The sequence below is a fragment of the Luteimonas sp. 100069 genome (genome assembly GCF_003813845.1).
GTDB lineage: Bacteria > Pseudomonadota > Gammaproteobacteria > Xanthomonadales > Xanthomonadaceae > Luteimonas > Luteimonas chenhongjianii.
Genome location: NZ_RPFN01000001.1, coordinates 459725 through 916064, shown reverse-complemented (window position 1 = coordinate 916064; position 456340 = coordinate 459725). Strand labels below are relative to the sequence as shown.

Annotated in this window: 404 protein-coding genes, 5 tRNA genes, 7 pseudogenes and 1 riboswitch (2 of these 417 cut by a window edge); of the genes and pseudogenes, 211 read left to right on the top strand and 205 right to left on the bottom strand. The window is 68.6% G+C overall.

Annotated features, from left to right (window positions below):
* Positions 1 to 1024, bottom strand: the 5' portion of a protein-coding gene (locus tag EGK76_RS04045; RefSeq protein WP_123831726.1) for a hypothetical protein. 587 nt of this gene lie to the left of the window's left edge; only the first 1024 of its 1611 coding nucleotides appear in the window; it begins with the start codon at positions 1022 to 1024; its stop codon lies beyond the left edge, outside the window.
* Positions 1025 to 1051: 27 nt separating this feature from the next.
* Entirely contained in the window at positions 1052 to 1645 is a 594-nt protein-coding gene (locus tag EGK76_RS04040; RefSeq protein WP_123831725.1) for an NfuA family Fe-S biogenesis protein, read from the bottom strand.
* Positions 1646 to 1728: 83 nt separating this feature from the next.
* Here EGK76_RS04040 and EGK76_RS04035 point away from each other — a divergent pair, with 83 nt between their 5' ends.
* Complete coding sequence (locus EGK76_RS04035) at positions 1729 to 2070, top strand: 4a-hydroxytetrahydrobiopterin dehydratase (protein WP_123831724.1); 342 nt, start codon at positions 1729 to 1731, stop codon at positions 2068 to 2070.
* Positions 2071 to 2172: 102 nt separating this feature from the next.
* Here the strand turns inward: EGK76_RS04035 and EGK76_RS04030 are convergent, their stop codons facing one another.
* Positions 2173 to 3135 (bottom strand): RluA family pseudouridine synthase, encoded by a 963-nt coding sequence (locus tag EGK76_RS04030; protein WP_199730847.1) that lies wholly within the window; start codon positions 3133 to 3135, stop codon positions 2173 to 2175.
* A 400-nt stretch (positions 3136 to 3535) separates the two neighbouring features.
* Here EGK76_RS04030 and EGK76_RS04025 point away from each other — a divergent pair, with 400 nt between their 5' ends.
* The gene (locus EGK76_RS04025) at positions 3536 to 6832 is read left to right on the top strand and encodes an Rne/Rng family ribonuclease (protein ID WP_123831723.1); all 3297 of its coding nucleotides are present in this window, start codon (positions 3536 to 3538) and stop codon (positions 6830 to 6832) included.
* Positions 6833 to 7034: 202 nt separating this feature from the next.
* Here the strand turns inward: EGK76_RS04025 and EGK76_RS04020 are convergent, their stop codons facing one another.
* From EGK76_RS04020 to EGK76_RS04010, 3 genes are all read right to left on the bottom strand, one after another.
* On the bottom strand, positions 7035 to 7682 hold the full coding sequence (locus EGK76_RS04020; protein ID WP_096298944.1) for a response regulator: 648 nt from the start codon (positions 7680 to 7682) through the stop codon (positions 7035 to 7037).
* Positions 7683 to 7769: 87 nt separating this feature from the next.
* Positions 7770 to 8363: an SCO family protein gene (locus EGK76_RS04015; RefSeq protein ID WP_158613444.1), complete on the bottom strand. Its 594-nt coding sequence runs from the start codon at positions 8361 to 8363 to the stop codon at positions 7770 to 7772.
* Between the two features lie 88 nt (positions 8364 to 8451).
* Positions 8452 to 9597: a pyridoxal phosphate-dependent aminotransferase gene (locus tag EGK76_RS04010; RefSeq protein ID WP_123831721.1), complete on the bottom strand. Its 1146-nt coding sequence runs from the start codon at positions 9595 to 9597 to the stop codon at positions 8452 to 8454.
* A 69-nt stretch (positions 9598 to 9666) separates the two neighbouring features.
* Between EGK76_RS04010 and EGK76_RS04005 the strand changes: the two genes are divergently transcribed.
* The 13 genes from EGK76_RS04005 (at position 9667) to EGK76_RS03945 (ending at position 20863) form a co-directional block, all read left to right on the top strand.
* On the top strand, positions 9667 to 10149 hold the full coding sequence (locus tag EGK76_RS04005; protein WP_096298950.1) for a DUF3293 domain-containing protein: 483 nt from the start codon (positions 9667 to 9669) through the stop codon (positions 10147 to 10149).
* Positions 10150 to 10219: 70 nt separating this feature from the next.
* Positions 10220 to 10861: a heme ABC exporter ATP-binding protein CcmA gene (gene ccmA / locus EGK76_RS04000; RefSeq protein WP_123831720.1), complete on the top strand. Its 642-nt coding sequence runs from the start codon at positions 10220 to 10222 to the stop codon at positions 10859 to 10861.
* Positions 10858 to 11544, top strand: coding sequence for a heme exporter protein CcmB (gene ccmB, locus EGK76_RS03995; protein ID WP_096298954.1), 687 nt, complete (start codon positions 10858 to 10860; stop codon positions 11542 to 11544). The genes ccmA and ccmB overlap by 4 nt, the downstream gene beginning before the upstream one ends.
* A gap of 126 nt (positions 11545 to 11670) precedes the next feature.
* Positions 11671 to 12432 (top strand): heme ABC transporter permease, encoded by a 762-nt coding sequence (locus EGK76_RS03990; RefSeq protein ID WP_096298956.1) that lies wholly within the window; start codon positions 11671 to 11673, stop codon positions 12430 to 12432.
* Positions 12429 to 12602 (top strand): heme exporter protein CcmD, encoded by a 174-nt coding sequence (gene ccmD, locus EGK76_RS03985; RefSeq protein ID WP_096298958.1) that lies wholly within the window; start codon positions 12429 to 12431, stop codon positions 12600 to 12602. Before EGK76_RS03990 ends, ccmD begins: the two co-directional genes overlap by 4 nt.
* Positions 12599 to 13081: a cytochrome c maturation protein CcmE gene (gene ccmE / locus EGK76_RS03980; RefSeq protein ID WP_123831719.1), complete on the top strand. Its 483-nt coding sequence runs from the start codon at positions 12599 to 12601 to the stop codon at positions 13079 to 13081. Before ccmD ends, ccmE begins: the two co-directional genes overlap by 4 nt.
* A gap of 36 nt (positions 13082 to 13117) precedes the next feature.
* Positions 13118 to 15043, top strand: a complete 1926-nt coding sequence (locus EGK76_RS03975) for a heme lyase CcmF/NrfE family subunit (protein WP_123831718.1) — start codon at positions 13118 to 13120, stop codon at positions 15041 to 15043.
* Positions 15040 to 15603, top strand: a complete 564-nt coding sequence (locus EGK76_RS03970; protein ID WP_096298971.1) for a DsbE family thiol:disulfide interchange protein — start codon at positions 15040 to 15042, stop codon at positions 15601 to 15603. The genes EGK76_RS03975 and EGK76_RS03970 overlap by 4 nt, the downstream gene beginning before the upstream one ends.
* Positions 15600 to 16043 (top strand): cytochrome c-type biogenesis protein, encoded by a 444-nt coding sequence (locus EGK76_RS03965; protein ID WP_096298973.1) that lies wholly within the window; start codon positions 15600 to 15602, stop codon positions 16041 to 16043. Before EGK76_RS03970 ends, EGK76_RS03965 begins: the two co-directional genes overlap by 4 nt.
* A complete protein-coding gene (locus EGK76_RS03960; RefSeq protein WP_096298974.1) occupies positions 16043 to 17047 on the top strand; it encodes a cytochrome C biogenesis protein in 1005 nt (334 codons plus the stop codon). Before EGK76_RS03965 ends, EGK76_RS03960 begins: the two co-directional genes overlap by 1 nt.
* Before the next feature lie 114 nt (positions 17048 to 17161).
* Positions 17162 to 18304 carry a homoserine O-acetyltransferase gene (locus EGK76_RS03955; protein ID WP_096298975.1) on the top strand — a complete coding sequence of 381 codons (1143 nt, stop codon included), beginning with the start codon at positions 17162 to 17164 and terminating at the stop codon, positions 18302 to 18304.
* A gap of 9 nt (positions 18305 to 18313) precedes the next feature.
* Complete coding sequence (locus EGK76_RS03950; RefSeq protein WP_096298976.1) at positions 18314 to 18916, top strand: cysteine dioxygenase family protein; 603 nt, start codon at positions 18314 to 18316, stop codon at positions 18914 to 18916.
* Positions 18917 to 19000: 84 nt separating this feature from the next.
* A complete protein-coding gene (locus EGK76_RS03945) occupies positions 19001 to 20863 on the top strand; it encodes a DUF885 domain-containing protein (RefSeq protein WP_096298977.1) in 1863 nt (620 codons plus the stop codon).
* 15 nt (positions 20864 to 20878) lie between these two features.
* On the opposite strand, the gene EGK76_RS03940 is transcribed toward EGK76_RS03945, so the two are convergent.
* A complete protein-coding gene (locus EGK76_RS03940; protein WP_123831717.1) occupies positions 20879 to 21415 on the bottom strand; it encodes a hypothetical protein in 537 nt (178 codons plus the stop codon).
* A gap of 119 nt (positions 21416 to 21534) precedes the next feature.
* Here EGK76_RS03940 and EGK76_RS03935 point away from each other — a divergent pair.
* Both EGK76_RS03935 and EGK76_RS03930 read left to right on the top strand, forming a co-directional pair.
* A tRNA-Leu gene (locus EGK76_RS03935) sits at positions 21535 to 21620 on the top strand.
* A 95-nt stretch (positions 21621 to 21715) separates the two neighbouring features.
* Positions 21716 to 22516 (top strand): NRDE family protein, encoded by an 801-nt coding sequence (locus EGK76_RS03930; protein ID WP_158613443.1) that lies wholly within the window; start codon positions 21716 to 21718, stop codon positions 22514 to 22516.
* Positions 22517 to 22662: 146 nt separating this feature from the next.
* Here the strand turns inward: EGK76_RS03930 and EGK76_RS03925 are convergent, their stop codons facing one another.
* From EGK76_RS03925 to EGK76_RS03900, 6 genes are all read right to left on the bottom strand, one after another.
* Positions 22663 to 23151 (bottom strand): hypothetical protein, encoded by a 489-nt coding sequence (locus EGK76_RS03925; RefSeq protein WP_123831715.1) that lies wholly within the window; start codon positions 23149 to 23151, stop codon positions 22663 to 22665.
* A 265-nt stretch (positions 23152 to 23416) separates the two neighbouring features.
* Complete coding sequence (locus EGK76_RS03920) at positions 23417 to 23857, bottom strand: hypothetical protein (protein ID WP_096298981.1); 441 nt, start codon at positions 23855 to 23857, stop codon at positions 23417 to 23419.
* Positions 23854 to 24063 carry a PspC domain-containing protein gene (locus EGK76_RS03915; RefSeq protein ID WP_096298982.1) on the bottom strand — a complete coding sequence of 70 codons (210 nt, stop codon included), beginning with the start codon at positions 24061 to 24063 and terminating at the stop codon, positions 23854 to 23856. Before EGK76_RS03915 ends, EGK76_RS03920 begins: the two co-directional genes overlap by 4 nt.
* Positions 24060 to 25127 carry a class III poly(R)-hydroxyalkanoic acid synthase subunit PhaC gene (phaC, locus tag EGK76_RS03910; RefSeq protein ID WP_096298986.1) on the bottom strand — a complete coding sequence of 356 codons (1068 nt, stop codon included), beginning with the start codon at positions 25125 to 25127 and terminating at the stop codon, positions 24060 to 24062. Before phaC ends, EGK76_RS03915 begins: the two co-directional genes overlap by 4 nt.
* 2 nt (positions 25128 to 25129) lie before the next feature.
* Positions 25130 to 26674: a poly(R)-hydroxyalkanoic acid synthase subunit PhaE gene (locus tag EGK76_RS03905; RefSeq protein WP_123831714.1), complete on the bottom strand. Its 1545-nt coding sequence runs from the start codon at positions 26672 to 26674 to the stop codon at positions 25130 to 25132.
* 25 nt (positions 26675 to 26699) lie between these two features.
* On the bottom strand, positions 26700 to 27320 hold the full coding sequence (locus tag EGK76_RS03900) for a CDP-alcohol phosphatidyltransferase family protein (RefSeq protein WP_123831713.1): 621 nt from the start codon (positions 27318 to 27320) through the stop codon (positions 26700 to 26702).
* 140 nt (positions 27321 to 27460) lie between these two features.
* Here EGK76_RS03900 and EGK76_RS03895 point away from each other — a divergent pair, with 140 nt between their 5' ends.
* The 6 genes from EGK76_RS03895 to EGK76_RS03870 all read left to right on the top strand — a co-directional run bounded on the left by EGK76_RS03895 (position 27461) and on the right by EGK76_RS03870 (position 31115).
* On the top strand, positions 27461 to 28321 hold the full coding sequence (locus tag EGK76_RS03895; protein WP_123831712.1) for an SPFH domain-containing protein: 861 nt from the start codon (positions 27461 to 27463) through the stop codon (positions 28319 to 28321).
* Positions 28321 to 28662 carry a hypothetical protein gene (locus tag EGK76_RS03890; RefSeq protein WP_123831711.1) on the top strand — a complete coding sequence of 114 codons (342 nt, stop codon included), beginning with the start codon at positions 28321 to 28323 and terminating at the stop codon, positions 28660 to 28662. Before EGK76_RS03895 ends, EGK76_RS03890 begins: the two co-directional genes overlap by 1 nt.
* Complete coding sequence (locus EGK76_RS03885; protein WP_096298994.1) at positions 28659 to 28850, top strand: Arc family DNA binding domain-containing protein; 192 nt, start codon at positions 28659 to 28661, stop codon at positions 28848 to 28850. The genes EGK76_RS03890 and EGK76_RS03885 overlap by 4 nt, the downstream gene beginning before the upstream one ends.
* Positions 28843 to 29022, top strand: coding sequence for a DUF4177 domain-containing protein (locus tag EGK76_RS03880; protein ID WP_123831710.1), 180 nt, complete (start codon positions 28843 to 28845; stop codon positions 29020 to 29022). The genes EGK76_RS03885 and EGK76_RS03880 overlap by 8 nt, the downstream gene beginning before the upstream one ends.
* The gene (locus EGK76_RS03875; protein WP_123831709.1) at positions 29019 to 29855 is read left to right on the top strand and encodes a CPBP family intramembrane glutamic endopeptidase; all 837 of its coding nucleotides are present in this window, start codon (positions 29019 to 29021) and stop codon (positions 29853 to 29855) included. The genes EGK76_RS03880 and EGK76_RS03875 overlap by 4 nt, the downstream gene beginning before the upstream one ends.
* A 453-nt stretch (positions 29856 to 30308) precedes the next feature.
* The gene (locus EGK76_RS03870) at positions 30309 to 31115 is read left to right on the top strand and encodes a M15 family metallopeptidase (RefSeq protein WP_123831708.1); all 807 of its coding nucleotides are present in this window, start codon (positions 30309 to 30311) and stop codon (positions 31113 to 31115) included.
* Positions 31116 to 31165: 50 nt separating this feature from the next.
* On the opposite strand, the gene EGK76_RS03865 is transcribed toward EGK76_RS03870, so the two are convergent.
* The 4 genes from EGK76_RS03865 to EGK76_RS03850 form a co-directional block, all read right to left on the bottom strand.
* Positions 31166 to 31537: a DUF423 domain-containing protein gene (locus tag EGK76_RS03865; RefSeq protein ID WP_123831707.1), complete on the bottom strand. Its 372-nt coding sequence runs from the start codon at positions 31535 to 31537 to the stop codon at positions 31166 to 31168.
* A gap of 128 nt (positions 31538 to 31665) precedes the next feature.
* Positions 31666 to 32907, bottom strand: a complete 1242-nt coding sequence (locus EGK76_RS03860) for a polyketide cyclase (RefSeq protein ID WP_233580148.1) — start codon at positions 32905 to 32907, stop codon at positions 31666 to 31668.
* Positions 32908 to 33429: 522 nt separating this feature from the next.
* Positions 33430 to 34071, bottom strand: a complete 642-nt coding sequence (locus EGK76_RS03855; RefSeq protein ID WP_096299023.1) for a response regulator transcription factor — start codon at positions 34069 to 34071, stop codon at positions 33430 to 33432.
* A 22-nt stretch (positions 34072 to 34093) separates the two neighbouring features.
* The gene (locus tag EGK76_RS03850; protein WP_096299024.1) at positions 34094 to 35305 is read right to left on the bottom strand and encodes a sensor histidine kinase; all 1212 of its coding nucleotides are present in this window, start codon (positions 35303 to 35305) and stop codon (positions 34094 to 34096) included.
* A gap of 177 nt (positions 35306 to 35482) precedes the next feature.
* Here EGK76_RS03850 and EGK76_RS03845 point away from each other — a divergent pair, with 177 nt between their 5' ends.
* The 6 genes from EGK76_RS03845 to EGK76_RS03820 all read left to right on the top strand — a co-directional run bounded on the left by EGK76_RS03845 (position 35483) and on the right by EGK76_RS03820 (position 40593).
* The gene (locus tag EGK76_RS03845; protein WP_123831706.1) at positions 35483 to 36076 is read left to right on the top strand and encodes a GNAT family N-acetyltransferase; all 594 of its coding nucleotides are present in this window, start codon (positions 35483 to 35485) and stop codon (positions 36074 to 36076) included.
* A complete protein-coding gene (gene minC / locus EGK76_RS03840) occupies positions 36076 to 36855 on the top strand; it encodes a septum site-determining protein MinC (protein ID WP_096299027.1) in 780 nt (259 codons plus the stop codon). The genes EGK76_RS03845 and minC overlap by 1 nt, the downstream gene beginning before the upstream one ends.
* 24 nt (positions 36856 to 36879) lie before the next feature.
* A complete protein-coding gene (gene minD, locus EGK76_RS03835; RefSeq protein WP_096299028.1) occupies positions 36880 to 37689 on the top strand; it encodes a septum site-determining protein MinD in 810 nt (269 codons plus the stop codon).
* Between the two features lie 2 nt (positions 37690 to 37691).
* Positions 37692 to 37955 carry a cell division topological specificity factor MinE gene (minE, locus tag EGK76_RS03830; protein WP_096299029.1) on the top strand — a complete coding sequence of 88 codons (264 nt, stop codon included), beginning with the start codon at positions 37692 to 37694 and terminating at the stop codon, positions 37953 to 37955.
* Positions 37956 to 37981: 26 nt separating this feature from the next.
* Positions 37982 to 38461 carry a hypothetical protein gene (locus EGK76_RS03825; RefSeq protein ID WP_123832058.1) on the top strand — a complete coding sequence of 160 codons (480 nt, stop codon included), beginning with the start codon at positions 37982 to 37984 and terminating at the stop codon, positions 38459 to 38461.
* Positions 38462 to 38580: 119 nt separating this feature from the next.
* A complete protein-coding gene (locus EGK76_RS03820; RefSeq protein WP_123831705.1) occupies positions 38581 to 40593 on the top strand; it encodes a M2 family metallopeptidase in 2013 nt (670 codons plus the stop codon).
* Positions 40594 to 40884: 291 nt separating this feature from the next.
* Here EGK76_RS03820 and EGK76_RS03815 read toward each other — a convergent pair whose 3' ends face one another.
* On the bottom strand, positions 40885 to 42120 hold the full coding sequence (locus EGK76_RS03815; RefSeq protein WP_123831704.1) for a multidrug effflux MFS transporter: 1236 nt from the start codon (positions 42118 to 42120) through the stop codon (positions 40885 to 40887).
* 351 nt (positions 42121 to 42471) lie between these two features.
* Positions 42472 to 42578: riboswitch (glycine riboswitch) on the top strand.
* A gap of 85 nt (positions 42579 to 42663) precedes the next feature.
* Here EGK76_RS03815 and gcvP point away from each other — a divergent pair.
* Positions 42664 to 45552 (top strand): aminomethyl-transferring glycine dehydrogenase, encoded by a 2889-nt coding sequence (gene gcvP / locus EGK76_RS03810; protein ID WP_123831703.1) that lies wholly within the window; start codon positions 42664 to 42666, stop codon positions 45550 to 45552.
* Between the two features lie 484 nt (positions 45553 to 46036).
* Here the strand turns inward: gcvP and EGK76_RS03805 are convergent, their stop codons facing one another.
* Entirely contained in the window at positions 46037 to 49015 is a 2979-nt protein-coding gene (locus EGK76_RS03805) for an EAL domain-containing protein (protein WP_158613442.1), read from the bottom strand.
* A gap of 201 nt (positions 49016 to 49216) precedes the next feature.
* Between EGK76_RS03805 and EGK76_RS03800 the strand changes: the two genes are divergently transcribed.
* The 13 genes from EGK76_RS03800 to rnhB all read left to right on the top strand — a co-directional run bounded on the left by EGK76_RS03800 (position 49217) and on the right by rnhB (position 62397).
* Positions 49217 to 49519 (top strand): hypothetical protein, encoded by a 303-nt coding sequence (locus tag EGK76_RS03800; RefSeq protein ID WP_123831701.1) that lies wholly within the window; start codon positions 49217 to 49219, stop codon positions 49517 to 49519.
* 466 nt (positions 49520 to 49985) lie between these two features.
* Positions 49986 to 50714, top strand: a complete 729-nt coding sequence (gene pyrH / locus EGK76_RS03795) for a UMP kinase (RefSeq protein ID WP_096299036.1) — start codon at positions 49986 to 49988, stop codon at positions 50712 to 50714.
* Positions 50715 to 50818: 104 nt separating this feature from the next.
* Complete coding sequence (gene frr / locus EGK76_RS03790) at positions 50819 to 51376, top strand: ribosome recycling factor (protein WP_096299037.1); 558 nt, start codon at positions 50819 to 50821, stop codon at positions 51374 to 51376.
* A 19-nt stretch (positions 51377 to 51395) separates the two neighbouring features.
* Complete coding sequence (gene uppS / locus EGK76_RS03785) at positions 51396 to 52166, top strand: polyprenyl diphosphate synthase (protein ID WP_123831700.1); 771 nt, start codon at positions 51396 to 51398, stop codon at positions 52164 to 52166.
* The gene (locus EGK76_RS03780; protein WP_096299039.1) at positions 52163 to 53002 is read left to right on the top strand and encodes a phosphatidate cytidylyltransferase; all 840 of its coding nucleotides are present in this window, start codon (positions 52163 to 52165) and stop codon (positions 53000 to 53002) included. The genes uppS and EGK76_RS03780 overlap by 4 nt, the downstream gene beginning before the upstream one ends.
* A 2-nt stretch (positions 53003 to 53004) precedes the next feature.
* The gene (gene dxr / locus EGK76_RS03775) at positions 53005 to 54201 is read left to right on the top strand and encodes a 1-deoxy-D-xylulose-5-phosphate reductoisomerase (RefSeq protein ID WP_123831699.1); all 1197 of its coding nucleotides are present in this window, start codon (positions 53005 to 53007) and stop codon (positions 54199 to 54201) included.
* Between the two features lie 9 nt (positions 54202 to 54210).
* Positions 54211 to 55575, top strand: coding sequence for an RIP metalloprotease RseP (gene rseP / locus EGK76_RS03770; protein WP_123831698.1), 1365 nt, complete (start codon positions 54211 to 54213; stop codon positions 55573 to 55575).
* Positions 55576 to 55641: 66 nt separating this feature from the next.
* Positions 55642 to 58185, top strand: coding sequence for an outer membrane protein assembly factor BamA (gene bamA, locus EGK76_RS03765; RefSeq protein WP_123831697.1), 2544 nt, complete (start codon positions 55642 to 55644; stop codon positions 58183 to 58185).
* 14 nt (positions 58186 to 58199) lie between these two features.
* Complete coding sequence (gene lpxD, locus EGK76_RS03760) at positions 58200 to 59228, top strand: UDP-3-O-(3-hydroxymyristoyl)glucosamine N-acyltransferase (protein ID WP_123831696.1); 1029 nt, start codon at positions 58200 to 58202, stop codon at positions 59226 to 59228.
* A complete protein-coding gene (gene fabZ, locus EGK76_RS03755) occupies positions 59225 to 59695 on the top strand; it encodes a 3-hydroxyacyl-ACP dehydratase FabZ (protein WP_096299048.1) in 471 nt (156 codons plus the stop codon). Before lpxD ends, fabZ begins: the two co-directional genes overlap by 4 nt.
* 1 nt (position 59696) lies before the next feature.
* Entirely contained in the window at positions 59697 to 60479 is a 783-nt protein-coding gene (lpxA, locus tag EGK76_RS03750) for an acyl-ACP--UDP-N-acetylglucosamine O-acyltransferase (RefSeq protein ID WP_096299050.1), read from the top strand.
* Between the two features lie 29 nt (positions 60480 to 60508).
* Positions 60509 to 61759 (top strand): lipid-A-disaccharide synthase, encoded by a 1251-nt coding sequence (gene lpxB / locus EGK76_RS03745; protein ID WP_123831695.1) that lies wholly within the window; start codon positions 60509 to 60511, stop codon positions 61757 to 61759.
* A complete protein-coding gene (gene rnhB / locus EGK76_RS03740) occupies positions 61756 to 62397 on the top strand; it encodes a ribonuclease HII (protein WP_123831694.1) in 642 nt (213 codons plus the stop codon). Before lpxB ends, rnhB begins: the two co-directional genes overlap by 4 nt.
* A gap of 15 nt (positions 62398 to 62412) precedes the next feature.
* Here the strand turns inward: rnhB and EGK76_RS03735 are convergent, their stop codons facing one another.
* Together EGK76_RS03735 and EGK76_RS03730 are read right to left on the bottom strand one after the other, a co-directional pair.
* A complete protein-coding gene (locus tag EGK76_RS03735; RefSeq protein ID WP_123831693.1) occupies positions 62413 to 62634 on the bottom strand; it encodes a hypothetical protein in 222 nt (73 codons plus the stop codon).
* A 26-nt stretch (positions 62635 to 62660) separates the two neighbouring features.
* Positions 62661 to 64829, bottom strand: coding sequence for a tetratricopeptide repeat protein (locus tag EGK76_RS03730; protein ID WP_123831692.1), 2169 nt, complete (start codon positions 64827 to 64829; stop codon positions 62661 to 62663).
* Between the two features lie 200 nt (positions 64830 to 65029).
* On the opposite strand from EGK76_RS03730, the gene EGK76_RS03725 reads away from it, so the two are divergent.
* The 4 genes from EGK76_RS03725 (at position 65030) to EGK76_RS03710 (ending at position 71306) form a co-directional block, all read left to right on the top strand.
* Positions 65030 to 65962, top strand: coding sequence for a hypothetical protein (locus EGK76_RS03725; RefSeq protein ID WP_123831691.1), 933 nt, complete (start codon positions 65030 to 65032; stop codon positions 65960 to 65962).
* 318 nt (positions 65963 to 66280) lie between these two features.
* Complete coding sequence (dnaE, locus tag EGK76_RS03720) at positions 66281 to 69814, top strand: DNA polymerase III subunit alpha (RefSeq protein ID WP_123831690.1); 3534 nt, start codon at positions 66281 to 66283, stop codon at positions 69812 to 69814.
* Between the two features lie 169 nt (positions 69815 to 69983).
* Positions 69984 to 70943 (top strand): acetyl-CoA carboxylase carboxyltransferase subunit alpha, encoded by a 960-nt coding sequence (locus EGK76_RS03715; RefSeq protein ID WP_096299058.1) that lies wholly within the window; start codon positions 69984 to 69986, stop codon positions 70941 to 70943.
* Between the two features lie 84 nt (positions 70944 to 71027).
* Entirely contained in the window at positions 71028 to 71306 is a 279-nt protein-coding gene (locus EGK76_RS03710) for a hypothetical protein (RefSeq protein ID WP_096299060.1), read from the top strand.
* Between the two features lie 103 nt (positions 71307 to 71409).
* Here EGK76_RS03710 and EGK76_RS03705 read toward each other — a convergent pair whose 3' ends face one another.
* Positions 71410 to 72471 carry an NADH:flavin oxidoreductase/NADH oxidase gene (locus tag EGK76_RS03705; RefSeq protein WP_123831689.1) on the bottom strand — a complete coding sequence of 354 codons (1062 nt, stop codon included), beginning with the start codon at positions 72469 to 72471 and terminating at the stop codon, positions 71410 to 71412.
* Between the two features lie 99 nt (positions 72472 to 72570).
* Here EGK76_RS03705 and tilS point away from each other — a divergent pair, with 99 nt between their 5' ends.
* The 3 genes from tilS to EGK76_RS03690 are packed head-to-tail and all read left to right on the top strand — an operon-like array spanning position 72571 to position 75058.
* A complete protein-coding gene (gene tilS / locus EGK76_RS03700; RefSeq protein ID WP_123831688.1) occupies positions 72571 to 73893 on the top strand; it encodes a tRNA lysidine(34) synthetase TilS in 1323 nt (440 codons plus the stop codon).
* 9 nt (positions 73894 to 73902) lie between these two features.
* A complete protein-coding gene (locus tag EGK76_RS03695; protein WP_096299063.1) occupies positions 73903 to 74175 on the top strand; it encodes an exodeoxyribonuclease VII small subunit in 273 nt (90 codons plus the stop codon).
* Positions 74168 to 75058 carry a farnesyl diphosphate synthase gene (locus tag EGK76_RS03690; RefSeq protein ID WP_233580147.1) on the top strand — a complete coding sequence of 297 codons (891 nt, stop codon included), beginning with the start codon at positions 74168 to 74170 and terminating at the stop codon, positions 75056 to 75058. Before EGK76_RS03695 ends, EGK76_RS03690 begins: the two co-directional genes overlap by 8 nt.
* Before the next feature lie 30 nt (positions 75059 to 75088).
* Here EGK76_RS03690 and EGK76_RS03685 read toward each other — a convergent pair whose 3' ends face one another.
* The 3 genes from EGK76_RS03685 to pmbA all read right to left on the bottom strand — a co-directional run bounded on the left by EGK76_RS03685 (position 75089) and on the right by pmbA (position 77575).
* Entirely contained in the window at positions 75089 to 75538 is a 450-nt protein-coding gene (locus EGK76_RS03685) for a DUF4870 domain-containing protein (RefSeq protein WP_096299067.1), read from the bottom strand.
* A 155-nt stretch (positions 75539 to 75693) separates the two neighbouring features.
* On the bottom strand, positions 75694 to 76104 hold the full coding sequence (locus EGK76_RS03680) for a DUF4870 domain-containing protein (RefSeq protein ID WP_096299069.1): 411 nt from the start codon (positions 76102 to 76104) through the stop codon (positions 75694 to 75696).
* Positions 76105 to 76195: 91 nt separating this feature from the next.
* Complete coding sequence (gene pmbA, locus EGK76_RS03675) at positions 76196 to 77575, bottom strand: metalloprotease PmbA (RefSeq protein ID WP_123831687.1); 1380 nt, start codon at positions 77573 to 77575, stop codon at positions 76196 to 76198.
* A 23-nt stretch (positions 77576 to 77598) separates the two neighbouring features.
* Between pmbA and yjgA the strand changes: the two genes are divergently transcribed.
* On the top strand, positions 77599 to 78198 hold the full coding sequence (yjgA, locus tag EGK76_RS03670) for a ribosome biogenesis factor YjgA (protein WP_123831686.1): 600 nt from the start codon (positions 77599 to 77601) through the stop codon (positions 78196 to 78198).
* A gap of 130 nt (positions 78199 to 78328) precedes the next feature.
* On the opposite strand, the gene tldD is transcribed toward yjgA, so the two are convergent.
* The 4 genes from tldD to EGK76_RS03650 form a co-directional block, all read right to left on the bottom strand.
* Positions 78329 to 79792, bottom strand: a complete 1464-nt coding sequence (gene tldD, locus EGK76_RS03665) for a metalloprotease TldD (RefSeq protein WP_096299075.1) — start codon at positions 79790 to 79792, stop codon at positions 78329 to 78331.
* Between the two features lie 93 nt (positions 79793 to 79885).
* Positions 79886 to 83749, bottom strand: a complete 3864-nt coding sequence (locus tag EGK76_RS03660) for a YhdP family protein (protein ID WP_123831685.1) — start codon at positions 83747 to 83749, stop codon at positions 79886 to 79888.
* Between the two features lie 51 nt (positions 83750 to 83800).
* Positions 83801 to 85321 carry a ribonuclease G gene (gene rng, locus EGK76_RS03655; protein ID WP_123831684.1) on the bottom strand — a complete coding sequence of 507 codons (1521 nt, stop codon included), beginning with the start codon at positions 85319 to 85321 and terminating at the stop codon, positions 83801 to 83803.
* 7 nt (positions 85322 to 85328) lie between these two features.
* Positions 85329 to 85925 (bottom strand): Maf family protein, encoded by a 597-nt coding sequence (locus EGK76_RS03650; protein WP_123831683.1) that lies wholly within the window; start codon positions 85923 to 85925, stop codon positions 85329 to 85331.
* 120 nt (positions 85926 to 86045) lie between these two features.
* Between EGK76_RS03650 and EGK76_RS03645 the strand changes: the two genes are divergently transcribed.
* Complete coding sequence (locus EGK76_RS03645) at positions 86046 to 86777, top strand: SIMPL domain-containing protein (protein ID WP_123831682.1); 732 nt, start codon at positions 86046 to 86048, stop codon at positions 86775 to 86777.
* A 1-nt stretch (position 86778) separates the two neighbouring features.
* Positions 86779 to 86952: a hypothetical protein gene (locus tag EGK76_RS15345; protein WP_157745446.1), complete on the top strand. Its 174-nt coding sequence runs from the start codon at positions 86779 to 86781 to the stop codon at positions 86950 to 86952.
* A gap of 388 nt (positions 86953 to 87340) precedes the next feature.
* Here EGK76_RS15345 and rlmH read toward each other — a convergent pair whose 3' ends face one another.
* From rlmH to leuS, 6 genes are all read right to left on the bottom strand, one after another.
* Positions 87341 to 87811: a 23S rRNA (pseudouridine(1915)-N(3))-methyltransferase RlmH gene (gene rlmH / locus EGK76_RS03640; RefSeq protein WP_096299085.1), complete on the bottom strand. Its 471-nt coding sequence runs from the start codon at positions 87809 to 87811 to the stop codon at positions 87341 to 87343.
* Positions 87812 to 87850: 39 nt separating this feature from the next.
* Complete coding sequence (gene rsfS / locus EGK76_RS03635; protein WP_096299087.1) at positions 87851 to 88264, bottom strand: ribosome silencing factor; 414 nt, start codon at positions 88262 to 88264, stop codon at positions 87851 to 87853.
* 28 nt (positions 88265 to 88292) lie between these two features.
* The gene (gene nadD / locus EGK76_RS03630; protein ID WP_096299089.1) at positions 88293 to 88967 is read right to left on the bottom strand and encodes a nicotinate-nucleotide adenylyltransferase; all 675 of its coding nucleotides are present in this window, start codon (positions 88965 to 88967) and stop codon (positions 88293 to 88295) included.
* Positions 88964 to 90010 carry a DNA polymerase III subunit delta gene (gene holA, locus EGK76_RS03625; protein ID WP_096300611.1) on the bottom strand — a complete coding sequence of 349 codons (1047 nt, stop codon included), beginning with the start codon at positions 90008 to 90010 and terminating at the stop codon, positions 88964 to 88966. The genes nadD and holA overlap by 4 nt, the downstream gene beginning before the upstream one ends.
* 34 nt (positions 90011 to 90044) lie before the next feature.
* Entirely contained in the window at positions 90045 to 90575 is a 531-nt protein-coding gene (lptE, locus tag EGK76_RS03620) for an LPS assembly lipoprotein LptE (RefSeq protein ID WP_096299091.1), read from the bottom strand.
* A gap of 65 nt (positions 90576 to 90640) precedes the next feature.
* Positions 90641 to 93397: a leucine--tRNA ligase gene (gene leuS, locus EGK76_RS03615; RefSeq protein ID WP_123831681.1), complete on the bottom strand. Its 2757-nt coding sequence runs from the start codon at positions 93395 to 93397 to the stop codon at positions 90641 to 90643.
* Between the two features lie 135 nt (positions 93398 to 93532).
* On the opposite strand from leuS, the gene EGK76_RS03610 reads away from it, so the two are divergent.
* Positions 93533 to 95248: a GGDEF domain-containing protein gene (locus EGK76_RS03610; RefSeq protein ID WP_158613441.1), complete on the top strand. Its 1716-nt coding sequence runs from the start codon at positions 93533 to 93535 to the stop codon at positions 95246 to 95248.
* Between the two features lie 59 nt (positions 95249 to 95307).
* Entirely contained in the window at positions 95308 to 96636 is a 1329-nt protein-coding gene (locus EGK76_RS03605; protein ID WP_123831680.1) for an amidohydrolase family protein, read from the top strand.
* A gap of 6 nt (positions 96637 to 96642) precedes the next feature.
* On the opposite strand, the gene EGK76_RS03600 is transcribed toward EGK76_RS03605, so the two are convergent.
* From EGK76_RS03600 to EGK76_RS03590, 3 genes are read right to left on the bottom strand one after another with little or no spacing between them, the layout of a single operon-like run.
* On the bottom strand, positions 96643 to 97209 hold the full coding sequence (locus tag EGK76_RS03600) for a hypothetical protein (RefSeq protein WP_096299095.1): 567 nt from the start codon (positions 97207 to 97209) through the stop codon (positions 96643 to 96645).
* On the bottom strand, positions 97206 to 97418 hold the full coding sequence (locus EGK76_RS03595; protein ID WP_123831679.1) for a helix-turn-helix transcriptional regulator: 213 nt from the start codon (positions 97416 to 97418) through the stop codon (positions 97206 to 97208). The genes EGK76_RS03600 and EGK76_RS03595 overlap by 4 nt, the downstream gene beginning before the upstream one ends.
* Before the next feature lie 10 nt (positions 97419 to 97428).
* Entirely contained in the window at positions 97429 to 98004 is a 576-nt protein-coding gene (locus tag EGK76_RS03590) for a hypothetical protein (RefSeq protein ID WP_123831678.1), read from the bottom strand.
* On the opposite strand from EGK76_RS03590, the gene EGK76_RS03585 reads away from it, so the two are divergent.
* The 3 genes from EGK76_RS03585 to EGK76_RS03575 all read left to right on the top strand — a co-directional run bounded on the left by EGK76_RS03585 (position 97994) and on the right by EGK76_RS03575 (position 99658).
* Positions 97994 to 98185 carry a hypothetical protein gene (locus tag EGK76_RS03585; RefSeq protein ID WP_123831677.1) on the top strand — a complete coding sequence of 64 codons (192 nt, stop codon included), beginning with the start codon at positions 97994 to 97996 and terminating at the stop codon, positions 98183 to 98185. The two genes, EGK76_RS03590 and EGK76_RS03585, sit on opposite strands and share 11 nt — an antisense overlap.
* A gap of 35 nt (positions 98186 to 98220) precedes the next feature.
* Positions 98221 to 99105, top strand: coding sequence for a thioredoxin (gene trxA / locus EGK76_RS03580; RefSeq protein WP_123831676.1), 885 nt, complete (start codon positions 98221 to 98223; stop codon positions 99103 to 99105).
* 70 nt (positions 99106 to 99175) lie between these two features.
* Positions 99176 to 99658 (top strand): DUF4442 domain-containing protein, encoded by a 483-nt coding sequence (locus EGK76_RS03575; RefSeq protein WP_123831675.1) that lies wholly within the window; start codon positions 99176 to 99178, stop codon positions 99656 to 99658.
* Here the strand turns inward: EGK76_RS03575 and EGK76_RS03570 are convergent.
* Positions 99625 to 101055 carry a hypothetical protein gene (locus EGK76_RS03570; protein ID WP_158613440.1) on the bottom strand — a complete coding sequence of 477 codons (1431 nt, stop codon included), beginning with the start codon at positions 101053 to 101055 and terminating at the stop codon, positions 99625 to 99627. The two genes, EGK76_RS03575 and EGK76_RS03570, sit on opposite strands and share 34 nt — an antisense overlap.
* A 59-nt stretch (positions 101056 to 101114) precedes the next feature.
* Here EGK76_RS03570 and EGK76_RS03565 point away from each other — a divergent pair, with 59 nt between their 5' ends.
* The 5 genes from EGK76_RS03565 (at position 101115) to EGK76_RS03545 (ending at position 107516) form a co-directional block, all read left to right on the top strand.
* The gene (locus EGK76_RS03565) at positions 101115 to 103187 is read left to right on the top strand and encodes a bifunctional serine/threonine-protein kinase/formylglycine-generating enzyme family protein (protein WP_158613439.1); all 2073 of its coding nucleotides are present in this window, start codon (positions 101115 to 101117) and stop codon (positions 103185 to 103187) included.
* A gap of 83 nt (positions 103188 to 103270) precedes the next feature.
* Positions 103271 to 103957, top strand: coding sequence for a DUF502 domain-containing protein (locus EGK76_RS03560; RefSeq protein WP_123831672.1), 687 nt, complete (start codon positions 103271 to 103273; stop codon positions 103955 to 103957).
* A gap of 71 nt (positions 103958 to 104028) precedes the next feature.
* Entirely contained in the window at positions 104029 to 105924 is a 1896-nt protein-coding gene (locus EGK76_RS03555) for a DUF885 family protein (RefSeq protein ID WP_123831671.1), read from the top strand.
* A gap of 270 nt (positions 105925 to 106194) precedes the next feature.
* Entirely contained in the window at positions 106195 to 106605 is a 411-nt protein-coding gene (locus tag EGK76_RS03550) for a hypothetical protein (RefSeq protein ID WP_123831670.1), read from the top strand.
* Positions 106606 to 106637: 32 nt separating this feature from the next.
* Positions 106638 to 107516: a bile acid:sodium symporter family protein gene (locus EGK76_RS03545; RefSeq protein WP_096299113.1), complete on the top strand. Its 879-nt coding sequence runs from the start codon at positions 106638 to 106640 to the stop codon at positions 107514 to 107516.
* Positions 107517 to 107719: 203 nt separating this feature from the next.
* Here EGK76_RS03545 and EGK76_RS03540 read toward each other — a convergent pair whose 3' ends face one another.
* The 3 genes from EGK76_RS03540 to EGK76_RS03530 form a co-directional block, all read right to left on the bottom strand.
* Positions 107720 to 109174, bottom strand: a complete 1455-nt coding sequence (locus EGK76_RS03540) for a pitrilysin family protein (protein ID WP_158613438.1) — start codon at positions 109172 to 109174, stop codon at positions 107720 to 107722.
* A gap of 10 nt (positions 109175 to 109184) precedes the next feature.
* Positions 109185 to 110606, bottom strand: coding sequence for a pitrilysin family protein (locus EGK76_RS03535; protein ID WP_233580146.1), 1422 nt, complete (start codon positions 110604 to 110606; stop codon positions 109185 to 109187).
* A gap of 172 nt (positions 110607 to 110778) precedes the next feature.
* Complete coding sequence (locus EGK76_RS03530) at positions 110779 to 112068, bottom strand: dicarboxylate/amino acid:cation symporter (RefSeq protein ID WP_123831668.1); 1290 nt, start codon at positions 112066 to 112068, stop codon at positions 110779 to 110781.
* 217 nt (positions 112069 to 112285) lie between these two features.
* Here EGK76_RS03530 and EGK76_RS03525 point away from each other — a divergent pair, with 217 nt between their 5' ends.
* The 3 genes from EGK76_RS03525 (at position 112286) to EGK76_RS03515 (ending at position 116828) form a co-directional block, all read left to right on the top strand.
* A complete protein-coding gene (locus tag EGK76_RS03525; RefSeq protein ID WP_123831667.1) occupies positions 112286 to 113980 on the top strand; it encodes an alkaline phosphatase in 1695 nt (564 codons plus the stop codon).
* Positions 113981 to 114142: 162 nt separating this feature from the next.
* Entirely contained in the window at positions 114143 to 114928 is a 786-nt protein-coding gene (locus tag EGK76_RS03520; RefSeq protein ID WP_123831666.1) for a 3-hydroxybutyrate dehydrogenase, read from the top strand.
* 238 nt (positions 114929 to 115166) lie between these two features.
* Positions 115167 to 116828 (top strand): diguanylate cyclase, encoded by a 1662-nt coding sequence (locus EGK76_RS03515; protein WP_123831665.1) that lies wholly within the window; start codon positions 115167 to 115169, stop codon positions 116826 to 116828.
* A gap of 2 nt (positions 116829 to 116830) precedes the next feature.
* On the opposite strand, the gene EGK76_RS03510 is transcribed toward EGK76_RS03515, so the two are convergent.
* On the bottom strand, positions 116831 to 117289 hold the full coding sequence (locus EGK76_RS03510) for a CopD family protein (RefSeq protein ID WP_096299126.1): 459 nt from the start codon (positions 117287 to 117289) through the stop codon (positions 116831 to 116833).
* A 142-nt stretch (positions 117290 to 117431) separates the two neighbouring features.
* Here EGK76_RS03510 and EGK76_RS03505 point away from each other — a divergent pair, with 142 nt between their 5' ends.
* The gene (locus EGK76_RS03505; RefSeq protein ID WP_123832055.1) at positions 117432 to 118022 is read left to right on the top strand and encodes a class I SAM-dependent methyltransferase; all 591 of its coding nucleotides are present in this window, start codon (positions 117432 to 117434) and stop codon (positions 118020 to 118022) included.
* A 63-nt stretch (positions 118023 to 118085) separates the two neighbouring features.
* Positions 118086 to 119453 (top strand): polyhydroxyalkanoate depolymerase, encoded by a 1368-nt coding sequence (phaZ, locus tag EGK76_RS03500; RefSeq protein ID WP_199730846.1) that lies wholly within the window; start codon positions 118086 to 118088, stop codon positions 119451 to 119453.
* Between the two features lie 85 nt (positions 119454 to 119538).
* Here the strand turns inward: phaZ and EGK76_RS03495 are convergent, their stop codons facing one another.
* Positions 119539 to 120462: a sensor domain-containing protein gene (locus EGK76_RS03495; protein WP_233580145.1), complete on the bottom strand. Its 924-nt coding sequence runs from the start codon at positions 120460 to 120462 to the stop codon at positions 119539 to 119541.
* Positions 120459 to 120833, bottom strand: a complete 375-nt coding sequence (locus EGK76_RS03490; RefSeq protein ID WP_123831663.1) for a PadR family transcriptional regulator — start codon at positions 120831 to 120833, stop codon at positions 120459 to 120461. The genes EGK76_RS03495 and EGK76_RS03490 overlap by 4 nt, the downstream gene beginning before the upstream one ends.
* Before the next feature lie 121 nt (positions 120834 to 120954).
* Between EGK76_RS03490 and EGK76_RS03485 the strand changes: the two genes are divergently transcribed.
* From EGK76_RS03485 to EGK76_RS03470, 4 genes are all read left to right on the top strand, one after another.
* Entirely contained in the window at positions 120955 to 121893 is a 939-nt protein-coding gene (locus EGK76_RS03485) for a peptidylprolyl isomerase (protein ID WP_123831662.1), read from the top strand.
* A 5-nt stretch (positions 121894 to 121898) separates the two neighbouring features.
* The gene (locus EGK76_RS03480) at positions 121899 to 122417 is read left to right on the top strand and encodes a GNAT family N-acetyltransferase (RefSeq protein ID WP_123831661.1); all 519 of its coding nucleotides are present in this window, start codon (positions 121899 to 121901) and stop codon (positions 122415 to 122417) included.
* Positions 122418 to 123085: 668 nt separating this feature from the next.
* Entirely contained in the window at positions 123086 to 123382 is a 297-nt protein-coding gene (locus EGK76_RS03475; RefSeq protein ID WP_096299134.1) for a hypothetical protein, read from the top strand.
* A 25-nt stretch (positions 123383 to 123407) separates the two neighbouring features.
* Positions 123408 to 124295: an MBL fold metallo-hydrolase gene (locus EGK76_RS03470; RefSeq protein ID WP_096299136.1), complete on the top strand. Its 888-nt coding sequence runs from the start codon at positions 123408 to 123410 to the stop codon at positions 124293 to 124295.
* 9 nt (positions 124296 to 124304) lie between these two features.
* On the opposite strand, the gene EGK76_RS03465 is transcribed toward EGK76_RS03470, so the two are convergent.
* The 10 genes from EGK76_RS03465 to EGK76_RS03420 form a co-directional block, all read right to left on the bottom strand.
* Positions 124305 to 125258, bottom strand: coding sequence for an aldo/keto reductase (locus EGK76_RS03465; protein ID WP_123831660.1), 954 nt, complete (start codon positions 125256 to 125258; stop codon positions 124305 to 124307).
* Positions 125259 to 125412: 154 nt separating this feature from the next.
* Positions 125413 to 127203 carry a carboxypeptidase-like regulatory domain-containing protein gene (locus EGK76_RS03460; protein ID WP_123831659.1) on the bottom strand — a complete coding sequence of 597 codons (1791 nt, stop codon included), beginning with the start codon at positions 127201 to 127203 and terminating at the stop codon, positions 125413 to 125415.
* On the bottom strand, positions 127200 to 129470 hold the full coding sequence (locus EGK76_RS03455) for a hypothetical protein (RefSeq protein WP_123831658.1): 2271 nt from the start codon (positions 129468 to 129470) through the stop codon (positions 127200 to 127202). The genes EGK76_RS03460 and EGK76_RS03455 overlap by 4 nt, the downstream gene beginning before the upstream one ends.
* A complete protein-coding gene (locus EGK76_RS03450) occupies positions 129467 to 130618 on the bottom strand; it encodes a BatA domain-containing protein (RefSeq protein ID WP_123831657.1) in 1152 nt (383 codons plus the stop codon). The genes EGK76_RS03455 and EGK76_RS03450 overlap by 4 nt, the downstream gene beginning before the upstream one ends.
* Positions 130615 to 131541 (bottom strand): DUF58 domain-containing protein, encoded by a 927-nt coding sequence (locus EGK76_RS03445; protein WP_123831656.1) that lies wholly within the window; start codon positions 131539 to 131541, stop codon positions 130615 to 130617. Before EGK76_RS03445 ends, EGK76_RS03450 begins: the two co-directional genes overlap by 4 nt.
* Before the next feature lie 8 nt (positions 131542 to 131549).
* Positions 131550 to 132551: a MoxR family ATPase gene (locus tag EGK76_RS03440; RefSeq protein WP_123831655.1), complete on the bottom strand. Its 1002-nt coding sequence runs from the start codon at positions 132549 to 132551 to the stop codon at positions 131550 to 131552.
* Positions 132552 to 132636: 85 nt separating this feature from the next.
* Positions 132637 to 133335 carry a DUF4159 domain-containing protein gene (locus EGK76_RS03435; protein ID WP_123831654.1) on the bottom strand — a complete coding sequence of 233 codons (699 nt, stop codon included), beginning with the start codon at positions 133333 to 133335 and terminating at the stop codon, positions 132637 to 132639.
* Positions 133336 to 133619: 284 nt separating this feature from the next.
* Complete coding sequence (locus EGK76_RS03430) at positions 133620 to 134954, bottom strand: TldD/PmbA family protein (protein ID WP_096299152.1); 1335 nt, start codon at positions 134952 to 134954, stop codon at positions 133620 to 133622.
* A gap of 12 nt (positions 134955 to 134966) precedes the next feature.
* The gene (locus tag EGK76_RS03425) at positions 134967 to 136601 is read right to left on the bottom strand and encodes a TldD/PmbA family protein (RefSeq protein ID WP_123831653.1); all 1635 of its coding nucleotides are present in this window, start codon (positions 136599 to 136601) and stop codon (positions 134967 to 134969) included.
* A 433-nt stretch (positions 136602 to 137034) separates the two neighbouring features.
* On the bottom strand, positions 137035 to 138666 hold the full coding sequence (locus tag EGK76_RS03420; RefSeq protein WP_199730845.1) for a TldD/PmbA family protein: 1632 nt from the start codon (positions 138664 to 138666) through the stop codon (positions 137035 to 137037).
* Between the two features lie 187 nt (positions 138667 to 138853).
* On the opposite strand from EGK76_RS03420, the gene EGK76_RS03415 reads away from it, so the two are divergent.
* Positions 138854 to 140665, top strand: coding sequence for a DUF885 domain-containing protein (locus EGK76_RS03415; protein ID WP_123831652.1), 1812 nt, complete (start codon positions 138854 to 138856; stop codon positions 140663 to 140665).
* A 150-nt stretch (positions 140666 to 140815) separates the two neighbouring features.
* Here the strand turns inward: EGK76_RS03415 and EGK76_RS03410 are convergent, their stop codons facing one another.
* Positions 140816 to 141892 (bottom strand): substrate-binding domain-containing protein, encoded by a 1077-nt coding sequence (locus tag EGK76_RS03410; protein WP_123831651.1) that lies wholly within the window; start codon positions 141890 to 141892, stop codon positions 140816 to 140818.
* Positions 141893 to 142095: 203 nt separating this feature from the next.
* On the opposite strand from EGK76_RS03410, the gene EGK76_RS03405 reads away from it, so the two are divergent.
* From EGK76_RS03405 to EGK76_RS03390, 4 genes are read left to right on the top strand one after another with little or no spacing between them, the layout of a single operon-like run.
* A complete protein-coding gene (locus tag EGK76_RS03405) occupies positions 142096 to 143778 on the top strand; it encodes an OFA family MFS transporter (protein WP_123831650.1) in 1683 nt (560 codons plus the stop codon).
* Between the two features lie 43 nt (positions 143779 to 143821).
* Positions 143822 to 144724: a formate dehydrogenase accessory sulfurtransferase FdhD gene (gene fdhD / locus EGK76_RS03400; RefSeq protein WP_096299161.1), complete on the top strand. Its 903-nt coding sequence runs from the start codon at positions 143822 to 143824 to the stop codon at positions 144722 to 144724.
* Positions 144721 to 147072 (top strand): FdhF/YdeP family oxidoreductase, encoded by a 2352-nt coding sequence (locus EGK76_RS03395; RefSeq protein WP_123831649.1) that lies wholly within the window; start codon positions 144721 to 144723, stop codon positions 147070 to 147072. Before fdhD ends, EGK76_RS03395 begins: the two co-directional genes overlap by 4 nt.
* Positions 147062 to 147352: a hypothetical protein gene (locus EGK76_RS03390; RefSeq protein ID WP_123831648.1), complete on the top strand. Its 291-nt coding sequence runs from the start codon at positions 147062 to 147064 to the stop codon at positions 147350 to 147352. Before EGK76_RS03395 ends, EGK76_RS03390 begins: the two co-directional genes overlap by 11 nt.
* Positions 147353 to 147876: 524 nt before the next feature.
* Here EGK76_RS03390 and EGK76_RS03385 read toward each other — a convergent pair.
* The 3 genes from EGK76_RS03385 to EGK76_RS03375 are packed head-to-tail and all read right to left on the bottom strand — an operon-like array spanning position 147877 to position 151236.
* A complete protein-coding gene (locus tag EGK76_RS03385; RefSeq protein WP_123831647.1) occupies positions 147877 to 148701 on the bottom strand; it encodes an aldose epimerase in 825 nt (274 codons plus the stop codon).
* A complete protein-coding gene (locus EGK76_RS03380) occupies positions 148691 to 149740 on the bottom strand; it encodes a glycoside hydrolase family 43 protein (RefSeq protein WP_123831646.1) in 1050 nt (349 codons plus the stop codon). Before EGK76_RS03380 ends, EGK76_RS03385 begins: the two co-directional genes overlap by 11 nt.
* On the bottom strand, positions 149737 to 151236 hold the full coding sequence (locus EGK76_RS03375; protein ID WP_123831645.1) for an MFS transporter: 1500 nt from the start codon (positions 151234 to 151236) through the stop codon (positions 149737 to 149739). The genes EGK76_RS03380 and EGK76_RS03375 overlap by 4 nt, the downstream gene beginning before the upstream one ends.
* A gap of 1147 nt (positions 151237 to 152383) precedes the next feature.
* Here EGK76_RS03375 and EGK76_RS03370 point away from each other — a divergent pair.
* Positions 152384 to 153421 carry an endo-1,4-beta-xylanase gene (locus EGK76_RS03370; RefSeq protein ID WP_123831644.1) on the top strand — a complete coding sequence of 346 codons (1038 nt, stop codon included), beginning with the start codon at positions 152384 to 152386 and terminating at the stop codon, positions 153419 to 153421.
* 186 nt (positions 153422 to 153607) lie between these two features.
* Positions 153608 to 154798 (top strand): endo-1,4-beta-xylanase, encoded by a 1191-nt coding sequence (locus EGK76_RS03365; RefSeq protein WP_123831643.1) that lies wholly within the window; start codon positions 153608 to 153610, stop codon positions 154796 to 154798.
* 52 nt (positions 154799 to 154850) lie between these two features.
* Here EGK76_RS03365 and EGK76_RS03360 read toward each other — a convergent pair whose 3' ends face one another.
* The 4 genes from EGK76_RS03360 to EGK76_RS03345 form a co-directional block, all read right to left on the bottom strand.
* On the bottom strand, positions 154851 to 157616 hold the full coding sequence (locus EGK76_RS03360; RefSeq protein WP_123831642.1) for a glycoside hydrolase family 3 protein: 2766 nt from the start codon (positions 157614 to 157616) through the stop codon (positions 154851 to 154853).
* Between the two features lie 23 nt (positions 157617 to 157639).
* Positions 157640 to 159637, bottom strand: a complete 1998-nt coding sequence (locus tag EGK76_RS03355) for a glycoside hydrolase family 43 protein (RefSeq protein WP_233580144.1) — start codon at positions 159635 to 159637, stop codon at positions 157640 to 157642.
* A gap of 92 nt (positions 159638 to 159729) precedes the next feature.
* The gene (locus tag EGK76_RS03350) at positions 159730 to 161661 is read right to left on the bottom strand and encodes a sialate O-acetylesterase (RefSeq protein ID WP_123831641.1); all 1932 of its coding nucleotides are present in this window, start codon (positions 161659 to 161661) and stop codon (positions 159730 to 159732) included.
* A gap of 38 nt (positions 161662 to 161699) precedes the next feature.
* The gene (locus tag EGK76_RS03345) at positions 161700 to 163808 is read right to left on the bottom strand and encodes an alpha-glucuronidase family glycosyl hydrolase (protein ID WP_233580194.1); all 2109 of its coding nucleotides are present in this window, start codon (positions 163806 to 163808) and stop codon (positions 161700 to 161702) included.
* A gap of 194 nt (positions 163809 to 164002) precedes the next feature.
* Here EGK76_RS03345 and EGK76_RS03340 point away from each other — a divergent pair, with 194 nt between their 5' ends.
* Positions 164003 to 165064, top strand: a complete 1062-nt coding sequence (locus tag EGK76_RS03340; protein ID WP_096300629.1) for a LacI family DNA-binding transcriptional regulator — start codon at positions 164003 to 164005, stop codon at positions 165062 to 165064.
* 87 nt (positions 165065 to 165151) lie between these two features.
* Here the strand turns inward: EGK76_RS03340 and xylA are convergent, their stop codons facing one another.
* The 9 genes from xylA to EGK76_RS03295 all read right to left on the bottom strand — a co-directional run bounded on the left by xylA (position 165152) and on the right by EGK76_RS03295 (position 178765).
* Positions 165152 to 166486: a xylose isomerase gene (gene xylA / locus EGK76_RS03335; protein ID WP_123831639.1), complete on the bottom strand. Its 1335-nt coding sequence runs from the start codon at positions 166484 to 166486 to the stop codon at positions 165152 to 165154.
* 96 nt (positions 166487 to 166582) lie between these two features.
* On the bottom strand, positions 166583 to 168097 hold the full coding sequence (xylB, locus tag EGK76_RS03330; protein WP_123831638.1) for a xylulokinase: 1515 nt from the start codon (positions 168095 to 168097) through the stop codon (positions 166583 to 166585).
* 755 nt (positions 168098 to 168852) lie between these two features.
* A complete protein-coding gene (locus tag EGK76_RS03325) occupies positions 168853 to 169746 on the bottom strand; it encodes a 2,3-dihydro-2,3-dihydroxybenzoate dehydrogenase (RefSeq protein ID WP_123832051.1) in 894 nt (297 codons plus the stop codon).
* Between the two features lie 155 nt (positions 169747 to 169901).
* Positions 169902 to 173828 (bottom strand): non-ribosomal peptide synthetase, encoded by a 3927-nt coding sequence (locus tag EGK76_RS03320; protein WP_123831637.1) that lies wholly within the window; start codon positions 173826 to 173828, stop codon positions 169902 to 169904.
* Complete coding sequence (locus tag EGK76_RS03315) at positions 173825 to 174091, bottom strand: phosphopantetheine-binding protein (protein ID WP_096299186.1); 267 nt, start codon at positions 174089 to 174091, stop codon at positions 173825 to 173827. The genes EGK76_RS03320 and EGK76_RS03315 overlap by 4 nt, the downstream gene beginning before the upstream one ends.
* A complete protein-coding gene (locus tag EGK76_RS03310) occupies positions 174088 to 174723 on the bottom strand; it encodes an isochorismatase family protein (protein WP_123831636.1) in 636 nt (211 codons plus the stop codon). Before EGK76_RS03310 ends, EGK76_RS03315 begins: the two co-directional genes overlap by 4 nt.
* Positions 174723 to 176369, bottom strand: coding sequence for an AMP-binding protein (locus EGK76_RS03305; RefSeq protein ID WP_123831635.1), 1647 nt, complete (start codon positions 176367 to 176369; stop codon positions 174723 to 174725). Before EGK76_RS03305 ends, EGK76_RS03310 begins: the two co-directional genes overlap by 1 nt.
* Before the next feature lie 27 nt (positions 176370 to 176396).
* Positions 176397 to 177560 (bottom strand): isochorismate synthase, encoded by a 1164-nt coding sequence (locus tag EGK76_RS03300; RefSeq protein ID WP_123831634.1) that lies wholly within the window; start codon positions 177558 to 177560, stop codon positions 176397 to 176399.
* Positions 177557 to 178765, bottom strand: coding sequence for an MFS transporter (locus EGK76_RS03295; RefSeq protein ID WP_123831633.1), 1209 nt, complete (start codon positions 178763 to 178765; stop codon positions 177557 to 177559). Before EGK76_RS03295 ends, EGK76_RS03300 begins: the two co-directional genes overlap by 4 nt.
* 244 nt (positions 178766 to 179009) lie before the next feature.
* Between EGK76_RS03295 and EGK76_RS03290 the strand changes: the two genes are divergently transcribed.
* From EGK76_RS03290 to EGK76_RS03260, 7 genes are all read left to right on the top strand, one after another.
* On the top strand, positions 179010 to 181241 hold the full coding sequence (locus tag EGK76_RS03290) for a FepA family TonB-dependent siderophore receptor (RefSeq protein WP_123831632.1): 2232 nt from the start codon (positions 179010 to 179012) through the stop codon (positions 181239 to 181241).
* A 7-nt stretch (positions 181242 to 181248) separates the two neighbouring features.
* Positions 181249 to 182292, top strand: a complete 1044-nt coding sequence (locus tag EGK76_RS03285) for an alpha/beta hydrolase-fold protein (RefSeq protein WP_233580143.1) — start codon at positions 181249 to 181251, stop codon at positions 182290 to 182292.
* A 124-nt stretch (positions 182293 to 182416) separates the two neighbouring features.
* Positions 182417 to 183799 carry a YncE family protein gene (locus tag EGK76_RS03280; RefSeq protein WP_123831631.1) on the top strand — a complete coding sequence of 461 codons (1383 nt, stop codon included), beginning with the start codon at positions 182417 to 182419 and terminating at the stop codon, positions 183797 to 183799.
* A 65-nt stretch (positions 183800 to 183864) separates the two neighbouring features.
* On the top strand, positions 183865 to 184917 hold the full coding sequence (locus EGK76_RS03275) for an ABC transporter substrate-binding protein (RefSeq protein ID WP_233580142.1): 1053 nt from the start codon (positions 183865 to 183867) through the stop codon (positions 184915 to 184917).
* Between the two features lie 20 nt (positions 184918 to 184937).
* Positions 184938 to 185981: an iron ABC transporter permease gene (locus EGK76_RS03270; RefSeq protein WP_199730844.1), complete on the top strand. Its 1044-nt coding sequence runs from the start codon at positions 184938 to 184940 to the stop codon at positions 185979 to 185981.
* Positions 185978 to 186778: a heme ABC transporter ATP-binding protein gene (locus tag EGK76_RS03265; RefSeq protein ID WP_096299202.1), complete on the top strand. Its 801-nt coding sequence runs from the start codon at positions 185978 to 185980 to the stop codon at positions 186776 to 186778. The genes EGK76_RS03270 and EGK76_RS03265 overlap by 4 nt, the downstream gene beginning before the upstream one ends.
* 113 nt (positions 186779 to 186891) lie before the next feature.
* The gene (locus tag EGK76_RS03260; protein ID WP_096299204.1) at positions 186892 to 187185 is read left to right on the top strand and encodes a hypothetical protein; all 294 of its coding nucleotides are present in this window, start codon (positions 186892 to 186894) and stop codon (positions 187183 to 187185) included.
* Positions 187186 to 187457: 272 nt separating this feature from the next.
* Here the strand turns inward: EGK76_RS03260 and EGK76_RS03255 are convergent, their stop codons facing one another.
* Together EGK76_RS03255 and purE are read right to left on the bottom strand one after the other, a co-directional pair.
* Positions 187458 to 188606 (bottom strand): 5-(carboxyamino)imidazole ribonucleotide synthase, encoded by a 1149-nt coding sequence (locus EGK76_RS03255; RefSeq protein ID WP_123831628.1) that lies wholly within the window; start codon positions 188604 to 188606, stop codon positions 187458 to 187460.
* Between the two features lie 198 nt (positions 188607 to 188804).
* The gene (gene purE, locus EGK76_RS03250) at positions 188805 to 189308 is read right to left on the bottom strand and encodes a 5-(carboxyamino)imidazole ribonucleotide mutase (protein ID WP_096299208.1); all 504 of its coding nucleotides are present in this window, start codon (positions 189306 to 189308) and stop codon (positions 188805 to 188807) included.
* Positions 189309 to 189453: 145 nt separating this feature from the next.
* On the opposite strand from purE, the gene EGK76_RS03245 reads away from it, so the two are divergent.
* The 3 genes from EGK76_RS03245 to EGK76_RS03235 all read left to right on the top strand — a co-directional run bounded on the left by EGK76_RS03245 (position 189454) and on the right by EGK76_RS03235 (position 191147).
* Positions 189454 to 189723: a Trm112 family protein gene (locus EGK76_RS03245; protein ID WP_096299210.1), complete on the top strand. Its 270-nt coding sequence runs from the start codon at positions 189454 to 189456 to the stop codon at positions 189721 to 189723.
* Entirely contained in the window at positions 189720 to 190589 is an 870-nt protein-coding gene (gene nadC / locus EGK76_RS03240) for a carboxylating nicotinate-nucleotide diphosphorylase (RefSeq protein WP_096299212.1), read from the top strand. Before EGK76_RS03245 ends, nadC begins: the two co-directional genes overlap by 4 nt.
* Before the next feature lie 216 nt (positions 190590 to 190805).
* Positions 190806 to 191147 (top strand): DUF3301 domain-containing protein, encoded by a 342-nt coding sequence (locus EGK76_RS03235; RefSeq protein WP_096299214.1) that lies wholly within the window; start codon positions 190806 to 190808, stop codon positions 191145 to 191147.
* Between the two features lie 37 nt (positions 191148 to 191184).
* Here the strand turns inward: EGK76_RS03235 and EGK76_RS03230 are convergent.
* The 6 genes and pseudogenes from EGK76_RS03230 to EGK76_RS03205 all read right to left on the bottom strand — a co-directional run.
* Positions 191185 to 191628, bottom strand: a pseudogene (locus tag EGK76_RS03230) (ClpXP protease specificity-enhancing factor); the annotation flags it as partial.
* 71 nt (positions 191629 to 191699) lie between these two features.
* Positions 191700 to 192320, bottom strand: coding sequence for a glutathione S-transferase N-terminal domain-containing protein (locus EGK76_RS03225; protein WP_096299218.1), 621 nt, complete (start codon positions 192318 to 192320; stop codon positions 191700 to 191702).
* Between the two features lie 169 nt (positions 192321 to 192489).
* On the bottom strand, positions 192490 to 193248 hold the full coding sequence (locus EGK76_RS03220) for a cytochrome c1 (protein ID WP_123831627.1): 759 nt from the start codon (positions 193246 to 193248) through the stop codon (positions 192490 to 192492).
* Entirely contained in the window at positions 193241 to 194500 is a 1260-nt protein-coding gene (locus EGK76_RS03215; protein WP_096299222.1) for a cytochrome bc complex cytochrome b subunit, read from the bottom strand. Before EGK76_RS03215 ends, EGK76_RS03220 begins: the two co-directional genes overlap by 8 nt.
* Positions 194500 to 195138 carry a ubiquinol-cytochrome c reductase iron-sulfur subunit gene (gene petA, locus EGK76_RS03210; protein ID WP_096299224.1) on the bottom strand — a complete coding sequence of 213 codons (639 nt, stop codon included), beginning with the start codon at positions 195136 to 195138 and terminating at the stop codon, positions 194500 to 194502. The genes EGK76_RS03215 and petA overlap by 1 nt, the downstream gene beginning before the upstream one ends.
* Positions 195139 to 195288: 150 nt before the next feature.
* The gene (locus EGK76_RS03205) at positions 195289 to 196203 is read right to left on the bottom strand and encodes a lytic transglycosylase domain-containing protein (protein WP_123832048.1); all 915 of its coding nucleotides are present in this window, start codon (positions 196201 to 196203) and stop codon (positions 195289 to 195291) included.
* Positions 196204 to 196398: 195 nt separating this feature from the next.
* Between EGK76_RS03205 and miaB the strand changes: the two genes are divergently transcribed.
* From miaB to EGK76_RS03170, 7 genes are all read left to right on the top strand, one after another.
* The gene (gene miaB, locus EGK76_RS03200) at positions 196399 to 197826 is read left to right on the top strand and encodes a tRNA (N6-isopentenyl adenosine(37)-C2)-methylthiotransferase MiaB (protein ID WP_123831626.1); all 1428 of its coding nucleotides are present in this window, start codon (positions 196399 to 196401) and stop codon (positions 197824 to 197826) included.
* A 55-nt stretch (positions 197827 to 197881) separates the two neighbouring features.
* Entirely contained in the window at positions 197882 to 198859 is a 978-nt protein-coding gene (locus EGK76_RS03195; protein ID WP_096299230.1) for a PhoH family protein, read from the top strand.
* A 7-nt stretch (positions 198860 to 198866) separates the two neighbouring features.
* Positions 198867 to 199355: an rRNA maturation RNase YbeY gene (ybeY, locus tag EGK76_RS03190; protein ID WP_096299232.1), complete on the top strand. Its 489-nt coding sequence runs from the start codon at positions 198867 to 198869 to the stop codon at positions 199353 to 199355.
* Positions 199356 to 199429: 74 nt separating this feature from the next.
* On the top strand, positions 199430 to 200299 hold the full coding sequence (locus EGK76_RS03185) for a transporter associated domain-containing protein (RefSeq protein WP_096299234.1): 870 nt from the start codon (positions 199430 to 199432) through the stop codon (positions 200297 to 200299).
* Complete coding sequence (locus EGK76_RS03180) at positions 200286 to 201509, top strand: DUF4105 domain-containing protein (RefSeq protein ID WP_233580141.1); 1224 nt, start codon at positions 200286 to 200288, stop codon at positions 201507 to 201509. The genes EGK76_RS03185 and EGK76_RS03180 overlap by 14 nt, the downstream gene beginning before the upstream one ends.
* 158 nt (positions 201510 to 201667) lie before the next feature.
* Complete coding sequence (locus EGK76_RS03175) at positions 201668 to 203707, top strand: glycoside hydrolase family 97 protein (RefSeq protein WP_123831625.1); 2040 nt, start codon at positions 201668 to 201670, stop codon at positions 203705 to 203707.
* Positions 203708 to 203805: 98 nt separating this feature from the next.
* Positions 203806 to 204813, top strand: coding sequence for a magnesium and cobalt transport protein CorA (locus EGK76_RS03170; protein WP_123832047.1), 1008 nt, complete (start codon positions 203806 to 203808; stop codon positions 204811 to 204813).
* Positions 204814 to 204844: 31 nt separating this feature from the next.
* Here EGK76_RS03170 and EGK76_RS03165 read toward each other — a convergent pair whose 3' ends face one another.
* Positions 204845 to 205483: an exopolysaccharide biosynthesis protein gene (locus EGK76_RS03165; protein WP_096299238.1), complete on the bottom strand. Its 639-nt coding sequence runs from the start codon at positions 205481 to 205483 to the stop codon at positions 204845 to 204847.
* A gap of 230 nt (positions 205484 to 205713) precedes the next feature.
* Between EGK76_RS03165 and EGK76_RS03160 the strand changes: the two genes are divergently transcribed.
* Complete coding sequence (locus EGK76_RS03160; RefSeq protein WP_096299240.1) at positions 205714 to 207807, top strand: carbon starvation CstA family protein; 2094 nt, start codon at positions 205714 to 205716, stop codon at positions 207805 to 207807.
* 31 nt (positions 207808 to 207838) lie between these two features.
* Positions 207839 to 208063: a CstA-like transporter-associated (seleno)protein gene (locus EGK76_RS03155; protein ID WP_096299242.1), complete on the top strand. Its 225-nt coding sequence runs from the start codon at positions 207839 to 207841 to the stop codon at positions 208061 to 208063.
* Positions 208064 to 208426: 363 nt separating this feature from the next.
* Here EGK76_RS03155 and EGK76_RS03150 read toward each other — a convergent pair whose 3' ends face one another.
* The 3 genes from EGK76_RS03150 to EGK76_RS03140 form a co-directional block, all read right to left on the bottom strand.
* Positions 208427 to 209683 (bottom strand): DUF819 family protein, encoded by a 1257-nt coding sequence (locus EGK76_RS03150; protein ID WP_123831624.1) that lies wholly within the window; start codon positions 209681 to 209683, stop codon positions 208427 to 208429.
* Between the two features lie 75 nt (positions 209684 to 209758).
* Entirely contained in the window at positions 209759 to 211852 is a 2094-nt protein-coding gene (locus EGK76_RS03145; protein ID WP_123831623.1) for a S9 family peptidase, read from the bottom strand.
* A gap of 73 nt (positions 211853 to 211925) precedes the next feature.
* Positions 211926 to 213896, bottom strand: a complete 1971-nt coding sequence (locus EGK76_RS03140; RefSeq protein WP_343205613.1) for an alpha/beta fold hydrolase — start codon at positions 213894 to 213896, stop codon at positions 211926 to 211928.
* 175 nt (positions 213897 to 214071) lie between these two features.
* Here EGK76_RS03140 and EGK76_RS03135 point away from each other — a divergent pair, with 175 nt between their 5' ends.
* Positions 214072 to 215799, top strand: coding sequence for an oligopeptide:H+ symporter (locus EGK76_RS03135; RefSeq protein ID WP_233580140.1), 1728 nt, complete (start codon positions 214072 to 214074; stop codon positions 215797 to 215799).
* Between the two features lie 92 nt (positions 215800 to 215891).
* Here EGK76_RS03135 and EGK76_RS03130 read toward each other — a convergent pair whose 3' ends face one another.
* A complete protein-coding gene (locus EGK76_RS03130; protein WP_123831621.1) occupies positions 215892 to 216407 on the bottom strand; it encodes a single-stranded DNA-binding protein in 516 nt (171 codons plus the stop codon).
* Between the two features lie 177 nt (positions 216408 to 216584).
* On the opposite strand from EGK76_RS03130, the gene EGK76_RS03125 reads away from it, so the two are divergent.
* The gene (locus tag EGK76_RS03125) at positions 216585 to 217583 is read left to right on the top strand and encodes a polyprenyl synthetase family protein (protein WP_123831620.1); all 999 of its coding nucleotides are present in this window, start codon (positions 216585 to 216587) and stop codon (positions 217581 to 217583) included.
* A gap of 16 nt (positions 217584 to 217599) precedes the next feature.
* On the opposite strand, the gene EGK76_RS03120 is transcribed toward EGK76_RS03125, so the two are convergent.
* From EGK76_RS03120 to EGK76_RS03105, 5 genes and pseudogenes are all read right to left on the bottom strand, one after another.
* Complete coding sequence (locus tag EGK76_RS03120; RefSeq protein ID WP_123831619.1) at positions 217600 to 217827, bottom strand: DUF5808 domain-containing protein; 228 nt, start codon at positions 217825 to 217827, stop codon at positions 217600 to 217602.
* 121 nt (positions 217828 to 217948) lie between these two features.
* The gene (gene murD / locus EGK76_RS03115; protein ID WP_123831618.1) at positions 217949 to 219412 is read right to left on the bottom strand and encodes a UDP-N-acetylmuramoyl-L-alanine--D-glutamate ligase; all 1464 of its coding nucleotides are present in this window, start codon (positions 219410 to 219412) and stop codon (positions 217949 to 217951) included.
* Positions 219393 to 220370: pseudogene (locus EGK76_RS03110) on the bottom strand (endonuclease domain-containing protein); the annotation flags it as partial. The gene murD and the pseudogene EGK76_RS03110, both read right to left, overlap by 20 nt.
* Before the next feature lie 138 nt (positions 220371 to 220508).
* Positions 220509 to 220895: pseudogene (locus tag EGK76_RS15775) on the bottom strand (endonuclease domain-containing protein); the annotation flags it as partial.
* A complete protein-coding gene (locus EGK76_RS03105; protein WP_123831616.1) occupies positions 220892 to 223483 on the bottom strand; it encodes a bifunctional aspartate kinase/diaminopimelate decarboxylase in 2592 nt (863 codons plus the stop codon). The pseudogene EGK76_RS15775 and the gene EGK76_RS03105, both read right to left, overlap by 4 nt.
* 141 nt (positions 223484 to 223624) lie before the next feature.
* Between EGK76_RS03105 and EGK76_RS03100 the strand changes: the two genes are divergently transcribed.
* Together EGK76_RS03100 and EGK76_RS03095 are read left to right on the top strand one after the other, a co-directional pair.
* A complete protein-coding gene (locus EGK76_RS03100) occupies positions 223625 to 224497 on the top strand; it encodes a PhzF family phenazine biosynthesis protein (protein ID WP_123831615.1) in 873 nt (290 codons plus the stop codon).
* Between the two features lie 39 nt (positions 224498 to 224536).
* On the top strand, positions 224537 to 225415 hold the full coding sequence (locus tag EGK76_RS03095) for a PhzF family phenazine biosynthesis protein (RefSeq protein ID WP_123831614.1): 879 nt from the start codon (positions 224537 to 224539) through the stop codon (positions 225413 to 225415).
* 217 nt (positions 225416 to 225632) lie between these two features.
* On the opposite strand, the gene EGK76_RS03090 is transcribed toward EGK76_RS03095, so the two are convergent.
* Together EGK76_RS03090 and EGK76_RS03085 are read right to left on the bottom strand one after the other, a co-directional pair.
* Entirely contained in the window at positions 225633 to 226346 is a 714-nt protein-coding gene (locus EGK76_RS03090) for an alpha/beta fold hydrolase (protein ID WP_123831613.1), read from the bottom strand.
* Positions 226347 to 226414: 68 nt separating this feature from the next.
* Positions 226415 to 226849 carry an OsmC family protein gene (locus EGK76_RS03085; RefSeq protein WP_123831612.1) on the bottom strand — a complete coding sequence of 145 codons (435 nt, stop codon included), beginning with the start codon at positions 226847 to 226849 and terminating at the stop codon, positions 226415 to 226417.
* A 110-nt stretch (positions 226850 to 226959) separates the two neighbouring features.
* Here EGK76_RS03085 and EGK76_RS03080 point away from each other — a divergent pair, with 110 nt between their 5' ends.
* The 12 genes from EGK76_RS03080 to EGK76_RS03025 all read left to right on the top strand — a co-directional run bounded on the left by EGK76_RS03080 (position 226960) and on the right by EGK76_RS03025 (position 238487).
* Positions 226960 to 227376, top strand: a complete 417-nt coding sequence (locus EGK76_RS03080; protein WP_158613437.1) for a DUF2784 domain-containing protein — start codon at positions 226960 to 226962, stop codon at positions 227374 to 227376.
* A 129-nt stretch (positions 227377 to 227505) separates the two neighbouring features.
* Complete coding sequence (locus tag EGK76_RS03075) at positions 227506 to 227907, top strand: HU family DNA-binding protein (protein ID WP_096299275.1); 402 nt, start codon at positions 227506 to 227508, stop codon at positions 227905 to 227907.
* Between the two features lie 474 nt (positions 227908 to 228381).
* Positions 228382 to 229023: a tellurite resistance TerB family protein gene (locus EGK76_RS03070; RefSeq protein WP_123831610.1), complete on the top strand. Its 642-nt coding sequence runs from the start codon at positions 228382 to 228384 to the stop codon at positions 229021 to 229023.
* A gap of 92 nt (positions 229024 to 229115) precedes the next feature.
* The gene (locus EGK76_RS03065; RefSeq protein WP_123831609.1) at positions 229116 to 229733 is read left to right on the top strand and encodes a M23 family metallopeptidase; all 618 of its coding nucleotides are present in this window, start codon (positions 229116 to 229118) and stop codon (positions 229731 to 229733) included.
* A gap of 45 nt (positions 229734 to 229778) precedes the next feature.
* Positions 229779 to 230321 carry a hypothetical protein gene (locus tag EGK76_RS03060; protein WP_096299281.1) on the top strand — a complete coding sequence of 181 codons (543 nt, stop codon included), beginning with the start codon at positions 229779 to 229781 and terminating at the stop codon, positions 230319 to 230321.
* Positions 230322 to 230353: 32 nt separating this feature from the next.
* A complete protein-coding gene (locus EGK76_RS03055; protein ID WP_096299283.1) occupies positions 230354 to 230788 on the top strand; it encodes a hypothetical protein in 435 nt (144 codons plus the stop codon).
* A 65-nt stretch (positions 230789 to 230853) separates the two neighbouring features.
* Complete coding sequence (locus EGK76_RS03050; protein WP_123831608.1) at positions 230854 to 231411, top strand: DUF1439 domain-containing protein; 558 nt, start codon at positions 230854 to 230856, stop codon at positions 231409 to 231411.
* A complete protein-coding gene (locus EGK76_RS03045) occupies positions 231401 to 232105 on the top strand; it encodes a hypothetical protein (RefSeq protein WP_096299287.1) in 705 nt (234 codons plus the stop codon). The genes EGK76_RS03050 and EGK76_RS03045 overlap by 11 nt, the downstream gene beginning before the upstream one ends.
* A 799-nt stretch (positions 232106 to 232904) precedes the next feature.
* Complete coding sequence (locus EGK76_RS03040) at positions 232905 to 234152, top strand: NAD-dependent epimerase/dehydratase family protein (RefSeq protein ID WP_096299289.1); 1248 nt, start codon at positions 232905 to 232907, stop codon at positions 234150 to 234152.
* Positions 234149 to 235747 carry a cellulose biosynthesis cyclic di-GMP-binding regulatory protein BcsB gene (locus EGK76_RS03035; RefSeq protein WP_123831607.1) on the top strand — a complete coding sequence of 533 codons (1599 nt, stop codon included), beginning with the start codon at positions 234149 to 234151 and terminating at the stop codon, positions 235745 to 235747. Before EGK76_RS03040 ends, EGK76_RS03035 begins: the two co-directional genes overlap by 4 nt.
* Positions 235748 to 235824: 77 nt before the next feature.
* Positions 235825 to 237594, top strand: a complete 1770-nt coding sequence (locus tag EGK76_RS03030; RefSeq protein WP_199730842.1) for a glycosyltransferase — start codon at positions 235825 to 235827, stop codon at positions 237592 to 237594.
* A complete protein-coding gene (locus EGK76_RS03025; RefSeq protein WP_123831606.1) occupies positions 237591 to 238487 on the top strand; it encodes an outer membrane beta-barrel protein in 897 nt (298 codons plus the stop codon). The genes EGK76_RS03030 and EGK76_RS03025 overlap by 4 nt, the downstream gene beginning before the upstream one ends.
* Positions 238488 to 239410: 923 nt before the next feature.
* Here EGK76_RS03025 and EGK76_RS03020 read toward each other — a convergent pair.
* The gene (locus tag EGK76_RS03020; RefSeq protein ID WP_123831605.1) at positions 239411 to 239908 is read right to left on the bottom strand and encodes an SET domain-containing protein-lysine N-methyltransferase; all 498 of its coding nucleotides are present in this window, start codon (positions 239906 to 239908) and stop codon (positions 239411 to 239413) included.
* A gap of 163 nt (positions 239909 to 240071) precedes the next feature.
* Between EGK76_RS03020 and EGK76_RS03015 the strand changes: the two genes are divergently transcribed.
* From EGK76_RS03015 to EGK76_RS02980, 8 genes are all read left to right on the top strand, one after another.
* The gene (locus EGK76_RS03015; protein WP_096299301.1) at positions 240072 to 240542 is read left to right on the top strand and encodes an SUF system Fe-S cluster assembly regulator; all 471 of its coding nucleotides are present in this window, start codon (positions 240072 to 240074) and stop codon (positions 240540 to 240542) included.
* A gap of 16 nt (positions 240543 to 240558) precedes the next feature.
* Positions 240559 to 242019 (top strand): Fe-S cluster assembly protein SufB, encoded by a 1461-nt coding sequence (sufB, locus tag EGK76_RS03010; protein WP_123831604.1) that lies wholly within the window; start codon positions 240559 to 240561, stop codon positions 242017 to 242019.
* Between the two features lie 75 nt (positions 242020 to 242094).
* Positions 242095 to 242859: a Fe-S cluster assembly ATPase SufC gene (sufC, locus tag EGK76_RS03005; RefSeq protein ID WP_096299305.1), complete on the top strand. Its 765-nt coding sequence runs from the start codon at positions 242095 to 242097 to the stop codon at positions 242857 to 242859.
* Positions 242859 to 244094: a Fe-S cluster assembly protein SufD gene (sufD, locus tag EGK76_RS03000; protein ID WP_123831603.1), complete on the top strand. Its 1236-nt coding sequence runs from the start codon at positions 242859 to 242861 to the stop codon at positions 244092 to 244094. Before sufC ends, sufD begins: the two co-directional genes overlap by 1 nt.
* 17 nt (positions 244095 to 244111) lie before the next feature.
* Positions 244112 to 245368, top strand: coding sequence for a cysteine desulfurase (locus tag EGK76_RS02995; RefSeq protein ID WP_123832045.1), 1257 nt, complete (start codon positions 244112 to 244114; stop codon positions 245366 to 245368).
* Positions 245369 to 245561: 193 nt separating this feature from the next.
* Positions 245562 to 246101 (top strand): GNAT family N-acetyltransferase, encoded by a 540-nt coding sequence (locus EGK76_RS02990; RefSeq protein WP_123831602.1) that lies wholly within the window; start codon positions 245562 to 245564, stop codon positions 246099 to 246101.
* Entirely contained in the window at positions 246098 to 246433 is a 336-nt protein-coding gene (locus EGK76_RS02985; protein WP_096299312.1) for a non-heme iron oxygenase ferredoxin subunit, read from the top strand. The genes EGK76_RS02990 and EGK76_RS02985 overlap by 4 nt, the downstream gene beginning before the upstream one ends.
* A gap of 531 nt (positions 246434 to 246964) precedes the next feature.
* Entirely contained in the window at positions 246965 to 249367 is a 2403-nt protein-coding gene (locus EGK76_RS02980) for a TonB-dependent receptor (protein ID WP_123831601.1), read from the top strand.
* A 717-nt stretch (positions 249368 to 250084) separates the two neighbouring features.
* Here EGK76_RS02980 and EGK76_RS02975 read toward each other — a convergent pair.
* On the bottom strand, positions 250085 to 250687 hold the full coding sequence (locus EGK76_RS02975; RefSeq protein ID WP_123831600.1) for a HutD family protein: 603 nt from the start codon (positions 250685 to 250687) through the stop codon (positions 250085 to 250087).
* A gap of 277 nt (positions 250688 to 250964) precedes the next feature.
* Positions 250965 to 251330, bottom strand: a complete 366-nt coding sequence (locus tag EGK76_RS02970; protein WP_096299317.1) for a ComEA family DNA-binding protein — start codon at positions 251328 to 251330, stop codon at positions 250965 to 250967.
* A 209-nt stretch (positions 251331 to 251539) separates the two neighbouring features.
* Between EGK76_RS02970 and EGK76_RS02965 the strand changes: the two genes are divergently transcribed.
* Positions 251540 to 253060 (top strand): M20 family metallopeptidase, encoded by a 1521-nt coding sequence (locus tag EGK76_RS02965; RefSeq protein ID WP_123831599.1) that lies wholly within the window; start codon positions 251540 to 251542, stop codon positions 253058 to 253060.
* 58 nt (positions 253061 to 253118) lie between these two features.
* Here the strand turns inward: EGK76_RS02965 and cysC are convergent, their stop codons facing one another.
* From cysC to EGK76_RS02950, 3 genes are all read right to left on the bottom strand, one after another.
* Positions 253119 to 254951 (bottom strand): adenylyl-sulfate kinase, encoded by a 1833-nt coding sequence (cysC, locus tag EGK76_RS02960; RefSeq protein WP_123831598.1) that lies wholly within the window; start codon positions 254949 to 254951, stop codon positions 253119 to 253121.
* Positions 254951 to 255856 (bottom strand): sulfate adenylyltransferase subunit CysD, encoded by a 906-nt coding sequence (cysD, locus tag EGK76_RS02955; RefSeq protein WP_096300639.1) that lies wholly within the window; start codon positions 255854 to 255856, stop codon positions 254951 to 254953. Before cysD ends, cysC begins: the two co-directional genes overlap by 1 nt.
* 292 nt (positions 255857 to 256148) lie before the next feature.
* Complete coding sequence (locus tag EGK76_RS02950; RefSeq protein WP_123831597.1) at positions 256149 to 257417, bottom strand: cation:proton antiporter; 1269 nt, start codon at positions 257415 to 257417, stop codon at positions 256149 to 256151.
* A 466-nt stretch (positions 257418 to 257883) separates the two neighbouring features.
* Here EGK76_RS02950 and EGK76_RS02945 point away from each other — a divergent pair, with 466 nt between their 5' ends.
* The 5 genes from EGK76_RS02945 to EGK76_RS02925 all read left to right on the top strand — a co-directional run bounded on the left by EGK76_RS02945 (position 257884) and on the right by EGK76_RS02925 (position 262350).
* Complete coding sequence (locus EGK76_RS02945) at positions 257884 to 259155, top strand: tyrosine-type recombinase/integrase (RefSeq protein WP_158613436.1); 1272 nt, start codon at positions 257884 to 257886, stop codon at positions 259153 to 259155.
* 1022 nt (positions 259156 to 260177) lie between these two features.
* Positions 260178 to 260498 (top strand): hypothetical protein, encoded by a 321-nt coding sequence (locus tag EGK76_RS02940; RefSeq protein WP_123831595.1) that lies wholly within the window; start codon positions 260178 to 260180, stop codon positions 260496 to 260498.
* The gene (locus EGK76_RS02935) at positions 260495 to 260803 is read left to right on the top strand and encodes a hypothetical protein (RefSeq protein ID WP_123831594.1); all 309 of its coding nucleotides are present in this window, start codon (positions 260495 to 260497) and stop codon (positions 260801 to 260803) included. Before EGK76_RS02940 ends, EGK76_RS02935 begins: the two co-directional genes overlap by 4 nt.
* Before the next feature lie 132 nt (positions 260804 to 260935).
* Complete coding sequence (locus EGK76_RS02930; protein WP_123831593.1) at positions 260936 to 261289, top strand: hypothetical protein; 354 nt, start codon at positions 260936 to 260938, stop codon at positions 261287 to 261289.
* 584 nt (positions 261290 to 261873) lie between these two features.
* Complete coding sequence (locus tag EGK76_RS02925; protein WP_123831592.1) at positions 261874 to 262350, top strand: hypothetical protein; 477 nt, start codon at positions 261874 to 261876, stop codon at positions 262348 to 262350.
* Positions 262351 to 262421: 71 nt separating this feature from the next.
* On the opposite strand, the gene EGK76_RS02920 is transcribed toward EGK76_RS02925, so the two are convergent.
* The 3 genes from EGK76_RS02920 to EGK76_RS02910 form a co-directional block, all read right to left on the bottom strand.
* On the bottom strand, positions 262422 to 262775 hold the full coding sequence (locus EGK76_RS02920; protein WP_123831591.1) for a hypothetical protein: 354 nt from the start codon (positions 262773 to 262775) through the stop codon (positions 262422 to 262424).
* Between the two features lie 79 nt (positions 262776 to 262854).
* Positions 262855 to 263667, bottom strand: coding sequence for an FRG domain-containing protein (locus tag EGK76_RS02915; protein ID WP_123831590.1), 813 nt, complete (start codon positions 263665 to 263667; stop codon positions 262855 to 262857).
* A 60-nt stretch (positions 263668 to 263727) separates the two neighbouring features.
* On the bottom strand, positions 263728 to 264288 hold the full coding sequence (locus EGK76_RS02910) for a hypothetical protein (RefSeq protein WP_123831589.1): 561 nt from the start codon (positions 264286 to 264288) through the stop codon (positions 263728 to 263730).
* A gap of 429 nt (positions 264289 to 264717) precedes the next feature.
* Between EGK76_RS02910 and EGK76_RS02905 the strand changes: the two genes are divergently transcribed.
* Positions 264718 to 264936 carry an AlpA family phage regulatory protein gene (locus EGK76_RS02905; protein ID WP_123831588.1) on the top strand — a complete coding sequence of 73 codons (219 nt, stop codon included), beginning with the start codon at positions 264718 to 264720 and terminating at the stop codon, positions 264934 to 264936.
* 89 nt (positions 264937 to 265025) lie between these two features.
* Here the strand turns inward: EGK76_RS02905 and EGK76_RS02900 are convergent.
* A tRNA-Phe gene (locus EGK76_RS02900) sits at positions 265026 to 265101 on the bottom strand.
* A gap of 154 nt (positions 265102 to 265255) precedes the next feature.
* Here EGK76_RS02900 and EGK76_RS02895 point away from each other — a divergent pair.
* From EGK76_RS02895 to dxs, 5 genes and pseudogenes are all read left to right on the top strand, one after another.
* Entirely contained in the window at positions 265256 to 265729 is a 474-nt protein-coding gene (locus tag EGK76_RS02895; RefSeq protein ID WP_123831587.1) for an LEA type 2 family protein, read from the top strand.
* 55 nt (positions 265730 to 265784) lie between these two features.
* Complete coding sequence (locus EGK76_RS02890; RefSeq protein WP_123831586.1) at positions 265785 to 267575, top strand: acyl-CoA dehydrogenase C-terminal domain-containing protein; 1791 nt, start codon at positions 265785 to 265787, stop codon at positions 267573 to 267575.
* Positions 267576 to 267770: 195 nt separating this feature from the next.
* Positions 267771 to 268337 (top strand): annotated as a pseudogene (locus EGK76_RS02885) (HNH endonuclease); the annotation flags it as partial.
* 83 nt (positions 268338 to 268420) lie between these two features.
* Positions 268421 to 269602, top strand: coding sequence for a hypothetical protein (locus EGK76_RS02880; protein ID WP_123831584.1), 1182 nt, complete (start codon positions 268421 to 268423; stop codon positions 269600 to 269602).
* Between the two features lie 72 nt (positions 269603 to 269674).
* Positions 269675 to 271588, top strand: a complete 1914-nt coding sequence (dxs, locus tag EGK76_RS02875) for a 1-deoxy-D-xylulose-5-phosphate synthase (protein WP_123831583.1) — start codon at positions 269675 to 269677, stop codon at positions 271586 to 271588.
* Between the two features lie 24 nt (positions 271589 to 271612).
* On the opposite strand, the gene EGK76_RS02870 is transcribed toward dxs, so the two are convergent.
* Positions 271613 to 272587, bottom strand: coding sequence for a TraB/GumN family protein (locus tag EGK76_RS02870; protein WP_233580139.1), 975 nt, complete (start codon positions 272585 to 272587; stop codon positions 271613 to 271615).
* Positions 272588 to 272907: 320 nt separating this feature from the next.
* On the opposite strand from EGK76_RS02870, the gene EGK76_RS15515 reads away from it, so the two are divergent.
* A complete protein-coding gene (locus tag EGK76_RS15515) occupies positions 272908 to 273072 on the top strand; it encodes a hypothetical protein (RefSeq protein ID WP_096299326.1) in 165 nt (54 codons plus the stop codon).
* A gap of 58 nt (positions 273073 to 273130) precedes the next feature.
* Here the strand turns inward: EGK76_RS15515 and EGK76_RS02865 are convergent.
* The 9 genes from EGK76_RS02865 to thrS all read right to left on the bottom strand — a co-directional run bounded on the left by EGK76_RS02865 (position 273131) and on the right by thrS (position 281085).
* Positions 273131 to 273207 (bottom strand) — tRNA-Pro (locus EGK76_RS02865).
* A gap of 58 nt (positions 273208 to 273265) precedes the next feature.
* On the bottom strand, positions 273266 to 273622 hold the full coding sequence (locus tag EGK76_RS02860) for a MerR family transcriptional regulator (RefSeq protein ID WP_096209477.1): 357 nt from the start codon (positions 273620 to 273622) through the stop codon (positions 273266 to 273268).
* Positions 273615 to 273929 (bottom strand): integration host factor subunit alpha, encoded by a 315-nt coding sequence (locus EGK76_RS02855; protein ID WP_096299327.1) that lies wholly within the window; start codon positions 273927 to 273929, stop codon positions 273615 to 273617. The genes EGK76_RS02860 and EGK76_RS02855 overlap by 8 nt, the downstream gene beginning before the upstream one ends.
* 21 nt (positions 273930 to 273950) lie before the next feature.
* Positions 273951 to 276326 (bottom strand): phenylalanine--tRNA ligase subunit beta, encoded by a 2376-nt coding sequence (pheT, locus tag EGK76_RS02850; protein WP_123831581.1) that lies wholly within the window; start codon positions 276324 to 276326, stop codon positions 273951 to 273953.
* Between the two features lie 78 nt (positions 276327 to 276404).
* Positions 276405 to 277400 carry a phenylalanine--tRNA ligase subunit alpha gene (pheS, locus tag EGK76_RS02845; protein ID WP_123831580.1) on the bottom strand — a complete coding sequence of 332 codons (996 nt, stop codon included), beginning with the start codon at positions 277398 to 277400 and terminating at the stop codon, positions 276405 to 276407.
* Between the two features lie 162 nt (positions 277401 to 277562).
* Positions 277563 to 277922 (bottom strand): 50S ribosomal protein L20, encoded by a 360-nt coding sequence (gene rplT, locus EGK76_RS02840; protein ID WP_096299330.1) that lies wholly within the window; start codon positions 277920 to 277922, stop codon positions 277563 to 277565.
* Between the two features lie 13 nt (positions 277923 to 277935).
* Entirely contained in the window at positions 277936 to 278133 is a 198-nt protein-coding gene (gene rpmI / locus EGK76_RS02835; protein ID WP_055249161.1) for a 50S ribosomal protein L35, read from the bottom strand.
* Between the two features lie 432 nt (positions 278134 to 278565).
* Positions 278566 to 279111 (bottom strand): translation initiation factor IF-3, encoded by a 546-nt coding sequence (infC, locus tag EGK76_RS02830; protein WP_096299332.1) that lies wholly within the window; start codon positions 279109 to 279111, stop codon positions 278566 to 278568.
* Between the two features lie 66 nt (positions 279112 to 279177).
* Positions 279178 to 281085 carry a threonine--tRNA ligase gene (gene thrS, locus EGK76_RS02825; RefSeq protein ID WP_123831579.1) on the bottom strand — a complete coding sequence of 636 codons (1908 nt, stop codon included), beginning with the start codon at positions 281083 to 281085 and terminating at the stop codon, positions 279178 to 279180.
* 322 nt (positions 281086 to 281407) lie between these two features.
* Here thrS and EGK76_RS02820 point away from each other — a divergent pair, with 322 nt between their 5' ends.
* Positions 281408 to 282445: a LacI family DNA-binding transcriptional regulator gene (locus tag EGK76_RS02820; protein WP_179948182.1), complete on the top strand. Its 1038-nt coding sequence runs from the start codon at positions 281408 to 281410 to the stop codon at positions 282443 to 282445.
* 269 nt (positions 282446 to 282714) lie between these two features.
* Here EGK76_RS02820 and EGK76_RS02815 read toward each other — a convergent pair whose 3' ends face one another.
* A complete protein-coding gene (locus EGK76_RS02815) occupies positions 282715 to 284448 on the bottom strand; it encodes an alpha-amylase family glycosyl hydrolase (protein WP_123831578.1) in 1734 nt (577 codons plus the stop codon).
* On the bottom strand, positions 284445 to 285947 hold the full coding sequence (locus EGK76_RS02810; RefSeq protein WP_123831577.1) for an MFS transporter: 1503 nt from the start codon (positions 285945 to 285947) through the stop codon (positions 284445 to 284447). Before EGK76_RS02810 ends, EGK76_RS02815 begins: the two co-directional genes overlap by 4 nt.
* A 187-nt stretch (positions 285948 to 286134) precedes the next feature.
* Here EGK76_RS02810 and EGK76_RS02805 point away from each other — a divergent pair, with 187 nt between their 5' ends.
* The gene (locus tag EGK76_RS02805) at positions 286135 to 287751 is read left to right on the top strand and encodes an alpha-glucosidase (RefSeq protein WP_123832044.1); all 1617 of its coding nucleotides are present in this window, start codon (positions 286135 to 286137) and stop codon (positions 287749 to 287751) included.
* A gap of 49 nt (positions 287752 to 287800) precedes the next feature.
* Here the strand turns inward: EGK76_RS02805 and EGK76_RS02800 are convergent, their stop codons facing one another.
* Positions 287801 to 288757, bottom strand: coding sequence for an oxygenase MpaB family protein (locus EGK76_RS02800; RefSeq protein WP_123831576.1), 957 nt, complete (start codon positions 288755 to 288757; stop codon positions 287801 to 287803).
* 237 nt (positions 288758 to 288994) lie between these two features.
* Here EGK76_RS02800 and EGK76_RS02795 point away from each other — a divergent pair, with 237 nt between their 5' ends.
* Positions 288995 to 291745, top strand: coding sequence for a TonB-dependent receptor (locus EGK76_RS02795; RefSeq protein WP_096299342.1), 2751 nt, complete (start codon positions 288995 to 288997; stop codon positions 291743 to 291745).
* Positions 291746 to 291992: 247 nt separating this feature from the next.
* Here the strand turns inward: EGK76_RS02795 and EGK76_RS02790 are convergent, their stop codons facing one another.
* The 4 genes from EGK76_RS02790 to uvrB all read right to left on the bottom strand — a co-directional run bounded on the left by EGK76_RS02790 (position 291993) and on the right by uvrB (position 303699).
* The gene (locus EGK76_RS02790) at positions 291993 to 292220 is read right to left on the bottom strand and encodes a hypothetical protein (RefSeq protein WP_096299344.1); all 228 of its coding nucleotides are present in this window, start codon (positions 292218 to 292220) and stop codon (positions 291993 to 291995) included.
* Positions 292220 to 300967, bottom strand: coding sequence for a glucoamylase family protein (locus tag EGK76_RS02785; protein WP_343205612.1), 8748 nt, complete (start codon positions 300965 to 300967; stop codon positions 292220 to 292222). Before EGK76_RS02785 ends, EGK76_RS02790 begins: the two co-directional genes overlap by 1 nt.
* A gap of 566 nt (positions 300968 to 301533) precedes the next feature.
* Positions 301534 to 301608: transfer RNA gene (locus tag EGK76_RS02780), tRNA-Val, on the bottom strand.
* A gap of 57 nt (positions 301609 to 301665) precedes the next feature.
* Entirely contained in the window at positions 301666 to 303699 is a 2034-nt protein-coding gene (uvrB, locus tag EGK76_RS02775; protein ID WP_096299346.1) for an excinuclease ABC subunit UvrB, read from the bottom strand.
* A gap of 182 nt (positions 303700 to 303881) precedes the next feature.
* Here uvrB and EGK76_RS02770 point away from each other — a divergent pair, with 182 nt between their 5' ends.
* Together EGK76_RS02770 and EGK76_RS02765 are read left to right on the top strand one after the other, a co-directional pair.
* Positions 303882 to 304409, top strand: a complete 528-nt coding sequence (locus tag EGK76_RS02770) for a GspH/FimT family pseudopilin (protein WP_123831575.1) — start codon at positions 303882 to 303884, stop codon at positions 304407 to 304409.
* 191 nt (positions 304410 to 304600) lie between these two features.
* Positions 304601 to 304677 (top strand) — tRNA-Asn (locus tag EGK76_RS02765).
* Positions 304678 to 304964: 287 nt separating this feature from the next.
* Here EGK76_RS02765 and EGK76_RS02760 read toward each other — a convergent pair.
* The 11 genes from EGK76_RS02760 to grxD all read right to left on the bottom strand — a co-directional run bounded on the left by EGK76_RS02760 (position 304965) and on the right by grxD (position 318686).
* Complete coding sequence (locus EGK76_RS02760; RefSeq protein ID WP_305029442.1) at positions 304965 to 305429, bottom strand: type IV pilin protein; 465 nt, start codon at positions 305427 to 305429, stop codon at positions 304965 to 304967.
* Complete coding sequence (locus EGK76_RS02755) at positions 305426 to 309208, bottom strand: PilC/PilY family type IV pilus protein (protein ID WP_123831573.1); 3783 nt, start codon at positions 309206 to 309208, stop codon at positions 305426 to 305428. The genes EGK76_RS02760 and EGK76_RS02755 overlap by 4 nt, the downstream gene beginning before the upstream one ends.
* Before the next feature lie 10 nt (positions 309209 to 309218).
* Complete coding sequence (locus EGK76_RS02750) at positions 309219 to 309722, bottom strand: PilX N-terminal domain-containing pilus assembly protein (RefSeq protein WP_123831572.1); 504 nt, start codon at positions 309720 to 309722, stop codon at positions 309219 to 309221.
* A 1-nt stretch (position 309723) separates the two neighbouring features.
* Complete coding sequence (locus tag EGK76_RS02745; protein ID WP_123831571.1) at positions 309724 to 310854, bottom strand: PilW family protein; 1131 nt, start codon at positions 310852 to 310854, stop codon at positions 309724 to 309726.
* On the bottom strand, positions 310851 to 311327 hold the full coding sequence (gene pilV, locus EGK76_RS02740) for a type IV pilus modification protein PilV (RefSeq protein ID WP_123831570.1): 477 nt from the start codon (positions 311325 to 311327) through the stop codon (positions 310851 to 310853). The genes EGK76_RS02745 and pilV overlap by 4 nt, the downstream gene beginning before the upstream one ends.
* Complete coding sequence (locus EGK76_RS02735) at positions 311324 to 311851, bottom strand: GspH/FimT family pseudopilin (RefSeq protein ID WP_123832042.1); 528 nt, start codon at positions 311849 to 311851, stop codon at positions 311324 to 311326. Before EGK76_RS02735 ends, pilV begins: the two co-directional genes overlap by 4 nt.
* A 144-nt stretch (positions 311852 to 311995) precedes the next feature.
* Entirely contained in the window at positions 311996 to 313384 is a 1389-nt protein-coding gene (gene ppnN, locus EGK76_RS02730; RefSeq protein WP_123831569.1) for a nucleotide 5'-monophosphate nucleosidase PpnN, read from the bottom strand.
* A 114-nt stretch (positions 313385 to 313498) separates the two neighbouring features.
* Positions 313499 to 316759 carry a carboxypeptidase regulatory-like domain-containing protein gene (locus EGK76_RS02725; RefSeq protein WP_123831568.1) on the bottom strand — a complete coding sequence of 1087 codons (3261 nt, stop codon included), beginning with the start codon at positions 316757 to 316759 and terminating at the stop codon, positions 313499 to 313501.
* A gap of 261 nt (positions 316760 to 317020) precedes the next feature.
* Positions 317021 to 317611: a YhgN family NAAT transporter gene (locus tag EGK76_RS02720; RefSeq protein WP_096299361.1), complete on the bottom strand. Its 591-nt coding sequence runs from the start codon at positions 317609 to 317611 to the stop codon at positions 317021 to 317023.
* On the bottom strand, positions 317608 to 318369 hold the full coding sequence (locus EGK76_RS02715; RefSeq protein ID WP_233580138.1) for an SDR family NAD(P)-dependent oxidoreductase: 762 nt from the start codon (positions 318367 to 318369) through the stop codon (positions 317608 to 317610). Before EGK76_RS02715 ends, EGK76_RS02720 begins: the two co-directional genes overlap by 4 nt.
* Positions 318366 to 318686 carry a Grx4 family monothiol glutaredoxin gene (grxD, locus tag EGK76_RS02710; protein ID WP_096299363.1) on the bottom strand — a complete coding sequence of 107 codons (321 nt, stop codon included), beginning with the start codon at positions 318684 to 318686 and terminating at the stop codon, positions 318366 to 318368. The genes EGK76_RS02715 and grxD overlap by 4 nt, the downstream gene beginning before the upstream one ends.
* 108 nt (positions 318687 to 318794) lie before the next feature.
* Here grxD and EGK76_RS02705 point away from each other — a divergent pair, with 108 nt between their 5' ends.
* Positions 318795 to 319382, top strand: a complete 588-nt coding sequence (locus EGK76_RS02705) for a Fe-Mn family superoxide dismutase (RefSeq protein WP_123831567.1) — start codon at positions 318795 to 318797, stop codon at positions 319380 to 319382.
* A 22-nt stretch (positions 319383 to 319404) separates the two neighbouring features.
* Here the strand turns inward: EGK76_RS02705 and EGK76_RS02700 are convergent, their stop codons facing one another.
* Positions 319405 to 320649, bottom strand: coding sequence for a GGDEF domain-containing phosphodiesterase (locus EGK76_RS02700; RefSeq protein ID WP_158613435.1), 1245 nt, complete (start codon positions 320647 to 320649; stop codon positions 319405 to 319407).
* A 19-nt stretch (positions 320650 to 320668) separates the two neighbouring features.
* Positions 320669 to 321922 (bottom strand): HD-GYP domain-containing protein, encoded by a 1254-nt coding sequence (locus EGK76_RS02695; RefSeq protein WP_096299369.1) that lies wholly within the window; start codon positions 321920 to 321922, stop codon positions 320669 to 320671.
* Positions 321923 to 322303: 381 nt separating this feature from the next.
* Here EGK76_RS02695 and EGK76_RS02690 point away from each other — a divergent pair, with 381 nt between their 5' ends.
* The 3 genes from EGK76_RS02690 (at position 322304) to EGK76_RS02680 (ending at position 325132) form a co-directional block, all read left to right on the top strand.
* Positions 322304 to 323623, top strand: coding sequence for an MFS transporter (locus EGK76_RS02690; protein ID WP_123831565.1), 1320 nt, complete (start codon positions 322304 to 322306; stop codon positions 323621 to 323623).
* A 70-nt stretch (positions 323624 to 323693) separates the two neighbouring features.
* Positions 323694 to 324650: a DMT family transporter gene (locus EGK76_RS02685; RefSeq protein ID WP_096299372.1), complete on the top strand. Its 957-nt coding sequence runs from the start codon at positions 323694 to 323696 to the stop codon at positions 324648 to 324650.
* A 260-nt stretch (positions 324651 to 324910) separates the two neighbouring features.
* A complete protein-coding gene (locus EGK76_RS02680; protein ID WP_123831564.1) occupies positions 324911 to 325132 on the top strand; it encodes an RNA-binding S4 domain-containing protein in 222 nt (73 codons plus the stop codon).
* A gap of 64 nt (positions 325133 to 325196) precedes the next feature.
* Here EGK76_RS02680 and EGK76_RS02675 read toward each other — a convergent pair whose 3' ends face one another.
* Positions 325197 to 325691, bottom strand: a complete 495-nt coding sequence (locus EGK76_RS02675; protein ID WP_123831563.1) for a DUF4019 domain-containing protein — start codon at positions 325689 to 325691, stop codon at positions 325197 to 325199.
* A gap of 228 nt (positions 325692 to 325919) precedes the next feature.
* Here EGK76_RS02675 and EGK76_RS02670 point away from each other — a divergent pair, with 228 nt between their 5' ends.
* Together EGK76_RS02670 and EGK76_RS02665 are read left to right on the top strand one after the other, a co-directional pair.
* Positions 325920 to 327623: a DUF2207 domain-containing protein gene (locus EGK76_RS02670; RefSeq protein WP_158613434.1), complete on the top strand. Its 1704-nt coding sequence runs from the start codon at positions 325920 to 325922 to the stop codon at positions 327621 to 327623.
* Between the two features lie 481 nt (positions 327624 to 328104).
* A complete protein-coding gene (locus EGK76_RS02665) occupies positions 328105 to 329946 on the top strand; it encodes an ABC transporter ATP-binding protein (RefSeq protein ID WP_123831561.1) in 1842 nt (613 codons plus the stop codon).
* 316 nt (positions 329947 to 330262) lie between these two features.
* Here EGK76_RS02665 and EGK76_RS02660 read toward each other — a convergent pair whose 3' ends face one another.
* The 8 genes from EGK76_RS02660 to EGK76_RS02635 form a co-directional block, all read right to left on the bottom strand.
* Positions 330263 to 331516, bottom strand: coding sequence for a hypothetical protein (locus EGK76_RS02660; protein ID WP_123831560.1), 1254 nt, complete (start codon positions 331514 to 331516; stop codon positions 330263 to 330265).
* A 127-nt stretch (positions 331517 to 331643) separates the two neighbouring features.
* Positions 331644 to 332645: an alpha/beta hydrolase gene (locus tag EGK76_RS02655; protein WP_123831559.1), complete on the bottom strand. Its 1002-nt coding sequence runs from the start codon at positions 332643 to 332645 to the stop codon at positions 331644 to 331646.
* A 68-nt stretch (positions 332646 to 332713) separates the two neighbouring features.
* Positions 332714 to 333391: a class I SAM-dependent methyltransferase gene (locus EGK76_RS02650; protein ID WP_096299385.1), complete on the bottom strand. Its 678-nt coding sequence runs from the start codon at positions 333389 to 333391 to the stop codon at positions 332714 to 332716.
* Entirely contained in the window at positions 333391 to 333738 is a 348-nt protein-coding gene (locus EGK76_RS15510) for an APC family permease (RefSeq protein WP_199730841.1), read from the bottom strand. The genes EGK76_RS02650 and EGK76_RS15510 overlap by 1 nt, the downstream gene beginning before the upstream one ends.
* The gene (locus EGK76_RS15505; protein ID WP_199730840.1) at positions 333735 to 334397 is read right to left on the bottom strand and encodes an amino acid permease; all 663 of its coding nucleotides are present in this window, start codon (positions 334395 to 334397) and stop codon (positions 333735 to 333737) included. The genes EGK76_RS15510 and EGK76_RS15505 overlap by 4 nt, the downstream gene beginning before the upstream one ends.
* Complete coding sequence (locus EGK76_RS15710; protein ID WP_255409768.1) at positions 334301 to 334744, bottom strand: amino acid permease; 444 nt, start codon at positions 334742 to 334744, stop codon at positions 334301 to 334303. Before EGK76_RS15710 ends, EGK76_RS15505 begins: the two co-directional genes overlap by 97 nt.
* A 314-nt stretch (positions 334745 to 335058) precedes the next feature.
* Positions 335059 to 335994 (bottom strand): ribonuclease H-like domain-containing protein, encoded by a 936-nt coding sequence (locus EGK76_RS02640; protein ID WP_123831558.1) that lies wholly within the window; start codon positions 335992 to 335994, stop codon positions 335059 to 335061.
* Positions 335991 to 338411, bottom strand: coding sequence for a DEAD/DEAH box helicase (locus EGK76_RS02635; RefSeq protein ID WP_233580191.1), 2421 nt, complete (start codon positions 338409 to 338411; stop codon positions 335991 to 335993). The genes EGK76_RS02640 and EGK76_RS02635 overlap by 4 nt, the downstream gene beginning before the upstream one ends.
* A gap of 164 nt (positions 338412 to 338575) precedes the next feature.
* On the opposite strand from EGK76_RS02635, the pseudogene EGK76_RS02630 reads away from it, so the two are divergent.
* From EGK76_RS02630 to EGK76_RS02615, 4 genes and pseudogenes are all read left to right on the top strand, one after another.
* Positions 338576 to 339116: pseudogene (locus EGK76_RS02630) on the top strand (type 1 glutamine amidotransferase domain-containing protein).
* 25 nt (positions 339117 to 339141) lie between these two features.
* Positions 339142 to 339537 carry an MAPEG family protein gene (locus EGK76_RS02625; RefSeq protein ID WP_096299393.1) on the top strand — a complete coding sequence of 132 codons (396 nt, stop codon included), beginning with the start codon at positions 339142 to 339144 and terminating at the stop codon, positions 339535 to 339537.
* Positions 339538 to 339673: 136 nt separating this feature from the next.
* On the top strand, positions 339674 to 339904 hold the full coding sequence (locus EGK76_RS02620; protein WP_123831556.1) for a hypothetical protein: 231 nt from the start codon (positions 339674 to 339676) through the stop codon (positions 339902 to 339904).
* 290 nt (positions 339905 to 340194) lie between these two features.
* A complete protein-coding gene (locus tag EGK76_RS02615) occupies positions 340195 to 340458 on the top strand; it encodes a hypothetical protein (protein ID WP_096299397.1) in 264 nt (87 codons plus the stop codon).
* 42 nt (positions 340459 to 340500) lie between these two features.
* Here EGK76_RS02615 and EGK76_RS02610 read toward each other — a convergent pair whose 3' ends face one another.
* Positions 340501 to 340734 (bottom strand): hypothetical protein, encoded by a 234-nt coding sequence (locus EGK76_RS02610; protein ID WP_096299399.1) that lies wholly within the window; start codon positions 340732 to 340734, stop codon positions 340501 to 340503.
* Positions 340735 to 341122: 388 nt separating this feature from the next.
* On the opposite strand from EGK76_RS02610, the gene EGK76_RS02605 reads away from it, so the two are divergent.
* Positions 341123 to 341494: a DUF1428 domain-containing protein gene (locus EGK76_RS02605; protein WP_096300653.1), complete on the top strand. Its 372-nt coding sequence runs from the start codon at positions 341123 to 341125 to the stop codon at positions 341492 to 341494.
* Between the two features lie 140 nt (positions 341495 to 341634).
* Here the strand turns inward: EGK76_RS02605 and EGK76_RS02600 are convergent, their stop codons facing one another.
* On the bottom strand, positions 341635 to 342453 hold the full coding sequence (locus EGK76_RS02600; RefSeq protein ID WP_096299401.1) for a hypothetical protein: 819 nt from the start codon (positions 342451 to 342453) through the stop codon (positions 341635 to 341637).
* Between the two features lie 91 nt (positions 342454 to 342544).
* On the bottom strand, positions 342545 to 343075 hold the full coding sequence (locus EGK76_RS02595; protein ID WP_199730838.1) for an MgtC/SapB family protein: 531 nt from the start codon (positions 343073 to 343075) through the stop codon (positions 342545 to 342547).
* Positions 343076 to 343303: 228 nt separating this feature from the next.
* Here EGK76_RS02595 and EGK76_RS02590 point away from each other — a divergent pair, with 228 nt between their 5' ends.
* Complete coding sequence (locus EGK76_RS02590) at positions 343304 to 344416, top strand: alkene reductase (RefSeq protein ID WP_123831555.1); 1113 nt, start codon at positions 343304 to 343306, stop codon at positions 344414 to 344416.
* 50 nt (positions 344417 to 344466) lie between these two features.
* Here EGK76_RS02590 and EGK76_RS02585 read toward each other — a convergent pair whose 3' ends face one another.
* Together EGK76_RS02585 and EGK76_RS02580 are read right to left on the bottom strand one after the other, a co-directional pair.
* Complete coding sequence (locus tag EGK76_RS02585; protein WP_096299404.1) at positions 344467 to 344841, bottom strand: hypothetical protein; 375 nt, start codon at positions 344839 to 344841, stop codon at positions 344467 to 344469.
* Between the two features lie 76 nt (positions 344842 to 344917).
* Positions 344918 to 345289: a hypothetical protein gene (locus EGK76_RS02580; protein ID WP_096299406.1), complete on the bottom strand. Its 372-nt coding sequence runs from the start codon at positions 345287 to 345289 to the stop codon at positions 344918 to 344920.
* 176 nt (positions 345290 to 345465) lie between these two features.
* On the opposite strand from EGK76_RS02580, the gene EGK76_RS02575 reads away from it, so the two are divergent.
* The 3 genes from EGK76_RS02575 (at position 345466) to EGK76_RS02565 (ending at position 348518) form a co-directional block, all read left to right on the top strand.
* Positions 345466 to 346089, top strand: coding sequence for a dihydrofolate reductase family protein (locus tag EGK76_RS02575; protein ID WP_096299408.1), 624 nt, complete (start codon positions 345466 to 345468; stop codon positions 346087 to 346089).
* A 193-nt stretch (positions 346090 to 346282) separates the two neighbouring features.
* Positions 346283 to 346672, top strand: coding sequence for a BlaI/MecI/CopY family transcriptional regulator (locus tag EGK76_RS02570; protein WP_096299410.1), 390 nt, complete (start codon positions 346283 to 346285; stop codon positions 346670 to 346672).
* Between the two features lies 1 nt (position 346673).
* Positions 346674 to 348518 carry a M56 family metallopeptidase gene (locus EGK76_RS02565; RefSeq protein ID WP_123831554.1) on the top strand — a complete coding sequence of 615 codons (1845 nt, stop codon included), beginning with the start codon at positions 346674 to 346676 and terminating at the stop codon, positions 348516 to 348518.
* 479 nt (positions 348519 to 348997) lie between these two features.
* Here the strand turns inward: EGK76_RS02565 and EGK76_RS02560 are convergent, their stop codons facing one another.
* Positions 348998 to 350026, bottom strand: coding sequence for an SMP-30/gluconolactonase/LRE family protein (locus EGK76_RS02560; RefSeq protein ID WP_123831553.1), 1029 nt, complete (start codon positions 350024 to 350026; stop codon positions 348998 to 349000).
* A 236-nt stretch (positions 350027 to 350262) separates the two neighbouring features.
* Here EGK76_RS02560 and EGK76_RS02555 point away from each other — a divergent pair, with 236 nt between their 5' ends.
* Positions 350263 to 350997, top strand: a complete 735-nt coding sequence (locus tag EGK76_RS02555; protein WP_123831552.1) for a class III extradiol ring-cleavage dioxygenase — start codon at positions 350263 to 350265, stop codon at positions 350995 to 350997.
* 184 nt (positions 350998 to 351181) lie between these two features.
* Here the strand turns inward: EGK76_RS02555 and EGK76_RS02550 are convergent, their stop codons facing one another.
* On the bottom strand, positions 351182 to 352546 hold the full coding sequence (locus EGK76_RS02550; protein ID WP_123831551.1) for an MFS transporter: 1365 nt from the start codon (positions 352544 to 352546) through the stop codon (positions 351182 to 351184).
* Positions 352547 to 352704: 158 nt separating this feature from the next.
* Between EGK76_RS02550 and EGK76_RS02545 the strand changes: the two genes are divergently transcribed.
* Both EGK76_RS02545 and EGK76_RS02540 read left to right on the top strand, forming a co-directional pair.
* Positions 352705 to 353214 (top strand): sigma-70 family RNA polymerase sigma factor, encoded by a 510-nt coding sequence (locus tag EGK76_RS02545; protein WP_233580137.1) that lies wholly within the window; start codon positions 352705 to 352707, stop codon positions 353212 to 353214.
* Positions 353215 to 353225: 11 nt separating this feature from the next.
* Positions 353226 to 353885 (top strand): serine/threonine protein kinase, encoded by a 660-nt coding sequence (locus EGK76_RS02540; protein ID WP_123831549.1) that lies wholly within the window; start codon positions 353226 to 353228, stop codon positions 353883 to 353885.
* 76 nt (positions 353886 to 353961) lie between these two features.
* Here EGK76_RS02540 and EGK76_RS15495 read toward each other — a convergent pair whose 3' ends face one another.
* The gene (locus EGK76_RS15495) at positions 353962 to 354537 is read right to left on the bottom strand and encodes a hypothetical protein (protein WP_199730837.1); all 576 of its coding nucleotides are present in this window, start codon (positions 354535 to 354537) and stop codon (positions 353962 to 353964) included.
* A gap of 92 nt (positions 354538 to 354629) precedes the next feature.
* Positions 354630 to 355094 (bottom strand): peptide-methionine (R)-S-oxide reductase MsrB, encoded by a 465-nt coding sequence (gene msrB / locus EGK76_RS02530; protein ID WP_123831548.1) that lies wholly within the window; start codon positions 355092 to 355094, stop codon positions 354630 to 354632.
* A gap of 226 nt (positions 355095 to 355320) precedes the next feature.
* Here msrB and EGK76_RS15600 point away from each other — a divergent pair, with 226 nt between their 5' ends.
* A complete protein-coding gene (locus tag EGK76_RS15600) occupies positions 355321 to 355755 on the top strand; it encodes a DUF305 domain-containing protein (protein WP_123831547.1) in 435 nt (144 codons plus the stop codon).
* A gap of 204 nt (positions 355756 to 355959) precedes the next feature.
* On the opposite strand, the gene EGK76_RS02520 is transcribed toward EGK76_RS15600, so the two are convergent.
* A complete protein-coding gene (locus tag EGK76_RS02520; protein WP_123831546.1) occupies positions 355960 to 356301 on the bottom strand; it encodes a YciI family protein in 342 nt (113 codons plus the stop codon).
* 95 nt (positions 356302 to 356396) lie between these two features.
* Between EGK76_RS02520 and EGK76_RS02515 the strand changes: the two genes are divergently transcribed.
* Positions 356397 to 357296: a prolyl oligopeptidase family serine peptidase gene (locus EGK76_RS02515; RefSeq protein WP_123831545.1), complete on the top strand. Its 900-nt coding sequence runs from the start codon at positions 356397 to 356399 to the stop codon at positions 357294 to 357296.
* A 6-nt stretch (positions 357297 to 357302) separates the two neighbouring features.
* On the opposite strand, the gene EGK76_RS15485 is transcribed toward EGK76_RS02515, so the two are convergent.
* The 3 genes from EGK76_RS15485 to EGK76_RS02500 form a co-directional block, all read right to left on the bottom strand.
* On the bottom strand, positions 357303 to 357488 hold the full coding sequence (locus tag EGK76_RS15485) for a hypothetical protein (RefSeq protein WP_199730836.1): 186 nt from the start codon (positions 357486 to 357488) through the stop codon (positions 357303 to 357305).
* 60 nt (positions 357489 to 357548) lie between these two features.
* Complete coding sequence (locus tag EGK76_RS02505) at positions 357549 to 357728, bottom strand: hypothetical protein (protein ID WP_123831544.1); 180 nt, start codon at positions 357726 to 357728, stop codon at positions 357549 to 357551.
* Between the two features lie 63 nt (positions 357729 to 357791).
* Entirely contained in the window at positions 357792 to 358151 is a 360-nt protein-coding gene (locus EGK76_RS02500) for a YciI family protein (protein ID WP_096299434.1), read from the bottom strand.
* Between the two features lie 308 nt (positions 358152 to 358459).
* Between EGK76_RS02500 and EGK76_RS02495 the strand changes: the two genes are divergently transcribed.
* Entirely contained in the window at positions 358460 to 358678 is a 219-nt protein-coding gene (locus EGK76_RS02495; protein WP_096299436.1) for a hypothetical protein, read from the top strand.
* 122 nt (positions 358679 to 358800) lie between these two features.
* On the opposite strand, the gene EGK76_RS02490 is transcribed toward EGK76_RS02495, so the two are convergent.
* From EGK76_RS02490 to hutU, 3 genes are all read right to left on the bottom strand, one after another.
* Entirely contained in the window at positions 358801 to 359538 is a 738-nt protein-coding gene (locus EGK76_RS02490; RefSeq protein WP_096299438.1) for a hypothetical protein, read from the bottom strand.
* Between the two features lie 303 nt (positions 359539 to 359841).
* A complete protein-coding gene (locus EGK76_RS02485) occupies positions 359842 to 360528 on the bottom strand; it encodes a DsbA family oxidoreductase (RefSeq protein WP_123831542.1) in 687 nt (228 codons plus the stop codon).
* The gene (gene hutU / locus EGK76_RS02480) at positions 360525 to 362201 is read right to left on the bottom strand and encodes a urocanate hydratase (RefSeq protein WP_123831541.1); all 1677 of its coding nucleotides are present in this window, start codon (positions 362199 to 362201) and stop codon (positions 360525 to 360527) included. The genes EGK76_RS02485 and hutU overlap by 4 nt, the downstream gene beginning before the upstream one ends.
* Before the next feature lie 21 nt (positions 362202 to 362222).
* Between hutU and EGK76_RS02475 the strand changes: the two genes are divergently transcribed.
* Complete coding sequence (locus tag EGK76_RS02475; protein WP_343205610.1) at positions 362223 to 363101, top strand: ThuA domain-containing protein; 879 nt, start codon at positions 362223 to 362225, stop codon at positions 363099 to 363101.
* A gap of 51 nt (positions 363102 to 363152) precedes the next feature.
* Here EGK76_RS02475 and EGK76_RS02470 read toward each other — a convergent pair whose 3' ends face one another.
* On the bottom strand, positions 363153 to 363476 hold the full coding sequence (locus EGK76_RS02470; protein ID WP_096299443.1) for a hypothetical protein: 324 nt from the start codon (positions 363474 to 363476) through the stop codon (positions 363153 to 363155).
* Positions 363477 to 363633: 157 nt separating this feature from the next.
* Between EGK76_RS02470 and EGK76_RS02465 the strand changes: the two genes are divergently transcribed.
* The 3 genes from EGK76_RS02465 (at position 363634) to EGK76_RS02455 (ending at position 367532) form a co-directional block, all read left to right on the top strand.
* Complete coding sequence (locus EGK76_RS02465; RefSeq protein WP_123831539.1) at positions 363634 to 364914, top strand: ectonucleotide pyrophosphatase/phosphodiesterase; 1281 nt, start codon at positions 363634 to 363636, stop codon at positions 364912 to 364914.
* 534 nt (positions 364915 to 365448) lie between these two features.
* Complete coding sequence (locus EGK76_RS02460) at positions 365449 to 366996, top strand: DNA-3-methyladenine glycosylase 2 (protein WP_123831538.1); 1548 nt, start codon at positions 365449 to 365451, stop codon at positions 366994 to 366996.
* Positions 366993 to 367532 carry a methylated-DNA--[protein]-cysteine S-methyltransferase gene (locus tag EGK76_RS02455; RefSeq protein ID WP_096300661.1) on the top strand — a complete coding sequence of 180 codons (540 nt, stop codon included), beginning with the start codon at positions 366993 to 366995 and terminating at the stop codon, positions 367530 to 367532. The genes EGK76_RS02460 and EGK76_RS02455 overlap by 4 nt, the downstream gene beginning before the upstream one ends.
* A gap of 112 nt (positions 367533 to 367644) precedes the next feature.
* Here EGK76_RS02455 and EGK76_RS02450 read toward each other — a convergent pair whose 3' ends face one another.
* The 4 genes from EGK76_RS02450 to EGK76_RS02435 all read right to left on the bottom strand — a co-directional run bounded on the left by EGK76_RS02450 (position 367645) and on the right by EGK76_RS02435 (position 372759).
* The gene (locus tag EGK76_RS02450) at positions 367645 to 368412 is read right to left on the bottom strand and encodes a LytTR family DNA-binding domain-containing protein (RefSeq protein ID WP_123831537.1); all 768 of its coding nucleotides are present in this window, start codon (positions 368410 to 368412) and stop codon (positions 367645 to 367647) included.
* Positions 368409 to 369635 carry a histidine kinase gene (locus EGK76_RS02445; protein ID WP_233580135.1) on the bottom strand — a complete coding sequence of 409 codons (1227 nt, stop codon included), beginning with the start codon at positions 369633 to 369635 and terminating at the stop codon, positions 368409 to 368411. The genes EGK76_RS02450 and EGK76_RS02445 overlap by 4 nt, the downstream gene beginning before the upstream one ends.
* A gap of 10 nt (positions 369636 to 369645) precedes the next feature.
* Positions 369646 to 371301, bottom strand: coding sequence for a serine hydrolase (locus EGK76_RS02440; protein WP_158613433.1), 1656 nt, complete (start codon positions 371299 to 371301; stop codon positions 369646 to 369648).
* A 210-nt stretch (positions 371302 to 371511) separates the two neighbouring features.
* A complete protein-coding gene (locus tag EGK76_RS02435; protein WP_123831534.1) occupies positions 371512 to 372759 on the bottom strand; it encodes a formimidoylglutamate deiminase in 1248 nt (415 codons plus the stop codon).
* 62 nt (positions 372760 to 372821) lie between these two features.
* On the opposite strand from EGK76_RS02435, the gene EGK76_RS02430 reads away from it, so the two are divergent.
* Together EGK76_RS02430 and hutI are read left to right on the top strand one after the other, a co-directional pair.
* A complete protein-coding gene (locus EGK76_RS02430; RefSeq protein ID WP_123831533.1) occupies positions 372822 to 373028 on the top strand; it encodes a hypothetical protein in 207 nt (68 codons plus the stop codon).
* Complete coding sequence (gene hutI / locus EGK76_RS02425) at positions 373018 to 374238, top strand: imidazolonepropionase (protein WP_123831532.1); 1221 nt, start codon at positions 373018 to 373020, stop codon at positions 374236 to 374238. The genes EGK76_RS02430 and hutI overlap by 11 nt, the downstream gene beginning before the upstream one ends.
* A gap of 83 nt (positions 374239 to 374321) precedes the next feature.
* On the opposite strand, the gene EGK76_RS02420 is transcribed toward hutI, so the two are convergent.
* Both EGK76_RS02420 and EGK76_RS02415 read right to left on the bottom strand, forming a co-directional pair.
* A complete protein-coding gene (locus tag EGK76_RS02420) occupies positions 374322 to 374504 on the bottom strand; it encodes a 30S ribosomal protein THX (RefSeq protein WP_096299457.1) in 183 nt (60 codons plus the stop codon).
* A 104-nt stretch (positions 374505 to 374608) separates the two neighbouring features.
* Complete coding sequence (locus EGK76_RS02415; protein ID WP_123831531.1) at positions 374609 to 375004, bottom strand: MerC domain-containing protein; 396 nt, start codon at positions 375002 to 375004, stop codon at positions 374609 to 374611.
* A 71-nt stretch (positions 375005 to 375075) separates the two neighbouring features.
* On the opposite strand from EGK76_RS02415, the gene EGK76_RS02410 reads away from it, so the two are divergent.
* A complete protein-coding gene (locus tag EGK76_RS02410; protein ID WP_123831530.1) occupies positions 375076 to 377334 on the top strand; it encodes a TonB-dependent receptor in 2259 nt (752 codons plus the stop codon).
* A 238-nt stretch (positions 377335 to 377572) separates the two neighbouring features.
* Here EGK76_RS02410 and EGK76_RS02405 read toward each other — a convergent pair whose 3' ends face one another.
* Positions 377573 to 378073: a transcriptional repressor gene (locus EGK76_RS02405; protein WP_123831529.1), complete on the bottom strand. Its 501-nt coding sequence runs from the start codon at positions 378071 to 378073 to the stop codon at positions 377573 to 377575.
* A 281-nt stretch (positions 378074 to 378354) separates the two neighbouring features.
* On the bottom strand, positions 378355 to 379767 hold the full coding sequence (gene gltX / locus EGK76_RS02400; RefSeq protein ID WP_123831528.1) for a glutamate--tRNA ligase: 1413 nt from the start codon (positions 379765 to 379767) through the stop codon (positions 378355 to 378357).
* Between the two features lie 80 nt (positions 379768 to 379847).
* Between gltX and lpxH the strand changes: the two genes are divergently transcribed.
* A complete protein-coding gene (lpxH, locus tag EGK76_RS02395) occupies positions 379848 to 380594 on the top strand; it encodes a UDP-2,3-diacylglucosamine diphosphatase (protein WP_096299467.1) in 747 nt (248 codons plus the stop codon).
* A 209-nt stretch (positions 380595 to 380803) separates the two neighbouring features.
* On the opposite strand, the gene EGK76_RS02390 is transcribed toward lpxH, so the two are convergent.
* The 7 genes from EGK76_RS02390 to rsmD all read right to left on the bottom strand — a co-directional run bounded on the left by EGK76_RS02390 (position 380804) and on the right by rsmD (position 386102).
* On the bottom strand, positions 380804 to 381211 hold the full coding sequence (locus tag EGK76_RS02390) for an MAPEG family protein (protein WP_096299469.1): 408 nt from the start codon (positions 381209 to 381211) through the stop codon (positions 380804 to 380806).
* Positions 381208 to 382113, bottom strand: a complete 906-nt coding sequence (locus EGK76_RS02385) for an MBL fold metallo-hydrolase (RefSeq protein ID WP_123831527.1) — start codon at positions 382111 to 382113, stop codon at positions 381208 to 381210. Before EGK76_RS02385 ends, EGK76_RS02390 begins: the two co-directional genes overlap by 4 nt.
* A gap of 43 nt (positions 382114 to 382156) precedes the next feature.
* Entirely contained in the window at positions 382157 to 383941 is a 1785-nt protein-coding gene (gene ggt, locus EGK76_RS02380; RefSeq protein WP_199730835.1) for a gamma-glutamyltransferase, read from the bottom strand.
* Positions 383938 to 384192, bottom strand: coding sequence for a YfhL family 4Fe-4S dicluster ferredoxin (locus EGK76_RS02375; RefSeq protein WP_096299475.1), 255 nt, complete (start codon positions 384190 to 384192; stop codon positions 383938 to 383940). Before EGK76_RS02375 ends, ggt begins: the two co-directional genes overlap by 4 nt.
* A 155-nt stretch (positions 384193 to 384347) precedes the next feature.
* On the bottom strand, positions 384348 to 384899 hold the full coding sequence (locus tag EGK76_RS02370) for a hypothetical protein (RefSeq protein ID WP_096299477.1): 552 nt from the start codon (positions 384897 to 384899) through the stop codon (positions 384348 to 384350).
* 39 nt (positions 384900 to 384938) lie between these two features.
* Positions 384939 to 385433, bottom strand: coding sequence for a pantetheine-phosphate adenylyltransferase (coaD, locus tag EGK76_RS02365; RefSeq protein WP_123831526.1), 495 nt, complete (start codon positions 385431 to 385433; stop codon positions 384939 to 384941).
* Between the two features lie 72 nt (positions 385434 to 385505).
* Entirely contained in the window at positions 385506 to 386102 is a 597-nt protein-coding gene (gene rsmD / locus EGK76_RS02360) for a 16S rRNA (guanine(966)-N(2))-methyltransferase RsmD (protein ID WP_233580134.1), read from the bottom strand.
* 81 nt (positions 386103 to 386183) lie between these two features.
* Between rsmD and ftsY the strand changes: the two genes are divergently transcribed.
* Genes ftsY through EGK76_RS02340 form a run of 4 tightly spaced genes read left to right on the top strand, consistent with a single transcriptional unit; the run spans position 386184 to position 390134 of the window.
* Positions 386184 to 387479, top strand: a complete 1296-nt coding sequence (gene ftsY, locus EGK76_RS02355; RefSeq protein ID WP_123832038.1) for a signal recognition particle-docking protein FtsY — start codon at positions 386184 to 386186, stop codon at positions 387477 to 387479.
* Positions 387476 to 388780: a hypothetical protein gene (locus EGK76_RS02350; RefSeq protein ID WP_123831524.1), complete on the top strand. Its 1305-nt coding sequence runs from the start codon at positions 387476 to 387478 to the stop codon at positions 388778 to 388780. Before ftsY ends, EGK76_RS02350 begins: the two co-directional genes overlap by 4 nt.
* Complete coding sequence (mutY, locus tag EGK76_RS02345; protein WP_123831523.1) at positions 388777 to 389856, top strand: A/G-specific adenine glycosylase; 1080 nt, start codon at positions 388777 to 388779, stop codon at positions 389854 to 389856. The genes EGK76_RS02350 and mutY overlap by 4 nt, the downstream gene beginning before the upstream one ends.
* 2 nt (positions 389857 to 389858) lie before the next feature.
* Complete coding sequence (locus tag EGK76_RS02340) at positions 389859 to 390134, top strand: oxidative damage protection protein (RefSeq protein ID WP_096299489.1); 276 nt, start codon at positions 389859 to 389861, stop codon at positions 390132 to 390134.
* Here EGK76_RS02340 and EGK76_RS02335 read toward each other — a convergent pair.
* Entirely contained in the window at positions 390110 to 390583 is a 474-nt protein-coding gene (locus tag EGK76_RS02335) for a DUF6491 family protein (protein WP_096299490.1), read from the bottom strand. The two genes, EGK76_RS02340 and EGK76_RS02335, sit on opposite strands and share 25 nt — an antisense overlap.
* Before the next feature lie 149 nt (positions 390584 to 390732).
* On the opposite strand from EGK76_RS02335, the gene murU reads away from it, so the two are divergent.
* A complete protein-coding gene (murU, locus tag EGK76_RS02330; RefSeq protein ID WP_123831522.1) occupies positions 390733 to 391464 on the top strand; it encodes an N-acetylmuramate alpha-1-phosphate uridylyltransferase MurU in 732 nt (243 codons plus the stop codon).
* Positions 391465 to 391629: 165 nt separating this feature from the next.
* Here the strand turns inward: murU and hda are convergent, their stop codons facing one another.
* From hda to EGK76_RS02315, 3 genes and pseudogenes are all read right to left on the bottom strand, one after another.
* Positions 391630 to 392331: a DnaA regulatory inactivator Hda gene (gene hda, locus EGK76_RS02325; protein ID WP_096299494.1), complete on the bottom strand. Its 702-nt coding sequence runs from the start codon at positions 392329 to 392331 to the stop codon at positions 391630 to 391632.
* 91 nt (positions 392332 to 392422) lie between these two features.
* Positions 392423 to 393520: pseudogene (locus EGK76_RS02320) on the bottom strand (AI-2E family transporter); the annotation flags it as partial.
* 16 nt (positions 393521 to 393536) lie between these two features.
* Positions 393537 to 394610 carry a DUF2066 domain-containing protein gene (locus EGK76_RS02315; protein ID WP_123831520.1) on the bottom strand — a complete coding sequence of 358 codons (1074 nt, stop codon included), beginning with the start codon at positions 394608 to 394610 and terminating at the stop codon, positions 393537 to 393539.
* A 162-nt stretch (positions 394611 to 394772) separates the two neighbouring features.
* Between EGK76_RS02315 and purM the strand changes: the two genes are divergently transcribed.
* The 4 genes from purM to EGK76_RS02295 all read left to right on the top strand — a co-directional run bounded on the left by purM (position 394773) and on the right by EGK76_RS02295 (position 398203).
* Positions 394773 to 395828 (top strand): phosphoribosylformylglycinamidine cyclo-ligase, encoded by a 1056-nt coding sequence (purM, locus tag EGK76_RS02310; RefSeq protein WP_123831519.1) that lies wholly within the window; start codon positions 394773 to 394775, stop codon positions 395826 to 395828.
* A 269-nt stretch (positions 395829 to 396097) separates the two neighbouring features.
* Positions 396098 to 396754, top strand: coding sequence for a phosphoribosylglycinamide formyltransferase (purN, locus tag EGK76_RS02305; RefSeq protein WP_096299501.1), 657 nt, complete (start codon positions 396098 to 396100; stop codon positions 396752 to 396754).
* A gap of 46 nt (positions 396755 to 396800) precedes the next feature.
* The gene (locus EGK76_RS02300) at positions 396801 to 397487 is read left to right on the top strand and encodes a DUF3108 domain-containing protein (protein WP_233580189.1); all 687 of its coding nucleotides are present in this window, start codon (positions 396801 to 396803) and stop codon (positions 397485 to 397487) included.
* The gene (locus EGK76_RS02295; RefSeq protein ID WP_233580133.1) at positions 397487 to 398203 is read left to right on the top strand and encodes a DUF3108 domain-containing protein; all 717 of its coding nucleotides are present in this window, start codon (positions 397487 to 397489) and stop codon (positions 398201 to 398203) included. The genes EGK76_RS02300 and EGK76_RS02295 overlap by 1 nt, the downstream gene beginning before the upstream one ends.
* Before the next feature lie 90 nt (positions 398204 to 398293).
* Here the strand turns inward: EGK76_RS02295 and EGK76_RS02290 are convergent, their stop codons facing one another.
* The 3 genes from EGK76_RS02290 to EGK76_RS02280 are packed head-to-tail and all read right to left on the bottom strand — an operon-like array spanning position 398294 to position 400106.
* Complete coding sequence (locus tag EGK76_RS02290) at positions 398294 to 398557, bottom strand: hypothetical protein (RefSeq protein WP_096300665.1); 264 nt, start codon at positions 398555 to 398557, stop codon at positions 398294 to 398296.
* Between the two features lie 35 nt (positions 398558 to 398592).
* On the bottom strand, positions 398593 to 399852 hold the full coding sequence (murA, locus tag EGK76_RS02285) for a UDP-N-acetylglucosamine 1-carboxyvinyltransferase (protein ID WP_096299505.1): 1260 nt from the start codon (positions 399850 to 399852) through the stop codon (positions 398593 to 398595).
* Positions 399852 to 400106, bottom strand: a complete 255-nt coding sequence (locus EGK76_RS02280; RefSeq protein WP_096300666.1) for a BolA/IbaG family iron-sulfur metabolism protein — start codon at positions 400104 to 400106, stop codon at positions 399852 to 399854. The genes murA and EGK76_RS02280 overlap by 1 nt, the downstream gene beginning before the upstream one ends.
* Before the next feature lie 158 nt (positions 400107 to 400264).
* Between EGK76_RS02280 and EGK76_RS02275 the strand changes: the two genes are divergently transcribed.
* The 14 genes from EGK76_RS02275 (at position 400265) to mgtE (ending at position 412084) form a co-directional block, all read left to right on the top strand.
* Positions 400265 to 401266, top strand: coding sequence for a KpsF/GutQ family sugar-phosphate isomerase (locus EGK76_RS02275; RefSeq protein ID WP_123832037.1), 1002 nt, complete (start codon positions 400265 to 400267; stop codon positions 401264 to 401266).
* A 40-nt stretch (positions 401267 to 401306) separates the two neighbouring features.
* Positions 401307 to 401861 carry an HAD hydrolase family protein gene (locus EGK76_RS02270; RefSeq protein WP_123831518.1) on the top strand — a complete coding sequence of 185 codons (555 nt, stop codon included), beginning with the start codon at positions 401307 to 401309 and terminating at the stop codon, positions 401859 to 401861.
* Positions 401858 to 402424 carry an LPS export ABC transporter periplasmic protein LptC gene (gene lptC, locus EGK76_RS02265; RefSeq protein WP_158613432.1) on the top strand — a complete coding sequence of 189 codons (567 nt, stop codon included), beginning with the start codon at positions 401858 to 401860 and terminating at the stop codon, positions 402422 to 402424. Before EGK76_RS02270 ends, lptC begins: the two co-directional genes overlap by 4 nt.
* Positions 402402 to 402935, top strand: a complete 534-nt coding sequence (gene lptA, locus EGK76_RS02260; RefSeq protein ID WP_096299511.1) for a lipopolysaccharide transport periplasmic protein LptA — start codon at positions 402402 to 402404, stop codon at positions 402933 to 402935. Before lptC ends, lptA begins: the two co-directional genes overlap by 23 nt.
* Positions 402935 to 403654, top strand: a complete 720-nt coding sequence (lptB, locus tag EGK76_RS02255) for an LPS export ABC transporter ATP-binding protein (RefSeq protein ID WP_096299513.1) — start codon at positions 402935 to 402937, stop codon at positions 403652 to 403654. Before lptA ends, lptB begins: the two co-directional genes overlap by 1 nt.
* Positions 403655 to 403689: 35 nt before the next feature.
* Positions 403690 to 405129 carry an RNA polymerase factor sigma-54 gene (locus EGK76_RS02250; protein WP_123832036.1) on the top strand — a complete coding sequence of 480 codons (1440 nt, stop codon included), beginning with the start codon at positions 403690 to 403692 and terminating at the stop codon, positions 405127 to 405129.
* A 132-nt stretch (positions 405130 to 405261) separates the two neighbouring features.
* Positions 405262 to 405588: a ribosome-associated translation inhibitor RaiA gene (raiA, locus tag EGK76_RS02245; RefSeq protein WP_096299515.1), complete on the top strand. Its 327-nt coding sequence runs from the start codon at positions 405262 to 405264 to the stop codon at positions 405586 to 405588.
* 39 nt (positions 405589 to 405627) lie between these two features.
* Entirely contained in the window at positions 405628 to 406101 is a 474-nt protein-coding gene (locus EGK76_RS02240) for a PTS sugar transporter subunit IIA (RefSeq protein ID WP_123831516.1), read from the top strand.
* Positions 406098 to 407057: an HPr(Ser) kinase/phosphatase gene (hprK, locus tag EGK76_RS02235; RefSeq protein WP_123831515.1), complete on the top strand. Its 960-nt coding sequence runs from the start codon at positions 406098 to 406100 to the stop codon at positions 407055 to 407057. The genes EGK76_RS02240 and hprK overlap by 4 nt, the downstream gene beginning before the upstream one ends.
* Complete coding sequence (rapZ, locus tag EGK76_RS02230; protein WP_123831514.1) at positions 407054 to 407929, top strand: RNase adapter RapZ; 876 nt, start codon at positions 407054 to 407056, stop codon at positions 407927 to 407929. Before hprK ends, rapZ begins: the two co-directional genes overlap by 4 nt.
* 100 nt (positions 407930 to 408029) lie before the next feature.
* Positions 408030 to 408422, top strand: coding sequence for a PTS sugar transporter subunit IIA (locus EGK76_RS02225; protein WP_096299523.1), 393 nt, complete (start codon positions 408030 to 408032; stop codon positions 408420 to 408422).
* A 35-nt stretch (positions 408423 to 408457) separates the two neighbouring features.
* Positions 408458 to 408727 carry an HPr family phosphocarrier protein gene (locus EGK76_RS02220; protein WP_096299525.1) on the top strand — a complete coding sequence of 90 codons (270 nt, stop codon included), beginning with the start codon at positions 408458 to 408460 and terminating at the stop codon, positions 408725 to 408727.
* Positions 408727 to 410460: a phosphoenolpyruvate--protein phosphotransferase gene (ptsP, locus tag EGK76_RS02215; protein ID WP_123831513.1), complete on the top strand. Its 1734-nt coding sequence runs from the start codon at positions 408727 to 408729 to the stop codon at positions 410458 to 410460. Before EGK76_RS02220 ends, ptsP begins: the two co-directional genes overlap by 1 nt.
* Before the next feature lie 262 nt (positions 410461 to 410722).
* Positions 410723 to 412084, top strand: a complete 1362-nt coding sequence (mgtE, locus tag EGK76_RS02210; RefSeq protein WP_123831512.1) for a magnesium transporter — start codon at positions 410723 to 410725, stop codon at positions 412082 to 412084.
* A 36-nt stretch (positions 412085 to 412120) separates the two neighbouring features.
* Here mgtE and EGK76_RS02205 read toward each other — a convergent pair whose 3' ends face one another.
* Both EGK76_RS02205 and EGK76_RS15480 read right to left on the bottom strand, forming a co-directional pair.
* Positions 412121 to 413686 (bottom strand): subtype B tannase, encoded by a 1566-nt coding sequence (locus EGK76_RS02205; protein ID WP_123831511.1) that lies wholly within the window; start codon positions 413684 to 413686, stop codon positions 412121 to 412123.
* 594 nt (positions 413687 to 414280) lie between these two features.
* Positions 414281 to 415066 carry a hypothetical protein gene (locus tag EGK76_RS15480; RefSeq protein WP_199730834.1) on the bottom strand — a complete coding sequence of 262 codons (786 nt, stop codon included), beginning with the start codon at positions 415064 to 415066 and terminating at the stop codon, positions 414281 to 414283.
* Positions 415067 to 415436: 370 nt separating this feature from the next.
* Here EGK76_RS15480 and EGK76_RS02195 point away from each other — a divergent pair, with 370 nt between their 5' ends.
* Together EGK76_RS02195 and EGK76_RS02190 are read left to right on the top strand one after the other, a co-directional pair.
* Positions 415437 to 415991 carry an HdeD family acid-resistance protein gene (locus tag EGK76_RS02195; RefSeq protein ID WP_123831510.1) on the top strand — a complete coding sequence of 185 codons (555 nt, stop codon included), beginning with the start codon at positions 415437 to 415439 and terminating at the stop codon, positions 415989 to 415991.
* Between the two features lie 338 nt (positions 415992 to 416329).
* Positions 416330 to 417151 carry a prolyl oligopeptidase family serine peptidase gene (locus EGK76_RS02190; RefSeq protein ID WP_123831509.1) on the top strand — a complete coding sequence of 274 codons (822 nt, stop codon included), beginning with the start codon at positions 416330 to 416332 and terminating at the stop codon, positions 417149 to 417151.
* A gap of 6 nt (positions 417152 to 417157) precedes the next feature.
* On the opposite strand, the gene EGK76_RS02185 is transcribed toward EGK76_RS02190, so the two are convergent.
* The 4 genes from EGK76_RS02185 to EGK76_RS02170 form a co-directional block, all read right to left on the bottom strand.
* Positions 417158 to 418552, bottom strand: coding sequence for an amino acid permease (locus tag EGK76_RS02185; RefSeq protein ID WP_123831508.1), 1395 nt, complete (start codon positions 418550 to 418552; stop codon positions 417158 to 417160).
* A 67-nt stretch (positions 418553 to 418619) separates the two neighbouring features.
* Positions 418620 to 419579 (bottom strand): aspartate carbamoyltransferase catalytic subunit, encoded by a 960-nt coding sequence (locus EGK76_RS02180; RefSeq protein ID WP_123831507.1) that lies wholly within the window; start codon positions 419577 to 419579, stop codon positions 418620 to 418622.
* Positions 419580 to 419649: 70 nt separating this feature from the next.
* Complete coding sequence (ruvX, locus tag EGK76_RS02175; RefSeq protein WP_096299539.1) at positions 419650 to 420120, bottom strand: Holliday junction resolvase RuvX; 471 nt, start codon at positions 420118 to 420120, stop codon at positions 419650 to 419652.
* A complete protein-coding gene (locus EGK76_RS02170; protein WP_123831506.1) occupies positions 420117 to 420671 on the bottom strand; it encodes a YqgE/AlgH family protein in 555 nt (184 codons plus the stop codon). The genes ruvX and EGK76_RS02170 overlap by 4 nt, the downstream gene beginning before the upstream one ends.
* A 114-nt stretch (positions 420672 to 420785) precedes the next feature.
* On the opposite strand from EGK76_RS02170, the gene EGK76_RS02165 reads away from it, so the two are divergent.
* Positions 420786 to 421658, top strand: a complete 873-nt coding sequence (locus EGK76_RS02165) for a DUF72 domain-containing protein (RefSeq protein WP_123831505.1) — start codon at positions 420786 to 420788, stop codon at positions 421656 to 421658.
* Here EGK76_RS02165 and EGK76_RS02160 read toward each other — a convergent pair.
* Positions 421655 to 422110, bottom strand: coding sequence for a peptidylprolyl isomerase (locus tag EGK76_RS02160; protein WP_123831504.1), 456 nt, complete (start codon positions 422108 to 422110; stop codon positions 421655 to 421657). The genes EGK76_RS02165 and EGK76_RS02160 overlap by 4 nt on opposite strands.
* 108 nt (positions 422111 to 422218) lie before the next feature.
* On the opposite strand from EGK76_RS02160, the gene EGK76_RS02155 reads away from it, so the two are divergent.
* Complete coding sequence (locus EGK76_RS02155; protein WP_123831503.1) at positions 422219 to 422761, top strand: DNA-3-methyladenine glycosylase I; 543 nt, start codon at positions 422219 to 422221, stop codon at positions 422759 to 422761.
* 168 nt (positions 422762 to 422929) lie between these two features.
* On the opposite strand, the gene EGK76_RS02150 is transcribed toward EGK76_RS02155, so the two are convergent.
* From EGK76_RS02150 to EGK76_RS02140, 3 genes are all read right to left on the bottom strand, one after another.
* Positions 422930 to 423556: a superoxide dismutase gene (locus tag EGK76_RS02150; protein WP_096300676.1), complete on the bottom strand. Its 627-nt coding sequence runs from the start codon at positions 423554 to 423556 to the stop codon at positions 422930 to 422932.
* A 182-nt stretch (positions 423557 to 423738) separates the two neighbouring features.
* A complete protein-coding gene (locus EGK76_RS02145; RefSeq protein ID WP_096299547.1) occupies positions 423739 to 424869 on the bottom strand; it encodes a PilT/PilU family type 4a pilus ATPase in 1131 nt (376 codons plus the stop codon).
* A 71-nt stretch (positions 424870 to 424940) separates the two neighbouring features.
* Positions 424941 to 425978, bottom strand: coding sequence for a type IV pilus twitching motility protein PilT (locus EGK76_RS02140; protein ID WP_096299548.1), 1038 nt, complete (start codon positions 425976 to 425978; stop codon positions 424941 to 424943).
* A gap of 145 nt (positions 425979 to 426123) precedes the next feature.
* Between EGK76_RS02140 and EGK76_RS02135 the strand changes: the two genes are divergently transcribed.
* From EGK76_RS02135 to EGK76_RS02125, 3 genes are read left to right on the top strand one after another with little or no spacing between them, the layout of a single operon-like run.
* Positions 426124 to 426822, top strand: a complete 699-nt coding sequence (locus EGK76_RS02135) for a YggS family pyridoxal phosphate-dependent enzyme (RefSeq protein ID WP_123832035.1) — start codon at positions 426124 to 426126, stop codon at positions 426820 to 426822.
* 52 nt (positions 426823 to 426874) lie between these two features.
* Positions 426875 to 427714 (top strand): pyrroline-5-carboxylate reductase, encoded by an 840-nt coding sequence (gene proC, locus EGK76_RS02130; RefSeq protein WP_096299550.1) that lies wholly within the window; start codon positions 426875 to 426877, stop codon positions 427712 to 427714.
* A complete protein-coding gene (locus EGK76_RS02125; protein ID WP_158613431.1) occupies positions 427707 to 428174 on the top strand; it encodes a DUF4426 domain-containing protein in 468 nt (155 codons plus the stop codon). The genes proC and EGK76_RS02125 overlap by 8 nt, the downstream gene beginning before the upstream one ends.
* Positions 428175 to 428370: 196 nt before the next feature.
* Here the strand turns inward: EGK76_RS02125 and EGK76_RS02120 are convergent, their stop codons facing one another.
* From EGK76_RS02120 to EGK76_RS02105, 4 genes are all read right to left on the bottom strand, one after another.
* Positions 428371 to 428988, bottom strand: a complete 618-nt coding sequence (locus tag EGK76_RS02120) for an NAD(P)-dependent oxidoreductase (protein ID WP_123831501.1) — start codon at positions 428986 to 428988, stop codon at positions 428371 to 428373.
* 89 nt (positions 428989 to 429077) lie between these two features.
* Positions 429078 to 429887, bottom strand: coding sequence for a cobalamin-binding protein (locus EGK76_RS02115; RefSeq protein ID WP_123831500.1), 810 nt, complete (start codon positions 429885 to 429887; stop codon positions 429078 to 429080).
* Positions 429884 to 430492 carry a pyridoxamine 5'-phosphate oxidase gene (gene pdxH / locus EGK76_RS02110; RefSeq protein WP_123831499.1) on the bottom strand — a complete coding sequence of 203 codons (609 nt, stop codon included), beginning with the start codon at positions 430490 to 430492 and terminating at the stop codon, positions 429884 to 429886. Before pdxH ends, EGK76_RS02115 begins: the two co-directional genes overlap by 4 nt.
* Before the next feature lie 295 nt (positions 430493 to 430787).
* Positions 430788 to 431729 (bottom strand): PD40 domain-containing protein, encoded by a 942-nt coding sequence (locus tag EGK76_RS02105; RefSeq protein WP_158613430.1) that lies wholly within the window; start codon positions 431727 to 431729, stop codon positions 430788 to 430790.
* A 146-nt stretch (positions 431730 to 431875) separates the two neighbouring features.
* Here EGK76_RS02105 and EGK76_RS02100 point away from each other — a divergent pair, with 146 nt between their 5' ends.
* Together EGK76_RS02100 and EGK76_RS02095 are read left to right on the top strand one after the other, a co-directional pair.
* The gene (locus EGK76_RS02100) at positions 431876 to 432949 is read left to right on the top strand and encodes a histidine kinase (protein ID WP_123831497.1); all 1074 of its coding nucleotides are present in this window, start codon (positions 431876 to 431878) and stop codon (positions 432947 to 432949) included.
* A 10-nt stretch (positions 432950 to 432959) separates the two neighbouring features.
* Positions 432960 to 433706, top strand: coding sequence for a LytTR family DNA-binding domain-containing protein (locus EGK76_RS02095; protein WP_123831496.1), 747 nt, complete (start codon positions 432960 to 432962; stop codon positions 433704 to 433706).
* 11 nt (positions 433707 to 433717) lie between these two features.
* Here the strand turns inward: EGK76_RS02095 and EGK76_RS02090 are convergent.
* Positions 433718 to 434177: pseudogene (locus EGK76_RS02090) on the bottom strand (DUF502 domain-containing protein); the annotation flags it as partial.
* A gap of 15 nt (positions 434178 to 434192) precedes the next feature.
* Between EGK76_RS02090 and EGK76_RS02085 the strand changes: the two are divergent.
* From EGK76_RS02085 to hemE, 5 genes are all read left to right on the top strand, one after another.
* Complete coding sequence (locus EGK76_RS02085; RefSeq protein ID WP_233580132.1) at positions 434193 to 435005, top strand: kinase; 813 nt, start codon at positions 434193 to 434195, stop codon at positions 435003 to 435005.
* 171 nt (positions 435006 to 435176) lie between these two features.
* The gene (locus tag EGK76_RS02080) at positions 435177 to 435773 is read left to right on the top strand and encodes a shikimate kinase (RefSeq protein WP_123831495.1); all 597 of its coding nucleotides are present in this window, start codon (positions 435177 to 435179) and stop codon (positions 435771 to 435773) included.
* A gap of 46 nt (positions 435774 to 435819) precedes the next feature.
* Positions 435820 to 436914 (top strand): 3-dehydroquinate synthase, encoded by a 1095-nt coding sequence (aroB, locus tag EGK76_RS02075; RefSeq protein ID WP_123831494.1) that lies wholly within the window; start codon positions 435820 to 435822, stop codon positions 436912 to 436914.
* A 26-nt stretch (positions 436915 to 436940) separates the two neighbouring features.
* The gene (locus tag EGK76_RS02070; protein ID WP_096299564.1) at positions 436941 to 437195 is read left to right on the top strand and encodes a WGR domain-containing protein; all 255 of its coding nucleotides are present in this window, start codon (positions 436941 to 436943) and stop codon (positions 437193 to 437195) included.
* A 46-nt stretch (positions 437196 to 437241) separates the two neighbouring features.
* The gene (gene hemE / locus EGK76_RS02065) at positions 437242 to 438318 is read left to right on the top strand and encodes a uroporphyrinogen decarboxylase (protein WP_123831493.1); all 1077 of its coding nucleotides are present in this window, start codon (positions 437242 to 437244) and stop codon (positions 438316 to 438318) included.
* Here hemE and EGK76_RS02060 read toward each other — a convergent pair.
* The 6 genes from EGK76_RS02060 to EGK76_RS02030 all read right to left on the bottom strand — a co-directional run bounded on the left by EGK76_RS02060 (position 438303) and on the right by EGK76_RS02030 (position 449571).
* Positions 438303 to 438872: a cyclic nucleotide-binding domain-containing protein gene (locus EGK76_RS02060; protein WP_123831491.1), complete on the bottom strand. Its 570-nt coding sequence runs from the start codon at positions 438870 to 438872 to the stop codon at positions 438303 to 438305. The two genes, hemE and EGK76_RS02060, sit on opposite strands and share 16 nt — an antisense overlap.
* A gap of 56 nt (positions 438873 to 438928) precedes the next feature.
* Positions 438929 to 439606: a ligase-associated DNA damage response endonuclease PdeM gene (pdeM, locus tag EGK76_RS02055; RefSeq protein ID WP_096299567.1), complete on the bottom strand. Its 678-nt coding sequence runs from the start codon at positions 439604 to 439606 to the stop codon at positions 438929 to 438931.
* On the bottom strand, positions 439599 to 442253 hold the full coding sequence (locus tag EGK76_RS02050) for a ligase-associated DNA damage response DEXH box helicase (RefSeq protein ID WP_123831489.1): 2655 nt from the start codon (positions 442251 to 442253) through the stop codon (positions 439599 to 439601). The genes pdeM and EGK76_RS02050 overlap by 8 nt, the downstream gene beginning before the upstream one ends.
* A 184-nt stretch (positions 442254 to 442437) precedes the next feature.
* On the bottom strand, positions 442438 to 444135 hold the full coding sequence (locus EGK76_RS02045; RefSeq protein ID WP_123831488.1) for a cisplatin damage response ATP-dependent DNA ligase: 1698 nt from the start codon (positions 444133 to 444135) through the stop codon (positions 442438 to 442440).
* Between the two features lie 733 nt (positions 444136 to 444868).
* Entirely contained in the window at positions 444869 to 445870 is a 1002-nt protein-coding gene (locus EGK76_RS02035) for a ligase-associated DNA damage response exonuclease (protein WP_123831485.1), read from the bottom strand.
* A gap of 122 nt (positions 445871 to 445992) precedes the next feature.
* Positions 445993 to 449571 (bottom strand): ATP-binding protein, encoded by a 3579-nt coding sequence (locus EGK76_RS02030; protein WP_123831483.1) that lies wholly within the window; start codon positions 449569 to 449571, stop codon positions 445993 to 445995.
* Positions 449572 to 449728: 157 nt separating this feature from the next.
* On the opposite strand from EGK76_RS02030, the gene EGK76_RS02025 reads away from it, so the two are divergent.
* The 3 genes from EGK76_RS02025 to EGK76_RS02015 are packed head-to-tail and all read left to right on the top strand — an operon-like array spanning position 449729 to position 451564.
* On the top strand, positions 449729 to 450421 hold the full coding sequence (locus tag EGK76_RS02025; protein WP_123831481.1) for a YceI family protein: 693 nt from the start codon (positions 449729 to 449731) through the stop codon (positions 450419 to 450421).
* Entirely contained in the window at positions 450418 to 451002 is a 585-nt protein-coding gene (locus EGK76_RS02020; RefSeq protein ID WP_123831479.1) for a cytochrome b, read from the top strand. Before EGK76_RS02025 ends, EGK76_RS02020 begins: the two co-directional genes overlap by 4 nt.
* Positions 451003 to 451006: 4 nt before the next feature.
* Positions 451007 to 451564 carry a YceI family protein gene (locus tag EGK76_RS02015; protein WP_123831478.1) on the top strand — a complete coding sequence of 186 codons (558 nt, stop codon included), beginning with the start codon at positions 451007 to 451009 and terminating at the stop codon, positions 451562 to 451564.
* Here EGK76_RS02015 and EGK76_RS02010 read toward each other — a convergent pair.
* Positions 451530 to 451805 carry a glutaredoxin family protein gene (locus EGK76_RS02010; RefSeq protein ID WP_123831476.1) on the bottom strand — a complete coding sequence of 92 codons (276 nt, stop codon included), beginning with the start codon at positions 451803 to 451805 and terminating at the stop codon, positions 451530 to 451532. The genes EGK76_RS02015 and EGK76_RS02010 overlap by 35 nt on opposite strands.
* 48 nt (positions 451806 to 451853) lie before the next feature.
* Between EGK76_RS02010 and EGK76_RS02005 the strand changes: the two genes are divergently transcribed.
* Entirely contained in the window at positions 451854 to 453236 is a 1383-nt protein-coding gene (locus EGK76_RS02005; RefSeq protein WP_096299584.1) for an L-serine ammonia-lyase, read from the top strand.
* Positions 453237 to 453539: 303 nt separating this feature from the next.
* Here the strand turns inward: EGK76_RS02005 and EGK76_RS02000 are convergent, their stop codons facing one another.
* The 3 genes from EGK76_RS02000 to EGK76_RS01990 form a co-directional block, all read right to left on the bottom strand.
* Positions 453540 to 454292 carry a DUF1521 domain-containing protein gene (locus EGK76_RS02000; protein ID WP_199730833.1) on the bottom strand — a complete coding sequence of 251 codons (753 nt, stop codon included), beginning with the start codon at positions 454290 to 454292 and terminating at the stop codon, positions 453540 to 453542.
* Between the two features lie 119 nt (positions 454293 to 454411).
* Positions 454412 to 455497 carry a homoserine dehydrogenase gene (locus EGK76_RS01995; RefSeq protein WP_123831473.1) on the bottom strand — a complete coding sequence of 362 codons (1086 nt, stop codon included), beginning with the start codon at positions 455495 to 455497 and terminating at the stop codon, positions 454412 to 454414.
* Positions 455494 to 456340: the 3' portion of an O-succinylhomoserine (thiol)-lyase gene (locus EGK76_RS01990; RefSeq protein WP_123831471.1), read on the bottom strand. 395 nt of this gene lie beyond the right edge of the window; the window shows 847 of its 1242 coding nt (coding positions 396–1242); its start codon lies beyond the right edge, outside the window; the stop codon is at positions 455494 to 455496. Before EGK76_RS01990 ends, EGK76_RS01995 begins: the two co-directional genes overlap by 4 nt.

The window sequence follows — 456340 nt, the reverse complement described above, 5'->3', positions numbered from 1 at the left end:
GACTCGGGGCGGCCGGCCGCGTCGGCGCGCGGGGGGATGCGCTCGTCGTCGGCGCCTCGCGCAACGGGACCGACCGTTCCCTCGTGACCACCTCGGGCGCCTGCCGGGGCGGCGCCTGCGGCGTCTCGACGGCAATCTGCGGCGCATCGCGCGTCGGCAACCGCAGCGTCTCCGCAGGCTGCGGCACAGTGCGCTCGCGCACCTCGACCTCGACCTGCCGCCGCTGCGCCGGCACCTCCGCCAGCGGCGCCGGCGAGCGCAGGGCCGGAACCTCGAGGGTCTGCAGCTGAGGCTCGGGCACAGCGCGTTCGCGCACCACCACCTCCGGCACGGCGTCCGTCCTCGGCGGCGGCAGGGTGAAGTCGATGTCCGGTGCCGGAACTTCGGTCACCCGCAGGGTCTGCGGCGCCGGCTCGACCGGTGCAGCGTCGACCACGGCCTCCGGGGTGACCGAAGTATCGCGCGGGGCGTTCGGCGCAGGCGCTGGCCGGGCCGGGGCCACCGGCGCCGGGTCCGCCGCAGGCGCGACCTGCGCGGTCGGTGCCGGGGCTGGCGGCGCGTCCCCGCCCTCCGGTTCCTCCGGCGTACCGTTACCGATGAAAACGACCTGCACCACGTGCTCTTCCCCCGCCGCAGACGGCGCCGGGACAGCGAAGCGAGCATGGGTCAGCAGCAGCAGGCCGCCCACCCACAGCAGCTGCGCGAACAGTGCCACCGCCAGCGAGAACCGGCGCGCGCCCCGGTCCTCGCGCGGGCCGGGCTCCCACAGCGGATGGACGAGGCTGAGCCAGGCGGCGAGTGCATGGGGCGGTACCCGGCCTCGCCGGCGTGGCGGCTCCGGCCGCGCGGCAAGCACCGCGACGATCGCGTCGGCGCTCGCGCCGGTGACTGCTTCCGGGCCCGCCTGCATCGAAGCGAACCAGTGCGTCCAGGCCGGCGGGAATCCCTCCGCGGGGGTGTCCGGCCGGATCGAGCGGCGCTGGCGCCGGCGCAGGGCTTCGATCAGGTCGGAGGCGGTGAACATCCGGAGGCGGCGCCGGAAGGGGACGCGTCAGGCCGCGTCGCGCGGCATGTAGGGCGCGTCGCCAGACTCGTGGTCGGTCGCGTCACGCACCGCGGTGACACCGGGCGCCTTCTCCATCAGGGTCTTTTCGATGCCCTGCTTCAGCGTGACGTCGACCAGGCCGCAGCCGTGACAGCCCCCGCCGAAGCGCAGCACGACCACCCCCTCGGCGGTCACCTCCTGCACCGTCACGTGGCCGCGGTGCTGGGCGAGCTGGGGATTGACCTCCTGCTCGACCACCCAGCGCACGCGCTCGACCAGCGACGCGGCTTCGGGTGGGGCTTCACCCTTGATCCGGGGTGCGCGGATCTGCAGCTGGCCCCCGGTTGCACGCGCCTCGTAGTCGATCTCGGCCCCATCGAGGTAGGGCACGCTCGGCGCGTCCAGCCACAGGGTGAATCCTTCGCAGTCGATCGCCCATTCGTCGCCCTGCAGGTCGCCACTGTCGGCGAACTCCAGGCGGACATCGGCGCGCGGCGTACCGGGCTGCATCGCCGACAGCCGCACACCCAGGCCCGGCAGCGACTCGCGCTCGATGAGCTTGCGGAAATGCGTCTGGGCAGCTTCGGTGATATTGATCATGACGCGTATTCTAGCGGGCCTGCGCCGGCGCACGCGCCGGTCGCCGTCTACCGCATGAACGTCCCCCGCCAGGAGATTGCACGATGTCCGACCTCGTTCCCCTCAGCGATGCGCACTGCATCCCGCGCCGCGGCATCGACCACCGCCTGACCGAAGCGCGGATCCGCGAACTGCTGCCCGAAGTGGCGGGCTGGACGCTGGCCGAAAACGGCCGCGCGCTGACGTGCACGTTCCGCTTCAGCGACTACTACCGCACGATGGCCTTCGTGAACGCACTCGCGTTCATCGCCCACCGCGAAGACCATCACCCCGATCTCGGCGTGCACTACGACCGGGTCGAAGTGCGCTATTCGACCCATGACGTCGGCGGCCTGTCCGAGAACGACTTCATCTGCGCAGCGAAGGCGGACCGTCTCGCCGCGTAAGCGCCACAACGCCGCCGCGGCTGGAGGCTGGCGCAGATCGGCGGGGCGCATGCGCGCGGCGCTGGCGACATGCCGGCCGCGCTGCGCCCCGAGACCGGAAGCTCAGCGCAGCCGGTCGAGCGCTTCGCGCAGGTCGTCGGCCAACGGCGCGTTGAGCACGTACGCTTCGCCGTCGTCGAGCGTGAACTCCAGTGACGCCGCGTGCAGGAACAGGCGCCTGAGGCCGATCTGCTCGCGAAGGCGCTTGTTGAGCGCGTCATCGCCGTACTTGTCGTCGCCGGCCACCGGATGACCGATGTGCTGGGCATGGACGCGGATCTGATGGGTGCGCCCGGTCTCGATCCGCACCTCGCAATAGGAATGTCCGCCGCGGCGCTCCAGCACCCCGAAGTGGCTCAGCGACGTCTTTCCGTTCGGATTGACCTGCACGTGGCGCTCGCCGCCCTGGCGCAGGCCCACATGCAGCGGGACATCGACGCTCATCGTGCCGTCGGGCATGCGCCCGCCCAGCAGGGTCAGGTAACGCTTGCGGATGCCGGCGCCATGGTCCTCGCGCAGCAGCGCCTGCAGCTGGGTCAGCGCTGAACGCTTCTTGGACAGCACCATCAGGCCCGAGGTATCTCGATCCAGCCGGTGCACCAGCTCCAGCGACTGGTTCGGCCGCAGCGCGCGAAGGGTCTCGATCACGCCGAAGCTGATCCCGCTGCCGCCGTGACTGGCGATGCCCGAGGGCTTGCTGATCGCGAGCAGCCGGGCGTCCTCGAACACGATGCTCGCATCCATCGCAGCCAGCAGGCCCTTCGAGGGTGTGCCGGCCTCGCCCGGCACCTCCAGCCGCACCGGCGGGATCCGCACCTCGTCGCCCGCCTCGAGCTTGCGCTCGGCCTTGGCACGGCCCCCGTTCACGCGAACCTGGCCGCTGCGGACGATCTTGTAGATGATCGACCGCGGCGCGCCCTTGAGCTGGCCGAGGAGGAAATTGTCGAGGCGTTGGCCGTCACGGTCGTCCGGAACCCGGACCAGTCGCACGCCGCCGCCGGCGGAGCCGGTACCGTTGTCAGTCATCGTCGTCTGTTTATCTGCTACACTCGGGCCGCGATCTAAGGTGCTGATTTCTTTGAAAGAACCCGGGCCAAAAGCCCGCCTTGCAAAGGCTTCCGGACAGTGCGCGGCCACCGCCCCAGGGGCGGCCATGTTAGCGGCTGCACGGCAGCACCGGCCATCGCCCGATGCACGTCATCGGTGCTGAACACGTCCCGCGCGACATTTGCGACGGCCCTCGGGGCGGCGCGAGCGGTCCGCGGCCTGCAACACCAGACAACAGAAAGAGCGCTCCCGCGGCCTGCCGTGGTGTCGTAGCGCTGGAAAATCCGGTCAGTCACTGCGCTTGCGCGGCGACCTCAGGTCTCATCCAGGCGAAACGCCCCGGCGTTCCGCGCGCGAGAGCGCGTAAGGAAACGCAACCATGAAACGCATGCTGATCAACGCGACGCAGGCAGAAGAGCTGCGCGTCGCCATCGTTGATGGCCAGTCCCTGTACGACATCGATATCGAACAGCCGTCCAGGGAACAGAAGAAGTCCAACATCTACAAGGGCCGCATCACCCGCATCGAGCCTTCGCTCGAGGCCGCGTTCGTCGAGTACGGCGCCGCCCGCCACGGCTTCCTGCCGCTCAAGGAAGTCTCCCGCGACTACTTCCAGTCCGGCGTCGACCCGAACAAGGGCTCGATCAAGGAACTGCTGCGCGAGGGCCAGGAGGTCGTCGTCCAGGTCGACAAGGAAGAGCGCGGCAACAAGGGCGCGGCCCTGACCACGTTCATCTCGCTGGCCGGCCGCTACATGGTGCTGATGCCGAACTCGCCGACCGCGGGCGGCGTCTCGCGCCGGATCGAGGGCGAGGACCGCGCCGAGCTGAAGAAGGCGATGGACGTGCTGGCCATCCCGGACGAGATGGGCGTGATCATCCGCACTGCCGGCGTCGGCCGCGACGCCGAGGAACTGCAGTGGGATCTCGACTACCTGCTGAGCATCTGGCGGGCGATCGCCGAGGCCGCGCTGAGCAAGCCCTCGCCGTTCCTGATCTACCAGGAATCACGGCTGATCACCCGGGCCCTGCGCGACTACATGCGCGCCGACATCGCCGAGATCCTGATCGACACGCCGGAGATGTACGCCGAGGCGCGCGAGTTCGTCGAGCAGGTGATGCCGCACAACCTCCGCAAGCTCAAGCACTACACCGACGATGTGCCGCTGTTCAACCGCTACCAGATCGAATCGCAGATCGAGAGCGCCTACGAGCGCACCGTGCGGCTGCCGTCCGGCGGCGCACTGGTCATCGACCAGACCGAGGCGCTGACCGCGATCGACGTCAACTCCGCGCGCGCCACCAAGGGTGGCGACATCGAGGAGACCGCGTTCAACACCAACCTGGAGGCGGCCGAGGAAGTGGCCCGCCAGCTGCGCCTGCGCGATCTCGGCGGCCTGGTGGTCATCGACTTCATCGACATGTCGTCGAACAAGCACCAGCGGGATGTCGAGAACAAGCTGCAGAACGCGCTCAAGTACGACCGCGCCCGCGTGCAGCAGAACAAGATTTCCAAGTTCGGCCTGCTGGAAATGTCACGCCAGCGCCTGCGCGCGAGCCTGGGCGAGTCGAGCCAGATCGTGTGCCCGCGCTGCGAAGGCCACGGCCGCATGCGCAGCATCGAATCGCTGTCGCTGTCGATCATCCGCGTCGCCGAAGAGCATGCGATGAAGGACAACACCGGACAGGTGCTGGTGCAGGCCCCGGTGGAGATCGCCAACTACCTGCTCAACGAGAAGCGCGGCGCGCTGGCCGAGATCGAGAAGCGCCACGACGCGCCGATCATCATCGTCGCCGACGAGCAGTTGCAGACCCCGCACTACGAGGTTTCGCGCATTCGCGAGAACGAACTGGGCGAGGAAACCGCACGTCCGAGCTACCAGCGTGGAACGCCGCGCCGCGTGGCGACGATCGCGCTGAGCAAGAGCAACCTCAACGTGCCGCCTCCGGCCGTGACCAACGTCCGCCCCTCCCAGCCTGCGCCGGTGCGTGAACCCCGGCCCGAGCCTGCTTCCCCGGCTCCGGTGGCGGCACCTGCCCCCGCCCCCGCGCGCCCTGCTCCGGCACCTGTCGTACAGGCACCCGTGACCGGCGGTGGTTTCATGGGCTGGCTGCGTGCGCTGTTCGCACCACCGGCGCCAGCGGCCAAGCCTGCGGCTCCGGCCCAGACCGAACGTCCGGCGCGCAGCGATGCCGGCGGCCAGCGCAGCGACAGCCGCGGCGACCGTGGCGCTCGCAACGGCCAGCGCCGTGACCGTCGCGGCAATCGTCAGGGACAGGCGCCAGCTGGCGCCGAATCCCGGCCTGCGGCCGTCGCGCAACCGCCGCGCGAAGACGTCCAGCGTGAAATCCGACGCGAAGAAGCGGTCTCCACCGACGCCGATGCCGGCGCCCGCAAGGAGCGCCGTCAGCGCCAGAAGCAACGCGGCCCGCGTCAGAAGACAGAGGGCGATGTCAGCGAGGCGCAGGCGCCGATCACGGCCGTCGCGTCGGCCGCCGCTGTCGAGCTCGCCGGCAAGGCGCCGGCTCCGACCGGCCCGGTAACGCCCACGCCTGAGGCCGCATCAGAAGCTCCGGCCGTTGCTGCAACGCCGTCCCCCGCCGCGCCCCGGTACGCCGTGGCCACTGGCGACGACACCGATGGCAACGACGTGGACGGTGCGGACATCGACGCCAACGCCGATGCAGGCGCCGGCGACGCGGGCGACGACGACGGCAGCAATGCCCGCCGCCGTCGCGGACGTCGCGGCGGTCGCCGCCGCCGTCGTGGCAAGGCAGGCGATGGCACCAGCGGCGACGAGTCCTCGCTGGATGCCGACGACGCTGGCGACGACGAAGCCGTCGTCACGAATGGTCACGGGCAGCCGGAGTTCGACTTCGACGACCTGCCGGCCCCGCCCGCGCCTGCGCCTGCGCCGCAGAGCAACCGTTCCGAGCACGTCGGCCCTGCCGCCATGGCCGCCGCTGCGGTGCTGACGCCCGCCGACGACGCACCCCACTCCGCCCCGCAGTCCGCTGGCGAGACGGACGTGGCGGAGAACCCCGCCGATGCGACGACGCCAGAGGCCGAGACGGTCGAGCCTGCTTCTGCGCCGATCGCGATCGAGCCGGCGCAGGATCAGCCGACGCCCGACGCGACCGCGGACGCGGCTGTGGAGACGTTGCCGGATCCAGCGCAGGCCGACACGCCCGAGATCGCCGATCCGGCGGCCCAGGCCGTGATCGATGTCTCGCCAACCGACGCACCCGCGCCGGTGCGGGAAGTCGATCGGCCGGCGGCGGAATCGGTGTCCCCGGAAATGACGTCGAACGCCCCCCCCGCACCGGCGGAAGCGGAGATGGGCGCATCGATTCCCGATGAGACTGCGCTCGCTGCGGACGCGCCGATCCCGTCGTCACGGATCGAGGCTGAGCCGGTGCCGGCATCGAAGCCGGTCAGCCAGGGCCTCTTCGACGCACCGGAGCCGGCGCCTGAAGTCGACCGCATCGGCGACGCCGCAGCGCCTGATGCAGAGCCCGCAGGGGTGACGCCGGGCGATGCCGGTCTGGCAGATGCGCCGGCTGCGGAGCCCGCCGCACTGGCCGCGGAGGGTGCCGGGGCTGCGGATGAGGACGCCACTGCCGACGCCGCCGGCGATCGCCAGGACCGCGAGGCGCCGCGTCCGCAGGACGCCTGACGCCAGGCCCGCCATGAACAACCCCGGCTTCGGCCGGGGTTTTTTTTGCTCGACATTCGCGAAATAACGGCAGGCCAGGCGCCTGTCGGTCCTGCGGGAGGGACAGACGGGCGCCGTCCGCACCACTCCCCAACTGATTTGCCCTGGCCCGGCCAGCTTCCGCCGGCATCCGGCCGTCCGCAGCCGCCCGGCACGACCTCCGCTAGACCGCAAATTCCGGCGGCGCCACTCGGTACTGGCTCGCAAGCCGGGCCAGGGCGATGGAATCGTGGATCTGCAGCTTCTCGAACAGCCGCGACTTGTGGGTATTGACGGTCTTCGCGCTGAGACTCAGCCGTCGCGCGATGTCCTCCTGGCGCAACCCCTGCAGCAGCAGCATCGCCACTTCCATCTCGCGCGGCGACAGCGCATCGAACGGCGTGTCGCTGCCACCGAGGCCCGACAGCGCCAGGTTCTGCGCGATGTTGCTGGCCAGGTAACGCCGACCGCGCGCCACATCGCGTACCGCGCGCACGAGCTCCGTGGCGTCGCCGCCCTTGCCGACATAGCCCGAGGCGCCGGCCTCGATCATCCGGCGCGGCATGGGCCCGTCCTCGAGGATCGACACCACGATCACCCGCGTCTCCGGTTGTCCGCGCACGACCCGCTCGGTGACTTCCAGCCCGCTGACACCGGGCAGATGCAGGTCGCACAGCACGATGTCCGGTTTCAGCCGACGGATCAGCGGCAACGCCGCCTCGCCGCTTTCGGCTTCGCCGATCACTTCGATGTCCGCTTCGTTGGCAAGGATCATGCGCATTCCCGCGCGCACGAGCGCATGGTCGTCGACCATGAAGACCCTGATCGTCATCCCGTTTCCTCCCAAGTGCCCCCCTGGCGCGCCGAGGCTACGCCGCAGGGGAGACGGACCGCAAGTCGGACAATACCGGTTCCGGCGTCAGCCCGTGGCCTGCGCCCGGGTCATCGAACGACGGATGTCCTCCACCATCGTGTCGACCGGCTGGTCGTACTGGAAGGCGAGGCGTAGACGGCCATCCGGGCCGATCAGGTAATTCACCATCGTGTGGTCCATCGCGTACGAGGAACTGGTCGGCACCTGGCGATAGGTGACGCGGAACGCCTGGGCGACGAGGCGCGTCTGCATGTCGTCGCCGCGCAACGCGACGATATCCCCGCCGAAAGCGCCCACGTATTGCTCCAGGATCTCCCCGGTGTCGCGCGCCGGATCGACGGTGACGAACACGATCTGCAGCTGCTCGCCGTCCGCGCCGAGCGCACGGCGGATCTGCGTGGCCTTGAGCAGGCTGGTCGGACACACTTCCGGGCAGTGCGTATACCCGAACGAAAGCAGCACATAACGGCCGCGGAAGTCGCCGAGGCTGCGCGGCTCGCCCCGGGTGTCGTTCAGGTCGAGCGTCCGGCCATAGGACACGCCAGACAGATCGGTGGCGGTGTACGGACCCGCCGGCGGCGCACTGCAGGCGGCCAGCAGCAGGCCCAACGCGGCGGCGAAGGCGGGACGGAGGGTCACGGGGCGGAAAGTCAGGCGTGGCATGAGCAATGGCCCAGTCTAGCGACACCGCGCGCGGTCCCGGCGCGACCGAACGTCGCAGCCGGGCTCACAGCGCCTGCAGGCGTTCGACCGCTGCGGCAAGCGTGGCGTCGCTCTTGGCGAAGCACAGCCGCGCGATCCGCTGGCCGGCCGGCGGCCTGGCGTAGAACGGCGACAGCGGAATCGCGGCGACGCCCTTCTCGACCGTCAGCCAGCGGCAGAACGCCGCATCGTCCAGATCGCTGATCGCCGAATAGTCGACGAGCTGGAAGTAACCGCCGGGCACCGGCAGGCACTCCAGACGCGTGCCCGCCAGTTGCGCGGCGAACGCGTCCCGCTTGGCCTGATAGAACGCACCGAGCTGCTCGTAGTGTTCGGGCGCCTCGCGCAGCATCCTTGCAAACGCATGCTGCGCCGGTGCGAAGGTGCAGAACACGTTGTACTGGTGGACCTTACGGAACTCGGCAGAAAGCGCAGGCGGCGCGATGCAGTAGCCGAGCTTCCAGCCGGTGCAGTGATAGGTCTTGCCGAAACTCGAGACCACGAAGCTGCGCTCGCGCAGCTCGGGGTAGCGCAGCGCCGACTCGTGGCGCGCGCCGTCGAAGACGATGTGCTCGTAGACCTCGTCCGACAGCAGAAAGATGTCGGTGCCGCGCAGGATCTCGGCGATGGCTTGCATGTCCTGCGCACCGAACATCGCACCCGACGGGTTGTGCGGACTGTTGACGATCAACATCCGGGTCCTGGGCGTGATCGCATCGCGCACGCGCTGCCAGTCGGGCGCGAACGTGGCTGGATCCAGCGGCACGTGCACGGCCATGGCGCCGGCCAGTTCGATCGCCGGCTCGTAGCTGTCGTAGGCGGGATCGAGGACGATGACTTCCTCGCCTGCGCGCACCACGGCGTGAATCGCATTGAAGAGCGCCTCGGTGGCACCGCTGGTGACGGTGATCTCGGTGTCGGCATCGGGCAGATGTCCGTAAACACGTTCGGTCTTCTCCGCGATCGCCTCGCGCAACGCTGCAATGCCGGTCATCGGCGCATACTGGTTGTGGCCGGCGCGCATGGCGTCGGCGAGCGCGTCGACCAGGCGCTGCGGTACGTCGAAGTCGGGGAACCCCTGGCCCAGGTTCACGGCGCCGTGTTCCGCCGCCAGCTGCGACATCACGCTGAAGATCGTGGTCCCGACCTTGGGCAGCTTGGTGCGGATCATCGCTGCAGTCCGTGGGTGAGTGAGGGGCCACGAGTGTACGGACGCAGACCACGGGGATAAACAGCCGCCATGAAGCGCCAGCATCCCATCGACGACACCCGCCTGGTCGAGCTGCTGCACGCCTATCTCGATGCCCGGTATCGCTGGCAGCATCGCGACGACTGGCACGACCTCATCATCGGCCTGCCGGCACCGGGCCTGGACCTCCGCTATCCGGAGGCACCCGGTTTCGGTCTGCTCTCGGCATGGAATCCCCTGTCGATACAACGCCCGGCGAGCGAGAATCGGCGCCTGGACAGGGCTCTGGAAGCCGAACTGCGCGCATCGGGCCTGTCCCACATGCCGGCCTTCGCCAGCGCTGCCGACCGCAGCTGGCGCGAGCCGAGCTGGATCGTGCTCGGGATGGCGGTCGAGGATTTCGATGCGCTGTCGCGCCGCTACGGCCAGCTCGGCACGCTGTGGTGGCCGCGCGAGACGGCGGTGCGCCTGCGCATGGACGCCGCGCGTCCCCGCGGCCTGGCGGGCGACCCGCACGTCGACTGGCTGCGCTGACGGGCGGCGCGGCTGCGGATAGGATGGCCGCGCGGCCGCCCGGGCCGCGCGCACGGGCCGACGCCGCCGCATGACCGAGATCGCCAACGCCCCACCGCTGCTCGCCGCCCGCAGCCTGTCCTTCTCGCGCGACGATCGGCCGGTCTTCGAATCTCTCGATTTCGATGTCGGCGCCGGCGAGGCCCTGCTGGTCCACGGCGGCAACGGCGCCGGCAAGACAACCCTGCTGCGCGTGCTGGCTGGCCTGCTGGAGGCCGACGGCGGCACGGTGGCGGTGGCCGGCACACCCGTGGCGCGGGCGATGCGGGCCGGCACGATGGCCTATCTCGGCCATCTGCCCGGCCTGAAGGCCGACCTTGACGCGGTCGAGAACCTCGAGTTCCTCGCCCGTCTGCAGGGCTGCCGCGAGAGCCAGGACGTCGCGCGCGCGCTGGCGCTGGTGGGCCTGGCTGCCCATGCCCATCTGCCGGTCCGGCAGATGTCGGCCGGGCAGAAGAAACGGCTGTCGCTGGCCCGCCTGTGGATGTCGCCGGCGCGGCTGTGGCTGCTCGACGAGCCCTACGCCAATCTGGACCTGCAGGGCATCGAGCTGGTCAATCGCATGGTCCGGGCACAGCTCGACGACGGCGGCGCGGCTCTGGTGACGACGCATGGCGCCTATGCCGCGCCGCCGGTACGGACGCGCGAGCTGGCCCTGGCGACGGTCGCATGAGCGCCGCCCCCACCCTGCTCGGCAGCGCATCGGCGCTGGTCGCGCGCGACCTGCGCCTGCTTTGGCGTCGCCGCGGAGATGCGCTGCAGCCTGCACTGTTCGCCGTCCTCGTCGTGGTGCTGTTCGCGCTGGCGCTCGGCAACGATGCCGCCACCCTGCAGCGCGTCGCACCGGGCGTGCTTTGGGTGTCCGCGGTACTGGCCGGCCTGCTCGCGCTCGACACGTTGTTCCGCGGCGATGCCGAGGACGGCTCGCTCGAACAATGGATGCTTGCCCCGGTGCCCCTGGCCTGGCTGGTGCTCGTACGCACTGCGGTCCACTGGGCGACGACCACCCTGCCGCTGCTCGCTGCCACGCCGCTGCTGGCGGAACTTCTGGGCCTGCCGCGGGCCCAGTTGCCGGTGCTGCTGGCGGGTCTGGCGCTCGGCACGCCACTGCTGAGCCTGCTGGGCGCGGTGGTCGCGGCGCTGACCATCGGCATGCGGCGTTCCGGTATCCTATTGGCGCTTCTGGCCCTGCCCCTGTACGTTCCGGTGCTGGTGTTCGGCGCCGGCAGTGTCGCGATCGCGGCGCAGGGTCACGACCCCTCGGGCGGGCTGCTGCTGCTGGCCGCGGGACTGGCCGCTGCGCTGGTGCTGGCGCCGGTGACGGCGGCGGCGGCCATCCGCATCGCACTCAACTGATCGGCCCGCGACGGGTCTGGAGGGCACCGACGCCAACGCGCCACCGCTCGACCGCCGCGCCACGACCGCATGCCCGCCATGCGCGCCACGAGACCGATCGCCCGCCATGCCCCCACGCCCCACCGAATGAATCCCGTCCTCCGCTGGTTCCATCAGCTCGGTTCGCCCCCTGCCTTCGACCGCTTCGCGCGCCGATGGGCGCCCTGGGGTTTCGGCCTGGGCCTGGCCACGATGGCGGTGGGCCTCTACGGCGCCCTGTTCGTGGTGCCTGCCGACTACCAGCAGGGCGACAGCTTCCGCATCCTCTACATCCACGTGCCGAGCGCGTGGATGAGCCTTGCCGTGTTCGCGGTGATGGCGCTCTACGCCGCGATCGCGATGATCTGGCGGATCAAGCTGTGCGAGATCCTGGCAATGGCCTGCGCGCCGATCGGCGCCGCCTTCACCGTGATCACGCTCGCGACCGGCTCGATATGGGGCCGGCCGATGTGGGGGACATGGTGGGACTGGGACCCGCGCCTGACCACCGAGCTGATCCTGCTGTTCCTCTATCTGGGCGTGATCGGTCTCTACGGCGCGATCGAGGACCGGCGCACCGCCGCGCGCGCGGCCGGGCTGCTGGCGATCGTCGGTGTGGTGCTGCTGCCGGTGATCCGCTATTCGGTGGACTGGTGGGATTCGCTGCACCAGGGCCAGACGATCCGCGTATTCGGCGAATCGAGCATCGACCCGAGCATGCTGTGGCCGTTGCTGTGGATGGTGGTGGGGACCAAATTCTGGTTCGCCGGTTCGCTGCTGGCGCGCGCGCGCGCCGACAACCTGCGCCGCGAGGCCGGCAAGGACTGGGTCCGGGCGCTGGTGAGCGCGCCGGCCGGGAGAGGTGGATGAGCTACATCGAATACGTGTTCGCCGCCTACGCGGTGTTCATGGCGGTGCTGACCTGGGATTTCGTTGCCCCGCGCATCCGCAGCGCGCAGATCCTGCGCGCGGTGCGCCTGCGCGCGACGCGGCAGGCCGCGTCTGCGGCGCCGCTCGATCATGCGGAGCTCCGCCGATGAACCCGGTGCGCCGGCGCCGCCTGCTGTTCGTCGTGGCGGTCGTCGCGGCCAGTGCGCTGTCGATGACCCTGGTCGCGCTGGCCCTGCAGCGCAACGTGGCCTATCTCTACACGCCCCACGAGGTGCTCGGCGGCGCCGCGGGCCCCGCGGTGGCCTCCGGAGATGCGCGCTTCCGGCTCGGCGGCATGGTCGCAGGCGATTCGTTCTCGCGCGCCGAAGGCTCGATGGAAGCCCGTTTCCGCGTCACCGATGGCGACGCCGAGCTTCCGGTCCGCTACACGGGCCTGCTGCCCGATCTGTTCCGCGAACATCAGGCGGTGGTCGCCACCGGTCGCATGGACGGCGACACCTTCGTCGCCGAACAGGTGCTCGCGCGTCACGACGAGACCTACGTGCCCAAGGAAGTCGCCGACAAGATGGGGCTGGCCCACGACCGCCACGGCATCGAAACGCCGACCGACGCGAGCAGCGCGCAGTGACGCGAGCGGTGGGTGGCGCGATCGCCGGAGTCGTCGATGCTGCCTGAACTCGGCCAGATCGCGCTGCTGCTTGCGCTCGTTGCCGCGGCGCTGCAGGCGCTGCTGCCGCTGCTCGGCGCACAGCGTGGTCTCGCGTCGTGGATGGCGACCGCACGCCCGGCCGCGTATGCGCAATGGACGCTGACCCTGATCGCCTGGGCGATCCTGACGGCCGCGTTCGTGCAACAGGACTTCTCGGTGCGCTATGTCGCCGAGAACTCCAATTCGCTGCTGCCGCTGGTCTACCGCTTCACCGCCGTATGGGGTGGCCACGAAGGCTCGCTGCTGCTGTGGGTGTTCGTGCTGGCGTGCTGGAATGCGGCGGTAGCCTGGTTCTCGCGCTCCCTGCCCGACATGGTGCTCGCCCGCGTCCTGGCGATCATGGGCGCGGTGTGCCTGGGCTTTCTCGCGTTTCTGATCTTCACCAGCAACCCGTTCGAACGCATCCTGCCGATGCCCCTCGAAGGGCGCGATCTGAACCCGCTGCTGCAGGACCCGGGCATGATCGTGCACCCGCCGCTGCTCTACATCGGCTACTCGGGTTTCATGGTGCCGTTCGCATTCGCGATCGCGGCCCTGCTTGACGGCAAGGTCGACGCCCATTGGCTGCGCTGGACGCGACCATGGACCAATGTCGCCTGGGGGTTCCTGACGCTCGGGATCGCCCTCGGCTCGTGGTGGGCCTACTACGAACTCGGCTGGGGCGGCTGGTGGTTCTGGGATCCGGTCGAGAACGCGAGCTTCATGCCCTGGCTCGCCGGCGCAGCGCTGATCCATTCCCAGGCCGTGACCGAAAAGCGCGGCAGCTTCCACGGCTGGACCCTGCTGCTGGCGATCGCCACATTTTCGCTGTCGCTGCTCGGCGCGTTCCTGGTGCGCTCGGGGGTGCTGACCAGCGTGCACAGCTTCGCCGCCGATCCCACCCGCGGTCTGTTCATCCTGGTATTCCTCGGTCTGGTCGTCGGTGGTTCGCTGCTGCTCTATGCCCTGCGCGCGCCCGATGGCCAGGGCGGCAAGCCCTTCTCGGCGACCTCGCGCGAGACCTTGCTGCTGGCCAACAACCTGCTACTGGTCGCGGCCTGCGCGATGGTGCTGCTCGGCACGCTGTACCCGCTGCTGGCCGACGCGCTGGATCTGGGCAAGATCTCGGTGGGCCCGCCGTATTTCGGACTGCTGTTCCTGCTGCTGATGGCGCCGCTGGTGCTGTTGCTGCCGTTCGGCCCGCTGACCCGCTGGCAGAACGAGGATGCCTCGCGCCCGCTGCGCATGCTGCTGCCGTGGGCCGTACTGGCCCTGGTCGCCGCCGTGCTCGCGTTCTTCGCGGCGCCGCAGGGACCCTGGAAAGTCGCCATGGGCGTGGCCGGCGCGGTCTGGGTGGGTGCGGGCACGTTGCGTTTCGTCTGGGCTCGCCTGCGCGCGCCCGGCGGCCGGATGGGCGCGGAAATGACCGGCATGGTGCTCGGGCACCTCGGAATCGCGGCGTTCCTGGCCGGTGCGCTGCTGGTCGAGGCGCTGGCCATCCAACGGGAAGTGGCGATGCTGCCGGGCCAGTCCCTCGACATCGGCCGTGATTCGTTCGTGCTCGAGGGGGTCGCGCATCACGTCGGCCCGAACTACGAAGCAGACCGCGGCACCGTGCGCATGTACCGGGACGACCGGCTGGTCGCCACCCTGCACCCCGAAAAACGCACCTATGTCAGCGGCGGTCAGGTGATGACGGAGACGGCGATCCGCGCCGGCGTGCTGCGCGATGTCTACGTCGCGCTCGGCGAGCCGCTTGGCGCCGGCGCCTGGGCGGTGCGCGTGCACATCAAACCCTTCGTGCGCTGGGTCTGGGCCGGCGCGTTCCTGATGGCGCTGGGCGGGTTCGTGACCGCCGCCGACCGCCGCTTCCGGCGCCCACCCCGGCAGGAGGCCGCATGAGCGCGCCGGGTTCCCGCAGCGCGCGTGCGCGCTGGCTGCCGCTGATCGTGTTCGGGGCGATCCTGAGCCTGCTCGCGGCGGGCGTATGGCTGAGCCGCGATCCCGATCGCAATGCCCTGCCCTCGCCACTGATCGGCAAACTCGCGCCGGCCTTCGTGCTGCCTGTGCTCGGCGAGCCCGAACGCCTTGTCTCCGGGGACGATCTGCGCGGCGCGCCGTACCTGCTCAACGTCTGGGGCAGCTGGTGCCCGGGCTGCCGCGAGGAACACGCCGTGATCGAGGCTTTCGCGAGGACGCAGCGCCTCCCCGTCATCGGCTTCAACTGGAAGGACGAGCCCGAGGACGCCACGCGCTGGCTGGCGCAGTTCGGCAATCCCTATGCGCTGGTGCTGGCCGATTACGACGGCCGCGCGGCGATCGACTGGGGCATCTACGGCGCGCCGGAGACCTTTCTCGTCGATGGCGACGGGATCATCGTCTGGAAGCACGTGGGTCCGATGACCGATGCCGTCGTGCGCGACCAGCTGCTGCGCCAGCTCGACCGGCTCGACATCCGATGATCCGCGCGTTGCTGCTCGCGATCCTGATCGGTCTGGCATGGCCGCCGGATGCGCGCGCGCAGGTCGCAGCGGATGCCACGCCGCTGCACTTCGAGAGCGCTTCCGAGGAACGTCGCTTCCACCGCATGGTCGCCGAGCTGCGCTGCGTGATGTGCCAGAACCAGTCGCTGGCCGATTCCAACGCGCAGATCGCCCACGACCTGCGCCGCGAGGTGCTCGAACTGATGCGTCAGGGCATGGACGATGCCGCGATCAAGTCCCATCTCGTCGCGCGCTATGGCGCCTTCGTGCTGTACCGGCCGCAGGTGGGACCGGCAACCTGGCTGCTCTGGTTCGGGCCGCTGCTGCTTCTGGGCGCGGGCGGCGTGGTGATCTGGCGCGTGGTCGCGTCCCGTCGCCCGGACAGGCCGCTGCCCCCCGACGACACGGAGACCTGGTGATGGCGCTGTTCGCAGTCCTCGCGTCGTTGCTGACGCTGGCCACGATGGCGGCGCTGGCATACGCGCTGCGCGCCGGTGCCCCGCGCGTCGCGGTCGCCGTGGCCCTGCTGGTGCCGATACTCGTGGGCGGCCTGTATGCGATCGTCGGCACCCCGCAGGCGCTCGACCCGGAACAACGACGCGCACCCGATTCGCTCGAGGACGCGATCGCACGGCTCGAAGCCGACCTCCAGCGCGATCCTCGCCAGCCCGAAGGCTGGCAGCTGCTGGGGCGCGCGTATGCCGGCCTGGAGCGTTTCGACGCATCCCGTGACGCCTTCGCACGAGCAGCGCTGCTGCTGCCCGACGACGATGCGCTCCAGGTCGAAGCCGCGCAGGCCCGCGCGCGCGCTGCGCCAGACAGGCGTTTCGATGCGACGGCAGTGCAGGCTCTGCGCGAGGTGCTCGCGCGCAATCCCGACCACCAGCATGCCCGCTGGTATCTGGGGATCGCCCAGCGCCAGGCTGGTGACGATGCCGGCGCGGTCGCCACATGGACGCCGCTGCTGGCCCTGCTCGACGGCGCGGCCGCCGATGCATTGCGCGAGCAGATCGCGGTCGCGCGCGAGGCCGCCGGGCTTCCGGCCCCGGCGGCCCCGGCGGCCCCGGCAACCGCGAGCACACACGAGGTCCGCGTGCGGGTGCGTCTGGACCCTGCCGCTGCGCCACCACCCGCCGACGCGGTGGTCTTCGTCATCGCGCGCCAGGCAGGCGGCCCGCCGATGCCGGTCGCCGTGCAGCGGCATCCTGTCAGCGCCCTGCCGCTGGACATCGTGCTCGGCGATGCGGACAGCCCGATGCCGACCCAGCCGCTTTCGGCACTCCGCGCGGTAGAGATCCTCGCGCGCATCTCCCGCAGCGGCGATGCCGCGCGCGCGGACGGCGATGCGGAATCGGCAGCTGTGCGGGTCGCGCTGCCGGTCGACGCGCCGGTGGAGCTGGTGATCAGTCGCCAGGCGCCCTGAGCCAACCGGGTTCCGATCACCCGCGGGCATTGGCGTATCCTCGAACGCGTCGTGATATTGGCGACTCTTCCGCATTACGGACTCGAATGGCGCGCGCGTGCGTGGCCACTGCACATGACCGAATTCATTCCGCCCGGCAGCCGCTTCGTCGATCTGCCCTCGCCTTTTCCGATGAAACGTGGCGGCGCGCTCAGCGGCGCGCGCATGGCCTACGAGACCTGGGGACACCCCGATCCCGCGCGCAGCAACGCGGTGCTGATCGTCACCGGACTCTCGCCCGACGCGCACGCCGCCAGCCATGATGACGACCCGTCCCCCGGCTGGTGGGAGCAGATGCTCGGCCCCGGCAAGGCCATCGATACCGATCGCTGGTTTGTCATCTGCGTGAACTCGCTCGGCAGCTGCAAGGGCTCGACCGGTCCGGCCTCGATCGACCCCACTACCGGTGAACTCTACCGGCTCGGCTTTCCGGAACTTTCGATCGAGGACGGCGCCGATGCCGCCGCCCACGTGGTACGCGCACTCGGCATCGAGCGGCTCGCCTGCGTGATCGGCAATTCGATGGGGGGCATGACCGCGCTCGCCCTGCTGGCGCGCCATCCGGGGATCGCGCGCAGCCACATCAACATCTGCGGCGCGGCGCGCGCACTGCCGTTCTCGATCGCGATCCGCTCGCTGCAGCGCGAGGCGATCCGCCTGGATCCGAAATGGAACGGCGGCAACTACACCGAGGCCGACTATCCCGAAAGCGGCATGCGCATGGCCCGCAAGCTGGGCGTCATCACCTACCGCTCGGCACTGGAGTGGGACGGCCGGTTCGGTCGCGTGCGCCTGGATTCCGATCGCCGCGACGACGAGGACCCGTTCGGACTCGAGTTCGAGGTCGAGAGTTACCTCGAAGGCCATGCACGGCGTTTCGTGCGGCGCTTCGATCCCAACTGTTACCTCTATCTGAGCCGATCGATGGACTGGTTCGACATCGGCGAGAGCTGCGGCGCGGACACCGAGGCGGGTCTGGCGAGCCTGCGCATGGAACGCGCGCTGGCGATCGGCGTGCAGACCGACATCCTGTTTCCGCTGCAGCAACAGCAGCAGATCGCCGACGGCCTGCGCGCGGGCGGGGTCGACGCGCACTTCCTGCCGCTCGAGTCCCCCCAGGGCCACGACGCCTTCCTTGTCGACATCGCCCGCTTCGGGCCTGCAGTGGCGGGATTCCTCGAAGCACTGCCGCCTGCGGTCGCACGCGGCGACCGTTAGACTCGCCCCATGTCACAGCACCCTGCCCCCGTATTTCCCGACGTCGCCTTCCCCGGTCGAGAGCGGCTGGTCGCGGCGATCGATGCCGCGCTCGCCGCCGGCGACGCCCATGCGGTCACCGCCACGCTTCGCACTGCGATGTGCAGGCTGATCCGCGACCCCGCGGTGGAACTGCCGGCCTGCGTCCATGCGCCGGTGGAAGGGCATTACGCCCGGCGCGAGCTCTACCGCAGTCCGGCGCACGGCTACAGCGTGGTCGCGATGACCTGGGCGCCCGGCCAGGGCACACCGATCCACGACCACGACGGCCTGTGGTGCGTCGAGGGAATCTGGCGCGGCGCGCTTGAGATCACCCAGTACGAACTGCTCGACTCCGCCGGCGACCGGGCGCGCTTCCGCGCAGCCGGTGGCATGCAGGCCGGCACGGGCAGCGCCGGCAGCCTGATTCCGCCACACGAGTACCACACGATCCATAACGCCAGCCCGGACGCCGTGGCGGTGTCCCTGCACGTCTACCAGGCGCCGATCGAGCATTGCGCCCGCTACCGCCCGCTGGACGACGACTGGTATCAGCGCTTCGACGATGCCCTGCCGGCCGATGCGACGGACTGAGGCCTGGATGTGAACACGGGGGGGGCGCCCTGCGCGCGCAGCCGCTACAGTGGCGCCGGTTCCTGTCACTCCCCTGCGAGGCCGATGTCCCGATCGCTGCTGACCGTCGCACTGGCCGCCCTGATGGCCGCCTGCGGACAGTCCACTTCCGTGCCCGACGCCGACGGCGGTGCCGTCGATCAGCTCGTCGACGCCCAGTTCGACGCCCTGCTCGCCAACGATCCAGAGGCCATGACGGTGCTCGGCATGGATGGCCCCGACGCGCGCGTCGCTGCAGGTCGCCTGACCGACGCCTCGCTGCTGCGCCGCGCCGAGCTGCGCAACGCGCTGGCCACCAACCTCGCCGCGCTCGACGACATCGATGACGAGGCGTTCGCGCCGCAACAGCAGCGCACCATCGGGATGGCCCGCTGGTTCTATCGCAGCCAGGCCGATCTGCTGGCGTTCGACTGGTCGCCGGCGTGGCTGCCCCTGGCCACCAATCCCTACGCGGTCGACCAGCTCTCGAGCATCCCGATGGCACTGCCGGGCTTCTTCGCCAGTGCGCAGCCGGTCAACGGCGCCGCCGAAGCGCGCAACTACGTGGCGCGCCTGCATGCGGTGGCGACCAAGCTCGACCAGGTGCGCGACAACCTCGACTTGCAGGCACACCACGGCGTGGTGCCACCCCGTGTGGCCCTGGAAGGTGCGGCCCTGCAGATCCGCGACCTCATGCGCGTGGGCGTGGACGGCAGCCCGTTCCTCACCACGCTGGCCCGCAAGCTCGACACCGCCCAGGGCATCGATGCGCCGCTGCGCGAAGAACTGCTGCGCGACGCACGTTCGGCCATCGAGGCCGCGACGCTGCCCGCCTATGGCCGCCTGCTCTCCCGGATCGAAGCCGCGATTGCCGTCCAGGATGCCGACGACGGCGTCTGGGCGCTGCCCGATGGCGCGGCGTATTACGCCGCGGCGCTGCGCTGGAACACCGGTGTGGGCCTCGATGCGGCACAGCTGCACGCCCTGGGTCATGCCGAAGTGCGCCGCATCCGCGAGGAAATGGCTGCGATCGTCCGCAATCGCCTGACGCTGCCGGAGAACGCGGTGATCGCGGACGATGCCGCGGTGACCGCACTGGCCGCGACACCGGCGGCCGGCCACGCGGAGATGCCCCAGGCGACGCCCGAGGCAGTGCGGGCCGCGGTACAGGCGCGGCTCGAAACGATGGCAGCGCTGCTGCCGCGCTATTTCGCCGCATCACCGACCCAACCGCTCGAGGTGCAGCTGGTGACGGCCGGTGACGAAGCGCCGGCGCCGGTCTACTACATCCCGCCCGGCGGCGACGTGCGGCCCGGCACCCTGATGCTCGACGCGGCCCAGTTGCGCGATCTGCCCGATGGCGGCCTGCCCACGCTGGTCTACCACAACGGCCTGCCCGGACATCATCTGCAGGTGGGACTCTCGCAGGCCCATCTCTCGCTGCCGCGACTGCGGCGCAGCCTCGCACCGACCGCCTTCACGGAGGGCTGGGCGATGTATGCCGAACGGCTGGCGGTCGAGATGGGCGTCTACGACGACGATCCGCAGGGCGATCTCGGGCGCCTGCGTGCCGAGCTGCTGCACGCTGCGCGGCTGGTCGTCGATACCGGCCTGCATTCGGAGCGCTGGACCCTCGCGCAGGCGCAGGCCTATCTGCGCGATGTCGCCGGCATGACCCAGGCGCAGGCGCGCAACGAGGCGCAGCGTCAGCTGGTGCGCCCCGGACGGGCCTGCGCGCATACCGTCGGCTTGCACACGCTGCTGGCGCTTCGGGCGCAGGCGCGGCATGCCCTGGGACGACGCTTCGATCTGCGCGCCTTCCACGGCGTGCTGCTGGAGAACGGTGCGCTGCCGCTGGACGTGGTGTCGGGCTCGGTCGATGCCTGGATCGACGCGGTCCGGATCGAGGACGAAGGCGGCGCCGGTTAGCGGGAACTCCGCGGCTCAGTCGTCGAGCAGCTCTGCCACTTCGATCCGCAGCGTGCGACCACCCTCGATCAGCCACGCCCTGCCCCTGACGACGATGCCGTCGCCGACGTGGGCACGGTCGACCAGACCGTCGGGGATCGCACCGCCCGAAGCAGCATCGAAGCGAACCCGTTCGGGCATCCGCGAGACCGGCTGCGGCACGTCGGGACGCAGGGCCGGCGGCTGGCCTTCCACGTCGGACACCATGTAGCCGTTCGGGCACGGCGCACGCACGCAGCGGATATTGCTCAGGTGCACACGGAACACCCCGCTCGCCAGCCGCACCTGGCCATTCGGCTGCGCGGGCACGGTGGCGGCGTTCGCCGGAAGCTCGCGTTCGGCAACCGGCAATGCGTCGGCGGGGACGACCGTCGGCCCACTCGCACAGGCACCGGCGGCAAGCGGCAACAGCACCGCGAACAGGATGCGCAGCCGCCGCGCGCGCGCAGCGGACGCGGGTGGCCACGACAGGTTCCAGGCCAACCACTGCCGCGACTGTGTTCGATCGTGCATGTCCCCTCCAGGACCCCCGGCCCCGCGCCGGCCCGCGCATGATGCCGACCCGAATGTTCGAAAAATGCAAAGGCGCGCGGCACTGTCCGCATCATGCATCCGCTATAATCCGGGACCGCGCCGGAGTGGCGGAATGGTAGACGCAGCGGACTCAAAATCCGCCGCCCTTAAAAGCGTGCGGGTTCGAGTCCCGCCTCCGGTACCAGCCGATGGCCCGCGATTGCGGGCCATTCGTTTTTCCGGGCGTTGCCCGCCGCCTGCACCCTGGCCTTTCCAGCGCGCTCGGCTAGCATGGCGCGCATGTGCCTGATTGCCGTTGCCTGGAACTTCCGCGCCGACCTGCCGCTGGCGCTGATCGCCAACCGCGACGAATTCCACGACCGACCCAGCGCCGCCGCGGACTTTGCTGCCGACGCGCCGACCGTCTATGGCGGCCGCGATCTCGTGCAGGGCGGCAGTTGGTTGCTCGCATCGAGCCGCCGCCGCATGGCTGCCGTGACCAACGTGCGATTCGGCGCCGCGCCCGAAACCGCGGCGCGCTCGCGTGGCTGGCTGGTCCGCGATTTCGTTCATGGCGAGATGCCGGCGATGGAATTCGCACGGGAACTGGCGGCGACCGCCCACACCTATGGCCGCTTCAACCTGCTGGTCTGGGACGGTGCTGCCCTGTGGTACGTCGGCAACCATCCCCAGTACGCCGCGGCGGCTGTCGCGCCCGGCCTGCATGCGATGTCCAACGGCGCCTTCGACGCGCCCTGGCCCAAGGCCACCTTGGCGACGCGCACGCTGCGCGACTGGCTCGACGGCATCGGCCCCGGAGCGTTCCCGTCCCACTGCGATCCCGCGCGGGTCGAACCGCTGTTTGCCGGCCTGCGCGACACGCGTACCGCGCCGGACGCGGCATTGCCCGATACCGGCGTGGGCCTGCCGCTGGAGCGCTGGCTTTCGCCGGCCTTCATCGAGGATGCCCGTTACGGTACCCGCTGCAGCACCGTGGTACTGGCGGACCGGACATGCCTCTGGGTCCACGAACGCAGGTTCGATTCCGCCGCACGTGTGATCGGCACTTCGCACCAGAGGCTGGGGCCTGCAGAGCCGTAGCGCCGCCAGACAACTCGGTCGGCGAAAGGAATTGCAGCGACGCGCCAATCACGTTGCGAGGCTTCGCCCGTCTCTGCACCTGAGCCCATCACCTGCCAGGCATGCGCAGGAACGCTCGTGGCTCCGTGCGGCGCTGCGCGGCGTCCTCAGGGCGAACTGGCTTCGCAGCGCACCGGAGCGTCGTTCTCCAGCGCCTGCTCCCAGCCGTTGGGACTGCGCGTGGCCACGGTGTTGTTGATGCAGCTTTCGCTCTCGCCGGCCTGGCGCGCGGTCATCGGTCCCGACAGGCGCCGCGGCGCATCCACGCCTGACGGCGCTTCGACCGCGGCGATGACCGAGGGCGCCGGCGCGGCGGCAGGAAGGGCCGCATCGGCCTGCGGCGGCTCGGTCACCGGCGCTGCCGGCAACGCGGGTTCGGGCAGCACCGGCTGCGGCAGTGGTGCGGGCGGCGGCGTCGGCTCGGGCGCGGCCACGGCGGCAGGGGAAACTTCGGCCACCACCGCCACCGGCGCCTCGGCGAATCGCCCGCGCATCAGATGCCCGAGTGCATCTGCGACGAGGCTGCCGACCATGACCGCGAGTGCGATCGGCAGGAAGAAGGCCCACGGCGAGACGGCATCGCGGTCGTACTGCATCCCAGGACTCCACTGGCAAGAGAAAGCGGCAGGCAAGCCTGCCCGCCAGACGATGGCCGGCGCCTCGCGGTTTTGCAAGCGGCCGACGCAAGGCCGGGAACCGGCGCCGGTGCGCGTTGCGTCGCCTGCCGCCGCTGCCATCGCCACGCCGCCGGCAACCGGGCACAGGCCTGCCGTGGCCCATGCCCAAGCCCATCGGACGTGAACGTTCGGGGATGCGACCCGCGGCGGATGGACGCGCTCGACATGCCCACCGCCGCACGTGTCAGGGCCAGGGCCACCAGCCGCGACCGGTCATCGCATAACGGTCTGCCGCGCGCTCGAAACGGTTGCGGACGCTTACCCCACCGCACAGCAGGTACAGCGGCAGGAACAGCGGCCCCAGCGCCATGTACTGGAACACATGCGCACGCTCGTGATCGGCGAGCACGATATCGGGGTCTGCGCATGGGGCCGCCCGCTGGGCGTACGTGCTGCACACGACGTCGAGCGCGTCGCCGGTATGCAGGATCACGTTGCCGAAGGTGATCGCCCCTCCCGGGCCCCACGGCCAGCGATCGAAGACCAGGGCGAGGTCCCGGGGCCGCCAATGGACCTGCGCACCGCATGCGAGACCGGCGACACCGCCGAGGAGGCCGATCACGGTATTGGGCGCCGTCCAGAGCGCACCCAGCACCAGGGCCACGGCGCGCACGGCCTTGCTCATTCCTCGCCTTCGGGCATCAGCATCCACAGCAGCAGGTAGACCAGCAGGCCGGGAAACGCGGCGGACACGACGGAGACCACGACGAAGATCGCGCGCACGACGGTCGGGTTCCAGCCGAAGCGCCGGGCGACGCCGCCAAGCACGCCCGCCACCACGCGGTCCTCCCGGACGCGACTGAGCGTGGGCCTGGGCGCCGGCGAACTCATGCGCGCTCCGCCAGCCAGTCGTGGATCGCCGCGGGCACCTGGGTCTGCGCGCGGCCCGAGACATAGATGCCGATATGACCGCCGCGGAACGAGAGCTCCGAATAATCCTGCGTTCCGACCAGACCACGCATCGCACGCGATGCGTCGGGAGGCACCAGATGATCCTGCTCGGCGAAGATGTTGAGCACCGGCATGTCCACCATCCCCAGGTGCACCTCGCGCTCGCCGATGACGATGCCGCCATTGACGAAGCCGTTGCCCTGGTAGAACTGCTTGACGTACTGGCGGAAGGCCTCGCCGGCCTGGTCGGGCGAATCGAAGATCCACTTCTCCATGCGCAGGAAGTCTTCGAGCGCGGCGGCATCGTCGAGAATGTCGACCACGCCGACGTACTTCTGCACCAGCAGGCGCCACGGCTTCAGCGTGAGGTAGCAGGCGTTCATCATGTCGGCCGGCACGTTGCCGAGCGTGTCGACGAACAGGTCGACATCCAGGTCGCGCGTCCAGTGCGCGAGCATGTTGCCCTCGGTGTGGAAGTCCACCGGCGTGACCATGGTGACGAGATTGCGCACGCGCTCGGGGTGCAGCGCGGCGTAGCTCAGCGCGAAGGTGCCGCCCTGGCAGATGCCGAGCAGATTGATCGAATCGAGCCCGGCGTCCCTGCGCAGATGGTCGACGGCGCCGCCCAGGAAGCGCTCGATGTAATCCTCGAGTATCAGGAAACGATCGGAACGGTCCGGATAACCCCAATCGAGGATATAGACGTCCTCGCCGCGCGCCAGCAGGCCTTTGACGATGGAACGGTCATGCTGCAGGTCGACCATGTAGGGTCGATTGACCAGTGCGTACACGATCAACAGCGGTACGCGCGCGGTGGGTGGTTTATCGCCGACGTAGCGGTAGAGCACGACCTTGCCGTCGCGCCAGACCTCCTGCTTCTCGGTCGCGCCGTAGTCGAAGTCACCGACTTCGCGCAGCGTGGCTGCGGCAGCGGCGAGCTTGCGCTGGACGCGCAGGGCTTCTTCGGCCACACGCTCAGGTGTGATGTGCACAGGTCCGGCCATGCTCAGCGCTTCCCTTTACGCGGCTTGCCGCGCTGGTCCTGCAGCGGCGCTGGCGCCTGCGGAATCGGCGGGACGGACCCCTGGTTGGGCAGGCCGCCGACGCGGCTCGGCGTCCGCGCCGGTTCGCGCGCCGCGCGTGCCCGGACAGCGGACGCCGCCCTTGCGTTGCGCGCGGGCGGAGCCGCCTTCGCCGCGCGCTTGGCGGTCGCGCCGCGCCTTGGCGGCTCCGCTACGGCATCGACGCGACCGGAGGATCCGGTGGACGTGCGTGTGCCCGCGCCGGTCGCGGTCTTCGATGCGGGACGCTTGACGGACTGCTTGGCGGACTCAGGCTTCAGTCCCTCCCTGGGGGCGGCCTGTTTCCGGGTCGACCCGGGCTTCTTCGCCGGGGTCGTGGCGTTTTTGCCGGCTGCCGGCCCACGCGCGCCTTTTTTCGCTGCGCTCCTGGAGGCAGGCGCTTCCGATCTTGCTGCTGGCGTAGCCTCTTGGGCCGCAGGCGCGCCCGAGACCACGGTCGGCCCGGCCCGGCGTCGCGGCGGTTCGCGCGATGCGGCCGTCGGGCGATCCTGCGCAGCGTCGAGGACGTCGAGTGCGTCGAGGCGATCACGCAGTCGCCGCAGTGCGCGCTCGAGGTCGGCGATCTTGCGGTGGGCGCCATCGAGTTCGGTGCGCGTGGGCAGGTCCAGCGCGCGACACACTTGTTCGATCTCGCGCTGCACCGCCTGGCGCAGGCGCATCTGCCCGGCGACCATGTCGGCGTAAGCCTTCCGGAACGCCGGCGACAGCGCGACTTCGGCATAGGCTTCCTCGGCGGCGTCGATCCACAGATCGAACAGCTCGCGCGCCGTCTCGATCGGCGTCGCCGGATCGCGGTCGCCAAGCTTGCGCTCGAAGAGGCCGAACGCTTCGCTCGAAGCCTGCATCAACAACGATTCGAAAGCCTGCTGGCTCTGGCGGTAATCGGAGAACGCGCGTGCGGACTTCTGCCAGCGCTCCTGATGTTCGCGCATCAGGCCGAACGTCGGCAGCGAGAACGCGTCGCGGCCGCCGCCTTCCGCACCGGTGAAGCCTGACTGCAGGCGCTGGAGCCAGGCAGCCCAGTCCTCCGCGCCGGCGCCGCGCATCGCGCCGAACATCTGGCCGAGCGGATTGGCGCCCAAGGCTTCGCGCCAGGCGCCGGCGATCGCCTGCGGCGATGCATCCCGGCCGGCGAACTGCGTTGCGAGCTGGGCAATGCGCTCGAGCCATGGCGCGGCCGTCGCCTGGAACTGCTTGAACGCGTCCATGGCCGGGTGCTGCGACGCTGCGTCCGGGCTCCACCAGCGCATCGCCTCGCGCCATGGCGCGGCGCCGTCATGCATGCCGGACATGCCCGGCCCACCCGATGCACTGCTGGCGGCCGATTCGCCGCCCGGCATCGTCCGCTGCAAGGCTTCGCGCCAGGTATCCCAGTAACGGCGCGCCAGCTGCTCGAGATCCGCGACCTGCGCGTCGGGTCCCCGTCCCATGTTGAACATCGTCGACTCCTGCAAGGCGCGTTCGATCATAGCAACGCCGCACGGCGCGCACGGCTCAAAGCTTGGGAATGCGCAGCGTCTTGCTGACCATCATCGCGCCCGATGCCGCGAACAGCAGCACCAGCGGATGCAACGACCAGGGACCCAGGTGCAGCTCACCCAGCCACAGCGCATCGCCGATCCGCCCCTGCGAGGCCGCGACCGCCAGCAGGATCACCAGCAGCAGGCTCGACGGGATCGGCGTGCCTTCGAAGTACTTCACCTTGTCGCTGCCCTGCGACAGCGTTTCTGCGGTGACGTTGTAGCGGGCCAGGCGACTGACCCCGCAACCGACGAAGCCGGCCAGCACGACGGCGTCCCATCCGCCCTGCATGCCGCAGGCGTAGGCGAGCGCTGCCGGCGCGACGCCGAACGAGATCACGTCGGCGAGCGAGTCGAGTTCCCGCCCCAGGGTGGACGCCACCTTGCGCCAGCGCGCGATCCGCCCGTCGAGCACGTCGAAGATGAAGGCCAGGGGGATCAGTGCCATGCCGAACATCAGCATCCGCTGGTCGCCGTCCTGCAGGTAACGCATCGCGGCGAATACCGCGCCGGTGCCGCAGAAAGCGTTGCCCAACGTGAACCAGTCGGCAAGCTGGAAATCGCGAAGCATCGTGAAATGGCGGGGACGGGACATCGTGGCTCCAGGAATCAGCAGGTCGTACATCGTGCGGGCAGCGGCGCAATGACGCGTGATCGGCGCCCCTGCCCACGGGCACTTGCATGACTGATATCAAATTGATATCAATAAACGTCAACTTCCCGAGACGAACACCCATGAAAGAAACTTCGGTCCGCTCTCTGCCCGGCATTCCGATTCTGCTGGTGCAGCTCCTGGTGATCGGGCTGTGCGTCTACTCGTTTCTCGCCACAAAGGGCAGCGATTCCATGCAGCCGATGGCGTCGATCGGCGTGGCCCTGCTCACCGCGTTTCTTTCGACGGGCCTTTACATGGTGGAACCCAACCAGGCCGCCGTACTCAGTCTGTTCGGCAAGTACGTCGGCACCGACAAGTCCAACGGCCTGCGCTGGAACAATCCATTCCTGACCAAGAAGAAGGTCAGCCTGCGGGTGCGCAACTTCGAGAGTGGGCGGCTCAAGGTCAACGAACTCGAAGGCAGTCCGATCGAGATCGCCGCGGTCATCGTGTGGCGGGTCGTGGACTCGGCGGAAGCCGTGTTCAACGTCGACGACTATGCGAGCTTCGTCCAGATCCAGTCGGAAGCCGCCTTGCGCGCAATGGCGACCAGTTATCCCTACGACCAGCACGACGACGGCCAGATCTCATTGCGCAGCCACCCGACGGAAATTTCCGAGCGGCTCAAGGAGCAGCTCGACGAGCGCCTGACCGCAGCCGGTGTCGACGTGCTGGAGGCGCGCATCAGCCATCTCGCCTACGCGCCGGAGATCGCCCAGGCGATGCTGCAGCGCCAGCAGGCCAGTGCGGTCATCGCAGCGCGCACCCGGATCGTGGCCGGCGCGGTGGGCATGGTGGAACTGGCGCTGGCGGAACTGCAGAAGAGCGGCGTGGTCCAGCTCGACGAAGAGCGCAAGGCGGCCATGGTCAGCAACCTGCTCGTCGTGCTGTGCGGCGATCGCGGCACCCAGCCCATCGTCAACGCCGGCTCGCTGTACTGATGGCGACACATCATCTCGCGGCGCTGCTGTTCGCACTGATGGCGGTGCCGGCGTTCCTGTCGGCGCGCTGGCTCGCCCAGGGCCGCCTGCCGCTGTCGAACGGCAGTACCGGCATGACCGTCCGCGACAAGGCCGTGCTCGACAACAAGCTCGCGCGGCTGCTGCGGATGATCGGCCTGGCGATGCTCGCCACCGCGGCGGGCCTGGTGCTGTGGGGCGAGCAGGAGCGCCGTCTGCTCGGCCTGATCGTGGTGATGTTCCTCGTCGTCAACGGACTCGCCGCCGCCTGCATCTATACCGTCGCCAGCGCCAAGCGGCGCGCACGCCGGGGCGGCGGATGAGCGAGAAGAAGGCCTATCCGCTGCGCATCAATGCCGAGATCCTCGCGGCGGTGCAGCGCTGGGCCGACGACGAGCTGCGCAGTGCGAATGCACAGATCGAATACCTGCTGCGCGATGCATTGCGCCGCGCGGGACGCATTGCCCCACCCGAACACCCCGATCCCCTCGAGGACACGAACGATGAGTGAGCGTTGGCAATACAAGGTGGAGGAGACCAAACCGACCTTCCTCGGCAGCATCAAACCTGTCGATATCGAGGAGCGCCTGCAGGCCCTCGGGTTGCAGGGCTGGGAACTGGTCAACGCGGTCCACGCCACGGCGGTCGGCCCGACCCTGCTGTTCCTGAAGCGCCGGCTGTGACCGCGCAGATACCGATGCCGCGGCCGCGGCAGGACCTGCGTCTGGCGGTGGCGCTGGCGGCGGTGGCCGCTGCGGCCACGGTTGCCGTCATTCCGTACCTGCTGCAACTCGACCCCGCGCGCACGGCCCAAAGCGCCCAGGTGCCGCTGCCCGCGCTGATCGCGATCCAGGCGATGACGATGTTCATCGTCTGCGCCCTGCTCGGCTGGGCGGGCCTGCGCATGGGCCACCGCGTCGGCCTCGGCGCTCCCTTGTTGCAGCGCTGGGTCAACCGCCATGGCGATGCCCGTCTGCGGGACCGCGGGCCCGCAACGGCGGTCGGCCTGGGCATCGCCGTAGCGGTCGTGATCCTTGTCCTGTCCCGCGCGCTCGACCCCCTGCTGCTGCCGCCCACCCAGGTGGAAATGACCGACATCGTCGGCGGGCGCAGCGCGCTCTATGGCGCCCTTGCGTCCTTCTACGGCGGCGTGGTCGAGGAACTGCAGTTGCGGCTGTTCCTGATGACGCTGATCGCGTGGGCCGCCACGCGCCTGGCGCGGCTGGTGCGGCGGCGCGGTGGTTCCGATGGCAGCCTGTCGCCGCGCATCGCCTGGCTCGCAATCCTCATCGCTGCGCTGCTGTTCGGCGTCGGCCACCTGCCGGCCGCCGCGACCATCTGGGGTCTCGACGCGGGCGTGGTGCTGCGCACGTTGCTGCTCAATGGCCTGGGCGGTGTCGTATTCGGATGGCTGTACTGGCGACGTGGTTTCGAGATGGCGGTGCTGGCGCATTTCGCAGCCGATATCGTCCTGCATGCGCTGGTGCCCCTGCTGCTGCCGCAAGGCGTGCTGTAGGTCACGCCCCCGCGCCGTCCAAGCGAGCCGACCATGCGCAGCCACGCCACCGTGCCCGCCACCCTGCTCGTCACGACGATCGGCGGGGGGACGCGCGGTGCCGGCGGCGGATGCTCAAGCCAAGGTGAAGCGTCTGCTCGAGCAACTGGACCCATCGAACTCCCGCCGCGGCCATTGCCACGTTCGCCCCGCAGATGGCAGCTGCGTTCGATGCCGATTCCCTCCACACCGTTCCAGACACAGATCGAACCGGCCGCCCCAGTCACCTCGCGCGATACGCCGCGGCTCGACCGGAAGCCCCGCATGAGCGTCGTGGTCACGCGGGTCCACCGCGCGCGGGCCAGCCTCGATGCGAGCGTGGCGATCGAGCCGAACGCCGGGGCGCCGGCCTGCAGGTCGTGCCCGCCGCCACGGCGCCCTGACGACCGGGCGGGCGCCCGCTAAGCTGCCGGCATGCAGACTCCCCCGCCCCGCATCCTGTTCAACACGCCCGATATCGAGCTCTGGCCGGCGGATCTGCTGCGCGCGCGCGGCAACCGTGATGCCCGGCTGCTGTCACAGGCCTCGCACGTACTGCGGCGCAAGCGCGACGGGCGCTACCTGGCGGCCGTGGTCGGCACTGGCCTCGCAGGCCTGCTGCCGGGCTGGCAGCGCGGCGTCGATATCGACGCGGCCCTGGACCTGCTCGACGCCGGCCTGCATGCGCCTGCATCGGCAGTGGTGCCCAGCCTGCCTTTGACCGGAGTCGAAACACGGCTGCACGTCCTCGGCCTCGAGGCCGACGCCTACGCATCGCGTACCGGCCTGGCCCTGCTTGCCGAGCCTGCGTGGCTGGCGTTCGCGGGATTCGACCGCTACCGCCGCCCCCTGTGGCTGGATAGCCGCACGACCCGCGCATGGCATGCAATGCGACGCGCGGCGCTGGCGGATGACATCGTGCTCGACGCGGTTTCCGGCTATCGCAGCCACGACTACCAGTTCGCCATCTTCGAGCGCAAGCTCGCGCGCGGCCTCGAGCTGGAGGAGATCGTGGCGGTCAACGCCGCGCCGGGCTACAGCGAGCACCACACCGGAAGCGCGCTCGACATCAGCGCGCCAGGCGAGCCGGCCGCCGAAGCCTCCTTCGAGGCCACCCCCGCGTTCGCGTGGTTGCAGCGACATGCGGCCAGTCATGGTTTCACGATGAGCTATCCGCGCGACAACCCGCACGGCATCGTCTACGAGCCCTGGCACTGGCGGCATCACGCCGCCGCTGGCTGAGCAGCCGAGGCGGCTGCGACCTTCCCCGCCCGCGCCGTCCTGGACTGCGGTCAGCGACGCAGCGCAGCCACTGCCTGCAGCGCCCATCCCAGCATCGTCAACATGCCGCCCCAGGGCGCGTAGAACGCGGGCCCCGCGAACAGGTGCCGCGACACCAGCGCCCCTGTGAACAACAGCGTGCCCAGCAGCAGCATGAGCAGCGAGGTCATCTCGAGCGCGCCACGCACCGCCCGGCCCAGTACGACGAGCACGATGCCGTGCCCGAATGCGAATACGGCCGCGGTCTGCAGCGCGGCCTGCGCGTCGCCACTGGTCGCATGTGAGGCGTAGGCCGACAGGCCCACCGAAAGCCCCGCCAGCAGCGCGCCGGCGGCGACCAGTCCGGCGACGTGACGGGCCGCGCGCGTGAATCCGAATCCCATGCCACTCCTCCAAGGCCGGCGGCTACTGCGAGCTCCCCGGAGCCGGCTGCAAAAGGGGGCCTGAAACGAAACACGCCGCGTCCCGGGGGACGCGGCGTGCGCGATGACACTTCGGGAAGCGACCCTGCTTATTCGGCCGGGGCGGCTTCCTGCGTCGCGTCCGCAGCAGGCGCTGCAGCAGGCGTCGCGTTGGCAGCGGCCGCGGCCTGCGGATCACGCAGCGTCCAGAACACCTCGAACTCGCCGTTCTCGGTGAACGCCGCATCGATGCCGTTGCGGTAGTTCTCGTACGGACGATCGGTGACTTCCAGGCCCTGCGTCAGCGCCCAGGCGCGGACCGCGTTGCGGACATTGTCGAGCTCGGCCATGAAGCCCTTGTAGTCGGCACGAGCGACACGGGCGCGCGGCAGGTAGACCGCCTTCACCGGACCGAGCAGCTCGAGACCGGTCAGCTCCACGGCATCCGTGGTCGGCGCTGCCACCGGCGCGGCAGCCGTCGCATTCTCGCCGTCCGCCCCGTTCTCGCCTTCCGCAGCCGCCGGTGTAGCCGAACCGGCGCCCTTCTTGCGGACCGGCATTGCGATGTCGAAGGTGTAGGTCTCGCGGCCCAGCTCGGTGGTGATCACGCGCAGCGGACCAGCGGACTCGAGGCCGTTCGCTGCCATGGTGCGGTTGATCCACTCCAGGTTCTGCTTCATCGAGTCTTGGATGACCTGGTTGTTGCGTTCCACCGCACCGGCGCTGACCAGCAGCAGGTTCTCGGCCGGGCGATCAGCCGCCGCCAGGTTGGCCAGCGTGCTGCCCTCGGCGCGGTAGTCGACGTTCGGCACCGCGGCGAGCATGTTCGTCAGCCGATCCAGGCCCAGCTTCATGCCGTCACCGACGTTGCGGCTGACGTACAGGCCCGCGAACCGGCCGAGGAGGTCCCAGCCGTAATCGACGTTGTAGGTCTGGGTGATCTCGATGTTGCGGTTGTTGCGGCCCGTCGGACGCAGCTGGAAGATCATGGTCTTGTCGTTGCCCCGGTTCGGGGTTTCCAGCGCGTAGACCACCCGGCTCTGCGGCACGGACTCGGTGATTTCCCAGCTGCCGTCGCCGACGCGCTTGAGACTGGAGCTGTAGTCGATGCGTGCGCCGACACCGGAAACGGGACCGGAAAGCTTGAGCTCCGCGCCCGGGTCGTAGGCGGTGACGGGCGACCAGTCCTTGAAACGCTGGAGGCTGTTGAGCGTATCGAACACGATCGTCTGGCGACGGTTGGTTTCCGCCGACTCGGTCAACGTGCGGCTGGAGGGAAGCAGAACGGCCACCACAAGAAACAGCACGGCGACGATGACGCAAGAGATCAGCAGTTCGAGCAGACGGGTCATTCAGAGTTCTCCAGGACCAGATCCGGCCTGAGGCGGCACAGACCGGCAATCGTATCAAGTTGCGTGGGGGCGAGCGAGTCTATCGATGGATTTTGCAATGGTGTCGAGTGGAAGGGCGACCCACTGGAACACGTGGGTCCCAGCGACTCAGCGCACCTCCCCGGCGATCCGCCGGACACGGTCCGGAAGGAGGCGCCCAGGCGGCGGCTGAGACCGGCTGGAGCGTCCCCCAGGCAATGGCGGGACATCGGCTTGCGCGGCTCCGATCTGTCCGCGACTGCCGCGACAGACCTGCCGTGGCAGCAGAACCCGCGGAACGGTAATTCAAACGGACTGGAGTGCAAAGGCTTTCTTCGGCTTTTGTCGACGGTAGCCCGCTGGCCAACGCGGCCCGGGGCTGCGGGAGGCAGGCCCTCGTCGCGGCGCGCCAGACGCGGGCGAAGTGTCGCGGCCCCGCAGACGAAGGCCCGCCTGCCGGCAGCTACCGCCGGCTCTGCGCGGCCCCGCCGTCCCCCAGCCCGGTCAGACCAGCTGCAGCTCGAAGGCCTTCAGGACAGCCCGGGTCCGGTCGCGCACGCCGAGCTTGGAGAGAATGTTCGAGACGTGATTCTTGATCGTGCCTTCGGCGACGCCCAGGGAGTTGGCGATCTCCTTGTTCGAAAACCCGCCTGCCATCAGGCGCAGGATCTCGGTCTCCCGATCGGTCAACGGATCCGGGCGATCGAGACTGACGAATTCGTTCCGCATCTGCTCAAGTCCGGTGAGCAGGCGCTGGGTCACCGCCGGCTGCACGAGCGATCCGCCACCGGCGACGGTGCGGATCGCGCCCACCAGCTGGTCCAGCGAGACATCCTTGAGCAGGAAGCCCTTGGCACCGGCCTTCAGGCCTGCGAGCACCAGCTGATCGTCGTCGAAGGTGGTCAGGATGATGGTCGGTGGCAACGTGCCGGCCCGGGACAGCGACTGGATCGCTTCCAGGCCGGACATCACCGGCATGCGCATATCCATCAGCACCACGTCCGGCCTGGCCTGCGGAATGGTCTCCACGGCCTGCTTGCCATCGGACGCCTCTGCGACCACTTCGATCCCCCCGTCGAGCGCGAGCAGGGAACGGATGCCCTGGCGGACCAGGGTCTGGTCGTCGACCAGACAGACTCGAATCATGGTGTTTCCCCTTTGTACGGATTCATGCCGGACGCCCCCTGCCCCGGCGCGCAGCATCGCGCAGCCCGGTCGCATCCGCCAGCGGCAATTCCAGACGCAGCACGAAGCCGCGATCGGGCGCGGTTTCGACCTGCAGGCTGCCGCCATAGGCCGCCAGCCGCTCGCGCATGCCGGTCAGACCGTTGCCGGCGCGCGTGACCTCGGCGCCGCGCCCGTCGTCGCGCGCGTCGAGCCGGACCGCATCGGCATCCTGGCTGTAGCGCAGCCGCAGCAGGCTCGCGCCGGAATGGCGCACCGCGTTTGTAATGATCTCCTGGGTACAGCGCAGCAGCACGTGGGCGCGCTCGGGATCGTCGACGACGAACTGCACCGGCAGCTGCATGTCCACCTGCAGGCTGGGCACATGCTCGGCCAGCGGCAGCAGCGTCGCGCGCATGTCGATCGCATCATCGTCGCGCAGCTGGCTCACCGCCTCGCGCACGTCGCTGAGCAGCAGTTTGGCCAGCGTCTGCGCCTGGTTCACATGCTCCTGTGCCTGACCGCTGGCCAGGTGGCTGGCGATCTCGAGATTGAGGCTGAGCGCGGTCAGGTGATGGCCCAGCAGGTCATGCAGCTCGCGCGAGATCCGGGTGCGCTCGTTGACCCGGACGCTCTCGGCCAGCAGCGCCCGCGTCGCCCGCAGCTCGGCATTGAGGCGGCGCTGCTCCTCGCGCGCCTGGGCCTGCTGGCGCGCGACGAAGCCGGTGACGAAGGCGAAGCCGGTGAAGCCGACATACAGCGCCGCCTGCAGCACGGCCTCGACCCAGGTGAAATCGAAACCCCGCACATAGACCGGCACGATCACGAATTCGCAGGCCACCAGCAGCGCCACGCCCACCCAAAGCGGCAGCAGCCATGGCAGCACGCAGGCCACCACCATCAGCAGGATGCTGCCCAGCCCGCTCTGGCTGTAGTAGCTGATTCCGATCGCGCTGCCGGCCAGCAGCAGGACCAGCAGGTGGTCGAAGGCGCGGATCCGGCGCTCGCCGAGGCCGCGCGTGAGCCAGGCGTAGCTCATGCCGAACACGGCCCAGGCCCCCCATGTGGGCCAGCTCTCGATGGCGATCAGCGCGCCGCCCTCTCCCAGGCGCTCGGCCGGCGCCAGCGACAGCATCAGCAGCGGCACGCCGATCACCGCCCAGGTGAACAGGCCGGCGATCCGAAGGAGGCGGTTGTGGTTCAGATGACGGAGCATGCCGGCATGTTAGGCGCATGGCGCCGCCCGGGGACGGGCCTGAAGTCATGCCGGCGGGGCGCGCCCCGGTCGCCCGCCGGACCCTGACATGCAATAATCCTGCCCTGTGCGACGCGCAGCGGCAGGAGCGCCGCGACCGGTCGTCTCGCGCGCCCCCGGTTGTCCCTGGAGTCTGGAATGTCGATCGTCGTCCGCGACGTGCGCGAGCACGAGCTGGATTCCATCCTCGAACTCAACAATGCCGCCGGCCCCTCGATCCTGCCTCTGGACCGGGCGCGCCTCCGCCACCTGCACGACACTGCGGAGTACTTCCGTGTCGCCGAACGCGACGACGCGATGGTCGGGTTCCTGATCGGGTTCGGCGCCGGCAGCGACCACGACAGCAGCAACTTCCGCTGGTTCGAATCGCACCACCCCGATTTCTTCTACATCGACCGCGTCGTCGTCGCCAGCCGCCGTCGCGGCGGCGGTGTCGGTCGCGCGTTCTACGCCGACGTCCAGAGCTACGCGGAAGTCCGCTATCCACTGCTGACCTGCGAAGTGTTCCTCGAGCACGACAACGATCCGGTGCGGCTGTTCCACGGCAGCTTCGGCTTCCGCGAGGTCGGCCAGCACGTGATGCCGGGCACCGAGATCCGCGCCTCGATGCTGGTCAAGGACCTGTGCAGCTACGCCTGGGTACGCGAGACCTATGGCGGCAAGCTGCCCGACGAACCCTGGCTGGGCAAACCCCGCGTGCCAGTCCGCAAATCCGAGGAGTCTGAAGCCTGATGGCGTCCCGCCCCACCCCGCCCGTCGATTTCGAACCGGCCGGCGAACTGAAGATCGGCCAGGTCGGCATCGCCAACCTGCGCGTGCGCACGCTCGACGTCGCGCGCCTTGCCGAAGAGATGCAAAGCCGGGTGTCACGTGCGCCCAAGCTGTTCGACCGCGCCGCGGTGATCCTGGACTTCGGCGGCCTCGCCGAGCTGCCCGACACGCGCACCGCGCGGGCGCTGATCGATGCGCTGCGCGGCGCAGGCGCGCTGCCGGTCGCACTGGCCTGGGGCAGCCCGGCCAACGCCGCGCTCGCCGAAGCACTCGACCTGCCGGTGCTGTCGAAGTTCCGCGCCCAGTACGAAAGTGCCGAAGGAGCGGCGCAGCCGGCCCCGCGCGCCGTGCCGGCCGCGGAATCCGCCCCGGCCCCCGTCCGGCCTGCGCCGTCACCCGCAGCCTCGGCCGAGCCCGGCCTGATCCAGGCCTCGGCAGTACGTTCGGGCCAGCAGCTCTATGCGCAGAACCGCGACCTCACCGTGCTGTCCTCGGTCGGCGCCGGCGCCGAAGTCATCGCCGATGGCTCGATCCACATCTACGGCCCCTTGCGCGGCCGCGCCCTGGCGGGTGCACAGGGGAATGCGATGGCGCGTATCTTCTGCCGCAGCTTCCATGCCGAGCTGGTCGCTGTGGCAGGACACTACAAGGTGCTGGAAGATATTCCCCGCGAACTCCATGGCAAGGCCGTCCAGGTCTGGCTGGAGCATGACGAATTGAAGATCGCCGCACTCGAATGACGGCGACATACCTGGAGATGTGTTTTGGCTGAAATCATCGTGGTCACCTCGGGCAAGGGCGGCGTCGGCAAGACCACCAGCAGCGCGAGCATCGCCATCGGCTTTGCCCGCCAGGGCAAGCGCACGGCGGTCGTCGACTTCGACGTGGGCCTTCGCAATCTCGACCTGATCATGGGCTGCGAGCGCCGGGTGGTGTACGACCTGGTCAACGTCGTGCAGGGCGAGGCATCGCTCAAGCAGGCGCTGATCAAGGACAAGCGCTTCGACAATCTCTACGTGCTGGCAGCGTCGCAGACCCGCGACAAGGACGCGCTGACCAAGGAGGGCGTCGAACGCGTGCTCAAGGAGCTCGCCGATGAAGGCTTCGATTTCATCATCTGCGACTCGCCGGCCGGCATCGAAAAGGGCGCGTTCCTGGCGATGTACTTTGCCGACCGCGCCATCGTCGTGGTCAATCCGGAAGTGTCCTCGGTGCGCGACTCCGACCGCGTCATCGGCCTGCTGCAGTCCAAGACCCGCCGCGCCGAGAACGGCGAGCGCGTGGAGGAACACCTGCTGCTGACCCGTTACAGCCCGGCGCGCGTGGAGACCGGCGAGATGCTGTCGATCACCGACGTGGAGGAAGTGCTGGGCCTGAAGACGATCGGCGTGATTCCGGAGTCCGGCGACGTGCTCAATGCGTCCAACAAGGGCGAGCCGGTGATCCTGGCGAGCGAATCCGCGGCAGGCCAGGCCTACGACGACGCGGTCGCGCGCCTGCTCGGCCAGGAGCGCCCGATGCGCTTCACCACCACCGAGAAAAAGGGCTTCTTCAGCAAGCTGTTTGGAGGCTGATCATGGGTATGTTCGATTTCCTCAGGCCGAAGAAGAACACCGCGTCGATCGCCAAGGACCGCTTGCGCATCATCGTCGCGCAGGAGCGGACCAGCCGCGGCGCGCCGGACTATCTGCCGCTGCTGCAGCGCGAGCTGCTCGAGGTGATCCGCAAGTACGTCAGTATCGACGTCGACGCGGTCAAGGTGGATCTGGTCAAGGACGGCGACCACGACGTGCTCGACATCTCGGTCGCGCTGCCCGAAGAGCGTACGGCGCCCGCTTGAGCGGGACCGTGGATCCGGCTCACGGCATCGACGGCGCGGATGCGGGCGCAGCCGTGCTGCGCCTGGCCGACATCGGCTTCGACGCGCCCACGGCCCTGCTCGCGCGCTACGGACTTGCGCTGCGGCGCGTGCCCGACGGCGCTCCGATTCCCGGCAGCTACTGGGGCGCGCCGGAGGCCGGGATCATCGGCCACGAGGTCCATGCCCGAGGCGACACGCCCGTGCATTCGCTGTTGCACGAAGCGGGCCATCTGATCGTGTTGCCGGCCGAGCGTCGCGCAGAGGTGCATACCGACGCGACCGATTCGGTCGAGGAGGAAGATGCGACCTGCTATCTGCAGATCGTGCTCGCCGACGCGCTGCCGGGTGTCGGACGCGCGCGGCTGATGGCCGACATGGACGCCTGGGGCTACACCTTCCGCCTGGGCTCGGCGCGGGCGTGGTTCGAGTGCGACGCCGAAGACGCACGTGCCTGGCTGCTGGCGCGCGGCCTGTTGCCGGACTGATCGCGCATCCGGTCGGCGGCGCGCAGCCGTCGCCTGCGTACAGTGGCGCCTTCCGTCACTTGCGGCACCTCCGGCGCCGCACTAGCCTCCCGGTACCCCAGTCGACCGGAAGCCGTCCGATGATCCATCGCCATGCCCTGCTCGCCCTGGCGGTCGCCGCGAGCCTGACGCTCGCCGGCTGCAACCGCACCGCCTCCCCCGATGCCGGCACGACGGCCACGGACACCACGACGCCGGGCGACGAAACCGCCGACCAGTTCATCGCCCGGGTCAACGAGGAACTGCGCGCCCTGATGCCGGAGCTGACCGCCTCGCAGTGGCTGTCGGCGACCTACATCAACGACGACAGCCAGCTGCTCGCGGCCAAGTACAACGAGCGCTACCTGGCCCAGCTCAATGAGTGGATCGAGCAGGCGCGCCGGTTCGAGGGTCAACAGATGACGCCCGAAACCGCTCGGGCGATCAACCTGCTCAAGCTCGGCGCCGCGATGCCGCCGCCCCGCGATCCCGAACACCTCGCCGAGCTGACGAAGATCGCCTCGAAGATGGAAGGCACCTACGGCGCGGGCCAGTACTGCACCGGCGAGGGCGAGGCGCGCAGCTGCCGCCAGCTCGGCGAGCTCGAGGACGTACTGCGCAGCAGCCGCGATTACGACGCCCAACTCGATGCGTGGCAGGGCTGGCATACGATCGCCCAGCCGATGCGCGCCGACTACACGCGCTTCGTCGAACTGGTCAACGAGGGCGCACGCGACCTCGGTTTCGCCGATGCCGGCGAGGCCTGGCGCTCGGGTTACGACATGCCGCCTGCCGAGCTCGCCGCGGAGACCGACCGCCTCTGGGGCCAGGTCAAACCACTCTACGAGCAGCTGCACTGCTACACCCGCGCGCGCCTGGACGCGCGCTACCCCGGCCGCGGCACGGTCGACGGCGGCCTGCTGCCGGCGCACCTGATGGGCAACATGTGGCAGCAGGATTGGGGCAACCTGTGGGACATCCTCCAGCCCTACCCGGCTGCCGGCAGCCTCGACGTGACCGGTGCGCTGGAGAAGAACTACCAGACCCTGCTCAACGAACGGATGGTCAGGGAGAACGCGCTGATCGACTCGGATCGTCGCGCCGATGTCGCCCATGCGGCGAAGCTCGAGAACGCAAAGCGCATGAACCAGCGCGCCGAGGACTTCTATGTATCGCTCGGCATGCCGAAGCTGCCGGAGAGCTTCTGGACCAAGACCCAGTTCATCAAGCCGCGCGACCGGGATGTCGTCTGCCACGCCAGCGCCTGGGACATGAACATGGCCGGCGACGTGCGCACGAAGATGTGCACCAAGCCCAACGAGGAAGACTTCACCACGATCTACCACGAGCTGGGCCACATCTATTACGACCTGGCCTACAACAGCCAGCCGCCGCTGTTCCAGGGCGGCGCGCACGACGGTTTCCACGAGGCCATCGGCGACACCGTGGTGCTTGCGATGACCCCGCAGTACCTGCAGACGATCGGCCTGGTCGGCGAACAGCAGCAGACCCAGGAATCGCTGGTCAATTCGCAGATGCGCATGGCGCTGGCCAAGGTATCGTTCCTGCCGTTCGGGCTGATGATCGACCGCTGGCGCTGGGGCGTGTTCGACGGTTCGATCACGCCCGACAACTACAACGCCGCGTGGTGGTCGCTCAAGGCGCAGTACCAGGGCGCCGCCCCGCCGAGCCCGCGCGGCGAGGAGTTCTTCGACGCAGGCGCGAAGTACCACGTACCGGGCAACACGCCCTACACGCGCTACTTCCTGTCGCACGTGCTGCAGTTCCAGTTCTACAAGGCGCTGTGCGATGCGGCCGGCCACACCGGGCCGCTGTACGAGTGCAGCTTCTACGGCAACAAGGCGGCGGGCGAGAAGTTCTGGGCGATGCTCCAGAAGGGCAACAGCCAGCCGTGGCAGCAGACGCTCAAGGAACTGACCGGCGAGGAGCGGATGGACGCCGCCCCCGTGCTCGAATACTTCGCGCCGCTGCAGGCCTGGCTCGCCCAGCAGAACGAAGGCCGGACCTGCGGCTGGACCGCGCCTGCCGCTGCGCAGTCGCCCGCAGCCCCTGCCGCCTCGCAGCCGGCTGCGGAGACGCCGCCTCGCGGCTGACGCCGGAGAACAGGAACTCGGGGCCGGCGCATAGCCGGCCCTTTTTTTTTGCCTTCCCGGGCGGAGGCCGCGGCCACCTCGATGGCGCGGCATCGACCGAAGCTGCACCATGCCCACGCCACTGCACGGCTGCTCCGCTGCAGTCGGCGCTGCTCACTCGGGCCAGCCATGCGCGGCGCGCGGATCAGCCGTGCCGCCCTGCCCGGTACGAATGCGACGCGCCACCAATCAGACCACCCGCCGACCGCGGCCACGTGTCGCGGGATGACCGGCGCCCCAGGTCGGAACTGTCTACATCTGGTCGGTGGGCTCGAGCGATGCCGGTTCACGCGGACAGGCCGGTGCGCGCGTGCCGCGCGAAAGCTCCCAGCGCCAGAACATCCAGCCAACCAGCATGAACGCGGCCGAGGTCGCGGCGAGCAGCAGCGGCTGGTGGCTGACGAGCGGAGACAGCAGACCGGCGACTACGGCATTGAGCACCAGGCCGGTGAAGGCCTGCAGCGACGAGGCCGACCCGCGCTGGCGCGGATACATGTCCAGGATCGCCAGGGTCAGGATCGGGAAGGTCAGCGCGATGCCGAAGGCATTGAGCAGGGCGGGCATGACCGCCCACGGCACGGCGGGCTGGTCGACCAGCAGGTTGTAGGCGACATTCAATGCCACCGCGACGCCGCTGCAGGCGAAGCCGATGTTCGCCAGCCGCGTGCCGGTGATGCGTCCGGCCGCGCGTCCCGAGACCCATGAGCCGAGCATCATGCCGCTGACCATCGGCACGAAGAACCAGCCGAACTGGCGTTCGTTGAGCCCCAGCACATCGACGACGAATACCGGTGTCGAGGCGATGTACAGGAACAGCGCCGAGAAATTGAATGCACCGGCCGCGGCGAGGCGCTGGAAGCGGCCGTTGGTGACGATCGCCACGTAGTCGCGCAGCAGCCGCCGCGGCGCGAGCGAAATGCGGTGTTCGCGCGGGTGGGTTTCCGGCAACCAGAGCCAGACCACGACCAGCAGCACCAGCGAGAACGCCACGAGGAACCAGAAGATCAGCGGCCAGCGGCCCCAGCCCAGCAGCCAGCCGCCGATGATCGGCGCGATCGCGGGCGCGATGCTGAAGATCATCATGACCTGGCTCATCAGCCGCTGCGCATCGTCGCCCTGCAGCACATCGCGGATCACCGCGCGCCCGACGATCAGACCGACACCCGCCGATAGCCCCTGCAGCGCGCGGAATGCCAGCAACGTGACCAGGTCGGTCGACAGCGCGCAGCCCACCGAGGCGAGCACGAACACCACCAGGCCGCCGAGAATCACCGCGCGCCGGCCGATGGCATCCGACAGCGGCCCATGGACGATGCTCATCAGCGCATAGGCGATCAGGTAGACGGCGATCGTCTGCTGCATGGCTGCAGGATCCGCGTCGAGATCGCGGCCCATGGCCGGGAACGCCGGAAAGATCGTGTCGATCGAGAACGGTCCGAACATCGCCAGACCTGCCAGCAGCAGAGCCAGTGTGCGGATCGACGGCATGCGGGGCTGCCTCACGCGGCCACCCGCCATGCGCTTGCGGGGGCAGCTGCCGCGGAGGGGGAGGACGCGACGGCGGCGGCGGTACAACAGGATTCGGACATGGGGACCCCGGCAGACGTCCGTATTCACGGACCGTTCGCGGCGCAGGCGCCGCACGGAAGCGCGACATCATAGGCGGGTCCATGCGCACGCCCCGGCAACGACGCGTTCCGCCGGCCGACGGGCACGCGCGGGGGCGCAGGGGCCCGGTATAATGCGCCGTGTATGCAGTGGGAGAAGCGGGCGCTCCTCGTGAGCGTCCCTGCCGTAGGCGCAACCGCCCGGAATCGCTCAGGCCCAGTACCGCTGCAGCGGCAACACTCTGGAGAGACCGGAGGCCCGTAGGGGCACACCCGGCGCCGAAGGGGCACGAAGCACATCGCTTCCAAACTCTCAGGCAAAAGGACAGAGGGGCACGCGGAAGACCGGCGGTCTTGCGCCAGCGTCGACCCGAGTGGATCGACACGGGCGTGCGCCGGCACTCCATTGCCCCGCACATTCCGGATGCCCGCCATGACCGCCGTCTCCCTGCGCGACCTCGAACACTCCTCGGCCTTCGTCGAGCGCCATATCGGCCCCAACGACGCCGAGATCGCCCACATGCTCGAGGTCGTCGGCCACGAATCGCTCGATGCGATGACCGACGCGATCGTGCCTGCCACGATCGCCTCGCGTGCGCCGCTGGCCCTGCCCGACGCGATGACCGAAGTCGATGCGCTGGCGAAGATCCGCGGCGTGGCCAAGCGGAACACCGTGCTGCGCAGCGTCATCGGCCAGGGCTATTACGGCACCCACACGCCCAACGTCATCCTGCGCAACATCCTCGAGAATCCGGCCTGGTACACGGCCTACACGCCGTATCAGGCGGAGATCTCGCAGGGCCGCATGGAAGCGCTGATCAACTTCCAGACCATGGTCACCGACCTGACCGGCATGGACATCGCCAATGCCTCGCTGCTGGACGAGGCGACCGCAGCCGCCGAGGCGATGACGCTGGCCAAGCGTTCGGCGAAGTCGAAGTCCAACGTGTTCTTCGTCGCCGATGACCTGCATCCGCAGACGCTCGACGTGCTGCGCACCCGGGCCGATGGCCTGGGCATCGAGCTGCTGGTCGGTCCGGCGGCCGACGCCAGGGACGCTGAGAGCTATGGCGTGCTGCTGCAGTACCCCAACACCTTCGGCCGCATCGACGACCATTCGGCCGTGGCCGAGGCCGTGCATGCGCGCGGCGGCATCGTTGCGGTGGCGACCGATCTGCTGGCCCTGACCCTGATCCAGGCACCGGGCCGCTGGGGCGCCGACATCGTCGTCGGCAATACCCAGCGCTTCGGCGTGCCGTTCGGCTTCGGCGGCCCGCATGCCGGCTTCATGGCCTGCCGCGATGCCTACAAGCGCTCGATGCCGGGCCGCCTGATCGGCGTGTCGGTCGACGCGGACGGCAACCAGGCCTACCGCCTGACGCTGCAGACCCGCGAGCAGCACATCCGCCGCGAGAAGGCGACCTCCAACATCTGTACCGCGCAGGTGCTGCTGGCCGTGATGGCCTCGATGTACGCGGTCTACCACGGTCCGGATGGACTGACCCGCATCGCCCGCCGTACGCACCGCTTCGCCTCGATCCTCGCTGCCGCACTCGGCAAGGCCGGCGCGACGGTTGGCGATGCGTTCTTCGATACGCTGCACGTGAGCGGCGTCGATGCCGATGCACTTCACGCCAGCGCGTGCGCAGCCGGCTTCAACCTGCGCGCGATCGACGCGTCCTCGGTCGGCATCAGCCTCGACGAGACCACGACCCGCGATGAAGTCGTCGCGCTCGCCAAGCTGTTCGGCGCGGAGGCCGACATCGAGGCACTGGACGCCGAGACCGCCGATGCGCTGCCGCAGGCACTCGCACGCGACACGCAGTTCCTGACCCACCCGGTGTTCAATACCCACCACAGCGAACACGAACTGCTGCGCTACATGCGCATGCTGGCCGACCGCGACCTGGCGATGGACCGCACGATGATCCCGCTGGGCTCGTGCACGATGAAGCTCAACGCCACCGCCGAGATGATCCCGGTCACCTGGCCGGAGTTCGCCAACATCCATCCGCTGGCGCCGGCCGACCAGACCGTCGGCTACAGCGAGCTGATCGACGGACTCGAGGCGATGCTGGTCGAGATCACCGGCTACGACGCGGTGAGCTTCCAGCCGAACTCAGGCGCGCAGGGCGAGTTCGCCGGCCTGCTCGCGATCCGCGCCTACCAGAAGGCGCAGGGCCAGGGCCATCGCGACATCTGCCTGATTCCCGAGTCGGCGCACGGCACCAATCCGGCATCGGCGCAGATGGTCGGCATGACCGTGGTGGTCACCCGCTGCGACAAGGACGGCAACGTCGACATCGACGACATCCGCGCCAAGGCCGAGAAGTATTCGGATCGCCTGGCCGCGATCATGATCACCTACCCCTCCACGCACGGCGTGTTCGAGGAGGATGTGGTCGCGATCTGCGACATCGTCCACCAGCACGGCGGCCAGGTGTACACCGACGGCGCCAACATGAACGCCCTCGTCGGCGTGGCCAAGCCCGGCAAGTGGGGTTCTGACGTCTCCCATCTGAATCTGCACAAGACCTTCTGCATTCCGCACGGCGGCGGCGGCCCGGGCGTCGGCCCGTGCGCGGTCAAGTCGCACCTTGCGCCCTACCTGCCGCGCGCGCTCGGCGGCGACGGCGAGGTCGGCATGGTCTCGGCGGCGACCTTCGGTTCGGCGTCGATCCTGCCGATCAGCTGGATGTACATCGCGATGATGGGCGCTGCCGGCCTGCGCCGCGCGACCCAGGTTGCGCTGCTCAACGCCAATTACGTGGCCAAGCGCCTGGCGCCGCACTTCCCCACGCTCTACACCGGCCGCAATGGCCTGGTCGCGCACGAGTGCATTCTCGACCTGCGCCCGATCAAGGACGCGACCGGGATCAGCGCCGAGGACGTGGCCAAGCGCCTGATCGACTTCGGCTTCCACGCGCCGACGCTGAGCTTCCCGGTCTCGGGCACCTTGATGGTCGAGCCGACCGAGAGCGAGTCGCTGCACGAACTCGACCGCTTCATCGACGCGATGATCCAGATCCGCGGCGAGATCCGCAGCATCGAGGAGGGTCGTCTCGACCGCGAGGACAACCCGCTCAAGCACGCCCCCCACACCGCGATGCAGGTCACCGCTAGCGAGTGGACCCACAGCTATCCGCGCGAACTGGCCGCGTTTCCGCTCGCGACGCTGCGCCACACCAAGTACTGGCCGCCGGTCGCGCGCGTCGACAACGTGCACGGCGACAAGAACGTGTTCTGCAGCTGCATTCCGGTGGGCTCGCCGGAAGAGGAACCCGAGGCCTTCAGCGAGCCTGACGTCGTCTGACGGCTTCGGGCAGGGGCGCGGCGACTGCGCCGCGTCACCTGCCGGCCACTGGCCCGGCGCGTCCGGGTCGTTTGGCCGACTGGCCTGCCGTCCGGATGCCACGCCGTGGCGGGCTCCGCCCCCGCGGCGCTGCCGCACTCCGGTGTCCGGCATGAGCACGCCTGCGCTGCGACCCCTTACGCCGCTTCCTTCCACGCGGCCGGACGCGAGCACGCACGCCGCCGCTCCCCAGCATGCATCACCTCGGCTTTGCGCCGCGCCGTGAGCCAGCAGCCGCTGCGCCGCACCTGGGGACACTCCAGAAACCGGGTCAAGCAAGCGGATCTCCGATGCGGGCGCCGCCCGGCGAGGGCTCGTGGTCCGCAATCGGCATGCCCGGGTGGAGGGGCACGGACACAGACAACCAGCGGTGAACCGTTGGGGAGCATCCATCGATCCACGTCGGCGCCGGGACATTGCACGCGCCCGAGACAGTAGCCGCTGATCAGTCAGCCTTACCCGCCTGCAGCGTCATCGACGCCAGCAGTGCGTCGATCGCCATCGGCCGGCCGAGGTGATAGCCCTGCGCCTGGTCGCAGCCGTGCGCCCGCAGCCATTCGAGCTGTCCCGCCTCCTCGACGCCTTCGGCGATGATCGACAGGCCCAGCCCATGTCCGAGCGCGATCATCGCCCGGCAGATCGCCGCACTGCGGGAGTCGCGGGTCACGTCGCGGACGAAGCCACGATCGATCTTCAGATGATCCAGCGGGAGTTCGCGGAGGTAGGCCATGCTCGAAAACCCGGTACCGAAGTCGTCGAGCGACAGGCACAACCCCGCCTCCCGCAGGGCGCCCATCAGTGAGCGTGCATCTTCGGGATGGCGCAACAGGACGCTCTCGGTCAACTCCAGATGCAGCGCATGCGCGGGCAGCTTGTGGCGCTCGAACAGGCGGCGGATCGCGTCGGCCGACATGCCGGCCTCGAACTGCACGGCCGAGACGTTCACCGCGATCGCCACGTCGCCATGTCCGGCCGCGTCCAGCCGGCTATGCAGGCGTGCGGATTCCTCGAGCACCCAGGTGCCGATCGGCACGATCAGCCCGGACTCCTCGCACAGCGGGATGAACTGTGCCGGAGGCACGAAGCTGCCGTCGCCCTGGCGCCAGCGCAACAGGGCTTCGAGCGCGACGACACGTCCCCGGGCCAGATCGAAGATCGGCTGGAAGTGCAGTTCGAACTCGCGATGCTCATGCGCCTGGCGCAGCTGGCGCACCATCGCCAGCCGCCCCGTCGCCTGTTCGGCCATCGCGGCGCTGTAGGGAACGACCTGCAGGTTCTCGCGCCGCGCGTGCAGCGAGGCGAGCGCCGCATTGCCGATGACCTTCTCGGCGCCGCCGTCCTCGCACGTGCCGATTGCCAGACCGATCCATGCGCCCAGCGGGAACGTGCCGCCTTCCGCCTCGACGGGCCGGCCGATGGCGTCCACGAGCGCTGCGACCATCGCGTCCATTTGGCCCGGATCGAGCGCGGCGATGACGAAGGTCTGCGATGGCAGGTAGCCACTGATCCCGCAGTCCTCGGCCACGCGACGGAAGCGTGCGGCCACTTCGCACAGGATGCTTTCGCCAGCGCGCCGGCCCTGCGTCGGCGCAACCAGTTCGAGATCGCGCAACTGCAGGTAGGCCACCGCGAACCCATTGCCCGCCTTTGCCGCGCAATGCGCGTCCAGCTGCTCGGCCAGTGCAGGCAGGTTGAGCATGCCGGTGGTGACGTCATGGCTGGCGCGCCAGGCCAGGGCCCGCTCGTAGCTCGCCTGTGCACCGATGTCTTCGGCGAGTACCAGACGCGCCTGCCGGCCGTCGAGCTCGATCGTGCGTGCATGCATGCGCACTTCGACGAGGCGCCCGTCGCGCGCCTTCAGGAGCCAGTTCCGTTGCAACCCGTCCGGCCCTCCCCCGTCCAGCAGCACCTCGCGACCGGCCGCATGGTCCTGCGGCGCGAGCAGATGGATGACCGAAAGATTCCGCAGGTCTTCGCGGCTGTAACCATAGGTGTCGACCGCCGCTTCGTTGACCGCCAGGAACCGCAGATCCTCGAGATCGTAGACCCATGAGGGCAACGGGTTGCGCTCGAACAGATGACGGAACTGCTGCTCCGCAAGCGCCATGCGCGACTGTGCGTCGCGGCGTTCGGTGATGTCGGTGACCGTCCCCGTCATCACCGCCCCGCCGCGGTCGTTGATGGTCGCGCCACGTGCCTTCAGCCAGCGCATGCCGCCGTCGGGGAGACAGACACGATATTCCTGCGCAAACGGCAACCCGTCCTTCTGCAGGGCCAGGAGTTCGCAGCGCACCCGCTCCCGGTCGTCTTCGTGGAGACGGTCGAAGAGTGCTTCGAACGGCACGTGACCTTCCCGGCGCTCCAGGCCGAAAAGCGCTGCCATCTCCTCGGTGACGCGCACATGCTCCGCACCTGGAGACAACCGCCATACCCCGGTCGCCGACGCCAGCTGCGCCTGCTGAAGCCAGTCCGCCTGCTCGGCAACCGCTGCGGCCAGGCCCACCTGAGCCCGCTCGTCCCGGCGCGCGCGGCGCAGAACGACAGCGAATCCGAGCCAGTAGAACCCTGCAATGCCCAGCGCTGCGGCCGAGTACAGACGCCATGGTGCGAGCGCTTCGTGCAGCCCGATGCCCGCGCTGACGACAAAGGGATACTCACTGTTGCCACTGAAGGTGAAGGCCCGTCTGATACCGTCAAGCGGACTCACCCATTCGTCGATCAGTCGGCCATCGCCGTGGGCGAGCTGGCCGGGGAGTTCGACCTGCCGCCCCACGTGTCGGCCCTCTCCGAACCGGGCCAGGACCACACCGTCACGCGTGTAGACCGTCGCGCTGCCATCGCGCCCGATATCGAGCGCGTTGACCATCCACTCCAGCTCGCGGGTCCGGAACATCGCGACCAGCCAGCCCCCGTCCGCCATCCGCATTGCCAGAGGCAGCAGCCATTCGCCGGAATGCCGCAGCAGCGGACCCGCGGTCAACGGCGCGGTTCCCGGCGCCAGGGTCGCGAGCCACTCGGCGACCTGCTCCCGAGCGCCCGGATACGCCGCACCGGTGGTGCCCGCGTTGCCGGTGCTGCCGTAGACCACGATGCGTTCGATCTCGTCGTGCCGGGCGACCACGGCGTTGATCGAGAATTCGAGGTGCGTCGCGGCGAGATCGTCGGCACGTTCGCCGAAGAACGCGCGCTCGGCGGCGATCCCCTCCATTGCCCGCTCGAGGTTCCGCATTTCGTAGTAGACCGGGCGATCGATTCCGTTGGCCAGCGCCACACTCTGGCGGAATGCGGCTTCCAGACGCGCCTGCCGATCGAACAGCATCAGGGCGCCGAGCCCGATCATGAGCACCAGGCCAAGCCAGAGGCCGATGTTGCGTATCGCGCGCACCGAGCGCATGCGCCTGGTGGTCAGTTGCGGTTCGCTCACCTGTCGGCCGCTCCGTACAACAGTCTTGGCCCCATATTGCCTCCCAACCCGACCGCGTGCCATCTGCAGCGCTCCGCGCCCCGCGCCGCGCCAGAGATCGGTTGGAACATCGATGCATCGTCATCGCACTCCGCTGCGGCGTTCACGGCCTTTTACCCGGAAAACCGTCATGGTCGGTCCACTTCCAGGCAGGGACATGTCATGTCGAAAAACCACGCGCCCCCCGGCCCGAACTCCGACAAGCCCCCGCAGACCGCCAATGTGGGCGTCAACGATCGCAAGGCCTCCAAGGCGGACGACTACGCCCACGACAACAATCGCTCGGGCGAGGGAAACGACGCATCGCTGACCAGTGGGCCGGCCTTCGAGCGCCGCGTACATGCCGATGGCTCGGTCAGCGGCGCCCCGCCGGAGATCGACGACGAGACCTCCGGCGAAGTCAATGCGGAACAGGGAAAAAGCGCCGCTACTCCGGCGCGCAAGGGCCCGGCTGGCGCGAGCTGAGCGGTCGCACCCGTGCCGCGGGTCGATGGCGGCCAGCGCGCCTCAGGAACGCGTCCGAAGGGAATCGGAATACGGCACTGCGACTACCTGCATGTCCGCGTGGCCGGTACCGTGAGCCGTGCGCGCTCAGAAACAGTCCACGCGCTTCGGCGGCGACAAAAAAAGCGCTCCCTCCGGATCGCAGATCCAAGCTTGAGTCTGGGGTGGTCGCTTCGCGCGACGCCCGTCGTCCCACGGACCGCTGTGTGCTGGCGGTCGCGCGCGGGGACAGCGGCACGGGAGTGTCTTGGATCGAGTCCGACCCCCGCAAGACGGTCCGGTTGCACACGCAAGGAACTCGCGACCGCGCAGCGCGATCCCCACCCCGCTTTCCAACTGTCTGGCCCCGTACCAGCCGCGTGCACCCGCGCAGGACAGACGGCGATCCCCTAGAATCCGCACCGTCCTCACCCCCCGGAGTCATCGCATGTCCTCATCCCCTCTCGCGTACCGCCGCGTCCTGCTCAAGGTGTCCGGCGAGGCCCTGATGGGAGGAGAGGACTATGGCATCGATCCCAAGGTGATCGGACGTCTTGCCGACGAGGTCATCGAGGCCCAGAAGGCTGGCGCCGAGGTCGGCGTGGTCATCGGCGGCGGCAACATCTTCCGCGGCGCGGGCCTGGCGGCCGGCGGTATGGACCGGGTCACCGGCGACCAGATGGGCATGCTGGCCACCGTGATCAACGCGCTGGCGATGCAGGACGCGCTGGAGAAGCGCGGCGCTCGCGTCCGCGTGATGAGTGCGATCAAGATCAACGACGTCTGCGAGGACTACATCCGCCGCCGCGCGATCCGCCACCTGGAAAAGGGCCGCATCGGGATCTTCGCCGCAGGCACGGGCAATCCGTTCTTCACCACCGATTCGGGCGCCGCGCTGCGCGCGATCGAGATCGGCGCCGACCTGCTGCTCAAGGCGACCAAGGTCGACGGCGTCTACGACGCGGATCCGAAAAAGTTCCCCGATGCCAAACGCTACGACCGCCTGACCTATGACGAAGTGCTCGGCCAGGGCCTCGAAGTGATGGATACCGCGGCCTTCGCGCTGGCCCGCGACTCGGATCTGCCCCTGCGCATTTTCGACATGAGCCAGCCGGGCGTGCTGCTGCGCATCCTGCGGGGCGAGAACATCGGCACGCTGGTGCAGGGCCGCGCCTGATCCGACGCAGTACCCAGACGTCGCTTCGCCGGCGCGCGGCCGGCCCCGTCGCAGGGCCCGGCCGTTTATAATCGGGCGATTCTGCACACGGACCGGGCCCGCTCATGCTCAACGACATCAAGAAAGATACCCAGACCCGCATGGCCAAGAGCGTCGAAGCGCTCAGGCACACGCTGGTCAAGGTGCGCACCGGCCGCGCCACGAGCGCCCTGGTCGACCACATCAAGGTCAACTACCACGGCTCGGAGATGCCGCTGAGCCAGGTCGCCAGCATCTCGGTGTCCGATGCGCGTTCGCTCGTGATCACGCCCTGGGAGAAGCAGATCGTCGGCGCGATCGAGAAGGCGATCCTCGGCTCCGACCTGGGCCTGACCCCGAACACTGCCGGGACCACGATCCGCCTCAACCTGCCCGCGCTGACCGAGGAGCGCCGCAAGGAGCTGTCCAAGGTCGTGCATGGCGAAGGCGAGGACAGCAAGGTGGCGATCCGCAACATCCGCCGCGATGCCAACCAGCAGATCAAGGAGCTCCTGAAGGAGAAGCTGGTGTCGGAGGACGACGTGCGCCGCAGCGAGGACGAAATCCAGAAGATCACCGACTCGGCGATCAAGGACGTCGACGAGGTCGTCAAGGCCAAGGAACAGGAACTGATGACGGTCTGACGGCCCGGCCGCAGTCCGCATGAACGTTTCGACCCCGTCCGCGCCCATACCGCGCCACGTCGCCGTCATCATGGACGGCAACGGGCGTTGGGCGGCCCGCCGCCGGCGCCCGCGCGCGATCGGCCATCGCGCCGGCGCCCGCACAGTGAACCTGTGCATCGATTTCTGCCTCGCGCGTGGCATCGGCGCGCTGACCCTGTTCGCCTTCTCCAGCGAAAACTGGGGGCGTCCGGAGGAGGAAGTCGGCGCGCTGATGAAACTGTTCGTGGGTGCGCTCGACCGTGAAGTGGACGAGCTGCACCGGCGCGGCGTGCGACTGCGCTTCATCGGCGACCGTTGCCGGTTCAGTGAGGCGATCCGCGGCAGGATGGCCGCGGCCGAAGCACGGACCGCCGACAACACTCGGCTGATGCTCACCGTCGCTGCCAGTTACGGCGGCCGTCAGGACATCGCAATGGCCGCGCGCAGCCTTGCCGAAGACGTCGCCGCCGGCCGCCTGCGCCCCGATGAGGTCGACGAGGCCGCGCTCGGCGCGCGCGTGGCATTGGCGGACCTGCCAGCGCCGGATCTGTTCATCCGCACCGGCGGGGACCTGCGCATCAGCAATTTCCTGCTGTGGCAGCTGGCGTATACCGAATTGTGGTTCACCGAAACCCTTTGGCCCGAGCTCGGCATCGAGGAACTGGAGCAGGCGTTGGGGGCGTATGCCTCGCGGGAACGCCGCTTCGGGCTGACCGGCGAGCAGATCGCCAACGCGCAGGACGCAGTGCCCGGGGAGGGCCACTCATGACACGCACCCGGATCCTCGCCGCCCTGCTGATGGCGCCCATCGCCATCGCAGCCGTCCTGTTGCTCAATACGCCGTGGATAGCCGCGGTTTCGGCGATCGTGTTCCTCACCGCGCTATGGGAATGGCTGCGGCTGGCCGACATCGACGACACGCTCGCGCGTACTGCGCTGCTGCTGCTGAACCTGCTGCTGATGGTCGCCGTGGTCTGGGCCTCGGCGACCGGCGGCGGGTCGCTGGTGCTGCTGAAGATGCTGGCGATGGCAGGCGTGGCCTGGTGGCTGCTGGCGACGCTGTGGCTGCGCCACTACGATTTCGCGTCCGACCACGACACCCGGGCGCGTGTGTTCAAGCTCGCTGCCGGCACCCTGGCGGTGATCCCGGCCTGGGCCGCGCTGTGCGTCATCCACGCGGGCGAAAACGGGGGACACGGCAACCGCTGGCTGCTGCTGGCGCTGGCCATCGTGTGGGCCACCGACACCGGCGCCTATTTCACCGGCCGCAAGTTCGGCAAGCACAAGCTGGCGCCGCGGATCAGCCCCAACAAGACCATCGAGGGACTCGTTGGCGGCCTCGTTGCGGGCGTGCTCGTGGCGGTCGCGTTCGCGCCACTGGCCGGCGCCAGCCTCGCGCAGCTGCCGCTGGTCGCCCTGGTCGCGGTGGCGACGGTGCTGGCCTCGGTGGTCGGCGACCTGTTCGAGAGCCTGCTCAAGCGGCACGTGGGGGCCAAGGACTCGGGCACCCTGATCCCCGGCCACGGCGGCGTTCTCGACCGTCTCGACAGCGTGCTGGCGGCGTTGCCGGTGTTCGCCTTCGGGCAGATCTGGCTCGGTTTCTGAAAATGCGGAACGCGACGGCAGACTTTCGCAAGGTTGCGGTGCTGGGCGCCACCGGTTCGATCGGCACCTCGGCGCTGGATGTCGTCGCCCGGCATCCGGACCGCATGCGCGCCAGCGTGCTCGGCGCCGGGCGCGATGTCGACGGACTGGTCGCGCTTTGCGCCGCGCACCGCCCGGACCATGCGGTGATCGCCGATCCCGCCCTGCACGATGCGCTGGCGCAGGGGCTGCGTGATGCGCGGCTCGCGACCACGCCGCACGCAGGCATGGCCGCATTCGATGCGCTCGCCAGTGATGCCGACGCCTGTGACACCGTGGTCGCCGCCATCGTCGGCGCCGCGGGGCTGGATTCCACGCTCGCAGCGCTGCGCGCCGGCAAGCGCGTGCTGCTTGCGAACAAGGAATCACTGGTGCTCGCCGGCGGGCTGATGATGCAGGCCGCGCGCGAGGCCGGTGCGGTGATCGTGCCGATCGACAGCGAACACAATGCGATCCACCAGTGCCTGCCGCCGGGGGGCGACTGTGGCGGTGTGTCCAGGATCATCCTGACCGCATCGGGCGGGCCGTTCCGAGGCCGCAGCCGGGAATCGCTGGCCGATGTCACGCCCGCCCAGGCCATCGCCCATCCCAAATGGTCGATGGGGCCGAAGATCTCGGTCGATTCGGCCACCCTGATGAACAAGGGCCTGGAGTTGATCGAGGCGCACCACCTGTTCGACATGCCCGCCGACCGGCTGGACGTGCTGGTGCATCCGCAGAGTCTGGTGCATTCCTTCGTGGAGTTCGTCGACGGCTCCACCCTCGCCCAGCTTGGCCTCCCCGACATGCGCACTGCGCTGGCGGTAGGACTGGGGCATCCGCACCGCATCGCCTCCGGTGTGCCCGGGCTCGACCTGTTGCGCCACGGCCGGCTGGACTTCGAGGCCCCCGACCACGACGCCTTCCCGTGCCTGGGCCTGGCGCGCGCGGCGCTGGTGGCCGGCGGCACTGCGCCGGCGGTGCTCAACGCAGCCAATGAAATCGCAGTTTCAGCCTTTCTTCAGGGGCAACTGCGTTTTCTGGCCATCCCGGCGCTGGTCGAGCACGTGCTCGCCGCGCTCCCTGCCGCGCCTGCCGCGACGCTGGACGTGTTGCGCGATGCCGACGCACGCGCCCGCGCCGCCGCGACGCAGGCGCTCGAAACCGGCGTGATCCATTGAGCATTCGTGATGTCTGAATTCCTCGGCTCGGTGTGGTGGCTCATCGTCAGCCTCGGCGTGCTGGTGACCTTCCACGAGTTCGGACATTACTGGGTCGCCCGGCGCTGCGGCGTACGCGTGCTGCGGTTCTCGATCGGCTTCGGGCGGCCGCTGTGGTCGCGGCGCGGCAAGGACGGCACCATCTACCAGGTCGCGATGATCCCGCTCGGCGGCTACGTCAAGATGCTCGACGAGCGCGAAGGTCCCGTGCCCGAAGCCGAGGCGCACGCGGCATTCAACCGCGCCTCGGTCTGGAAGCGCATCGCCATCGTCGCGGCCGGGCCGGTCGCGAACCTGGTCCTGTGCGTCGCCCTGCTGTGGGCGATGTTCGTCATCGGAAGGCCGGACTACGCGCCGGTCGTCGGCCAGTCCAGCGGGATTGCCGAGGCCTCGGGCCTGCGCCGGGACGACCGCATCGACGCCGTCGGCGAACGCGCGACCCCCACCTGGATGGAAGTGCAGCTGGCCCTGCTCCCGGCCGCGCTCGACCGCCACGACATCGCGCTGCAGGTGCGCGACGCCGACGACCGGGAGGTCGTCCGCGACCTGCGCCTGTCCACCCTGCCGGCCGACTTCGACCAGCGGCGCATCGCCGCGGCAGTCGGTCTGTGGCCGCGGCACCTGCTGCTGCCGCCGGTGGTGGGGCGCGTCGAGCCCGACTCGGCGGCCTGGGGCATCCTCGCCGAGGGCGACCGCCTGACCGCGATCGACGGCCACCCGGTGCACGCCTTCGAGGACATCGGCCCCCTGGTCCAGGCCCTCGGCGAGCAGGGCGGCCAGGCGATGGTCGAGGTGGAGCGTAACGGCGAGCGGCTCGCCCTCGAGATGGCGCCGCGGCAGATGGAACGTCCTGACGGACGCGGGCGGTACTGGGCCTTCGGAATCGCGCCGCCGCCCAACCTGTCCCTGCCGCCTAAGGATGCGCTGCAGCGCTACGGCCCCCTCGACGCCGTGCCGGCGGCGTTGCGTGAGGTAAGCCACCAGGCCGGCCAACTCGTGGCGATGATCGGACGCGCGTTCACTGGCCGGGTAGCGATCGAGAACACGGTCGCCGGCCCGATCACCATCGCCCGCGCCGCCAATACCTACGCCGGCCAGGGCGCGGCCTGGTACCTGACCATCCTCGCCCTGCTCTCCCTGAGCCTGGCGATCCTGAACCTCCTCCCGATTCCGCTGCTGGATGGGGGGCACCTGTTGTATTACCTTATCGAGTTGGTCAAAGGCAGCCCGGTGAGCGAGCGCACGATGATGGCCGGGCAGTACGTCGGCATGGCCCTGCTGGCCTGCCTGATGGGCCTGGCGTTCTACAACGACATCCTCCAACTCGTCCGCTGACACCTGCCCCGACCCGGCTTCCGCCGCGCCAACGCGCCGGAACCATTCCCCTACCCGGATCCAAAGATGACGCGAATGCCTGACCGCCGAATGCTCGCCCTCGCCCTCGCCACGGTGATCGCCGCACCGGCCTGGGCCCAGTCGACGGCCAATGCACCTGTGGCGGCCGCCGCGCCCGCACTGACGCCACTGGCCCCCGCCAGCGCAAGCAACTTCACCGTCAGCGACATCCGTGTCGACGGCCTGCAGCGCATCGGCGCGGGCACGGTATTCACCTACCTGCCCGTGGAACGCGGCGACACCGTCGACGCATCGCGGATCAGCGATGCGGTGCGTGCGCTCTACCGCACCGGCTTCTTCGAGGACATCCAGGTCGCCCGCCAGGGCGACATCTTGGTGTTCACGGTCAGCGAGCGCCCGGCGATCAACCGCCTGACGCTGACCGGCAACAAGGACATCAAGACCGAGGACCTGACCAAGGGCCTCAACGAGATCGGCCTGTCCGAAGGCGAGACCTTCGACCGTCTGGACCTCGACCGCGTGACCCAGGAACTGGTGCGCCAGTACAACAACCGCGGCAAGTACAACGTACGAATCACGCCGACCGTCTCGCGGCTGGATCGCAACCGGGTCGACATCGCGATCAACGTCGAGGAAGGCAAGGCGGCGAAGATCCGTCACATCAACGTGATCGGCAACGAGACCTTCGATCTCGACACCCTGACCGACAACTGGGAATCGGGCGAGTCCAACTGGCTCAGCTGGTACCGCCGCGACGACCAGTACTCGCGCGAGAAGCTCGAGGGCGACCGCGAGAAGCTGCACAACTTCTACCTCGACCGCGGCTACATCGATTTCAGCGAAGACAGCATCCAGGTCTCGATCAGCCCCGACAAGGCGGACATGTTCATCACCGCCGGCATCACCGAGGGTGAGGTCTACACGGTCTCGGACGTGGAGGTCACCGGAAACACGGTGCTGCCGAAGGAAGAGATCGAGAGCCGCGTGTTCGTGCACGAAGGCCAGGTGTTCTCGCGCGCGCTGCTGGAGCTCAGCTCCGATGCGATCATCGCCACGCTCGGCAACATCGGCTACGCCTTCGCCCAGGTGAATCCGATCCCTGAAGTCGACCGCGAGAACCGCACGGTCGCGATCAATCTGCAGGTCGTGCCGGGCCCGCGGGTGCAGGTCCGCCGCATCCAGTTCAAGGGCAACAGCCGCACCTCCGACGAGGTAATGCGCCGCGAGATGCGCCAGTTCGAGGGCAGCTGGTACTCGCAGGCCGCGATCGACCGCTCCAAGGTCCGTCTGCAGCGGCTGGGATACTTCGAGTCCGGCAGCGTCAATGTCGAAAGCCAGCCCGTGCCGGGCAGCAACGACGAGGTGGACGTGGTCTTCAGCGTCACCGAGACCACGTCGGGCAGCTTCGTGTTCGGCCTGGGGTACTCGCAGCTCGCCGGCGTGACCACATCGGTGCAGCTGTCGCAGAACAACTTCCTCGGCAGCGGCAACCGCGTGTCGGTCGAGGCGCAGCGCAACGTGTATCTGCAGCGCTACTCGTTCTCGTTCATGAATCCGTATTTCACCGACGGCGGCATGTCGCTGGGCTACAACCTGTGGTGGCGCGAGTTCGACAACTCCGAGTTCAACACCGCGCAGTACTCCTCGACCAGCGCGGCGGCCCAGACCATCCTGGGCATTCCGCTGACCGAGAACGACTCGATCTCGCTGCTGTTCGGCATCGACCGCAACCAGATCTTCGCCTGGCGCGGCTCCTCGCCCGAATCCATCGTGAATTACATCGAGGCCTTCGACTCGCGGACCTTCCACGCCTGGCGCAGTGAACTGGCCTGGGCGCGCGATACGCGCAACGATTTCCTGCAGCCCACCCGCGGCATGATGCAGCGCGTCTCGCTCGAGACCACCCTGCCCGGCTCGACCGCCGAGTACTTCAAGCTCAATTACGAGATCTCGAAGTACTGGCCGATCAACCGCCATCTGGTGCTCAACACCCGCGCAGAGCTGGGCTACGGCGACAGCTACGGCAGCGACATCGTGCGCAATGTCTGCTTTACCGCTGGTCAGCAGCCAACCGAGGCCAATCCGAATCCGCCGCCGGCGCCCGCGCCGAGCGATCCGTGCGAGCCAACGTCCAGCGACTACATCCGCACCATCACCGCGAACGGTCTGCCGTTCTACGAGAACTTCTACGCCGGTGGCGCGCGCTCGGTACGCGGTTTCCGTGACAACACGCTCGGCCCGCGCGAGGCCGCGTTCGGCAGCAGCTTCCTGCAGCCGATCGGTGGCGCGGTCAAGACGGTCGGTTCGGCGGAGATGTTCTTCCCGCAGCTGATCAAGTCGCCTGCCGCGCGCATCTCGGCCTTCGTCGACTTCGGAAACGTCTTCAAGGACGTCGATTCGTGGGACGCCAAGGAGCTGCGTGCATCGGCCGGCATCGCGCTGATGTGGCGGGCGCCGGTCGGCCCGATCTCGATCAGCTATGCCTATCCGCTGCGGCAGCAGAAGGAAGTGCGCGGCGGTTCCGGCGAGCTGATCAAGCAGGGTGACGAGGTCGAGCGCCTGCAGTTCACGTTCGGCGGTGCGTTCTGATCCCGGCGCCGCCGATGACCGGAACCGAAACCCGCCACACCGCCGCCGCGCTCGCCGAGCGCTTCGGACTCGCAGTCCATGGCGCGCCCGACACCACAGTGAGTGGTGTCGGCACGCTCGCAGGCGCTACTGAAGACCAGCTGTCGTTCCTGTCCAATCCGCGCTACCGAGCGCAGTTGTCGACGACCCGCGCCGGTATCGTGGTGCTGCGCGAAGCCGACGCGGCAGGATATGCTGGCACCGCGCTGATCGCCCGGGATCCCTATGTCGCGTACGCGAAGATCGCGGCGCTGTTCGAGCCGGCCAGCGATGCCCCGGCGGGCGTGCACGCCTCCGCCGTCATCGATCCCACCGCGCAGATCGACCCGACAGCATCGATCGGTCCTCTGGTCAGCATCGGCGCCCGCAGCGTCGTCGGCGCCGGCGCCAGCATCGGACCCGGCTGCGTGGTGGGCGAAGACTGCGTGGTCGGCGAGGGCAGCCGCCTGATCGCACGCGTCACCCTGGTCACGCGTGTGCGCCTGGGCCGGCGGGTGACCCTCCATCCGGGCGCCGTGCTCGGGGCGGCCGGCTTCGGCCTGGCGATGGACGCCGGCCAGTGGATCAACGTCCCGCAGCTGGGCGGGGTCGTGGTCGGCGACGACAGCGACATCGGCGCCAATACGACCATCGATCGCGGCGCCCTCGACGACACCGTGATCGAGGAGGACGTGCGCCTCGACAACCTGATCCAGGTCGGACACAACGTGCGCATCGGCGCGCATACCGCGGTCGCGGGCTGTGTCGGCATCGCCGGCAGCACGAAGATCGGCCGCTACTGCCTGCTGGCAGGCAAGGTCGGCGTCGCCGGCCATCTCGAAATCTGCGACCGCGTCGTTGTCCATGCGATGACGATGGTGTCGGCTTCAATCACCGAGCCCGGCGAATATTCGGCCGGCATTCCCGCCCAGCCCACGCGCGAGTGGCGGAAGAATGCCGTACGGATCCGCCAGCTCGATTCGCTCGCGCGCCGCGTCACGGCGCTCGGGAAGGGGGAAACATGACGCAGGACGACACCCGGGCAGAGATCACGCTGCCGATCCACATCGACGGCATCCAGGGCCTGTTGCCCCACCGCTATCCGTTCCTGCTGGTCGACCGCGTCGTCGAGTTCGAGCCCGGCAAGCGCGTGCTCTGCTACAAGAATGTCTCGGCCAACGAGCAGTTCTTCCAGGGGCATTTTCCGAGCCAGCCGGTGATGCCAGGCGTGCTGGTGGTCGAAGCGTTGGCCCAGGCCGGCGGCATCCTGTCGCACCTCACCCGGGGCAAGAACCACAATGGCAACCTCTCCTACCTGGTGAAGGTGGACGCGGCGAAGTTCTCGCGCATGGTGGTGCCGGGGGACCGCCTGGAACTCGAGGTCTCGATCAAGCGCGAGATCCGCAACATGACGATGTATTCGGGCATCGCCCGGGTCGACGGCGAACAGGCCGCGTGCGCGGAGATCCTCTGCGCCGAGGTCCCGCGCTGACATGGCCGTGCACATCCACGCCAGCGCGGTCGTCGATCCCGGCGCGAAGCTCGGCGAGGACGTGCGCATCGGTGCGTTCTCGCTGATCGGCCCCGAGGTCGAAATCGGCGACGGGACGATCGTCGGGCCACACTGCAGCATCCACGGGCCCACGCGCATCGGCCAGGGCAACCACATCCACGGTCACGCCGCGATCGGTGGCGAGGCGCAGGACAAGAAATTCGCCGGCGAACGCACCGAGCTCGTGATCGGTGATCGCAACACGATCCGCGAGTTCGTGACGATCAACCGCGGGACCGGCGACGGCGGCGGCGTCACCCGCATCGGCGACGACAACTGGTTCCTCGCCTACACGCACGTCGCCCACGACTGCGTGGTCGGCAACCGCTGCGTGTTCTCCAACAATGCGACGCTCGCCGGTCACGTGACCGTCGGCGACCACGTGATCCTCAGTGGCTTCGTCGGCATCCACCAGTTCTGCCGCATCGGTGCGCATGCGTTCATCGGAATGGGCGCGTTCGTCAATGGCGACGTCCCCCCCTTCGTGATGGTCGCCCAGGACGGCTATGGCCGTCCGCGGGGCGTCAATATCGAAGGTCTCAGGCGCCGCGGCTTCGACAGCGCACGCACCTCGGCGATCAAGCGTGCCTATCGCGCACTGTATGTGTCCGGCGATTCGCTGGCCGACGCGCGCGCACGCCTTGCAGAGATGGCGCAGGACAGCGACGACGTCCATGAATTCCTCGCGTTCATCGAATCGGGCGACCGTCCGCTGCTGCGTTGAGCATCCGAACGCGGCACGGCGAGACGCCGATGCCGCACAATGACGTCGTGCCCGTGTCCGCGCCAACTCCCGTGCCTTCCTCCGCCGACAGCGCCTCCGCGCCGCTGCGCATTGCACTTGTCGCGGGCGAGGCCTCCGGTGACCTTCTCGGCGCGGGCCTGATCGAGCAGCTGCGGGCGCGCCATCCGCAGGCGATCTTTGCCGGCGTCGGCGGCGACTCGATGCGCGCGGCCGGCATGGACACCTGGCACGACGCCTCCGAGCTCGCGGTGATGGGGCTGTCGGAAGTGCTGCGGCACCTGCCGCGCCTGCTGCGCCTGCGCCGCGACCTGCGCGAGCGCCTGCTGCAATGGCGGCCGGACATCTTCGTCGGCATCGACGCTCCCGATTTCAACCTGGGTCTGGAGCGCGCGCTCAAGCAGCGCGGGATCCGCACCGTGCACTACGTGAGCCCGTCGATCTGGGCCTGGCGCCAGGGGCGCGCGGCGAAGATCGGACGCAGCGCAGACCTGGTGCTGTGCCTGTTCCCGATGGAACCGCCGATCTATGCCACCCACGGCGTGGACGCGCGGTTCGTCGGGCACCCGCTGGCGGAGATGCTTGCGCTCGAGCCCGATCGCGCCGCGGCGCGCACAGCGCTCGGACTCGCTGACGACGCACCGGTGCTCGCGGTCCTGCCCGGCTCGCGGCTCGGCGAGATCGCCCGGCTCGGCGAGATCTTCCTCGACGCCGCCGCGCGCGTGGCCGCTGCCCTGCCCGGCCTGCGCATTGTCGTGCCGGCGGCGAATGCATCGTGTCGCGACGCGATCGATGCCCTGCGCGCGCAAACCCGGTTCGCCCATCTCGACATCCGGGTACTCGACGGCCAGGCGCGGACCGCGATGGTCGCCAGCGATGTCGTGCTGCTCGCGTCCGGCACCGCCACGCTCGAGGCGCTGCTGGCCAAGCGGCCAATGGTCGTGGGCTACCGCATTTCGCCGAGCACGGCCTTCGTCGTGCGCCTGCTGAGGCTGATGAAGGTCGACCGCTTCTCGCTGCCCAATGTCCTGGCGGGCCGCACGATCGCGCCGGAGTTCATGCAGGAAGCCTGCACGCCCGAGAACCTGTCGACGGCCGTGCTGCACTGGTTCCGCGATCCACATGCGGCGCAGGCTCTACAGCCCGTCTATCGCGATCTGCATCTGCAACTGCGCCGCGGCGCATCGGCGACCGCTGCCGATGCGGTCGCACGCCTGGCCGTGCCCGCGCTGCCCGCGCCCGGTCCGGGAGCGACGCCATGACCCGGCGCCTGCGCGTTGCCGGTGTCGACGAGGCCGGCCGGGGGCCGCTGGCCGGACCAGTGGTGGTCGCGGCGGTGATCCTGCACCCGAAGCGCCCGATCGACGGTCTGGACGATTCCAAGAAGCTGACCGAGAAGCGCCGCGAGGCGCTGTATCCGCAGATCGTCGAACGGGCGCTTGCATGGCGGGTGGAATTCGTCGATGTCGACGAGATTGACCGCATCAACATCTACCAGGCGACGATGGTCGGCATGGCGCGCGCGGTGCAGGCGCTGGCGCCGGCCGCCGAGCGCGTGCTGGTCGACGGCAACCGCCTGCCACGCGGCCTGCCCTGTCCGGCGCGCGCGATCGTCGGCGGCGATGCGCTCGAGCAGTCGATCATGGCCGCGTCGATCCTGGCCAAGGTAGCGCGCGACCGGGCCATGGTCGCGCTGCATGCGCAGTTTCCGGACTACGGCTTCGACCGGCACAAGGGCTACTGCGCTCCGGCGCATCTGGACGCGCTGATGACCCATGGCCCCTGCGTGCACCACCGGCGGAGTTTCGCGCCGGTGGCGCGGGCGCTCGCGCCGATCCATGCAGAGACGCCGTCCATCCGCGAGCCGCGCATGGACGATCTGTTTCCCGTCCCCGCCTGAAACCAATCGCCCGGCTCAACCGGCCCGGGGCTTGGGCGTGCGCTGGCCGACCCGCAGTCCATCGTGCCTGGGCTTGGGCGGCGGCACGATCACCTTCTTGCTGCGCGCCTCGATGCTGGACGACACCGCGACCTGCGCGGTCTTGGGCGTCACCGGCGCCGCCGGCTTCGTGGCTTTTGCCGCGGCCCCGCTTACAGGCCGCGGAGCGGATGTCGCGGTCTTTCGGGTCGTCGTCATTGCGGTCGCCTCGTGTGAATGCGAAGTCACTCGCGGGTGGAAGTCTGTGCTGGAGCATGCGCCGGTTCGACCAGCCCTGCCCGCTGCAGCACGTCGTCGGTCGCGATTCGGATCGGGGCGATGCCGGCCCCGCGCGCGACCGCGAGCCGTGCGCGTGCCTGGTCCAGTTCGCCCAGCGCCGCATGGATGTCGGCGGTGATCAGCGCGACCTCGCCGATGTCGGCGGCGTCGCGTGCGCGCAGCGTCGCCCGCGCTGCCAGACGCCGTGCCTCGCTCGCGTCACCGGTGTTGGCGCGGTACCAGCCGAGGGCCGCCAGGGTCTGCGGATCGTCGGGCTGCGCCCTGAGATAGCGCTCGGCCTGGATCGCCGCTTCGCGGAACGCATCGCCCGCGCGCGGGCGCGTGGCGGGGTCGGCGAGCAGCGCGTCGCCGAGGTTGCCCCAGACCTGGTGATGCGCAGTGTCGGAAAGCGCCAGCGCCTGCCGGAAGCGGGCTGCCGCGCCGGCATGGTCGCCGTCCTGGTAGAGCAGCGTGCCGAGGTTGCTGAGCGCCGTTTCCGACGGTTCGATCGCCACCCCGCGCTCCAGCGCGGCCTGGGCGCCGGCGTGATCGCCCGCTGCGAGCAGCAACGCGCCGAACGTGTCCCAGTAGTCAGCCTCGCGCGGTTCCAGTGCCACCACGCGGCGATAGGTCGCCACCGCCACTTCCAGTTGGCCCGCGAGATAGGCGTGGTAGCCGAGCTCCGCCTGCAGCGCGGCATCGGTGGGCGCGGCCTGACTCGCGGCCTGCAGCGTCGCCAGCGCACCGCCCACGTCGCCGCGCGCGAATTGCAGCTTCGCCAGGCCCGCCAGCGCGGCGCCGTGCCAGGCCGGGTCGTGTTCGGCCGCGCGGTAATGGTCGGCGGCAGTGTCGGGATCGCCGGCCATGCGGTAGAGATCGCCCAGCGCGAGCCGGACCCGCCCATCGCCCGGATCCATCCGCACCGCACGCAGGCAGGCCGTGCGCGCGGTGTCGAACGCGGCGGGCTGCTTGTGTGCGTCGAACCGCCACAGCTCCACACGGCACAGGCCGGCCTGCGCGCGGGCGAAGCCCGCATCGAGTGCCAGCGCGCGCTCGAAGCCGGCCTCGGCCCGACCGGCGGCCTCGACGTCCATCACCGTCGCCAGCTGTCGCAGTCCGTGCAGGTAGGCGTCGAACGCGGCGACGTTCGCGGTCGGCGTGAGCCGGTGGCCGAGCGCGTCCATCTCGACCGCAGGCACGCTACCCAGCAGGCGGCCGGCAACATCCCGCGCGATCTCCGCCTGGAGGTCGAACAGCGCCGCCAGCGGACGTTCGTAGCTCCGGGTCCAGGCGATGGTGCCGGTCGCCGGATCGACCAGGCGCACATGGATGCGTACGCGGTCGGTATCGCGTCGTACCGAGCCGTCCAGCACCCGGGCAACACCGAGCGACCGGCCGAACGTCCGGTCCGCGACCGGCCCATCCTGCACAGGTGACGCCGCTGCGACCTGCAGGCCGGGCACGCCGGCCAGCGCATCGCGCAGCTCCATCGACAGTCCGGCCGCGAAAACGTCGTCGCGGTCACCCTCGCCCGCGGTTTCGAACGGCAGCACTGCGACGGAGGCGGCCGCGTCCTGTCCGGTCGACGGCACGTCTGGCGTCGTCCACCACGCTGCCGCAGCCACCACCAGTGCGATCGCCGAGGCGATGATGCCCCAGGCGCGGGGTCGCCAGTGGCGGGCGGGCGCCGTGTGCTCCGCATCGACCTGGAGCGCTGAGGCGTCCAGCGTGCCGCCGGTCCCACAGTCCGCAGAAGAGGTCGCCAACGCATCAGTCGTGGGCGGCGCTTCGATCCGCTCGCCGATGAAGCAATAACCGATGCCGTGGCGGGTCTGGATGTAACGGGGCTGGTGCGGGTCGTCTCCCAACGCCTGGCGCAGCTGCGCGATCGCCCGGGTCAGCACGCCGGGCGTGACATGGCGATGCCCCCAGACCGCATCGAGCAGCGCGTCCCGCGTGACCAGCCGGCCCGGCTGGCGCAGCAGTTCCAGCGCCACGGCGAACACCTTCGGCTCGACCTGCACGGGCGCACCCGCACGCAGGATCGTCTGCCCGTCGACGTCGATCTCGACGTCACCAAAGCGGATGGTGCGGGCCGTCAGGACCGCCACCGGGTCGGGCGTGTGACCGGTCATCGCGAATCCATCGCCAGAACCTCGCAAACCACACCGTTGCCTCGCAGGGGCCTCGCGACCTCCCGGAACGCCGGACCGATGCTGGGTCCACCGGGGAACGACCGCGATACCGGATCTTACGCGGCTTCTCTCCGGGGCACGAAACACCCTCGACCCGGCCTCACGCCCACCACGGCACGGCCACCAACGGAGATACGAACATGCCTGTGCAACTGAAAGCCACCCGCGACTTCAGCATCGACACCATCCGCTTCGACCCGACAACCGGCCCCCGCGCCGGCGGCGTCATCGCCATCCGCAGACTGGTCGCCCAGGGACGCCAGCGCATCATGAGCGAATGGCTGCAGGCCCAGGGCGCCCGGTCGGCGGTGGGCCTGCCCGTCAACGCCCAGTTCCCCACCTACCATCGCAACGGCCGCTTGTACGTGGAGTTCCGCGGTGGACGCATGTCCACCAGCCTGCACGAGGGCGGCGCTGTCACCTTCGAACCGTCCGGCCGCGTACGTGTGACGCTTGAAGGTTATGGCCTGGACATCCGGCAGGAAAAGGGCGACGAGCTGTACGGCACGGTCGTCGCGAATCTCGGCAGCCAGGGCTACACCAGGTCCTGGGACCTGCCGGAGGTGACCCTGGGGCCGGACACGAAGAACCGCATCTACAACAAAGGCATCGTCCTCTACGAGGGCCCCCCGGCCGACCTCAACCTGGTGCTGCAGATCGTCGAACACGATCACGGCGACCGCGCGAAGGTCAGGCAGGAGGTGAAGCGCCGGGTCGGACAGGTGTTCGAGACCGCAGCCTCCGCCGCTGGCGGCGCCGCGGGCGGTGCGGTCGGCAGCGCCTTGTCGTCGCTGCAGTCCGAGAGCAACGCCGCCGGCAGCCTGGTGTCGTGGCTGATCGGCGAAGCCGGCGGACTGGTGGCGGACGTGCTGGGGCTGGGCGATGACCCCTACAACCCCGGCGGCCTGACCATCGGCGCACACGAGATGATCAACATCCCGGGCGAGCAGACCTACAAGTGCGGGACCGATCCCCGCCGACTTCACTACACCCAGCGCTTGGCACTCAGCGGCAAGGACGACGGCGGCGACGTCGGCTGGATCTCGGCGCTGGTCCGGGTGACCCGGCTCTGAGCCGGACAAGGCGCTGATGTCCTGACCGGCTGCAAGCGCAGCTGCAAATTAGACGACCGCTGGGGGGGCAATCCCGGCAGTCGTTTCCGTATCGGACGCGTTGCCTGCGTCCCGTAACGGAGGCGCGCCGTCAATCCCCCCAGCCTCTGCTCCTGACACGTGCCGACGCGCGTCTGCAACGAAATCGGGCGTCGGCCTGAACGTTGGCGCAGCCGCGGACAGGTGCCACCCGCGCCGCGCCGGCACGCCGATGCTGTCAAGCCTTGTCCGCCCCGGGCCCCGGCCCTAACCTGACCTTCCGGCCGCCTCGCTGACGCAATGCCCGCGCGCTTCGTTCATCTTCACGTCCACAGCGAATACTCGCTCTCCGATTCGACGATCCGGATCAAGGAGCTGGTCAAACGCTGCGCGGCGCTCGACCAGCCCTCGGTCGCGCTGACCGACCGCAACAACCTGTTCGCGCTGGTGAAGTTCTACCGCGCGGCCGAGGGCGCCGGCATCAAGCCGGTGATGGGCGCGGACATTTCGATCGCCGAAGGCGACGAGCCGGCATCCACGCTGACCCTGCTGTGCCGCAACCACGACGGCTACCTGTCGCTGTCGCGCCTGCTCACGCGCGCGTGGATGGAGGGCCATCGCACCGATGGCGTGGTGGTGCGTCCCGAATGGCTGCGCGAAGCGAATGCCGGCCTGTTCGCCATCACCGGCCGCCACGGGCCGGCCGCGAAACTGCTCACCGGCGGTCGCGACGATCTCGCGCGCCAGTGGTATGCGCAGTGGCGCGAGGTCTTCGACGACCGCCTGTTCCTGCAGCTCGCCCGCTGCGGCTTCGAAGACGAGGCGGTGCACAACGCGCTGGCGTTGCAGGTTTCGTCGGATCTCTCGCTGCCGGTGATCGCCGGCAACGACGTGCGCTTCCTCGACGCCGAAGGATTCGACGCGCACGAGGCGCGCGTGTGCATTTCGACCGGTCGGGTACTCGACGATCCACGTCGCCCGAAGCTCTATACGCGCGAGCAGTACCTGAAGTCGGCCGAGGAGATGGCCGCGCTGTTCTCCGACGTGCCCGACGCGATCGACAACACGCTCGCGCTCGCCCAGCGCTGCAACCTGGAACTGCGCCTGGGCACCTACTACCTGCCCGCGTATCCGGTGCCCGACGAGCACACGCTCGACACCTGGATCCGGTCGCAATCGCACGAAGGTCTCGAGGAGCGCCTGGCGAAATATCCGCTCGCCCCGGGGCATACCCGCGAGAGCTACATCGAACGCCTCGACGTCGAGCTCGACGTCATCTGCAAGATGGGCTTCCCGGGCTACTTCCTGATCGTCTCGGACTTCATCAAGTGGGCCAAGGACCACGACATTCCGGTCGGTCCAGGCCGCGGCTCCGGCGCCGGCTCGCTGGTGGCCTGGGCGCTGAAGATCACCGATCTCGACCCGCTTCCCTACGACCTGCTGTTCGAGCGCTTCCTCAATCCCGAACGCGTGTCGATGCCCGACTTCGACATCGACTTCTGCATGGATCGCCGCGACGAGGTCATCGACTACGTCGCCGCGAAGTACGGCCGCGACCGCGTCAGCCAGATCATCACCTACGGCACGATGGCGGCGAAGGCCGTGGTGCGCGACACCGGCCGCGTGCTGGGATTCCCGTACGGCATGGTCGACGGCATTTCCAAGCTGGTGCCGATGACGCTGGGCATCGGCCTTGAGGACGCGCTGGGTCGCACCGAGAAGTCGCGCAGCGACGATGCCTGGCGCTCCGACGAGCTGATCGCCCGCTACAACGACGAGGACGATGTCCGCGACCTGCTCGATCTCGCCCTGCAGCTCGAGGACCTGACCCGCAACGCCGGCAAGCACGCCGGCGGCGTGGTCATCGCACCGTCACCGCTGTCGGATTTCTGCCCGCTGTTCGCCGAACACGACGAAGGCGGGCGTGGCCGCAACCCGGTCACCCAGTTCGACAAGGACGATGTCGAGACGATCGGCCTGGTGAAGTTCGACTTCCTTGGCCTGCGCACACTCACGATCATCGACTGGGCGGTCAAGGCGATCAACGTGCGCCGCGCGGCGGCGGGCGAGGATGCGCTCGACATCGCCGCACTGCCGCTCGATGACGTCGAGAGCTACAAGCTGTTCGCGCGCGGCGACACCGTCGCGGTGTTCCAGTTCGAATCGCGCGGCATGCGCGAACTGCTCAAGCGCGCCCAGCCCGACACCTTCGAGGACATCATCGCGCTCGCCGCGCTGTTCCGTCCCGGCCCGCTGGGCTCGGGGATGGACAAGGAATGGGTGGACCGCAAGCACGGCCGCACCGAGGTGAGCTATCCGCATCCCTCGCTCGAGCCGGTGCTCTCGCCGACCTACGGCGTCATCGTCTACCAGGAGCAGGTGATGCAGATCGCCCAGGTCCTGGCCGGCTATTCGCTGGGCGGCGCCGATCTGCTGCGTCGCGCGATGGGCAAGAAGAAGGCCGAGGAGATGGCCAAGGAGCGCGCCAAGTTCGAGGCCGGCGCGGCCGCGAACGGCGTCGACCCGCGCGTGGCGAGCTCGATCTTCGACCTGATGGAGAAGTTCGCCGAGTACGGCTTCAACAAGTCGCACTCCGCCGCCTACGCGCTGGTGGCTTACCAGACCGCATGGCTGAAGGTGCACTACCCGGCCGAGTTCATGGCCGCGGTGCTCTCGTCGGACATGGACAACACCGACAAGGTCACCGGCTTTCTCACCGAAGCGCGGACGATGGGCCTGGAAGTGCTGCCGCCGGACGTCAACGCCTCGGCCTACATGTTCGAGGCGATCGACCCCAGGACCATCCGCTATGGGCTGGGCGCGGTCAAAGGCGTGGGCCGCGGCGCCTGCGAGAACATCGTCGAGGCGCGTGTGCAGGGCGGCGTGTTCCCCGACCTGCTGGATTTCTGCCGCCGCGTGGATTCCTCGCGGCTCAACAAGCGCACGCTCGAAGCCCTGATCAACGCCGGCGCGCTCGACGCACTGGGCAAGAACCGCGCCTCGCTGATGCTGCAGCTGCCCGAAGCGGTCAAGGCCACCGACCAGCTCGCACGCAACCGCAGCGCCGGCATCGTCGACATGTTCGGCAGCAGCAGCAGCGGCGATGGCGACGTGCTGCATATCGACCTGCCCGAATGCGAGGAATGGTCCCTCAAGCAGCGCCTCGACGGCGAGCGCGACACGCTCGGCCACTACCTCAGCGGGCATCCGCTCGATCCGTATCGCGAGGAATTGCAGGCACTGGTGGGCACCGACCTGGGCCAGCTCGACAGCCTGTGGGCCGCGCGCGACACCAAGGGTGGCGGCAACAGCTGGCGCCCGGAAACCCATGTCATCGTCGCCGGCCAGGTCACCTCGATGCGCAAGCGCGGCGATTCCCAGGCCTTCGTGCTGCTCGAGGACGGGCGCGGGCGGCTGGAATGCGGATTCTTCGCAGACGCCAGCGCCGAGTACGCACACCTGCTCACCCGCGATCGTGTGCTGATCGTGGAGGGCGGCCTGCGCGAGGACGAGTTCAGCGGCGGCTTCGCGCTGCGGGTCAAACGCTGCTGGGATTTCCACGCCGTCTGCCCGGAACACGCACGCCGCCTGTCGCTGCGCCTGGACCTGCGCGTGCCCGGCACATTGGCGCGCGTCGAACAACTGCTGGCCCAGCATCGCCCCGGGCGCACGCCGCTGCGGCTGGATCTGCTGCTCCCCGCCGGCAGCGCCGGCACCCTCGACGTCAACGGCAGCCAGTCGGTGCGCGTGGACGCGGAGCTGCCCGGCACCCTGCGTGCCCAGCCCGGAGTCCGCATCGCCCGCATCGACATCGCCAAGCCCTGGGCGAACTGAGCGGGTCCGGCCAACATCCGTCATCTTGCGGCGATCTGCGTTCCGGACGCCCTCGTACGGCCCCATCCGACGCGCTCGGCTAAACTGTCGGCCCTCCGGCCAGGCCGGACCTGCGTGGCGCCAGGCGCCCGGGTCCACCGCAACCGCTCATCACCGACGGCTTTCCCGAATGAATCCGAACTACCTCGACTTCGAACAGCCCATCGCCGACCTCGAAGCGAAGATCCAGGAATTGCGCCAGGCCAGCGACGGCCCTGCAGTCAACATCGACGCCGAACTGGCGACCCTGCGTGACAAGCTGCGCAAGCGGACCGCCCACATCTTCCGCGACCTGACCCCGTGGCAGGTCTCCCAGCTGGCCCGGCATCCGCAGCGTCCCTACACCAATGACTACATCCGTCACTTCTGCGACGAGTTCCAGGAGCTGGCGGGCGATCGGGCCTATGCCGACGACGCCGCGATCGTCGGTGGCCTTGGCCGGATCAACGGCCGCAGCGTTGTGATCATCGGCCACCAGAAGGGGCGCGACACCAAGACCAAGGTGCGCCGCAACTTCGGGATGCCGCGCCCGGAGGGCTACCGCAAGGCGCTGCGCCTGATGAAGATGGCCGAGCGCTTCAAGCTGCCGCTGCTGACCTTCATCGACACGCCGGGCGCCTATCCGGGCATCGGCGCCGAGGAGCGCGGCCAGTCCGAAGCCATCGCCCGCAACCTGATGGAAATGGCGGGGCTCAGGACGCCGATCATCTGCACCGTGATCGGCGAAGGCGGCTCGGGCGGCGCGCTGGCGATCGGCGTCGGCGATCGCACGCTGATGCTCGAATACAGCACCTACTCGGTGATCTCACCGGAAGGCTGCGCCTCGATCCTGTGGAAGGACGCCGGCAAGGCGCGCGATGCCGCCGAACAGCTGGCGCTGACCGCCAGGCGGCTCAAGTCGCTGGGCCTGATCGACAAGGTGGTTCGCGAGCCCATCGGCGGGGCCCACCGCAACCCGCGCCAGACCGCGACGCGCCTCAAGGCGGTGCTGATGAACGAGCTCGACCAGCTCGAGCAGCTGCCGGTCGAGACGCTGCTGCAGCGTCGCTACGAGCGCCTGCGCGGCTACGGGGCGTACGAGGCGGCGTAAGCGTCGCACCGCCGAACGACGCCTTCCAGTCGCGTTCGAATAGACTTCCGGCGCTGGCGACTGGCCAGCCCAGGGGAGCTCTGCGTGATCATCAAACGTATCGATGTGTTTTCGGCTGCCAAGATCATCGGCATCATCGCCGCCGGGTTCGGCCTGCTGGTCGGAATGATGGTGTTCCTGTTCGAGGGCCTGCTTGGCCCCATGACGGGCACCGGGAATGGATTCGCCATGATGGGGGGCCTCATGGTCATCGCGCTGCCGCTGATGTACGGCATTGCCGGCTTCATCGGCGGCGCGATCCAGGCACTCATCTACAACGCGGCGGCCGGCGTTATCGGCGGCATCCGCATCGAGACCGAGTGATCGATTGCCGCGCGTGGCGGCCTGCACCGTCCCGCGCGGCCTGTTGACGCGACCACACCCGATCGTCCGATGCGCCGCGTCCACCCCGGGCGCGGCGCCTTGATCACCAGCCCCGCTGGTACTGCGGCGGCGCCTCGATTTGCGCACCGAGTTCTGCTGCCGCGCGCCGCGGGAAATACGGATCGCGCAGCAGCTCGCGCGCCAATAGCACGATGTCGGCATCGCCGTCGGCGACGATACGCTCGGCCTGCGCAGGCGTCGTGATCAGGCCGACCGCGCCGGTCGGGATACCGGCGTCTTTGCGAATTTGACGCGCGAACGGCACCTGGTAGCCCGGCCTCGCCTCGATCGACTGCAATGGCGACAGGCCGCCGCTGGAGGTGTCGACGAGATCCACGCCGCGCGCTTTCAGCAGGCGCGCGAGTTCGACGGTCTGGGCAAGATCCCACCCGCCGTCGACCCAGTCGGTCGCCGACACGCGCACCCACAGCGGCAGTCGCTCGGGCCAGACGCCGCGCACCGCGTCGACCGTTTCCAGCACCAAGCGCACGCGATTGTCGAAACAGCCGCCCCAGGCATCGTCGCGCATATTCGAAAGTGGCGACAGGAACTGGTGCAGCAGATAGCCGTGGGCGGCGTGGATCTCCGCCACCTCGAAGCCCGCCGCCAGCGCGCGGACCGCCGCTGCGCGGAAGTCGGCGACGACGGCGGCGATGCCCTCCGCGTCGAGGGCCCGCGGCGACGGATAGGTCGCGTCATAGGCCAGCGCCGATGGCGCGACGACCTCCCAGCCGCCCTCGGCGACCGGCACCGCGCCGCGGCCACGCCATGGCGCATGGGTGCTGGCCTTGCGCCCCGCGTGCGCGAGCTGGATCGCCGGCACCGCACCCTGTGCGCGGATGAACGCCGCGACCCGCGCCCAGGCCTGCGCCTGCGCGTCGTTCCAGATGCCGGCGTCCTGCGGCGAGATCCGCCCTTCCGGGGAGATCGCCGCGGCTTCGGTCATCACCAGTCCCGCGCCGCCGACCGCACGGCTGCCCAGGTGCACGAGCTGCCAATCGTCGGGCATGCCGTCGACGGACGAGTACTGGCACATCGGAGAAACCGCGATGCGGTTGCGCAACGTCACGTCGCGCTGGCGGAACGGGGCGAACAGGGCAGCCATGCAGTCATCCTCCGAGGGGTGCTCACTGTAGGCGGCACGGATGCCGACGGCGACCGCACCGCCGGATCGGAGCATTGCAGCGCATGGCACCATGCGCGCATGCCGCCCGTACTGCCCCTGCCCGCGCTCCCCGGTGACGGACCGCTCCTCGTGGGGTTCAGCGGCGGACTCGACTCCACCGCGTTGCTGCACGCGCTCGCCCATACGCCGCAGGCGCGCATGCGCGGGCTCTCCGCGATCCACGTCCATCACGGCCTGCAAACGGCCGCCGACGGCTGGGCCACGCACTGCGCGGCGGTCTGCGATGCGCTGGGACTGCAATGCGAGATTGTCCGTGTGCATGTCGTGCCCGATGGCCGGGGCCTGGAAGCTGCCGCCCGCGATGCACGTCATGCCGCGTTCGCCCGGCATCTGCCCGATGGCGGCCTTCTCGTCCTCGCCCACCACCGCGACGACCAGGCCGAAACCGTGCTCTTGCGTGCCTTGCGCGCGTCCGGTCCCGAGGGGCTCGCGGCGATGCGACCGTTGCGCAGCTTCGCAGCAGGCCAGCTGTGGCGCCCCCTGCTGGCCCTTCCGCGCGCGCGGCTGCTTGCGTATGCGCAGGCTCACCACCTGCATTGGATCGAGGACGCCAGCAACGCCGGCGACGACGCCGACCGCAACTTCCTGCGCAACCGCGTCCTGCCGCTGCTGCGCACGCGCTGGCCGCAGGCCGACGCGGCGCTGGCCGGCGTTGCGGCCTTGCAGGCCGACGCCGGTGACCTGCTCGACCCGGGTGACGCGGAAGCGCTCGCGCAGGCACGGACGCTGGATCCGGCCGTCCTCCGGCTCGACGCCCTGCGCAGGCTTCCGCCCGCGCGTCGCGCCCGTGTGCTGCGTCGCTGGTGCGCCGCGCTCGGCCTGCCCCCGCTGCCGGCGCAGGCGCTGGCCTGGTGCGAGCACGACCTGGCCAGTGGCCAGCCGGATCGACAGCCCTGCTTCGACTGGGCCGGCCACCGCCTGCAGCGCTGGCGTGAACTGCTGCATGCGGGGCCGGTGCGCGCGCCGCTCGATCGCGTCTTTTCGGACATGTGGGACGGCCGCGCACCGCTTTGCCTGCCGGACGGGGGCGTGCTGGCCTTCGAAGGCGTCCTGGACGAAGCGGGGCCCTGGCGGGTCCAGGCGCGCCGGGGTGGCGAGCGCATCCGCCTGCCGGGACGTGACCATACCCACGCCCTCAAGCACGTACTGCAGTCGCTGGCGATCCCGCCCTGGCTGCGGGCCCACCTGCCGCTGCTGGTCGATGCCAGCGGTCGGCTGGCGGCGGCCGGCGACCTCGTCTTCGACGCCGGTTTCGACGCCTGGCTCCGCAGCGGCCATCGCCGGCTGCGCTGGTGGCCACCCGGCACCACGGCATCGGCCCTGCACGCGCCGATGCTTTAAAATCCGCGGATGCCGAAAAAGCCTGCCACTACCGAACCCAGTCCCGTCGCGGATTTCGAGAACGCGTTGACCCAACTCGAGTCGCTGGTCGAACGCATGGAGGGCGACGAACTGAGCCTGGAGGAATCGCTGGGCGCCTACGAGCGCGGCGTCGGCCTCTATCGCCGCTGCCAGCAGGCGCTCGAGGATGCCGAGCTGCGTGTACGCCTGCTCAGCGACCCGGCCGCGCCGGAACGCGCCCAGCCCTTCGGAGAAGCTGCGGCAGACGGTCCCGATGCCTGACCCGATGGCGGGGTTGAACGAGGTCTGGCGCGCGCGCACCGACGCGAGCCTGCAGCGCGCGCTGGACGCCGTGGCGGGCGGCGAGCCCCGCCTGCACGCGGCGATGCGCCATGCAGTGCTGCTCGGCGGCAAGCGCATGCGCCCGCTTCTTGTGCACGCGACCGCCCACGCGTTCGGCGCCGCGCCCGGAGCCGCCGACGCGGCTGCGGCCGCGATCGAACTGGTGCATGCCTATTCGCTGGTCCATGACGACCTGCCGGCAATGGACGACGATGCGCTGCGCCGTGGCCAGCCGACCGTGCACGTCGCCTTCGACGAAGCCACCGCGATCCTCGCCGGCGATGCGCTGCAGACATTGGCGTTCTCGCTGCTGGCCGAGGCCCCGCTCGATGCGGAGATCCGCCTGGCGATGGTCGCCGCGCTGGCGCATGCCTCCGGCGCGAACGGCATGTGCGGCGGCCAGGCGCTCGATCTCGCCGCCACTGGCGAAGGCGTGTCGATCGATATCGCCGCGCTCGAACGCCTGCACGCAATGAAGACCGGGGCCCTGCTGCGGGCCGCCGTCGCCCTCGGCGCGCTGGCAGCCGGTGTCGACGCCGACACCCGCGCCCGGCTCGACGGCTTCGCCGCCGCGCTCGGCCTCGCATTCCAGATCCGCGATGATCTGCTCGACATCGAGGGCGACAGCGCGACGCTCGGCAAGACGGCCGGCAAGGATGTCGCGCAGGACAAGGCCACCTTCCCGGCGCTGATCGGGCTGGAAGCCTCGCGTGACCGCCTGCAGGCGCTGGCCGCGCGCATGGACGAGGCGCTGGCGCCGTTCGGCGATGCCGTGGCGCCGTTGGCCGCCCTCGGTCGACGCGCGATCGAGCGCGATCACTGAAGCGGATCGTTCGACCGGGCTGCGAACGGCTTATCGGCGCCCGAAGAACCGGATCGTCAGCGGGTGCTCGTAATGCTCGCCGTTCAGTGCGCGGACCGCCGCGACGATGCTGCTGACCAGCCACAGCAGTGCCAGCCCGCAGGCCGCCGCGCCCAGCAACAGGCCGGCCGGCACTGTCACGATCGCGCCGATCCCGAGCGTCAGCACCGTCGCGCCAAGCAGAACGATGCCGGTCACGACGATCGCGCAGGCGTAGAGGCACATGCTCAGGTGGAAATTGAGTGCCTCGCGCGCGTGCTCGGCCACGAAGGCGTCCTCATCGCGCTTGGCCAGATAGACCGCGCCGGCCACCAGCGCTCCGGCCAGACCCGACATCCAGCTCGTCAGCAGCGCAAGCACCAACGCGCCGATGTGCATCGCCGCCGCCCAGTTGCGGCTCTCGCTGGCGGGCAGGGTCTGCGGGAAGGATGCGGTCTGCATACGAAGACTCCGGTGGTGGATGTGATCAGGTTTCAGCCTGCCGGCACGTCATGAGCCCCGCCAGTCGCGGAGGTCACCCGGACTTCCGGCACGCCCGTACGCAACAGGCGCCGGCGCGCGGCGCCGGAGCCCGTGTGCTGCAGCAGGGCAGCGGCTTACTTGACCAGTCGCAGCGCGAAGGGATAGCGATACGCCACGCCGTCGTTCGCCTTCATGCCGCCGATGATCGTCAGCACCAGCCACGCGATGCCGAGCAGGATCGAGAGCGGGAAGGTCAGCACGGCGCCCAGGCCGAAGGTGACCAGGGTGATCAGCAGCAACAGCACGCCGACGATCAACAGGGTGATGTTGAAGTTCAGCGCCTCGCGCGCCTGATCGACGGCAAACGGCATCGTGTCCTTCTTGATCAGCCAGATCACCAGCGGGCCGACGATGTTGCCGACCCCGCCGGTGAACAGTCCGGTCAACGCCGACAGATGGGCGAACAGGGCCCACTGGCGCTCTTCCGAAGACGCGGCGCCGGCGGGCGGAGGCGGTGCAAGGGTGTACTTGTCGAACTCGCTCATGCGAAAGCGCCTCTGGTCGTGTGGAAGGATCAGGCCGTGGCCTGCGAAGCACTGTTCAGCGATGCGGGGGTCACCGTCAAGTGCGCAAAGCTCAGTCGTCGCCGGCGACGGTCATGCGGCCGAGCAGGATCGACCCTGACCGCACATGCGAACGCGGGTCGATATCGCTGCCCACCGCTTCTATGGTGGCGAACATTTCTTTCAGATTGCCGGCGATGGTGATGCCGTCGACCGCATGCCGGATCTCACCGCCCTCCACCCAGAAGCCGGACGCGCCGCGCGAATAATCGCCCGTCACCGCATTGACGCCCTGCCCCATCAGACCGGTGACCAGCAGGCCGCGATCCATGCCGCGCAGCAGTTCGTCGAGGCCGCCGGCGTTGGCGGGGATCTCGAGGTTGTGTACGCCGCCCGCATTGCCCGTGGTCTGCAGGCCGAGCTTGCGCGCCGAATAGCTGCCGAGCACATAGCGCTGAAGCACGCCGCCCTCGACCAGCGGTGCTTCGCGCGTGGCCACGCCTTCGGCGTCGTAGGCCGAAGACTGGAAGCCGCGCTCGAGGAACGGCCGCTCGAAGATGCCGAACCACTCGGGAAACAACTGCGTGCCGACGCTGTCGAGCAGGAAGCTCGCGCGCCGGTACAGCGCACCGCCCGACACCGCACCAAGCAGGTGGCCGATCAGCGATCGCGCCACTTCGGCCTGGAACAGCACCGGATAGCTGCCGGTGGGCACGGGCCGGGGATCGAGGCGCGCCAGGGTCCGCTCGGCCGCGCGGCGGCCGATTGCGATCGGGGATTCCAGGTCGTCCGCAGCCAGGGCCACGCTGTACCAGCCCTCGCGCTGCATGCGATCCCCGGCGCCCGCGATCAGCGCGCAGCCGATGCTGTGATGGCTGCTGCGCTCGGCGCCGATGAAGCCATGGCTGTTGGCATACACGCTGAGGCCGCGCGTGGTGCTGACCGAAGCGCCGTCGGAGTTCTCGATGCGCGGATCCGCGTCGCGACCACCGGCCTCGCAGGCCAGGGCCAGATCCACCGCGGCGTCGGCGTCCAGCGCCCAGGGATGCCAGGCATCGAACTCCGGAAAGCGGCCGTCCGGCCCGGGCCGCGCCATCAGCTCCGCGTCGGCCAGGCCCGACGCCTGGTCGTCCTCGGTGAAGCGCGCGATCGCGCAAGCCTGCTCGACCGTAGCCGCGAGGCTCTCCTCGCGCAGATCGGCGGTGCTGGCGGTGCCCCGGCGCTTGCCGAAGTAGACGGTGACGCCGATCCCGCGGTCGCGGGTGGACTCGACGGTCTCCACCTCGCCCATGCGCACATTGACGCTCAGCCCCGCGTCCTCCGAGCAGGAGACCTCTGCCTGGGTGGCCCCGGCGGCGCGGCAACGGTCGAGGAGGCGCTGCGATACCGCGGCCAGCGCTTCGAGGCGCTCGGCCGAATCGTCGGCGGTGTGAACATTCAGGGCGGGCGACATGAGCAATGACTTATCCTGTTGCAATGAGAGGCATAGACGAAGATTCCGGCGAGTACCTGGGCCCCAGCCGCAAGCAGAACCGACGCGAAGCGTTGGAAGTGCTGTCGCTGGCCGATGCCCTGGCCGCGCTATCGGAAAACCAGCTGGGCAAACTGCCCATTCCCGAGACTCTGCTGCCGCACATCGCCGATGCGCGGCGCATCACCTCGCACATCGCGCGCAAGCGGCAGCTGGCGTACCTGGCCAAGCAGATGCGGCGCGAGGACGACGAGACGCTGCATGCGATCCGCGATGCGATGGATGCCGGCGGCGCCGCGGCGCGCATGGACACCGCGCAGATGCACCGGGCCGAAGCCTGGCGCGAACGCCTGCTGACCGACGGCGACGCGGCCCTCGCGGAGCTGCTCGACACGTACCCGGAGGCCGACCGCCAGCGCCTGCGCCAGCTGGTGCGCAACGCCCTGGCGGAGTGTGCGAAGAACAAGCCGCCGGCCGCGTTCCGCGAGTTGTTCCGTGAACTGCGCGGCGTATTCGCGGCGGCCTCGCTCGCGGCGGGTGAAACCGCTGCGGACGATGGCCACCCCGATGACGACGACGCAAGCGACACGGACGACGCTCGCTGAGGACGCGTGGACGCGGCGTCGCCGGCGCTGACGGCGGCGGCGGAAGTCCACCGCGTACAACCCACTCGTGGGATACCCGAACCTGCGGCGCCCACGCCCGCCGGCACGCATCCGCCCGTGGCCCAGACCATCAGGCGCGGGTGCCGCCGACGGTCAGCTGATCGATCAGCAGCGACGGCTGGCCGACGCCGACCGGCACGCTCTGCCCGTCCTTGCCACAGACGCCCACGCCATGGTCGAGCGCCATGTCGTGGCCGATCATGCGCACCCGCTGCATGGTCTCGGGACCATTGCCGATCAGCGTCGCGCCCTTCACCGGCGCGGTGATCCGGCCGTCCTCGATCAGATAGGCCTCGGTCGCCGAGAACACGTACTTGCCGTTGGTGATGTCGACCTGCCCGCCACCGAAGTTGACCGCATACAGACCCTTCTTCACCGAACGGATCATGTCTTCGGGCGCGTCCTGGCCGGCGAGCATGTAGGTATTGGTCATGCGCGGCATGACCAGATGCGCAAACGATTCCCGGCGGCCGTTGCCGGTGGGCGCGACCCCCATCAGGCGCGCATTGAGCGTGTCCTGCATGTAGCCGGTCAGCACGCCGTCTTCGATCAGCGTCGTGCACTGCGTCGGCGTGCCCTCGTCGTCGATATTGAGCGAGCCACGGCGGGCAGCCAGCGTGCCGTCATCGACGATGGTCACACCGGGCGACGCCACACGGGTGCCGATACGGCCCGCATAGGTGCTGGTGCCCTTGCGCGCGAAATCGCCCTCGAGGCCGTGGCCGACTGCCTCGTGCAGCAGCACGCCGGGCCAGCCAGCGCCCAGCACCACCGGCATCGTGCCCGCAGGCGCATCCACCGCGTCGAGGTTCACCAGTGCCTGGCGGAGAGCTTCGCGCGCGAACCGCTCCGGCTGTCCGTCCCCGAGCAGTTCTTCGTACGAATAGCGCCCGCCATACCCCGCATAACCGGATTCACGCCGGCCATCGTGCTCCACCAGCACCTGGATGTTGAGTCGCACCAGGGGGCGCACGTCGCCGGCGAGCACGCCGTCGCTGCGCGCGACCAGCACCGTGTCGACGCCGCCCGACAGGCTCACCATGACCTGCTGCACGCGCGGGTCCGCGGCGCGCAGCAGGCGGTCGATGCGGCGCAACGCCTCGACCTTGGCTTCATTGTCGAGCGCATCGATGGGGTCGCGGGGCGCGTAGAGATCATGGGCGCGGGCGCGGGCCAACGCATGCGGCGCATGTGCGCGGCCGTCACGGGCGATCGCGCGCGCCGACTGCGCAGCACCCAGCAGCGCACCCGCATCGATATCGTCGGAGTACGCGAACCCGGTCTTCTCGCCACTGATCGCGCGCACGCCCACGCCCTGCTCGATCGCATGGGAACCGCTCTTGACGATTCCATCCTCGACCGACCAGCTCTCGCGACGGGAGTGCTGGAAATACAGATCGCCGAAATCGATGCCGGGACCGAGCAGCGCGGAGAAGGTGCGATCGAGACCGGCGGTATCGAGACCGGCGGGCAGCAGCAGACGGGACTCGGCGAGTGCGAGCGCACCGCCGGAAGACAGGGAAGATTCGGACATCGTAGAAGTGTGGGGGCAAAGCCGCGGATGGCAAGCCGCAGCGGGCGCGCAGCAAGCCATCACCGCTCCGCTACGGCTCGCCAGCGCGCAACTTCAATCGGCCGAACGCGGTCCGTCCCGCGGGGGCGCACCCTGCACCGAGTCGCGGCGTTCGATGACCTCGACCTTCGGGTCCTGCCACGGCCCGCTGACCTGATAACGGCGCGCGCCCATCTCGCCCAGAGGGCCGCGCAGCACCGCATTGGCGAACGCGCCGACTGCCGCGCCCACCGGCCCGGCGGTCAGGGCGCCGACCGCCGGCAGCAGGTTGCCGGTCTTGGGCAGCACCTCGATTTCCTGATCATGAGTGCGCGCCGCGAGATCGGCGCTGCCGCGGATGCGGATTTCGGCGGCCGGCCCGTCGATGACGAGGTTCTCGCCGCGGGCAACGCCATTGCCGAAGAGGATGTCGCCTGCAAGACGGCTGAAACCGAAACCCTTGCTGAAGAAGTCACGGAAATCGAGCGTCAGCCGCCGCGGCAGCTCCGCCACGCTGAGCAGGCCGAGCACGCGGCCCGCACCTGGCTCCACCTCCACAAGCTGGCCGTCGCGCAGCGCCACGCGCATCGCGCCGTTGATCGAGGCGGGGGTGAAGCCGTTCGGCGCGCCGGCCCAGGCGGCAGCGAGATCCACGCGGCCGTGCCCGCCGACGATGCTGCCGGCAAATCCGAGGCCAGAGGCGAGCCGGCCGAAGTCTTCGCTTTCCACGTCGATATCGATGGTGGTGCGGGCGCCGCGGCCCTGACCGGTCCAGCGACCGGTCAGATCGATGCGGTGCGCCGGCGCCCGAACCTGCAGCCGGTCCAGCGACAGCCCGCCGGGCACGCGCCGCGCGTGCGCGTCGACGCGCCCGAGCGCGAGTGCGCCGTACCGCAGATCGTCGATCGCGAGCTGGATCGGCGGCACCGACGCAGGATCGGGCATGTCCGCCGGCGCCGTCGCCGGCACCGCATGGATCATCGGTGCCGTCGTCGCTTTCGCCGCCGCGGGCCAATGCAGGCGTTGCAGGGCGATCGCGACCGGCGCCCCGTCGGCGTCGGGGATGCGCACGTTTCCGGCCAGCGCCGCGCCATCGAGGCGCAGGTCGGTGGCGTCGTCCCGGTGCGCGGCGGTGATGCGTGTCTGGCCGAACCGTCCGCTGCCAAGTCGCAGATCGGCGGTGGTCACATCGACCTGCTCGAGCCTGAGCCCGCCCCCGCCGCTCCCGCCACCGGCCATCAGGCCGATCCAGTCGAGCACGTCGACCACAGGCGTACGGCCACCGACGGCGATGCCCTGCGCGGGCGCCGCGGCATCGACGCGCGCCCGTCCCAGCTCCACGCGGATGCCGGCACGCGCGCCACCGGTACGCGCGCGCAGGGCAAGACGGTCGCCGAATCCGACGAGCACGTCACCGCTGCCGAATGGCAATGGCGCCTCGATCGTCGTGCGCAGCGGCACCCGGGCCGGCTTGTCCAGCGGCGCAGGCAGGCGCAGCGTCGTGCCGACGAGGTCGGAACGCATCAGCAGACGCGCGGCCGGCATTCCCGAACGCGCCGGCGCATCCGGCACCGAAACCCGTATCTGCCAGGGCGCGCGACCGCCGACGTGTGGCCGCAGCCATGCCAGGTCGGGCGCGCGCGCGAGCAGCGCATCGGCGTCCATGGGCATGTCGAGTTCGCCCTCGAACGCGTTGCTGCGCAGCCGCACGTGTCCGTTGCCGGCGCGCAATGACAGCGTGCCCGCCTGTTCGGCCTGACCCGCCTGGCGCGCGGCAAGACCATCGGCATGGAAGCCCGCCTGGTCGAACGCCACGCGGCCCCGGACGTCGTCGAAGGCGAGTTCGAATCGTGAATCGCGCATCGCCACGCCCTGCAACGCCACTTCGCCATCGAGTCGGAACGGTGCGCCCGGCGGCACGGCAAGCGACATCGCGACCTGCGCCCGACCGGCCAGGTCGAGCGCGTCGAGGGTTTCCCCCTGCGTCTTCCGGAACGGGCTCTGTCGCAGCAGCCCGAGCAGTTGCTTCGCATCGGCAGTGGCAGTCGCGCTGACCTCGACCGGCGAGTCGCCGTAGTCGCGGATGCGGGCGACGACATCACGCACCGGCACGCCGACCAGCTCGCCGCCCGCGGGCCGCAGTTCGAAACCGGCATTGATGAAACGGATGTGGCCGTTGAGCCCGGTCATCGCCGGCCAGTCGTCCTGGAAGCGAACCGTGGCGTCTTCGATGTCGCCCTCGGCGAGGAACACCCCGCGCCGGTCCCTGGCATTGCGCGAATCGAACGGCCAGTCGTCGAGATCGCCGGCGACGATGCCGTAGCCGTTGCGGACAGTCCCTCCGACCAGCGCCATGTCCAGCCAGGCACGCGCCGTCGCCGGCATCCGGTGGCGCACCCAGAACTTCTTCGCCACCGGAATCTCTGCCGCATCGACATCGGCGACCAGGTCCAGGCGCGGGCGTCCGTCGCCGTCGAACCGCAGCCCGCCGCGGGCATCGGCGGCATAGCCGTCGCCATCGACGCGCAGCCCGGGAGTCTCCACCCGCCAGCCCTCGACGTCGCGCCAGGCGGCAATCTCGCCATCGAGCCGCAGCGGATGGAGGACGTCGAAGCCCACCGGCCAGTCGAACACCGCCTGCGCGGCCGGATCGGGGCGGAACACCACGCCGGCGCCATCGCCGAGGATGGTCCCACCGACACCGGACAGGCCCGGGCGATCGCCGACCGGTACAAACCCCAGATCCTCGATCCTCGCCGACAGCCGCAGCGGCCCGCCCGCACGCGCGGCAAAGCGCACGTCCGAGAGCACCGCGTGCGGCGCAGCGGCCTGCAACCATTCCCGCAGCGACGGGCTGATGCCATCGCCCAGCGCCGCCAGCGCGATCAGGGGCGCCACTTCGACCCGTCCGGCGTGCATCGAGCGCTGCCGGCCACCGCTCAGCATCAGGCCGTCGAGCACCTGCTCGCGGTCGAGATACACGATGCGCAGCGTCGGTGCGTCCAGTCGCCAGTCGCCGTCGACATGCGCCCAGCGCGCACGTATGCGCGCGCCCTGGAACACGACCGTCGGTGCATCGGTCGAGGCGCGGGCGACATCGCCGGCGCGCTGCAGCGACACCGCATCGAGGGCCACGTCGCCAGTCACCGCTTCGACGCGTCGCCCACGCAGATCGATCCACGCATCCACGCGGCCGTGGCCGGCCTGGATCGCCACGCCGCTCGCGGCCAGCAGGGGCGACCAGATGCGCAGGTCGTTGCGCGGCATCGCGACGAAGGCGCGCCCGTCGCCCTGCTCGCGCAGCAGATCCAGACGCAGGTCCAGCGGCGCGCCGTCGGCTTCCACCCAGGCCCGCGCCGCAGCGCGCACGCGGCGCCGGTCGACGCGCATGCGCAGGTCCACGCGCGGCAGCGTGTGCGCGATCGACAGCGAAGGGGCATCGATCGTCAGCCGCGCGCCGACCACCTGCAGCTCGCCCAGCCCCTGCAGCGCGTCGAGGGGATCCTCGTCGTCGCCTGCCGCGCCCGGCAAGCCGCGGACCTGCCAGGTCCCGTCGTCGGCGCGCTGCAGCGTGAGCGCGATGCCATGCAGGCGCAGTTCGGTCAGCGATCGGCCGGGCAGCAGGCCGGAGTACTGCGCGATCTGGATCTCGGCCTTGCCGACCGGCACCGCCAGGCCCGGCTCACCGATACGCAGGCCGGTGACCCGCAGCAACGGCCCACGGCGGGTCCATGCGGCTTCAAGGGTGTCGAACCCGACCGGGCGACCCGCGCGCTCGCTCAGCCAGCGGGCGACGGTCTGCGGGTTGCGTTCAAGCCAGGGCAGCGCGAACTGCGACGTGACGACCGCCGCCAGCGCCGTCGTGACCAGCACGGCGGCGAGCAGATACCACGCCGCGCGCCCCGCACGATGCAGGCGCGAGGTCCGGATGGCCGTCATCGCCGCCCCACTCCGGCGCGCGTCGTCGGTGCATGCGACCGGGCGGGGGCTTCAGAGCAGTACAACGTCGAACTGCTCCTGCAGATACTGGTCGTCCGACTGGAAGCGGATCGACTTGCCGAGGAACTCCTCCAGCTCGACCACTGCGGCCGATTCCTCGTCGGTGATCATGGACACCACCTTGGGCGAGGCGATCACCAGCAGGCGGTCGGCCTCGAACTGGCGAACGGCCCGGACGATCTCGCGGAAGATCTCGTAGGTCACGGTCTCGACGGTCTTGACGATGCCGCGGCCACCGCAGGCGCCGCAGGTTTCGCCGAGTTGGCGCTGGAGACTCTCGACCGTGCGCTTGCGGGTCATCTCCACCAGCCCCAGCGGCGAGAAGTCGTAGACCGTGGTCTTGGCGTGATCCTTGGACAGGGACTTCTCGAGCGTGCGCAGGACCTGGCGCCTGTGCTCGGCATCCACCATGTCGATGAAGTCGATGATGATGATGCCGCCGAGGTTGCGCAGACGCAGCTGGCGCGCGACCGCCTGCGCGGCCTCGAGATTGGTGCGGAACACCGTCTCCTCCAGATTGCGCTGGCCCAGGAACGAACCGGTGTTGACGTCGACCGTGGTCATCGCCTCGGTCTGGTCGATCACCAGGTAGCCCCCCGACTTGAGCGGCACGTCTTTCTTCAGGGCGCGCTGGATCTCGTCCTCCACCCCGTAGAGGTCGAAGATCGGCCGCGTGCCGGTGTAGCACTCGATGCGGTCGACGAGCCGCGCCTGTTCGGCCGGACCCGGCGCCGGCAGGTATTGCGCGGCGAAGATGCAGAGTTTCTCGAAGGTGTCGCGCGAATCGACCTTGACCGTGTCGACATCCCGGCGCATCAGGTCGCGCACGGCGCGCATCGGCAGTGTGAGGTCCTCGTAGACGCAGGTGCCCACCCGCGCTTCGGCCGTGCCGTGCTCGATCAGCGCCCAGGCCCGCTGCAGGTAGGCGATGTCCTCGGCGAGCGCTTCCGCACTCTGGCCTTCGGCATTGGTACGCACGATGTAGCCGTGCCCACCGGTCGCCGCCGCCAGCTCGGAGACCAGCGTCTTGAGACGGGTCCGCTCGACCTCGTCCTCGATCCGTGCCGACACCCCGACCACGTGCGACTGCGACAGCAGCACGAGGTAACGCGACGGAATGCTGATCTGCGTGGTCAGGCGCGCACCCTTGCTGCCGATCGGATCCTTGACCACCTGCACCACGATGTCCTGGCCGTCGCGCAGCAGCTCGTTGACCGCAAGCGTCGGCAAGGGAGCGGGAAAAAGACTTTCGCCGTTGGGCTCGGTGTCGATGGCGGCCTGCGGCGGACGGACGACGTCGTTGGCATGCAGGAACGCGGCGCGCTCCAGGCCGATGTCGACGAAGGCCGCCTGCATGCCCGGCATCACCCGCTGCACCTTGCCCTTGTAGATGTTGCCCACCACGCCACGGCGCCAGCCGCGTTCGATGTGCAGCTCCTGCAGCATGCCGTTCTCGACCACCGCCACGCGCGTCTCGCGCGGAGTCACGTTGATCAGGATCTCTTCGGACATGCGGGTCTCAGGCTCCGTGGTCGGATGCGAAGGGCTGCGGATGCAGCCCGAATGTGCGCAGCAGCGCCGCGGTCTGTTGCAGCGGCAGGCCGACGACCCCGGAGTAACTGCCGTCCATGCTAGCGACAAACAGCTCGGCGCCGCCCTGGATCGCATAGGCGCCGGCCTTGCCGCGCGGCTCGCCGGTGGCCACATACGCCGCGATGGTTGCATCGTCGAGCGTGTCGAACGTGACCCCGGTGACCACCACCAGCTGGCCGATGCGTCCCTCGCCGACCACGACTACCGCTGAAATCACTTCGTGACGACGGCCCGACAGCGTTCGTAGCATCGCCATCGCGTCGGCGTCGTCGCGTGGCTTGCCGAACACCACGCCATCGAGGACGACCTCGGTGTCGGCGCCGAGCACCAGTGTTTCCGCTCCACCGCCGAGCGCCTGCAGTCCCGCGCGCGCCTTGTCGCCCGCGACGCGCAGCACGTAGTCGGCCGCAGGCTCGTCCGCCCCGCGGACCTCGGGCACATCGACGTCGATCTGCCCGAACGGCAGGCCGAGACGGGCCAGCAGTTCGCGGCGACGGGGGGATTGCGAGGCAAGATGCAGCATCACGAAAGGATACCGTGCGGGCCCCCTGCGCTCTGCCCGCTGGATCCGCATCAACCCGGTATGGCTCACGGGCCGTTCACCGGAGCGTGACGACCCTTGTTTCCCACCCTGGAGCTCTCGATGCGCCTCATTGTTCGTCCTTTGCTGCTCGCCTGCGGCCTCGCCCTCGGAACCCTGTCGATGACCGCCAGCGCCCAGCCCATGCACCAGGCCACACCCGGCGACGGCACCCTGCTGTCGATCTCCGCGCAGGCGGAGGCAAGCCGCAGCCCGGACATCGCCGTGCTGTCGACCGGAGTGGTGACCCAGGCCGCCGATGCCAACGCGGCCATGCGCGGCAATGCCGAACAGATGGCCAGGCTCATGACCGCGATCAAGGCAGCCGGCATCGCCGACCGCGACGTGCAGACATCGGGCATCAACCTCAATCCGCAGTACCGCTACGCCGAAGACCAGCCGCCGGCGATTACCGGTTACCAGGCCAGCAACACCGTGAATCTGAAGGTCCGCGACATCGGCAAGCTCGGCCAAGTGCTGGACGCGCTCGTGGCCAGTGGCGCCAACCAGATCAACGGGCCGACCTTCGAGATCGAGGATGCCGAAGGCGTCCGCGACGAGGCCCGCGCAGCGGCACTGAAGACGGCCCAGCACCGGGCCGAAACCTATGCCACGTCGCTGGGCATGCGCGTGCGCCGCATCGTCAGCATCAGCGAGGGCGGCGGCTTCCAGGCGCCACCGCGCCCGATGATGGCGATGCGAGCCGTGCAGCAGGACAGTTTCTCGTCACCCGTATCGCCCGGTGAGAGCACGCTCACCGCCAACCTCGACGTCGTTTTCGAACTGGGACGCTGACATGAGCCAGAACAGGACCACCCACGAACCGCCGACCCGTCCGGGCCAGAATCCCGGGTATTCGGAGAAGAACCCCAACGACAAGGGCGATGCCCAGCAGCCGGTGGACACCCACGAGCGCAATCCCGACGACGGCGGCCTCGATCGCGAGCCGGAGAGCATGCCGGAGGATTGACCGCCGCCCGATCTCGGGCATCGACCTTCCGCCGCATGCGCGGCGATTGCCCGCAGAAACGCGTGAACCCAGGCGCGTGCGGTTTCCGCAGACCGGCTTCCACCACCGCGCGTACGCGCGGCACCTCCCCCTGCCCTGCGTTGCTCGGCGACTGACAGCACGCGGTGCGACGCGCGTTCGGGCGATGTGGCCGTAAACGCCCGTCCCGCGCGTACCGCGGCCTGGTAAAAGGGGATCAGCTCCAAAAGTCGGGGACACCTGAGCGGTCGCCGATGCCTACGCCTCTTTGCGTTGCACGCGGCCCGACCTGCTGCGCCCGGGCCGGGAGACGCGCGGGGCGGTGGCCTGCGACGGCCTCGCAGCTGCGGACACCTGCAGCCGCGGCGGCTCAGGCCCGGTGATAGGGATGATTGGCCAGCATCGCCGCGGCGCGATAGAGCTGTTCGGCGAGCACCAGCCGCACGAGCATGTGCGGGAGGGTCAACGGCCCGAGCGACCAGCGCTCATCGGCACGTGCGAGCACGTCAGGGGCATGGCCTTCGGGTCCGCCGATCAGGAATGCCAGGTCACGGCCCTGCATGCGCCAGTGCTCGAGGCGCTGGGCAAGGTCCTCGGAAGAATGCAGCCTGCCGCGGCCGTCGAGCGCCACCACCAGCGCATCGCGCGGCACCGCCGCCAGCACGCGTCCGCCCTCGTCGGACATCGCGCGCGCCGTGTCACGGCCCTTGCCGCGCAGGCCGGGCTCGACTTCGACAAGATCCAGCGGCAGCCAGTGCGACAGCCGCTTGCGATATTCGGCGAAGCCCTCCGCGACCCATGCAGGTGCGCGCTCGCCTACGGCGATCAGCTTCGCTTTCACTGGAGCACCGCGTCCGGCGCCGACGCCGGGCGCGCCCGATCAGGCATCGCGACGCGGGCCGCGATCCTCGGCCGGCGGCTCGTCGCCCACCGTCCACAGCCGCTCGAGGGCATAGAACTCGCGCACGCGCGGGAGCATGACGTGGACGACGACGTCGCCCAGATCGACGAGCACCCATTCGGCCTCGCGCTCGCCTTCGACGCCGAGCGGCTGGCAGCCGAGCTTCTTGGCGTGCTTGACGACTTCGTCGGCGATCGACTTGACGTGGCGGCTGGACGTGCCCGAGGCGATGACCATGAAGTCGCAGACGCTGCTGCGTCCGCGCACGTCGATGTCGATGACGTCGACGGCCTTGATTTCGGCGACTGCCGCGCGCGCGACCTCGAGCAAAGCGTCCGGGGACGGCGGCGGTTCGGGCAGGCGGGTCTTGATGACGTGTGCGGGATTGGACAAGAGTGTGGCTCGGAAAGTGCGGCGGAAATTATAGCGGAGCGCGAGAGCCTGCTCCGTACAAGCCCTTCTCGTGGATGAATGCGGCCACCGGCTCCGGCAGCCAGCCTTCCGTCGAAGCGCCCGCGGCGAGACGCGCCCGCACCTCGGTTGCCGACACGCAGGACAGGGGCTGATGCAGGCGCAGGACCCGACCGGCGGGCCGCGTCCGCAGCTCGTCCGGCGACGTGGCCCAGCGCGGGGCCAGGGCAGTGGCGAGGTCGTCGGGCAGTGCGGCGTCGAGCGCGCTGCCCGGCCGCTCTGCGACTACCAGATGGGCCAGTTCGAACACCATCGGCCAACGATGCCAGGCCGTCAGGCCCAGCAAGCTGTCGGCGCCGACGAGCCAGGCGATCGGCGCAGAGGGGCCCAGCATGTGGCGCAGCCCGGCCAGGGTGTCGACGGTGTAGCTGCGGCCGCCCCGATCGAGCTCGCTGCGGTCGAGCAGCAGTCCGGGCGTGCCGGCGATGGCCAGGGCGACCATCGCCGCCCGCATCTCGGCATCCGCGCCGGGGGCCGGGCGATGCGGCGGGTCGCCCGCGGGCATCAGCCGGACAGTGCAGCCCAGCGCATCGCGGGCCGCGCGGGCAATCGCCAGATGGCCGCAATGGATCGGATCGAAGGTGCCGCCGTAGACCAGGTGCAGCGGCTCCGCCGCGCCGCTCATGCGGCCAGCAGGGCGCCGGCGCGCGCGTCTGCGACCGCGACCAGCAGCCGCTCGAGCGCAAGCCAACCGTCGGTCGGGTCCTGCCCCGGCCGACCGCGCCCCTTGGCGATGCGGTCCACGCGCCCAGCCTCGGCGACGAAGCGCACCCAGCGCGCTTCGGGATGGCGCTGCAGGGCCCGCCGGTAACCGGCCTGGCGGGCATCCCAGATGCGCTGGGCCTTGAATTCGTTGGCCAGATTGCCGCCGCGGGCCTGGACCTGGGCGAGCTGCGCGGCGCGTGCCAGCTCCATCACCACCATGCCCATCAGTGCGGGAATCGCAGCGCCCTCGGCCCGCAGCCCGGCGAGCATGCGCACCACCTGCGCCGGCTGGCCGTTGAGCGTGGCGTCGAGCAGGCGGAACACGTCGAAGCGAGCCGCATCCGCCACCAGCGCATGCATGCGCGGCGCGTCAAGCGTGCTGCCGTCCGCCAGCAGCGCGAGCTTGTCGACCTCCTGCGCCGCGGCCAGCAGGTTGCCGTCGACGCGTTCGGCCAGCTGCTGCACGGCGGCCCGATCGGCCAGCACGTTGCGGCTGCGCAGGCGGGCGTCGATCCAGCTTTCCAGCTCGTGCGGCTTGACCTGCCAGGCCACGACCAGATGGCCGATGCCGGTGATCGCCTCGCTCCATTTGCCACCATGCTGCCGGCTCCACTCGCCGCCGGTGACCAGCAGGGTCACATCCGAGGGCGGATCGGCACAGAACCCGCTGATGACCTGGGCGCCGTCCTTGCCGGGCTTGGTCGTCGGCAGGCGGATCTCGACCAGCCGGCGCGAGGCGAACAGGCTCGGCGCCCGGAACGTGGCCTCGACCGCGCTCCAGTCGATGTCGCGCCCTTCCGGCTCGAAGACCTCCCGCTCGGCAAAACCCTGCGCACGCGCGGCCGCCCGCACTGCATCGGCGGCCTCGAGCACGCGCAGCGGCTCGGGCCCCGCGATCAGATAGGCCGGGCGCAGCGGTTCGCGATCGAGCTGCGCGGCCAGGCGCTCGGGCGTCAGTTCCACGACCGGCTCAAGCGGCCACTGGCGCGCGACGGGCTCACCCGAGCGGGCGCTGCTGCGGGTTACGGAACACCGCATCGATACGACGGATGATCGAGGCGGTCATCTCGCGCTCGAGTTCGCGCGAGAGCAGTTCGCGCTCCGATTCCGATCCGATCGCATCGGTCGGCGGCGCCAGATAGTCACGCGAGAGCTCGATCGCCTGCTGCGGCACGATGGCACGGCCATCGGCATCCTGCATCGAGAACACCACCGCATAGCGCAGGGTGTATTCCAGCGCGCGGCCCTGCGCGTCGAGGCTCGCCGGCAGCGAGGCCCATCGCTCGGACTGGATGTTCAGCGTCGCGACGTCGGTCGCGCCGGGTTCAGCGATCTCGGCACCGGCGGCCGCCAGCGCCCGCTCGACCGAACGCGCCAGGCGGCTGTAGGGATCGCTCGACACGATGTCCACCGGCCCGAGGTCGGCCGGCAGGGTCAGCGCATTGCGCAGATGGAAGCCGCAGGCCGAAAGCGCCAGCACGAGGGCGACGAGGGCCAGAGACGGGAAAACCGATCGGAGGATGCGCATGGGCGAAGTCTGGAGGAGGGGGATAGGACCGGCAAGCGCCGGTCGGAGATGCGGCGACGCCGGGTTCAGCCGGCGACGATGTTGACGATCTTGCCCGGCACGACGATCACCTTGCGCACGGTTGCTCCGTCTAGGAACTTCGCGACGTTCGGCTCGGCCAGTGCCATCGCCTCGATCGTCTCCCGCGGCAGGTCCACCGCCACCTCGATCGTCCCGCGCAGCTTGCCGTTCACCTGCACCGCGAGCGTCACGGCATCGCGCTGCAGCGCAGCCGGATCGGCCAGCGGGAACGCCTGGTCCTCGAGCAGCGTCTCGGCGTGACCCAGCACCTGCCACAGCGTGTGGGCGATATGCGGTGTGATCGGGTTGAGCAGCAGCACGATGGTCTCGAACGCTTCTTGGCGCAGCGCACACGCGTTCGCATCCGTCTCGTCGAACTTGCCCACATGATTGAGCAGTTCCATGACCGCGGCGATCGCGGTATTGAAACTGTGGCGGCGACCGTAGTCGTCCCCGACCTTCTGGATCGCCTCGTGCAGCTGGCGGCGCAGGGTCTTCTGCGCCGGCGTTGCCGCAGCCGCGTCGAAGGCACGCGCTGCTGCCCCGCCCTGCACGTGCCGGTGCACCTGGTTCCACAGGCGCCGCAGGAACCGCGACATGCCTTCCACGCCGGCCTCGTTCCACTCCAGCGACTGCTCGGGCGGCGCCGCGAACATCGAAAACAGGCGCACGGTATCGGCACCGTACTTGCCGATCATCGACTGCGGATCCACGCCGTTGTTCTTCGACTTGGACATCTTCTCGGTGCCGCCGATCGAGACCGGCTGGCCGTCCAGCTTCGAGGTCGCGCCGGTGATCCGGCCCTTGTCGTCGCGGGTGATCTCGACATCGGCCGGGTTGATCCAGTCCTTGCCCCCGTTGCCGAGCTCCCGATAGAAGGTATCGGCGATGACCATGCCCTGGGTCAGCAGGTTGATCACCGGCTCGTCGCTGCGCACCAGGCCTTCGTCGCGCATCAGGCGGTGATAGAAGCGGAAATACAGCAGGTGCAGGATCGCGTGTTCGATGCCGCCGATGTACTGGTCGACCGGCGTCCAGTAATTGGCGCGTTCGTCGACCATGTCGGCCGCGCCCGGCGAGGTGTAACGCGCGGTGTACCAGCTCGACTCCATGAAGGTGTCGAAGGTGTCGGTCTCGCGTTCGGCCGCGCCGCCGCAGCTCGGACACGTGGTCCTGCGCCACTCCGGATTGGACTTGATCGGCGACTGCACCACGCCCGGGTTGGCGAAGGCGTCCTCGACGTCTTCGGGCAACAGGACGGGAAGCTGATCCTCGGGCACCGGCACCGCGCCGCAGGCATCGCAGTAGATCACCGGGATCGGGCAGCCCCAGTAGCGCTGGCGGCTGACGCCCCAGTCGCGCAGGCGGAAGTTGACCTTGCGGTTGCCACGGCCCTCCGCTTCGAAGCGGGCGGCCAGGGCATCGAGCGCCTGCTGGAAATCGAGACCGTCGAACTCGCCCGAATTCACCAGCCAGCCGCGATCGGTGTAGGCGCTCTCTTCGGCGATGCGGTATTCGAATTCCTCGACGACCTGCACCGCAGCGCCGGTGTCGTAGACATCCAGCGAGGCGCCGCCTTCGAGCGCGGACTGCATCGGATCGGTATGCGTAACGCGGTCGCGGCCGATTTCCTCGAGCGCATCGCGCACGTCGGTCGGCACGACCACCATCCTGATCGGCAGGCCATAGGCCTTGGCGAATTCCCAGTCGCGTTGATCGTGGCCCGGTACCGCCATGACCGCACCGGTGCCGTAGCCCATCAGCACGAAATTGGCGACCCAGACCGGGATTTCCTCGCCGGTGATCGGGTGCAGAACGCGCAGGCCGGTGTCCATGCCGCGCTTGACCTGGGTCTCGAGCTCGGCTTCCGAAACTCCGCCCCGACGCAGGTCGGCAACGAATTCCGCCAGGTCGGGATCGCTTTCGGCCGCGCGGACCGCGAGCGGATGTTCGGCGGCGACCGATACGAAGGTCACACCCATCAGGGTATCGGGCCGTGTGGTGTAGACCGCGAGCTTCTCGTCGCTTCCGACCACGTCGAACCCGAACTCCAGGCCCTCGCTGCGGCCGATCCAGTTGCGCTGCATGGTCTTGACCGAATCCGGCCAGCCGTCGAGCGTATCGAGGCCGTCGAGCAGTTCCTGGGCGTAGGCGGTGATCTTGAGGAACCACTGCGGGATCTCGCGCTTCTCCACCAGGGCGCCGGAGCGCCAGCCGCGACCGTCGATGACCTGTTCGTTGGCGAGCACCGTCTGATCGACCGGATCCCAGTTGACGACCGAGTTGCGGCGGTAGGCCAGGCCCTTCTTCATCAGCCGCACGAACATGCGCTGCTCGTGGACGTAGTAGTCCGGCGCACAGGTCGCGAACTCGCGGCTCCAGTCGATCGCATAGCCCAGCGACTGCAGCTGGCCACGCATGTGCGCGATGTTGGCGTAGGTCCACTTGGCCGGCGCGGTGCCGTTCTTGATCGCCGCGTTCTCGGCCGGCAGGCCGAACGCGTCCCAGCCCATCGGCTGCAGCACGTTCTTGCCGGTCATGCGCTGGTAGCGGCTGATGACGTCGCTGAGCGTGTAATTGCGCACGTGCCCCATGTGCAGCGCGCCCGATGGATACGGGAGCATCGACAGGCAGTAGTACTTGGGCTTGTCGGGCCGCTCGGTGACTTCGAAGGCACGGGTCGTGGTCCAGAACCGCTGGGCGTCGGACTCCACCGGAGCGGGTTGATAGGCAGTGGAATCGACGAAGGGCTCGTTGGACACGGGATGCGCTGCTGTGCTGCGATACAAGCGGGAAGCCTACCGCAGCGCCGGGACCGCCGCCATGGATCAGCGGCCAAACCCATGGGCCGGTGCGCACTGGCTAGAATCCCCGGCCCCGTTCCCGGATCTCCCGCCTTGCCCGCATCCCCGTCCAGGATCTCGCGGTATCGCCTGCCTGCGTTCGCTGTCGCCCTGGTGCTGCTGGTGGGCGTGGCGATCGCCAGCCTGACCGCTGTCGCCGGCCTGCGCAGCAGCAATGCGTGGATCGAGCACAGCTACGAGGTGATCAACCAGATCGAGGTGGTCGAGCGCTCCATCCGGGCCGTGGAGGCGAATGCGCGGGCGTATCGCTTGACGGGTCATCCCGATTTCCGCAGCGAGTACCTCGCGGCGGCGCCCGAAGTCGACAGGACCATCGAAGCCCTGACGATGCTGATCCGCGACAACCCGGACCAGGACACGCGGGCGAGGCACCTGCGCGATATCGCCCGGCAGCATCTCGCCGAACTGCGCCGCGTGCACGACCTGCAGGAAGCCCGCGGCGCCGAAGCGGCGCGGCTGGCGACCGATCCGGGAACCGTGCTGCGGCAATGGGGTGAAATCGAGGGGATCGGCTCGCAGATGCGTCGCGACGAGCTGCGCCTGCTTGCCGAGCGCAAGGCGGCCAACCACCGGCAGGCGGTGCAGCTGAGCGTGATCGTGATCCTGGGGATGCTCGCCTCGGGCGCGATCATGGTGATTCTCATGAAGAGCCTCACCCGCGAGAACCGTCGCGCCCTCGGGCTGGAGAAGGAGGCCCGTGGCGCGGCGCACGAGATGGCGTTGAGCATGGACCAGGTCAACCGCCTGTCCCGGCAGCGGCACGAGCTGAGCCGGTATTCCGGGCTCCTGCAGAGCTGCACGACGCGCGATGAGATCGTGCAGCTGTCGATCGAGACGATCCTGCGGCTGCTGCCTGGCGCCAGTGGCCGGATCTATCTTCTGCGCGCTTCGCAGAAATTCCACGACAGCGTCGCGAGCTTCGGCGAAGCGATGATCAGCAGCCCCGATGCCTTGCTGCCCGAGGACTGCTGGGCGCTGCGTCGCGGCCAGATGCACATGCTCGCGGGCGTCGACCGCAGGCAACTGGGCTGCGGCCATCTCGACCCGGGCATGCCGGCGCCGGGCGTCACCTCGATCTGCCTGCCGCTGAGTGCGCAGAGCGGCTCGATCGGCCTGCTGCACGTCAGCGCGCCGACCGAGCAGGTCGACCATGGCGACGGCATCGACGAGCTCATCGGCCAGCTGGCCGAGCAGCTGGGACTGGCGATCGCCAACCTGCAGTTGCGCGAGACCCTACGGACGCAATCCCTGCGCGACCCGCTGACCGGGCTGTTCAACCGCCGGTATCTCGAAGAGAGCCTGGGCCGCGAGCTGCAGCGCTGCGAGCGCCGGGGCCTGCCCCTGTCGGTGCTGATGCTCGACGTCGACCATTTCAAGCGCTTCAACGACACCCATGGCCACGCCGCCGGCGACGCTTTGCTCTCGCAGATCGGACGCCAGATCGAGGCCGCCGTGCGTGACGAGGACATCGCCTGCCGCTACGGCGGCGAGGAGTTCACCCTGGTCATGCCGGAACTCGACGCTGCGAGCGCCTGCGCGCGCGCCGAGCGGATCCGGCGCCAGGTGGAAATGACGACGGTGCAGCACCTGGGGCAGCAGCTCGGGCCGGTGACGATCTCGATCGGCATCGCGACCTTCCCCGGTGATGGCTACGCGCCCCACCTGTTGCTGCAGATGGCCGACGCAACGCTCTACCGTGCCAAGGCCGAAGGCCGCAACCGCGTGCTGCACGTGTCGTACGCGCCCTGATCCCTGCACATCGCGCAGGCGTGCTTCAATCCGGAACCGCCGCCGTTCCGGAGTTGCCCATGGCTTCACGTGTTCGCCTGTCGTCCTCTGCCCTGCTGGCCGCGACCCTGCTGTCGCCCATCGGCGCCATCGCCGCCACGCAGACCGCCCTCCACTGCGAGCGCCTGTTCGATGCGCGCAGCGGACGCGTGCTCGGCGAGCACACCATTCTGGTCGAGGACGGTCGGATCCGCGAAGTGATTCCCGGCCGGGCCAAGCTCGGCGGCGATGTGGACTCGATCGTGCTCGCGGAGCGCACCTGTTCGCCGGGGTGGACCGATCTCCACGTGCATCTGGGGTCGCAGTCCAGCCCAGCGAGCTATTCCGAAGGGTTCCGTCTCGATCCGGTGGACTACGCGTTCCGCGCCGTCGGCTATGCGCGCAAGACGCTCGATGCCGGTTTCACGAGCGTGCGCGACCTTGGCGGCGAAGTCAGTCCGCACCTGCGCGATGCGGTCAACCAGGGACTGGTCGAGGGGCCGCGGATTTTTGCCGCCGGCAAGTCCATCGCTACCACCGGCGGCCACGCCGATCCGAGCAATGGCTACAACTCCATGCTCTCGCACCTGCTCGGCCCGCCCGGCCCGACCGAAGGCGTCATCAATTCGGTCGACGATGCGCGCCAGGCCGTGCGCCAGCGCTACAAGGACGGCAGCGACGTCATCAAGATCACCGCCACCGGCGGCGTGTTGAGCTACGCGCGCAGCGGCGATGCGCCGCAGTTCACCGTCGACGAGGTCCAGGCGATCGTCGATACCGCCCGCGACTACGGCTATCGCGTCGCCGCCCATGCGCACGGCACGGAGGGAATGAAGCGCGCGGTGCTCGCCGGCGTCACCAGCATCGAGCACGGCACCCACATGGACGAGGAAGTGATGCGGCTGATGAAGCAGCGCGGCACCTGGTATGTGCCCACGATCTATGCAGGCCGCTTCGTCGCCGACAAGGCGAAGGAGCCGGGTTACTTCCCGGAAGTCGTGCGACCCAAGGCCGCGACCATCGGCGCGCAGATCCAGGACACCGCCGCGCGCGCCTATCGCGCCGGCGTGCCGATCGCGTTCGGCACCGACCAGGGCGTCGGCCCGCACGGCGACAACGCGCGCGAGTTCATCTACATGGTGGAGGCCGGCATTCCGGCCGCCTATGCGCTGCAGTCGGCGACGCTGCATGCCGCCACCGTGCTCGGCGTGGACGACCAGGGCGTCATTGAAGCCGGTAAACGCGCCGACATCATCGCGATGCCGGGTGATCCGGTAGCGGACATCAACGTGGTGATGGCGGTCGACTTCGTGATGCAGGCCGGCCGCGTGCACCGCATGCCGGACGCGCCGGCAATCGTCGCCGATTGAATCGCGTCAATGCTGGCGTGGCAGCCGCCACGCCAGCAACAGGGTCCACGCCCACCAGCACGCCAATGCCAACCGCGTCGCGATCTCGGGGCCGACCAGCATCGGCGCGAACAGGCAGATCGCGACCGTCGCGCACAGGATCAGCGACGGCCAGCGCACACTCGGCAATGCAATACCCGACAGCAACGCAGCGGCGACAAAGGCGAGCATCCAGACCATCCACGTGGCGGCATGCCAGCGACTCATGCCGGCGTCGAGCGCCTCGGGATCGAGCGGCAGCAGCCCTTGGGCCGCGAACGCCAGTGCCGCCAGCAGCATCAGCCGCAGGGCGATACCGGCGCCCATGCCCGAACGTGGCAGTCGGCCCCGTAGCCGCAGCGCGACCGCTGCAACGACCAGGCCGGGCCCGATCCAGGCCAGTACGTTGAACACCCATGACAAGGGCATGCCGGTCGCGCCGGGAAGCGCCAGCGGCGCAGCCGCCGGCACGCCGGTCAACGCCGCCGCGATCAGCAGCGTGAGCAGGCTGCAGGCGTGCGCGGCGGCGCACAGCACCAGATCAGGGCGCCTCATGCCGCCCACCGGAACACGTCCTCGACGCCGACCCCGAAGGCCCGTGCGATGCGGAATGCCAGTTCCAGCGATGGCGCATAGCGCCCCGCCTCCAGCGCGATGATCGTCTGCCGCGTGACCTGGCAGGCATCGGCCAGGGCCTGCTGGGTCATTTCGCCGTGCTCGAAACGCAGGCGCCGGATCTCGTTGGTGATGGGTGTGCCGGTCATCGGGCCGCCCTTAGCGACGATCACGGCCGTACAGCACCGCAGCCCGCCAGTTGCCGATTCCATTGGCGACGAACATTGAAACGAAAGCCGCTGCAACTGTGGCGCGCGCATCGAGCGCAATGCCCGCGTGCGCGACGAGAATGGTATAGGCCAGCGCCCCGACGACGATCAGCACTTCCAGCGTGCGCTTCGACCATCTCATGCCGTCCGCCTGGATCGCACGATCGCGCTCGTCCTCGAGGATGCCGCCATGGCGCAGCCGCTGCGCAAGTCGGTACCTCCGCAGGGCCGGCGCCGCGACGACCGCCCCGCCATAGGCGAACAGCATCAGATACGGAAACCAGCCGTCGCCGAGTCGGCCGACGGCGATTATCTGCAGAAAGATCACGCCCGCGAGGAAGATCTGCCCCGAATTCCAGGCGTCGGTTTCCGTCGCCGATGGCCCCTCGCCATCCGCCGACAACCGCGTGCTTCGCCACGCGCCCCACGCAATGCAGATCAGGAGGGCCATGACGGGCCCGAGTGTGAGCGCGCGCCAAGCCGGTTCCCTTGCGATGAACAGAACACCAAAACCGATGAAGACCACCGTCGGCCAGATCGCAGCCCAGATCGACGCCCAGCCCCGCATCAGGCGCATACACAGTCTGTGTCGTCATGATGTCCGCTCCACCGAACACAAGGTAAAAAGCAATTTACATTTGCATAAGCTGATGTCAACTATCTTTTACATGGTTGTATCCTGCGCGGCCGTCGCCATCTGCTTGTGATCGCGCACGGCGCTTCCCCTTCCAAGGATTTCCGCATGCTCCTCGACGGCAACGCCCCCGCTACCGACGCCCCCCGCCACGTCTTCGACGCGACCACCGCCAACTTCGAGACGGAGGTCCTGCAGAAGTCCTTGCAGACCCCGGTACTGATCGATTTCTGGGCCGAATGGTGCGGGCCGTGCAAGTCGCTTGGCCCGGTCCTGGAGAAGCTGGCGGCCGAGTACAACGGCGCGTTCGTGCTGGCGAAGGTGGATGTCGACAAGGAGCAACAGATCGCCGCGGCCTTCCAGATCCGCTCGGTGCCCACCGTGTTCCTGCTGGTCGGTGGGCAGCCGGTCGACGGGTTCCCCGGCGCGCTGCCCGAAGGCGAGGTCCGCGAATTCCTCCAGCGCCATGGCATCGCGCCCGCGGAAGGGGCGCCTGCCGAAGACGCCGCCCCGGCCCCGCTCGACCCCGCCGCGGAAGTCGCCCGGCTGCGCGAGGCGATCGCAGCCGAGCCCGACAAGGCCGAGCTGCGGCTCGATCTCGCCCTTGCGCTGCTGCAGACCGGAGCGGCGCAGGAGGCCGAAAGCCTGCTCGATGGCCTGCCGGCCAATCTCGCCACCGACGACCGCACCATCAAGGCCCGCGCGCGCCTGGACTTCGCGACCCTGCTGGCCGACGCGCCGCCGGTGGAGGCATTGCAGGCCGCGATCGCTGCCGATCCGGGCAATCTGACCGCCCGCCACCAGCTGGGCGTGCGCCATATCGTCGCGGGAGACGCAGAGGCGGGCTTCGAGCAGTTCATCGAGATGCTCAGCCGCGATCGCGACTTCCAGGATGGCCTGCCGCGCAAGGCACTGATCGATGCGTTCCGCATCGTCGAGGATCCTGCGCTGGTCGGCCGCTATCGCCGCAAGATGGCCTCACTGCTGTTCTGATCCGGCCACGGCCACAGGCACCGTACAGCTGCGTATGGCAAGATCGGCGCCCCCCGCCGATCGCACTGCCATGACGCCCCGCCGCGCCCGACTGATGTTCAACCTGTGGCCACCGTTCCTGTTCACCGGGATCCGGGTGACCGCGATCGACGCGCGGTTCCGGCATGCGCGCGTCGAACTGCGCCAGCGCTGGTTCAACAGCAACTATGTCGGCACGCACTTCGGTGGCAGCCTGTTCGCGATGACCGACCCGTTCTGGATGATCCTCACCCTGCGCGCGCTCGGCAGCGAACACGTGGTCTGGGACAAGGCCGCCGAGATCGAGTTCGTCCGCCCCGGCCGCGGTACCGTGCACGCGAGCTTCGACCTCAATGACGCGACGGTCGAGACGATCCGCGCGGCGACCGCCGACGGCAGCAAGCACCTGCACTGGTTCACCACCGATGTGCTCGATGCCTCGGGCGAACTGGTGGCCCGCGTGCGCAAGCAGATCTACGTCCGCCGCAAGCGGCGCGCGTCTCAATCCGCCGACGCGACCGTCTCGACCAGATAAGCCGGCAGGGGCAGCGACCAGGTGTTGACGGGGCTGATATAGCGCTGCGCGATGCCGAACGTGCGCCCATCGGGACCGATGGTGATGTCGTAGCCCGGGCTGCGAAGACCTTCCGGACGGCGCGCCAGACGTTCGGCGAGGCTGCCGTCGTCGGGCTGCTCGCGCAGCCAGCCCAGCGTGCCGAGCAGCTGCAGACGCGCACCGTAATCGTGTCCCCGCGTGACATGGGGTCCATAGCCGGGTCCATCGATCTCGGCGAGAACACAGCCGGCGGCGTTCGCGATGCATTCGAAGCGCCGCCAGATGGGTGTCCGGGCGCTGGGCACCGCCGCGTTCCGGTCCGGGTCCGGCAGCGGGTGCGCCGCCGCGCAGGACGCCCCCCTCTGCTCGGCAATCAGGGCCCGGAACCCTTCATGATCCAGGACGAGCCAGCTCCATGCGTTGTGCTCGCGCATCTCGGGCATCGACTGGAACACGCGCATGGTCGCCGCAAATTCGCCACGCATGGCTGGACAGATCGACAACTCTGCCGCCGCTGGCGCAGCGAGGGCCGCATCGCAGCTTCCAGGCAACGCCGTTCCGCGCGGCATGTCCGCCAGCATGCTGGCCAGCAGCGCGCCGTAGCCGTCGGTGGTCAGCCGGATCCCCGACATCCGTACGAGCAGGTTGTCGCTGTTGTGGCCGATACGTCGCCACGTCGCAAGATCGCGGCAGGTCGCTTCGATCGCGCCGATCCGGTCCCCCTGTGCAAACTGCACTGCGTGCGCAGTGGCCGACCAGCCCAGCAAGCCGATCGGGGAAAACAGTACGCCGGTGGAATCGGGCGGCAGGCGCGAGACATAGTGGTCGTAGCCCGACAATGCCTGCACCCGTTCGATCAGGCGGAGATTGGACTGCACCAGTGCGGCATACGCGTCGAGCGAAGCGCCGACTTTTTCGAGACAGTCCGATCCGTCCGATCCGTCCAATCGGTGGGTTTTACAGTGCGGGGTGGCTGCGCTGTCCGCAAGCAGGTCGCGATAGCGGGCGCGGGCGCCCGTGAACGACAGCGGGGGACTGCGCTCGCGCGATGCCGTCGTCAGCGTCTGCATGTCCGCGTCCACCACGGCCGCGACCTCGTCATCGGGGACGTCACGCCGCAGCACCCACAGCGCGTCGAACACGTTGCGCCCCTGGAACACGTTCGGCGCTTCCATGAGCGCCAGTGCCGCACGTTGTTCCGGCGTCGGTCCGCGCAGTCGCGACGCGCCCCACAGCAGCGACAGTACCGTCGCCGTCACCACCAACCCCAAACCCAGATAGTTCAACCAACGCATCCATGACCCCCCTGCTGGCCGCGCTCCTGCGGCCAGCGGAGTCTGCCATGCCACGGCAATGCACGCGCTCGGTAGCGCCAACGACATCACACCGTTTTCTGCGACCCGGTGGGTATGCTGTCGGCCGCACAGGGGGACGCATGTCGCAGTACGTACACGGGCTCGAGGAGCCGATGACGCTGCCGGAGATTACCGGCTACCGCGTGGTGCGCGTCGTCGGCCATGGCGGCATGGCGACCGTCTATCTCGGCACCCAGCTGTCGCTCGGCCGCGACGTGGCGATCAAGGTCATGCGACCCGAGGCGCTTGCCGACGAGGTCAGCCGCCGACGCTTCGAGAACGAGGCCCGCACCATCGCCCGGCTCGAGCATCCCAACATCGTCGGCATCCACGAGGTCGGCCGCACGGCCGATGGCCTGCCGTGGTACGCGATGCCCTACCTCCCGCACGGCCATCTGGGTCGGCGCGACCTCACCCGGGACCATGCCCGGGTACGCGAAGTGTTGCGCGCCCTGCTCTCGGCACTGGCCTATGCGCATGCGCGCGGGGTGATCCATCGCGACGTCAAGGCCGAGAACGTCTTGTTCGACGAAGCCGACCGCCCGCTGCTGGCCGACTTCGGCATCGCCCTGCGGCGTGGTTACGGCACGCGCGTGACGATGGTGGGGCTCGCCGTCGGCAGCACCGCCTACATGGCGCCGGAACAGGCGCGCGGACAGCAGGTGGATTTCCGCGCCGATCTCTACAGCGTTGGCGTGCTGGCCTGGGAAATGCTCAACGGCAGCCTGCCCTACCAGGCCGACGATGCACTCTCGATGGCACTGGCGCACACCCAAAATCCGATTCCGCGACTGCCGCCGGCGCTGCGCCACTGGCAGCGCTTCATCGACCGCGCCCTTGCGAAATCACCGGGCCGGCGATTCGCCGATGCGAACCAGATGCTGCAGGCGCTGGCCGAGGTACCGCTGCGTGGCGGACGCAGTGCTCCGCTGATCGAAGGCGCGCTGCGCCGGGCCGGGGCCGGCGCCAGGCGCGTCCCGCCGCTGCTGTGGATACCGGCGGTACTGGTGCTGGCAGCCGGTATCGGCCTGCTGCTTCGCCCGGCCACCCAACCGGACCCGGATACGCAGGCCGCGGCGCAGGCCAGCACGCTCCCCAGTCCTGAGGCCGGTGATGCGCAGGGCCTCGCACGCGACGACATGTCCGGCACGGCCGCGACCGCCGGGCCGATGGAGCTCGTCGATCCCGCGGCGGCGCGCGTGGCGCCGGTCTCGCAGGCGGACCGGTACCTGCTCGAGGCGGAACGCCGGATGCAGGCCGGGCATCTGGCTGCGCCCGAGGGGGCGAACGCTTTCGAATCGCTGACCCGTGCCTGGCGTGCCGATCGCGAACATCTGCGCTTCGCGCCGGTCTCCGCCCGCGCCTTGGATGCTGCTGCCGCGCGCGCCGGCGCGCTGATCGCCAAGGGCGCGCACGCTGAAGCGGCCGCCATGCTGACCGCCGCGCGCCAGCACGCGGCGGCCACCGGCCAGGCCGAAGGCGAGGCAATGCGCCAGCTGCGCGCGAAAGTGGAGACCGCAGCCGACGCGCGCATCGCCGCTGCGGCAACCGCTGTCGACCGTGCCGATGCACTCGCTGCCCTCGCGGCTGCGGAGGCGGCCGGTATCGATGCGGCGGTCACGACGCGGCTGCGCCGGCTGGCCATGACCATTCCCGATGTCGCGGCGTTGGCTGCACGTGTTGCCGGTGGCGCCCGGGTGGTGCGCGGGCCCGACGGCGCCTACGCGATCGCCAATGCACCGGTCAGCCGCGCCGACTACGCCGCCTTCGTCGCGGCCACCGGTCACAAGTCCGCCTCCTGCCGTGCCCGCGGCTCGGTGCTGCGGGCACTGGCTCCGAAGAACTGGGAAGATCCCGGCTTCGAGCAGTCGCCGAGCGATCCGGTGGTCTGCGTGTCGTGGGACGACGCCATGGAATACGCGCGGTGGCGCAGCGAACGCGAAGGCCGCAGCATCGTCGTCGCCTCGACCGCCCAGGGCGCCAGCGTCGCGACCCGCGCGATGGGTCCGGCGGAATGGCGCAGCGACTGCGCGGCCGCATGCAAGGACCGCATCGCCGCTGGCCGCAGCCAGCGCGACGAGCTGAGCAGCCGCGCGCTCGACCCGCGCCGCGGCTATGACGATGTCGGTTTCCGCCTCGCCCACCTGCCCTGAGCACCTGGCGACAGATGCCGCCCTTTCGAAGACCGGACGCCGGGCGCATGATGTCGGGTTCCCCCATTCACACCTGAAACGCCATGAGTGCCCACACCCTGGGCGGACGCCTGCAGCGTCTGTTCCTGACCGGCCTGTTGACCCTGCTGCCGATCTGGCTCACCTGGATCGTCGTCAAATTCGTATTCGTGCTGCTGTCGGATATCAGCCGTCCCTTGGTCGGCCCGCTCGCGCACAGCATTGCCGCGGGCTTTCCGAACTCGCTTGGGTGGATCAATGCCGTTTCGGTCCAGGCGACGATCGCGCTGCTGGCGACCCTCGTGCTCATCCTCGGCGTGGGCTGGCTGGCGCGGCGGGTCGTCGGCCAGCGCCTGCTGGGCTGGCTCGAAGCACTGGTGCAGCGCATCCCGCTGGCCAATGTCATCTATTCGAGCGCACGCAAGCTGCTCGACATCCTGCAGACCAAGCCCGACGGCACCCAGCGCGTGGTGCTGATCGACTTCCCGCACCGGGAAATGAAGTCCGTCGGCTTCGTGACCCGGGTGATCCGCGAACAGGGCACCGGGCGTGAACTCGCGGCCGTCTACGTGCCCACCACGCCCAATCCGACCTCGGGGTATCTGGAAATCGTGCCGCTGGAGAAGCTCACCCCGACCGACTGGACCGTCGACCAGGCGATGAGCTTCATCATTTCCGGCGGCGCGGTGGCGCCGGACACGATTCCGTTCGACCGACCGGGCACGGTACCCAGGCACGGCACCGATCTGTGACAGCGTGACCTCCGGCCCTTGCCGAGCGACTACACGCTGCTCAGCATCGATCGACCTTCCGGAGCCCCGACATGAAGCAGCCGCTCGTTCTTGCCATCGCCGTCGCCGTCGCCGCCAGCAGTGGCCTTGCCGGCTGCGACCGCGCCGCGCCCACGCCCGACACGACCGCAGCGGCGGAGGTTCCTGCCGAAGACGCGCCCGCGCGCGCCGCGCGGCTGGCCACGCACTACGCCGAGTACTGGGAAGAACTGCTCAAGCTCAACCCGGTGCAGGCGACCTTCCTCGGGGACCCGCGCTACAACGACCAGCTGCCCGACTTCGCCAGCGCGCAATACCGCGAACAGCTCCGCGCCTTCAACGAGCGCTGGCTGAAAACGCTCGAAGCGATCGGCAGTGCCGGCCTCGAGGGCCAGGACCTGCTGAGCTATCGGATCTTCGTCCAGGACCGGCGCAATGCACTTGACGCCGAACGCTTCCCGGGCTGGATGATGCCGGTCAACCAGATGGGCAGCACGGTCAGCTACGCAGTGCTGCTGGGCTCGGGCCAGACCGCGCAGCCGTTCGCGAGCGTCGCCGACTACGACGCCTGGCTGCGCCGCGCGGCGCGGATCCCCACCGTGCTCGACACCGAGATCGCCAACATGCGTGTCGGCATCGAGTCCAACGTGGTCCAGCCCCGCGTGCTGATGGAAAAGGTGTTGCCACAGTTCGATGCGATCCTCGCCGAGGATCCGGAGAAGAGCCCGTTCTGGGGCCCGATTACGAACTTCCCCGACGACGTCCCCGCTCCCGAGCGCGAACGGCTGACCGCCGCGTTCCGCAGCCTGATCACCGAGCAGCTCAATCCGGCCATCCGGCGCCAGCGCGACTTCATCGCCAATGACTATCTGCCGCATACCCGCGACAGCGTGGGACTCGACGCCCTGCCCGACGGCATGGCCTGGTATGCATTCTCGACCCGTCAGCAGACCACGTCCGACCTCACGCCCGAGGCGATCCACCAGATCGGCCTCGACGAGGTGGCACGCATCCACGCGGAGATCCGCACCGTCATGGCCGAGACGGGGTTCCAGGGCTCGCTGCAGGACTTCTTCCGCTTCATGCAGAGCGACCGCCGCTTCGAGTTCCGTTCCGAGGAGGCAATGCTCGCGCACTACCGGGGCATCGAGAAGACGATCGCAGCCCGGGTTCCCGAACTGTTCTCGCTGACGCCCAAGGCCGGGTTCGAGATCCGGCCGATCGAGGACTTCCGGGCGGAATCGGCTGCGGGCGGCGAATACCTGCCGCCGAGTGAGGATGGCAGCCGTCCGGGCATCTTCTACGTCAACACCTTCGACCTGCCCACGCGCAAGCGCTGGGACGCCGAGGACCTGTTCCTGCACGAGGCGATTCCCGGCCATCACTTCCAGCTTGCACTGCAGCAGGAACTGACCGACCTGCCGGCCTTCCGCCGTTTCGGCGGCGAGACCGTCTTCATCGAGGGCTGGGGCCTGTATGCCGAGAGCCTGGGCCGCGAACTGGGCATCTATGCCGATCCCTACGACTACTTCGGCCGGCTGCAGGGCGAACTGTGGCGCGCCGTGCGCCTGGTCGTCGACACCGGCCTGCACAGCAAGGGCTGGACGCGGCAGCAGGTGCTCGACTACATGTTCGCCAATGCCTCGGTCAGCGAACCCGACGCGATCGCCGAGGCCGAGCGCTACATCGCCTGGCCCGGCCAGGCACTGGCTTACAAGATCGGCGAGCTGAAGATCCAGCAGCTGCGCAAGCGCAGCCAGGACGCCCTGGGCGAGGGCTTCGACATCCGCGAGTTCCACACCGAAGTGCTCAAGGACGGCGCAGTGCCATTGCCGGTGCTCGAGGCGAAGATCGATGCCTGGCTCGCGGCGCAGCGCGGACGTGCGGATGCGCGACCCGCGGCCTCGCCGACAGCGGAGGCGGAGGCGGAGACGGAGGCCACGCGCTGAGGCCCGCCGGCCGACGCGCGCGCCGGCTATCCGCGCCGACATGATGCCGGCGGTCGGTACAGTCCGCAGTGCCGGATCCGGTGGCCGGGGCGCCGCGTCCCCGCGGATTGGCGGTGCATGGCCCGGCAAGGACCCAGGCGGCAACCGCGCCAGCCGGCCGCCCGGCCACGCGGCGCCGCACGGTGATCCAGTACAACGTGCCGCGCTGCGGCTTGCCCTGCTCCACCCACCGGGCGATCCTGCACGCCGGTCGCGCGCGGGGGAGGCGCCATGATCCGTACGATGTTCTCGGTGATGCTCGGCATGCTGGTCGCCATGATGGTGATGCTGGGGCTCGAATTCGTCGGCACCCGGATGTTCCCGATGCCGGCCGGCCAGCTCGCCGAAGACGCCGATCTCGCCACGATCGTCGCCAATGCACCGACCGGAAAACTGGTCTGGGTCCTGCTCGGCTGGCTGATCGCCGCCGTCTGCGGCGGCTGGGTCGCCGCGCGTTTCGCACGCGCACGCCGGATGGCGGCGGCGATCGCCGTCGGCCTGCTGCTGGTACTCGGCGTGCTGCTCAATGCGTGGATGCTGCCGCATCCGCTCTGGATGACGCTGCCGGGGCTGATCGGCCCGGTCCCGCTGGCCTGGTGTGGCGGCAGGCTCGCTCTCGGGCGTACCCACCTCGCCAACTGACGCTTTCGCTCTAGCCACGTCCGGGGAAGTCCATGCAGGCATCGTTGCTGACCACATTGCTGCTGCCGCTCGCACTCGGCGTGATCATGTTCGGCCTGGGCCTCGGTCTGGGCCTCGATGATTTCCGCCGGGTCGCACGTTATCCACGCGCGGTGCTGACCGGACTCGTCCTGCAGATCGGCGTGCTGCCGTGGGCGGCACTGGCGCTGGCACTGCTGTTCCGCCTGCCGCCTGAGCTCGCGGTCGGCCTGATGTTGCTCGCCGCTTCGCCGGGCGGCGCGACCGCGAACATCTACAGCCACATCGCGCGCGGCGACGTCGCACTCAACATCACCCTGACCGCAGTCAACAGCGTGCTGTGCCTGGTCACGCTGCCGGTCATCCTCGACCTGTCGCTGGAATTCTTCCTCGGCGCCGGCCAGTACGTGCCGCCGCCGACGCGCAAGATCGTCGAGGTCGCGCTGATCATCCTGCTGCCGGTCAGCATCGGCATGCTGGTCCGGGCGTTTGCCACCGGCTTCGCGGCGCGCATGGAAAAGCCGATCCGGCTGCTGTCGGTGGTCGTGCTCGCGCTGCTGATCGTCGCGGCCGTCGCCAGCACCTGGGACACACTGCTGGCCTACTTCGCCGCCGTCGGCATCGCCTGTCTGCTGTTCAATCTCGTCAGCATGGGCATGGGCTACGCCGCGCCGCGAGCGCTGAAGCTGCCGCGCCGGCAGGCCATCGCGATCGCGATGGAGATCGGGATCCACAACGGCACGCTGGCGATCTTCATCGCGCTCAGCGTGCTCGGCAACGCGACCATGTCGGCGCCGGCAGCGGTCTACAGCCTGCTGATGTTTCTGACCGCAGCCGCGTTCGCGGCCTGGCTCAACCGTTCCGGTGCACGGACGGCCGACGCCGTCGCCTGAGGCCGTCACCACGGACGACACCTCGCGTCCCACGTCGATGATCCGCCGGTCGCATGAGATGCGAATGGCCTGCGCCCGGCGTCGAGACGCTCAGGCACCTGCATGCCATCGCAGCTCCCGGCAGCCGGTCACGCGACCGGAACAGGCAAGAAAAAGGCCCCGCCGGGCAGGCGGGGCCTCTTCGCATCACGGATGCCGCGCACTCACTCCGCGCTGCCGAACGTCCCGTAGCCCTTCAGCTGATCCGCGACTGCCGCGTCGCCGACCACGACGATGCTCTGCTGCTTCGGATCGAAGAACTCGCGCGCGACCGACTGCACCTGGGCAGCTGTCACCGCGTTGGCCTTGTCGACGTAGCTGCTGAGGTAGTCGGCCGGGCGGCCAAGCACCCAGTTCGAGGCCAGCGCCGCCGCCACCGCGCCCTGCAGCTGGTTCTGGAACAGGTAGGTACCGGCGGTGAAGCGCTTGGCGCGCAGCAGCTCGTCGGAATCGACGACGACGTTGCGCATCTGCTCGAACTCCTTGAAGAACTCGCCGATTGCCGCGCCGGTCACCTCGTTGCGCACGTCGGCCTGGGCCTGGAATGCGCCGCCCTGCGCGCGCAGGCCGAAGCTGCTGCCCGCGCCATAGGTGTAGCCCTTGTCCTCGCGCAGGTTGCGCATCAGGCGGCTGTCGAAACCGCCGCCGAGGATGGTATTGGCCAGCGCTGCCGGAATCGCGCGCTCGTCGTCGGCATCGAATGCAGGCCGGCCGATGCGCACCGCCGACTGCACGCTGCCCGCGCGCGGCACCAGTACGAATCGGGGCCCGGCCGGATAGTCCGGGGCAGCCACGTCCGTCACCGTCGTGTCCTCGCCGCGCCAGTCGCCGAACGCCGATTGCGCCAGCGCCATTGCCTCGCGCTCCGTCACCGGACCGGCAATCACCAGCAGCGCGCGCTCGGGATGGAACCGCGCTGCGTGGGCGGCTGCGAGCCCGGCGGCGTCGGTGCCTTCGATCCCGGCTTCGGTCGGCAACATGTTGCCGTAGGGATGCGCGCCGAAGAGCACGCGTCCCATCGCCCGGTTCGCCTGATAGGCCGGCTGCGCCTGCATCGCCTTGAGGCCCTGCAGTGCATTGGTCTTGGCCAGCTGGACCTCGTTGGCCGGAAACGCCGGATTGCGCACGACGTCCGCGAAAACCGCGGCCAGTGGCTGCGCCGACGACGACAGGCCGGACGCGGTGACGAACACGCCGTCGCTGCTGGCACTCGCGCCGATCGACGCGCCCAGACGCTGCAGTTCCTCTGCGATCTGCACCGAGCTGCGCGTGGCGGTCCCTTCCTGCAGCAAACCGGCCAGCAGGTTCGACATGCCCGGCAGCGTCGCGGGATCACTGGCCAGCCCACCGCGGACGGCGAGCACGTAGTCCACCTTCGGCAGGCCGTCCTGGCGCGGCAGCACCCAGACGGTCAGGCCGTTGTCGAGGCGACGTTCGATCAGTCCCAGCTCGGGCAACGGCCGGTCGGCGCCGTAATCGGGCAGGCCCGCAGGCAGTTCGGTCGGCGGCGCGGTGGCTGCGGACGGCTGCTGCGCATGGGCCGCGCTGGCAAACAGGCAGGCGCCGAGCGCCAGTGCGAGCGGGCGCAGGCCGCGGGTCGGAATGTGGTGCTTGTCCATGTCGATCTCCTCAGTCCTGCGCCGGTGCTGCAGCGGGCGCCGGCGCGGCCGGCGGGGCGATGCCACGCGCAGACGCCATCGCGGCGGGCACGCGGTCGATGACGGTGCGGTTGGCATCGGTGAGATAGGTCTTCGCCACGCGCTGCACGTCGGCGACGGTCACCGCCTGCACCCGGCCGGGCACCTGGTTGAGCGCCTCGGCGTTGCCCCACAGCAGCTGCGCCTTGGCGAGTTCGTCGGCGCGCGAGATGAAGGGCTCGAGACCGTTGACGTAATCGGCCAGCAACTTGGTCTTGGCGGCGGCCAGCGTCTCGGCAGGCACGCCCTCGGCGGCGATGCGCGCGACTTCCTCGTTGACCGCGCCCAGCACCGCGTCCGGCTCGACATTGGGCTTGTACAGCGCGAACAGCGTCAGCAGGGTCGGGCCGTCGTAGTCCCAGGCGTGGCCCAGTGGCCAGCCCAGGCCGCCATCGATGTTGAGCAACTGCTCGCGGCCCTTGACCAGTCCCTGATACAGACGCGACGCGTCGCCGCCCGCCAGCAGCTGCGACAGCACCGCCATCGGCGCGTGATCGGCATGGCCGCGCGCGGGCATCTTCCAGCCCACTGCGAGTGCCGGCACCTGCGCCAGCGCGTCGGCCTGCGCTTCGCGCCTGCCTTCGGTGTTCAGCGGTTCGGACACGTCAGGCCGTGCAGGCGTCGCACGCGCCGGAATGTCGCCGAAGTATTCCTCGACCATCGCGAAGGCTTCCTCGGGCGAGATGTCGCCGGCGATGCCGATGACCGCGTTGTTCGGACCGTAGTAGTCGCGGTGGAAGGATTCGACATCGGCGAGCGTCGCGCCTTCGAGATCCTTGAAGCTGCCGTAGCCGTCGTGCGCGTTGGCCCACTTCGAGAACGCGAGGCGGTTGATGTCGAAGACGAAGAACAGGCCGTAGGGCTGGTTCTGCACGTTGACGCGGATCTCTTCCTTGACCACGTCCTGCTGGTTCTTGAGGTTCTCCGGGGAGAAGTCCAGGGTCTTCATCCGGTCCGCTTCCAGCCACAGGATCGGCCGCAGCGCGGAGACCGGCGCGGTCTCGATGTAGTTGGTGTAGTCGGGACGCGTGGAGCCGTTGAGCCGGCCACCGCCCCCCTGGATCACGCGATCGAAGGTGCCCTTGGGCGCGACCGGCGTGCCCTGGAACATCAGGTGCTCGAACAGGTGGGCAAAGCCGGTGCGGTTCTCTGGCTCCAGGCGCATGCCGACGCGATAGACCACGCTCACGCCGACGGTCGGCGAACTGCGGTCCTCCGACACCACCACGGTCAAGCCGTTGTCGAGCGTCCTGGTTTCGATCGGCATGCGCCAGGCGGCGGGCTGTGCCGCCACGGGCGCGGCAAAAATTGCGAGCAGCACGCAGGCGCTGCCCATCCGGGCAAATCGTTTCATGGTCGTTCCCTGTCCGCCCCGCTCCCCGGGGCACGAAGGCCGACTATAAGCTGCGCCGCGGTGACCGCGCATGCTGCGCTGCGGACCGCAGGCCGGCACATGGGCCTATGCGATCCGGGACGCCGTCGACACCCGGCGGACAAGGCCCCGCGCGCCGGCCGCGGCGTCGCCGCTATCTGGTCGCGCTGCTGTCTTCCACGTCGTCGATGCCCACGTTGCTGTGCGCGGCCTCGTAGACCGCGCGATCGAGCAGCCCGGTTTCGCGCGCCACCAGCACCGGCACCAGCATCTGCCCGGTGACGTTGGTCATCGTGCGCATCATGTCGAGGATGCGGTCGATCGCCAGCAGCAGCCCCAGGCCCTCGAGCGGAAGGCCCGCCGCCGACAGCACCACCGTCGCCATCACCACCGCGGTGCCGGGTACGCCGGCGGTGCCGAAGCTGCCGAGCACCGAGGCCAGCAGGATCGCGGCGTACTGGGCGAAGCTCAGCTCGATGCCGAAGTACTGTGCGATGAACACCGAGGCCAGCGTCGGATAGATCGCCCCGCAGCCATCCATCTTGATCGTCGCGCCCAGCGGTACGGCGAACGCTGCGTAGTCGCGATTGACGCCGAGGTTGTGGGTGACGGCGCGCAGGGCCACCGGCATCGACGCCAGGCTCGAGGAGCTCACGAACGCCACCTGCATGCCGGGCGCGGCGCCGCGGAAGAACTTCAGCGGGTTGAGGCCATGCGCGAGCAGCAGGCCGCCGTAGACGAACACGATGTGCACCGCGCAGGCGGCATAGAGCGCGATGACGAAGCTGCCCAGCGGCAGCAGTCGTTCGAACCCGTAGGTGCCCACCAGCGCGCCGATCAGCCCGAAGGTCCCGATCGGCGTGAGTTCCAGCACGAAGCGCGTGACCTGGATCATCGCATCGGATGCCTGCCCGACCAGCGCGCGCAGAGCCGCCACGCGCTCGCCCAGCTTCACCAGCGCGAAGCCCAGCAGGCCAGCAAAGAAGATCACCTGCAGGATGTTGCCGTTCGACAGCGCCGCGAACGGGTTCGTCGGCACCACGTTCAACAGCACCTCGATCGCCGACGGCACTTCGCGCGGCGTGTAGTCGGCGGCCGGGCTCAGCGAGCCGGCCTCGATGCTCAGGCCCGGATTGAAGGTGTAGGCGACGGCGAACCCGACGCCCACCGCAAGCACTGCAGTGGCGGCGAACCAGCCGAAGGTCCGGCCGCCCAGCGCGGCGATGGACTGCTGACCGTGCAGCGCGGCAACCGCATTGATCACCGCGAAGAAGACTAGTGGCACCGCGATCATGCGGATCAGGTTGACGTACAGCGTGCCGAGCGGCTGCAGCCAGGTGCCGGCCGCGGGCCCCATCAACCAGCCCGCCAGAGCGCCGAGCACGAACCCGCCGAGGACCCGTTGCCAGAACGGAATCCTGAACCACCACGCCAGAGCGCTCATAAAACGGCCTTCCCGAATGCAACCTGCGACGATACGTGAGCGCACCGGTGATCGCGATGCCGGCACTGGGACGCCAGCGTCCTGCCCATGCGACCAATCCGGACTTTTTGCGTCCCCATCCGCTGCCAATACAACAGCTCCGCCGCTCCCTGAATGTGAAGCCGGCGCGGCCTGGCGGGCATAATTGCGCGCTTTCCTATCACGGTCCCTCTCCCGCATGCGCTTCATCTCCGCAGGCCTCGCCTGCTCGCTGACCCTGCTCTGCGCCGCGTGCGCGTCGCCCGGCCCTTCCGGCACCGGCCATATCCGCCCGATCGACGTGGAGCCGGCCGCCTCCCGCAGCGACGAGACCGCGCAGTGGTGGTACCGCAGCGGCGCAGCGCGCGCCGCCGCCAACGGCGCGATGGAGGGCCGGGCGAAGAACGTCATCGTGTTCCTCGGCGACGGCATGAGCCTGACCACCGTGGCCGCCGCGCGCATCCTCGAAGGCCAGCGCCTCGGCGGCAACGGCGAGGAGCACGCTCTGAGCTGGGAACACTTCCCGGCCACCGGCTTCTCCAAGACCTACAACACCGATTCGCAAACGCCCGATTCGGCCGGCACGATGACCGCGGTCGCGACCGGGGTGAAATCCCATATGGGTGCGATCGGTGTTTCGGCCGGCAAACGCTCCGACTGCGCCGACAGCCAGCAGCGTCATGTGCAGTCGTGGCTGCGCCTGGCCAGCGAAGCCGGGCTGGCGACCGGCATCGTGACGACCGCGCGCCTCACCCACGCGACGCCGGCCGCCACCTACGCCCACGTGCCCGACCGCGAATGGGAAAGTGACGGCCCGATGCCGGCGGCTGCCCGCGCGGCCGGCTGCGCCGACATCGCCAGCCAGTTCATCGATGCCGTGCGTTCGGGCCATGGACCCAGCATCGCCCTCGGAGGCGGCGCCGAGCATTTCCTGCCGGGCGACGAGGTGATGCCCGGCGTCCGCGGCCGTCGCCAGGATGGTCGCAACCTGATCGAGGAATGGCAGGCAGCCCGCCCGGATGGCGCGTTCGTCTGGAATACGGCCCAGTTCGAGGCCGCGCGCGGTGCACCGTCCGTCCTCGGCCTGTTCGAACTAAGCCATATGCAATACGAGCACGACCGTGATCGCGGGCCCGACGGTGAGCCCGATCTGGAAACAATGACCCGCTTCGCGATCGAGCATCTGTCACGGGAGGACAAGGGTTTCGTGCTGCTCGTCGAGGGCGGCCGCATCGATCACGCGAACCACGAGGGCAACGCATTCCGCGCGCTCGACGAGACGGTGTCGATGTCGCGGGCAGTGCGCGCGGCTGCGGAGCTGACGTCCGAGGACGACACCCTGATCCTGGTCACCGCCGACCATTCGCACACGCTGAACTTCGTCGGCTATCCAACCCGCGGCAATCCGATCCTGGGCAAGGTGCGCGGCCGCGTCAGCGAGGACGACGATCCGGACGCCTACGCCCTCGACGGAACCGGCCTGCCCTACACGACCCTGGTGTATGCGAACGGCCCCGGTTACACCGGTGCCAGCGACCAGCAGCCTGCCGGGCCGAAGACCCATTTCCACAAGCCGCGCAGCTTCGAGCCCGCCGTCGGGCGGCCGGACCTGAGTGCGGTCGACACCGAGCATCCCGACTTCATGCAGGAAGCGCTGGTGCCGATGCGCAGTGAATCCCATGGCGGCGACGACGTCGGGATCTGGGCGCGCGGCCCGGGCAGTGGCGCGGTCCGCGGCACGGTCGAGCAGAACGTGATCTATCACCTGATCGTCCAGGCCACGCCGGCGTTGCGCGCGCAGCTGTGCGCGACAGGCCATTGCAATGCCGACGGCGTGCCGGTCGAGCTGCCGAGGATGGCCCCGGTCGGCGCGCCGGTGCCGTCCGCCGACTGAGGCCTCGCGCCTCCCTGGGGTGCGCGCCCGCACGCGAAAGGTTTTCAGAGCCTCTCCGCGCCGGAGCGCGCGCCCTCGCGGCACCGGGCTCGGTCACCACCGCTACGGAGCGCCCGGCAACATCGCTAAGCTGGCCGTTCCCCACAGCGCGGAGCGCCCTCCATGAATCGACTCGACCGCAAGGTCTGCGTGGTCACCGGCGCGGCCAGCGGGATCGGCCAGCGCATCGCCGAGGTCTATGCCCGGGCCGGTGGCCGCGTGGTCGTCACCGACCTGGAGTTGGATGCGGCCGAAGCCACGGCAGCCGGAATCCGCGCCGCCGGCGGCGATGCGCTGGCGGTTGCGATGGATGTCACCGACGAGGCGCAGGTCGTCGAGGGCATCGCGAAGGCGGTCGCCCACTACGGACAGGTCGATGTGCTGGTCTCGAACGCCGGCATCCAGATCGTCAACAAGCTGACCGATTTCAGCTACGCCGACTGGAAGAAGATGCTCGCCGTCCATCTCGACGGTGCATTCCTGACCACGCGCGAATGCCTGCGCGACATGGAGAAGCGCAGGAACGGCGGCGCCATCATCTACATGGGCTCGGCACATTCGCACACCGCGTCCAAGCTCAAGGCGCCCTATGTCACCGCCAAGCACGGCCTGCTGGGACTTGCCCGCACGGTGGCCAAGGAGGCCGCAGGCTATGGCGTGCGCGCGAACGTGATCTGCCCCGGCTTCGTCCGCACGCCGCTGGTCGACAGGCAGATTCCGGAACAGGCCAAGGAACTGGGCATCAGCGAGGACGAGGTGGTCCGCGACGTCATGCTCAAGGACACGGTCGACGGCGAGTTCACCACCGTCGACGACGTAGCCAATGTCGCCCTGATGCTGGCGGCGTTCGAGACCAATGCGCTCACCGGGCAGAGTGTGATGGTCAGCCACGGCTGGTTCATGCAGTAAAGCTGCGCCGCCGCGCGCCAAGGCCGCATTTCGGAGACGCGGCCGCGCGATTCCATCGGGACCCGGGTGCTGCAGGCCGGCGCGGCGCCCGCCCAGCGACGGATGCCCCCCGGCCGTGGCGCCCCAGGCACGCCGGCATGCCATTGCCGGGCCACGCCGTCATCGCGGCCCGCCCCGGCATGGGACTTGCATGCACTCAGGACGGCGTGAGGACGCCTGCATACAGCCGGGCATTCCGATGGCGAGACCGACGCAAATCCTGATCCGGCGTTGCCTGCTCGTGCTTCTGCTCGTGCTGGCGCTGGCCGCGTGCGCGGTCTCCGCCGACGGCCCTGCCGGCGGTCCGGCCTACGTGCTCGGCGGCACGCCCACCGACGAGACCACCCCGATGCGCAGCTGCGATCCGGCCGTGCTGGCGACGCTCGAACAGATCGAGATTCCGGCGCCCGCCGATGGCTGGTCGGGGACCGCGCAGGCAGTCAGCGTCTTCAACGTGTTCGCGGGCGAGGTGATGATCGCCTTGGGCGAGCGGGTCGTCTGCGGCCGCATGCACGATGCGCGGACGCGCGACCCGCGTTTCCGCGCAAGCGTCGGCCTGGTCGTCGTACCGGAAGCGGGGAGCCGGGAGCCTGTCCGCGTCGGCTGGCGCACGCCGCTCAAGGCCCACTGGATCCCCGGCATCCGGATCGGTGCACCCAGCGCGATCCAGCAGGAAGACACCCTGCGCCTGGTCGTCCGGACGTCATGCCTGGCCATTGCGCTCGCGCTGGCGTTCTCGGCACTGATGGGCTTTGTCGGCGCCCGCGACAGGACGTTCCTCGGCCACGTCGGCATGTGCGTCACGCTGCTGCTGTGGCAGGCCACCCTGGGCGGGCTGAGCGGATTTCCCCAACCCTGGTTGCCGATCGGCGAGCAGGAATCCCATTGGCAGGTCGCGCTTGCGGCGCTCAGCTTCGCGGCGATCGCGTACGGCATCTCGGCCCAGACCGGTATCGCCGGGCAGCGCCCGCGGCTTCGGCGGGCCACGCGCTGGGCAATCAGGGTCTTGATCGCACTCGGCCTGCTTGCACCCCTAGTCCCGGTTTCGGCGCTGACTGCACTGTGGTGGATCGCCGACCGCATCTTCCTGCTGACCGTGATCGGGCTGAGCCTCCTGGCCTGCCTGTCGATCCGCCGCAGCGACAGGCGCGCGGTCGCCGCACTGGCGGCCTCGCTGCCCTTCCTGCTGCTCGCCGTGCCGATCATCAACAGCAGCCCGATGGTGGCGGCGTATCGCATCGAGATCGTCCAGCTGCTGCTGACCTGGTTCCTGGTGGTCATGGCCTACACGCTCACCACCCGATACGGACAGCTGCGCGCGCAGCGCGATGCGATGCGTCAGCTCGCCGATACCGATCCGCTGACCGGGCTGCCCAACCGGCGCGCAGGCCTCGTTCGTCTCGACGAAGCCTTCGCCGTGGCACGCCGCCATGGCATGCCGTTGTCAGTGGGTTTCGTCGACGTCGATCTGTTCAAGCGGATCAACGATGTCCACGGCCACGATGTCGGCGACCGTGTGCTGATCACCGTGGCGGATGCGCTGGTCGCGGTGACCCGAAACGCCGACGAGGTGATGCGGATGGGCGGCGAGGAATTCCTGGTGCTGCTGCCGGGCCTGGCCGGGGCAGCCGCCCATGCCCGCCTCGAGACCATTCGCCGGCGCATCGGCGAGCTGGCGCCCATGCTCGACGTGCCGGGGCTGCACTTCACCGCAAGCATCGGACTGGCGTCACTGACGGCGGCCGACGAGAGCCCCGCAGCGCTGCTGCGACGTGCCGACGACGCCATGTACCGGGCCAAGCATGCGGGGCGCGACCAGGTGGTCGGCGACGGCTCCTGGCCTGCGGCGTCCTCGGGCTGAACTCAGAACGGCTTGGCGAGCACCAGCCAGACCACACCGACCAGCAGCAGCACCGGAATCTCGTTGAACCAGCGCAGCGCTTTGGTCGAGGGCAGCGCCCGGCCCGCCTGGGCGCCCTTGAGCCAGCTGCCGCCCACGACGAAATGCACGATCAGCAGGACCACCAGCGCCAGCTTGGCGTGCAGCCAGCCTGCCCCGCTGCCGATCGGCGCCATGGTCGGGAAATCCGGAATCACGAGGTAGCCCATCCACAACACGAGGCCCATCAGCAGGGCCAGGCCCAGCATCACGTGGCCGAAGCGGTAGAGCCGCCTGCCCATCAGCACCAGGCGCGCACGCACGTCGCCCGCCGCGCCGGCCTCGACAAGGTTGATGAGGATGCGCGGCAGATAGAACGCCGCGGCGATCCAGGCCATCACGAAGACGAGATGGAACGTCTTGACCCAAAGATATGACTGCATCGCGCTGGCTCCCTCGGCTGGCGCACAGGATCGCATGCCGGCGCCCGATCGCCGACACCACGAGCGGCGCGCCCTCGCCTCGCAGCCACGGCTGCTCGGCCACAGCGCCTAGAATGCGCATCCCCTTACGCCCGGCCCGATGATGACCAAGCAGTACGACCGCGCCTATTTCGACCGCTGGTATCGCGCCGGCGACATCGGCGGCCCCGCGCGACTGGCGCGCAAGGTCGCCCTGGCCGTGGCGACCGCGGAATACCATCTCGAGCGGCCGGTGCGCACGGTGCTCGACATCGGCTGCGGCGAAGGCGCATGGCGCGCACCGCTGCTGAAGCTTCGCCCCAAGCTCGAGTACCTCGGCTTCGATGCCAGCGAGTACGCGGTCGCCCGCTTCGGCCGCACGCGCAACCTGCACCGCGCCAGGTTCGGCGATTTCGCGATGCTGCGTCCCTGCGGCCCGGTCGACCTGCTGGTCTGCAGCGACGTCCTGCATTACCTGGACACGCGCGAACTCGATCGCGGGCTGCCGGGCCTTGCCGAACTCACCGGCGGCGTGGCCTTCCTGGAATGCTTCACCCGCGAGGACGGCGCCGAGGGCGATGACGACGGCTTCAAGCAGCGGCCGGCGCGCTTCTACCGCGATCGCTTTGCCGGCGCCGGCTTCCGCGCGCTGGGCTCGCACTGCTGGCTGTCGCCGGCACTGGCGGATGCCGCGACCGCGCTGGAAACCTGCTGACGCCGGCCGTCATGCCGCCGCCTTGCGCGCTGCGGCGACCCTGGCTTTCACGGCCGATACGATATGCTGCGTCGCAGCAACACCACTGACGGAAGGTCGATGTTCTACCAACTGCACGAGATGGGCCGCGCCTGGATGAAACCCTGGACGTTGCTGGCCGACGCCAATGCGCGCGCCTTCGCGTCCAACAGCACCTGGCTGTCGGCCCTGCCCGGCTCGGAACAGCTGTCGGCCGCCAACGAGCTGCTGTACCGGGTCGGCAAGGACTACGAGAAGCCGCCGTTCGCGATCCACGAGGTCGAGAACCCCGGCAACGGTCGCACCTATCCCGTCGTCCAGCTCGATGCGCTGGTCAAGCCGTTCTGCCGGCTGCTGCGCTTCAAGCGCTACACCGACGACCCGGCGCATCTCGAGGAGATCAAGGCCCAGCCGACCGTGCTTGTCGTCGCGCCGCTGTCGGGCCATCACGCCACCCTGCTGCGTGACACGGTGCGCACCCTGCTGCGCGACCACAAGGTGTATGTCACCGACTGGATCGATGCGCGCATGGTGCCGGCCGAGGCCGGCGCGTTCTCGCTGGACGACTACGTCGCCTACATCGAGGAATTCATCCGCCACATCGGCGCCGCCAGACTGCATGTGATCAGCGTCTGCCAGCCGACGGTGCCGGTGCTCGCGGCAGTGTCGCTGATGGCCGCGCGCGGCGAGACGACGCCACGCTCGCTGGTGATGATGGGCGGGCCGATCGATACCCGGCAGTCGCCGACCGCGGTCAACAATCTGGCGACCGAGAAGCCGCACGAGTGGTTCGAGCAGAATGTCATCCACCCGGTGCCGGCGAACTATCCCGGCCACGGCCGCCTGGTGTATCCGGGCTTCCTGCAGCACATGGGCTTCATGGCGATGAATCCCGAGCGCCATCTGGAATCGCACTGGGATTTCTACCAGAACCTGCTCAAGGGTGACGACGACGACGCGCAGGCGCACCGCCGCTTCTACGACGAATACAACGCCGTGCTCGACATGCCGGCCGAGTACTACCTCGACACCATCCGCGTGGTGTTCCAGCAGCATCTGCTGCCGCGCGGCGAGTGGATCGTGGCCGGCGAACGCGTCGACCCCTCCCGCATCACCGGCACCGCGCTGCTGACCGTCGAGGGCCAGCTCGACGACATCTCCGGCGAAGGCCAGACCCGCGCCGCGCACACCCTGTGCACCGGCGTCGCCGAAGCCGACCGCGCCCACCTGACTGTCGAAGGCGCAGGACATTACGGCATCTTCAGTGGCCGCCGCTGGCGCAACCAGGTGTATCCGCAGGTCCGCGACTTCATCGCGTCGCACGTGCAGGGCGCAAGCCCGGCGAAGCCGACGCCGGCCGCGAAGACCGCGCGCAAGCGTGCGGCGAAGCGGGCTGCGAAGACGCATCTCTGATCCGCGCCGCGCTGGCATGGACCATGCAGAAAAAAAGGCGCGCCGGTGAGACCGGCGCGCCTTTCTTCTGGATCGAACAACGACCTCAGCTGTACTGCGCCGTCTTCACCAGCAGGTGCTTGGCGATGTTGCCGTGCATGCGGCCGATGCCGCGGAACAGATGCAGGCTGGCGAAGAGCAGCACTACGCCGGCCACCGAGACCAGAGGCAGCAGATATGGGGCCTGTTGCGGGATATCGATACCGAATTCCCAGACGTTGAGATGCAACCCCGGAAGCAATGCCAGCGGCGCTGCGACCATACTCAGCGACAGCGACAGCAGGGTCACGGTGATCGTGAAGTAGACGACGCCCAGCGGCAGCATCACCAGCATGTACAACAGCGTGCTCCAGGTACGCACGTCGGTGAACATGTCGCCGATGCGTTGCAGCCAGTTGCGTCCGCGCGCCGAGTACAGCGGCCGGCGCGGCATGCGCTCGCCGAGCATCACTTCGACCAGCCGGCCCTCGACCAGCGACAGCAGCCGTATCGATCCGAAGAACAGGATCAGCAGCGGAATGCCGATCAGCACGACCACCAGGCTCAGCGACACCGACAGGCCGGTCACCACCCAGGTGAAGTAGAAGATGCCCGTCGCCAGCGACAGCACCATATAGAACATCGAGGCGTAGGTGCGCGGATCGGCGGCGACACCGAAGAAGCGCCCGAGCAGCGACGTGCGCGGCTTCGGCGCCGGTGGCCGCAGCGCGGTCTGGACCTTGACCTCCGTGTCGCGATAGATGTCGGCCACCTCCTCCGGGGCACCGTAGCTCGATGCGACCGAAGCGATGACCTCGGCTTCCGAACGGCCCGGCTGTTCGGCGAGCTCCGAGCGCAGATATTCCTCGGCGTCGTAGAGCGCGTCCTGCACCAGTGCGGGATCCGCGCCGGCGAGCGACTGGCTCAGCTGTTCGAGGTATTCGGGAATGCTCTGCGGCGGGCGGTTGTCGTTCATTCGCATGCTGTTCATTGGCACAGCCCCTCCAGGACGGCGTCGACGGAATCCCGTGTGGCCCGCCAGGCGGCGGTCCACTGCTGCAGGGTGGTCCGCCCTGCCTCGGTGATGCGGTAGTAACGGCGCGGCGGCCCTGCGACCGACGGCTCGACATGACTGTCGAGCAGGCCGGCGGCACTGAGGTTGCGCAGCACCGGATACAGCGCGCTCTGCTTGCCACTGAGCACCCCGTCGAGCAATTCGAGGCGCTTGGCGATCTGGTAGCCGTACATCGGCTCGTCCGTGCTGCCCAGCACCGCCAGCAACGCCAGCGACACCGTGCCCGCACTCAGTTCCTTCTGGAACTTGCGCAGCTGCAGATCACTGTCATCCGGGGTCTCGGCCATTCGCGATCTCCGCCAGGTTGATCCAGATGCTATTGCGGACTTCGCTATAGCGGATGTGCTGGTAGTCACGCTGACCATCGACTCGGCCACAATCGGATCTGTCTTTCAGGGGAACCCATCCATGCGCCAGCCGTCGCGCCATATCCTGTCCGCCACCCTCGCCGCCTGCATGCTCGCGCTGGCCGGCTGCGCCACGCCGGGCGCGCCCGTTGCGCTCGAAACCCGGTCCACGCAGCAACTGCTCGAGGCATCGACCGACGCCGACTGGCGCACGCCCGATCCGGCCAACCTGCTGTACATGGACCTCGACGGCGGCCGCGTGGTGATCGAGCTGGCCCCGGCCTTCGCGCCCGAGCATGTCGCCAACATCCGCACCCTCGCCCGCGGCGGTTTCTGGGACGGGCTCAGCCTGTACCGCTCGCAGGACAACTTCGTCGTGCAGTTCGGCGACATCACCGAAGAAGGCGTCCCAGGCCGGCCGATCGGCAGCGCGCGGGCCAGCCTGCCGGCGGAATTCGACCGCGCCGCTGCCGACCTCGCGTTCCACGCATTGCCCGATGCCGATGGCTGGGCGGCGCAGGTCGGTTTCGTCGAGGGCTTCCCGGCCGCGCGCGACGACCGCCGCGGCAATGGACGCGCGTGGCTTGCGCACTGCTACGGCACGCTTGGGGCGGGCCGGGACATGGCGCCCGACTCGAGCAACGGCACCGAACTCTATGTCGTCATCGGCCAGTCGCCGCGCCAGCTCGACCGCAACATCACCACGGTCGGTCGCGTACTGCAGGGCATGGAACTGTTGAGCGTGCTGCCGCGCGGCACCGGTCCGCTTGGCTTCTACGAGGATCCATCGCTGCGCACACCGATCCGCTGGATCCGTCTCGCATCGGAAGTGCCCGCGGGCGAGCGCACGCCGCTGCAGGTCCTGCGCACCGACACGCCGCTGTTCGACGCGCTCGTGGAGTCGCGCCGCAACCGCCGCGACGACTGGTACGTGCAGCCGGCCGGACACATCGACCTGTGCAACATCAGCGTGCCGGTACGCACGCCGCCCTCGTCCTGAGTGCAATGCGGATCGAAACCGACCGCCTGTTGCTGCGTCCGCATGCGATCGAGGATTTCGACGCGCTGCGTGCGCTGATGCGCGACCCCGAGGTGATGTGGCACATCACCCGGGTCGTGCCGAGCGACGAGGACATCTGGAACCGGCTGCTGCGCTACATCGGCCACTGGACCGCGCTGGGCTTCGGCATCTTCGCGGTGATCGAGCGCAAGACCGGCCGCAACATCGGCGGCGTCGGCTTCGCGGATTTCCGTCGTGGCCTCGGCGATGCGTTCTCCGCCTCGCCGGAAGCCGCGTGGGTGTTCGCAAAAGAGGCGCATGGCCGCGGTATCGCGTTGGAGGCCACGCAGGCGATGCATGCCTGGTTCGACGCACAGCCCTTCGGCGGGCGCAGCGTCTGCATCATCAATCCGGACAACGCGCCGTCGCGCAAGTTGGCCGGCAAGCTCGGCTACGTCGAAACCGGTCCGACGCAGTACCACGGCGAGACCACGCTGACCTTCGAGCGCCTGCGTCCGGTCTGACGCGCGGTGCCTGGCGTCACGGCGGCTGTCGTCGCTACCCGGCGTGACGGTGCGACAGCCAGCGCGGTTTCGCTGCGAGTCGGCCATCGCATGCGACACCGGCGATCAGGGAGTCCCCGCACTGGAACCCGGCCATCCGTACCGCCGATCATCGCGGCAATGCCACGTCGACCAGCAGCCTGACCGGGTGTTGATCCGGCACGCGGGACATGGCTGCTCACCAGCGAGCGCGCCGGGCGCCGGCATGCGTCTGACGGTCCGCGAGATCGTGAGTCCGGCCGCCGCACGGATGTGCGCGCCGACCGGTTCGAGCGTTCCGTCGCGCCTCATCGCCGCGTCCAGATCGGGCCCTGCCCGCGCCGCTGATGGTGATGCCTGCGCGCTGCGCCTCGAAGTCGGCAAAAGGATTCGCCGGCATCTCGAAGCCACCCGCAAGCCCCTCGATGCGCTGCTGTCGAACTCGTGCAGGAAGTGCAGACACCACGTCGAGCGGGACGCGTTTGCGCGGGCGGCAGCATGCATCGATCTCCGGCCCCCATCTTTCGCGTTCCCGGGCGCGACCCCGCGTCCGTCGCGTGCGACTGCAGCCATGTCTTCGCCTGTCTCGTCACGTCGGCTTTCCGGGGCGCTGCCTAGCCTGCGTCCATCCCAACCAACGAGACCACCACATGCCCATGCTCCGCATCCGCCTCACCGGCAGCGACGACACCGCACGCGCTGTGATGAATCTCCTGCAGAGCGTGGACGGGATCGAACACGTCGAAGAGGTCGCTGACCTGATGCCGCACATGGACGACGCCGACTCCAGTTCCGCCGGGCTGCACGATGTCAGCGGCCCGAAGATGCATGCGATCGAGATCGAGGTGGGCAATGCCTCGACCGAACGCAAGCTGCGCGAAGCCGTCGAGGCGCTGGCTTTCGATCTCGACGCGGTCGTCGAGTTCGAGACCGAAGAGGAAGGCTGAGCCGCAACGTCCCGGCGGCGCGACCATGCAACTCCATCCCGATGACGGCTTGCACGTGCATTCGCTGTACGACGAGGCCACCGGCAGTTTCCAGTACGTCGTCGCCGACCCGGCGACGCGGCACGCAGCCGTCATCGACCCGGTACTGGATTTCGACGCGCCCTCAGGCCGGATTTCCACGCGCAATGCCGACACACTGCTCGCACACATCGAACGCGAGCGGCTCGAGGTCGCCTGGATTCTCGACACGCATCCGCACGCGGACCATCTGTCGGCCGCGGCCTACCTGAAGGACCGGCTCGGCGCGCCGACCGGCATCGGCGCCCGCGTCACCGAGGTGCAGTCGATCTGGAAGGCGCTGTACGGCCTCGACGATTTCGAATGCGATGGTCGCCAGTGGGATCGGCTCTTCGAGGACGGCGACACCTTCGATCTGGGGGCGTTGCAGGTGCGCGTGCTGTTTTCCCCTGGCCACACGGCGGCCTCGGTCAGCTATCTCGTCGGCCGGTCTGCCTTCGTGCACGACACCCTGATGATGCCCGACAGCGGAACGGCCCGCGCCGATTTTCCAGGGGCGGATCCGCACCGGCTCTACGCAACGCTGCAGCGCATCCTCGCGCTGCCGGGCGAGACCACGCTCTTCGTGGGTCACGATTACGCCCCCGGCCGCCCACCTGCGTGCATGAGCACTGTCGCCGAGCAGCGCTCGCACAACGTGCACCTTCGCGGCGCGGTCGACGAGGCCGCATTCGTGACGATGCGTCGGCAGCGGGATGCGACCCTCCCATTGCCCGCACTGATGCTGCATGCGATGCAGGTCAATATCCGCGGCGGCCGCCTGCCCGATCCCGACGCAGCCGGCCGGCGTTACCTGCGTATCCCGCTCGACCGGTTCATACCCCCGGCTACGTAGCGAGCCCGATCAGGTCGCCGCAGGCAGCTCTTCGATAAACGCGATCATGCGGCGACGCTGCTCGGCATCGGGCAGGCGCCCGCGCCCCGCAGTGAGGTTGTCGACCAGGTTGGAAGCGCGACTGGTCGCCGGCGTCACGCTGGTCACCGCGGGGTGCGAGAGCACGAACTTCAGGAAGAACTGGCCCCAGGTGGCCGCGTCGAATTCCGACGCCCAGTCCGGCACCTTGCGGTCACCGACGCGCTCCCACAGCCGCGTGCGTCCGAACGGTGCGTAGACCAGCACGCCGATGCCGCGCTCGGCGGCGAGCGGCAGGATGGTCTCCTCGACATCACGGTTGTCGATCGCGTAATCGACACCGATGAAATCCAGCGGCTCGTTGCGCATGATCTCGATGAGCTGCGGATACGCCGGCTTGCTGGTCGAGGTGACACCGGTGTAGCGCACGCGCTTGTCGGCCTTGAGTTCCTTGAGGATGCCGAGCTGGGTCGGCACGTCGCCGAGGTTGTGGACCTGGATCAGATCGATGGTGTCGCGTCCGAGCCGCGAGAAGGAGGTCTCGATCTGCGCGCGCGCCTGCGCGGGATCGGCCTTGGCATCGGCGCCCCGCCCGGCGACGTTGACCTTGGTCGCCCAGAACACGCGGTCCGCAATGCCGAGATCCTGCACCGCCCTGCCGGCGACTTCCTCCGAGGCGCCGTAGCTCGGCGCGGTATCGAACACCGCGCCGCCCTGCTCGACCAGCGTACGCAGCACCTCGTGCAGCGCCGAGGCGTTTTCGCCCGCAGCCTTGGAGAACGTCGCCGAGCTGCCCAGGCCGACGACCGGAATTCGCTGGCCACTCGACGGAATCGCGCGCGTGAGCATTGGCGACTGCGCGGCCTGGGCCAGCAGCGCGCCGGGCATCGCCAGCGAGAGTCCGGCGCCGAGGGAAAGTTTCAGGGCATCGCGACGTGTGACCATGGTGTCCTCCTGGATGGCGTGCAGACCGTGCAACGCTGCAGGCGCTCGCCCGGAGGGGGGTCCGGAACGCTGCGGCGATCGATGTCGGCGCGGGTCGTTCGAGTCTGCAGCAGCCTTGCTGGCGCGGCAAGCGCCGCCCGGCGCGGTGCGCGCCTCAGTCGGCGGGCGCACCTGCCCGGCCGCGGCGGCTGCGGTGCAGCGCCCACAGCAGCGCGGTGACCAGCAGCCAGGCGAGGAACCAGACGAGCGGACGCACCGCCGGGGATGGCACCGCCTGCATGCCCGGATCGGCACCGGCGCCGGCGAGTTCCCGGGTCGCTGCCTGCATCGAGGCCGCCTGCAGACCCGGCGCATCGTCGGCGCCGCGTACCCACAGCACGCCGCCGCCTTCGATACGGTGCCAGCCGGGGACGCGTGGCCACAGGCCGGCGCAGCCGCCTGCCGCAGGATCAGGCACCAGCGGGGTGGCCCTTCCGTCGGGCGCCAACACCTGCGCATCCGCCTCCAGCGCGCACAGGGCAACGCGCTCGCCGACCCGGGCCTCGCCACTGAATCCGGTCACGGCCGCATCGCCTGGACGCGCCAGGGTGCCGGCCCAGGCGCTCCACAGCTCGCCATGCAGGTCTGCGCGACCCGCCAGCGGCAACTGCCAGCTGTCGGCCAGGGTGACGAGGCCGATGCGGCCCTTCCCGAGCGCCTGCCAGCGCATCATGTCGTCCGCGCCGACCCCGGCCGAGGGCAGGCCACCGGTCAGCGGCAGATAGCCCAATGCGGGCGGCGCCTCGCCGGCAAGCTGCGGATCGAAGGGCGCATCTTCGCTGCCCGGGCCCGACCACGCGCGCAGCCGGGCGAGATCGTCGGGGCCGGCGTCGACGCGCCATTCGCGCAGGCGGCCGGTTTCGATCGCGAGTCCGCCCGTGCGCAGCCAGCTGCGCAGCGCGTTCGACGGCGGCTGCGGCGCATGCACCAGCAGTCCCAGTCCCTCGCGTACCGCAGCCAGCAGCGCGGCACGCGCGGCGGGGCCGAGTCCATCCCAGGCGCGCGCTTCGAGCAGCACGAGATCCTGTTTGCCCAGGCTGGCGGCATCGAGCGTCGGCGCGTCCCCGGTGACCGCACCACCACCGAAGGCGATGCGCCAGCGCAGCGAGGTGCCGGCGTCCTCGGCCCAGCGGCGCAGCGCGCGCGTATCCGGGTTGGGCGCGCCCGCGAGCAGCAGCAGGCGCATGGGCGCGGATCCGGCGACCACCACAGGCACGTGCGCGCGAGCCCAGGCGCTGTCTTCCACGCCCCGGATCGCGACTTCGAACAGCGTGGCGCCGGCGCCGCGCGCGGTACCGCTCAGCCGGAAGCTGCCGGCCTCGTCGGTGGCAGCGGTGTCGACCACGCGCCCGGCGGGATCGAACAGCGACACCCGGGCACCTTCGATGCCCGTCACGCGTCCGCGCACCGCGAAGCGTGCGCCGGGTGCGACATCGCCCGGAGCATCCAGTTCCGCGAGGCCGGGCGCTACCGGCGCAGGCAGGTATGCGAGTGCGCGTCCATCGACCGCGTCGCGGTCGCGCGGATGCAGGCCTGCGCCGACCACGACCAGTTCGCGCACCTGCGGATGCAGGCGCAGTGCCGTCGCCAGGTCCGGCATCCGCGACGCGCCGGGCGGAACCTCGCCGGCCTCGGGCAATGCAATCACCTGCGCAGCCGCCGGCACCGGCAGGCCGTCCGCATCGGCGGTCAGCACGACCAGACGGTCGGGACCGGCCGGCGCCGACGGCAGCAGCATGCGATAGAGCAGCAGCGCCGAGGCGGCGGTCAACACCGCCAGGGCGAGGCTGCGCCATGCCGCGGGGCGGCGTCCGCCCGGCGCGCGCAGGTGGGCGAAAGCCAACCGCGCGATCGACAGCAGCGCCGCGGCGAGCAGCACCGCGCCGAGCCAATGTTCGGGCCTCATGGCGCGTCCTCCTGCAGGGCGTCGAGGTAGCGCGCGCCCAGCGCATCGATCGCCGGTCGCAGGACCGGCGCGGCAAGCGGCCGTTGCAGCACGCGCCACAGCTGGCCGCGCAGCGCCTGGCGGCAGTCATCGCAGGCCGGGTCGCGCTGCAGGGCGTCGACCGTGGCCAGCAGTGCCAGCGGATCGTCGACCTGGCGCGGATGCGCCTGCGTCCAGGCGACCAGCCCGGCGAGGTCGGCCTCCCCGTTCCAGGCCAGCGCGGTCCACGCGAGTGCGGGCACGTCGGCATCGGTCGTCGCCGGCGCGGGGACCGGGCGCGGTGTGATCCCATCTCGCTCGCCGCCCAGGCGCCGGCTCAAATCCACCGGCGGCAGCGTGGCACCGACGCGGGCCAGATAGATGCGGTCGGCCTGCTGGACCTGCTTGATCAGCTCCAGCGCACGGTTCGCATACGGCAGCGCCGCGCGTGGCGCGTACTGGCGCAGCTGCAGTTCGGACTGCCACATCTCCCCCAGTGCAGCGCGCAGGACTTCGCGCGTGGCCGGGTCGAGCATCGTCGCCGCGCCGGGCAGATCGTGGGTATGGCCGAAGCTGGCCATCACGTCCTCGGCGCGGCCGAACGTGGTGGCGTCCTGCGGACCGTGATCGTGATCCGCGTGCGCACCCGGCGCGTTGCCCGAGGCCGCGCCCGCAGGACCGTCATCGTCGTGATCGTCGTGATCGTGATCGTGGCCGTCGCCTTCCGCGTGAGCGGCCTCCACTGGCGCGGCCGGCGCGTCGGCCTGGCCGAAATCGTCGATCGGCAAGGGCTTGCGTGGCGGCGGGGGCGGCGCGGCGCCCGCGGTCGGCGGGGGTTGCGCGCCGCCTTCCGATTCCTCGCCGAGGAACTGGCCATAGCGCAGGCGCAGGATGCGCTGGTCGACCCCGAGCGCGTCCGAACGCGCTTCGAACGCCGCCGGCTCGATGCGCGGGCGCTCGGCCAGCAGCTTTTCGGCGTCGATGATGATCTGCCGCTGGCTGCGGAAGTACGTCGGCAACACGTCGCGGGCAAGCCCTTCCAGGCCATCGGCATCGATGGGCGCAGGTGGCGGCCAGCGCAGGATCAGGCTCGGACTGCGCGCGGTCTGCGGCGCGGGCACGCGGTTGTCACGCACCTCCAGTTGCGCCACGAGATCGCCGCCTTGCTCGATGCCGAGCGCGGCCGGGTCGAGCGTCGTCGAGAAGGTCTTCAGCCCCGCTTCGCCGCGCCCGCGCAGGCTCAGGGTGCGGTCTTCGAACGTGATGCCCTCGCCGCTGCCGCGGGTGACGCTGATCCGCAGCCGCGCATCCACAGCGACGCCATGGTCGTCGCTGGCCTCGAACGTCAGCGGCCAGCTGCGCTGGCCAGGCGCGTAGGTCGACAGGGTCGCCTCCGGCGTGCGGACGCGGATCTCCGGCGGACGATCGGCCACCGCATCGAGCCGCCACGGCTGCGCGCGCGTGAGTGCGCCGTCGATGTCGCCATCGACGGCGACGCGGTACAGCCAGGACTGCTCAAGGCGCAGCGTGGCGACCCAGGCCTCGTCCTCGCGCACGAACGCGATCTCGCTGCCGTCATGCAGCTGCAGGGCGACCTGGCGCGGCTGCGGCGCGAAATGCAGCGTCCAGCGCAAGGTGGCACCGGCCGGCGCCTGCGCATCGAGTTCGGTCTGCGTGCGCGGCGCCTGTCCGGTGTAGGCAGGCGCCGTGATCTCAAGTGCCTGCGACTGCAGCACCGGCAGCGCCGCGGCGTTTCCGGTCGCGGCGTTTGTCGATGCAGTCATCGTCTCGCGCGGCGCCGATGGCGGCCACCACTGCGCGGCCGCGACGAGCAGTGCGCCACCGAACCATGCGGCTGCGAGCGCCCGCGCCGGCCACGGCGTTGGCGCAGGCATCGAGGGGTCGGCCTCGATGCGGGCCTGCAGGCGCGCCCGCTGCAACTGCTGCAGCGGCGCGAGCGTCGCGGGCGCTGCGAACAACAGCGCGGCGCTGTCGTCCATGTCCGTGCGAGCGGCGTCCAGCGCACGCGCCTGCCAGTCGCGATCGAAGCCACGCACGCGGCGCAGGGCGAGCACGGCCGCGACCACGCAGGCGACCGCAGCGACGGCGATCGCCGGGGCCACGCCCGCCACCCGCCATGCGAGCGCCGCGAGGCCGAGCGCAAGCGGCAAGGCGAGCAACAGCACGATCGCGAGCGCACGGCGGCGGATCGAGGCCAGGTTGCGCTGCAGGCGGGTCGCGACGTTCATGCCGTGCGGTTCCGTCGCGGAGACGCCGCCATCCAGCGTTCCAGCGCGAACGCCAGCGCGATCAGCAATGCCAACCACGGCCGCAGGTCACGCGGCGTGGGCGGATACGCGGCAAGGCCGGTCGTCGGCGCGAACTCGTCCGCGGTGATGCGCGCAGGCGCCGGCGGCGGCCGTGCCAGCGCGCGCAGGCGCGCCGGAAATGCGGGATCGAGCACGGCAGGCAGATGCGCCGGATCGAGCGCCCGCGTGAAGCGGATGCAGGTCGCCGCGGCGCAGGGCGCGCGCTCGGCCAGTATCCCGCCATCGGCATCGCGCCAGGCAGGCTGCCAGTCGGCCCCGGGATCGCGCGGCGTGGCAGGCCCGAGCAGCAACACGCCACCGGCTGCGTGCGCCAGCACGCCGGAGGCAGGTGTGCCCTCCCCCCACCATGCCGCCAGGGCATCGGTGCGCAACGCCGCCCCGGTGGCCGGCGTCGCCAAGGCATCCGCATCATCGGGTCGCCACGCGCGTGCCACGGCCCGCAGTACGCGCAGCGACGGATCGTCGCCGGCGATGGCCAGCACGTCGAGCGGCGGCGCCTCGGACGCCTGTGGCTCCGCGGCGTCCGCGTGCGACGGAACCGTTCGCCAGTCGACCACACGCGACAGCGCGACCGTGCCGCCGTCGGCGCGGTCGATCACCTCGGGCGCGACGACGGTCAACGTGGTCCCGGCCGGCAGGGTCATGTCCAGTTCGCGCAGCAAGCTGGAGACGCTTGCGGGAGCCGGCTCCGGTGCATTGGGCCCTTCGATGGGCGGAAACCCCGGCGCAAGCCAGCGCGGCGGCGCATCGCCGTCGGCAACAACCGGAATCGCATCTTCGACGACGCCCGGCACGACCACGGTCCAGTGCGCCGGTGGGCGCGCCCCGTGCAGCACCGGCCAGGCCAGCCACACCGCCAGCAACGCCAGCAGCAGCAGGCGCATCAGCAGCAGTGGCCAGTCGTCGAAGCGCAGGCGCCGGCGCGGCCTGGGCTTCTCGCGGAGCCAGCGCAGCGCCGAGAATGGCGTCGGCCGGGTCGCGTCGCGTCGCGCCAGATGCAGCAGCAGCGGCAGCAGCCAGGCGGCCAGTGCCGCGAGAGCGACGGGTGCAAGCAGGCCGACGCTCATCGCGCGCGATCGCCGAACAGGACCTGCAGCACCTGCGACGGCGAGCGGTCGATCACATGGGTCGCATGGCGGATGCCGGCCGCGGCCAACCGCGCGGCCAGCAGGCGCTGCGCCTCGGCGAAGCGCGCGAGGTAACCGGCGCGCAGCGCAGGCCCGTCCCCGAGCAGGGACTCGCCCGCTTCTGGCTCCACGAAGCGGCGGCCGTCGGCGAACGGGAAATCGCGCTCGTCGGCGGTGAGCAGCTGGATCGTGATGACCTCGCGACCGGCATGCGCGAGGCGCTCGAGTTGCGCGACCGCGGCCTCGTCGAAGAAGTCGCCGAGTGCGATCACCAGATCGCCGCGCACGATCCGTCCCCAGGCCGGCGCGAGCACTTCAGGCTCGGGCCATTGCCCGCGCGGCGCGGCACTGACCAGCGCGTGGCGCAGGCGATCGCGCTGGCGCGGCCCACTGCCGGGCGTCACCAGCGACAGGCCGGCGCCACCGCAGAGCACGAGCCCGCAGGCATCGCCCTGGCGCTGTGCGATCTCGAACACGCAGCGCGCGAGCAGCCGCGCCGCATCGAAACGGGAAAACCCCGGCGTGGCCTCGTCGGCCTGCGCCATCGAGGCGGTGGTATCGAGCAGCAGCCAGGCGCGAACGGGACTTTCGCGCTCGGCTTCGCGGACGAAGAACCGGTCGCTGCGTGCATAGAGCTTCCAGTCGATCTGTCGCGGCTCGTCGCCGGACTCGTAGGCCCGGTACTGGGCGAACTCCTGGCCGCTGCCGCGGTTGCGGCTCGGGTGATGCCCCAGCCCCTGGCGTCCGAGCGCGTGCCGCGGCCGCAGCCGCAGGGTCGCGATCAACGCACGCAGCGCAGGCGTCAACGCGTCCGTGGACGCGTCGCCTGGCGCCGTCACCGCAGCGGAGCTGTCGCCGATCATGTAGCTGCTCAGCGCTCCGGCGCAGGCAGGGCGCGCAGCAGACCGGCGATCACCGCGTCGGCGTCGGTCTGCGCCGCTTCGGCGGCAAACGACAGCACCAGGCGATGGCGCAACACCGGCGCGAGCAGTGCGGCGACGTCCTCGCGGGTTGCCGCAAGCCGGCCCTGCAGCAGCGCACGCGCCTTCGCCGCAAGCACCAGCGACTGACCGGCGCGCGGACCCGCGCCCCAGCGCACGTATTCGCGCACGATCTCCGGCGCCCCCTCGCCCGGGCGCGTCGCCCGCACCAGCGCGGTGATCCAGGCCAGCAGGGACTCGCCGACATGCACCTGGCGTACCAGCGCCTGCAGCGCGAGCACGTCGTCCGCGTGCATCACCTTCGGCACCGTGGCATCGATCGTGCCGGTGGTGCGCGCGAGGATCGCCTGCTCCTCGTCGGCATCGGGATAGCCGAGCGCGACATGCAGCAGGAAGCGGTCCAGCTGCGCCTCGGGCAGCGGATAGGTGCCGGCCTGTTCGATCGGGTTCTGCGTGGCCAGCACGAAGAACGGCCGCGGCAGCGCACGGGTGACGCCTGCATGGCTGACCGTGCGCTCGGCCATCGCCTCGAGCAGCGCGGCCTGGGTCTTGGGCGGCGTGCGGTTGAGCTCGTCGGCCAGCAGCAACTGGGTGAACACCGGGCCTTCCTGGAAGCGGAAATGGCGCTTTCCGGTGCCGTGGTCTTCCTCCAGCAACTCGGTGCCCAGCAGGTCGCTGGGCATCAGGTCGGGGGTGAACTGCACCCGGCGGAAGCCCAGCTCCAGCGCCTCGCCCAGCGTGCGTACCAGCAGGGTCTTGCCGAGCCCGGGCACGCCCTCGAGCAGCACATGGCCGCCGGCGAGCAGCGCCACGAGCAGTTGTTCCACGACGTCGGCCTGGCCGACGACGGCCTGGCCGATCGCACTGCGCAGGGCGCCAAGCTGCGCGAGACGTGCCCGCAGATCGGCTTCGGTGGGAGCGGTGTCGGTCATGCGTGCCTCATGGAGTCATCTGGGGGCGCGCTCGCGCGCGATGTGGCGGCACCCGGCAGGGCCAGCGCCACAGTGAGGAATTCCGTCATGCGCTCAGCGCATACATGACGATGTTGACCGCGAACTTCGTGTTGTCCTCGGCCAGGAAGCGCTTGTTGCGCCAGTCGTAGTCCCACTCGCAGCCGTAGTCCTTGTTGCTGTAGAGCACGGCCAGACGTCCGTCGATCGTGATGCCCTTGAGGTAATCGTGGACAAGATCGTCCCCCCAGCCATTGAGTTCGAAGTTCGTCGTCGGCGGGCCATCGGGGAACTGGAAGAAGCTGCGGTACAGCGCATGCGAGTTGGGCAGCTTCTGCATCGCGGACGCACCGAAGATGGCGGCCATCTGCGCTTCGAAGGATCTGGCAAACATGCCGTCGATGTCGTGGTTGCAGTCGTCGACGAATACGAAGCCGCCGCCGCGCACATAGCGCTCGAAGTTGCGTCGCTCCGCGGGACTGAACTCGACCAGCTTGTGTCCGGCCAGGTAGCAGAACGGCGAGGCCAGCATCTTCGGGTCCGCCAATGCGACCACCCGCTCCTCCGGATCGACCCGCAGGCTGGTGTAATCGATCAGCGAGGTGATGATGTTCGAGGGCATCCGCGCATCGACATCCCAGTCACCGGACTCGTAGCGCAGCCGGGTGAACCAGAAGTCGTAGCGGGCGGATTGCGCGGCCAGTGGCGGCAAGGCCATGGCTGCAGCGGCACCGAGCAGCATTTGCAGCGACTGGCGTCGGTTCATGGCCCGCGCACTCCGGCGCGGGACATCGTGGCGCGGCGCGGATGACCTTCGTTTGCGCAACTGCCCTTGCCAGCGCTGTCACTGCCGGCTTCGCTGCCGCCGCCGACGTGCCCGTTCCAGCCGCTGCCGATGCCTGGGCGCAGCGGAGGAATCCAGGCCCGCAGTCCAGACCCGTAGGGCGCAGCACAAGGATATGCGGCGCCCCTGGGGTCTGCAGACAGCACGGTGTGCATCACGGAAAGCACAAGCCTCGCGCTATCAGACGACGCCGGTGCGTCGCGCCGTTACACCGCATCCGACAAGGACGTGAACGTGAAGTCCCGCAGCCGCATCGGCGGCAGCATCATCACCATCGACGACTCATCGCCACCCACACGCACCGGACGCCCGAGCTCGTCGATGTTGTTGAGCATGATCACCGGCGACTCGTTGAAGCGGAAATTCTTCAGCGGATACTTGATCTCGCCGTTCTCGATGTAGAACGTGCCGTCGCGGGTCAGGCCGGTCAGCAGCACGGTCTGCGGATCGACCATGCGGATGTACCAGGTGCGCGTGACGAGGATGCCGCGATCGGTGCCGCGGATCAGGTCGGCGGTCGAGGCGGTGCCGCCGGACATCAGCAGGTTGCCCGGGCGGCCGACGGCGCGCTTGCCCTGCTGCTGGGCCCAGAAGCGCGAATAGTCGAGATTGGCGATCTTGCCGTTCTCGATGATCGCCATCTTCTCGCGCGGCAGCCCGTCGCCGTCCCACGGCATCACCGCAGCTTCCGGATGCCACGGGTCGGACACGATGTTCACGCGCGGGTCGTAGACCTGCTCGCCCAGCTTGTTGCCGCCGCCGCGCTTGGACAGGAAGCTGCGCCCCTCATCGGCGGTGCGCGCATCGAAGAAACGCATCATGAAGCTGATCAGGCCTGCGGCCGCGGCCGGCTCGAGGATCACCGTGTACTTGCCGGGCTCCAGCGCCTGCGCCTCGGCCGACTCGCTGGCCTTGCGCATCGCCACGCGTACGTCGCGGCCGGCATCGAACTCGCTGGCATCCTTGAGGTTGCGACCCACCCAGCCCGAACCGCGGCCGTCTTCGGTACGCACGGTGCAGGTGTAGTTGAAGTTCGTCCCCTGCTGATAGCCGAAATTTCCGTTGCTGTTGGCGAACGCAACGAAGTTCTTGCCGTCGTCGAGGAAGCCGGCGGCGATCAGGTTCTCGGCCCGGCATGGGGTGATCGACCCGGCGGCCACATTGGCGCGGAACTCCGGGGTGATCGCGGCGGTGGATTCGCTGTAGGTCGGGCTGGGGCGGTATTCCTGCTTGCCGATCGCCGGCAGGAATTCGGGGTTCTCCGGCGCCAGCCGTGCGAGATCCTCGGCGCGCTTGACCACGCTGCGCAGCGACGCGTCGTCGAACGCATTGATGCTGGCGGTGCCGACGCGCTTGCCGAACGCGACCTGCACCGCAAGCTCGGCATTGCTGACGATGCCGCTGGTGGAGACATTGTTGAGCGCGAAGCGGATGTTGCCCGCCACGGAGCCGGACAGCGTCGCGGTGCATTCGTCGGCGGTGGACAGGGCGACGGTCTTCTCGAGGATCTCGCGCGCCTGGGCTTCGGTGAAAATGGTCATGGTTGATTCTCCTTAGCCGAGCGAACGCGCGGTGTTGATCACGTTGATGCCGTCGAAACGGGCGGTCGACGAGCCATGCGAAACCGCCGAGACCTGGCTCGGCTGGCCCTTGCCGTCGAAGAACGAACCGCCGAGGCGATAGTCGCTTTCGTCGCAGATCGCGCTGCAGGCGTTCCAGAATTCCGGGGTGCGGATCTGGTAGGCCACGTCCTCCATCATGCCGGTGATTGCGCCGTCCTTGATCTCGTAGAACAGCTGGCCGCCGAACTGCGCGTTGTAGCGCTGCTGGTCGATCGAGAACGAGCCGTCGCCGATGATGTAGATGCCGTTCTCGACGTTCTTGATCATGTCGGCGACGCTGAGCGGCGTCTTGCCCGGCGCGATCGACACGTTGGCCATGCGCTGGAACTGCACGCTCGACCAGGAGTCGGCGTAGGCGCAGCCGTCGGACTCGGTCTTGCCCAGGATATGGGCCTGGTCGCGGATGGTCTGGTAATCCACCAGCTTGCCGTCGGTGATCATGTCCCAGCGCTTGGTGGGCACGCCCTCGTCGTCGTAACCCACGGCGCCCAGGCTGCCTGGCTGGGTCTTGTCGGCGAACACGGTGAGGATGTCGCTGCCGTACTGGAAACGCTCCTCGCGCTTGTCGAGCGTGGCGAAACTGGTGCCGGCGTAGTTGGCTTCGTAGCCGAGCACGCGATCGAGTTCGAGCGGATGACCGATCGCCTCGTGGATCGTCAGCCAGGTGTGCGAAGGATCGAGCACCAGGTCGTAGCGGCCGGGCTTGACCGACGGCGCCTTGAGCTTCTCCTGCGCCTGGCGCGCCGCGGCGATCGCATCCTCGCGCATGTCGTAGGACGTGCTGTAGTTCACGACGCCATTGGGCGAGACCACCTTGCCCGAGGCCGCGCCGTCGAGATATTCGTAGCCCATGCCCATCGGCGAGGACAGCCCGCTGCGGGTGCGGAACTTGCCGCTGGCCTTGTCGATCGCGGTGACCGTCATCGGCGCCCAGATCCGGTGCACGTCCTGGTCGATATAGGAGCCGTCGGTGCTCGCGAAATACTTCTGCTCGTTGACCAGGAACAGCGTGGAATTGACGAAGCTCGCGCCCGCGCCCATTGCCGCGGCGTTGACGCCAAGCAGCAGCTCCACCTTCTCGGCCACCGGCACTTCCATGCCGTTCTTGCTGATCGGCGTGCGCCAGGACACTTCGCCCGTGCCCCTGACCGGTGCCAGCTGGACCGGCGCGGTCTGCACCTTGGCGTTGGCCATCGCGATCGCGGTCGCCTGGCGCGCGGCCTCGGCCACGCCCTGCTCGGTCAGATCATTGGTCGCCGCGAAGCCCCAGGCACCGCCAGCGATCACGCGGACGCCGACGCCCGTCGATTCGGTGCTGACGACGTTCTGCACCTTGTCTTCGCGGGTCATCACGAACTGGCGCAGGTAGCGCCCGACGCGGACGTCACAGTAGGTCGCACCCGCGGACGTCGCCGCATTGAGGCCGGCATCGGCAAGTCGCTTCTTGAAAGCGACATCGAGCGTGGACACCAGCTGCTCGGCGGCGATGACCCTGCCGAACACGGCAGGCAGCAACAGGCCGCCCGCACCGACACCAGCGAGGGCGAGAAAATCGCGTCTATGCAAGGGAGTTCTCCGAGGAACGTGCGCACGGCGGGCGCCATGTGCGGGGTTGGCGAAACGGCATCGCGTCCTGCGGAGCCATCCCGATTCTTGACGCCGTGTGGACGCAGCGTCAAATGACTTTCGGCACGCGCGCGCATGACACAGTGCGCGTGCCGGCCCGATGCGCGCGCCCACAACGATCATGTCGACGCACGAGGACGGGTAGCGCAGGACCGAAGTGCCATGCCTCGACCAGCGCCGACGATCCTGCCCCGCGCCAGGCGAAGCCGGCCATGGGTGACGCAGCAGGACGCGCAGCCGTCATCACTCTCCCGGCGCGATCGGGACGAAGACGATGTTCCCTGCCTTGCTGCGCGCTTCGCCCAGCCAACGCGCTGCACGCGTCGACCTCTCCCGAAGGAAGAGGTCGGCGGATCTCCAGGCCGCGCGCCGCTCAGATGTTCCGCGCCGTGTTGATGATGTTGACCCCGTCGAAGCGCGTGGTCGCCGAGCCGTGCGAAACCGCCGAGACCTGGCTGGGCTGGCCCTTGCCGTCGAAGAACGAGCCACCGAGGCGGAAATCGCGCTCGTCGCAGATCGCAGAACACGCGTTCCAGAACTCCGGCGTGCGGATCTGGTAGGCGGCATCCTCGACCATGCCCGCGATTTCGCCGTTACGGATCTCGTAATAGAGCTGGCCGCCGAACTGCGCGTTGTAGCGCTGCTGGTCGATCGAATACGAACCACGGCCATGGATGTAGATGCCGCGTTCGACGTCGCCGATCATCTCCTTCACCGTCAACGGCGCCTTGCCCGGCGCCAACGACACGTTGGGCATGCGCTGGAACTGCACGCTCGACCACGAGTCCGCATAGCTGCAGCCGTCGGATTCACTCTTGCCGAGGATGTGCGCCTGGTCGCGCGTGGCCTGGTAGTCAACGAGCACGCCGTCCTTGATCAGGTTCCATTGCTTCGTCGGTACGCCTTCGTCGTCGTAGCCGACCGCCCCGAGGCTGCCGGGCCGGGTCTTGTCGGCCACGAAGTTGACGATGTCGCTGCCCCAGCGATAGCCCGAGTCGCGCTTGTCGATCGTGGCGAAGCTGGTACCGGCGTAGTTGGCCTCGTAGCCGAGCACCCGGTCGAGTTCCAGCGGATGGCCGACGTTTTCGTGGATGGTCAGGAACAGGTTCGACGGATCGAGCACCAGGTCGTAGCGACCCGGCTTCACACCCGGCGCGGCGAGCTTCTCGCGCGCCTGGCGCGCGGCGGCGGCGGCGTCTGCGCGCATGTCGTAGGCCTGGCCGTAGGCGACCACGCCGCCGGGCAGTTCGAAGCGCTGCGCGGGATCGGGCGTCAGGTATTCGTAACCCAGGCCCATCGGCGAAGACAGGCCGTCGCGGGTGCGGAACTTGCCGCTGGTCTTGTCCACGGCGGTGACCGTGAACGGCGCCCAGATCCGGTGCACATCCTGGTCGATGTAGGAGCCGTCGGTGCTGGCGAAGTACTTCTGCTCGTTGACCAGGAACATCCGCGAGCTGACGAAATCCGCGCCGGCGGCGGTGGCCGCGGCATTGACGTCCATCAGCAGCGCGACCTTTTCCTCCAGCGGCACGGTCATGCCGTTGCGGCGCACCGGCGTTGCCCAGGCCACCTCGCCGACGCCGCGCACCGGGGCCAGCTGCACCGGCTCGCTCTGGATGCGCGCGTTGGCCTTCGCGATCGCGAGCGCCTGTCGCGTGGCCTCGGCGATGCCGTCGGGATCGAGTGCGCGCGTCGCGGCGAAGCCCCAGGCACCGTCGGCGAGCACGCGGATGCCGACGCCCGTCGACTCCTCGTTGACCACGTTCTCGACACGCGTCTCGCGGGTCATCACGTACTGGCGGAGATAGCGGCCGATGCGCACATCGCAATAACTGCCGCCGCCATCACGCGACACCTGCAGCGCGACATCCGCGAGCCGCTTCTTCAGCGCAGGGTCGAGCGTACTGGCGAGTTCCTCGGCGGCGATCGCGCGTCCGATGCCACCGGGCAGCAGCAGGCTGCCCAGTCCGATCCCGCCGTAGGCCATGAAGTCGCGACGTCGCATTGCATTTTTCTCCCCGCGGCGATGGCCGCATATCGCCCCGATTCTTCTGTGCGGGCGAGGTGCGCGTCAAATGACGACGCGCGTCGCATTGCATCGGCCGCCCCGGTTTCCGCCACCATCGGCACATGCATGCCCCCCTGCCCGGCCCTATGCTTGCGCGCTGTCCCCCCTGCCCGGAACCCACCGAATGCGCCGTTCCCTGCTCGCCGTCGCCGTGCTCACCGCCGCCCTCGCCGGCTGCAACCGCGAGGCACCGACCACGCCCGTCGCGGCCCCGGATGGCGTCACCACCAACGCCGCCTCGCAGGCCGACGCTGCGTTCGCCGAGCTGTCGAAGCGCTTCCTCGACGAATCGATGCGGATGTCGCCGATCTCGGCCACGCAGATCGGCGATCACCGTTTCGACAGCGAAGTGGACGATCTCTCCGAAGCCGGCCGCCAGGCAGGCCTCGACTTCAGCCGCCGCTATCTCGCCGAACTCGATGCGATCGATCTCGCGCAGCTCTCGCGCGACAACCATGTCGATGCATTGATCCTGAGGAACACGCTCGAGTACGGGATCTGGGATACCGAGACGATGCAGAGCTGGGCCTGGGATCCGCAGATCTACAGCGGGCTGGCCGGTGGCGCGATCTACAGCCTGATGGCGCGCGAGTTCGCGCCGATGCCCGAGCGCCTGAAGTCGGCGACCGCGCGCATGGAGAAGGTCCCCACGATCCTCGCGCAGGCACGGGAGAACCTCGATCCGGCGCGCGTACCGGCGACGCATGCGCGCACCGTGGCTGCGCAGAACAAGGGCGTGCTGTCGCTGATCGAGACCTTCATCACGCCCAATGCCGACCAGCTGCAGGGTGAGGACCGGACGCGCCTGGACGCCGCGGTCGAAACCCTGCGCGCGGCGGTCGACGAACATCAGACCTGGCTCGACGGCACCCTGGTGCCCAATGCCAAGGGCGAGTTCCGCATCGGCGCGGACAAGTACGACCAGAAGCTCAAGTTCGCGCTCAATTCCTCGCTGAGCCGCCAGGACATCCGCCAGCGCGCCGAAGCCGAGCTGAGCCGCATCCGCGACGAGATGTATGTCGTCGCCCAGGCGGTACTGAAGGACCGCGAAGGCGCGCCGGAAACGCCGGCCCAGCCGAGCGAGGACCAGCGCCAGGCTGCGATCGAAGCGGCGATGGAAGTCGCCTACGCCGACAAGCCGGGCCGCGACGAGGTCGTCGATTTCGCCCGCCACACGCTCGAGGTCGCCACCGACTTCACCCGCAGCAACGACCTGGTCACCGTGCCCGAGGATCCGGTCAAGATCATCCTGATGCCCGAGTTCCAGCGTGGCGTCGCGGTCGCCTACTGCGATTCGCCCGGCCCGCTCGACAAGGGTCTGGACACCTACTACGCGATCTCGCCGATTCCCGACGACTGGGACGACGGCCAGGTGGATTCGTTCCTGCGCGAATACAACAAGCACATGATCCACGTGCTCACGATCCACGAGGCGATGCCGGGCCATTACCTCGAGGGCGCGCATTCGGTCGGCCACCCCTCGACGCTGCGCGCGGTGTTCCGTTCCGGGCCGTTCGCCGAAGGCTGGGCGGTCTACACCGAGCGGATGATGGCCGACGCCGGATACGCCGACAACGATCCGCTGTTCCGGCTGATGCAGCTGAAGTTCTATGCGCGCGCGGTTGCCAACGCAGTGCTCGACCAGGGCGTGCACGTGGACAACTGGACCAAGGAACAGGCGATGGACCTGATGGTGCGCCAGACCTTCCAGCAGCAGAGCGAAGCCGAAGGCAAGTGGATCCGCGCGCAGTTGTCGTCCACCCAGCTCGCTACGTATTTCGTCGGCGCGCAGGAACACTTCGATGCGCGTCAGGCGGCCGAAGCCAAGGCCGGAGAAGCCTTCAACCTCAAGCAGTACCACGACGGCATGCTGGCCCAGGGCGCACCGCCGGTGCGGTTCGCGCGTCAGCTGATGCTGGACGAGGCGATCGAGTAAAGCCGGCAGCGTCTACGGCCGGCGCCGGAAAAGCGCCGGTGGCACCGAAGGCGCGGCGATGCCCGCGCCCACATCTTCGACTGCGACCGGCGCCGGCGTGGCAGCGCCCCGCTTCAACGCGACCCGACCGCCGCCGCGGCGAGCCCGGCCCTAGCCCCGGGCCGCCTCGAACGCTTCGGCCAGGGTCTGCACGCGCCCGCAGTAGCTCGGGTCATAGCCGGGCAACAGGCCCAGATCGCGGCGGAATCCATCGCTGCGCAGCAGTGCCAGCAGCTCGGTGATGCGGCCCGATTCGAGCACGTCGTTGTGGCACAGGAAGAAATAGTGCTCGGTGACCAGCGGGAAGAACTCCAGCCCGTACTTGCGCGCGGGCGGTTCCAGCGCGAAGCCCACGTCCGCAAGCCCGCTGGCCACATAGGCCGACACCGCGGCGTGGGTGAGTTCCTCGACATCGCAGGCGCGGATGCGCTCGAAGGCGATGCCGTGGCGCGCGAGCATCGTTTCCAGCAACAGGCGCGTGCCGGAGCCGGGCTGGCGATGGATCATGCGGATGTCCGGGCGTTCCAGATCCTGCAGCGTGTGGATACCGCGCGGATTGCCCGCCGCCAGCACCAGGCCCTGGCGGCGCATCGCCAGGTGGATCACGCGGTCGGCGTCGAGATCGAGCCGGTCGCGGTAGTGCGCGAACAGCGCAGGCTCGAGATCGCCGATCGGCAGGTGCAGACCGGCGATGTCGCAGGCCCCGCTACGCAGCGCAACCAGCGCGTCCTCCGGACTGCGGTACTTGAGGTCCAGCGGGAGTCCGGTCTCGGCCATCGCCCGGCGCAGCGTCTCAACGCCGAATCCGTGCGAGGCGTGGATGCGCAGCGGCGTCGACTGCGCGCTGACGATGCGCTCGAGCTCCGCTTCGAGTTCGGTCGCCAGGCTGTCGAGGGTCGGTGACAGGCGCGCGGCGATCCGGCTGTCCGCCCAGACCAGGCGCTCGCCGATGGGCGTGAGCCGCGCGCCGCGGCCCCGGGTCATGCGCAGCAGCGGCTGGCCGAATACCGCAGCCGCGTCCTGCAACTGCCCCCAGGCATAGCGGTAGGACAGATCGACCTTGCGCGCGGCCGCGGCCAGTGAGCCGGTGGCCCGCACCGCGACCAGCAGTTCCAGCAGATGCGGTGGCAGGCGTTCGCCGCTTGCGCTTTCCAGTTCCCAGCGCGGCCGGATCCGGACCTTGTACATGTGCACTCCCCTGCCCGGCGGCCGCGGCAGTGCTGCCTGACCGCCACTTCAATATGTTCTTCAAAGCCGGATAGTCGACCATTGGATCTGGCGATACAAGGCATGCGCGCGTACCGTTGCGACGATCTGTCGCAGCCAATATGTTTTTCGGAGCATAAAGCGCGATCGAAAACGCCAGTCGCATATGAAATCGGGGGAGATCCATGGCCAACAGTTCCGCACTACCGCTTCCAGCCAGCGCGCCGGAGAGCAGCCTGCTTTCGAAGGAGCGCATCATCGCCAGGCCCGGCTTCAACCGCTGGCTGGTACCGCCGGCCGCACTGGCCATCCACCTGTGCATCGGCATGGCCTACGGCTTCAGCGTGTTCTGGCTGCCGTTGTCGATGGCTGTCGGGATTACCGCGCCCGTGGCCTGTGGCGCGGAGATGGGCTTCTTCGCGCGGATCACCTCGGCCAGCTGCGACTGGCAGATCAGCGAGCTGCAGTGGATGTACACGCTGTTCTTCGTGCTGCTGGGCTGCTCGGCGGCGATCTGGGGCGGCTGGCTGGAACGCGTCGGTCCGCGCAAGGCGGGCTTCGTCGCCGCGCTGTGCTGGTGCGGCGGCCTGCTGATCTCGGCGCTGGGCGTGCACCTGCATCAGATCTGGATGCTGTGGCTGGGCTCGGGCGTGATCGGCGGCATCGGCCTGGGTCTGGGCTACATCTCGCCGGTGTCGACGCTGATCAAGTGGTTCCCGGACCGCCGCGGCATGGCCACCGGCATGGCGATCATGGGTTTCGGCGGCGGCGCGCTGATCGGCAGCCCACTGGCCGACATGCTGATGCGCCATTTCGCCAGCCCGACCTCGGTCGGCGTCAAGGAAACCTTCCTGGTCATGGCCGCGGTCTACTTCGTCTTCATGATGGCCGGCGCGTTCGGCTATCGCGTGCCCCCGACCGGCTGGAAGCCCAAGGGCTGGACGCCACCGCCGGCGAGCAACAACGCGATGATCACCCAGGGCCACGTGCACGTGAAGCGCGTCTGGGGCATTCCGCAGTTCTGGCTGGTGTGGGCGGTGCTGTGCCTCAACGTCTCGGCCGGTATCGGCGTGCTCGGCCTGGCCTCGCCGATGCTGCAGGAGATGTTCGGCGGTCGCCTGATCGGGGTCGACGCCGGTTTCCGTGAGCTGAGCACCGAGCAGCTGTCGGCGATCGCCGCGATCGCCGCGGGCTTCGTCGGCGTGTTGAGCCTGGCCAACATCATCGGCCGCTTCTTCTGGGCTTCGATGTCGGACAAGTTCGGGCGCAAGGTCACGTACTCGATCTTCTTCGTGCTCGGCATCGCGCTCTACGCCGCTGCGCCGACACTCGGCAACGCCGGCTCCATCGCGCTGTTCGTCGCGGCGTTCTGCGTGATCCTGTCGATGTACGGCGGCGGCTTCGCCACGGTGCCGGCATATCTGGCCGACCTGTTCGGCACCCAGCATGTCGGCGCGATCCACGGCCGCCTGCTGACCGCCTGGGCGACGGCCGGCATCATCGGCCCGCTGGTGATCGGCTACATGCGCGAATACCAGCTCGGCATGGGCATGCCGCCGTCCCAGGTCTACAACACCACGATGTACATCCTCGCCGGGATGCTCGCGCTGGGCCTGGTCTGCAACCTGCTGGTGCGGCCGGTCAACGCGAAGTACTTCATGACCCCCGACGAACTGGCGCGCGAGAAGCAGCTGGCCCACGAGAAGGTCGACGCATCCGGCAAGTCGCTGATCAGCCAGGACGAGATGGACCGCATCGGCGCCGGCGGCAATCCGCTGCTCGTGGCGTTCTGCTGGGCCGCAGTGGGCATTCCGCTGGCCTTCGGCATCTGGAAAACGCTGGAAAAAGCACTGGTGCTTTTCTCCTGACATGGGCGGCGGCCGCTCACGCGGTCGCCGCTAACCTCACGCCATGAACGATTCCCACGACAACCCGCAGCGCGCATCCGCTCCGCAGGCTTGCGACGCACCCGCCGGCGCGGTGCGCCGGCCCGTCGAGCGCTGGCGCGAAGGCGCCGTGCGCCACGTCGACGACCATGTCGCCGAAGAGGTGCCGGTGGCCTTCGTCTACAACGACGTGCCGTTCGCGGTGATGATGGCGACGCCTGCGGACCTGGAAGACTTCGCCCGCGGTTTCGCGCTCAGCGAGGGCATCGTCGCCTCGCCGGGCGATGTCGCCATCGAGCGTATCGAGCAGTTCATCGAGGGCACCGAGATCCGGCTGCGGATTCCCGAGGCCCGCGCCGAGGCACTGGCCTTGCGCCGCCGCAGCATGAGCGGCCGCAGTGGTTGCGGCGTCTGCGGCAGCGAACTGCTCGAGGCTGCGCTGCGTTATCCCGCGCCGGTGACGACGGATGTCCGGGTCGCGCCCGAAGCGCTCTCGCGTGCATTGCGCGCCTTGCGCGATGCGCAGTCGATCGCCGCGTTGACCGGCGCGACCCACGCCGCAGGCTGGGCCTCGCTTGACGGCACGCTGCGGCTCGCGCGCGAGGACGTCGGTCGCCACAACGCGCTCGACAAGCTGATCGGCGCGCTGCATGCCGAGGGTTTCGATCCCGCCGCCGGCTTTCTCGTCGTCACCAGCCGCGCCAGCTACGAAATGGCGATGAAGGCCGCGAGCGTCGGCATCGCGCTGATGGCAGCGATCTCCGCGCCGACCGCGCTGGCGATCTCGCTGGCCGATCGCGCCCACCTCACCCTGATCGGCTTCGCCCGCGACGACGGGCACGCCGTCTACACCCATGCGCAGCGGTTGCTGCCGCCTTCGGCCGATGCGCCGACCGCCATGCGCCCAGGCAGGACCCAAGCACCATGAGCAACGACACGATCCGCAGGTACGACGGCCCCGCCGGCGGCTGGGGCGCACTCCGGAGCGTCGCCCGGCATCTGAGCGAACAGAAGATCGCGGTGAGTGGTGCGAAGACGCTGCTGCGGGCCAACCAGCCCGACGGTTTCGATTGCCCGGGCTGCGCCTGGCCCGACCGCGACCACACCTCGACCTTCGAGTTCTGCGAGAACGGCGCCAAGGCCGTCGCTGCCGAAGCCACGAAGTTCCGCGCCGGTCCGGAACTGTTCGCCAGGTACAGCGTGGCCCAGCTGTCGGAATACAGCGACCATTGGCTCGAACAGCAGGGCCGGCTGACGACGCCGATGCGGCTGGACGCGGCCAGCGGTCACTACGTGCCGGTGCAGTGGGACGAGGCCTTCGCGTTGATCGCCCGGCACCTCAATGCCCTGCCCTCGCCTGACGAGGCGATCTTCTACACCTCGGGCCGCACCTCCAACGAGGCTGCGTTCCTGTACCAGCTGTTCGTCCGCGAATACGGCACCAACAACTTCCCCGACTGCTCGAACATGTGCCACGAGTCGTCCGGCACCGCGATGAAGAAGCAGATCGGCGTGGGCAAGGGCACGGTGTCGTTGCACGACTTCGAGCATGCCGACGGCATCCTGATCTTCGGCCAGAATCCGGGCACCAATCATCCGCGCATGCTCGGCGAGCTGCGCGAGGCGGCCAAGCGCGGCGCGAAGATCGCTTCGTTCAATCCGCTGCGCGAGCGCGGCCTGGAACGCTTCGCCGATCCGCAGGACAAGCTGCAGATGGCGACCAACGGTTCGACGGCGATCTCGTCGGACTATTTCCAGCTCAAGATCGGCGGCGATCTCGCCGCGGTGAAGGGCATGATCAAGCACGTACTCGAGCGCGACATCGAGGCCACCGGCGACGGCGGCGCGTCGTTGCTCGACCAGGAATTCATCGCCCGGCACACCACCGGTTTCGACGCGTTCGCGGCCGACGTGCTGGCCGAACCGTGGGAGGTGATCGTCGAGGAGTCGGGGCTCGACGAGCCGACGATCCGCCGCGCCGGCGAACTGTATCTGTCGTGCGAGCGCGTCATCGCCTGCTGGGGCATGGGCATCACCCAGCACAAGCATTCGGTGGCGACGATCAACATGCTGGTGAACCTGCTGCTGCTGCGCGGCAATCTCGGCCGTGAGGGCGCGGGCGCCTGTCCCGTGCGCGGCCACAGCAACGTGCAGGGCGACCGCACGATGATGATCTACGAAAAGCCGCCTGCCGCGTTTCTCGACCGCATCCAGCAGGTGTTCGGATTCGAGCCGCCGCGCGAGGAAGGCTTCGATACCGTCGGCGCGATCGAGGCGATGATCGACGGCCGCGCCAAGGTGTTCTTCGGCATGGGCGGCAACTTCGCGATCGCGACCCCGGACACCGAGGCGACCGCTCGCGGCCTGCGCCGCTGCGACCTCACCGTGCACGTCGCGACCAAGCTCAACCGCAGCCATCTGGTGCACGGACGCGATGCGCTGATCCTGCCGTGCCTGGGCCGGACCGAGATCGACCTCCAGGCAGGCGGCCCGCAGGGCGTGACGGTCGAGGACTCGATGAGCATGGTGCACCTGTCGTCGGGCATCAATCCGCCGGCGTCCGATGCACTGCTCTCGGAGCCGGCGATCGTCGCGAGGCTCGCACACGCCACCCTCGGCGCGCGCTCGAAGATCGACTGGCTGGGCCTGATCGAGGATTACGACCGCATCCGCGATGCGATCGCGATGACCTTCGACGATTTCCACGAGTTCAACGCCCGCGTGCGGGTGCCCGGCGGCTTCCGCCTGCCCAACACCGCGGCCCAGCGGACCTGGGTCAATCCGGCCGGAAAGGCCGTGTTCGTCCCCTGCCCGGTGCCGACCGACAACCCCATCCACCGCGCGCGCCGCACCCACGGCGGGCAACTTGTGTTCACGCTGGCGACCACGCGCTCGCACGATCAGTACAACACCACCATCTACGGGCTCGACGACCGGTATCGCGGCGTGTTCGGCGAGCGCCGCGTGCTGTTCGCGAATGCGGACGACATCGCAGCGCTGGGCATGCAGGCCGGCGACTGGGTGGACCTGGAGAGCATCTGCGAAGACGGCGTGCGCCGCCAGGCGCCGCGCTTCCTGCTGGTCGCATACAACATTCCGCGCGGCTGCCTCGCGGCCTACTACCCCGAAACCAACCCGCTGGTGCCGCTGTCGAGCTTCGCCGACGAATCGCGGACGCCGACGTCGAAGTCGGTGCCGGTGATCGTCACCCCACATCTCGCCGCGGGCGCGCAGATGCCGCGCCAGCGCGACATTCCCGCCGCCATTGTCCGCTGACGAGGCCCTGCTGCTGGCGTTGCTGTCCGAACTGGCGGCAGCGCCCGATGGCGTGTCGTTGCCGCGACTGTGCAAGCGGCTCGGCGTGCGCATGAGCGTGCTGCTGCGCGCACTGGCCTGGCTGGGCGATGCGCGCATCGGCGATGCGCAGGGTCCAGGCTGGGTACGCACCCTCGAGGACGGCGGCCGGACCCTGGCGCAGCTGACCGCCAGTGGTCATGCCGCATTGGTCGGCCTGCGCGAACGCGCGCCCGACGCCGACGCCGGGGCAGAGCGCTGACGCGACTCGCCAGGTGCGCGCGCCAGGCGTCTGCTTTCCCTCGGCGCCGGAGTAACGCTCGCGGCGCTGGGTGATCCCGGTGAAGCCACACTGCCTTCGGGGCACCGGAAACGTCGATGTCGGCGGCGGCGCGCCACGCATCGACGCTTGACCTTCGATCAGCAGCCCGATAGGCAGCCCACTGTCCACAAGCGGTGTGGATGATCCGATGACAAAGGTGTGGATAAGCGCTCCAACACGGCCTGCCATGCGGCGCCCGAAGCGCTGGTCAAATTTTCACCATGCCAGGCGATGGAGCCGATCATTCGACTTGATCCGCGCACGCGGCTGTGCAGTTGCGGACCTCGGGCGTGTCGACAGGACACGGCGCACGGCGCACTGCGCACTGCGCGCGCAGCATCGTCGGCCGATCCGAGACGACAGCGGGGCGGGCTGCCGCAACCGCCCTGCCTCGCGGCTGTAGCGCGAATGCCGCCGATCGATGCGTCGGGCCCCATCGTGTGCATGGCGCGCCGGCGACACGATCAGCTCCACAGCATCTCGAACCATCGGTTGATGCCTTCTCCGGGATGGAGGATCCGCGGCGCCAGATTGAACGCGTCCGGCGGTCCGCTCTGCGGTTCGACGCAGGTTGCATGCGCCTGCTCGTCGAACACCACCCAGTGATCGCAGTCCGATGTCAGGGTGATCCGCTGCGCGCCGCGATGGAGCACGGCGCCATCGGCTCCGGTGAAACAGTCGTCCCAGGGCGACGGCGGCGGGGCGGACATCGGCAGGGTCGCGATGCCGTCGGCATCCCGCGGATACACCTGCGCCGGCCTGAAGTCGATGCGGTCGGGCTTGCGGAACCACGGATGCCAGCCGATTTCCGCAGGCATCGCCTGATCCTGTGCATGCACGTCCAGGGTGAGGCGCAGGCGCCTCGGCGTGGCACGGATGGTCTGCCGGGCGATGCCGCCGAACGGCCAGCGCGCACTACGCGGCAATTGCAGCGACAGCACGATGCAGTCCGCGGTATGCAGTTCGACCTGCCACGGCATCGCGAAGCCCACGCCGTGGATCGCGTGCGCGCCGAGGTTGGGCGTCAGCGTGTGCGCCTGGCCGTCGAAGCTGAAACGGCCGTTCCGCACGCGCCCTGCCCACGGCACCATCGGATAGCAGCCCCAGGCGATGGTCCCCGGATGACCATCGTCCGGCCCGATCAGCTGTGGCACACCCTCGTAGGCGATCTGGGCGATGCGGCCACCGGCCGACGGCGCGACGCTGGCAACGAGCGCCGCACATTCGATCCGCAGCACGTGTCCGCTGGCGAGCGGCGCGTGCGCTCCATCGGGTACGTCATCCGCCATAGGGGTCGATCGTGCGGATTCGCCCATCCTCGTCGTGATGCAGCTCGGTGACCTTGGCCGTCCGCAGATGAGTCACGCCGCCCGACAGCAGCGCGTCGTGGTAGTAGAGCCACCAGCGGCCTTCGAACTCGACGATGGAGTGGTGGGTGGTCCAGCCGACCACCGGTTCGAGAATGACGCCCTGGTAGGTGAAGGGTCCATACGGACTGTCGCCAACGGCGTAGCACAGCAGGTGGGTGTTGCCCGTCGAGTACGAGAAGTAGTAGCGCCCCGCGTATTTGTGCACCCAGGGGCCTTCGAAGAAACGCCGCATGTGGTCATCGGCGCGCAGGGGCTCGCCGTGCTCATCCAGCACGAGCACTTCGCGCGTGGCTTCGTCGAGCTCGAGCATGTCGTCGCGCAACCTGGCCACGCGCGCGCCGAGCGCCGGCGCGTCGCCCTCCGGCTCGACGTGCGCGGCGCTGTAGACGTTGTCGCGATACTTCTGCAGCTGACCGCCCCAGATGCCGCCGAAATAGATGTAGTGGTGGCGACCGTCGTCGAACACCGCCGGATCGATCGAGTACGTACCGGCGATCGGTTCGGGCCGGGGTTCGAACGGGCCCTCGGGCCGACCTCCCACCGCGACGCCGATGCGGAACAGTCCGTCGGCCTGCTTGGCGGGAAAATAGAAGTAATAACGCCCATCGCGATACGCCGCATCCGGCGCCCACATCTGCCGCGCTGCCCATGGCACGTCGCGCACGTGCAGCGCGAGGCCGCAGTCCACGGCCGGACCATCGGGCGAGTCCATGCGCAGGACATGGTAGTCCTGCATGCCGAAGTGCCCGCCCTCGTCATCGAACGGTGCGCCGGCATCGATGTCGTGAGAGGGATAGATGTAGATGCGACCTTCGAAGACATGCGCCGACGGGTCGGCGGTGTAGATGTGGGTGACGAGCGGTGCGGACACGGCCTTGGCGGCGAGTGCGTCCAGCTCGGCCGACAGGGCCGCCTCGCCTGTCGTATCCAATGCCTGCGGCTCGGAATGCGCGCTCATGCGCCCACCTCCGCCTGGATCCGACGATCGGCCAGTTCGCGTTCCAGGCGCGACTCCAGGGTCTTGTCGATCCGGTAGAAGAACAGCAGCCCGACCGCCAGCAGGAACGGGATCGCGCAGTACACGCTGAACGTCAGGCGGATGCCGTCGACGACCGGCGCCCCCTGCGCTCCGCCGCCGGTCTCGTAGCCGTAGCGCGCAAGGATCGCGGCAACCAGTGCGCCGCCGATGCTCAGGCCGACCTTCAGCCCGCACAGCATCGCCGAGAAGATGATCGCGGTCGCACGGCGGTGGTTCTTCCACTCCGAATAGTCGGCGACGTCAGCAATCATGGCCCACAGCAGCGGAATGCTGATGCCGTAGAAAAACCCGTGCAGGATCTGCGAACCGAACACCAGCCAGATGGCGTCGGGCGTGTACAGATAGAACGCGAGTATGAACAGCGTCGAGACGAACAGCGCGCCGCCGAACACGTCGCGCTTGCCGAAGCGATCAGCCAGCGGTCGCGACAGGCCGATGCCCAGGATCATGAAGATGATGCCACCTGCATTGAACAGGCTGAAAGCGGAGGTGGGCGCGTCTTGCGGCCACTGGAACCCCGCCATGCCCATGCCCGTGAGCGTGGCGTTGAGTCCGTCGACGAAACCGTTGAATCCGGAGTTCTGCAGGAACGCGGCGAGCGCCGCGCCATCGAGGTAGTACTGGAAGTAGTAGATCGTCATGCCGCCCCTCAGCGCGAGGGTCACGAATACCAGGATGGTCAGCGCCAGCATGATCAGCCAGGGACGATTGCGGGACAGGTCGGTGAGGTCCTGAATCACTCCCGACGTGCGCGTCTGCGCAGGCAGGATGCGCTCGCGCGTGGTGAGGAAGGTGATCAGGAAGAACACCGTGCCGACGACGGCGAAGATCGTCATCACCTGCTCGAAACCGCGTACGCGGTCACCGTCGCCGAGAATCAGCACCATCGGCAGCAACAGCACCTGGATCACGAACTGCGCGACCATCACCGCGACGAAACGGTACGAGGAGAGGCTGTTGCGCTGGGCCATGTTGCCGGTCAGCACGCCGCTGAGCGCCGAGTACGGCAGGTTGTTGGCGCCGTACACCAGCACCAGCAGCGTGTAGGTGGTCAGGGCATAGATCACCTTGCCGCGCTCGCCGAAGTCCGGGGTGCTGAAGGCCAGCAGCGACAGCACGCCGAACGGCACCGCCGTCCACAGGATCCAGGGCCGGAACTTGCCCCATCGCGTGCGCGTGCGGTCGGCGAGGATGCCGATGATCGGGGTGAAGACGAATGCGCCGAGCAGACCGACGACGAAGATGATCGTCGCCGCGGTGGCAGCCGGCAGTGCGTAGACATCGGTATAGAAGAACGCCAGGTACGTGACCAGCGTCTGGAAGATCAGATTGGCGGCGAGATCGCCGAGGCTGTAGCCGAGCTTCTCGCGTACGGACAGGACATCGGTGGCGCTGGCATGGGTGGAAGGCGTCATCGTGGTGGGGTACCGGACAGATGGTTACGCCCGGGGGCGGGCGTGACCTGGAGTGCGGGGCATCCGGCGAACACCCGCGCCCAGCAGTCCAGTGTGGACGGCTGCGGCGCAGGAGGTCGACGACGTACCCGCGGAGAGAACACGGTCCACCCCGGCGCCGGAGCGCCGGGACAGACCGTGGGGAGGCCATCAGCGTGCTGCAAGGGTCACGAGGTCCCGAGGAGACCGGACACGGCGTGGCGGCCCGGTCGGTACCAATCGGTGTCGGCATTGGGGGGCGAGCTGGAGCGGTACCCGACAACGGTCACGCCGACCTGAGCGAAAGCGATCCGCGGTTGCCAGGCCAGGTTGTCCAGGGTGCGGCCGGCCCCGAACGGCGGCGGCATACGTACCCGGGGATCTCCCGTGCCGGGCGATGCCGGGCCCGGCGCATGGGACAACGTGCCTGGCGTGGTTCGGATCTGCACCCGCACTCCCCTCCCGTGTCTGGTCGCGTCGTGGCGGTCGCGGGGAATGCGCATCGCCAGGACGTTCTGTGATGTCGGTCGCCATCTTCGCCCGCGGGTCCACGCGATCCGGGCGAGATGCGGATCGACGGTAGCGCTATCATTTCCCGCACGCACGCTGCGCAGCAGCAAGAATTCCGGCAGCCGGCGCAGACATGCCATATCCGCTCGATTGAAGCGCTATCCGCAGATCGATCCGGACAGTCGCCAGCGTCATTGATGCACCGCAGAACGGGTTTCATGCTCGGCCATGTTAGTGATAGCGCTATCACTAGACGCCGCTTGGAGACCTCGATGCTGCCATGTGCAGGCGCCCGGATAGCGCCGCAGATGCACGACGCTGCGGATATCCAGCTGCCTGCATCGAGCCGGGAGTCGGTCACGCCGGGTTCGCCAGATCAGTTGCTCCCTGCTGGTTGCGGCGGCCCGATCGCCGGATCGAACGTGCGGCGGTCGCGTACGCACTCTCTTCCGGCGATGTGTTTGCTTGCCGTTGGCGTATCTCTCCGCTCCGCGCCCATCCATTCCCGCGCCGGTATGACTCGACCCCGCAAAGACGTGAGCCTGCTCCCATCACCCACCCCGGCACCGCGCGCCCATCGGGCCGCATCGCCATGACCCATGGAGGCGTTTTTCAGCCTATGCGCACATTCCGGACCACGCCACTCGCAACGTTGATCGCCCTGCCCCTCCTCCTGGCCGCTTGCGGTTCCCAACAGTCACCAGAGGACGCGACCTCGACGCCGCAGCCCGGCCCCGATGCGCCGCTCGCTACGGGCCGGCCCAAGTTTCTCGGCGGGGCGCACAGTCCGCCGCAGGCGGAAGATTTCGCCGACTACTGGAACAAGGTCACGCCGGAGAACGGCGGCAAATGGGGCGAGGTCGAGGCCGAGCGCGACGTGATGAACTGGGACCAGCTCGACGCCGCCTGGCGCGTCGCCCGGGACAACGGCTTCCCGTTCCAGATGCATGTGATGGTCTGGGGCAATCAGCAACCCGAATGGATCGAGACCCTTGCGCCGGAGGAACAGCGCGCCGAGATCGAGGAGTGGTTTGCCGCCGTGGCCGAGCGCTACCCGGGCATCGACATCGTGGAAGTCGTCAACGAACCGCTCAACGATCCACCATCGAAGGACGACGAGGGCGGCGGCAACTATATTGCCGCGCTTGGCGGAGATGGTGACAGCGGCTGGGACTGGATCCTCGAGTCCTTCCGGATGGCGCGACGGCATTTCCCCGATTCCAAACTGATGCTCAACGACTACAGCGTGACCAACAGCGAGGACGCGACCCGGCGTTACATCGAAATCGTGCGCTTGCTGCAGGCCGAGAACCTGCTCGACTTGATCGGCGTCCAGGGCCATGCGTTCTCCACCACCGAGGAGACGTCGATGGACGTGCACCGCGCGAACCTCGATGCACTCGGCGCGACCGGGCTGCCGGTCCACGTGACCGAGTTCGACATCGACGGGCTTGACGATGCCGTGCAGCTGGCCAGCTACCAGCGCGTGTTCCCGGTGTTCTGGGAGCATCCTGCGGTCACCGGCATGACACTGTGGGGCTTCCGCCGCGGACTCTGGCGCGACAACCAGGGCGCATACCTGATCCGCGAGGACGGCAGCGAACGGCCTGCGCTGGAGTGGCTGCGTGGCTACGTGGGCGGACAGGACAGCCGGTGACCGTGCCGGAGGCCGCGCCCGTCTGCGCAGCCGAACGACGAAGATCGCAGGCCGCGCCGCAATCCGCGCACAGGTGCCGCGTGGCGCGGTGATGCCCTACCAGCGAGGCCGACGCGGCGGGCGATCGACTCCCCGCAGCCCGACCCGACGCCAATCCGCACCGGCGCAGCCGATACAAGGAGTTTCATGCACACCCGACTTCGCCTGCTGGCCACCACCCTGCTGCTCGCCGCCGGCCTGGAAACGTCGCTGCTTGCGGCCCCGCCGGCCGCTCACTCTCCGGTGCAGCCCGGCCACGCCGCGCCGAGCCTGAAACAGGTCTACGCCGACGCCTTCGCGCTGGGCACCGCGGTCAATGACGACATCGTCGCGGGCCGTGATCCGCGCGCGCAGGCGCTGGTGGTGCAGCATTTCAACGCGCTGACCGCCGAAAACGTGATGAAGGCCGAGGTGCTGCATCCCGAAGCGGACCGCTGGGACTTCGACGCCGCCGATGCCTTCGTCGCGTTCGGCCGGCAGCACGACATGTTCCTGATCGGTCACACCCTGGTGTGGCACAACCAGACGCCGGCGTGGTTTTTCGAAGCTGCCGCCGGCACGCAGGCCGACACCGCGACGATGCGCCAGCGCATGCGCGACTACATCCACAACGTCGCCGGTCGTTACGCCGGCAAGGTGCAGGCCTGGGACGTGGTCAACGAGGTGATGGGCGAGGACGGCCAGTACCGCGACACGGTGTGGACGCGCGCCTACGGCGGCGACGGCGACGCCCTGGTGCGCGACGCCTTCGCCTTCGCCAGCGAGGCCGCGCCGGACGCCGAGCTCTACTACAACGACTTCAATGCCTGGCGCCCGGAGAAGCGCGACGGCATCGTGCGCATGGTGAAGATGCTGCAGGACGCCGGCATCCGCATCGACGGCATCGGCATCCAGGGCCACTGGGGCCTGAACTACCCGTCCACCGCGCACATCGAGGCCGCCATCGACGCCTATGCCGCGCTCGGGGTGAAGGTGATGATCACCGAACTCGACGTGGACGTGCTGCCGTTGACGAAGGAAGGCCAGATCATCGGCCAGGGCATGACCCACCCGCAGTTCCAGCTGCCCGAGTTCAAGAGCTTCCTCGACCCCTATCGCGACGGCCTGCCCGGCCCGGTGGAGCAGCAGTTGGCCGATCGCTATGCCGAGCTCTTCCGCATCTTCCACGCGCGGCGCGACAAGCTGCACCGCGTGTCGGTCTGGGGCGTGGAGGATGGGATGTCGTGGAAGAACGACTATCCCATCCCGGGCCGCACCAACTACCCCCTGTTGTTCGATCGCCAGGGACAGCCCAGACCCGCTTTCAGCGCCGTGCTCGCCGTACCGGCCGGCCCCTGACCGGCAGCCGGTACGGGCGCGCACGGCGAAGCGGGCCGGGCATCGGCACCCTTCAGTCCGCCCCGGTGGAAATGCTCGGTGTCACGTGCAACTCCGTGCTTGCGCGGATGTCCGCGCTGGATGCGCCCACTTCGACGTCATAGCGACCGGCATCGACCGCATAGCCGCCGGCGGTCTCGTCGTAGTGGCGCAGATCGCGCGAGGGGGAGAAGCGGAAGCTCAGCTCGCGCGCCTCACCGGGCGCCAGGTGCACGCGCTGGAAACCGCGCAGCTCGCGCAGCGCACGCTCGCGTGCCGGGGCCAGCGGCCGCAGGTAGATCTGGACGACCTCGTCGCTGGCGCGCCCGCCGCTGTTGCGCACGGTCAGCGTGGCGGTGACGGTGTCGTCAGGCGCCGCGCGCTCGCGGTCCAGCCGAAGCCCGCTGTAGTCGAACGTGGTGAACGACAGGCCATGACCGAACGGATACAGCGCCTCACCCTTGAAATAGCGGTAGGTGCGGCCGGCCATGTCGTAGTCGTCGAACGCCGGCAGCTGCTCGTCGGCGCTGTAGAACGTCACCGGCAGGCGTCCGGCCGGGCTGACATCGCCGAACAGCACGTCGGCCACGGCATTGCCACCGCGCTGGCCCGGATACCACGCCACCAGGATGCCCGGAAGGTGCTGCCTGGCCCAGTCCACGCCCAGCGCCGAGCCGGTGGTCAGCACCAGCACCACCGGCTTGCCGGTCGCGTGCAGGGCTTCCAGCAGCGTCTGCTGGGTGGCTGGCAGGCGGATGTCGGTGCGGTCACCGCCGGCGAAGCCGGGATAGTTCACCGTCATCTCCTCGCCTTCGACGTCGCCGGTCAGGCCGCCGACGAAGACCACGGCATCGGCATCCTGCGCGGCCGCCAACGCGGTCTCGAACGGCGATTTCGCACCGGGCAGTTCCCAGGCCAGGCGCACGCCGGCATCGCGCTCGCCCTCGTAGTACTCCAGGCGCAGGTCGTAGGCGCGACCGGCCTCCAGGTCGAGTTCGACGCTGTCGGCGCGCATGCGCTCGGCGTCCTCCCAGTGGTCCAGCACCGGCGTGCCGTCCACGTACAGCCGGAAGCCGTCGTTGGCGCCCACCTCGAGCCGGTAGCGTCCGCTCACCGGCGGCAACAGCTGGCCGCTCCAGCGGATGCTGAAGTTCTCGTTGGGCACGGCGTTGTCGGGCCCGGCCTCGCCACGCGCCATCAGGTTGTCGGTGGGCGAGCCACGGTCCCAGCGGAAGCCGATCTGCGGGTCCACGCGCACCAGCACCGGCTCACCGGAAAGCGCCTTGTTGCGAAAGTACTCGCCGCGCAACCCACGCTCGTTGGAACCGGGTTGCGGACGCAGGTACTGCGGCTCGATAAGCGGCATCGCTGCCGGATCCTCGCGCCCCTCCACCAGGTCGGCGCCGCGCGCGTACACCACCTCCGTGCGCGGCGACGCCTCGCGGATCCCGCGCAGGATCGTCACCGGATCGGCCGGGGTGCCGTAATAGTTGCCCAGCAGGGCCATGGTGTCGTCGGCGGTCGGGCCGATCACGGCCAGGCGGCGGATGTCCTTCGACAGCGGCAGCACCCCGTCGTTCTTCAGCAGCACGATCGACTGCTGCGCCGCGCGCCGCGCCAGCGCGTCATGGGCCGGCGCCTGGTTGACGGTGTAGGGCGTCCCTGCCCAGGGCACCTGGTCCGCGGGGTCGAACATGCCCAGTTCCATGCGCGTGGTCATCAGCCGGGTCAACGCATCGTCGAGCTCGGCTTCGCCGATCAGGCCCTTGCGTACCGCAACCGGCAGGTGCTCGGCATAGGTGCTGCCGCAGTTGAGTTCGGTGCCGTTCTTCACTGCCAGCGCCGCCGCCTCTTCCGGCGTGGCGACGATCTTGTGGTTCTTCCAGATGTCGACGATCGCCCAGCAGTCGGACATCACATAACCCTCGAACCCCCACTGGTCGCGCAGGATGTCGCGCAGCAGCAGCTTGCTGCCGCTCGCCGATTCGCCGTAGACGCGGTTGTAGGCACCCATCACCGCCTTGACCTGGCCCTCGGTCACCAGCGTCTCGAAGGCCGGCAGGTAGGTTTCCCACAGGTCGCGCCGCGACGGATGCACGTCGAAGGTATGGCGGTCGGCCTCCGGGCCGCTGTGCACGGCGAAGTGCTTGGCGGTGGCGTCGAGCTTGCGATACTTCCCGCCCTGCGATTCGGGCAGCGGGCTGCCATCGGGCGCCACGCCCTGCAGGCCGCGCACGAAGGACACGCCCATGCGCGCGGTGAGATACGGATCCTCGCCGTAGGTTTCCTGGCCGCGGCCCCAGCGCGGATCGCGGAAGATGTTGATGTTGGGCGACCAGAAGGTCAGCCCCTGGTAGCGGCCATGCTGGCCGTTGCGGAAGAACTCGTGATGCTTGGCGCGCGCCTCATCGCTGATGGTGCGCGAGACCTCGTCCATCAGCGGCACGTCGAACGTCGCCGCCATGCCGATCGCCTGCGGAAAAACGGTCGCTCCGCCCGCGCGCGCCACCCCATGCAGCGCCTCGTTCCACCAGTCGTAGGCCGGCAGGCCGAGCCGCTCGATCGCCGGCGAGTCGTTCTGCATCTGCGCGGCCTTCTCCTCCAGCGTCATCTGCGCAACGAGCGCGGCCGCGCGCGTCTGGAAGTCCTTGGAGGTGTCCTGCCAGGGACGCGTTCCATCGGCGGCCACTGCCGCCAGGGCCGGTACCGCCGCCAGCAGCGCGGCCGCGCAGGCCCGCAGCAGTGGTTTCGTGCGTGAAGCGCCGCGCCGCGGCGGCGTGCCTTGTTCCAGTCGCTGCATGTTCCCGTTTCTCCCAGGTCGTGTCATTGCGCGGCGCGTTCGTCGCGCGCGTGCGGGCCGATGGTGGCGCCGACGAATCCGCCAGCCTCGTCGGTACTCAGAATCGTGCCGTCGGCATCGCGGGTCAGCCATTGCACGCCGTTGCCATCGCCGGCATCGAAGCCGAAGCCATAGCGCCCCTCGTCCCCCTCGATGTGCAGCGTGTACAGCGGCGCCTCGGCGGCGGACTGCGTGGCGACCACCTCGCTGTCGCCGGCGCCGGCCTTCCTCTCGAGAAAGACCTCGACGCGTCCGCCGTCGCTGCGGCGCAGGCCGAGGAAATACCAGTGCGTCTCGCCCTGGAACGCGGCCAGGCCTGCGGCCACGCCCGGCGCCGGCAGCGCCATCGCGGTGCTGGCCTCGAACACCTGGTGCTGCTGCCGGCGCGCGTAGAACGCCGGGTTGACCAGAGTGTCCAGGCGTTCTGGCAAGGGCGTGATCGCCAGCCAGCCCGGGCGGGCGCTGCCGTCATACCACCGGGACTTGGGCACCCGCGGGGTCATCCAGCCCTTGCCCAGCTCGACCGTGTCGAACTCGTCGCGCCAGGTAAAGTTGCCGGTCATCGGCGCCTGCTCGGCCGGCGTCTTCATGAAGGACGGACCCGGCAGCACGTAGGGGATCTCCTGCCCACGCGGCAGGATCACCGGCCAGCCGTCCTTCCAGGTCACCGGCAACAGGAAGGTCTCGCGACCGGTGTTGTACTGCCGCACGGCGTAATTGCGGCTGGCCAGGAACACCGCCCACCAGCCCCCGTCAGGCCCCTGCACCAGGTCGGCATGGCCGGCGTTGGTGATCGGCAGCGGGCGGTCGGGATCGAGGTCGCGCTGGGTGAGGATCGGATTGTCCGCATACGGCTCGTACGGACCCCAGACATCGCGGCTGCGCAGGATCACCTGCGAGTGCTGCGGGCCGGTGCCGCCCTCGGCATTGTTGAGGTAGTACCAGCCATCGACCTTGTAGATGTGCGGCCCTTCAATCCAGATCGGATTCTCCTCGGGCTTCACGCCGCCATCGATCAGCACCTTGCGCGGACCGAAGGGCTTCTTGCTGGCCACGTCGATCTCCTGCAGCCAGATGGCGCGGTGTCCGTCGTAGCGCACCGGCACGGCGGGCTCGTCGTTGTTGAGGATATAGACCCTGCCGTCGTCGTCGAAGAACAGCGATGGATCGATGCCACCGATGCCCGGCAGCCAGAACGGATCAGACCACGGGCCGGCCGGGTCGGTGGCGGTGACGATGAAATTGCCGCCGGCATCGACCGAGGTGTTGACCACGTAGAAGGTGCCGTCGTGGAACTCGATCGTCGGCGCGAACACGCCGCGCGACAGGCCGAGCCCGTCGAAATCCAGCTGCCCGGGGCGATGGATCGCATTGCCCACCTGCGTCCAGTGGACCAGGTCCTCGCTCTCGAACACCGGGATGCCGGGGAAGAAAGTGAAGGTGGACGCCACCAGATAGAACTTGCCGTTGGCGGCGGTGACGCTGGGATCGGAATGGAAACCCGACAGCACCGGGTTGCGGAAACTGCCTGCCGGGACCGGCGCCTCGAAGGCTGCGTCACGGCCGGTGTACTCGAACCAGTCGAAGTAGACGGGCGTGGGCGGGGCGGGTTCCGGCGTCTGCGCGAACGCAGCGGGGCCGACTACGGCCGTCGCGGCCGCCAGGGCGCCGAGCAGGGTGGCTCGGGCCGCGCTCCGCAGCGCTCTGCGCCATGCCCCCGCCGGCAGATACCGCGCGTCGCCGCGCCTGCCGTCATCGTCCGCTGCCGGGCGCGGGTCGGGCACCCGGGGATCCCGCAGCTGCGAGGTGACATCAGGTTCGCGTCGGTCGAACCCGGCGTCGCCGAAACCGCCCCCGCCCGCGCCGGCGACGCGCCTTCGGGTCACCAGCTCGGGGCCGGGACAGGCAACGATGACGCGTGCCTCGACGGGCTCACGATCTCGATTCGGGCTGTGGGCGCGTGGGTCGGTGGCTGTGGGCATGTCGGCTTCCTGTGCTTGACGGTGCGGTTGCGATGGGACGGAGCGGGACGCGCAGGCGGAGACGGCAACCTGGAAAGCCAGCGCGGGCGGCCTCAGTGGATGTCGATCTCGAACGGTCCCGCCGGCAGGTCCGCCGCGTCGAACAGGTTCACCAGTGGGGCATCCGCCCATGCATGGCGCACGCGGACCGGCACCATCCCGGGCTCGACGCGCAAGTGCACGCGGGGGCCATCCACGCGTGCCTCGGCGAAGCGGCAGCTGTCGGCCGCCGCGCCGCACAGCTCGAAGCCGACCGGCCCGGCGGCGCCGTGCGCGGACAGATGCCCCTCGACGTCGGCGAAGTTCACCACCACGTCGCCCCCCTCCCGGCGTGCGTCCCGCGGCACCGGACCGGACGCCGCGATCCGCTCGCCGTAGACGGCATGGCGGGCGGCGCGCGCAAGGCGGCGCCCCAGAGCCTGCTTGTTCGGCGGATGGATGTCGTAGCGATCCCCGATATCGATCGTCACCGCCAGCGCGCTGTGCGCTTCGTTGGCGACGGCGCGCTGCGCCTCGCGCAGTGCGGCCCAGTCGCTGCTGCCGGGTGCGCTGGTCGGCGTGCCGTAGTTGGCCAGCTGGACGACGAGGAACGGCAGGGCGGAATCGCCGAACCGGCTGCGCCAGTCGTCGCGCAGGCCGCGCAGCAACGCGGCGTAGGCATCGGCCTCGAAGGTGTTGGATTCGCCCTGGTACCAGAGCATGCCGCGCAGGCGCATTCCTGCCAGCGGCGCGATCATGCCGTTGTACAGCGTCGACAGGCCGGCCGCGGATTGCCAGGGCGCGCGCGGGGGTGAGCCCACCGTGTCCGGCACCACGCGATAGCGCCAGCCGCCATCGAGCGGCACCGTGCTGCCGTCGGCCAGTTGCAGGAAATGCGCGGAGGCCGGTCCGGCCAGCCCGCCCTCGCGATAGGTGTCGAGCACGTTGACGACAATGCGGTTGTCGCCGGCGCGCAGAAGGCCTGGCGGCAGCGCATAGGTGCGCGGCATTCCTGCTCCGTAGGTACTGCCAACGGCCCGGCCGTTGACCCAGGTGGTATCCATCTCGTCGGCGGGGCCAAGCACCAGGGTCGCCTGGTGCGCAGCCTGCGCCGCGGTCAGCCGAACGTTGGTCCGGTACCACAGCATGCCGTCGAACGCAGCGAGATCCGGGGTGCCCCAGTGCTCCCACGCGCCGAGCCCGGGCGGCGCGGCACGCCACTCGCCGCCATCGGCCTCACCCTCCCATGGCCGGTCACCGGCAGCGATGCCGGGCCGTTGCTGCCACCATCCGGCCCAGATGCTGCCCCAGCGCTCGAGTGCGTCGGCCGGCTCCGTCGCGTAGAGCGCCAGCACGTCGAGTTGGTCGTCGTAGGCGCCCGCGGCGCGCAGCGCATCCGCGCTGGTCCATGCCTGGATGCGCGAACCACCCCAGGCCGCGTTGACCAGGCCCATCGGCACCTCGACGGTCTTCTGCAGTTCGCGGGCGAAGTACCAGCAGGCGGCGGAGAACTCGCGGATCGAATCCGGGTTCACGCTCTGCCAGCGCGTGTCGTCACCGAATGTCGACTGCGGCGCCGGGCTGGAGGACTGCGGAACGGTCAACAGACGGATGGTTTCGCTGGCCGCGCCTGCGATCTCGGACCGCGCATCCAGCGATCGCCACACCTGCAGTTCCATGTTCGACTGCCCCGAGCACAGCCAGACATCGCCAACGAGCAGGTCGTCGACGGTCCGAGATGCCTCGCCCGTACGCGCGGTCAGGGTGTAAGGCCCGCCGGCCGGCAGCGCCGGCAGCTCGACCGTCCAGCGCCCGTCGGCGCCCGCCTGCGCGCTGCGGCGATGCTGCGCCAGTGCGACCTGTACCGTCGCGCCGGGCGACGCCTCACCCCATATCCGGATCGGCTGGTCGCGCTGGAGCACGGCGTGGTCCTGGAACAGCGGATGCAGCAGCGTGGCAGCAGTGTCGTCGGCCATTGCCGGCGCCAGTGGCGCGAGCAGGAGCATCAGCGCTGCGAGTCCCCTTCCCTTCCCCGATCGTTCGCTCACTTCGTGTCCCCCGGCGCATGCGGAAATTCCAGCGTCTTGTAGTGTTCGAGCGCATGCGGCGGCGGCGCGGCGCCCGCGGGCAGCGGCAGCCCGGAGATCGACTGGAAGTACGCCACGCTGGCATCGCGCCACCACTGCGCCTCGTCCTGCTGGATCGCGAGGAACGCCGCGACCTGCGCATGGCGCCCGGCATCGATTCGGCCGTCGAGACCGGCCCAGGTGGCGCGCAGGTCGCGCACGGCATCCACTCCGCGGTCGTAGCGAAGCACCAGCTCGTCCCACAGCCGGCGGCCACTGCGCATCGGGTGATCCCAGGGCACGTGGTGGAACCACAACAGCAGCTCTTCCGGCGTTTGCGCGACGTCGTCGAAGACACCGGCCACCGGGGCCGCGTACTGCGAGACCGCATCGCTGCCGCGGCGCGTGCGGTCGAAGCCGATGCCGTTGCGGTCCGCCCGGTGGAAATACACCGAGGTCCAGTCCGCGCGCGGCCCGCCGTCCACCCACGGGCCCGGGCCGTAGTGATGGCCGCGTCCCATCAGGTGATGCAGGCCGAGCGCACCGGTGTAGTCCACCACCGCCTCGCGCGAGGCCATCATCATGTCGACCACCGGTTCGACCACGGCGGCGTCGTTCGAGAATGTCATCCGTGTCCACTCGACCGCGATGTCGCGTGACGACAGCTCCGGATTCCATGCCAGCCGGCCGAACGCATACCAGTTGGCCTGGTCGAAATGCGAGCCGCTCCAGTTGCGGTCGCTGCCGATGTTGGCGACGCCGGCGATCCCCGTGAGCGCGTGGCCGTGCAGCGAGCCGTCGATCACCCGCGCGACGGTCGACCCGGGGCCCTGCACGTGGGTGTCGGCGCGCAGCACCTCCTCGTAAAGCGGGCCGGTGTAGGCGAGGTGCGTGGAGAAACCCAGATACTCCTTGGTGATCTGGAACTCCATCATCAGTGGTGTCCGCGGCATCGCGCCGAACAGCGGATGGAAGGGCTCGCGCGGCTGGAAGTCGATCGGGCCGTTCTTGACCTGGACCAGCACGTTGTCGCGGAAGCGCCCGTCGAGCGGCACGAACTCGTTGTAGGCCTGCCTGGCGCGGTCGACCGGCTCCTCGTCGGAATAGACGAAGGCACGCCACATCACGATTCCGCCATGGGGCGCGAGCGCATCGGCCAGCATGTTGGCGCCATCGGCGTGGCTGCGGCCGTAGTCCTGCGGGCCGGGCTGACCCTCGGAATTGGCCTTGACCAGGAAGCCGCCGAAGTCGGGGATCGCGCTGTAGATCTCATCCGCCTTCGCGCGCCACCAGGCCTGGACCGCGGGATCGACGGGATCGGCCGTGACGAGACCACCGATCTGCATTGGCGCACTGAAGCGCGCGCTCAGGTAGACCTTCATGCCGTAGGGGCGCAGCACGCCGGCGATCGCCGCGACCTTCTCCAGGTACATCGGCGTCAGCACGTCGGCGTCCGCATTGACGTTGTTGAGCACGGCGCCGTTGATGCCGATGGAGGCATTGGCCCGCGCATAGTCGGTATAGCGCGGGTCCAGCCAACCCGGCAGGCGATGCCAGTCCCAGATCGACTGGCCCGAATAGCCGCGTTCGACATAGCGGTCCAGGTCGTCCCAATGGTCGAGTACCCGCACCTGGAGGCGCGGTGCCTCGCGGATGTCGAGGTCGGCCAGCGGCTGGCCCGTCTGCAGCAGGCGCAGCAGATGGAAGGCGCCATAAAGCACGCCGATATCGTCGTTGGCCGCCACCGCCGTCGTCGCATGGCCATCGACGATGGCGCTGCGGATCCGGTAGCCCTCGCGCCCCAGTCCTTCCAGGTCGAGACCCAGGCGGGCAATCTGCGGCGAAGACGCCGGCGTGCCGACGAGCAGCGCGGCATCCTCGGTCACCGTATCGGCGCCGACCGGCGCAACTCCGGACAACGCCTGCAGACCACGCAGCAGCTCCCGTCGCGTCGCCGCCTGGACCGGCGATTCCGATCCGGCCACGAGCTGCGCGATGCCCGGGCCGTGCGAATCCGGATCGGCCACGACTGCCGGCGCGTAGCGCAGCCACAGCTCGTAGCCGTCCTCGGCGTGCAACGCAGGCATCGCGGCCAGCAGTACGCCCCAGCACACCAGCGCAGCCACGGTTCTGGCGATGCGCGGTGGACGCGGATCGTCCCCCGCATGGGTTAGCGTTAACATCCACGGCATATGGATCCCCCCCCGGGAACCGGCTTTCATGCGATGGGCCCGCCCTGCGCCAAGGTCGGCCCGTCGCCTGGCAAGTGAAGGAACGAACGTTGGAGAAACCCAGGAAATCGGTCCGCCGCAAGACACGCGGCGTGACCATCGCGGAAGTGGCGGCCCACGCCGGCGTGTCGCCGATGACGATCTCGCGGGTGATCAACAACCAGGGCAAGGTGCGCGAGAGCACGCGCGAACGCGTGCTCAGCGCGGTGCGCGAACTCCACTACACGCCCAATCTGGCGGCGAGCTCGCTGGCTGCCGCGCAGCACACGCGCATCGCGCTGGTCTATACCAATCCCAGCGGCGCCTATCTGCGCGAGCTTCTGGTCGGCCTGCTGCGCGTGGCCTCGGCCACCGCGATCCAGCTGGTCATCGACTACTGGGACGAACTCGACGCCAACGCCGAACGCAAGGCCGCACGTGCCCTGGCCAAGCGGGTGGACGGGATCATCCTGCCGCCGCCGCTGTGCGAATCGAAGGCGGCGGTCAACGAATTCGTGCGCGCCGGCGTACCCGTGGTCGCGATCGCGTCGGGACATTTCAGCGACGACATCTCCTGCGTGCGCGTCGACGAATTCCGCGCGGCCAAGGAAATCACCGAACACCTGATCCAGCACGGGCACACGCGCATCGGCTGCATCAAGGGCGGTACGTATCTCAGCGCCTCCACCCGCCGCTACGAGGGCTTCAAGGCGGCGCTCGACGAGGCCGGAATCGAGCTGGAGCCGGCGCTCGTGCAACAGGGCGACTACACCTACCGTTCGGGGCTCGCCGCGACCGAGACGCTGCTGGCGCTGCGCAAGCCGCCCACGGCGATCCTGGCGTCCAACGACGACATGGCCGCCGCCGCGATCTCCGTCGCCCACCGGCGCGGCCTGGACGTGCCACGCGACCTGTCGGTGGTGGGCTTCGATGACAGCTCGGCCGCGACCACCGTCTGGCCGGAACTGACCACGATCAGCCAGCCGATCGCCGCGATGGCCAACACCGCGATCGACGTCCTGGTGCGCGGCATCCGCCGCAACGACGCCACCACGCGGGTGCTCAGCGACCACGTGATCGCGCACCGGCTGATCGTGCGCGATTCGGTGGCGCGCCCGCCGCGGCAGAAATAGGCGGCAGCATGACAACGGGGCCGCTGCGCGTCCGGAGGGTGATCCGGAGTCTGCGCAGGCGGCCCGTGACGTCATGCTGCCCTGCCCTCAGCGCAGCAGGTACTGGTTGAGCAGATTCTCGTAGGCTTCCTGGCGGCCGCTGCGCTGCTGCGGCTCGCCGGCCTTCGAGGCGATGCCGTACAGATCGGTCAGCGACAGGCGGCCGGCTTCGAAGGCCTGGCCGTCACCGGAATCGAAGCTCGCGTAGCGTGCCTTGCGCCACTGCTCCCACGGCGAGTCCTCGAGCAGGGCATGCGCCACTTCCAGACCCCGGGCGAACGCATCCATGCCGCCGATGTGGGCGATGAACAGGTCCTCCATGTCGGTGGATTCGCGCCGCGGCTTGGCATCGAAGTTGAGGCCACCCTCGATGCCGCCCTGGCGCAGCACCACCAGCATCGCGCCGACGGTGTCGTAGAGATCGGTCGGGAACTGGTCGGTATCCCAGCCGTTCTGCGCATTGCCGCGGTTGGCATCGATGCTGCCGAGCAGGCCGTGATCGCTGGCCACCTGCAGGTCGTGCTCGAAGGTATGGCCCGACAGCGTGGCGTGGTTGGCCTCGATGTTGAGCTTGAAGTCCTTCTCGAGCCCGTGCTCCTTGAGGAAGCCGGCGACGGTCGCGCTGTCGAAGTCGTACTGGTGCTTCATCGGCTCCATCGGCTTGGGCTCGATGAGGAAGTTGCCCTTGAGGCCGATGCTGCGTCCGTAGTCGCGCGCCATGGTCAGGAAGCGGGCGAAATGCTGCAGCTCGCGCTTCATGTCGGTGTTGTGCAGGCTGGCGTAGCCCTCGCGGCCACCCCAGAACACGTAGTGCTCGCCGCCCAGCTCGACCGTCGCCTCGAGCGCCGCCTTGACCTGCACGGCAGCGCGCGCGACCACCGCGAAATCGGGATTGGTCGAGGCACCGTTCATGTAGCGCGGGTGCGAGAACAGGTTGGCCGTGCCCCACAGCAGCTGCATGCCGGTGGCCTGCTGCCGCTCCTTGGCAAGCGCGACCATGTGCTTGAGGTTCTTCTCGTACTCGCCGATGTCTTCGGAATCCGGCGACAGGTCGACATCGTGGAAGCACCAGTACGGCACGCCGAGCTTGGTGAAGAATTCGAACGCGGCGTCGACCTTGGCCTCGGCGGCGGCGAGCGGCGTGCCGCCCTCCCATGGGAAACGCCGCGTGCCGGGACCGAAGGGATCCTGGCCGGCATTGGAGAACGTGTGCCAGTAGCAGACGGCGAACCGCAGGTGTTCGGCCATCGTCTTGCCGCCGATGCGGCGGTCGGCCTCATAGACCTTGAAGGCGAGCGGATTGTCGGAATCGCGACCTTCGAACGGGATGGTGCCGATGCCGGGGAAGTACTCGCGGTCACCGATGAAATGCTGTGCGCTCATGTGGGGGTCTCGTGTGGTGCGTGGAAAGAGTGATGAAGCCGGGCGCGTGCTCGCGCGCCTCGAGGATGGGGATCGTCGGCTTGCGATGGGCCGTCGTCATTGCAGTGGGGCGGGCTGCGGCTCGGCGTACAGCGGACGGACCGCATCGAGGTGTCGCAGGAAGCGCTGATAGGCCGGTCGATAGGCGCGGACGCGTTCGGGATCGGGCGAACAGCCCAGCGCCGGATCGACCGCGACATGCTCGGCAGCGAGTGCGGCCAGCGTGGTTGCCTCGCCGCGACTGCGCGACAGTGACCATAGCGCCTGCAAGGCCGCGCCGAACGCTGCGCTCTCGGTCTGGGCGGGCACGTCGACAGGACAGTCGAACACGTCCGCCACCATCTGTCGCCATGCCGCGCTGTTGGCGCCGCCGCCGGTGAGCGCGATGCGATCGAACTGCATGCCGGCGGCGACGAAGGCGTCGTAGCCGTAGCGCAGGCTGTAGGTCGCGCCTTCCATCGCCGCCCGGTAGATCTGCGCCTCGCGCATGTTGTGCGGGGCCAGGCCCGCCAGCACGCCCTTGCCCAGCGGCAGGTCCGGCGTGCGTTCGCCGTTGAGGAACGGCAGGAAGGTGAGGCCGTCGGCGCCCGGCTGCGTCGCGTCGATACGGGCATCGCCGTCGCGGGTACTGAAGCCGAACATCTTGGCGACCTGCTCGGTGACGACGGTGCAGTTCATCGTGCAGATCAGCGGCAGCCAGCCGCCGCTTGAGGAACAGAACGCAGCCCAGGCGCCGCCGGGGTCGACGATCGGCTGGTCGGCATAGGCGAACAGCGTGCCCGACGTCCCCAGGCTCATCGTCAGCCGGCCTTCGCTCACGCAGCCGGTGCCGATCGCGGCCATCATGTTGTCGCCGCCGCCGGCGGACACGCGCACCTCCGGCGACAGGCCGAGTTCGGTGGCGATACCGGGCAGGATCGCGAACGACGCATCCGCATCGACCAGGGGCGGCAGGCAGCCGCCGAGGTCGCGCCCCGCATCGGTCGCCGCCAGCAGCTCCGCCGACCACTGTCGTGTGCGCACGTCGAGCCAGCCGGTGCCCGACGCATCGCCGTGCTCGCAGTAGCGCTCGCCGGTGAGGACGAAATTCAGATAGTCGTGCGGCAGCAGGATCGTCGCGAGCCTGGCGTAGACCTCCGGCCGGTGTTCGCGCGTCCAGGGCAGCTTGGATGCGGTGTAGCCGGCCAGGATCGGATTGCCCGCCAGTTCGATGCAGCGCGCGGGCCCGCCTACCGCGTCCATGATCGGGCCGCACTGGGCGCTCGTGCTGGTATCGCACCACAGCTTGGCCGGACCGAGTACCTGCCCCGCCTCATCGACCGGCACGAAACCATGCTGTTGCCCGGACACGCCGAGCGCAGCGATGCGATGACGCAGGCCGACATCGATCGCCGCGAAGCAGGCGCGCATCGCATCCACCCAGGCGGCAGGATCCTGCTCCCGGCTGCCGTCATCGCCACTCGTCAGATCGAGCGGGGCACTGGCACTGGCGAGGACCACGCGCGCGTCCGCGTCGTACACCACCAGCTTGACGCTCTGCGTTCCCGCGTCGAGGCCCGCGACGACCGTCACTGACGTGCTCCCGCACAAAGAAAGTTAGCGCTAACACTGGCGGGACCAAAAAAAAGGAGACGCGGTTCAACGGAAGGAGGCATGGGACGGCGCAGGAATTCGGCGGTGTCCGCACTCTAGCAGCTGCACCTGAAAGTGCTTGCTGCGCTGCAAAATCCGGGCGGTCGCATGCGCTGCGGTGCGCTTTCCTCGGGACAACGCCGCCGCTCGACTGTGCGCGAGAGCGCCGGCCCGGACTCGTACGCCGCCAGCCGACGCGGCGCATTCCACCCCGACCGCAGGGCGGACCGGCCACGTGCCGGAAGCCGCAGGAGACCCGGACCGGTGCCGCTGGCCGAGCGCACCCGCGCGCGCCTCGCCACTTGACGCCGCGCTTCTCGCGCCTCTCCGGCCCGCTGTCCACAGACGGTGTGGATGGTCCGATGACAAAGGTGTGGATAAGCCCCGCAAGGCCGCTTGCGGAGTGGCGCGCGATTGCCTGGTCAAAAAATAGCCACCACGGCGAACGGCCCCGCAATGCCCGCTTGACCCGCGCACTTCGATGTGGATCCCGGGGAACGACGAGCGCCCATCGGGTCGGGTGATCGGACCGCACCGCGGTGATGACCTCAAGCCGGCGTCGGTCTCCGGGCGTCCGATCCCCGCCTGCGCAGCGCGCCCAGGCCGGCCGACGCTTACGCGGTGGCTTCATGCAGACCTTGCACAGGCTCCGGGCGCCCCGGCCGTCCGCGGCGCTGGTGCCCGAACACCGGCCCTCAGGCCCGCAGCGTGGCGCCGCCGTCCACGTAGAGATCGCTCATCGCGATGTGCCCGGCCTGTTCCGACAGAAGGAACATCACCGCATGCGCGATGTCCTCCGGCTCGGCGAGCTTGCCCAGCGGGATGCCGCTCTTGAACGTCTCCAGAGTGCCGGCGATGGTGCGTGCCTCCCCGCCGGCGTCGGTCCACATGCCGGTCTGCATCGGCGTGCGCGTCGAGCCCGGCGCGACGATGTTGCAGCGGATGCCGAGCGGCGCGAGTTCCAGCCCGAGGCAGCGCACGAACATCGTCGTCGCGGCCTTGGATGCCGCATAGGCAGCCATGTTCTGCCGCGGGATGCCGGCAGCATTGGAACTGACGGTCACCATCGCGCCACGACGGCGGGGTGCCATGACCCTGGCCAGCGCCTGGGACACGTGAAATACGCCGTCGGTGTTCACGGCGAAGGTGCGGCGCCATTCCTCGGCGGTGAGTTCGAGAACCGACGCGGTCGACAGGATGCCGGCGACATTGACCGCGAGATCGATGGGGCCGAGCTCGGCTTCGATCCGTGCGACAAGCGCATCGACGGCGTCGGCATCGGCGACGTCGAGCGGATACGGATGAAAGCCCGCAACACCGGCCCCCGGCACCGCTTCCCTGTCCGCAGACGCGGCGCCTGATCGCCGCGGCCCAAGGGCTTGCGCGGCTTCTCCCCCGGAGCGAGGCGTCGCGGCGCAGCCGGCCGAGGCCCGATCATGGGCATCGAGCACCTCGACCATGGACGCCTCCCGATCCGTTGCGACCACTGTCGCGCCGCTCTCGCGCAGCAGGCGCGCGACCGCGCGACCGATGCCGCCGGCAGCGCCGGTCACGAGGGCGATCTTTCCGTCAAAACCTGTGAGCTGCATGGAGAAGTTCCGGAGTGCTGGCGTTCGAGTGGGGTCTGGTGCAAACGGTTTGCAGGCGCTTTTCGACAATCACCGAGTGCACATGCGCAGAGTCGGCGTCGCCGGGGTGTCCTCGCACTCTGCCGGCGGCCTCGCAGATCATCCGGGGACTGCGCTCATCCGGACGCTGCGGCATCGAGCGCCGCAAGCCGCGTATCGAGCAATGGCGCGATGTGCGCGGTGGCGTCGCGGCCGGTCAGCTCGGCGTGCAGGAACGGCAGCTCGACAGAGTCGACCCGGGCCGCGTGCGGCGCCCACAGCGACGACTGCAGATGCGGCTGGCCGGCATGGTCACGCCCGGCGCGGACGTGCAGGATCGGGCCGTCGAAGCGCGTGTGGTGGTGCAGGCGTACAAGCCGGTTGGTGTCGGTGACCGCGCGCACCACGCCGTCAAGGACGGCGCCGGGAAGATTGCCGAGCGCACTGTCGCCACGACGCAGGAAATCGACGATCGCCTCGCGCGTCTGCAGGCCGGGATAGGCCTCGGGGTCGTAGCCGGCGATGGCGAGCAATGCGCGCAGCGCTGCAACCGGATCGGGCTCGGGCTCCGCGCGCCAGACCTCGGCCGGGTAGGCATCGAGTAGCGCAAGCAGCCCGACCTCGCGACCGAGGCTGCGCAGGCGCGTGGCCATCGCCTGGGCAAGGATGCCGCCCACCGACCAGCCCAGCAGGTGCACCGGGCCCGCGGGCTGCAACGCGATCACACGCTCGACGTACTCCGCCGCAAGCATCTCGATACTGCCCGGCAACGGCTGCGCGAGATCCAGCGCCGGCGACTGCAGGCCGAACACGCTGCGCGTCGGCGCGAGCGTGCGTGCGAGCTCGCGGTAGCACCAGGCGATGCCGCCGGCCGGATGCACGGTGAACAACGGTGCGTGCCGCGTGTCGCCCTGCGCGAGCGCGATCACCGGGGCCAGGCCGTGGTCGGGATCAACGTCGCTGCCCGCATCGAGCGCAGCCGCCAGGCCCGCGACGGTCGGCGTCGCGAACAGGGCACCCAGGCCGGGGTCGCGGCCGAAGTGCTGCTGGATCGCGAACAGCAGATGCACGGCGAGCAGCGAATCACCGCCGAGCGCGAAAAAATCCGAATCCGAGCCGACGCGCTCGACGCCGAGGGTCTGGGCGAACAGTGCAGCGAGCGCGATCTCGGTGGGCGTGCGCGCAGGCGCGATCGCGCCCGCTTCGAATGCGGGTGCGGGCAGCGCGTCGCGGTCGAGCTTGCCGTTGGCGGTCACCGGCCAGTCGGTCAGCGCGACGAAAGCCGCCGGCACCATGTAGTCCGGCAACTGGCCGGCAATGGCCGCACGCAGGGTCGCAGGGTCGAAGCCGTGTTCGGGCTGCAGGTAGCCGACCAGGCGCCGGTCGCCAGCGCGGTCCTCGCGCACGATCACCGCCGCCTGCGAGGCGAGGCCGCTGGCGACGATTGCAGATTCGATCTCGCCCAGCTCGATCCGCAGGCCACGCAGCTTGACCTGGTGGTCGCTGCGACCGAGGAACTCGACCGCCCCGTCCTCGCGCCAGCGCGCGAGATCGCCGGTGCGGTAGATGCGCTCGCCCGGCAGATGCGGATCGTCGAGGAAGCGCTCGGCGGTCAGGTCGTCGCGGCCCAGATAACCGCGCGCAAGCTGCACGCCGCCGAGGTAGAGGTCGCCGACCACGCCGGGTGGCAACGGCCGCATGCGTGCGTCGAGCACGTACAGCCGGGTGTTCCAGACCGGGAACCCGATCGGCACCGGCCGCGAGCTGTCCGTCCTGCCGGCCGGCCAGAAGCTGACGTCGACCGCCGCTTCGGTCGGCCCGTAGAGATTGTGCAGCTCGGCATCGACCGTCGCATGGAAGCGGTCGCGCAGATCGGCGTCCAGCGCTTCGCCGCTGACGAACACGCGGCGCGTCGACAGCCCGCGTGCCTGCGGCGCGGCGAGGAATGTGGCCAGCATCGACGGCACGAAGTGCAACGTGGTGATGCCGGCCTCGCGGATCAGCCCCGCGATCGCCACCGGATTGCGGTGCGCGTCCGGCGGTGCGACCACAAGCGTGGCGCCGGCCAGCATGGGCAGGAAGAATTCCCAGACCGAGACGTCGAAGGTCGCCGGCGTCTTCTGCAGGATGCGGTCGGACGCCGTGATGCCGTAATGGGTGCGCATCCATTCGAGGCGGTTGACGATCGCCCGGTGCTCGACGACGACGCCCTTGGGCTCGCCGGTCGAGCCGGAGGTGTAGATGACGTAAGCCGCGTGCCCTGGATCGACCGCCGGCAGCGCGGCTTCCGCCTCACTGGACCGCGGCCAATCGCGCGGCGCGTAATGCGGCAGACCTTCCGGCCATTCGATGCCGTCATCGTCGTGCGCGAGCAGCGCAATGGGCCTTGCGGACCGCAGGATCCGCGCGCGACGCTCGAGCGGATGCGCCAGATCCATCGGCAGATAGGCCGCGCCGGCACGCAATACCGCGACCAGCGCGACGATCAGCTCGACCGAACGCGGCAGCGCGACCGCGACCACGCGGTCGGCGCCGGCGCCGCGCGCGCGCAAGGCCTGCGCGAGTGCGCGCGTACGCGCATCGAGTTCGCGGTAGGTCAGGGTCGCGCCGTCGAACATCAGCGCCGGGGCGTCCGGGGTGGCGGCCATCGACGCTTCGATCAGCGCGGCCAGGCTCGTTGCGGGCACCGGATGCGCAGTGACGTTGAACTCGAACAGCGTGCGCCGGGCCTCGGCCGGCGTGGCGAGCTGCACATCGTCGAGCCCCGCGTCCGGTCGTACCGCACATTCGAATACGGCAAGCAGGAACGTCCGCAGCCGCGCCGAATGCGCGGCGACATCGGCAGCGGTATAGAGATCCGGATTCGCCTCGATCTCGAGATCCAGCGCCTGCGCGCCATCGCCGCGGAAGCCGAGCGTGATGTCGTCGACCGGACCTGTCGCAAGGATCTCCAGCGTCGCCGTCGCACCGGCAAGCTTCGCCGGCCGGTAGAACGGCTGGACGTTGATCAGCGGACCGTGCAGCCGCCGCTGGCCGCCGACCAGGCCGAGATCGCGCCGCAGCTGCTCGCCGCGATAGCGGCCATGGCGGCGGCCGCGCACCAGGCCACGGACCATGGCCTGCATGAAGTCCGCGAGCGGCGCATCCGGCATTGCCGGCACACGCAGCGGCAGTACATTCATGACCATCGCCGGCACGCGCGCCGAGGCGCTGCCCAGCCGCCCCATGAAAGGCACGCCGACCACGGCCTCGCCCTGGCCGCCGAAGCGCTGGCAATACCCGGCGGTGAGTGCGGTCAGCACGTCCGGCAGGGGCTGGCCGAGCGCTGCGGCGGCGCGCGCGAGTGCATCGCGAAAGTCCGCACCCAGAGGCTCGACATGACGCAGGCAATCATGCGCGGCGTGGGCGAAGCCGCCGCCGAGACCGGTCGCGGCCGGCATGCCCGCCAGCGCCTCGTGCCAGTAGGCCGCGTCGGCTTTGCGCTTGTCGGAGGCGCGATAGGCCGCGTCCTCGGCCAGCACGCCGTCGAGCGGCGCGAACGCGGGCGCAGCGCCCGCATCCGCATACAGCGCGCATACCCGCTCGGTCAGCAAGGCCATGCCATAACCGTCGGTGGCCAGGTGGTGCACGCGCAGATACCAGACGTAGCGATCGCCGCCGAGCACATACAGCCGCTGCAGTGCGAGCCGGTCGCGCGCCGGGTCCACCGGCGCATGACGATCGCGGCCCATCGCCGCGCGTGCCGCCGCGTGCGGGTCGGCCTCGCCGCCGAGATCGATGATCTCCAGCTGCGGCAGATGCGCGGCATCGACCCATTGCACCGGACCATCGGCGGTCTCGCGCATGCGCAGGCCCAGTGCAGGCGCTTCGCGCGCGGCGCGATCTGCAGCCGAGGCGAATGCAGCCACGTCCAGCGCGCCTTCGATCCACAGCGCATGCGCGGTGTTGAACGCCGGGTTATCCGGCGCCAGGCGCTGCGCATACCACAGGCCCGCCTGCGCTTCGGTCAGCGGCCCGCCCGCGGAATGCACGTCCGCGCCGGCCTGGAGTGCCGCAGTGGTCATCCGGCGCCTGGCAGGTCGCGTTGCAGGCCCTGGACCACCTGCCACCAGCCGGCGAGCGTGGTGTGTTCGGCCAGGTGCGAGAACTCCAGCGGCAGGCCGTGCTCGCCCCAGGCCATCACCAGGCCAAGCACGCGCATCGAATCCAGGCCGAGATCCATCAGGTTGTCGTCATCGCCGACGTCCTCGGGCGCCTCGCCGATCAGCCTGGCGACATCGGCGCGCATGCGCTCGAGGGTCAGCGGCACGGTCCGGTCGGTGGTCATGGCAACAGCTCCAGAAGTCGGTCGGTGGTCAGCGGCACGCCGCAGGTGCGCGCGATCCAGTGCAGCGCGAGGTCGTGGTCGGCACGCGAGAAGTCGGCAAGCGCATCGGCGACGACGAAGGTTTCGATGTCGCGCTGGAAGGCTTCCGTCGCGGTCGACAGCACGCCGATGTGGGCGTAGACGCCGGTGATCAGCAACTGGTCGCGGCCGCGCGCGCGCATCAGGGTGTCGAGATTGCTGCGCTGGAACGCGCTGTATCGATGTTTCACCAGCACGTGGTCGCCGTCCGCGGGCGTCAGCGCTTCGATGATGCTCTCGTGTTCGGGAATGGACTGCATGCCCGGCCCCCACAGGTCGGCCTGCAGGCCGCGGTCGCGTCGGTCCTGGTTGCCGCGCTGCGCGGTATAGAACACCGGAATGCCGCGACTGCGGCAATGCGCGATCAGGCGGGCGAGATTGGCGATCGCGTGCGACAGCGGCGCCTCGTCCTGGACGAAGGCGGCCAGGAAGTAGCGCTGCATGTCGTGCACGAGCAGCGCCACGCGATGCGTCTGCGGCAGCCATTGCCCGCGCGCGACCGGCAGTTCGTCGGCGCGGGGCAGCGGATATGCGGCGATCTTCGGCAGGCCCATCAGCCGGCGTCCTTCTGGTCTTCGAGGAAGCGCGCACGCAATTGCGCCCGCAATTCGCGGCGGCTGATCTTGCCGACCGCCGTGGTGCCGAAGGCATCGACGAACACGATCTGGTCAGGCACCTTGAACGCGGCCAGGCCGCGACCACGTACCCAGGCCTTGAGCTCGGCGGGCCGCGGCTTCTCGCCGCCGGGAATCACGAACGCGCAGCTGCGCTCGCCGAGGTAATCGTCCGGGATCGACACCACCGCCGCATCGAACACCTGCGGATGCGCGAGCAGATGGTCTTCGATCTCCTCGGCGGAGATCTTCTCGCCGGCGCGGTTGATGTGGTCAGTCGCCCTGCCCTGCACCACCAGATGGCCGCTCGGCAGCCGCCGCACCATGTCGCCGGTCCGGTAGAAGCCGTCCGCGGTGAACGAACGCGCGTTCGCGGCGGCGTCGTTGTGGTAGCCGCGGATCGTGTAGGGGCCGCGCGCAAGCAGATGACCCACCTCGCCATCGGCGACCGGCATGCCATGGTCGTCGACCACCAGCACTTCGTCGTCATCACTGATCGGCCGGCCCTGTGTGGTCAGCACGAGTTCCTCGGGATCATCGAGACGCGTGTAGTTCACCAGGCCTTCGGCCATACCGAAGACCTGCTGCAGCCGGCAGCCGAGTCCGGCGACGACGCGCCGCGCGGCCTCGGGCACGAGTTTGGCACCGCCGACCTGCAGCACCTGCAGGCTCGACAGGTCGTGCGCGGACCTGCCCGCGGCGTCGGCCCACAGCAGGGCCAGCGGCGGCACGAGACCGACACAGGTCACGCGCTCGCGGGCGATCAGCGGGAACGCCGCATCGGGCCCGGGTCCCGGGCTCAGCACCACGCGCGCGCCTGCATACAGTGCGCCGAAGAATCCGGGCGAGCTCATCGGAAAGTTGTGCGCGGCCGGCAACGCGACCATGTACACGCTGGCCGCATCGATGCCGCACAGCGCGTTGCTGGCGCGGAAGCTGTAGATGTAGTCGTCGTGCGTGCGCGGGATCAGTTTCGACAGGCCGGTGCTGCCGCCGGAGATCTGCAGGAACGCGACCGACTGCGGATCGGGATCGCCCGGCAGCGGGTCGCGCGGGCCGTCGAGCGCGCCGATGGCCACGAACTCCGCTGCATCGCCGACGACGAAGACGTGGCGCACCGACGGCAGCTCGGCCTGCAGCTCGCGCGCCAGGGTGCGGTAATCGAATGCCTCGTAGCGGTCCGCACAGATGTAGGCGCTGGCGTCGGACTTGCGGGCGAAGTGGCCGACCTCGGTCAGCCGGTGCGCCGGCAGTGCATAGACCGGCACCAGCTGCGCGCGGAACAGCGCGCAGACCACGGCGATGAATTCCGGAATGTTGCCCAGCTGCACGACGACACGATCACCGGGCACGAGCCCCTGTGCCAGCAGGCCGGCGGCGATGCGTTCGGCCTGTTCCCACAGCTGTGCGTAGGTCCAGCGGGTGTCGCCGCCCACGACGGCGATCGCGTCGGCGAACTCGCGCGCCCGCGCGCGCAGGAACGCTGGAAAGGTCTCGCCGCGCCAGTAACCGGCAGCGCGATAACGCGCGACGAAATCATCGGGCCAGATCTGGCGCAGCGGAACTCGGGCTGTCGGGTCGGACATGTGTTGCATCGTCTTGATGGGCGGCGCTCAGGCGCGGGCGCCGTCGATGCCCAGCGCATTGCGCAGGGCCATGAACTTGCCCGCGGTCTCGTCGACCTCGAGCGCGGGCACGGAGTCGGCCACGATACCCGCCCCGGCGAAGAGGTGCATCGCATTGTCCTGCACGCGCGCGCAGCGGATCGAGACGTACCAGTCGCCATCGCCCGAGGCATCCGTCCAGCCCACTGCGCCGGCATAGAAGCCGCGGTCGAAGGGTTCGAGTTCGCGGATCGCCTGCAGCGCCGCCATTCGGGGGGTGCCGCAGACCGCCGGCGTCGGATGCAGCAGGCCGGCGAGCATCGCCGACGACACATCGGGGTCCTTCAGCGTGCCGGTGATCCGGGTTGCCAGGTGCCACATCGTTTCGGTCGCGAGCAGCGCGGGACGCGCCGGCGCCTGCAGCCGGCTGCACAGGGGCGCCAGGCCGTCGAGGATCGCCTCGACGACGAAGCGGTGCTCGCGCAGATCCTTGGCCGATGCCAGCAACGCATCCGTGCGAGCACGGTCGCGGACACTGTCGCCATCCCGCCGGGCCGAGCCGGCCAGCGGATGCGAGACGATGTTCCGTCCGCGGCGCGACACCAGCAGCTCCGGCGTCGCGCCGACCAGCCATGCCGGCGCGTCGCCGGGCGCCACCGGAAGCGGCACCACATAGGTGGTCACGCTGGCATCGTGACCGAGCCGCACCGCCAATGCGTGCGGGTCGATCGCCACGTCCGCCTCCATCCGCAGGCCGCGCGCCAGGACCACCTTGCGCAGGGCTTCGTCGCTGTCGGGCGCTGCACGCAGACCCTCGACGCAGCGGGCAACCGCTGCCGCATAGTCGGCGGCGGCTGGCTGCTCGGACGCTGCGATCAGGCGAACGGACTGCGTGGACTGCGGGCCGGTGGCCGGTACCGAGCGCAGCGGCTGGTAGATCGCATCGTCGTGATGGGGATCGAACGGGAGCGCGCCGACCAGCAGGTCCGGCCCCGGCCGCGGCGCCGCGAAGAATGCCGCGACGCGTGCGCCGAGCGTCGCCGTCGGGCCGGCAGGCAGGCGCGCCTGCACGCCGTCGGTGGCGAGACTCCGGCCCGGCGCGTGCAGCCGGAACCGGTTGTCCGAGTCGTCCACCATCGTGGCAGGAGCCAGCGGGCGCGCGGCTGCGGTCATGGCCGCCGCACCTGATGGGCCACTGCGACGACCGCCAGCACCCCCAGCACGATGCCGACGAACAGATAGGGCAGCGCCGGCGACCACCGATAGAGCACGGTGCCGAGCAGCGGGCCGGCGATCATGCCCATGCCCTGTACTGCCGCGACGGTGCCCGCGGCCGCGCCCTGTTCGTGCGCCTCCACCGAATCGGCCGCCAGCGCCTGGAACGACGGAAACACGAAACCCATGCCGAACGCGGCCACGCCATAGGCGAGCAGCAACTGCGACTGCGTGTCGACCAGGCCCACCGATGCGAACCCCACGCCCGATACCAGTGCGCCGATCGCGATCCACCGTGCCGGCGCGACCGACTTCAGGCGCATCACCAGGCTCTGCGCGCACACCAGACCGATGCCGACCGCGGTCAGCGAAAGGCCGGCCACGCGCGCGCCATCGGCCGGGGAAAGCTGGAGACGATCGATCGCGAAGAAGCCGACCACGACCTGGGCGATGGTCACCGACACCATCGCCGCGAATACCGTGAACACCGGCAGCCGCAGGCGTGGATCGGTCAGCGCCATCGCGGGCCGGGGCTTGCGCAGGGCGGGGTCGGACGGCGGCGCTTCGGGCAACCGCCACCACAGCACCGCGAGCGAAAGCAGCGGCAGCGCCGCGGCGACGTACAGGGCCAGGGCGATTCCTTGGAACGCGATCCAGCCGGCAGCGGCCGGCCCCAGCACCATGCCCAGGGCATTGGCCGTGCCCAGCTTGGCCATCGCCCCGCCCCGCTGGCCGGGCGGCACCTCGTCGGCGACCATCGCCGCAGCAGTCGGCGGAATCGCGGCGTAGAACAAGCCGACCAGCGCGCGGGTGGCGACCAGCACGACGACCGACAGCCACACCGCGGGCGGCGCGCGCAGGGCGGAATCGACGAATACCGCCATCGCGATATAGACGACCGCGTAGCCGGCCAGCCCCGCCAGCAGCACGCGACGGCGGCCGATGCGGTCGCTCAGGCGACCCCAGCCCCGCGCCGACAGCATCCACAGCACCCCGGCTGCGGTGACCGACAGGCCGGCGTGCCATTCAGCGAGCCCCAGCAGACGTACGACAGGCCCGACCACGGCCACGAACGCCATCATCGCCATGGTTCCAGCAAGCGCGGTGAACACCAGCACCGGCAGGGCGGACGTGGCAGGGCGCGCGGTGGTTACGGAGTGCATCGGGTCTCGATCGACGGATGTCACGGCCGGAACGCCGGCGCTGCGACTGGGAGAATGCCGGAGGCGGCATCGACGGGAATGATAACAGGTCGCATTTGAAAGAAGCGCGCTGCAATGGGAAGCAGCAGGCCATTCCGTCAACTGATTGAGAATTGTTCGCATTAATTCTAATATCGCGGCAATTCGCCCAACGCGCTGCCGCCAGCGACCGCCAGGCGCGACTCTCCGCCGGAGCCTCCACTCGATGTCCCCGTCCCGCCGTCAGATCCGGACCGCCCTGTCCGTCTCCCTCGCTTTGCTGCTCGCCTCGCCCGTGCTGGCCCAGCCCGTCCACACCGACGAAGCGACCGAACTCGACACCGTGCGTGTCACCGCCGAGCAGATCGCACGCCAGGCCCTGGGCGCCTCTACGATCCTGGCCGACGACATCGAGCGCCAACCGCCGCGAAGCGATATCGCCGAGTTCCTGCGCACGCTGCCGGGCGTGAACCTGACCGGAAATTCCACCAGCGGCCAGCGCGGCAACAACCGCCAGATCGACATCCGCGGCATGGGTCCGGAGAACACGCTGATCCTGGTCGACGGCATCCCGGTGTCGAGTCGCAACTCGGTGCGATACGGCTGGCGCGGCGAGCGGGATACGCGGGGCGACACCAGCTGGGTACCGCCGGAGCAGATCGAACGCATCGAAGTCCTGCGTGGCCCGGCCGCTGCGCGCTATGGCAACGGTGCCGCGGGCGGCGTGGTCAATATCGTCACCCGCCCGCCCGGCGACACCTTCGGCGGCTCGCTGAACTTCTATGGGCTGGTGCCGACGCATGGCGTCGACGGCGGTAGCCAGCGCGCCGGCGTACTGATGAGCGGCCCTCTGTCCGAGCGCCTGTCGTTCCGGCTGTCCGGCAATGTGGGCAAGGTCGAATCGGACGATTTCGACATCAACCGCGACCATGCGTCCTTGCGCACCGGCAGCAACGCCGGCACCTTTCCGGCGGGCCGGGAAGGCGTGCGCAACCGCAACCTCGCCGCGAAGCTGCTGTGGGAGATCGCGCCGGGCCAGCGCATCGACCTCGGCGCGGGGTTCAGTCGCCAGGGCAACCTCTACGCCGGCGACACGCAGAACACCAACAGCAATGCGGAAGTGCTGGAGCGGATCGGCGACGAGACCAACCGGGTCTACCGGCGGACCGTCGACCTCAGCCATCGCGGCGAGTACGGCGCCTCCACACGCTCGCTGGTCTACGCCGCGCTGGAGCAGACCCGCAACACGCGGCTGCTGGAAGGCCTGGCCGGGGGGACCGAAGGCATCTTCATCGTCGACGGCGGTTTCGGCGACATCGATCTGCGCACGCTGACCCTGCATGGCGAGGTCAACCACACCATCACCGGCGACAGTGTCGACCACGTGCTGACCTTCGGCGCCGAGTGGGCCGACAGCCGGCTCGACGACAGCGCATCCGGGCTCAAGGACCGCAATCCGCAGCCGAACGTGCCGGTACCGCCGACCTCCTGGGATGGCCGCGCCGACGCGCGTATCGCCTCGGTGTTCGTCGAGGACAACCTCTACATCGGCGAGCGCCTGACGGTGACGCCGACGCTGCGTTACGACCACCACGACCGCCACGCCGGCAATTTCAGTCCGGCCCTCAACGCGGCATTCGAGTTCCTCCCGTCGTGGACCCTGCGCGCCGGCGTCGCCCGTGCGTACAAGGCGCCCAACCTCTACCAGAGCAATGCGGGCTATTCGCTCTACAGCAACGGCATCGGCTGCTGGGGCGGCGGTGGTCCCTGCTTCCTGGTCGGCAACGAAGCGCTCGATGTCGAAACCAGCATCAACAAGGAACTGGGCCTGCAGTTCGCCGATGGCCGCGTGCAGGCCGGGCTGACCTGGTTCCACAATGACTATCGCGACAAGGTCGAAGCCGGCCGCACCGTGGTCGACCGGATCGGGAACGTCAACGTATTCCGCTGGGACAACGTGCCCAAGGCGGTGATCGAAGGCCTGGAAGGCAGCCTGGAGCTGCCGGTGGCCGACGCGCTGCGCTGGAACACCAACGTCACCTGGATGCTCGAATCGAAGAACCGCAGCACCGGCGAGGCGCTGTCGACCATCCCGGAATACACCGTCAACACCGTCCTCGACTGGCAGGCGGGCCCCCGCCTGTCGCTGCTGGCCAAGGCCACGCTGTATGGCGAACAGGTGCCACAGGCCCTCGATTACCAGGGCCAGCCGGTCACCGGCAGCGCTGCCGACCGCATGCCGCCCTACACGCTGGTCGGGCTGAGCGGTCGTTACCGGCTCACCGACCGCGTCAGCGTCACGCTGGGCGTCGACAACCTGCTCGACAAGCGCATCTTCCGCCGCGGCAATGCGTCGGGCGTCAACCTCGGCACACCCAACGCGATCCAGGGGGCAGGCGCCTACACCTACAACGAGGCTGGACGCGCATGGTTCGTGGCAACGAACATCGGCTTCTGATCGCACGATGACCCGTCCCATGCAGACATGCCGTCCCCGCTCCCGGCGCCCACTCCGGCTGGCCACGTTCGCGATCGCGGCCGGTCTGCTGTGCGGGCTGCAGGGCGTGCCCTCGACCGCCGCTGCGCAGCAGCGCGATCCCACGCGCACGATTGGCGAGACCGTCGCCGACCGTGTGTCCACGGATTACCGTTTCGAGCGTTTCGACATCGCCAGCCCCGACGGCCAGCGGAGCTGGCGGGTGCATGTCGCGGTCCCGAAGGCGCCGGCACCTGCTGCCGGCTATCCGGCGTTCTGGATGCTCGACGGCAATGCCGCGCTGATCGAGTTCGACGAGGCGCTGCTGGCCGAACTCGCCGCCCGGCCCGTGCCGCATGCGCTGGTGTTCGTCGGCTACCCCAGCGCGCTGCGCATCGATTCCGAAGCGCGCACGCGCGACTACACGCCGTTCGCCGGCGAGCGACCGCAGCGCGACGGCACCACCGTCAGCGGCGGCGGCGGCGCGGATGCGCTGCTCGAAGTCATCGAACGCCAGATCCGGCCGGAACTCGAACAGCGTGTCACGACCGACCCGACGCAGCAGACGCTGTGGGGCCATTCGCTGGCCGGGCTGTTCGCGCTGCATACGCTCTACACCCGCACCGGCGCCTTCGACACCTATGCCGCCGGCAGCCCCTCGCTGTGGTGGGGCGATGGCGCCCTGCTCGGCGCGCCCGAGCAACGTTTCGTCGCCAACAACGCGGGGCGGCCGGCGCGCGTGCTGATCGGCCTGGGCGAAGGCGAGCGCCAGGTGGCGCACCGCGACCTGTCGGATCCGCGCGTCCAGGTGCATCTACGCCGCATCGAAGCCGCGCCGCCGGATTCGGCCGAGAAACTCGCCCAGCGCCTGTCCGCGGTCGACGGCCTGCAGGTGAGCTACCGCGAATTTCCCCGGCTCACCCATGGCCCGATGTTCCGCGCCTCGCTGATGTGGGCGCTGCACATGGTCACGGGCATCGCCGACCACAGCGACACGCCCAGCCGCGCGGAAGGCGTCGAGCCCGTTCGTTGAACGGACCAGGCACACACCCGCGATGACGCCCGCCTCGCGGCGGCGACAGTGCGGATACGAAACACCAAGCAGTCCTCATCCGGCGCCCCGCAGGCCGGTCCAATCCGAGTTCCAGGAGTCCGTCATGCCCAAGCTGTCCTCGCGCCGTTTCCGGCTCGCCGTTCTGTCCCTCGCCCTGTGCGCCGCGGTCGGCGCCGCGGGCGCGCAGGGATTCGGCCAGCCGGATCCCGATTTCAAGGGTGCCGTGCGGGCCGCGAGTCCGGTGATCAAGGCCGGCGACTCGGTCGAGATGACCGGACAGGGCTTCAAGCCCGGCCAGACCGTCACCCTGCTGCGCGGCGAGACCGTGCTCAATGCCGGTCCCTGGACCGCGGACGCCGAAGGCCGCATCAAGGGCAGCGTCCAGGTGCCCGCCGACGCCGCAACCGGCCGCCACCCGATCATCGTGCGCGCCGCCAACCCGGACGCCGCCGCAGTGATCGAACTGAAGGTCTCCAAGGATGTACCGCTGTCGGGCGCGGACCGTTACGACGTGGTCACCAACCAGCTGGTGCAGGGTCTCTACCAGGTGGCGCACAGCGCAAAGTCGGATGCCCTCTTCGTGACCGCCGCCGTGGGGCGTCCGCCGGTCACGCAGTCGGAGCTGCTCAAGCTGGATCCGCGCACGCTGAAGATCACCGCGCGCGTCACGCCTGCCCAGGTCGAGGGGCAGACGGACGGCCGCGTCTACGCCGTCTACGGCGTCGCCGTCGACGATGCCAACGGCAACGTCTGGGTCACCAACACCCGCGACGACACGGTGGCCGTCTACCGCCAGTCCGACCTGTCGCTGGTCAAGCAGTTCGACAAGGGCGTGCTCCCGCATGGCCGCGACCTGGTGGTGGACACCAAGGACAACCGCGTCTGGGCCAGCGGCTTCGGCGGCGGCAAGTTCGTCGCGTTCGATGCGAAGACGCTCGAGGTGGTGCAGGACCTGACCGTGGAATCGAAGGTGCGCGGCGAGGAATTCGGGCCGATGGCGCTGGCCCTCGACCCCGTGGCCGGCGAGCTCTACTCGGTGGGCCTGTCGACCGGCGAGGTCGTGGTGCTCGATGGCGCCACCGGCGCGGTCGACAGGATGTTCCGCTTCCCGACCGTCAATGGCGGCATCGGCGTCGCGATCGATCCGAAGGGTCGGCGCCTGTACGTGGCCGCGCAGGGCAGCGACAACCTGGTGATCGCCAACGCCGACACCGGTGAAGTGCTGCACGACGTGTACGTCGGCGCTGGCGCGGTCTACGTGGCATTCGATCCGCATACCGGGCTCGCCTACGTGGCAAGCCGCGGCGCCGGCACGATCACCGCGGTGGATGCGAACGGCAACATCGTGGCGAATCTCGACGGCGGCACCTTCCCCAACCACGTACTGCCCACCGGCGACGGCACCGTCTACGCCGTCAACAAGTCGCGCGGCGCCGACGACGCCGCGGGCGACCAGATCCGCCGGATCACGCCGAAAACCAACTAAAATCGCTCCATTGCAGCGACCGGACCCGGGTCCGGTCGCTGTTCTTTGCCGGGATGGAACTGCAGATGTCCGAACGCCGCCTTCGCGCCCCCCTCGCCTGCGTGCTCGCCTGCGTGCTCGCCGCGTGCACGCCGTCGGCACCTTCGCCCGACCCGGGCGCAGCGTCCGGCGCGCGCGCAACGGCTCCGGACCCGTGGCCCGACACCTGGCTGCGTATCGCCGGCACCGACATCCCGGGCGTCGCCCGCTCGCCGCAGGACCTGCCGGTCACGGTGCGCTCCGACGATGGGGTCGACGTCACCATCGCCGACACCTCGCGCACCATCGTCGGCAACGACGACATCGTGATGGTCATGGACGCGCTGGGGCTGTCGGACCAGGTCTTCGCCGCGCCGACCAACACGGTCACCGAGACCGGCCGCAATGCGCGCCATCATTTCCTGTTCAACCGCACCACCGGCGTGGAAGGCATCCTCAGCCTCGACGGCACCCTGTTCGTCGGCAACAGCCTGCGGCGCCACGGCAAGCTCGCCCAGCCGCTGCGCGATGCCGGCCAGGCGCTGGTGATCGTCGATGAACTGCAGCCGATCCCCGACAAGGTGCGCAAGCTCGCCACCGTGTTCGGCCACGCCGACGAGGGCGAACAACTCGCCGCGCAGGTCGAGCAGCAGCTCGGCGAAGCCGCGCGCATCGCCGCTACCCATACCCGCCGGCCGCGGGTGATCCATGTCTCGGCCACCGGCGGCGGCGGCTCGCCGACGGTCGGCGGCGCGGATACCGCGGCCGCTGCGCTGATCCGGATCGCCGGCGGCACCAACGTCGGCGACGAAGCCAAGGTCTCCAACTATTCCCAGCTCAGCAACGAGGGCATCGTCGCCGTCGATCCGGAGGTCATCCTGATCAGCGAAGACGATCTGCGCGTGTTCGGCGGTCCTGCCGGCCTGTGGCAGGCCTATCCCTCGCTGAGACAGACGCCGGCCGGGATCGCCGACCGGGTCTGGGTGATGCCCGACACCCAGCTCAAGGTCAGCAGCATCGCCGGCGGCGCCGGCGCGGTCGCGCTGGCCCAGGCACTGGCCGCGCTCGCAGCCGAACTCGACGCCGCCGCGGGCACATGACCGGCGCATCCGGCGCCGCCATGCCTCGACGCACCGGGCTGGTCCGGCGTCCACCGGGCGGCCTGTTGTTCGTGGGCCTGCTGGCGTTGCTGATCGTGGTGATCGTGCTGTCCTTCGGCATCGGCCCGCTGCGCATCCCGCCCGGCGACGTGGTCCACGTGATCGCGCACAAGCTGGGGCTTGCCGATGCCGGGACGCTGAGCAGGCGCGACATCTCGGTGGTCTGGAACCTGCGCGTACCGCGCGCACTGCTGGCGGTGATCGTCGGCGCTTCGCTGGCGATGGCCGGCGCCGGCCTGCAGGGACTGTTCGGCAATCCGCTGGCCGACCCCGGCATCGTCGGCGTGACCCATGGCGCAGCGCTCGGGGCCGTTGGCGCGATCGTGCTCGGCGCGACCGCGCTGGGGGCCTGGACGATTCCGGTCGCCGCCTTCCTCGGCGGCGCGGCGACGACCACCCTGATCTACCTGCTGGCGCGCCCCGACCGCGGGACCGGTACCGCGACCCTGCTGCTGGTGGGCATCGCGATCGCGGCCGCATGCTCGGCGGCGATCGGCTTCTTCACCTACATCGCCGACGCCGACGATCTGCAGTCGCTGGTGTTCTGGCAGATGGGTTCGCTGGCGATGGCCAACTGGAACTCGATGCTGGCCGCGCTGCCGGCCTTCGCCGTGGGCGCCGTGGCGCTGCGCGCCCTGGCCACGCCGCTCGACATGCTCGCGCTCGGCGAGCGGCAGGCGCAGCACATCGGCCTGGACGTCAAGCGCGCGCGCCTGATGCTGATCGCGGTCTGCGCGCTGCTGGTGGGCTCGGCGGTCGCGTTCGCCGGTGTCGTCGGCTTCGTCGGCCTCGTGGTTCCGCATTTCGTGCGCCTGCTCGCCGGCCCGGGCCACCGCTGGCTGATTCCGCTGTCGGCGGTGGCCGGCGGCCTGCTGATCGTCATTGCCGATACCGCGGCGCGCAGCCTCGACCCGCCTTCGGAGATTCCGCTGGGCCTGTTCTCGGCCGCGCTGGGTGCGCCGTTCTTCCTGTGGCTGGTGCTACGCCGTCGGGGCACCGCATGAGCAGTGCGCCCGACCCCGTGCACGACGTACTCGCGCTCGAAGGCGTGAGCGTCCGCATCGACGGCCGCGCGATCCTCGACGCCGTGGACCTGCGTTTCGCGCGCGGCACCCTGACCGCGCTGGTCGGACCGAACGGCGCCGGCAAGTCCACCCTGCTCGCGGTCGCGAGCGGCGATCTGGCCCCGGCGTCGGGCCGGGTGCGGTTGTCGGGCGCGGAGCTGGGCGACTGGAAAGCGCGTGCGCTCGCCCGCGAACGCAGCGTTCTGCCCCAGGACCACGCGGTGCGCTTCGGCTTCAGCGTGCGCGAGGTGGTGGCGATGGGCCGCCTGCCGCACCCGCCGGACCCGCAGGCCGATGCGCGTATCGTCGACGCCGCGCTGGCCGACGCCGACATCGTGCATCTCGAAGGCCGCGACGTGCAGACCCTGTCCGGCGGCGAGGCCTCGCGCACCGCGTTCGCGCGCGTGCTGGCCCAGACCACGCCGGTCGTCTTCCTCGACGAACCCACCGCGGCGCTCGACCTGCAGCACCAGGAAGCGGTGCTGCGCATCGCCCGCGGCCTCGCCGACGACGGCGCCTGCGTAGTCGTCGTCCTGCACGATCTCAATCTCGCCGCCGGCCACGCCGACCGCATCGTCGTGCTGCACGGCGGCCGCATCGCCGCCGACGGCAGCCCGCGCGAGGTGTTGACGCAGGCGACCATCGAGCGCGTCTACGCGCAGCCGGTGCTGGTGCTGGTGCATCCCACCCGCGGCGTGCCCCTCGTGGTCAGCGACGATCCGCGCGGCGCGCGATGACCCGCGTGCCGGCGTTTCTTGCTCGAAGGCCACGCTTCCCCGGTGCGCCGCCCGTTGCAGCGCTGCCCCCTACGTCGCGCGCACCGTTCCGTGGACGACTACAGGTACAGACCATGCTTCGACCCTTTGCCGTTTACCTTGTCGCCTATCTCGCCGTGTTTATCTTTCGGGCGATCAACGGAAGCACGGCGCCGGATGCTCTGCTGGGCCTGCTTGTGAGCATCGCCCTCGCGTTCCAGATATCGCGCTCCATCCTGTTACGCCTCAAGAGAAAAGATGAGGCAGGCCGATTCACCGACCAGGTCATGAGGGGCACCACGCTTTACACGGTCGTCATGATGGTCGCCCTCCCCACCAGCTTCGTCGTGATCGTCGGCTATCTCCTCATCTACACGCTCACGATGTAGCGCTCGGCGGCGATGCTGTTTTCAGACGGATGGCGATGTATGCAACAGCCTTCCGCCACCACCCATACCCGCCGCCGGTGCTGGTACCCCGACACCCGCCGGCGATGTCCTGTGGCCGCCGGCAGTCCTCCATGTTCCCCTTCGGATCCCGCAGGAATGCGGTGACGACCACCCGCAACGGCAAGCCGGACCGGCGGCCTGCTTCAGGGCCGCGACAGAGGTGCGAACCTAGCCACAGACACACGATGCGGGGGCGAGATGTTCTCGCCGCCTCACTCCGCCTCGCGCAAGCGCGCGACCACCGGCGCCACCTGCGCCTGCCGGTTCAGCGCCGCGCCGACATCGATCAGGCGCTGCGCGAGCGTCGCCGGGTCGTCCGTCCGCAGGGTTGCGTGGCCGACCTTGCGACCCGCGCGCGGCTGCTTGCCGTAGTCGTGCCAGTGGCCGCCACTCGTCGACAGCAAGGGCGCGGCGTCGGGCATCTCGCCGATCCAGTTGAGCATGCAGGCGTGGCCGCGCATCGCGGGATCGCCCAGCGGCAGGCCGAGGACCGCGCGCAGATGGTTCTCGAACTGGGAGGTCTCGCTCCCTTCAATCGTCCAGTGCCCGGAGTTGTGCACGCGCGGCGCGAGCTCGTTGGCCAGCAATTCGCCATTCCGGCAGAACAGTTCGAGCGCGAACACGCCCACATAGTCCAGCCGCTCGGCGAGCGCGCGCGCATGCGCGATCGCGGTGGCCTGCAGCGCCGCGTCGACCTGCGCAGGGGCGAGGCTCGCCGACAGCACGCCATCAACGTGCCAGTTCTCGGTCAGCGGCCAGGCGCGGAACTCACCATCGCGGCCACGCACCGCGACCACGCTCAGTTCGCGCTCGAAGGCGACGAACCCCTCCAGGATCAGACCCACGGCTTCCGCCTGCGCGCCGAGCGCCTGCCATGCCGCCTCGACATCCGCCGGCGTCCGGATGCGGAACTGGCCCTTGCCGTCATAGCCCAGCCGCCGCGTCTTGAGGATGCAGGGCGTCCCGATGCGCTGTACTGCCGCGTCGAGCGCCTCGCGCGTGGCGACGTCGGCGAAGTCCGGCACCGGGATGTCGAGCTCGCGGAACAGGGTCTTCTCCGCCAGCCGATCCTGGCTCAGCGCCAGCGCATCGGGGTTGGGAAACACCGGCACGCGCTCGCTCAGCCAGCGCGCGCTCGCCGCCGGCACGTTCTCGAAATCGAAGGTCGCGACATCCACCCGCCCGGCGAACTCCGCCAGCGCGCGCTCGTCCCGGTAGTCGCCGACCAGCAGCGGTGCGAACTGACCCGCACACGCGTCATCCGCGGTGTCCATGACCAGGAACCGCAGGCCCAGCGGCGCGCCCGACAGCGCGAGCATGCGGGCGAGCTGGCCGCCTCCGAGAATTCCAACGGTGGTCATGCGTGTATCCACTTCAGCAGGATGGAAAGCCCGACCCGCAAGTGCGGACGGGATGATTGATGGGCGCGGCCAGCGGCCACGCTGGAAGATCCGGGCGCCCTGTCGAGCGGGCGCGAGAAACGGCCATGCGCACGGAGCGGCCATCCGCCCCCGCCTCGGTTTCCCGACGCCGGAAGAACGGAACGGGGCCGCGCAAGGTCACCGGCGCGGATCGTCGTTGCCGGCGACTTCCTCGGTCTGACGCTGCCGGAATTCGTCGAGCGCAGCGGCGACCGCCGCATCGTCGAACGCGAGCATCGCGGCGGCGAACAGGGCCGCATTCGCAGCGCCCGCGTTGCCGATCGCGAATGTCGCCACCGGGATACCGGCCGGCATCTGCACGATCGACAGCAGCGAATCCATGCCGTTGAGCGCCTTGGACTGCACCGGAACGCCGAGCACCGGCACCGCGGTCTTCGCGGCCAGCATGCCCGGCAGGTGGGCCGCACCGCCGGCACCGGCGATGATCGCGCGCAGGCCGCGCGAGCGGGCCGTGGCGGCATAGTCGAACAGCACATCGGGCGTGCGGTGTGCGGAGACCACGCGGATCTCGTGCGCCACGCCAAGCTGCTCGAGCTTCTGGGCGGCATGCTGCATCGTGTCCCAGTCGGATCGCGAACCCATCACGATGCCGACCTTCGGCGGAACGGAACTGGCGGTCATTGGGGGTCCCCCGGCCACAAAGACGCATTTTATCCGTGCTGGCACATTCCTGCTCGCACTGCGGCATCACCGCGGTCCGAGGGGCGCCGCCGGTGGATCGGGTGCTACCCTTTGCCGTCCACACAGAGCTCCGCCAAGACCGCCCATGGACCGCAAGTTGCTCGATATCCTCGTCTGCCCCGCCAGCCGTCAGCCGCTCGCAATGCTCGATGCGGCCGGGCTCGATGCCCTCAATGCGGCGATCGCATCCGGCCAGGTCCGGCGCGACGACGGCACCGCGCAGGCCGGCCCGCTGCGCGAGGCACTGGTGACCGACGATCGCAAGCGCGTGTACCGCATCGACGACGGCATTCCGGTGCTGCTGGTCGAAGAGGCCATCGCCACCGCGCAGGTGCCGGATTTTCCGAAGGCATGAGCGGCGACCGTTTCGGGATTCCCCATGACGCCGTGGCCGCGAATGTGGCCGCAGCGCTCGCCGAGGACATCGGCAGCGGCGACGTCACCGCCGCGCTGCTGCCCGACGGGGACGACGTCGCCTACCTGCTGTGCAAGGCCGACGCTGTGGTCTGCGGTCGGCCCTGGTTCGATGCCTGCCACCGCGCACTCGATCCCGACATGCGTATCGACTGGCGCGTGGCCGAGGGCGATCGCGTCGATGCCGGCACGGTGCTGGCCACGTTGTCGGGCCGTGCCCGCGCGCTGGTCAGCGCGGAGCGCGCGTCGCTGAATTTCCTGCAGACGTTGAGCGCGACCGCGACCGTCACCGCGCAACACGTCGCCGCCGTGGCCGGCACCGGCACGCGCATCCTCGACACCCGCAAGACCCTGCCCGGCCTGCGCCTGGCGCAGAAGTACGCGGTGCGCGTCGGCGGCGGCCTCAACCATCGCATCGGTCTCTACGACACGGTGATGCTGAAGGAAAACCACGTGCGCGCCGCCGGCGGCATCGCGGCTGCGGTCGCGGTTGCGCGCGCGTGCTTCCCGGAATTGCCTCTGGTGATCGAGGTCGAAAGCCTTGACGAACTGCGCGAAGCGCTCGATGCCGGGTGCACGCGCGTACTGATCGACGACTTCGATGCCCCGACGCGGCGCGAGGCCGTGCGCATCGCCCGCGCCGCTCCCTATTCCGGCCGGGTACCGCTGGAGGTGTCAGGCAGCGTCGATCTGCAGGGATTGCGCGCGATCGCCGAGGACGGGGTCGATTTCGTCTCGATCGGAGGCCTCACCAAGCACGTCCACGCAATCGACCTGTCGCTCAAGCTGGGTACGCCGCCCGTCTGAGGGCAGCGACTGCGCAGCCGGCCGGCTCGCGAGCGGCATCGGTCAAGCGGCCACGCCGGGTCCCTGTAGAACGACGAGCCGGAGCGCTGTGGCCGCAGCGCGACCGCCGACTGTGCACGCGCCGGCCCGCCCCACGCAGCGGCCAAAGCACGCACACTGCACCGGCGCCCCGGACCGCCTCTTGTATCCGCCGCCTCCGACCACCACGATGCCTGCATGCCCGACTTTCCGACGATGATCTTCGCGATGCTGGCCGCGTTTGCCGCATTCCAGTGGTGGAGCAGCGCCCGCGCGGCCGCCGAACGGGCCGGACAACTGGGGCGCGAGGCCTGCGAGCGCGCCGGCGTGCAGTGGCTCGACCAGAGCGTGCATGCGCACTCGATGCGCCTGCGCCGAAGCGACGACGGGCGGCTGCGGGTTGAGCGCAGTTTCCGCTTCGAATATTCCGATGATGGCGTCCAGCGCCATATCGGCCACCTGGTCCTGCACGGCGGGCGACTGGTCGCCTTCAGCGGGCCGACGCGACCCGAAGCCACGCCGCTGCATTCGATCAACTGAAGGCGCGCGGCCCGGGGCCGCCCTACTTCACCACGCGCAGATGACCGCGACGCGGCTCGCTCGGCGCATCGCCGCCCGGCGGCTCGTCAGGGCCGTCGCCATCATCCTCGACAGCGTGCAGGCTCGGCGCCTCGGCCTCATCGGCCTCGTGGGGCTCCCCGCCGCTACCGCCGATATCTTCGGGCAATGCCATGCCCTGCCCGGTCTCGCGCGCGTAGATCGCGAGAATCGCACCGATGGGCACCAGCACCGACTGGCTGACGCCGCCGAAACGTGCCGAGAAACGCACGCTGTCGTTGTCCATTTCCAGTCGCCCGACCGCGCGGTCGGCGATGTTGAGCACGACGCGTCCGTCCTTGACCGCATGCGCGGGAACCCGCACACCGGGCTGGCGCGCATCCACCAGGATGTGCGGTGTCATGCCGTTGTCGGCGATCCATTCGTACAGCGCCCGCAGCAGGTACGGGCGGTGGCTGGTCATCGGTGCGGGGCTGTCGGTCATGCGCGACAGTTTATCCGGTCGCCGCGTGGTTCAGACGTCGAGACGTGCCGTCAGTCGGGCAGCGCGCGCAACTGCCGCTCCTGCGGCGTGAGGCTGCGGACGAAACCCGGACTGCGGAAGATGCGGTTGCCGTAATCCTCGATGGCCTTCGCCCCATCCTTGGGCAGCGGAATGCCGAGCGCCTGCAAACGCCAGACGATCGGCGCGACCGCGCAGTCGGCCAGGCTCATTTCCGGATTGAGGAAGAACTTGCTCGCCTTGAACAGCGGCACCGCCGCAGTCACCAGCTCCTTGAGACGCTTGCGCCCGGCCTCGGCCTGGGCCTTGTTGCCCATCTGGATGGCCTGCACCTGCGGCACCCAGTCATGTTCGACCCGCAGCATCGCCAGACGCAGGCGCGCGCGCGACAACGGATCGACCGGCATCAGCGGCGGATGCGGATAGCGTTCGTCGAGGTACTCGGTGACCACGCTCGCCGCATAGAGCACCAGCTCGCGCTCCACCAGGGTCGGCACGGAGTGGTAGGGATTGAGGTCGATCAGGTCTTCTGGTGGGTTCTGCGCATCCACCGGGACCATGTCGTAGGTCACGCCCTTGGCGGCGAGCACCAGGCGCGCCCGATGACAGAGCACGTCGTCGACCGAAGAGAACAGCGTCAGTACGTTTCGCATGGATGCACCCACGGCCGTCGCCCGGCCTCCGGCGGCTGGAGTCCGCCAGCCCGGTGACACCGGCTGCTCACGCAGACGGTCGTCGCGGTTTTCCGAGTCTCGCACTTCGCCGCGCCGGACGGCAATGGGCCGTCCGCTCCCCCGAGCCGGCCTTCGAATCAGCCCCGGATCAGTGGACGTCGCGCCAGTATTCCTGCTTCAACAGCCACGCCAGGAACGTCAGCAGAGTCAGGAACAGCAGCACCCAGACCCCGAGCTGCTGGCGCTTGAGCGCCGCCGGCTCGCCGACGTATTCCAGGAACGTGGTGATGTCGCGCACGGTCTGGTCGAACTGTTGCGCGTTCTGGCTGCCGGGCACGCCCATTTCCAGATGCGTGACCACCGGCTCGCCGATTTCGTCGGGCTCGCCGTGTACCGGACGCATCAGGCCCTGCATTTCCCACAGGGGATTGGGCATCGAGGCATTGGGAAACAGCGTGTTGTTCCAGCCCAGCGGACGGGACTCGTCGAGGTAGAACGACTTGAGATAGGTGTACACCCAGTCGCTGCCGCGCACGCGGGTGATCAGGCTCAGGTCCGGCGGGGTCTGGCCGAACCACTGCGCGCTCTGCTCGGCCGGCATCGAAGTGAGGATGTGCTCGCCATAGGCCGCGCCGGTGAGGTTGAGGTTGTTCATCACCTCGTCCTCGGTCAGGCCCAGGTCCTCGGCCATGCGCGAATAGCGCATGAACTTCAGCGAGTGGCAGCCGGCGCAGTAGTTCATGTAGTGCTGCGCGCCGCGCTGCAGCGACGCCCGGTCGCCGATGTCGGTGCCGGCCTGTTCGACGGGGCCGCCACCCGCGGCGAGTGCACCAAACGACAGCAGCAGGCCGGCAGCGGCGGTGGCGATGCGCGCGAAGAACGTGCGGGTGAAGGCGTGGTCAGTCATGCATCGTCACCCGTTCCGGAACGGCCTTGGTGCGGTCGAGCTTGGTCCAGACCGGCATCGTGATGAAGAACGCGAAGTAGAGGAAGGTCAGCACGCGGCCGATGTTCGTCTCCACCGGATCGGTGCCGGGACCGGCGCCGATCTTGCCCAGCCAGACGAAACACACGACCAGCATCGCGAGCATGATCTTGGTGAGCGGACCGCGGTAGCGGTGCGAGCGCACCTTGGAGCGATCAAGCCACGGCACCGCGAACAGGATCGCAATCGCGCCGAACATCACCAGCACGCCGCCGAGCTTGTCGGGCACCACGCGCAACATCGCGTAGTAGGGCGTGTAGTACCAGACCGGCTTGATGTGCTCGGGCGTCACCAGCCGGTTGGCTTCGGTGAAGTTGTCGTGCTCGAGGAACCAGCCGCCGAACGCCGGGGCGAAGAAGATGATGAAGGCCGCGATGATCAGGAAGAAACAGACGTAGAACCCGTCCTTGGCCGTGTAGTACGGATGGAACGGGATGCCGTCGGCCGGCGCGGTCGATGACCAGCGGTTGCCCTTGGGCCCCTTCTTGATCTCCACGCCATCGGGATTGTTCGAACCCACCTCGTGCAGCGCGCCCAGGTGCAACACCACCAGCAGCAGCAGCACCAGCGGCAGCGCGATCACGTGCAATGCGAAGAACCGGTTGAGGGTGGCGTCGCTGGGCAGGTAGTCGCCCATGATCCATTCGGTCAGGCCGTTGCCGATCACCGGGATCGCGCCGAACAGCGAGATGATCACCTTGGCGCCCCAGAACGACATCTGGCCCCAAGGCAGCACATAGCCGAGGAACGCTTCGGCCATCAGCACCAGGTAGATCAGCATGCCCAGGATCCACACCAGTTCGCGCGGCTTCTGGTAGGAGCCGTACATCAGCCCGCGGAACATGTGGATGTAGACGACGATGAAGAACAGCGAAGCGCCGGTGCTGTGCATGTAGCGGATCAGCCAGCCCCACTCCACGTCGCGCATGATGTACTCGACCGAGGCGAAGGCGTCCGCCGCGCTCGGCTTGTAGTGCATCGTCAGGAAGATGCCGGTCAGGATCTGGTTGACCAGCACCACCAGAGACAGCACGCCGAAGATGTACCAGATATTGAAGTTCTTCGGCGCGTAGTACTCGGTCATGTGCTTGCGGTACGCCGGCATCAGGCCCGGCGCACGCTCGTTGACCCACTCGAAGACGCCGTTGGCGCCGCGGACGAATACGTTGGCCATCAGGCTGCGCCCTCCGGATCGACACCGATCACCAGGGTGTTGTCATCGGCGTAGTGGTGCGGAGGCACCAGCAGGTTGGTCGGCGCAGGCACACCGTCATAGACGCGGCCGGCCATGTCGAACTTGGACTTGTGACAGGGGCAGAAATAGCCGCCCTTCCAATTGGCGTCGAACGGTGCCGGCCGGATCTCGGCGACCATCTCGGGCGAACAGCCCAGATGCGTGCACAGGCCGACGAGCACCGAGACATCCGGCTTGATCGAACGCAGTTCCGGATTCGCCGCGAGCACGTAGGCGGGCTGCTGGTCGACGTTTTCCGATTCGGGATCGCGCAACTGGCTGTCGAGCGTCGGCAGGGCCTCGAGAATCGCCTTGGAGCGCCGGACGATCCAGATCGGCTGCCCACGCCACTCGGCGATCAGCCGTTGGCCCTCCTGCAGCGCGCTGATGTCCACGGTCACCGGGGCGCCAGCGAGCTTGGCCCGCGCGCTGGGATTCCAGGATTTGATGAACGGAATTGCGGCGACGCCTGCGCCTACCGCTCCTACGACGAGGGTCGTGGCGGTCAGGAAACGACGCCGCCCCTCATTGACTGGACCTTCCCCTGCACCAGGCCCGCTCACCGCTTCATCGACCATCCGGTACCCCGCCCTCGTTTCGGTAGCTGTTGCGTACTGGCTGCCACGACCGGTCGCCCAGAGGCGGGAGGCCGCTTAAAGTCCGACCGAGTGTAGCGGAAGCCTGAATCGACCGACAATCGCCCTGATGCCCCCGCGACCGCATCAGCCTCAGCGCGCGGCGAGCTGGCCCCGGTAGCGCTCGGCGAGCGTGCCCACGCGCACCACGTAGCGCTGGGTTTCGGCGTACGGGGGTACGCCGCCGTGTCGCTGCACGGCGCCTTCGCCGGCGTTGTAACCCGCGGCGGCCAGGGTGAGATCGCCGTTGAACCGTTTCAGCAGCCAGGCGAGATACTTCACCCCGCCGCGGATGTTCTGCTCGGGATCGAATGCATTGACCACGCCGAAGCGCGCGGCGGTGGCCGGCATCAACTGCATCAGACCCTGCGCGCCGGCGCGCGAGAGCGCGTTGGGATTGAACGCCGATTCGGCATGCATGATCGCCCGCACGATCGCCTCCTCGACGCCGTGCTCCTGGGCCGCGCGTGCCACTTCGTCGCGATAGGCGTTTTCGTTGAGCCGCACATTGCCGAAATTGACTCCCGGCGCGGCGCCACAGGCGTAACAGGTCTCGAAGAAGCTGTAGCGGATCGTCCGCACGGCCGCGACCTGGGCGCTGCCCGCAGGCCGGCTGCTGCTGTAGTGGCGCACGCCATCCTTGACGTAGGAATAGACCTGGCCCTGCTGCAGGCGGCGCGACGAGCCGGTCTCAGGCCGTGTCCGGGCAGGTGCGGCCGGCGCTGCCGCCGCAGCCGCCGGCTTCGATGTGCCAGCCGTGGGGGCGAGGCCCATGAATGTCGCCGGGGCGCCGCTATCGATATCGGCGGGCGCGCCGGCAGGTGTCGCAGCGGCGGTCGGTTTCGCCGCCGGGCGGGCGCCGCCGCGTGGTGGCGAAGGTGCGTTGCTGATCAGCCGGCAACTCGCGCCGGACACCCGCTTGCTCACGTACTGGGGCACGCCATCACCGGAATCGCAGCGATACAGCGTGCTGCCGGCGACCGGACAGGCCACCAGCAGACCGAGCATCACGATGAGTCCCCTTCCCCGTTTCACGGCGCGAGTTTCCGATGTTCGGCCGCCGTTGCCAAGTGCTTGATCGTGAACGGAGCAAACCCGCGCCCCGGGCCCACCCGGGCAACCGCGCCGGCGGCACTTGCCGCTACACTTCCCGCCCCACGACTGCCCTCCGGCCCGGACTCAGCGCCGCGCCCCGGAACCGACATGACCCAGACCGATTCCCCGGCGCCGATCGCGCCTGCCTCCGACCCCTCCGTCAACTCGCCAGTGGGCGGCCCGGGTGCTGCGCAGCCCGTCCGCGGCAAGCTCTACATCCAGACCCACGGCTGCCAGATGAACGAGTACGACTCGGCCAAGATGGCTGACGTGCTCGCCGCCAGCGACGGCCTGGAGCTGACCGACAATGTCGAGGAAGCGGACGTCGTGCTGGTCAACACCTGCTCGATCCGCGAGAAGGCGCAGGAAAAGGTCTTCAGCCAGCTTGGCCGCTGGAAGGCACTCAAGCAGGGCGGCAAGCCGGTGCTGATCGGCGTCGGCGGCTGCGTGGCCTCCCAGGAAGGCGAAGCGATCGTCAAGCGCGCCCCCTACGTGGACCTGGTCTTCGGACCGCAGACCCTGCATCGCCTGCCCGAGCTGATCCGCGCCAAGCGCGAGAGTGGCCTGCCCCAGGTGGACATCAGCTTCCCGGAGATCGAGAAGTTCGACCGCCTGCCCGAGCCACGCGCCGAAGGCCCCAGCGCGTTCGTCTCGATCATGGAAGGCTGCTCGAAGTACTGCTCGTTCTGCGTCGTGCCCTACACCCGCGGCGAGGAGGTCAGCCGGCCGTTCGAGGACGTGCTGGTGGAGGTTGTGCAGTTGGCCGGCCAGGGCGTGCGCGAGATCAACCTGCTGGGCCAGAACGTCAACGCCTATCGTGGCCCGATGGGCGAAGGCGAGGTGGCGGATCTGGGCCTGCTGATCCGCACCATCGCCGAGATCGACGGCGTGGATCGCATCCGCTTCACCACTTCGCATCCGCTGGAGTTTTCCGACTCGCTGGTCGAGGCCTACCGCGACGTGCCCCAGCTGGCCAACTATCTGCACCTGCCGGTGCAATCGGGGAGCGACCGCATCCTGTCGGCGATGAAGCGCGGCTACACGGCGATCGAGTTCAAGCAGAAGATCCGCAAGCTTCGCGCGGTGCGCCCGGACATCTCGATCTCGTCGGATTTCATCGTCGGCTTCCCCGGCGAGACCGAGGCCGATTTCGAGAAGACGATGAAACTGATCGAGGACGTGGGCTTCGACCAGTCGTTCTCCTTCATCTATTCGCGTCGCCCGGGCACGCCGGCCTCCGACCTCGAGGATTCGGTGAGCGCCGAGGAAAAGCATGCGCGCCTGTCGCGCCTGCAGGCGCACATCAACGCGCACGCGGCCGGCATTTCCGCCGCGATGGTCGGCAGCGTGCAGACGGTTCTGGTCGAAGGCCCGTCGCGCAAGGATCCCAGCGAACTCACCGGCAAGACCGAGAACATGCGCTCGGTGAACTTCCCCGCCCCGGCCCGGCTGATCGGACAGTTCGTCGATGTCGAGATCACCGCAGCGCTGAGCAACTCGCTGCGCGGCCGCATCGTGGTACGCGAGGCCGCGTGAGCGGCCCACGCGGGCGTCGACGTCGGCTTGCAGCGCCGGCGCTAGAATCCGCGCCATGACCAACACCCTGCCCGAACGCACCTTCCTGCTCGAGCCTTCCGACTCCGAGCGCCTGTCCAATCTCGCCGGCCCCTTCGACGGCCACCTGCGCCAGATCGAGCTGCGGCTCGGCGTCGAGATCGCGAACCGCGGCAACATCTTCCGCATCGTCGGCCGCGACGAGACGGCGATCGACCGCACCGAGAAACTGCTCAAGGCGCTCTACGCCGAGAGCGAGGAGACGGTGTTCGACAGCCACGCCATCAACCTGCGCCTGAGCCCGGCCAACGTCGAAGAGGACTACACGCCGCAGGAGGTCGCGGTGCGGGTCAAGCGCGGCACGATCCGCGGCCGTGGCGCGAACCAGGCGAAGTACCTGCACCGGATTACCGGTCACGACATCAACTTCGGCATCGGCCCGGCCGGCACCGGCAAGACCTTCCTCGCGGTGGCGATGGCGGTGGAGGCACTCAACGAATCCAAGGTGCAGCGCCTGATCCTGGTGCGCCCCGCGGTCGAGGCGGGAGAGAAGCTCGGCTTCCTGCCCGGCGACCTGACCCAGAAGGTCGATCCCTACCTGCGCCCCCTCTACGACGCGCTCTACGAGATGCTGGGCGTGGAGAAGGTCGCCAAGCTGCTGGAGCGCAACGTCATCGAGATCGCGCCGCTGGCCTACATGCGCGGACGCACGCTCAACGACGCCTTCGTGATCCTCGACGAGGCGCAGAACACCACCATCGAGCAGATGAAGATGTTCCTGACCCGCCTGGGTTTCGGCTCGACCGCGGTGGTCACCGGCGACCTGACCCAGATCGACCTGCCCAAGCACGTGAAGTCCGGCCTGCGCGACGCGATCGATGTGCTGCACGAGGTCGATGGCGTGAGCTTCACCTTCTTCGAGGCACGCGACGTCGTGCGCCATCCGCTGGTGGCCCGCATCGTCAGCGCCTATGAGCGCCGTGACGCGTCCGACGTGGCGACCGCAAAGGCATGAGGGCGTGATGACGAAGGGCCCGACCCGTCTTGACGTCGCCGTCGGCTACGCGACCCCGCGCAAGGGGCTGCCCGCCGCGGCCAGCTTCCGTCGCTGGGCCGCGGCCGCGCTGGCAGGTCGCATCCGCGAGGCCGATGTCGCGATCCGCCTGGTCGACGAGGACGAGGGGCGCGCGCTCAACCGGCATTACCGCGGCAAGGACTACGCGACGAATGTGCTGAGCTTCCCGGCCGAGCTGCCGGAAGGCCTGCCACCCGGGCTGCGCCTGCCGCTGCTCGGGGATCTGGTGATCTGCGCGCCTGTGGTCGCCCGCGAGGCCGCTGAACAGGGCAAGCCGCTGAATGCCCACTACGCCCACCTGACCGTGCACGGCGTTCTCCACCTGCTGGGCTGGGACCACGAGGACGACACCGAGGCCGAGGCCATGGAAGGGCTCGAACGCGAAATCCTCGCCGTGCTCGGCATCGACGACCCCTATGCCGGCGAGTCACGCTGACGGGGGCATGATGGCGGCCTGATAGACTTCCGCCTCCGCCCGAACGGGCCATTCCGCGAATACGCAACCGCACCATGTCCGAGGACGACAGTCGATCTTCCCCTTCTTCCGAACCTCCGGAACGCCGTCGCGGCTGGCTGGAACGCCTGAGTTCTGCGATTTCAGGTGAGCCGAGCAACCGCGAGGATCTCGTGGAGCTGCTCCGCGACACGCATGCCGACGGGCTGATCGACGCAGATACATTGCGCATGTTCGAAGGCGCGCTGGGCATTTCCAGCAAGACGGTCGGCGATGTGATGGTGCCGCGCGCGCAGATGGTCGCGCTGCCTGCCGATGCGCCCTTCCTCGACCTCATGAAGCAGGTCGTCGAGTCCGGCCACTCGCGCTTCCCCGTGCACGGCGAGGACAAGGACGAGATCCTCGGCATCCTGCTGGCCAAGGACCTGCTGCGGGGCGTCGTCGCCGACAACGGGCCCGGGTCGATCCACGAACTGCTGCGTCCGGCGGTGCTGATCCCCGAGTCGAAGAAGCTCAACGTACTGCTGCGCGAGTTCCGGCTGTCGCGCAACCACATGGCGATCGTCATCGACGAGTACGGCGGCGTCGCCGGCCTGGTGACGATCGAGGATGTGCTCGAGGAGATCGTGGGCCAGATCGACGACGAGCACGACGATGCCGAGGATCCGAATGCGCTGATCGCGGCCCAGGCCGACGGCCAGTTCGCGGTCAGCGCGCTGACCCCGATTTCCGACTTCAACGAGCGTTTCGGCTCGGATTTCGACGACGCCGAGTACGACACCATCGGTGGCGTGATCACCGGGGCGATCGGCCATCTGCCGGAAGTTGGCGAGGAACTCACGCTCGGCCGCTTCTCCTTCCGGGTCACCGATGCCGACTCGCGACGCCTGCATGCGCTGCATGTCAGCGTGCATGCCGAAACCTGAGGCACGGGTGCTCGCGCGTCTCTGGTCACGCGCATGCGTGCTGCTGCTGTGCCTGATCGTCGCGCCGCTCGCGTTCGCGCAGGCCGTCGTGCCGCGCATCGGCGTGGCGACGATGCAGCCCGGCGATGTCTTCTTCGAGCGTTTCGGCCACAACGCGCTGGTGGTCGACGATCCGGCAGAGCCGGGCCCGCTGTCGTACAACTTCGGTTTCTTCGATCCGAACGAGCCGGATTTCGTGCCGCGCTTCATCCGCGGCGACATGCGCTATCGGCTCGAGGCCCTGCCCCTGGCCGAAGACCTGGCCTACTACCGCGACGTCGGCCGCGGCGTGTCGATCCAGTGGCTCGATCTCGACCCGGACCAGGCCCGGCGGATGGCCACGGCACTGGCCGAGAACGCGCTGCCCGAGAATGCGCGTTACCGCTACGACTACTTCACCGACAATTGTTCGACGCGCGTTCGCGACGTGATCGACGTGGCCCTGGATGGCGCGCTGCGCAGCCAGTTGCAGGGTCGCTCGCGGGGCAATACCTATCGCAGTGATGCGGTGCGGCTGGCCTCGCCCGCGCCATGGATGTGGCTCGGCTTCGACATCGGCCTCGGGCCCGCCGCCGATCGCCCCAATGCCTTATGGGAAGACGCTTTCGTCCCGATGCGTCTGGCCGATGCCCTGCGCAGTGCCCGCAACGTCGACGGGCGTCCGCTGGTTTCGGGGGAGCAGGTCATCGTGCCGCACACGCAGCCGCCCGAACCCGTCGAACGCGCGCGGCGAATCTGGCCATGGCTGTTGGCCGGCCTCGTCCTCGGGGCGTCGATCATTCTTGTCGGGCGCACCGCCCCGCGCGTCGTGGCCGTCGCTGCGTTGCCGCTCTGGACGCTGTGCACGGTGCTCGGCGGCGTGATGCTGTTCCTGTGGCTGGGCAGTGAACACGTCTTCGCCTGGCGCAACCACAACCTGCTGCTGTTCAACCCGCTGTGCCTGTTGCTGCTGCCCGGAGGCTGGCGGATCGCGCGTGGCCGCGCGCCGGGGGCGATGTTCCGCAGCGTCCTTGGGCTGGTGCTGCTGGGCGGCGTCATCGCACTGTTCCTGCACTGGCTGCCGGTGCTTCCGCAACGCAATGCACCGTGGCTGGCACTGCTGCTGCCGGTCCATGTGGCGCTGTTCTGGGCACTGGGTCGCCGATCCGACGCGCCGCCGCGGAGCCACTGAGCGCCACCACCTGCGACGAAAGGACCGGACCTTCCGGTCATCCCGCAGGAGGCTCGCGACGCGCCCACCTGCATACGTATGCGGCCGCAGCGCGCCGATATGCCATGCAAGAATCGACCGGACGCACGACTGAACGCGCCTTCGGAGGGCGCCGCACGATGCCGAATCGATTCGCCGGTCTGCTTGCCGCGCTGTTGCCGCTGGCCGCCTTCGCCGCTGCCGCGGACGAACCACGCACCAGCGCACGGGTCGCCTCGCCCGACGCGCGCGTCGCCGTCGAGGTCACGACCGACAACGAGGGGCGTGCCAGTTACGCGGTCTCGCGCGACGGTCGCCCGGTCATCGCTCCCTCGCGCCTGGGCATGATGTTCACCGACGCGCCCAAGTTCGAACGCAATCTGGCGATCGTCGATCAACGCACCCGTACCCACGACGAACACTGGGAGCTGCCCTGGGGCGAACGCCGCCACATGCGTGACCACCACAACGAACTGCGCGTCACCCTGGCCGAGCACAGCGGGCCGAAGCGCCGCTTCGACGTGGTGTTCCGCGTCTTCGACGACGGCATCGGCTTCCGCTACGACATTCCTGCACAGCCCGGTCTGGAGCGGCTGTCGATCGCCGAAGAGCTCACCGAGTTCGCTGTTGCCGATGCCGCGACCGCGTGGTGGATCCCCGCGTTCGAGTGGAACCGCGAGGAGTACCTCTACCACCGCACCCCGGTCGAGCAAGTGGGCCAGGCGCAGACGCCGATCACCTTGCGCACCGATGGTGGCCTGCATCTGTCGATCCACGAGGCCGCGCTGGTCGACTATTCGGGCATGAACCTCGCGCGCGTCGATGGGCGCCGCTTCAGGGCCGCGCTCACTCCGGGCCTCGGCGCCGCCAAGGTCGTGGTCGCCGCGCCGTTCGCGACGCCGTGGCGGACGATCCAGATCGGCGAGCGCGCGGGCGATCTGGTCGAGTCGCAGCTGATCCTCAACCTCAATGCACCCAACGCGCTCGGCGACGTGTCCTGGGTCAGGCCGATGAAGTACGTCGGCATCTGGTGGGAGATGCATCTCGACCGCAAGAGCTGGGCGTCGGGGCCGAAGCACGGCGCGACCACCGAACACGCGATCCGCCACATCGATTTCGCCGCGGCCAACGGTTTCGGCGGCGTGCTGGTCGAAGGCTGGAATGTCGGCTGGGACGGCGACTGGTTCGGCAATGGCGAGACCTTCAGCTTCACCACGCCCTACCCCGACTTCGACATCGAGGCGGTGACCCGCCACGCCCGCGCCCAGGGCGTGACCCTGATCGGTCACCACGAGACTTCGGGCCACGCTGGGCATTACGAGGCGCAGCTCGAGGATGCGATGGCGCTCTACGGTCGGCTCGGCGTGCAGGCGGTGAAGACCGGTTATGTTGCCGACGCCGGGCAGGCCAAGGTCACGGGAGATGACGGCCGATTGCACTACGCGTGGCACGAAGGCCAGGGGATGGTCCGCCACCATCAGCGCGTCGTGGAAGCGGCGGCGCGGCATCGCATCAGCGTCAACCCGCACGAACCGGTCAAGGACACGGGCCTGCGCCGCACCTGGCCGAACCTGGTCACGCGCGAGGGCGCACGCGGCATGGAATACAACGCCTGGGGCCAGCCGGGCAATCCGCCGGGGCACGAGGCGACGCTGGTGTATACGCGCCTGCTCGCCGGGCCGATGGACTTCACCCCGGGCATCTTCGGCATGGAGACCAGATCGGGAACGCCGATGTCGACGACGCTGGCCAAGCAGCTGGCGCTGTACGTGGTGATCCACAGCCCGCTGCAGATGGCGGCCGACCTGCTCGAGCATTACGAATCGCGCCCGGAGGCGTTCCAGTTCGTGCGCGACGTGCCGGTGGACTGGGACGACACGCGCGCGCCCGCCGGCGAGGTCGGCACGTTCGCAGTGATCGCACGCCGTGCGCGCGGCGGCGATGACTGGTACCTGGGCGGCGTCACCGACGACGATGCGCGGGTCGTCGCGGTGGCGCTGGACTTCCTCGACCCCGCACGCCGCTACACCGCGCAGATCTACCGCGACGGCGAAGGCGCCGGCTGGCGCACCGACCCGCACGCGCTGATCATCGAAACCCGCGAAGTGGACGCCGGCGACACCCTCGAGCTGGCGATGGCATCGGGCGGTGGGCAGGCGGTGCGCTTCGTCGCCCATTGACCGGGCGCGCGGACGGCGTTGCGGTACGTCCGGAGGCAGGGAGAACCCGGCGCAACGTAATGCTTGTCGCGCCAGCCGCGCTGGCGGACGATGACCCGATGGAGACCCAGACCCCTGCCCCGCCCGAACCTGCCGCAAACCCCGCCTGCGTGGTCAACTGCGTGTTCTATGGCGCGCACGGCAAGCGGGACGTCCTGCTCGATGACATCAGCGAGGTGCTCGCGAGCGACGACGGCTTCGTCTGGATCGGCCTCTACGAGCCGGACGCCGACGTGCTGGCGCATCTGCAGCAGGAGTTCGGCCTGCATGATCTGGCGATCGAGGACGCCGGAAAGGCGCACCAGCGGCCGAAGATCGAGGCCTATGGCGATTCGCTGTTCATCGTCGCCAACACGGCCCAGGCGATCGAGGAGCGTATCGCCTATGGCGAGACCCACATCTTTCTCGGCGCGCGCTATCTGGTGACCGTTCGACACGGGGCGTCGCTGTCCTACGCGCCGGCCCGCCAGCGCCTGGAGCGCGAGCCGGACCTGCTCGCGCTGGGCGCATCGGCAGCGCTGTACGTGGTGCTCGATGCGATCGTCGACAACTACCTGCCACTCGTCGACGACTTCAGATCCACCCTCAACGGCCTCGAGACGGACATCCTCAGCGAACAGTTCCACCGCGGCATCGTGATCCGGCTCTACCAGCTCAAACGCGAGCTCACCGACATGCGCGTGGCGGCGACGCCGCTGCAGGACGTGCTCTCGCAGCTTGTGCGCAGCACCAGTCCACTGATCCCGCACGGAACCAAGCTCTACATCCGTGACGTGCTCGACCACTCCGTGCGCATCAACGAAACCATCGATGCGATCCGCGACATCCTCGGCACCGCGCTCGGCGTGAACCAGGCCCTGGTCACGCTGACCCAGGGGGAGATCGTCAAGAAGCTCGGCGCCTGGGCCGCGCTGCTCGCAGCGCCGACGCTGATCACCAGCTGGTACGGCATGAACTTCGACATGCCCGAGCTCAACGAGCCCTATGCGTATCCGGTATTGATCGGCTTCGTGGCCATCGTGGTGATCGTGCTCTACCGGATGTTCAAGCGGGCCCGCTGGCTGTAGAGCGACACAGCACCGATTGCGCAACGCGCGCTTATCCCGGCCAGAACCTGGTGAACAGTTCGCGGATCGCCAGCCCCCCGCCGCCGATCAGCAGCGCGAAGTAGACCATCGACAGCACGTTGCCTACATGCCCCAGCAGCACCATCAGCCCGTCACGCTGAAGCAGGCCGATGGCCAGGCACATCAGCGCCACGCCCGGCACGGTATTGCTGAAGGGGATGAAGCCGAACGGGGCCATCAGCAGCAGCGCGCCCAGCACCAGTGCCGCATCGTTGACCAGACCGATCGCGCGACCTTCGCTCAGGCGGGCCATCCGCCCCGGCCGGGTAATGCGTTCGAGCCGGCGGACCCATGCCAGCCCGGTCTCGAGCGGCCCGCGCAGGCGCCCGCCAGGCACAGTGCGCCGGCGTACCGCACCAGGCAGCCACAGCGGACGCGCCCGCATGCGGGCCACGCCCACCAGCACGATGACCGCACCGAACACGGTACTCACACCCGGAATCGAGACCGGGATCAGAAACACCAGGGTCAGCAGGATGACCAGCAGCAGCATGCCCTGCATGCCCAGCTCATCGACCAGATAGCCGACCTGCACGTCACCCTCGGGCAGTCTCGCGATCAGCGATTGCAGCTGCTCGCGCAGGGACAGGGCCTCATGCGCGGACTTCATGGCGCGATGCGCCTGATCGACTCGGAAAACGGGACCGACCTGTCACGCAGGCCGTTCGTGGCAGCCTGCATGGGCGCTCGTTACGGAATTCGGAAGCGCGGATGCTAACAGGCGAACGCCGAGCCTGCGACGAAAGTCTTAAAGTCCGGGCCCCGCATTCAACGGCTTGTGCATTGACCCCGTGGCCACCCGGAGCGACCCTGTGACCGTCATCCCCGGGGATTACCGAAATGAAGGGTGGAATCAATCACGTAGTCTGGGGCGCGGTCGCGCTTCTGGGCGCATTCTGTATGGGCGTGGTCGCCCTGCGCCAGGGCGAACAGATCAGCGCACTGTGGATCGTCGTGGCAGCGGTGTCGATCTATCTCGTCGCCTACCGCTATTACAGCCTGTACATCGCCGAAAAGGTGATGGGGCTCGATCCCCGCCGGGCCACCCCCGCGCACGTCAACAATGACGGCCTCGATTACGTACCGACCAACAAGCACGTGCTGTTCGGTCACCACTTCGCCGCCATCGCCGGCGCCGGGCCGCTGGTCGGTCCGGTGCTCGCCGCGCAGATGGGGTATCTGCCCGGGATGCTGTGGCTGATCGTCGGCGTCGTGCTCGCGGGTGCGGTGCAGGACTTCATGGTCCTGTTCGTGTCGACGCGCCGCAACGGCCGCTCGCTCGGCGACCTGGTCCGCGAAGAGATGGGCCAGGTCGCCGGCACGATCGCGCTGTTCGGCGCCTTCATGATCATGATCATCATCCTGGCGGTGCTGGCCATGATCGTCGTCAAGGCGTTGGCCGAGAGCCCCTGGGGCATGTTCACGGTCATCGCGACGATGCCGATCGCGATCTTCATGGGCATCTACATGCGCTACATCCGCCCGGGCAAGATCGGCGAGATTTCGATCTTCGGCATCATCGCCCTGCTCGCCGCGATCTGGTTCGGCGGAAAGGTCGGCGCGCATCCCTACTGGGGCCCCGCCTTCACCTTCACCGGCACCCAGATCACCTGGATGCTGATCGGCTACGGCTTCGTCGCCGCAACCCTGCCGGTATGGCTGCTGCTCGCGCCGCGCGACTACCTGTCGACGTTCCTCAAGATCGGCGTGATCGTGGCGCTGGCCATCGGTATCGTCATCGCCAGCCCGGAAGTCACCTCGCTGAAGATGCCGGCGCTGACCGAGTTCGCTTTCACCGGCGATGGTCCCGTCTGGAAGGGGGGGCTGTTCCCGTTCCTCTTCATCACCATCGCATGCGGCGCGGTCTCCGGATTCCATGCGCTGATTTCGTCGGGCACCACGCCCAAACTGCTCGCCAACGAAACCCATGCCCGTTACATCGGCTATGGCGGCATGCTGATGGAATCATTCGTCGCGATCATGGCGCTGGTCGCGGCCTCGATCCTTGATCCGGGCATCTACTTCGCGATGAACAGCCCGGCGGCTGTTCTCGGCACGGATGTGCAGAGCGCAGCGGCGGCCGTCAGCCAGATGGGCTTCGTCATCACGCCCGAGGTGCTGGAACGCACGGCCCAGCAGATCGGCGAAGGCACGATCATCTCGCGGGCCGGCGGCGCACCGACGCTGGCCGTCGGCATTGCGGTGATCCTGCACGACGCCCTGCCCGGCACCGGCGATGGCGCCATGGCCTTCTGGTACCACTTCGCGATCCTGTTCGAAGCGCTCTTCATCCTGACCGCGGTGGATGCAGGCACGCGCGCAGGTCGGTTCATGCTCCAGGACCTGCTGGGCAACTTCGTGCCGGTATTGCGCAGGACCGACAACTGGGGCGCCAATGCCCTCGGCACGGCCGGTTGTGTCGCACTGTGGGGCTACTTCCTCTACCAGGGCGTGGTGGATCCGCTGGGCGGCATCAATACCCTGTGGCCGCTGTTCGGCATCGCCAACCAGATGCTCGCCGGCATCGCGCTGATGCTGTGCACGGTGGTGCTGTTCAAGATGAAGAAGGATCGCTACGCATGGGTCACGATCGTGCCGGCGGTATGGCTGCTGATCTGCACCACGTCCGCAGGCCTGATCAAGCTGTTCGACCCGAAACCGGCGATGGGCTTCCTTGCCCAGGCGCGTCACTACCAGGCGGCCCTGGCCAATGGCGAACTGCTTGGCGCGGCCAAGACCGCCGCCCAGATGCAGCAGGTGATCATCAACGGCTACGTCAATGCGGGGCTGACGGCCCTGTTCCTGTTCGTGGTCTTCAGCACGCTGTTCTTCTCCGTGCGTGCCATCCTCAGGGCCCGCCGTTCGCCGGTGCCGACGGCCAAGGAATCGCCGTACGTGGAACTGACGCCCGAACAGCAGCAGGCCTGGCTGTGATGGCCCGGCCTGTGAGCGGAGTGCAGGGCTGATGGCCGGCGCGCTGGTACCCGTCGAGTACTTCGCCGCGCACAAGCGCGTGTGGCGAAGGTTCGTGCAGACCGCGCGGCTGTGCTGCGGGATTCCCGACTACGACAACTATGTGCGCCACATCCTGGAGAAGCACCCCGACCGCGAGCCGATGGACTACAAGACGTTCTTCCGCGAGCGCCAGGAAGCCCGCTTCGGCGGCCGGAGCGGATTCCGCTGCTGCTGATCGGGAACGACATGTGACATGACGACGGGCGGAACCTCGGGGTTCCGCCCGTTTTCGTTTTCTCGTCTCTCGCACCCGCACGCCAGCGGGCCATATGTCGCCGAGCGCCGCGCACGCCCGGGCTTGCACGCGGCCAGCCCGCTGCTGCGCTAGTGCTGGCCCGGTCGTTGCCCGCTCTGGCTCTCAGCTCTTGATCCCGTATCCAGCGCAGAGATCAAGAAGCACAGCCGGCGGCCGCAGCGATGGCAAGGCCGGGGGAGAAAAGCCGATCGCTGGCCGGCTAGCCGGCCACCAACCGCTCACGTCAAAGCGTTTGCAGAGAGAACGCGTCGCGCGTAGCCGCCGTCGTCCGGCTGCAGCCGATCACTGCCCCGCCATCACCCGCAGGATCTGCCCGACCAGATACGCGATCAGCGTGCCCGTCGCGTAGCCCACCGTGCCGAGCAGCACGCCGACCGGAGCCAGCGTGGGATGGAACGCGGCCGCCACCACAGGCGCCGAGGCCGCGGCACCGACGTTGCCCATCGAGCCGACGCCGATGTAGAACATCGGCGCCTTGACCAGTCGCGCCGCGCCCCAGATCACCAGCACGTGCACCAGCATCCAGATGGCGCCGATCGCGATCAGCTCCAGGCGATCGAACAGCCGCATGAAATCCATCTGCATGCCGATGCACGCGATCAGGAAATACAGGAACACGGTACCGATCCGGGCCGCACCCGCGTCCTCGAGCCGGCGCGCGCGCGTGAAGCTCAGGATCAGGCCGGCCAGCGTCGAGATCAGCACGACCCAGACGAATGACGAATCCAGACTGAAACGCGCCGCCCACTCGAACTGTCCGAACCATGCGGCGAGCGGATTGGCGATCGCGTGCGCGAGCCCGACAAAACCGAACGCGACGGCGACGATGATCATCAGATCGTTCAAGGTCGGAATGCGGGCGTTCGCCGCTTCGTACGCGACGATCCGCGACTTCATCTCGTCGATCGCCGCGGTATCGGCGCCACTGCGTGCATCGAGTTGCGCCGAGCGATTGGCGACGAACAGCAGCGCCGCCATCAGCAGGCTGGCCATCGCCACGTCGACGACCGCGAACTGGCCGAACAGCGTGGCATCGACTTCGTAGACCTCACGCATCGCCACCATGTTCGCGCCGCCGCCGATCCAGCTCCCGGCCAGCGCCGCCATGCCTCTCCAGGTATCGCCAGCGACGGCCGGCGGATGCACCCACTCCATGACCTGGAACGACACGATCGCGCCGAGCACGATGCCGACGGTGCCGGCAACGAACACGAACAGCAATTTCGGCCCGAGCCTGAGGATGCCCTTGAGATCGATCGACAGCGTCAGCAGCACCAGGGCGGCCGGCAACAGCACGCGACTGGCGATCGGGTTGTAGAGGCTGTTGCTCTCTCCGTCGATCAGGCCGACGGTGTTGTAGAACGCAGGAACGAAGTAGCACAACAGCAGCGCCGGCACCCAGGCGAAGAATTTCTTCCAGAACGGCGTCGGGCCACTGGCGAGCCAGAAGATCAGGCCCAGGGTCGCGGCGATCAGGCCGAAGAGCACGATGTCGCTGCTGATCAGCGCGGTGGATGGTGTGACGGTCTCGATCGCCATTCGGCGGTACTCCCTTGTTTCAGTGACGCACGCAAGCGAACGGCCGGCTCGCGCCGGCCGTTCGCCCCGGACCGGTTACTCGCCGATGTGCTGCTTGAGCCACGCGTTGACCGTGTCGTGCCACAGCACGCTGTTGTGCGGCTGCAGGACCCAGTGATTCTCGTCGGGGAAGTACAGCAGCTTCGATTCGATGCCCTTGCGCTGCAGCGCGGTGAACGTCGAAAGGCCCTGATCGACCGGAACGCGGTAGTCCTTCTCGCCCTGGACGACCAGCATCGGCACCTTCCACTTGGCCACGTGGTTGACCGGGTTCCAGCGCTCGTAGTTCTTCGGCTGGTCGAACGGCGTGCCCTTGTTCTCCCACTCGGTGAACCAGAGCTCCTCGGTCACGTAACCCATCGACCGCGTGTCGAACACGCCGTCGTGATTGACCAGGCACTTGAACGGGGCGTTGCCGCGACGGTCGAACCAGTTGCCGGCGATCCAGTTGATCATGTAGCCGCCATAGCTGGCGCCGAGCGCACAGGCGCGATCGCCGTCGAGGAACGGGTATTTCTGCTGTGCCGCCGCCCAGCCCTTCTGCAGGTCCTCGAGCGGTTTGCCACCCCAGTCGCCGCTGATCGCATCGGTGAACGCCTGGCCGTAGCCGGTGGACCCGTGGAAATCGATCATCACCACCGCGTAGCCCTGGCCGGCATAGGTCTGCGGATTCCAGCGGTAGCTCCAGCCATTGCCGAAGCTGCCCTGCGGGCCGCCGTGGATCAGGAACGCGACCGGATAGGTCTGGCCTTCCTGGTAGTTCCACGGCTTGACCACATAACCGTGCACGGTGTCGTTGCCGGCGCCCTTGAACGAGAACTGCTCGAAGTCGCCGAATGCGACATCGGGCAGCCGCTCGGCCGCGGTCGGGGTGATCTGGCGCAGGTTCGCGCCCTCACCGAGCGACTGCAGCGAGCCGGTGTAGATGACGTCGCCGCTGCGGATCGAATTGCGCGCCAGCGCGACCGTGTCGCCGGCGACCGCGAACGAGGACACCGAGCCGTCGGCGACGAGCTTCGTGACGTCGCCAGTGGCGACATCGACGCGGAACAGCGGGTATTCGCCGGTGTCCTGGGCGGCGACGTACAGCGCGCTGCCGTCGGCGGACGGCTGGAGGCTGCTCGGCGAGCGGTCCCAGCGCGGTGCGATCTCGCGCGTCTGACCGCTGGCGACATCCATCGCCATCAGCGCGTAGCGGTCGGCTTCGAAACCGGGGCGCTTCATCGCTCGATAGAACAGGGTGCTGCCGTCGGGGCTGAACACCGGGCCGGCGTCCCAAGCCGGGTTGGAAGCGGTCAGATTCACCGGCGCAGCGCCGCCGAGCGCATCGATACGGTAGAGATCGAAGTTCGTCGACCATGGCGCCTCGCGGCCGGCGACCTTGACGCTGGCCACGAGGGAGCGCCCGTCGGGCGCCCAGGTGTAGTCGTCGGCGCCGCCGAACGGCTTGGACGGGATATCGCCCTCGAGCGCATGTCCGAGCGCACGCACGGTCGTGACCGGGCGGGCGCGCGCCGCCGGCAGGTCGGCGACGAACAGGCGGCTGGTGGTCCCGTCCTTCCAGGTATCCCAGTGGCGGACGAACAGCTGGTCGTAGACCACGCCGCTGGCCTTGGCGTCCTTGCGCTCGGCGAGCTTGCGCTTCGTGCAGCCGAGGTCCGCGCCGCACTCGCCGAAAGTATCGGCGCTGAAGGCAACGCGGGCGCCGTCAGGCGAGATCTGGAAGCTGCCGATATCCACCGGCACATCGGTGAGCTGCCGCGGCGCGCCGCCGGAGATCGGCATCGCGTAGAGCTGCGAGCTGCCGTTCTTGCCGCTGAGGAAGTAGACCGTCTGTCCGTCCGATGAGAGCGCCGGCGAGTTCACGCTCCAGCCTGCGGGCGTCAGCCGCTTCGGCGGCGCCATGTCGCGCGTCACCAGGTTGCGCGTGTACAGCGCGGTTTCCGCCTTGCCCGATTCGAAGTCCAGGCTGCGCTCGGCGAAGACCAGGATGCGGCCGTCTCCGGTCAGCAGCGGCGCGGACACGCGGTCGAGCTTGACCAGGTCGCGGACATCGAGCCCCCGCTCCTGGGCGACGACCGGCAACGCGGCAAGCAGGCACAACGGCAACAGCGCGAGGCGCAGGGACATAGCGGAGGCTCCGGACAAAGAGCCCGAATGGTAGGCCGGCGCCGCGATGCTGGCAAAGCGGCGCCGGCCCGGATCAGCCGCCGGCGCGCTCGCCGCCCAGGTGCGTGGCGAGGAAATCGAGCAGCTTGGTGTAGTGGGCGCGGCGGTTTTCGGGCTTGTAGAAGCCATGGCCCTCGTTGGCGACGTACAGGGTTTCCACCGGCACGTTCGCCGCCCGCAGCGCGCGTTCCATGCTGCGCGTGTGCGCCACCGGCGCCACCTCGTCCTTGCCGCCGGCCACCAGCAGTACCGGCACGCGGATGTCGGCCGCGCGCTTGGTCGGCGAGATGGCCGACAGCGCCTGGGCATCATTGCCGACCCACTCGTCGAACCAGGTCCGCAACCACGCACCGCCGCGACGGTCGTCATTGCGCATCATCGGCAGGTCGTAGACCCCGACATAACCGGCCGCGCAGCGGTAGAGCTCCGGTTCGCGGGCAGCGCCCATCATCGCGGCGTAGGCACCGTAGCTGCCGCCGTAGATGCAGATGCGGTCGGCACTGGCGTGGCCCTGTTCGATCGCCCAGCGCGTGGCATCGGTCAGATCGTCCTGCATCTTCCCGCCCCACTCGCGCGCGCCGGCCAGCTGGAAACTGCGCCCGTAACCGCCCGACCCCCGGTAGTTGACCTGCAGCACGGCGTAGCCGGCCTGCGCGAGGATCTGGATCTCCGGGTCGAACGCCCATTCGTCCTTGATGCCGAACGGTCCGCCGTGCGGCAGCACGACGAGCGGCAGGGCCTGGCCCGCGGGCGCGCCGGCAGGACGGGTCAGATAGCCGTGCACCGTCGCGCCGTCGCGCGCGCGGATCGCCACCGGCGCCATCTCCGCCATGCGTACAGGATCGATGGCCGCGCGACGGGCGACCACGAAATCGGCCTTCTTCGTGCTCGAATCGTAGGTGAAGAAGCTGCCCGGATCCCGGTCGCTGGTCGTCAGCAGCAGCTTGGTCCGGGCATCGCGCGTGGAGGACGCCACGACGATCCGATCCCCGGGAAATGCCTCCTCGAACATGCGGAACAGGCGCGCGTCGTCGGCGTCCGGCTCGAAGAACGCCATCCGCGGCCTGGCGCCCGGATAGCGCACGCCGATCGCCACCTCGGTGCCCGGCCGATAGATGATCTCGGGGTCGACCACGGCGTCGCGCAACAGCTCCCGGCGCCCGCGCGTGGCGATATCCATGGCGACGATCGCATCGGGCCCGCTGGGCTGGGTGACCTGCAGATACGCCACGCTGCCGTCGCTCGAGAACCCGATCGGCGTCTCCACACGGCCCGTGGTGCCCTGGTGATTCACGAGGTCCCAGTCGGCGCCGCGGCCTGCGCGATAATAGAGCTGGCTGAGGTTGTCGCTCTTGGCGCCGACCGCGAAGCGGACCTCGCCCTCGTGGTCGGTGACGAACTGCGCACGTGTCACCGGCACGGTCGCGACGGTATGGCGGCGGCCGGTATAGACGTCCATCCGGTCGACGCGGGTGTAGGGATCACCGGCGAACGGCGAGATGCCGACCAGCACGTTGCGCGGATCGCCTGCCAGCATGTCGATGGGCCAGGCGAAGACCCGCTCTTCCTTCGGGCCGCTGCGGATATTGCTGCCGGTCCCGGCATTCTGGACCCGGTAGCCGACCAGCAGCTGTGCCCGTCCGCCGTCGGCGTTCATCGCGTACAGCTCGCCGGTGGCGATGGGATAGTCGCGCGAGCCCAGGCGTTCGGCCAGACCGAACAGCAGGCGGTCGTCCTTCGCCCACCAGAAGTCGGCGATATGCGTGTCGGACGGCAGCTGGAAGCTGCCCACGACGCTGCGATCGATCCGGTTGAGGATGGCGATGGCCGAACGGTCGCCTGCAGGCAACGTCGCCGCCAGGAAGCGGCCGTCGGGCGAGATCTTCAGATCACGGATGCCCTCATCCTGGATGAAGGGCGCAAGATCGACCTGCGCCTGCACGCTCGCGCCGAACATGCACGACAGCGCCATGCACCCCCACAACAACCCCTTGCGACCGATCATTCCTGCTCCCCTTGGACATCCATGATTGGCGGTCTGCGCACCGGACCGGCGCCCCTACAGCCGCGTGACGGAGGGTAGTCGCGAACTTCCGCCGACCGCAAGCCGATCGCCCGCCGGCCGCCGGCCGCCAGGCACAGGCATATACTCGCGACTTCTCCCGCCCCGGATGACGGCATTGCGCGCTGTTTCCGCTTCCTCCGCCCCGTCGCGCGCGGACTTCCTGGGCCACCCCAAAGGCGTCTTCGTCTGCTTCTTCACCGAGATGTGGGAGCGCTTCTCGTTCTACGGGATGAAGGCGCTGCTGCTGCTCTACATCCTCAAGTACCACCTGTTCGGCGACGACGCCGGCTTCGATCTGCTCGGCGCCTACGGCGGGCTGGTCTACGCGGTTCCGGTGATCGGCGGGCTGCTGGCCGACCGGTATCTGGGCATGCGCAAGGCCGTGGTGCTCGGGGGCGTGCTGCTGGTGCTCGGGCACATGGGCATGGCCTTCGAGGGTGAGCAGGCGCGCATCGTCGACGGCGTCCTCGTCCGCGACGAGACGGCGCTGCAGGTGTTCTATCTGTCGCTGGCCCTGATCATCATGGGCGTCGGGTTCCTGAAGCCCAACATCTCGACGATCGTCGGCAGGCTCTACGCGCCTGATGATCCGCGTCGCGATTCCGGATTCACGCTGTTCTACGCGGGCATCAACGTCGGCGCCCTGTTCGCGAGCCTGGTCTGCGCGTTCCTCGGCGAAACCTATGGCTGGAAATACGGCTTCGGCGCGGCCGGCATCGGCATGATCGCCGGCCTGGTCGTCTTCATCTGGGGCCAGAAGTATCTCTACGGCCTGGCCGAACCGAATGATCCGGCGAAGCTGCGCCAACGCGTCGGTCCGCTCTCGCGCGAGTGGTGGATCTATCTCGGCAGTGTCGCCGGCGCACTGCTGGTCTGGCAGCTGATCCAGCGCACCTGGACCGTGCACGGGGCGATGCATCTGATCGCCGTCTCGCTCGCGGTGTGGTTCGTCTGGTTCCTGGCGCGCCACTGCACGAAGGTCGAGCGACAGCAGATGCTGGCGCTGGTGCTGCTGATCGGCGGCGTGCTGATCTTCTTCACCCTGTACGAGCAGACCTACGGGTCCTGGATCACGTTCACCGACCGCATGCTGACCAAGGATCTGTTCGGGCTGACGCCCGGCGATTACCGGCCCGGCATTCCCTGGGCGATCTTCGCGCTCGCCAGCAGCCCGTTCCTGATGGTGACCGCGCTGCGCGCCAGTGACCGCGGCAATGGCGGCGTGGCGAAGACGGCCGTCATCACGATGGTGGCCGCGCTGGCGATCGCGCTGGTCCACGACGTCGTCCTGGTGCCGCAGACCGCGGGCTCGCTGACCTTCCTCGGCGCGTTCTTCATCGTCGTGCTGGCGCCGGTGTTCTCGTGGCTGTGGCCGTGGCTGGACCGCCGCGGGCTCAATCCGAGCAAGCCGGCGAAAATGGCGATCGGCCTGGTGTTCGCGGGTCTCGCGTTCGTGCCGCTGATGCTGGCCGCGCAATCGGCGGGCAGCGGCCTGCCCGCCAGCGTGTGGTGGCTGGTACTGGCGTATTTCCTGCTGGAACTGGGTGAAATGTGCCTGTCGCCGATCGGCCTGTCGGCGGTGACCCAGCTGTCGGTCGCGCGCGTGGTCGGCCTGATGATGGGGGCGTTCTGGCTGGCGACCGCATATTCGGAAGTGCTGGCCGCGCAGTTCGGCAAGCTGACCTCGATGGAGACGCCGGAAGGCGCGAACTTCGACATGGCCGCCGCAGCCACGCGCTATGCCGATATGTTCCAGCTGATGCTGTGGATCGGGGTCGGCTCGGGCATCGCCTACTTCGTGCTGACGCCGCTGGCGCGGCGCTGGATGCACGGGGTGCGCTGACAACGCCCGTCGCGATATTGCGGATGCCGATCCCTGATACGCGAAACCCCCGATCGCTCGGGGGTCTGCGGTGGATCGTGCCGGCCGGTCGATCAGAACGGGATGTCGTCGTCCGAAAAGTCGTCCATCGGCGCAGGACGCTGCTGCTGCGGTGCCGGCTGGCGCGCGGGTGCGGGACCGCGCTGCTGCGGGGCGTCGCCGCCACCCGAGCGCTGCGGGCGGTTGCCGCGCTCGTAGTTGCCGCCACTGGCACCGCCACCGCCACCGCCTTCGCCACGGCCGCCGAGCATCTGCATCTCGTCGGCGACGATGTCGGTGAAGTACTTCTCCACCCCGTCCTGTCCGGTGAACTTGTCATAGCGGATCGAGCCTTCGACATAGACCGAGCTGCCCTTGCGCAGGTACTCACCGGCGATCTCGCCCAGCTTTCCGAAGAACTTCACCCGGTGCCACTCGGTGCGCTCCTGCTGGTTGCCGTCCTTGTCCTTGCGCACGCTGGTCGTGGCGAGGCTGATCGTGGTCACGGCCATGCCGCCCTGGGTGTACTTGGTCTCCGGGTCGTTGCCGAGATTGCCGACCAGGATCACTTTGTTGATGCCGCGGGCCATGAGGATTCCTTGGATTTGCGCCGGGCGCGCCGGCCGGCGTTGGGGTACGCGTGAAGCATCAGATTATACCGGCCCATCGCCCGCCGTCCGCGCACGACGGACGGCGGGCTGGGCGCCGGGCGCACGTCGATGTCGGGGCTCTCCTATAATTCCCGGTCTGTCTGACCCGGATCCCGCATGAACAACGTCGCCCACCAGGCCAACAGGCTCGACCTGCCGGCGATCCAGGCCCTCGCCGCCGGCGACATGGCCGCCATCGACGCGCTGATCCGCGACCGGCTGGCCTCGGACGTGGTGCTGATCAACCAGGTGGCCGAACACATCGTCTCGGCCGGCGGCAAGCGCCTGCGGCCGATGCTGGTGATGCTGGCCGGCCGCGCGACCGGCACCGTCGGCGCCGAACACCACCAGCTGGCGGCGATCGTCGAGTTCATCCACACCTCGACCCTGCTGCATGACGACGTGGTGGACGAATCGGACCTGCGCCGCGGCCGCAGCACCGCCAATGCGATCTGGGGCAATGCGGCCAGCGTGCTGGTCGGCGACTTCCTGTATTCGCGCAGCTTCCAGCTGATGGTCGAGCTCGACCGCATGCCGGTGATGCGCATCCTCGCCGACACCACCAACCGCATCGCCGAGGGCGAGGTACTGCAGCTGCTGCACGTGCGCAACCCCGATACCGACGAGGCCGCCTACCTCAACGTCATCGAACGCAAGACCGCCGTGCTGTTCGCCGCCGGCACCCGCCTGGGTGCGCTCGCTTCGGGCGCCGACGAGGCCACGCAGCAGGCGCTGTTCGACTACGGCATGCAGCTGGGCTACGCGTTCCAGATCGCCGACGACGTGCTCGACTATTCGGGTGATGCCGATGCACTGGGCAAGAACCTCGGCGACGACCTCGGCGAAGGCAAGGCCACGCTGCCACTGATCCATGCGATGGCGCAGGCCGCGCCGGAATTGCGCGCGCGCCTGCGGACCATCGTCGAGACCGGCGATACCGGCGCGCTGCCCGAAGTGCTGACCGCCATCGAAGCCGCCGGCAGCCTCGACTACAGCCGCGCCCGGGCGCTGGAATATGCACAGGCCGCCGAGCGCGCACTCGACGGACTCGGCGACAACGAAGCCGTCGCCGCGCTGCGCGGCCTCGCGCGCTACGCGGTCGAACGCGGGCACTGATCCGGAGGCGGTGCCTTCAGGGACCGACCAGGAAGTACGCCAGCGACAGCACCGCGATCACCAGTGCCATCAGAGCGATCGCGCTGGCCGGCCGGGCGAGATTGACCGTCCAGCCCATCGCGCGCGGCACCTTCGGCACCCACAGCCGGTCATCGTCCGCGGACCGGTAGAGGCCAAGCCAGCGCGGGCCGATCCAGTTGCCCGGGTTCTGCCAGACGCGTGCGTTGCGTTCGCTGCGATCCATGTCGACCTCCTGTTCGATGGACCTCCAGTCTGGCAGCACTGCGCCGCGCGGCTGCGGCCATGCGACGGAATACGGAAAGCCGGCGATGGAGCCGGCCAGACGCCGGACCGCCGGCGTCGCGTCAGGCGATGCCGATCCCCGGAATCGCCGTGATCGCATCCGGATCGAATCCGCCCAGTGCGGCGAAATGGCGGCCGCGCGCGGTGTAGTCGCGATAGGCGCCGAAACTGGGCGCGCCGGGGGACAGCAGCAACACGCCCTCGCCGCCAAGTGCGGCGCGTGCCTGCGCGGTCGCCGATTCGAGATCGTCGGCGGCCGACAGCTGGAAACCGGCGTCGCGCGCGAGCGGCGCCAGCAGATCATGGATGCGCGGTCCGTTCTGTCCCATCGTCACGATCGCGTGCGGTGCGCCGCTGCGCATCGCGTCCGCGAATGCCTGCCAGTCCAGGCCGCGGTCGTGGCCGCCGACCAGCAGCGCGACGCGCCGATCCCGGTAGACATCGAGCGCGGCGAGGCTCGCGTGGGGCGTGGTACTGATCGAATCGTTGACCCACAGCACGCCATCGCGCGTGCCCAGCGGCTGCAGGCGATGCGGCAGCGGCACGAAATCGACGGCGGCCGCCGCCAGCGGCGTGGCATCGATGCCCAGCGCCTCGATCGCGGTCAGCACGCCGCAGAGATTGCCGCGGTTGTGCCGCCCTGGCAGCGGGAGGCCCGAGGTATCCATCACGGCGGTATCGCCGCGATGCAGGACATCGCCACGCAGATGCCAGCCTTCGGGCCTGCCGAACCAGTGGATTTCGCTGTCCGGCAGCGCCAGCGCGGCGAGTCGCGGGTCGCTGGCGTTGAGCACGGCGATGCGCGGCCGCGCGCGGGTCAGAAGGCTGAGCTTGTCCTCGATGTACTGCGCCTCGCTGCCGTGCCAGTCGAGATGCTCGGGAAAGATGTTGGTGACGACCGCGATATCGGGGCGCACGCCACTCGAGGCGACGTCGCCGGTCTGGTAGCTCGACAGTTCGATCGCCCAGGCGTCCGCCTGCGCATCGAGCAGTTCCAGCAGCGGCAGGCCGATGTTGCCGGCGAGTGCCGTGCGCAGGCCGTGCACGCGCAACAGATGCGCGAGCAGCGCGGTGGTCGTGCTCTTGCCCTTGGTGCCGGTGACGCAGATCGTGCCGGCGGCGACCGCGCCAGGCGCGGCGCGCTCGGCGAGCCACAGCGCGGTGCCGCCGATGAAGCGCGTGCCCCGCGCGGCGGCGGCACGCGCCTCTGGGCGATACGGGCTGATGCCCGGCGACTTGATGACCACATCGAACGCGGAGAGCTGCTCGGCGCTGGCCAGGGTCTCGACCTGCAACATCGGGTCACCGAGCGCTTCGACGTCAGCCGCTTCGGCTTCGGCGCAGAACACCGTCAAGGGCAGGCGTCGCGGATCCCGGTGCAGGGCGGATGGACCTCCGTCCTGCACCGGTTGCGGCCCGTGCGCACCACGCAGCGCCGCGTATGCCGCCCGGCCTTCGCGGCCCCAGCCCCACAGTGCGATTCGGCCGCCGTCGGCGGCGATCGCCTCAAGCTGCGAGATGCGCACGCAGGCGGTCCCACAGCGGTTCCGGCACGCGGTGCGCGTCGTCCTCAACGACCAGCAGCGGCGCGATATCGAGCGCCTCGGTATCGAGCTGCGGCATGATCTCGCGGGCGAAGCGCGCAACGATCGCGTCCTCGCGCCACTCCGGGCGCTTGGCCAGCGCCGCCATCGCCGCGCGCGACTCGCGGCCTTCACCGACGCATTCGAAGGGCTTGTGGTCCTGGTATTCGAGCAGTGCGTCGTAGCCCGGTGCCTGCGTCGGATCGTCGAGCAGATTGCGCCCGAAGATCGATACCAGCCGTGGCTTGGGCATGAACGGCGCCAGTGCCAGGAACACGAAATGGCACTTCGGGCAGATCCCGCACCAGCGGTTCACCGGGCGCTCGCCGAGCAGATGGAAATTGCGGTTGCAGCTGGAAAAATACGCGTCGTAGCGATCGGTCTTCGCGAACTGGCGCGCGACCGCGAGCTCCGACAACGGCCGCAGCAGCGAGTAGTAGTGCAGGTCCGCGGCCACGCGCGCCTGCACGTGATCGCCGAACGCGCGTTCGAACGCCCAGCCTTTCGACCACTGGTGATTCACTTCGCGCGTCTCGCCACCCGACGCATCCTTGATCAGGCTGCCGTAACTGGCCGAGCGTTCGTTGGAGAACACCACCTGGTCCACGCCGTGCAGCACGGCGGCCAGCACGAGGATGGCCGAGTTGATGGCAGTGACCGGAATGTGGCCGTTCCACGCGCCCTGGCGGTTGTAGTCGAACAGCTGCGGCGCGATCTGCCGGCCGATGTTCAGGGTCGGCAGGCCGGTGCGCTCGGCGCATACGCGGATCAGCTGCGAGCCGCCGATCCAGCTGACGGTCTGCTCGATGCCCAACGCGCGCAGCGCTTCGATCGACACCAGCGAATCCTTGCCACCGCCGATCGCGACCAGCGCATGCGTGCGCAGACCCAACCTGGGAGCGCCGCTGCCTGCTGCGGCTCCTGACGCCCTGCTCCCATTGGGAGAAGCTGGCCCGGAGGGCCGGGTGAGGGCAGCGCCTGGCACCGCGCCCCCATCCGACACGCTACGCGCGTCGATCTCTCCCGCCGGCGCGAGAGTTGCTTCTTCCGCGGGAAAACGGATCTTGCCGTGCAGGTCCAGGCCGTTGCGATACGCGAACTCGCCCAGCCCCTGCTCGTAGACATCCTCGAGCAGCGCGGCGGTGGTAGCATCGATCGAATAGCCGTCGACGCGGATGTCGGTCGGCACGGCGGCCTTGTAATAACTGACGCCCGCGATCAGGTGCAGCAGACGCAGTGCCTGCGTGGCGGCCTGCGCGCGCGCGGCGTCGAGTTCGAACGGCGCGCCCGGCACGGTCACGGTTTCGACCAGCTCGGGACCGTCGTCGAAGGCATAGCGCAGGCGCGCGACACCGGTCGCGGCATCGAGATCGCAGTCGACGAAGCGGAAGCTGCGGACCGCATCGCGGTCGAAGACAACACTCATTCCAGAACATCCTGCTGCGGCAATGTCCGCAGGTTGTAGGTATTGGCCATGACGAAGCCGTAGGCGCCGGCGTCGGCGATCAGCACGGTGTCGCCTTCGCGCGTGGCGGCCGGCAGGCGGCGGCGCGTGCCGAACACGTCGCTCGATTCGCAGATCGGGCCGACGACTTCGACCGTAGCCCCGTCAGGATCATCCAGCCGGCTCAGGTTGTGGATGCCGTGCCAGGCGTCGTACAGCGCCGGCCGCATCAGGCTGTGCATGCCTGCGTCGACCCCGACGCGGCGCGTACCCAGCTTGTCGACCACCTGGGTGACGGTCGTCAGCAGCACGCCAGCCTCGGCGACGAGGTAGCGGCCTGGTTCGATCGCCAGGCGATAGCGCGGGTACTCGGCCTTGATCGCCGCCAGGCCCGCGGCCCAGGCAGGGATGTCGAACGGCACGTCGTCGGGGCGATACGGAATCGGCAGACCGCCGCCGATATCGATGGTGTCGACGGTGCCGACCGAATCGGCAAACCCGGCCAGTTCGGCGTAGACCTCGCGCCAGTGGGCGACGGTCTCGATACCGCTGCCCAGGTGCGCATGGATGCCGGTGATGCGCGCGTCGACCTCTGCGGCCGCGAGCAAGAACGCATCGAACGCGCCCAGCGCCAGCCCGAACTTCGACGCCGCGCCGCCGGTGACGACCTTCGCGTGGTGGCCGTCGCCGCGGCCGAGATCGAGGCGCAGCCACAGATCGCGGCCACGGAAGACCTCGGGCCAGTTGCGCAGTGCTTCGACGTTGTCGACTGTCACGGTAACGCCGCGCGCATACGCGGCCGCGTACTCGGCGCGTGGCGCGAAGCTCGGGGTGAACAGCACGCGCGCGGGATCGAGATCCGGCAGCACCTCGAACACATGGTCGAGTTCGCCCTGCGACACGCATTCGAGGCCGAAGCCGGCATCGACCAGCGTGCGCAGGATCGCCGGATGCGGATTGGCCTTGATCGCGTAGAAACGGCGGTCGATGGCAGTCGCCGCGTCGAGCGCTGCAGCGCGTTCGCGCACGGTCGGCAGGTGATAGACGTAATGCGGCCGTCCGGGCTCGGCCAGCGCCAGCAGCGATTCGCGCGCGCCCTGCCACCACTGCGGCGCACGCTCGCGGCGGCCGTGTGCGATCTCGCGCCAGCTCGGGCCGAACACGGTCTCATCAAACACCGGCATCGCCCCGCTTTCGATCAGCTCCGCGTGCAGCACCGGCAGCAGGCCGTCGGCGTCGGCTTCATCGATGACGAAGGTCAGGTTGAGATCGTTCGACGACTGCGAGATCAGGTGCACGCGTTCGCGGCCGAAGGTGGCCCAGACATCCGACAGCTTGTGCAGCAGCGAACGCATGCCGCGGCCGACGAGCGTGATCGCCGCGCACGGCGCGATGACCTTGACCCGGCACACCTCGGCAAGGTCATCGGAGAGCCGCGCCAGCACGTCGGTGCTGACCAGGTTTTCGCTCGGATCCAGCGAAACGGTGACATTGGTCTCCGACGAGCCGATCAGATCGACCGACAGGCCGTGGCGCTTGAAGCGCTCGAACACGTCGGCAAGGAACCCCACCTGCTGCCACATGCCGATGCCTTCCATCGACACCAGCACGATGCCGTTGCGACGGCTGATCGCCTTGACCCCCGGCACAGGCTCGGCACTCGCGTCGATCGCGGTGCCGGGCAGGTCCGGGCGCTCGGTGTCGAGGATCGCCATCGGCACGCCGCCGTCGCGGCAGGGCTTGATCGAACGCGGATGCAGCACCTTGGCGCCGGTGGTCGCGATCTCCTGCGCTTCGGCGTAGTCGAGCCGCGTGATCAGGCGCGCATCGGGCACATCTCGCGGGTTGGCGCTGAACATGCCCGGCACGTCGGTCCAGATTTCCACGCGGCGCGCGCCCAGCAGTGCGCCGAAGTAGGCAGCCGAGGTATCGGAGCCGCCGCGCCCGAGGATCGCCGTGCCGCCGTCGCTGTGGCGGGCAATGAAGCCCTGGGTCAGCAGCATCCGCGGCGCCTGCGCGGCGAAACGCGCGCGCCAGCCGCCGTCGGGCTCGCGCCGGCAGTTTACCGAAAGCCGCGCGGCCCAGTCGCTCTGGTTGGGCAGATCGAGCGCGTCGAGCCAGTCGCGCGCATCGCACCAGCCGAAATCCAGCCCCTGCGCGGCCAGATACGCCGCGCCGATCGTCGAGGACAGAAGTTCGCCCTGCCCGAGCACGTCGGCCTGCCAGGCGAGCGTGCGTGCCGCTGCACGGGGATCCGACGCGAGTGCCTGCAGCGCGGCCAGACGCCCGCCCAGCACGAGGTCGGGATCGAGGTCGAGTTCGCCCGCGAATCGGCGGTGACGCTCGACCAGCGCGACGATCCGCGCGGCCGCATCCACCGCGCCATCGGCGATCGCGGTCAGCTCGTTGGTCACGCCCGACAGCGCCGAGACCACCACCAGCACGCGCGCATCCTGCTCGGCGGCCCGGCGTTTCGCCAGCCGGCCGATGGTGTCCCAGCGGTGGCGGCGCGACACCGAAGTGCCGCCGAACTTGAGCACGATCCAACGATCGTCGGAAGGGGATTGCATCGAAATGGGGTCTCGGACGGTGGGCTGACGCGGCATGCGCCTCGCGCGGGCCGGCCCCGGAAACGGGTACCGGCCACCCTGATCTGGAGCCGCGCGCGTGAACCGGCGATTCTAAAGCAACCCTCCCCGCCCGAGATGCCCATGATCCGCCGCCGCTACCTGCAGCTCGACGTCTTCGCCGCCCGGCCCGGCGCCGGGAATCCCCTGGGGGTCGTCGTCGATGCCGAGGGGCTCGACGGGGCCGCGATGCAGGCGATCGCCACCTGGACCAACCTGTCGGAAACGATCTTCCTGTTGCCGCCCGGCACCGGCGCGGACTACCGCGTGCGCATCTTCACCCCGGGCCGCGAGCTGCCGTTCGCCGGTCATCCGAGCGTCGGCGCCGCCTGGGCGGCGCTCGACCAGGGGCTCGCGCGCGGTGCGGGCGGCAGGCTGGTCCAGCAATGCGGCGCCGGCCTGCTGCCGGTGCGGATCGACGCGGCCGACGGCCGCGTGCTGCCGAGCGTGCGCGCGCCTCGTGCGCGGGTACTGGCCGCGCCGCAGGACGGGGCCGACCACCTTGCGGCGGTGCTGCGCGCGCTCGGCAATGCCGATGCGCCGCATGCGCTGCTCGACAACGGCCCGCTGTGGTGGTGCGTGGATCTGGGTGAAGCCGCGGTCGTGCGCGGCCTTGCGCCGCCGCTGGCGGACATCGCAGCGCTCTGCGTCGCCACCGGCGCGGTCGGCCTGGCGGTGTTCGGCCGCGCGCACGACGCCGACCACGCACTGGCCGTGCGTGCCTTCTGCCCCGCCGATGGCATCCCCGAGGATCCGGTGACCGGTAGCGCCAACGCCGCGATCGCCGCATGGCTGCACGCCGGCGACCGCCCCGGCGGAATCGGAACCTCCTATGTCGCCAGCCAGGGGCGCGAGCTGGGACGCGACGGCCGGGTCTGCGTCGAGATCGATGCGGATGGCGAGGTCTGGATCGGCGGCGCGGTGCAGGCCGTGGTCCGCGGGACCTTCGACTGGTGAGCCGACCGCTACACTGTCGCGCCGCGTGACGCCCTGAACATGACTTCCCGCCGCTTCGTCCAGGTGGACGTATTCGCCGACCGGCCCGGTGCCGGTAACCCCCTGGCCGTGGTACTCGATGCCGAGGGGCTCAACGATGCCGCGATGCAGGCCATCGCACGCTGGACGCGCCTGCCGGAAACCACGTTCGTGTTTCCCCCGGATTCGGACGATGCCGGCTACCGCATCCGCATGTTCTCGCCGCGGCGCGAAGTTCCGTTCGCCGGACACCCAAGTGTCGGTACCGCGCACGTCGTGCTCGAAAGCGGCATCGCTGCGCCACGCGACGGGCACCTGATTCAGGACGGCATCGCCGGCAAGCTGCCACTGGAAGTCGTCGGCGAAGGCGAGACCTGCACCATCGCGGTACGCACGCCGCGCGCGTCGGTGGTGGAAACCGCCACCGCCGACGATCCGCGCCTGCGTGAGGCGCTTGCCGGGATGCCGCTCGGTGCGCTGCCGCCCGTGCTGATGGACGGCGGCCGCCGCTGGTGGCTGGCCGAACTCGCCAGCGAAGCGCAGCTGCGCGCGGTGTCCCCGGACTGGGCTGCGATCGGTGCACTGGCCGAGGCGACGGGCAGCATGGGACTGTGCGCGTTCGCGCGCTCGGAGGATCCCGTGCACCACCTCGCGGTGCGCGCCTTCGTCGGCGCGACCGGCCATTTCGAGGACGCCGCATCGGGCGCGGCCAATGCGACCCTGGCCGCGTGGCTCGCCGAGCGCGACGCCCTGCCCGGCCAGGACGGCCGCTATCGCATCAGCCAGGGCCGCGAAGTGGGCCACGACGCGATCATCGAATTGCACGTGGACGGCAATGGCGACGTCTGGTCCGGCGGCCGCGTGCAGACCGTGGTGCGCGGCACGATCGACTGGCGCTGACCGCGCGGTTAGCGCGCAGGCAAAGAAGCGCATGCGGGTTCCGGGCGGGCCGGCGCGGGGCTGGTCGCCGCACGCGCGTCGCAGTGGCGCGGGAATCGCTCGTCGCAGACCTTGTGCGCAGCGTGCCTGTCGAGCGCATCCCGGCCCGGCCTCGGGACCTGGCCTGGTGAACTCGACCGGTCGCGGGCCTGCGGGTCCCGATGCCCCTCTGCCGTGATCAGGGGCTTGGCGGGCCCATTGGAACCGCCCGCCTGCGGATCCAGTCGTAGGCCTGGCGCGCGGTGTCCGCAGCGGCGGTGCCCAGCAACGGCCCGACGTGGCTGCGGGCCTCGCTGACCAGAAGATCCGCCTGCCACGATGCGGCAAGCGCACGGGTCGTCGCCGGCGGCACGTCCTCGTCCACGCGCGAAACGATGCACAGGACCGGAACCTGGGGAGGCGCCACATCGATACCGGCGTGCGCGGCCCGCAGCACCTCGCCGCTTTCGTCGCGCCAGCCTCGCATCGCTTGGATGACGGTCGCGGGGTCGGCGTCGGCGAGCGCGCGGCGCGTGCCCGCCAGACGCGCGCCAGACCCCCAGCGCACGATCGCGGGCCATTGCCGTGCAGGCAGCTGCGTATGCCAGGGCCCGGGTGGCAGCGGATTGACCAGCACCAGCGCGTCCGCCATCCCCGCGGCGCAGGCCGCGAGCAATCCGCCGAGGCTGGCACCCACCGCGACCCGTGGCCGCGGCAGGCGCCCCAGCGCCGCGCATACCTGGTCCAGGTAATCGTCGAAGCGCGTGGCCGCAAGCCCGCCTGCGCCCGGGACGAGCCAAAGCGCGTCGGCATGGACGCCTCCCGCCGCGAACACCTCGCGCCACAGCGTCCACTCCCAGGCGTCGCCGCCGGCGCCGTGGATCAGCAGGCAGGCGGGCGGGTTCGTGGACATGGAGGTTCCGGTTGTCGGACACGAAAACGCCGCGCCCAGGAGCGGCGCGGCGCGGGAAGACCGTTTGCTCAGCCTTCGAGTACGGCGTCGAGCGACAGCGGCACTGCCGACAGCGCCTTGGACACCGGGCAGTTCTGCTTGGCATCGTCGGCGAGCTCGCGGAACTTCGCCGGCTCGATGCCCGGCACCCTGGCGCGTGTCTTCAGGCGGATCGCACTGAGCTGGGGCCCGCCGTCCATCGACAGATCGACGTCGGCGCGGGTTTCGAGCGACTCGGGCGGGAAACCCGCCTCGGTGAGCTTGGCCGAAAGCGCCATGGTGAAGCAGCCCGCGTGCGCGGCGGCAATCAGCTCTTCGGGATTGGTGCCCTTCTCGTCGCCGAAGCGGGTGCTGAACGCATAGCGGGTGTCGTCGAGCAGGCCACTCTGGGGCGTCGACAGCGTGCCTTTGCCCGATTTCAGGTCGCCGGTCCAGCGGGCGATGGCGTGGCGCGAAATACCCATGCGTGTGCTCCTCGATACTTGGGCGCAGACCATAGCGCGGACCGCGTTACGCGCGCGTCCGGGTGATGCGACGCAACACCGGCATGCGGCGGGCGCGCATGATCGCAGGCATGGATATGCCACCCGCGCTCGCTGCCACGCTCGCCGATCTCGTGCTCGCGGTGCATGTGGGCATCGCGGCGTTCGTCGTCGGCATGACGCTCGCACTGCCGATCGGCGGGCCACGCGGCTGGCACTGGGTGCGACGGCCATGGCTGCGCCGGCTGCACGTGGCGCTGGTGGGCGTCATCGCCCTGCAGGCATGGCTCGGCCGCCTGTGCCCGTTGACGATCTGGGAGCAGTCGCTGCGCGCGCACGCAGGGCAGTCGTCCTACAGCGAATCCTTCATTGCCCATTGGCTGGCGAAACTGCTGTTCTTCGAGGCGCCTTGGTGGAGCTTCGTGGTGGCCTACAGCGTGCTTGCCGCCATCGTCGCAGGCGCATGGTTCCGGTGGCCGCCCCGCCGACCTGGGCGGGACCCCGGCTAGGGCTGCAAAAAGCCCGTGTTTTTTGCAGTTTCCCAGTGGCGCAGGCTGTCGCGATGCCCTACATTCCGCTAGCCGGCTAGAAACGGCCAGGACATCTCAACCCAAATCCGACGAGGGAACCAAAGACCCATGGCAACGAAGAAGGCCTCCACCAAGAAAGTCCCGGCCAAGAAGGCTGCGCCGAAGAAGGCCGCTGCCGCCAAGCCGGCCGCACCGAAGCCGATCAAGGAAGCCCTGAGCAAGTCGGGCCTGGTCGCTCACATCGCCGAATCCACCGGTCTCGCGCCGAAGGACGTGCGCTCGGTGTTCTCCGCGCTCGAAGGCGCCGTCCACGGTTCCGTCAGCAAGAAGGGCGTCGGCTCCTTCACCCTGCCCGGCCTGCTGAAGATCACCTCGGTAAGCGTGCCGGCCAAGCCCAAGCGCAAGGGCATCAACCCCTTCACCAAGGAAGAGCAGTGGTTCGCCGCCAAGCCCGCCTCGGTCAAGGTCAAGGTGCGCCCGCTCAAGAAGCTCAAGGACGCGGCCGCCTGATCCGGGCGCAACACGCAGGTATCGATCGGGACGGCCTTGGCCGTCCCGATTTCGTTTGGGGGCCATGCGGACGGCCCTGACGTGCTGGTTCTGTCCGGACGTCCCGACCATTCTGGTGTGCCGATCCGTCGGGCCTTCCGGCTAGCCTCCGCATTCGGGTTCGGCCCGGGGCCCTCGACGACATCCCCGTCTGCGCGGATCCGCTCCCCGCCTCGGCGCCGCGATTGGAGCGACTGCCGGTAGCGGGCGATGCAGTTGTTGAACCCCACGCTCGACGGCTCGGGCGCTACCGGCCCGTGGGCCCGCGCCGTGCCGACCGATACGTCCCGGGCGTCGCACCGCGCCTGCTGCCGCGGCATCCGGGCCCGCCATGCCGCAAGGATGACCCACCACGTCGGGAGCAGGGCCTGCACATCCGCCGAACGGGTTGCATCGCATGCTCGGCGCGCTTTTTTCCACGACCGAGACCCAACGATGAGCTTTCAAGGATTCCTCAACCATCTGCTGACCTCTCAGGCCGGCGGCAAGCCCGGCAGCAGCCTGCTCAATGCCGACTTCGGCAAGGGCGCGGTCACCGGCGGCGCGCTCGGCCTGCTGCTCGGCAAGAACCGCAAGACCCGCAAGCTCGCCAGCTACGGCGGGCTCGCCGCCATCGGCGTGATGGCCTACAAGGCCTACGGCGACTACCAGAAGCAGCAGGGCGGCGTGGCTGCACCTGCACCCCGGACCGTCGACCGCCTGCCAGCACCGCAGGCCGACATCCACAGCCAGGCGATCCTCAAGGCGCTGGTTGCGGCCGCCAAGGCCGACGGCCACATCGACGCCCGCGAGCGTGCGCTCATCGAGGGCGAGTTCGAGCGCATCGAGGAAGGCGCCGACGTGCAGAACTGGCTGCATGCCGAGTTGCAGAAGCCGCTGGACCCTGCCGAAGTGGCCAGCGCTGCGGGCACGCCCGAGATCGCCTCGGAGATGTATCTGGCCAGCGCCCTGGTCATCGACGACAGCAACTTCATGGAGCGCAGCTACCTCGACGAACTGGCGCGCCAACTCAGGCTCGCGCCCGAGCTCCGGACGCGCCTGGAACAGGAGGCCAGGGCGGGCAGCGAGGCGCGTTGATCTTCGCCTCCGCGCGCAGGTGACGCGGAATCGGCGCGAAGTCACGCATCTGGACGACCCTCGCTTCGCGCACGGTTTGCGAAGCTGGCGTCATGCACGAGCCCGACACCACGACGCCGCGCGCGCGCCGGCCCCGCCGCGATTACACGCCCCAGCTGCGCCGCGCCCTGCGCTTCATCTTCATCGCGGCACTGTTGGCCGCCAGCGCCTACTGGGCCTGGCACCAACCCTTCATGGCCAGACCACGGGCGATCGCCGCCCTCTCCGCGGCACCTGCCCCGACCACGTTGCCGATGCCCGTCGACGGTGTGGCTGCATCGCGCGTGGCCGACACCTATGGCGCGCCGAGGGGCCGCGACCGCCAGCACGAAGGGGTCGACATCTTTGCGCCGCGCGGGACTACGGTGCGCAGCACGACCGACGGCCTGATCGTGGGCGTGCGTGAATCGGGCCTCGGCGGCAAGCAGGTGTGGGTGCTGGGGCCGGGCCGGCAGCGTCATTACTATGCCCACCTCGATGGCTTCGCGGACCTACTCGCGGTAGGCGACCTGGTGCGCGCGGGCGATGCGCTGGGCATCGTGGGCGACACCGGCAATGCGCGCGGGACCGCGCCGCACCTGCACTACGGGGTCTATGGCGCGGACGGGGCGTTCGACCCGCTGCCCCTGTTGCGCGCCCGCGCTGCCGACAGCGCCGCCGCGTCGCGCTAGCATCGGCGGCTGCGCCGCAGCTGCGGCATCCTCCGGAGAGACCGCATGTCGCATCGCGCATGGTGGCTGGTGATCGCGGCCGTGATGCTGCTCGGCATTGCGGTGGCGGTGCACGACGGGCTCCGCCGCGGCCAGGACCGGCAGGTGACGGATGACGCGATCGCCGCCCCGCCATCTTCGGTGTCGCCCGGCACCGGCACGCCGGCAGACGGTGGCAATGGCGACACGGCCCAGGCGCGCGATGCGTCGATGCACGAGGCCGTCTCCGCGCTGCACAGCTATCTGGCGATGTTGTTCCAGGCAGACCACAGCGAGGCGGATGCACTGTGGGCCGGCGGTCGGCCCGCACCGCATGGCGAGGAGGCGCTGCGCGAGCTGCACGGCGTCACCGGCATCCGGGTCGACAACAGACGACCGGAGCCGCTCGACACGGCGCCGGTGCCCAGGCAGCTGCGGATCCCGGTCAATCTGCGCATCGGCGTGGCAGGCCCGCTGCGCCGATTCGAGGGACATTACGACCTGCAGCGCGAAGCCGATGGCTGGCGGATCCGCGCCGCGTCCATCGCGCCCTCACCCGTCCGCGGCTAATCTGGCCCGCGATTTTTTCCGGATATTGGTTAATGGACAAACGGTTCTGGATCTGCGGCTTCACGGTGGTCGCCACCGCGCTTGCACTGGGCTTCATCGTGCATGGCCTCCTGCTCCGCGCCGATTACCTGGCGCTCGCACACCTGTTCCGCTCCCAGGCGGACGCCAACGCGCAGGTCGGCTGGATCCTGCTCGCGTACGCGTCGCTGGGTCTGGGGATGACCTGGCTCTATCGCTGGTTGCCACCACCTGCGCGCAGCAAGCGCTGGCAGGGCGCACGCTTCGGCCTGGCCATCGCGCTGGTCTCGTTCGTGCCTTGGCACCTGCTTGCCCATGCCGGACAGCCGTTTCCGCTTGCGCTGACCATCAAACAGATCGGCTTCGATCTCGTCGCGATGCTTCTGCTGGGCATGCTGCTCGCATGGCTTCAGCCGCACCGCCGGGAACTAGCGCCGGCGCCCATTTGAACGGCGCTAATCCGGTATTCACTGCATCCCGGTAGGGTGCGTTCATTGTCGTTTCCGAGCAGACCATGCGTCGTCCATACCGTTTCACCGCCATATCGCTGCTGATCCTGGCGACCGCCGCCTGCACCTCGCTGGGCGTAGTTTCGGCCTGGCTCAACGACCAGGTCGCGTTCAGCGCCCCGCAGCTGCAACGCCAACTCGATACGCGTTTTCCCCGGACCTTCGACACGCTTGGCGGACTGGTCCAGGTCACGCTCGACGACCCGCGGCTGTCGATCCCGCGCGGCGAGCACCGGCTGCGCCTGGATTTCGATGTCGCCATCGGCGGCCTCGCCGATGGCGGTCCCGGCCACCTTGCCCTGGCAAGCGGCCTGCGCTACGACGCGGCAACGCGCAGCCTGCACCTGCAGGATCCCGAGCTGCTCGAGTTCGATCTGCCCGGCGCCAACCGGTTGTTGAGCGGCGGTGCGCGTGGCGTGGTCAACAGCCTGCTGGCGGAATACGCGCGCAATGAGCCGGTCTACCGGCTGGACGACGATCTGCTGGCGAAGCTGCCGACAGGCAAGCACATCGGCGATGTCGAGATCATCGACGGCCGCGTGGTGGTGCGCCTTGAGCGCTGAGCACCGCAGCTTGCGTGCCCTTGCCGCGCTGGGAACCGCGCTTGCGCTCGCATGCGCGCTGGGCGGCTGCGGACGCGATGCGGCCGAGCACGAGACCGGCGCCAACAGGCAGGCCGCCGACGGATCGCTCCCACGGCCACAGCAGCCCGCCGGCAGCGTCACCGGGCTCAGCGGGGTGCAGGGCCCCGGCGACGTGCCCCTTGGCGGCGCGCAACCCGAGGCCCAAGCCGCGCCTGAGGACCCCCTGTTGCCGCTCGAGGACAATCCGGAAACCGGTCTCGCCACTGCCTCGGTCGATGAGGCGCTGGCCGCGCCGGAGCCTTCGCCGGACGAGGCCGCGGCGGTCATCCGCACTTACTACGCCGCGATCAATGCGCTCGATTATGGCCGTGCCTATGCCCTCTGGTCGGACGGCGGCCGTGCAAGCGGCCAGTCGCCCGACGGGTTCGCCGCGGGCTTCGATGGAACGTCGGTGGTCATGGTCGACATCGGCACACCCGGCGCAATCGAAAGCGCCGCCGGCTCGCGCTTCATCCGGGTCCCCGTGTCCCTGCGCGCGCAGCAGACCGACGGCAGCAGCCGCCGTTTCGAGGGCGAGTACGTGCTGCGCCGAGCGGCGGTCGATGGCGCCAGCGATGCACAGCGCACGTGGCGGATCGCCTCGGCGGACCTGCGCGAGGTTTCGACGCCCTGATGCGGAGCTCCGGCGTGGCAACGCCGGCGCCGGGTGACCCACCCCGACCTCCGAGGCGGCGGCCGAGTTCCTTGCCCGCTGGTCGGGCCGCCCGCGCGAGTTCCGCCTACTCGTGCCAATGCGGTAAAGGCCGCACCATCAGAACTGCGGCGTGCACCCACGTGCCTCCCCGTCGCGGTAGACGCGGGGCGCGGGACGTCGCGTCCGCGCTGGACCGCCGCTTCATTGGGCTGCGGCATCGTCCCGGAGTATTTCTTCCACCACAGCGCACCCCGAAGCTTTTCCATTCTTCGGGGCGCTCGGCCAGGGTGATGCCGCAGTTGTAGGTGAGCTCCCTGCCAGCGCAATGTTGCGAGATCCCCTTGATGGACACTTGCCCCTGTAGCGCCAGCCTTTGGCGTCTTCTTCGACCATTCGCCTCGCAGTTCGGCGCGCAGCTTGGTTGGTCCAGCGTGCGACGCTGGCCTTGACGCTGGCCTTGACCCTGGCGTCGACCACGCACCCGTCGTTGAGCGAAAGCAGAGAGGTATGGCCGCCCTTGTCGACATCGGCAGCGGTGTGCTGAAAGCCTCCGGGATAGGCCATCGTATTCAGATCTCTCCTCTGAAAAAGCGGCCTCTTCAGTAACTCAGGCGTCACGTAGTAAACACTTCTGGCGCACTAGCTTCGCGTTGACAGCAACCACCTGCGCTCAAAGCCCCTCAATTCAGCCTTATCACCGAGTCAGCACGTCCCCGCTGTCATGACTGCGTCGGATTAATCGTCCGCGCGATCGGTCGATCGGGACGAGGGTAAGTTAATGTCCAAGATATTAGTTCTTGGCGGCGACGGTTTCTGCGGTTGGCCTACGGCACTGCATCTGTCCTACCTCGGCCATGACGTTGTGATTGTCGACAACCTCTCGCGGCGACGCATTGACGCGGAGATGGGCGCGCAAAGCCTCACCCCCATCTCGACGATCGACGTGCGGCTGAACGCATGGCGCGAGGTCAGCGGTAACGTCATTCGTTTCCAGTATGTGGATATCGCGAAAGACTATGCGCGTCTGGCTGCGCTCGTCGATACGGAACGTCCCGACGCGATCGTGCATTTTGCCGAGCAACGATCCGCTCCGTATTCGATGCGTGGGCAGGTCGAAAAGCGCTACACGATGGACAATAATGTCTGCGGTACGCACAACCTGCTGGTGGCACTCGTCGAGGCGGACCTGGACTGTCACGTGGTTCACCTCGGCACGATGGGTGTCTACGGCTACTACGGTGCCGGATTCGAGATTCCGGAAGGGTACCTCAAGGTCAAAGTTCCGGACGACAATGGTGCCTTGATCGACCGGGAGATACTTTTCCCGACGCAGCCGGGAAGTGTTTACCACCTGACCAAGTCTGTGGACCAGCTCCTGTTCCAGTATTACGCCCACAACGACGGCGTTCGGGTTACCGATCTTCACCAGGGGGTGGTCTGGGGAACTCAGACGCAGGAAACCCGCCTTCATCCGGCCTTGGTCAACCGCTTCGACTACGAGGGCGAGTATGGGACGGTTCTCAATCGCTTCCTTGTCCAGGCAGCGATTGGCTACCCGCTGACCGTCCACGGTACGGGCGGTCAGACCCGCGCGTTCATCCATGTCGAAGACACGGTCCGGTGCGTCGAACTCGCAATCGCGAACCCGCCGCAACGCGGAGATCGCGTCAAGATTCTTAACCAGGCGGCGGAAACGCTGCGTGTGCGGGATCTTGCAGAGCTGGTTTCCAGGTTCACTGGGGCAGTGGTCAATTTCGTCCCGAATCCCCGCGAGGAAGCTGCCGAAAACGACTTGCGGGTCAGCAACGCCACCTTTCGCGGGCTTGGCCTGGATCCGATCCTGCTGACCGATGCACTGCTCACCGAAACCCTCGAGATTTCGGACCGTTATGTAGACCGGGTTGATCGGAGCCAGATCCGCGCCCGCTCTGCCTGGAACAAGTCACGTCGTGCGGCGCTGGAAGAGCCTGACCGGTCGTCCCCCGCGCACGAAGCACGACCCAACGATGAAGGAGAAGGTATATGAGACTGTGGGTTTTGTGCCTGCTGGCACTTCTCTTCGTCGGCTTGCTCATCGCGGTGGAGCAGAGCGGGGTTTTCGATCGCGTCATGGGGCGAAACGCTCAGGTCACCGTTCCGGTGTTCGGTGACTACCAGCGCGGCTCCCTTTCATTCCAGGATGACAACGATGGCGGGAAGGACGTATTCGTCGCGCAAGTCCATCCCGACGCACCCCTGATTCTCTCCGGATTCCCGTCCTACGCGAGCGAGCAATTCCAGTTGCCCAGCGACAGCCGGCCACTGAGCGGCACGTACAACCTCGCCTTCATGTCGGACGCGGTTCCGGGGGCCGAAGGCGCGCTGCGCGTCACCATCAACGGCATCAAGCGCGCGGACACCGTGCTCCAGCACGGGCCGGCCCGCCAACGCGTCCAGGTGGAGCTCACCCCGACCGAACTGGCGGCTGGCGAGCTCGATGTGCGGCTTGCGCTCGTCGGCCATGGACCGATGGCGGAATGCACGCCGAACGAAGCGCTGGCTGCGGTCGTCACCATCCTGCCGGAGACCGGCCTGCGACTGGCGCTCGACAAGCCAGCCTCGACGACGGCCGACCGGCTGGCGCTCTGGGGTGACCTGATCCCGGTGAAATGGGGCGCCGACGAGAAAGCCGGCGACTCCGTCACGCTGATCACTGCGGCACGCCTCGTCCAAAGAGGCTATGGCATCTATTTCGGAGACAGCGGCTATGCCGGCCAGCAACTGGTCGATCTGGAGAAAGCCGCCGCCGGCCGTCCGTTGCGCATGCCAGAGCTGCGCTACCCCATCAGCCTCGCCTCGGCGGGTGAGAATGCCGGGGCCCGTCGCTTCGACCGCGAGACCACCTGGCGCTACCGCTATGACGTGTCGCAGCTGCCGAACGGAGAATTGCCGTCGGCCCTTGACCTGCGCATGTTGATGGGGCCGATAGGCGAGACCCGCACCGCCTTGTTCGTCACGTTGAACGACCATCTGTTGCTCACGCGCACCCTGAGCGACGTGGACCAGCGCCTTGACACCTCGGTTGCATTGCCGGCCGCCGATCACGCCGAACGCAATGAACTGGCCATCACCTTGACGGCGCATGAGCGGGACGAGCTACGTTGCGGCTCGCGTCGCCTGATCGCAGCGGAGATGCTGCCCGACACGGTGCTCGTTGGCGGGGGTGAGCGCGTTGTTACCCCGCTTGCACAGTTGGCGGCACTGCTGCACGCCAACATGCCGGTCGCGCTCGGTAGCGGTCCGCTCAGCGCGCCGCAGGCGCAGACCTCGGCCCTGCTGCTGGGGCAGATGAACCCGACGTCGATTTCCTTCTCTCCCACACAGCCAGGTTCCACGATCGAGGTGCTGAGCGGAGACCTGTCGGCGGCGCTGGCTCAGGTTCGCCCGGCTGGACAGCAATGGCTGGTCTACTTTCCTGGCGACGAGCGCGAGGGAGCGGTCGTGGAGCGGTTCTCGCCACAGGCCGGTGCGGCCAGGGCAGCTGTCGCTCTGCTGGTGACTCTCAATCGGCCGGCCGAGGTGGCCGCGCCGGCGGCGGGTGCAACCGGCGCGCCCCGCGCCACTGCCGATGCTGCACGCTAATGCTTCCTCCGGAGTCCGACCGTCGGCGAGCCACTTTCGGATCGGCCGACAGCTTGGCCGGCGGTCTGGCGTCTCCAGTGGCGCTGTCGCGCGCGCCAGCGCTCCTGCTGACCTTTGCCATCCTTGCGCTGCTTCAACTGTGGGTGTTCGAGCTTGGTCATCTCGATCACATCTTCTACGCCCACGATTATGTGCTTGGGCCGTACGTCGGGTTCAGCGCGGTCTCGATCCGCACCTTCATGCTGTCCTTCTTCGTCGCATTCTCGATTTACGCGGCAGGAACGGCTCGGGCACGGATCCTGTTCTGTCTCGATGTATGCCTGCGCTATATCGCCTTGTGTCTCATCCTCGACATGGGAAGCATCGCCCTGTTCGCCTACACGGGGTCGCCGTTCCCCCTGCTCGCGATCCAGGTCATGGCCGGTTTCGCCGGCTTCGCGGTATTCGCTTTTGTCATCATCCGGCGTGGCGCCATGCCTTCACCTGTTCCGGTCGTGCGCGGGCATCAGCCCAACACCCGGACGTTCTGGCGCTTGGGACTGACCGGGGCGGTGGCTACGATCGTATCGACATGGGCTGCATTGACGCCCAACCCGCTGTTTGACGAACTGCGCAGGATCACCCTGCTCGGCGGCATCGGCCCCGGGATCATCCTGCTCCTGCTGGTGTGGTTCGCCCAGCTTTACGTGATTGCAATCTTCGAGCGGAATCGCCACTTGCGTCGCGATTTCAGGCCGCCGATTTCGATCATCGTGCCGGCGCATAACGAGGAGTACGTGATCGGCCAGACGATCCAGTACATCGATCGTGCCGCGGCCTATTACGGGCAACCGGTCGAAGTGATCGTCATCGACAACGGATCGCAGGACGCGACGGCGGAGATCGCGCGGGCCACGATCCAAACCTGCCGGGCGATCCAAGGCGCGGTCCTTCATGTCGGCACCCCGGGAAAGGCGCACGCCCTGAACGAAGGGGTCATGCGGGCCAGCTACGACTTCATTGTCCGGATCGACGCGGACACCCATGTCCGCGAGGACAACCTTGCGCTCGCGATGCAGAATTTCGCCGATCCGAGCGTCGGCGCGGTCGGCGGAGTTCCCCTGCCACCGGGCGGCGGAATCTTCGATCCGGGTCGCCGGGTCGAGGTGATCGTCAAGCACGGCTTTTATTCTCCCGCACTCAGCGCAGCGTCCGGCCTGGTCGGGATCCCCGGCATGTTCGTCGTCTATCGCGCGGAAGCAGTGCGCTCGGTCGGGCAGTTCGCATCTGGCATGAACGGTGAGGACACCGACTTCTCCCTGCGGATCGCGGAACTCGGATATCGCACGCTGGTCGACCAGCGCATCGGCTATGTGTCGGAGGTGCCGACCAGCTTCGCCCACCTTCGCGAGCAACGGTTGCGCTGGTTCCGGTCGGTGTATCACGTCAGCGCTCGTGCGCACTCGCTGATCAGTTCCTCCAACTTCAGCGTTCGCGGGAAGCTGGTACTCCCGTACATGCTGCTGAACACCTCGCGTCGGGCCATGATGATGCCGCTGGTCGCATTCGGTGTTCTGGAGCTCCTGATCACGTCGGCGTCGGTGGCGCTCCCGCACTGGCAGGCAATCGTGGCCGTGCTGATCGGCTCTCCAATGCTGGCGGCGGCCCTTGCGATCCTGGCGAATAATCGTCCGCGGGCACTGCTTTCGCTGCCGGCGTACGTCCTCTTCCGCGCACTGCGTTCGTGGTACACGCTGGAATCGGCGCTCAGCATTCCGATCATGTCGACCTCGACGCGGATCCAGATCGGCCGTGACCCCTGGCCGCAAAGCCCGCCACCGAACCCGCGTCCCGAGGAGGCCGCATGAAAAGGATCGCGCTCGCGGCGACTCTCGCCTCTGCAGTGGCGCTGCAATCTGCCTGGGCTCAGGAGGGCCGCGTTTGGGTCGACGGCGAGCTGTCCTACGGCCTTGACGTGGTGCCACCGGATGTCGTCGACACTTCACCCGAGCAGGATCGCATCCGATCTGGCTTCGATGGGGAGATCGGCGTGAACTACGACCTCGGGCCCGCGATCGTGCGCGCATCGGCCGGGGCCCGCATCTTCCCCTCGGAGTCGGATTTCAACCGCTACCCGCTTGCCATCGCGGCCCGCTTCGACGTGCCGCTGACCTCTGACAACAGGACCAGGCTGCGATTTCAGCCGAGCTATGAATATGTGTTCGGAAATGATGGGCGGGTATTCGATCGGCCGCGGCTGGATACGCAACTCATCCACCGCCACAATCCGGAGCACACCACGACGCTGCGTTTGCGTTACGGCTATCGCAACCAGACCGAGCGGCGCTTCAGCGGATACGACCAGAGCGAGTGGCTGGGTGAAGTTCGCCACTTCTGGCGTCCCAACGGCGGCCCTACGAGGATCACGGGTTCGCTCCTGGGCCTGCGCGCGAATGCCGACGACGATCGTTTCAGCTACAACGGCTATGGCGCCCAGCTGATCGCGCGCACCGACCTGCGTGACGATCTGCAAGCCTATGGTCGCGTCTACTTCGCGCATCGGGACTACAAAGCGCCGTTCTCATCCCTCTATCCTTATGATCGCAGCGACAACACATTGCGCGTCACCGCCGGTCTCGAAAAGCGACTGAACGAGCGTTTCAGTCTTTTTGGCGAGGCTGGATACGCCCGGAACAACTCGAACGTTCCGACGCGCCAGTACGACGGATTCGTCGGGCGCATCGGCATCATCCTGCGCTAGCGCATCGGTGGCCTGACGACAGAGGGCGGAACCTGGTGTCCCAACCCTGGCGCGGCCTCACCTTGGGCAGCCGCGCCGCACCTATCCAGATCGAGGTCACACGCGGCGGCCGTGCGGGAGGGCGCGCGTATCCGGAACGCGGTTCCCGCCGGCAGTAGTGTGCCCGGCAGCGTCACCGGGCTCAGGGACGTAAAGCGACCTGCCAACGGGCCCTAGCGGCAAGCCGCCTGTACCCGCGGAACTTGCCGACACCCCGCTGCCGCTGGAGGTCATCCGACAACAGGAGTCACCGCGGCATTGGGCGGTCCTTCTCTGGCTGCGCCCGAGCCACCGGGGACGCCGCGGCGGCAATCCGCACCCACCACGGGCGCTCAATGCGCTCGACTTCAGCCGCGCCTACGGTCTTTGGCCGAAGGCGGCTCGCGAGCGACCAGTCGCCCGATCGGCTCGCGCCGGCTTCGGCGGGACGTCGGTCGTGATCATCGACAGCGCCGCCAGGCGGCTCTGTATCGACGCCGCCGCCAGCGCGTTCATGCAGACCCGGTCTCGCTGCGCACGCAACAGAAAAACGGAAGCAGCCGACGTTTCGAAGGCCATGATGATCTGCGCCCCCCGCAATAGCCGACGGCGCCAGCGAGGTGCAGCGCATGTTGCCCTCACCGATCGGCGGGCTATTTTCTTCGCCACCGATCCAGGGCGTCCGAGCCCGCACAGCCTGGGAATACAGGGGACCCGCCGGCGGGGCGCGCCTGAGACGTGAGGCAAGGAGTTGTGGTCCCGCGGAGAAGCAGGCGACCGCGCTGACGCGCAATTTCCCGTAGTGCACCTGTACTTACGCCACCATCGGCATCCGCCGATGGCCCTCGCTTCTTCGGGCCCGAGGGGGCTCGCGGATGCTCCCGCGATGCGGAAGACGCTTTACTTCACTTCTTGGGCTGCAGCATCGTCCCGGTGCATGTCTTCGAACCACAGCGGCAGCCCCAGAGCTTCTTCAGTTTCGGGGTATGACGCTCGGCCAGGGTGATGCCGTAGTTGTAGGTCAGCTCCTCGCCGGGCGAGATGTCTCGGATCGCCTCGATGAACACCTTGTCCCTGTCGCGCCGGCCCTTGGCGTCTTCTTCGACCACAGCCTCGCAGTTGGGCTCGCAGCTGTGGTTGATCCAGCGCGCGACGTTGGCCTTGACGTTGGCGTCGATCACGTACTCGTCGTTGAGCGTGAACAGAAAGGTGTGCCCGTCCTCGTCGACATCGCCATATTCCTCGTCGACATCGTCATGGGTGCGCAGGAAGCCCTTGTAGCGGATGATCCGCTCACCCTTGGCGAAGGCTTCCGTCGCAAACACACCATTGCCATGGATGCTGGAGAGGCGCGCCTCGATCTTCTTCGGCGGCTTGGACTTGGACTTGGACTTGTTCGGCATCGCAGGATCCGCGTCAGGGTTGCGGCGCATTGTGGACAACATCGCCACGGCCCGCCACTGCGCCACGTGCTGAACACCTGCAAGCCCGCTGCGTTGAGCGGGGCGCCGCAAAAGCGTACAATTTTGGTCCGCTTTGATCCGCCACCGGTCGCCTCCCCTCATCGTGCTTCGCGTCACCAAACTCACCGACTACGCAACCGTCGTGCTGACCGTGCTCGCCGCCCGCCCGCAGGCGGTGATGAGTGCGACCGAGCTTGCCGAACATTCGGGGCTCGAGGCGCCGACGGTCAGCAAGCTGCTCAAACCGCTGGCACAAGCCGGCCTGGTCGAGGGCTTCCGCGGCGCCACCGGCGGTTACCGGCTCGCCCGCGATGCCGCCCGCATCACGCTCGTCGAGATCGTCGAGGCCATGGAAGGGCCACTGGCGATCACCGAGTGCAGCCTGCACGACGGCCATTGCGGCATTTCCGAGCAGTGCGGCGTCAGCGGCAACTGGCGACGCATCAACGACGTGGTGGCCGATGCGCTGCGCGCCGTGACCCTGGCGCAGATGCTCGACGAATCATCGCGTCCGCACTCCATTTCCACCGCCGGCGGGGCCAAGCGCATCGACGCCCGCCTCGCCCGCACCTAGACAGTAGGCAGCCCCCATGGCCACCGACATCATCGAAGCACCTGCAAGCAACCGCGAAATCCACGAGCAGCTCGGCCGTCGCTACGACGCCGGCTTCGTCACCGACATCGAGTCCGACAGCTTCCCGCCGGGCCTCGACGAGGACGTCGTCCGCGCTCTTTCGGCGAAGAAGGAAGAGCCGCAGTGGATGACCGACTGGCGCCTGGCCGCGTACCGGCACTGGCTGACCATGCCGGTCCCGCACTGGGCGAAGCTCTCGATCGCGCCGATCGATTTCCAGTCGGTCAGCTACTACTCCGCGCCCAAGGCCAAGTACGCCTCGCTCGACGACGTGCCCAAGGAGCTGCTCGACACGTACGACAAACTGGGCGTACCGCTGCACGAACGCGCGCGGCTGGCCGGGGTCGCGGTGGACGCGGTGTTCGACTCGGTCTCCGTCGGCACCACCTTCAAGAAGGAGCTGGCCGAGAAGGGCATCATCTTCTGCTCGATGTCCGAGGCGATCCAGGAACACCCGGACCTGGTGAAGCAGTACCTCGGCAGCGTGGTGCCGGTGGGCGACAACTACTTCGCCGCGCTCAACTCGGCGGTGTTCTCCGACGGCAGCTTCGTGTTCATTCCCAAGGGCGTGCGCTGCCCGATGGAACTGTCCACCTATTTCCGCATCAACGCCGGCCACACCGGCCAGTTCGAACGCACGCTGGTGATCTGCGAGGACAAGGCCTATGTGTCCTACCTCGAAGGCTGCACCGCGCCGATGCGCGACGAGAACCAGCTGCATGCGGCGGTCGTCGAGCTGGTCGCGCTGGAAGACGCCGAGATCAAGTATTCGACGGTGCAGAACTGGTACCCGGGCGACGAAAACGGCAAAGGCGGCATCTACAACTTCGTGACCAAGCGCGCGGAGTGCCGTGGCGATCGCAGCAAGGTGGTCTGGGCCCAGGTCGAGACCGGTTCGGCGATCACCTGGAAGTATCCGTCCTGCGTGCTGCTGGGTGACGACTCCTCGGGCGAATTCCATTCGGTCGCGCTGACCCACCACCGCCAACAGGCCGACACCGGCACCAAGATGATCCACGTCGGCAAGCGCACCAAGTCGAAGATCGTCAGCAAGGGCATCAGCGCCGGTCGTGGCCAGAACACCTATCGCGGCCTGGTCCGGATCGGCGCCGGCGCCGAAGGCGCGCGCAACTACACCCAGTGCGATTCGCTGCTGATCGGCAAGGAGTGCGGCGCGCACACCTTCCCCTACATCGAGGTCAAGCATCCCGGTGCAACGGTGGAGCACGAAGCCACGACGTCGAAGATCAGCGACGACCAGATGTTCTACTGCCGCGCACGTGGCATCAGCGAGGAAGACGCGGTCAGCCTGATCGTCGACGGCTTCTGCAAGCAGGTGTTCCGCGAACTGCCGATGGAATTCGCGGTCGAGGCCAAGAAGCTGCTCGACGTGTCGCTGGAAGGCTCGGTCGGCTGATCCCGCCGGCCGGGCGGCGCGTGGTCGCGTCCGCCCACCCTGCTCCCCTTTTCATATTTCCGAATCCCGCATCCCATGCTCAATATCGACAACCTCCACGCCTCCATCAACGAGCGCGAAATCCTCAAGGGCCTCTCGCTGCATGTGAAGCCCGGCGAAGTGCACGCGATCATGGGGCCGAACGGCGCCGGCAAGTCCACGCTCGGCAACATCCTGTCGGGTCGAGACGGGTACGAAGTCACTGCCGGCAATGTGTCGTTCGAAGGCGACGACCTGCTGGCGCTGGAGCCCGAGGAGCGGGCCGCTGCCGGCGTGTTCCTGGCGTTCCAGTATCCGGTCGAAATTCCGGGCGTGAACAACACCTATTTCCTGCGTAGCGCGCTCAATGCGCAGCGCAAGGCCCGCGGCGAGGAAGAACTCGATTCGATGCAGTTCCTCAAGCTGGTCCGCCAGAAGCTGGCAGTGCTGCACCTCGACGACCGCCTGCTGCACCGTGGCGTCAACGAGGGATTCTCGGGCGGCGAGAAGAAGCGCAACGAGATTTTCCAGCTGGCCGTACTCGAACCGAAGCTGGCGATCCTCGACGAAACCGATTCGGGTCTCGACATCGACGCGCTCAAGAGCGTCGCCGACGGCGTCAACGCGCTGCGCTCGCCGGACCGCGCCTTCATCGTGATCACCCACTACCAGCGCCTGCTCGACTACATCAAGCCCGACGTGGTCCACGTGCTCGCCGACGGCCGCATCGTACAGAGCGGCGGTCCGGAACTGGCGCTGCAGCTCGAGGCCCAGGGCTATGCCTGGATCAAGGATCGCGTTGCCCCGGAGACCGTTGCCTGATGAGCGCGCTGCTCGACTCCCTTGCTGCCGGTTTCGGCGGCGATCCCGGCCGCCGCGCCGCACTCGATGCCGCGCTTGCGACCGGCCTGCCCGGACCGCGCAGCGAATCGTGGAAATACACCTCGCTTCGGGCGCTCGAACGCCGGAGCTTCGGCGCTGCGACCGGCGGGTTCATGGTGGATACGGCGCTGCTCGCCGACATTCCCGCGCCGCGCATCGTGTTCGTCAACGGTGGATATTCCGACGCACTGTCCGACACTGCGCCCATCCCCGGCCTGACGATCGGCCGCACCGGCGCGGTCGCCTCCCTGCCGTTGATCGAGGACCGTGGCGATGCGGTGTTTGCCCGCCTCAATGCCGCGCTGGCCGATGACGGCATCTCGCTCACCGTCGCCGACGGCGCGCAGGTCGAGCGCCCTGTGCACCTGGTGTTCGTCGGCGCGCCGGCGGATGGCGATCTCGCCTGGCACCTGCGCCACCACATCGCACTGGGCGCGGACGCATCGCTGACCCTGGTCGAACATCACATCGACGCCGCCGCGCACCGCCATCTCGACAACAGCGTGATGTCGCTGCGTCTCGCCGACCGCGCGGCGCTGCGCCATGTCCGCCTGCAACAGCGCGACGCCGGTGCGACGAGCTTTCTGCGCACCGATGCCGAGCTCCAGGCCGCCTCGGCCTATACCCGGGTCGACGTCGAAGCGGGCGGCGCGCTGTCGCGCCATGAGCTCGACGTGCGCCTGCTCGGCAAGGCCGCCTCGCTGACCGCCAACGGCGTGCTGCTGGCCGGCGGTCGCGCCCATGTCGATACGCGCCTGGGCATCCGCCACGTGGCCCGCGACACATCCTGCGAACTCAAGTGGCGCGGCATCGGCGACCAGCGTGGCCGCGTGGTGTTCCATGGCGGCATCACCATCGATGCGGGGGCCGACGGCACCGACGCCCGCCTGTCGAACAAGAACCTGCTGCTGTCGCCCACCGCCGAGATCGACACCCAGCCGGTACTGGTGATCCATGCCGACGAAGTACAGGCCGCGCATGGCGCAACCGTGGGCCAGCTCGACCCCGGCGCGCTGTTCTACCTGCGCTCGCGCGGCCTGCCTGCGCCCGAGGCCCGGCGCCTGCTGACCACTGCCTTCGTGCGCGAGCCATTGGCGGCGATCGCCATGCCGGAACTGCGCGCGCAGGCCGAAGTCGGCCTCGACCGCGCCCTGGCCGCGCTCGCCCGCGCATGAGCGCTGTGCCGCCGGTGATGCCGCCATTCGACGCGCCCAGCGTGGCGCAACACGACGGCGCGGTGGACTGGGCTGCCGTGCGCGCGGATTTCCCGCTGTTGCTGCGCGAGGTCCACGGCAAGCCGCTGATCTATCTCGACAACGCCAATACCGGGCAGAAGCCGGCGTCGGTGATCGAGGCGGTCGACGGGTATTACCGGCGGCAGAACGCCAACGTCAGCCGCGCCGTCCACCAGCTCGGCACCGAGGCCACGGAAGCCTACGAGGGCACGCGTGGCAAGCTCGCCCGCTTCCTCAATGTGCGCGCCGACGAACTGGTGCTGTGCAGCGGCACCACGTTCGCGATCAACCTTGTCGCCTATTCTTGGGCGCTGCCGCGCGTGGGGCCCGGCGACACCATCCTGGTGTCGCGGATGGAGCACCACGCCAACATCGTGCCCTGGCGGCTGGTGGCCGACCGCACCGGGGCCACCGTGCGTGTGGCGGAGATCCTCGACGACGGCACGCTCGACCTGGATGCGCTTCGGCGCGCGATGACGCCCGACGTCAAGCTGCTTGCGCTGACCCATGTCTCCAACGTGCTCGGCACGGTGAACCCGGTGCGGGAGATCTGCCGCGAGGCGCGCAGGCGCGGCGTCGTCACCGTCATCGACGGCTCCCAGGCAGTCCCGCACATGCGCGTCGACATCGCCGCGCTGGGCTGCGACTTCTACGCCTTCACCGGCCACAAGATGTGCGGACCGACCGGCACTGGCGCGCTGTGGGCGCGGCGCGAACATCTCGAGGCGATGCCGCCGTTCCTCGGCGGAGGCGAGATGATCCGCGAAGTCAGTTTCGAGCGGATCGTCTACAACGACCCGCCGCACCGGTTCGAGGCCGGCACACCGAACATCGCCGGCTTCGTGGGCCTGGGCGCGGCGGTCGATTACCTCGAGCGGTTGGGGCCCGAGCAGGTCGAACGCCGCGAAGGCGAACTGCTCGCGCACCTGACCGAGTCGCTGTCGCAGGTGGACGGCCTGCGCATCCTCGGCAACGCACCGCGCAAGGCGGCGGTGGTGTCGTTCCTGCTCGACGGCGCGCACGCGCACGACCTGGCGACGCTGCTGGACCTCGAAGGCGTTGCGATCCGCTCCGGCCAGCATTGCGCGCATCCGTTGCTGCAGTTCTATGGCGTGGCCGCGACCTGCCGCGTCTCGCCAGCGTTCTACAACACGCATGACGAGATCGACGCCTTCGTCGCCGCCCTACAGAAGGTGCGACGCCTGCTGGGGTGAAATGCGGCCCTGGCGTGCGTGGCGGATCGTCCGCGCGCCAATCCCCGCGCAGCCGCCTCGACGAGCGCACACGCAGCCGCGTCCTTCTCGGCCGCCGGCCGGAGCACAACCCCGGCCGCGATGAAGCGGGCTGCGAATCGCATGCATCCCTGCATCGCGGGATAATGCGCGCCTCCGGACTTCCCGTGCTCCCATGCCCGCATCCGTTTTCCGTATCGCCACGGCGGCCGATATCCCGGCCCTCGTCGCCCTGGTGACCTCGGCCTACCGTGGCGACAGCAGCCGCGCCGGCTGGACCACCGAGGCGGACCTTCTCGAAGGCGCACGGATCGATCCCGAACTGCTGCGGGCCGATATCTCCCGGCCCGACAGCCAGGTCGTCGTGATCGACGGCGAAGCAGGTCGCCTGCTCGCCTGTGCCCACGTGGCGATCGAGGACGGCGACGGCTACTTCGGCATGTTCGCCGTCGACCCCGCGCTGCAGGGCCGCGGCACCGGAGATGCACTGCTCGCCGAATGCGAGCGCATCGCTCGCGAGCAGTGGCACCTGCCCGGCATGCGCATGACGGTGATCGACCTGCGCGAGTCGCTGATCGCGTGGTACGCGCGTCGCGGCTACCGGCGCACCGGAGTCCACAAGCCGTTTCCCTACGGGGACATCCGCTTCGGCCGGCCGAAGCGCGACGATCTGCGCTTCGAGGTGCTCGACAAACGATTCCGGAGCGAACCATGAGCGAGACCTGGACCTACATCTGTGCGACCGGCGAACTGCTGCCGGGCGAGATGCGCAGCGGATTCGACGAAGTGACCGGCGCGCCGATTGTGGTCTTCAACCACGACGGCGAGCTTTACGCGCTCGAGGACCAGTGCAGCCACGAAGACTTCGCGTTGTCGGGCGGCGGCGCATTCGACCCCGAAGCCGCCACGATCGAGTGCGTGCTGCACGGCGCCAGGTTCGACATCCGCGACGGACGCGCGCTCTGCGCGCCCGCGTACGAGCCGGTGGCCAAGTTTCCCACCCGGATCGAACACGGCGGGGTCTGGGCGCGCGACGACCGGGACTGAAGGCGCGCCTGCGGAATGATTCTCCTTTGATGTCGAGAATCATTCTCGGTTAGAATCCCTGCCGGGCATGTCGCCCGCCCGGGCCCCCAGTCGCATGACAGCTGCGCGTTGCTGGAACACATCACGCCTGACCGCAGCGCATGCGGATCACGGGGCTGGCGCGCGATCTGTCGTAGCCAACACTCACGCGTCACCCCGGACGCATGCCGCGGCGCCCGCCAGCGGCCTGTCCCAGCCCGCGGCCGCCCGAGCTGTCCCGGTGTCGGACCGTATCCGCACACGGCCGCGACCGATGCCCGCCGGCGAGGCCAGCGCACCGCCAGGGGAGCCGCGTACCGCGGCTGCGTCCCCAGCCACTGTCCGGCTTCCCCACCCCGATACCTCTCCCAGCACGACGGCGCGCCCCGTGAGTCGGGTCGCCGTCGCTGCGCCCATCCGATCGATCCCCACCCGCGAAGCGATCCCGCTCCGCGCCCCTCCACCTCGGCCAGCCGTCGCCCGCCGTCACACGACATCCTCTCCGAGATCCCCATGAACCGTTTCCCGATCCGTCGTCCGCTCGCCGTCGCCCTGCTCGCCCTGATGTCCATGCCGGTCCTTGCCGATGAGGCCGCCCAGGCTGTGCCGACCGATTTCGACACTCTCGTCGTCACTGCCGCCGGCTTCGAGCAGAAGCTCACCGATGCACCGGCCAGCATCAGCGTGATCACGCAGGAAGACCTCGCCAGCCGCCCCTACATGACCCTGCTCGACGCGGTGCGCGACATCGAGGGCGTCGACGTGGGCGAGACGCGGGACAAGACCGGCCAGGGCTCAATCTCGATGCGCGGCATGGGGTCGGACTACACGCTGATCCTCATCGACGGCAAGCGCCAGAACAATCACGGCGACATCTATCCGAACAACTTCGGTGGCAACCAGTTCAACCACATTCCGCCGCTGGACGCGATCGAACGGATCGAGGTCATCCGCGGCCCCGCATCCACGCTCTACGGTGCCGACGCGATGGGCGGGGTCATCAACATCATCACCCGCAAGGCACTCGATGCCTGGCACGGCTCGGCCACGGTCGGTCGTTCGTTCGAGGCCAGCGAGTTCGGTGACGACAACACCGTCGACGCCTTCGTCACCGGTCCGCTGGTGCCTGGCGTACTGAACCTCAGCGCGCGCGGCAGCTGGTACGAGCGCGATGCGTCGAATCCCACCTATGCGCCCATCCTCGATCCCGAAGGCGTGGAGCACAGCCGCCCGCTGGGCTTCGGCGGTGGCGGCAAGACCGTCGACAACACCAACAAGGCCGGCGGCCTCACCCTCGTCTGGACGCCGACCGAAAGCCAGAGCCTGACCCTGGACTACGACACCTCCCGCCAGGAATACGACAACGCCTTCAGGATCAACGACGCTGGCGTCGAGGAATATCCGGTCGGCACGGTCGACAACATCAACAGCATCTTCAGTGCCGGCAACTTCTGTCTCGGCGCCACGGGCGCCAATGCCACCGCCTGTCGCGGCAATGGCGGCACCTGGGCGCGCCGTGCCAATCCGCGCGTCGGCTATGGCGCGGTGCAGAAGTTCACCCGCGATGCCTGGTCACTGACCCACGAGGGGCGTTGGGACTTCGGCAACAGTTTCGTGTCACTGGCCCACGTGGCCACCAACAACGACGGCCGCACCATGCCGTTCACCGTGGAGGAACGCGCGCAGTTGCTGGAGATGATCGACGGCACCGGTCCCTATGCGGGCCTGCCGTTGGCGGAGCGCCGCGCACTCGCGGAATCCGCGTTCCTGCCGCGCCCCAAGCGCACGCTCGAGAGTGCGCAGTACACGCTCGACGCCAAGCTCGACATGCCCTTCAAGCTGGCCGGCGACCACACCGCCGTGGTCGGCGCGCAGGTGATCCGGGGCGAGCTGACCGACGGCATCTTCGGCATCGAGAGCGGCACGCCCGGGATGAAGCAGGAACACGACATGTACTCGGTCTTCGCCGAGGACACGTGGTATGTGACCACGCCGTTCGCGCTGACCGCCGGCCTGCGCTGGGACGATCACCAGGTCTTCGGCAACCACCTCAGTCCGCGCCTGTACGGCGTTTACACGGTGAGCCCGAGTTGGACGGTCAAGGGCGGCGTCAGCACCGGCTTCAAGACACCCAAGACCACCCAGCTCTACGACGGCGTGACCGGCTTCGGCGGACAGGGCACCCAGCCGCTGTTCGGCAACCCCGACCTGCAGCCCGAGACCAGCACCAGCACCGAAGTGGCCGTGTACTGGCAGAGCCCGGCGGGCCACAACTTCAACCTCACCCTGTTCCGGAACGAGTTCGAGGACAAGATCACGTCACAGGCCTGTGGGCCGGGCACCACGCTCGCCTGCACGAGCGCGGGCGAATACGCCGACATCGGCTATGCCTCGAGCAGCAGGACCGTCAATCTCGACGAGGTGGTGATCCAGGGCGCCGAAGTGGCGGGGCGCTGGCAGATCAATGAGACCTTCGCTTTTCGCGCCAACTACACCTTCACCGACAGCGAGCAGAAGAGTGGAAGCGAGATCGGCCTTCCGCTGGGCAACAGTGCGCGGCACATGGCCAACGCGACGCTCGACTGGCAGGCCAGCGAGCGGTTGAGCATGTTCCTGACTGCCGAGGCCCGCTCCAAGCGCTACTTCGCCCTGCATACGATCACCCAGGAGCCCCTCTACTACCGCGACTACGAGGTGCTGCACCTGGGCGCGTCCTTCAAGCTCAACGAGCACGTCACGCTCAACGGCCGCATCAACAACCTGCTCGACCGGGATTTCACGACCTACGACACCCAGTTCCGCGAACTGGACAACACAGCCGGCTACGACGGCACCAACGAGATCCTGTATTTCGACCACTACAACAACAAGGACAAGGCCCGCGGTCTCTGGCTGAGCGTGAACCTGCGCTTCTGAGTGCAATCGCCTGCAGAGGCGGGAGGAGCGGGGGAAGCGACGTACCGCCCCCGCTCCACACCGGCCGGAACGGAACGGTCCGCCAGCAGGCAACGGGAGCGGCGCGAGACCGGTCGATCGCCGAGCGGATATCGGCTCGGTCAAGGCAGCGCGGCGCCGCGTGCCGGTGTCGGCGCCCGGCGGACATTGCAGCCGCAGCCCGCTCAGTCCCCGGGCCGGGCGTGCCTGGACGAGTTGGTGAAGACGTAAGCCACTATCGCCTCGGGCCCCCAGTCCGCGAAAAGGCCTGGGGCCAGTTGACCAAACGTATGCCCGGGCTACGCCGTTCCAGGAAGACTTCAAGCCGGCTGCCCAAGATGGTTCCTGCTTTGGTTCTCCAACAGTGGCCGGACATCCGGCAGCTGCCATTGGGAGCCCTCCCCGGCTCAGGCAACGGGCAGGCGCGGTAGGCCGCAGGCAGCATCGGGCACTGCTCGGCCCGGAGCTGCAGAGTTCCAGAGTCCCAGACGCCCAGAGTAGAGGCTCCGCGCGGCTGCGCCGCGGAATGCGACCGTACCAGCAGCCATTCCGGGCCGAGTGGCCGAGCGGCCATCTCCGCAGGATGTCCGCGGCTTCAGACGTTCGAGGGAAACGCCACCTTTCTTTCCCCCCGCTGATACGGCGCCAGGCCCACTACCTTGAGCAGCCCGGCTGATCGCTCTTCAAACCCGGCAGGGATCACGCCCGTGTCGCATCACTGAACTTCCCAAGTAGCAGCGAGCCCCCACCATCGAGCACATAACGGCTGCGCAGCTCGGATGCGCGCAACAGCAACGTATCACCGCACTCGAGCGGTGGCAGCGCGGTCCTCGCCAGACACGCCTGCCCGGCCAGCACGTGCACAAGCCAACAGTCTCCGGGATCTACGAAAACCAGCATCGTGCCGACGAGCGGGCGCAACCAGGTCGACGCCTCGACGAGGTCGGGGCGCCACATCAGGTTGAGCGCGCTGACACCCGGGCCGACGGGCTCGCCCTGCAGCCCGCGCTCTCCCGAAAAACGTAAGCGTGCGTACGGTGGCTCCAGGTCTACGACCTCGCCATCATCGAACCGCAGCCTCAGCCCATCGCCGCTCAGCAACATCTGTTCGCGCTCGGCGCCGTCGAATCGCGAGAACGCGGCAGCCTGTCCGATCTCCGCGATCGAGATCCGCCAACGCCAGCCACCGCCATCCGAAGCCGGTTCCGCGTGGATTTCCCGCGTCCAGCCCAGGTCGTTTCGCCAACGCACGCGCCGGGCCTCGTTCGCGGGCAAAAACTGGATGTCAGCTGATGCGCTCATCCCGGCAGTCTAGATCGGTATGCCCAAGGAGCATCCATCCACCTGCCCACGGTCTGCAGGGCACAAGCGCTCACGCATGGCGATCGGCTTTCCAGCCCCTGGCACGGGACATGCACCGCCAGGTTTTCATCTGCCCACAAAGGGTCGCCCGCGTTCGCATCCAATGCGAGGCGGGCGACGATTACGTCCCTGTAACGGCATCCTGCCGGTCCCGTGGAGCATCCTGCTCCTCGACTGCCGCCAGCACTCCATGTGCGGGCGGCAGCGATGGGGCAAGTCAGCGCAGTGGCGCTGCCCCCTTGTTCGCTGCGGCGGCAGCCGCAGGTGCCGCGGGCTTCGGTCGGGCAGCTGCCGGGCGGGCCGCAGCTGCACCGACTTCGATGCGATCGACGTTCTGCTCCACCGTCCTCATCCCGATCCCCTTCACCATCGCCAGCTGTTCGGCGCTCTTGAAAGGACCGTTCTCGTTCCGGTAAGCAACGATGGCCTCGGCCTTCGCCTGTCCTACGTTGTGGAGCGCCCGCGCCAGCGTTGCCGCATCGGCGGTGTTGATGTTGACCTTCTGGGTGTCGTTGGCGAATGCGGTGCCTGCAAGCAGCAGCGACAGGCACAGCGACACAAACATGGCCCGAATCGACTTCATGTCTAACTCCTTGGTATTGGGTGGAATCCATTCCCGACCGGCGATGCTGCGTCCTTGCCGGTACTGCCAGTCTTCCCAACACCAGGTCGACAGGATATCCGCCGCGCGGTTGGCCACTAACCAGCTAATTGCCCGCAGTGGCGTAGGAAAAATCCTACAAAGTCCCTGCGCGCTAGAATTGGACAACCCACGCAACCGGAGTCTCCCCCATGGACACCCGCCAGGCCGACCGCTTCGTCGGCGCCAAGTGGGACGATGACATCGTCCCCCAGCTCGTCGAATACATCCGGATCCCGAACAAGTCGCCGATGTTCGACGCCGACTGGGTCGCGAACGGGCATATGGAGCGCGCCGTCGAGCTGATGTCCGACTGGGCGCGGGCGCAGGCGATTCCGGGCATGTCCCTTGAAGTCGTGCGCCTTGAGGGCCGCACTCCGGTGATCTTCATCGAGATCCCGGCCGCGAACGGTGGCAGCGACGACGATTGCGTGCTGCTGTACGGACACCTCGACAAGCAGCCGGAAATGACCGGCTGGGATGACGACCTGGGCCCCTGGAAGCCGGTCCTGCGGGACGGCAAGCTATATGGCCGCGGCGGCGCCGACGACGGCTATGCGATCTATGGCTCGCTCACCGCGATCCTCGCGCTGCACGAGCAGGGCCTGCCGCACGCGCGCTGCGTGGTGCTGATCGAGGCGTGCGAGGAATCGGGCAGCTACGACCTTCCCGCATACGTGGACCATCTCGCCGAACGCATCGGCAAGCCGTCGCTGGTCGTCTGCCTGGACTCGGGTTGCGGCAACTACGAGCAGCTGTGGTGCACCACTTCACTGCGCGGGCTCACGGGCGGCAATCTTTCGGTCAAGGTGCTCGACGAAGGAGTGCATTCGGGCGACGCGTCGGGTGTCGTGCCGTCGAGCTTCCGACTGCTGCGCCAGTTGCTCTCGCGCATCGAGGACGAACGCAGCGGCCGAATCCTCCTGGAAGGACTGCACGCCGAGATTCCGGCCGAACGCCTCGAACAGGCGCGCCGCGTGGCCGACGTGCTCGATGTTGCGGTCTACGACAAGTTCCCGATGACGGGCGCGCTCCGCCCGATGTTTCCCCAGGACGCCGACGAAAAACCCAGCGAAGACCTGTCCGAACTCGTTCTCAACCGCACTTGGCGGCCGGCATTGTCGGTCACCGGGATCGACGGCATGCCGCCCTTGCAGTCTGCGGGCAACGTGTTGCGTCCGCATACCGCGGTCAAGCTGTCGCTGCGACTGCCCCCGACCGTCGACGGGAAGCGTGCTGGCGAATTGTTGCAGCAGGCGCTGCTCGCAGACCCGCCGAACGGAGCCACGGTCACCCTGGTGCTGGAGAAGGCCGCCACCGGCTGGAACGCGCCGACGATGTCGCCATGGCTCACCCGGGCCATCGAAGATGCCAGCCAGGCGTTCTTCGACAAGCCCGCGATGTACATGGGCGAAGGCGGCTCGATCCCGTTCATGGGCATGCTGGGGGAGAAGTTCCCCGGTGCGCAGTTCATGATCACCGGGGTCCTCGGACCGCATTCCAACGCGCATGGTCCCAACGAGTTCCTGCATATCGACATGGGCAAGCGCGTCACCAGCTGCGTGGCGAAAGTAATTGCCGACCATCACCACGCCAGCCAGCGCGGCGAAACCCGCGGCGTCGCTGTCGCCGCCGACAGTGGTTCGCGACACGGCGCCCACGGCTGCTGCTGAAAGTCAGACGGGCCGGCGCGTGCGCCGGCCCGTCCACGGTCGCCAGAAAAAACCGAACTCAGTGAGAGGCCGCGAGGTAGTCGAGGACCTGCTCTGCGAGTACATCAGGATCGTGCAGCATCGCGTCCAGCCTGATGTCAGGTGTATCCGGCGCTTCATAAGGCGCATCCACCCCGGTGAAGTTGGGAAGCTCACCGCGACGCGCCTTGGCGTACAGACCCTTCGGATCACGGCGCTCGGCCTCGGCGAGCGGCGCATCCACGAACACTTCCACGAAGTCGCCCGGATCGAACAGGCTGCGCGCCGCCGCGCGCTCCGCGCGATAGGGCGAGATGAAGCTGACGAGGACGATCAGGCCGGCGTCGGTCATCATCCGCGCGACTTCGGCGACACGCCGAAGGTTCTCCACTCGATCAGCCTCCGTGAAGCCGAGGTCGCGGTTGAGCCCATGCCGCACGTTGTCGCCGTCAAGCAGATAGGTATGAAGGCCTCGAGCATGCAGGGCACGCTCGACCCGGTTTGCCACGGTCGATTTGCCGGCGCCCGACAAGCCGGTGAACCAGATGCATCGAGGACGCTGCCCCTTCATTCGAGCGCGGGCGGCCCGATCGACATCAAGCACCTGCCAATGCAAGTTGTCTGCGCGACGCAGGCCGTGCCGGATCATTCCGGCACCCAAGGTCGCGAAGGACACCGGATCTACAAGAATGAACGCACCGAGGACCCGGCTTTTCGAGTAAGCGGAGAACGCGAAAGGCGTATCCAGGGCAAGCGTGACGCGACCGATACCATTGGCCTCCAGGCGCTTCTCCGCGAGCGGTTGCAGGGTGACGGGATCGAAGCGAGATTTCAGCTCCCCTATCCTTGCGCCGCCGGTCCTGCCCGCACTGCGGAACAGGTATCGCCTGCCGGCTACGAGCGGAGCATCGGCGAACCACAGTACATCGGCTTCCAGTTGATCACTGAATTCCACCTGCGCGTTGTCCGCGACGAGCACATCCCCGCGGCCCGCGTCGATCTCCTCGTCAAACCGGACGCTGATCGCACTGCCTGATTTGGCGCTCTCCACCTCTGATCCGGCATCCAGAATCCCGGCGATCGAGACATCGCGCCCCCCAGGCGCGACGGAGAGACGTTGACCACGCGTTACTTCCTTTCCTTGCCAAGTCCCGGCATACCATCGCGCTCCGTCCGGGCCCCGGCTGAGGAGCTGGATCGGGAGGCAATCGACTTCGTCAGCACGTGACGGCTCGGGCAGGTCTTCGATTGTTTGAAGGACCGTCGGGCCGTCATACCAGGCAAGTCGAGCCGACGACTCCGAAACATTGTCGCCATCGGCTGCCGCCACTGGAATCGCCGTTACATTCTCAAGGCCGAGAGCTTCACAGTGGACCCGGTACTTCTCAACGATCCCGCTGAAGAGATCCTGCCGGAAATCAACCCGATCCATCTTGTTCACCGCCAACACGATATTCCGCACTCCGAGAATCGAGGCGATCGCCGTGTGGCGAAGGGTCTGCAGCGAAAGTCCCTTCGCCGCATCGACCAGCAGGATCATGGCGTCCGCGGTCGATGCCCCGGTCGCCATATTGCGGGTGTATTCCACATGCCCGGGACAATCCGCAATGAGAAACCGCCGGCGGGATGTGCGCAGGTGTCTCCACGCAACATCGATCGTGATGCCCTGCTCCCGTTCGGCCGCCAGGCCATCCAGTAGAAGTGCGTAGTCAGGCTGCGACCCGCGCGTGCCGTGTTTTGCGCTCGCCGCCTGCAGCGCAGCCAACTCGTCATCCGGCACATTCTCCGCCGCGTAGAGCAAACGGCCTATCAGGGTGCTCTTGCCGTCGTCGACGCTTCCACAGGCGACAATCCGCAAAGTTTTACCGACCATCAGAAATACCCAGCACGCTTTTTCTCTTCCATACCGGCACCATCCACATGATCGATCGCGCGGCCCGCGCGTTCCGAGAGCCGCCCGCTTTCCATTTCCATAAGGATCTGATCGACATTCTCCGCCGACGACTCCACGGCGCCCGTCAAGGGGTAGCACCCGAGCGTTCTGAAACGCACCCGACGCTCCCGGACCTCCTCCCCTGGCTGCAGCACGAAACGCGCATCATCTACCACAAGCAACATACCGCCCCGCTCCACCACTGGCCTGGGGGCGGAGAAATACAATGGGACCACCGGAATATTTTCCTGTCGGATATAGCGCCAGACGTCCCGCTCGGTCCAATTCGATAGTGGGAACACCCTCACGCTTTCGTCCTCTCGGACCTTTGCGTTATAGAGATTCCAGAGCTCGGGGCGCTGCCGACGCGGGTCCCAGCGCTGCTCGGAATCCCGAAACGAGAAAACACGTTCCTTGGCTCGCGACTTTTCTTCGTCACGCCTCGCCCCGCCAATCGCCGCGTCGTAACGCCCGGCCTCCAGCGCCTGCTTGAGCGCCAACGTCTTCATGATTTCGGTATGCAGTGCCGCTCCATGAGTCAGCGGCCCGACACCATCGCGAATGCCGTCCGGATTCGTATGTACGCGAAGCTCCAGACCGGTTTCGACAGCACGCTGGTCGCGGAATGCAATCATCTCGCGAAATTTCCAGAGCGTATCGATGTGCAACAGCGGAATCGCCGGAACTGCCGGCGCGAATGCTTTCAGCAGCAGATGCAGCAGTACCGAACTGTCTTTCCCGATCGAGTACAACATCACCGGGCGACGGCTTTCCATTGCGACTTCGCGCAGTATGTGGATGCTCTCCGCCTCCAGCTCCGCAAGATCATTTTCAACGGTCTGCATGACATCTCCGACACCCCGGACGGGCAGCCAATTGTCGTTGATCGACAAGGGGAGGGGCAACGCCGCGCCAACACGAAACACGAAACACGGCATCTTCGGCTGAAGCAGACGGACGCAGTCAACAGACCTCTTCGGATATCGCGAGTGCTTTTTCGCCCTCTGCCCGGCGAGAGGCTGGCTATGGGCACAGTAGTTGCTCAGGGACGACGCACGGCGTGTCGCCCTATCAGTGGGCCCACCTCCCGCCGGCTGCCGGAGACGACTGCCGACCCGTCGACTTGCTCGGAGGCTTTCAGCCGGAGGCGTCGACGGGCCGGACAGGGCGCGCGTCGCTTGCGCGGCGGCGCATGATCCAGTTGAACAGCGGCGTTGCCATCAGCGTGGTGACGATCGCCATCAGCACCAGAATCGAGAACAGCCCCTGCTCGATGACGCCGGCCTGCAGGCCGATGTTGATGAGGATCAACTCCATCAACCCACGTGCGTTCATCAGCGCACCGATTGCCTGGGCATCCCGCGGGCTCTCGCCCGCAAGCCGCGCTGCAGCCCAGCACGCCAGGCCCTTGCCCGCAAAGGAAGCGACGAGGATTACGGCTGCGGCCAGCAGCAGCTGCGGCGCCATCACCAGACCCAGGTCGGTCTTCAGGCCGGAAAAGGTGAAGAACATCGGCAGGAAGAACACCACCACGAAGGGCTGCAAGGTCTCGCGCACGCGATCGACCAAGGCGCCCTTGGGCATGCACGCGCCAAGCAGGAACCCACCGAACACCGCGTGGATGCCGATCGCGTCCATCATCCACGCGCTCAGGCAGAACAGGATCAGCATGACGGCGAGCATCGTTGCGCTCAGGGGGGCGTCCGGGCGGACCGCGTCTGCAAGGCGACGCAGCAGGCGTCGCCCGACCAGCAGCATGAACACCGCATAGGCAATGCCGCCCCCGATCGCCACCCAGGCGCTGTCCCAGCTCCCGCCAAAACTCGCCAGCACCACGGCGAGGATGCACCAGGCGGCCGCGTCGTCCACTGCGCCGGCAGTCAGGGCGAGCGTGCCGAGCGGACTACCGGCCAGGCCGCGCTCGTGGATGATCCGGGCAAGCATCGGGAAGGCGGTGATCGCGATTGCCGCGCCGAGGAACAAGGCCGCATCGGATTGCCTGACCGTGGCGGAAAACAGACCCGGCACATCCAGCAGCCACGGCGTGATCAGGAACGCGAGCGCGAACGGCACCGCGATGCCCGCCACCGACACCGAAAACGCGCCCCGGAAGCGGGAACGGAAATGATCGCTGCGGAATTCGGTTCCGACCAGGAACATGTACAGGCCCACGCCGAACTGCGCGAACACGTACAGCGTGTCGAGCGTCTGCGCGGGGAACAGTGCGGCCTGCACGCCGGGAAACAGCCAGCCGAGCAGCGAGGGTCCCAGGGTCACGCCGGCGATCATTTCGCCGACGACCTGCGGTTGCCCCAAGCGCTGGGCGAGCCGGCCGACAAGCCGGCAGACCAGCAGGATCACCGCGGCCTGCAGAAAGAAGAACACCGAGAGCTGGGCAGTGGGCATCGGAGGATTCCATCGCCGGAGCGGCGCGCCGGCGATGATGCGCCGGCGGCGGGCGCAGGTAAACAGTCCGGCGCCACCAACGCGAAAGGCCCGCTTGCGCGGGCCTTCGACGTTCTCGCAATGGTGGCCGGGGAGGGAATCGAACCCCCGACACGGGGATTTTCAATCCCTCGATTCTGATTCCTGCACTTTCCGGAAACGTCCGCGACATATATATAAGCCACTGATTATACAAGACATTGTCGTCTGAGATCGTCCAGCACCGTCCACCCCGAGCCGCGCACGAACGGCCACCGAACGGCCACCGCCGTGCTAGCATCCCCACGGCCACCAGATGGGGACTTCAGGAATGCCGCAGATCACAGTTCGGGGACTGAGGGCGCTGCGCCTCGGGGGAGAGATTTCCGACAAGGCCCCGCGCGGAGCCGGCGCCCTCTCTGCCAGGAAACGCGCTAGCGGTAGCGTCATGTTCTATTTCCGCTACACCACGCCCGATGGCGCGCGCGATCCCTACCCCCTTGGGGAATGGGACGGCACGGGTGGACCGCTGTCACTGGAAGGTGCGCGCGTCCGTGCCAACGAGCTATCAGCGCGCTATCGCGCCGGGGCGCGTGACTTGCGGGCCGTGCTGGAGACTGAAGAACGCGAGGCGCGCCGGGAGCGCGAGGCCGTGGCCCGGGCGGAAAGCGACGCGAAGGCGCGCGCCGGGGCAACCCTCGGGGCACTTCTGGACGCCTATGCGGACGCCTTGGAATCACGCAAGCGTGCGAGCGCATCAGCAGTGCGGGCCGCTCTGCGGCGCCATGTCTGTGAGGCTTGGCCGCTCCTTTGGCAAACCCCGGCGGACGATGTGACCACCGACGATCTAATGCCAATCCTGACCCGCCTCACCGACAACGGGAAGCTGCGCGAGGCGGCGAAGGTACGCTCCTACCTGCAAGCTGCCTACAACGCCGGAATGCGGGCCAGAACGACTGCAAGCGCAACCCCTGCCCTTCGCTCCCTACGCATTCGAACGAACCCCGCGCGCGACCTCGGGACCATTGAAGGCGCCTCAAAGGCCCGTGAGCGAGCCCTGAGCGTCGCCGAGCTCCGCGCTTACTGGACGCGCGTCCGCGACATGCCCGATCAGGAGGGCGCCTGCCTCCGCTTTCACCTCTTATCGGGAGGCCAGAGGCTTGACCAGATGGCGCGGCTCACGCTTGCCGACTACGACGACGAGCAGGCCACTATCACCATTCGCGATATGAAGGGCCGGCGAAGCTCCGCGCGCGTGCATGTCGTTCCTCTGATTCCTGAGGCTGTCTCCGCGATGGTCGCGATGCTTCCCGCCATGCCTGAGGGAGAACTCGGGAACGCCGACGGCGGGCGGCGTCATCGCGAGGGAGATTTCCTGTTCACCGCCACCGCTGGCAAATCTGGAATGGCTTCGTCCACGGCATACCTGCGGTGCCGAGAGGTGATGGAGGCGATGCTAGAAGCTAAGGAGCTCCCCGGCGGCACGTTCTCTCTAAACGACATTCGTCGCACCGTAGAGACTCGCTTAGCGGACCTAGGGGTTCATTCGGACGTGCGCGCGCAACTGCAGTCCCATGGCCTCGGCGGCGTACAAGCTCGCCACTACGACCGCCACGACTATCTACACGAGAAGCGGGAAGCGCTAGAGCGCCTGCACCAGCTGATCAGTGGCAGCGGCTCCAAGGTGGTGCCGCTGCGGAAGACGACCTCGGCGGCTTGAAGCGCCGTTTTGTCGCAAAAATTCGAGGCGGGTTGAATACATCAGGCAATGCCGATTCCCCCCGTAGGGGGGTTCTTCGGCTGTCCTGTCGGTCGACGCTGGTCGATTGGCCCGCACCCCTACAGAAGCAAGAGCCCCGAGTGGAGTCCGCCCGGACAAACGGATGCGTTCGCGCATGCCGGTGGTGGTCGACGACCTCGGGACTCGGCCACAGCGCACGCCCTATTGACCCGTCCAAAGCCAGCCGTGCGTCATGGATGCCTGCCGCACGACATCACGTCGAAGCCGTGTCCGTGACTGGGCGCCCTGCCTTTGCAGATCATCCCCTGCTTAGGCTCTCAGCGACCCTCAGGCGACTCAACGGCCACCCATAGGCCACCATCCGGCTGGCTATGCTGCATGGATCGCTATCGATCCTCACAAGTCATTGATCTCAAATGACCATTAGAGCTCGCAGCGCCAGGAACAGGGGGATTAATACTCCCCACGCCAACACTAAGAGTGCCGAGCGTGCCGATTGGCACCCACCCCAGGCAGACCACAACCCTCCACGGGCATCCGATTAGGGGGCACCCCAGCCAGACGATGACCACCGGCTTCGGCCGATTAGGGGCCACCCCCAGCTAGACCACAGCCGTCCATGGGTGTCCGATCACCCTGCACTCCAGCGAGAGATCGATTGTCGACACAGATCGATTGGAGCTGACCCCAGCTAGACCAAGGCCGTCCAAGCTCGTCCGATTAGGGCGCACCCCAGTAAGAGCAACAACGGCCACAGCCACCCGCACCGGCCGTCTCAGCAGTGAACGCCTTTTCCCCGCGATTCCTCTCGCGAGCGGGCGTATCGGTTTTTCCGATTTTGGAATACCCAGCCAGTCCACGGAAGTCCGCACGTTTCCGATTAGGGCGCACCCCAGCACAACTGCCACCGCCACCCGCATCGGCAGATGTGCCGCGACGCCCTGCCTGTCCCTTTTGCCCATCAACCCGGGGAGCCCCTCAGGCACCCCCAAGGAACCCTCATGCGCCTCCCAGCAGGAACCCGAAAGCTCATCACCTTTGACGATGAGGTCATCAGCCGAAACGCCGAGCGCTCGACCGGCGGCGCTCCCTTCGTGATCGTCGTCGACGAAACCGAGACCGGCCCGGTCGCTCACCGCGCCAGCAGCTTCACTGCAGTGGGCGGGCTGGATCTCTGGTATCAGCAACTGACACCCGTCACCCTGACCCGGCATATCAAGCGGCACGCCGTATGGTCGACCACAGGCGATGTCTACTTGGACGAAGAGCCCCCCGCCCCAAGGGTCACGAAGACTTCGAAGGCCTCGAAGGTGACCGCATGAGCACCACAGGTGCCGGCGCGGTCGACGGCAAACCCCACGAGACCGCTCGTCTCATCGCCACAGTCGAAGCCCTGAGGACAATCCGCTCCGCAATGGCGGCAAAAGCTGGCCGGGAGATCCCCTTCGAAGTGGTCGCCCGGGAAGCTGAAAGCCTTCTCAGGCCTGTCCGCAAGGCTGGCGAGGCTCGCCCCTACTGTTCGACTGTCCAGTACCTCGATGACATCGCTCGGGTGCTCGACACGCATCGGCCGGAAGAGGTCAATGAAGAGTTGCAGCGCCTCTGGCACCTGCTGCTACCTCGCTGAGTCCTTACCACCGCACCTAGAGACCCGTCCAAGCCCCGCCCCTTCCCGACCTACCGGGCAGGGGTGGAGGGGCGCTATTTGCGCGGGAATCACGGCTGTCGCCCTTAACCATCAATCCAGAGAGAACAGAGCATGACTTACGACCGCAACCGCCTGCAGAACGCACAGAGCACCATCATCGCGACCCCGACGACTTCAGCCGCGGCATTCGACCAGCTGCTATCCGCCTCAATGGCACGCGGTCACAGTGGCAAGGAAGACCCACGCCACGAACTCGACAACAGCCGTACGGGGAACACCGCGCCCGACGACATCACCGGCCAGGTACAGCGCCGCATCGACAAGGTGCGCAACAAGCTCGACGGCGGGAGCGTGCCGGACTATCTGCGCCGCGGACTGGAAATGGAGCTCCACCAGCTGACAACCTCGGCGCTCCCCTATGCACAGCTGCAGGCCGAACAGCTTCGTCAGCGAAAGGCGCGCTAGAAGCCCTCACCGTCGAGCCCTAAGGCGATCCCGAGGCACCCATAGGGGCATCGCTCCGGGTCGGCATCTGCCAACGCTCAAATAGCGGATATGCACGGGAGAGGGGGCGCACCACCGTCCCTGATCCCCGGCAGTCCCTGAGGAGGCCTTGGGGAAGATCCTGAGGAACCCGGAGGGTTTCTCTTAGGGAGGGAGCTATGAGAAGGAACCTAAGGAAAGGAACCTATAGAAACCCTTAGGGGTTTTAGGGTAGCAGACTCGATCGAATTTATCAATCAGGAATCGACCCTTATTTGGTCGACCAGAGAGCCGGCACAGCCCGGCTCTTCTCATTTCTGGAACCCATCAATGACCAATACACCCACGCCCGCTTTGAAGGGCGCTCGTTGCCAGTGCCCGACGTGCGGCCTCGTCTTCGGCGGAGAGTCGATCTTCGATCGTCATCGCAAAGGCCGTTTCGACGTGTCACCACCGCACCCAGAGGCCCGCCGATGTCTCACCGCTGCAGAACTGCGGGCAGGTCGCATGATCCCCAATGAATTCGGAGTATGGCGCCGCCCCCGCATCGCACCAGGAGCGACCGTATGAAAAGCTCGATTCACACCGCTCCCGAGTTGGGAGAGACAGGGGTCTCGTTCAAGCTTCCAAGGATGCCCGGAGCGCGCTGCCTAGCGGACTGGCGCGAGATTGCCTTCGACGAGCAACGAACAAACGCAGAGCGCGCACACGCGTTGCGCATGATTGAGAGAGGGGAGCGCGCTGAGGCGCAACTCTTGGCGCAGGAGCTCACAGCTCGGCGAAGTCGCGAGATTGAGCTATGGCAGGCCAAGACAGCGGAGAAGCTGCACCTTGTGCGTTCAATGTCCATCGAGCTTGTTGACTGGATGCAGAGGAGCGAGCGTCCCCAAGCCTATTGGCGAGTGTTTCCAGAGTTCAATAGAGAGGTTGGGCTCTTAAAGAAGCGATTGAAAACGCTTCGAAAGGACGCCGCTACAAACGCGGTCCAAGCCCAGTTCCTAGCGGACCACAGGGAGCTCATCGACGCTATCGACGGTCGTTGAATAGGCATGGAGTCTTCGGCAGGTTGCCGCACTAAGCAACGCCACGAAGGGACGTAGCCTTGAATAAGTTGCTAAACATGACTCCTGGAAGCCTGCCGATAAGCGTCGCCGGCCTTCCCCTCCAGCGAAGCGAGAGCAACTTGAACCCTCTCAAAGATCTGCGGGTCGTAGCCTTGTTCGACCTTGAGCCGCTTCACGGCCGCCGTTGCTTCAGCCAGAGATAGCTCGAACACACAACTGCAGTGACCATGCTCCGCCCAGCTCAAAGTGACATGAAAGGCCCGTAGATCAGAATTCGCCGACACCAGAATTTGCGGAAACCCGTTGAAAGAGAACCCATTGACACGAAGGTCTTCAATTGCTGCCGCTGCGACCGCCCCCGCTACGTCAGCGCGTGAGAAACCGTACTGCGTGAAATGCGTCATGTGCGAATCCTTCTGCGCGGCCTAAGAATGAGTTGATTCGTGCCACAAAGTGGAATCGGGTTGAACCAATTATTAGTGGTCACCACTCATGCAACTCTCGGAACGCGAGCATTTGCATGAGCGCTTCCTCTGTACTGAACAATGAGAAGGCATTGATATTCATCGCATCAAGTTTTCGGAGTAGCTCCCTCCTAAGCCTTGCTGGGATAAGAAACTTCTCAAGCCGATCATACTGATCACTCGCTGATCCCATTGCCTGTTCGTGAGGATGGAAACACCACTTGTCATCGATCATGGCTATGCAGGCGGTGTATTCGGACTGCTGCGTGAAGTGACGCTTGTGGGCTGGAATGTACCGGCCTAGAGTTGCGATCTCAGGCGCACCTACCCAGCCGCTCTTACCATGACCAAGATTCTCCACGTACATATACAGCGCCGAATCTTCATCACTCTCCGGACCGGAGCAAGCAAAATAGATGGCAACGTAGAGAGATCTACTCCAGTCGAGTAGCGGCGTTGGAAACCCATGATGCCTTAGGTACACCATGAACTCAGGCTGGCCCTCAAGGAATGCAACTTGCGACAGACCGAAAGCATATCCCTTAGTCTTTTGGTTGCCCGAATGGAAGGAAAACTCCCTGTCCGTGTACGCCTTAACGGCCGGCTTAACCCTGCTCAAGTAGCGTACGTATTCGTCAAGATCCAGGTTCTTCTTACCGAAGCGCTCCAGCGTTGTATCCAGCGTCCAACTTGCTCGTGACTGCCCTCTAAAAAGGACTGGGGAAATGTAAGCGTACTCGTGCGGCTTCCTGGCTCGACACTCAGCATCAAGCGAGGAGGCAAGCTCCTCTAGCTCACGAAGACTTGTAATTGCAATTGGATGCGTCGCCAAAGTGACCTCTAACGCTTGAAATTAAGCCGCTCCGCGAATCCGCATCGGCTTGAATGATTGTTAGGCGCTTGGCCCCGCTAGCCGCATTGCAAGCACTGACAGGGAGTAGAGAATAGCCAATAGGCCGCAGCCAACCAAGAACCAAAGGATATATCGCACAACTGCAGGCGGCCGAACTGTGGGGAGCACATTCACGATCTTTGCGGCGCCGCCATCTACCTCGGTCTCAGTGTTGACCTGATGCCAAAGCAAGGGTGGAAAGTACAAATACGCGATCGTGATCTGCTTGTGCGGAGCAAGGCGCGGTATCAAGATTTCTTTGCCGCCACCCGGTAAATCAACGATCTCGTACTGGATGTCCGGATAAATGTGAAAGTCCGGCAGCACGTAATGGCCAACGCGTACATTTGAAGCAGCTGTTCTGCGGGGGTTTTTTATGACTATGGAATGCGTGTTGACAGTGATTGGGTTTGCCGCCTGATGCATAGTCACTGCAGAAGCATGGAGCAAAAAGCTAATGACCCTCGGGCGACCTGCAAGAAACCGATCAAACCATGCGCCGACAAACAGCGCCAGTATCGGCGAAGCCAGCGTTACGACGAGCCCCCAATTGATGGTCATTCTAGAACCCTCTCAATGTGCCTAAGCAGCATTCGCCCCCGGTCGGGGGTGTTGCGCTGAGTATGGGGTGAGTGTCTGGTCGTCGCCTAGCGGAATTCCGACGGCGCCCCACCCACTTGTTACAGGCAGATGGTTGAAAGATGTCGTGCCAAGCCTTGCCTTCCGGCACACGCAAGTGTGCTGATCGCACGGCGCACGCGGGCTGGTAACGGCCCGCATGCAGACGTGGCGGTTCGCCCTTGATCATCTTGAAGTCGCAGGCCGGACATAGCGACGGGCGCACACTTCTCGCCCGAAAGCCAAATCGTTAACTACGGACTCGATTCGGCTGGCGGCACCTTCAGCAGATCCCGCCACGAGGCCGCTGAACTCCCTCATCACAGTCAGACTCGAGCGTTTGCGCTCGGGTCTTTTCCATTTGGAGAAGCAATGAACACCACGACCAATGCTCCGCGTCTTTTGCGGCTTCCCGACGTGAAGCGGATGACTGGCCTCGGGCGAAGCACCATCTATGCCCTCATCGATGCAGGCACGTTCCCGCGTCAGCGGAAGATCACACCAACAATTGCTGTCTGGTCTGAAGCCGAAGTCGAAGCGTGGGTTGCGCGCGTGCTTGCCGACAACTGCGCGGAGACACTAGCTGCATGAGCTCCGCACAAACGGCCACCAAGCGGCCACCAAATTAGCAATACCCCAAAAGAAAAAAGGCCTGCATCTCTGCAAGCCCTTGATCTTAGTGGTGGCCGGGGAGGGAATCGAACCCCCGACACGGGGATTTTCAATCCCCTGCTCTACCAACTGAGCTACCCGGCCACTGCGGAGGCGCATCATACGAGGCGCGCCCGCGAACGGCAACCGTTTTTCACAAAATCCGGGTCGGCGACCGATTGAGCGGTCGGTCACAAGCAGAAGTCCCGGGCTGGCGACGCGTTAACATCGACCCTTCCACCACACCGGAGCGCCGCGCATGAAACCGTGGAAACTGCTGACGATCCTGCTGATGGCCGCGGTGCTCACCGCCTGCGCGACCGGTCCACGCCGCGTCTCGGAGCCGGCCGCCAGCATCCAGCAGCTCAGCGTGGGCGCCGATGGTGCATGGGCGCTCGAACTGCGGCTGCAGAACTACAGCAGCATCCCGATGCGCTTCGAATCGGTACGCCTGGAGCTGGCGGTAGGCGGCGAATCCGCAGGTGTTCTCGAAATCGCTCCGGCACTGACGGTCGGCCCGGAATCGGCCGACATCGTCGAGGTCGCCCTGCAGCCGTCTGCGCAAGGCCGCCTGCAGGCCGCGGATGCGCTTGCCGCCGGCCGTCGCCTGGCCTACCGCATCGAAGGCACGCTGCGCGCGGCGCCCGACGATCGCGGCAGCGCCAAGGACTACAAGGTCCGCCACGAAAGTGTGCTCAGCCCCGTGCCCGGCCTTCCCGGCGTAATGCGCTGAGCAACACCCGCACGCCACGCGCACCCCTTCCACGAATACGAGCCACACCGACGCCATGAGTACCTATCACGCCCCGCTTACCGATATCCGTTTCGCGCTGCACGATGTCCTGCAGGTCGAACCCCTGTTCGCCTCACTCGGTTTCGAGGACGCCGGTCGGGAAACCCTCGATGCGGTGCTCGACGAATGCGCGCGGCTCTGCGAGACGGTACTGGCGCCACTGAACCGGATCGGCGACGAAGTCGGCGTCCGCTTCGACAAGGCGACCGGCGCGGTCACGACGCCCACGGGCTTCAAGGATGCCTATGACCAGTTCGTCGAGGGCGGCTGGACCGGCATCAGCGCTCCCGTGGAATTCGGCGGCATGGGGTTGCCGCACGGCATCGGCATCTGCCTGGAGGAGATGATCGACGCAGCCAACCTCGCATGGAGCAACTTCCCCCTGTTGTCACACGGCGCGGTCAATGCGCTGCACCACCATGGCGAGGACTGGCAGAAGGACGTCTTCCTCAAGCCACTGGTCGCCGGCACCTGGACCGGCACGATGTGCCTGACGGAACCGCAATGCGGGACCGACCTCGGCCTGCTGAAGACCCGCGCCGAACCCCAGGCCGATGGCAGCTACGCGATCACAGGCACCAAGATCTTCATCACCGCCGGCGAGCACGACCTCACCGACAACATCATCCACCTCGTACTCGCGCGCCTGCCCGATGCGCCCGAAGGCAGCCGTGGAATCTCGTTGTTCATCGTGCCCAAGATGCAGGTGGGTCGCGACGGCAGTGTCGGCACGCGCAACGCGGTGCGCTGCGGCGCGGTGGAACACAAGATGGGGATCCACGGCTCGGCCACCTGCGTCATGAACTTCGACGGTGCGCAGGGTTACCTGATCGGACAGCCCCACAAGGGCCTGATGGCGATGTTTACGATGATGAACACCGCGCGGCTGGGCGTGGGGATCCAAGGCCTCGGACTGGCGACGCGGGCCTATGAGAACGCACTGCGTTATGCACGCGAGCGCCTGCAGTCGCGCGCGCTTTCGGGCGCGAAGCTGCCCTCAAAACCGGCCGATCCGATCCTTGTCCAGCCCGATGTCCGACGCATGCTGCTGACCTGCAAGGCGCTGACCGAGGGCGGGCGCCTGCTTGCCTACCACGCCGGCTCGCTGGTCGACAGCGCCGCGCATGCCCAGGATCCGCTGGCGCGCAAGCAGGCCGACGACCTGCTCGGCTTCCTGACGCCGATCGTCAAGGGTTGCCTGACCGAATGGGGCAACGAATGTACCTATCACGCACTGCAGTGCTACGGCGGCCACGGCTACATCGCCGAGCACGGAATGGAACAGCTGGCACGCGATGCCCGGATCACCACCCTCTACGAAGGAACGACCGGCATCCAGGCGCTGGACCTGATGGGCCGCAAGACGATGCAGTTGCAGGGGGCGGGTCTGCGGGTCTTCCTCGGCATGATCGAGACCTTCTGCACGACGCATGCCGAAGACGTCGCGCTGGCCGAATTCGTCGTGCCACTGCGCGCCAAGGCGGCCGAGTGGCAACAGCTGACCCGAAGCATCGCCGAGCGCGCGGCAGCGGATCCGGAGGAGATCGGCGCAGCCGCGCACGATTACCTGTTCTTCTCGGGCTATGTCGCCCTCGCCTACTGGTGGGCACGCAGCGTCGCGGTGGCCGAGGCCTCCGCGCGCCCCGAGACCTTCAAGGCCGGCAAGCGCGAAACCGCACGCTTCTACTTCACCCGCATCCTGCCGCGCACGCTGGGCCATGCGGCAGCGATCGCGAGCGGGCCCGCGTCGCTGCTGTCGATCCCCGACGACGCGCTGGACAGCTGACCCCGAACGGCCTCGCGGTCGCTGCGTGCGGCCGCGGGGCGCTTGGACCATTGCACAAACCGTCATTGATCGGGTATATGCTCGATCGCGATGGAGGCAGACCGCGCGATCGCACGCTCGATCCCCACCGGCGCCGCAACGGGGCTGGAGTCCGGAGCTTCCTCCAAGGTTTCTGTACTCGCACCACGCCGCGACGCGGTGCGTCTGCTTGCGCTCGACGCATACGGCCGGGCGCTGAACTGGATCAGCTGGCAGGACGCAGCATGCCTGTACGCGCGAGGCGCGGTGGCCTGGACGATCGGCGACCCCTGCATCACCGTCCGCGGTGGCGTCTGCCGGGCGACCGGCGCCCGAAGCCACATGGATCTGCATCCGATCATCGCAGGCCGCAGCCACGTACGACCCGGCGCGGTCGATCCCACGCCCGCGCTGACCAACACCGCCCTGTTTGCCCGCGACCACCAGCTGTGCCTGTACTGCGGCCGTCGCGCTGGCCGGCAGACGCTCACGCGCGATCACGTCTCGCCACTCTCGCGCGGCGGACTCGACATCTGGGAGAACGTGGTCTCGGCATGCTTCCAATGCAACTCGCGCAAGGGCGCGCGTACGCCCCAGGAGGCATTGATGCCACTGCTGGCAGTGCCGTTCCGGCCGAGCTGGATCGAGCATCTGATCCTGAGCAACCGCAACATCCTTGCCGACCAGATGGCTTTCCTGACCACCCATCTGCCGCAACGCCGACGCCAGGAGCATGCGGTTTGAGCAGGTAGGCGCGCACATCGCCTGCGGCAATGGCTAAACTCCGGCCTTGGCGCGCATCGCGCCGCGTCGCCGGTACCTCCTGCATGACACTGACCATCGCGCTGAGCGGAATGGACAACGCGACCGAGACCGCACTGCGCGCGGCATTTTCGGGCGCCAACGCGCAACTGGGCGGACGCTTCGTCCTGACCGCGGAATCCGAGGCCGCGCACGTGATCGTCGACATGGACAGCATGTACGGCCCGATGAGCTGGCTGCGCCTGCACGCGTCGGGCAAGCAGATCATCGGTCTGACCTCGGCGCCGCGCGTGCAGACCCATTTCCGGCTCGGGCGCCCCTTCGACGACAACGCCATGGCGACGCTGCTGCGCGAGGTCGCGGCAGCGCAGGAGGTCGAGGTGGATGCGCCGGCGACCGCGCCTGCTGGCGAGTCCCCGGCAGTCGCGACCGACGATGCCAGTGAGGCGACCACGACACCTGCCCCGGAAGCCGCGCCGGCCGTCGCCCGCGCAAGCGGCGATCCGTCCCCGCTCGAAGCGGGCGACATTCCGGTATTCCCGGACGAGGCTCCGCGGCCGCTGGACATCGCGCCGCCGATGCCCGCCTCGCTCGAAGCGTCCGCTGCGGCGCCCATGCCCGCCTCGCCCGAAGCGCCCGCCGCCGCTCCCCTTCCGGAGGCGGAGCCGGAGACCGGTCGCGCATTGCCCTTCGTGAGCTGGATCGCGACCGGCGCGCTGCGCGGACGCCGGCGTTTCCGCAGCGACACCGGCCCGACGCTGTGGCTCGACTTCGATGCGCAGCACTACCACGGCCCCGCCACGCTCAAGCCCCTGACCCAATACTTCAACGGCGCGGTCACTGGAGATGTGTTCGAGGCGGTTGACGCGGCCACCTGGTCGGCCAACGCGCTCGTCGCCGGCCCGCCACAGCCACTGTCCCGGCTGCTGTGGCTCGGCGGCCTGCTGGAAGGAGACGGCACCACCCTCGTGCCTGGCTACGACCCGGAGGCGCGCTACCAGCTCAGCAAATGGCCGCAGACCGAACGCGAGTATCCCCGCCACTTCAGGATCGCGACCGCGATGATGAAGGGCCCTGCAACGCTCGACGAGATCATTGCGGCCAGCGGTGTGCCGGCTGAAGAGGTGATCCGTTTCGTGAACGCGAATCTGGTCACCGGCTATGCCGAGCCGTTCATCGAGACGCCCGAGCCTGTAGAGACGCCGGAGCGGAGTGGCGGCTTTTTCTCGCGGCTGCGCCGCCGCTGACCGCCGCCGACATCAGGCAGCGCGGTCGCGCTGCGTGACGCCAGCCGGGGGCCCGCGGCGTACAATGGGCCCATGATCGACTCCACGCGCTATCCGCGCCTTGCGCGCATCGACGGGCCGTCCGACCTGCGCCAGTTCGACGAAGCCGAGCTCCCCGCGATCGCCGACGAGCTGCGCGCCTACCTCATCGAATCCGTCGGCAAGAGCGGTGGCCATTTCGGCGCCGGCCTCGGCGTGATCGAACTGACCACGGTCCTGCACTACCTCTACGACACCCCCCACGATCGCATCGTCTGGGACGTCGGGCATCAGACCTATCCGCACAAGATCCTGACCGGCCGTCGCGACCGCATCCACACGGTCAAGCAGAAGGATGGCGTCGCGCCGTTTCCAAAGCGCGAGGAGTCCGAGTACGACACGTTCGGCGTGGGCCATTCCTCGACGTCGATCTCCGCCGCCCTGGGCATGGCGATCGCCAATGCGCGCAACGGCGACGATCGGCGCGTGGTCGCGGTGATCGGCGATGGGGCAATGACCGCGGGCATGGTGTACGAAGCCCTCAACCACGCCGGCGGCATGGAGCCCGAGCCCGACATCCTGGTGGTCCTCAACGACAATCGCATGTCGATCAGCGAAGCGGTCGGCGGGCTGACCAAGATCCTCGGCCGCGCCACCGGCAGCCGCACCCTCAACGCGCTTCGCGAAGGGGGCAAGAAGCTGCTCGGCGACAAGAACAACCCGACGGCCAAGTTCGTCCGGCGCTGGGAAGAACACTGGAAGGGCATGTTCGTGCCCTCCACGCTGTTCGAGGAGATGGGCTTCCACTACACCGGTCCCATCGACGGCCATGACGTCAAGGCGCTGACCGACACGCTCAAGACCCTCAAGGGCCTCAAGGGTCCCCAGCTGCTCCATGTCATCACGACCAAGGGCAAGGGCTACGAGCTCGCCGAGGGCGACCAGATCGGCTACCACGCGGTCTCGCCATTCGATCCGAGCCTGGGGGTCGTCGCCAAGGACGGGGGCGCCAAGAAGCCGACCTACACCGACGTGTTCGGCAGCTGGATCTGCGACATGGCAGCGGCGGATCCATTGCTTCTCGGCATCACGCCGGCGATGCGTGAAGGCTCGGGCCTGGTGCGTTTCAGCAAGGAATACCCCGCGCGCTACTTCGACACCGCAATCGCCGAACAACACGCGGTGACCCTGGCTGCGGGCATGGCCTGCGAAGGCGCCAAGCCGGTCGTCGCGATCTACTCGACGTTCCTGCAGCGCGCCTACGACCAGCTCATCCACGATGTCGCGGTGCAGAAGCTCGACGTTCTGTTTGCGATCGACCGCGGCGGCGTGGTCGGTCCGGATGGCGCCACGCATGCAGGCAATCTCGACCTGAGCTTCCTGCGCTGTGTGCCGAACATGGTCCTCATGGCGCCGGCGGACGAAAACGAGTGTCGCGCGATGCTGACGACGGGCTTCCGCCACGAAGGCCCGGCGGCCGTTCGTTACCCGCGCGGCACCGGCCCCGGCGTCGCGATCGAGACGAAGCTCGAAACCATGCCCATCGGCAAGGCAGAGCGGCGCCGTCGCGGCAGGCGCATCGCCCTGCTGGCGTTCGGTGCGATCGTGCCCGCCGCCGAGCAGGTCGGCGAGGCGCTCGACCTGACGGTCGTCAACATGCGCTTCGTGCGCCCGCTCGACCGTGCCCTGCTGCTCGAGCTCGCCGCGACCCACGACGGCTTCGTGACACTGGAGGACAACGTCGTCGCCGGTGGCGCCGGCTCGGGGGTCGCGGAACTGCTCAGCGCGGAAGGCGTCACGATACCGATGCTGCATCTCGGCTTGCCCGACGCCTTCCAGCACCATGCCTCTCGCGAGGACCTGCTCTCCGAAGCCGGGCTCGACGTCGACGGCATCCGCGAGGCGGTTTTGCGGCGCTGGCCGGACCTGCGCAGCGGCAGCAACACCCTGCAGGCCGCCGCCGGCTGATCCGGCGGCGCTACGGCCCTGGGATCAGGGCTTCAGGCCCCCGCCAGCCGTGTCGCTGGGGGCACTCTCGGCGGGGTCGACCTCATCCGGTGCAATCACCGTATAGCCACGCGCGCGCAACGCCGAGAGCTGCCCATCGGCACTCAGCAGAGAATTCAGCGGCACGGCCGCGAAGACCACCGGGTGCTCGGTCATCGCGGCTTCGACCGTCGACAACCACACCGCGGACACCTTCGCTTCGATATCGGCCATGCCGAGACCGCGCGCAGTCTCGCTCGATGTCCAGGCGGACAGACAGGCGCTGACCTGGGCACGGGCGTCAGGCATGGAACGCAATGTCTCCAGATCGCCGACCGCCCAGGCGTTGGCACGGGCCGCGATGCGTGGCAGATCGTTCTCGATGATGTCGAGCGTGGCGCGCACGCAGTCGAGGTCCTCGGGCCTCAGGGTCTCGCGCCGGAATGAGGAGAGTGCGGCGCCCGGATCGTCGATCTTCAGGTCGAGAACCGTAGGCGCGACTTCCATGGCGCGCGCCTTCAACGCCTCGTCGATCACCGGGCGAATGATGCCGCCCTCGCGCAGGCCGTTCCGCTCCAGCGCCGCCCGATACAGCTGATAGACCGCGATGATGGGCCGCTTGCGCTCGATGCCGCGATCGCGACCGATGTAACGCTGCTTCAGTGCCGCCCAGCGCACGTACAGATCGGGCGGCAGCAGGCTCTCGAGTTTCGCGCCGTCCGGATTGCGCATCGCGCGGAACGCCGATGGCGCGAGCGTCAGCCCGCGAAAGAAACCGATGTCCGCGCCCACCTTGACACCTGGCGGCCCCAGCGCGGCACCGGCTTCGGCGAGCACCTCTCGCACTTCCTCTGCACGCCAGGTGATGTCGGCAGGCAATGGCGACAGGGTGCCGAGAATGTAGAGGGTGTGACCGTCCTCGCGCCGCACCCGCCATAGCCCGGGTCCCGGCTGGGCGCCGGTGACGACGACCGTTTCCATGTCGCGTACATCAGAGGGCGGCGACATCCCAGCGCGGGCCGGCAAGCCTGCCTCCGTGCCCTGTGCGAATAGCGGCGAAGACGCTACCGCCACAACCGCTGCCAGCATCGCGCCAGCGAACCGCTTGTCCATAAGTCAGCTCCGTTCAACAAAATGAAGGCCGAGCATACGAAGGCCCGGCACCGGATGTGCGCCGCCTTCGAGGAGGCGCTGCCTGGCGTTCAGCGTCGCCCCTAGGCCGCCCTAGTAAATTCATGCAGACGCGCTCCCGACGCCATCCCCGTTAGGGTTCCGCCCTTCCAATGCCTGAGAGCAAGCACATGACCGACCACGACCAGCGGCGCATCCTGCGCGACATCGACACCACCACCCCGATCACCGCATCGGAGACCGACTGGGCCGTCAATGCCGGCTATGCCGTGCTGGCGGAGGACGGTGACATCGATCTGACGGCGAAGGGGCGCGCCCTCCTCGACGCCTCCTGAGCACACCCCGCAAACGAAACGGCCCGCGCTTGCGCGCGGGCCGTTCGTTGACACGTTTTGGTCGGGGTAGCCGGATTTGAACCGACGACCACTTGTCCCCCAGACAAGTGCGCTACCAGGCTGCGCTATACCCCGGAATCTGTGAATTATACCGGCAACGGATGCGTCTGCGCATCCATATATGCAGGCATTTTCAGCGCTTGAGCAACTGCAGAACGTCCTCGAGCTCCATTCGCACCTGACGCACGATCTGGTTGCTCAGCGCGGACTCCTGCTTGGCCCCCTCGCCTTCCAGCCGCAGCCGCGCCCCGCCGATCGTATAACCCTGCTCGTAGAGCAGCCCACGGATCTGGCGGACCATCAGTACGTCGTGGCGCTGGTAGTAACGGCGGTTGCCCCGACGCTTGACCGGCTCGAGACTCGGGAACTCCGTTTCCCAGTAGCGCAGCACATGCGGCTTCACATCGCACAGCTCGCTGACTTCCCCGATCGTGAAATACCGCTTCGCCGGGATCGGTGGAAGTTCTCGATTGCTGCCCGGATCAAGCATGGTCCGCGCCTGCAGTAGCGCCGGTGTAGGCCTCGACGCGCTCCTTGAGTTTCTGACCCGGACGGAAGGTCACCACGGTGCGTGCGGAGATCGGGATCTCCTCACCGGTCTTGGGATTGCGACCGGGTCGCTCGTTCTTGCGGCGCAGGTCGAAGTTGCCGAAACCCGACAGCTTCACCTGCCGCCCCTGATGCAGCGCGTCGCGAAGCACGTCGAAAAACGCGTCGACGAATTCCTTCGCCTCACGCTTGTTCAGCCCTACTTCCTCGTAGAGCTTCTCGGCCATGTCCGCCTTGGTGAGTGCCACGCTGCAACTCCCTGCGAGGCCTCAGCCCCGGATCTTCGCGCCGTGTTCTCGCGCGAGTGCGGCCACGACATCCGCAACGACGGAATCGACATCGCGGTCGGTCAGAGTGCGTGAAAGTTCCTGCAAAATCAAGCCCATGGCGAGACTCCTGAAGCCGGATTCGACCCCTTGGCCGGCATACCGATCGAACAATACGACTTCCGCCAACAACGGACCGGCGGCGGCGCGTACGGTCGACTCAAGTGCCGCCCAGGCGACCGCCTCGGGCGCCACGATGGCCAGGTCGCGACGGACCGACGGGAACTTCGACAACGCGGCGACGCGGGGCAGCGGGCGCTCCTGGAGCGCGCTCGCATCCAGCTCGAACGCGACCACCGGCACGTCGAGGTCCAGCGCGCGGCGCAGCCGTGGATGCAGCTCACCGACCCAGCCGACCCGGACGCCGTCCCGGCAGACATCGGCCGAACGGCCCGGATGGCCGTGCGGCGCGTCCGAGCGCTGGAATGTCAGACGCGCGCCGGCAAGGGCGGCCAGCGCTTCCAGATCGCCCTTGAGGTCGAAATAGTCGACCGGGCGCGAGGAATCGCCCCACTGCTCCGCCCGTGCATCGCCCGACACCGCCGCCGCCACGCGAAGCGTTTCGACCGGCGCGGCCTTGTCGGCCCCGGCTCGGGCGAACACCTTGCCGATCTCGAACAGGCGCACGCGATCCTGCTGGCGCGCCAGATTGCGGCCGAGGCTCGCGACCAGCCCGGGCAGCAGCGCGGTGCGCATCACGCCCAGTTCGGTGCTGAGGGGATTGGCCAGCGGCACGCTGCCCGCATCCGCCTGCCATGCGCCAAGCAGCGCGGCATCGACGAAGGCGAAGTTGACCGTCTCGAGGCAATCTCGCGCGACCATCTGCCGGCGCAGCTCGGCTTCGGCGATCCGGGTTTCGCTTGGCGCTGCGATCCGCGTCGCGCCGCCGGGCAGCGTGGTCGGCACGCGGTCATAGCCGTGGATGCGCACGACCTCTTCGATGAGGTCTTCTTCGATCGCCAGATCGAAGCGGCGCGTCGGCGCGGTGACCTGCCAGCCCTCGGCATCGGAAGCAACCTCGAGACCGAGCGCACGCAGGATCCGCTCGACCTCCGCATCGGCGATGTACAGGCCGAGCACACGCGCCATCCTCGCCCGGCGCAGGGCGATGGTGCGCGGGCGGGCGAGGTGCTCGTGCACCTCGGCGGCGACCACGGGGCCAGGCTTGCCGCCGGCGACATCGAGAATCAGGCGGGTCGCATACTCGATCGCGGTGCGCGGCAGGCCCGGATCGACCCCCCGCTCGAAGCGGTGCGCGGCCTCGGTGTGCAGGCCGAGCCTGCGGCTGCGGCCGATGATCGCGTCGGGCGCAAAGTGCGCAGACTCGAGGAACACACTGCGGGTGCCATCGGTCACGCGCGTATCCAGGCCACCCATCACGCCGGCCAGCGCCACGACCCGGTCGGCGTCGGTGACCGCAAGGAACTGTTCGTCGAGCGTCACCTCGCGCCCGTCGAGCAGTGTGAGCGTCTCGCCCTTGCGGGCACGCCGCACGCCGACGGGTCCGGTGAGCAGATCACGGTCGAAGGCATGCATCGGCTGGCCGAGTTCGAGCATCACGTACTGGGTCACGTCGACGAGGAAGCTGACCGGCCGGATGCCGCTGCGACGCAGGCGTTCGGCCATCCACACCGGGGTGGGCCGTGTCGCATCGACGCCTTCGATCACGCGGCCGAGGTAGCGCGGCGCATCGGCACCCGCATCGAGCGTGACCGCGAGCCGCGCCGACGACTCGGCAACAACCGGCGCCGCGTCCAGCTCGACGACGCCGCTGCCGAATGCAGCCGCCACGTCGAACGCGATGCCGCGGACGCTGAAACAGTCGGCGCGATTCGGGGTGAGTTTCAGTTCCAGCGTCGCGTCAGGCAGACCGAGGTACTGGGCGAGCGGCGCACCGACCGGTGCATCCGCAGGCAGTTCGAGCAGGCCGGCCGCATCGGCGTCGATACCCAGCTCCCTGGCCGAGCACAGCATGCCGTTGGACTCGACGCCCCGCAGCTTGGCGGCCTTGATCGTCAGCGCACCGACGGTGGTCCCGATCGTCGCCAGCGGCGCGATCAGTCCCGCACGCGCGTTCGGCGCGCCACAGACGATCTGCAGCGTCTGTCCACCCGCATCCACCTGGCAGACCTGCAGGCGATCGGCCTCGGGATGCTTCTCTGCCGAGACGATGCGCGCAACGACGACGCCATCCAGCGCCTCGCCCAGCGGCGTGATGTCTTCGACCTCCAGGCCGATCGCCGTCAGGGTGGCCGCCAGCTGTTCGCGGGTCGCATCGGTCTTGACGTGCTGGCGCAGCCAGTTCTCGGAAAATTTCATGGCGATCTCTTGGAATCGTCGTCCCGGCGAGCGGGCGCGAATGCTTCGGGTTGTCTGTCGGCAGGCGCAGCGGCCGCGTTACGCGAACTGGCGCAGGAACCGCACGTCGTTGTCAAAGAACGCGCGCAGGTCATCGACGCCGTAACGCAGCATCGCGAAGCGTTCCACGCCCAGCCCGAAGGCGAACCCGGTATAGCGTTCCGGATCGATACCGACAGCCCGCAGCACGTTCGGGTGGACCATGCCGCAGCCCAGCACCTCCAGCCAGCGCGTGCTGCCGTCGGCCTGCTGCCAGGCGATGTCGACTTCGGCGCCGGGTTCGACGAACGGGAAGTAACTCGGACGGAACCGCATCTCGAAGTCGCGCTCGAAGAACGCGCGGACGAATTCGCTCAGCGTCCCCTTGAGGTCGGCAAAGGTCGCGTGCTCGTCGACCAGCAGCCCTTCGACCTGGTGGAACATCGGCGAGTGGGTCTGGTCGCTGTCGGAGCGGTACACCTTGCCGGCGGCGATCATCCGCAGCGGCGGCGCATGCTCGCCCATGTAACGCACCTGCACGCCGGAGGTATGGGTGCGCAGCAGGCGACCGTCGCCGAAATAGAACGTGTCGTGCATCGCCCGCGCGGGATGGTGCGGGGGAAAGTTCAACGCTTCGAAGTTGTGCCAGTCGTCCTCAATCTCGGGACCATCGGCGAGCTCGTAGCCGAGGCGGCCGAAGATGTCGGCGATGCGCTCGAGCGTGCGGCTGATCGGATGCACACCGCCACGCGTGCCGTCGCGCCCGGGCAGCGTGACATCGACGGTCTGTGATGCGAGCTGGGCATCGAGCACTGCATCGTCGAGCGCGACCTTGCGCGTCGACAGCGCCCCGGCGATCGCGTCCCGCGCGCGGTTGATCGCCTCGCCCGCCGTTTTGCGCTGGTCGGCCGGCAGCGCACCGAGCGCTTTGAGCTGGGCAGTGATGCTGCCGCTCTTGCCGAGCAGCCCGACGCGCAGGGCTTCCAGCGCCTCAGGCGTGGAGGCAGCCTCGATATCGGCAAGCGCCTGGTTCGAAAGGGAATCGATTTCGCTCATCGCACTGCTGGCCCGTCGCTGTGGTGATCCGATGGCCCGGGACCGCGCTGACGCGCAGGGCACCGGTGCCATAAACAACAATGGGGAAGGACTTGCGCCCTTCCCCACGTGACCGCCGGACGGATCCGGCGGCAGTACCGCTTTACGGTGGAGACGACGGCCTCAGGCCGCCAGCGCGCCCTTTGCCTTCTCGGCGAGCGCGGTAAAGGCGGTGGCATCGTTCACCGCGATATCAGCCAGGATCTTGCGATCGAGGGTGATACCGGCCTTGAGCAGACCGTTCATGAAGCGGCTGTAGTTCATGCCGTTCATGCGGGCCGCGGCGTTGATGCGCGTGATCCACAGCGAACGGAAATCACGCTTCTTGAGCTTGCGACCGATGTATGCGTACTGGCCGGCCTTGATGACGGCCTGCTTGGCGACGCGGAAGACCTTGCGACGGGCGTTGTAATAACCCTTCGCGCGGCCGAGGACCTTCTTGTGACGACGGCGCGCCTGAACGCCACGCTTGACTCGTGCCATGGTTCAGTCCTCCTCAGAGATACGGCAGCATGCGGTCGAGACGACCACTGTCGCACGCCGGGATATGGTTCGTCTGACGAAGATTGCGCTTCCGCTTGGTGGCCTTCTTCGTGAGGATGTGGCTACGGTTTGCATGACCGGCCTTGTACTTGCCGGACGCCGTCTTCCGGAACCGCTTGGCGGCGCCCCGGTGCGTCTTGATCTTGGGCATTGCGAGAGTCCTTTTGGGATACGAGTACTGACTGGGCGGTGGCTGACGCCACGCTTTCCGTCCTGCCCATGCCGGTTTTAAGCCTTTGATCCCACGAGGGAATCCAGGCGGGTCCTGGATGAATCTATCCCCCGGCGGACCGGGAGCCGGGCATTATGCCGCGCGGGGAACGGGGTTGCAAATCGCTGGCTGGCGAAAAGCCCGATGAAGGCCACGCGCGGAGCGCGACCCGGAGCCAGAAGCGCTCGCCCCCGGCTCAGGCCCGAAACGGAAAGAGGCGCCTCGCGACGCCCCTCACCTTGCAGCCGCACCTCGCGGCTCAGATCCCGCCAACGCCGGAGCGCTCAGACGGCCCATCCGCAGAGAGTCTGCGCAAGCGGACCGCCTTCACCCCGGAGGGAGGCAGAACTGAGCGCCGCGCGCGGCGCGCACTTACTTCTTCTTGGGGGCGATCATCATGACCATCTGGCGACCTTCAAGGCGCGGACGCGATTCGATCACGATGTCCTCGCCCAGATCGGCTTCGATCCGCGACGCCATCTCGCGGCCCAGCTCCTGATGGCTCATCTCGCGGCCACGGAAGCGGATATTGACCTTGACCTTGTCGCCTTCCTCGATGAAGCGGCGCATGTTGCGCAGCTTGATCTGGTAGTCGCCCTCGTCGGTGACCGGCCGGAACTTGAGTTCCTTGATCTCCTGCTGCTTGGTCTTTTTCTTGGCCTCGTTGGCCTTTTTCTGGGCTTCGAACTTGAACTTGCCGAAGTCCATGATCTTGCAGACCGGCGGATCCGCGTTGGGCTGGATCTCGACGAGGTCCAGACCTTCGTCCTCGGCGGCCTTGAGCGCTTCGTCGCGCGTCAGGACGCCGATCATTTCTCCGTCGGAACCAATGACGCGCACCCGCGGTACGCGGATGTCCTGGTTACGCCGATTCTGCTTGTCAGGGGTGCTAATACTGCAATCTCCAAAATGGAACATACCGCCGGTTCGCCGACCGGCGGGGCGACCAGCGCGGACCATGGTGGACCCGCGCCGGTGAAGGAATCATGTTGAAACGGGCGTCTCGCGCAACCGCGCCACGAACTCTGCGATCGGCATCGAGCCCATATCTTCCCCGGACCGCGTCCGAACGGCAATGGTGCCGGTCTCCTTTTCACGGTCTCCAACCACGATCAGATAGGGCACTCGCTGCAGCGTGTGCTCGCGGATCTTATAGCCGATCTTTTCGTTGCGCAAATCCGCCTCGACCCGGACCCCTTGATTTGCAAGGGATTTCCGGACTTCTTCGACGAAGTCGGCCTGGGCGTCCGTGATGTTCATCACCACGGCCTGAACGGGGGCCAGCCAGGCCGGGAATGCGCCGGCATGATGCTCGATCAGGATGCCGATGAAGCGCTCCATCGAGCCGACGATCGCGCGATGCAGCATCACCGGGATCTGCTTCTGGCTGTGCTCGTCCACGTACTCGGCGCCCAGGCGCCCGGGCATCATGAAGTCGACCTGCATCGTGCCGAGCTGCCAGGTGCGGCCGATGGCATCTTTCAGGTGGTATTCGATCTTCGGGCCGTAGAAGGCGCCCTCGCCCGGCAGCTCTTCCCACGCGACGCCGCAGGCCGACAGCGCATTGCGCAGCGCGGCCTCGGCCTTGTCCCAGGTCGCGTCATCGCCGAGGCGCGATTCGGGGCGCAGCGCGATCTTGATCTGGATCTCGTCGAAACCGAAGTGGGTGTACACCGCCAGCGCCTGCTGGTGGAACGCGGTCACTTCCGATTCGATCTGCGACTCGGTGCAGAACACGTGGCCGTCGTCCTGGGTGAAACCGCGCACGCGCAGGATGCCATGCAGCGCGCCCGAAGGCTCGTTGCGATGGCAGCTGCCGAACTCGCCATAGCGGATCGGCAGGTCGCGATAGCTGTGCAGGCCCTGGTTGAAGATCTGCACGTGGCCCGGGCAGTTCATCGGCTTGACCGCGTACGTGCGCTTCTCCGATTCGGTGAAGAACATGTTGTCCTTGTAATTGTCCCAGTGGCCGGACTTCTGCCACAGGGACACGTCGAGGATCTGCGGGCAACGCACTTCGCCATAGCCGCTTTCGCGGTAGACGCCGCGCATGTGCTGCTCGACCACCTGCCACAGCGCCCAGCCCTTGGGATGCCAGAACACCAGGCCCGGGGCCTCTTCCTGCAGATGGAACAGCTCCTGCTGCTTGCCGATGCGGCGGTGGTCGCGCTTCTCGGCTTCCTCGATGCGCTGGATGTAGGCCTTGAGCTGCTTGGAATCCGCCCACGCGGTGCCGTAGATGCGCTGCAGCTGTTCGTTCTTGGAATCACCGCGCCAGTACGCGCCGGAAATGCGCGTGAGCTTGAAGGCCTTGAGGAAGCGCGTGTTGGGCACGTGCGGACCACGGCACATGTCGACGTATTCCTGGTGGTGGTAGAGGCCCATCTCGGTGATGTCGGCCGGCATGTCCTCGATCAGGCGCAGCTTGTAGTCCTCGCCGCGGGCCTTGAACGTCTCGATGACCTCGGCGCGCGGCGTCATCTTCTTGATGACGTCGTACTCGGTGTCGATCAGCTCGGCCATGCGCTTCTCGATCGCGGCCATGTCGTCGGGCGTGAACGGGCGTTCGCTGTAGATGTCGTAGTAGAAGCCGTCGTCGATCACCGGGCCGATGACCATCTTCGCGTCCGGGTAGAGCTGCTTGACCGCATGGCCGACCAGGTGCGCGCAGGAGTGGCGGATGATCTCGACGCCCTCGGGATCCTTCGGGGTCAGGATCTGCAGCGTGGCGTCATGGTCGATGACATCGGAGGCGTCGACCTGGCGGCCGTCGACCTTGCCGGCGACGGTGGCCTTGGCCAGGCCAGGGCCGATGGACTGGGCGACCTCCATGACGGAGACCGGGTGGTCGAACTCGCGGCGGCTGCCGTCGGGGAGCGTGATCGTGATCATGGGAGGCGTCTGGCGTGGTGGCCGGCAGGGCCGGCGGAGCGGAAGAAGGCGGCAACAAAAAGGCGCCACGAGGGCGCCTGATGGCACACCCGGGAACGGTCAGCGATGGGCGGTGGTAGTGCTCATGTCGCACGCTCGGCCGGCGGGGTCGCGGGCCACCTGTTCCTGATGGAGCGAAGAGGCCGATTCTAGCCGAGAACGCTCGCGTGCGCTGCGCTGGACGACCGGGATCGCGGATCCCCGCAACGCACCGCGGCCGGACCGGGCGCCGCCAGCCGGCATGGCATCATCCGCCGAGGTCCACACGCCCTGCGCAGGCACGATGACGATCAAAGGCAAGCCGACCTCCCTGGACATCGCCCACATCGCCGGGGTGTCCCAGCCCACGGTATCGCGGGCGCTGCGCGGGCAGCCCTCGGTCAATCGCGAGACCCGCGAGCGCATTCTCGCGATCGCGCGCGAGCTCAACTACAAGGTCGACAAGAACGCCTCGAACCTCCGCCGCCAGCAATCCGGCACGCTGGCGCTGCTGCTGTTCGAGGATCCCACCAGCGACCAGTCGCACATCAACCCCTTCTTCCTGCCGATGCTGGGCTCCATTACCCGCGCCTGCGCGCGTCACGGCCAGGATCTGCTGATCTCGTTCCAGCAGCTCTCCGACGACTGGCATGCCGACTACGGCGACAGCCACAAGGCCGATGGACTGATCCTGCTGGGCTATGGCGACTACCTCGCCTACCAGGGAAAACTGCGGACCCTCGTCGAACAGGGCACCCAGTTCGTGCGCTGGGGGGCGGTACTGCCGGAGCAGCCGGGCATCTCGATCGGCTGCGACAACGCCGGCGGCGGCGCGCTGGTCGGCGCCCATCTCGCGGGGCTGGGGCATCGGCGCATCGCGTTCCTGGGTGATGCGTCCAGCCGCTACCCGGAGTTCCTGGATCGCTGGCGCGGTTGCGAGTCGGCGCTGCAGGCGCGCGGCCTGCCCATGGAGCGAGCGCTGCAGGTCGATGCCGAAAGCGCCGAGGAATCCGGCCATGCGGCGGCCACCGAACTGTTGCGGCGCGGGCTGCCATTCGATGCGGTGTTCGCTGCCAGCGATCTGATCGCGATCGGCGCGATGCGCGCGTTCGCCGAACACGGCCTGCGGATGCCCGGGGACATCGCGATCGCCGGCTTCGACGACATTCCCGCAGCCCGCATGACCACGCCTGCGCTGACCACGGTGGTGCAGGACACGCTGACTGCCGGAGAGCTGCTGGTCGACACGCTGATGCGGCTGGTGCTGGGCGAGCCGGCGGAAAGCATGCGCATGCCGACATCGCTGGTGGTGCGCGACTCGAGCGGCAGGCGCGATCCGTAGCCTCACGCGCAGACGCACTCCGGCCCGGAGCCGCCGTTGCCTGCATCGCGCGGTGGGGCGGCCCCGGCGCTCGCCGCGCGCCGCACCCGCCCCGGTAGCGCCCGCTCCCACGTGCGATGCGAGCGGCCACAAGCACCATCCCGAGACATCACCGGATCGAGGACGGCCCCGGATGGCATTGTCGGCTGCCACCGGGCGGGGTTCGGGCCACCGACCCGACGCTGCACCGCCGTGCCAGCCGCCCCGGATGCCCGGGGCCCACCCTGCGCTCAGTGCGCGACGTCGGGGCCGCCGTGGCGCCCCGACATGAGTGAATGCAGACGCGCACGCAGGCCAGGCCGCCCCGGCAAGTCGTCCCGGAGCAATACCCGCACGCCATGTGCTGGCACGTCCAGCGCCAGGCCATCCCGGGCTGTCACCAGCGTACCGCCCAGCGCATCGCGCCAGGTCCCGTCGTCGACCTCGTCCGCATCGAGCGATGCCGACCACGGCGCATCACCCTTGTTGAGCAGTACCAGCGCGGTCTGCCGTACGCCCTCGTCGTCGATCACGCGATAGAACGCGGCGTGGTCGTCCTGCAAGCGCAGCGGCAGTTGTAGCCCGCGCTGCAGCGCCGGGGTGTCGCGACGCAGATTGGCGATGCGCGTCAGCGCGCCATGGATGGGACTCCGCGCGCCGGCGTCGACGCGTGTCTGGCCGTAGTACGCGCGGTTGCCGGCGTGTTCGGCGCGGCCACGCATGAAGCCGGTCTCCGAGCCGTAGTAGACGACCGGAATCCCGCGCGCGGTGAACAGCCAGTTGTGCGCATCGATGAACCCGGCGTCCGTGGCGTCCATGCGCGGCATGTCGTGGTTGTCGTAGAACGTCGCCAGTTCATAGGGATTCGCGTACGGGCCGCGCTCGAGATGCAGCGCGGATCCAAGCCGCTCGAAACCGGCCGTGCCCGCGAACACCTCGTCCATCGCCTGCTTCATCGGAAAATCGAGCACGCTGATGCCACCGTTCCGCGCCCAGGTGTGTTCGGCGATTTTCCCTGCGTCGTAGTCGAAGGCCTCGCCGAACATGAAGAAGTCCGGATGCCGGCTACGGATACGCTCGGCGAACTGCTTCCAGAACGCATGCGGCATCCACGCGATGGTGTCGATGCGGAACGCATCGGCACCCTGCCCGATCCAGTGCTCGTAGGCACCGGCGAGATACTCGAAGACAGCCGGGTTGGCGGCGTCGAAATCCGACAGCTGGGCAAGATTGCCGTCGAAGATCGAGCCCTCCTCGGCATTGACCACGCCAGTCGCGTTGTAGAACGCGTGCAGCGGAGCGTTCCGGGGATCGAGTTGCTGCGGCGGCAGGTTCTGGTGGTCTGCAATCAGCGCGCCCGCGACATCGAAGATCTGGCCGAAGCCGGGCTGCGCGACCGGCATCGTCCACGAGGGCGATCCGTGGTTGCCGACGATGTCGAGCACGGTCTTCAGGCCCGCGGCGCGCATGCCGTCGGTGAAGCCACGGAAGTCGAGGTCGGCGCTCGGCAGGTGCTCGTCGACCTTGTAGAAATTGGTGCCCCAGTAACCGTGGTAGCCGGTCTTGCCGCGGTCGGTCAGCGAACTGCCGCAGGCGACCGGATCGCCGCCGGTGAAAGCTTCGTCCGGGTTGTCGACGATCGGCGTGATCCACACCGCGCCGAAGCCCATGTCGCGGATGTAGCCGGCGTTGTCGAGGACGCCGCGGAAGTCGCCTCCGAGATACCCGATGTTGCCGTCGATGCCATCCGCGCAGCGCACCGGGATGTCGAAGGTGCGATGCACCCCGCCCTGCTCGCGCTGGTCGTTCGCCGGGTCGCCGTTGACGAAGCGGTCGGTGACGACGAAGTAGACCGCATGCGCGGCGAACGGCGCACGCGTGCCGTACAGCGCCCCCTCCGCTGACGCATCGCTGGCGCGGGCCCCTCCATGGCTGCAGGCCACGCACAGCAGCGCGGCGATGGCGACGGGCAATACTCGGGTCATGCAGTAACTCCTCGGATTCGCGCCCGTTCCGACAGCGGGCGCGACACGCGCAGCGCGAACAGGCCGGCCAGCGCCAGGCTCACGCCGCCGACCATCAGCACGCGCATCGGCGCGCCGCCGAACACGTGACCGAGCAGGAAACCCAGCGTGCTCACGGCAACCAGCTGCGGGATGACGATGAAGAAATTGAAGATGCCCATGTACACGCCCATCTTGTGCGCGGGCAGGCTGTCGGACAGCAGCGCATAGGGCAGCGACAGGATCGAGGCCCAGGCGAAGCCGACGCCGGCCATGGACAGCAGCAGCCACTGCGGATCGCGGATGAAGGCCACCGACACCAGCCCCGCCGCGCCCAGCCACAGGTTCACCAGGTGCGTCACGCGCAGGCCGAACCGGCGCGCCATCCACGGAATCGCAACCGCGGCGAGCGCGGCAAACCCGTTGTAGGCGGCAAACAGCACGCCGACCCAGTTCGCACCTTCGTTGTAGGCGGCCGACTGCGGATCGGTCGCGCCGTAGTGGGTCTGCGCCACCGCGGCCGTGGTGTAGATCCACATCGCGAACAGCCCGAACCACGAGAAGAACTGCACCACGGCGAGCTGGCGCATCGTCACCGGCATCGCATGCAGGTCCCCGACGATCGCGGCAACCATGCCGCGCGTTCCCAGCGCCGCGACCTGCCGCAGCACGCCATAGGCCAGCGGCAGCCCCGCGAGCACGAGGAGCATGCGGTCCCATTCCATCAACCAGACCAGCGCGACACCGGCGATCCCGAGCAGCAGCCACGGCACGCCGCCGGCAGCGGACGGGACCGGCGCATCACCGACGACAAGCGTGCCCGGCGGGTGCGCGTCATCGAAGCCGGCCAGCACCTCGGGCGGATATTCGCGCGTGCGCAGGACCGTCCACAGCACCGCGCACAGCAGCACGGCGCCGCCGAAGTAGAACGCGTAGCGCACGGTGTCTGGCACCTCGCCGGGGCCGGCGGTATTGGCGACGCCGGCTTTCGCCAGCACGAACGGCAGCGCACTCGCCACCACCGAACCCACGCCGATGAAGAAGCCCTGCATCGCGTACCCGGTCGGCCTCTGGCGCGGCGCCAGCTGGTCGCCAACAAAGGCCCGGAACGGCTCCATCGACACATTGAGCGAGGCGTCGAGCACCCAGAGTGTGCCGGCGGCGATCCACAGTTCCGGTGAGTTCGGCATCACCAGCAGGGCGGCGGTGGAGAAGATCGCGCCCCACAGGAAGTAGGGGCGACGACGACCGAGGCGGGTCCAGGTCCTGTCGGAGAAATAACCGATCACCGGTTGCACCAGCAGGCCGGTCAGAGGCGCGGCGATCCACAGGCCTGGCACGTCCTCCATGTCGGCGCCCAGCGTCTGGAAGATGCGGCTGACGTTGGCGTTCTGCAGGGCGAACCCGAACTGGATCCCCAGAAAGCCGAAACACATGTTCCAGATCTGCCCGAACGACAGCTGCGGTTTCGTGTTGCGCATACGCGGCGAGGCCCTCCCGAGGTCCGCTGCGACGCGCCGCCGGTGGCGCGTGCATGCCGCATGGTAACGAGCACGCCACGACCCGCCCCACGCCGCATACGTATTCATGGCTTCGGATGTCGATGCGCGCTTCCGCGCAGGGCGCGCGATGCTCTACCGTCGCCACGCATCCAACGACGAGACGACGATGAGCAACAGCCCGTGGTGGCGCGGCGCGGTGATCTACCAGATCTACCCGCGCAGCTTCATGGACAGCGATGGCGATGGCGTCGGCGATCTGCCGGGCATGATCGCGCGGCTGGACTACGTGGCCTCGCTGGGCGTGGATGCGATCTGGGTCTCGCCCTTCTTCCGCTCGCCGATGGCCGACTTCGGCTACGACATCGCCGACCAGCGCGATGTGGATCCGCTGTTCGGCACGCTGGCCGATTTCGACGCACTGCTGGCGAAGGCGCACGCGCTGGGTCTGAAGGTCATGATCGACCAGGTCTTCAGCCACACGTCCAACGCGCATGCGTGGTTCGTCGAGAGCCGCGCATCACGCGACAACCCCAGGGCCGACTGGTACGTCTGGGCCGACGCGAAGCCCGACGGCACGCCGCCGAACAACTGGCTGTCGATCTTCGGCGGACCCGCCTGGACCTGGGAGCCGCGGCGGCGCCAGTACTACCTGCACAACTTCCTCGCCAGCCAGCCGGACCTCAACTTCCATCAGCCGGCCGTGCAGCAGGCGACGCTCGACTACGTGCGGTTCTGGCTTGACCGCGGTGTCGACGGCTTCCGCCTGGACTCGATCAACTTCTGTTTCCACGACGCGCAGTTGCGCGACAACCCGGCAAAACCGGAGGCGCTGCGCATCGGTCGCGGCTTCTCACCCGACAACCCCTACGCCTTCCAGTACCACTGGTACAACAACACGCAGCCGGAAAACATCGGCTTCATCGAGCGTCTGCGCAGCCTGATGGACGGATACGGCGACGTGGCCGCGCTCGGCGAGATCTCGTCCGAGGACTCGCTGGCCACGACCGCGGAATACACCCGCCCCGGCCGACTGCACATGGGCTACAGCTTCGAACTGCTGGTCGACGACTTCAGCGCCGGCTACATCCGCGAAACCGTGGAGAGGCTGGAGGCCGCCACGGACGGCTGGCCGTGCTGGGCGATCTCCAACCACGACGTGCAGCGCGCGGTCACGCGCTGGGGTGGCCCGGACGCCAGCCCCGACTTCGCACGGCAGATGGTGGGCCTGGTCTGCAGCCTGCGCGGCTCGGTGTGCCTCTACCAGGGCGAGGAACTCGGCCTGCCCGAAGCGGATGTACCGTTCGAGCAGTTGCGCGACCCCTACGGCATCACCTTCTGGCCGAACTTCAAGGGCCGCGACGGCTGCCGCACGCCGATGCCGTGGACCGGCGCCGACGATGCCGGTTTCAGCGCCGGCACGCCCTGGCTGCCGATTCCCGACGCCCACCGGCAGCGCAGCGTGGCCACGCAGGAGGCCGATCCGCATTCGGTACTGGCGACCACCCGCCATTTCCTGCACTGGCGGCGAGGCCAGCCTGCACTGATTGCAGGCGCGCAGCAGTTCATCGCGGCCCCCGAACCCGTGCTGGCGTTCGTGCGCGGCGATGCCGGGTCGAGGCTGCTGGCGATCTTCAATCTGTCCGCATCGCCGGTGGCGTGGCCACTGCCCGCACACCTCGGCGGGGCGCAGGCGACAGGCGGCCATGGCCTGATGGCGGGCTTGATCGAAGCGGGCGTGGTCCATCTGCCGGCGCATGCGGCACTGTTCGCGACGCTCGACTGAAGGCGATCGGCCGGACGGCGTGGCGGCGCGTCCGGATGCGCTGCGCCGGTCAGCGCTCCGCCGCTTCCTGCCCGTGCAGCCGCACGCCGTCCCAGCTGCGAAGAATCGCCACCGGAACGTCCATGCGCCGGCACGCACGCGGCGCGATGCCGTCGGGCAATGCCGCGCGGAACATCGGCGCCGAGGTCCGCAGCAGCCCGGCATATGTCTGGTCACGCAGACGTTGCGCCGGCGTCGTGCCCAGCAGCGCCCTCGCCCAGCCCGGCAACAGCGCGGCGCCGGCGCCAAGGAAGACCTCACGCGATACCGTGGCGCCCGGTACCGGCAAGCGCACACGCCGGAGCACGTCGAGCACTTCGCGTGATCTGTCGTCGAACCGCAGCTCCGGGCGCACCTTCGCGAAGTAGGCCGTGACTGCCGCCGCGCTTCTTGGCACGTCGCGCGCACCGAGCGCTTCGGCGACCCGGCTTGATTCCTGGTAGTAGCGATCCTCGGCACCCGGCGGCAGGCTCATGCCCGCATACGCACGGAAGCCCTGGAGGAAGGCGTAGGCCTCGGAGACATGCACCCAGGTCAGCAGGTCCGGATCGTCGGCCGCATAGGCGATGCCATCGGCGGTGGTGCCGCGCACATGCGTATGGATGGATGCCACGCGCGCGATCAGCCGCTGTGATTCCGCGGTACCTGCATAGGTGGTGCCGGCGACGAAGGCGGTGGTACGTCGGAGACGGCCGACCAGGTCGGCGCGGAAGTCCGAATGATCCCAGACCCCTGCAAGCGCGCGCGGATGCAGCGCCTGCAGCAGCAGTGCGCCCAGTCCGCCGGCGAGCATGCCGGGGAAATCGGCATGCACGCGCCATGTGACGGTGTCGGGACCGAACAGGCCGGGATCGCCGGGTGGACGGTCGTAATCGATGTTGCTCTGTCCGCGCGGAAAGACGCTCAACACCCAGTGGCGGATCGCGGCCTGCATCCAGGCGGCGGGACGGTTACGAGAGATCTCCATCGGGAAAAGGCTAGCGGCACGCGGCTGCATGCGCCGCGAACGCGCCGGCTCCGTGGCCCCGCACGCCCCCGGATCGACCTGGCGAAGGGGTCGCCATGAATACGTATGCAGCGCGCGCCGTGGCGGGAAGCGCGTGATTACCATGGCCGCGACCCGTCCAGCCCGCCCTCCGGCGTCGCGCACGACGGCACAACTCGAAGACACACAGCTGTCTGCTGGACACCCTTGGGAGGGGAGATGTCGAAGCTCGATCGCAACCTGCTCAGTGCCGCACTGTCGTCGGCGCTGCTGATGCTCGCCGCCGGCGTGCATGCCCAGACCACCACGCCACCTGCCGGCGCTGCGCCGGCGTCCTCCGATGCCACCGAGCTCGACACGGTGACGGTGACCGGCATCCGCCGCGGCATCGAAAGCGCGATCTCGGTCAAGCGCGATGCCACGTCCATCGTCGAAGCGGTCTCGTCCGAGGACATCGGCAAGCTGCCCGACGTCAGCATCGCCGAGTCGATCGCGCGCCTGCCGGGCGTCTCCGCGCAACGCGTCGGCGGTCGCGCCCAGGTGATCAGTGTGCGCGGCCTGTCGCCCGACTTCGCCACCACGCTGCTCAATGGCCGCGAGATGGTCAGCACCGGCGACAACCGCAGCGTGGAGTTCGACCAGTACCCGTCCGAGCTGGTCAGCGGCGTCACGGTCTACAAGACGCCGGACGCCGCCCTGGTGGGTCAGGGCCTGTCGGGCACGCTCGACATGCAGACCGTCCGACCGCTCAATTTCAGCGACTCGGTGATCACGCTCAACGGCCGTTTCCAGCGCAATTCGCTGGGCAAGGCCGCCGATACCGATCCCTACGGCAATCGCCTGAGTGCCAGCTTCATCGGCCAGTCGGCCGACCGCCGCTTCGGCTTCTCGATCGGTGTCGCGCACAGCGACACGCCGATCCAGGAGAACCAGGTGGGTCTCTATGAGCCGTGGAAGACCGACCCGCGGCCGGGCCTCGCCCCCGGGACCTGGGCGACCGACGGCATGAAGGCCCTGCGCCGCACCGGCTACACCAAGCGCGACGGCATCATGTCGACGCTGCAGTTCCGCCCGTCGAACATGTGGACCAGCACCCTGGACCTCTTCCACTCGCGCGCCGAGCAGGAAGACACCGCCAACCAGTTCGAGGTCAACACCCAGTACAACGGCTCCGATACCTGCAACGTCGACTGCGTCTACAGCAACGTGCGCCTGAGCGGGAACGACACGTTCGCCGGTGGCACGCTGACCGGCGTGTATCCGCTGGTCCGCGGCATGTACAACCGCCGCAAGGACCGGATCTCGGCCGTGGGCTGGGCCAACGAGTTCAATTTCGAGCGCGCGCGCCTGGTCACCGACCTGAGCTGGTCGAAGGCCCGGCGCTCGGAAGTCAGTCTCGAGAACAATACCCAGCGGCTGCCGAACCCCTCGCTCGATACCATCGAGCTGGATATCCGCAGCAACGATTTCAGCCAGCTGGCACCCGGCCTCGACTACTCCGATGCAGCGCAGCTGTTCCTGACCAACACCATCTACGGCTCCGGCTACGGCAAGACGCCCGAGGTCGAAGACGAACTCAAGGCCGCGCGGATCGGCCTGACCCTGCCGGGCCCAGCGGCCGCAACCTGGCTTGCGGACATCGACCTCGGCCTCAACTACACCGACCGCGAAAAATCCAAGCGCCAACCCGAAGGCAACATCAACCTCGGCCCGCAGGGCGACACCGCCATCGCCAGCGACCTGCAGTACGGCCTGGTCGATCTCGGATTCGCCGGCGTCGGCTACATTCCGGCCTGGAACGTGCCGGCCGCCGTCGCGCGCTACATGATCTTCGACCCCACCGAGGATCTCGATTACCTGATCCCGAAGGCGTGGACGGTCAGCGAAAAGATCACCACCGCCTTTGCCCGCGCGAACCTCAGCACCGACTGGGGCACCACCGCGGTCACCGGCAACGTGGGCCTGCAGATCCAGCACGTCGACCAGTCCTCGGCATCGCGCTACTGGGACAGCACGCAGCCGGCAGGCAGCAACGTGCGGCCGTTCGAATCGGGCAAGACCTATACCGACGTGCTGCCGAGCATGAACCTGGCGTTCCAGCTGCCTGGCGAGCACACGCTGCGTGTGGGCCTGGCCGAGCAGGTCGCGCGGCCGCGGGTGGACCAGCTGCGCTCCTCGCTCGAGTTCGGCGTCGACGAGGCCACCGGGCGCCCCGGCGGCAGTGGCGGCAATCCCCTGCTCGACCCGTGGCGTGCGTACGCGTTCGACGTGTCGTGGGAAAAGTACTTCGGCAACCGGGCCTACGTGGCCGCCGCGTTCTTCTACAAGGACCTGCGCACCTACATCTACACGCAGACCGTCGATGACTACGACTTCTCCGATTTCGTCGCCAGCTACGTGCCACGTCCGGGCACGCCGCCGGTGCAGACCGTGGGCAACTTCACCGCCCCGCAGAATGGTGAGGGCGGCACGCTGCGCGGACTGGAACTGACGGCATCGCTGCCCTTCGATCTGTGGACCGAGTCGCTGCGCGGCTTCGGCATCGTCGCCAGCGCGAGCTTCAACGACAGCAGCATCCGCATCCTCGATCCGGAAAGCGCGAACAGCGTGGGCAGTGATCCGATCGAGCTGCCGGGCCTGTCCAAGCGTGTCTACAACCTCACCGCCTACTACGAGCGCGACGGCTTCGAGGCGCGCGTGAGCCAGCGCCGGCGTTCGGACTTCATCGGAGAAATCGGCAACTTCGACGGCGCGCGCACGCTGCGCTATGTGGTCGGCGAAAACATCACCGATGCGCAGATCAGCTACAGCTTCGGCGACGCCTCTTCGCTGTCGGGCCTGACCCTGCTGCTGCAGGGCAACAACCTCACCAACGCGGCGTATCGCACCTACGCCGGCACGCGCGACCGGCCGCTGGAGAATCTGGAATGGGGCCGCACCTTTCTGGTGGGCCTGAACTACCGGTTCTGATCTCAACGCGAAGTGGGACCGGAGAGGGGCGCCATCAGGCGCCCCTCGTTTTTTCTGCGGCGCGCTCTGCAAGGGATGCGCATCCGACATCCGGGCAGGGCAGCGCCGGCCACCCGGCAGTGGCGCCCCCTTGCCTGATCACCGGAATGAGCTGAGACCGGCGCAGCGCGCGCCGCAGCGTCCGGATCCCGCCCGCACCTGCGGAAGCGTTCTTCGCCACGTTGCACAGGCAACGCGGCGATGTTCTTCAGCGCTCGCCAGGGGGGCGTCTCAGGCCCTGCGCCGCCAGCATCGCATCCAGACGCCGGCCCACGCCCGCCCGCTCGTCGTCGGTGACCGCGCGGGCGAGGATCTGCCGCGACAGCGCATCGAACTGCGGCCAGAATGCTGCCGGCTCGCGCAGTTTCTCCAGCCACACCGGCAACATTCCGGCGAGCGTATCGAGAGCCTCTTCGAGCTCGGTCGGCAGTGCCATCAGTCGCCGTCCTTCCGCATGTCACGCGGCCATTGCAGTTCGATGTCGTGGATCGCCTCGGCGTGGTCCAGCACGACCACCATGTTCTCCTGTGGCACGCCGTCCAGCGTGAGCAGCGCGTGGCCCGTATCGATGCAGTCGACCTGGATCCGGTAGATCGCCGCCCCATGCCGCAGCTCCATGCGGTAACCAGGCCAGGATGCCGGTACGCAGGGCACGATCCGAAGCCGATCGCCATGGCGTTGCACGCCGAGCAGCGATTCGCTGAGCAACCGGTACATCCACCCTGCCGAGCCCGTATACCAGGTCCAGCCGCCACGCCCGACGTGCGGGGCGACGCCGTAGACATCGGCCGCGATCACGTAGGGCTCGACCTTGTAGACCGCCGTGCCCGCCGCGTCCACGGCGTGATTCACCGGATTGATCATGCGCGCCAGTTCCCAGGCACGCTCGCGATCGCCAAGCGCAGCGAAGGCCATCGCCGCCCATACCGCCGCATGGGTGTATTGACCGCCGTTCTCGCGCACCCCGGGCACATAGCCACGGATATAGCCGGGATCGTGCTCGGTCCTGTCGAACGGTGGTTCGAGCAGCTGGATCAGTCCGGCCTCGCGCTTGACCAGGTGCGTGTCGAGCGCCTCCATCGCCTGCCGCGCGCGGCCAGGCTCGCCGGCCCCCGACAGCACCGACCAGCTCTGCGACACCGAATCGATCCGGCACTCGTCGCTGGCACGGGAGCCGATCGGGGTGCCGTCGTCGAACCACGCACGCCGGTACCAACTGCCGTCCCAGGCATGGGCGTCCAGGTTGCGCCGCAGCGCCGCGGCGGCTTCGACACAGGTGTCCGCGAAGGCGACATCGCCGCGTGCGCTCGCCACCGGAGCGAAACATCGCAGCACGTCATAGAGAAAGAACCCGAGCCACACGCTCTCGCCGCGTCCGCCGTGACCGACCCGGTTCATGCCGTCGTTCCAGTCGCCCGTTCCCATCAGCGGCAGTCCGCGCTCGCCGAGCAAGGCCATGCCGCGTCCGAGCGCGAGCACACAATGGTCGTAGAACGAGCGGTGACGGGCCGAGGGCATCGGCAGGTCGTAATACGACTCCTCGTCGGCACTGACCGCCCGTCCTTCGATGAATCCCACGGGGGTATCAAGCACGCCGTGATCGCCGGTCGCGTCCAGGTACCGGCAGGCGGCGAACGGCAGCCATAGATAGTCGTCCGAACACCGCGTGCGCACGCCGCGATCGATCGGCGGATGCCACCAGTGCTGCACGTCGCCCTCCGGGTACTGGTGGGCCGCGCAAAGCAGGAGGTGGGCGCGTGTGAGTGCCGGCACTGCATGCACGCTGGCCATGGTGTCCTGCAGCTGGTCGCGGAACCCGAACGCTCCGCCGGACTGGTAGTAACCGCTGCGGGCGAGATAACGGCAGGCCAGCGTCTGGTACAGCAGCCAACCGTTCACCAGCAGGTCGGCCGCCGGTTCGGGCGTCTCCACGCGCAGCCCGTCGAGCGTCGCCTGCCAGTGCGAACGCACAGCGGCGAGTGCATCGCGTGCAGCCGTCGACCCCTGCACGCTACGGGCCAGCTCCAGCGCCGCATGCGGGTCCACGCCGCTGCCGAGGCGGAACACGGTCTGAGTCGCCTGGCCGGGCGCCAGATCGACGCGGACGCTGATCGCGGCGCAGGGATCGAGTCCGGCGCCGAGCTGGCCAGACAGTCGGTCCCGCCGCATCGCGTCCGGTGCGCGCAGGCTGCCGTTGCGGCCGATGAACTCCAGACGGTCGCTCGTGAAGCTGCGTCGATCGCCGTCGACATCGAAGAACGCCACGCGGCCGGGGAACTCGGTGTTGTAGGGATTGCGCGCCGTCAGCGCACCGCTGACCTCGTCCCGCTCGCTGATCACGTGCATGTGCGAACGGGCGCGGATGTCGCCGAGAATCCATTCCACGTAACCGGTGGCGGACAGCTGACGCGCGCGCGCGGAGAGATTGCGCAACTTGAGCACGCTGAACTTCACCGCGTGGCGCAGATCGACGTAGATCCACAGCTCGCTGGCGATCCCGTGCTCGACGTGCTCGTAGACGCTGTAACCGAATCCGTGGCGGGTGCGATAGGCGCCGGTACCGCGACTCGGCAGCGGCATCGGCGACCAGACGTGGCCGGTGGCTTCGTCGCGCAGGTAGAACGCCTCACCGCCGGTGTCGGCAACCGGGTCGTTGTGCCATGGGCTCAGCCGGAACTCGTGCGCGTTCTCGAACCAGGTGTATCCAGGACCGCTTTCGCTGACCACGGTGCCGAACTGCGGATTGGCCATGACGTTGGACCAGGGCGCCGGCGTGGGCGCGCCCTCTTCGAGCTCGATGACGTACTCGCGCCCATCCGCGGCGAATCCGCCGAGGCCGTTGTCGAATCGTGTCGGACCCTGCATCGCATCGAAGGGCCAGGCAGGAGCGGGGTCCGCGTCGCGCCCTTCCTCGTAGCGCTGACCGTGTCCACCGCCTAGGACATCTTCCTGCACCGAAACCAGTGCACTCAGCGGCGGTTGCGGCGTCATGCCGGAAGGGACCAGCAGGGGCTGCACCCGCGCCGGGGCCATGTGCCTCACCACCTGGACGGCCAGCGTGCCGTGCCGGTCGCTCAGGATGACGCGGGCGACCGCCTGGATCAGGATCCGGTCCTCCTGCGAGATCTGCTGCGCCGGTCGCACGAAGATCCCCCCGGGGCGATCCAGAACGTTGCCTTCCGGCCCGGCCGAGACCAGGCCCAGGATCTGCTCCTGCAGCTGCTGCCGGTATCCGACCTGGTCCTCGTTCCAGATCACCAGGTCCACGTGCAGGCCCTTGAGCCGCCAGTAGGCGTGGGCCTGCACCATCTGCCGCACGAGCTCGATGTTGGCGACATCGGCGATCTGCACGAGCACGATCGGCAGGTCCCCCGAGATCGAGTGCCCCCAGAGCCCGGACTGCCCGCGTCGATTCTGCAGCAGCACCCCGCTCTCGGCGCGCAGCGCCGGGTGGGCGAACACGATGAGCCCGGCCAGTCGCTCATAGAGCCGCGCATCGCCCTGGGAGGCGTTGATCTGCCGGCGGACCACCTGGCTGTGGGTCCAGGCGAGGTCGAACACGCGGTCGGCCAGGCGCCGGTCGCGGTACTTGTCGATCAGTGCCTCGCAGGCGCCGCGGTCGGGGCCGACGCCGGTGACCAGGTCGAGCACCGCAGTCTGCTCCGGCTCGAGGGTCACGCGCACACGGATGGCGACGATCGGATCGAGCACCGATCCCGCGGTGTCCGACAGCCGGCCGGGCCGTTCCAGCGCCGCGGGATCGCGCGGGGTATGTCCACGGCCGAGGAAGCGTGCGCGATCGGTCTCGTAGGAGATTTCCACGATGTCGACATCGTGCGCGGCCACGAGGTGGCACATCCACGGTGGCGTCTGGTCGGGCTCGCGCGCGCGCCGCGTGCACAGCAGCGCCTGGCGGTCGCGGAGGATCTCGGTCTGCACGAACAGGTTGCTGAAAGCCGGGTGCATCTCGTCCGAAATCGCAGGCGCCAGCACCACTTCGGCGTAGGTGGTGACCTCCAGGGTTCGCCGACGCCGGGACCGGTTGGACAGGCGCAGGCGACGCAGCTCGATGTCGTCCTCCGCGGAGACTGCGATCTCCAGATGGCTGACCAGCCCCTTGCGCCTGGCGCGGTACTCGACCTTGGCATCGGAGAAGATCGCCTCGTAATCCTCGACGGGCGCGCAGGTGGGATGGTGCGCGGCCGACCACACATCCCCGCTCTTCACATCCTGCAGGTAGCAGAAGCTGCCCCACGGGTCGCGGGTGCCGTCCTCGCGCCAGCGGATCAGCGCCGTGTCGTGCTGGCGCAGGGAGCCGCCGCCGGCATTGGTGAGCAGCGCATGGAACCGCCCGTTCGACAGCATCTGGACCGCCGGGCGCGGCGTGTGGGCGGTCCGGAAGATGCGCAGCTGGGTTTCGTTCACCAGGCTCGTCGTCCGCGTGCCCACCGACTCCACCGAGTGCGGAACGAACACGCCGATCCGCGGTACGCGTTCCTGCAGAAGCAGCAGCGTGGCCTGGAACTCGGCGTCGGCGACGAAGCGCTTCTGCATGGGTTGTTCGCGCAGCAGGTGGTCGAGCGCGAGAAAGCCCATGCCCTGGTGGTGGGCCATGAACGAGCGCACCAGGGCATGCGACTGCCCGCGCGGCACCCGGCTGGCGGTGTAGTCGATCGCTTCGTAGAAGCCGAAGCGTCCCCAGAACCCCGCCGCATGCAGGCGCTGCAGGTTCTGGGTGGCCGCTTCCGGCGCCACCATCAAGGCCATCATCGTGGCGTAGGGCGCGATCACGAGGTCTTCTGCGAGTCCGCGCTTCAGACCCAGGCCCGGCACGCCGAAGGCGCGGTACTGGTAGTTCAGTCGCGCGTCGACGGCGTTGTAGCCGGACTCCGAGATGCCCCACGGCACGTCGTGTTTCCGCCCGTAGGCGATCTGCGCCTGGACGACGTGCCGCGACGTCTGGTCGAGCAGGGTGTCGGGGTAGCTCGGCATCACCAGCTGGGGCATCAGATATTCGAACATCGAGCCGCTCCACGACAGCAGCGTCGCATTGCCGTCGACCTCGGTCAGCAACCGACCGAGCGCGAACCAGGTCTCCTGCGGCAACTGGCCTTGGGCGATCGCGACGAAGCTGCACAGGCGCGCCTCCGAAGCCAGGAGGTCGTAATGCCCCTGGTCGAGCCGGCGACTGTCGACGTCGTAACCGATCGACAGCAGGTGTCGCGCCGCGTCGTACAGGAAGCCGTACTCCATCAGCGAGAACTGCCCGGCCACGTGGGCCAGCCGCTCCAGTTCACGCACCTGCGCCTGCGCCTGCGCACGCAGTTGCGGTGAAGTGCCCGGCGCGCACAGGGCGCGCAGCGACGGGATCCTCCGGGCCGTCTCGGCCACCTCCGTGGAACCCACGTCGTCCCACGCCTGGACGATGTCCCGGGCGTCGCGGCAGCCCGATTGCAGGCGCCGCGCCCACAGCGCCGGCGAGTCATCGATACCGTCGTGCGTGATGGCGGCGTTCGCTTCGGGTTCCATGGCGACGATGTCATCGGCCACCCCGACCAGCGCGTCGAGCACCACCGCCGCGTCTGCCAGCGCGACCGGAGGCGCGGCAAGCGCGCGGCCGAGCAGCACGCGGCAGGCGTCGATCGCGCTCTGAAGCTCCTGCGGCGTTTCGGCCCGCGCTTCCACGACCTCGCCGAGCACGGCCAGCGTGTCGGCCAGGCCGGCAAACGTCTGTGGCGCCAGCACAGGCGCATCGATCAGCCCCAGCAGCCCCTGGCGCAGGGTCAGCAGGTGGCCACCCAGGTTGCCGCTGTCCACCGTGGAGATGAAGCGCGGCGGCAGCGGCGCGAGGGTTTCGGTGTCGTACCAGTTGAAGAAGTGGCCACGGTGGCGCTCCAAGCGGTCGAGCGTCGTGAACACCTGCCGGGTGCGCTGCACCACCGCTGCTGCCTGCAGATAGCCGAAATCCCAGGCCGCCATGTTGGCCAGCAGCGACAGGCCGATATTGGTCGGCGAGGTGCGGCGGGCGACGACCAGGCCGGGATGCTCCTGGATGTTGTCCGGCGGCAGCCAGTGATCCTCCTCGCGGATGTTGACCTCGAAGAACGCCCAAGTGCGCCGTGCCAGTCGCCCCAGGAACGCACGCTGGGTTGACGACAACTCGGCGCTGCGCTGCGGCGGGGGGCGGCCCAGCCAGGTCATCAGCAGCGGCGAGCCCGCCCACAGCACCAGGATCGGCGCCGCCACCCACAGGGCTGCCGGATTCACCCGCCACACGGCGATGGCGGCCAGTCCCGCCAGCAGCGGCGCAGGCCACATCGTGCGCAGCTCGGCCGACGCGCCGCTGCCCAGCGCCCGCTCGACCTCGCTCGACGGGTTCCATTGCAGCAGATGGCGCCGGCTCACCAGCGTGCGCCACAGTGTGACCGCGATCGCCGACAGGCTGTAGGCCGCTTCGTACGGCAGACAGGCGAACCCCACCGCGGCGCGCACCAGCCCGCGTCCGGTCGCATCGCCGACCTGGGCAAGATGCGTCTCCAACCGCATGTCCGCAGGCTTCGACAGCAGGACCCGCAGCGCGGGGATCAGCACCGGTGCGAAAGCCACGGTCATCAGCCACAGCGTCCACGGCAGCGGATCCTCAAGCGCAAGCCAACCCAGCAGCAGCAGTGCGAATGTGGCCCCGGGCACCAGGCTGCGGCGCAGGTTGTCGAGCAGCTTGCCGCGCGACAGGCCCGACAGCGGATTGCGTACCCTGCCCCCGTCCGCACTCGGCACCCATGGCAATACCCACGGCAGCAGCTGCCAGTCGCCCCGGATCCAGCGATGGCGTCGCTTGACGTCGGCCGCATAGCGCGCCGGATAGTCCTCGTACAGGCGCACGTCGCTCACCAGCCCGGCGCGCGCGTAGCAGCCCTCGAGCAGGTCGTGGCTGAGGATCCGGTTGTCCGGGAAGCGGCCCTGCAGGGCGCGCTCGAACGTGTCGACCTCGTAGATGCCCTTGCCGATGAACGAACCCTCGCCGAACAGGTCCTGGTAGACGTCCGACACCGTGCGCGTGTACGGATCGATACCCGGCTCGGTGCCGAACATCCGGGCATATCGGCTGAACCGGCGCCCGCTGAAACTGCTGCCCACACTGGGCTGGAGGATGCCGTAGCCACGCGTGACGCGATCACGCACGGGATCGAACACGGCGCGGTTGAGTGGATGCGCCAAGGTGCCCACCAGCTCGCGGGCGGCATCGCGCGGCAGGCGCGTATCGGTATCGAGGGTGATCACGTAGCGCACGTTGCCCAGCACCGCGGTGCGGCCGACCACCTGCTCGAACGCGTCGGCGCCGCCACCGCGCAGCAGCGCGTTCAATGCCGCCAGCTTGCCGCGCTTGCGCTCCGCGCCGATCCAGCGACCCTCGCGCGGATTCCAGGTGCGCGGCCGGTGGAAGAGGAAGAAGCGCTCGCCGCCTCCCGGGCTGTCGCCCAGATAGCGCCTGTTGAGTTCGCCGATCCTCGCCGAGGCATGGGCGAGCGTTGCGGCGTCGCCCGGCAGCGTCTCCTGGTCGGCATCGAGATAATCGCTGAGCAACGCGTAATGCAGGTGCGGGTCACGATTCGCGAGGAACCGCACCTCGAGCCCTTCGACCAGCGCATCGACCGACGCAACATCGCCGAACATGCACGGCACCACCACCAGGGTGCGCGACGCCGCCGGGATGCCATGCGAGAAATCGAGACGCGGCAAGGGCTTGGGCGCCACCACGACGGTCGCCAGCCAGTTGGTCAGCGCGATGCCCAGTTCGCTGAAGACCAGCACGGCCAGGACCGCCGGCAGCCAGGCAGGAACCCAGCCCACCTCGCGCGCGCCCGCCTGCCCCATGAGGCCGGTGGTCGCCAGCGCGACGACGACAGCGATCAGTGCGAGGTAGATGGCCAGCGGCACCCTGCGCGGCGCGATCGGGATCCGCTTGCCACCCGTGTGTGCGGACAGCGCCGCGAGGGTCTGCGCCACACCGTCATCCACCAGGTAATAGCCCACGTGCGCCTCGATGGCATCGGCAGGATGCGCCTTCGCCAGGCCCACCGCAGTACGGGCCACCACCAGTTCACTGATACCGCCACGCCGGGCGATGGTCTCCACCGCGTGCCGGTAGTGATCGCGGGTACTGAAATCCATCAAACCGTAGGTGGCGGCCGGATCGTCGCGGAGGACCGCGTCGACCAGGCTCATGCTCTCGAAGTACTCGCGCCAGTCCATGTGGGCCAGAAACCGCAGGGTGCCGATGCTGTTGCCGATCGACACCTGGTCGGCCGCCTGCTGTTGGCTTTCGGCATGCACCAGCGCCTCGATGCGCAGACTGGTCTCGCCCAGCCACTGCTCGAGCCATGTCAACGGCAGCGACAGCGCGCCCCGGCCCTGGAGGCCGCGCGTCAGCTCGGCGACGAACGCGCCGCTCGCAGGAGGCCCGCTGCGCGCCATGTCGGCCACCACCAGCACCACGTCCTTGGGCGAGTCCACGGACACCGCGCTGAGGCGCTCCGCCCACTCTTTCGCGAGTCGATGGTCCCGCCCGTCGCGGATCACCAGCACCGCCATCCGGCGCAGGTTCTCGATGACCGCCAGGCGCAGCATGATCGGAATGGCCCAGAGCTCACCGATCGAGAGCGGGGTCACCGTCTGGTAGGCGGCGACGAAGCGGCTCAGCGTGGTCGCGTCCACCCGCCCGTCGCCATGGGCGACCGCTTCCATTGCCAGGTCGTACACCCTGGGCAGCCCCGCGGAGGGGCCCTGTGCCAGCGTGGGCAGTTCGCGGCTGTAGCCTTTGGGCAGGTGGCGCCGCGCGAGCCGCACCTGCTCTTCGATGAGGTGGTAGTTGTCGAGCAGCCATTCGCCGGCGGGTGTGATGCGAAGCTCGTCGCGCACCATCCGGGAGAGGAACGTGCGGGCGTCCTCGAGAACCGCCGCATTCTCGCTGAGCCTGGACAACAGGAGATCGGGAGCACGGCCGGGATTGATCTGGTGGGTCCGCGCCAGGCCGCGCCCGTGCAGCTCCATCTGCTCGGCGCTCAGAAGCTGCGCCCGCAGCGGCGCCTCCTCCCGCAGCCCTGCCGAACGCGGGGTGGAGCTGCCACCAAAGACGCGTTGCAGACGCAGCCACCGGCGTGACCACGTCGAAGCGGTGCCCATGTCCGATATCCGTGGGCCAGCGGCCGGCGGCGGGGAGATTCGCATCATTGCACCGCCCCCCCGGCGCCGCGTGACGAGACCGCGACACGTCGTTCAGGAGGCCGGGAGCCGGCAGGCCACGACGATGGGATGCCCGATCACCCGCAACTCCGCGGCAGCCGCGCGCGGACAAAGCGCGCGCAGGTGCATCCAACGCAGGACACCTTGAACAACGACGCTGGCGATAGCGCGGAAAACGCAGCGCACGATCGCCGAAAATCAGGGTGGAGCTGAGGTTGCGTTGGATCCCCACGCGCTACCCGGGCGGGACATGGCGCCGTCAGCGCGGCGTGCCGGCGCTGGAGGTCCCGGGGACTGGTCCGGCGAGCGCACCGCCGAACAGACACGCACGAGAAACTCGCCCACGGACCATCCTGGCGAGGTGCGACGGATACTCAAGGGTTCATCGAGGAGCCGGCCGGCGAGATGCGGCGGTCCAGTACGAACTTGGGTCGGCGCGGGGTCGATCGTCACCCACACCGCTTCTTCGAATTCCACCTAAAGCCGCTTGCATCAAGGCTTCAAGGTGGTGGGCGGTACAGGGTTCGAACCTGTGACCCCTACCATGTCAAGGTAGTGCTCTACCGCTGAGCTAACCGCCCGAAGGGTGCGAATCATACACCGGATTCTGGCGATGTCGAACACTTGTTGAAGTTTTTTTAACGCGCGAGGCTGACTTCCTTGATCTGGCGAATCTGATCGCGAATCCGACCGGCCTCTTCGAACTCCAGATCGCGTGCGTGCTGGTACATCTGCTGCTCGAGCGCCTTCAGCCGCGAAGCAAGCTTCTCCGGCGGCAGCGATGCGTAGTCCTCGGCCGGCTCGGCGACCTTGCGTGTCTTGCCGCGGCCCTTCTTCTCGGTCTCCGGATCGACGCGCGCACCTTCCATGATGTCGACGATCGCCCGCGCCACCGACGTCGGAGTGATGCCGTGCTCGGCGTTGTACTCCACCTGCTTGGCCCGGCGCCGGTCGGTTTCGTCGAGCGCCATCTGCATCGACTTGGTGATGCGGTCGGCATAGAGGATCGCCTTGCCGCGCAGGTTGCGCGCGGCGCGGCCGATCGTCTGGATCAGTGAGCCGCCCGAGCGCAGGAAGCCTTCCTTGTCGGCATCGAGAATCGCCACCAGCGACACCTCGGGCATGTCCAGGCCCTCGCGCAGCAGGTTGATGCCCACCAGCACATCGAACTTGCCCAAACGCAGGTCGCGGATGATCTCCACGCGCTCGACGGTATCGATGTCGGAATGCAGGTAGCGCACCTTGACGTCGTGCTCGCCGAGGTACTCGGTAAGGTTCTCGGCCATGCGCTTGGTCAACACCGTGATCAGCACGCGATCCCCCATCGCCACCCGCTCGCGGATCTCGCCGAGCACGTCGTCGACCTGGCTCGCGACCGGCCGGATCTCCACCTCCGGATCGATCAGTCCGGTCGGGCGCACCACCAGTTCGGTGATCTGGCCTTCCGATTTTTCGAGCTCGTAGCTGCCGGGCGTGGCCGAGACGAAGATCGCGCGCGGCGCGCGCGCCTCCCACTCTTCGAACTTCAGCGGCCGGTTGTCCATCGCCGAGGGCAGGCGGAAGCCGAAGTTGACCAGGGTTTCCTTGCGCGATCGATCGCCCTTGTACATCGCGCCGATCTGCGGAACGGTGACGTGGGATTCGTCGACCACCAGCAGGGCATCCGGCGGCAGATAGTCGAACAGGCACGGCGGCGCCTCGCCGGGCATGCGCCCGGTCAGGTGCCGCGAATAGTTCTCCACGCCATTGCAGTAGCCGACCTCGGCCATCATCTCCAGGTCGAACTGGGTGCGCTGCTGCAGCCGCTGCGCCTCGAGCAGCTTGTTCTCGGCATAGAACTGCTCCAGCCGCGGCGGCAGTTCGGCCTTGATCGCCTCGATCGCCTCGAGCGTGGTGCGCCGCGTGGTCACGTAATGCGACTTGGGATAGATCGTGTAGCGCGGCAGGGTGCGCTTGGTCTCTCCCGTCAACGGATCGAACTGGGTGATGCGCTCGATCTCGTCGTCGAACAGCTCGATGCGGAGGGCATCCATCTCCGATTCCGCCGGATGGATGTCGATCACCTCGCCGCGGACGCGATAGGTACCGCGGCGCAATTCGGTGTCGTTGCGGCTGTACTGCATCTCGCTCAGCCGGCGGATCAGCTCGCGCTGGTCGATCCGCTCGCCGCGCACCATGTGCAGCACCATGCGGAAGTACTCGTTGGGGTCGCCCAGGCCGTAGATCGCCGAAACCGAGCACACCACGATCGCGTCGCGCCGCTCCAGCAGCGCCTTCGTCGCCGACAGGCGCATCTGCTCGATGTGTTCGTTCACCGAGCTGTCCTTCTCGATGTACGTGTCCGAAGACGGCACGTACGCCTCGGGCTGGTAGTAGTCGTAGTAGCTGACGAAGTACTCGACCGCGTTGTGCGGGAAGAACGACTTGAACTCGCCGTAGAGCTGCGCCGCCAGCGTCTTGTTCGGCGCCATCACCAGGGTCGGCTTCTGCACCCGCTGGATGACGTTGGCGATGGTGTAGGTCTTGCCCGAGCCGGTGACGCCCAGCAGCGTCTGGTGGGCGAGCCCGGCCTCGAAGCCCTCGACGAGCTTCTCGATCGCCTGTGGCTGGTCACCCGCGGGCTGGTAGGGCGAGACGAGCTGGAATCCGGCGGGATGGATGACGTCGTTCATGGGCGGGCGGATGCGAGGGAGATGGAGAGATGGGGACGGATCGCGGCCACGGCAACAGGCGGTCGGAATCGGCTTCCGACGATATCAATCGGCCCATCCCCACCCCGCGAAGCGCGACCGCCTGAATCCAGGCGCGATCCGCCGCAGTCAGGCTGTCCCTTCCTGGCCGCAAGGACGCTGCCGTGCCCCGAACTCGCGGATTTACGCTCGTAGAGACGATCACAGTCGTCGCGATCCTCGCCGTAGTGGTGGCCGTGGGCACGCCTGGCTTCGTCGACACGCTCGACCGGCACCGGGTGCGCACGGCGATGCACCTGGTCAGCACCGACCTCGCCATGGCCCGCAGCAGCGCCATCATGCGGCGCACCCACGTCGTGGCCTGCCCCGGCACCGAATCCACGGGCTGCCGGGGCGACGCCGACTGGACCCATGGCTGGATCGTATTCGCTGATCCCGACGGCAATCGAAAACCCGACGCACCTGGAGACCTTCTGCGTACGTCGGACGCGCCCGGCGGCGGCAGCTCCAGCCGGCTCCGAATGGGCGCGACCCGCAACTTCGTCCGCTACCAGCGTGACGGCCGCAGCGCCGGCACCAACCTCACCGTGCGCATCTGTACGCGAGAAAGCCTCGACGGCGAGGTCATCGTCAACAACCTCGGCCGTGTTCGGAGCCGGAAGCCGACTCGCCCCGAGGCATGCCCCTTCTGAACCGCGAACGGAAAGTTGGTTTGACGGCCGAACTCCCAGGGTGGCCAACCCGCCTTGTCCGTCCGCCGGCCAGAGCCTCCGTATGCGCCGACAGGACGCACTGGGCCGGCTCACGGCCATGCACCGGCACCAAAAAATAACGCGCGCAAACGCTTGACCCCTGCAGACAACCGATTAGAATGTGCGTCCCCGCCCGAATAGCTCAGCTGGTTAGAGCACTTGACTGTTAATCAGGGGGTCGTTGGTTCGAGTCCAACTTCGGGCGCCAAAATCAAGAGGTCCGCAGAAATGCGGGCCTTTTTTTGTGCGCAATATTTTGAGCCCTCCAATGTGGCGATGTTCATCGCACCAGACCGCGCGACGCGGGGTCACCCTATCCCGCATCGGCCATGGCCCGCCGTCCGCGGCAGATCTGGCTGCGTCGATCCCCCTCTACGGCACAGGTCCCTGCAGCCACACCAGTGCCACTGCCAACCAGACCCATCGACATGCGCCGTCCAGCAAAAAGCCGCGGTTTGATCCGCGGCTTTTTGCTGGGCATAGATGGGCGACACGTCACCAACAGTCTGAAAGCGCACCCGTCCCGCTTTCAGTTTTTACGCCGGTGTTCGACAGAGTCAGCGTGCCGCACCGGGTGTCCTTGGCCTGGGGACTGCCGGCCCGGGGCGTGGCCACCAGCGTGAAGGTATTGGGTCCAAGATTCTGGACCGAGAGGTCGTAGGCCACAACGGCGCCTTCCGTAGTCGGGGATACCCGCGTAGCAACTGGCACGTTCGCTGCGGTCCAGAACGTCTGATACGTATTGTTGACCGTGTGATGACGCTCGAAGCGCTGGGCCAGTTCGACCAGGTCGGCCTTGGCCTGCGCACGCCGCGACTTCCGCACCGAATCCTGGTAGGCCGGATAGGCGATCGACGCAAGAATTGCGACGACCGCAACTACCACCATCAGCTCAATCAGCGTGAAGCCCCTGGTGCGGCCGAGCGGTCCCCTTGCCGCGTGGATGCGTGTGTTGCTCACTGGATCTGTCTCCACGACTGGCGACCACATGGCCGTTTGAGGTACATCGTCGGGGCGCCGGCTACCTGCACGATCATCGAGCACTGGGCCGCAAGCGCCTTGTCGAGATCATCGGCGTCCGCTTCGGCCGGCAGAGGCGCCAGCCGCGGGGCGCTGAAGATGGCCACATCCTTGACCGGCGCGGTGCCCGATGTCTGCAGCGCGATCGCGCCTGTCCCGGCTCCCGGCGATGCGCCGCCGGGCGAATCGAAACTGACGTTCGAAAGGCCTGCCGCACCGGTCAGCGAGTTGAGGCCGTAGAGCCAGTTGGCGCCCTCGACGCTGCATTGCAGCGCGCTCACCGGCGCATAGGTAGGCATGAACACCACGCCACTGTCGACACGCGGATAGGCCACAAAACGTTCGCGCGCCGGCAGGTCGATGTACCAGCCCAGATTGCCTGCACCGGTATTCGACGAGACCCCGCGCACTCCTGGCGTTGCAGCGCTGACAGTGACCGTCTGGGCCAGGAGGTTGCTCCGGGTGACCGTGGTCGTCGGCTGCCCGGATGCGGTGTCGAGGATGCCGTAGAGCGACTGCTGTGTCGCATCCAGCGGATCGCCCTCGAAAGAGAAGCTGCCGGTACCGAAGAACAGCATCACCCCCCCGTTGCGCCCCGCCGCTGCGGTCAGTCCACCCAGGATCGGCTGACGGGTGTTGTTCTCAGGGCCGCTGGAATAACGCAGCGTCGTAAACAGCGGCCGGGTCGGTCCAGCGGGCGCCGCCCCCGCCGAATTACGCAGGTCGAACTTCCAGATCGCGCCCTTCTGGTCAGCCGCGTACACGGTATCGGCGAACCCGTCGCGACCTGGCGCCGAGAGCGTCCCGTCGGCGGCCGCGGTAAAACGATCCAGTGCGACCAGGTTGCCGAGCCCGTTGGATCCAGCGGGTGCGCCGGTCTCGGTGGCCTGGATCATCGAGATCGTGGGAGCCCCGGTACCGATGTCGACAAGGAACAGGACCGCACGGCCAGTGGTGCTGTTGTAGCCGTTGCCGAAGATCGCCCGCCACTTTACCGGCCCCTCGGCGCCACCGGTCTTGATCGGAACGATGACCGGCTTGCCGAGCACGTTGCCAATGTTCTCGCGCACTGCTATCGAGAGCGCTTCATTGAGCGGACTGATCTCCCACAGCCGATCGGCAGCGGCGAAGCTGCCGCCACGCGCAACGCCAGTGACGTTCAGCGCGAATACGCCCTTGGCGCCCGCTCCTGTCGAACCGACCAGTGCGGTTTTCCAGCTCGAGCCGTAATAGGCATCCGATACGACAAGCGGACCATCCACGTAGTAGCGGTGCTGGAATTTCTGGTCACCGCTCGCCGCGGGATCGTAAGGAAACAGGAGATTACCCATGTGCCCGAGCACGGACTGCGGAATGAACCCCAGGCGCTCGACGCCCCCCCCGGTGCCGGCGCGGCCGTCGAAGCCGTGCAGCATGCCGTCGTTGGCGCCCGCGTAGACCATCGGGCGATGCGCATTGGGATCGCTCGAAGACTTTTTCGTCGTCAGATAGGTCTTGTAGCCCGCGCCATACGGCGCTGGCAGGTTGCCATACCCGTAGTCATCGGTCGGTGCACTCACCACCGGTGTCGCGTTGACGATATCGCCCAGACGCGTGCTGCGGTACCGCAGCCGGCCGGCGGGATTGCGGTCGACTTCCAGACTGGCGTCACCCTTCAGGTAGCTCACCGCCTGCTCCACGCTCAGGTTGCCCGAGGTACCCAACGCCTGCAGTGAGGTCGCGGTACACAGCGACATATTGGGCGCAGGGTTATCGCAAAGCTTGCCAAGGCTGCCGAGATTATCCGCATTGAACGGGAGCGCAGTGCTGCCGGTGCCGTACCAGACTGCGCGACTCGCGGCGGCCGGCAGTTCGCGGCTGGCCTCCCAAGCGTCGGTGAACGTCGCCACGCCTGTGATTGGGTTGGTCGCCACGGTCTGCGCGGTCAGCGTGCTGTACCAGTCGGTGCCGTTGTTGCGGGCCTCGTACATCGGCGAAACCGTCAGCGAGCCTTGGCCGATCCGCGCCCCGGTGAGTGCGATGCTGCCGGCCGGCGACCTGCCCTCACTCACAGAGCTCAGAACGCGGCGCATGGCGGCGGTGATCTCGCTGGGGGTACGGGCGTTGATGAACTCCCCCCGGGTGTTGACCGTGGCGTGCCAGATGTCATCCACCGTGGAGGGATTGTCGTCGGTGTGCCCCGGCCAAGCCGGATACGGCGACACGAACGGGTCCCGCTCGGCTTCGGGGTCGTAGATCGCACCCGTCGCGCCAAGCGTGATGCCGTAGAAGTTCATATGCAGATTGGCGTTGCAATCCAGCCGTGGGTCCGGGTTGGGCAGGCCGCAACCTGACGGCACGGGCACGCGGCCGGCAGGAAAGTTGGGGCCGGTGCGCAGCGTCGTCTGGTAGTACTTGGTCGCGATGGCCGCCATGCTGTTCGCGGGCGTCGGGTCGAATGGCGCTCCCAGACCAGTCACAGCGGGCGCGCCGGGACTACCGCCGTTGCTGTAGCCGTCGGTGAACAGCATGCCGGCGTTCTTCTGGCAGGCGAGTTCGATGGGCGCGCCGTTATTGGTGCGCTGGAACTGCTTGCCGATGTGGTCGACCGCAGAAAGGTTCGGCGTGCCGCCGCTGGCTGGCAGTGCGGTGAGGTCGGTGTACAGCAACGACTTCTCACCCGGCGAGTTCATGTTCCGCATCGCCACGTTCGCGGTACGACTGTTGATCCTGAAATATCCGACCCGCATGTTCTTCACGTCGCTGAGCGAGCGCGTCATGCCCGCAATCATCGCGCGGTTGCGGTTGCCGTAGAAGGAGAACCAGTTGGCGAAGTTCTGCCGGGCCGCCTCGAACGCCGCGTCGCTGGTGTAATTGTCTTTCTTGATCTCGTAGCGGTACAGGTTGCAGCCCGCGCCGCAGGCGTTGTTGACCAGAACCCGGCTGGCTGTTTTGAAGCCCGCCGGCACGCTCGCCGCCTCGGGTAGGTAGAAGGTCGCCGGGTAATAGCTGATGCCGATCTGACAGTTTGCCGTGACCGTCTGATCTGAATTGACCGATCTCCACACATTGTTGTTGCCATTGGCAAGTCCACCGCAGTTGGCGGTCTTGTAGTAGCGCGTGTTGGCCGGGATCACCATGCCGTTCAACACGCGGAACCTGTTGTTGGCATCGGTTTCCTCGCGCGTGGCGAAAAGATCGATGGTTGGCGTCGCGTTGCGCGGATTCACCCGGGTCGCGGAGACGGAAGCATTGCCTTGGGGGTCGCTCGTCCGATCGTAGGGCCTGCCTTCCGAGTCGAGCCAGGGCAGATAGGTCTCGCCCGGGTTGTAGTACGAGGGGTTGAACCAGTGCGAACGAGCGAAGCCGAACGCTGGAAGTGGCGGAATCGCGTGACGGTTGGCATCGATCCGATGCCCGGGATATGGGATCAGATGGTTGTATCCACATGCGCCGCCCGATCCGGCTATCGTCCGCAAAGAGCCGTTAGCGTTGAAGAATCCGCCGGTGGGATTCCAGCAAGCCTGTCCGTCCTGCCCGGGAAACAGCGTCTCGAACGTCATCGACCCCGAATCGTCCACCGCCATGATGAAGGCCGGCGGGATCTGCGACTGCACGTTGAGCGGCTGCTGCGCCAGTGTGCCCTGCCCCTGCACGGCCATGACCGAATGCAGGAAGTAGGCGCTGCCGGCCAGGACCAGCGCGGTGGCGCCGGCGTAGAGTTTTGTGCGGCCTTTCATGGCATTACCCTCACGGCCTGAATATGGTGTCGATGACAGCCTGTGCCGTCGGGTTGTCCGGATCATCCACACGGAAAGCGGTCACCTGATAGATCGGATTGGGGTCTTCATTGACGGCCCCGCCCATTTCAAGCGACGAGTTCCCCGAGATGCAGGGGCCGATCAACCGCGCATTGACAGCAGAGTGCTGACCAAGCGATCTGTCCTGGGCCCAGCCACCCGGATCGAAGCCGGTGTCGCAGGAGTCGATCATCGAGCTGGTCACCCCATCGCAACCGGCGGTACTGGTGCGGTTGATCATGTCTTCAAGCGCACACTCCGCGCTGCGCGCGAGCGCTTCGGTTTGCTGGAACGCCAGGTTTACCGCGCGATAATTCGACGACATGCGCTCCTGCAGACCGGCCACCTGCATGCCGACAATGCCAAGCAGGGCAAGCAGAACCAGCATGATCAGCGCGATATAGAGCACGGCGCCGCGCTGTCGTTGCCGCGGGTTTGGATGGAAGCGACCCATGTCAGTTCCCATAGAGACGGTTGCGCAAGGCGACGGTGGACTCGTAGCCGAAGCGGTAACGGTTGTCGGAAGGATCCTCCGGCGTGAAGCGCACGCCGAAGAGGCTCCGCCCGTCCTCAGCCTGCTCGGAGGCGGCGCGGTCGGGACTGCTGACCAGCACGCCGAGGCGCACGGCGCCGACGGCACGCCACCCCGGCTCGGTATTGGCGACAGTCGAAGGCCGCACGAAGCTGCCGACATATCCGCTCGGCGGTTCCGTGGCCATGGCCGCCGCATTGCGGTCCAGGCCGATCTCCAGCTGCAGGCTCTCGATGCCGTCCACCAGCTCTTCTCCGGCCTGGTAACTGCCGTTGGGGTTGGCGCGGGCACGCATGAGCGCGCGTTGGCCGCTCGCTCCCCTGCCGACGTAATAGACCACCGATTCCAGGCGGTGCAGCATGGTCTGGCCTGCAGGCTGCGGCGTGTAGCGGTCAAGCGGAGTTGCGACCGTGACCGTGCCCAACGAGGAATTGGTGGCGCCGGCCACGAACAGATCGACGAAGCTGCAGTCCGCAAGCCCCAGCAGGGTCGGCGCAGCGACGCCGCCCTGAGTCAGCGCCTCCCAACGGGCCGCAGGTATGGTGATCGTCGAACTGCCGCCGGCCACCGCGATCGTACTGACAGGCGCACCCTCGGAGAGCAGAAAACGCAGCTGCAATACGTCACTGCCAGGCAAGGGCCCGAGCGCGGCGACTGCCGGAGGCAAGGCAGGCGTCCAGGTACTGGCCGCCGTCCCCAGATTCATCGTGCTCGTTGATGTCTTGGTGGCTTCGTAGGCCTGTATACCCGTCGGCAAGTTCACACCCGAACCGCCCGCTGGCACATGGTTCGCCAGCGCACCGGCATTCTGCATGTGCGACTGGTCGTTGACACAGCCCATATGGCCGACCATGCGCAGATCGCGCTGGATGAAGTCCATCGCGAAGCGGCCGTTTTCCTGCACGCGCGATACGCCTTCCGACAACTGGTAGGCGGTGCGTGATGCGGAGAACACCCGCACGAGGCCCAGCATCAAGAAGGCCCCGATTGCCAAGGCGATCATCAGCTCGATCAGGGAGACGCCACGGGCGCGGTGAGGGAACGAAAGCCTCATAGCTGGGTGCTCGCGGTAAACGTTGTCATGTTTTCGCTGTCGATCGCGCTGCGCTCGCCCCAGCTCAGCTGGACCGACGCCTGCCCGGACGCATCGAACGTCACCGTGGCTGCGGCCGATGGCCCTAGCGCGTTGAACACCTGGCATTGCCAGCTTGCAATCCCCTGCGCCACGGCGTCCGTCGAGGCCGACGGATTGCAGGCCGTGTCAGCCAGCGAATTGGCCGTGAAGCCCGCGCTCGTGTACTGCGCCGCAGACAGCCGATTGGTGCGCATCTGATCGAGCAGGCTGTACCCCAGATTGGTCGCCAGCGTCCGGCTGTTCGCACTCTGGGTGTAACGCAGCGTGGTGGTCTGGAGCAGCGCAAAGCCCAGCAAGCCGATGGCCAGCACCACGATCGCGATCAGCACTTCGATCATCGAAAAGCCCCGCTCACCCGCCCTCCGGGCACGCGTCCGCTGGAAGTCGATCATGGGCAATCCCCCCGGGTGACTGCAGTCCCGCCCGTGGCCCGTACCGCGAACGTACGCACGAGGGGCGCGCTCGATGGACATTCCTCGGATGCAAGCGTCAACGCGCGGGCACCGCCCACCAGATACCCGCGCTGGTCGAACGGAATATCGAGATTGGCCGCGCCGGCGGCGGCTGTGATGACGATGCCGGGCTTGGCTTGCGAATAGCGCACGACGCGATCGCCGCTGGCAGGAACGGGCTGACCGCCGCTACCGTCGATATCGATCCAGACGATCCATCCATTGCTCCAGGCCGTGCCGGTGCAGGTGGTGCCATCGTTACTGGTGCAGACGCGGGCGCCACCGGGGCTGCGAAGGGCCTCCGATCTGGCGAGCGCGAACGACGCGATCAGCTCGTTGGTCGTGGTCGCCACGCGATTCGAGCGCATCGTCGCCTCGAAGCTGGGAAATGCAATGGCCGCGAGGATCGCGATGATCGCGACCGTGACCATCAGCTCTACCAGCGTAAATCCCCTCGCACGCATACCGTTCCCGCACCGCCGGCACATCCGGCGTTCCCCGTCGCGCAGTCTAGTGCGCGCTTCTTTTCCTACAAGGGGCAGCGGATGGACGGTCGAGATCGGGCGATGAGCGTCACCGCCGTCCCAAGCCGCGGGCCCTTATGACCCTCAGGCCACCACTTCGTAGCAGGGCCTGTAGTCCCCGGCGATCTTCATCCGCCGCTGCTCCACGAACGCGCGCAGCAGCGCATCGAGCGACTGCATGATGTCGCGGTCGCCGTTGATGCGGAACGGGCCGAGTTCCTCGACGCGGCGCATGCCGTCTTCCTTGACGTTGCCGGCGACGATGCCCGAGAACGCGCGGCGCAGGTCGGCCGCCAGCTCGTGCGGCGGACGGCCATGGTGCAGGTCGAGCGCGGCCATTGCCTCGTGGGTGGGCACGAAGGGACGCTGCAGGTCGAGCGGAATCGTCATCGACCAGCTGAAGTAGAACGAGTCCTTGTGCGAGACGCGGTACTCCTTGACCTTGCGGATACCGGCCGCCATGCGCCGCGCCACCTGCTCAGGATCGGCGACGATGATCTCGTAGCGTGACGCGGCTTCGTCGCCGAGCGTCAGGCGGATGAACTGGTCGATCTGCTGGAAGTACGGCGCCGATGCGGTGGGGCCGGTGAGGATGAAGGGGAACGGGATGTCGCGGTTCTCCTCCTGCAGCAGCAGGCCGAGCAGATAGAGGATCTCCTCCGCCGTGCCCACGCCGCCGGGAAACACGATGATCCCGTGCCCCAGGCGCACGAACGACTCGAGACGCTTCTCGATGTCCGGCATGATCACCAGCTGGTTGACGATCGGATTCGGCGATTCGGCCGCGATGATGCCCGGCTCGGTGATGCCGATGTAACGCGCGGGATACTGCCGCTGCTTGGCGTGTGCGACGTTGGCGCCCTTCATCGGCCCCTTCATGGCGCCCGGGCCACAGCCGGTGCAGATGTCCATGCCGCGCAGGCCGAGCTCGTAGCCGACCAGCTTGGTGTAGTCGTACTCGCCGCGGTTGATCGAGTGGCCGCCCCAGCACACCACCAGGTTGGGGTCACCCGGCTGCAGCAGCCGGGCATTTCGCAGCAGACCGAAGACCGCATTGGTAATGCCGGCCGACGAATCGAGGTCCCCCGCGTCCGCTGGATCCAGCTCGATCGCGGTGTAGGCAAGGTCGCGCACCACGGCGAACAGCAGCTCGGCGACGCCGCGGATGATCTGTCCGTCGACAAAGGCCATCGCCGGGGCGTTGGTCAGTTCGATGCGGATGCCGCGATCCTGCTGCAGCACCTGGATATCGAAGTCGGGATACAGCTCCTGCGCGGCGCGCGGATCGTCGGATGCACTGCCGCTGGTCAGCACCGCCAGCGCGCAGCGGCGCAGCAGGTCGTGCATGCCGCCGGCGGACGCATCCTTCAGCCTCGCGACCTCGTCGCGCGACAGCACGTCCAGGCCGCCGCGCGGATAGACATATGCACTCACGGTGGGCAGCGCCGTCGCCGCTCCGGCTTGCTTGTTCATCTGGTCTTCTATCATGTGTTTTTCGTAGGCCGGCACTGTAGCGCAGGAGCCGTCAGCAAAGAAAACGGCCGGGTTTCCCCGGCCGTTTCTGGTGTCACGCGTTCAATCCGGGGATCAGAACTTGTAGCGGAAGCCGACCTGCAGCTGCCAGCGCGACAGACCCTTGTTCTGGTCCTGATTGTCGTACAGGCCTTCGGCCGTGATGTTGTCGGGGTTGAAGTTGTAGATGTACTGCCCGGCCGCGTTGATGCCTTCCATCCGCGCAACACCACGGTTGAGCGGGAAGCCCACTTCGTAGATCTCGCCCCAATCCTTGTTGATCAGGTTGCCGATATTGATGATGTCGAGCCAGATCTCGGCCTTGTTGCCTGCAAAGAAGCCCGGGAATTCCTGGCTGATGCGGACATCGAAGCTGTTGACCCACTTCGAAGTGGCACTGTTGCGCGGCGCCGCACCACCCGCGTACCGGGCCAGATCGGGGTTCTCGGACAGCCACTCGAAGAACGCCTGCTCCATGGCCGGGCCGCCGGTGAACTCGACATCGCCGTAGCCGTTGGGCACGTAGAACAGGTCGTTGGTATAGCCGTCACCGTTGGCATCGTTGAGGAAGCCCCAGCTGTAGGGCTTGCCGCTGCGGCCTTCGTAGAACACCGCGACGCTGGTCTTGTTGTCGCCGAAGAACGCCTTCTGCCAGGTGAGCGCGCCGGTGAAGCGATCACGGATCTCGTAGGCCGAGCGACCCGCCACGTTCTCGTTCGGGTTGAACGCGAAACGGCCGTTCCAGTTGGAGATCGCGCGCGAGCTGGTCAGCGGGCTGACTTCGGTGGCGCGGGTGTAGGTATAGCCGGCCACCCACGACCAGGTATCGGTCATCGGCTTGGTCAGGCTGGCCGTGAACTGCTGCGAGCCACCCTTGTCGGTGTTGCGCATCAGGATCACGCCGTCATTGGCCCAACCCACCACGTTCTCGAAGCCCGGCGGCATCTGCCCAGCCGCGCGCAGGGCATTGATCCCAGCGTTGCCGCGACCACGCGTGCCGGTGCCGTTGGCATTGGCCCAGTAGAGGTCGCGACCATCCTGGCCCGGACGCGCGAGCGGCGTACCGAGATCGAGACGGTCGTAGTAGATGCCGTCATTGACGCGGGTGTAGAGCAGTTCGGCCGACGCCACGAGGCCATGCCACGGCAGCTCATGATCGAATGCAAGGTTCGCCTTCCATACCGACGGCTGGCGGAAGCCGGGATCCATCAGGTTGACGGACTGGCGCTGCTGCGAGGTCGGCTGAGGCTGGTTGTCCGGATCGGTGCTGAAGGGATACTGCGCGCGGATTGCGGCGCGCTGGGCCTCGGTCAAACCGCTGAAGGACGGCGTGGAGTACTCCACCACATTCAGGCCCGTGTTTGCGAACGAGTTACCCACCCACACGTTCGCAGCCGCGCCCTGGAACAGGCCGACACCGCCGCGCAGCTGGGTCGGACGCTCGGAGTCGAAGGTGTAGTTGAAACCGAAGCGCGGCTGCCACAGCTTCTTGCCATCCAGGGTCACGCTGTTGTCGTAGCCGTAAACGCGGTCGACGAGTGCGTTGAACTCGGGCTCGGAGCCCAGCGTCACCTGGTCGACACGCAGGCCGAACATCAGCGTCAGGTTCATGTTGACGTTCCAGCGGTCCTGGATGTACAGGCCGGTGTTCTTCTGGTTGTAGTCGGCCGCAATGCTGCCGATCCCCGCACCCGGACGCGGTGCGAACGAGGAGTACGACCAGTAGTCGCCGTTGCGGAAATCTTCCGTGGACGCGAACGTGTAGCTGCCGAACTGGTTCTGGCCGAACAGGTTGTAGACGCCGTTGTCTTCGTAGTCGAAGCCGAACTTGATCTCGTGATCACCGGCGTAATAGGTACCGGAGCCCTGTACGTTGGTGGTGTCGGTTTCCAGCACGTTGTAGTGGCTGTTCGACTCGGTACCGAAGTTCAGGTACGGCGAGTTGGGCGCGCCGCTGCTCGAGGGGGTGCCGAAGGCGACGCCGATGGAAGGCAGGCGCGAGAACGGGCTGCGCACCGACGAGTATTCACGGTAGGTGCCCTTGAGCTCGGTGCTGAAGTTCTCGCTCCAGTTGCTGAAGAACTGCAGCGAGTAGCTGTCGACCTGCTTGTCGGTGATGCTCCAGTTGGTGCTGAGCGAACGACCGGTGTTGCTGAAACCGTACAGGAACACGTCCGACTGCTCGACGCGGCTGACGCGGAACGACGCGCGATGATCGTCGTTGATGTTCCAGTCGATCTTGCCGGCGTATTCCTCTACCTCAGTCTTGAGATTGTCAGGCGCGATCTGGTCGCCGGCATCGAAGCCCCAGCGCTGGGATGCGATCTGACGGACCTCGTCGATCTGCTGGTCGGTAATGCGCGCCGCGGCCGGGCTGACGGTGGTGCCGGGGGCGCTGCGGGTGAACTTGTCGTAGTTCACGAAGAAGAACAGTTTGTCCTGGATGATCGGGCCACCGAAGGTGCCGCCGAAGTTTTCTTCGTCGATGAAACCGTTGAACGGCGAGCCGTCAGGGTTGTCACGCACCCAGTCCTGATCGCGGTAGGTGTAGAACGCGCTGCCGGAGAAGGTGTTGGTGCCGGACTTGGTCACCGCATTGACGACCGCGCCCGTAGCGCCCGTCACCGTGACGTCATAGTCCGAGAGCTCGATGCTGATTTCTTCGATCGCGTCCAGCGACACGGGCTGGCGCAGCGTCGGCGAGTTGTTGCTCTCCAGGCCGAAGGTGTCCGATGCCGACACACCGTCGACGCGGATCGCGTTGAAGCGGGTGTTCTGGCCACCGGCGGAGATCTCGCCGCGGCCCTTGCTGGTCTGCGCCAGACGCGGATCCAGGCGCATGTAGTCCTGGATGTTGCGGCCGATCGACGGCAGCGCTTCGATCTGCGCCAGGGTGACGTTCGTGCCCGCGCCCATCTTGTTGGCGCTGAAGACCTCCGAGCCGCCCCCCATCGCGGTCGCCGTGACGGTCTGCAACGTCGTCATGTCGCCGCTCAGGGCGGCATTGACGGTGTTGACCTGGTTGAGATTGAGGAAAACGTTGTCCTCGGTACGCGTACCTTCGCCCGGCTTGGTCACCGTGATCGTGTACGGGCCACCCACGCGCAGGCCGCGCGCGTTGTAACGGCCGCTTGCATCGGTCGTGACGCGACTGACGGTGCCGGACTCGGTGTGCACGATCGTCACTTCAGCGCCGGACACCGGTGCGCCACCCGCACCGACCACCTGACCACCGACACCGGCGGAGGTGCTCTGCGCGAATGCGGGAGCGGCTGCAAGGGCGACGATCAGGCCGAGCGACAACTTCGAGAGTCGGGCGCGATGCGTGTGGTTCATGGGTTTTATAGCCTCGGTACGTGGATGTCGTCACCGTCCGGACGGAAGGCAACGGGAGTCTTGGAGAGGTGGGGGTCTCGCGACGGGCGCTTGGGAAGCCATCCCGTTTAACCGCAGATTAACACGTTAGCCTTCGAGAGTGACAGTGCCATGACAGCGCGCGCGCCGCGCAAGCCGTTGAGCTACCTGAACTTTCTCTGCAATCGCGGAAATTGCGCGCTGCTTGCCGTCGAAAACCTTCACGGACCTCTCACGAGTCGCTCAGGCGCTTTTGAGGTAGCTGACGAGCCCGTCGAGCAGCATCTGCACCGAGATCGCGACCAGGAGCATGCCCATCAGCCGCTCGATCGCCGTCAGCGCGCGGGCGCCGAGCAGCTTGTACAGATAGGTCGCCGAGAACAGGATCGCGGAGGTGGCGCCCCAGGCGATCAGCAGCGCCAGGCTCCACTCGCCCAGTCGGTCGGGCTCGTTGCTGCCCATCAGCATCACCGCAGCCATGCCCGATGGGCCCGCCACCAGCGGAATCGCCATCGGCACGATGAAGGGCTCGCCGTCGGGTATCTCTCCCATCAGCCCCTCGGGTGGCGGAAAGATCATGCGGATGCCGATCAGGAACAGCACGATGCCGCCGGCGATCGCCACCGACTCCTGCCGCAGGTGCATGACCTCGAGCGCGTACTTGCCCGCCCACAGGAACACCATCAGCACGACCAGCGCGATCAGCAGTTCCCGCGCCAGCACGACGCGCTGGCGCTGCGGAGTGAGCCGCCGCAGCATGCTCAGGAACACCGGGATGTTGCCCAGTGGATCCAGGATCAGGAACAGCAGCAGGGCAGCCGAGGCAATGGTCATGCGCGCCCCTCCGGCGCGAACGGCGCCCACAGCGCACCGCGATGCGCGTCTCCGCCCGGAGCCAGCAAGGCCACGCAGTGCGCGGCGACATCCGCCGGCGCGCGCGCTATCCGGTCCTCGGCTTCGACGTGGGCGCGGGCGCGCAGCGGCGTGCGCATCGGCGGCGGCAGCAGGCCGCTGACGCGGATCGGCGCGTCGCCGAGCTCCGCCTGCAACATCCCCACCATGGCCGAGAGCCCCGCCTGGGCGAGTCCATAGCCGCCCCAGTAGGCGCCGCCCGTGCGCGCCGGGTCGTCGATCGCGAACACGACGGCCGCGTCGCCCGAACGGCGCAGCAGCGGCAGGCAGGCCTGGGTCAGCCACCAGCGCGCGGTGAGGTTGACATGCAGTGCGCGGGCGAAGGCGGCCGGATCGGTCAACTCCAGCGGGGTGAGACCGTCGAAGGCGGCGGCGAGATGGACGATGCCGTCGAGCCTGCCGTAGGCGGCCTCGATCCGCGCGGCAAGATCGGCATGATCGTCGGGGCTCGCCCCCTCGAGATCCATCGGGTACAGCGCCGGCGCGGCGCCGAGCGCCTGCAGCCGGTCGTGGAGACGGTTGAGCCGGGGCACGCGTCGTCCCAGCAGTACGAGCGAGGCGCCCGCCTGCGCGCAGGCCAGAGAGGTGGCCTCACCGAGCCCGCCATGCGCGCCGACGACCAGCACCACGCGCCCTTCCAGCGCTGCTGCCTCGGCAGCAGGCTCCGCCAGCGCACTCACGACGCTGCCACCTCGGCCACCATGCGTGAGAGCTCGCCCGCCTCGTGCAGTTCGAGCGCGATGTCGCAGCCGCCGATCAGTTCGCCGTGGATGAACAGCTGCGGGAACGTCGGCCAGTTCGAGAACCGTGGCAGGTTCGCGCGGACTTCCGGAGCCTCGAGCACGTTGATCGCGCGGTAGTCGCGTGCACCCGCTTCATGCAGGGCGGCGACGGTACGGCTGGAGAACCCGCACATCGGGTACTGCGGCGTTCCCTTCATGAACAACACGATGGCATGGCCGTCGATTTCGGCCTGGATGCGTTCGAGGATCGACACGTTGACGCTCCTGCAGGACCTCGCCGCTGCCGAGCGGCCAGCGGGGATCGGGATTCGAATTGGTGCATTCTATCGCGTCGCCGCCCATCGACCACCGGACCGCCGGCCATGCCCCTCGAACTTGCCGCCCTGCCCTACGACCGCACCGCGCTGGAGCCGCACCTTTCGGGCGACACCCTCGACCAGCACCATGGCCACCTGCAGCGCGCCCACATCGAACGTCTCAACGCACTGCTGGCCGGCTCTGAACTTGCCGATGCCCCGCTGGAGATCATCGTCCGCAAGGCTCAGGGCGCGGCGTTCGACCACGCGGCGCAGGCCTGGAACAACGCCTTCTACTGGCATTCGCTCAAGCCCGCCGCAGCCGGCGGTGGCGGCGAGCCCAAAGGGCGGCTGGCCGAGGCCCTGTCACGCCAGTTCGGGGATGTCGCGGCTTTCCGCAGGCGCTTCGAAGCGCTGGCGCTGGCGACATTCGGCGCCGGATGGGTCTGGCTCCTGCAACGGCCTGACGGGCGGATAGCACTGGCCGCCACGGCGAACGCAGCGACGCCGATCACCGGCCAGGACACGCCCCTGCTGGCGATCTCGCTGTGGGAACACGCCTGGTATCTCGACTACCGGGACAACCGGCGGAAGTACCTCGATGCCTTCTGGCAGCTGGTGAACTGGGACGTGGTTGCGGCGCGCCTGCGCTGACCGACCGCCGGGCACGCGAAAGTCAGGCTTTGTCGGCCCGCAAACGTCGTTCGATGACATCCTCGGCGGGCGCAGGGCGCGCAATCAGATAGCCCTGCACGAGATCGCAGTGCGCCTCGCGCAGCAGCTCCAGCGTTGCCTCGTCCTCGATGCCTTCGGCGACGACCTTCAGCTCCAACTCGTGCGCGAGATCGATCATCGTCTCGACGATGCGACACGCGCGCCGGTCCCGGGCCATGTCCTGGACGAAGCTGCGGTCGATCTTGATGCCGTCGACCGGCAGCCGACGCAGGTACGCCAGCGACGAATAGCCGGTACCGAAATCGTCGATCACGATGCGGACGCCGGATTGGCGCAGTCGCGCGAGCAGATGGCTGCACCGGACGATGTCGCGCATCAGCGCGCTCTCGGTGATCTCGAACACCAGTCCTTGCCCCGGCACGCGCCACAGATGCAGCAGATCCAGCACCTGTTCGACGAAGCCGGGGGCCTGCAGCGCCTCCACCGACAGGTTGACCGCGATGCGCACCTCGAGGCCTGCACCCCGCAGCGTCGCGAGGTGGCGCAGGGCGACGTTGAGGCTCCAGCGGGTGAGGTCGCCGATCAGGCCGCCACGTTCGGCGATTTCGATGAACACATCGGGCGGTATGTCGCCCAGTCGAGGATGCGTCCAGCGCGCGAGCGCCTCGTAACTGCGGATCACCCGGTCGGGCAAGGCAGCGAGCGGTTGCAGATGCAGGGCCAGCTGGTTCTCGGCAAGGGCCGCGCGCAGATCGTGGTGCAGGGTGTCGAGCGGCACCGACGGCGCCTCCCAGAACGCGAAGCCTTCGACGGATGCCGCCGCATCGTCGCAGGCGCGGTCGGCGCGCCGGCACAGTTGCTCGGCATCGGTGCCGTCTTCCGGCGCGATGGCGATGCCCACCCGCACCGATGGCTGAGCGTGCGCGTCCCCGACGTCGAATGGACGCTGCAGAGCGCGCACGAACTTGGCTGCGCCCAGTGCGGCGTGCGCACGGCCGCGCAGAGCCGGCAGCAGCACCAGGAAGGCGTCCTCGCCGATGCGGCACACGTGATCGCCGGGCCGCACCGCGGCCTCCAGCGCTTGTTGCATCCCGGCGCGCAGGGCATCGCCGGCGGCATAGCCGAGCGACAGTTCCGTCTCGCGCACGCGATCGGCGCGGATCACCAGCACCCCCAGCGGAATACCCGAGCGCGCCTGCGCGAGGAACGTGCGGATGTCGACCAGTGCCTGGGCGTGATTCAGCACGCGCAAATCCCTGCCGCCCTCACAGGAACAGGCCCACCGGATCGAGCCCGTACGCACCCGGCGCAAGCGCACCGGCAATCCGCACCGGTTCGTCGCTGTGCCCGCGCACCAGCAGGTCGATCGAGTGGAACTGCGTGAGCAACCGCTTGTCCGGTCCGGTCAGCACCATGACGCGGGGCTGCAGGCGCCGGGCCGCGTTCTGTGCGGTGACGATCGCCACCTCACCGGTGCTCAACTCGACCAGCGCGCCGATCGGATAGACCCCCATGCATTGCATGAACTGTTCGACGATCTCGGCCGCGAACTGAGTGCCGCGTCCGCGGTAGAGCGACTGCAGGGCGACGTGCGGAGCGACCGCTTGCCGGTGCGGGCGGGTGCTGATCATCGCGTCATAGGCGTCGATCACCGCGGCGATCCGCCCCAGAAGCGGGATCGCATCGCCCTGCAGGCGCCCGGGGTAACCGCTGCCGTCGATCCATTCGTGGTGGGTGCGGATCATTTCACGGACATGCGCCGGCACCCCCGCGGCATCGACGAGGGCCAACCCGGATTCGACATGCGTCTGCATCACACTGCGCTGTGTATCGTCATAGGGTGCCGGGCTGGCCAGCAGCGCGGGCGGCAGCCTCAGCTTGCCGACATCGAGCAACAGGCCTCCGCTTGCCATGTCCAGCAGCAGGGGTTCGGGCAGGCCGACGTGCCGGCCGAACGCGGCGGCCAGCGCACTGCACGACAGCGCATGGCGGTATTCGTAGGCGCCGCGAGCGCGTAGCGCATCAAGCCACAGGAACGCGTCGGCATTGCGCACCAGGCTGCGCACCATGGGCTCGATCGCATCGCGGACCTCCTCGACCGCGATGGCGCGCCCGCCCCGGACCTCTTCTAGGGCCCGCTCGGCGAACGCCGCAGCCTGGGCATGGGCCTGCCGTGCGCTGTCGAGCTCCTGATCGAACTCCACGCGCTCCGGATAGGCCACGGTGCCCTGCAGCGCGGCGATCTGGTCGTTTTCGTAGTTGCGGGGCGCCGCAGGTACTGCGGATGGTGTCGCTGCGGGTCCGACCACCTGCAACGACGGCGGCATACGCCCAAGTCCGCGCTCGACATCCACATATACGTGCGTGCACAGGCGTTGCAGGACGGCGACATCGTCCGCCGATTCGACCATCAGCCCCTGCAGCAGAAAAGGCGTGCCCTCCCATGGCCGATCCAGGCGACACACGTACATCCCGACCTGCAGATCGGTTACGGCGACTTTGAGTTCTTCCAGCGTCATCTGGCCCGTCGGCTCTCCTGGCCTTGCACTACCGCCCCCTCGGCATCGCCTGGCCCCGCTCGCGGGACACCGACAATCCGGCGCAGCAGGTGCATCTGGCCGGACGCCCAGCGTACAGGCTGACGGGATGAAAACATCGTGCTCATCGCCGCTCGAGTGCGCCTGGTGGCGCCTGCGGGCTCCGAATGCCACGCCTTCAGCGCCCCCCGGCCGCCGGTCGCGCCGGGACAACCCCCACCGCCAGCAAACGGACCTGCCCTCGCGCTTGACCCACCCTCGCGCGAGGAGACCGCCGCTTTCCGGCGCCGCAGCGAGCGAGCTGCGATGGGAGGCGGCCTCCACCCCCTATGATCGGGGCCGATCCGACGCAGGAACCCAGACATGCCACCCCGTCGACGCTCTTTGCCGTCCGCAGCCTTCGACCTGCTCAATCTGCGCCATGGGGAGGCGGCCCCGGTCCTGGTCGCAGGCCTGTTCTTCTTCTGCATCCTGAGCGCGCTGATGCTGCTGCGTCCGGCGCGGGATGCGCTGGGCATGGAGAGCGGCCTGGACAGCGTGCGCTGGCTGTTCGTGGGAACGGCCGTGGTCACCCTGCTGGTCAATCCAGCGTTCGGGGCGCTGGTCGCGCGGCTGCGCCGGCTGCATTTCATCGCCGCGACCTACGCGTTCTTCGCCCTGAGCCTCGTGGGATTCTGGGCCCTGCTGGCGTTCGCGCCGGACGCGGTCGGGGCGCGCAGTGGCCAGGTGTTCTACGTCTGGTTCAGTGTCTTCAACCTGTTCGTGACGATGGTGTTCTGGGCCCTGCTGGCCGATCGTTTCAACAGCGACCAGGCCAAGCGCCTTTTCGCCCTGATCGCGATCGGCGGCACGCTCGGGGCGATCTTCGGGCCGTGGCTCGCCTCACGCCTGGCCGGGCCGCTTGGCACCCCTGCCCTGCTGCTCGTGGCGGCGGGGTTTCTCGTCACCGCAATCGCGCTGGCCTGGCTGCTGGTGCGGATCCGCTCGGACCGTCCCGACGACGCCCTCGCATCGCCCGACGGCCGCGAACCGCCACGCATCGGCGGAAGCGCCCTCGCCGGCATCCGCGCGGTGTTCGCCTCGCGCTACCTCCTGGGCATTGCGGGTTATGTCGTGATCATGACCGTCGTCGCGACCTTCCTGTACTTCACCCGCCTGCAGATGGTCGCCGCCGCCGAGAGCGGGCTGGACGCCCGCACCGGCTTGCTCGGCAGCATCGACATGTGGACCCAGATCGCGGTGCTGGCGCTGCAGCTCACCCTGACCGGGCAGATCATCCGACGCCTCGGTCTGGCAGTCGCCCTGGCCATCCTGCCGGTCGCGATGGCGCTGGGCTTCATCGGACTGGCGCTGTACGGCTCGTTCGCGGTGCTCATCCTGCTCGAAGCGGCCAACCGGGCGATCCAGCGCGGAATTACCCGCCCGGCGCGCGAAACCCTGTTCACCGTGGTCGGGCGCGAAGACAAATACAAGGCCAAAGCCTTCATCGACACCTTCGTCTATCGCGCGGGCGACGTCATCGGCGCCCAGACTGAAGGTGTGCTTGGACGACTGGGCCTGGCCTTGGGTGGCCTGGTCAGCGTGGTCGTGCCGCTTGCCCTGGTGTGGGCGGCGCTCGGCATCTGGCTGGGCCGCGCCCACCAGCGTGCTGCGCTGGAGCCGGTCGCAAGCGGCCCCCATTGACCACGCGCCTGATCTCCTCGCGCCGGCCCGCCGGCGGTGGATAATGCGCGCCCCCGCAGGCAGCTTCGCGATGCAGCCCTCGACCAAAGCCCATTGGCAGATCCACTTCTGCGTCCTGCTGTGGGGCTTCACCGCCATCCTTGGCAAGCTGATCACCCTGCCGGCCCTGCCGCTGGTGTGGTGGCGGATGCTGCTGGTGGCCGCGACGCTGTTGCTGCTGCCGCGGGTCTGGCGCGGGCTGCGCGCGTTGCCGACGCGCCTGCTGCTGGCCTACGCAGGGGTCGGTGCACTGGTGGCGCTGCACTGGTTGACCTTCTACGGCGCGGTCAAGCTCGCGAACGCCTCGGTCGCCGCCACCTGCATGGCCTTGGCGACCGTCTTCATCGCGTTGATCGAACCGCTGGTCGCGCGCAGCCGCTTCTCGTGGCGGGAGCTGGCGCTGGGCCTCGCCGTTCTCCCTGGCGTCGCACTGGTGGTCGGTGGCATTCCAGACGGCATGCGGATCGGCGTCGTGGTCGGTGCGCTGTCGGCGCTGTTCGTCGCCTGTTTCGGTTCGTTGAACAAAAGGCTGGTCGAACGGGCCGATCCCCTGACCGTCACCGCACTCGAGCTCGGTGCCGGCACTCTGACGCTGACCCTGCTGGCGCCGCTGATGCCGTTGCTGTTCCCGGCCTTCGCGGGAAGCCTGTTGACGCTCCCCAGCCTGCACGACGGTGCCTATCTGCTGCTGCTCGCGTTCGCCTGTACGCTGCTGCCGTTCGCGCTGTCGCTGGTGGCCCTGCGCCACATGAGCGCCTTCGCCGCGCAGCTCGCGGTGAACCTGGAGCCGGTCTACGCGATCGCGCTGGCGATCCTGCTCCTGGGCGAGCAGCACGAACTGACCCCGCGCTTCTATGCAGGCGTGGCGATCATCCTCGCCGCGGTGCTCGTCTATCCCCTGCTTTCACGGTCCGGGCGGATCGCGCATCCGGAGAACCTGGTGACCGGCGAGGCCAAACAGATCACAGGCAACGACCGGTCGCCATGATCACCACCGCCGACGGCGGACACTGCAGAAAATCGCGCCCCGGGCGCCTCCGCGCATGCGGCATGGCGGGCCCCGGCAAGCACGCCAAAGAGACGGGCGCTGGGCGAACACTGCCCTGCCGACGCCGCGGCAAATGGCCGCTCTCCCAAAAGGGAGCCCACCTACGGCAATGGGGGCGACTCCCGCCCGCACAATGCTTCCATCGGCCGCCTGCCGCCGCGGATGGCCGATAATGCCCACCCGCAGACCGAGGCCGACCGATGCCCCAACACATCGACTTTCCACTCGAGGGCGATTACGTCGAACTCAACCAGCTGCTCAAACTGACCGGCCTGTGCGACAGCGGCGGCGCCGGCAAGGCGATCGTGGCCAGCGGCGCGGTGACCGTCGACGGCGCGGTGGAACTGCGCAAGACCTGCAAGGTCCGCGCAGGACAGGCGGTCGCGCTGGCCGGGCATGTGATCCACGTCACCGCCGGCTGAGCCCGGCCCGCAAATGCGAACGGCGCCCGCGGGCGCCGTTCGTTATCCAAGCCCGTGAGGCCTTTCAGCGCACGCTGTAGCCCGACACGCGCCAGGTCCGGTCCTCGTCAAGCCGGAACGACACCAGCTCGCGAACGGCTTCGGGCTGGTTGGCGAACCTGGTCGGCGAGGCGACGTTGATATAGATGCCTGCCGGCACCGCTTCGCCAGCGCGGAACTGCGAACGACTGACGACCGGCTGCTCACGCGCGGTCGGCGCGCCCAGGCGGTTGCGATCGGCGCTGAGCTGGCGCACGAAGTCGTCGCGCGTCACTGCGCTCTTCATCGCTTGCGACGCGCCGTCCCACACCTCGCCCGCGCGATTGCCGTCGATCATCTGCATGACCTGCGACGCGGCGGCGCTCATCTCGGCATCCTGACGTGCCACCTGCGCCTGTTGTTCCGGGGTGAGTTGCTGCTGCACCGCCGTTCCCGGCTGGGTCGCCGGCTGCTGTGCGTGGGCGGTAGAAGCGAGAGCGACCAGCAAGGCGGTCGAAAGCGACAGACGTAGGATACCCATATGCTTGACATTCCTCGCGGATCGGAAGTGGAGTGGAGCGGATCCGAGTGTACGCATTGCGCCCGACCCGGCAAGCGAACGCCGCCGCCCCGGAGATGGCTGGACGCCCCGAGGCCAACGGGTATGCTCGGCCGCTCCATCCGGTTTCGCGATGCGCATGGATCGGGACTTCGACATTGCACGCCACTGCCGGTGCCGGTCCCGGTCATCCCCAGCGGGATTGACGGCTTGATCCGGGTCGTCATCGCCCTGTTGCTCGCCTGCGTGATGGCTCCGGCCTCCGCACAGGAGCGCATCCTGCGCCACGACGTCGACGCGCGCATCCTCGCCGACGGCCGGATCGACGTCACCGAACGCCTCGAGCTGCGCGCCGAAGGTCGAATCTTCCGGCACGGGCTCGTTCGGGACTTTCCGCTGCGCGGCCGCGGCCTGGATGGCGAGCCGCTTGTCGCCGAGCTGCAGATCCGCGACGTGCTGCGCGACGGCCGCGCGGAACCCTGGCGGGTCGAGCGCGTCGGCGACGTCCTGCGGCTGCACACGGGTGACGCGCGCCACCTGTCGATGCCGTCGCAGCCGGTCTACACCCTCCACTACCGCAGCGCGCGACAGATCGTCTTCGGCGAAACACAGGACGCGGTGACGCTCGCCGCGATGGGCACGGGCCATCAGGTGCCGGTCGAACAGGCCACGGTCTCGCTGACGCTGCCGGCCCCGGTGGAGGTCGGAAGCCTGCGCACGGAGGGCGTCACCGGAGCGGGAGGACGCGATCTCCACGTCGCCCTGTCGGCCATCGGCCAGGCGCGCTGGACGATGACGCGGCCATTGCCGGCACATACGGGCCTACGGGTGCGGCTGGCCTTCCCCAAGGGCATCGTCGCGGCACCGGAGCCTCGGCAACAGGCCATCTGGTGGTTGCGCGACCACGCGGGGCTGGTCCTCGCATTGGCAGGATGGCTGGTACTGGCGATCTACTGCGTGCGGCGCTGGCAGCGTGTGCGCCAGCCGCTGGTGTACGGCGTGGTGCCACTGCGCGACGAGCCGCCTGCGGGATTTTCACCAGCGGGGCTGCGCTATATCCGGCGGATGCACTACGACGCGCGCACCTTCGCCGCCGACCTGCTGGCCAGCGCTGTCGATGACCACCTGCGTCTCCAGCGCACGCCGCAGGGCGCCCGCACCGGTTGGCGGATCGAACGCACGCGTGAAGGTGCGCAGGCGCTGCCGACGATGGAACAGCGCGCCCTGGTCAGCGCCCTGCTTCCGGAGCCGCGCGACACGGTGGAGCTGCGACGCCATGCGAGCGCGCGCATCGCGCAGGCGTGGAAAGCCCACGAAACGGCGCTGCGCAGGCGCTTCCAGCCGGCACTGTTCCGCGCGCATCGCGGCGCCATCGTCGGCGCCCTCGCGATCGCGGTGACCTCCGCCGGCCCCGCGCTGTGGTTCTCGCGTCACGCACCGTCTTTGCCGGCGACCCTGCTCGTCATCGCGTCGATGGCGCCGGTACTGCTTGTATTCGTGATGCTGGTACGGGAACCCACAGCCGAGGGACGCAAACTGCTGGCGCATGCCGAAGGGCTGCGTCGTTCCATGGCCAGCACGGCGAAGGGTGCCCGCCGCGGCGCCGCCGGAGCGACCGCTCCGCTGCTGGACGCGGCGCGCTACGCGCGGCTGTTGCCATACGCCGTCGCCCTGGATGTGGAAGACGCCTGGACATCGGCCTTCGCCGCGTCGGTGGGTGTGCCGGCGGCGCGCAAAGCGGTGGCCGGCTTCTCCTGGTATCGGGGGATCACCGTCACCGACCTGGGCCGCTTCAGCCGTTCGATGGGCGACAGCCTCAGCGCGCGCCTCGCAGCCGTGGTGCACCCGCGGCGGCGACGCCATGGCGAAACTGGCGGCGCCCGGGCGGCCGGCGGAGACACCGGACAGGCCTGAGCGGCCTTCAGCCCTGGTGCCAGCGCGCCAGGTTCATGTTCCGGCGGGGCTGGCGCGCTCCCGACGCCGGCACAGGCTCGAACGCCAAGGTGCCCTGGCGCCGCAGGCCATTTAGCGGCCGGTGTTTCCGCACACGGCGAATCCCACAGCACGGGCTCGGCAGTGCCGTGCGGCGCTGGCGGGACGGCGATGGCGTCGACGGCCCGCTGCGCCCGCGCAGCCCCGGCCGGGCGCTCACGACGGTGCGTGGTCGACGATGCGGAGCGCTTTTGGCCGGTAGCGCACCGCTGGGATCCTGCTGCGAGGCGCGCTTCGCCTGGCCGCTGCCGCACTGGAGCGCAGGCGTCGACCACCATCGCAGCCGTATCGTGCGGACGGGCCTGACGGTCCACAGCGTCCCTCGGCCGGTCGCGCCAGCGTCCACATCGATCGCGGACAATAGCCGCCCCACGCGCGACCACGCGCCCGCACTGGATTGCTCATGCTCCGCTGGTTCGAAAACCGCATCGATGCGTTCCCGCCCGCGCGCCCTACCCAGCCGCCGACCACCCTGTTCGCGTTCTGCATGCACTACGTCCGTGGCAGCACGCGCTGGCTGCTGATCATGGCCGCGCTCACCGCGGCGATCGCGGTGTCGGAGGTGCTGCTCTACGCCTATGTGGGTTCGCTGGTCGACCGGCTCGGCGCGTCCACGCCCGCCAGCTTCATGAGCGCCGAGGCCGGGCGCCTGGTCGGCATGGCGGTGCTGGTGCTGGTGGCGCTGCCGCTGCTGACCTGGTTCAACGCGATGGTCATCCACCAGACCCTGCTCGGCAATTTCCCGATGCGGATCCGCTGGAACGTGCATCGGTACCTGCTGCGTCAATCGATGAGCTATTTCCAGGAGGAATTCGCCGGGCGCATCGCGACCAAGCTGATGCAGACCTCGCTGGCGGTTCGCGAAACGGTGATCAAGCTGCTCGACGTGGGCAACTACGTCATCGTCTATTTCACCGGCGCGATCATCGTCGCCGCATCGGCGGACTGGCGGATGATGCTGCCCTTCGTCGGGTGGCTGCTCCTCTACTCCGCACTGATGTGGCGCTTCGTCCCGCGCCTGAGCCACATCTCCGAACGCCAGGCCGACGCCCGCTCGGTGATGACCGGCCGCATCGTCGACAGCTACACCAACATCGCGACGGTCAAGCTCTTCTCGCACTCGCAGCGCGAACAGGGCTATGCGCGCGAGGCGATGGAGGGCTTCCTGGACACCGTGCACAGCCAGATGCGGCTGGTCACGATCGTCAACACCTGCAACTACGCACTCAACATGCTGCTGGTCGCCGGGGTGACAGGCCTGGGCCTGTACTTGTGGATCGACGGCGCGATCAGCACCGGCGCGATCGCAGTGGCCATCGCGCTGGCCCTGCGCATGCTGGGCATGTCGCAATGGATCATGTGGGAACTGTCCGCACTGTTCGAGAACATCGGCACCGTACGCGACGGCATCAACTCGATCTCTCTGGCGCCCACGGTTGAAGATGCGCCAGACGCGGCGCCGTTGCCGCCGATCAAGGGCGACATCCGCTTCGAGCACGTCGACTTCCATTACGGCCAGAACGACCGCAGCGTCATCGAAGACCTCGACCTGCATGTGCGCCCGGGCGAGAAGATCGGCCTGGTCGGCCGCTCGGGCGCCGGCAAGTCGACACTGGTGAATCTGCTGCTGCGTTTCTACGACCGCGAAGCGGGTGTGATCCGCATCGACGGCATCGACATCGCGACGGTCCAGCAGGATTCGCTGCGCGCGCAGATCGGCATGGTCACCCAGGACACCTCGCTGCTGCACCGCTCGGTGCGCGAGAACATCCTGTATGGCCGTCCCGATGCGACCGAAGCGGAGATGATCGAGGCCGCGCGCCGCGCCGAGGCGCATGATTTCATCCTCGGGCTCAGCGACTCCAAGGGCCGGACCGGCTACGACGCGCATGTCGGCGAGCGCGGGGTCAAGCTCTCCGGCGGCCAGCGCCAGCGCATCGCGATCGCGCGCGTGCTGCTGAAGAACGCGCCGATCCTGGTGCTCGACGAAGCCACGTCCGCGCTGGATTCGGAGGCCGAGGCCGCGATCCAGGAGAACCTCTACCGGCTGATGGAAGGCAAGACGGTGATCGCGATCGCGCACCGGCTCTCGACGATCGCGGCGATGGACCGCCTGGTGGTCATGGACCACGGCCGCATCGTCGAACAGGGCACGCACGAAGCGCTGATCGCCGGTAATGGTGTGTATGCCCAGCTGTGGAAGCGCCAGTCGGGCGGTTTCCTCGCCGACGGGGCGGAGGGCTGATCCGGGCGAGCCAACCGGTTCACCGACGGGCGGCGGCGCAGTCGCCGGGACCGGAGATTCCGGGGCACCCCCTCACGGCACTTGCAACGTCGGCTCTCTCGTCGGGAGGCGATGGGGCGCGCCAAGGCCCCTCGACCACGCGATCTCCTGTTGCAGCGCCGGGGGCACTGCTGCCGCGAGGACGGGCACGTCAGCCCCGGGCGGACAGATGGGCTGCTGACAGGCGCTTCGCCGCCCGCGAGGCGGATGCGCACCGCCGCACGTCACGAAACGCGGCCCCGGGAATGACAGCGCATTCCAGAGCCCGACCGCGCACTCACTCCATGACCGGCGCCTCGGCCTGGTCGTCGGCGGACGACTCCGCTGCCTCCACAGGCTCGGCCGCGGCACGGGATCGTGCGGTTGCGGGCGACGGCGTGGGTGCGCTGCGCGGCTGGCGAGCGGCCGGGCGCGGTTCGGCCGCCGGTACGTCCAGAATGCGCAGGCGACTGGCGTTGCCCGCCGCGGCGGTCAGTGCATCGACCAGGTCGAATTCCGACAGCGGACTCTCGCTCGGACACTGCCCGTCCGGAAACCCGAACTTGCCTCGCAGCTCGAGGCCGCAGTTCGCCATCTGTTCGACATCACGGTCCGGTGCGCTGCAGCTGCTGTCGAACGCGCGGACGTAGGCGTCACGGCGCACCACGAAATCCTCGCCGCACTTGCGCATCAGGCGCAGCCGGTCGAGATCGTCCTGAGCGGGGTTCACGCCGTCGAGGCCATAGAGCTTGAGCTCGTCGGGGGCGAGGATGCGCAGGTTGCGGTTGGGCACGGCCATCATCAGATCGGCCACCGCCGTCGCCGCGCCGTTGCGCTCGAGGTAGTCGCGCACGCGGCCATAGACCGCGCGCAGCTCGCGGTTGAGTTCGGCCCGGGTGGTGGCGCTGGAACTCATGCGGATGATGCGGTGGATGCCGACGCGTCCGCCGATCAGCCGGGTATCGCCACCGGCGAGCAGGAACACGCAGGCGCTGTGGCAGACCGCGCCCTCGCGCACCCAGATCGTCCAGCGGGTCTCGGCGATCACGTCGCCAGCGCGGATCGCTTCCTCGACCATGCCGCCGCTCGAATCGATGTCGAGGACACGCTTGCCGATCGAGAGGTCCTCGGCAACGGCTGCCAACCGCTGGATCAGATGGGTGAACTCCTGGGTGACGCGCCCCTTGAACCGCAGCCGGAACACGCCCCGCTCGGCACAGTCGGCCATCGCCTCGTGCAAGGCGTCCCGATCGAAGTCGGCCAGGACATCACCATCGCCGGTGTTGGCGTAGTCGAGTTCACAGCTGATCGAAGCCGCGCCGGTCGGCAGGGTCATCGGCGACCAGTCCACGCTGGCGGGTCCGGGGTCGGCGACCGGCAATGCCGGGGTCGATGCGACGTCCACCGGCGCGGTACTCAGCGCGCCGCCTTCCTCGGGACTCGCGACCTCGACCGTCTCGACCGGGGGCGCGGCATCCTGGGCACTCCGCTGACACGCGGCCAGTGCAACGCAGGCGAGCAGCAGTGGAACTGTCAGACGCCGGATCGACATCGGCAAAGGGTCCTCGTCAGTGCGGGCGCATCGTCAATGTGCGGATCGGACCAGTCTAGGGGCTGGCTCGAGCGCGGTTGGAATGCCGAATGAACATGCGCGCGCTAACACCGCGCGGCGGCGACGTTCACGGCTCCGCCAGGACCTCGAGCAGCGCCGGGTGGAACGTGTCCGGCGCCTCGACCTGCGGCGAGTGGCCGAGCGCCGGGAACGCCACCAGCCGCGCCTGCGGGATCGCCTCGGCGGCCCGGCGCCCCAGCAGCGGATAGTCGCCCAGGCGCGCGGCCAGTTCCGGCGCGGCGCGGTTGGCGCCCGGCGCGGTGCGGTCCTTGCCGCCGATCATCAGCACGGTCGGCACGCGCAGGAACGGGAACTCGTGGACGACCGGCTGGGTGAACACCATCTCCGAGGTCTGCGCCTGGTTCCAGGCGACGATCTCCGCATCCGGTCCGGCGTACATGCCCGCCAGCATGTCGACCCAGCGGTCATAGCGCGGCGCCCACTTCCCGTCGTAATAGAACTTCTGCTGATAGGCCTTGATGGTGCCAGCGGTCGTCCTGCGCTCGCCCTCGGCCAGTGCGTCGATCGTCGCGTATGGCACACCTTCGGCCTGCCAGTCCTCGAGCCCGATCGGGTTCACCAGCACCAGCCGGGCCACCGCGTCGGGGTACTGCAGCGCATACCGGGTGGCGAGCATGCCGCCCATCGAATGCCCGATCAGCACCGGCCGCTCGACACCCAGTGCCTCCAGCAGGCTGCGCGTATTGGCCGCGAGCTGGGCGAACGAGAACTGGTAGCCGCGCGGCTTCGACGAACCGCAGAAACCGATCTGGTCGGGCGCGATCACCCGCCAGCCGGCTCCGACCAGCACCTCGATGGTGTCCTCCCAGGTCGGTCCGCAGAAGTTCTTGCCATGCATCAGCACCGCAGTGCGCCCGTTGCCCTGCCCCGGCGGCCGCACGTCCATATAGGCCATCGACAGAGCCTGCCCCTGCGACTCCAGTGCATGGGCCTGCCGTGGGTAGGGGTATTCGAACCCCTGCAGTTCGCCGCCGTAGGACGCGGCCGAGGCGGACGTGGCGGCACCCAGGGCGGCGAACAGAAGGACGGAGGCAGTGGCAAGGCGCATGGCGGAGGATCCGGCAGGGAAATCACTATGGGAACCACGTGCGGGCCCGCGCCCGCGCTGTCGCCAGCTCAACTCTCGGGCACCGTCCACAGGTAGATGCGGGTGCCGTCGATCTCCTGGGTCTGCTCCGGTTCCCACTGGTCCGCCATGTCGAAGGCGTGACTGACGATGCGCGTGCCCGGCCTGAGCTCGGCCAGCAGCTTGGGACGCAGCTTCACGTTGAGGCTCTGCAGCAGGTACAGCGTGACCACGCTGGCCTCGCTGACGTCCTCCTCGAAAAGGTCGGCCTCCTTGAACGTGACCAGGCCGGTGACCCCGGCGGCCTGCGCATTGGCGTTGGCTTCGCGCACGCGCACCGGATTGATGTCGATGCCGACGCCGCGGACGCCGAAGCGCTGGGCAGCAGCGATCGGGATGCGGCCATCGCCGGAGCCCAGGTCGTAGAGGACGTCGCCCTCCTTGACCCGGGCGAGGTTGAGCATGGCGTCGACGACCCGATCGGGCGTTGGCACGTAGATCACGTCGGGCTCGCGCGATGGCCCGCGCGCGCCGCTGGCATGCGCGGAATCGGCCCCGATTGCGCCGGTTACGGGCGGGGAGGCGTTCACCGCGGACGTGGCGTCGGTGGTGCCGGCATTGACGCTCGCGGTCCCGCTGGTGCTGACGGCTGGCTCCGCGCAGCCGACCAGCAGCGCGGCCGGCAGGGCGCATATCGCCAGCACGACCGGAATCTTTTTCGACTTCATCACAGGCTCTCCTCGGAATGCGGATCGGGTTTGAGCAGCAACAGCAGCAGGCCGCCGACAGCGAGCACGCCGACACCCAACAGCGCCCCGCGGCCGGTACAGGCCAGGCTCGAGTACAGCAGGTAAGCGCTGGTCGCGCAGAACAGCAGCGGCAGGACGGGATAGGGCGGCACCCGGAACGGGCGCGGCAAGTGCGGATCGCGGCGGCGCAGCACGAACAGGCCGATGCCGACCAGCAGGAAGAACAGCCAGAACACCGGCGCGGTGTATTCGACCGCCACCTCGAAGCCGTCGCGCGCGAACGCGCCGACGCCCACCAGCGCCAGCGCGAGTACGCCCTGGCTCATGATGGCCGCACGCGGGTGCCGGTGCGCGCATCCCTGCGGCCGATGAAGCCCAGCGCGGAAAAGTACCGCCCGACGGCAAAGACGCTGCGTGCGCCGGTGATGAGGGTCGCGTTCGCCGAGGTCAGCGCCGCCGCGATCACGATCGCACTCATGACCACCGCCCCTGTCGGCCCGAACACGCGCCCCATCAGTTCGGCGGCAACGGCGTTGTGCTGGGCCATGCCGCCCAGCCCCAGCACCTTCAGGTACGCAAGGTCGACCAGTACATACAGGGCCGCGATCACGATCGGGCGGAGGATCAGCACGCGCCGAATCCACCTGCGCGCATCGCGAACCTCGGAGCTGACATAGACCGCCTCGTTCCAGCCGCCATAGGTCAGCAACACGAACACCAGAATCAGGCCGATCGCGCTATCGCCGGCGCTGCCCGGAATAAGCGTCACGTCGCTCGGGGCGAACATCAGCCCGGCGAGGATGATCACCAGCACCCCGACCACCTCACTGGTCGTCAGCCACGTCTGTACCCACGCGCCCTGGCGGGTGCCGATCCAGTTGACCGCAGTCAGCATGACGATCGCCGCGGCCGCGTACAGGGCTGACGCGGCCGGGCCGATGCCGAAGAACTGCGCCAGGCAGTCGCCGACGATGAAGCACAACAACGCGATCGACCGGTCTGGATCACCGACGCGCGCGCGCAGGCGAACACGAACCCCGGTCGCAGGCCGTAGGCGCGACGCAGGTAGTCGTAGTCGCCACCCGCCTGGGGATAGGCGGTCGCGAGCTCGGCGTAGCACAGCGCGCCGATGATCGAGAGCACGCCACCGATGGCCCAGGCCGCGAGCATCACGAACTCGCTCCCCGACGCACCGGCGATCAGCGACGGTGTACGGAAGATCCCGGCACCGATCACGACACCAACGGTGATCGCGAATGCGTCGCGCACCCGGAGGGTGGCGCGCGCGGGTCCAGTGTCGGCCATCACTGGCCGGCGTTTCCGTAAATGCATGAGGCTCCAGACTGGAACGGGCCGGTCGCCGGTGGACGCGCGACTCTGGACTGGCGGGCCGGCCGATTCAAGCATCACGGCATTGCCCGCGGCGTGAACGCGCGACGCGCAACTGCGTCGGCGCAAGCGTCCACGTCGATACATTCGCTCCCACATGGCACCGACGCACTGCAGCCTGCATGCGCCCCCGGGCTTCCGCCCCGTGCGTCACGCAGCCGGCCCGCCGAGCCGGCCATGTCCTCCCATCGACGATGCCCGCGATCCCGTCGGCCTTGGATCGTCTTGATCGCGGCGCGGGCGTCGCATGGCATGCCTCAACCGTCGGCGAAATCCCCGCATTCCGGTCCGATGACGTCGGGCACGACGACCGTGTCGACGCTCGCCTCGTCGCGCATCGCCTCCAGCACGCCGAACAGACTGCGCAGGTCCTGCGCGTTGTGCAGGCCGACGCGGCGCAGCTTGTCGGCGCTGCCGCCGCGCAGGTAATCCAGCCAGGCCGCGGGCGCCTCGCTTCCCGGCAGATCGTCCTCGCGCAGCACGCCGAGCAGTTCGCGCTCGACGGTCGCCAGCCTGCAGTTGACCCAGACGCCGCGATAGCGGCGGCGCACCGGATGCAGCAGGTCCACGTGGCGCAGGTCGATCAGCGGATCGCGCAGCCGCGCCAGGCGATAGCGGGTGGTCAGCAGCGGCCGGTCGTAACTGCGCCCGTTGTAGCTGACCAGCACGGTCTCCGGCCGCAGCCAGGTGGAGAACGTCTTGAGCATTTCGCGTTCGGCGCCGAGCGTGGTGATGCACAGCTGGCGGATGCGCATGCGTCCATCGACGAAATCCGCCGCGCCGATCATGAAGGCCCGCGTGCCGGTGCCGCCGGCCAGCCCGGTGGTTTCGGTGTCGAAAGCGAGCAGATCCGCGCGACGCGCAGGCTCGTGGCGGATGTCATACAACGACAGCGACTCGTCCTCGTGCGGCCAGGCCGCCGTCTGCTCGAGATAGCGCAGGCCCGGCGCGATCTCGTCGCCAGGCAGCGTGCGATCGACCGGAGCGGCAGGTCGCGCCGCGGGCGTCGATACGCGCAGCTTCATCAGCTTGCGCAACTGCGCGACCATCTGCTCCGGGGAACGCGCGCCATCGGCGCGTGGCCATTGCGCGCACGGTGCCGGTGTCGGCATCGGCGGCGTCGGGCTTACCGAAGGCAGCACCGTACCCGCCTGACTGCGCAGCAGGCCGAGGCGTTTGGACAGTGCACTCATGCCGGCAGCTGCGGCGCGCGCGCCAGCAATTCGATCACGCGTGCGGCGAGCTGGCGTGGCGTGCGCTCGGCGGCCTCCTCCGCGGCGAGAATGGGGCCGACGCAGGCCGGACAACCGCCGCGGCAACTGCAGGATTGGATCAGCGCAGCGGCCTGCCCGAGCAGTTCGTCGCGACGCTCATACAAGGGCGACGACAGGCCGACGCCGCCCGGATAGTTGTCGTAGAGGTACAGCGTCGGGGTAAAGCGTCCGATCCCGTCGAAATCCAGCGCCGCGCCGTCACCGTCGCGCAGCTGCCCGCGACCGCGCTGGTCGGCGGTCGCGAACCACGTGCCATCGCCGCTGCCCACGGCCTTCTGCAGGTCGCGGCTTTCGGCCATCACCGCGACCTGCGCGACCAGATGCAATGCGTACGAGGCGCCGAGGAATCCATCAAGCGCTTCATGGCGCGCATCGAAGGCGCGATCCAGCGCCTGCTGCGGCAGCTGCCACCACACCGCGCTCGTATGCAGTTCCTGGTCGGGCAGGTTGACCGGCCCGTAGCCGATGTTCTCGTGGGTGTGGAAGCGGATCTTCTTGTAGCCCGACACGCGCCGCACCACGTGCACCTCGCCCAGGTGCGCGCTGCCCTGCCCCGAATCGGCCTGCTCCTCGTCGTCGAGGACTTTCAGCTTGGTGTAGTCGATCGAGTCGGTGTAGTAGTCGACCTGCGTGCGCTGCACGTAGGCCTTGCGGCCTTCCCAGTCCAGTCGCTCCACCTGGAACGGTTCGGACTGCACCATGTGGATCGCGCCTTCGTACAGGGTGAGCGCGGCGGCGGAATAGTCGACCTCGGCGATGATCGTCTGCCGCCCATCGGTGCGGTCGACGACGACGAAATTGCCGTCGGCGACCGAGCGCAGGTTCACCGCCTGGGCGGGATAGCTGTCGGCGATCCATTCCCAGCGATCGCCCTCGTGGTGCAGCACGCCCGATTCGGCCAGCACCTCCAGCCACGGCAGCGGCGCGACGGGCCCGAACATGTCGCCATCGACGAACGGCAGCTCGAATGCCGCGCAGCGGATGTGGTCGAGCAGGATCAGCGGCTGGTCGGGTTCGATCCGCGCGTGCTCGGGATTGGCCTCGGCGAAGAACTCCGGGTGCCGCACCACGTACTGGTCCATCGGTTCCGAACTCGCGACCAGCACGCCAACCGACGGCTGCTGCCGGCGCCCGGCGCGACCGAAGCGTTGCCACGTCGCCGAGATGCTGCCCGGGTAGCCGTTGAGCACCACGACATCGAGACTGCCGATGTCGACGCCGAGTTCCAGCGCCGAGGTGCTGACGATGCCGTCGATGCTGCCGGCACGCATCTCGCGCTCGGCGGCGCGGCGCTCGGTCGGCAGATAACCGCCGCGATACGCGCGGATGCGCCTGGGCTTGCGCGGATCGTGGTCGAAGACCTCCTTGAGGTACTTGGTCAGCACCTCGACCATCAGCCGGGTCTGGCAGAACACCAGCGTCTTGAGCCCGGCGCGGATCGCCATGCGCGCGATGCGGTTGGACTGCGAACGCGCCGAGGCGCGCAGACCCAGATCGGGATTGACCACCGGCGGATTCCACAGCAGCACATGCTTGTCGCCGCGCGGCGCGCCGGATTCGAGGATCGACTCCAGCGCGGCGTCGTCCACTTCCACCAGCGCGCGACCGTGCTCGCGGGCATTGCCGATCGTCGCCGAGCACAGGATGAACTGCGGAGTCACGCCGTAGAACGCGCAGACCCGTTTGAGCCGGCGGATCACGTTGGCCACATGCGAGCCGAACACGCCGCGGTAGGTGTGGATCTCGTCGATCACCACGTAGCGCAGGTTCTCGAAGAACTGCGCCCACTTGGTGTGATGCGGCAGGATCGCCTGGTGCAGCATGTCCGGGTTGCTGACCACGATGTCGCCGTTGATGCGGATCGCCTGGCGGGCATCGCCCGGCGTGTCGCCATCGAAGGTCGCCGCGCGCAGGCCCAGCTCGCCGGCCTTGTTGAGTTCCAGCAGTTCGGCCACCTGGTCCTGCGCCAGCGCCTTGGTCGGGAACAGGTACAGCGCCTTGCTGCGCGCGGTGAGCGCCGCCGACAGCACCGGCAGCGTGTAGCACAGCGATTTCCCCGACGCGGTGGGGGTCGCGACGACCAGATGCCGCCCGGCCTGCGTGGCCGCCCAGGCGTCCGCCTGGTGGCGGTACAGACGCTCGATACCGCGGCTGCGCAGCGCCTGGGCCAGCGCGTCGGGCACGTCGTCGGGGATCGGCGCGTAGTCGCCCACCTGCCCCGGCAGCAGCAGCGTGCCGGTCACACGGCCGGGATATTTCGCCGCAAGCCGGGTGGCTAGTGCGCTGCCGCTCGCGGTTTCAGCGGGGCCGACCAGGGCCTGGGAGGGCTTGAGTATCGCGTTCAGGGCCAGCTCCGGCACAGGGGAAATGCCGGCAAGCCTGCCCGCCCGGCGTCTCAGCTTGCGAGACTGGCCGGGCCGCTCCAATGGGACGCTTCACGGTCGGGGCACCGGCCGCTTCCTAGCATCGGGTGCTCCCCCGATTCCCCCAGGAGCACCCCATGCAGAGCCTTGACGGCAAGAAGATCGCCATCCTCTCCACCGACGGATTCGAACAGTCCGAGCTCGAGCAGCCCCTTCAGGCGCTGCGCCAGGCCGGCGCCCAGGTCGACGTGATCGCCCCGGGCGATGCGGGTTCGATCAAGGGCTGGGACCAGAAGAACTGGGGCCGGAGCGTCGATGTGGACGTGTCGCTCTCCAAGGCCGACGCTGGCAGCTACGACGCGCTGGTGCTGCCCGGCGGGCAGATGAATCCGGATGTGCTGCGCACCAAGAGCGATGCCGTGGCCTTCGTGCGCGCATTCGGCGAAGCCGGCAAGCCGGTGGCGGCGATCTGCCACGGCCCATGGCTGCTGGTCGAAAGCGGGCTTGCCAAGGGCCGCAAGGTCACCTCGTGGCCATCGGTAGAAGACCGATCTCGTCAATGCCGGTGCCCACTGGGAGGATTCCGAAGTCGTCGTCGACGGCAACCTGATCACCAGCCGCAAGCCGGATGATATTCCGGCGTTCAACGCAGCGATCGCCAAGGCCGTCGCGGGCTGAGCCTGCGAGAGCGGAGAACAGGCCCATGACGATCGAACTGCAGACCCTCGGCTGGGCGATCGTCCTGGGCCTCGTCCACATCGGTGTGGCCGCCGCGTTCGCGACCGCGCAGCGCGGCGTGCGCTGGAACGCGGGCAATCGCGATGGGGCCGCGCCACCGCTGACCGGGGCGGCAATCCGGACCGCTGCCGCGAGCCGCAACTTCCTCGAGACGTTTCCGTTCTTCGCCGCTGCAGTACTGGCCCTGGTCGTCGCCGGGCGCAGCAATGCGGAGACCGCATTCGCCGCCCAGCTCTATCTGTGGGCGCGGGTTGCCTATCTGCCCGTGTATGCGATCGGCATTCCCTACCTGCGCAGTGTCATCTGGATCGTCTCGCTGTGGGGCATCGTGCAACTGCTCGTGCCGCTTCTTCGCGCATGAATTCGGTGTGTCCGAGCGATCGCGCCTGAACAGCTGAAACAGTTGCGCAGGGTGTCATCGAAATCGACTCCACGGTTCACGGCGACGAGACGAAAGCGCCCGTAGCCTGCGCGCTCCCAACCCGCAGTACCCCGCAATGAAGCACGATTCCGACAGCACCCTGATGATCTCGCTCGGCCGCAACGGTCGTGCGTCCTATCCCGATCGTCCATGGGAAGAGATCGAACCGGTGCTGCGCCGGATGTGGGAATTCGATGGCCGCCTTCGCGCCTGGCACGACGTCCGCGCCACGGTGCTGGCTGCATGGCGCGCCGGAGAGGACGCCGCCCCGCAGCGTCGCCGGACCATGGAGCATCGCGCCGCCTGACGTTCGCTTCGCGGTGGGACAGCGGCTGCGTGGTGGCCGCGCAGGGCGTTGCCTTGCAGAGGCCCTCGCCAGAGACCGGCCGGACCAGACGGTCCCATCTCGAGCGTGCGCGACACAGGGGCTCGCCCCGTCGCCTGATTCGTGCGCGGCCGAAATCCATGGGAACGTGCGCCTGGCGCACGCAACGCATCGAATGCCCCCTTGATGTGCGCCCGGTCATCACCCCGGCTTGCCGGCGGCGTGACACTCCCGGGTGCAATGTTGTCGACACCCCACCGCGGAGCCGAACGATGAGCAAGTCCAACCCCACCCGTCCGAATGCACCGGAGGACGAAAAGGCGCTGCGCGACCATGACGATCTCCCGGACACGAGCGGTCCCGTCCTGCTGGATCCCAGATCGGTCGCAGCCATGGACAACATCGGTGTCGACGATCAGGCCGACCTGCTCGACCTGGAACTGGACGAGCAGCTCGGTGATCGTGGCCCGGACGGCCATTCCTTCGCCGACGACGTCCGCAGCGATTCCGGCGTCAATAACGGCGAGCCCCTATGAGGCGAACGGGCGGTGCACGCACCGCCCGTTCCTGCGTAAGAGTCAGACGCGGGGCCGGTAAACCGCCGCGTTGATGCACGCGAAGATGCTGACGACGAACCAGCCGAACGGCAGCAGTGACAGCGTGAGCAGCCAGGTGACCGCAAACGCGATGCACGCGGCAAAGAACCAGAGCAGCGCCGACAGCGGGCGCCCCTGCACCAGCTGGCCAAGGCCGGGAACGAAGAAACTGCAGATTGCGGCAATGACATTGCCGGTCGAACCCTGTGCGCTCATGGCGTGCTCCGTTGGATGATTGACCGGGATCGTGCGCGATCAAGCTGAATGCGTGCGTGAAGGGACGAGAGACCCGCCAGACATGGCGCACCGCCGCACCACCGACGCTATCCGCATGCACGCCTCGAGCGCCCCATCATCAGGTTCTCGCTGAGGGATACGAAGACCAGGTGGCGCACTCTGTCGCCGCACCGACGCTCCGGCCGATGCAGCCGAGGGGGCGTTGGCCCCTGCCCGATCCTCGATGCATTCCACGCGCCGGTGGCCGACTGACCGCTCCACGCTGGCTGCATCCGCGCGGCATGTCGAACGCGGACGCCCTCGTTCGTCGCTCCTGCGAGGCGACGGCAGCCGTCGCCGCCCGCACCGCGACCACCAGGAGTTCGCCATGTCCTACATCGATGGTTTCGTCCTCGCCGTCCCCACCGCCAACCGCCAGAAGTTCATCGAACACGCCGAAACCGGCGATGCCTTCTTCATGGAGTTCGGGGCGATCCGTGTACTCGAATGCTGGGCCGACGACGTGCCAGACGGCAAACTCACCGACTTCCGCAAGGCGGTCCAGGCGCGCGACGACGAGACGGTCGTGTTCTCGTGGATCGAATGGCCGGACAAGTCCACCCGAGACACCGCGTTCGCGAAGATGATGGACGGCAGCGATCCGCGCATGGACCCGGAGCGCAACCCCATGCCGTTCGACGGCAAGCGCATGATCTATGGCGGGTTCCTTCCGGTGGTCGCGCTCGGGGACAGGGGCTGAGGTCAAAGCCCTCGCTTGTTGCGCTTGCGTCGGTCGTCACCTGTCGCGCGTGTGCCGGCGGGGCACTGACCGGCGGCGGTGCCCAGAAAAAAAGGGCGCGCCATCGGCGCGCCCTTCTGTTTTACCGCTGCGGCTGCAACTCAGCCGACGCGGAAGCGGTCGCTGTTGATCAGCCCGTCGTTCCGGGGCAGGTAACTGTCACCGTAGTGATCGTGCGAGACGTAGGCGTCCTGCACCGCCGCCTTGGCGCGGTCCCAATCGAGCTTGGACTGGCCACGACGCTGCGGCCAGTCGGCCTCCAGTTCGCTCGACAGCGTGTCGTCCCACGGACGGTCCGTGTGGCGACTGCGCGCGTACGCACCGTAGCGGTAGGCGTCCCGGTACTGGTTGTAATCGGCGTCCGGATCACGGTACGGCGCACGGTCGAATGCTTCGACGTGATAGGCGTCCACACGCTCGTACAAGGCGTGGGTGCGATCGGTACGGTCCCATGCATCGCGTACGGCGGGACGTGCATCGTCCCAGGCGAGCTTGGACTCGCCGCGGGTGCTTTCCCACTCGCGCTCGAGATCCGCTTCGGTCTCGTCCCAGCCGCGCGTACGGTCCGCTTCGCGGGCCTGCAGGCCGAAGCCATATGCCGGCGCGTAATCGCGGTCGAAATCGTGGTCCGGTTTCACATAGTCGCGCTCGCGGTGGGCCTCTCGCCAGTACTCGGTCTCGCCGGTCGGATCGATGCGCTCGGCAATGCCCTTGCCGATCGCAGCGCCGGCAACCACGCCGATTGCCGCGCCGATCAGGGTGCCAACCGGGCCGAACACGGTGCCGGCCGCCGCGCCTGCGGCCGCGCCGCCGGCCACGCCACCGAGGCCGACGCCAACGGGATGCGCGCCCGGCGCCTTGGTGATCGGATCGCGATTCATGTCGCGGCCGTTGTCATGGGTGTCGTCGTGTTTGCTCATGCGTCGCTCCAGCGGTGTGGGATCAGGCGCCCACCGTGAGTGGAGCCGCATGAAACCGCCGTCGTTGAAAGCCGAACATGCGCAGGTCCGTTCAGCCCCCCAGCTCGGACGCGTCGTCCACCGTCCTGCCGGTCTTGAGATTGCGATGCGGTCCCGGCTCGCTGCGGAAGCGCGGCACCGCCGCGACCACCAGCAACGCGACGGCGGTGGTCAGCAAGGCCACCATCTCTTCCCCCATGCCGGCCGCCATGCCGATCGCCGCCGTCATCCACACCCCGGCGGCCGTCGTCAGGCCTTCGATCCGCTCCTCCTTGCCGAGCTTGAGAATGGCGCCCGCGCCGAGGAAGCCGATCCCCGACACCACGCCCTGCATCACGCGCGTCACGTCCCCGCCCTCAATGCCTCTGAGCAGGGGCGCCAGCACGAACAGCGCCGAGCCGATCGACACCAGGATGTGGGTCTTCAGGCCGGCCGCACGGCCCTTGCGTTCGCGCTCCCAACCGACGATGCCGCCCAGGATCGCGGCCACCAGCACCCTGACCACGATCGTGGTCATGGTGTCCGCATCCGGAAGCGCGAGTTCGCGCGCGAGCGCCGCTCCCACCTGGTCGAGCACGCTCACTGCGCCACCCGGGCGCATGGCTGGGGATCTTGGAGAAACAGCAGGAGTCGCGACATTGTGCAGGGCCCGATTTGACTGCGGAGGAGCCTAGCGACGACCCGGTAGGATCGAAGTGAGGGGCCTTCCACGCCTGCCGGGCCGGAAGATCGCCTGATCGCGCATCGCCTGTTGCGCTTGAAAACGCCGGCGCCGGCAGCAGGTTCATTGGCTCCCCCCGCGGACTCCATCATGCCCACACTCTTCGATCCCCTGACCGCCGGCGCCCTGAGGATGCCCAACCGCATCGTCATGGCGCCCCTCACCCGCAACCGTTCCCCCAACGCGGTCCCCCTGCCGCGGACCGCTGTCTACTATGCGCAGCGCGCCACCGCGGGCCTGCTGATCTCCGAGGCCACGGCGATCACCCAGCAAGGCCAGGGGTATGCCGATGTGCCGGGGTTGTATGCCCCCGAACAGCTCGACGGCTGGCGCCGCGTGACCGATGCCGTGCATGCCGCGGATGGCCGCATCGTGGTGCAGCTGTGGCACGTCGGTCGCATCTCGCACACGTCGTTGCAGCCCGATGGCCAGGCGCCGGTTGCCCCTTCCGCAATCCGCGCCGATGCCAAGACCTTCATCCACGATGCCGCCGGCAATGGCGCCTTCGTCGATACGTCCGCGCCACGCGCCCTGGATCTCGGGGAATTGCCAGGCATTGTCGAGGACTACCGGCGCGCCGCGCGCGCGGCGATCGATGCGGGTTTCGATGGTGTCGAGGTGCACGCCGCGAACGGCTACCTGATCGACCAGTTCCTGCGCAGCGGCAGCAATACGCGCACCGACGCCTATGGCGGCAGCATCGAAAATCGCGCCCGCTTCCTCGGCGAGGTGATGCAGGCCGTGGTGGCGGAAATCGGCGGCGGACGCACGGGAATCCGCATCTCGCCGGTCACGCCGGCCAATGATGCGCACGACCCGGAGCCGATGCCGCTGTTCAAGCATGTGGCAGAGGTGCTGGCGCCGCTGGACCTGGCCTTCGTGCACGTCATCGAAGGCGCCACTGGCGGCCCGCGCGATTACCGGCAGGGCGATGCGCCGTTCGACTATGCCGCGCTCAAGGCGGCCTACACGGATGCGGGCGGCAAGGGCGCATGGATCGTCAACAACGCCTACGACAAGGCCTCCGCCGAGGCAGCGATCGCATCCGGCTATGCGGACGCGGTCGCGTTCGGCCGGGCATTCATCGCCAATCCCGACCTGGTCCGGCGCCTGCGCGAGGACGCACCTCTCAACGAACTCGACCCCGCCACGCTCTACGGCGGCGGCGATGCCGGCTACACCGATTATCCAACCCTCGACTGAGACTGGCGCGGGTACCCGCCTGGACTGAGACTGGCGCGGGTAGCCGGCGGTCAGGGCCGCGTGGGCGTCGGCATGGTCTGGAATTCCTGACCGGTCACCGGATCACGCGCCCGACCGGGCGTGGTCTGCTGTGCATCCGGCACGATGCGGCCCTGGGCGTCGCGCACCGGCGTGGGAACCGCCGGTGCCGGCTGTATGGGTTGCGTCGTCGTCGCTGGCCGGATCGGCGTGGAGGGTCCGCTTTCCGGAATGGTGCCCACGGGATGGGCGCGTTGCGAGGCATCGGCCGGAATCGTGGCCGGCTTCGGCTGCGTGGCGGTCTGCGGCAACGGATTGCTCGGACGCTGCAGTTGCTGGGCCCAACCGGGCGCGGTGACGCAGGCGGTCAGCAGCGCGGCGGTCGACAACAGGGACATGCGGTTCATGGCGGCGCCTGGGATCGGGGAGTGTCCCGACGCTAGGCGCCGCGTCATGCAGCGGGCATGAATTCCCCGTACTCAGTCAGTCCACGCAGATCGTCGAGGCGACACCATCGCGGACACGCTGCTGGCAACCGAAGGGATTGGTATCGACGCTGCATTTGCCGCCGACCTGGGTGCCATCCACGCTACCCTCCGGGGCGATGCACTGGCCCTCGCACTGATCGCTGTCGATGCAGGCCTTGCCTGCGTCGGTGGTCTGCAGCAGGCACTGCTTGACCGGTGCACGGCCCAGCTGTGTCCACTGGCCACCTTCGCGCATGCAGTCGGTTTCGTTGGTGATCGTGGCCTTGTCGGGACCGCCGATCGGCATGACCCCGTCCACACGCTCGGCGGGGGCGCTGCAGGCCGCCAGCAGGGCGACGAGGATGACGGAAGCGATGCGTTTGATCATGGGACAGGTCCGCGGGAAGGTGGCGGCGAGTCTAGCGACGACCATGTGAACTGGTGTGCGTGGGGTGCGCGGGCCGCCGAGTGCGGACGGCGATCACCCCGGCCATGTCGATCGCGACGATCTTCGCTCGTCGTCACTGATGCCACCAACCGCCAACACTTCCGGGGAGTTCGATCATGCGCACACTTGTCGTCGCCGCCTTCCTCAGCCTCGATGGCGTCATGCAGGCCCCCGGGGGACCGGACGAAGACCGCGATGGCGGCTTCCAGTTCGGCGGCTGGGTGGCGCCCCACGTCGATGTGGCCTTCGGTGAGGCAATGGGCGCGTTGTTCTCGCGGCCTTTCGAGTTGCTGCTCGGCCGGCGCACCTACGACATCTTCGCCGCGCACTGGCCGCGCGTGCCGGCAGACAGCGAGGATGCGGGACTGGCCGACCTGTTCAACCGCACCGCCAAGCACGTGGCCACGCACAGGCCGGCGTCCCTGGACTGGCGCAACAGTCACGCGCTCGGCAGCGATGCCGTTGCCAGCGTGGCCGCGCTGAAGGCGCAGGACGGGCCGACCCTGGTGACCCAGGGCAGCAGCCAGCTGGTCCGACAACTGCTTGCCGCCAACCTCGTCGACGAACTGCGCCTACTGACGTTTCCGATCGTGCTGGGCGCCGGCAAGCGGTTGTTCGACGCGGATTCGTATCCGGCGGGCTTCAGGCTCGAATACGGCGCGATCTCGCAGAACGGCATCGTGATCGCCCGGTACGCGCGGACCGGTGGGGTCGAAACCGGGTCGTTCGCGATCGATTGAGCTCGAGCCTGCGGGAGCTGCCTCCCCGCACCCGTCCCCCGACGCCGCGCCCGTCATGCGCGGATGTCTGCCGTGCATGCGTGCATTGGATTCCTTGCGCGCACCCGGCCGGCCGACAGGGTGCCTGCCGGCCTATTGACTACATCTGTAGTCATGTGCATGGTGACGACACGTGTAGTCACCGAGAAGTGTCATGGCGAAGAAAACCGTCGGGGATCAGGAACTGGCCCTGCTGCAACATCTCGCGGAAGCCGGCCCGTCGAGCGTCGGCGAAGTCGCCGCGACCTTCGGCGAGCCGCGCGGGCTCGCCCGCTCCACGGTGCTGACCATGATGGAGCGGCTGCGCGCGAAGTCGTATCTGCGCCGCAGCCAGTCCGGGGGCGGCGTGTTCCGCTACGCCCCGACCACCCAGCAGGACGAGGTGGTGCACAGCGCGATCGGCAGTTTCGTCGAGAAGACCCTGCAGGGTTCCGTTTCGCCGTTCGTGGCCTGGATGTCGGAGCGCAAGGAGGTGAGCGCCGACGAGCTGGCCGAACTCGAGGCGCTCGTCGCCACCCTGCAATCCAAGCGTCGGGAGTCCTGACATGGCCATCGCGCTGTTGATCGACACCCTGCTGCCGCGACTGCTCGCCGCCAGCATCCAGGGCACGCTGCTGGTCACCCTGGTCTGGGCGCTGTGCCGCGCCCTGCCGCGGCTCTCCGCGAACGCGCGCTGCTGGCTGTGGTGGCTGGTCGCCCTGCAACTGGTGGTCGGCCTCGTCTGGTCGAACCCGCTGGCGCTGCCGCTGCTGCCCGCGTTCGAACAGCTCGCGATGCCGGTCCCGCCGGTGGAACCGATGCAGGCGGGCGCAGCGGGGCTTGCGGCGTTCGCAAGCGGCGATCCGGTGCAGTTCGCACCCGAGGCGTCGACGCCCTGGTCATGGCCGCTGCTTGTCGCGTCGATATGGCTGCTCGGGCTCGTCGCGATGATCGCCCGCAGCCTGACCGGCCTGCGCGCGTCGCGGCGCCTGATCCGCGCGGCCGAGCCCTGCGGCGATCGCGCCCTGCTGCAGGCGCTCGCGCTGGCCGCCGACGCACATGGCCTGCGCGATGCGCCCGATGTCCGAGTTTCCGTTGCGATCACCTCGCCGCAGCTGATCGGCCCATGGCGTCCGGTGCTACTGCTGCCGCGCGGTTACGGCGAAGCGCTGCGGCCCGACGAGCTCGACATGACGCTGACTCACGAACTGGTGCACCTGCAGCGCCGCGATCTGTGGCTGGGTCTGCTGCCGGCGCTTGCCCAGCACCTGTTCTGGTTCCACCCGCTCGCGCACCTGGCAGCGCGCGAGTACGGCCTGGCCCGCGAAGGCGCCTGCGATGCCGCAGTGCTGGCGGGTCACGAACACGGCGCACGCGAATACGCCCAGCTGTTGCTGCGCCTGGGCATCGCGCCGCGTCCCGACGCCGGGCTGGCCAGCGCCTCCCCCGACTACACCTTCCTCAAGCGGAGATTGACCATGCTCAAGACCACCCGCCCGCTGTCGAGTGCCATTGCCCTGTCGACGACCCTGCTGGTCGCCGCCGTCGGCGTGCTGCCCTACCGCATCACCAATGCCGCGACGCCGCCGCCACCGCCGCCGCCCGCCGCGGCGGCGCCTGCCCCACCCGCGCCGCCGATGCCCCGCGCGCCTGCCCTGCCCCCACTGCCTGCGACGCCGCCTGCGCCCTCGGCGCCCGCTCCGATTGACCTGCCGCCCACGCCCGCACTGCCTGCCGAACCGACCGCGCCGCCTGCGCCGCCCGCTGGTGTCGTCAACAGTTCGCGTGGGCACGTGCACACCATCCGCACCCGCCACGATGGTGACGGCGAGGGTGCGCTGCGCGGTACTTTCACCCTCGGCAAGCCGGGCGCCGAGTCGTACGTGCTCATCGATCCCGAGCACAGCGTCGCCGTGGGTTCGACCGACGAACTCGCCGAAGCCCGCGCCGCGCAGCGTGGCAATGAATCATTGCTGTGGCTGCGTCGGGGCGATGCGCGCTACGTGGTCCGCGATGCCGACACCATCGGGCGCTTCCGCGAGGCCTTTGCCGACGTGGCCCGGCTGGGCGAACGGCAGGGGGCGTTGGGTGCTGAGCAGGGGGCGCTGGGTGCCGAGCAGGGTGAACTCGGTGCGCGGCAGGGCGAAATCGGCGGACGTGTCGCCGACCTTGCCCTGCAGGCGGTGCGCAATGGCGACGATGCCTCGCGCCGCACCGCGCTCGCCGCGCTCGAGGCCGAGTCGCGCGCGCTCGGTGCGAAGCTGGGCACCATGAGCGGTCAGCAGGTTGCACTGGCCGAGCAGCAGAGCGCCTTGGCCCGCCAGCAGGCCGACGCCCAGGCCCGCGCCAACCGGCAGGCACGTTCGTTGCTCGACGAAGCCGTTTCCAGCGGCCGCGCCCAACGCCTCTGAGCCGACTCAGTGTGGCCCGACGGCCCGGTCATCGACCGGGCCGTTCCGCTATGTACCCCACGGCGAGCCAGGCGTGGCCGATGCTCGGGTACGCGTCGGGCCGATGCGTGGATAGCGTGCCGAGGCTGATCGTCCGGCTGGCTCGCTTGACCAGTGATGGGCTGGACCTGTCGCCACCGGCCCCTTTCGCGGCGCGATCAGCTGCGCCACGTGGGGCGACCCAGCACCCGGGCACACGTCGATGCCTGCGCGTTCAGTGGCCACGCGCCTCGGCAACAGGACCGGATGCCGGCTTTCGTGGCCGGTTGGACCCACAACGGCGGCCGGGCGGGCCGCCATTTCTTCCAGTCGCATACGCAGTCCGGAATGCCCACCCGCCTTCGCGCCGTGATCGCCGTCCGCGACGCCCGCGCGGCGAGCTCTGATAGTGACAGCGCGTATCGCCGCACGGCGCGTCCTGTGCAGGGGCCGGCTAGCCCTCAGCGCGGGACCGCAGCAGCGCCTGCGATCTTCAGCGGCACACGCGCCAGGATGCTGTCGGAGGCCAGATACAGCGTGTGGCGATCGGCATCGCCGAAGGTCACGTTGGCGACCGGGCCGCCGGTCGCGATCCTGCCCAGGCGCGTACCGTCGGCGGCGAACACCAGCACGCCACCTGGACCGGTCGCGAGCACCGTGCCGTCGGCCGCGATCGCCATGCCGTCCGGCAGGCCGGGCGCGTCGTCACCGACCAGATCCGTGGCATCGGCGAACACGCGCCGCGAGGTCACCGCGCCGGCGGCATCGAGCGCATAGGCCATCCAGATCGCGCGCGCCGGGTCGGAATTGGCGACGTAGAGCGTGCGTTCGTCGGGCGAGAGCGCGATGCCGTTGGGGCGCGTGAGGCCGTCGTCGAGCAGATGCACGCTGCCGTCGGGGTCGAGCCGGTAGACGCCATTGAAAGGCAGTTCCTTGACCGGAGATTCGTCCAGCCCCTCCAGGCCATACGGCGGATCGGTGAAGAAGATCGCGCCGTCGCTGCGGGCGACGACATCGTTCGGGCTGTTGAAGCGACGGCCGTCAAAGGCGCGCGCGAGGACGGTCTTTCGCTTCGTGCGCGGGTCGAGCCGCGCGAGCGTGCGGCTGCCGGAATCGGCCATCAGCACGCTGCCCGACGGCTCCACGAACAGGCCGTTGGCACCGGCCTCGCGCAGTACCTCGGTCGGCGGGCCGTCGTAGCCGGACGGCTCTAGAAACACAGAGATGCCGTCGGTGTCGGACCAGCGGTGGATGCGGTTTTCCGGCACGTCGGTGAAGAGCAGATAGCTGCCGTCGTCGATCCACGCCGGCCCTTCGGCCCAGGTGAAGCCTTCGGCCAGGCGCTCGATGCGCGCGTCGGGCGCAACCACGTCGTGGAAGCGCGGATCCTCGGCGCTCAGCGCGGCGCGCGACTGCGCGACTGGCGTGCTCGCGCAGCCACCGATCAGCGTGGCGCAGATCAGGCCAGACAGCGGGGAAAAAAAGCGCATGGCATGCCTCATACAGGTCCGGGCCTGGAAGCGTGCCACGTTGGCGGGGCAAGCGCCGTACGCCTGCGCCGGGAAGCGGTGGGCAGCAGTCACACCCGGAACAAGCCGAGGCGGCGCGCCACTGCGTCCGCAACAGAGCCTTGCTGCGGCGCCTGTTTAATCCGCCGCCGACCGGCTCCAGTTTCTGCCCGCGGCCGCTCCCCTTCCGGCCGCGATGCCGCCGCCCAGGAGTTTCCATGTCCCGTTTGCCCGCGCTCTTCATTTCGCACGGCTCGCCGATGACCGCGCTCGAGCCCGGCAAGGTCGGCGAACGCCTGGCCGAGCTGGCCGCCGACCTGCCGCGACCACGCGCGATCGTGCTTGCTTCGGCGCACTGGCTCACCCGCTCCCCGCAGGTCGGCGGCGCGGCGACGCCCGGGACCGTGCACGATTTCGGCGGCTTCCCCCAGGCGCTGTTCGACATCCGCTATCCGGCGCCCGGCGATCCGGTGTTGAGCGCGCGCGTCGCCGCGCTGCTGCAGGGGGCCGGCCTGCAGCCGCAGGTCGATCCGGACCGCGGGCTCGATCACGGCGTCTGGGTGCCACTGCGCCTGCTCTATCCGGCCGCCGACATTCCGGTGGTGCCGGTGTCCATCCAGCCCGGCCTCGGTCCTGCGCACCAGCTGCGGATCGGCCGCGCGCTCGCGCCACTGCGCGACGAGGGCGTGCTCGTGATCGGTTCGGGCAGCATCACCCACAACCTGCACGACTGGCGCAGCTACGACGAGGCGCGACAGGCGCCTTACGTGCAGCCCTTCATCGACTGGATCGAACAGCGGATGGCCGCCGAGGATGTCGATGCCCTGCTCGACTACCGGCGCCAGGCGCCGTACGCCGAACGCGCGCAGCGGATCGATGCGGGCATCGACATGGGGTTTCTGGCGATGGACATCTACCGCTTCGATGGCGAGCCGGCGCCGCTCGCTGACTGAGCACACACTGGAGTGCGCGGGACGGGGCTAGCGTGCGACCCGGCGATGACGCGACAGTGCGGCTTGGTCTCGCGAACCAGCGAATGCGGCATCGGAACATCTGCCCCCACCCAACCCTCCCCCGCTTGCGGGGGAGGGCTCCGGCTTACGGCGAACCTTGGGAATTGGCGCGATCCGCAGGCGATCAGACGCGTTTGCCCGTCCGCTCGCGCATGTGGGCTTCGTCATCGAGCCAGTTCTGGTCCTTGTTCTTCAGGAAGAACACGTAGACCACCAGCGAAACCGCGATCACCGACGTCGCGTAGACCACGAAGGCCGAGACCCGGTCCGACTTCAGCGCTGCCTGATAGGCCAGGGGCGCGGTGCCGCCGAAGGCCGAGTTCGCAAGTGCATACCCCAGGCCCACGCCCAGTGCGCGCACGTGCGTGGGGAAGAGCTCGGCCTTCACCACCGCGTTGATCGAGGCATAGCCGGTCAGGATCACGAAGCCGATGCCGAGGATCACGAATGCCGACAGCGCACTGGTCTGCTGCGGCAGCGCGGTGACCAGGTACCAGGTGTAGAGCACGCCGCCGATGCCGAAGAACACCAGCAGGCGCTTGCGGCCGACGCTGTCCGACAGCCAGCCGCCGACCGGCTGCAGCAGCATCAGGAAGGTCAGCAGGCCGAGGTTGATCCAGGTGCCGACGATGGCGTCGTCGCCGGCGAACGCGGCCTGGATCATCTTCGGGCCGTTGACCGAATAGGTGTAGAACGCCACCGTGCCGCCGGCGGTGATCAGGAAGCACAGCAGCAGGGGACGCCACTGGTGGACGAACAATTCGCGGATCGAACCCGATGCCTGCGCGCCGCCAGTCCTGGCGGCTTCAATGGAATCGGATTCCAGCGATTCGTCCATCGTACGACGCAGCCAGAACACGACGATCGCGGCGACGCCGCCGATGCCGAATGCCACGCGCCAGCCCCACTCGGAGATCTGCGACGTATCCAGCGTCAACAGCATTGCCAGCAGCGTCGCCTGCGCAAGCACGTGGCCGCCGACCAGGGTCACGTAGTGGAACGAGGACAGGAAGCCGCGGCGGCCGGGGATCGCGGCCTCGGACATGTAGGTCGCGCTGGCGCCGTACTCGCCGCCCGTCGCAAAGCCCTGTACCAGGCGCGCGATCAGCAGCAGCACCGCCGCCCAGATTCCGATCTGCTGGGCGGTCGGACTGATCGCGATGAGAAACGAACAGCCGGCCATTACCGACACCGATACCGTCAACGCCAGGCGCCGGCCGTAGCGATCGGCGAAGCGACCGAAGTACCACGCGCCGATCGGGCGCATCAGGAAGGTCGCGGCGAATATCGCCCATACGTAGAGGGTGGAATTCTTGTCGTCCGGCGCGAAGAACTGCGATTCGAAGTACACCGCGAACACCGAGTACACATACACGTCGAACCACTCGACGAGGTTGCCGGCCGAGCCCTTGAGGGTGTTGGACACCGAACGGCGCAGGCTTGCGGGGCGCACGGCGCTGACGGCGGCGGGCGCGACAGGAGCACTCATGAATGGATCTGCTGGGCGGGACCGGGGCCGGAGTATAGGGGCGCTGCGGATTCATCCGCGGGGGCCGTCCACCAGCGCCGCCAATGGATGCCGATCGCATCCGTGATATTCCCCGCCCGTGTGCGAACCATCCAATGACAGGTGCACCACGGCAACCCATGGACACGACGGTTCCCATCGAAGACGAGCGCCAGGCATTCGCGAAGCAGCTGCAAGCGCACCACGGCATCATTGCGACGGTGGCCGCGAGCTACTGCCGCGACCCCGACGATCGCGCCGATCTGGCCCAGGAAATCGCCATCCAGCTGTGGCGGGCCTGGCCGAAATACGACCCGGCGCGTCGCTTCAGCACGTGGATGTACCGGATTGCCCTGAACGTGGCGATCAGCGCCGTCCGCAATGCGGCGCATCGCCACCGGCATGCAGTGCGGTTCGACGAGGCTCTGCACGACGTGGAGGATCCTGCGCCCCACGACCCGCAGGCCGAGCAACAGGTCCGCGCCCTGCATCGTTTCATCCACGCCCAGGCGCCGCTCGACCGGGCCCTGCTGCTGCTCTACCTCGACGACCGCAGCCATCGGGAGATGGCCGAGATCCTCGGCCTCAGCCAGACCAACGTCGCCACCAAGATCAGCCGGCTGCGCCAGCGGATCCGCAACGAACTGTGAAGGACATCGCCATGGAACACGACGATCTCAAGGCCGCCTGGCAATCGCTCGAAGCGCGCATCAGCCGCAGCGACGCGCTGCAGCTGGCGGTCCTGCGCGAGACGCGGCTGGGCCGCGCGCGCAGCCACCTGCGCTTCTTCAAGCTCGGCCACTGGCTGCAATGCCTGCTCGGGCTCGGCCTGGTCGCGCTGGGCGTGATGTGCTGGACGCGCAATCCCGACATCGCCGGCCTGCTGGCCGCCGGCATCGCGGTACACGCATTCGGCGTCATCAACATCATCGGCGCGATATTGGCCCTGGTGCTCGCTGCGCGCGTCGACTACGCCGCGCCGGTGCTGCAGATCCAGCGGCGGTTGGCCACCCTGCTGCGGACCTATGCGCTCAACTCCGCGATCTGCGGACTGCCCTGGTGGATCATGTGGCTGCCGGTCGTGGTCGCGGTCGCCGGCCTCGACCGCATCCAGCCCGGCGCCGGCACGCCGTCATGGATCGTGTGGAGCCTCGCGATCAGTGCGGCCGGCCTGATCGCGACCGGTATCTACGCCATTCGTCATTACCGGCGCATCCTCGGAGCACCGGATGCCGAGACACGCGCCTGCGGCGATGGCGCCGACGGCATCCGCCGCAGCAGGCGCATGCTGGCCGAGATCGCCGAGTTCGAGGCCCACTGAGCCAGGCAGCCGCGCTGCCCGCCAACGTGTCGCCCTCGACCTGGGCTCGGCCGCGCCGGGCAACGGGATGACGCGATCACCCAGGCACGGGTCTGCGCGAGCGACGCCACAGGCGGGATGCCACCGGGTAGATCACGCGGTGGGCCAGCATCGAAACACCAGCCACCACGCTCGCGATCATCAGCGGCAACACGGCGCCGAACACGAACGTCATTGCCAGCACGAACCCGAGCACGCATTCGGCGCGATAGCCGGGCAACAGCAGTGCCAGTCCGAAGGCGGAGAACAGCACCAGGCTGGCAAGGTCCTCGCGCCCCTGCAGGAACGCCGCGGACAGAAGCACACCGGCGATCGCAGCGACTGCGAAACCTGCCACTCCCCCCACCATGGCGCGGCGCCTGTCATCGTGACGCGCGATGCGGCGGACGAACCGACCCGACGTCCACCAGGCCAGCGCCGGCAACAGCACCAGGCCCCAGCCGTTCCAGACGGCGGGCAATCCGGGATCGGCAAGCAGATGGTGGCTGACGATGCCACCGTGCAGATGTTCCCACGCCAGGTGCGCCAGCTCGGCGACGGCCACAGCAACGACGATCCAGATCCGTGCCGCGCTGGCACGACTCCAAGCTGAAACTTCGATTTCCGGCTGCATCGCAGTTCTCCCCGAGGAATGCCGACTCTGCGGGAGGCGGCAACTGCGTACGCGTGAGATCGGTCACCGTGACTTCTGGCAGAACCTGCGCTCTAGACGCTGCCAGCTTCCGCGCCGCCGCGCTGCAAGGGATCAGGCAGCGGCTCGCCGGCATCGACGAACGACAGCGAGACCGAGTTGAGGCAATGGCGCTCGTAGCTCGGCGGCGGCCCGTCCGGGAATACGTGGCCCAGATGGCTGCCGCAGCGGGCGCACACTTCTTCCACCCGGATCATGCCGTGGCTGGTATCGCGGATCAGGCGGATATGCGCAGCATCGAACGGCGCGAAGAAACTCGGCCAGCCGGTGCCCGAATCGAACTTCGCGCTGGAACGGAACAGCGGCAGCCCGCACAGGCGGCAGCAGTAGGTGCCCTCGCGCTTGTTGTCGAGGAATACGCCGCAGAACGGCGCTTCGGTGCCATGTTGCAGCAGAACGCGGCGCTCGTCGGCGGAAAGACCCGCCTCAAGCGCGGCGCGCTGTTCGGGGCTGGGCGGCGTTAGATCGAAGCGGCTCATGGCAGTTCCGTGGAAGGCGCGAGTGGACGAGATGGAGGCGATGGTGCATCCATGCAAGGTCGGATGCCGCAGCGGCGGGCGGCTGCCTACGCGTGCTTCGGGCCGTCCAGGCGGGCCGAGTGTCCGCCGACCTCGCATAGCAGGCACGCGGCCCGGGAGCCCGGGTTGGACAGCGCGATGCTGCGCAGGCAACTTAGCGCGCTCTATCGGAACACGGACCCTTGCAATGAAGATGCGATTCGCAGCGCTTGCCGCCCTGACCACTGCACTGGCAGCCTGCTCGCCCGCACCCGCACCGGAGACGACGGCAGACGCCGTTCCGTCCACGGCAACGGCTCCGGCCGCCGTGGCCAGCGCCGACTCCGAAGCCACCCGCGCCTACAAACGCGCCAACGACGCGATGCACGCGGGCATGGGGATGGGATTCACCGGCGACGCCGATGTCGACTTCATGCGCGGCATGATTCCGCACCACCAGGGCGCAATCGACATGGCCGAGATCGTGCTGGAGTACGGCAAGGACCCGGAAGTGCGCGCACTGGCGCAGCAGGTCATCGCCGCGCAGAACGAAGAGATCGCGATGATGCAGCGCTGGCTGGAGGCACGTGGCGTTGCTGCCGATGCGCCCGCAGCCGACGACGACGCGCACGCGCATCACTGAGGTCGGCCCGGCAGAGCGCCTGCAACGTCGGGTGCCGGCGGGCTGGTCGCGGCCCACGGGCGGAAGCTTCCGCGCAGCGGGAACAGTCGGCCGCCTCGTCTGACCCGGACCGCTCAGCGCTGGGGATGATCCGGGCGACACGCCTGCTGACTCCGCCCGGCCTGGCAAGCGTGCATCGCGACTGCAATCGCGCGCCCGGCGTCCTCAGGACGCCGGGGCGAACATGAACACACGCAGCTCCTGGTCGCACCTGCAGGCCCTGGCCAGACGCGCCGCCCACGCCACGGCCGCCTCACGCGTCGGCAGCTCGAGCACGGCGAATCCGCCATCGAGGGGCCGCGCCGCTGCGCAGCCGCCGTCGGTGACCGTGCCATCCGCGGACACCCGCACCACCGCTGCGCCGGCATCGATGCCGCCCGCGAACACATAGGCGCCGGCGGCCTTCGCCTCTTCGATCACCGCATGCGAGTCGCGCACGACGGCGTTCCATTGGTCGTCGGGCACGACCATCGCCGCCGCGGGAAAGGAGATCAGGTATTTGGCCATGCGTGATCCTCGGTGGAGCAAACCGGTGCGGCGGGCTTTCTCTTGCGCCAGGCGCGGGCCGCGTGATCTCGGCCCACGCGGGATTATCATGCGCGATGCACAACGTTATCGGTTCGTTGCTTCGCGAGCGCCTCCGGCTTGCGGCCCCCGCCCCCATCGCATTCGAGCGGGGCCGCGTCGACGCCTTCGACGGTTTCAACCGCGAGCGGATCGAGTACCGCGGACTCGAAGGCGACGTCATTCCTGCATTCCTGTTCAAGCCGACGGGGCGCCGCGCGCAAGGCGGCGTAGTGGTCTTCCACCAGCACAACGGCGAGTTCCACTTCGGCAAGAGCGAAGTCGCCGGCGATGTCGGCAGCCCATTCCAGGCATTTGGCCCGGCGCTCGCGCGTCGTGGCCTCGCTGTCCTGGCCCCGGATGCGCTCACGTTCGAGGATCGCCGAGGCGAGATCCGCGGCGTGAAGCCGCACTATTACGACTGGCTGCAGCACTACAGCGCCATGAGCTATCGCCTGCTGGACGGCGACACGCTGATGCGCAAGGGCCTCGACGACGCCCAGCGGGCGCTGAGCGTGCTGATCGACGCGGCCGAGCTGGACGAACGCCACGTGGGAATCGCCGGACATTCGTACGGCGGTTACACGGCGCTCTACCACGCCGCCGTCGATCCGCGATGCCGGTTCGCCTGCATCAGCGGCGCGGTGTGCAGCTTCGAAACCCGCCGCCGCGAAGAAACCGGCATCACCCTGTTCGAAGCCGTACCCGGCCTCGCGCAACTGGTCGAAACGCACGACGTGCTATCGGCCATCGGCCCGCGCCCGACGCTGGTCGTGTCGGGGACCGAGGACAAATACTCGTGCGATGCGGATCAGGTGGTGGCCAAGGTAGCCGGAGACTTCATCACCGAGCTGCGCGTCGAGCGTGGGCATGCGCTCGATCAGGAAAGATTCGATGCGATTGTCGAGTGGATTGTCGGCCGCGTGTCGCACCAGTGACGTCGATCAACTGGCGCACGCGTTGCTACTTAGTCGCCTGCCTTCAGAACAAGCAGCCCAGGTAAGTGAACCTGACCCCGTTAGTTTGTTCGCCTCTTCGATCACCGCATGCGACTCGCGTACGACAGCGTTCCATTGCTCGTCGGGCACGACCATCGCCGCCGCGGGAAAGGAGATCAGGTATTTGGCCATGCGTGATCCTCGGTAGAGCAAACCAGTGCCGCGGGCTCTCTCTTGCGCCAGGCGGGATTATCATGCGCGATGCACAACGCTATCGGTTCGATGCTTCGCGAACGCCTCCGGCTCGCGGCCCCCGCTCCCCTCGCATTCGAGCGCGGCCGGATCGACGCCTTCCACGGTTTCAGCCGCGAGCGGATCGAGTACCGCGGACTCGAAGGTGATGTCATTTCCGTGATGCCGCTTCGCCTGCATCAGCGGCGCGGTGTGTAGCCCACTAGTCCCAACACGGGCGCGCCCCAAGGCCTCGTCAGCCCATCAGCCCAAATCGGATGCCTCATAGAGCGGGCGGATCTCGATCTCGCTCGGTCCGGGCATCGGATTCGGGCAGCGCTTTACCCAGGCGACCGCTTCGTCCAGGTCTTCGACCTCCCACAGCCAGAAGCCGGCCACCAGTTCCTTGGTTTCGGCGAACGGTCCATCGACGACGGTGCGCTCCGCGCCCGAAAACAGGACGCGCTTGCCCTGAGAGGTCGGCTTCAGCCCATCACCGCCTTTGAGGATGCCCGCGTCAATCAGCGCCTCGTTGTACCGTCCCATCGCCTCGAACATCTCGGGCGTGGGAAGCATCCCCGCTTCGCTGTCCTGCGTGGCCTTCACCAACACCATCACACGCATCGTCGTCTCCTTCTGGCGGCGAATCGATGCCGCCTTGTCCTGGTACGACGATCAACGCCTGACCAAATCGACATCCCGATGCACTAAGCACTCGATGCGGGGACTCGATCTCGGTCAATGCACCTCGGACCGCTAAGGCGGGGAATCTACAGATTCGCTCCACGTGCAAGTACGTGAACCTGGCACCGCTATCTGGCCAAGGTAAGTGAACCTGACCCCGTTAGTTCAGCGCGGCGTGCAGCTTCGAAACCCGCCGCCGCGAAGAGACCGGCATCACCCTGTTTGAAGCCGTACCCGGCCTCCCGCAGTTGGTCGACACGCACGACGTGCTGGCGGCCATCGGCCCGCGCCCGACGCTGGTCGTGTCGGGGACCGAGGACAAATACTCGCGCGATGCGGGTCAGGTGGTGGCCAGGGTCGCCGGAGACTTCATCACCGAGCTGCGCGTCGAGCGTGGATATGCGCTCGATCAGGGAAGATTCGATGCGATTGTCGAGTGGATTGTCGGCGGCGTGTCGCACCAGTAACGTCGATCAACCGGCGCACCCTTTATTGCTGGTGACCTGCCCCTCTGAAGACAAGCTACCAAGAGAAGGGAGGCCGACCCTATCAGGCCAAACGTCACTCGGGCCAAGTGACTCTGGACCCATTATTCCTTCGACTTCATGTCAAGAAGATCGTGGTCATCGCAGCGAGCGATAGCCACAAGATCTGACGGATAGATTGGACGCGAGAGCAGAGAAACACGTGACGTGCGAGTCATCGCATTGACAAAACGCTTGTCCAACGTCAGAAAAAAATCGATCCCACTACGCTCGGCTGTCCAAAGGTGCCATGCGTCGACGTACTGGGACTCGGTGAGACATGAGCAGATCTCAGCGAAACGTCCGAACTCTTCAACACTTTGCAGCTCGAACTTGGTTAATGGCCACCTGCGAAGATTCTGCAGGTCGCCGCGCCTATTGGCTTCCAGCAGCATTTTAAAGAAATCTGTCTGGCACTCCTTCGAATTGTAAGTATTCGACGGCAAAGACATCAATCGACTTCTTTCGATGGGAGATGGGACATAGCGGAATCTGATCTTCGATAGAAGATCACCTGCCAGCCCTTGACCGACCTGCCAACCACGCATCTCTTCACTGAGCAGCTCGGCGCTCTTGAACAGAGCCAGCCAACCCGATCTTTCCAGCATGCAAAGTTCCGGCAGGATGGCCACCTCTTCTGCCTTCCAACCCTTGGGCATTTCTCGCGGGAGGACCTGGGCTACATGGAATTTTTGAGCGCGCCCCTCAGACTCGATGGTGTGCGCGGTCTTCACCCGAGTGGATTGCGTCATCCAGCGCAGCAACGATACGTCCAGCAACGCAGTTGTTTCCCTTGTCGCCATATTCAATGTCGACCTCCAATCTCAGCTGCGTTGAGGAATGGCACGCCCCCTTCCGAGCTGCAATTCTTATGCTCTTCCCAAGCCCGTCCAAGTGCCACCAGCATTTGGAGCCGCTTGGCGCTTCTTCCAAGGCTGGGGACGGCGACACGGCGTCCTTTGGGCTCCCACCCCGGAAACCGTCCTCTGCGCTTACTCGCATGAAGCGTGTGCCGGCGGGTTGCAAAATCCGCATCATTTCCGTGCGTATCAGAGAATTCTCCGCTCCCGCTGGCGGTTCGCGCCTGACGGAAGCGGCTTTCGCTCCTATGCTGTGCCCGAAATGTCCTGCCCCCCCTTCCCCGCCACAATCTCCCCCAACGCCCTTTCGAACACCTCCACCGGCTGCCCGCCCGATATCAGGTGCTGCTGATCGATGATCACCGCCGGCACGCTGTTGATGCCGCTACGGATGAAGAACTGCTCTTCGGTACGCACCTCATCGGCATATTCGCCGGAAGCAAGAAGTGCAGCGGCACGCCCGCCATCCAATCCCACGCCGCTCGCGATGCGCACGAGCGTCGCGTGATCGCTGACGTTCTCGCCATCTCCGTGATACGCCTGCAGCAATGCCCGCTTGAGTTCGAGTTGCCGGCCTGCGATGCCGGCCCAGTGCAGCAGGCGATGCGCGTCGAAGGTGTTCCAGATGCGCTGCCGCTCGCCGAAGGTGAAGCCGACCTCGGCGCCGCGCGCCGCGATGTTGGCGCGGGCAGCAGCGAGCTGTTCGGCCGACATGCCGTACTTGCGCTGCAGGTGCTCGGTAATGTCTTCGCCTTCGGGCGCCATCTGCGGGTTGAGTTCGAACGGGCGCACGTGGAATTCGACGTCCACGTTGTCGGGCAGGCGCGCGAGTGCCTGTTCCAGGGCGGCCAGGCCGATGGCGCACCAGGAACAGACGACATCGGAGACGAAATCGATGCGCAGCGGCACGCGGGCCGCGGGCACGGCGCTCATGCCTGCACCATCGGCAGGTTCAGGCCCTGCTCGCGTGCGCAGTCCCTGGCGATGTCATAGCCCGCATCGGCGTGACGCATGACGCCCGTGGCGGGATCGTTCCACAGCACGCGGGCGATGCGCTTGTCGGCTTCGGCGGTGCCGTCGCAGACGATCACCACGCCCGAGTGCTGCGAATAGCCCATGCCGACGCCGCCGCCATGGTGCAGGCTCACCCAGGTGGCGCCGCCGGCGACATTGAGCATGGCGTTGAGCAGCGGCCAGTCGCTGACGGCATCGCTGCCGTCGCGCATGGCTTCGGTCTCGCGGTTCGGCGATGCGACGGAGCCGGAATCGAGATGGTCGCGGCCGATGACGATCGGCGCTTTCAGTTCGCCGTTTCGCACCATTTCGTTGAAGGCCAGGCCCAGCTTGTCGCGCAGGCCCAGGCCCACCCAGCAGATGCGCGCAGGCAGGCCCTGGAAGGCGATGCGCTCGGCGGCCATGTCGAGCCAGCGGTGCAGGTGCGGGTCGTCGGGAATGAGTTCCTTGACCTTGGCGTCGGTCTTCGCGATGTCCTCGGGGTCGCCGCTCAGCGCCACCCAGCGGAACGGGCCGATGCCGCGACAGAACAGCGGACGCACATAGGCCGGCACGAAACCGGGGAAATCGAAGGCGTTGCTGCAGCCTTCGTCCTTGGCCATCTGGCGGATGTTGTTGCCGTAATCGACGGTGGGAATGCCCAGCGCATGGAAGGCCAGCATCGCCTCGACATGCACGCGCATGGACTGCTTGGCGGCGTCGCGTACCTTCTCCGGATTGGCGGTCTGCTCACTGATCCACTGCTCGACGCTCCAGCCGATGGGCAGGTAGCCGTGCACGGGATCGTGGGCGCTGGTCTGGTCGGTCACGCAGTCCGGGCGCACGCCGCGCTTCACCAGCTCGGGCAGCACCTCGGCGGCGTTGCCCAGCAGCGCGATGGATTTCGCCTCGCCCGCCTGCGTGTACTTCTCGATGCGCGCGAGTGCGTCGTCGAGATCGGTGGCCTGCTCGTCGACGTAACGCGTCTTGATGCGGAAATCGATGCGGCTCTGCTGGCATTCGATGGTGAGGCTGCACGCACCGGCGAGGCTCGCGGCCAGCGGCTGCGCGCCGCCCATGCCGCCGAGGCCGGCGGTGAGGATCCACCGGCCGGTGAGATCGCCGCCGTAATGCTGGCGGCCCATCTCGACGAAGGTTTCAAACGTGCCCTGCACGATCCCCTGGCTGCCGATGTAGATCCACGAGCCGGCGGTCATCTGGCCGTACATCGCCAGACCCTTGCGGTCGAGTTCGTGGAAGTGCTCCCAGGTTGCCCAGTGCGGCACGAGGTTGGAATTGGCGATCAGCACGCGCGGCGCATCTGCATGGGTGCGGAACACACCGACCGGCTTGCCGGACTGCACCAGCAGGGTTTCCTCGTCGCCGAGGGTTTTGAGCGATTCGATGATGGCGTCGTAGCTGGCCCAGTCGCGCGCGGCGCGGCCGATGCCGCCGTAGACGACGAGGTCTTCGGGACGCTCGGCCACTTCGGGGTCGAGGTTGTTCATCAGCATGCGCATCGGCGCCTCGGTAAGCCACGAGCGGCAGGTCAGCGCGCTGCCACGCGGCGCGCGGATCTTGCGGGACGGATCGTGGCGCGAGGCATCAGTCATTGCGGCATTCCCTTGGAGACGATGCGGCGATTATCGCACCGGGCCGCGGGGCGGCTGGTGCGCCGCGGCGTGGCGCGGGCGCGGCGCCGCCGTATCCTTCGCGGCATGACACCACGCCACGTTTTCCTCGCTGCCGCCTGCACGGCCGCACTCGCCGCCTGCGCAACGCCCACCACGCCTTCCGTCCCCGCCGCGGCCTCTTCCGCCCCGGCCCCATCCGCATCGAAAGCAGGCCCCGACGCGCCGCGCGTGCTGGTGTTCTCGCGCACGGCCGGGTTTCGCCATGATTCGATCCCGGTGGCGATCGAAACGCTGAAGATGCTCGGCGCGCAGGCCGGCATCGCTGTGGACGCGAGCGAGGACGCCGCGCTGTTCGATGACGCCACGCTGGCCACCTACACCGCGGTGGTGTTCAACAGCACCACGCGCGAAGTGCTCGATGCCTCGCAGCAGGCAGCGTTCGAACGCTATATGGCAGCGGGTGGCGGCTTCATGGGCGTGCATGCCGCCGCCGACAGCGGCTACAGCTGGCCGTGGTACGGCGACCTCGTCGGCGCTTGGTTCGCGCGACATCCCGAGGGCCTGCAGTCGGTGCGCGTGGTGTTCGAGGGCGACGCCGGCCCCGACGGCGCGCGCGAGTGGCAGGTGACCGACGAGATCTACGACTACCGGCGCAATCCCCGGCCGAGGGTGCGGGTGACGGCTTCGATCGACCCGGCCTCGCATCCCGACGGCCGCATGGGCGACGACCACCCGATCGCCTGGTGTCATCGCAATGCCGGTGGCCCGGCCTGGTACACGGGGCTGGGCCATGACCCGGCGCTCTACGCCGACCCGGTGTTCCGCGCCCAGCTGCTGCGCGGCCTGGAGTTCACCACCGGCCGCCGCGCGGATTGTTGAGCGGACACGGAAACGCCCGGCCGTAACCGGGCGTTTCGATGCAGCGTTGGATCAGTAGATCGAAGGATCCAGCCGGCGCAGCGCGTCCTTGAGATCGACCGAGCCGGTGCGATCGATGTCCTCGCGGGTATAGACCCGCCCGCCACCGTTCACGCACTCCTGCTCGGCACGCCTGGAGCGGGTATTGCGGGCCGCGGTGATGCGCGAGCCGGTCTCGCGGATGCAGAAGCGATCGCCCGCGCTCGCGCGTTGTTGTCCGCGCTCGCGCACCACCTCCTCCTCTTCTTCCTGCTGTTGCTGCGCCTGTGCGACCTGCGAGACCGTGCCGAACGCAAGGCCGGCCAGGATTGCCGCCGTCCACCATGCATGTTTCATCGCGCACCTCCCGGTGCAGTCCATCGGTCCGCCACGATACGCCGTGCCGCTGGCGCAGTGTTCGCTGGCCGATGAACATCCGCACAAGCCGCTTGTAACGGGCAAGCCTTCACGCCGCTGACTGCGCTCGGACATGTACCGCCGTTATCCTGTGCACATGCCTGTCGCTTCCCGTGTGCGCGCGTATGCGCTGCTTCCGCTGTTGGTCCTGGTCGCGTCTTGCGCCACGCCCGATATCTCCGAACTCCCGACCTCCGCCGCCGCGCTTTCAAACGCTCCGGCGAAGCGCCCGACCCTGCTTCTGATCTCGCTCGACGGCGTGCGCCCGGACTATCTGGGCCGCGGCGATACACCCACCCTCGACGCCCTCGCCGACGACGGCGTGCAGTCGTGGATGCGCCCGTCCTATCCGTCGCTGACCTTTCCCAACCACTACACCCTGGTGACCGGCCTGCGCCCCGACCGCCACGGCCTGATCCACAATTCGATGTACGACGAAGCGCTGGGCGAGTTCCGGTTGTCGGACCGCGACGCGGTGGGCAATGCGGCCTGGTTCAATGACGGCGAGCCACTGTGGGTGACCGCCGAGAACGCCGGCCTGCGCACCGCCACGCTGTCGTGGCCCGGCAGCGAAGCCCCGGTGCGCGGCGTGCAGCCCACGCAGTGGGCCCGGTTCGACGCATCGCGCCCGATCGAAGAGCGTGTGGACACGGTGCTGGGCTGGCTCCTGGCCCCCGAAGCCAGCCGCCCGGCCTTCGCCACGCTGTACTTCGAGCATCCAGATTCCGTCGGCCACGACTACGGGCCGAACTCGCCGGAAGTCCGCCAGGCCATGCGCGAGGTCGATGCGGGCCTGGCGCGACTGGTCGATGGCCTGCGTGCGCGCGGGCTGCTGGACAGCGTGAACCTCGTGCTGGTGTCGGACCACGGCATGGCCGAGGTGCCGCCCGGCCAGGCGATCGCAATCGAGGACATGGCCACCGTCGAGGAGGCATGGGTAACGTCCATCGGCCAGGTGATCGGGATCGTGCCGAACCCCGGCTTCGAGGCACAGGTGGAACGCAGGCTGCTCGGGGCGCACGCCCGCTACGACTGCTGGCGCAAGGGCGAGCTGCCGGCGCGCTGGAAGTTCGGCACGCATCCGCGCGTGCCGCCGATCGTCTGCCAGATGCATCTGGGCTGGGATGCCCTACCGCGCGCATCACTGGCCAGGCGGCCGACGCACGCGCGCGGCTCGCATGGCTTCGATCCCGCCGCGCCCGAAATGCGCGCGTTCTTCATCGCGCATGGCCCGGCGTTCCGCGAGGGCGTGCAGCTGGACGGCTTCGACAATGTCGATGTGTATCCGCTTCTGGCCCGCCTGTTGGGCGTCACGCCGGCTGACAACGATGGCGATCCCGCGACGTTGCTGCCGGCGCTGCGTGATGGGGTGCACTGAGGGCGCCTGATCCGCTGGAGGGTGTGATGGCTGCCGGATGCCGACCTAACTTCTCTCCCGGAGGGAGAGGAGCTTGGGCGCTGCGGATGGTTCGCTGCGATCTGCGGCCCTCACCCCAACGCCTGTCCCGGAGGGAGAGGGGCTTCGGGGCTGCGGGTGGTTTGCTGTGAGCTGCGGGCCTCGCCCCAACCCCTCTCCCGGGGGGGGGAGGGGCTCGGGCGCTGCGGGTGGTTTGCTGCGATCTGCGGGCCCTCACCCCAACCCCTCTCCCGGAGGGAGAGGGGCTTAGGCGCAGTGCGTGATTGCTGCGATGTGCGGCCCTCACCCCAACCCCTCTCCCGGAGGGAGAGGGGCTTATGCGCTGCGACGGTGGGCATGGTGGGCGGCCTTCAGCCCGATTCTGATCGAGCCCCTCTCCCCCCGGGAGAGGGGTTGGGGTGAGGGCAGGTACTCGCGGAACACCCAAGGCACGCTGCGACATCCATGTCCGAAAACGGCCAGTCCGGCCGCAGGCCCGGTGCTAGCCTGCATCGCATGTCGCCTCCGACCGCCCTGCCCGATGCCGCCGTCTGCGAACAGGCACGCCTGAGTCGCGATGCGCGCTTCGACGGGCTCTTCTTCACCGCGGTGCGCACGACGGGCATCTACTGCCGCCCGGTCTGCCCGGCACCGGCGCCGCGTGCGGGCAATGTCGTCTACTACCCCAATGCGGCGGCGGCCGAGGCCAACGGCTTCCGGCCCTGCCTGCGCTGCCGGCCCGAGCTCTCTCCGGCCGATGGCAGCTGGCACCGGGGCGACCACATCGTCGCCCGCGCGCTCGCGCTGATCGATGCCGGCGCGCTGGACGCGCAGCCGCTATCGGCGCTGGCAGCGCGCCTGCATGTCGGCGAACGCCAGTTGCGGCGATTGTTCGTCGAACGCCTTGGGGCCGCGCCGATCGGCGTGCGCGGCACGCGTCGCCTGCTGTTCGCCAAACAGCTGCTGACCGAAACCGCGCTGCCGGTCACCGAGATCGCCCTCGCGTCGGGCTTCAACAGCCTGCGGCGTTTCAATTCGGTGTTCCAGGCCGCCTATCGCATGCCGCCGCGCGAGCTGCGCAGGGCGCCGCCGCAGCATGCGCATGGCGATGCACTGACGCTGCGGCTCGGCTACCGGCCACCCTACGATCTGCCGGCGATGCTGGACTTCCTGCGCGGCCGCGCCCTGCCCGGTATCGAACTTGTCGACGGGAGCAGCTACAGCCGCGTCATCGGCCCGGCCGAAGCTCCCGGCTGGCTGCGCGTGGATGCCTGGCCGGCAACCCGGAGCGAGCCGGCCCCCGGCGCATTGCGGCTGAGCCTGCACGGTTGCCCGCCCGCGCGGATGCAGGACACCGTGCAGCGCGTGCGCAGGATGTTCGACCTCGACGCGGACCCGGGTGTCATTGCCGCGCATCTGGCGGGCGACACGCGCCTTGCGCCACTGCTCCGCGCGCGACCCGGCCTGCGCCTGCCCAGTGGCTGGGATGGCTTCGAGATCGCGGTGCGCGCGGTGATCGGCCAGCAGGTCAGTGTCGCGGCGGCGCGCACGCTGACCGCGCGGCTTTCGCAACGCTTCGGCGCGCCGTTGCCGGAGACACTGGCCGCGCGCGGATTCGCGCACGTGTTCCCGACCCCGGCAGCGCTGGTCGATGCCGACTTCGATGGCCTTGGCCTGATCGGCAGCCGCATCGCGACGATCCGCGGCATCGCCGCCGCCCTGCTCGATGGCCAGGTGGATTTCGACCGCTCGCGCACGCTCGACGATTTCGTCGCGCGTTGGGTCGCGCTGCCCGGCATCGGCCCGTGGACCGCTCAGTACATCGCCCTGCGCGCACTCGGCCATCCGGATGCCTTTCCCGCCGAAGACCTGGTGCTGCAGAAAACCCTTCCGACCGATGGCACGCGCATGACCGCCAACGCGTTGCGGGCGCACGCCGATGCCTGGCACCCCTGGCGCGGCTATGCGGTCTTCCACCTGTGGCGCGAGGCCGCGACGACGGTGCCCGCGCGCGCGCCCGGTCCGGCGCCCGTTCGCACGTCCGCAACCCGGAGACGCACATGACTCCCTATCCGGCCCCGGTCTTCACCCGCACCATCGGCAGCCCTGTCGGCCCCCTGTTCCTGGTCGCGTCCGGCGCCGGCCTGCATGCGATCGAATTCGAGTCGGCCAGGCATCCAGTGCGCCGAAACGACGACTGGCGCGAGGGCGCGCACCCCGTGCTCGATGCGACGCAGCAGCAACTGGACGAGTACTTCACCGGCCGACGCCGCAAGTTCGACCTGCCGCTCGCCGCGCACGGCACGCCGTTCCAGCAGGTGGTCTGGCAGGCGCTGACGCGCATCCCCTTCGGCGCCACCGCGAGCTACGTCGCACTGGCGAGGTCGATCGGCAGGCCGACGGCATCGCGCGCGGTCGGCGCGGCGAATGGTCGCAACCCCCTGTCGATCGTCGTGCCCTGCCATCGGGTCATCGGTGCCGGCGGGCTGCTCACCGGCTTCGGCGGCGGACTTCCGACCAAGGCCTTCCTGTTGTCACTGGAGGGTGCAAGGCCGCGCGACGACCTGTTTGCCGGCGGGGATGGCGACGCGCGCGATTGATTCGCCAGGGGCCTGCGGGTAACGGGGCGCCCCGTGGCTGCTTCGCCAGCCGCCGTCGGCAGGCGCGTGCGAAGGCGTGTCGGGGCACGCCCGCATGCTGCCGGAGGCAGGGTCACATGCCGCGGAAGCGGTGCACGAAGGCCGCGCTGACCGGCAGCGACTCGCGATGCCCGCGAAGGCTGATTCGGGTCTTGCCGAACTCGTCGCGGCGCACGCGGTCGATCGACGACACGCGCACCAGGGTGCCGCGATGCACCTGCCAGAAGGCGTCGGGATCGAGCCCGGCCAGCAGCTCCTTGACCGGCGTGCGGATCAGGGCCTCGCCGTCCGCGGTGACCACGCGGACATACTTGTCCTGGGCCTGGAAGAACAGCACCTCGTCGATGCCGATCATGCGCACGTGGTCGCCGACGCTCGCGCTGATCCAGCGGATCTGCCGCTCACCCTGCGGGCGCAGGCGTGCCTCGAGCTCGGTCACCGCCTGCATGTCGTCGCGCGGCGGCTGCCGCAGGCGCGCCTGCAGGCGCTCGACCGCCAGCCCCAGGCGCGCCGGCACGATGGGCTTGAGCAGGTAATCGACGGCGCCGGCCTCGAACGCGCGGATCGCGTATTCGTCGTAGGCCGTGGTGAACACGACCAGCCCCCCGCCGGCGACGACTGCACGCGCGACATCGAGCCCGCCGACGCCAGGCATGCGGATATCGAGGAAGGCGACCCGCGGCCGGTGTTCGGCGGTGGCCTGCAACGCGGCGATGCCGTCCTCGCATGCAGCCACGATGTCGAGCCCGGGCCAGGCGGTCTCGAGCATGGCGAGCAGCGCAGCGCGTTGCGGCGCTTCATCTTCGGCGAGCAGCGCGGTGACGCAGGTGTTCGCGCTCATCCGCCCTCCAGTGGCGTGCGCACTTCGGCGCGCGCGCCGCCGGTGACGGCGCCCGACAGCTGCAGGCTCGCCCGCGCTCCGTAGCGCGCCGCGAGTTGTTCGCGCACGTTGGCCAGCCCCATGCCGCCGCCGATGCCGGGCTGCAGGCCTGCGCCGTCATCGATCACGGCCACGCAGAGCTGGTCGGCCTCGCGCCACGCGCGCAGGCACACGTGGCCTGCGCCGGGCCTGGGTTCGATGCCGTGCTTGATCGCGTTCTCGACCAGGGTGATCAACAGCAGCGGCGGATAGGGCAGCGCGCGCAGCGAATCGTCGGCCTCGATCGTGTAGCGCAGGCGGTCGGCAGTGCGCAGGCGCATCACTTCCAGGTAGCGCGCGCAGATGTCGAGCTGGTCGCCGAGCGTCGCGCGCAGGCCGGCCTCGCCATCGCGCAGGCGCGGGATGGTCGTGCGCAGGTAGTCGACCAGTGCATCGAGCGTGGCTTCCGCGCGCGAGGCGTCCTGCCGCACCAGTGCACGCACCGAAGCCAGCGTGTTGAACAGGAAATGCGGCTCCACCTGGGCCTGCAGCGCCGCGAGCCTCAGCTCCGACTCGCGGCGCCGGGACTGCGCCTGCGCCAGTTCGCTGCGGTGGCGGCTCTCTGACAGGCGCCCCTGCTCGAGGAAGTACGCACGCAACGCCGCCCCGCCGCCCAGCAGGCCGTAGATCAGCCCGAGGGTGAGCAGCCTGATCACCACCGAGACCGCCTGCATCGCGGCGGTCCCCGCCTCGCGCCGCGCGGCGTCGATATCGATGACGCCCCTGCCCATCTCCGAGACCAGGAATTCGTTGATGCGCGCGCTCGCCCATGAATCCACCACCCAGGACACGCCGATGCCGGTGCACAGCGCGATCACCACGCCCACGCGTTCCCGGGCCAGCGGCAGGCGCATGTGCCTGACCGCAGTGGCGAACGCGGGACCGGCGGTGGTGATCAGCAGGAAGCCGAAGAAGGTGTAGGCCGTCGCCGTCAGCGCGCCGCGCACGCTCGCCGGCGACAGCAGGGTGCCCAGCAGGGTCAGCAGCGAGAACACCGCGATCACGCTGCCGAACAGCAGGATCCGTCCACCGAGCCACGGCAGACTGAACACCGGATAGCGCCGGTAGCGGGTCCACAGCAGGTTTCCGCCGACGACGACACTGTCGGGCAAGGGCTGGTAGAGCGGCACCGGGGTGGCGGTCACTGCGCGGCCTTCAGTCGCGCTCGCCGCGTGTGACCCGGCCGCCCTGGTGCAGATCGAGTGCGACGACCGCGCCGGAGGCGTCGCGCTCGAAGCGCAGCTCGATGCCGTACGCAGGCGCTTCGAAGACATCCGCCTTCGACGGCGTGAGCGTGAAAGCACCCTGCCCGGTGGCCTGGGCGCGCAGCTCACCATCGGCCTGGTCGATCGTCAGCGCGAACCCCGGCGCCAGCGGATAGACACCCGCGTAATCCGACAGCGTCGCGACCGGCGTCGCCTCGGCGCGGACTTGCGCGGGCTCCGCCGCCGTGCGCACCCGCGTTGCCGGCATGGCGCCGCCGCCCTGGTGCCAGACGAAGCTGTAGCTGCCGTCGGACGCACGCCTCGGCGACAGCAGGGCATCGAAACGCACGGGAAAGAAATCGCCGGCATCGTCGTAGGCAAGTTCGAAGACCGGCTGTCCCACCGGATGGATCGTCAGGCCATCGTCCTTGCGCGCGAGTTCCACCTGCAGGCCGGGGCCGAGTTGCCACGTGCCCACCAGCGCATCGACGAGCTCGGCCGGCGGCGTCGCCAGCCTGCGCGGCGGAGTGACCGGCATCGATGGCTCGAGCAGATGCGCGCCGAGTCCACCGAGTCCGCCGAGCGCAGTCAGCGCTGTATCCGACAGCACCACCACGCCGCGGCCCTGCGCCGGATCGAACCCCACCAGCGACGAGAAGCCGCCGGTACCACCTTCGTGCATCAGCACCTGCCTTCCGGCCAGCGGCACGATCATCCAGTTCATCGCCATCGGCGGCTGCTGCGAAACCGGCTGCTGCGTGGCCCGCAATGACGCGAGCACGGGTCCGGCGTCGGCGCCGGGCGCCTGGCCGAGTTGCGCCTGCACGTAGCGCACCATGTCGTCGAGCGTGGCACGCACGCCCCCTACCCCGGCCATGTCGCCGGGAATGGTCCAGGCCGACGTCGCCTCGCCATTGGGCAGATGGCCCGCCGCCGCGCGCACATGCGACGGCGTTTGCGCGAGATACGCCCCGGTCATCCCGAGCGGCGCGAACAGGCGCTCCTGCAGCAGGGTTTCCAGCGGCTGGCCGGCGCGGCGCGCGACCGCGTACGACAGCAGCATCGATGCGAAATTCGAATATTCGAACTGCGATCCTGGCGCGCGCGACAGGGTCACGTCGCCGAGCGAAGCCAGCAACGCTTCCGGGGTCAGTACGGCGTAAGGATCGGCGGCATCGGTGACCTGCATCCGCGCCGGCAGCGCGGGCAGGCCCGAGGTATGGGTGACGACATGGCGCAGCAGGATCGGCTGGCCATCGAACGTCGGGACCGGCGTGCCCTCGGGCAGCAGGCTTGCAAGCGGATCATCGAGCGAGGCATGGCCCTGTTCGATCAGCTGGGCGAGCAGCGCGGCGGTCATGGTCTTGCTGACCGAGCCGATCTCGAACGCGCTGTCGGCGCCGATGCGCGGCGTCGCGGCGCCGTCGGCGCAGCGGTAGGCGCGGGCCACCGCGTCGCGTTCGACCACCGCGACCGCGAAGCACGCGCCGGTGCGGTCGCCAGCGAGGCGCCGGTCGACGGTCTCCGCGAGCGCGGCGTCGGTCATCGCGGATGCGCCGCCGCTCAAGGCGAGCAGCGCGGCGAGGGTCAGTGCGTTCGGCAACATGTCAGGGCCTCCTGTCTGGGATGTTGCCATGCTCTTCGCCCGGCATCGGGCGCGCCGGGGTTTGCGACGAACGCATCGGATCGCAGGACGGAATGCGCGCAGGCGGGATGCATGGCGGAATCGTCCACGGGCATGGCGCGGATCGGGCTACACAACCGCGAGGTCCATCTGGCCGTGCGTGCGAACAGCGCCAGTGCGCCTGCCGCCGCGCTAGTCGGCCAGCAGCTTGCGCATCGCGTCGGCGTAGTCGCGCGCGGCGTCCTCGCGCAGCGCATGCCGTCCGTCGGCAACGAGCCAGCGACCGCCCACGTGCACCTCGCGCACCAGCGGCCGGTTGCCGGAGAACACCCATCGGTCGAGCACGTCGTCTGCGGTTGCGCCAGCCAGCACCGGCGCCGCGGCATCGAGGACCACGGCGTCCTCGTGCGAGGTGAAGCCGGTCGATGCGGCAGCGCTCGCCTGCACACCATCGAACAGGGTCGCGCCCACGCTCGGCGTGGCGCTGCCAACGGCGATGTTGCGGCGTCGCGCGACCAGTCGCTGGCCGTACTCGAGCCAGCGCAGCTCCTCGACCGGCGACACCGAAATATGCGAATCCGAACCGATGCCCCAGGCGCCACCGGCATCGAGATACGCCCGCAGTGGAAACAGGCCGTCGCCGAGGTTGGCCTCGGTGGTCGGACAGATCGCGACGGTCGCACCGCTGCGGGCAATGCCTGCCACCTCGGCCGCGTCGAGATGGGTCGCATGCACCAGGGTCCAGCGCGCATCGACCGGCGCGTGGTCGAGCAGCCAGGCGACCGGTCGCGCGCCGCGCATGGCCACGCATTCGTCGACTTCGGCGACCTGCTCGGCGATATGGATATGCACCCGGGCATCGGCGGGCAGAGCCGCAAGCACCGCCTGCATCGCCTCGGCCGGCACCGCGCGCAGGCTGTGCAGCGCGCAGCCGACGCGCAGGTGCTCGCCCTGGCGCGCGTGCAGGTCCTCGAACAGTTGCAGATAGCCATCGACCGCGTGGCCGAAGCGGCGCTGGCGCGCCCCCAGCGCATGGCCGTCGAAACCGCCTGCCATGTACAGGACCGGCAGCAGGGTCAGGCGGATTCCGGTGTCGTGCGCGGCCGCGATCAACGCATCCGCCATCGCGGTAGCGGGCGCATACGCGGCGCCGTCCGGCGCGTGGTGCAGATAATGGAATTCGCACACCGTGGTGTAGCCGGCCTCGAGCATCTCCACGTACAACTGCGTGGCCACTGCGCGCAGCAGGCCCGGATCGAAACGCGCCGCCATCCGGTACATCGTCTCGCGCCAGGTCCAGAAGGAATCCGCCGGATCGGTCTGCACTTCCGCCAGGCCCGCCATCGCCCGCTGGAACGCGTGCGAATGCAGATTGGCGATCCCGGGCAGGCGCCAGCCTGCGGGCGTGCGCTGCACATGCGGCGTGTCGGCATCTCGCATCGGAAGGTTCCTCGGGCGGTGCGTTAGGCTAACCCGTCACTCCAAGCGCGCACAGGAAGCAGATGCCGAACGCCATCCTCATCGCGGCCCCGATCGTGTGCGCGGGGCTCACGCTGCCGGTGCTCGCGACGGCCGCGCATCTCGACGCAAGACCGTCTGCGTCAGGCGCCAGCGGCTGGACGGCTGCGGGCGACCTGCCCGCCACCTGCACCGATCTCGTCGACAGCGGTGGACTTGCGGGTCTCAACGGAGGCGGCGATGGCAACTGAGCGCTGGGACGGCCTGCTGCTCGGCGCAACGCTCGCCACGCTGGCCGACGACACCGGCTATGGCCTGATCGAAGACGGCGCGCTCGGCTGGCGTGACGGGGTGATCGCCTACGCCGGCCCGCGTGCCCGACTTCCGCAAGACATCGAGGCGCGCACCGACCTGGTCATCGAGACGGACGGCCTGGTCACCCCCGGCCTGATCGATTGCCACACCCACGTCGTGTTCGCAGGCAACCGTGCCGCGGAGTTCGAACAGCGCCTGCAGGGCGCCAGCTACGAGGAGATCGCACGCGCCGGCGGCGGCATCGTCTCGACGGTACGCGCCGTGCGCGCAGCCAACGAGGACACCCTGCTCGCCCAGTCGCTGCCACGCGCGCGGGCCCTGGTGGCCGACGGCGCGACCACGCTGGAAATCAAATCCGGCTACGGCCTCGACTTCGACAACGAGTGCAAGATGCTGCGCGTCGCGCGCCGCATCGGCGAGCTGCTCGGCATCACCGTGCGTACCACGTTCCTCGGCGCCCATGCACTTCCGCCGGAATTCGCGGGGCGCAGCGACGACTACATCCAGGCGGTCTGCGGCTGGTTGCCGCGGCTGCACGACGAAGGCCTGGTCGATGCGGTGGATGCGTTCGCCGAGCGCATCGCCTTCAGCGCAGCGCAGACGCGGCGCGTGTTCGAAGTGGCGCACGCGCTGGGGCTTCCGGTGAAGCTGCACGCCGATCAGCTCAGCGATGGCGCGGGCGCGGCGCTGGTCGCCGAATTCGGCGGGCTTTCGGCAGACCACGTCGAATACACATCAGAAGCTGGCGTCGCCGCGATGGCGCGGGCCGGCACGGTCGCTGTCCTGCTGCCCGGCGCGTTCCATGTATTGCGCGAGACCACGCTGCCGCCGCTCGCTGCGTTCCGCCGCGCCGGCGTGCCGATGGCGATCGCGACCGACTGCAACCCCGGCACCTCGCCGCTGCTCTCGCTACGGCAGGCCATGCAACTGGCCTGCACGCATTTCCGCCTCACCCCGGAGGACGCGCTGCGCGGCGCCACCGTGCACGCGGCGCAGGCGCTGGGACTGACCGATCGCGGACGACTTTCCGTAGGCCAGCGCGCCGATTTCGCCTGCTGGAAACTGGCGCATCCGGCCGAACTCGCCTACTGGCTCGGCGGCCCGCTGCTGACGATGTCATTCGCCGGTGGCCAGCGGCTGGCCTGAACCCGCCGCGCCCGGACCGCCCGCTCCATAACGCGAAAGCCCCGCGGATGCGGGGCTTTCAATACGCGCAGAGGCTGGAAGACTCAGCCGGCCTTCTTGGCCACTGCCTTCTTCGCCGGCGCCTTGGCAACCGTCTTGCTGCCGGCCTTCTTCACGACCGGCGCGGTCGCGGTGCCCGTCGCCTTGACCAGACCCTTCGAACGGGAATTGCCGTAGCTTGAATTGTAGCGCTTGCCCTTGAGGGTCTTGCGGTCGCCCTTGCCCATTGCTGTGCTCCTGGAATGCTGCGTGTTGATATGTTGGACGCAAGTGCACCGCTCCGGCGCACTGGACCGCGGATTCTAGCACGTGGCCGGAACCGGTCTCCCGTTCAACCGACGCGGTGGGCGTGGGTCAGCCGCAGGTTCAGCAGATGCGCGCCGGCCAGCAGCAGCCCCCCGATCGTCATGACTAGTGCATGGCCGATGGTGTGGTCGTGCAACTGGCTGAACGATCCCGCCCAGACCAGCGCCAGGCCCGGCAGCAGCAGGGCCCATGCGCGGAACGCGCGATGGCGCCGCCATCCCAGGGTCAGCGTGGTCGCGCCGAGCAGGGTCGCGAACACGACGAAGGCTTGGTCCAGATCGATCCATCCCCCCAGATTCAGACCGAATGCCGGCAGCAGCGCCAGCAGGATCGGAAACAGCGCGCAATGGATCGCACACAGGAACGAGGCGGCGAACCCGACGCGGTCTGCGCGTCGAAGGGCGGAATCTTGGGCAGCCATGTCTTCTGGGGGGTGCGGGGATTTGCGTGACATTATAACATTCGCTCCTCGTTCTCCAGTGTACTCCAGCCATGCCCCACCGCTTCATGCCGCGCCGTTCACGCCTGGCCATCTCCGTGGCGCTGCTGCTGCCAGCCGCGACCACGCTCGCGCAGAACCAGAGCCAGACGCACGCCCACCCGACCACGCTCGAGCGGGTGGAGGTCACCGCCACGCCACTCGGTGGCGACGCCGAGGACCTGGCCCATCCGATCGAGGTGCTGCACGGGGATGCGCTCGAGGACCGCAAGGCCGGTAATCTGGGCGACACGCTGTCCTCGCTCCCGGGCGTGCAGAGCGGCTTCTTCGGTACCGGCGTGGGGCGGCCGATCATCCGCGGCCAGGAAGGCCCGCGGGTGCAGGTGCTCTCCGGCGGGATCGGCAGCATGGACGCCTCGACGGTCAGCGCCGACCACGCCGTCGGCATCGAGCCCTTCCTCGCCGACCAGATCGAGGTGCTCAAGGGCCCGGCCAACCTGCTCTACGGCAGCGGCGCGATCGGCGGCGCGGTGAACGTCGTCGACGGACGCATCGCGCGCGAAGTGCCCGATCGGCCCCTCAGCGGCCGCGCCGAGTTGCGCGCAGGCAGCGGCAGCGACGAGCGCAGCGGCATGTTCCGCCTCGACGGCGTCAGCGGGGACAACCTCGTGCTGCATGTCGACGGCCTGATCCGCAACACGGGCGATTTCGACATCCCGGGTTTCGCGCAGGTGCCGGACGGTCCCGACCATGGCCACGATGACGGACATGACCATGACCATGACCACGACCATGGGGACGGCGAGGAAGAGAACGCCTACGGCACCCTGCCCAACAGCTCGATCCGCACCCGCGCCGGCGCAGTCGGCGCGACCTGGTTCGGCGCGCGTGGCCACCTGGGCGTCGCGCTGAGCACCTACCGCACCAACTACGGACTGCCCGACGGTGCCCACGCCCACGCCGAAGGCGACGACGGACACGACCATGGCCATGGTCACGGGCACGACCACGGGCACGACCACGACGATGGGCATGGCCATGGCGAAGACGAGCACGGTCATGAAGACGGCCCGGTCCGCATCGATCTCGCGCAGAACCGCATCGATCTGAAGGGCGGCATCTACGATCCGCTGCCGTTCCTCAGGGCGTTGAACCTGCGCGCCGCCCACAACGACTACGAGCACGTCGAACTCGAAGGCGGCCTGGCTGCCACGCGCTTCACCAACAAGGGAACCGAGGCGCGCCTGGAAGCAGTGCAGAACACCTTCAACGGCTGGGACGGCGCCTTCGGCCTGCAGGTGGGCCATGTCGATTTCAGCGCGGTCGGCGAAGAAGCCTTCGTGCCGCCGAGCGTGACCGACACCCTGGGTCTGTTCGTCGTGCAGGAGAAGGACTTCGGCCCGGTGAAGCTCGAATTCGGCGGCCGCCACGAGCGTGTCGAGATCGATCCGGCCGCAGGCGAGGGGCGCAAGTTCGACGCGAGCAGCCTGTCGGGCGCGGCGATCTGGCATCTGTCGGAGACGTTCGACCTGCGCTTCGGTGCGGACATCTCCGAGCGCGCGCCGAGCAACGAAGAACTGTTCGCGGCCGGCCCGCACATCGCGACCCGTTCGATCGAGATCGGCGACGCCGACCTCGACACCGAGCGCGGCCAGCGCCTTGAAGTGGGCCTGCATGCACACACCGACCGCGTCGAGTTCAAGGCCGCGGTCTACCAGACGAAGTTCAAGCGTTACACCTACCTCGCCGACACCGGCGTGGCCGAAGACGGGTTGCCGGTGCGGCTGTGGACCCAGGGTGATGCGACCTTCCGCGGCGCGGAAGCCGAAGCGAAGTTCCACCTCGTCGAGTCGGAGGCCGGCGATTTCGACCTGCGGGTGTTCGGCGACATCGTGCGCGCGCAACTCGACGGCAGCGGCACGCGTCACGTGCATTTCGATGTGCCGCATGGCGACCACAGCCACCACCACCATGCCGACATCGCGATGGGCGGCAATCTCCCGCGGATCGCACCGTCGCGTTTTGGCGCCGACATCAACTGGACGCTCGGAGGCCTGCGGGCGCACGCCGGCGCGGTGCGCTACCAGAAGCAGGACCGCGTTGCGGCGCTGGAAGATCCGAGCCCCGGCTACACCCTGGTCAATGCCGGTATCGCCTGGCGGCTGGGAGAAGCCGACGGCACCCAGTGGGAACTGTTCCTCGACGGTCGCAACCTGACGGATCGCGAAGCCCGCCCGCACACCTCGCTGCTGCGCGATTTCGCGCCGCTGCCGGGGCGCATGGTCGCCGGCGGGGTCCGCGTGTTCTTCTGACCCGCGAACCCCCAGCGTTCCAGATCGCTCGCCCTTGACCTGTGTCGTCTCCGCCCCGCTCCGGCCTCCGGCAGCGGGGCTTTTTCATTTCGGTACGCGTCGTCGTCGGGGGCATGCCCCAGCGCGCACGCAGGCACGCGTACTGTCCCGCCACGGGCGTTGATGAGATTCGCGGCGATGCCAGACGATGGCCGACTGCCGCTCGGCATATGCACCGCCTGCTGCGCCGGAAGTCGGGTCAGGCGTTTGCGGCGTCCGCGCATTGCGCGCACAGGCCGTGCACTTCCAGGGTCTGCGCCTGCGGAACGAAGCCTAGCGCGCGAGCGCGGGCATCGAGCGCGCCGACGACCGCCTCGTCCTCGAGTTCGACCGCGCTGTGGCAGCGGTCGCAGATCAGGAACGGCACCGAGTGCTGGGCCGTGCTCGGGTGGTGGCAGGCCACGAATGCGTTGACCGACTGCAGCTTGTGGATGAAGCCGTTGGCCAGCAGGAAATCCAGCGCGCGATAGACCGTCGGCGGCGCCGCGGCGCCAGGGCCATCGCCCTCGCGCACCTGGTCCAGCAGGTCGTAGGCCTTCAGCGGCCGCCCCGCCCTTGCGATCAGGCCCAGCACATACGCCCGGATCGGCGTCAGCCGCAGCCCGCGTTCGCCGCAGGCACGCTCCACCGCGCCGATGAAACCGGCGGCGTCGTCGACGTGATGATGCGGATCGGTGCAGGGGTGGGCGTGCGTGGCCATGCATCCATGATGAGTGCGGGGCGGCGGGGACTCAAGCGCGCCTGAACGCCGACGAACACGCCCGCGAACCGGGGCGCCGTGTCCGCGGCGTCCGCAGCGTCCGGCGCGATCGATGGATCTCGCCGCGCGACCGCCTTTGCTCTCGTTCCTGGGCCGGGACGGCGATCGCGGTCCCGGCTCGCTGCCTCAGGCAGGCAAGGCCAGGGCGTCGACAGTGTCGAGGACGGCGCACCCCGGAAGGGCATGCGCGTCGCACCATGGACCAGCAAGCAGCGCCACTTTCAGGTCGGATCCGCCGGGGGCAGCATCGCGATCGCCGCGTCGATGCGCGCCAGCGCCTGATCGCGCCCGGCCAGATACACCGTGTGGCCGATGTCGGGGCTCACCTGCGTGCCGGTAATGGCCACGCGCAGCGGCTGCGCGACCTTGCCCATGCCCAGGCCCAGCGTCTCGACCGTCTCGCGGAATGCCGCGTCGATGGCCTCGACGTTCCAGGCCGGCAAGGCTGCGAAACGCGCGCGCACGTCCACCAGCGGCGCGCGGGATTCGGCCTTCAGGTGCTTGGCGACGGCCTTGTCGTCATAGGTCGTGAGCGGGCGGTACCAGACCGCCGCGCGTTCGGACATGTCCTTGAGCGTCTGCACGCGGTCACGCAGGGCCAGCACCACATCGGTCGGCGCCGGGCCGCTCGCCAGATCGTAGCCGTCCTTGCGCAGATGCCATTCCAGGTGCGCCGCGACTTCGGCCGGATCGTCGGATTTCAGGTACTGCTGGTTGAGCCAGCCGAGTTTCGCCATGTCCAGCCGCGCCGCCTTGGCGTTGACGTCCTTGAGGTCGAACAGCTGCTGCATCTCGGCAATGGAGAAGATCTCCTGGTCGCCATGCGACCAGCCCAGCCGCACCAGATAGTTGAGCAGGGCATGCGGCAGATAGCCGGCATCGCGGTACTGCATGACATCGGCGGCGCCGGTGCGCTTGGACAGCTTGGCGCCCTGCTCGTCGAGGATCATCGGAAGGTGCGAGAACGCCGGCACATCCGCGCCGAGCGCGCGGTAGATGTTGATCTGGCGCGGCGTGTTGTTCACATGGTCGTCGCCGCGCACGACATCGGTGATGCCCATGTCCAGATCGTCGACCACCACCGCGAAGTTGTAGGTGGCATAGCCGTCGGGTCGAAAGATCACCAGATCGTCGAGCTCGCTGTTGGCGATCTCGATGCGGCCCTTGACCTTGTCCTCCCAGGCCACCGTGCCCTCGAGCGGATTCTTCAGCCGGATCACGCGGTTGGGATCGTCGCGTTTGGCTTCGTTGCGATCGCGATAGGCGCCGTTGTAACGGGGCTTCTCGCCGGCGGCCATCGCCGCCTCGCGCATCGCATCGAGCTCGGCTTTCGACTCGTAGGCGTAGTAGGCCTTGCCGGCGGCGACCAGCTGCTCGGCGACCTCGGCATAGCGGTGCAACCGGTGGGTCTGGTAGATCGGGCCCTCGTCGTAGTCCAGGCCCAGCCAGTCCATCGCCTCGAGGATGGCGTCGATCGCCGCCTGGGTGCTGCGCGCGGCATCGGTGTCCTCGATGCGGAGCACGAACTGACCGCCGCGCCTGCGGGCCTCCAGCCAGCAGTACAGCGCGGTGCGTGCGCCGCCGATGTGCAGGTAACCGGTGGGGCTGGGGGCGAAACGGGTGCGGCAGGACATGCGCGAAGCTCGGTGCGGGAACAGTGCGCATTCTAACCGGCGCACCCGGTCGGCCCCGGCGGCCGGATTACAATGTCGCCATGACCACGCTTTTCATCTCCGACCTGCACCTGGATCCTGCGCGGCCGGAGATCACCGCCCTGTTCCTGGCGTTGCTGGACGGCGAGGCCCGCGAGGCCGACGCGCTGTACATCCTCGGCGACCTGTTCGAATCCTGGGTCGGGGACGACGATCCGTCGGAAGCCGGGGCCGCGGTCGCCCGGCACCTGGCCGCGCTGAAGGCCGCAGGCGTGCCGGTCGTCTTCATGCACGGCAACCGCGACTTCCTCGTCGGCCATGAGTACGCGCGCCGCGCCGGCATGACCCTGCTGCCGGACCCGGCGGTGATCGATCTCTACGGCCGCCCGGTGCTGCTAACCCATGGCGACCTGCTGTGCACGGGCGATGTCGAGTACCAGGCCGTGCGCACGCAGGTGCGCAACCCGCAATGGCAGGCGCAGATGCTCGCGCAACCGCTGCCGGTGCGCCTGGCCTTCGCCCAGCAGGCGCGCGACGCCAGCCAGGCCCGCGCGGCTGCACTGCGCGGCGCCGGCACGATGGAAAGCGTCACCGACGTCGCACCGGCCACGGTCTACGAGTGGTTCGTGCGTTACGGCATCGACACGATGATCCACGGCCACACCCACCGGCCGGCGATCCATACGCTGCGTGTCGGCGACCGGGACTGTCGGCGCATCGTGCTCGGCGACTGGTTCGAGCAGGGGTCGGTATTGCGGGCGCACGCCGACGGGCGGCTCGAACTGTCGGCGCTGTCTGAAGCCCGCTAGAAACTCCGCTGCCGGGCGGTCAGAAGGCCCGCAGGATGCGGCGCGGGCCCGGAGCGGTCGCTCCGCATCTGCGTCGACGGTGCATGCCCGCGCTCGCGCTGCCGCCGCGCCGTTCGCGCGCCTGCAGCATCGCGCTTTATCTACACGCACTTGGCAGCACCCCGACAAGCAGCTCCACGACGCGGCATGCCGTCGGTTTCAGGACGTTCTCAGGCCACGAGCATGGCACCCGCGGCGAAGCGCCAGACGCCCAGCAGTGCCATGGCGACCAGGGTGGCGAAGGTCAGCAGGGCGCCGCTGAAGCGCCCGAACGAGTAGCCGGCAGAACCACCGAGCCCGATCGCGTGCAGCACGCGCGCGAGCAGCAGGGCGATCCCGAACGCCCAGAGCAGTGGAATCGGCGTCGCCGCCAGTTCCAGCAGCGCCAGCATCAGCAGCCCCAGCGGCACGTATTCGCTGAAGTTGCCGTGCACGCGCACCTTGCGGGTCAGCACCGCGTCGCCGCCCGTGCCCAGGCCTATCGCGTGCGCCCTGCGGTGCAGGATCACGCGCAGCGTCAGCGCCAGATAGAGCAGCACGTGCAGCGATGCGATCAACAGGGAGATGCGCGGCGTCATGACGAGGCCTCCGCATGCAGCTCCCGCGCGATCAGCGTCGCGCTGGTACGGGTGGCCGAGAAGCGCCCGTCGTCGCCCCGCACCACCTGCGCGAGCGCGGTACCGGGATCATGGGTCAGGAACAGGCGCACCTCGCGCGCGGCCATGTCGGCGAGAAAGCCCTGCTTCTCGTCGATGATCAGTTCCGGGTAGCGGTCGTAGCCCATGGTGATCGGCACGTGCACCCAGGGCAGCCCGGGCACGAGATCGGCGCAGAACACCACCCCGCCGTGGGCCAGACCGTCGTCCTGCATGCGGGGGCCCAGGATCTCGGCCAGCATCATTCCAGGCGTATGCCCATCGCTGTGATGGAAGCGCACCGCATCGCCCAGCGACGGCGCGCGCGCGCCTTCGACGAACTCCAGCCGCCCCGTCGCCTCCAGCAGTTCACAGAGCCCGGGAATGAAGCTCGCGCGGTCGCGAGGATGCGGGCGCTGCGCCCGCAGCCAGTGCGGCGTCGAGAGCACGAAGGTCGCATTGGGGAACAGCAACTCGGGCGCCCGCCCTTCCTCCCACGGCGCCAGCAGGCCGCCGGCGTGGTCGAAGTGCAGGTGGCTGAGCACGACGACATCGATGTCGGTGTGCTCGAAACCGGCGGCGCGCAGCGAATCCAGCAGCACGTGCCGGTCTTCCTGCACGCCGAAGCGCTCGCGCAGCTTGGGCTCGAAGAACGCGCCGATGCCCGTCTCGAACAGCACGGTCTTGCCGTTGAGTGGTGTGGCCAGCAGCCCGCGCGTCGCCAGCGGAATACGGTTGAGATCGTCGGGCGTGGCCCACTTCGTCCACATCGCGCGCGGCGCGTTGCCGAACATCGAACCGCCGTCGAGCTTCTGCGAATTACCTTCGATCGACCACAGTTTCATGCGCCCCTCCCCGCCGGATCCTGCAGCGATTGTAGGCCGGGCATCAGCGCGCGACCGCCTCCACCTTCGCGGCGCCGACCGGATTGCGCGGGTCGCTGCCGCCACTGAGGCTGCCTTCGGCGCGGTTCCACTCGATCGTCTGCAGGTTGCCCCAGACATGGCTCGACCCGCGTCCACCCGCAGCGCGGTCACCCGGCAGATCGACGGCATGACCGAGAGCGCGCAGCTTCGCGGCGGTGTCGGCTGAGAACGTGTCGGACTCGGCCGAGATGCTGTCCGGCAGCCACTGGTGGTGGTAGCGCGGCAGCGCCGCGACCGCCTGCGCGCCGAGGCCGGCGTCGTAGCCGAGGATGCCCAGCAGCACCATCGTGATGATGCGGCTGCCGCCGGGCGTGCCGAGCACGGCCACCCGCTCGTCCGATTCGAGGAACGTCGGCGTCATCGAACTCAGCGGACGCTTGCCCGGCGCGGGCGCGTTGGCATCGAAACCCATCACGCCGAACGCGTTCGGCACGCCGGGCTGCAGCGCGAAATCGTCCATCTCGTTGTTGAGCAGCACGCCGGTGCCCGGCGCGACCAGGCCGCTGCCAAACAGCAGGTTCACCGTCTGCGTGACGGCCGCCCGGTTGCCGGCGGCGTCGACGATCGAGAAGTGCGTGGTCTCCTCGTCTTCCAGCGGTGTCGGCTTGCCCGACAACAGCTCGCTCGGCGTCGCCCTGTCGGGGTTGATCGTCGCGCGCAAGCCGGCGGCATAGTCGCGGCTGAGCAGGGTGCGCTGCGGAATGTCGACGAAATCGGGGTCGCCCAGATAGAAGGTGCGGTCGCGGAAGGCGCGGCGCATCGATTCGACCACCAGATGCGCACGCGCGGCATCGTCCATGGCCGGCAGATCATAGGGTTCGAGGATCTGCAGCATCTGCGCCATGGCGATGCCACCCGAAGACGGTGGCGGCGCGGTGGTCACGGTCCAGCCGCGGTACCGGAAGCGGATCGGCTCACGTTCGATCACCTTGTAGGCGGCGAGGTCCGCCGCGGTCCACTGACCACCCTCGGCATTCACACCGGCGACGAGCTTGTCGCCGGTCTCGCCGCGGTAGAAGCCGTCGAAACCGCGCTCGGCCAGCAGGCGCAGCGTCCGCGCCAGATCGGGCTGGCGGAACGTGTCGCCCTCCTGCGGGGCACGACCGTCGGCGAGGAACACCGCGCGGGTGCCGGGATAGCGTTCCATCACCGCGCGCCGCGACTGGTAACCGCGGGCGAATCGGCCATAGACCGGGAAGCCGTCCTCGGCGATGCGGATCGCCGGCGCCAGTGACTGCGACAGCGGCAGCGCGCCATAACGTTCGGCGACATGCACGAACGCGGCCGGAAGGCCCGGAATTCCCGCAGACCACGGGCCGTTCTCGGCCCGGTCGCGATCGAACTCGCCGTTCACGTCACGGTAGCGGTCGGCATGCGCGCTGGCCGGCGCGGTCTCGCGCGCGTCGATGAAGATGTCGCGGCCGGTCTTCGCATCGTGCAGCAGGAAGAAGCCGCCGCCGCCCAGCCCCGACGAGATCGGCTCGACCACCGACAGCACTGCGGACGTCGCGATCGCGGCATCGAAGGCGTTGCCGCCTTCGCGCATGATCTGCAGGCCGGCTTCGGTCGCCAGCGCATGCGCCGAGGCGACCGCATTGCCCGGCGGCGTCGCCGGAGCGACCGATGTGACCGGAGCGGGAACGTCCGGCGCGCGGACATCGCGCGCGCACGAGGGTGCGACCGCCAGCAGCAACAACGACAGCAGCAATGCCGGCATCCCGGCCAACGGAATACGGGCACGCGTCATGACGCCTCCTGCCGCAGGCGCGCCAGCTTGGCGAGCAACTGCACCTGGGTTTCGGGGATATCGGGATCGGGGTCGATGCATTCGACCGGGCAGACGACCACGCATTGCGGCTCGTCGAAATGGCCGACGCATTCGGTACAGCGCGCCGGATCGATCACGTAGATGGTCTCGCCCTGGGCGATGGCCTGGTTCGGGCAGGCGGGCTCGCAGACGTCGCAATTGACGCAGAGCTCGTTGATCTTCAGAGACATGCGCGCATTGTACGGGCCACCTGCGCAACTGGTGTTCCAGTTGTGGAACGCGCTCCGCCCCTGTTGTGGGCGCGGACACAAAAACGCCACCGTGCCTGGGCACGGTGGCGTTCTGGATCAAACGGCGGGCGCGAAGGCGGCCGCCGGGAGCGCGATCAGCCCGCGGTGTCGATGAACACGTATTCCGAACCGGTGGGCTCGACGACGGCCTTGACCCGGTCGCTGTCGGCCGCGTTGCCGATGAACAGCACGCGCACGCCGTTCATCGTGCCGGCGCCGACCTGGGCAAAGGACGCGACGACGAGATCGGCGGTACGGGCCGAATCCAGACCCGCGAAGATCAGCAGGTTGCCGCGGGTGATGCCGCGGGCAACGTCCTGCTGGGCCTTCTCGAGCAGGCGCTCGTAGGCGCCGTCTACCGGCGTCGACAGGGTCGGATCAGCGTCGGTGGTCGTGACGTCCGCAGGCGGGGCATCGGTCGCGGCCGCGGCCGGCGGCGGCACCAGATAGACATAGGGCGAGTTGTTGATGCCTTCCATGTGGCGGCCGGCCACATCGTTGAGATAGGCGTTCCAGGCGACCTTGTCTTCGGTGGTCGGCACCGCGACCGCCACGACTTCGACCTCCTGCGTTTCCTCCTTCTTGCCACAGGCGATCACCGGCAGGACCAGGCAGGCGATCAGCAGCGCACGGGTAATGGACTTCATGGGATTTCCCTCTTTCTGTAGCGTTTCAGGTGGGCAACGTCAGCGTTGCGTTTGTTTGCGCAAAGCGCGATCGACCGCGGCGGGCACGAAGCCCGACACGTCGCCGCCGAGGCGCGAGATCTCGCGCACCAGCGTGGAGGAGATGAAGCCGTACTGCTCGGCGGGCGTCAGGAACAGGGTCTCGACGTCGGGGATCAGATGGCGGTTCATGCTGGCGAGCTGGAACTCGTACTCGAAATCCGAAACCGCGCGCAGGCCGCGCAGCAGCACGCCGGCTCCGACCTCGTGCACGAAATGTGCGAGCAGCGAATCGAAGCCGAGGACCCGGATATTGGCGTGGTGCGCGAGCGCCTCGCGCGCAAGCTCCACCCGCTCGTCCATCGTCATCGCCGGCCGCTTGGCCGGACTTTCGGCCACGCCGATGATCAGCGTCTCGAACAACGGCGCGGCCCGGTCGACGAGGTCGACGTGGCCGTTGGTGATCGGATCGAAGGTCCCGGGATAGACGGCGATGCGGTTGCGGCTCGCACTCATGGCTTGCGTTCGCTGTCGGATTCGGGGGCGTCGGTGCGCGGGCCGCAAGTGTAGCAGCGCCGCCCGCGCGCATCAGCCGTCGCGCCGGTACAGCGCGCAGTGCGCCTCGCGGGTCTGCAGCTCGCGATGCAGGCGCCATGCGCCGCCGGGGAATGCCGGCTGCGCGCTGGACGATTCCACGTAGAGCCAGGCGTCGGCCGCCATCGCCGGTGCCAGCGCTTCGAGTGCGGGCCGCCACAGATCGGCGCCGAACGGCGGATCGACGAAGGCGAGGTCGACGGAGCCGGCAGGCAGGCCCGCTGCGATCTGCAGCGCGTCGCCGCGACGAACCGTGACCGCATCACCGCCGGGCAGCCGCGCCGCCGTGGCAGTGAGCGCTGCGGCAAGTCCCGCGTCGCGTTCGACCAGCAGGGCGTGCGCCGCGCCACGGGAGACCGCTTCCAGCCCCAGCGCGCCGGTACCGGCGAAGAGATCGAGTACCCGTGCGCCCGGCAACGCCGGCTGCAACCAGTTGAACAGGGTCTCGCGCACGCGGTCGGAGGTCGGGCGCAGGCCGACGACCGCGGGCACGTCCAGACGCGTGCCGCGCCAGCGTCCACCGACGATCCGCACGCTGCCCGGACCGGTGTTCCGGTCGGTGTTCGACGGCCGGTTGCGCGGCGTGTTCAAGCGGATGCGCCCACACGGGGCGGCTGAAAGGCGGGTGCTACCATGCGCGCCATTCTCCTCCATCCCCGTCCCGACCGCCGCATGGTCAGCTGGTTCAAGCGCGAAAAAACCCCGGATACGCCCGTCACCGACGGTGGCCGACGCCGCCTCAGTGCGGAAGAGATCGCTGCAGCGTTCGCGCCGCCCGCGGCTCCCGCGCCTGCGCCGCCGGTGCCGAAGCCGCCGGTCGCGGACCCGCCTCCGACATCACCGCCGGCAGGCGCCGATGAGGGCGTCGACGCACCGGTCGCCGATGCGCCGCAGCGCGAGGACGGGGTGGCTGCCGATGCACCCGCAGGCCTCACGCCGGCGGTCGAAACCACGCCGCCGCCTGCAGCGCCGGCTCCGCCGGCATTCGTCGATCCGGCAGCAGCGCTGGCCGACTATGTCTTCGCCAGCACGATGCCGGCCGCCGCGCCGGGCAAGTCCGGCTGGCGCGAGCGCCTCGGCGGCAGCACCCTTGCGCGCAGCTTCGGCGGTCTGTTCTCGCGCAACCCCAAGCTCGACGACGATCTGCTCGACGAGATCGAGACCGCGCTGCTGACCGCCGATGTCGGCGTCGCGGCGAGCACCGAACTCGTCGAATCGCTGCGCAAGCGCATGAAGGCGCGGGCGTTCGTCGATGCGAATGCATTGCTGCAGGCACTGCGCGCCGACCTCGTCGCCATGCTCAAGCCGGTTGCCAAGCCGCTCGAGATCGACACCTCGGCGCGGCCTTTCGTGATCCTGACCGTCGGGGTCAATGGCGTCGGCAAGACCACCACGATCGGCAAGCTCGCCAAGCGCTACAAGGACGAGGGCCACGGACTGATGCTGGCCGCAGGCGACACCTTCCGCGCGGCCGCCGTCGCCCAGCTCAAGGCCTGGGGCGAACGCAATGGCGTGAGCGTCGTCGCCCAGGGCCAGGACGCCGACCCGGCCGCGGTCGCCTTCGACGCGCTGCAGGCGGCGAAATCGCGCGGCACCGACGTGCTGATCGCCGACACCGCCGGCCGCCTGCATACCCAGCAGGGCCTGATGGCCGAACTCGGCAAGATCCGCCGGGTACTCGCCAAGATCGACGCCGGCGCGCCGCACGAAGTCCTGATGGTCATCGACGGCACGACCGGCCAGAACGCGCTGTCGCAACTGCGCCAGTTCAATGCGGCGGTCCAGGTCACCGGCCTGGTCGTCACCAAGCTCGACGGCACCGCCAAGGGCGGCGTGGTGTTCGCCCTGGCCCGCGAGTTCGGTATCCCGATCCGCTTCGCCGGTATCGGCGAGCGTCCCGAAGACCTGCGGGTATTCGACGCCGAAGCCTTCGTCGACGCGATGCTGCCGGAGACGCTGGGGGCGTGAGTGCCGCAGCGCCGGCGCCGGCCACTCCGGCGCCGCGGCGCCAGCGCTGGCTGCGCGTCCTCCTGGGGCTACTGCTGCTGTTGGTCGCGCTCGCGCTGCTGGTGCAGATCATGCTGCCGCCCGAGCGCGCACTGCGCCTGCTGCTGGCCCGCATGGAGCCGACCCTGGGCCTGCGGGTCGGCTTCGACGGCGATGTCGAATACCGGCTGCGCGGCACGCCGCAGCTGGTCGTGCGCAATGTCACGGTATTCGCTCCCGGCGACGACAGCGAGCCGATGCTGGTGGCCGAGCGGGCATTGCTGTCCCTGCCCTGGTCGACCATCCGCAGCCGCGGCGCGCAGTTCGATCTCACCCGCGTCGAACTCGACAGCCCGCGTCTGCACCTGCCCACGCTGCTGCGCTGGCTCGACGCTCGCCCACCGGGCGACGGCAAGGTGCCGACGATCAGCGACGGCGTGCACATTCGCGACGGACGCCTCGAGGGCGGCAGCTGGCATGTCGACGCGCTCACGCTCGATCTGCCTGCGCTGCATGCGGAGCGCGCGATCGACGCCCGGGTCTCGGGCACGGCCCACGCCGACACCCTGCAAGCCTTGTTCGGCCTGCGCGTACGCGCCGATCGCGCGGTCGATGCGCGCGCCTTGAACGCCCTCGGCAGCCTGACCCTGCTCCACCCCGCCGGGCGCCTCGACAGCATCCTGCAGCTGGATGCGGCGCGCAGCCTCGACCCCGCCAAACCCGGCCTCGTGCTGGCGCCGCTGCGCCTGGCGCTGGATGCCCGCTGGCAACCCGACGGTGAGGCCGATCCCCTGCCCTTCGTGCTCGGCCTGCATGGCGACCTGCATGCCGGCGGCGGTGGCGACACAGTGCGCCTGGCGCCACTGGGGATCGTGCTGCGCGGTGCCGGCGTGGTGCCCGAGGTGATTGCGGGCGGCCATGTCGCGCTCGGCGAGCTGCTCGACGTCGTCCTGGACGGCCGCCTGGAACGCTGGCCGGAGGCGTGGCCGGCGCTGCCTTCGCCGCTGTCGGACGATGTCGCGCCGCTGCCGTTCGCGTTGCGCTACGCCGGCCCGCGGGATGCGTCGGCGCCGGTCTCCCTGCGCCTGGAACATCCCCGTGCCGGCTTCGTCGGCCAGGTCGGCATCGCCGCGATGCTCGACTGGCTCGCCGCGCCGACGGGCGGCAGCCCGCTGCCGCCGCTGCAGGGTCGCCTCACCGCCGATCGCGTGGAGCTCGGTGGCGCCGTGCTCGAGGGCGTCGAGATCACGATCGACGACGGCAGCGGAAATCCCGCCCCATGAACGCGCACGCCGACTACGCGACCCGTCTGCTCGCCTGGTTCGACGTGCACGGCCGTCACGACCTGCCCTGGCAGCACCCGCGCACGCCCTACCGGGTGTGGCTGTCGGAAATCATGCTGCAGCAGACCCAGGTGCGGGTGGTGATTCCGTATTTCGAGCGCTTCGTCGCCGCGCTGCCCGATGTGCAGGCGCTGGCCAGCGCGCCACAGGACACCGTGCTCGCGCTGTGGTCCGGGCTCGGCTACTACGCGCGGGCGCGCAACCTGCACGCGGCCGCGCAGCGCTGCGTCGACATGCACGGCGGTGACCTGCCACGCGATCCCGTCGCCCTGCTGGAACTGCCGGGCATCGGCCGCAGCACCGCCGGCGCGATCCTGTCGCAGGCCTGGGGGGATCCGTTCGCGATCCTCGACGGCAACGTCAAGCGGGTGCTCGCGCGGCGCCACGCGGTCGAGGGTTGGCCTGGCCAGCCGAAGGTCGAGACACGGTTGTGGGCGATCGCCGAAGGCCTGCTGCCTGCGAACCGCCTTGCCGACTACACCCAGGCGCAGATGGATTTCGGCGCCACCCTGTGCACGCGGCACAACCCCGCCTGCCTGCTGTGTCCGGTCAACGCCGATTGCGCCGCGTTCCTCCAGGGCCGGGTCGACGAGCTGCCGACCCCGCGTCCTGCGAAGGCGCTGCCCGAACGGGAGGCCAGCGTGCTGCTGCTCGAGGACGGCCAGGGTCGCGTGCTGCTCGAAAAGCGCCCGCCGACGGGAGTCTGGGCATCGCTGTGGTCCTTGCCGCAGGCCGATGACGATGCACAGGCGCTGGACTGGCTGGCTGGGCAGTCACCGGGAATCGTTGATCCGGTGGATGTCGATTCGCCGCGTCGCCTGCAGCCGGTGCAGCACGGGTTCACCCATTTCCGTCTTCGCCTGCAGCCGCTGCACTGGTCCGGGCTCGCCGCGCGTCATCACGTGCGCGACAATGACCGACTGCGCTGGGTGGCCCGCGACGAACTCGCGACCCTCGGCATCCCCGCCCCGATCCGCACGCTGCTGCTCGCGCCGCGCGTCGCCCAGGAGGATTGAACATGAGCCGACGCGTCTTCTGCGTTCACGACCAGATCGAAACCGAGGGCCTGGATTTCATTCCCTGGCCGGGCGAACTCGGCAAGCAGGTGTTCGCGAGCATCGGCAAACCGGCCTGGGCGCGCTGGCTTGCGCACCAGACCATGCTGATCAACGAGAACCGGCTTTCGCCCCTCGATCCCAAGCATCGCGCCTTCCTCGAGGACCAGATGCGCAAGTACCTGTTCGAGCGCCAGACCGGCAGTGTCGCCGGTTACGTGCCCACATCCGACGGCTGATCCATCGCCGGCGCGTCGGTAGCGTTCTGCTTCTCCGCCGCACGGATCGCCTTGACGTCGAGCGGGCGGATCTCCCGGATCTGGCAGGGGATGTTGATCGACCCGAAACTGCGCACCAGCACCTTGTCGAAGCGCGCGCTGACGCGACTCATCGAACTCGTCAGGCCGATCGCGTTGGTGTAGGGCAGATCCGGGCAACTGCCCGACAGGTCCAGCAGCCAGGCCTCGCGGGGCCGCGTCCAGATCACCAGCGCACTGTCGCCGAGCGGCGTGAAGCCGTTGAGCGAGCCGTAGTAGCGGAAACTGCTGACCGGTGCGCCGGCATGGGCTTCATAGAGCGCGTACTTCTCGGCATCGCTCATGCGCGGCGTGGAGGCGCAGCCGGCGAGCATGGCGACGGCCAGCGCGGCCACGGCAAGGCCGGTATTGGAACGGGTAAAGCTGGTCATGGGAACTCCTGCGGCATAGGTGGCGGAGAACGCTTCAAGCATGCGCTCGGCACCGTAGGCCGCGGTGACGGCTACCAACGCAGGCCGGTCGCCGGTTGCCGGCCGGGCGGGTACGCTGTCGCGCCCGCCTGCGCAGGAATCCCGTCGCCATGTCGCCATCGTCTCCCGGACCCCGACAGGCCCTGATCTTCGCTGCGGGCCTGGGCGAGCGCATGCGGCCGTTGACCGACACCACGCCCAAACCGCTGCTGTTCGCGGGCGGCAAGCCGCTGATCGGCTGGCACCTGGAAAGGCTCGCCGCGGCCGGGGTACGCGACGTGGTGGTCAATGTCTCGTGGCTCGCCGAGGCCTTCGCTCCCACGCTCGGGGACGGCGGCCATTGGGGCCTGCGGCTGCATTACTCGAACGAGGGCGCGCCGCCACTGGAGACCGGCGGCGGCATGCTGCATGCCCTGCGCCTGCTCGACGATGCGCCGTTCATCGCGATCAACGGTGACATCTGGAGCGACTTCGACCTCGGACGCCTGCCCGCCGAACCCGACGGAGATGCGCATCTGGTGCTGGTCGACAATCCCGGGCACAACCCCGCCGGCGACTTCGCGCTCGAGGGAGGACGGGTGCGCAGCGAAGGTCCATCCCGCCTCACGTTCTCCGGTATCGGCGTCTATCGCCCGGCGCTGCTGCGCCACTGGCGCGCAACCATCGGGGACGCACCCGGTGCCGATGCCACGCCACCGCGCTTCAGGCTTGCGCCGCTGCTGCGCGCGTCGATGGCGCACGGTGGCGTCGGCGGCGAACACCATCCCGGACGCTGGACCGATGTCGGCACCCCGGAGCGGCTCGCGCAGCTGGACGAGGCACTGGCTACCGCGCCGGACTGACGGGGCGGGAAGTTACGGCGACGGGGCTGCAGCCGCCCATCGGCGTGACGGGCCCGACGCCGCGCCTGCCGCGCAGGTCGCCAATCCCGACATCGAACTGGGCATCACCACGCTCGATGCCGACCGCTGGGGCGGGCATTCCGCCATCCCCCGGCTGGCGCCTGATCAGTCCTTCGCCAGCACCTGCCGCACGAAGGGCACGGTCAAGCGCCGCTGCGAGGCGAGCGAGGCGTGGTCGAGACGGTCGAGCAGCGCGGTCAGCGCGAGCAGGTCGCGGTCCACACGCCGCAGCAGCCAGTCGATCGTCGCCGCGTCGACCTGCAGCCCGCGGCGCTCGGCGCGCAGCCGCAGCAGATCGTGCCGCCCCGCGTCGTCGAGCGCCGGCAGCGGCACACGTACGCACTGGCCGAGCCGCGAGCGCAGGTCGGGCAGGCCGATGTCGAGCTGATCGGGCGCGGCCGGGGCGGTGTAGAACACGGCGCGGCCGGCGTCGTGCAGGCGATTGTGCAGGTCGAACAGCGCGACTTCCGCATCGCGGTCGCCGACGATGGCTTCGACATCGTCGATCGCGACCAGATCGTGCCCATCCAGCCCCTCCGCGGCATCGCGCAGGCGCCCGGCAATGCCGCGCAGCGGCAGGTACACCGCGCGCCGACCAAGCTTGTCGGCTTCGGCGCACAGGGCGATCGCCAGATGGGTCTTGCCGGTACCGGACGCGCCCTCGACGAACAGCCCGCGCCGCACGCCGGCCAGCGCGAAATCGCGCAGCTGCGGCAGCAGCGCCGGATCGGGAGAGACGAAGGTTTCCAGCCGCTGGTCCGGCGGATACCGGAGGGCCAGCGGCAGCTGGGGAGACGATGTGCTCATGCCGGACTCAGGCCTGCCCCTGACCCGGACCGTCGACCGCGACGATCACCACGCGCGGCGCGCCCGCGCCGGCGATCTCGATCTCCGGCCCGTCGCCGGCGTAGAGACGGCTGTGGGTATAGCGCTCGTGTGCGTAGCGCAGCATGACGTTGGCGACCGCGGCCACAGGCAGCGCCAGCAGCATGCCCAGGAAGCCGAACAGCTGTCCGCCGGCAAGCACCGCGAAGATCACCGCGACCGGATGCAGGCCGATGCGGTCACCGACCAGGCGCGGGGTGAGCACATAGCTTTCGACCAGCTGGCCGATCGTGAACACCACGCCGATCAGGATCAGCAGCTGCCAGTCGAAGCCCTGCGCCTGCACGATCGCCGCGATCAGGGCCAGCGCGATCCCGACCGTCGCGCCCAGATACGGAATGAAGCTGATCAGTCCGGCGATCATGCCGATCAGCAGGCCCAGCCGCAGGCCGACCAGCGACATGCCCACCGCATAGATCGCACCCTGCCCCAGCATCACGAGGAACTGTCCGCGCAGGAAGCCGCCCAGCGATTCGCTGGTCTCGTGTGCGAGACGGGTCGCGGTGTCGATGTGATCGCGTGGAATCAGGGCCGCGACGCGCTCGACCAGCAGATCCCAGTCGCGCATGAAATAGAACGCGAGGATCGGCACCAGCACCAGGTTGAGGACCAGCGCGAGGATCGCGAATCCCGAGCGCGACACATAGGCCAGCACCGTCGCCGCGATCCCGCCGGCCTGTTGCCAGTGGCTGCGGATCAGCTCGATCAGCCGGTCGGGATCGAGCCACGAGACGACTGCGTAACCGGTGCGCTGCTCGATCCACGGCAACGCGGTGCCGAGCACCCAGTCGCGGTAGCCCGGCAGGCTGTCGATCAGGGTCACGATCTGACGCTCGACCATCGGTACCAGGATGATCAGCACCAGGGCCAGCACCAGGGTCATCAACAGGAACACCAGTGTGACCGCGACCGCGCGAGACCGTCCGCGGCGCTCGATCCGGTCGACCAGCGGGTCGCCAAGCCAGCCGAGCAGCAACGCGAGCACGAACGGGGTCAGGATCGGTCCGAGCAGCCAGATCACCCAGCCGGCGGCAAGGAACACCAGCCCCCATTGCAGACGCTTGAGGAAACGCGCGATGTCGGCGTTGGCGGATTCGGCGGTCGGAATCATGGACGGTTCCGCCGGGTCAGCGCAGATGGAACACGGGGGGCTCGCCGTCGATGGTGCCGTCGGCTTCGACGAGGACGTTGCTGTCGGCCATGTGCCGGAAACCGGTCAGGCCGGTCAGCAGATCCAGTTGCAGTTCCAGGCCCATCGGGGTCGCCCGCACCGGGCGGATGCCGCGCACGACCGACATGCGCTGCAGCAACGAGGACAGACGGATGTAGTCGGCGCTGCTGTTGATGCCGGAGAAGACGATGGACTCGGTCGACGGCGCGCCGGCCGGGCTGCTGCGCGCATAGCGCTTGGTCAGGGCATCGGCGGCGCCGTCCGCACCGGTGGCCAGCGTGCGGCGGGCGTCGTCGCCGGTCTCGCTCCAGCGCGCGAGCACGCGGCCGTTGTCGACGAAGATCCAGTCGGCCTTCCAGCCGCCGCCTTCGCCATTGCGATAGAGCTTGCCGATCAGCTGCATCGGCGGGTTGTAGCGGGCGGAGATACGCGCGATGGCGGCGGTGTCGCCGCGCCATATCGCACCCACCGCGGCCTGTTCGGCGGCATTGCCCGTCGGCAATCCGAGGCGATATCCACGCTCGATCGCACGCTGCAGCGCGGGTCGGGCGACGTTGTTCTGCTGCAGGGCGACCAGGCGCGGGCCCGAGCCGTCATCGATCGCCAGCCACATCACCGGCTTGGGGCGCGGGTCCGGCCACACCGGGAGGCCGAGCGCCGCGGCAACGCCATCGACATCGTCCTGGCGGAAGCGCACGACGAGGGTGGTGGTGAAAGTCGGCGAGCCGCGCGACGAGACACCTTCGTCCTGGCGGTAGTCGTAGCCCTCGACGTACTGGCCGGCGCGGCGCAGTTCCTGCGCGACGCCCGGACGCTGCGCCGCATTGCGGTCGCCAGAGAGCTTGCCGAGCACCTGCGCCAGGCCACGCGCGAACCCGGCCTCGCGTTCGCTCTCGCTCTGGCTGCGCACCGGGATTTCCGCCGCATACAGGCCGATCGCCGCGGCGCGGTCGCCTTCCATGCGCTGGGCGAACACCGCGCCAGATGCCATGGAGAGGCCGAGCAGCGCCGCCAGCAGCCATGTCGACATTCTCAACAAACGCTTCGGGCAGTGCATCCGGTGGGTCCTGGATCGGGGCGGAATCGAGGCGCGATGGTGCCACAAACCGCGCAGAGGGTCCGTGGCGCCCGCGCGGCAGGAAACCGCGACTGTGGCGCGGGCGGCTGCTAAAATCCGCGGTCTTCCCGCCAGATGACGGCTGCCGTGACCGCTCCCACTCCCCTGACCTACCGCGACGCCGGCGTCGACATCGATGCCGGCAATGAACTCGTCGAACGCATCAAGCCGCTGGTCAAGCGCAGCTTCCGCCCCGAGGTGATGGGTGGCCTGGGCGGTTTCGGCGCGCTGTTCGACCTGTCGGGCAAGTACCGCGAGCCGGTACTGGTCTCGGGCACCGACGGCGTGGGCACCAAGCTCAAGCTCGCCCAGCAGTTCGGCCGCCACGACACGATCGGCATCGATCTGGTCGCGATGTGCGTCAACGACGTGCTGGTGCAGGGCGCCGAGCCACTGTTCTTCCTCGACTACTTCGCCACCGGCAAGCTCGACATCGATACCACCGCGGCCGTCATCGGCGGCATCGCGCGCGGCTGCGAGCTCTCGGGCTGCGCGTTGATCGGCGGCGAGACCGCCGAGATGCCGGACATGTACGCGATCGGCGAATACGACCTGGCCGGCTTCACCGTGGGCGCGGTCGAGAAGTCCGAACTGCGCGACGGTGGCAAGGTCCGCGCCGGCGACGCGCTGATCGGCATCGCGTCGAGCGGGCCGCATTCCAACGGCTACTCGCTGATCCGGCGCATCTTCGAACGTGCCGCCCGCCCGGACGATATCGAGGTCGGCGGCGTGAATCTGGTCGATGCGCTGATGGCGCCGACCACGCTGTACGTGAAGCCGGTGCTCGAACTGCTGCGCTCCGAGCTCGGCCCGCAGCTGCATGCGATGGCCCACGTCACCGGCGGCGGCCTGACCGAGAACATCATCCGCGTGATTCCCGACGGCCTTGGCCTGACCATCGACGCATCGTCCTGGCCGCAGCCGCCGGTGTTCGAGTGGCTGCAGCGCGAGGGCGCGGTTGCCGACCACGAAATGTGGCGCACGTTCAACTGCGGCATCGGCTTCGTGCTGGTGGTTCCGGCAGAGGCCGTGGCCGCATTCGGCGCCGCGCTCGATGGCCTGGGCCTGGCGCACTGGCGGATCGGCGAAGTGGTCACGGCCGGCGACGGCGAACGTGTCCGCATCGGCTGAGGCCGCCCCGGCGCAGGCCCTCGACGACGAGCCCCTGCACCTGCTGCCGATTCCCCCCCGCCCTCCTCGCCAGCCCGACTGGCCGGCGCGCATTGCGACCGGCCGTCCATCCGGCGCTTTGACCGGCATGACAGGCGGGCGCCTCACCGCAGACGCGGCTGCACGTTTTTCCCGCACTATCGTCACTGCCTTGGCGTCAATCCTCGTCGCGCAGCGATTGATGGTCGCCGCGCCGGCGTGGACCAGGCGCGGTAGCGAGGTCGCCTGAGATGCCGTTGCGAATCGCGGTACTGGCCTCCGGGCGCGGCAGCAACCTGCAGGCGATCGTCGACGCGATCGACGCGGGCACGCTGGACGCGGAAGTGACCGGCGTCTGGTCGGACCGTGGCGATGCCCAGGCCCTGGCACGCGCGCGCGGCGCAGGCATTCCCGCCCGGGCGATGCGCCCGCGCGATTTCGCCGACCGCCCCAGCCATGACAGCGCGATGTTCGATGCGATCGACGCCGACGACCCGGACCTGATCGTCTGCGCCGGTTACATGCGCCTGATCGGCGCCCACGTCCTGGCATCGCGGGCAGGCCGCCTGATCAACATCCACCCTTCCCTGCTGCCTGCATTCAAGGGTCTGCACACCCATCAGCGCGCGCTCGAGGCCGGCGTCGCCGAACACGGCGGCAGCGTGCACTTCGTCACCGCCGAACTCGATGGCGGGCCGGTGATCGCACAGGCCCGGGTCCCGGTGCTGGCGGACGACGACGCGGCGCGGCTGGCCGCGCGCGTGCTCGCGCGCGAGCACCCGTTGCTGCTGGAAACGCTGCGCTGGATCGCCGCGGGACGGGTGCGCTGGCAGGCCGACGGGGTGCATGTCGACGGCAGAATGGCCACTGCGCCGCTTCAGCTGGCAGCCACAGACCGGTTCGCATGATGGCGCACCGATGCGCGCCTCCCTGCCCCTGCTGCTGACATCCCTGATGCTGGCCCTTGCGCCGGCGGTTTCGCATGCGGACGATCTGCAGCCTTTCGTGGCTACCTACGACGCCTGGTACCAAGGCAAACAGGCCGGCACCGCGACCATGCGACTGCAGCCCGAGGGCGCCCAGTGGCGGATCGATCTTGGAATCCGCGGCAACCGCGGCTTCGCCGGCATCCTCGGCCTGAACCTTCAACAGGACACCCTGTTCGATGTGGCCGCGGGCATCTACCGGCCGCTGCGCCAGACCACGACGCGCAAGGCCGCCGTGTTCTTCAACCGCAAAATCGAGGGCATCTACGACTGGAGTCGGGGTGTCGCCCGCTGGACCGGCGATCTGAGCAAGCGCCGGCGCGATCCCGTGCCGCTGCAGCCCGGGGACATGAGCGCGTTGCTGATCAATCTGGCGGTCATGCGAGATGCGGCCCCGGGCGCGGCGCTGAACTACCGCTTCGTCGATGGCGGCCGGGTGCGCGACTACGCCTATCAGGCGGCGGCGGAGCCCGAGATCCTTCCGGTCGGCGAGATGAGCTATTCGGCGCTGCGCGTTTCACGGACCAATGGTGGCAATGACGAGATGATCATCTGGGTCGCGGCAGGCGTACCGACGCCGATCCGCATCCTGCAACGTGAAGACGGCGAGGACGCAGTCGACCTGCGCCTGGTCGAATACCAAGGAGCTCCATGATGAAGTGCAACAAGCCCATGTCACGCCTGATCGCTGCGACCGGCGCGGCTGTGCTCGCCATCGCCACGCTGCCCGCGCTGGCGATCGAGCCGTTCAACGCGACCTACCAGGCCAACTACATGGGCATGCGCGCCCAGGCGAAGATGACCCTCGCCCAGGAGTCCGACAACCGCTGGAAGTACGGGCTCGAAGTCACCGGCGCCGGCGCGCGCCTGGAACAGGTCACCACCTTCGAAGCCAACGGCGAGCAGTGGCGTCCCGTGTCGAGCAGCGATTCCCAGCGCGGCGAATCCGGCATCGCGGCCATGCTGTTGAAGAACCGGGAATTGAACACCGCCTACGACTGGAACGCGGGAGAAGCGCGCTTCAGTGGCGATGTCCGCGAGGGCCAGGCCGGGCCGGTGAAACTCCAGCCGGGCGATCTGGACGGCATGCTGATGAACCTCGTGCTGGTACGCGACGTGCAGGCCGGCAAGTCGCCGCTGCGCTATCGCCTGGTCGAGGACGGGCGCGCCAAGCGCCAGGTGTTCGAGCGCGAAGGCACCGAGCAGGTCACGGTGGGTGGACGGACGCTCGATGCGACCAAGGTGGTGCGCACCGACGGGCGTCGCCAGATCATCGCCTGGGTCGTCGACGGCATGCCGGTACCCGCGCGGCTGCTGCAGCGCCGCGACGGCAAGGACCAGATCGACATGCGGTTGCAGGCAGTGAACTGACCCCCGCGCCCCCCGCGCAATGCGAAAAGGCCCCGCGATGCGGGGCCTTTTCGTTCATGGGTGGCTGCGCCCCTGCGGAAGCGGTGACGCTCAGGGCGCGGCCTCGGTCCGGCATTCCAGTCGGATCGACTCGTCGCTGTCGCGCCAGCGATAGTCGACGCAGCTGCGCTGGCCTTCCGTGCTGCGGACCGCCTTCACCGAGAAGAACCCCTGCAGGATCTCGCGGCGGGTCAGCTCGCCGTCCTCGTTCCAGTCCATGTCCCGGAACGCCATGCCGCTGAGCGCGGCGGCGCCCGTGTAGCTCATCCAGCCCAGACCCAACAGCACGGCCGCGATCGTTACGAACAGGGCCATGCGACGTTTCGTGATCCGCGCGTTGAACGCCACCGTCAGCGCACCCGCCGGATCTGCGCGCCGAGGCCGGAGAGCTTGCGCTCGATGTGTTCGTAGCCACGGTCCAGATGGTAGATGCGGTCGATCAGGGTTTCGCCCTCGGCCACGAGCCCTGCCAGGATCAGCGAAGCCGACGCGCGCAGGTCGGTCGCCATCACCGGGGCCCCGCTCAGGCGCTCGACGCCGCGGACGCTGGCGCGCGGGCCGTCGATGTCGATCACCGCGCCCAGCCGCATCAGCTCGCTGACGTGCATGAAGCGGTTCTCGAAGATCGTCTCGTCGATCGTGCCCGTTCCTTCGGCGATGCAGTTCATGGCCATGAACTGCGCCTGCATATCGGTCGGGAAGCCCGGATGCGGCGCGGTGACGATATCGATCGCGCGCGGCCGCCGTCCCTGCATGTCGACGGTGATCCGGTCGCCGTCGATCTCCACGGACGCACCGGCATGGCGCAGCCGCTCGACCACCGCGCCGAGCGTGTCGGGGCGCGCGCCGACTGCGGTGACACGACCGCGCGTCATTGCCGCGGCGACGAGGAAGGTGCCGGTCTCGATCCGGTCGGCGATGACCGCATGGCTCGCACCGTGCAGCCGCTCGACGCCGCGCACTTCGATGCGCGAGGTACCGGCGCCGCGGATGTCGGCGCCCATCGCGATCAGGCACTCGGCCAGATCGACGATTTCGGGCTCGCGCGCGGCGTTGTCGATCAAAGTGACACCATCGGCGAGCGTCGCCGCCATCAACACGTTTTCGGTCGCGCCGACACTGATGGTCTCGAACACCACGTGCCCGCCGCGCAGGCGCTCGGCACTGGCCCGGATGAAGCCGTGTTCGACGGTGATCCGCGCACCCAGCGCTTCGAGCGCCTTGATATGCAGATCCACCGGACGGGCGCCGATCGCGCAGCCGCCCGGCAGGGAGACCTCGGCCGCGCCATGGCGTGCGAGGAGAGGCCCGAGCACCAGCACCGACGCACGCATCGTGCGCACCAGCTCGTAGGGCGCCACGTGGCTGCTGACGCTGCGGGGATCGACGGTCACCCGCCCGGACTCGACATCGTGCTCGACGCCCGCGCCCAGCCCCGACAGCAGCTTGGCCGTGGTCAGCACGTCGTGCAGGTGCGGGACGTTGGTGACTTCGACGGGTGAATCGGCCAGCAGGGTCGCGCAGAGGATCGGCAGCACGGCGTTCTTGGCGCCGGAAATGCGCACCTCACCCTGCAGCGTGGCTCCGCCGGTGACAACGATCCGGTCCATCAGCCCTGCCCCGCGCCGGTGGCTGCCGCGTGTTCGTCCGGGGTCCGGGTCACGAGTGCGAGCGCGTGGATCTCGCGGCCCATCAGCGGGCCGAGGGTCGCGTAGACCATGCGGTGGCGGGCGAGCGGCAGCTTGCCGGCGAAGGCGGGCGAGACGATCAGTGCCTCGAAGTGCACGCCGTCGTCCCCCTGCACGTTCGCCACGGCATCGGGCATCCCCTTGAGGATGAGGTCGGTGATGGTCTGGGTATCCAAGAATCGGGTCCTGTAGCGGCGCAGCGTGCCGTGATCGTCGCTGCGCCGGGTGAAGCGCGCATGAGCCCTCAGCACCGACGCTGCCTGTCGCGGAGCATTCACGCGGCGTAGCGCATAAAATGAATGGCTTAGCCTAACGGAAAAGCCCTGTGCCGGATATGGTCGAAAGCGCCCGAAACGCCCCCGCCCGGGGGGCCGGTTTCGCCGCCAGCGGACGCCGCGTCTTCGAGATCGAGGTGCAGGGGCTGCAGGCGGTCGCGGCGCGTCTGGACGGGGAATTCTCCGAGGCCTGCGCGCGCATGCTGGCCTGCCGCGGACGCGTGGTCTGCACCGGCATGGGCAAGTCCGGTCACGTGGCGCGCAAGATCGCCGCCACCCTGGCCTCCACCGGCACGCCGGCGTTCTATGTCCACCCGGGCGAGGCCGGCCACGGCGATCTCGGCATGATCACCGATGCCGATGTCGTGCTGGCCCTGTCCTATTCGGGCGAGTCCGACGAGATCCTGATGCTGCTGCCGGTGCTCAAGCGTCAGGGCAACCCGCTGATCGCGATGACTGGTCGCGCGAACTCGACGATGGCCCGCGCCGCGGACATCCATCTCGACATCAGCGTGCCGGCCGAGGCCTGTCCGCTTGCGCTTGCGCCGACGTCGAGCACCACCGCCTCGCTGGCGATGGGCGACGCACTGGCGGTGGCGATGCTGGAAGCACGCGGCTTCACGGCCGACGATTTCGCCCGTTCGCACCCTGCCGGGGCGCTCGGGCGCCGCCTGTTGCTGCACATCCGCGACGTCATGCACGGAGGAGGCGAGATTCCGGCGGTGACCGCAGACGCCTCGCTGGCCGATGCGCTGATGGAGATGAGCCGCAAGCGACTGGGCATGACCGTCGTCGTCGATGAAGCCCAGCGACTGATCGGCCTGTATACCGACGGCGACCTGCGTCGCACCCTGACCGACCCGGCGATCGACGTGCGCAATGCGCGCATTGCCGACGTCATGACCCGCGACCCGATCGCAATCGGCGCGGACGCGCTCGCGGTCGAGGCCGCGCGGCTGATGGAAACCCGCAAGATCACCATGCTGCCGGTCGTCGACGAGGCGCGCCGTGTGGTCGGCGCACTCAATGTTCAGGACCTGTTGCGCGCCCGCGTGGTGTAACCGAGGCCCTGTTCAGAAGATGCCGGACCAATCCGCCCCCATGCCAGCCAGCCTGCCGTTCGCCGATGTTCCCGGCGCGATCCTTGCCCGCGCCGCGCGCGTGCGCCTGGCCTGTTTCGACGTCGACGGCACGCTGACCAATGGCGATCTCGCCTTCGACAGCGATGGTCGAGAGATCAAGACCTTCCATGTTCACGATGGCCAGGGCCTGGTGCTGCTGCGCAAGGCAGGCATCGGAGTCGCGCTGGTGACCGCGCGCAAGGGCGGCATCGTCGAGCGCCGCGCCGCGGATCTGGGTGTGGAGGCGCATGTGCATGTGGCCGACAAGCGTGCGCGGGTCGAATCGCTGTGCGCGGCGCTCGGTATCGGCCTGGACGAGGCGGCCTTCATGGGCGATGACCTCGCCGACGTGGGCGCGATGCGCGCGGTCGGCCTGGCGGTGGCGCCTGCCGATGCCCATGCCTGCGCCGGCGACAGCGCCCACTGGCGCACCCGCGCCGGCGGCGGTCGCGGCGCCGGGCGCGAACTGTGCGATCTGATCCTGCATGCGCAGGGACGGCTTGCCGGCATCCACGCCGACGGACGGATCTCGTGAACTGGCGGCTGACCCTCACCGTGGTGTTGTTGCTGGGGGCACTGGTGTCCGGCTGGTCGGTCTGGCGGCAGAACGACAGCATCATCCCGGAGGATGCGGCCGACGGCAGGACCGACTACCTGCTGCGCGATTTCGACATCGTCGCCCTCAACAATGAAGGTCGCGAAGCCTTTTCGCTGCAGGCACCCGAGCTGCAACAGACCCCGGGCGCACGCACCCTGGAGCTGGTGACACCGCTGTTCCTGATCCCGGAATCCGATGGCGAGGGGCGCTGGACCGTTCGCGCAAAGACGGGCTGGGTGTCGGAGAGCAACGACGAAGTCCGTCTGCGCGGCGAAGTCGTTGCCGACAGCCCCGAAGGCTATCCGCGTCCGACCCGCATGCGCACCGAAGCGCTGAACGTCTTTCCGCAGCGCAACCACGCCACGTCCGAGGTCCTCGTGGATGTCGTCCAGCCCGGTTTTACAATGCAGGGCACGGGCATGCGTGCCGACCTCGATTCGGGACGGATCGAGCTTCTCTCCGAGGTGAAACTCCGCAATGAACCGAACTCCCGCCGTTAGCCTGCTGCTGCTTGCAGCCCTTGCCGTGCCGATGGGCGCGGCCGCGAAGTCGTCCGACCGCAACCAGCCGATCGATGTCGATGCGGGCACAAGCGATTGCTCGGTCAGCGACGAGCGCCTGCCGTGCCTGCTCACCAGTGGCGTGACGATCACCCAGGGCACCCTCGAAATCCAGGCGACCCGTGCCGATCTGCGCCGCAGCAATGGTGAATTCCAGCGCGTGATCCTCAACGGCAGCCCGGTGAAGATGAAGCAGCAGATGGATGATGGCGGCTGGGTGGACGCGACCGCGGCGCAAGCCGACTACAACATGCCGAGCGACACCGTCGTGCTGACCGGCAACGCCGTCGTGAACCAGCCCGGCCAGGGCAAGATCGAAGGCCAGCGCATCGTCTACAACATGTCGACCGGCCGCGTGCAGGGCGGCGGCGAAGGCCAGGGCCGCGTGCGCATGCAGTTCCAGCCGCGCACCCCGCAACCCGCGCAGCCTGCGGCGCAGGGCGGCCGCTGATGCTCGTCGCCGAAGGTCTGCGCAAACGCTACAAGCAGCGCGAAGTCGTCAGGGAATTCGGACTGACGCTGGAGCCGGGCGAGGTCGTCGGCCTGCTCGGGCCCAACGGCGCCGGCAAGACCACCTGCTTCTACATGATCGTCGGCCTGGTGCCGGCCGACGCCGGACGCATCGTGCTCGACGGCCACGACATCACCGCCGAGCCCATGTACATGCGCGCCAAGCTCGGCGTCGGTTATCTGCCGCAGGAGCCATCGGTGTTCCGCAAGCTGAGCGTCGCGGACAACATCATGCTGGTGCTGGAGCTGCGCGAAGATCTCGACAAGGCCGGGCGCCAGAAGGCGCTTGCAGACCTGATGGACGAGTTGCAGATCACCCATGTCGCCGACCAGGCCGGTGCCAGCCTCTCGGGCGGCGAACGCAGACGCGTGGAGATCGCCCGTGCACTTGCCGCGAACCCGCGGATGATGCTGCTCGACGAACCCTTCGCCGGTGTCGATCCGATTTCCGTCGGCGAGATCCAGCGCATCGTCACCCATCTCAAGGCGCGCGGCATCGGCGTACTGATCACCGACCACAATGTCCGTGAGACCTTGGGTATCTGTGACCGGGCGTATATCCTCAGCGACGGCGCCGTCCTCGCACAGGGAGCTCCGGACGCGCTGCTGGCCAATCCGGATGTGCGTCGCGTCTACCTGGGGGAATCCTTCCGCCTGTAGTCGGCGCCGCATCCGGCCAGGGGAGTGCCGGGATGATGAAGCCAAGACTGCAGACATCGCTGGGGCAGCATCTGGTCATGACGCCACAGTTGCGTCAGGCACTGCATCTGCTTCAGTTGTCGTCGGTGGAACTGGAGTCGGAAATCGCCGCTGCGGTCGAGAGCAATCCCCTGCTCGACTGGGATGAGACGGCGCCGATCTCGACCCTGCCGGTATCCGAGCGCACCCGGGACACGGACGATTCGAACGCCCCCGATTCCGCGGAGCGCGAGGCCGCGCAGTCCTGGGAGGGCGATGGCGACGAACGCTGGCCCGAGCGCGGCGCGAGCGGCGGTCACAGTGGCGACCGCGATGGCGACAGCGATCCTGCCGACCGCATGGTCCAGACCGAAAGCCTGCAGGACCATCTGTTCTGGCAGCTGCACCTGAGCACGATGTCGGCGCGCGACCGCAACATCGGTATTGCGCTGATCGACGCGATCGACGATGACGGATACCTGCGCGAATCGCTTGACGACATCGCCGCGGCGTTGCTGCCCGAAACCAGCGCGAACGCCGCGGAGATCGCCGCCGTACTGTGTCGCGTACAGCGCTTCGATCCTGCGGGAGTAGGCGCGCGCAGCCTGAGCGAATGCCTGTGCCTGCAGCTCGACACCTTGCCCGCCGCGACGCCCAGCCTTGAGCTGGCCCGGCGTGCGGCGCGCGAGCAGATCGAGCGGCTGCCCAAGCTGGGCACTTCAGGGCTCGCCGATGCCCTGGGCTGCACGGTCGAGGAAGCTGCATCCGCACTGCAACTGCTGCGCAGTCTCGACCCCAGGCCCGGCGCGCAGATCGGCAACGTGCCGCACGACAACTACGTCACGCCGGATTGCGTGATCACGCGCCAGAACGGCGTCTGGCGGGTCGTGCTGGCCGGTTCGCACGCGCCGCGCCTGACCATCCACCGCGGCTACGAGCAGATGATCCAGCACTGCGGCGCGAGCGATGCGGGTTATCTGAAGGGCCGCCTGCAGGAAGCGCGCTGGCTGCTGAAGAACATCGAGGCGCGCGGCGAGACCCTGCTCAAGGTCATGCGCTGCCTGGTGCGCCAGCAATCGGGTTTCCTCGAGTTCGGCAAGCGGGCCCTGCGGCCGCTGACGCTGCGTGAAGTTGCCGAAGAGATCGGCATGCACGAATCCACGGTCTCGCGCGCCGTCGCGCGCAAGTACGTCCATACGCCGCGCGGCACCCTGTCGCTGAAGGAGTTCTTCGACTCCGGCGTCGGCACCGAAGGCGGCGGCGAGGCATCGAGCACCGCGATCCAGCAGATGATCCGCAGCCTGGTCGAGGCCGAGAACCCGCGCAAACCGCTGTCGGACGCCCGCCTGGCCGAACTGCTCAAGGCCGCCGGCGTACCGGTGGCGCGCCGCACGGTGGCGAAATACCGCGAAGCGCTGCACATCGCGTCGTCGCACGAGCGGGTACGCATCGCCTGAATGTGCGCCCGCCTGACCGGGACCCATGCATCCGGTCGGCAGCGCTTGCACCCGGCCCCTGCCGCGCTACTCTGGGGCCGATCGCCCGCGATCGCGGGCGGGTCCTTCCCGAACCGTAGAAGGAGTTTGCCGATGCAAGTCGAAACCCATGGCCACCAGCTCGAGGTGACGCCCGCGCTGCGCGAACACGTGGAAACCAAATTCCAGAAGCTCGCCAGACACTTCGACAGACCGCTGGACGTGCGCACCCAGTTGCGCGTCGACAAACCGCACCACAAGGCCGAGGCCACCATGCGGATCGCCGGCAAGGCCCTCCACGCCGATGCCAGCGCGGCAGACATGTATGTCGCCATCGACCAGCTCGCCGACAAGCTCGATCGCCTGCTGGTCAAGCACCGCAAGAAGGTCGTCGACCACCACCGCGGGGAGAACCCTGCACGCGACGGTACTTTCGGCTAGGCTGCGGCTCCCCAGGTACACGCCTCCGGGCTTCGCGGCATGCCCTTTTCCGATCTGCTTTCGGCCGACCGCATCGTCATGGTGGTGGCGCCCGGTTCCCGCGATGTCGTCCTGGACTCCGCAGCGCGCCTGCTTGCGGGCGATTCGCCCACGCTGACCCCGCTGCTCGCCCACGCCTTGCGTGACCGCGAGCAGTTGGGCAGCACCGGGATCGGACACGGGGTTGCGATTCCGCATGCGCGCAGCACCGCATTCCGCGAACCACGGGCGGCATTCCTGCGCCTGTCGCATCCGGTCGACTTCAACGCGGCCGATGGCCAGCCGGTGGATCTGGTGTTCGCGATGTGCGTGCCTGACCAGCAGGTCGAACAACACCTGCAGACGCTGGCGGGCCTGGTGGAGCGCTTCGCCGACGCCGGATTCCGCGATGCCGTGCGTCAGGCGCGCGACCTGACGCAGCTGCGCGGGCTGTTGCTCGATCCTGCGGCGCCAGCCGCGGGGGCGGCGCCATGAACGCAAGTATCCAGGCGCAGGAGCTCTTCGCGCAGCTGCACGAGCGTCTGGGCCTGCGCTGGCTGGCCGGCCAGCATGGCGGACAAAAGGTGCTCGAGTCGGTCGAGACCATTGCCCGCCGCCCTTCGCTCGCCGGCTATCTCAACATCATCTATCCCAACAAGGTGCAGATCCTCGGGACCGAGGAGCTGGCATGGCTCGACGGCCTGGATTCGCGGCTGCGCTGGGAGACCATCGAACGCGTCATCCAGTACCGGCCGCTGGCGATCGTCATCAGCAAGGATCAGCCCTGCCCCGAGGACCTGCGCGAGGCGGCGGATGAATCGCAGACGCCGCTGTGGAGTTCGCCCAACCGCGGCCACGAGCTGCTCAACCTGTTGCAGTACCACCTCGCCCGGCAGCTCGCGCCGCGCATCACCCTGCATGGCGTCTTCATGGAGGTGTATTCGATCGGCGTGCTGATCACCGGCGAGTCCGGCTCGGGCAAGAGCGAGCTCGCGCTGGAGCTGATCACCCGTGGCCATCGGCTGGTCGCCGACGACGCGCCGGAGTTCACCCAGATTGCGCCCGACGTGCTCGACGGCACCTGCCCCGAACTGCTGCAGGACCTGCTGGAACTGCGCGGCCTGGGGGTTCTGAACATCCGCGAGATGTTCGGCGATACCGCGGTGAAGCGGAACAAGTACCTGCGCCTGATCATCCATCTCAGCCGTCCCAACGCCGACACGATGGCCGGTGATGGCGACGGCATGGTGCGCCTGACCGGCGATCTGGGCGTGCGTCGGCTCCTCGACCTCGATGTGCCATTGATCACCCTGCCGGTGATGCCGGGCCGCAATCTGGCGGTGCTCGCCGAAGCGGCAACGCGCATCCACATCCTGCGAACCAAGGGGCTCGATCCCGCCGCGGCGTTCCTCGCCCGTCATTCACAGTTCCTGGAACGGGGCGCCCCATGAAAGAAACCACCCCGCCCCTCTTCTATGTCGTGAGCGGCCTGTCGGGCAGCGGCAAGTCCGTTGCGCTGCGCACATTCGAAGACCTGGACTTCTACTGCGTCGACAACCTGCCGGCGGCGATGCTCGCCGACTTCGTCGCCAGCGTGACCCGCGCCGACGAGCCGCCGCGCCGGCTCGCCGTGGGCATCGACGTGCGCAACCGCCACACCGACCTGTCGAAGGTACCCGGCTGGCTGGCCGGGGTGGGCGCGCTGGGGCTCGACCCGCGACTGGTGTTCTTCGAAACCGGGAACGAGGTGCTGCTGCGGCGCTTCGCCGACACCCGCCGCAGGCATCCGCTGAGCCGCGTAGGGCTTTCTCTGGCCGATGCGATCGCGCTCGAGCGCAACCTGCTGCGACCGCTGCGCAGCCTCGCCGACACCGTCATCGACACCAGCGACCTCAATGTCCATCAGCTGCGCAGGCGCATCGTCACCGAGCTCAACCTGTCCCAGGACGAGTCGGTGTCGCTGCTGTTCGAATCCTTCGCCTACCGGCGCGGCGTGCCGGCGGACGCCGATTTCGTCTTCGACGCACGCGGCCTGCCCAACCCGCACTGGGATCCGCGGCTGCGACCGCTGTCAGGGCGCGACGCGGACGTGCGCACCTGGTTCGAAGGCCAGGCGGACGTGGGTGACTTCATGGGCCAGGTCGCACAGTTCCTCGACAACTGGCTGCCGCGGCTGCGCAGCGACACGCGCAGCTACGTGACGGTCGCGTTCGGATGCAGCGGCGGCCGGCACCGCTCGGTCTACCTCGCGGAAGCCCTGGCCCGTCACGCGCGCGAGCAGGGATGGCGCGACGTGGCGACCTATCACCGCGAACTCGACTGAGCCGCCTGGGGCCGCGCACGCGGCATTCGGTGTGGTTTGCGACACATTGCACCATGCGTGGTGCTTCCGGCCGGTCACCCCGCTCTGCTAACGTCCACCGATGGCCGTAGGCGTACTCCTGTTGACCCACGAAGGGATCGGTTCCGCGATGTTCGCGGTGGCGACGCGTCTGATGCGGCAGCTGCCGCTCAAGACCGCGGTGTTCGAACTCGCATTCGACGAGGATCCTGAAACCGCGCTGCCGCGTGCAAGCGCGGCGATGCGGCGCGTCGATGATGGCGATGGCGTGCTCGTGCTCACCGATCTCTACGGCGCCAGCCCCAGCAACCTCGCCGCGGAACTTGCGCGGCTCGGCACGCCCGCCAGGCGCGTCGCCGGGCTGAGCCTGCCGATGTTGCTGCGGGTCATGAATTATCCTGAGCAGGCCCTCGATGCGATGCCGGCCACCGCCGCGGCGGGCGCCCGCAACGGCGTGCTGCTCGACGACGCCTGACTCCTTCCACGCAAAGCATCCCCCAGGACCCCACGATGATCGAACGCGAACTGCTCGTCGCCAACAAGCTCGGCCTGCACGCGCGCGCGACCGCAAGACTCGTCCAGGTGCTTTCCGGCTTCCGCTGCAACGCGACGCTCGTCGCCAAGGGGCGCGAGGTCAATGCCAAGAGCATCATGGGCGTGATGCTGCTCGCCGCGGGCCATGGCACCCAGGTCGTGTTGCGTCTCGATGGCGAGGACGAGGCGGCCGCCGCCGAGGCCGCCGCCGCGCTGTTCGAGCGCAGGTTCGACGAGGAGAGCTGATGCGCAAGGCTGTCCCCGGGCAGGGCGCGTCGCGCGGCAATGCGCTGGGACGGGCACGCGTGCGCGAGCCGCACGCTCTGGAAGTCGCCGAAGCCCGCATCGGGCCGCACGAAGTCGAGGCGGAGCTGGCCCGCCTGCACGCCGCCATCGAGCAGGTGCGCAGCGAGATCCGCGCGATGCGCGACCAGCTGCATGGCGCGCTCGCCCACGAGGTCGGCGAGTTCCTCGACCTGCACACGCTTCTGCTCGAGGACCCCGAGCTGCTGCATGGGCTCGACGCACTCGTGCGCAACGACCTGTACGGCGCGGACTACGCCCTGCGCCTGCAGCGCGACCGTCTGGCCGCGGTCTTCGAAAGCATGGACGATGCCTACTTCCGCAGCCGCATCGAGGACATCGACCACGTCATCGGCCGCGTCCATGCGGCGTTGCATGCGCACGAAGCCGAACTGCAGGGCGTGGCCGGCGAGATCCTGGTCACCGATGCGATCTCTCCATCGGAAATCGGACGACTGCAGGCACAGGGCGTCCTCGGCATCGTGACCTGCGGCGGCAGCGCGCTGTCGCACGCGTCGATCCTCGCCCGCAGCCTGCACCTGCCGCTGATCGTCAATGCGCCGCAGGCGCTGGGCATGGTCAACGACGGCGACGTACTGGTGATCGACGGCAGCACCGGCGAGATCGTGATCGAGCCGAACGCGGACGACCTGCGGGCGTATCGCACGCGTCTTCGCGAGGAGAAACGCGAACGCAAGCAGCTGCGCCGCCTGCGACGCGAGCCGAGCAAGACGCTCGACGGGGTCGACATCCGCCTGTACGCGAACGCCGAGTCGCGCGAGGACGTCGCCGAGGCGCATTCGATCGGCGCTGCCGGCATCGGCCTCTACCGCACCGAGTTCCTGTTCCTGCAGGGCCGCGAGATTCCCGACGAGGAGGCGCAGTTCCGCGCCTATCGCGATCTCGTGCTCGGCATGACCGGCCGCACGGTCACGATCCGCACCCTCGACATCGGTGCCGACAAGGCCGACGAAACCGGCCTTGCGCTGCGCTACGAACCCAATCCGGCACTGGGCCTGCGCGGGGTGCGGCTGTCGATGGCGCGCACCGGCCTGCTGGAGACCCAGTTGCGCGCGATCGTGCGCGCGTCGGGCTACGGCCCGGTGCGCATCCTGGTGCCGATGGTCAGCGGCCGCGAGGAAATCGTCGCGGTACGTCGCCTGCTGGTGCGTGTGCAGCAGGACCTCGCCCGCGAGGGATTCGAGACGGCCGAGCGGATCGCGCTGGGCGCGATGATCGAGGTGCCATCGGCCGCGATCGCCCTGCCCGTATTCGCCCGCGATCTCGACTTCGTTTCGATCGGCACCAACGACTTGGTGCAATACCTGCTGGCCGCGGACCGCAACAACGATGCGCTTGGCGAGCTGTATTCACCCCTGCACCCGGCCGTGTTGCGCCTGGTGCACAGCGTGGTGCGCATCGCGCGCGCCCGCGGCATGCCGGCATCGGTGTGCGGCGAGATCGCCGGCGATGCCCGCTTCACCCCGCTGCTGCTCGCCCTCGGTCTCGAGGAACTGAGCCTGCATCCCTCGCCGATGCTCGAAGTGCGCCGCGCGATCCGGGCGATTGACCTCGGCCAGCTGCGTGCCCGTGCGCCTGCACTGCTGCGCGCGCGCGATCGTGCGGGCATCGAGCGCTGGCTCGACTCGGCGCAGCCGGTGCATCTCCCGGGCTGAGCGGCGCCCAGCACCTTCGTGCTGTCTTCCGGGTCGGCACCCGATGGCGACACTGGGCTGTCGAGTGCATGACAGGCTGCGCATCGCTGGGCAAATGCCCTGCGCGCGTCCGCGCTCGGTATCCCCACCGGGTATCCAACGCGGCCTTCGCTCCGACATCTTCGCGCGCCGATGGCGCAAGGCCATCGCTTTCCCGATAATGGGCGGATAGACAAACCCGACCAGTCGCGCCAGCCCGTCGCGACGCGCAGCGGAGCGATCCATGGCCGAAGCCGTCCGCCACGACAAGACCGCGCGACAGCTGCGCCTGCTGTCCGATGCACTCGACAGCGGCCGACTGGGGCCGGTGCGTCGGCTGGTGCATACGCTGGCGCCGGCCGAGATCGGCAATCTTCTCGAATCGCTGCCGCACGACAAGCGCATGGTCGTTTGGGGTCTCGTCGACCCCGAGGACGATGGCGAGGTCCTGGTCCACGTCGGCGATGAGGTGCGAGAGAGCCTGATCGCGGACATGGACGCCGACGAGCTGGTGGCCGCTGTCGAAGATCTCGACATCGACGATCTGGCCGATCTCGTCGAAGACCTTCCCGATGCAGTCATCGACGAAGTGCTGCGGGCAATGGACCGCGAGAACCGCGAACGCCTGGAGCAGGTGCTCTCGTATCCGGAAGACACCGCCGGCCGTCTGATGAATCCCGATGTGGTGACGGTACGCGCCGACACCACCGTCGACGTGGTGCTGCGCTTCCTGCGCCTGCGCGGCGAACTGCCCGAGCACACCGACCACCTCTACGTCGTCAACCGGCGCCACCAGCTGATGGGCTGGGTCGCTCTGCAGGATCTGGTGACGCGCGAGCCCGCTACGCCGATCAACAAGCTGATCGACGACGAGCTCGATTCGATCCACGTGGCCGATTCCGCCGAACACGTCGCCCGTCAGTTCTCCGACAACGACTGGGTCTCGGCGCCGGTCGTCGATGACGGCAACGTCCTGCTCGGCCGCATCACGGTCGACGACGTGATCGACATCATCCGCGAACAGGCCGAGCACCAGGCCCTGTCGGCTGCCGGTCTCGACGAGGACGAGGATCTCTTCTCCCCGATCAAGCGCGCGGTGCGTGGTCGCGTGGTGTGGCTGGGCATCAACCTGTTGACCGCGTTCATGGCGGCGTTCGTGATCGGCCGCTTCGAGGCGACCCTCGAACAGGTCGTCGCGCTCGCGGTACTGATGCCGATCGTCGCCGGAATCGGCGGCAACGCTGCGGTGCAGGTGTTGACGCTGATGGTCCGAGGCCTTGCACTCGGCCAGGTCGGCGCCAGCAATGCACGCATCCTCCTGTGGAAGGAAGCGCGCGTCGCGCTGATCAACGGCCTGCTGATCGGCAGCCTGGTGGGGCTGGTGGCGCTGGTCTGGTTCGGCGACTGGGTGCTGTCGCTGGTGATCTTCGCCGCCCTGGTGATCAACTTCTGCTCCGCGGCGCTGGCGGGCGTACTGCTGCCGCTGCTGCTCAAGCGCATGCGCGTCGATCCCGCAGTCGCGGGTACCGTGGTGGTCACGGCCGTGACCGACATCATGGGCTTCTTCAGCTTCCTGGGTCTGGCCACGGTGATCATGCTGCGCTGAAGGAACGCCCTGCATGGCGTGCTACGCCATGCAGCCCTAGGCGTCGGCGATGCGACTGATCCAGGCGATGAAGTCGTCGGCGTCCTCGTTGGCGCCATGTCCTGCATCCCAGTACATCGCCGCGTCCACATCGTCGCCGCGGGCGGCCGCCACAGCAGCGAGATTGGCGAGTACCGATAGCGACGTGTCGGTATCGCGGGTACCGACCCGCAGCCACCAGTGCTTCGCCCTTGCGCGGTTGCCCTCGAGGAGGAACGGCATCGGGTTCATCTGCTCGAGCGTACGCGGCAGGTCGGCATCCAGTACGGCGGTGGGATCGCCGCTGGCCTTGCGAAGGCTGTAGGTGGTGAAGTGCCGGGCTTTGGTTTTCCCCAGCCCGAACAGGTTGTTTTCGGGGGCCGACAGATCGAAGGCGTCGAAGGCCGGAAGCGACTTCCTGCGCGCTCCGACATGGGCCCTGAAGTCGGCCCAGGAGAAGCCCGAGCGGCGGTCGACATAGCGGATGAAGGAGTGGGTGAAGAGATAGGTCGCGCGCTCGGCAGCAGGCAGCGACGCCAGATAACGATCTGCGGCCGGCTGCAGATAGCTCTCCACGAGGTACGGGCCAAGCGTCTCCGCGGTCAACGCACCTACGCCTTCGCCATGGAGCCCCAGGCTGGCCTGGTAGCCCGCGAACGCACCGGCCAGTTGCGCGGACTCCAGCGGGTCGACAGGGCCGCCCGTGGCGAGCGGGTTGTCGCCCCAGTTCCACTCGTAGGCCATGTCGGCATGATCGAGGTCGGTGATCGGGCACCACGCAGCTGCGGCGAAGACGGCGTCACTGGCATCGGCGGCACCGACCGCCGCCAGCGCTTCGTCATAGATGGCGTCGTCCGCCGACGCCCCGAGCAGGGCGGACAGCGCGCCGCCGGCGCTGGTGCCCGAAGACACGATCCGATCCATATTGCCGGGCACCTTGTGCCTGTTGGCGCGCAGGTAGCGCACCGCCGCCTTGAGATCGACGATGGCCGCCGGAGCCACTCCGTAATAGATCCCCTCGTCATTGCGCAGCGTGCGTCCGCGCGCGCCCGGTTCCACGACGACGTTGCCGGCCGCCAGCGCCAGCCGCGCATTGTTCACCATCCTGCCGGCCCGCGAGATCATCGCATTGCCGCCGCTGCCGACCTGGGCCATTGCGTCGGGCGGTGGATCGCCCGGCGGCATCGCGCCCATGCCGGGCATGCCGGTCATGCCGCCGGCGCCCACGCCTGTCGCTTTCACGGTGCTCGACGGCAGGTAGCCCCCCACCGAATTGGCAAACAGGATCGGCGCCCGCGATGCGTCCACCGGGACCGCATCGATCGCCACCGGGACGGATATGTTGAGGCTCTGGCAGGCGACATCGACCGGCTTGGCCACATACGGGATGGCCCGGTAGAACCGGTAGGTCACGGAGCGGTTGCCGCCGGCGGTGGCGATGGTGTCGGTCAGTTCTTCGAAAGCTTCGGTATCGAAGCGGAGGGTATGCCCGCGCGTCGGACCGCGCCCGCATCCGGACAGGACCGGCACCGATAGCGCCAGCCCGGTGAGCCCCAGGCGAAGGACGTCCCTGCGCTCAACCATGGCGGTTCTCCAGTGGCGTCCGCTGGCAGCAGCCGGCATGCGATGGCTCACGGCCCGCGCATCCGCTGCCAGGATGATCTGGCCGGCTGGACCTGCGTCGACGGACAGGGGGGATGACATCCCGTACTGCGGGCCCGTCGCGCGCATCGATGGCGGGCTTGCCGGTCGGGGGGTCCGGACCGATTCGGCCGGGCCTCACACGGCGCGGACGCCGCAGATGCACGGAGCGCCCACTGCGCACGTGACCTGGGCGCAAGGCGTGCCTGGCCGCCTGTGCCACGACATCGTCCGTGGGGGGCCGCGTAGCCACGATGGAGACGCGCGAGAACAACACGGGTCGCGGATCGCGGGTGGCTGGCGTGACCGACGTGCTGCACACCTGGCACCTCCGTGCCCGCCGCCCGCCCAGGACAGCATGGACTGCAGGTAGCAGTGCCGCCGTTTGGCCGCGGTGAAAACCCCAGGCCGTCTCTGCGCCGCGACAAGGATCGACACAGCCGCAGGCGAGACCGACAGCGACACCGGCTGCCGATCGCATGCGGGCGCCGTGCTCCCTGTCCCGTTGCTCGTGCCGCTAGCCGACGGCTGCCCGGCTCATGGCCCGCACTGCCACCAGCCGACCCACTGGCGTTGCGCGCCATCGGCACGGTGATAGGTCAGCGTGGCCGCTACCGGCGGCGATTCGCCACCACCTACCGCAGCGCCGGTTACTTCGATATCGATGGTCTTGCCGGCACCGGCGAACCGCGCGCCGCGCAGCATTCCATCGAAGCCGCCGGGGGCTGCCACCTGCTCCAGGTAGTCACCCACCTTGACCACGCCGCGTGCCGGCGCGTTTGATGCGACGTCACCCATCGCCAGCAGCAGCGGCGCCTTTCCGGCGGTGCCGGCGAAGCTGCAGCCGAGCTCACCGGCCAGCGCCGCACCCTCGATCTCCTGCAGCGACAGCGGCGAGAGCATGCTCTCCGACCCGTCGCCGCCGCGGGTGGGACCGCCCAGGGGAGCGAGCGTCACCAGCCGGTGTCCGGCATCGTTGCAGACCGTCAGCCGACCCTCGCTTTCCGCAGCCCCCACCGCCTGCACGCGCACCCCCGGCGCCAGGGCCTCAAGGTCTACCGGCGCAGCCTCGCAGAGGTTCCAGCGCGCGGGCAGTTGCAGCGCCACGCGCCCGCCGCCATCGACATCGACCTCGACCACCGCGTGTCCGTCGTACGCCCACGGCCGGGTGTCGATGGCCACGACGGTGCCCTCGATGGCGACATCGCGGCTGACTTCCGGATGCGCCACATGCGGGCTCGCACAGGAGGCCGCGGCAAACGCGATGGCCAGCGCCATCGCTGTCGCGCCGGCAGGGAGGGATTCGCAATCGCGCATGGGCATGCTCGGAAAAAATGGGCGTTGCGCGAGGCTAGCAGGACGACGGAACCCGGGAAGTTTCGCGCCTGCGGACGTGGCCTGCTTCGGACACCGAAGCCCCGAAAGCAACTCCGGTCCGGCTTGGATGCGTGGCGTGCCGACGCTCGGATGGGCACCGCAAACGCTACGGCGAATGTCGCCAATCAATCACCGGTCCGCGCCTCGATCGAGCGCGCACTGCCGTCCTCGCAGGGCCCGGCGGGCTCGCGAACGAGCCGGCACGAGGCACGTCCAGCCCACCGCCCAGGCCGTCGGCAAGCGCTCACGCCCCCTGCACGCAACCGGCGTAAGTTCCAAAAAAGCCGGCAGCCGCTGGCACACGTGGAGCACGACGATGGCTGCAGTTCTTGGTGACGTGGGCCGTAGCTGGTGGCTGTTCCTGCTCTACGGCCTGATCGCGATCGCGTTTGGCGTGGCGTGCATGTTCTGGCCGATCGCATCGGTGCTGGCACTGGTGTGGAGCTTCGGCGTCCTGTCGTTGGCCGACGGCATTGTCACCCTGATCAGCGCCTTCCGGCGCGACATCTCCCTGCCGCGCTGGTTGCTGATTGTCTACTCGCTGACTTCGATCCTCTTCGGGGTGTTGGCGATCGCGCAGCCGCTGGGCATGGCCGAAGCGATGTTCTGGGTGCTGGCCATATGGCTGGTGATTGCCGGCGTCGCGCGCATCGTGATGGCGATCCGAGTCCGCAAGGAGGTCAGCGGTGAATGGATGCTGGCGCTCAGCGGCGTATTGGCGATCGTGCTGGGCGTGCTGTTCCTGGCGATGCCTGGCGTGGGCATGCTGACGGTCCTGATCTGGATTGCAGCCGGCGCCCTGGTCTACGGCGCCCTGCAAGTCGCCCTGGCCTTCCGCATGCGCAAGGATCTCAAGCCGCTGGCCGTCTAGTACCCGCGCATCGCTCTGCCGCTTCGTCGCTAGCGGCAGCATCCGCATGCAGGCGGTTTCGTTCGCGTAGACATTGCCTCCCCGGGGAGCTTCGGAAGAATGGCCGGGGGTGGTCGCCACCCCGGAGCCGAGGAATTCGCCGTGCGCCACGCTCACGGCAGCCCCGGCGTATGACCAAGGGAGTTGCTCGCAGTTTCTGCGGCGCTTTTGCATGGCAGCTCCGTGCTGCGCACACGAGATCCAGGACGACGTAACGTATGGCCTGCTCCGCGAAGGTCGTCGCGCATCCGCCGGCGGTTACGTGGATTTCGCCTGCCCTGTCATCTCGAGTCCTGTCCATGCCTCTTCAATCCACTGCCCGCCGCCGCCTGCTGCAGGGCCTCGCAATTGCCGGAGCGTCGACGGTGCTGGGCGGATGCGCCACTGCTTTGACGGGCCGCGACACCGCGGGTGGCTTCGTGCGCCGGGAAGTGCGCGCCGGCGCACGAAGCTCCGCCTTCCAGGTGTTCGTACCGGCAGCGCGACTGCCGCGGCCGCTTCCGGTCGTGCTGTTCCTTCACGGCTCGGGCGAGCGCGGCGACGACGGCGAGAAGCAGACCCAGGCCGGGCTGGGTCCATACCTGCGCGGCCGTGGGGGCGACTTCCCGGCGCTGGTGGTGTTCCCGCAGTCACCCGAGGGCGAATCCTGGGAAGGTGATACCGCGACGATGGCGCTCGCGGCGCTGGATGCGGCCACGGAGGAATTCCAGGGCGATCGCGCACGCACCTCGCTGACCGGAATGTCCCGCGGCGGCTACGGCACGTGGTCGCTGGCGCTGCGCGAGCCTGCCCGCTTCGCCGCGCTGGTGCCGGTCTGCGGCGGGATCACCCCGCCCGGCACCCGGCCCGACCTCGCTTCGCTCCAGGTCGAATCCACGCACGCGGCTGCGGACCCGTTCTCCGAGACCGCCCGGCAGCTGCGCCACATTCCCAGCTGGATCTTCCATGGCGCGCGCGACGACGTGGTGCCGCCCGAGCAGTCGCGACGCATGCATGCCGCGCTGCGCGCGGTCGGCGCGGACGTGCGCTACACCGAATTCCCCGACGCCAACCACAACAGCTGGGATGCGGCCTACCGCACCGAAGCGTTGTGGCCCTGGCTGTTCGCGCAGCAGCGTTGACGCGCGTCAGCGTGACGGACGCGCCCGCTGCATGCGCTGCGCAAGTGCATTGAGGCCGGCAATCGCCACCGTCAGCGCAGCCATCGACAGGAACTGCGCACGGGTATCGGGAGAGGCCACGAGCATCGCGAAGATCGCCCCGAGCACACCAAGCGCGACGATCGTCGGCAACGGAAAGGCGCGCATCCGGAACGGCAATGCGCGGCCGGCGCGATCCGCGCGGCGGCGCAGGATGAACTGCGAAACCAGCGCGATCGTCCACACCAGCAGGCAGGTCGCACCGACGATGTTGAGCAGAAACGGCAGCACTCGCTGCGGGAACATCAGCTCCAGCGCGGCAGCGGCGAAGCCGAACGCCACGCTCGCCAGTACCGCCGCCACCGGCACGTTGCGCCGATCGCTGCGGCCGAGCAGGGACGGCGCATCGCCGCGCCGCCCGAGTGACCAGATCATCCGCGAGGCGCCATAGAGATTGGCGTTGAGCGCCGACAGCAGTGCGATCGCCGCGACCAGGGTGATCGCGGTGGCTGCGCCCGGGATCCGCGCCGTCTGCAGCACGGCGGCGAATGGCGAGGAAAGCGCCGGACTGTCCCAGGGGACCACGACCACGATCACCGCGATCGAACCCAGATAGAACACGAGGATGCGCCAGGCGACGGTGCGGATCGCGCGCGCCAGGCTGCGCGCGGGATCATTCGTCTCGGCCGCGGCGATCGCCACGATCTCCGTCCCTCCGAAAGCAAACACCACGACCAGCAGCGCCGCGCCGATACCGGCCCAGCCGCGCGGCGCGAAGCCGTCCGGTCCCAGCACGTTGGACAGGCCCGGCGAGGCCACGTCGGGCAGCCATCCGGCGATCAGTGCGATACCGATGGCGATGAACCCCAGGATCGCGATCACCTTGAGGATCGCGAACCAGAACTCGAACTCGCCGAACCGGCGCACGCCCAGCAGGTTGATCGCGGTGAACACGGCCATGAAACACAGCGCCAGCCCGGGTACGGACAGCGATGGCCAGATCGAAGCCAGCAGTCCTGCCGCGCCTACCGCCTCGGCGGCGATCACGATCACCACCTGCAGCCACCACAGCCACCCCACCGTCGCGCCGGCAACCGGTCCCATCGCGTCGGCCGCATACACCGAGAACGCACCACTGGCCGGCTTGGCTGCCGCCATTTCGCCGAGCGCATGCATCACCACGATCACCAGTGCGCCGGCGATCAGGTAGGAGACCAGCACGGCCGGACCCGCGGTCTGCACGCCGACGCCCGACCCCAGGAACAGGCCGGCGCCGATCGCACTGCCGAGGCCCATCATCACCAGCTGGCGCGGCGTCAATGCGTGCGCGGGCGCGGATGCCACCTGCGCGGGCGGCGGGACATGGGGATCGTTGGAGGACATGGCTCGGCAGGCGGGTGGCGGGGCGTGGCGCACGATACCGGATTCGCACGCAGGCGACGCCCGACGCTCAACCCAGCAGGGCCTCCAGCACCGCCATGCGTGCGACCACGCCGTTGCCGACCTGACGCAGGATCAGCGAGCTGGGGCCGTCAGCGACGACGTCATCGATCTCGACGCCGCGGTTCATCGGACCGGGATGCAGGACCACGACATCGTTGGCGGCGCGGCGCAGGCGTCGCATGTCGAGTCCGTAGTGGAGGTGGTAGTCCTCGAGCGACCCGACCAGGCCTTCGGCCATGCGTTCGCGCTGCAGGCGCAGCATCATCACCGCATCGACGCCGTCGAGCGCGGCGTCGAGGTCGTGGGTAACCGTGCACCCGGCCAGCGTGGCGTCGTCCGGCAGCAGTGCGGCCGGGCCGCAGACGCGGATCTCGCCGGCGCCGAGGATCCGCAGCGCATGCAGATCGCTGCGTGCGACCCGCGAATGGCGGACGTCGCCGACGATCGCAACCTTCAGCCCGCTGAAGTCGCGGCCCTTGGCCTGGCGCAGGGTCAGCATGTCCAGCAGGCCCTGGGTGGGATGCGCGCTGCGACCGTCACCGGCGTTGACCAGGGCGGTGCCGGGCCCCGCCACGGCGGCCAGCTCGGCCACTGCGCCGTCGCAGGCATGACGCATCACGAAGCCGCGCACACCCATCGCCTCGATGGTGCGAAAGGTGTCGAGCGCCGTCTCACCCTTGGTCGTCGAGGAAGTGGAGGCGTCGAATGCGAGCACATCGGCGCCGAGTCGCTGGCTTGCGCGCTGGAAACTCAGCCGCGTGCGGGTGGAGGGTTCGAAGAACAGCGTGCAGACCGCAGTCCCCGACAGGCGCGCATTGATCTCGCCGGAATCGGCCATTTCCTGGGCGCGATCGAGGAGTGCCTCGAGCACCGGACGCGGCAGCCCGTCGAGGGTGAGCAGGTGACGCAGGCGGCCGTCGTCACCGAGCTGGACGTCGGAAGCGACACAGGGTTCTTGCACGGTCATCGCGGGCTCGGGCAGCGGCGGGGCCTGCCATTGTCCCGCAGCCGCAAGCATGCGGCGAGTGCGAAGTGGATCAGACCGGCTGGCCGTCTTCCGGCGCGGCCAGCCAGCGCTCGACGATCACTGCGGCCGCCACCGCGTCGAGCGCGGCCGCGTCGCGGCGCTTGCGCCGGCCCTCGGCCCGGTCGAGGGCGAAACGCTGCGCGGCCTCGATCGAGCTCGCGCGTTCGTCCACCAGCACCACAGGCACCCGGTAGCGTCCCCGCAGCTCACGCGCGAAGGCATGCGCCCGCACACGTGCGGGCTGATCGCCGCCGTCGAGCGTCATCGGATCCCCGACGATCATGCCGTCGGGGCGCCATTCCTTGTGCAGGCGATCGACCGCCTGCCAGTCGATCTGCTCACCATGCACGTCGATGACCGCCAACGCGCGCGCGCCATGACCGAAGGCGCTGCCCACCGCTACGCCGATCCGCCGCGACCCCACATCGAAGCCCAGCACGGTGCCATCGCGGCGGATGCGGGCGGGCGCGGCATCGTTCATGCGCGGCCGCTGTGGCCGGCGACATGCATCATGTCGACGCCGATGCGGCCCGCCGCCGCCTGCCAGCGCGCGTCGAGCGGCGTGTCGAAAATAACGCTCGGATCGGCAGGTACGGTCAGCCAGCTGTGCTGGGTCAGTTCGAGTTCCAGCTGCCCCCTGCCCCAGCCAGCGCAGCCCAGCGCGACGGCGGCACGCTGCGGGCCGTCGCCGGCCGCCATCGCCTCGAGCACGTCGCGCGAGGTGGTGACATGCAGCCCCTCCGCGATCTTGAGGCTGGAATCCCAGCCGCCTTCGCCGTCGTGCAACACGAAACCCCGCTCGGGGTGCACCGGGCCGCCGGCGAGCACGCGCTGGTCGCGCAAAGTGTCGTCGCGCAAGGCGATCCCCATCTGGTCGACCAGATCGCCGAACGTGAATTCGGACGGGCGATTGACGACCACGCCCATCGCGCCGTCGCCGTCGTGCTGGCAGATCAGCGCGACCGTGCGCGAGAAATTCTGGTCCTGCAGCCCGGGCAGCGCGACCAGCATGTGGTTGGCGAAGAACGACATGTCGACATTCTAGCGGCGGCCTTCACGACGCTGCGTAAATGGCCCGCATTCGCGATCGAAACAGCTCGCCCGGCTTCACGCGGATTCGAACCGTCTGCGGCCACGGTGCGGCGCATGACGATCCGCATCGGCATTTCCGGCTGGCGCTACGCGCCCTGGCGTGGCGTGTTCTATCCCGGGGCGCTGCCCCAGCGCAGCGAGCTTGCGTATGCAGCCGGCCTGTTCCCGTCGATCGAGATCAACGGCTCGTTCTATTCACTGCAGTCGCCGGCGAGCTGGCGCGCATGGCGCGACGCGGTGCCCGACGGCTTCGTGTTCGCGGTCAAAGGGCCACGTTTCATCACCCACATGAAACGTCTGCAGGACATCGAAATGCCGCTGGCCAATTTCTTCGCATCCGGCGTGCTTGCGCTGGATGATCGCCTCGGCCCCCTGCTCTGGCAGCTGCCGCCGAACCTGGCCTTCGACCCTGCGCGCATGATGGCCTTCCTGTCGTTGCTGCCGCGCGACACCACCGCCGCGTTGTCGCTGGCGCGTCGCCGCGAGGCCGCCCGCATGAAGGGGCGCAGCGCCCTGCCGCAACTGCCGCGGCGCCCCATCCGGCACGCGATCGAAGTCCGCCATGCCAGCTTCCAGACGCCGGAGTTCATGGGACTGCTCCGCGAACACGGCGTGGGTCTGGTGGTCTCCGACAGTGCCGGCCGGCATCCGGTGACCGAGGATGTCACCGCCGACTTCATCTACATCCGCCTGCATGGCGATACCGAGCTCTACACCAGCGGTTATGGCGACGCCGCGCTGGACCGCTGGGCGCAACGGATCCGTCGCTGGGCTGCGGGCGGTGAGCCGCGAGACGCGCAACGCAGCGCACCGCGGGCACCACGCGCGCACGAAGGCCGCGATGTCTATTGCTACTTCGACAACGATGCCAAGGTGCATGCGCCGTTCGACGCCCAGGCCCTCGCCCGACGACTCCCCGCCAGCTAGAGACCGAACTGGATCTCCTGCGGCGTTGCCACGCGCACCGCCATCACCTCCACATCCGCGCGCAGGACGCGCCCGGCAAGCGGATTGTTGCCGTCCACCGTGATCGCGTCATCGCTCAGCGCGGTGACCAGGACATCGAGCGGCCCCTTCTCCGTCTGCGCCCGCAGCTTCTCGCCGACGGCAGGCGTGTTGCTGCCGGTGAAGATCGAGCGCGGCAAGGTCTGCACGAGGCTGTCGTGGCGAGGCCCGAAGCCGCGCTCGGGCGGAATGTCGACGGTGAAGGTATCGCCGGCGCTGCGGCCTTCGAGCGCAGCTTCGAGCCCGACGATGATCGAACCGCTGCCGTGCATGTACACCAGCGGATCATGGCCTCGCGTGGTCACCAGCTGCCGGCCGGCATCATCGGAGAGGGTGAAGTGCACGGTGGCAACGCGGCGGTGGGCGATTTCCATCGACGGATCCATGCAGGGCGGTGCCGCATGTTGGCGCGACCAGCGTCACGGGCGCAACCGGCCCGGTCGTCGGTGGCAGACCCGCGCGGCGCACCCTATGCTGGGGCGATGAGCGGCTATTGCGACATCGCCCCCGGACATCCCGTCCATGCGTCCTACCACGCGACGGAGTACGGCTTTCCGCAGCGCGAGGAGGCAGTGCTGTTCGAGCGGCTGTTGCTCGAGATCAACCAGGCCGGGTTGAGCTGGGAGACCATCCTGCGCAAGCGCGCTGGCTTCCGCGCCGCCTACGATGGGTTCGATGTCGATGCGGTCGCCGATTACGGCGAAGCGGACCGCGCGCGACTGCTAGGCGACGCCGCGATCATCCGCAACCGGCTCAAGGTCGACGCGGCGATCCACAACGCACAGGTGATCCGCCGCCTGCGCGACAGCCATGGCGGCTTCGCGGACTGGCTCGATGCGCATGCACGCGACTACGGCACGCCGCGTGACAAGGCCTCGTGGGTCAAGCTGTTCAAGCGGACATTCCGCTTCACCGGTGGCGAGATCACCGGTGAGTTCCTGATGAGCCTGGGGTACTTGCCCGGCGCGCACCGCGCGGACTGTCCGGTAATGCAGGACATCGCACGCGTGAAGCGGAACGTCTGACGCCCGACCGGCCGTTCGCATGGCCGGGCCATCCGGCGCGCGGCACGCAGCCCACGCCGACATCCACGAAAACCTCGTGTCGACCTTCGACTGCGGCGCGTTCCACGGCTCCCACAGCATTCCGGCCGCTTGCGCGGCCGGAACGGGATACCTCGGAAACGTCAGGGATCAGCCCTTGACCGCTTCCTGGTAGCGGCGCTCGACCTCGTTCCAGTCGACCACGTTGTAGAAGGCGGCGATGTAATCAGGACGACGGTTCTGGTACTTGAGGTAGTAGGCGTGCTCCCAGACGTCCAGGCCGAGGATCGGTGTATTGCCCGAGCCGATGCCCTTCATCAACGGATTGTCCTGGTTGGCGCTGCTTTCGACCTTCAGCGCGCCGGAGGTGTCGACCGACAGCCAGGCCCAGCCGCTGCCGAAGCGGGTCAGCGCCGCCTTGGTGAAGGCTTCCTTGAATGCGTCGAAGCCACCCAGATCGCTGTCGATGCGCTTGGCAACCTCGCCGACCGGGTTGCCGCCGCCGTTGGGCGACATGACCGTCCAGAACAGCGAATGGTTGGCATGGCCACCGGCGTTGTTGCGCAGCGGGCCACGCTTGTCTTCCGGCAGCGCGTCGAGATCGGCGATCAGCGTCTCGACCGGGACGTCCGCCCACTGCGTGCCTTCGAGCGCGGCGTTGGCGTTGTTGATGTAGGTCTGGTGATGCTTGGTGTGATGGATTTCCATCGTCTTGGCATCGATATGCGGCTCGAGCGCGTCGTACGCGTAGCCCAGCTCGGGAAGGGTGTAGGCCATCATCGATCTCCTTGGGGAATGAATGCGCGCCATTGTCCCCCGGCGGGGGTCAAGTTGGCGACAACACCGCGCCCACGATACCGGGGCAGTGCGAACGACGCAGTCGACACTGCGTTGCGCCAGGCCCACAACGCGAACGCCCCGCACTGGGCGGGGCGTCCGTTATTCCGTCTGAGGCAGGATCAGCGCACTTCGGCCACTTCCACCCCGTCGAGTCCCTGCGACAGGGTGCGCGCATCTCCGCCCTGGGCGAGCTTGATGCGCAGACGCACCTCGTTGGCGGAGTCGGCGTAGCGCAGTGCGTCCTCGTAGGAAATCTCGCCAGCCTGGTAGAGCTCGAACAGGGCCTGGTCGAAGGTCTTCATGCCGAGGTTGGTCGACTCCTTCATCACCTCTTTCAGCTTGTGGATCTCGCCATCGCGGATGTAGTCCTGCACCAGCGGCGTACCCAGCATGACCTCCATCGCCACGCGGCGGCCCTTGCCGTCGGGCGTGGGGATAAGCTGCTGTGCGACGACGCCCTTGAGGTTGAGCGAAAGATCCATCAGCAGCTGGCTGCGTCGGTCTTCGGGGAAGAAGTTGATGATGCGGTCCATCGCCTGGTTGGCGTTGTTCGCATGCAGGGTGCACAGGACCAGGTGGCCGGTCTCGGCGAAGGCGATGGCGTGATCCATGCCCTCGCGCGTGCGCACCTCGCCGATCATGATCACGTCAGGCGCTTGGCGCAGGGTGTTCTTGAGCGCGTTCTCCCAGCTGTCGGTGTCGATGCCCACCTCGCGCTGGGTGATGATGCAGCCGGCGTGCTTGTGCACGAATTCGATCGGGTCCTCGATCGTGATGATGTGCCCGGTCGAGTTCTGGTTGCGGTAGCCGATCATCGCCGCCAGCGAGGTCGACTTGCCGGTGCCGGTGGCGCCAACGAAGATCACGATGCCGCGCTTGGTCATCGCCAGCGTCTTGATGATCGGCGGCAGGTTCAGCTCTTCGATACTGGGGATGTGCGTCTCGATCCGGCGCAGCACCATGCCGACCTGGTTGCGCTGGTAGAAGCACGAGATGCGGAAGCGGCCGACGCCCGAGACGCCGATTGCGAAGTTGCACTCGTGGGTCTTCTCGAACTCCTCGCGCTGCGGCGGGGTCATCACGTTGAGCACCAGATCGCGCGCCTGCTGCGGGGTGAGCGGGTTCTGGGTGATCGGCGAGATCTTGCCGTGGACCTTGATCGACGGCGGCATGCCGGCCGTGATGAACAGGTCCGAGGCCTTCTGATGGGCCATCAGCTTGAGGAACGAGGTGAAATCGATGCTGCTCATGACGATCCTCCGGGATCCCGTCTCGCGCCGCGACCGCAAGCGGTCGGCGGCGCATCAATATTCGCGTCCGCTCAGTCGAACAGGCGCTTGTCCTTGGCGTATTCCCTGGCGGACGGACGCGTGATCAGGCCGCGCTTCACCAGGTCCTGCAGATGCTGGTCCAGCGTCTGCATGCCGTACTGCTGGCCGGTCTGGATGGCCGAATACATCTGCGCGACCTTGTCCTCGCGGATCAGGTTCCGGATCGCAGGCATGCCGACCATGATTTCCCAGGCTGCGGTACGTCCGCCGCCGACCTTCTTGAGCAGCGACTGCGAGATCACCGCGCGCAGCGATTCGGACAGCATCGAGCGCACCATCGGCTTCTCTCCCGAGGGGAAGACGTCGATGATGCGGTCGATGGTCTTGGCCGCGCTCGAGGTGTGCAGCGTGCCGAAGACCAGGTGGCCGGTTTCCGCGGCCGTGAGCGCCAGGCGGATGGTTTCCAGATCTCGCAACTCGCCGACCAGGATGTAGTCGGGATCCTCGCGCAGCGCCGAGCGCAACGCCTCGTTGAAGCCGTGCGTATCGCGATGCACCTCGCGCTGGTTGATCAGGCACTTCTGCGAGGTGTGCACGAATTCGATCGGATCCTCGACCGAGAGGATGTGTGCGTATTCGTTCTTGTTGATGTGGTCGATCATCGCCGCGAGCGTGGTCGACTTGCCCGAACCGGTCGGGCCGGTCACCAGGATCAGGCCCTGCGGCTGGTCGATAAGCTGGCGGAAGATCGGCGGACAGTTCAGATCCTCGAGCGTCAGCACTTCCGAGGGAATGGTGCGGAATACCGCGCCGGCGCCACGGTTCTGGTTGAAGGCGTTGACGCGGAAGCGGGCCAGGCCGGGGATCTCGAACGAGAAGTCGACCTCGAGGAACTCTTCGAAGTCGCGGCGCTGCTTGTCCGACATGATGTCGTAGATCAGCGCATGCACCTGCTTGTGCTCGAGCGCGGGGATGTTGATACGGCGCACATCGCCATCGACGCGGATCATCGGCGGCAATCCCGCGGACAGATGCAGGTCCGACGCCTTGTTCTTGACCGAAAACGCCAACAGTTCGGCGATATCCATGCAGCACCCCTTGATAATGATCCGCGCAGGATACGGATCCGCCGTCCGACTGGCGCCGCCCCTGTCCCCGGCGGCAGTATAGACCCGGACGCGCTGGCCATAACCAGTGCGCGCCGCCCCCGTCCGAAGACACCATCGAGGTGCCCTGCCCGTGTCGACACTCCCCGCCCGCAACGCACTCGACGCGGTGCTCGCGCGCCTGCGGAAAGCGGCGGCCGACGCGTCGCGGCCGCAGCCCCCGCGCCTGCTCGCTGTCGGCAAGCGGCACCCGGCCGAAGCCATCGCCGCGCTCGCGGCCGCGGGCCAGCGCGCATTCGGCGAGAACTATGTCCAGGAGGCCGCCGGCAAGATCGAAGCCCTGGCCGGACTGGATCTGGAATGGCACCTGATCGGCCACCTGCAGTCGAACAAGGCGAAACAGGCGGCCGCGCTGTTCGACTGGGTGCAGACCGTCGACAGGATGAAACTGGTCGACGCACTGTCCGCGCACCGGCCGGCTGCGCGCGGCGCTCTGAACGTGCTGGTGCAGGTCAACATCGATGACGAGTCGAGCAAACACGGATGCGCGCCGACCGAAGTGCCGACGCTGGTGGCGGCGATCCGCGCCGCGCCCGGCCTGCGCCTGCGCGGCCTGATGGCGATTCCCGCGCCTCACGCCGAACCATCGCGCCGGCGCGAGGCGTTCGCGCGCATGCGCCGCCTGTTCGACACGGTGGCCGGACAGGATCCCGCCATCGACACACTGTCGATGGGCATGAGCGACGACCTGGAGCTGGCGATCGCCGAAGGCGCGACGATGGTCCGCGTCGGGACTGCGCTGTTCGGTGCGCGCCTATCGCGCTGAGCGTCGCGGATGCGTCGGCTACCATCGACGCAGCTTCTTCTCCGGTACCGCCATGACCCAGACCATTGCTCCTTCCGATGCGCCCATCGTCTTCATCGGTGGCGGCAACATGGCGCGCAGCCTGATCGGTGGCCTGGTCGCGCGTGGCGGCGATGCCGCTTCGGTGCGCGTCGTCGATCCGAACCCCGACACACGCGAGGCGCTGGCCCGCGACTTCGGCGTGGCGACCTATGCCGACGCGGCCGATGCAGTGGCCGGGGCCGGTACCTGGGTGCTGGCGACCAAACCCCAGGTCATGCGCAGCGTCTGCGAGAGCCTGGCCGATCAGGCGCGTGCGAGCCGCCCGCTGGTGATGTCGGTCGCGGCCGGCATCACCTCCGACCAGCTCGACCGTTGGCTGGGGGGCAATGCGGCCGTCGTGCGCACGATGCCCAACACGCCGGCCCTGCTGGGCGCCGGCGTGACCGGGTTGTATGCGAATGCGCGCGTCGACGAGGCCGGGCGCGCCCGCGCCCAGGCGCTGCTCGAAAGCGCCGGAACCACCGTATGGATCGACGACGAAGCACGCATGGACGCGGTGACCGCCGTGTCCGGCAGCGGACCGGCCTATGTGTTCCTCCTCGCCGAGGCGATGGAAGACGCGGCGGTTGCGCAGGGCCTGCCAGCTGCCGATGCGCGCACGCTGGTACTGCAGACCGTACTGGGTGCCGCGCGGATGCTGGTCGAATCCGGGCAAGCGCCCGCCGAACTGCGTCGCCAGGTCACCTCGCCGGGCGGCACCACCCATGCGGCGGTCGAAACCTTCGAGGCGGGCGGCCTGCGCGTCCTGGTCGCCGAAGCGATCGACAACGCCGCGCGCCGCGGGGGCGAACTCTCGGCCGCCAATGACTGAGGGCGCGCGCCTTCCGGTCGCGATGCTCGCGCTGCTGGTCACTGCCTGCGGGCAGGCGCCGTCGCAGGCGGAGGTCGCCGCCGCGGCGACGAATGCAGCGATGCCGGCCCGGGCCACGACCGGCGAGCTGGAGGTGCTGGGGAGCGTGGTGCCGACCGCAGGCCTGAGCGCCCCGGTGGCCACTCGCTACCGGATCGAACCGGCGCGGGATCGCGCGCTCGTGCTGGTCAGCGTCCGACGCGGCGACGCCGCAACACCCGCGCGCGTCCGCGGCGAAGCCCGCGACCTGCGCGGCGTGCGTCAGGTCCTCGAGTTCGACGCGGTGGACGTGGATGGCGCCACCGAATACGTCGCGACCGCACGCGTGGAAGGTCCGGACACGCTGCGCCTGGATCTGCGGGTCGCCACCGACGATGGCGAACGGGTCAACTTGCGCTTCAGCCGCGACATCGGGCGCTGACGCGCGCGGCCGGTCGGGTTGCGCCCGAGCGGTTTCAATCGGTGGCGGCAGCGCTCGCCACGGATTCAGCCCGGCCAGCGCGGCAACCAACCGCCACGGACAACAGCCGCAGCAGTAGCGCCGATCCGGCGTGGCGCGGAAAGCCGGCGTCCGCCGCACCACCCGCCACGGCTTGCGCCGCGCCCTGCTGCTGCCGTCAGTAGGCGACGCTGAAACGCTCGCGCAGATGCGCGGGACGTTCGATCTCGTCGGCAAAGGCGATCGCGTAGTCCTCCATCGAGATCGCGCTGTTGCCTGCAGCGTCGACCAGCAGTGCATCCCCACCGAGGCGGAACGCACCGGTGCGCGCGCCGGGTTCGAAACTGGCAGCCGGCGAAACGAAGGTCCAGTCGATGTCGTCAGCGCGGCGCAGCGCGTCGAGAAACACACGGCCTGCCGCGGCTTCGGCCTTGTAGGCCGGCGGGAACTCGGGCGTATCGATCAGCGCGACGCCAGGCGCGACCTCCAGGCTGCCGGCGCCGCCGACGACGAGCAGGCGCGGTACGCCGGCGCGGCGCACGGCCTCGAGCAACACCTCGGCGGTCGGTCCGCCATCGAACCGGGCGGCGCTCACGACGACGTCGTGTCCCTGCAGCAAGGGCACAAGGGCATCAGCGCGCGAGGCGTCGGCCGAATGCAGGCTCAGGCCGGCCTCGGCAGGCGTGTCGGCGGTGTTGCGGGCGATGCCGGTGACGCGATGACCACGCGCGAGCAGTTCGCTGGCGATACGCGAGCCCGCGCGTCCGGTGATACCGATCAGGGCGATGCGTTGCATGGGAAGCTCCGCGATGTGGGGACGTCCATGCTAGGCGCGAAGCTGCGACCGCGAATGGCCGCCGGTGCAACCCACCGTTGCGGCCGGCGCTACGCGGCGCGGCGCGAGCTCTGCGCCCAGTTGCGGATGATGGACGCGATCGCGGCCACGCCATCGGTCAGCGCGGCAGGCCCGGGCTGCAGGATCAGCGGGGACTTGATTTCGTGCAGCTCGCCGTCGCGGACGGCCGGAATCGAGTCCCATCCCGGGCGCGCGGCGACGCGTTCGGGGCGGAACTTCTTGCCGCACCAGGAGCCCAGGATGATGTCGGGCGAACGCTCGATCACCGGATCGCCAGTGGCGAGGATCCGCGCCCTGGCCAATGACTGGGCGGAGAGCTCGGGAAACACATCGTCACCGCCGGCGATACGGATCAGCTCGGCGACCCAGCGGATGCCGGTGATGATCGGCTCGTCCCATTCCTCGAAGTAGACACGTGGCCGATACGGCAGCTTCGCGGCTTGCGCTTCGATCGCGTCCAGACCGCGGCGCAGGGTGTCGGCATAGGCGTCGGCGCGCGGACCCACGCCGACCAGGGCGCCGAGCCGGCGCACGTAGTCGACGATGCCGTCGACGCTGCGGTGGTTGCTGATCCACACCTCCACGCCACGGCGGACCAGCTCGGCGGCGATATCGGCCTGGATGTCGGAGAAACCGACAACGAAATCCGGTTCGAGCTTGAGGATCTCGTCGATCTTCGCGCTGGTGAAGGCGCTGACCTTGGGCTTTTCCCGGCGTGCCTGCGGCGGACGCACGGTGAAACCGCTGATGCCGACGATGCGGTGCTGTTCGCCGAGTGCGTAGAGGACTTCGGTGGGTTCTTCGGTCAGGCAGACGATGCGGCGCGGGCCGGCTGTCACGGATACAGCATCCGCTTGCGGCAGTCCCCCGCGAGATCGCAATCGTAGAGCCAGCGCTCGTGCAGGCGGTACTGCGCGCCGTACCAGAACTCCATGCGATCGGGGCGCACGCGCAGTCCCGACCAGCGCGGCGGCCTGGGCACGTCGCGACCTTCGAACTCACGCTCCACTTCCTCCAGCCGCCGGTTGAAAACCTCGCGGCTTTCGAGTTCCTCCGACTGTCTCGACGCCCACGCGCCGATCTGGCTGCCGCGCGGACGCGAGGCGAAATACGCATCGGCCTCTTCGTCGGAGACGATCACCACCGGCCCCTCGATCCGCACCTGCACGCCCTCACGCACGCGCGGCCAGTGGAACAGCAGCGCGGCGTGCGGATTCTCCTGCAGCTCGCGGCCCTTGCGCCCGTCGAGATGGGTGTAGAACACGAAGCCGCGTTCGTCCCAGGCCTTGAGCAGCACGGTGCGCGCGGAAGGACGCCCATCCAGGGCGGCGGTCGCGACGGTCATCGCGGTGCGATCGGGCTCGCCCGCGACGAGCGCCTCGTCGAACAGGGCGGCGAAGGTGTCGAGGGCTTCGGACAGCTGGGTGGTGGTCGCGGTGCTCATGCCCCCGATGATCGCCCCAGCCCGCCGCGATGTCGAACCGCGGCGCAGCACGGCGTGGCCGCGGTACAGGGCCGTGACTGCACCCCCGGCTGCACCCGGGCGGTGCGCCGCGCGTGCTCGGCATCCGCGGCCTGCAGGACATCGCCAAATCCACGCTCGCCGGCCAGATCGTGAGCGCCGCCGCGAGCGGCGGCCGGCGGCGGGATGCGCATGGGATCCGCGCTATCGCCGGACTGGAACAGCACGGCCGGCCCGAGAAAGGCCGGCCGTGTCCATGGCCTTCGACAACCCGGAATCAGCGCGGCAGTTGCAGGCGGGTGCGATGGAAATCGCTGGGCGCGCCGGCGTCGCGCGCGAAGTACAGTTCGCCGCGCTCCCACAGCACGGTGGGATGGAACTCGTCGGCCGCGGTGTTGACGCAAGGCCCGAGGTTGACCGCCTCGCCGAACTGGCCGCGCACCATCCGACTCACGTACAGATCGCCCCAGCCGTGACCCTGGTCGTCGAGGCCGTCGTCCGGTCGGTCCAGGCGCACGAACAGCAGGGTCCGCCCGTCGGGCGAGATCTCGGGATTGAACTCCCAGCGCCCCGGCGTATTGACGCCGGGACCGAGCAATTCCGGCGCGCCGTAGCTGCCGTCGCGTCGACGCTGGCTGCGCCAGATCTGCACGTCCTCGGTGGGGACCGGTGCCTTGACCCGGGCGAAGTAGAGGTTGCCGAGCAGATCGACGCTCGGATACAGCTCGTCGTAGCCGTCGGCATTGACCTCGCGCCCCAGGTGTTCGGGCGTGCCCCAACCCCTAGGCGTGCGCCGCACCATCCACAGGTCCATGTCGGCGCGCGCCTCGCCCGCCACCGGCCGCATCGAGGAGAAGAACATCGCCGTGCCCAGCGGCGCGACGAACGGGTCCATGTCGGCGTGCTGGCCCGAGAACGGCACGACGGTCGGCGTCGACCAGCGCCCGCCAGGCAGCCGGTGGGCGCTGCGGATCTCGGCGCGTTCGCGCGTGCCCGGCCACCAGCCCTGGCTGTGCGACCAGAACGCCCGGGTCCGGGTGGGGTCGAAGCTCAGCCGCCACTGCCAACTGTCGGGCAGGGAAATGGTTCCGGGGGCGAAGACCTCGGTGGCGGGGCATTGACCGGGCGATGCCTGGGTGCCGCGCGCGTGCGCGGTGCCCGTGGGCAGGCCGAAGGTGAGGGCGAGGGCGGCGGCCAGCAATGCGATGCGGTGCGACATGGGCGGCTCCAGGAGAAGGGGAACCAGGCCAGTGGACGCGCCTGCCGGGTGCAACGCAAAGTTGTTGTGACCAACCGTCCGGATCGCGGGACGAGCGTGTCGCACACGGTTGCAGGCGCCTGCCGGAGGTTCCAGCATGCGCTCCTATGCAGCTGCGTCCCTGGCCAACCCTGCTCGCGGTGTCCGCCTGGTGGACGCTGTACGGGCTCGTCACCGCCAGCCAGTGGCTGAGCATGGAGGCTGCCGACGGCCAGGTGATGGCGCCGGCGCAGGCCGTGCGCCTGGCGCTGGCCTCGGCCTGGCTGTGGATTCCGCTGAGCATGCTGCTGCTGTGGAGCGTGCGCCGCTATCCGCTCGAGCGCGGCCGGCTGGGGCGCTCGCTGCCGGTGCTGCTGGCCATGGTCCTGCTGCTGGTGCTGCTGCGGGCGTTGGCGGTGATCGTGCTCAACCCCTGGGTGGGCTGGTACCACGCGCCGCCGCGGCCGCTGGAGGTCCTGCTCACCAGCCTGGCCAACAACTTCCTGCTGCTGTGGCTGATGGTCGGCGCGGCGCATGCGCTGCTGTACGCGGCGCGGGCGCGCCAGCGCGAACGCCATGCCGAGCAGCTGCAGGCAGCGCTGGTGGAGGCGCGCCTGCAGGTGCTGGCTTCGCAGCTCAACCCGCACTTCATGTTCAACGCGCTCAACTCCATCGCCGAGGTGGTGCACCAGGACCCCGCGGTCGCCGACCGCATGCTGGTGGCGCTGGGCGAACTGCTGCGCAGCAGCCTGGAGCGCCAGTCCGCGTCGTTGGTGCCGCTGCGCGATGAGTTGGGGCTGCTGCGCCACTACCTGGACATCGAGAGCCTGCGCCTGGGCGAACGCCTGCGGGTGGAATGGGACGTGGCGGAGGAGGCAGGCGAGGCGCCGGTGCCGCCGCTGATGCTGCAGCCGCTGGCGGAGAACGCGATCGTGCATGCCCTGGCCCTGCGCCTGTCGCCGGGGACGCTGCGGGTCGAGGCGCGGCTGGAAGGCGAGCGCCTGCACCTGGCGATCGCCGACGACGGCGGCCATGAAGCGGCGACCGCGCGCCATGGCAGCGGCCTGGCCAACCTGCGCGCGCGCCTGCGCCAGCTCTATGGTGACGGCGAATGGCTGCGCCTGGAGCGCAACCGGCAGGGCGGCACCACCGCCAGCATCCGCGTGCCTCTCTGCCGTGCGGCCATGAGCGCGGCGACGTGAGCGCGGCGACGTGAGCACGCGGGCGCTGCGCGCGGCCATCGTCGACGACGAGCTGCTGGCGCGGCAGCGGCTGCTGCGCATGCTCGGCGAACTGGGCGGGGTCGACGTGGTCGGCTGCTATGGCGACGGCCACCAGGCGCTGGAGGGGCTGGCGGCGCGGCCAGCGGACGTGTTGTTCCTGGACATCCGGATGCCGCAGCTGGACGGCTTCCAGCTGATCGAGCTGCTGCCGGCGAAACGCCCGCTGGTGGTGTTCGTCAGTGCCTACGGCGAGCGCGCGCTGGATGCGTTCGCGGTCGAAGCGGTGGACTACCTGGTCAAGCCGCTGTCGCCACTGCGCCTGCGCGACGCGCTCGCCCGCGTGCGCGCCTGGCGCGGGCGGCTCGATCCGCCCGCGCCGGTGGCGCAAGCCGGCGCGCGCTATCCCGAACGCCTGGCCGTGCCTGATGGCGAGCGCGTGCGAATGGTGCCGGTGGAGCAGATCAGCATGCTGGTGGCGCAGGGCAACTACGTGGAGCTGGTGCTGCCCGCGCGCAGGCTGCTGCTGCGCGAGCCCCTCTCGGCGCTGGTGGCGCGGCTGGACCCGGCGCGCTTCGTCCGCGTCCACCGTTCGCGCGCGGTGCGGGTGGACCTGATCGAGCAGGTGGAGCCCTATGGCGCCGGCCAGTACTGGCTGCGCCTGCGCGATGGCACCTGCCTGGCCAGCGGCCGCAGCTACCGCCACGCGCTGCGCGAGGTGCTGGGCCTGCGCGCCTGAGCGCGCGCCGGTCAGTCCGTGGCCAGCCGCGCGGGCGGGTCGAAGGGAATGGTGTCGGGCGCGATCGCGCCGCCGCTGAGCTCATTGCCTGGTCCACGATCCGGTCGGTGGGCGTGATCTTCTCCACCGGCACGATCTCCAGGTCCGCACGTCGGCTTGGGCGTGTCGGCACGTGGACCGCAGCAGTTCGCGGCCAGTGCCCTGCTCGCGGACCACCCGGGTGACGAAACCCACCGACTTCATCCGGCTGCGCGCGAAGTCGATCCGCACCACGCGCTGGGTGACGTCGGGCCTGGTCTGCAGGATGTCGAGCAGCTTGCACGCTGGAATAATTGATGTTGGCCAGCGGGATGCGCTGCACCGGCGCCTCCAGCCAGGACAGCAGGCGCCGGCCGACCACGTGTCGTGCCAGCCAGCCCAGCCCAGCATCAGGATCAGGATCAGCACCAGGGTGGCGGCGATGGCCATGGTGGGTATCGTGCCCTCATGTCCACGGCTTCCGCTTCCGGCCCATGGCCCGAGACCCTCGTCGGACGGCTGCTCGCCAGGCTGCGCCCGGGCGATGCGCCGCGCGTGTTCGGCATCAGCGGCCTGCAGGGCACCGGCAAATCCACGCTCGCCGGCCAGATCGTGAGCACCGCCGCCGCGCGCGGGCTGCGCGCCGCGGTCCTGTCGCTCGACGATCTGTATCTGGATCGCGGCGCGCGCCTTGCACTGGCCCGCGACGTCCATCCCCTGCTCGCGACCCGCGGCCCACCCGGCACGCACGAGGTCGCGCTCGGCCTTTCGATCATCGATGCGGTGCGTGGGCACGCGCAGACCCGGCTCCCGCGCTTCGACAAGCTCGGCGACCGCCGCCTGCCCGAAGGCGCCTGGCCACGGGTCCATGGGCTCGACCTGCTGGTCTTCGAAGGCTGGTGCCTCGGCGCGACGGCGCAGGACGACGCGGCGCTCGCCGCGCCGCTCAATGCCCTCGAGCGTGACGAGGATGCGGAAGGCGTGTGGCGCCGCTGGTGCAACGCCGCCCTCGCCCGCGACTATCCGCCCCTCTGGGGGGCCATCGACACACTGGCCTTCCTGCAGCCGCCCGGCTTCGAGGTCGTGCCGGAATGGCGCTGGCAACAGGAGCGATCCCTGCAGCAAGCCGCGCCGGGCATCCGCGGCATGGACCGGGCGCAGATCGCCCGGTTCGTGCAGCACTACGAGCGGGTCAGCCGGCGGGCATTGCAGACCCTGCCGATGTCGGCCGATGTCGTGGTCAGGCTCGATGCGCAGCGGCGGATCCTCGCCATGGAGTGATGCCGGGCGCGCCAGGGGCGCGCCGGGGCGTGGGCTCCGGGACGCGAGCCTGGTGCGGCCATATTTCCTCCGGCCCGCACCCATGTGACCAGGTCGGCAGGTCGCACGGCTTCGACGCCGGGCCTGCGTCTCCAGCCGTCGGCAGCCACGGCCCGCTGCTAGCATGCGGCCATGCACTCCGCCCCCAACCTCGTGCTCGTCGGACCGATGGGCGCCGGCAAATCGTCGATCGGACGCCGGATCGCCGCGCGCTTCGGCCTGGCGTTCGTCGACATCGACCAGGAGATCGAGCAGCGCACCGGCGCACGCATCTCGATGATCTTCGAGTGCGAGGGCGAAGCCGGATTCCGCGCACGCGAGCGCGCAACGCTGGCCGACATCCTCGTCGGCTCCCGCCAGGTGATCGCCACCGGCGGCGGCGCGGTGCTCGATCCCGGCAACCGCAGCCTGCTCCGCGCCCGCGGATTCGTCGTGCACATGCATGCGGATATCGACACCCAGCTCACCCGCCTGGCCCGCGACCGTACCCGTCCGCTGCTCGCGGGTGACAACCCGGTGGAGGTCCTGCGCCGGCTCGCAGCCGAGCGTGCGCCGCTGTATGCAGAGTGTGCGCACCTGCGCTTCGATACCGGGCCGCACGCCTGCAACGAAGCCACGGCGCAGCTTGGCCATCTGATCGAAACCCACTGGCAGCCACCCGCCGACCCCGCCGACCCGGACGCCTCCGTCGTCGCGTCCGCCGGCGCCGCGTCCAGCCCCGTCCCATGAGCCGGCCTGGCGACCTGCGCCAGCGGCCTCCATCCTGCCCGCACCCATGACCCACCCCACCCGAGAAGTCGCCGTCGCTGGCGACCCGCCTTACACCATCCACATCGGCCCGGACCTGCTCGACGACGGTGCATTGCTGGCCCGGCCGCTGCGCGGTCGCGACGCGATGATCGTCAGCGACGCGCATGTGGCGCCCCTCTACGCCGACCGCGTCGCCGCCGCGCTGCAGGCCGCGCGCCCGGACCTGCGCATCCACCGCCATGTATTGCCGCCGGGCGAGGCATCGAAGACGCTGGCCAGCTTCGCCGAGGTCACCACGGCGCTGGCCGAGGCGCGCATGCGCCGCGACGCGACGCTGTTCGCACTCGGTGGCGGCGTCATCGGCGATCTCGCCGGCTTCGCCGCGGCCTGCTGGATGCGCGGCATCGACTGCGTGCAGCTGCCCACCACGCTGCTGGCGATGGTGGATTCATCGGTTGGCGGCAAGACCGCGGTGGACCTGCCACAGGGCAAGAACCTGGTCGGCGCGTTCCATCCGCCGCGCGCGGTGATCGCCGATACCGCGGCGCTGCGCTCCCTGCCCGCACGCGAGTTGCGGGCCGGCCTTGCCGAAGTGGTGAAGTACGGCGCGCTCGGCGATGCGGATTTCCTCGACTGGCTCGATGCCCACGCCGATGCACTGCTGGCGATGGACGATGCGACGCTGTCCGAGGCCATCGCCCGCAGCTGCGCGCACAAGGCAGCGATCGTCGCGCGCGATCCCTTCGAACACGGCGAGCGCGCCCTGCTGAATCTCGGTCACACCTTCGGTCATGCGATCGAGACCGAGCAGGGCTACGGCGGCGTGAATCATGGCGAAGCGGTGGCGATCGGCATGGTGCTGGCCGCGCGGCTGTCGGCAATGCTGGGCCTGGCCCCTGCCGCCGACACGCAGCGCCTGCGCGACCTGCTGCTGCGCCTGCAGTTGCCCGTCGAGGTGCCGCCCGGCCTCGACGCCGGGCGCCTGCTCGCCCACATGCGCCTCGACAAGAAGGCCGTGGCCGGCGGGCTGCGCTTCGTCCTCTGGCGTGGCGCGGGGCGCGCGGAAGTACTGGGCGACGTGCCCGAAGCGGCAGTGCTTTCGGTCCTGCAGACGGGCTGAACACCGCACGCCGTACAATCGCGGACATGCGCCTGTACCTGCAACAACGCCCCCAAGGTGCCGAATCCCCGCGGTTCGTGCAGCTGAGCCTGCAGCCCGACCTGCTGGGCGGCTGGACGCTGCTGCGCGAGAGCGGACAGGTCGGCGGCCGCAGCACGCTGCGGCGCGACCTGTTCCTCGACCAGCCCAGCGCGATCAAGGCGCTCGAGGCTGCGCGCGATGCCCAGCTCAAGCGCGGCTTCCAGCTGATGTTCGCCCGCGGCAGCGACGCGCCCGCCTGATCCGGTGCCGCGCGCCCTCCACTTTTTCCAGGGAATCCAGTCCTCGATGTCCTCCGCCGTCCTGCAGAACGATCGTTTCCTCCGCGCACTGCGGCGCGAGCCCGTCGACCGCACCCCCGTCTGGCTGATGCGCCAGGCCGGCCGCTACCTGCCCGAGTACCGCGCATCGCGCAAGGCCGCCGGCAGCTTCCTGGCGATGGCCAAGACGCCCGAGCTCGCCTGCGAGGTCACCCTGCAGCCACTGGCGCGCTTCGACCTGGACGCGGCGATCCTGTTCTCCGACATCCTGACCATCCCCGATGCGATGGGTCTGGAGCTGTATTTCGTCGAAGGCGAAGGCCCGAAGTTCCGCAATCCGGTGCGCGACGCCGCAAGCATCGCCAGGCTCGGCGTGCCGGACATGGAGACCGAGCTGCGTTACGTCATGGACGCGGTGCGGGTGATCCGCCGCGAACTCGGCGGACGCGTGCCGCTGATCGGGTTTTCCGGCAGCCCGTGGACGCTGGCCTGCTACATGGTCGAAGGCGGCGGCAGCAAGGATTTCGCCCGCATCAAGGCGATGGCGCTCAACGATCCCAAGGCGCTGCATGCACTTTTGTCGGTCAATACCGATGCGGTGATCGCCTACCTCGCCGCGCAACGCGCCGCGGGCGCGCAGGCGTTGCAGGTGTTCGACACCTGGGGCGGCGTGCTGTCGCCGGCGATGTACCGCGAATTCTCGCTGCCGTACCTGACCCGCATCGCGCAGGAACTGCAGCGTGGCGACGGCGCTGAGCGCACGCCGTTGATCCTGTTCGGCAAGGGCAATGCCGCGTATCTCGATGAACTCTCGCGTTCGGGGGCCGAAGGCCTGGGCTGCGACTGGCTGATCGAACTCGGCGACGCCGCACGCCGCACGCAGGGCCGCGTCGCGCTGCAGGGCAACCTCGATCCGACCACGCTCTACGGTTCGCCCGATGCGATCCGCGCACAGGTCCGCCACGCGCTCGACAGCTACCGCGATGGCAACGGCGGCTCGCGCGACGGCCACATCTTCAACCTCGGTCACGGCATGTCGCCGGACATGAACCCCGACCACGTCGGGGTGCTGGTCGACGAAGTGCACGCCTACAGCGCGCGCTGAGTCGGCCGCAACGCCACTGCGCGGCAGCCGCTGGCCCCGCGCAGTGCCAGCCAGCACAGCGCCGCGGTGGTGGTGGCGTCGAGTGCAGTGTGTCGATCGAGGACCGGAACACCCGGCGATCCTGCGATATGGGCGAAATGGAGATCGCGCGGCACGTCCGGGCGTGCACGGCGTGCGCCGCATAGACCTCGGTTTGCCGCGAAACGCGGGTTGTCGGCAATCAGCGCGCGGAACACGTCGGCCGGGATCAGGAAGTACATAGTGTCGCGGGCGCTGCGGTCGTGCAGTCGCGCGCGACCGGCCATGACCGCGCAGGCGCCAAAGACGTCACCGGGCCCGTAATCGGCGAAACGCTGATCGACGCCGTCCACATCGGCCGCACACGCGTGCACCAGCCCCTTGAGGTTGAGGAACACATGCGGCGAGGCCTGACCCGCTGCGATCAGCGTGCTGCCCGCAGCGTGGACGCAGAGGTCGACGCTCGCCTGCAGACGGGCACGCCCGGATGCGTCGAGGAGATCGAAGGACGGCTGGTCGAGATCGAGCTCGGGCACGGGTTCCCTGCCTGCACTGTGGCCGAGGCCGCCTCACTCGCGGTAGCCGGCCCCGATCAGCCGCCGGAAACGGCGATCACCGCGTCCGGCGCGCAGGCGAACAGCCGCGCTCCGGCCTCCGGATCGACGCGCCAGCCCCCGGCAAATGCAGTGAACGCAGGCAACACGCCCGAGACCTCATCGAAGCGGAACGCCGGCAGCGGGGGCACGCCCGGCAGGCGAACCACGGGATGCACATGGCCGCCGAGCCGATAGCCGGGCAGCGACGCGGCATCCGCCGGATCGTGGACGAACACGAACGGATCGAACTGCAGCGCGGGGCCGTGCACGTGGATGCCGAGCACCTGCGCGAGCGCCGGCTGCGCGTGCAGCGCCCGATCGTGATTGCCGCTGACGAGTTCAACCGACAGCGTGGCGCGGCCGCGACGCCAGTGGATCCACGCCTCGCGCCATGGCGCGTCGGTCACGGCCGCATGCAGCAGATCGCCGAGCACGAGCAGGCGCGCCGCGCGCGTCGTATCGAGCAGGCGACCGAGCTGCTTCAGATCGTGGGCGGTGCCGCCACTCGGCAGCGCGATGCCGGCGCGGCGGAAGTGATCGCCCTTGCCCAGATGCAGATCGGCGATCGCCAGCAGCGACATCCGCGGCCACCACAATGCACGCCCGGGCAGCAGCACCACCGTTTCGCCGGCCAGGGCGATGGCGAGACTGCCGGGCGCGGACGCCTCAACCACGGTTGCGCTTCTCGAGTTGCGCCGCGGCGCGCTGCACGCGGGTACGCCAGTCCTCGGTGCTGAGCTGGCCGCGCATCGACTCCGCCCACAGCGGAAACGACAGCGGGGTGAACGTCTTCAGCGGATGCAGGTCGAGCTGGCGGCGGCTGCAGTCTTCGAGCGTCTCGCGCAGGCGCACGACCTCGAGCTGGGCGGCGAACACCTCGCGCTCGGCCAGCGCCAGCAGCATGTGGCCCGGGTCGTGCTGGCGCAGCACGTCGAAGATCAGCCCACTGGAGGCCTGCAGCTGCCGCATCGAGCGCGGCGCGCGTCCCGGCAGCGACGGTGGCAGCAGGCCGGCCACGCGGGCGATATCGCGGAACTGGCGCCGGGCGAGTTCCGCGAGGTTGAGGCTCTCGCGCAGGTCTTCGAGCAGGTGCTCCGGCGACAGCAGCGCAGCCACGTCCTCCGCTGCGAGCTCCACCGCCTTCGCAGGCGACAGCACCAGGCCGTAATCGTTGACCGCGAAGGTGAAACTGTTGGGCGTGCGCCTGCCCCAGCGCAGCGACAGCAGGGCCGCCAGGCCTTCGTGCACATGGCGGCCGGCGAAGGGAAACACGAACAGATGCCGCGCGCCGCGTGCGTGCACCCATTCGACCAGCAGCCGTTCCGGCGCCGGCAATGCCGAGAGGTGTCGCTGCAGATCGAGCAGGCGCCTGATCGCGCGGAGCTCGGGCGAGTGGTGCGTGCCGTCGAACACGCGCTCGACCTCGTGCGCCAGGGTGCTCGACAGCGGCATCCGGCCGCCGTTCCACTTCGGCACGGTACCCGTGCCGGCCTTGGCGATGCGCACGTAGGCGGTCATGTCTTCCAGGCGCACCAGCTCGAGGGTGCGGCCGGCGAACTGGAACCTGTCGCCGGCGCGCATCCGTCCGATGAAGCTCTCCTCGACCGCGCCGAGCCCGCCGCCGCGCAGCAGCCGCACCCGCACCGCGCCGTCGCTGGTGATGGTGCCGATCGACAGCCGATGCCGCAGCGCCACGCGGCGATCGGTCACGCGATAGGTCCCGGCTTCGTCGCGCTCGACCCGATGGAAATCCGGGTAATGCGACAGCGCCTGTCCGCCCTGGACGATGAAGTCCAGCACGGCGCGCCAGGCGACATCATCAAGCGCGCGGAAGGCCTGGGTGCCGCGCACCTCGTCCAGCAGCGCCTCGCCGTCGAAGCCGCCGCCGAGCGCCAGCGTGACGCAGTGCTGGGCGAGCACGTCGAGGCTGAGCCGTGGCGCCGGCCGCGATTCGATGCTGCCCTGGGCCACGGCTTCGCGCGCCGCGGCATATTCGACCAGTTCGAGCGCATGGGTCGGCACGCAGACCACGTGACCCGCCTCGCCCGGCCGATGCTTGGCGCGGCCGGCGCGTTGCAGCAGACGCGCGACACCCTTGGGACTGCCGATCTGCAGCACCTGGTCGACGGCGGGAAAATCGACGCCGAGATCGAGGCTGGAGGTCGCGACCACGCAGCGCACGCTGCCATCACGCAGCCCCTGCTCGGCCGCGGCGCGCAACTTCGGGTCCAGCGAACCGTGGTGCAGGGCCAGCGTCTCCGGCGCTTCCGGCCACACCGCCGACAGCGCCCGGTGCCACAGCTCGGCCTGCGAGCGCGTGTTGGCGAACAGCAGACTGGTGCGCTGGCTCATCAGCCGCTCCAGCACGCGCGGCAACTGCGCGAGGCCGAGATGGCCGGCCCACGGGAAGCGCTCGTCCTCGGCCGGCAGCAGCGTGTCGATGGTCAGCACCTTCGGCGCCACGCCGGCAACGGTGGGCGCGGTGGGCAGATGCGGCAGCAACGCATCGCGCGCTTCATCGAGATTGCCGAGCGTCGCCGAGACGCCCCAGATACGGAGCTGCGGATTGAGCCTGCGCAGCCTGGCCAGCGCCAGCTGAAGCAGTACGCCGCGCTTGTTGCCGAGCAGCTCGTGCCACTCGTCGACGATCACGCAGCGCAGTGTCGACAACCTTGGTCCGGCATCGGGATACGACAGCAGCAGCGACAGCGATTCGGGCGTGGTGATCAGCGCATCGAGCTTGCCTTCGCGGGCGAGCCGCTTGTCGCGTGCACTCGCATCACCGGTACGCATGCCGATCTGCCAGTCGAGGCCGAGCGCTTCTATCGGCGTGCGCATCGCGCGCAGCGTATCGCTGGCCAGCGCGCGCAGCGGCGTGATCCACAGCAGCGAAAGATCGCGTGGCATGGCGCGGGCGCGCGTCCGCCGGGTAAGCGGGCGTGCATCGGGCGGCCTGACCCGCCCTTCCGATGAAAGCTCGTCCGCGCTCGACACGGATGGTGCTGCCAGTCGTGTGGCCGCGCGCTTGGTGGTGGCTGCAGGCGAAGTGGCCGCCGCGGCATCGCCCTTCGACCCCACCCGCGCTTTCGACGCCTTGCGCGCGCCTGCTGCCTGGATTGCCAGCGCCTCCAGCAACGGGCCGCCCAGCGCGGCCAGGGTCTTTCCGCTCCCCGTCGGCGTCTGCAGCAGTCCGGATTCGCCAGCGAGATAGCGGCGCCAGACCTCGCGCTGGAATGGCGCCGGCGTCCAGCCCTGCGCGTCGAACCAGGCGCGCAGCGGAGCATCGGGCCCGCGCAGGCGCTTCCTGGTGGACGCCTTCATCGTAGGCGCCCGCGTTCGACTGCGGAGCGCCGCGTTCGCGGGGCTGGCGCGCCCGCATGCGCTGCGCGCGCAGTTCCCTGGATCGTCCGCGACCGACGCGCACCGGCCTGGCCGTACTGGGCGTCATCCGGAAGCAGGGACAACGCCGCGCAGGCCAGGCGCACCGACGCAAAGCCCGCCCGGATCACCGCGCCAGCGCCTTCAAGGTCTCGAGCCGGTCGGCTTCGGCCATCGGCTTGTCGTGGCGCCAGCGCAGGATCCGCGGGAAGCGCACCGCGATGCCGGACTTGTGCCGCTTCGAGACATTGACCGCCTCGAACCCGAGTTCGAAGACGTGATGGGCGCGGACCGAACGCACCGGGCCGAAGCGTTCGAGCGTATGCGCGCGAATCCACTTGTCGAGCGCGAGGATCTCGCGGTCGTCCAGACCCGAATAGGCCTTTGCCACCGGCACCAGTGCGTCCCCGTCCCACAGGCCGAAGGTGTAGTCGGTGTAGAGCGTGCTGCGCCGGCCGTGCCCGGCCTGGGCGTAGAGCAACACCGCATCGATGGTCAGCGGATCGATCTTCCATTTCCACCAGTCGCCCCGTCTTCGCCCGGCCTGGTAGGGCGCTTGCGCACGCTTGAGCATCAAGCCTTCGACGCCCAGATCGCGGGCGTCTTCGCGCAAGCGCGCGGCATCGGCCCAGGTGGCAGCCTCGACGCGCGGCGAGACCACGATGCGCGGGTCGCCGTGCGCGGCGATCAACGCCTCCAATGCGGCGCGGCGTTCGTGCTGCGGTCGATCGCGCCAGTCCTCGCCGGCCAGTTCCAGCAGATCGTAGACCTGCACCCGCACCGGCGTGTCGGCCAGCGTCTTCGGCCCCGGCTTGAGCCGCTGGATGCGGGTCTGCAGCGCAGTGAACGGCAGCGGCATGGCGTCGTCCGCGCGCCAGGCCAGCAGCTCGCCGTCGAGCACCGTGCCATCAGGCAGCGTGGCGGCCGCGGCCTCGATCTCCGGGAACCGCCCATCCAGCCGCTCCTCGCCGCGCGACCACAGGGCCACTTCGCCATCGCGGCGCAGCAGCTGCAGGCGGATACCGTCCCACTTCCACTCCAGCAGCCAGTCGTCGATCGGTCCGAGCGCTCGGGCGACGGCACCGGGATCGTTGGCGAGCGCGACGGCGGCGGGGGCCGGCTCATCCGCCGCAGGCAGCTCTTCGGTCAGGCCGGCTTCCACGCGCAGCGCCGATTCCAGCGGCGAGGCGAGAAAGAACGGATAGGGCTGCTGGCGATCGCCGGGCAGTTCGTCGACGGTGAGCAGATCCCGCAGGAATTCCGGCGTCGGCGACCAGCTGCCGAGCATGCGTTGCGCCAGGCGCGCGATGTCGATACCGGTCAGCTCGGCCAGCGCCTGCTGCACGAGCCGTTGCGACACGCCGACCCGCAACGCGCCGGTCAACAGCTTGTTGAACAACAGGCGCTCGTCGAACCGCAGGCTGCGCCAGGCCTCGACAACCACGCCGCGGCGCATGTCGACATGCTTGTTGGCGATCGGCAGCAGGCGCTGCTCGATCCAGTCGGCCAGCGCGATATCCGGCGCCGCCTCGACCGGATCGTCGAGCAGCAGCGCCAGGGTCTCAGCCAGGTCACCGACCTGGTCGTAACTGTCGTCCACCAGCCAGTCCGGGGTATTCGACTCGACGGCGATCCACTCGCGCAGTTCCCGGGTGTTGGCGATCTTCTGCCGCGCACTGGCGACCTTGCCGCCCGACAGCAGATACAAGGCCCATGCAGCGTCGCGCGGGGGGGCCTCCTCGAAATAGCGGATCAGGGCAGCGCGCTTGTCGAGCGTGGCGGTGCTCTGGTCGAGTTCGCGATAGAGCTGGGCGAAGCGCTTCATGCGCTCGCGCTCCGATTGGCGCGGACATCGGTCGCCCCGACGGCCGCGCGCGCGATGTGCGCTGCCGCTTCCACGCGCGCCCGCGCTCTTTCTGCTGGGCTCGCTTCTGCTGTTGCTCTTGCTATCGACGTCCCGAGCCGTAGAGCGAGCCGAGCACCGCAGCCTGACGCGGCCGTAGAGGCGCCCATGTCCGAGCGCAGCGAGTCTGGGCGCCGTGCCGCGTCAGGCGAGGCGCGCAGGGGACCGGACGGGCGCAGCCCGGCCGGATCGCGTCCGGCGAAAACGGTTCTGCTTACTTTTGACAAGACAAAAGTAAGCCGCGCGCGGAGCCCGTGGAAGCTCCGGGTTTGATGTTCACCAGCCTTGCAAAAAACAAGCCGTCCTTGGCGCGGAGAAAGCAGAGCAGAACCGGTGCAGAGCTTTCGGCCGCTACGCGTGCGCGTTCCTTTTTGAAGGACCGAAAAGGAGCCAGAAAGTCCTTTCGCCGAACGCGATCCGTCGCGACGGAGCCGCGTCGGGTCCCTGCGCCCGGCCAGCGAGGGCACATCGGCAGCTTCACGGTGCCGCAGCCCGAACTCGCTGCGCTCGGACATGGGCGCCTCTACGGCCCTGCCACCCTGCGATGCTCGGGTCGCTTTACGGCTCGGAAGAAGCACGAGCAAAGCAACGGCCAAAGCACAATCAGAAGCCGAAGCCGAAGCCGAAGCCGAAGCCGAAGCCAGGCTGCCAGCCCTCATTCCTCACCTCCGAAATCCGTCCGGAACGCCTCGGCCGCAATTCCGTCCTCGCACAGCGCGCGAATGATCGCGTCGGTGTTGCCGTGGGTCGCGATGACCCGCGACGCACCCGTCTCGCGCACGGTGCGCATCAGGTCGGGCCAGTCGGCGTGGTCGGAGACGACGAAACCGCGGTCGTAATTGCGACGCCGACGATTGCCGCGCAGCCGCATCCAGCCGGACGCGAAGCCCTGCTGGGCACGGCGGAAACGACGGATCCACGGGCTGCCCGCGGCCGAAGGCGGCGCCAGCACCAGCTGGCCTGCGTAGTCGGCCGACCGGTCGGTCTCCACCACCGGGATGGTCTCCACCATCGCGATGCCGGCGCGGCGATAGACCTCCACGCCGGTGGCGACCGCGCCGTGCAGCAGCACCGGCGTATCGGTATGGGCGGCGAGTTCGGCGAGCACGCGCTGGGCCTTGCCGAGGGCATAACAGTAGAGGATCGCCGCCTCGCCGCGTTCGGCGCAGTGGTCGCGCCAGGCGACGATGTCGCGCGCCACCGCCGGGGTGTCGGGCCAGCGATAGATCGGCAGCCCGAACGTAGCCTCGGTGATGAAGGTGTCGCAGCGCACGACCTCGAAGGGATCGCAGGTCGGGTCGTGCTGGCGCTTGTAGTCGCCCGAGGCGACCCAGACCTCGCCTTCGACCTCGACCCGCACCTGCGCCGAGCCCAGCACATGCCCCGCGGGATGCAGCGACACCGTCGCGTCGCCCATCCGGAACGGAACGCCGTACTCGTGCGACACGTAGATCTGCTCGCCCAGCCGCCATTCGAGGATCGGCAGGCCGATGCGCGTAGTGTGGTAGGCGCCCATGCCCGGCCGCGCGTGGTCGCCATGGCCGTGCGTGATCACCGCCCGTGGCACGGGGCGCCAGGGATCGATATGGAAATCGCCGGCGGGGCAGTACAGCCCCTCCGGGCGGAGCTGGATCAGGTCTTGTGAGGCGACGGGCATTCGACGCAGTCTGGTGGCGGGCTTGTGCACGACGCGCCAAGCCTGCCTCCGCGGCGTCGCGGCGATCGAGACGCCCACGACGATGGACCGCGGAGATTCAGCCGCCGCCCCCCGCCCCTGACTTACAGGCCCGCTTCGGGGTCGTCTTCCGCATAGACCGGCCGCCAGCTCGAGGCCAGCGTGTCTGCCAGCATTTCGCCGGTCAACGGTTTGCGCAGGAAGCCGTCGAACCCGGCTGCGCGCGCGCGCACTTCGGCGTCGGCGTCCGCACGCGCGGTCACCGCGACCATCGGATGCACGAAGCCGTGGGCGCGCATCATGCCGGCGAGGGTCAGGCCATCGACACCGGGCAGGTCGAGATCGATCAGGGCCAGATCGAAGCTCCGCGTGGCGATCTCCGAAAGCGCCGCCAGGCCATGCATCACGTGGACCACCGCGTGTCCCTGCGACTGCAGCAGGCCCGCGATGACATCGGCCACGGTCTGGTCGTCCTCCACCAGCAGGATCTCCAGGCCGATCGCGGACGTGATGCGTTCGTGGACTTCGCCGGCACTCGACGGTGGCGGGTCGGTCACCGCCGGCAGTGGCAGGACCACACGGAAGCACGTGCCCGTTCCCGGCTTGCTGTCGACCGAGATATGTCCGCCCATGGCGATGGAGAGCTCCTGGCTGATCGCCAGCCCCAGCCCGCTGCCGCCATAGCGCGAGGCCGTGCGCGCGCCCTCTGCCTGCTCGAAGCGGCGGAACAGCCGGCGGCGCTGCTCGGTACTGAGTCCGGGGCCGGTGTCGCTGACCTCGAACACCAGCGCACCGTCGGCATCGACGCCCACATGCAGGCCCACAGAGCCGCGCTCGGTGAACTTGGTCGCGTTGCCGAGCAGATTCAGCAGGATCTGGCGCACCCGGCCGACATCGCCGTACACCCAGGCCGGCGCCGCATCGTCGATCACGGTGTCGTAGCGCAAGGACTTCTGCCGGACCAGCGGTTCGCAGTGCTGCGCGAGCTCCTGGATCAACCGGGGCAGTTCGAAAGGCTGGGGGTCGAGATCGAGACGACCGGCCTCGATACGCGCCAGGTCCAGTGCGTCGTTGACCAGCCGCATCAGATGGTTGCCCGCACGGCGGATCGATTCGGCGTAGCCGCGCTGGCGGGGGTCGAGCTCGGTATCGAGCAACAGCTCGCTCATGCCCAGCACGCCCGTCATCGGCGTGCGTACCTCGTGGCCGAGCGTCGCGAGGAAACGGCTTTTCGCTTCCGACGCACGTTCGGCCAGTTCGCGCTTGTGCTCGGCCACATGCCAGCTCGCCGTCCGGCGCAGCCGCTGGCGATACGCGGCCGCGGCCACCGCGAGCAGCAGCAGGGCCAGGACCACCATTGCCGCCAGGGCCCAGCGGGTCAGCCACCACGGCGGCGCCTGCCGGATCTCGATGGGATCCAGCGAGGTCCAGTCACCGTCCTCGGTACGCGCTTGGATATGCAGGGTGTAGTGGCCCGGCTCCAGCCCGGGGAACACCCGCTCGGCTGCCGCGTCCGCGCTGACCCATTCGGACTCGTAGCCCTCCAGACGGAACCGGTACTGGTGGACATGCGAGTCGGTGAACGAAAGCAGGCGGGCCACCACGTGCAGGTCCCGGTCGCCATCACGCAATTCGATCGGCTCGCCGGTGGGCAGCTCGATCGTCTCCTCGCCGCGGCGCAGCTCCAGGGTCTCGAGCACCAGCGGCGGTGTCCTGGCCCGCTGCTGCACTTGGTCGGGATGGAACAACAGCAGGCCCTCGGCGGTGCCGATGGCGAAATGTCCGTCCGGCGACCTGCCGATTTCGCGGTCCGAGAACTCCTGGCTCGGCAAGCCATCGCGCACGCCGTAGACGCGGATGCGCGAGCTGGACGGCTGGAAGCGCACAAGACCGCGGGAAGTGGTCATCCACACCGCGCCACTGTCGTCGACCCGCATCCCGCCGGGCGCGACCTGCGGCAACCCCGACGCGCGACCGAACGCACGTCGATACTCGAGCGCAGCCCCATTCCACCGCAGCTCGTCCAGCGTTCCCGCACCTGCGATCCAGACCGAGTCATTGCCATGCACGGTGATGGCACTGACGAGCTGCTGGGGACTTCCGGGAACGAGCGAGAACCGTCGGTCACTGGCGTTCCACCTGTAGACGCCGCCGGTCGTTGCAAGCCAGACCACGCCGTCCGGACCCAATATGCTCTGCCGGAACGCCACCCCCGACGGCACGCCTCTGCCGTCACCGGGACGGACGGCCTCGAGCAGGCGACCATCCGGGGTGCGCCGCTCGATCATCGTCGCGCTCATGAACCACAGCGTGCCATCGGCCTGCTCGACGATCGTGCCGATCTCATGGGCTTCCGACGCCGCTTGCTCACTCAGCTCCCAGCGCTTCACTTCGCGCGTGCGCGGGTCGAAGCGCGCGAGGGTGAAGTTGCATCCGACCCAGACGTGGCCCGTGCTCGTCTCGTGCACCGAGCGGTTGATCTGGTCACCACACACCTGGAGCAGACGGTGGGTGATCGCGCCCGTAGCGGGATCGAGGTGATCGAGCACCCCGCCGTCGCCGACCAGCCAGAGCCCGCCCCCGGCGGCGGGCGAAACGCTCTCGACGAAAGCGTTCGCCACGGTCGTCGGATCGGAGATCCGGCGCTGCAGGACCGTGAAATTGCGCCAGTTCGCCGGCAGGTACCACAGACCCGCATTGCCGCTCGCGAACCACAGGCCACCCTCGCGATCCTCCAGGGCCGATGCCCACGCAGGACGCACCACGCCGCGGCTTGCGACGCTGAACAGCGGGACGTCCACGAGCCGTCCATCCACTTCCCGCGCCAGTCCGCTGCGCGTGTCGAACCACCGCACGCCGTGCCGGTCCTGGACGAGCATGTGCAGCGGGGGCATGCCCAGGACCGGATCCCGCAGCGGTATGGCCTCGGTGACGCCGTCCGCACGTCGGACCAGTCCGCGCCCATGGACGCCGATCCAGAGATTCTCCTGTGCATCGAAGACCAGGCCTTCGACCAGGGCGCCACTGAGGCCAGCTGGCATCTCCAACCGCTGGAAGCGGCCATCAATCCAGCGGGCCACGCCGTGCTTGGTGCCCACCCACAACATGCCGGCGGAATCGGACGCGAGATAGCCGACCGCATTGGACGGCAGGCTGCCGGGATCGGTAGCGTCGGCGACGAAGCGGCGCAGGCTCCCATCGGGCGCCAGTCTGTAGAGACCGGTCTCGCTCATCCCGAACCAGATCGCGCCGTCGGCGGTCGAACTGATCGCCCAGATGTCGTCGGTTCCAATCTCGGCATGGGTGTCATGCCGGTAGTGGGTAAAGCTCTGGCGATCGGCATCCAGCATCGAGAGGCCGCCAAGACGCGTACCCGCCCAGACACGATCCTGCGCATCGACATGCACGGCCCATACGAAGTTGTCGCGCAGGCCATCCTCGGTCCGCCATACGCGGAAGCCCACGCCGTCGTAGCGGGCAAGGCCGTCACGGGTGGCGATCCACAGGTAGCCCTGTCGGTCTTCGGCCAGCGCATTGACGCGATTGGAAGGCAGGCCGTCGATCACGCTGAGCTGACGTGGTTGCGGCAGGCTGAAGGTCGTCGGCGCGTCCGGACGCGCGTACGCCGGGCTCGCGCACACGCACCACCACAGCCCGATCAAGGCAATCCATGCAAAGCGCATTGCGTCCCCAACGCTGGCGCTGGCCGCGCCTCCCTGTCGACGATGCTCGCAACGCTGCGCTACGGATGCAAGCGACGACTGATGGCCCAGTCCCAGGCACGTTCGGCTGGAACGTGCCTAAAATTGGCGCAACCGCCTTGTCGACCGGAGTGCTGTGATGGGATTGGTGCACCGGTTCATTCTCGGATGTGTTCTGCTGCCGGCTGCGGTGAGCGCGGCGGCAGCGCCGGCGCAGTACGCGTTCGATCCCGTCCACACCCGCGTGCAGTTCGCGGTCGACCATGCCGGATTCTCCAAGGCCATCGGCACGGTGTCGGGCACCACAGGCACCCTCGTGTTCGATCCCGACGACTGGACCCTGTCTCGCGTCGAAGCCTCGATTCCAATGGGCCGGGTCGACCTCGGCGACGCCGAGTGGAACCAGGCCACGCTCGCGCGGAACCTGCTAGACGCCGAGCGCTATCCGGTCGCGACCTTCGTTTCCACCCGCGTCGAACCGATCGATGATCAGCGCGCGATCGTGCATGGCGACCTCACCCTGCGTGGCGAAACCCGTCCGGTCGCGCTACAGGTGGTACTCAACGGGCGCAAGCGCCATCCGCTGCCGCCATTCCGCCGCACCGTCGGCTTCTCGGCGACCGCGGCGCTGTCGCGCGCAGACTTCGGCATCGATGCATGGCGTTCGATGATCGGCGATGCGGTCGAGCTGCGGTTGGAGGTCGAGGCCACCCGCAGCCGCGGGGGCGGTAGCGACGTCGAGGCGCCCGAGGACGGCGTGCCGGAGAACGTTCCACCCGAAGGTGCCAGCCCACCGGCGCGGGACGCAACGCCGGCGGCCGCGACCCCGTGACCCTGCGCAACACCGACGAGCGCTGGGGCCCCGTCAGCCAGTCGCTGCATTGGCTGGTGGTGGCGCTGATCCTGGCGACCGGTACCTTGGGCCTGGTGATGGGCGACATGCGCAACGGTCCGTCCAAGATCGAGATCTACGCACTGCACAAATCCCTGGGGCTGACCATCCTCGCCCTGGCGGCGCTGCGCCTCGCATGGCGCATGCACGCCGGGGCGCCGCTGCCGGCACCGGCTACGCCGCGCTGGCAAGGCCGCTTCGCCACTTTCACCCACTGGCTGCTCTACGGGTTGCTGTTCGCGGTTCCACTCAGCGGCTGGACCTTCAACTCGGCCGCGGGCTACCCGCTGCAGTGGTTCAAGCTGTTCAACCTGCCCGCGCTGGTCGCGCGCGATGTCGAGCTGCGCCAGCTCGCCCGCGACCTGCACGAGTGGCTGTTCTGGTCACTGGTCGTCGTTGCGCTGCTGCACGCGTCTGCCGCCGTGTACCACCACCTGGTCCTCCGTGACGACACACTCGGGCGCATGTTGCCGCGCGCCTGGCGACGTCGCGCCGTACCGCCTCCTCTTTCCCAGGACTGACCCCATGCGCATGTTCCGGATACTCATCCCTGTTGCTCTCTCCGCCGCGGTCACCCTGCCCGCGCTCGCAGCCGACTACGTGCAGGCCCCCGGCTCGTCGCTGGCGTTCGCCGGCAAATACCAGGGCGAGACGTTCTCGGGCACCTTCCCCGACTTCCGCACGACGCTGCGCTTCGATCCCGCCGATCTCGGCGCCGGCAAGCTCGCGGTCACGATTCCGCTGGCGACCGCGACGACGCAGAACCCCGACTACGACGGCGAAATGCGCGGCAGCGCGTTCTTCGATGTCTCGAAGTTCGCCAATGCGACCTATACGGCGAGTGGTTTCCGCGATCTGGGCAATGGCCGTTATGCGGCCGACGGCACGCTGGAGCTGCGCGGCGTGCGCAAGCCGGTCACCCTGACCTTCACCTGGACGCCGGGCTCGCGCCCCCTGCTGTCGGGACGGGCCACCGTGCCGCGGCTGGACTTCGGGGTCGGTGGCGGCGAATGGGCCGACACCGCGATGATTCCCGACGAGATCGCGGTCAGCACCCGCCTTCACCTGCAGCCGGCGAACTAGTCCGCCGCGTGCCCAGCCACCGGCGGGCGGTGGCCGCGTCGAAGGGCCAGTCGAGTTCGAGGCCGCTCGCGGCGTCGTGCAGCACCGGAACACGGGCGCCGTAGCGGGCCTCGAGTGCCGCGTCCTCGTCGATGAAGGCGCTCTCGAAATCCGGCGTGCCGGCGGCCGCCAGCACCTCCAGCGCCAGGTCGCACAGATGGCAGTCGTCACGCTGGTAGAGGATCAGGCTCGGTGCATTCATGCGGCGGCGCGTCAGCGCTGGGCGGGATGCGGTCCGTAGAATAACGGCATGGCAGTCAGCACGTTCGACCTCTACAAGATCGGCATCGGGCCGAGTTCCTCCCACACCGTCGGGCCCATGCGCGCCGGCGCGCGCTTCGTGCGGCGCTGGCTCGAGGCGCCGGGACGGTTGCACGACGTCACGCGGATCCGCGCCGAAGTGTTCGGCTCGCTGGCGCTGACCGGGCGCGGCCACGGCACCGACAAGGCCGTGATGATGGGCCTGGAAGGCCACATGCCCAACCGGATCGATCCCGACATCATCCCCGACGCGCTGGCGCGCATCCGAGGCGAGAAGCGTATCCGCCTGGGCGGCAGCCATGAGATCGGCTTCGACGAGAAGTCGGACCTGGTGATGAACAAGCGCCAGAAGCTGCCGTTCCATACCAACGGCATGCGCTTCACCGCCTACGCCGCCGATGGCAGCGTGATCGCCACGCGCGACTACTACTCGGTCGGCGGCGGCTTCGTGGTCAACGAGGACGAGGCGGCCGAGGACCGCATCGTCGCCGACACCACCGATGTACCGCACCCGTTCGCGAGCGGCGACGAACTGATCGCGCGCGCCAATGCCACCGGCCTGAGCATCGCCACGCTGATGCTGGAGAACGAGAAAGTCTGGCGCAGCGAGGACGAGATCCGCGAAGGCCTGCGCGAGCTGTGGACCGCGATGCAGTCCTGCGTGGCGCGTGGGATCCGCCAGACCGGCACCCTCCCCGGCGGCCTGCACGTGACGCGCCGGGCGCCTGCGCTGCACGCGGAACTATCGTCAAAGCCCGAGGCCGGCATGCGCGATCCGCTGACCGTGCTCGACTGGGTGAACCTCTATGCCCTCGCCGTCAACGAAGAGAACGCCGCCGGCGGGCGCGTGGTCACCGCGCCGACCAATGGCGCAGCCGGCATCCTGCCTGCGGTGCTTCACTACTACGACCGCTTCTGCCCCAACTCCACCGAGCAGGGCATCTTCGATTTCCTGCTGACCGCGGCCGCCGTCGGCATCCTCTACAAGGAAAACGCCTCGATCTCCGGCGCCGAGGTCGGCTGCCAGGGAGAGGTGGGCGTGGCCTGCTCGATGGCTGCCGCGGGCCTGACCGCAGCGCTCGGCGGCACGCCGGGCCAGATCGAGAACGCGGCGGAGATCGGCATGGAACACAACCTCGGCCTGACCTGCGATCCGATCGGCGGCCTGGTGCAGATCCCCTGCATCGAACGCAATGCGATGGGCGCGGTCAAGGCCATCAACGCCTCGCGCATGGCCTTCCGCGGCGACGGAAAGCACAAGGTCAGCCTCGACAAGGTCATCAGGACCATGCGCGACACCGGCCGCGACATGCGCGACAAGTACAAGGAAACCTCACGCGGCGGCCTCGCCGTCAACGTGATCGAATGCTGAGACGGTGACGCCGGGCGAGCCGCCGCTCCCGATGGTCGGCTGGCGCGTCGAGGCCCTGGTGATCATCGGCGTGGCGTGATCCCGGCGGCCCCTTGTTCACGCCCAGGGGCTGGCGCAGCGCCCGCGCCGCGATATCGAGCGTCGCCAGCCCCCGCGGATGCTGGCGCCATGGCGCTGCTCCGCTCTCTCGGGGGGCCTTGTTTCTTCATCGCGTGATCGCGCCCGGGCAGATATCCGCGCAGCAGGAACAGCTCGAACACCACCAGTGCGCCGATCACCACCAGGGCGCAGCGGAAGCTGCGCTCAGTCGCTGATCGACAGCGTCAGACTGAACTGCCAGGGCACCGGAGTGGCGACGGGTTCGGGGTCGCGGTGGGGATTGTCGCTGCCCAGCGAGAGGCCGCCACTGAAACCGATCGACATCAGGCCGGTGAAGAAGCTGAAGATCTCGGCGAAATGGGCCAGGAAATCCGGCCCGCCGTTCTTCAGCTCGTCGGTGGCGTGAATGAAGGCCTGGTCGACATTCTGGATGTTGCCATTGCGATCGACGGCAATGAAGCCGCTGCCGTTCTCGTTTTCCAGCAGCACGTTGCCGTCGCGCACCGCCATGTCGAGCACCCGGCCGCCGCCAGCGAATTCCTGGAACGAGAGGTCGCCGCGGGCATTGCTGTCCACGCCGCTGATCTGCACGCCATAGTCGCCATCGGTGATCGTCACCACCGATGCCACGGTGGCGCCGTTGCCGCCCTTGGCCCAGGGCGTGGTTTCGATTGTCACCTTGGTGCCGTCGTCGAGCTGGAACGTGGTCTGGCCCCAGAAATCGAAGGCATGCTTGCCGTCGATCTCGACATGCGGGTCGCCCCAGATGCGGTAGTTCTCGCCCGTGCCCTTGTTGAAGACGATCACCTCGTCGTTGTCGCCGGCGGTGATCCGGTAGTTGTCGTTCTCGAACTGCACGCGACCGTCGCCAGTGCGCCGGGTGCTCGCGGAACCGGGCGCAGCCGGCAACTGGCCATTGACGCTGAGGGAGACGGAAACGCTCAAGGTGTCGGTCACGGGATGCCCCTGGTATGCGACGGGATGACGCCATTCCAGCGCGCCGCGGCGCCCCGCGACATCCGGGCGCGCCCGATCTAGGGTCCGCCCCATAGCCGGCACCCACGCCCGCGCGCGGATCAGGCCGTCGCTGCGCTGATCGCGAGCACATCATCGAGCAGCGCAGCGGCCGTGACCTCGGCCCCGGCCCCCGGCCCCTGGATCACCAGGGGCTGTGCGCTGTAGCGATCGCTGTGGATCGCGACCCGGTTGTCGGTGCCGCTGCCCGCGCACAGCGGATGCGCCGCCGGTAACGCACGCAGTCCGACGGACGCGCCCTGCGCATCGAAGCGACCGACGACGCATAGCCGCGCGCCCGCTGCAGCCGCCGCGACGCGCCTTGCCTCGAGATCCGCGTCGAGCAGATGCAGACAGGCATCGACCGCATCACCGGCAGCGCGGGCAAGCGCTTCGGGCACCAGTGACTCGACCACGACCTCGTGCGCCGGCAAGGCGATTCCCGCAGCGCGCGCCAGGATCAGCAGCTTGCGGCGCACGTCCTCGCCGGACAGGTCCACGCGTGGGTCGGGTTCGGTATAGCCCGAGGCGCGGGCCTGCCGGACCAGCGCCGAGAACGGCCGGCTGCCATCGTGGTGCGCGCACAACCACGCCAACGAACCCGAAAGCACGCCTTCGATGGCGTGGATACGGTCTCCGCCGGCGATCAGCGAACGCAGGCTGCGCAGCAATGGCAGGCCGGCGCCCACCGTGGCGCTGTCGCCGTAGCGGCCGCCGGACGCGCGGGCGTCGTCGATGGCCAGTGCGCGCCCGAGATCGCCACCGGTGCCAAGCTTATTGGCGGTGACCACATGCACACCGCGCGCCAGCCATTCGGGATGCCAGTCGGCAACGGTCTCGCTCGCGGTCGCATCGACGATGATGTCGCCGGGCTTGGGACTCTCGCCCTCCGCCCACGGCGGGAAACCCGCGTGCCGGCGCGCAGCGGCGCGGGCCTGGGCGAGTGCGCCCTGCAGGTCGCCACCACCGGCGATCTGGGTTCTCGAATTGCACAGCCAGGCGATGTCGGGCAACGCAGCGCCTTGGGCGACGAGGCGGCTGTAGCGGGCAACGAACGCCGAACCCACGGTGCCGGTGCCGAGCAGGGCCAGGTGCCCCGGGCGCGGGTGTGGGCCGCGTTCCCGCCACAACGGCACGACCGTACTCATGCTTCAGCGCCCGCGCGGCCGGGACGCGGGGCCGAGTCCAGCACCGCAGTGGCGCGCGCCAGCCCGCTCTCCAGGTCGGCCAGCAGATCGTCCAGCGCCTCGATGCCAACTGACAACCGCAACAGGCCATCGGAGATTCCGGCAGCGCTGCGGGCGTCCGGCGCCATCGCCGCATGGGTCATCGTGGCCGGATGCGCGATCAGGCTTTCCACCCCGCCGAGCGATTCGGCCAGGGTGAACCGTCCCACCCCCTCGACGAAGGCGCGTACCACGTCGGCCTGCGCCACGCCGGGCGCTTCGGCCAGTTCGAACGACAGCATCGCGCCAAAGCCCGATTGCTGGCGCGCGGCGATCGTGTGGCCCGGATGATCGTCCAGCCCGGGGTAATGCACCCTTGCGACGGCTGGATGCGCGTCCAGCAGGGCGACCACGCCGGCAGTGTTCTCCTGGTGCACACGCAGCCGGGCATCGAGCGTGCGCAGGCCGCGCAGGGTCAGGAAGCTGTCGAAGGGAGAGCCGGTGATGCCGAGTGCATTCGCCCACCAAGCCAGCTGCGCGTGCAGGTCGGCATCGCGCGCGATGACCGCGCCGCCGACCACATCGCTATGGCCGTTGATGTACTTGGTGGTCGAATGCAGGACGACATCGGCGCCGAACTCGATCGGGCGCTGCAGGGCCGGCGACAGGAAGGTGTTGTCGACTGCCACCAGGGCGCCGGCGCGGTGCGCTGCCTCGATGACGAAGCGCAGGTCGGTGATGCGCAGCAGCGGGTTGGACGGCGTCTCGATGAGCACCAGCTTCGGCCGCGTCGCGAGCGCGTCGGCGAGGGCGCGCGGATCGGTC

Bases quoted from the DNA above. Each gene is read 5' to 3' on its own strand.
- EGK76_RS04040 (WP_123831725.1), bottom strand. From the start codon at position 1,645: ATGATCAATATCACCGAAGCTGCCCAGACGCATTTCCGCAAGCTCATC.
- EGK76_RS04035 (WP_123831724.1), top strand. From the start codon at position 1,729: ATGTCCGACCTCGTTCCCCTCAGCGATGCGCACTGCATCCCGCGCCGC.
- EGK76_RS04030 (WP_199730847.1), bottom strand. From the start codon at position 3,135: ATGACTGACAACGGTACCGGCTCCGCCGGCGGCGGCGTGCGACTGGTC.
- EGK76_RS04025 (WP_123831723.1), top strand. From the start codon at position 3,536: ATGAAACGCATGCTGATCAACGCGACGCAGGCAGAAGAGCTGCGCGTC.
- EGK76_RS04020 (WP_096298944.1), bottom strand. From the start codon at position 7,682: ATGACGATCAGGGTCTTCATGGTCGACGACCATGCGCTCGTGCGCGCG.
- EGK76_RS04010 (WP_123831721.1), bottom strand. From the start codon at position 9,597: ATGATCCGCACCAAGCTGCCCAAGGTCGGGACCACGATCTTCAGCGTG.
- EGK76_RS04005 (WP_096298950.1), top strand. From the start codon at position 9,667: ATGAAGCGCCAGCATCCCATCGACGACACCCGCCTGGTCGAGCTGCTG.
- ccmA (WP_123831720.1), top strand. From the start codon at position 10,220: ATGACCGAGATCGCCAACGCCCCACCGCTGCTCGCCGCCCGCAGCCTG.
- ccmB (WP_096298954.1), top strand. From the start codon at position 10,858: ATGAGCGCCGCCCCCACCCTGCTCGGCAGCGCATCGGCGCTGGTCGCG.
- EGK76_RS03990 (WP_096298956.1), top strand. From the start codon at position 11,671: ATGAATCCCGTCCTCCGCTGGTTCCATCAGCTCGGTTCGCCCCCTGCC.
- ccmD (WP_096298958.1), top strand. From the start codon at position 12,429: ATGAGCTACATCGAATACGTGTTCGCCGCCTACGCGGTGTTCATGGCG.
- ccmE (WP_123831719.1), top strand. From the start codon at position 12,599: ATGAACCCGGTGCGCCGGCGCCGCCTGCTGTTCGTCGTGGCGGTCGTC.
- EGK76_RS03975 (WP_123831718.1), top strand. From the start codon at position 13,118: ATGCTGCCTGAACTCGGCCAGATCGCGCTGCTGCTTGCGCTCGTTGCC.
- EGK76_RS03970 (WP_096298971.1), top strand. From the start codon at position 15,040: ATGAGCGCGCCGGGTTCCCGCAGCGCGCGTGCGCGCTGGCTGCCGCTG.
- EGK76_RS03965 (WP_096298973.1), top strand. From the start codon at position 15,600: ATGATCCGCGCGTTGCTGCTCGCGATCCTGATCGGTCTGGCATGGCCG.
- EGK76_RS03960 (WP_096298974.1), top strand. From the start codon at position 16,043: ATGGCGCTGTTCGCAGTCCTCGCGTCGTTGCTGACGCTGGCCACGATG.
- EGK76_RS03955 (WP_096298975.1), top strand. From the start codon at position 17,162: ATGACCGAATTCATTCCGCCCGGCAGCCGCTTCGTCGATCTGCCCTCG.
- EGK76_RS03950 (WP_096298976.1), top strand. From the start codon at position 18,314: ATGTCACAGCACCCTGCCCCCGTATTTCCCGACGTCGCCTTCCCCGGT.
- EGK76_RS03945 (WP_096298977.1), top strand. From the start codon at position 19,001: ATGTCCCGATCGCTGCTGACCGTCGCACTGGCCGCCCTGATGGCCGCC.
- EGK76_RS03940 (WP_123831717.1), bottom strand. From the start codon at position 21,415: ATGCACGATCGAACACAGTCGCGGCAGTGGTTGGCCTGGAACCTGTCG.
- EGK76_RS03930 (WP_158613443.1), top strand. From the start codon at position 21,716: ATGTGCCTGATTGCCGTTGCCTGGAACTTCCGCGCCGACCTGCCGCTG.
- EGK76_RS03925 (WP_123831715.1), bottom strand. From the start codon at position 23,151: ATGCAGTACGACCGCGATGCCGTCTCGCCGTGGGCCTTCTTCCTGCCG.
- EGK76_RS03920 (WP_096298981.1), bottom strand. From the start codon at position 23,857: ATGAGCAAGGCCGTGCGCGCCGTGGCCCTGGTGCTGGGTGCGCTCTGG.
- EGK76_RS03915 (WP_096298982.1), bottom strand. From the start codon at position 24,063: ATGAGTTCGCCGGCGCCCAGGCCCACGCTCAGTCGCGTCCGGGAGGAC.
- phaC (WP_096298986.1), bottom strand. From the start codon at position 25,127: ATGGCCGGACCTGTGCACATCACACCTGAGCGTGTGGCCGAAGAAGCC.
- EGK76_RS03905 (WP_123831714.1), bottom strand. From the start codon at position 26,674: ATGATCGAACGCGCCTTGCAGGAGTCGACGATGTTCAACATGGGACGG.
- EGK76_RS03900 (WP_123831713.1), bottom strand. From the start codon at position 27,320: ATGTCCCGTCCCCGCCATTTCACGATGCTTCGCGATTTCCAGCTTGCC.
- EGK76_RS03895 (WP_123831712.1), top strand. From the start codon at position 27,461: ATGAAAGAAACTTCGGTCCGCTCTCTGCCCGGCATTCCGATTCTGCTG.
- EGK76_RS03890 (WP_123831711.1), top strand. From the start codon at position 28,321: ATGGCGACACATCATCTCGCGGCGCTGCTGTTCGCACTGATGGCGGTG.
- EGK76_RS03885 (WP_096298994.1), top strand. From the start codon at position 28,659: ATGAGCGAGAAGAAGGCCTATCCGCTGCGCATCAATGCCGAGATCCTC.
- EGK76_RS03880 (WP_123831710.1), top strand. From the start codon at position 28,843: ATGAGTGAGCGTTGGCAATACAAGGTGGAGGAGACCAAACCGACCTTC.
- EGK76_RS03870 (WP_123831708.1), top strand. From the start codon at position 30,309: ATGCAGACTCCCCCGCCCCGCATCCTGTTCAACACGCCCGATATCGAG.
- EGK76_RS03865 (WP_123831707.1), bottom strand. From the start codon at position 31,537: ATGGGATTCGGATTCACGCGCGCGGCCCGTCACGTCGCCGGACTGGTC.
- EGK76_RS03860 (WP_233580148.1), bottom strand. From the start codon at position 32,907: ATGACCCGTCTGCTCGAACTGCTGATCTCTTGCGTCATCGTCGCCGTG.
- EGK76_RS03855 (WP_096299023.1), bottom strand. From the start codon at position 34,071: ATGATTCGAGTCTGTCTGGTCGACGACCAGACCCTGGTCCGCCAGGGC.
- EGK76_RS03850 (WP_096299024.1), bottom strand. From the start codon at position 35,305: ATGCTCCGTCATCTGAACCACAACCGCCTCCTTCGGATCGCCGGCCTG.
- EGK76_RS03845 (WP_123831706.1), top strand. From the start codon at position 35,483: ATGTCGATCGTCGTCCGCGACGTGCGCGAGCACGAGCTGGATTCCATC.
- minC (WP_096299027.1), top strand. From the start codon at position 36,076: ATGGCGTCCCGCCCCACCCCGCCCGTCGATTTCGAACCGGCCGGCGAA.
- minE (WP_096299029.1), top strand. From the start codon at position 37,692: ATGGGTATGTTCGATTTCCTCAGGCCGAAGAAGAACACCGCGTCGATC.
- EGK76_RS03820 (WP_123831705.1), top strand. From the start codon at position 38,581: ATGATCCATCGCCATGCCCTGCTCGCCCTGGCGGTCGCCGCGAGCCTG.
- EGK76_RS03815 (WP_123831704.1), bottom strand. From the start codon at position 42,120: ATGCCGTCGATCCGCACACTGGCTCTGCTGCTGGCAGGTCTGGCGATG.
- gcvP (WP_123831703.1), top strand. From the start codon at position 42,664: ATGCCCGCCATGACCGCCGTCTCCCTGCGCGACCTCGAACACTCCTCG.
- EGK76_RS03800 (WP_123831701.1), top strand. From the start codon at position 49,217: ATGTCGAAAAACCACGCGCCCCCCGGCCCGAACTCCGACAAGCCCCCG.
- pyrH (WP_096299036.1), top strand. From the start codon at position 49,986: ATGTCCTCATCCCCTCTCGCGTACCGCCGCGTCCTGCTCAAGGTGTCC.
- frr (WP_096299037.1), top strand. From the start codon at position 50,819: ATGCTCAACGACATCAAGAAAGATACCCAGACCCGCATGGCCAAGAGC.
- uppS (WP_123831700.1), top strand. From the start codon at position 51,396: ATGAACGTTTCGACCCCGTCCGCGCCCATACCGCGCCACGTCGCCGTC.
- EGK76_RS03780 (WP_096299039.1), top strand. From the start codon at position 52,163: ATGACACGCACCCGGATCCTCGCCGCCCTGCTGATGGCGCCCATCGCC.
- dxr (WP_123831699.1), top strand. From the start codon at position 53,005: ATGCGGAACGCGACGGCAGACTTTCGCAAGGTTGCGGTGCTGGGCGCC.
- rseP (WP_123831698.1), top strand. From the start codon at position 54,211: ATGTCTGAATTCCTCGGCTCGGTGTGGTGGCTCATCGTCAGCCTCGGC.
- bamA (WP_123831697.1), top strand. From the start codon at position 55,642: ATGACGCGAATGCCTGACCGCCGAATGCTCGCCCTCGCCCTCGCCACG.
- lpxD (WP_123831696.1), top strand. From the start codon at position 58,200: ATGACCGGAACCGAAACCCGCCACACCGCCGCCGCGCTCGCCGAGCGC.
- fabZ (WP_096299048.1), top strand. From the start codon at position 59,225: ATGACGCAGGACGACACCCGGGCAGAGATCACGCTGCCGATCCACATC.
- lpxA (WP_096299050.1), top strand. From the start codon at position 59,697: ATGGCCGTGCACATCCACGCCAGCGCGGTCGTCGATCCCGGCGCGAAG.
- lpxB (WP_123831695.1), top strand. From the start codon at position 60,509: ATGCCGCACAATGACGTCGTGCCCGTGTCCGCGCCAACTCCCGTGCCT.
- rnhB (WP_123831694.1), top strand. From the start codon at position 61,756: ATGACCCGGCGCCTGCGCGTTGCCGGTGTCGACGAGGCCGGCCGGGGG.
- EGK76_RS03735 (WP_123831693.1), bottom strand. From the start codon at position 62,634: ATGACGACGACCCGAAAGACCGCGACATCCGCTCCGCGGCCTGTAAGC.
- EGK76_RS03730 (WP_123831692.1), bottom strand. From the start codon at position 64,829: ATGACCGGTCACACGCCCGACCCGGTGGCGGTCCTGACGGCCCGCACC.
- EGK76_RS03725 (WP_123831691.1), top strand. From the start codon at position 65,030: ATGCCTGTGCAACTGAAAGCCACCCGCGACTTCAGCATCGACACCATC.
- dnaE (WP_123831690.1), top strand. From the start codon at position 66,281: ATGCCCGCGCGCTTCGTTCATCTTCACGTCCACAGCGAATACTCGCTC.
- EGK76_RS03715 (WP_096299058.1), top strand. From the start codon at position 69,984: ATGAATCCGAACTACCTCGACTTCGAACAGCCCATCGCCGACCTCGAA.
- EGK76_RS03705 (WP_123831689.1), bottom strand. From the start codon at position 72,471: ATGGCTGCCCTGTTCGCCCCGTTCCGCCAGCGCGACGTGACGTTGCGC.
- tilS (WP_123831688.1), top strand. From the start codon at position 72,571: ATGCCGCCCGTACTGCCCCTGCCCGCGCTCCCCGGTGACGGACCGCTC.
- EGK76_RS03695 (WP_096299063.1), top strand. From the start codon at position 73,903: ATGCCGAAAAAGCCTGCCACTACCGAACCCAGTCCCGTCGCGGATTTC.
- EGK76_RS03690 (WP_233580147.1), top strand. From the start codon at position 74,168: ATGCCTGACCCGATGGCGGGGTTGAACGAGGTCTGGCGCGCGCGCACC.
- EGK76_RS03685 (WP_096299067.1), bottom strand. From the start codon at position 75,538: ATGCAGACCGCATCCTTCCCGCAGACCCTGCCCGCCAGCGAGAGCCGC.
- EGK76_RS03680 (WP_096299069.1), bottom strand. From the start codon at position 76,104: ATGAGCGAGTTCGACAAGTACACCCTTGCACCGCCTCCGCCCGCCGGC.
- pmbA (WP_123831687.1), bottom strand. From the start codon at position 77,575: ATGTCGCCCGCCCTGAATGTTCACACCGCCGACGATTCGGCCGAGCGC.
- yjgA (WP_123831686.1), top strand. From the start codon at position 77,599: ATGAGAGGCATAGACGAAGATTCCGGCGAGTACCTGGGCCCCAGCCGC.
- tldD (WP_096299075.1), bottom strand. From the start codon at position 79,792: ATGTCCGAATCTTCCCTGTCTTCCGGCGGTGCGCTCGCACTCGCCGAG.
- EGK76_RS03660 (WP_123831685.1), bottom strand. From the start codon at position 83,749: ATGACGGCCATCCGGACCTCGCGCCTGCATCGTGCGGGGCGCGCGGCG.
- rng (WP_123831684.1), bottom strand. From the start codon at position 85,321: ATGTCCGAAGAGATCCTGATCAACGTGACTCCGCGCGAGACGCGCGTG.
- EGK76_RS03650 (WP_123831683.1), bottom strand. From the start codon at position 85,925: ATGCTGCATCTTGCCTCGCAATCCCCCCGTCGCCGCGAACTGCTGGCC.
- EGK76_RS03645 (WP_123831682.1), top strand. From the start codon at position 86,046: ATGCGCCTCATTGTTCGTCCTTTGCTGCTCGCCTGCGGCCTCGCCCTC.
- EGK76_RS15345 (WP_157745446.1), top strand. From the start codon at position 86,779: ATGAGCCAGAACAGGACCACCCACGAACCGCCGACCCGTCCGGGCCAG.
- nadD (WP_096299089.1), bottom strand. From the start codon at position 88,967: ATGAGCGGCGCGGCGGAGCCGCTGCACCTGGTCTACGGCGGCACCTTC.
- lptE (WP_096299091.1), bottom strand. From the start codon at position 90,575: ATGCGCATCCTCCGATCGGTTTTCCCGTCTCTGGCCCTCGTCGCCCTC.
- EGK76_RS03605 (WP_123831680.1), top strand. From the start codon at position 95,308: ATGGCTTCACGTGTTCGCCTGTCGTCCTCTGCCCTGCTGGCCGCGACC.
- EGK76_RS03600 (WP_096299095.1), bottom strand. From the start codon at position 97,209: ATGAGGCGCCCTGATCTGGTGCTGTGCGCCGCCGCGCACGCCTGCAGC.
- EGK76_RS03595 (WP_123831679.1), bottom strand. From the start codon at position 97,418: ATGACCGGCACACCCATCACCAACGAGATCCGGCGCCTGCGTTTCGAG.
- EGK76_RS03585 (WP_123831677.1), top strand. From the start codon at position 97,994: ATGAAGACCACCGTCGGCCAGATCGCAGCCCAGATCGACGCCCAGCCC.
- trxA (WP_123831676.1), top strand. From the start codon at position 98,221: ATGCTCCTCGACGGCAACGCCCCCGCTACCGACGCCCCCCGCCACGTC.
- EGK76_RS03575 (WP_123831675.1), top strand. From the start codon at position 99,176: ATGACGCCCCGCCGCGCCCGACTGATGTTCAACCTGTGGCCACCGTTC.
- EGK76_RS03565 (WP_158613439.1), top strand. From the start codon at position 101,115: ATGTCGCAGTACGTACACGGGCTCGAGGAGCCGATGACGCTGCCGGAG.
- EGK76_RS03560 (WP_123831672.1), top strand. From the start codon at position 103,271: ATGAGTGCCCACACCCTGGGCGGACGCCTGCAGCGTCTGTTCCTGACC.
- EGK76_RS03555 (WP_123831671.1), top strand. From the start codon at position 104,029: ATGAAGCAGCCGCTCGTTCTTGCCATCGCCGTCGCCGTCGCCGCCAGC.
- EGK76_RS03550 (WP_123831670.1), top strand. From the start codon at position 106,195: ATGATCCGTACGATGTTCTCGGTGATGCTCGGCATGCTGGTCGCCATG.
- EGK76_RS03545 (WP_096299113.1), top strand. From the start codon at position 106,638: ATGCAGGCATCGTTGCTGACCACATTGCTGCTGCCGCTCGCACTCGGC.
- EGK76_RS03540 (WP_158613438.1), bottom strand. From the start codon at position 109,174: ATGGACAAGCACCACATTCCGACCCGCGGCCTGCGCCCGCTCGCACTG.
- EGK76_RS03535 (WP_233580146.1), bottom strand. From the start codon at position 110,606: ATGAAACGATTTGCCCGGATGGGCAGCGCCTGCGTGCTGCTCGCAATT.
- EGK76_RS03530 (WP_123831668.1), bottom strand. From the start codon at position 112,068: ATGAGCGCTCTGGCGTGGTGGTTCAGGATTCCGTTCTGGCAACGGGTC.
- EGK76_RS03525 (WP_123831667.1), top strand. From the start codon at position 112,286: ATGCGCTTCATCTCCGCAGGCCTCGCCTGCTCGCTGACCCTGCTCTGC.
- EGK76_RS03520 (WP_123831666.1), top strand. From the start codon at position 114,143: ATGAATCGACTCGACCGCAAGGTCTGCGTGGTCACCGGCGCGGCCAGC.
- EGK76_RS03515 (WP_123831665.1), top strand. From the start codon at position 115,167: ATGGCGAGACCGACGCAAATCCTGATCCGGCGTTGCCTGCTCGTGCTT.
- EGK76_RS03510 (WP_096299126.1), bottom strand. From the start codon at position 117,289: ATGCAGTCATATCTTTGGGTCAAGACGTTCCATCTCGTCTTCGTGATG.
- EGK76_RS03505 (WP_123832055.1), top strand. From the start codon at position 117,432: ATGACCAAGCAGTACGACCGCGCCTATTTCGACCGCTGGTATCGCGCC.
- phaZ (WP_199730846.1), top strand. From the start codon at position 118,086: ATGCTGCGTCGCAGCAACACCACTGACGGAAGGTCGATGTTCTACCAA.
- EGK76_RS03495 (WP_233580145.1), bottom strand. From the start codon at position 120,462: ATGAACAGCATGCGAATGAACGACAACCGCCCGCCGCAGAGCATTCCC.
- EGK76_RS03490 (WP_123831663.1), bottom strand. From the start codon at position 120,833: ATGGCCGAGACCCCGGATGACAGTGATCTGCAGCTGCGCAAGTTCCAG.
- EGK76_RS03485 (WP_123831662.1), top strand. From the start codon at position 120,955: ATGCGCCAGCCGTCGCGCCATATCCTGTCCGCCACCCTCGCCGCCTGC.
- EGK76_RS03480 (WP_123831661.1), top strand. From the start codon at position 121,899: ATGCGGATCGAAACCGACCGCCTGTTGCTGCGTCCGCATGCGATCGAG.
- EGK76_RS03475 (WP_096299134.1), top strand. From the start codon at position 123,086: ATGCCCATGCTCCGCATCCGCCTCACCGGCAGCGACGACACCGCACGC.
- EGK76_RS03470 (WP_096299136.1), top strand. From the start codon at position 123,408: ATGCAACTCCATCCCGATGACGGCTTGCACGTGCATTCGCTGTACGAC.
- EGK76_RS03465 (WP_123831660.1), bottom strand. From the start codon at position 125,258: ATGGTCACACGTCGCGATGCCCTGAAACTTTCCCTCGGCGCCGGACTC.
- EGK76_RS03460 (WP_123831659.1), bottom strand. From the start codon at position 127,203: ATGAGGCCCGAACATTGGCTCGGCGCGGTGCTGCTCGCCGCGGCGCTG.
- EGK76_RS03455 (WP_123831658.1), bottom strand. From the start codon at position 129,470: ATGAACGTCGCGACCCGCCTGCAGCGCAACCTGGCCTCGATCCGCCGC.
- EGK76_RS03450 (WP_123831657.1), bottom strand. From the start codon at position 130,618: ATGAGCGTCGGCCTGCTTGCACCCGTCGCTCTCGCGGCACTGGCCGCC.
- EGK76_RS03445 (WP_123831656.1), bottom strand. From the start codon at position 131,541: ATGATCGGCGACAGCTCCGCTGCGGTGACGGCGCCAGGCGACGCGTCC.
- EGK76_RS03440 (WP_123831655.1), bottom strand. From the start codon at position 132,551: ATGACCGACACCGCTCCCACCGAAGCCGATCTGCGGGCACGTCTCGCG.
- EGK76_RS03435 (WP_123831654.1), bottom strand. From the start codon at position 133,335: ATGAACCGACGCCAGTCGCTGCAAATGCTGCTCGGTGCCGCTGCAGCC.
- EGK76_RS03430 (WP_096299152.1), bottom strand. From the start codon at position 134,954: ATGACCATTTTCACCGAAGCCCAGGCGCGCGAGATCCTCGAGAAGACC.
- EGK76_RS03420 (WP_199730845.1), bottom strand. From the start codon at position 138,666: ATGCGACGTCGCGACTTCATGGCCTACGGCGGGATCGGACTGGGCAGC.
- EGK76_RS03415 (WP_123831652.1), top strand. From the start codon at position 138,854: ATGCGCCGTTCCCTGCTCGCCGTCGCCGTGCTCACCGCCGCCCTCGCC.
- EGK76_RS03410 (WP_123831651.1), bottom strand. From the start codon at position 141,892: ATGTACAAGGTCCGGATCCGGCCGCGCTGGGAACTGGAAAGCGCAAGC.
- EGK76_RS03405 (WP_123831650.1), top strand. From the start codon at position 142,096: ATGGCCAACAGTTCCGCACTACCGCTTCCAGCCAGCGCGCCGGAGAGC.
- fdhD (WP_096299161.1), top strand. From the start codon at position 143,822: ATGAACGATTCCCACGACAACCCGCAGCGCGCATCCGCTCCGCAGGCT.
- EGK76_RS03395 (WP_123831649.1), top strand. From the start codon at position 144,721: ATGAGCAACGACACGATCCGCAGGTACGACGGCCCCGCCGGCGGCTGG.
- EGK76_RS03385 (WP_123831647.1), bottom strand. From the start codon at position 148,701: ATGGCGGATGACGTACCCGATGGAGCGCACGCGCCGCTCGCCAGCGGA.
- EGK76_RS03380 (WP_123831646.1), bottom strand. From the start codon at position 149,740: ATGAGCGCGCATTCCGAGCCGCAGGCATTGGATACGACAGGCGAGGCG.
- EGK76_RS03375 (WP_123831645.1), bottom strand. From the start codon at position 151,236: ATGACGCCTTCCACCCATGCCAGCGCCACCGATGTCCTGTCCGTACGC.
- EGK76_RS03370 (WP_123831644.1), top strand. From the start codon at position 152,384: ATGCGCACATTCCGGACCACGCCACTCGCAACGTTGATCGCCCTGCCC.
- EGK76_RS03365 (WP_123831643.1), top strand. From the start codon at position 153,608: ATGCACACCCGACTTCGCCTGCTGGCCACCACCCTGCTGCTCGCCGCC.
- EGK76_RS03360 (WP_123831642.1), bottom strand. From the start codon at position 157,616: ATGCAGCGACTGGAACAAGGCACGCCGCCGCGGCGCGGCGCTTCACGC.
- EGK76_RS03355 (WP_233580144.1), bottom strand. From the start codon at position 159,637: ATGCCCACAGCCACCGACCCACGCGCCCACAGCCCGAATCGAGATCGT.
- EGK76_RS03350 (WP_123831641.1), bottom strand. From the start codon at position 161,661: ATGCTCCTGCTCGCGCCACTGGCGCCGGCAATGGCCGACGACACTGCT.
- EGK76_RS03345 (WP_233580194.1), bottom strand. From the start codon at position 163,808: ATGCCTGCGTTGCACGCCGAGGACGGCTACGAGCTGTGGCTGCGCTAC.
- xylA (WP_123831639.1), bottom strand. From the start codon at position 166,486: ATGAGCGCACAGCATTTCATCGGTGACCGCGAGTACTTCCCCGGCATC.
- EGK76_RS03325 (WP_123832051.1), bottom strand. From the start codon at position 169,746: ATGCAGCTCACAGGTTTTGACGGAAAGATCGCCCTCGTGACCGGCGCT.
- EGK76_RS03320 (WP_123831637.1), bottom strand. From the start codon at position 173,828: ATGACCACTGCGGCACTCCAGGCCGGCGCGGACGTGCATTCCGCGGGC.
- EGK76_RS03315 (WP_096299186.1), bottom strand. From the start codon at position 174,091: ATGACCACCGACCGGACCGTGCCGCTGACCCTCGAGCGCATGCGCGCC.
- EGK76_RS03310 (WP_123831636.1), bottom strand. From the start codon at position 174,723: ATGGGCCTGCCGAAGATCGCCGCATATCCGCTGCCCCGCGCCGACGAA.
- EGK76_RS03305 (WP_123831635.1), bottom strand. From the start codon at position 176,369: ATGTCCGACCCGACAGCCCGAGTTCCGCTGCGCCAGATCTGGCCCGAT.
- EGK76_RS03300 (WP_123831634.1), bottom strand. From the start codon at position 177,560: ATGACCGCAGCCGCGCGCCCGCTGGCTCCTGCCACGATGGTGGACGAC.
- EGK76_RS03295 (WP_123831633.1), bottom strand. From the start codon at position 178,765: ATGCACTCCGTAACCACCGCGCGCCCTGCCACGTCCGCCCTGCCGGTG.
- EGK76_RS03290 (WP_123831632.1), top strand. From the start codon at position 179,010: ATGTCCCCGTCCCGCCGTCAGATCCGGACCGCCCTGTCCGTCTCCCTC.
- EGK76_RS03285 (WP_233580143.1), top strand. From the start codon at position 181,249: ATGACCCGTCCCATGCAGACATGCCGTCCCCGCTCCCGGCGCCCACTC.
- EGK76_RS03280 (WP_123831631.1), top strand. From the start codon at position 182,417: ATGCCCAAGCTGTCCTCGCGCCGTTTCCGGCTCGCCGTTCTGTCCCTC.
- EGK76_RS03275 (WP_233580142.1), top strand. From the start codon at position 183,865: ATGTCCGAACGCCGCCTTCGCGCCCCCCTCGCCTGCGTGCTCGCCTGC.
- EGK76_RS03270 (WP_199730844.1), top strand. From the start codon at position 184,938: ATGCCTCGACGCACCGGGCTGGTCCGGCGTCCACCGGGCGGCCTGTTG.
- EGK76_RS03265 (WP_096299202.1), top strand. From the start codon at position 185,978: ATGAGCAGTGCGCCCGACCCCGTGCACGACGTACTCGCGCTCGAAGGC.
- EGK76_RS03260 (WP_096299204.1), top strand. From the start codon at position 186,892: ATGCTTCGACCCTTTGCCGTTTACCTTGTCGCCTATCTCGCCGTGTTT.
- EGK76_RS03255 (WP_123831628.1), bottom strand. From the start codon at position 188,606: ATGACCACCGTTGGAATTCTCGGAGGCGGCCAGCTCGCCCGCATGCTC.
- purE (WP_096299208.1), bottom strand. From the start codon at position 189,308: ATGACCGCCAGTTCCGTTCCGCCGAAGGTCGGCATCGTGATGGGTTCG.
- EGK76_RS03245 (WP_096299210.1), top strand. From the start codon at position 189,454: ATGGACCGCAAGTTGCTCGATATCCTCGTCTGCCCCGCCAGCCGTCAG.
- nadC (WP_096299212.1), top strand. From the start codon at position 189,720: ATGAGCGGCGACCGTTTCGGGATTCCCCATGACGCCGTGGCCGCGAAT.
- EGK76_RS03235 (WP_096299214.1), top strand. From the start codon at position 190,806: ATGCCCGACTTTCCGACGATGATCTTCGCGATGCTGGCCGCGTTTGCC.
- EGK76_RS03225 (WP_096299218.1), bottom strand. From the start codon at position 192,320: ATGCGAAACGTACTGACGCTGTTCTCTTCGGTCGACGACGTGCTCTGT.
- EGK76_RS03220 (WP_123831627.1), bottom strand. From the start codon at position 193,248: ATGACTGACCACGCCTTCACCCGCACGTTCTTCGCGCGCATCGCCACC.
- EGK76_RS03215 (WP_096299222.1), bottom strand. From the start codon at position 194,500: ATGGCCAACGTATTCGTCCGCGGCGCCAACGGCGTCTTCGAGTGGGTC.
- petA (WP_096299224.1), bottom strand. From the start codon at position 195,138: ATGGTCGATGAAGCGGTGAGCGGGCCTGGTGCAGGGGAAGGTCCAGTC.
- EGK76_RS03205 (WP_123832048.1), bottom strand. From the start codon at position 196,203: ATGCTCGGTCTGCTGGTGGCCTGTCCGGTCGCCGGCAGCACGCTGTAT.
- miaB (WP_123831626.1), top strand. From the start codon at position 196,399: ATGACCCAGACCGATTCCCCGGCGCCGATCGCGCCTGCCTCCGACCCC.
- EGK76_RS03195 (WP_096299230.1), top strand. From the start codon at position 197,882: ATGACCAACACCCTGCCCGAACGCACCTTCCTGCTCGAGCCTTCCGAC.
- ybeY (WP_096299232.1), top strand. From the start codon at position 198,867: ATGACGAAGGGCCCGACCCGTCTTGACGTCGCCGTCGGCTACGCGACC.
- EGK76_RS03185 (WP_096299234.1), top strand. From the start codon at position 199,430: ATGTCCGAGGACGACAGTCGATCTTCCCCTTCTTCCGAACCTCCGGAA.
- EGK76_RS03180 (WP_233580141.1), top strand. From the start codon at position 200,286: ATGCCGAAACCTGAGGCACGGGTGCTCGCGCGTCTCTGGTCACGCGCA.
- EGK76_RS03175 (WP_123831625.1), top strand. From the start codon at position 201,668: ATGCCGAATCGATTCGCCGGTCTGCTTGCCGCGCTGTTGCCGCTGGCC.
- EGK76_RS03170 (WP_123832047.1), top strand. From the start codon at position 203,806: ATGGAGACCCAGACCCCTGCCCCGCCCGAACCTGCCGCAAACCCCGCC.
- EGK76_RS03165 (WP_096299238.1), bottom strand. From the start codon at position 205,483: ATGAAGTCCGCGCATGAGGCCCTGTCCCTGCGCGAGCAGCTGCAATCG.
- EGK76_RS03160 (WP_096299240.1), top strand. From the start codon at position 205,714: ATGAAGGGTGGAATCAATCACGTAGTCTGGGGCGCGGTCGCGCTTCTG.
- EGK76_RS03155 (WP_096299242.1), top strand. From the start codon at position 207,839: ATGGCCGGCGCGCTGGTACCCGTCGAGTACTTCGCCGCGCACAAGCGC.
- EGK76_RS03150 (WP_123831624.1), bottom strand. From the start codon at position 209,683: ATGGCGATCGAGACCGTCACACCATCCACCGCGCTGATCAGCAGCGAC.
- EGK76_RS03145 (WP_123831623.1), bottom strand. From the start codon at position 211,852: ATGTCCCTGCGCCTCGCGCTGTTGCCGTTGTGCCTGCTTGCCGCGTTG.
- EGK76_RS03140 (WP_343205613.1), bottom strand. From the start codon at position 213,896: ATGATCGGTCGCAAGGGGTTGTTGTGGGGGTGCATGGCGCTGTCGTGC.
- EGK76_RS03130 (WP_123831621.1), bottom strand. From the start codon at position 216,407: ATGGCCCGCGGCATCAACAAAGTGATCCTGGTCGGCAATCTCGGCAAC.
- EGK76_RS03125 (WP_123831620.1), top strand. From the start codon at position 216,585: ATGAACAACGTCGCCCACCAGGCCAACAGGCTCGACCTGCCGGCGATC.
- EGK76_RS03120 (WP_123831619.1), bottom strand. From the start codon at position 217,827: ATGGATCGCAGCGAACGCAACGCACGCGTCTGGCAGAACCCGGGCAAC.
- EGK76_RS03105 (WP_123831616.1), bottom strand. From the start codon at position 223,483: ATGCAATCCCCTTCCGACGATCGTTGGATCGTGCTCAAGTTCGGCGGC.
- EGK76_RS03100 (WP_123831615.1), top strand. From the start codon at position 223,625: ATGATCCGCCGCCGCTACCTGCAGCTCGACGTCTTCGCCGCCCGGCCC.
- EGK76_RS03095 (WP_123831614.1), top strand. From the start codon at position 224,537: ATGACTTCCCGCCGCTTCGTCCAGGTGGACGTATTCGCCGACCGGCCC.
- EGK76_RS03090 (WP_123831613.1), bottom strand. From the start codon at position 226,346: ATGTCCACGAACCCGCCCGCCTGCCTGCTGATCCACGGCGCCGGCGGC.
- EGK76_RS03085 (WP_123831612.1), bottom strand. From the start codon at position 226,849: ATGGGTATTTCGCGCCACGCCATCGCCCGCTGGACCGGCGACCTGAAA.
- EGK76_RS03080 (WP_158613437.1), top strand. From the start codon at position 226,960: ATGGATATGCCACCCGCGCTCGCTGCCACGCTCGCCGATCTCGTGCTC.
- EGK76_RS03075 (WP_096299275.1), top strand. From the start codon at position 227,506: ATGGCAACGAAGAAGGCCTCCACCAAGAAAGTCCCGGCCAAGAAGGCT.
- EGK76_RS03070 (WP_123831610.1), top strand. From the start codon at position 228,382: ATGAGCTTTCAAGGATTCCTCAACCATCTGCTGACCTCTCAGGCCGGC.
- EGK76_RS03065 (WP_123831609.1), top strand. From the start codon at position 229,116: ATGCACGAGCCCGACACCACGACGCCGCGCGCGCGCCGGCCCCGCCGC.
- EGK76_RS03060 (WP_096299281.1), top strand. From the start codon at position 229,779: ATGTCGCATCGCGCATGGTGGCTGGTGATCGCGGCCGTGATGCTGCTC.
- EGK76_RS03055 (WP_096299283.1), top strand. From the start codon at position 230,354: ATGGACAAACGGTTCTGGATCTGCGGCTTCACGGTGGTCGCCACCGCG.
- EGK76_RS03050 (WP_123831608.1), top strand. From the start codon at position 230,854: ATGCGTCGTCCATACCGTTTCACCGCCATATCGCTGCTGATCCTGGCG.
- EGK76_RS03040 (WP_096299289.1), top strand. From the start codon at position 232,905: ATGTCCAAGATATTAGTTCTTGGCGGCGACGGTTTCTGCGGTTGGCCT.
- EGK76_RS03035 (WP_123831607.1), top strand. From the start codon at position 234,149: ATGAGACTGTGGGTTTTGTGCCTGCTGGCACTTCTCTTCGTCGGCTTG.
- EGK76_RS03025 (WP_123831606.1), top strand. From the start codon at position 237,591: ATGAAAAGGATCGCGCTCGCGGCGACTCTCGCCTCTGCAGTGGCGCTG.
- EGK76_RS03020 (WP_123831605.1), bottom strand. From the start codon at position 239,908: ATGCCGAACAAGTCCAAGTCCAAGTCCAAGCCGCCGAAGAAGATCGAG.
- sufB (WP_123831604.1), top strand. From the start codon at position 240,559: ATGGCCACCGACATCATCGAAGCACCTGCAAGCAACCGCGAAATCCAC.
- sufC (WP_096299305.1), top strand. From the start codon at position 242,095: ATGCTCAATATCGACAACCTCCACGCCTCCATCAACGAGCGCGAAATC.
- sufD (WP_123831603.1), top strand. From the start codon at position 242,859: ATGAGCGCGCTGCTCGACTCCCTTGCTGCCGGTTTCGGCGGCGATCCC.
- EGK76_RS02995 (WP_123832045.1), top strand. From the start codon at position 244,112: ATGCCGCCATTCGACGCGCCCAGCGTGGCGCAACACGACGGCGCGGTG.
- EGK76_RS02990 (WP_123831602.1), top strand. From the start codon at position 245,562: ATGCCCGCATCCGTTTTCCGTATCGCCACGGCGGCCGATATCCCGGCC.
- EGK76_RS02985 (WP_096299312.1), top strand. From the start codon at position 246,098: ATGAGCGAGACCTGGACCTACATCTGTGCGACCGGCGAACTGCTGCCG.
- EGK76_RS02980 (WP_123831601.1), top strand. From the start codon at position 246,965: ATGAACCGTTTCCCGATCCGTCGTCCGCTCGCCGTCGCCCTGCTCGCC.
- EGK76_RS02975 (WP_123831600.1), bottom strand. From the start codon at position 250,687: ATGAGCGCATCAGCTGACATCCAGTTTTTGCCCGCGAACGAGGCCCGG.
- EGK76_RS02970 (WP_096299317.1), bottom strand. From the start codon at position 251,330: ATGAAGTCGATTCGGGCCATGTTTGTGTCGCTGTGCCTGTCGCTGCTG.
- EGK76_RS02965 (WP_123831599.1), top strand. From the start codon at position 251,540: ATGGACACCCGCCAGGCCGACCGCTTCGTCGGCGCCAAGTGGGACGAT.
- cysC (WP_123831598.1), bottom strand. From the start codon at position 254,951: ATGGTCGGTAAAACTTTGCGGATTGTCGCCTGTGGAAGCGTCGACGAC.
- cysD (WP_096300639.1), bottom strand. From the start codon at position 255,856: ATGCAGACCGTTGAAAATGATCTTGCGGAGCTGGAGGCGGAGAGCATC.
- EGK76_RS02950 (WP_123831597.1), bottom strand. From the start codon at position 257,417: ATGCCCACTGCCCAGCTCTCGGTGTTCTTCTTTCTGCAGGCCGCGGTG.
- EGK76_RS02945 (WP_158613436.1), top strand. From the start codon at position 257,884: ATGTTCTATTTCCGCTACACCACGCCCGATGGCGCGCGCGATCCCTAC.
- EGK76_RS02940 (WP_123831595.1), top strand. From the start codon at position 260,178: ATGCGCCTCCCAGCAGGAACCCGAAAGCTCATCACCTTTGACGATGAG.
- EGK76_RS02935 (WP_123831594.1), top strand. From the start codon at position 260,495: ATGAGCACCACAGGTGCCGGCGCGGTCGACGGCAAACCCCACGAGACC.
- EGK76_RS02930 (WP_123831593.1), top strand. From the start codon at position 260,936: ATGACTTACGACCGCAACCGCCTGCAGAACGCACAGAGCACCATCATC.
- EGK76_RS02925 (WP_123831592.1), top strand. From the start codon at position 261,874: ATGAAAAGCTCGATTCACACCGCTCCCGAGTTGGGAGAGACAGGGGTC.
- EGK76_RS02920 (WP_123831591.1), bottom strand. From the start codon at position 262,775: ATGACGCATTTCACGCAGTACGGTTTCTCACGCGCTGACGTAGCGGGG.
- EGK76_RS02910 (WP_123831589.1), bottom strand. From the start codon at position 264,288: ATGACCATCAATTGGGGGCTCGTCGTAACGCTGGCTTCGCCGATACTG.
- EGK76_RS02905 (WP_123831588.1), top strand. From the start codon at position 264,718: ATGAACACCACGACCAATGCTCCGCGTCTTTTGCGGCTTCCCGACGTG.
- EGK76_RS02895 (WP_123831587.1), top strand. From the start codon at position 265,256: ATGAAACCGTGGAAACTGCTGACGATCCTGCTGATGGCCGCGGTGCTC.
- EGK76_RS02890 (WP_123831586.1), top strand. From the start codon at position 265,785: ATGAGTACCTATCACGCCCCGCTTACCGATATCCGTTTCGCGCTGCAC.
- EGK76_RS02880 (WP_123831584.1), top strand. From the start codon at position 268,421: ATGACACTGACCATCGCGCTGAGCGGAATGGACAACGCGACCGAGACC.
- dxs (WP_123831583.1), top strand. From the start codon at position 269,675: ATGATCGACTCCACGCGCTATCCGCGCCTTGCGCGCATCGACGGGCCG.
- EGK76_RS02870 (WP_233580139.1), bottom strand. From the start codon at position 272,587: ATGGAAACGGTCGTCGTCACCGGCGCCCAGCCGGGACCCGGGCTATGG.
- EGK76_RS15515 (WP_096299326.1), top strand. From the start codon at position 272,908: ATGACCGACCACGACCAGCGGCGCATCCTGCGCGACATCGACACCACC.
- EGK76_RS02860 (WP_096209477.1), bottom strand. From the start codon at position 273,622: ATGCTTGATCCGGGCAGCAATCGAGAACTTCCACCGATCCCGGCGAAG.
- pheT (WP_123831581.1), bottom strand. From the start codon at position 276,326: ATGAAATTTTCCGAGAACTGGCTGCGCCAGCACGTCAAGACCGATGCG.
- pheS (WP_123831580.1), bottom strand. From the start codon at position 277,400: ATGAGCGAAATCGATTCCCTTTCGAACCAGGCGCTTGCCGATATCGAG.
- rplT (WP_096299330.1), bottom strand. From the start codon at position 277,922: ATGGCACGAGTCAAGCGTGGCGTTCAGGCGCGCCGTCGTCACAAGAAG.
- rpmI (WP_055249161.1), bottom strand. From the start codon at position 278,133: ATGCCCAAGATCAAGACGCACCGGGGCGCCGCCAAGCGGTTCCGGAAG.
- infC (WP_096299332.1), bottom strand. From the start codon at position 279,111: ATGTTCCATTTTGGAGATTGCAGTATTAGCACCCCTGACAAGCAGAAT.
- thrS (WP_123831579.1), bottom strand. From the start codon at position 281,085: ATGATCACGATCACGCTCCCCGACGGCAGCCGCCGCGAGTTCGACCAC.
- EGK76_RS02820 (WP_179948182.1), top strand. From the start codon at position 281,408: ATGACGATCAAAGGCAAGCCGACCTCCCTGGACATCGCCCACATCGCC.
- EGK76_RS02815 (WP_123831578.1), bottom strand. From the start codon at position 284,448: ATGACCCGAGTATTGCCCGTCGCCATCGCCGCGCTGCTGTGCGTGGCC.
- EGK76_RS02810 (WP_123831577.1), bottom strand. From the start codon at position 285,947: ATGCGCAACACGAAACCGCAGCTGTCGTTCGGGCAGATCTGGAACATG.
- EGK76_RS02805 (WP_123832044.1), top strand. From the start codon at position 286,135: ATGAGCAACAGCCCGTGGTGGCGCGGCGCGGTGATCTACCAGATCTAC.
- EGK76_RS02800 (WP_123831576.1), bottom strand. From the start codon at position 288,757: ATGGAGATCTCTCGTAACCGTCCCGCCGCCTGGATGCAGGCCGCGATC.
- EGK76_RS02795 (WP_096299342.1), top strand. From the start codon at position 288,995: ATGTCGAAGCTCGATCGCAACCTGCTCAGTGCCGCACTGTCGTCGGCG.
- EGK76_RS02790 (WP_096299344.1), bottom strand. From the start codon at position 292,220: ATGGCACTGCCGACCGAGCTCGAAGAGGCTCTCGATACGCTCGCCGGA.
- EGK76_RS02785 (WP_343205612.1), bottom strand. From the start codon at position 300,967: ATGGGCACCGCTTCGACGTGGTCACGCCGGTGGCTGCGTCTGCAACGC.
- uvrB (WP_096299346.1), bottom strand. From the start codon at position 303,699: ATGAACGACGTCATCCATCCCGCCGGATTCCAGCTCGTCTCGCCCTAC.
- EGK76_RS02755 (WP_123831573.1), bottom strand. From the start codon at position 309,208: ATGAAAGGCCGCACAAAACTCTACGCCGGCGCCACCGCGCTGGTCCTG.
- EGK76_RS02750 (WP_123831572.1), bottom strand. From the start codon at position 309,722: ATGGGTCGCTTCCATCCAAACCCGCGGCAACGACAGCGCGGCGCCGTG.
- EGK76_RS02745 (WP_123831571.1), bottom strand. From the start codon at position 310,854: ATGAGGCTTTCGTTCCCTCACCGCGCCCGTGGCGTCTCCCTGATCGAG.
- pilV (WP_123831570.1), bottom strand. From the start codon at position 311,327: ATGATCGACTTCCAGCGGACGCGTGCCCGGAGGGCGGGTGAGCGGGGC.
- EGK76_RS02735 (WP_123832042.1), bottom strand. From the start codon at position 311,851: ATGCGTGCGAGGGGATTTACGCTGGTAGAGCTGATGGTCACGGTCGCG.
- ppnN (WP_123831569.1), bottom strand. From the start codon at position 313,384: ATGAACAAGCAAGCCGGAGCGGCGACGGCGCTGCCCACCGTGAGTGCA.
- EGK76_RS02725 (WP_123831568.1), bottom strand. From the start codon at position 316,759: ATGAACCACACGCATCGCGCCCGACTCTCGAAGTTGTCGCTCGGCCTG.
- EGK76_RS02720 (WP_096299361.1), bottom strand. From the start codon at position 317,611: ATGACCATTGCCTCGGCTGCCCTGCTGCTGTTCCTGATCCTGGATCCA.
- EGK76_RS02705 (WP_123831567.1), top strand. From the start codon at position 318,795: ATGCCCCTCGAACTTGCCGCCCTGCCCTACGACCGCACCGCGCTGGAG.
- EGK76_RS02695 (WP_096299369.1), bottom strand. From the start codon at position 321,922: ATGACGCTGGAAGAACTCAAAGTCGCCGTAACCGATCTGCAGGTCGGG.
- EGK76_RS02690 (WP_123831565.1), top strand. From the start codon at position 322,304: ATGCCACCCCGTCGACGCTCTTTGCCGTCCGCAGCCTTCGACCTGCTC.
- EGK76_RS02685 (WP_096299372.1), top strand. From the start codon at position 323,694: ATGCAGCCCTCGACCAAAGCCCATTGGCAGATCCACTTCTGCGTCCTG.
- EGK76_RS02680 (WP_123831564.1), top strand. From the start codon at position 324,911: ATGCCCCAACACATCGACTTTCCACTCGAGGGCGATTACGTCGAACTC.
- EGK76_RS02675 (WP_123831563.1), bottom strand. From the start codon at position 325,691: ATGGGTATCCTACGTCTGTCGCTTTCGACCGCCTTGCTGGTCGCTCTC.
- EGK76_RS02665 (WP_123831561.1), top strand. From the start codon at position 328,105: ATGCTCCGCTGGTTCGAAAACCGCATCGATGCGTTCCCGCCCGCGCGC.
- EGK76_RS02660 (WP_123831560.1), bottom strand. From the start codon at position 331,516: ATGTCGATCCGGCGTCTGACAGTTCCACTGCTGCTCGCCTGCGTTGCA.
- EGK76_RS02655 (WP_123831559.1), bottom strand. From the start codon at position 332,645: ATGCGCCTTGCCACTGCCTCCGTCCTTCTGTTCGCCGCCCTGGGTGCC.
- EGK76_RS02650 (WP_096299385.1), bottom strand. From the start codon at position 333,391: ATGAAGTCGAAAAAGATTCCGGTCGTGCTGGCGATATGCGCCCTGCCG.
- EGK76_RS15510 (WP_199730841.1), bottom strand. From the start codon at position 333,738: ATGAGCCAGGGCGTACTCGCGCTGGCGCTGGTGGGCGTCGGCGCGTTC.
- EGK76_RS15710 (WP_255409768.1), bottom strand. From the start codon at position 334,744: ATGCATTTACGGAAACGCCGGCCAGTGATGGCCGACACTGGACCCGCG.
- EGK76_RS02640 (WP_123831558.1), bottom strand. From the start codon at position 335,994: ATGAGTGCACTGTCCAAACGCCTCGGCCTGCTGCGCAGTCAGGCGGGT.
- EGK76_RS02625 (WP_096299393.1), top strand. From the start codon at position 339,142: ATGACGATCGAACTGCAGACCCTCGGCTGGGCGATCGTCCTGGGCCTC.
- EGK76_RS02620 (WP_123831556.1), top strand. From the start codon at position 339,674: ATGAAGCACGATTCCGACAGCACCCTGATGATCTCGCTCGGCCGCAAC.
- EGK76_RS02615 (WP_096299397.1), top strand. From the start codon at position 340,195: ATGAGCAAGTCCAACCCCACCCGTCCGAATGCACCGGAGGACGAAAAG.
- EGK76_RS02610 (WP_096299399.1), bottom strand. From the start codon at position 340,734: ATGAGCGCACAGGGTTCGACCGGCAATGTCATTGCCGCAATCTGCAGT.
- EGK76_RS02605 (WP_096300653.1), top strand. From the start codon at position 341,123: ATGTCCTACATCGATGGTTTCGTCCTCGCCGTCCCCACCGCCAACCGC.
- EGK76_RS02600 (WP_096299401.1), bottom strand. From the start codon at position 342,453: ATGAGCAAACACGACGACACCCATGACAACGGCCGCGACATGAATCGC.
- EGK76_RS02590 (WP_123831555.1), top strand. From the start codon at position 343,304: ATGCCCACACTCTTCGATCCCCTGACCGCCGGCGCCCTGAGGATGCCC.
- EGK76_RS02585 (WP_096299404.1), bottom strand. From the start codon at position 344,841: ATGAACCGCATGTCCCTGTTGTCGACCGCCGCGCTGCTGACCGCCTGC.
- EGK76_RS02580 (WP_096299406.1), bottom strand. From the start codon at position 345,289: ATGATCAAACGCATCGCTTCCGTCATCCTCGTCGCCCTGCTGGCGGCC.
- EGK76_RS02575 (WP_096299408.1), top strand. From the start codon at position 345,466: ATGCGCACACTTGTCGTCGCCGCCTTCCTCAGCCTCGATGGCGTCATG.
- EGK76_RS02570 (WP_096299410.1), top strand. From the start codon at position 346,283: ATGGCGAAGAAAACCGTCGGGGATCAGGAACTGGCCCTGCTGCAACAT.
- EGK76_RS02565 (WP_123831554.1), top strand. From the start codon at position 346,674: ATGGCCATCGCGCTGTTGATCGACACCCTGCTGCCGCGACTGCTCGCC.
- EGK76_RS02560 (WP_123831553.1), bottom strand. From the start codon at position 350,026: ATGCGCTTTTTTTCCCCGCTGTCTGGCCTGATCTGCGCCACGCTGATC.
- EGK76_RS02555 (WP_123831552.1), top strand. From the start codon at position 350,263: ATGTCCCGTTTGCCCGCGCTCTTCATTTCGCACGGCTCGCCGATGACC.
- EGK76_RS02550 (WP_123831551.1), bottom strand. From the start codon at position 352,546: ATGAGTGCTCCTGTCGCGCCCGCCGCCGTCAGCGCCGTGCGCCCCGCA.
- EGK76_RS02545 (WP_233580137.1), top strand. From the start codon at position 352,705: ATGGACACGACGGTTCCCATCGAAGACGAGCGCCAGGCATTCGCGAAG.
- EGK76_RS02540 (WP_123831549.1), top strand. From the start codon at position 353,226: ATGGAACACGACGATCTCAAGGCCGCCTGGCAATCGCTCGAAGCGCGC.
- EGK76_RS15495 (WP_199730837.1), bottom strand. From the start codon at position 354,537: ATGCAGCCGGAAATCGAAGTTTCAGCTTGGAGTCGTGCCAGCGCGGCA.
- msrB (WP_123831548.1), bottom strand. From the start codon at position 355,094: ATGAGCCGCTTCGATCTAACGCCGCCCAGCCCCGAACAGCGCGCCGCG.
- EGK76_RS15600 (WP_123831547.1), top strand. From the start codon at position 355,321: ATGAAGATGCGATTCGCAGCGCTTGCCGCCCTGACCACTGCACTGGCA.
- EGK76_RS02520 (WP_123831546.1), bottom strand. From the start codon at position 356,301: ATGGCCAAATACCTGATCTCCTTTCCCGCGGCGGCGATGGTCGTGCCC.
- EGK76_RS02515 (WP_123831545.1), top strand. From the start codon at position 356,397: ATGCACAACGTTATCGGTTCGTTGCTTCGCGAGCGCCTCCGGCTTGCG.
- EGK76_RS15485 (WP_199730836.1), bottom strand. From the start codon at position 357,488: ATGGCCAAATACCTGATCTCCTTTCCCGCGGCGGCGATGGTCGTGCCC.
- EGK76_RS02505 (WP_123831544.1), bottom strand. From the start codon at position 357,728: ATGCAGGCGAAGCGGCATCACGGAAATGACATCACCTTCGAGTCCGCG.
- EGK76_RS02500 (WP_096299434.1), bottom strand. From the start codon at position 358,151: ATGCGTGTGATGGTGTTGGTGAAGGCCACGCAGGACAGCGAAGCGGGG.
- EGK76_RS02490 (WP_096299438.1), bottom strand. From the start codon at position 359,538: ATGGCGACAAGGGAAACAACTGCGTTGCTGGACGTATCGTTGCTGCGC.
- EGK76_RS02485 (WP_123831542.1), bottom strand. From the start codon at position 360,528: ATGAGCGCCGTGCCCGCGGCCCGCGTGCCGCTGCGCATCGATTTCGTC.
- hutU (WP_123831541.1), bottom strand. From the start codon at position 362,201: ATGACTGATGCCTCGCGCCACGATCCGTCCCGCAAGATCCGCGCGCCG.
- EGK76_RS02475 (WP_343205610.1), top strand. From the start codon at position 362,223: ATGCGGCGATTATCGCACCGGGCCGCGGGGCGGCTGGTGCGCCGCGGC.
- EGK76_RS02470 (WP_096299443.1), bottom strand. From the start codon at position 363,476: ATGAAACATGCATGGTGGACGGCGGCAATCCTGGCCGGCCTTGCGTTC.
- EGK76_RS02465 (WP_123831539.1), top strand. From the start codon at position 363,634: ATGCCTGTCGCTTCCCGTGTGCGCGCGTATGCGCTGCTTCCGCTGTTG.
- EGK76_RS02460 (WP_123831538.1), top strand. From the start codon at position 365,449: ATGTCGCCTCCGACCGCCCTGCCCGATGCCGCCGTCTGCGAACAGGCA.
- EGK76_RS02455 (WP_096300661.1), top strand. From the start codon at position 366,993: ATGACTCCCTATCCGGCCCCGGTCTTCACCCGCACCATCGGCAGCCCT.
- EGK76_RS02450 (WP_123831537.1), bottom strand. From the start codon at position 368,412: ATGAGCGCGAACACCTGCGTCACCGCGCTGCTCGCCGAAGATGAAGCG.
- EGK76_RS02440 (WP_158613433.1), bottom strand. From the start codon at position 371,301: ATGTTGCCGAACGCACTGACCCTCGCCGCGCTGCTCGCCTTGAGCGGC.
- EGK76_RS02435 (WP_123831534.1), bottom strand. From the start codon at position 372,759: ATGCGAGATGCCGACACGCCGCATGTGCAGCGCACGCCCGCAGGCTGG.
- EGK76_RS02430 (WP_123831533.1), top strand. From the start codon at position 372,822: ATGCCGAACGCCATCCTCATCGCGGCCCCGATCGTGTGCGCGGGGCTC.
- hutI (WP_123831532.1), top strand. From the start codon at position 373,018: ATGGCAACTGAGCGCTGGGACGGCCTGCTGCTCGGCGCAACGCTCGCC.
- EGK76_RS02420 (WP_096299457.1), bottom strand. From the start codon at position 374,504: ATGGGCAAGGGCGACCGCAAGACCCTCAAGGGCAAGCGCTACAATTCA.
- EGK76_RS02415 (WP_123831531.1), bottom strand. From the start codon at position 375,004: ATGGCTGCCCAAGATTCCGCCCTTCGACGCGCAGACCGCGTCGGGTTC.
- EGK76_RS02410 (WP_123831530.1), top strand. From the start codon at position 375,076: ATGCCCCACCGCTTCATGCCGCGCCGTTCACGCCTGGCCATCTCCGTG.
- EGK76_RS02405 (WP_123831529.1), bottom strand. From the start codon at position 378,073: ATGGCCACGCACGCCCACCCCTGCACCGATCCGCATCATCACGTCGAC.
- gltX (WP_123831528.1), bottom strand. From the start codon at position 379,767: ATGTCCTGCCGCACCCGTTTCGCCCCCAGCCCCACCGGTTACCTGCAC.
- lpxH (WP_096299467.1), top strand. From the start codon at position 379,848: ATGACCACGCTTTTCATCTCCGACCTGCACCTGGATCCTGCGCGGCCG.
- EGK76_RS02390 (WP_096299469.1), bottom strand. From the start codon at position 381,211: ATGACGCCGCGCATCTCCCTGTTGATCGCATCGCTGCACGTGCTGCTC.
- EGK76_RS02385 (WP_123831527.1), bottom strand. From the start codon at position 382,113: ATGAAACTGTGGTCGATCGAAGGTAATTCGCAGAAGCTCGACGGCGGT.
- ggt (WP_199730835.1), bottom strand. From the start codon at position 383,941: ATGACGCGTGCCCGTATTCCGTTGGCCGGGATGCCGGCATTGCTGCTG.
- EGK76_RS02375 (WP_096299475.1), bottom strand. From the start codon at position 384,192: ATGTCTCTGAAGATCAACGAGCTCTGCGTCAATTGCGACGTCTGCGAG.
- EGK76_RS02370 (WP_096299477.1), bottom strand. From the start codon at position 384,899: ATGAAGTCCATTACCCGTGCGCTGCTGATCGCCTGCCTGGTCCTGCCG.
- coaD (WP_123831526.1), bottom strand. From the start codon at position 385,433: ATGAGTGCGAGCCGCAACCGCATCGCCGTCTATCCCGGGACCTTCGAT.
- ftsY (WP_123832038.1), top strand. From the start codon at position 386,184: ATGGTCAGCTGGTTCAAGCGCGAAAAAACCCCGGATACGCCCGTCACC.
- mutY (WP_123831523.1), top strand. From the start codon at position 388,777: ATGAACGCGCACGCCGACTACGCGACCCGTCTGCTCGCCTGGTTCGAC.
- EGK76_RS02340 (WP_096299489.1), top strand. From the start codon at position 389,859: ATGAGCCGACGCGTCTTCTGCGTTCACGACCAGATCGAAACCGAGGGC.
- EGK76_RS02335 (WP_096299490.1), bottom strand. From the start codon at position 390,583: ATGACCAGCTTTACCCGTTCCAATACCGGCCTTGCCGTGGCCGCGCTG.
- murU (WP_123831522.1), top strand. From the start codon at position 390,733: ATGTCGCCATCGTCTCCCGGACCCCGACAGGCCCTGATCTTCGCTGCG.
- hda (WP_096299494.1), bottom strand. From the start codon at position 392,331: ATGAGCACATCGTCTCCCCAGCTGCCGCTGGCCCTCCGGTATCCGCCG.
- EGK76_RS02315 (WP_123831520.1), bottom strand. From the start codon at position 394,610: ATGTCGACATGGCTGCTGGCGGCGCTGCTCGGCCTCTCCATGGCATCT.
- purM (WP_123831519.1), top strand. From the start codon at position 394,773: ATGACGGCTGCCGTGACCGCTCCCACTCCCCTGACCTACCGCGACGCC.
- purN (WP_096299501.1), top strand. From the start codon at position 396,098: ATGCCGTTGCGAATCGCGGTACTGGCCTCCGGGCGCGGCAGCAACCTG.
- EGK76_RS02300 (WP_233580189.1), top strand. From the start codon at position 396,801: ATGCTGGCCCTTGCGCCGGCGGTTTCGCATGCGGACGATCTGCAGCCT.
- EGK76_RS02295 (WP_233580133.1), top strand. From the start codon at position 397,487: ATGAAGTGCAACAAGCCCATGTCACGCCTGATCGCTGCGACCGGCGCG.
- EGK76_RS02290 (WP_096300665.1), bottom strand. From the start codon at position 398,557: ATGGCCCTGTTCGTAACGATCGCGGCCGTGCTGTTGGGTCTGGGCTGG.
- murA (WP_096299505.1), bottom strand. From the start codon at position 399,852: ATGGACCGGATCGTTGTCACCGGCGGAGCCACGCTGCAGGGTGAGGTG.
- EGK76_RS02275 (WP_123832037.1), top strand. From the start codon at position 400,265: ATGGTCGAAAGCGCCCGAAACGCCCCCGCCCGGGGGGCCGGTTTCGCC.
- EGK76_RS02270 (WP_123831518.1), top strand. From the start codon at position 401,307: ATGCCAGCCAGCCTGCCGTTCGCCGATGTTCCCGGCGCGATCCTTGCC.
- lptA (WP_096299511.1), top strand. From the start codon at position 402,402: ATGAACCGAACTCCCGCCGTTAGCCTGCTGCTGCTTGCAGCCCTTGCC.
- lptB (WP_096299513.1), top strand. From the start codon at position 402,935: ATGCTCGTCGCCGAAGGTCTGCGCAAACGCTACAAGCAGCGCGAAGTC.
- EGK76_RS02250 (WP_123832036.1), top strand. From the start codon at position 403,690: ATGAAGCCAAGACTGCAGACATCGCTGGGGCAGCATCTGGTCATGACG.
- raiA (WP_096299515.1), top strand. From the start codon at position 405,262: ATGCAAGTCGAAACCCATGGCCACCAGCTCGAGGTGACGCCCGCGCTG.
- EGK76_RS02240 (WP_123831516.1), top strand. From the start codon at position 405,628: ATGCCCTTTTCCGATCTGCTTTCGGCCGACCGCATCGTCATGGTGGTG.
- hprK (WP_123831515.1), top strand. From the start codon at position 406,098: ATGAACGCAAGTATCCAGGCGCAGGAGCTCTTCGCGCAGCTGCACGAG.
- rapZ (WP_123831514.1), top strand. From the start codon at position 407,054: ATGAAAGAAACCACCCCGCCCCTCTTCTATGTCGTGAGCGGCCTGTCG.
- EGK76_RS02225 (WP_096299523.1), top strand. From the start codon at position 408,030: ATGGCCGTAGGCGTACTCCTGTTGACCCACGAAGGGATCGGTTCCGCG.
- EGK76_RS02220 (WP_096299525.1), top strand. From the start codon at position 408,458: ATGATCGAACGCGAACTGCTCGTCGCCAACAAGCTCGGCCTGCACGCG.
- ptsP (WP_123831513.1), top strand. From the start codon at position 408,727: ATGCGCAAGGCTGTCCCCGGGCAGGGCGCGTCGCGCGGCAATGCGCTG.
- mgtE (WP_123831512.1), top strand. From the start codon at position 410,723: ATGGCCGAAGCCGTCCGCCACGACAAGACCGCGCGACAGCTGCGCCTG.
- EGK76_RS02205 (WP_123831511.1), bottom strand. From the start codon at position 413,686: ATGGTTGAGCGCAGGGACGTCCTTCGCCTGGGGCTCACCGGGCTGGCG.
- EGK76_RS15480 (WP_199730834.1), bottom strand. From the start codon at position 415,066: ATGCCCATGCGCGATTGCGAATCCCTCCCTGCCGGCGCGACAGCGATG.
- EGK76_RS02195 (WP_123831510.1), top strand. From the start codon at position 415,437: ATGGCTGCAGTTCTTGGTGACGTGGGCCGTAGCTGGTGGCTGTTCCTG.
- EGK76_RS02190 (WP_123831509.1), top strand. From the start codon at position 416,330: ATGCCTCTTCAATCCACTGCCCGCCGCCGCCTGCTGCAGGGCCTCGCA.
- EGK76_RS02185 (WP_123831508.1), bottom strand. From the start codon at position 418,552: ATGTCCTCCAACGATCCCCATGTCCCGCCGCCCGCGCAGGTGGCATCC.
- EGK76_RS02180 (WP_123831507.1), bottom strand. From the start codon at position 419,579: ATGACCGTGCAAGAACCCTGTGTCGCTTCCGACGTCCAGCTCGGTGAC.
- ruvX (WP_096299539.1), bottom strand. From the start codon at position 420,120: ATGAACGATGCCGCGCCCGCCCGCATCCGCCGCGATGGCACCGTGCTG.
- EGK76_RS02170 (WP_123831506.1), bottom strand. From the start codon at position 420,671: ATGTCGTTCTTCGCCAACCACATGCTGGTCGCGCTGCCCGGGCTGCAG.
- EGK76_RS02165 (WP_123831505.1), top strand. From the start codon at position 420,786: ATGACGATCCGCATCGGCATTTCCGGCTGGCGCTACGCGCCCTGGCGT.
- EGK76_RS02160 (WP_123831504.1), bottom strand. From the start codon at position 422,110: ATGGAAATCGCCCACCGCCGCGTTGCCACCGTGCACTTCACCCTCTCC.
- EGK76_RS02155 (WP_123831503.1), top strand. From the start codon at position 422,219: ATGAGCGGCTATTGCGACATCGCCCCCGGACATCCCGTCCATGCGTCC.
- EGK76_RS02150 (WP_096300676.1), bottom strand. From the start codon at position 423,556: ATGGCCTACACCCTTCCCGAGCTGGGCTACGCGTACGACGCGCTCGAG.
- EGK76_RS02145 (WP_096299547.1), bottom strand. From the start codon at position 424,869: ATGAGCAGCATCGATTTCACCTCGTTCCTCAAGCTGATGGCCCATCAG.
- EGK76_RS02140 (WP_096299548.1), bottom strand. From the start codon at position 425,978: ATGGATATCGCCGAACTGTTGGCGTTTTCGGTCAAGAACAAGGCGTCG.
- proC (WP_096299550.1), top strand. From the start codon at position 426,875: ATGACCCAGACCATTGCTCCTTCCGATGCGCCCATCGTCTTCATCGGT.
- EGK76_RS02125 (WP_158613431.1), top strand. From the start codon at position 427,707: ATGACTGAGGGCGCGCGCCTTCCGGTCGCGATGCTCGCGCTGCTGGTC.
- EGK76_RS02120 (WP_123831501.1), bottom strand. From the start codon at position 428,988: ATGCAACGCATCGCCCTGATCGGTATCACCGGACGCGCGGGCTCGCGT.
- pdxH (WP_123831499.1), bottom strand. From the start codon at position 430,492: ATGAGCACCGCGACCACCACCCAGCTGTCCGAAGCCCTCGACACCTTC.
- EGK76_RS02105 (WP_158613430.1), bottom strand. From the start codon at position 431,729: ATGTCGCACCGCATCGCATTGCTGGCCGCCGCCCTCGCCCTCACCTTC.
- EGK76_RS02100 (WP_123831497.1), top strand. From the start codon at position 431,876: ATGCAGCTGCGTCCCTGGCCAACCCTGCTCGCGGTGTCCGCCTGGTGG.
- EGK76_RS02085 (WP_233580132.1), top strand. From the start codon at position 434,193: ATGTCCACGGCTTCCGCTTCCGGCCCATGGCCCGAGACCCTCGTCGGA.
- EGK76_RS02080 (WP_123831495.1), top strand. From the start codon at position 435,177: ATGCACTCCGCCCCCAACCTCGTGCTCGTCGGACCGATGGGCGCCGGC.
- aroB (WP_123831494.1), top strand. From the start codon at position 435,820: ATGACCCACCCCACCCGAGAAGTCGCCGTCGCTGGCGACCCGCCTTAC.
- EGK76_RS02070 (WP_096299564.1), top strand. From the start codon at position 436,941: ATGCGCCTGTACCTGCAACAACGCCCCCAAGGTGCCGAATCCCCGCGG.
- hemE (WP_123831493.1), top strand. From the start codon at position 437,242: ATGTCCTCCGCCGTCCTGCAGAACGATCGTTTCCTCCGCGCACTGCGG.
- EGK76_RS02050 (WP_123831489.1), bottom strand. From the start codon at position 442,253: ATGAAGGCGTCCACCAGGAAGCGCCTGCGCGGGCCCGATGCTCCGCTG.
- EGK76_RS02045 (WP_123831488.1), bottom strand. From the start codon at position 444,135: ATGAAGCGCTTCGCCCAGCTCTATCGCGAACTCGACCAGAGCACCGCC.
- EGK76_RS02035 (WP_123831485.1), bottom strand. From the start codon at position 445,870: ATGCCCGTCGCCTCACAAGACCTGATCCAGCTCCGCCCGGAGGGGCTG.
- EGK76_RS02030 (WP_123831483.1), bottom strand. From the start codon at position 449,571: ATGCGCTTTGCATGGATTGCCTTGATCGGGCTGTGGTGGTGCGTGTGC.
- EGK76_RS02025 (WP_123831481.1), top strand. From the start codon at position 449,729: ATGGGATTGGTGCACCGGTTCATTCTCGGATGTGTTCTGCTGCCGGCT.
- EGK76_RS02015 (WP_123831478.1), top strand. From the start codon at position 451,007: ATGCGCATGTTCCGGATACTCATCCCTGTTGCTCTCTCCGCCGCGGTC.
- EGK76_RS02010 (WP_123831476.1), bottom strand. From the start codon at position 451,805: ATGAATGCACCGAGCCTGATCCTCTACCAGCGTGACGACTGCCATCTG.
- EGK76_RS02005 (WP_096299584.1), top strand. From the start codon at position 451,854: ATGGCAGTCAGCACGTTCGACCTCTACAAGATCGGCATCGGGCCGAGT.
- EGK76_RS01995 (WP_123831473.1), bottom strand. From the start codon at position 455,497: ATGAGTACGGTCGTGCCGTTGTGGCGGGAACGCGGCCCACACCCGCGC.